This is a genomic window from Erythrobacter sp. GH1-10, from assembly GCF_045363165.1.
In the GTDB taxonomy this organism is placed as follows: domain Bacteria; phylum Pseudomonadota; class Alphaproteobacteria; order Sphingomonadales; family Sphingomonadaceae; genus Erythrobacter.
Map to the genome: position 1 here is coordinate 1392169 of NZ_JBJFLP010000001.1, position 453011 is coordinate 1845179.

Below are 453011 nucleotides of genomic sequence, written 5' to 3' on the forward strand. Positions count from 1 at the left end.
TCCCGCCGCCAGCCGCGTTCGGGATCGTCTGGGGCATCCTCTACGTCATGGTCGGCTTTTCGGTCGCTTTGGTCGCCAGTGCGTGGGGTGCCAGCGGCAGAGGGCTCGCCATTGTGCTCTTCGCGCTGCATTTCATCGGCAACCTTGCCTGGACCCCGGTGTTTTTCGGGATGCAGGACATGATGAGCGGCCTTTACGTCCTCGGCTATGTCGTGGTGAGCCTGCTGGTGGTGATCTGGGCCTTCTGGCGGGTGCGCAAATGGGCGGCGCTGCTGCTGCTGCCTTATCTTGCCTGGGTCTGCTTTGCCGCTGTTCTCAACTACCAGTTCATCGTCGAAAACCCCGGAGGCGGCCACGGCGACGAGAGCGGGGCGGTCGAGCGCATTACGCTCTAGACAAAGCGCACCCGCTCCACCAAATAGCCGCCATGCAAAGCGAAAACCCGATCATCGCCGACTTCGTCAAACTCGCCAACAGCGCGGCAGGCACTTTTGCCGGCATGACCCGTGAAGCGCGCGAAGCCGCGCGCGAGCGCATGCGCGAAGCGATGGGCGGAATGGACTTCGTCAGCCGCGAGGAATTCGACACGGTCAAGGCAATGGCGCAGAAGGCGCGCCAGCAAGCCGATGCGCTCGAAGCGAAGGTCGCCGAACTCGAAAAGAAGCTGGCCGGGAAGTAACCCGTCTGCGACCTGCGCTCGCAGGATTGCCTTAACAACCCGATCCTCTAGGTTGCGCGCCTCGCGTCTGCACAGCCATTCGAGGTATCCATGATCCGCACGACCCTGCTCGCCGCTACGGCGCTCGCCGTCCCCTTTGCAGCATTTGCCCAAGACGATGAGGAGACCTTTGGCGGGGCGAAGGGGGCCGACCTTTCGATCGAGGCGATGGAGCCCGAATCCGGAGATATCACGATCGGCCGCGCCGGCGAGTACCCGGCCGACATCGCACGGTACCTGCTCGCCAGCGGTGCGGGTGCGGCGAACCTATCGCCCGACGGAAAGACAATCGCCTTCGCCTGGGACGTTACCGGCGAAAGCGAATTGTGGGTGATGCCCGCCACCGGTGGCCAGCCCAAGCAGGTAACATTCAAGACCGGCGTGTTTGCGCCGATCTGGACGCCCGACGGATCGAGCCTGTTCTACAGCGCAGACAAGGACGGGAACGAACAGCCAGGCTATTTCGCACTTTCGGCGGACGGCATGAGCGAGACCGAAGTGCTGCCTGCCCGGCGCGGCGATTTCCGCATTTTCGGCGATTTCGCCAGCGACGGCAGCTTCATCTACGCCTCGACCGCGCGCGGGGCAGGGGTGTTCGACATCTATCGCGGGACGCTCGATGGAGAGAGCGAACTCATCGTCCAAAGCGAGCTGGGCCTCGCAGCGCGCTCGATTTCGCCCGATGGCAAGTATGCGCTCGTCACCGAAACCGTCGGCGAGGATGCCGACAATCTCTACCTGCTCGATCTGGCGACGAAAGAGATGACAACAATCTCCAAGCCCCCGGTCGAGGATCGCGCCAGCCATACGCTTGGCGGGTTCGAATGGTGGCCGAATTCGGACGGGTTCTATTTCTCGACCAATGTCGGGCGCGAATATGGCGGCCTCGCCTATTACGAGATCGCCAGTGGCACGTTCGAGACCGTTTTCGAGCCGGATGCCGATGTCGAAAACCTCGAATTGTGTGGGCCTGGGCCGGGTGGCTCTTACATCTTCTGGACCCAGAACCGCGACGGTTTCGATAGTCTGGGCGGCTGGCATACGGTCGAGAAACGCCCCATTGCGATGCCCGACCTGCCCGAAGGCAAGTACCAGCTCGACTGCGAGGGCGATGGCGATCTTATGATCCGGGTCGATGGCTGGCAGACGCCGGGCGAGATCTGGATGACCGATCCGATCAATGGCACGGCGGAAAAGGTCTTCTCCGCAAATCTCGCCGGTCTCGATCCCGAACGACTGGTGCGCCCGCAGGTCGTGCGCTATCCGGCGCGCGATGGAGTGGAACTTCAGGGGCTGCTCTACCTTCCTGAAGGCGCGGGGACGGGCGAAAATGCGCCGCCCGTGATCTTCGATGTGCATGGCGGCCCGTCCGCGCAGAGCGCCGCCACTTTCGAGCCGGTCGCGCAATATCACGTCGCGCGCGGCGTTGCGGTGTTCCAGCCCAATGTGCGCGGTTCGACCGGGCTCGGGCGCTCCTATGCGACGCTCGACGATCGCGAGAAGCGGCTGGATTCGGTGCGCGACCTCGTCGATCTCAAGAATGCGCTTGCCGCCGACGGGTTGATCGACGGGGATCGCGCGGCTGTGCTTGGAGGATCTTATGGCGGTTACGCGGTAAACGCGGTGCTTGCCGAATATCCGGGCGAGTTCGCCGCCGGTGTATCGCTGTTCGGCGTGGCCGACTGGGTCACCGCGCTAGAGATCGCCTCGCCTTCCCTCAAGGCCTCCGACCGGATCGAGTATGGCGACATCGAAGAGGATGAGTGGCGTGAATTCTATCAGGTGAATTCGCCGATCAGGAAGGCCGACCAGATCACCGTACCGGTGCTCTATTCGCACGGCGTGATGGACCCGCGCATCGACATTTACGAGACCGAGGTGATGGTGAAGACGCTGCGCGCCAACGGCGTCGAGGCGCCCTTCATCCGCATCCCCGACGAAGGCCACGGCTGGCGCAAGCTTTCGAACCAGCTGTTCTATTATCGCAAGCAGGCTGAGTTTATCGAGGAGCAACTGGGGCTGATCGAATCTGACTGAGTATCTCGTCGCCCCTGCGGAGGCAGGGGCCCATCCACCCTAGCGATGGTTCGCCAACGCCGGTATTGACCCGGATATGGGTGGCTGGGTCTACATCATGACGAACGGACCACACGGGACGCTCTACATCGGCGTAACGAGCAGTCTCTCGGATCGCATCATGGCACATCGCGAAGGTCGCGGCTCCGAGTTTTGCCGCAAACACAAACTCGTCCTCCTTGTTTACATCGAACCCTTTCCGACCATCGAAGAGGCGATTGCGCGCGAAAAGGCGATGAAGCGTTGGAAGCGGCAGTGGAAGCTCAAGCTTATCCGGCGCGACAATCCGAACTGGGACGATTTGTTCGAGACAATCAATGCCTGATCTGCATGGCATGAATTATCTGGACCCCTGCCTGCGCAGGGGTGACGCCGAAGGGGTAACCTGATGAACCTCCGCGCCACGGCAATCCTTGTCGGCTCGCGCCCGCATGGCGAGACGGCGGTGATTGCCCGGTTGTTGACCGAGGAGCACGGGCTCGTTGCGGGGTATGTTGCGGGCGGGCGGGGGCGACAGCTGCGCCCGGTGATGATTCCCGGCAACCGGGTCGACCTCGACCTGCGCGCAAAGTCCGCGAGCCAGCTGCCGTTTGCGCGCATCGAGCTGATCGAAAGCCGCGCGCCATGGATGACCGAGCCGCTGCCCGCAGCCGCGATTACCTGGGCCTGCGCGCTCACTGCCAGCACGCTGCCCGAGCGCAACGCCTTTCCCGGCCTTTACGACGCACTGGACGGGCTTTTGAGCGCGATCTGCAGCGCGCCTTCGGCGCGCGGCTGGCTCGGCGCGATGGTAACCTACGAGGCGATGCTGCTGCGCGAGCTCGGCTATGGCGGAGAGCGGCCCGACACGAGCGGCGACCTCGAAGCGCAGATCGCGGTTTTCCGCGCTCTCCACAGGCCGATCGCGCGCTACTTGCTTGCCGACAGCAAAAGCGATGTTATGGCCGCCCGGGTCGCTCTGGGGGAGCGGCTCGTGCGGATGGTGGAGGGAGGCTGATGAAGGTTGCGGTTCTGCCGGGGGACGGTATCGGTCCCGAAGTGACGCGCGAGGCGGTGAAGGTGCTCGAAGCGCTCGGCCTGCCCGGCCTCACCTTGTTCGATGGCGATGTCGGCGGCGTTGCCTACGAGCGCCACGGCCACCCGCTGCCCGAAGAGACTCTGACCATCGCGAAGGCCTGCGACGCGGTGCTGTTCGGCGCGGTCGGTGACCCCGATTGCGACAAGCTCGAGCGCTCGCTCCGGCCCGAACAGGCGATCCTCGGCCTGCGCAAAGAGCTGGAGCTGTTCGCGAACCTGCGCCCGGCCAAGGTCTTTCCTGGCCTCGAACACCTCTCCCCGCTGAAGCCCGATATCGCCCGGCAGATCGACATCATGATCGTGCGCGAGCTGACCGGGGACGTCTATTTCGGCGACAAGGGCGAGCGCGTGGCGAGCGACGGGAGCCGCGAGGGGTGGGACATGATGTCCTATTCCGAAACCGAAGTGCGCCGGATCGCGCTCGTCGCTTTCCGCACTTCGCGCGCGCGCGGCGACAAGTTGCGCGTGACCAGCGTCGACAAGGCCAATGTGCTCGAAACCAGCCAGGTGTGGCGCGACGCGGTCAACGAGGCCGCTGGACCGCACCCCGATATCGCGCTCAGCCACATGTATGTCGACAACGCGGCGATGCAGATCATTACCAATCCGGGCGCTTTCGGGGTGATCCTGACCGGGAACCTGTTCGGCGATATCCTTTCCGACCTCGCCAGCGCGGCGGTCGGCTCGATCGGCCTGCTGCCGAGCGCATCGATGGGCGATCGCGCGACCGAATTCGGGCGCTTCGGCCTTTACGAACCGATCCATGGTAGCGCGCCTGATATTGCCGGGCAGGGCAAGGCCAACCCGATGGCGACGATCCTGTCGGTGGCGATGATGCTGCGCCATTCCTTTGGCCGCGAGGACGAGGCCCTGCGGATCGAAGCCGCGGTCGAGAAGGCGCTGGCCGACGGTATCCGCGGCGGCGACCTTGACGGCACGCATGGCTGCGAGGAAATCGGCGCGGCGGTGCGTGAAAGGCTGTAACGGGCTGGACCCATGCCGCTCGACCTTGCGATCATCCTCCCCACGCTCAACGAGCGCGGAAACCTTGCGCCGCTGGTCGAGCGGATCGAGCGCGCGCTGGGCCGCGACGGCTGGGAAGTCCTGATCGTCGATGACGACAGCAAGGATGGCACCGCCGACGAGGCGCGCGAACTGGCGCTCGAAGACCGCCGCGTCCGGGTGATCCAGCGTATCGGACGGCGCGGGCTGTCTAGCGCGGCGATCGAAGGGTTCTGCGCCACCGCTGCTCCCTATGTCGCGGTTATGGATGCCGACCACCAGCACGACCCCGCGCTGCTCCCCAGGATGCTGGCGAGCCTCAAAGCGGGCGAAGCGGACATCTGCGTCGCCAGCCGCTTTGCCGAAGGCGCGAGCACCGCCGACTGGGCCGAGCCCGAGCGCGAGAAGCTTTCGGGGCTCGCCAACACGGTCGCGCGGGCGATCACCGGGGTCGATTTGACCGACCCCATGAGCGGCTATTTCATGCTGCCTACCGCCACCGCACGCGCTCTGGTGCCGCGCCTCTCGGGCATCGGGTTCAAGATCCTGCTCGACCTGCTGGCAACCTCGAAAGAGACGATGCGAGTCAGCGAATTCCCGCTCAACTTCGCCGCGCGCCGCGCGGGCGAGAGTAAGCTCGACCGCGCAGTCCTGTTCGATTTCCTCGCCGGGCTCTACGACAAGACGCTGGGCCGGGTGATCCCGACGCGGTTCGCGCTGTTCGGCACGGTCGGTGCGCTCGGTGTGGTCGTTCACTACGCGGTGCTGTTCGCACTGTTCCCGCGCCTCGTTGACGCATTCTGGGAAGCTCAGCTCGCCGCCGTGCTCACCGCGATGAGCTTCAATTTCTGGCTCAACAACTGGCTGACCTACCGCGACCGGCGGCTGAAGGGCTGGGGCGAGTTCCTGCGCGGCTGGGCGGGCTTCGTCGTCACCTGCGCGGTGGGCGGGTTCGCCAATGTCGCGGTGGCTACGCTACTCGAAAGCCAGGGCGTGTTCTACGCGCTCGCGGCGCTGGCCGGGATCCTGATCGGATCGGTGTGGAATTACGCGCTATCGAGCCGCTTCGTCTGGGGTAGGTTTTAGCGCCAACCCACCAGCCACGTCCATTTCGCAAAGCTCATCGGGCCTTCGAGTTCGTCCGCGCTTAGCACCTTGAAGAACACTGCGAACAACAGCACCGAGCTCCCAAGCACTACATAGCTCGCCCAGCGATAGCGGCTGCGGCAAAGGTCGGCGAAGGTCAGCGCGAGCGCAGCCAGCAGGAAGAAATGCGGCACGAAATAGTGGTAGTAGAACTGCACCGATTTGGGCGCGACCAGCCACAGGCCGAGGCTCAGTCCGTACCCGACCGCAACGCCCACCTTGGCCCAGTCGGCGCGCCACAGCCCAGTGACGAGGCACCATGCCAGCGCGGGCAGGCCGAGCAGCATCGTCAACGGATTGCCGATAAGCAGCACGCCGCGCTGCGCGTTGTCGGTGAATTCGTAGAGGAACCATATACCGCGCGTGTTGAGCACCCATTGCGGCCAGGTGCTTTGGTAATTGTGCGGCGCGAGCACCTGGCGCTGCAGGTCGAGTATCTCACCGTGGAATCCGATCAGGCCCTTCGCACCGAGAGGGGAGGGATGGAACTGGTCGCCAAGCCAATATCCCGGGGCAAAGGTAATCGCATAAACTGCGAGCGGCACGATCCCGAGCCACACGAAGGCTTCGCCGAGCGAGATGCCCGGCACCGGAATACCGCGGCGGCTGGTCACGAGACGGCGGCGCCCGGCGGAGAGTCGTGCTGCGAAGAACGCGAGCCCAGGCACCATGGCCAGCGGCACCGCGTTCCATTTCGACGCCATCGCGCAGCCAATCGCCACACCGGTCAGCGCCAGCCGCCAGCGCCCCTCTTCGGGCTGCCGGATCGCGGCGGCAAATTGCCACGCGGCGAGCGCGAGGAAAGCGGCCATGAAGATGTCGAGCATCGCGATCCGCGCAAAAACGAAGAGGTGAAAACCGGTCGCCAGCAGCACCCCGTAGGCAAGGGTGGCAAAGCGATCGTGGCTCGCGTGCCACAGCGCCCGCATGCTCGCCCCGAGCGCTACGATCCCCGCGATGAGCGGCATGCTTCGCCATCCCAACGGATTATCGCCGAACAGCTGGATACCGAGCGCGATGAGCTCCTTGCCCAGCAGGGGGTGCTCGCGATTGATATACCTCGCATTGCCTTCAGTGATCGCGAGCAACTCGCGTGCCGCCGGCAGATAGTGCACTTCGTCGAAGAAGGGGGCGGACGGGATCGTCAGCCGGATCGATGCCAGCGCGCCGAACAATAGAGGCAGCGCGATGCACCAGATCCACGGATCCTCGGCAACCACACGCAGGTCCTCGCCCGGATGGGGCGCCGCAAGATCGCTTTCCTGCTCGGATACTGTCGGTGCGTCTGCCATCCTTGCCAGCGCTTAGAAAAGGCGCTGGCAGGCGGCAAGTGGGTTTACGCAGTTGCGGGCCGTGCGTCCGCAGCAGATGATTGGCTCTCGAGCCAAAACAGCCGCGCGCACATCGCAAGCAGGCCTATGCTGGCAGTCGCGCCGGCCAGCAGGGCCCACGGAATGACATTCATCCCGGCAGCTCGCGCGCGCGGCGCTATGAAGAACAGCGCGATGACGACGCACATCACCAGATCCCACCACACCTGGATCCCGGTCAGGTTGACGGTGTGGTTGGTCCAGAACATGATCACGCCTTCGGACCAGATTTGCACCGCCGTGAAGGCGGCGAACCCGCCGCATAGCATTGCAGCGAGTGTCGAATTGCCACCGGTGGGACGGGCGAACAGAATGTAGAGGAAGGCCGGGACCGAACAGACCCAAACGGCGATGAAGATGATTTGCAGAACGTCCATGGGCGAATCTCCGATCATATGTAGCGGTCGCTACACCCGCTTGTAACGAAATGTAGCGCCCGCTACAAGAGGAGTATGTCGAGACCGCAATTATCCCGGGAAACGCTGCTGCCGAAACTGGCCGCGCATGTGCTCGAGCACGGGCTCGGCGGCGCGAGCCTGCGCCCGCTGGCCAAGGCTGCCGGGACCAGCGACCGGATGCTGATCTATCATTTCGGCAACAAGGAAACGCTTGTCGCGGAGCTGCTCGAGTACATCGCCGGGGTCTATTCGGCCGCTCTTGACATGGCGATGGGTAAGGATCGGCCCGCGACGCGGCAAGAATGCCTCACGCGCCTGCTTGAGGAGGGACGACAGCCTGGAATGCAGCCGTTCATGGTCCTTTGGTGGGAGATCGTCGCCGGGGCGGCTCGGGGTGTTCCGGGATACCGCGAGGCGGCGGACAAGATGATGGCCAGGCAACTCGCCTGGCTGGAAGGCCAGATGCCCGACGATGATCCGGATCCCGAGGGGGGCGCGCGCTATCTCATGACGCTGATCGAAGGAAGCCTGATGCTTGGCGTGGTCGGTCACGAAGAAACCGCTCGCGAAGGACTGCTTGCGAGCAACCTCGGCTCCAACTAAGTCCGCAGGCGATGAAAAAGACCACCGGAATGGACCGCGCGACGACGCGCAACTGGCGACCCGCGACGCAGGCTGTGCGCGGCGGCACGTGGCGCAGCGAGCATGGCGAGACCTCCGAGGCGATGTTCCTCACCTCGGGCTACACCTATGACGACGCGCAAACGGTTGCCGATCGCTTTGCGGGCGAGGCCGAGGGCATGACCTATTCGCGCCTGCAGAATCCCACGGTTGCGATGCTGGAAGAACGCATCGCGCTGCTCGAAGGTGCGGAGGCCTGCCGCGCTCAGGCGAGCGGCATGGCGGCGATGACGGCTGCGCTCCTCTGCCAGCTTTCGGCCGGCGATCACTGCGTCGCCGCACGCGCCGCTTTCGGCTCGTGCCGCTGGCTGGTCGATCATCTGCTCCCCCGCTTCGGGATCGAGACCACGGTGGTCGGCAGCGCCGAGAACGAGCAATGGGAAGCCGCGATCCGGCCCAACACCAAAGTCTTCTTCTTCGAGACCCCGGCGAACCCGACGCTCGACGTGGTGGACCTGAAATTCGTCTGCGACCTCGCCAAGGCGCACGGGATCACCACCGTGGTCGATAACGCCTTTGCCTCGCCCGCCTTGCAGCGCCCGATGGAGTTCGGCGCCGACGTCGTCGCGTACAGCGCGACCAAGCTGATGGACGGGCAGGGCAGGGTGCTCGCAGGCGCAGTGTGCGGCACGCGGGAGTGGATTGACGAGGTGCTGCTCCCGTTCCAGCGCAATACCGGCCCGAACATTTCGCCGTTCAACGCATGGGTGGTGCACAAAGGACTTGAGACACTGACCCTGCGCGCACACCATCAGTCGCGCAGCGCCGTTGCGCTAGGGAAATTCCTCGAACCGCGCGTCGTCAAGGCGGGCGGGCACATGCGCCATCCGGGACTGCCGAGCCACCCGCGCCACAACCTCGCGCTTGCGCAGATGGAAGCGACCGGGCCGATCTTCGCCTTCGATGTCGATACCCGGGAACGTGCCTTCGCTATCCTCGACGCGCTCGAACTGATCGACCTTTCCAACAATATCGGCGACGCGCGCAGCCTCATGTGCCACCCCGCCTCGACCACCCACGCAAACATGGGCGAGGAAGCGCGCGCGGAAATGGGCGTAACCGAGGGGCTCTTGCGCATCAATGTCGGGCTGGAGGATATCGAGGATATCACCGAAGACATGGACCGCGCGCTGAAGGCTGCGGGGATCTAAATTATCTCGTTGCTAACGGTCTGTCCGCTTCCGACCCAATTGGGGACATTCCCACGCTTCGCTGATTTCGCCATCAGCGGACTGGCAGCATCAAGCCTGATCTGGCCAGAAACGGGAATTCGGCAAAGGATCCGAGTGCGGACATCAGTCAAGAGCATGTAATCCCGAGGGGCAGACTTCTAGAAGCTTGCCAGGGCTTGCTCCCCTTTGCGAGAGAGAGAAAAACGCATAGGGACGCTTTTACAATGAATTACATCCGAACTTACTCGATTGCGTGCATTCCTGGCGATGGTATTGGCAAGGAAGTGCTGCCGGAAGGCGTGCGAGTGCTCAATCGGGCTGCCGACCTCTTCGGCTTTGGATTGGACTTTGTCGAATTCCCATGGTCCTGCGAATATTATTCGAAAACCTCCGAAATGATGCCTGCCGATGGCTTGGACCAGCTTGCCCAACACGATGCCATTTTTCTCGGTGCGGTCGGCTTTCCGGGCGTTCCGGACCATGTCTCGCTATGGGGCTTGCTACTACCGATCCGGAGAAAGTTTGACCAATATGTGAACCTGCGCCCGATCCGCCTGATGCCTGGGATGGAAACCCCGTTGGCAAAGGCGCAGGCGGGCCAGATCGATTTTCTAATCGTGCGCGAGAACACCGAGGGCGAATATTCCGACGAGGGCGAAATCATCCATCAAGGCACCGATCGGGAAGCCGCAATCCAGAAATCGGTATTCACCCGCCAAGGGATTGACCGGATATTCCGCTATGGCTTTGAAACCGCGATGCAGCGCAAGCGCAAACTGGCATATGCGACCAAGTCCAATGGCATCTTTGTAGCCATGCCGTATTGGGATTCGCGCGCAGAGGAAATGGCGGCCAATTTTCCCGAAGTGACCGCAGAACAATACCACATCGATATTCTTTCGGCACACTTCGTCAGCCGACCGGAGAGCTTTGACGTCGTGGTGGCTTCCAATCTCATGGGAGACATCCTGTCCGACCTAGGCGCGGCCTGCACGGGCACGATAGGCGTGGCGCCTTCTGCCAATTTGAATCCCGAAGGCGAGTTTCCTTCGATGTTCGAGCCGGTCCACGGCTCGGCACCGGATGTCTTTGGCAGGAATATCGCCAACCCGATCGGCCAGATCTGGTCGGGAGCGATGATGTTGGAGCACCTAGGCCAAGACGCAGCTGCTCAATCGATTATGCAGGCCATTGAGCATGTCCTTCTTAGTGGCCCCCGCACGCCGGACATGGGCGGCACTGCATCTACCACTGAAGTGGGCGAGGCAATCGCGTCAGCCATGCGGGTTGGGCAATGAACAAAGCCATTTCAACAATCGCCGAGCGCACCAGACCCTAAGCCGAGAGACCAAGATGAGAGCATTCGCCGCTGCAATCGCATTGTCAGCCTTACTAGCGGGCAGCGCGTGCAGCCTCTCCGCCGACGAAGTTCGTTCAACGCCTGCAGCCATGGCTGCATTACCTTCGGCGGATCCACAGGTAAGGCGCCTTACAGCGGAGCGACCGACCCATATCCTGTTCGTCGGCAACAGCTATCTTTATTACAATGACAGCCTCCACAACCATGTCGAACGAATGGCAGTTGCCGCCGGGCTGTTTCATGAATCCGAGCCGGAATACAAATCCGCCACAATTGGCGGTGCAGCCTTGTTCGACCACAATATCGACCATTTGCTGGAACCCGGTAATCTGCGCGTCGACAGGCCGTTTGATGTCGTCATCATGCAAGGCGGAAGCGCGGCTCCGCTGTCGCCGGACCGCCGCATGCGCTTTGCCGAGACGGCAGAGACTTATGCAGCAAGGGTCAGGGCCATGGGTGGAGAGCCGGTCCTCTATATGACGCATGCTTATGTCTTTCCCCACCCGCGTGCGCGAGAGGATATGATAGAAGACATCGCTTCGCTCTATATCGAGACCGGGAACCGCATCGGCGCACTGGTTATTCCGGTTGGCCTCGCTTTCGACGAAGCCTATCGCCGCAGGCCTGATATTAGCCTTCACGCCTCTTTCGACGGGACGCATCCATCGATGTTGGGAACCTACCTCGCAGCTTGCACCGTCCTTGCAAGCATTTACGGCGCGAATCCAATTGGGAATAGCTACGATTATTTCGGCGAGGTTCCTGCAGAGGACGCGCTCTTCTTGCAGCAAGTTGCGCAAGATACTGTGCTCAAATTTTACCGGCGCGAAGGGTGAGCGTCATTTCTGGCAAGTGTCATGAATTCGAAGGTTGGTCTTAGAACATAGCACTTGAAGTACCTGCCGCATTCCACCCAATTGCAGGTGAAGAGATCGCGTTTCCCTGATCGCAGAGGCCACTCATTTGAGTGGGGTTCGCTGCCAACTTTCCCTGATCTGGGCAAAGACTTGGCGAGACACCAATGCAAAAAAGCCGGGATACCCATTGGGGAGGGCATCCCGGCTTCATGCACATGGCTTTGGCAATGCAAAGCGTTGGAACGACGGTTTTGCGGGGAGCCACCCCCGGTCCGGCCCGGAGCGGCAAAGTCGCTGCGCCGGGAGACATCGACGATAATCGCCTGATCTTCCTAACACTCTCGGTCCGAACTCGGGAAACGCGCCTTTAACCAAGAATTCCGACCGGGCCCCCGGTTGTGCAGTGCAGCATAACCCTGTAGGGCGATCCGCACTCTCCACGCGAGCAATCGTTCGCAACCGCCCCGGCATGGGCGCACAATCTGGAATTACGCATGACCAACGACCGCTCCTTCGCGGCCACTTTCCGCCGCGACTGGCTCGCGCAGCCGCGTGCCGACATCCTCGCTGGCATTGTCGTCGCGCTCGCGCTGATCCCCGAAGCGATCGGCTTTGCGCTGATCGCGGGCGTCGATCCGAGCGTCGGTCTGTACGCCTCGGTCGTGATCGCGATGGTCATCGCGCTGACCGGCGGGCGACCGGGCATGATCTCGGCCGCGACCGCAGCGGTGGCGGTGGTCGTCATCCCGCTGGTGCGCGATCACGGGGTCGAATACCTCTTCGCCGCGACGATCCTGATGGGCGTGTTCCAGGGGATTGCCGCATTGCTGCGGCTCGACCTGCTGATGCAGTTCGTCAGCCGATCCGTCATCACCGGTTTCGTCAACGCGCTCGCGATCCTGATCTTCATGGCGCAGATCCCGCAGCTGACCGGCGTCGGCTGGGAGACCTACGCGATGGTCGTCCTCGGCCTTGCTATCATCTATCTCTTGCCGCGCGTGACCAAGGCGGTGCCGAGCCCGCTGGTCGCGATCCTCCTGCTGACGGGGGCCTCGATGTACTGGGGACTCCCTGTGAACCTCGTCGCGGGCGAGGGCGAGCTGCCCGACGGCCTGCCGTTCTTCGCCATCCCCGATGTTCCCCTGACCTGGGAGACGCTGCAGATCATCGCGCCGTATTCACTGACGATGGCGGCGGTCGGCCTGCTCGAAAGCCTGCTCACTGCGCAGATCGTCGACGACATGACCCACACCGAAAGCGACAAACGCCGCGAAAGCGCCGGTCAGGGCGTAGCCAACATCGCCGCCGCCTTTTTTGGCGGAATGGGCGGATGCGCGATGATCGGCCAGTCGGTCATCAACGTCGCATCCGGCGGGCGAGGGCGCCTCTCGACCTTCACTGCGGGCGCTTTCCTGCTGTTCCTGCTTTCCGTTCTCGGACCCTATGTCGGCCAGGTGCCGATGCCCGCGCTGGTCGCGGTGATGATCATGGTCAGCATCGGGACGTTCAGCTGGAACTCGATCCCCAACCTGCGCCGCCATCCGCCGACCTCGTCGATCGTGATGGTCGCCACAGTGGTCGTGGTCGTGTGGACGCACGACCTCGCGCTCGGCGTACTGGTCGGCGTGTTGCTCTCGGGGATCTTTTTTGCGGGCAAGGTCAAAAACATGTTCGACGTCGAACGCATTCGCCGCCCGCACAGCGCGGTCTATGTCGTCACGGGTGAAATCTTCTTCGCCAGCGTCGACAAGTTCATCGAGCGCCTCGGTCCGGAAAGCCAGTATGAGGACGCCGCGCACCATGTCGTGATCGATGTGTCGAAGGCGCATTTCTGGGACATTTCGGCGATCGGCGCGCTGGAAAAGGTGATCGAGCGGATGCGCCGCAATGGCCGCCATACGCGGGTCGTCGGGCTGAATTCGGCAAGCGCCGACCTGTTCGACAAGTTCGCGCTTGAAGATCGCACCGGGATAGAACTGGGGCTAGCCCCGCATTGACACGATTGCGAAATGTCGTTGCCCCTTCGCGCAGGCCGTCACTGTCTTTGACAAGGCAGGGCATTTATCGGATGGCTGCGTAGATGTCGGAAACGCTCATGACGATCTTCTATTCGGCGGCAGCGGCGGTCATTGCGTTTGCTCTGCTGATGTCATTCGACACAAGGGCAGGGCGAAGGGATCAGGTCATTTGCTTCACTGCGATGCTGATCGCCTTGCTCGCACATATTCTCGGCCAACTGCTCATCACCTCGGGTGGCTACCAGTTTGCCCCTCACCTTGTGGGTGCCGAGCTCTCCATTCGAATGGTGCTGGGCCCCGCCGTGCTATTCTATACCAGCGCATTGGTTTCGCCGTCGCCGATCGGCTTCGACCGGCGGGGATGGATTGCCCTGACGGGGCCCGCTCTGGTTATTCTGGCAAGCGTGCCGTATCTGTTGCTTTCTGCGGAAGAGAAGCTTGCGCTCGCCGATCCGGCGACAAGGGACCCGGCTCACTTCCAGATGGCGCTGTTTGCCTGCACCACGGGCATCGTGCTGTTCCTGGTCTTCACGAGCTATTACCTCTTCAGCGCGCTTCGGCTTCAGGCTCGGCATCGTCGCGAGATGATGAACCAATTCGCGAATATTGAGCGTCGATCGCTGGATTGGCTGCGAAACATGCTGCTGGTCTTTGCCGTCGTATGGCTGTTCCTGGGCATCAAGCAGGTGCTGTGGCTGAGCGGAATTTCCGCGCCTTACTTCTATGTCGGGCTGGCACTCGCCGAAATGCTATCGATTGCCGCATTCGCGTATCTCGGGCTGCGCCAGCCATCACCTCTCCTCGACGCCGGTGATGCAGAGCAAACGACAAGGACGCCCATTCTTGCCCGTGAGCACATGGAAAGACTTGCCTCCAAACTGACGCGAGCGTTGGTCACAGACCGCCTTTATGCACGAAGCGACCTGTCCTTGCGGGATCTCTCGGACATTACCGGCGCGACCAAGAACCACATTTCCGAGACCCTGTCCCAGCATCTCGGAGTCAATTTCTTCGATTTCGTGAATCGTTGCAGGATTGATGAGGCCAAGCGCCTGCTGGCAGAAACCGACGACACAGTCCTCGAAATCGGATTCGAGGTAGGCTTCAATTCGCGCTCGACCTTCAATGCTGCATTCAAGAAGCACGCCGGTTCGACACCCAGCGCCTATCGCTCCATGTCCTGTGAGGACTCGGCGCCTGTCCTGAAAAGGGCCTAGAAGGCCCCTCCGGAAATATACGAATAGCCCCATTCGGACGACGATACGTGTCTTCCGCTTCATTGTGATCGCCAGTCGCGTCGCAGCAGGCGTGACCGACTGTGTACCCGTGAAGCGACGTCGCTTCAAAGCGGTCCAACTCGGTCGCGTTTCGCGGACGCATGTAATCAAACAGGCGAAAAAACCATGGAAATGAACACAGAGTCGCGGCCTCCGCTCGAGGATTTCCGCGTACCCACACCGGTCAAACTGTCATTGTTGTGGGCGTCTTTGATGTCGCTCTACATCTATAATGATTTCATCGCCCTCTGGATTCCCGGCATGCTCGAGATGATAGGCGAAGGACAGATGGGACCATTAGGTGAAGCGACCGACCTCGTGTTGGTTGGAGTCGCCCTCGTTGTGGGGCTTCCCGCGACCATGGTCTTTCTATCGTCGATCCTGCCGACAAGAGTGTCTCGTCTGCTGAACCTGGTTTTCGGGCCGATCTTCTGCGCTCTCGCGGTTTGGACAGGCATCGGATCAGCCCCGTTTTACCAGCTGATTGTGCTGGCCGAGATCATCATCCTTATCCTGATAACCTGGATCGCTTTTCGCTGGCCGCGCCAAAAATCTGATGCTGCCCAGGCGTGATGGCGCCCCGCAAGTTTCTTCCGCACGCTCGTGACCACCGTTGGCACGCGTGCGGCACCGATGGACTTGGATGTGCGGAACAATGCGACCTTCCGTCGCCCTCATCCTGACGCGCTGTCGGCTCTTATCGCCGGGCCATCCGCCAATTTTCGCGCGCCGGAAGAAATCCGTTCGATTCCGTTCCTTAGAAGCCTGAATGCATAGATGAAAATCAATATGGAAAATCGAATTGTCATAACGCCGAATTCTGGGCCTTGGGCCTCTCGGTTGTTCATGATTGCCGGTGCCTTTATGCTGATAAACACCGCTTTGCTTTGGATCCGTTTCCTTTCGGATCTTCAGCTGTCTGTCCTGTGGCCCGCCATCCCGGGAATTATCGGGTTTGCATCCGGCATAATTGGTCTAGTGATACTTTATCCACGAGCCTCTGCGAACGCCCCGTTGTTGGCCAGAGGTGGCGCCGCATTCGCCTTGCTGGCGGCCGCATCTTTGGGGGCGGCTGCAATATGGATCTTCGCTCTTTCGGCATTCGGAGGAGGAGTACCAGACCCGGTTCCTCAGGGCGTTCTTGCGCTCATAGGTGTCTTTATCGTGTCTATGGTGTTGGCGTTCTTGGGCAATGCTGTGGCGTTTCTGAGAAAGACTGGTCAGAGAAAAATTGGCTATCTGTTGATGGTTCCAATATCCATGTGGGTGTTGATGCTGGCCATCAGCATTTCAATGGGACCTGGCGTCGGTTTATCGCTCGATTTCTACACGAACGCGATGATTGCAGCGTCGTTCATTGGCCTGGCAATTGTCCTTCAGGAAAAGGTGCACAGTTAAGCGAAAGTGGAATCTCCTCCGACCGGAGAATGTTTCCCGAAACGGGCCGTGTCAGAGCGGACTCGTCATACGGTCCGACTTTGCATCGAACGTAACGAATTCAGCTAAGGCAGCTATTGCCCGCACGGTTCCATGCCGAGGCTGTCTTGCTCTTCCGGTTTCGGTGTGCGACCCACCTTTCACCAAGGGAGGAGCATTCGCATGGCCAATCGCGTCGAGCTGGTTTTCGATTTCGTCAGTCCCAACGCCTACATGGTGTGGTGGCCTCTGCGCGATCTCATCAGGCGGACGGGCGCCGAACTCGACGTGATCCCGGTGTTCCTCGCGGGGATGCACAAGCTCACCGGCAACGCCCCGCCGATGATCCGCGATAAGGATGTGAAGGGCAAGGTCGAGTATTCGATGCTCGAAATGCAGCGTTTCATCGCCAGGCACAATCTCACCAAATACAAGCTCCACCCGCAATTCCCGTTCAACTCGATCACGCTCCAGCGCATGCTCTACGCCGCCGACCAGGACGGGCGCGGAGTGCAGTTCGCCGAGGCGATGCTGCCGCTGATCTGGGAGGAGGGCGTCGACGTGCTCGACCCCGCCAGCATCGGCGAAGCGGTGGCGCGTGCGGGCTTCGATGCGAAGGACCTGTTCGAGCGCTCGCAGACCGAAGAAGTCAAGCAGGGGCTGGCGGCGAACACCGACGCCGTGGTCGAGCGCGGCGCGTTCGGCATTCCGACGATGTTCGTCGGCAGCACCGGCGCGGCTCGCGACGACTACGAGATGTTCTTCGGCAAGGAGCGCCTCGACCAGGTCGAGGAGGAGCTGGCGAAGGGGTAAGGAGGCGATAAATTTGCCTCTCTGGGGATACAGCGGGGATTAACCACGTTGGTGCTCTTGTCGGTCACTGAAGAATCGCTACCTTGAGAATCGTATGAAAGAGCTGTTCCAACACGCTGCCACCACCGAAGGGGTCACCGTTCGGGTCGCCGTGAACTTTCTCCCGGAGCAATCGCATCCGGAGGCCGGAAAGTGGTTCTGGGTGTACCACATCCGCATCGAGAACGGCTCGCACGAGGCGCTCCAGCTGCGCACCCGCCACTGGCGGATCACCGATGCGCGGGGCATGGTGAACCATGTCGACGGCGAAGGCGTGGTCGGCGAACAGCCGATGCTCCAGCCGGGCGAGAGCCACGATTACGTCTCCGGCTGCCCGCTGACGACCGCGCACGGATCGATGGAAGGGTTCTACACCTTCCTGCGCGCCGACGGGTCGCCGCTCGAAGTGCGCATCCCGTTCTTCCCGCTCGCCGCGCCCGAAACCGCCGAAGGCAACCGCTGAGAGCGCCGGTCGGGTCGGGCGGCCAAGCCTTCCTTTCCGCTTCCCAAGATGATGTCGCCTTGCGGCTCGCGCCCTGCGCGTTAAAGCGGTGCGCGCAATGAAACGCACCCATCTCCCCCTGAACGCCCTGCGCGTCTACGATGCGGCGGCGCGGCATCTCTCGTTCACCCGCGCGGCGGACGAGCTCGCGGTGACGCCCGCCGCGGTCGGCCAGCAAATCCGCGCGCTCGAGGATCACCTCGGCGTGGTGCTGTTCCGCCGCACCTCCAAGGGGCTCGAACTGACCCCCGAAGGCGCGGCCGGGCTCGATCCCCTGCGCGAAGGGTTCCTGCGCTTCGAGGAGAGCGTGCAGGCGATGCAGGCCGGGCAGTCGAGCGACCGCTACACCATCGCCGCCCCGCGCGAATTCTACGCCGAATGGCTCGCCCCGCGCCTCGCGGTGTTCCAGGCAGATACGCCCGGCGTGTTGTACACCTTCGTCGCCAACGAAAACGCCGATTTCACCGAAGCCAATCTCGACCTCGCGATCCGGCTGGTCGACGGGCCGGAGGAGCTCGAAGGCGTGCAACTCGCCCCGGCCGAGCGCGTCACCGTCGCCGCGCCCGAGCACCGCGACGCGTGGATCGACTGGCCGGGAGCCGCGCTGCCCGAAGGCGTGAAGCCGTGCATCAAGGCCGGAAGCGCCGGACAGGCGCTGTCCTCCGCGCTCGCAGGCATGGGCCGCACCGTGCTGCCGATGCCGCTGGTCGCGGGCGCGATCGGGGAGGGCAAGCTGGTGGCGCATGGCGAGCCGCAGGAAAGCCGCCGCGCATACTGGCTGGTCGCCCCGACCCCGCAATGGCGCAGCAAGAAGGTGAAGGCGCTGGTCGCGTTTTTGACGGAAAGCTGAGTTCCGCAGCGCATCCGCGCTGCGATGTCCTCGCTCACACGCCCTGCGGGCGCGTCGCTGCGGGCGGCCGGTCGGCCTTGCGGCGCTTCGCGCCGAGGGATTGGATCGGGACCTGTGAAAGCTTCGATCCGCGAAGGTGACGAAGTTGACACCGTGTCAACCGCGCTTTTGGCGTAAAAGTGCCGCAATGTCAGACACTTCGGGCAGAAAAGTGAAGTTGACAGTTTGCGGATTCCTTTTTTCGGGGGCAGGTGGCGGAGGCGGTACCTTGGTGCCACCGTGGACGTGGCCTGGCGCGCAATCTGCCGGTGGCAGGCGACGGGGCTCTTGGACTGATCTCGATCGCGTGGAGCCGAGTCATCGCTCTGGGAGCGGCGTTCCTCGGCAGATGCTTCAGACAGGGGCTTGGTCCGAGTGACGGACTGGGAGGGAGGTTTGGGCATAGCCCCGACTAGATTGCAGAATATGGGCGAGTAGGAAAATCAACCCCTAAGTTCGTCCGGAGGGACGATTCTTGGCGCTTCAGGTGCGGCCTTAGGCTGACCATCGAGTTTCCCGCCTTCAGGCATGTCTGGAATTACCTTGGCGTTCAGTTTTCGAGTCTGGTCGTTAAATCGGACAAGCACTGGTCTTTGTGATGCAGAAGCCTTCCCAACAACGATCCCGTGCCTCTCAGCAAGGTTCGGTAGTGATTGGACGTGATGCCGGCCCATGTAGTTGCTGAGAAAATCGAAACCAGTCTGGTCGAATTGCTGAAGGGCAATAATCGTATTGCATTGATTTAAGGCACTTTTTAGGACATTAGCGGTCCTTTGTGCAACGATCAAGAACCCAAGTCCGTATTTTCTTGCTTGAAGGACGATTTGTGATGTTTGGTTAACTTTATCTTGAAGATTCCGTGTCGGATTGAAGTTCCATTCTGGGATGAGAAGGTGGGCTTCTTCGAGCACAAACAGGACCTTCGGAGAAGGCTTGATTATCTCTTCGTCTTTTCTGTTCTTTTTGCACCAGTCGAGACAAATCGCAGCTGCGTCGTGGCACTGGATGATAGGGTCTTTCTGATTGATCGCTGTTTCCAAGATTCCGATGCCGTGCCTCTCGGAGTCTAGAAATGACCGCAGGGCTCCGTGCGATTTGATAAGCACCGCATCTGGCAAGTACCGTTGGTAGTCTCCTGTCGGGTCAATGCATACGACTTTCACATTTTGATGAGCACAAGATTCGACGATCTCGAATGTGAGAAACGACTTACCGCTCCCCGTGACTCCCAACACCGCGGAATGGAATAGAATCAGATCATGTAGATCGATGACAGCAGGGAACTTTGATTGGGGTATCCGGCCAATTTCGGTCTCACTTGAAGCGAGCTTGCTTCGTTCCGCTTCTGACTCTTCGCCCACCAACAGTACCGGCGAGTCTTCCTCTGCAAGCCAACCAAATGTCTTGAACCCATTGGCCTCAACATCCCAGCGACCGATCTGTTCAGCATTCGCTCGAATGAATAACCTCTCGTTTGAGTTGATCGACCTTTCTTCCAAAATCATCCCATCGAACAACTGATAGTAGATCTTGCCTTGTTGATGTTGCGCCTCGAGCAGTGATCCTGTCGTAAGTGAGGACTCTCTCATTATGTCGAACGAAAGAGTGCTGACCGAGCTTCCTTCGCAGACGAGGCCGACAGTTCTCTGCGCTTCAACGAAGGACAGATCGTGGATTTGGGGGTCATCCGACGGAAGTCTCTTGACCTTGGCACTCCCATCAAGGTCACCCTCTCTCAGGGTGCCCCTTAGAAGATTCGCTACATAGATTGTTTTTCCAGGGGTGCGGCGCTCTCCGTGGATAAGGGCAGGCAATATGGCGCCGTCGCTTTTCGACGAGATACCGACAATCGTGTGATCTCGGAGAGAAATCCCGTCAGCACGTTCAAAGTACAGCGTCCTTGGAGACGTGAAGCTTGTGACATAGCCAAGAACCTCTTTGTCACTCTTCGAAGAAAGATGCTGGATGATGCGGTCAAGGCGTAGATTGGCGACCACAAGAATAGCGCCCCAAGTAATAGCGAGAATCTTGGTTTGTGGCTCCTCAAGATCGAAGTAGCTTAACAAGGCGAGAAGAAACACAATTGAGAATAGAACGGTTCCTTGGCCTAAGCTGACAACAACCGAATACGCCGCTTTCCTCCATGGAGACGACTCATCTTCAGGCGAGCGACGCTGATCCCAAGCCAAAACCAATGACGCAATGCCCAACGATAGGGCCCCCCATCGCAAAGCGTTCCACCATTCGGCATTAGGTGGATTCGTCAAAGCAGAAACCGAAACGAAAACTGCGAGGGAGTTCAAGAAGACATCACTCGGCTTCGAGAACCGGTATTCAATAATGAACCGCGCAACCAAAAGCATGAACAGGCCACTGTTGAACCAGATCATTTCTGGACCTGAGGAAGGTGAAAGACTCCCAGTCACGATCCAAGAGATGGCTAAGAGGCCAATCGTGAGGATGCTAAAGATCAGCAAGTTAAAGTTTTTTGCCATGAAGTCCTCGCTATTGAAGGTTGGGAGGACCTTAGCAAGTGCCCATTTCCCTTGACCCCGCCCCCCATTCCCCCTAAGTGGCGCGCCATCGGAGCGGGCTCCTTGCGAGTCCCCTTCAGACAATAGAGCTGAACATTGCCGGTCCTGTCCCGCAGGCTTTGCTCCCCCTGATCTTCTTTGGTTGGGTAGCAAGGCCTTTTCTATTGGGGCGTTCCTGGATTGAGGGAGGTCCCCGCCTTTGCGGGGACTCGCGACATTCGAGAGCGCCTGGTGGGGCATCCGTCAAAGTAACCCGGTGGCCGGTGTGGCGATTTGGGTGGAGTGTTTCAGGCTCGTCTTATGTGAGCTCCCGCGCAGGCGGGAGCCTCGTGCCGCAAGCGTCGTGCTTGCCGAATGAGGTCCCCGCCTTCGCGGGGACTCGCGATGGACGACCAATCCCTCCGCGCACATCTCCAACAGTTGTCGCCAACATTGGTGAAGGGCCAACCCCTCCACCGCTCGCCCTGAGCCTGTCGGTTGCGAAGCCGACCGGAGGTCAACGGTTGCACTTTTCTTCAAGAAGGACGGTGCTTCGACAAGCTCAGCACGAGCGGAATCGGGAAGGTTCCTGAACCGCAAACGGTGAAGAGAAAGAAGTCTATGCCGACGATCAACCAGCTGGTCCGCAAGGGCCGCACTCCGCAGAAGGCCAAGTCCAAGGTCCCTGCGATGGAGCAGAACCCGCAGAAGCGCGGTGTCTGCACGCGCGTCTATACCACGACGCCGAAGAAGCCGAACTCCGCTCTGCGCAAGGTCGCCAAGGTGCGCCTTACCAACCAGCGCGAAGTCATCTCCTACATCCCGGGCGAAGGCCACAACCTGCAGGAGCACTCCGTCGTGCTCATCCGCGGCGGCCGTGTGCGCGACCTTCCCGGCGTGCGCTACCACGTGCTTCGCGGCGTGCTCGACACGCAGGGTGTGAAGGACCGCAAGCAGTCGCGCAGTAAGTATGGGGCAAAGCGTCCTAAGTAAGTTTCGCAGGGCGGCCTGAGTTTTTGTCGTGTGCGGGCCGGACATCCGTCCGCCCCTCGATCGGCACCGGCCCTCTCCCCCGCCCTTCCACCCGGAAATTATCCTCAAGGGCGGAAGGGCGGGGGAGAGGGCTGGCAAGGCACCCAAGCCCCGACGGAGGTCGGGGCGCACTCCGAAGGAGTTAAGAAATATGTCACGTCGTCGTCAACCGCCCAAGCGGGAGATCCTGCCTGATCCCAAGTTCGGCGATCAGGTCCTGTCGAAGTTCATGAACAACCTGATGCTGGACGGCAAGAAGGCCGTCGCCGAGAAGATCGTCTATGGCGCGCTCGACACCGTCGAGGCCAAGGCCAAGACCGATCCGGTGCAGGTGTTCCACGATGCGCTCAACAACATCAAGCCGCAGGTCGAAGTGCGCAGCCGCCGTGTCGGTGGTGCGACCTACCAGGTGCCGGTCGAGGTTCGCCCCGAGCGTGCCCAGGCGCTGGCGATCCGCTGGCTGATCACCGCTGCGCGCGGTCGTCCGGAAACCACCATGTCGGCGCGCCTTTCGGGCGAGCTCATGGATGCCGCCAACAACCGCGGGAACGCCGTGAAGAAGCGCGAGGACACGCACCGCATGGCGGACGCGAACCGCGCCTTCTCGCACTACCGCTGGTAACAGGTTGTGGAGCAGTGGGAGGCCCAGAGCTCCTGACGTCTTTCCGCTGTCACAATCGTCACTATATGGGGGCCGATCCGCTTTGAGACGGCGGCCCCCGCAAGACCTTTAAGGAAACCACTATGGCCCGCGATTATCCGCTGGAGCGCTATCGCAATATCGGCATCATGGCTCACATCGATGCCGGCAAGACCACCACGACCGAGCGTATCCTCTACTACACCGGCAAGTCCTACAAGATCGGCGAAGTGCACGATGGTGCCGCGACGATGGACTGGATGGAGCAGGAGCAGGAGCGTGGCATCACGATCACCTCGGCTGCCACCACGACCTTCTGGACCGCAGAGGACCCGACCAAGGATCCGATGTCGGACCCCGAAGCGCTGCGTGCGGACATGCCCAAGCACCGCATCAACATCATCGACACCCCCGGCCACGTCGACTTCACCATCGAAGTCGAGCGTTCGCTGCGCGTGCTCGACGGTGCGGTCGCGGTGTTCGACGGTGTGGCCGGTGTGGAACCGCAGTCCGAAACCGTCTGGCGCCAGGCCGACAAGTACAAAGTCCCGCGGATGTGCTTCATCAACAAGCTCGACCGCACCGGTGCCGACTTCTATTACTGCGTGCAGTCGATCATCGATCGTCTCGGCGCGACCCCGCTGGTGCTGTATCTCCCGATCGGCGCGGAAAGCGACCTCCAGGGTGTTGTCGACCTCGTCAACAACCGCGGCATCGTGTGGCAGGCCGAAGACCTCGGTGCGAAATACGAGTTCGTCGAAATCCCTGACAATCTGAAGGACAAGGCTGCCGAATACCGCGAGAAGCTCATCGAGACCGCCGTCGAACAGGACGACGATGTCATGATGGAATACCTCGAAGGCAACGAACCCGATGCGGCGACGCTCAAGAAGCTGATCCGCAAGGGCACGATGGCGCGCGCCTTCGTTCCGGTGCTGTGCGGTTCGGCGTTCAAGAACAAGGGCGTCCAGCCGCTGCTCGATGCTGTCGTCGACTACATGCCGAGCCCGCTCGACGTTCCGGCGATCAAGGGCGTGCTGCCCGACAGCGACGAGGAAGACACGCGTCCGTCGTCCGATGATGCGCCGTTCGCTGCGCTGGCGTTCAAGATCATGAACGACCCGTTCGTCGGCTCGCTGACCTTCACCCGCATCTATTCGGGCAAGCTCTCCAAGGGCTCGGTCCTGAACTCGGTGAAGGACAAGAAGGAAAAGATCGGCCGGATGCTGCTGATGCACTCGAACAACCGCGAGGACATCGAAGAGGCATTCGCGGGCGACATCGTTGCGATTGCAGGTCTGAAGGAAACCACGACCGGCGATACGCTGTGCGATCCGTCCAAGCCGATCATCCTCGAGCGGATGGAATTCCCCGATCCGGTTATCGAGCTCTCGGTGGAGCCGAAGACCAAGGCCGACCAGGAAAAGATGGGCGTCGCGCTCAACCGCCTGGCTGCCGAGGACCCTTCCTTCCGTGTATCGACCGACCACGAAAGCGGCCAGACGATCATCAAGGGCATGGGCGAGCTTCACCTCGACATTCTCGTCGATCGCATGAAGCGCGAATTCAAGGTCGAAGCGAATGTCGGTGCGCCGCAGGTTGCTTACCGTGAAGCGCTCGCCAAGGAAGTCGAGCTGACCTACACCCACAAGAAGCAGTCGGGTGGTTCGGGCCAGTTCGGTGAAGCCAAGGTCGTCGTCACGCCGGGTGAACGCGGCCAGGGCATCATCTTCGAAGACGAGATCAAGGGCGGTAACATTCCGCGCGAATACATCCCGTCGGTCGAGAAGGGCATGCGCGAGCAGGCCGAAAGCGGTCACCTGATCGGCTTCCCGATCATCGACTTCACGATCCGCCTGATCGACGGCAAGTACCACGACGTCGACTCGAGCACGGTTGCGTTCGAGATTACCGGTCGCGGTGCGATGCGCGAAGCCGCGCAGAAGGCCGGGATCAAGCTGCTCGAGCCGGTGATGAAGGTTGAAGTGGTGACCCCCGAGGATTACCTCGGTGACGTTATCGGCGACCTCAACAGCCGTCGCGGCCAGATCCAGGGTACGGACAGCCGCGGCAACGCCCAGGCGGTCGAGGCATTCGTGCCGCTGGCCAACATGTTCGGCTACGTCAACGAGCTGCGTTCGTTCACTCAGGGCCGCGCCCAGTACACGATGCAGTTCAGCCACTACGACGAAGTGCCGGCGAATGTCGCGCAGGAAGTCAAGGAGAAGCTTGCGTAAGCAGGCGACACGGTCTAGGGGCGGCGCCTGATTCAGCGGGTGCCGTCCTCGTCCCGCACAGATTCAATTTCAACTCAGAGGTTATTTGGTAAAATGGCTAAGGAAAAATTCGAGCGCAATAAGCCGCACTGCAACATCGGCACCATCGGTCACGTCGACCACGGCAAGACCACGCTGACTGCGGCAATCACCAAGGTGATGGCTGAAACCTACGGCGGCGCAGCCGTCGATTTCGCCAACATCGACAAGGCTCCCGAAGAGCGCGAGCGCGGCATCACCATCTCGACCGCACACGTCGAGTACGAAACCGAAGCGCGTCACTATGCACACGTCGACTGCCCGGGGCACGCCGACTACGTGAAGAACATGATCACCGGTGCTGCCCAGATGGACGGCGCTATCCTGGTCGTGAACGCAGCCGACGGCCCGATGCCGCAGACCCGCGAGCACATCCTGCTTGCCCGTCAGGTCGGCGTTCCGGCTCTGGTCGTGTACATGAACAAGGTCGACCAGGTCGATGACGAGGAAATCCTCGAACTCGTCGAACTGGAAGTCCGTGAACTGCTTTCGAGCTACGATTTCGACGGCGACAACATTCCGATCATCAAGGGTTCGGCTCTGGCCGCTCTCGAAGGTCGCGACGACGAAATCGGCAAGAACTCGATCATCGAACTGATGAAGGCTGTCGACGAGCACATCCCGCAGCCCGACCGTCCGGTCGACAAGGACTTCCTGATGCCGATCGAAGACGTGTTCTCGATCTCGGGTCGCGGTACGGTTGTGACCGGCCGTGTCGAAACCGGCGTCGTGAACGTTGGCGACGAAGTCGAAATCGTCGGCATCAAGGACACCACCAAGACGACCGTGACCGGCGTCGAAATGTTCCGCAAGCTGCTTGATCGCGGTGAAGCCGGCGACAACATCGGTGCCCTGATCCGCGGTATCGGCCGTGAAGATGTGGAGCGTGGCCAGGTTCTCGCGAAGCCGGGTTCGGTTACGCCGCACACCGAGTTCAGCGCAGAAGTCTACGTCCTGTCGAAGGACGAAGGCGGCCGTCACACGCCGTTCTTCGCCAACTACCGTCCGCAGTTCTACTTCCGCACCACCGACGTGACCGGCGAAGTGATCCTGCCGGAAGGCACCGAGATGGTGATGCCGGGCGACAACGTGACGATCAACGTCAAGCTGATCGCACCGATCGCCATGGACGAAGGTCTGCGTTTCGCAATCCGCGAAGGCGGCCGTACGGTCGGCTCGGGCGTGGTTTCGAAGATCACCAAGTAAGCCGCTGCCTCGCTTGAGGCGCGACAAATTCGGGGCCCGGTTCTCAAATGAGAGCCGGGCCCCAATTTATGCGGGAGCTGTTTTGCCGATTGCGCATCGCAGCCATCGCACGGTTCGCGCATTTTTCGGCGGGTTCGGGGTTGCCAGAATCCCACTCGCCCGATATACGCGCGCCAACTTCGACGGAGATTCGTTTCCGTTGTAACGAAATTTGATGGGCCGCCCGCGGAAGGGATACCGAAGCGGGGCCGGCCTTTTGTTTTTGAGAGTTGGCAACAGCTCTTTGGCTCTTTCGCATCGGTGTAGGAAATGGAAGCACAGAATATCCGTATTCGCCTCAAGGCGTTCGACCATCGCGTTCTCGACCAGGCTACTGGCGAAATCGCAGACACCGCGCGTCGTACGGGTGCCCTTATTCGTGGTCCCATTCCCATGCCGACGCGCATCGAGAAGTTCACCGTGAACCGCGGCCCGCACATCGACAAGAAGTCGCGCGAGCAGTTCGAGGTGCGCACTTACAAGCGGCTGCTCGACATCGTGCAGCCCAACGCCCAGACGGTCGACGCGCTGATGAAGCTGGACCTCGCTGCGGGCGTGAACGTCGAAATCAAACTGGCCTAAGCCAGGTTCGACCGGTCCTTCCGACGGACCTTAAACGTGTCGGAGAATTTCAGGGGCTCCAACGGCCCCGCCGATCGGAAACCGATCGGCAAGACATTGGGATACCGCCGGACATGATCCGGGCTGCGTCCCCCGTCTCGCCAAACTGTCCATGGGGCAGGGCGGCACTCAGCCCGGACGGGGCGATGCATGACAATTTGGGCTGGCAAGCATGCGGGGATGGTCTTCGTATGCCTCTGTGTAGGAGTTTAGACGATGCGCACTGGCGTGATCGCAAAGAAGGTTGGGATGACCCGCCTCTTCCAGGAGGACGGACGGCACGTGCCCGTTACCGTGCTCGCTCTGGAAGATTGCCAGGTCGTCTCGCACCGCACCGCTGACAAGGACGGTTATTTCGCTGTCCAGCTCGGTGCAGGCGAAGCAAAACAGAAAAACGTGGCGAAGCCGCAGCGTGAACATTTCGGCAAGGCCGGTGTCGGGCTGAAGAAGCGCGTCGCCGAATTCCGTGTCGAAAGCGAAGAGGGCCTGCCGCCCGTCGGTGCGATGATCAGCGCCGATCACTTCGTCGCCGGCCAGAAGGTCGACATCACCGGTCACACCCAGGGTAAGGGTTTTGCCGGGGCGATGAAGCGTTGGGGCTTCGGCGGTCTGCGCGCGACCCACGGCGTTTCGATCTCGCACCGCTCGCACGGTTCGACCGGCAACCGCCAGGATCCGGGCCGCGTGTTCAAAGGCAAGAAGATGGCCGGTCACATGGGTGATCGCCAGCGTACGCAGCAGAACCTCGAAGTGGTTCGCACCGATGCGGATCGCGGCCTCATCTTCGTCAAGGGTTCGGTCCCTGGCTCGAAGAATGGCTGGTTGCTGGTCTCCGACGCTGTGAAGCTTGCTGCAGCCGACGACCTGCCGTTCCCGGCAGCGATCGTCGACACCGCCGCTCCGCAGACCGAAGAGCCCGCTGCTGAAGCTCCGGTTGAAGAAACCGCAGTCGAAGCTGCCGAAACGCCTGCTCCCGAAGCAGAGGCGCCTGCAGCTGAAGCCCCGGAAGCCGATGCTCCCGCGGCCGACGAGAAGAAGGAAGACTAAGCCATGAAGGTGAAGGTCCAGAAAATCGACGGCAAGGCGTCGGGCGACATCGAACTGAACGATGCCGTCTTCGGTGTCGAGCCGCGCGCCGACATCCTGCACCGGGTTGTCACCTGGCAGCTCGAAAACCGCCGTGCCACCGCACGCCCGACGCGCGAGCGTTCGGATGTTGCGCGCACGGGTGCGAAGTACGGCCGCCAGAAAGGTTCGGGCAACGCTCGCCACGGCGATCGCGGCGCTCCGATCTTTATCGGTGGCGGCAAGGCGCACGGCGCTCGCAAGCGCGATTTCAACCAGTCGCTGAACAAGAAGGTTCGCGCACTCGGCCTGAAGATGGCGCTTTCGAGCAAGGCCAAGGACGGCCTGGTGGTCGTCGACAGCCTGTCGCTGAAGGACGCCAAGACCAAGGCGCTCAAGGGTCACTTCGACAAGCACGGCTTTGCGGGCAAGGTCCTGGTGATCGACGGCGAAACCGTGGACGCGGGCTTCAAGAAGGCCGCAGGCAACCTCAAGGGCGTGAACGTCCTCCCGGCAGCCGGTGCGAACGTCTACGACATTCTCAACCACGACACGCTGGTCCTGACCAAGGACGCTGTCGCCAAACTGGAGGCGCGCTTCAATGGCTAAGAAGCAGAACGTTGATGCCCGTCACTACGACGTGATCCTGGCCCCGCACATCACCGAAAAGTCGACTCTGGCTTCGGAGAACAACGCGGTGGTCTTCAAGGTGGCGAATGATGCAACCAAGCCGCAGATCAAGGAAGCGGTCGAGGCGATCTACGAAAAGAAGGTCGTCAAGGTGAACACCATTCTCACCAAGGGCAAGACCAAGCGCTGGAAGGGCAAGCCCTATAAGCGCTCGGATTTCAAAAAGGCTGTCGTGACGCTCGCTGAAGGCGAGATGATCGACATCACCAGCGGTATCTGAGGCGGATCATGGCACTCAAGAACTATAAACCGACGAGCCCCGCACGCCGCGGCCTCATCCTCGTAGACAAGTCGGGCCTCCACAAGGGCGGCCCGGTGAAGTCGTTGACGGAAGGCAAGCGCAAGACCGGCGGCCGGAACAACAAGGGTCACGTGACCTCGCGCGGTATCGCCGGCGGTCACAAGCAGAAGTATCGCTTCATCGACTTCAAGCGTCGCAAGTGGGATGTCCCCGCGACCGTCGAGCGGATCGAGTACGACCCCAACCGCACCGCGTTCATCGCTCTCATCAAGTATGAGGACGGCGAACTCGCCTACATCCTGTGCCCGCAGCGTCTCGCTGTCGGCGACACGGTGGTCGCGGGCGAAAAGGTCGATACGAAGCCGGGCAACGCCATGCTTCTGGGCCAGATGCCGGTCGGCACGATCTGCCACAACGTCGAGATGAAGCCGGGCAAGGGCGGCCAGATCGCCCGTTCGGCAGGCGCATACGTCCAACTGGTCGGTCGCGACCGCGGCATGGTCATCGTGCGTCTCAACTCGGGCGAGCAGCGTTACCTGCGCGCCGATTGCATGGGTACGGTTGGCGCGGTTTCGAACCCTGACAACCAGAACCAGAATTTCGGCAAGGCCGGTCGCACCCGCTGGAAGGGCCGTCGTCCGCTTACTCGCGGCGTCGCAAAGAACCCGGTCGATCACCCGCACGGTGGTGGTGAAGGCCGCACCAGCGGTGGCCGTCACCCGGTTACTCCGTGGGGCAAGCCGACCAAGGGCGCCCGTACCCGCAACAACAAGCAGACGGACAAGATGATCATCCGTTCGCGCCACGCGAAGAAGAAGAGGTAATCCGACATGGCACGTTCCGTCTGGAAAGGTCCGTTTGTCGAGCTCAGCCTGCTGAAGAAGGCAGAGGACGCACAGGAAGCTGGCAACGCCAAGCCGATCAAGACCTGGTCGCGGCGCTCCACCATCCTCCCGCAGTTCGTCGGGCTGACCTTCAATGTCTACAACGGACAGAAGTTCATCCCCGTCTCGGTTTCGGAAGAAATGGTCGGCCACAAGCTTGGTGAATTTGCGCCCACGCGCAACTTCCCGGGTCACGCCTCCGACAAGAAGGGCAAGCGATAATGGGCAAGGCAAAGGCACCCCGCCGCGTTGCTGACAATGAGGCGCTGGCCGTCGGCACCACGATCCGTGGTTCGGCGCAGAAGCTCAACCTCGTTGCCGAGCTGATCCGCGGCAAGAAGGCCGAAGAGGCCATGAACATCCTCGCTTTCTCCAAGAAGGCGATGGCGAAAGACGCCAGCAAGGTGCTCGCTTCGGCGATCGCCAACGCGGAAAACAACCACAACCTGGATGTCGACGCGCTCGTCGTGGCGGAAGCCTCGGTCGGCAAGTCGATCACCATGAAGCGTTTCCACACGCGCGGTCGCGGCAAGTCGACCCGCATCCTCAAGCCGTTCAGCCGGCTGCGGATCGTGGTGCGTGAAAGCGAGGACGCGTAAGATGGGTCAGAAGAGCAATCCGATCGGTCTGCGCCTGCAGATCAACCGCACTTGGGACAGCCGCTGGTACGCCGAAGGGCGTGATTATGCCGCGCTGCTGGCCGAGGATATCAAGATCCGCAAGTACATCGTCGAAAACCTGCCGCAGGCAGCGATTTCGAAGGTCGTGATCGAGCGCCCGGCCAAGCTGTGCCGCATTTCGATCTACGCGGCTCGTCCGGGTGTCATCATCGGCAAGAAGGGCGCAGATATCGAAAAGCTGCGCACCAAGCTTGCGTCGATGACCGAAAGCGAAGTGAAGCTGAACATCGTCGAAATCCGCAAGCCGGAAATCGACGCCAAGCTCGTCGCCCAGGGCATCGCCGACCAGCTGGTCCGCCGTGTCGCTTTCCGCCGCGCGATGAAGCGCGCCGTGCAGTCCGCGCTGCGTCTGGGTGCCGAAGGCATCAAGATCGTTTGCGGGGGCCGTCTCGGCGGTGCGGAAATCGCCCGCGTCGAATGGTATCGCGAAGGCCGTGTGCCGCTGCACACCCTGCGCGCCAACATCGATTACGCTGAAACCGAGGCACTGACCGCTTACGGCATCATCGGCATCAAGGTCTGGATCTTCAAGGGCGAGATCCTCGCTCACGATCCGACCGCACAGGATCGCCTGATGATGGAAGCACAGACGTCCGGCGTCCGTCCGGCACGTTGAGGTAGAGAACCATGCTGCAACCGAAAAAAACCAAGTATCGCAAGGCCTTCAAGGGCAGGATCAAGGGCGAAGCCAAGGGCGGCACCACGCTGAACTTCGGCTCCTACGGTCTCAAGGCTCTCGAACCGGAGCGGATCACCGCTCGCCAGATCGAAGCCGCGCGTCGTGCCATCACCCGCGCCATGAAGCGTCAGGGCCGCCTCTGGATCCGCGTCTTCCCGGACGTCCCCGTGTCCAAGAAGCCTGCCGAAGTTCGTCAGGGTAAGGGCAAGGGTTCGGTCGAATACTGGGCAGCGCGCGTCAAGCCGGGCCGCATCCTGTTCGAACTCGATGGCGTTCCGGGCCCGCTCGCGGCGCTCGCATTCGAACGCGCAGCCATGAAGCTGCCGATCAAGACCAAAGTCGTCGCCCGGTTTGGCGATGAATCGCACCTGAAGGGTTAGGAAGATGGCCGATATCGAAGATCTTCGCACCAAGACTGACGATCAGCTGAGCGCGGAATTGACCGAGCTCAAGCGCGAGCAGTTCAACCTGCGCTTCCAGGCTGCGACCAACCAGCTCGAGAAGCCTTCGCGGATCCGCGAAGTGCGTCGCGCGATCGCCCAGATCAAGACGCTGCAGAACGAGCGCGCTGCGACCGCAGCGGCCAAGGCGTAAGGAGCAGACAATGCCGAAACGTATCCTGATCGGGACTGTCACCTCCGACAAGACCGACAAAACCGTGACCGTGCTGGTCGAACGCAAGGTGAAGCACCCGCTCTACGGGAAGATCATCCGTCGTTCGAAGAAGTATCACGCTCACGACGAGAAGAACGAATACACGCTGGGCGATATCGTCCGCATCGAGGAGACCAAACCGATCTCCAAGACCAAGACCTGGGCCGTGAAGGACCGGGTTGTTGCGGGCGGAACGCAGGCGATCGAAGCCGATCTGGACGTGGCCGAGGCCATCCCGGGCGGCGCAGAGTAATTGACGTAGGAACTGCCTTGCCCCGGTCAGTATCGGGTGTCTCGGCAAGCCAAGAGAAGGAACCGGATCGATGATCCAGATGCAATCCAATCTCGACGTCGCGGACAATAGCGGCGCCAAGCGCGTCCAGTGCATCAAGGTGCTGGGCGGCTCGAAGCGCCGGTTTGCCTCCGTTGGCGACGTGATCGTGGTTTCCGTGAAGGAAGCCCAGCCGCGTGCAAAGGTCAAAAAGGGCGACGTTCACCGTGCGGTGATCGTGCGCACCAAGAAGGACGTTCGCCGTCCCGATGGCAGCGTGATCCGTTTTGACAGCAATGCTGCTGTCCTCGTGAACAAGAGCGAGGAGCCGATCGGCACCCGTATCTTTGGCCCGGTGGTGCGCGAACTGCGCGGCCGCGGCTTCATGAAGATCATCAGCCTCGCTCCGGAGGTGCTCTAAGATGGCATCCGCTAAGATCAAGAAGGGCGACAGCGTCGTCGTGCTTTCGGGCAAGGACAAGGGCCGCACCGGCACCGTCCAGCAGGTCATGCCGAAGGAAGGCAAGATCGTTGTCGAAGGCATCAACGTCGTCGCCCGTCACCGCAAGCCGAGCCAGCAGAACCCGCAGGGTGGCATCGACCGTTTCCCGGCTCCGATGCACATCTCGAAGGTTGCTGTGGCCGATCCCAAGGATGGCTCGCCCACCCGCGTCCGTTTCGAAGAGAAGGACGGCAAGAAGGTGCGCGTTGCCGTGAAGAGTGGGGAGACCATCGATGGCTGATTACACGCCTCGCAAAAAGGCCGAGTATGACGAGACAATCGTCAAGGCGATGACCGAGAAGTTCGGTTACAAGAATCGCCTCGAAGTTCCGCGTCTCGAAAAGATCACGCTCAACATGGGTGTGGGCGAAGCGAGCCAGGACAAGAAGAAGGTCCAGACCGCTGCCGAGGAAATGGCACTGATCGCCGGCCAGAAGCCGGTCATCACCAAGGCGAAGAAGTCGATCGCACAGTTCAAGCTGCGCGAAGGCATGCCGATCGGTTGCAAGGTCACCCTGCGCCGCGATCGCATGTACGAATTCCTCGACCGCCTCGTGACGATCGCAATGCCCCGCATCCGCGACTTCCGCGGTGTGAACGCAAAGTCGTTCGACGGCCGTGGCAACTACGCGATGGGTCTCAAGGAACAGATCGTGTTCCCCGAGATCAGCTACGACAAGATCGAGAAGGTGCGCGGTATGGATATTATCGTCACCACCACCGCCAAGACCGACGAAGAAGCGCGCGAGCTGCTCCGTCTGTTCGGCTTCCCGTTCCAGGGCGAAGCCAAGGCACAAGAGAAAGAAGCGGCGTGAGCCGGAAAAGGAAGAGAGCTTAAGTCCAATGGCGAAACTGAGTTCCATCAACAAAAACGAGCGTCGCAAGAAGCTCGTCAAGAAGTACGCAGCGAAGTACGAGAAGCTGAAGGCGATCGCGAATGACGAGAGCCTTGACGAGAACGAGCGTCTGCTCGCCCGGCTCAAGATGGCCGAGATTCCGCGCAATGCGAATCCGACCCGCGTACGCAATCGCTGCGCCACCACCGGCCGCCCGCGCGGCTATTACCGCAAGTTCGGCATCAACCGCATTGAACTGCGTCAACTCGGCAACCGGGGCATGATCCCCGGCCTGACGAAGTCGAGCTGGTGAGGACATAGAACATGGCAATGACCGATCCTCTGGGTGATATGCTCACCCGCATCCGCAACGGCCAGCAGGCGAAGAAGGACTCCGTCCTGTCGCCGGCTTCCAAGCTGCGTGCAAACGTTCTCGAAGTGCTTCAGCGCGAAGGCTACATCCGTGGCTACAGCGAAGACGAGACCGGCAAGCACAAGGCGCTGCGGATCGAACTGAAGTATTTCGAAGGCGAACCGGCTATCAAGCACGTCGCCCGCGTTTCCAAGCCTGGCCGCCGGATCTATTCGGGTTCGAAGGAACTTCCGACTGTCCGCAACGGCCTTGGCATCACCATCGTCTCGACCCCCAAGGGTGTGCTTTCGGACGCCGAAGCGCGCACCGAGAACGTCGGCGGCGAAGTGCTTGCGGAGGTCTTCTGATGAGCCGCATTGGTAAGAAGGCGGTCCCGATCCCCGGTGGGGTCACCGCGACGATCGATAACGGCACGCTGAGCGTAAAGGGTCCCAAGGGCACCCTTTCGATGGGCCTTTCCGACCTCATCGACTACAAGGTCGAAGGCGAGGAAATCCAGGTAAACCCGGCCAATGACAGCAAGCAGGCGCGCTCCTACTGGGGCATGCAGCGCACGCTGGTGTCGAACCTCGTCGAAGGTGTGACCGAAGGCTTCAGCAAGACGCTCGAGATTTCCGGTGTCGGCTATCGTGCGCAGGCGCAGGGCAAGAAGCTCAAGCTGCAGCTCGGTTTCAGCCACGACGTCGATCTCGACGTGCCCGAAGGTATCGAAGTCAAGACGCCCGATCAGACCACGGTCGAGATCTCCGGCATCGACAAGCAGGCCGTCGGCCAGTTTGCCGCCGAAATCCGCCGCTGGCGCAAGCCCGAACCCTACAAGGGAAAGGGCATCAAGTATCGCGGCGAGTATGTCTTCCGCAAGGAAGGGAAGAAGAAGTAAGATGGCAAAGCTCTCTCTCTTTGAACGTCGCCGTCGCCGTGTCCGCACTGCGCTCCGCGCTCGTGCCGGCGACAAGCCGCGCCTGTCGGTGCACCGCACCGGCAAGCACATCTACGCGCAGATCATCGACGATGCCGCCGGCAAGACCGTTGCCGCCGCTTCGACGCTCGGTGCGAAGACATCGGGTGCGAACGTCGATGCCGCCGCGCAGGTCGGCAAGGATATCGCCGCCGCCGCCAAGAAAGCCGGCGTGACCACTGTCGTGTTCGATCGCGGCGGGTTCCTGTTTCATGGCCGCGTCAAGGCGCTGGCCGATGCCGCTCGCGATGGCGGGCTGGAGTTCTAAGAATGGCTGACGAAAAGAAACCAGAAGAAAACCAGAAGGCCGAAGGCGCTCCGGAAGTGACCGAGACGCTGGAAGTGCAGGCTGCCAAGGCTGCTGCGAACATGCCCGAGGGCACCGACGCCGCTGCCGAGCAGGCAACCCCTGCCGTTGCCGAAACGCCTTCGGAAGCTGCCGACAACCAGTCCGCCGCTCAGGAACCCTCGGCCCAGCCGACCGAACAGCCCAAGCAGCAGCGCGGGCGCGGTCGTGGTGGCAACGATCGTGGCCGTGGCCGCGGTGGCCGTGACAATCGCCGCGGCGGTCGTCGCGAGGAAGAAGATGACGGCATCATCGAAAAGCTGGTGCACATCAACCGCGTCTCCAAGACGGTGAAGGGTGGTAAGCGCTTCGGCTTTGCCGCACTCGTCGTTGTCGGTGACGGGCAAGGCCGCGTCGGCTTCGGCCACGGCAAGGCCCGCGAAGTGCCGGAAGCCATCACCAAGGCGACCGCGGCTGCGCGCAAGAAGATGATCCGCGTCCCGCTCAAGGAAGGCCGCACGTTGCACCATGACGGCAACGGCCGTTTCGGTGCCGGCAAGGTCACCGTCCGCACCGCGCCTCCGGGTACCGGCATCATCGCCGGTGGTCCGATGCGTGCCGTGTTCGAGAGCCTCGGCGTTGCCGACGTGGTGACCAAGTCGGTCGGCACCTCGAACCCCTATAACATGATCCGCGCCACCTTCGACGCGCTGCTGGACCAGACTTCGCCGAAGTCCGTCGCCCAGCGTCGCGGCAAGAAGGTTGCCGACCTCCTGGGTCGGGGCGGCGCGAGCGCAGCCGAGGCGGAAGCCGACGCTGCGGCAGTGGTGGAGTAATTCGAGATGGCTGCTGCAAAAACCATCAAGATCAAACAGGTCGGTTCGCCGATCCGTCGTCCCGAAAGCCAGCGCAAGATCCTGATCGGTCTTGGGCTCAACAAGATGCACAAGGTCGTCGAGCGTCAGGATACTCCTGAAGTTCGCGGCGCGATCGCCAAGATCCCGCATCTGGTCGAAGTGGTCGACTAATTGATCGACACGAAGATCGCCCTCCGAGAAATTCTCCGGTTGGAGGAGGAGGGCGATTGGAGTGCGGTTGAAAAAAAATCTCTAGAGCTGGTGCGAGCTATCGTAGCTGGCGAAGCTGAGGATCCACCGGATCAGATCTATCATTACATTGATGATTTTGACGTCCGGCAAAAAGATACTCGGTATGGAGATATGCAACGTGCTGACCTTCGGTCATACCTAGGTCAGTAAACCAAAAGCGCGAACAAAAGCGAAAGCGAGTGCACATTATGAAACTCAACGACATCCGTGACAACGAAGGCGCCCGCAAGGGGCGCATGCGCGTCGGCCGTGGTATCGGCTCGGGCAAGGGCAAGACCGCCGCACGCGGCCAGAAGGGCCAGAAGAGCCGTTCGGGCGTTTCGATCAAGGGCTTCGAAGGCGGCCAGATGCCGCTTCACATGCGCCTGCCGAAGCGCGGGTTCAACAACCCGTTCGGCAAGGACTATGCCGAAGTGAACATCGGCATGGTGCAGAAGTTCATCGACGCCAAGAAGCTCGACGGCAAGAAGGACATCACCGAAGAAGCGCTGCGCGAGGCCGGCCTCGTGCGCGGTGGCAAGGACGGTGTCCGCCTGCTCGGCAAGGGCGAGATCAAGGCCAAGGCCAAGTTTGTCGTCACCGGCGCGACCAAGGGCGCGATTGCCGCGGTCGAGAAAGCAGGCGGCAGCGTCGAAGTGACCGCTCCGACCAATCTCGAAGTGAAGGCCGCCAAGGCTGACGCCAAGAAATAATACGAGAAAAGCGTGGGCGGGGGGTTCGACAACGGGCCTCCCGCTCCCTATTTACCCCTGAGCGCGATCGGTCAGCGTCCGGTGGGGGCCGGTTCAAAGGCCAGAAGATCGCAAAACGGGTGGCTCGAATGCCTTACGGTTGCAGGGCCTAACGCTAGGATCGACAATACAAATGGCATCACGCGCCGACAGCATCGCAAGCAACCTGAACCTCGGCAATTTCGCCAAGGCAACAGAGCTGCGCCAACGCATCTGGTTCACCATCGGAGCGCTGGTGGTCTTCCGTTTCCTGAGCTACGTGCCGCTCCCGGGCGTAAACCCGGCGGCGCTGCAGAACCTCGCCGACCTCGGTCGGGGCGGGGTGCTCGAACTGTTCAACACGTTCTCGGGCGGCAGCCTTGAGCGCATGAGCCTCATCGCGCTCGGCGTGATGCCCTATATTACCGCGTCGATCGTGGTGCAGATGGCCTCGGCGTTGCACCCCACGCTGGCCGCGCTCAAGAAAGAAGGCGCAACCGGTCGGCAGAAACTCAACCAGTACACCCGCTATGGCACGGTTTTCCTGTGCGCGATCCAGGGATATTTCCTCGCTGCCGGCCTCGAAAGCTTCTCTGCGCAAAACGGCATCGCAGCCGTGGTCGAACCCGGCTACATGTTCCGCGTCGGCGCGGTCATCAGCCTGATCGGCGGCACCATGTTCCTGCTGTGGCTGGGTGAACAGATCACCTCGCGCGGTATCGGCAACGGCGTCTCGCTGATCATCATGGCGGGCATCGTCGCCCAGTTCCCTACCTTTGCGGGCAACCTGTTCGAAGGGGGCCGCACCGGCTCGATCTCGCCCGGCATCATCATCTTCTTCGTGGTGATGGTGGTCGTGCTGATCCTGCTGATTTCCTTCGTCGAGCGTGCGCAGCGCCGCCTGCTGGTGAAGTATCCCAAGCGCGCGACGCAGAACGGCCCGATGCAGCAGGACAATTCGTACCTGCCGCTCAAGCTCAACACTGCCGGTGTTATCCCGCCGATCTTCGCGAGCTCGCTGCTGCTTCTGCCGCTCACGATCAGCCAGTTCTCGGCCAATTCGCTCGATCCGACTTCGGGCATGGGCGGCGTGATCCAGACGCTCAACCAGTATCTCGCGCACGGTCAGCCGATCTACATGACGCTGTACGGGCTCGGCATCATCTTCTTCACCTTCTTCTACACCGCGGTGGTCTTCAATCCCGAAGAGCGCGCCGAGGATCTGAAGAAGGGCGGCGGCTTCATTCCCGGCATCCGTCCGGGCAAGCGCACCGCCGATTATCTCGAATACGTCCTTACCCGGATCACCGTGGTCGGCGCGATCTACCTGACACTGGTCTGCGTGATCCCCGAATACATGATCGCCCAGACCGGCATCCCGCTGTTCCTCGGCGGCACCAGCCTGCTGATCGTTGTCAACGTGACGGTCGATACGCTGAGCCAGGTCCAGTCGCACCTGCTGGCGCACCAGTACGGCGATCTTATCAAGAAGGCGAAGTTGAAAGGCCGCATGCGTTAACGCATAGCGTTCGCTCACTGTTCGAACGCGGGGTGGGGAGCCCCGCGCTACAAGGGGGTTCTCCGTGAACATCATTCTGCTTGGCCCTCCGGGCGCTGGAAAAGGCACTCAGAGCGCGGGACTGGTCGAACGCCATGGCATGCGCCAGCTTTCGACCGGCGACATGCTGCGCGCCGCGGTCAAGGCGCAGACACCGGTCGGGCTTCAGGCCAAGGCCGTGATGGATCGCGGCGAGCTGGTTTCGGACGAAATCGTCTCCTCGCTGATCGACGAGAATCTCGCCGAGATGAAAGCGGGGCAGGGCGCCATCTTCGACGGCTATCCGCGCACCGCCGCGCAGGCGGCCGATCTCGATCGCATTCTCGCCAAGCATGACCGCAGCCTCGACCACGTGATCGAGCTCGAAGTCGATGTCGATGCACTGGTCGAGCGGATCACCGGCCGCTTCAGCTGTGCCAATTGCGGCGCGCTCTACCACGATACCGCCAACCCGCCCGCCAAGGAGGGTGTGTGCGAGGTGTGCGGCTCGACCGAGTTCAAGCGCCGCCCGGACGACAACGAGGAAACCGTGCGCACCCGCATGCAGGAATACCGCGCCAAGACCGCACCGATCCTGCCGGGTTATGAGGAACGCGGTATCGTGAGCCGGGTGGATGGCATGGCCGGGATCGACGAAGTCGCGAGCGCGATCGACGCAATTCTCGCCTGAGGCGCAGGCGGGCTTTCGTTCGCTGCCCGCTTCGCTTAAGCCCTGATCCAAAGGAGATCAGGGACATGCGTCTTTCCATCATCGCCGCAGCAACCGCCGCGCTTGCCGCGGCCACACCGCTTGCGGCCGAAGTCACCGAGCAGGACGACAGCGGCTTCGTTACGCGCGATCAGGCGATCGTCGAGGCGACCCCCAAGGAAGTGTGGCTTGCGCTGATCACGCCATCGGGCTGGTGGAACGATGCGCACACCTGGTCGGGCGATGCGGGCAATATGACGCTCACCCCGCAAGCGGGCGGGTGCTTTTGCGAAAAGATCCCCGAATCCGAGGACCGGAACCGCATCACGCTCGAAGGCAGCGTCGAACACATGCGCGTGATCCAGGCCTACCCCGAAAGCGCGCTGCGCATGTCGGGCGGACTGGGACCGCTGCAAAGCGAGCCGGTGACCGGCATCCTCACCATCGCGATCAGCGAAGTCGAGGAAGGCACGCGGATCGTGTGGGAATACAATGTCGGGGGGCGCATGCGCTACGAGATCCCGGAGATATCCAAGGCGGTCGACGGAGTGATGAGCCAGCAGCTCGATGGCCTCGCCAGATTGTTGGGCCGGGTCGACGGGAAGGGCGAGAAGGAGGAAACCGAGGAACCCGAAACGGCTGAGGAACCGGAAGAGACCGAAGCCGAGGGCCCGAGCGTGGATGAAGCATTCGGCGATCTGAGCGGCGACGGTCGTTAGTCTACTCCGCGTTTCCACCATCGATGGCGAGCGAATTTTGACCGGTCCGGCTATCGGGTGTATCACGCTCTTGAAACTACCGGACCGCCACCCATATCGGCGGCTCGGTCGATTGTGCGCGACTAGCGGTTGACCTGAAAGCAGAATCGCCCTAAGCGCGCCTTCATTCGACACGCCTGATGATCCGTGGCGAACCGAGTCCGGGACGTGGCCGCTATTTGCGCGCCGCAACCGGGCTTTTGCCGTTTGATACGGATAGGGCGTGGCGATTTCGAATTGAGCGATGAGATAGGGGCCAGGGCAGCTTGTCCAAACCCCTGTGGAGCATGGAGAATTAAGTGGCTCGTATTGCCGGGGTAAACATCCCCACCAACAAGCGCGTTATTATCGCGCTCACCTACATTCACGGGATCGGTCGCACCACGGCCGTCCAGATTGCCGACAAGCTTGGCATCGATCACTCGCGCCGCGTGCAGGACCTCACCGACGAGGAAGTTCTGCGTATCCGCGAGACGATCGACGAGGGATTCAGCGTTGAAGGCGACCTGCGTCGCCAGACCGCGATGAACATCAAGCGTCTGATGGACCTGCGTTCGTATCGTGGCCTGCGTCACCGCAACCAGCTGCCCGTTCGCGGCCAGCGCACCCATACCAACGCCCGCACCCGCAAGGGCAAGGCCAAGCCGATCGCCGGGAAGAAGAAGTAAGCTCAGGTCCTACCTGACGCTTTTTCCTTCACCTGCATTCAAAAGGAATACGAGAAATGGCACGCGAACCCGGCAAAGTAAGGCGCCGCGACAGAAAGAACATCACCAGCGGCGTTGCGCACATCAACGCCAGCTTCAACAACACCATGATCACCATCACCGATGCGCAGGGCAATGCGATAAGCTGGTCCAGCGCGGGTATGATGGGCTTCAAGGGCAGCCGCAAGTCGACTCCGTATGCAGCGCAGGTCGCCGCAGACGATGCCGGCAAGAAGGCTGCCGAACACGGTGTGCGTACCCTCGAAGTCGAAGTGAAGGGCCCGGGCTCGGGCCGCGAGAGCGCGCTGCGCGGTCTCGCCGCAGTCGGCTTCAACATCACGTCGATCCGCGATGTGACGCCGATCCCGCACAACGGGGTCCGGCCATCCAAGCGTCGTCGCGTCTGATCCGAACCTGCCCGGCGGCTTTCGGGCCGCCGAGACCTCCTCGGACCGGACGCGCTTCACGGCGCCCCGGTCCGTCCACATTTCAAACCCGCTGCAAAGCGAATTAGGGGAAATCCATGTCCGTCAATACGAAGAACTGGCAGGAACTCAAGAAACCCAACACCCTCGAGATCAAGGACAACGGCGACAAGGCGCGCAAGGCGACTTTCGTTGCCGAACCGCTCGAGCGCGGCTTCGGCCTGACTCTCGGCAACGCACTGCGCCGCGTGCTCCTGAGTTCGCTCCAGGGCGCTGCGATCACGTCGATCAAGATCGAGAACGTGCTGCACGAGTTCTCCTCGCTCGCCGGTGTGCGCGAGGATGTGACCGACATCGTCCTCAACGTGAAGCAGATCGCGCTCAAGATGGAAGGCGAAGGCCCCAAGCGCCTGCAGCTTTCCATGACCGGTCCGGCCGAAGTTAAGGCCGGCGACATCGCCGTCACCGGCGACATCGAAGTGATGAACAAGGACCTCGTCCTGTGCCACCTCGATGAAGGCGCGACGCTGAACATGGAACTCACCGCGGACGTCGGCAAGGGCTACTCGCCCGCCGTCGCCAACCGTCCGGTGGATGCACCGATCGGGTTGATCCCGGTCGACTCGCTCTACTCGCCGGTTCGCCAGGTGAGCTACAAGGTCGAAAATGCCCGCGTCGGACAGGAGCTCGACTACGACAAGCTCTCGCTGACGATCGAAACCGACGGCACCGTCACTCCGGAAGACGCCGTGGCCTATGCCGCGCGCATCCTCCAGGACCAGCTGACGCTGTTCGTCCACTTCGAAGACGGCATCCCGCAGCCGCAGTCGGCCATGATCGGTCAGGCCGCGCAGCCGCAGGAAGACGACGCCAACCAGCTCAACCGTTACCTGCTCAAGAAGGTCGACGAGCTCGAGCTGTCGGTGCGTTCGGCCAACTGCCTCAAGAACGACAACATCATCTATATCGGCGACCTGGTCCAGAAGACCGAAGCCGAGATGCTGCGCACGCCGAACTTCGGCCGCAAGTCGCTCAACGAGATCAAGGAAGTGCTCAGCTCCATGGGTCTGCGCCTCGGCATGGACATCCCGGGCTGGCCGCCTGAGAACATCGAGGAAATGGCCAAGAAGCTCGAACAGGAGCTGCTGGGCTAAGGATCGTGTGAGTCCCCGCGCAGGCGGGGACCTCGTGCGAGACTGAAAGAGGCTCCCGCCTTCGCGGGAGTTCGCAAAACAGGGAAGGTCGGACCCTTTTCGACCAGCACTGGGCTACCTCACACGGGCCCTTTTCGAACGAAGGACAAATACAATGCGTCACGGAATTTCTCAGCGTAAGCTTTCGCGCAAATCGGGCCACCGCACGGCCCTGTTCCGCAACATGGCGGCTGCTCTCATCAAGCATGAGCAGATCCTGACCACGCTGCCCAAGGCGAAGGAACTGCGCCCCTACGTCGAAAAGCTGGTCACGCTCGCCAAGCGCGGCGGCCTGTCGAACCGTCGCCTCGCCATGACCCGTCTTCAGGACGAAACCCAGCTCAAGAAGCTGTTCGACGTCCTGGCCGAGCGTTACAGCGACCGTGACGGTGGCTACACCCGCATCATCAAGGCCGGCTATCGTGGCAGCGACGCCGCCCAGATGGCGATCATCGAGTTCGTCGACCGCGACGAAGACGCGAAGGGCCAGGACAGCGGCCCGGACATGAGCGAGATGGACGAATACGAAGACGCGTAAGCGCTTCTTTTCTAAACAGGACACACGAAGGGCTGGCGGAGCGATCCGCCGGCCCTTTTCGTTTGCGCCATTGACTCTCGGAGCATTTTGACAGACATTTCTGTCATGACAGAAATTAATGTCGATTCGAAACTGCCGCCCTCGGTGTCCCGCTTCGTCCTCCATTGGGGCGATCTCGGGGGACAGTGGGGCGTCAACCGTTCGGTCGCGCAGATCCATGCGCTGCTGTTCATTTCGGATCGTCCGCTCACCGCCGAGGAAATCGCCGAAACGCTCGGCATGGCGCGTTCGAACGTCTCTAACTCGATCAAGGAACTGCTCGGCTGGAAGCTGATCCACCGGGTGCCGATGATGGGCGACCGGCGCGACCACTTCGATGCAGAGGCCGACATCTGGGAAATGGCGATCAAGATCGCAGAAGGCCGCAAGGCGCGCGAGATCGATCCGGCCGAACAGGCGCTGCGGCTGTGTAATGAGGAGGCCGAGCGCGACCCGCTTGTCAGCCCGCAGGCGCGCGAAAAGCTCGCCGACATGCTCGATTTCGTCACCACCATGTCCCGTTGGCACGAGGAAATGACCAAGGTGCCCAAGCCCGCGCTCGCCGCGCTGATCAAGATGGGGGCGGGCGTGACCAAGCTGATCAACTGGAGGCCGGGCAAGAAGCCCGACTGACAGGCTCGCAAACCCCGGGAAACACGAAAGGGGATGCACGATGGAAGCCAGGAGTGCCGAGTGGGTGCCAGCACCGGCGCCGCAACTCCGCGATAAGCAAGCGGGCGACAGTCCCGCCTATGATGTCCGCTTCCGCCGACTGCTGGAGAGCTCCGACTGGTCGAGCCTTCCCGAAGCGGTGCGTCGCCGGTTTTCCAAACGCATCGTCGGAGACCGGGTGGCGATCTACCCAGGCGTGATCCGTGCAGCGCGGTTCTCGCGCGCCGGATGGCTGCTCGCCCAAGTTGCGCGGCTCATCGGCGGCCCGCTGCCGCTCGGCAGCGATTGCGGTGTCCCTGCCGCCGTATCGGTCTCGGAAGACGGCGAGAGCGGCGGGCAGTGCTGGACCCGGGTCTATGGTCGCAAGCGCGGTTTCCCGCAGGTGATCCACAGCGCCAAGCGTTTCGCCGGGCCGACCGGGCTTGAGGAGCATATCGGGTGCGGCATCGGCATGGCGCTCGCGGTGAGGGCGGTCGAAGGCGGTATCGAGTTCGTCAGCGATCACTATTTCGTCAGCCTGTTCGGGCGGCGCATCCTGCTTCCGAAATGGTGCGAGCCGGGCCGGACCACTGTCCGCCATATCGATGCAGGCGAAGGGGCCTTCGTCTTCTCGCTCGCGCTCGAGCATCCCGCCTTCGGCGAGCTCGTCTACCAGGAAGGGCTGTTCCACGATGCCTGATCCCGCCAACCCCCTCCGCGTGCTCATCATCGGGGCGAGCGGCGTCTTCGGTTCGCGGCTCGCCGAGCGCGCCGGTCTGGAGCCGGGAATCGAATTGACGCTCGCCGCGCGCAATCTCGGGAAGCTTCGCCGTGTCGCCGAGGGACTGCCCGGCGATGTGCGCTGCATGGCTCTCGACCGTGATACCCTGACCGCGCACGATCTCGCCGGGTTCGATCTGCTTGTCGACGCTGCCGGGCCGTTCGATGCGGAGAATATGCGGGTCGTCGAGTCCGCGATCGCCGCAAGAGTTCCCTATGTCGATCTTGCTGACGGGCGCGATTTCGTGCGCGATTTCCCGCGGTTCGTCGAGGTGGCGAAGGGCGCGGAAATCGCGCTTACCACCGGTGCGAGTTCGATCCCTGCGCTCAGCCACGCGGTGATCGACGAGCTCACCGCAGGCTGGCAGGCGATCGACGACATCGCGATCGGGATATTTCCCGGCAACCGCGCGCCGCGCGGGCTTTCGGTGGTCGAGTCGATCCTGTCCTATGTCGGCAAGCCGGTGCGGGTGTTTCGCGAGGGTCGGTGGCAGCAGGCGAAGGGCTGGGGAATGACCCACCGTGTCGCGATCCCGCATATCGGACGGCGCTGGGCGAGTGTCTGCGATACCCCCGAGCAGGACCTTCTGGTGGAGCGCTACGAGCCGCGCCGCAGCGCCGAATTCTTTGCCGGTCTGGAGCTTTCTGTTCTCCATCTCGGGCTCGCCGCTATGGCGTTGCCGGTGCGCTGGGGCTGGGTGCAAAGCCTGCGCCCGCTATCGAAGCCGATGCTGGCGATCGCCCAATGGTTCCTGCCGTTCGGATCGGACAAAGGCGCGATGCAGGTCTCGGTCGGGGGTATCGATGCTATGGGGTGCGAAACCCGGCGAGTGTGGAACCTCAAGGCCGATGCCAATCGCGGACCCTACGTGCCGGTGCTTGCCGCGCTGGCGATGATCCGTCGTTATCGCGATGGTCGCCAACCCGGGCCCGGTGCGCGCGCCTGCTCCGGGATCCTGACGCTGCGGGAGTTCGACGCGGACTTCGCCGCGCTTGGCATCGAATGCCGGGTCGAAACCACACTCGAGACAGGATCGGCACCGGCTGCGCCGGAGAGGGCTGGCGAACGCGCGCAAGCCGTGGCATCAGCCTGAGGCATGAAGCATCTCATCCTCGCCGCCGCCGGAGCGGCGCTCGCCATCAGCTCGTCCGCCTCTGCTCAGTCCGCACAGGAACGGATCGATGCGCGCTACGACCGCGCGCTCGCCGCCGGGTACAAGGCGCTGTTCCTGTGCAGCGGCATCGCCATCGCCGAGCGCAACGGCGCGACCCGCACGCCGGAGAGCATCCACGAATGGGAACTCACCGGCATTTATCCGAAGCTGGACCCGATCGTCCGCGACCTGCCTTATGAAATCGTGCGCAGACCGTCCGGGCAGATCGCGCATGTACAGGTCGAGTGGGCCGACGACATGCCCGACCGGGTCGCCGCCTATTACGGTCCCGAAACCGGCTGTTCGGTCCTCCCCATCGGCGCGCCCGAGGACATCAGCAATCCGACTGCGGCTGTGCCGGTCCCCGAGAGCGCCGAGCGGGAAGCGGCGACACCGGCCCTGGTCAGCGTGTCGAGCGGCGATCGCCGCGATGCAGCTCCGCCGGAGCCGGCCGCGACCCCGCTCGAGCAGGTGCTTGTCGATGCGCGCACCGGCAAGTACGGGGAGGGCACAAGGACCACGGCGGCCCTGGTTCGCCTCCATGGCGTCACGAATGGCCTGACCGAGCGCGCAACCTATGCCCCCGGTTTCAGTGCCGACACCCCGCAGCGCACCTGGTCGGTCGCCAAGAGCATTGCCGCCACTCTCGTCGGCGCAGCGGTGCAGTCGGGCGAGTTCAGCACCGACGATCCCGTCGGTCTCAATTACTGGCGCTCGGGCGGGCGCGGCGATCCGCGCAATGCGATCACCATCGATCACGCGCTGCGCATGGCGACGGGGCGCTATTCTGACACGCCGGGCAACCGCACCGATCCGCTCTACTGGGGCGGGACCACGGTGGACGAGCGCGCCGCCAACTGGCCGATGATCGTCCCTCCCGGCACGGTCTACCGGTACGCCAACAACGACACGCTGATGGCTGTAAAGGCGATCGAAAGCTGGCTGATCTATTACCCGCCGCACGAATTCTTCGCGAAGCTCGGCATGGACCACACCGTCGCCGAGACCGACATTCGCGGCAATTTCGTGCTGTCGAGCCAGGTCTGGACCACGGCGCGCGACCTCGCGACGCTGGGCCAGCTCTACCTTGAGGATGGGATGTGGAACGGCGAACGCTTGCTGCCCGAAAACTGGCGCGAATACGTTTCCTCGCCAAGCGGGCCGCAGCCCGAAGGGCGGGCATTCGGCTACGGCGCGGGATGGTGGCTGCTCAACAATTCCGAAGGCGTGCCTTACGATACCTTCGCGGCAATGGGCAATCGCGGGCAATATCTCGTGGTCGTGCCTTCACGCAATGTCGTGATCGTTCGGCGCGGGGAGGATATGGTCGGCACCCGCTTCGATATCGCCGCCTTCACGCGCGACGTGCTGGCCGCGCTCGACTAGACAGACGCCTTGGCGGCCCTATATCAGGCGTGTTCAGGAAAAAGTACTTTTATCTGAACAAAAGCTGTAAGAGCCCTTCAGCATCACCTAATTGCGAATCATCCATAAGGCCCATGTAACCGGCGCAATACCGCTCCGGCCAACCCGAGGATGAGACCTATGAAGAAGCTGACGAAGACTCTCGCCAAAGGCACGCTCGGGACTGTCGCGGCTGGCGCGATGGCCCTTGCGACCGCAACCCCGGCCGCCGCGAACGACCGCCACCGCGACAAAGGCGTAGACGCGGGCGATGTGATCGCCGGTGCGCTTGTGATCGGCGGGATTGCCGCGCTTGCGGGCGCCTTCGATGGCGACAAGGACAAACGGTATTACGACCGGCGTTATCGCGACCGCGACTATCGCGACCGCCATTATCGGGGCTACGACCGGCGCTACGACGATCGCCACTATCGCGGGCGCCACGGCAACCGCGCGGTCCAGCGCTGCATCAACGCCGTAGAGCGCGAAGCACGCCGTGCCGGGTTTGGCTACGCACAAGTCACCCAAATCCGCGATGTCGACCGTGAGCGGCGCGGCTTCGAGGTCGAAGGCCGGATCGAAGTCGGTGACCGCTACGGATACGGCTACCGCGACCGGTATCGCGGACGCGGGATCGATCGCGGCAAGTTCAGCTGCGATATCCGCCGCGGCCGGATCGTCGATATCGACTTCGACAATATTCGCGGCCTGCGTTGATCGCACGCCGCGCGGGGCCGGGGCGGATTTCGATCCGCCCCGTTACCCACACCGCAGGTTCACAAGCGGTTCAGGCCCCCGAAAGCCTGAGCCGCTTATTCTTGTCTTCATATCTTGAGCGATTGGTGGCCGCTCGCTTCGACAACAGGAGGGAGCTTCGATGCTTTCCAAGACACGTTTAGGGGCGCTGTCCGGCCTGGCTGCCGCCCTCTCCATGACTGCCACTCCGGCTGCCGCCGCCGACCTGCCAAGCGCGCCCGAGAGCAGCTCGATCTATGCCCAGTTCGACCAGAGCCGTTACGACGGCGATACCGACATCGCCGAACGCCATCGCCGTTGGGGTCGCCATGGCTGGTATCGCCACCGCAACCGCGTCGATGCGGGCGATGTGCTCGCGGGTGTGCTGATCATCGGCGGGATCGCCGCGATCGCCAGCGCCGCCAGCAACAACGATCGCCGCGATCGCGAGCGGGATTACCGCCGCGTGCGCGATTACGACCGCGACTATGATCGCCGGACCACCCGTCGCAGCACCAGCGGGTCGGGTCTCGACAACGCCGTCGATCAGTGCGTCTCGCGGATCGAACGCGATGTTCGCGTCGACAGCGTCGACAATGTCAGCCGCACCGGAGACGGCTGGTTCGTGACCGGATCGCTGTTCAACGGCACCGGCTTCACGTGCGAGATCGACAACAACGGTCGCATATCCGATATCGATTATGGCGGGTTCCAGGGCTCGTCCTACGAACCCGGCGCGGTCAACCGCGCGCAAGGCAACGACACGCAATGGAGCGATGCGCGCTATGCCGCCGCGCGCCAGTCGGTCGGCCAGTCAGTCGGTTCGCAATCGCCTTCGCCGAGCGCCGAGCAGCTGCCCGCCTATCCCGGCGGCCCGCTTCCCGGTGAGGAGTATCCCGGCGACATAGATGGCGACCTGGGCGGTTAATCGCCCGAGGATCGCGGGGGAGGCGGTGAGGCACCTTCGTCCGTCTCCCCTCCATAACCAGGCCCTCCATAACTAGGCAGGCCCAGCTGCCATTGGATAGCCGCCGCGCGAAGCGCAAAGCCCGCGACGAAGGCAGCCCCCCAGATCCAGCCGTCCGCCAGCTTGAGCGGTGCGATCAGATACATGCCCACCACGGTGATTGTGGAGGTCAGCGCTGCGGCGGTGACATAGAGTTCCGGGCGCATGATGATCGAAGGGCGTCCGGCGACGACATCGCGGATGATCCCGCCGACGCAGCCGGTGATGATGCCCATCAGCACCGCCGGGATCGGCGGGATGCCGTAGGCCAGCGCCTTGGCGCTGCCGAGCACGGCATAGGCGGCAAGGCCGGCACCGTCGGCGAAATCGACCATCTTCCCGTCCCACCAGCGCAGCGGCGTGAACCACGCAAACAGCGCGGTACCGAGGCAGATCGCGGCCACCCATGGATCGGTCATCCAGAACACCGGGGCGCCGATCAGCAGGTCGCGCACCGTTCCCCCGCCGACGCCGGTGACCAGCGCGAAGAACGCCATGGTGACGAAGGTCTGCCGCTCCTTCGCCGCGATAATCGCGCCCGAAAGCGCGAACACGGCGATGCCTGCCATGTCCAGCAGGTCGAGGATCGGGGTCAGGATCGTCTCGTTCATGGCGCTTCAGGCGCAGGAGCTTTCGCGCGGGCCTTGCGCCGCCGGAACATCAGGATCGTGCCCATCAGTGCGCCGATCAGCGAGAGAGCGGCGAACAGAATCAAGATCGGGTGGCTGGTGTCCTCGCGTTCCGAAAGGTCCATAATGTGCAGCCCCCACATGAAATCGAACCAGCGCCACCAAACGGTGCGGACAGCCTCGATCTCACCGGTATCGCGTCCGACATAGACACGCGTGCCATCCGCCAGCGCAACCTGCCAAACCGGAAGCGGACGGCGGAAATCGAACGGCACATTGTCGGCGTTGAAGAATGTGACAGCATCCACCTTGTCACCGCCGACGATCCGCCTGGACACGAGAGCGGTCGCCTGCTCGCCGGTAAGCGGCTCGATCTCTGCGCCGGTGACCATGTCGACCCGCTTCGTCGCGCCGTCGAGCGTGGTCAGGATCGCCACCGCCCGGCCATCCTGCATTACCGCGCGCATTTCCTTGAGCTGCATGTCCTCGGTCGCGAGCGCGCTGCCTTCGATCACCAATGGCTCGGGCTGCTCGGTGCCGATCCGCAGATGATTGCCGCGCACCTCCTCGATCGGCTTTGCGACCATGAACAGCCCGGTGGCGGTCCACATCACGATGGGGACGCCGACCAGCCAGCCGAGCCAGATGTGCCATTTGGCGAGGGTGCGCATTGCTCTTGCCATGAGGTTATCCGTGCAGAATCTTGCCGATGGCTTCCGCCGCGGCGATGCAATCCAGATCGCTCCAGCGGGGTCCGACGACCTGCATCCCGCAGGGCAGTTTCGCACCGAGATAGGTGCCCGAGCCGATCGGCAGCACGGTGGAAGGCAGGTTGGGGAAAGTCGCAAGCCCCGCCCAGGCGAGCCCCGGACCGGCGGGGAGGTCCTCGCCATTGATGTTGAGCGTCGAGTTGAACACCGAGCCATCGAGATGCGGGATCGCCAGAACAGGGGCTGGCGGGGCGAGCACGAAATCGTAAGTCTTGAAAAGTTGCTCCCACTCGAATTCCCGGGCCGCCTGCGCATCGAGCAGGTCGAACCAGTCGGTCGCCGTTGCCCGTTTCCCGTCGGGCGAGGGAGCGCCGCGCGCCATCGCGATGTTGAGCATCCGCAGGTAATCGGCCTGCTGCTGGGCAAGATCGGGCACGCGATCGCTGCTGCGGTCGATTGTCAGCCCGCCGCGCTCGAGCCGCGCCAGAGCCGCTTCGGTCGGCTCGGCGACGCTGGCATCGACCGGGCTGCCAGGATATTCGGTGAGAGCCAGCAGGCGGCACTCGCGCAGCCGCTTCTTGCTGCGCCTGAGCGGCAGACTCGCGCCGATTTCGGTGAGAACGGCAAGGTCGGCGGGGTTGCGCGCCAGTGGTCCGGCGATCGACAGCGCCCCGTCATGCCCCGCGACGAAATCCTTGCGCTTTGCCATCATCGGGTGATCGTGGCCGCGCTTGCTGATCAGGCCCCAGCTGGTCTTGTGCCCCCAGATGCCGCAGAAATGCGCGGGTACGCGCACCGAACCGCCGATATCGGTGCCGTATTCGCAAGGGACCATCCCGCTCGCGACCGCCGCTGCGCTCCCTCCCGATGAACCACCGGGCGAACGCTCGGGATTGTGCGGATTGGTGGTGCGGCCATAGACCGGATTGAAGCTCTGCCAGTCGGAAAGGTCGACCGGAACGTTGGTCTTGCCGATGATGATCGCGCCCGCCGCCTTGAGCTTGCGCACGAGTTCGGAATCGCGCGGGGCGATGTAATCGGTCAGCCGCTGGTGGCCCCAGCACGATTGCAGCCCCTCGACATCGAAGCTTTCCTTGACCGTCATCGGTACACCGTAAAGCGGCTGGAAATCGGGCGCGCCTTCTGCCGCGGGAGGGGACTTTTCCATCGCTTTCGCGGTTTCGTAGGCGCGCTCGAAATCCGGGACCGCCAGCGCGTTTACGGTTGCGTCGAAGTGCTCGATCCGCGTGATCGCGGCATCGACCGCCTCGTGCGGGCTGAGCTTGCCCGCGCGGATCGCGGCTGCGGTTTCGAGCGCGCCGGGTTTGTCGGTCAATTGCGGATAGGCCACGGTCCTCACTCCCCCTCTGGACGCAGCATCGCCCGCGTCATCGCGGGGTGTAGCGGATCTGCGTTTCTCCGTCCGCCGTTACCGGAAGGTACAGACCTTCGCCATAGGCAGTGATCGTTCCGGTGGATACCCTGTCGATGTCGGTCGCGATCGTGAAATCGCCCAGTTGCTGCTCGGCAACCGCGCTGTCCACTTTGCCCAGCAGCTCCTCGTAATCGCTTTCGAAATTCTGGCTCAACGCCTCTTCGATGACTTCGGTGAAATCCTGCGTCTTGGCGATTTCGATCAGGACATTGGTTGTAAAGCGCGTGGTTTCGACCTGATATTCGGGTTCGCGGAAGTGAACCTGCCGCGAGTCGGGCTCGTTTACCGGAAGCGCGGTCAGCCAGACCGTTCCGGTGGCCGGGTCATCTCGCTCGCCGGGCTTCCACGCCTCGAATTCGACGCCCACCGCAATGCGGTTGCGATCGGTGCCATAGGCGGTGACCGAGCGCAGTTCGATCATCCTTTCGCCGATCGCAGGGACCACGAACACCCGCTGGGCGCGTTTTGCCAGAGCGCGTTCGATCACCGGTTCGAGCTGAGAATATTGTGCGATCACCGGGAGGGTGAGCGCGAGGCGGATGTCATCCCCGGTATCAGCAGCACGCATCGGCGGCAGCGGTGTCGCGGATGTCGCTGCGGGCTTGTCACCAACGAAGACCTTCGTCGTCGCATCGAGCCGCATCCGCACGCTGATGGCATTTCGCGAGGCGGAATACCCTTCATAGCCGAGCGCCTGCGGGGTCAGTCGCATCCACACTGGCGGGTTCTCGCGATTGAGCGAGAGGACGGTAAAGCCGCGCTGCCACAGCGGCTCGATCTCGCCGCGTAGATCGAGCTTCGCGATCTCCCGCTCGATGCTGCGTTCCAGCGTCCTGACCACCGATTTCAGCCGCTCATCGGCTTCATCGGCGAATGTCAGTTTCTGGCCGAGCAGCTCGACGGTCGGAGGCTGTCTCCAGTCGTAGCGGATCGTCACCTTGCCGCGCAGAGACCAGTCCTCGCGCACGCTGAGCCGCACCCGCGCGGTGACATTGGCGCTCGCGGTGCCGGTCTTTTGCTTGATGATCCCGCCGACATCGCTCGCGGTGACTTCGGCCCGGATCGGCATGGTCACAACAAGGTCCAGGCCCTGGCCGCGCACCGTCAGCGATCCCCGCGTCACTCGCCCGTCGAGATCGCAGCGGATGGTGGGAGATTTGAGCGCGATCCCGATTACCTCGGCGCGCTGCGAGGGCACGCATTCGGCGCCTTTCTCGCTGATGGTCCAAAGCCGGGTCGGCACCTCGCGCTCGAGCGCGCGCCGCATCGGCGCGAGGGCAACGGTGATGTCGGTGGCAAGGCTCGAAGTCCCGTCCGGGACTTCGATCGCATCGTCGGCACGCGGCGGAGGCTCGACTTCCTGTTCGAAGAGGGAGCAGGATGCGAGGCTGAGAGCAGCGGCCAGCGCGACAGCCCTTACGTACCCGTATCCATCTCGCAATCCGTGCAACCAGGCCACCAAAGAATATCCCCCTCCAGCGTATTTACGCGAGAGGGGGACTCCATTCAATTCACCACGTTAGCGCGGCAATCAGATATGGATCGGCTTGCCCTGGACGGCCATCGCCGCTTCCTTCGTCGCTTCGGCGTGGGTCGGGTGCGCATGGCAGGTGTAGGCGATGTCTTCGCTGGTCGCGCCGAATTCCATTGCGATCGCTGCTTCTGCGATCATCGTGCCGGCGACGCTGGCGATCGCCCAGATGCCGAGCACGCGATCGGTTTCGGCATCGGCGATGACCTTTACGAATCCATCGGGCTCGTGATTGGTCTTTGCGCGGCTGTTGGCCATCATCGGGAACTTGCCGACCTTGATCTTCGATTTGTCGCCACCAGCCTTTTCGATCGCCTGTTCGGTGGTAAGGCCGACGCCTGCGATCTCGGGCAGGGTATAGACGACGTTCGGGATCACATCGTGGTTCACGATGCCGGTTTGCCCGGCGATGTTCTCGGCCACTGCGATGCCTTCGTCCTCGGCCTTGTGCGCAAGCATCGGGCCGGGGACGACGTCGCCGATGGCCCATACGCCATCGACCGAAGTGCGGAACGAATGGTCGGTCTCGATCTGGCCGCGCTGGTTCGTTTCGAGGCCGATCGCGTCAAGGCCGAGGCCTTCGGTGTTGGGCTTCCGCCCGATCGAGACGAGCACGCAATCGGCTTCCAGCGTCTCCTCGTCGCCGCCAGCTGCCGGTTCGAGCGTCAGTGTGGCCTTCTTGCCCTTGACGGTGACGCCGGTCACCTTGGTCGAAAGCTTGAACTCGATCCCCTGCTTCTTGAAGATTTTGCGCGATTCCTTCCGAACGTCGCCGTCCATGCCGGGCAGGATTTCATCGAGGAATTCGACGCACAGCACTTCCGCGCCCAGTCGCCGCCAGACGGAGCCGAGCTCGAGCCCGATCACGCCGCCGCCGATGACGACCATTTTCTTCGGCACTTTCGGAAGTTCCAGCGCGCCGGTGGAGTCGACCACTATCCCCTTGTCGTTATCGACATCGACGCCGGGCAGGGGGGTGACCGAGGAGCCGGTGGCGATCACGATGTCCTTGGCTGTGACGGTTTCATCGCCGATTTTCACCGTGTGCGCGTCTTGGAAGGTGGCGTAACCCTTCTTCCAGTCGATCTTGTTCTTCTTGAACAGGAATTCGATACCGCCGGTCAGTCCCTTGACCGCGTCGCGACGCTGGCCGTGCATCTTTTCGAGATTGAGCTTCGGCGAAACGTCGATGCCCATGTCCGCCATGGTGCCGTTCGCAGCGGCGTCGAAATACTCCGACGCGTGCAGCATCGCCTTCGAAGGAATGCAGCCGACATTGAGGCAGGTCCCACCGAGCGTTGCGCGCCCTTCCGCGCAGGCGGTCTTCAGTCCCAGCTGCGCGGCACGGATCGCCGCGACATAGCCGCCGGGACCGGCACCGATAACAAGGACGTCGTAATCGTATTCAGCCATTTTCAACTCCATGATCCCTGATGCGAGGTGGGATCGGAAAGCCTCTGTTCAACAGGTGTCTGCCGATCATGGATCGATCGGCAACGGGTTCGGACCGGCGAGCCGATCCATCATCATTTCTTGCGCAGGTGCCAGTACATGCCGACCGTCACGTATTTCTCCAGTGCGGGTACGACCGAGGGGATACGGAAGGCCTGCGAAATCGCCGTGCGGACGGGGCTCCGTCCGACATTGTAGCGTAGCGAGAGGACTTCGACGTCCTGCGCGTGGAAGGCTTCGCGAAAATCGGCGGGTGTGGCGCAATTGAAACCCGCGTCCTGCACCGTGGCGTAATCCTTGCCGACGCGATCGCGGAAGGCGTCGAGCACGACGTCGTGTCCCTTGAGCAGATGCCACCACGGCACGCGCGTCTTCGGGTAATTGTGGTGACCATAGGGGGAGTGCCACAGCGGGCTGAAACCGAAATACATCTCTCCGCCGGGCTTACAGAGGTTCACGACCGCCGTCAGCGTCTCTTTCAGCGGCATGACGTGTTCCATGGTGTTCTGCGACACGATGAAATCGACCGGCTCTATGTCCGCCTCGATCACGTCTTCGCAGCGGATATCGACCCGGTCGCCCCATTCCTCGGCCATCCGCTCCTTCGCGTAAGCGATGGCGCGCATCGACAGGTCGATCCCGACCGCCGAAGAGGCGCCGGCCTTCATCAGGCGGTGGACCATTCCCCCCGTGCTGCACCCGAAATCGAGCACCCGCTTGCCTTCGACATCGGGCATACCGCCGAAGCGCGCCCAGAAATCGGCGGAGCTGTCGCGATAGTGACGCTCGAACACCTGTTCGGCGGGAAGCAGGTTTTTCATGGGAACGTGCTCGGTCACAGGTCGATCAGCATCCGGGTCGGGTCTTCGATCGCTTCCTTGATGATCTTGAGCGCGGTCACCGCTTCGCGCCCGTCGATCAGGCGGTGGTCGTAGGACAGCGCGATGTACATCATCGGCCGGATCACGACCTCACCGTTCAGTGCGACCGGGCGGTCCTCGATACGGTGGAGGCCGAGAACGGCGCTCTGCGGCGGGTTGATGATCGGTGTGGACATCAGCGATCCGAACACGCCGCCATTGGAGATGGTGAAAGTGCCGCCCTGCATGTCCTGCATGGTGAGCGTGCCTTCCTTGGCACGCGCGCCGAAATCGGCAATGTCCTTCTCGATCTGCGCGAACCCCTTCTTGTCGGCGTCGCGGATAACGGGAACGACAAGGCCATTGGGCGCGCTGACGGCCACCGAGATATCGACGTAGTCGTGATACACGATCTCGTCGCCTTCGATGTAGGCGTTGACGCTCGGCACGTCCTTCAAGGCAAGGCAGGCGGCCTTGGCGAAGAAGCCCATGAAGCCGAGCCGGATATCGTGCTTCTTGGCGAACAGGTCCTTGTACTTGGTGCGCGCCTCGATCACCGCCGACATGTCGACATCGTTAAAGGTGGTGAGCAGCGCAGCGTTGTCCTGCGCGCCCTTCAGACGCTTGGCGATGGTCTGGCGCATGCGGGTCATCTTCACCCGCTCTTCGTTGCGAGCATCGCCGGTGGTTGCCGGAGCGGGCGAAGGCGAAGGGCTGGGGGAGGGGGCGGGCGCACCCGATTCCTTGGCCTTTGCGGCCGCCAGCACGTCTTCCTTGGTCAGGCGACCGTCCTTGCCGGTGCCCTTGATGGTCGAGGGATCGACCCCGTGTTCGAGCACAGCGCGGCGCACCGCAGGCGACATGGTGATCGCGGCGTCGGGTGCAGCTTCCTTGGCAGCGGCAGGGGCCGGCGACGGTGCGGGGCTGCTGTCCTTCGCAGCCGGCTTGGCCGACGCTTCGGCGCCTTCATCGATCACCGCGATAACCGCGCCAACCTCGACCGTGTCGCCGACTTCGGCCTTGTGCTCGGACATGACGCCCGCGACCGGCGAGGGCACATCGACCGCGACCTTGTCGGTTTCGAGGCTCGCGATCGGCTCATCGGCCTCGACGGCGTCGCCGGGCTGCTTGAGCCATTCGCCGATGGTTCCTTCGGTGACCGACTCACCCAGAGCCGGGACTGTGATTTCGGTGGCCATATTCTTTTTTCCTCAGTGCCTTACCGGGATAGGCTGGATTACTTCGAGAGGCCCAGCGCGTCGGCGACCAGCGCCTCCTGCTGTTCCTGGTGACGTTTTGCGAGACCGGTTGCAGGCGAAGCCGAGGCATCGCGGCCGGCATAGACCGGACGCATGCCTGCGTGTCCGGCCTGGGTGAGCGAATCCTCGATCTGGTTCTGCACGAAGAACCACGCGCCGTTGTTCTTTGGCTCTTCCTGGCACCAGACAACGCTTTCGAGATTGGCCATGCGCTTCATCCGCACCGCCAGCGGATCGCCGGGGAAGGGATAGAGCTGCTCGATCCGGACGATCGACACGTCCTTCAGCTTCTCGCCGTCGCGCTTTTCGATCAAATCGTAGGCGACCTTGCCGCTGCACAGGACGAGACGCTTGATCTTGGCGTCGTCTGCCGTGTCAGGCTCCATCGCCGGGTCCGACTTGATCCGCATGAAGTGATGCTTGCCCTGGAATTCCTCGCGCGGGCTCTTCGCCATCGGGTGACGCAGCAGCGACTTGGGCGTCATGATGATCAGCGGCTTGCGGAAGCTCCGCAGCATCTGCCGCCGCAGCACGTGGAAGTAATTCGCCGGAGTGGTGATGTTGCAGACCTGGATATTGTCGTTCGCGCACAGTTGCAGGAAGCGTTCCAGGCGTGCCGAAGAGTGCTCCGGTCCCTGGCCTTCGTAACCGTGGGGCAGCAGCATCACGAGCCCGTTGGCGCGCAGCCATTTGGCCTCGCCGCTGGCGATGAACTGGTCGATCATGATCTGCGCGCCGTTGGCGAAATCGCCGAACTGCGCTTCCCACAGAACCAGGGTCTTGGGATCGGCCATCGCGAAGCCGTATTCGTAGCCGAGCACGCCATATTCGGAGAGCGTGCTGTCGTAGACTTCGAACTTGCCGTGCGGCAGCGTCGTCAACGGGATGTATTTGCTCTCGTCCTTCTGATCGACCCAGACGGCATGGCGCTGCGAGAAGGTGCCGCGCCCCGAGTCCTGCCCGGACAGCCGCACGCCATACCCTTCCATCACGAGACTGCCGAATGCGAGCGCTTCGGCGGTGGCCCAATCGAAGCCTTCGCCGCTGTCGAACATCTCGCGCTTTGCGTCGAGCACACGGTTGAGCGTCTTGTGGGCGTTCAGATGCTCCGGAACTTCGGTCAGCACCTGGCCCAGCCGGTCGAACATCTTGGGCTCGATCGCGGTCTCGATGTTGCGCCGCGCGGTCTCGTCGTCGACCGGCTTGTTCAGCCCGGCCCAGCGTCCGCCGAACCAGTCGGCCTCGTTCGCCTTGTAGCTCTTGGCGGCCTCGAACTCCTCGTCGAGATGCGCGACGAATTCTGCCGCGACCTGGTCGCGGTGGCCTTCGTCGATCACGCCCTCGGCGATCAGGCGTTCGGAGTAGATCTTGGAGACCTTCGGATGCTTGCGAATGACATCGTACATCAGCGGCTGGGTGAACTTCGGCTCGTCGCCTTCGTTGTGGCCGAAACGGCGATAGCACCACATGTCGATCACCACGTCGCGCCCGAAACGCTGGCGGTATTCGACCGCGAGTTTGCAGGCGAAGGTCACCGCTTCGGGATCGTCGCCATTGACGTGCAGGATCGGCGCCATCACCCCCTTCGCCACGTCGCTGGGGTAGGGCGAGTTGCGCGCGAAGTTGGGCGAGGTGGTGAAGCCGATCTGGTTGTTGATGATGAAGTGCAGGCAGCCGCCGGTGTCGTAGCCCGGCACGCCCGACAGCGAGAGGCTTTCCCACACCACCCCCTGGCCCGCGAAGGCCGCATCGCCGTGGATCAGCACGGGCAGGACCTGCTCGTGCTTCTTGAGGTCGTCGCGGATCGCCTGCTGCGCGCGGGTCTTGCCGAGCACGACCGGGTTCACCGCCTCGAGGTGCGAGGGGTTGGGGACCAGCGACATATGAACCGAGATATCGTCGAACGAGCGATCGGTGCTGGTGCCGAGGTGGTATTTCACATCGCCCGATCCGCCGACATCTTCAGGGTTGGCCGATCCGCCGGAGAATTCGTGAAAGATCACCTTGTAGGGCTTGGCCATCACGTTCGCGAGGACGTTCAGTCGCCCGCGGTGCGCCATGCCGTAGATGATCTCGCGCACGCCCGCGCTGCCGCCATGCTTGATGACCGCTTCGAGTGCCGGGATCATCGATTCCCCGCCATCGAGACCGAAGCGCTTGGTGCCGACGTATTTCTTGCCGAGGAATTCCTCGTATTGCTCACCGCGTAGCACGGCGGCGAGGATCGCCTTCTTGCCCTCGGGAGTGAACTGGATCGTCTCGCCCGGGCTTTCGAACTTGTCCTGCAGGAAGCGCCGCTCTTCGGTGTCGGCGATATGCATGTATTCGAGGCCGACCTTGCCGCAGTAAACCTCTTTCAGCCGCTCGTGCAGCTTGCCCACGGTGGTCCATTCCATGCCGAGCACGCCGCCGACATAGACTTCCTCGCTCTCGCGGCCTGCAAGGCCATGGAATTCGAGCGTCAGGTCCTGCGGGACCTCGCGCTTCTTCGACAGGCCGAGCGGGTCGAGATCGGCGGCGAGATGGCCGCGCACACGGTAGAGCCGAACCAGCGTCATCGCCGCGATCGAGAGGCTTGCGGCGTTCTCTATCGCTTTGGGATCGAGCGCCTTGCCGCCTGCCTTCGCCGCTTTCTCGACGACGACGCGCATCTGCGTCGGGTCCATGGCCGAGGCGAGGTCCTCGCCCGCACCGCTGACCTGGTCGAGCCACTTGGGGTTATCCCAGGATGGGCCGGGTTGCGGCCCTTCCTGGTCGGTCATTTGCGGAATGAAGTCGTTCGGTTCTTGACCCATGAGGGTTCTCCGTGGGGAGGGGAGTGGTTACGCCATTTCTTTCAGCATCGCGTCGAGCGTGGTGCCGAGTTCGCTGGGCGAGGGCGAGACGCGGATGCCCGCCGCTTCCATCGCCGCAATCTTGTCGTCGGCGCCGCCCTTGCCGCCAGAAACGATGGCGCCCGCGTGGCCCATGCGACGGCCCGGAGGCGCGGTGCGGCCTGCAATGAAGCCGACGGTCGGCTTCCTGCGACCCTTGGCGGCTTCCTGCTTGATGAATTCGGCGGCTTCTTCCTCGGCGCTGCCGCCGATTTCGCCGATCATGATGATGCTTTCCGTCTCGGGATCGTCGAGGAACAGGTCGAGCACGTCGATGAAGTTGGTGCCGTTGACCGGGTCGCCGCCGATGCCGACTGCGGTGGTCTGGCCGAGGCCGACCTGCGTGGTCTGGTGCACCGCTTCATAGGTCAGAGTGCCCGAGCGCGAGACCACGCCGACGCTGCCCTTCTTGAAGATCGAACCCGGCATGATGCCGATCTTGCACTCGTTCGGGGTGAGGACGCCGGGGCAGTTCGGGCCGATCAGGCGCGACTTGCTGCCCTTCAGCGCGGCCTTGGCCTTCACCATGTCGAGCACCGGAATGCCTTCGGTGATGCAGATGATCAGCTCGATCTCGGCATCGATCGCCTCGCAGATGGCATCGGCGGCGAAGGGCGGGGGCACGTAAATGCACGAAGCGGTCGCGCCGGTCGCTTCCTTGGCTTCCTTGACGGTGTTGAACTGCGGCAGGCCGATATGCTCCGTCCCGCCTTTCCCCGGAGTCACGCCCGCAACCATCTGCGTCCCGTAATCGAGCGCCTGCTGAGTGTGGAAGGTGCCGGTGTTGCCGGTCATGCCTTGCGTGATGACCTTCGTGTCTTTGTTTACGAGGATGGACATTCAAAAACTCCGTCTTGGTAATTCTGGTTAGCTGCCGCCAAGCCACACGCCGCGATCATAGACGCTCATCGTGTACTGGTCGGCGCGCTGGAGGGCGCGGGTGGAAGCGCACAGGGCGAAATGCTGCCGCGCTCCGGCGAGGAAGCGATCCTGGTCGAAAACCTTGCGCGCCGGATCGTTCTGGCTCGCCACGGCGAGGTCGAAGCATTCGCGGGCGAGAGCGAGATTTTCGTCGGTGTCGGTCTCTGGTCCGTCAAGGGCTGCGTAAATGCGCACGAGGCGCGTCCGATTCTGCGCGCGCCAGTTGACGCAGGCGCGGTACTCGGTGCCGTCGGCGAGGGTGAACATCTGCGTGTCGCTGCAATAGACGCGCTGCTCCTGCGGGACGTCGCGGGCGAAATCCTCCGCAATCTCCGCCCGATCGACCTCGCGTGCGATGGCAGGTGTGCAAAGCACGCCCCCGAGAAGAATGGAGGTGAGAACCTTATGCAAGATCGCTGTCGAGCCCCTTGCACGCCTCGAGCAGTTCCTCGACCGCGTCGGTGCTGACCTTGAGGTTGGCTTTCTCTTCATCGGACAGTTCGATTTGGATAACTTCCTCGGTGCCGCCCGCGCCGATCACGGTCGGGACGCCGACATATAGGCCATCGAGACCATACTTGCCTTCTACGTAGCTCGCACACGGCAGGATGCGCTTCTGGTCGCCGAGATAGGCTTCGGCCATGGAGATCGCGCTGGTGGCGGGCGCGTAATAGGCCGAGCCGTTGCCGAGCAGGCCGACGATCTCGCCGCCGCCGCCGCGCGTACGCTTGACGATCTCGTCGATGCGCTCGGGCGAAACGCCCTTGATCTTGGCATAGTCGTTCACCGGGATGCCGTTGATCGTGGTGTAGCTGGTGACGGGGACCATCGTGTCGCCGTGGCCGCCGAGTACGAAGGCGTTCACATCGCGGGTCGAAACGCCGAACTCCCAGGCGAGGAAGGTCGCGAAGCGCGCGCTGTCGAGCACGCCTGCCATGCCGACCACCTTGTTGTGCGGCAGGCCGGAAAACTCGCGCAGCGCCCACACCATCGCGTCGAGCGGGTTGGTGATGCAGATCACGAAGGCGTCGGGGCAGTTGTTCTTGATGCCTTCGCCGACCGCCTTCATCACCTTGAGGTTGATGCCGAGCAGGTCGTCGCGGCTCATGCCCGGCTTGCGCGGCACGCCTGCGGTGACGATCACGACGTCGGCGCCCGCGATGTCGGCATAGTCGTTCGATCCGGTGATTTTGGCGTCGAACCCTTCGATCGGGCCACACTGCGAGAGATCAAGGGCCTTGCCCTGCGGCATGCCCTCGGCGATGTCGAACAGGACGATGTCGCCCATTTCCTTCTTCGCGGCGAGGTGGGCGAGCGTGCCGCCGATCATGCCGGAGCCGATAAGCGCGATCTTCTTGCGTCCTGCGTTCTTGGCCATGTGCGAGAGTTCCTTCCCTGGTCGTGCGGGACGAAAAGTGTCTCAAAAGTCCAGATGATCAGACCCCGTCCCGAGAGTCGGCCATCCCGAATTCAGATGGCGGGGTAGGCGGCTGGGAGGGCGATTGCAACCGCCAACCGGGAGTCTTCGGGAACTTTCTTTGCAATTGGTTCGCAGTTGCAATAATGGTTGGACGAATAGGCGAAATCGCGCAGTGAGCCGCTTTGCCGTAAAGACGTTTGGCCGATGGAGTGGTGCGGATAGTCGGACAGCGGCCTTCCGCGGCGGTCCGCCAAGTCAGGTTCCGACCTTGCGGACCTCGCCTTCGCGCTCCTTGGCGAGCAGCATCGCGGCGAGATAATCGGGCACCGGGCGGCTGAAATGATAGCCTTGTCCCAGCGTGCAGCCCGTCGCGCGTACCGCTTCGACCTGTTCGCTCGTTTCCAGACCTTCGGCGACGATCTCCATCTCCAGCGTCGAAGCCAGCTCGGCCACGGCGCGGAATATCGCTTCGCTCTTGCGGCCGACTTCGTCTCCGGAAACGAGATTGCGATCCACCTTGATCTTGGTGAACGGGTATTTGTCGATGTGGCAGAGCGATGAGTAACCCGTGCCGAAATCGTCGAGCGCAAATTTTACCCCGAGTTCCGACAGTTCCTCGATGAAGGCGGCGGTGGTTTCGTCGTCGTCGGCAAACAGGCTTTCGGTCACTTCCAGCTCGAGCCTGCTGGGATCGAGGCCCGATTCACGCAGGGCGTTGCGCACGCCGAGCGCCGCGCCGGGCGCGCGGATCTGAAGTGGTGTGAGATTTACCGATAGGGTGACGTCATCCGGCCAGGTTGCGGCCACCCGGGCAGCCTGCACGGTGATCCAGTTGCCGAGGGTGACGATCACGCCCGATTCTTCGGCCACGGGGATGAATTCGTCGGGGCTCAGCTCGCCTTTCTCCGGGTGGAACCAGCGAATCAGCGCCTCGAAACTGCGGATACGCCCCGTTTCCAGATCCACGATCGGCTGGAAGAACACCGACAACTCGTCGCGCTGGATTGCGACGCGCAGTTCGTCTTCGATCTCCCGGCGGCGCACGAGGTTGCGGCTCATCGAGCGGTCGAAGAAGCAGGTCTTGGAGCGCCCCTCCAGCTTGGCATGATAAAGCGCAAGATCGGCGCATTGCATCAATGTATCGGTGTCGGTGCCGTCTTCGGGCAGCAGCGCGACCCCAAGCGAAGCGCGTACGTCCAGCCGGTCCCCGTCGATCCGCATCGGGCCCAACAGCTGGGCGTGAATTTCACTGGCAAGCGTTACCGCGTGCGCTCGATCTGTGATCGGGCAGAAGACAACGAACTCGTCTCCGCCGAAGCGCGATATTGTCGAGCCTTCGGGGCAGATCTCGCGCAGTCGGCGGGCGACCTCGCCGAGCACCCTGTCTCCGACCGGATGGCCGAGCAGGTCGTTCACTTCCTTGAACCGGTCGAGATCGAGCCAGATCAACGCCAGGTGGCTGTCATCGTCGATGCTCATCATCGTTTCGACCATCGCGTGATTCAGGCCCGCGCGATTGGCTAACCCCGTGACGACGTCGGTTCGCGCCAGCGCTCTCATTTCGTCTGCAAGCTTGGCACTTGTTTCCGCCGCAGCAAACGATTGTCGCAACACATTGAAGATGTTGAGAGAGATGGAGGTGACTGCAGGAACTATCAGCAGGATGATGAAAAAGAGCGCGAGATGGGCGACGGTCCCGGCCGAAAGCGCGGCTATCATGATCGGAACGCAAACCAGCGGGAGTTGCCCGATCGCAATCATGGGGCGACCGGCATTGCTGCAGGCAGCGGCGGCGCCATAACACAGCGCATAAGCGCCGAGCAGTAGCTGGGCCGCGTTGGGTGCAGAGAGCCAGATGGCAATCGCTGCCACGAGGCCGAGCGCGAGCGCATAGCTGAACGCCCCGATCTCATAGATGAACTCGAGCGCCCTCGTACTGGTCCTGCGGGATTCCGGAGAAAATGCGAGCGCTGCGGATACCCGCGCAACAGCGATGACCGTGAGAGCGATGCTGCCGATCCACAGTTCGGGGATGTCCGACACCCATGCCGCCACCGAGGCCGCGGCTACGCCATTGAAGGCTCCGACGGCAAGCGTGAACGGCTTGCTGTAGAGCTCATTGACGAGCAGCCGCCGGACGCGCGCGGAGACTTTATCCGAACGACCGCGCCCGCTTCGCAGCGCGTGCAGTATTGCGAGGGGCTTTGTCGCATCCATACAAGACGGGACCTATCCCTAACAGGTCAAGTTCGGGTTAACGCTCTACTTACCGCGATAATCCCCGCAAACGAGGGGTTTGGCCCGAAGGCGTTCCGGTTCGGTGTCCCGCTTGGCTCCCGCTCAGGAGATTTCCCGTTCCTGCATGTCCCGGTCGATCTCGACGGCAAGGCGGCGATCGAGCGTGCGGGTGATGTCGAGCCACCAGTCATAAGACTGGCGATCGCCTGCGAGAAACGCCTCTTCGGCCTGGCCTCGCGCAACGCTTGCTGCACCCAGACCATGCTCGGCAAAGTGGCGCAAGGCGGCGCGCAGCACCTGATCGCTCGGCACGGGATTGCCGTTGTCGTTGGCAGCGCGCTCGATGGCGCGGCCGACAAGGGCACGAGCGATAGGAGAGCAGGCGGGCAAGCGCCCCGGGCTGTTGGGGGCGGCGAAGCGGATCGACATGCGACAGTTCATCCCGTCTTGGGCGCTACCGGTTCCATCGGGGTCCACTGGCCTGGGTGCTGTGGTGGAACGAAGCGTGTGTTTCAGCGAGGACTTGGGCGATAGCGAGCGTGCGCTAAGGCTTGGTGTTTCAACACGGTTTCGCGAAAATTAATCGGCGCGCGGATGCCGCGTCAGGGCTGGTCCTGTGCGGAAGCGGCTTCGGCTTCGACCGGCTTCTTGGGGCGCTGCTTCCATTGCCCCGCCTGGGCATATTCCTGCCGGACCTGTCCGACCTTGCCGAAGCCATCGGCGGCGGCGGCGGGCTCGGCGAGTGCCGCATCGCGTGGAGGCGGAGCCGTCCCTGCGGGGCCGATCTCGTATTCGATCCTCGGCGCAGCAGCGGTATCGGAAGTGCCCACCGTGCTCGGGCTCGCGGTGCGAGCGCCGACGCTCGGTTCCGAACCCGAATAGCGCGCGACGAAGGCGGATTTCTCACCGCCCGCGCCGCGGTTGCGATAAAACCTGTGCGCGCCGATCGTGCCGATGTGATCGAGCGAGCTTGCCCATGATGGATTGACCCACAGCGTGTGATAGTGCGTCGCATGGCCGACCGGCGCGTAGACGCTGCCCGACAACGCGTCGGACGCGATGGCCCGGGCTCTGCGCCAACTGGCACCGCTCGCCTTTCGGGCGAGACTGCCGTCGCAGGTGAAGGTAAACTGGCATCCGGTCGGGCGCTGTGACCCCTGATACACCACGCCGCACACGCTGCCCGGCCAGCTCGGATGGGCCACGCGGTTGAGCACGACTTGCGCGACCGCTCGCTGGCCCGCCTCGCTTTCGCTGGCCGCCTCGTACCACACCGCCTGCGACAGGCATTCGAGCGCGCGGCTGTGGCCAGAGCCGACGACCGATGAGACAAACGGGCGCGCGGCCGGACCCGCGTCGATCAGCTCGCCCAACCGCCTGCCGTCCTCAGCTCCGCCGCCGAGCGGATCGGCGGAGGGCAGGGCGGTCAGCCCGGTATCGAGCGGATCGGCAAGGAAGAAATAGGCCGAACCGGGAAAGCTCATCCCCGGACGCTCGAACGGCATGGCGGGCATGGCCGCCATTTCGCGTGCGACGGATTCGGATTCGATCGGCGCAGCACCGGCGATCGCGCCGAAATCCCCCGGCGCGGCCATTGCCGGAACCGCGAGCACGGCGAGAAGCACCGCAATGCGCTTACGCAAAGCGGTGCGGTCGCCTGAGGCGTGCGGCGTGCCGGTTTCGCTGCGGCGCAGGAGGGATCGGATCGGTTTCATGTCGCGCCAACGCGCGTACTGCGGTCGGCCCTTATGCACGAGCGCGTCGACAGGCCGCGTCCCGAAAGCGGACAGGGCAAGCGAGGCGCATTAACGGGGGGATAAAGGCGGCTTGCCGTGTGCCGAGACGCACCTTATCGCATGCGCCCAGGGATCGAGGTGGTTTGAGACTTTCCGCATTCTTTGATGGATCGAAGGCTGGCGCGGCGCTGCTCGGCGTTGCGCTGGCGGTGGCCGCGTGTGCGCCACAGCCCGAGCCTGCTGGTAGCGACACCGCCGCGAAGCCCACTTTCGTAAGCCTCAATCCGTGCCTTGATGCCTTGCTGGTCGAACTCGCCGACGACGACCAGATACTCGCCCTCTCGCATTACAGCAGGAATCCGGCATCGAGTTCGATCGACTCCATTGTCGCGGCTCGCCACGGCGTTACCGGCGGATCGGCAGAGGAAGTGCTGGCTCTCCAAGCGGACATCGTGCTCGCATCGACCTTCATGTCTCCCGCTACGAGGACCGCTTTCGAGAGGCTCGGACTTCGGGTGGAAACCTTCGGCAGCCCGACAAGCATCGACGAGAGTCTTGATCAGGTCCGCAGGCTGGCGGTTCTGACGGGTGACACCCATCCCGAGCGGCTGCTGGTCAACCGGATCGAAACGATCGCAGAGCGGACTCCGCCGGAAACCACCGTTGCGACCATGCTGTGGCAGCCCGGACAGATCGTCCCGGGAGAACGTACCCTTATCGGTCAGCTGCTGCGCCTTAACGGCTTCACCAATGCCACTGCCGAGCGCGGGCTGGAACAGGCCGATTTCGTCGCTCTCGAAGACGTGCTCGCGCATCCGCCCGAATTGCTGCTGGTGGCTGGCGGGAGCGCAGGTCAGCGCAACCCCGCGCTGGCCCGGCTGGATACGACGCGCGTCGAGCCCTTCGATCCCCAGCTGATCTATTGCGGCGGCCCGACGATCATTGCCGCCGACGAGCGCTTGCGCGAGCTGCGCGCGGAGATGATCCGGTGAACCGCGCGAGCCTAATATTCGGGGGTCTGCTCGTGCTGCTCGTGCCGCTTTCGCTGTTGGCGGGCAGGGTGTGGATCGATCCCGGGGCCACTCCCAACGCGGCCGTAATCCTGATGGAACTGCGCCTGCCGCGCGCGGTGCTGGCGATCGTCGTCGGCGCGGGACTGGGCGCTGCAGGAGCGGCGATGCAGGGCTACCTGCGCAACCCGCTCGCCGATCCGGGACTGTTCGGGATCGCCCCGATGGCGGCGCTGGGCGCGGTGGCGAGCTTCTGGTTCGGCGCGCTGCTTCCGCCCGCGATCGCCGCGTGGAGCCTGCCCGCCTTCGCGCTCGCCGGGGCGGCGTTGGCGATGGCGCTGCTCGCCTTGATCGCCGGTCGCACGCCCTCGGGGGCCGGGGGCGGGATCGCCCTGTTCACGCTCGCCGGGCTGATGATCGCGAGCCTCGCCGGAGCGCTGACCGCGCTCGCGATCACGCTTGCGCCCAATCCCTTTGCGCTTTCCGAGATCGTGCTGTGGCTCAACGGCGCGCTCACCGACCGTTCGTGGCGCGAGGTGTGGATCGCCGCGCCGCTCGTGCTTGTCGGAATCGGAGTGCTCGCGCTTGCCGCCCGTCCTCTCGACGCGCTCACTCTCGGAGATGACGCGGCGCGTTCGATGGGGGTCGATCCCAAGCGCCTGCTCGCGCTGCTCGTGATCGGTGTCGGATTGACCGTCGGAGCCGGGGTCGCGGTTGCCGGGATCATCGGCTTCGTCGGCCTGATCGTGCCGCATCTCGTCCGCCCGCTGACCGATCGCCTGCCCTCCAGCCTGATCCTTCCGAGCGCGCTCGCGGGGGCCTGCCTCGTGCTCGTCGCAGACAGCGCGGTGCGCGTGCTGCCCTTCGTCACCGAATTGCGGCTCGGGATCGCGCTCTCGCTGATTGGTGCGCCGTTCTTCCTGTGGCTGCTGCTGCGCATGCGAAGGGGGATCCTGTGACCCTGAGCGTCCGAAACCTGACGTTGGAGCGCGGCGGCACGCCGGTGATCGAAGGGCTTTCGACAACGCTCGAAGCCGGCACCATCACCGCCATCGTCGGACCCAACGGGGCGGGCAAATCGAGCCTCCTGCTGGGTCTCGCCGGACTGCTCGACCCTGCCGCGGGCACGGTGCTGCTGGACCACGGGTCGCTACGCGATCTCGGTCCTCGCGCCCGCGCGAAGGCGCTCGGGTACCTGCCGCAGAGCGCCGAAATCGCCTGGGACGTCGCGGTCGAGGCGCTGGTCGCGCTGGGGCGGTTGCCGCACCGCGACAGGGGCCGCGAAGAGATCGAGGCGGCGATCGCGGCGCTGTCGCTCGAGGATTTGCGCCACCGTCCGGCAAGCCGGCTGTCGGGAGGCGAGCGGGCAAGGGTGCTGCTCGCGCGCGTGCTCGCGGGGACACCGCGCTGGATCCTTGCCGACGAGCCGCTCGCCGCGCTCGACCTTGCGCACCAGCTCGCGCTGGTCGCGCATCTCAAGGGCTGCGCCGCGACGGGGCAGGGTGTGGTGATCGTGCTCCACGATCTCGCGCTCGCGATGAACCACGCCGATCGGGTGCTGGTGTTGAATGAGGGCCGACTGATCGCCGACGGCTCACCCGAGGAAGCGCTGAATCGAGACGTGATTTCGCGCGGCTGGGGGGTCGCTTCGCAGTGGATCGGCGATCCGGGCGCACGGGCCGTGGTTGTCGGAGAAGCGGGGTAATCCCCCCTAAACGCGCTGTCCCTTTTTAGGGGGGACAGCGCGCCATAGTCTCTTTTGCGGGAAACCGTGGCACAGCCACAAGGTGCGACCCGAAGGACTCTGCAAGGCTCGCAAAGAGGGGTTCACCGTAGCTGTCTGACGGCTCTGCACGACTTCATATTTTCTGTAGGGCCCCGAGGGGGAATGCGAAAAATCACGCAAATCTGCGGTTTTTTCAGCGCTGGCAGTAACGATGGTCGCCCGCGTTGCATCGGCGCACGGCTTCGCGCCAGGCAGCCATGCGACGCTCGTGTTCGACAAGGTCGGCCTTGTATTGGCGACGCGCTTCCCAGCCTTTGGCGTATTGCGCATCGCGCCTTTGGACATAGCGCAGCTGCTCGCGATTGAGGCGGCGGATTTCAGCCTTGTCGCGGGCGAGTTCTGCCTTGCTCATCCCCTTTTCGCAATCGTCGGGATTGCAGGAGGAGGCGAGCGCGGGGGCGGGTGCGGAGATGCTGCCGAGCGCGAACAGCGCAGCGGAGACAGCGGGCAGGATGGCGAAACGTGAAAGCGGTGCAGGCATGCGAAATCCTCTTCGATTGTCCCACCGGAAGGAAGTGTAGCACGCCGTGTGGTGAAGACCGCGTAAACGCCGAGGATTTGGTCGCAGGCGCGGGGCGGGTTGGCGTGAATGGTAGGTGCGGCGGAGGGAGGAAGAAGGCCCGACTGGGCGGGTCTTCTTACCTTCAATCACGCTGGTTTATTCCGATCAGGAGCCAAACAGGGTCGAGAACGGAACACCTACAAACAGCCCAACCCCAAAGTCGTCCATCTTTGAGCTGTAAGCGAACTTGATCCCGCCTGTCAGCTTTCCATCCTTGTCAGGTGAGAAATAGACCGGAAGCTCGATATTGAGATCATCGTCTTCGAACCGATAGCTCACGAGTGGTGCGACTCCGATCCGATTGTCGCCGCCGATACCTCGCAGATCGAAGAGACGGCGAGCTTCGAACGAAACGAGGCCGGTGTTGTTACCTTCGGGCAGGCCGTCCGGAGCCTCTAGGCATTCGGGATCGGAGGCGCCGGTAACCGTGCGACATTCGGTGCCACTTTCTGGGGACTTGAACTCGCGTCCATAGACAGCTCGCGCGCGAACCGACCATTTCAAGTCGTCGCCGATCAAACCGATATGTCCTCCTACTTCCCAACTCGTCTTCTCGACGCTGTCGATTTCGAATGCTTGGCGATCAAGGACTTCGTAGGAATCCTCGCCGATCGATGCGTCAAAGCCCCAGAAGAGCGTGTTTGTCGGAGGGAAGAATCCCTGTTCGAACCGGGTCAGGCGAGAGGAATTGTACTCGCGCACCACATCTCGAGGATCGCCGTTAATGCAATCGTCCATGATCTTGGTTCGAAGTTCGTTGTCGGTCAGGTTTGCATCGCGCACCCAGGTCTCGACAAATCTACTTGGATTCGCTTGGCGCTGACTTTCGAAGTTCTGTAGAAAGCTTACAGCCATGTCGATCTTGGACTGGTCGCGTGAATTTGCCTTCCACGCATTGGTGACACCGCGAACGCAAGCGAGACGAGCCTCCTCGCCGATCTGTCGGGAGATGTCGAAGCCGTCGCTGATTGAATTGCTGAAATGATTGAATGCGACACGAATCTTCGAACCCGTGACCAACGAGTCCCCATTGAACAGGCGTGATAGTGCCTTTTCCCCATCAAGCGGCGTCTCACCAGTCAGGGTCAGCTTGGATGAGGAAATCGAATACTGTCCATCCTTCTCCACCGGTCGAATCCGGTTGAGTTGAAATGTTATCGCGGCGGTTACCTTCTCTTCTCCTTGCTCGCTCGAGAACTGGAGAGATGAATGTGCAGCGCCCCCAGTCACTCGTCCAAGTGGGCCATCCGCGCCGACCACTTCTTCGGATGCCCTGATTGCTTCCCGAGCATTCTCGGCGCTCGGGACGAGCCCTCCCTGCGCGTTTGCAGAAACAGACCAGATCAGTCCGCATGCTGTTGAGGTCGCAGCGAACAAGCGGGCGGAGAGGTTCATGACACGACTCCCGCTGCAACGCGGAAGCCGAGCCGCAAGAGGCCTTCTCCACTTTGGTCGACCGTGGCGTCGTCGCTGACTTCTCCGCCCGATTTGCCGACCACCTTTGCGGTGATCTTGGTATCGGGGGCCTGCCCGGTGCAAATGACATACATTGCGTAGTCGTCATCGACGAGGCGACGCCCTGTGGTGCCTTCGGTGACGAGTTCTGCGATAGGTACGGGCCGCACGCCAGCAACACCAACAACTGTAAGTAGAGGGACGCAGTCTGTCGTTACAGTTAGCTCGACGTTGTGTTTGCCCTCATCGGACATTCGAAGAATTTTGCGATTGATCATTTGGGATCTCCCTCATGTGTGCGACGCCAAGAATACGAACGGTGTCCGCCGCCCACCCGTGATCCCCGTCACGCTCCGCGAAATTTCGTCGCGCCCACCGGAACCCGCGCCACACACCGTCCGTTGAAACCGGCGAGGCGGCTGACCATTTCAGAGGCACCGCCCGCCGCCCGTGGAGACCGCGCCACACGCCCTTTACTTTTGCGAACATTTCCGGAACAAACTGCCTCCATGTCCCTGACCAAAATCTCCGTCCGTGGTGCCCGCGAGCACAATCTCAAAGGCATCGATATCGATCTGCCGCGCGATGCGCTGATCGTCGTCACGGGGCTTTCGGGCAGCGGCAAGTCGAGCCTCGCTTTCGACACGATCTATGCCGAAGGGCAGCGGCGCTATGTCGAGAGCCTCAGCGCCTATGCGCGCCAGTTCCTGGAGATGATGCAGAAGCCCGATGTCGAGCACATCGACGGGCTCTCCCCCGCGATCTCGATCGAGCAGAAGACGACCAGCCGCAACCCGCGCTCGACCGTGGCGACCGTTACCGAGATCTACGATTACATGCGCCTGCTGTGGGCGAGGGTGGGCGTGCCCTATTCGCCCAAAACCGGGCTGCCGATCGAAGCGCAGAGCGTCTCCAACATGGTCGACCGGGTGATGGCTCTGCCCGAAGGCACGCGGCTCTATCTGCTCGCGCCCGTCGTGCGCGGGCGCAAGGGCGAATACCGCAAGGAGCTGGCGGAATGGCAGAAGGCCGGCTTCACCCGCGTGCGGATCGATGGCGAGCTGTATCCGATCGAAGAAGCGCCCGCGCTCGACAAGAAGTTCAAGCACGATATCGAAGTGGTGGTCGACCGGCTGGCGGTGAAGGACGGGCTGGAAACGCGGCTGGCGGACTCGTTCGAAACCGCGCTCAAGCTGGCCGAGGGGCTGGCCTATGTCGACCTCGCCGATGGCGTGGTTCCGGGGCGCGAGGACGAAGCCGAAGGTGGCGGGGCGATGAAGGGCGCGGGCATTCCGGCCAACCGCATCGTCTTCTCCGAGAAATTCGCGTGCCCGGTCAGCGGCTTTACCATCGAGGAAATCGAACCGCGGCTGTTTTCGTTCAACTCGCCGCAGGGCGCGTGTCCGACTTGCGACGGGATCGGCGAGAAGCAGCTGTTCGACGAGCAACTGGTGGTCCCCAACGAGGCGCTGACGCTGAAGCAGGGCGCGGTGGTTCCCTGGGCGAAGTCCAACCCGCCATCGCCGTACTACATGCAGGTGCTCGCGAGCCTCGCGAAAGCTTATGACTTCGATCTGACGACGCCGTGGAAGGACCTCGAGCCCGATCAGAAGCTCATCATTCTTCACGGCACCAATGGCATGCCGGTGCCGCTCACCTTCAAGGACGGGCGCAAGGAATACACGGTCAACAAGCCGTTCGAGGGCGTGATCGGCAATCTCAACCGCCGGATGATGCAGACCGAGAGCAGCTGGATGCAGGAGGAGCTGTCCAAGTTCCAGACCGCGCAGCCCTGCGAGACCTGCGGCGGCAAGCGTTTGAACGAGAAGGCGCTGGCGGTGAAGGTTGCGGATACGGATATCGCTGCGCCGGTGACGATGAGCGTGTCGGACGCGAAGGAATGGTTCCTCGGCCTCGACGCCAAGCTCACCGACCAGCAGAGCCAGATCGCCCGCGCGATCCTGAAGGAGATCAACGAGCGGCTGGGCTTCCTCGACAATGTCGGGCTCGACTACCTCAATCTCGACCGCACCAGCGGCACGCTTTCGGGCGGGGAAAGCCAGCGCATCCGCCTCGCCTCGCAGATCGGCAGCGGGCTGTCGGGCGTGCTCTACGTCCTCGACGAGCCCTCGATCGGCCTCCACCAGCGCGACAACGACCGGCTTCTGGAGACGCTCAAGCGCCTGCGTGATCTCGGCAATACGGTGATCGTGGTCGAGCATGACGAGGACGCGATCCGCCAGGCCGACCATATCGTCGATCTCGGCCCCGGTGCGGGCGTGCGCGGCGGCGAGGTGGTCGCGCAGGGCACATTGAAGCAGATCATGAAGGCGAAGAAATCGCTCACCGCTGATTACCTCACCGGGCGGCGCGAGATTGCGGTCCCGGACAAGCGCCGCCCCGGCAACGGGCACAAGCTCACGGTAAAGGGCGCGCAGGCGAACAACCTCAAGGACGTCACCGCCTCGATCCCGCTCGGCACCTTCACCTGCATCACCGGCGTCTCGGGCAGCGGCAAATCGTCCTTCACCATCGACACGCTCTATGCCGCCGCCGCCCGCACGCTGAACGGCGCGCGCGTCATCGCGGGCAAGCACGAGCGCGTAGAAGGCCTCGAATATTGCGACAAGGTGATCGAGATCGACCAGTCGCCCATCGGCCGCACCCCGCGCTCCAACCCCGCGACCTACACCGGCGCCTTCACCCAGATCCGCGACTGGTTCGCGGGCCTCCCCGAAAGCCAGGCGCGCGGCTACAAGCCCGGGCGCTTCTCCTTCAACGTCAAGGGCGGGCGCTGCGAGCAATGCACCGGCGACGGGCTGATCAAGATCGAGATGCACTTCCTCCCCGACGTTTACGTGACGTGCGAGGAATGCGGCGGCAAACGCTACAACCGCGAAACGCTCGAAGTGAAGTTCAAGGGATACTCGATCGCCGACGTGCTCGACATGACGATCGAGGACGCGGAGGAGTTCTTCAAGGCGGTCCCCCCGATCCGCGACAAGATGCGGATGCTGAACGAGGTGGGGCTGGGCTACGTCAAGGTCGGCCAGCAGGCGACGACGCTGTCGGGCGGCGAGGCGCAGCGGGTGAAGCTGGCGAAGGAGCTGTCCAAACGCTCGACCGGGCAGACGCTCTACATCCTCGACGAGCCGACCACCGGCCTGCATTTCGAGGACGTGCGCAAACTGCTCGAAGTGCTGCACCGGCTAGTGGAGCAGGGGAACAGCGTGGTGGTGATCGAGCACAATCTCGACGTGATTAAAACAGCCGATCACATTCTCGATCTCGGTCCCGAAGGAGGGGTGCGGGGAGGTGAGCTCGTTGCCTACGGCACGCCCGAAGAAGTTGCAGAGGAACCGCGGAGCTTCACCGGCCAATATCTGAAACCGATGCTAGATCGTCAAAAAGAAGCCGCAGAGTGAATGTGATCGTCCACCATCAAGCCTGTCCTGAGCTTGTCGAAGGGACCGCCGACTGGATCGTGGACCTGGGGCCCGAAGGCGGGGTGCGCGGGGGCGAGGTTGTGGCTGCGGGGACGCCGGAGGAGGTGGCGGAAGAACCGCGCTCTTTCACGGGGCAATACCTCAAGCCCATGCTCGACCGTCAGAAGGAGGCGGCAGAGTGAGGCTTGGTGCAACGCAGAGCGCGCAAGGGCGACCGCCCGCCCGCAGCGATGCGGCCTTCAGGCCGCGTGAGCGAGGATTTCGCAGCACGGATGTGCTGCGGAACACTAAAAACGCGCGGTCGTTTACCGGGGCGTATTTGAAGCCGATGCTGGAGAAGGGTTCTTCGAGCGCTGCGCGGGAGGCGGCGGAGTGATGGCTAATCAGTCCTCTTGTTTCATTTGTGCTAGGTTTTACCCGTTATCCACATGGAGTCGGAAGTCGTGGACTAATGCAAACTAAGTTTGGTCATAAGTTGTATGATTGGATTCAGTCTCTGAGAGTCGATTCCGTTCGATCGGAACGCGAAAATACATCAGGATCAAAAAATCTTATGAAGGTTATCGAAGAAGCGAAGAATTCTACGGAAATCTATGATTTCCGCCTTCCTGCTAAAGTTGACCGGACCGACGATGAATCTGACTTCCTAACTCAATTGGCCGAGACACGTGCATTTCGCAGGCTAAGCGATGTCAGGTTTCTGGGAGCTCTCGACTACTATCTGGTGACATCACCAAATCAGTATCCTCAAAACTCGCGCTACACACGGGCACAGCATAGCTGGGGAGTCGCTATGCTTGCGCAACGCTATCTGAGGGAAAAGTCGTTATCGCAGCGCGATAGGCTGATCTGCCTCGGTGCAGCCATGCTTCATGATATCGGGCATTCCGCGTTTTCCCACACGATTGAACCAGCTTTTACCGAATTCTTCGGAATTGATCATCATAGAGTTTCTGAAGGTATTATCCGAGGAGAGGATCCAGAATTCGAAGACATTAGAGCGACGCTGTCAAATTTTGGTCTTGATCCTGAGGAGATCATTGCGGTCTTAAACGGTGACGATAAAAAGTTTGATTCCTATTTCTCTGGCCCAATCAATTTCGATACAATTGAAGGCATTCTCAGGTCTCGAAGCTACATAAAGATGGATACCCTTGGGCTTTCGCCGTGGCGAGTCCTGAATGCTTCCTACTTCCGCAATGAATATTCAGATCAGAATACCGTTGACCAATTTTGGGGCTTAAAAGGAGAGATATATGGGCTGGTCATTAGATCAGCTCTCGGATCATATCTCGACCAATTGTTTCTAGAAATATTTAAGAGTCAGAAAGATTCGATATCGCCGAACGATTTTTATCTGACTGAGAGTCAGATGTTTAAGAAGTTTCCGATTCTTCGTCGAGCGTTCGATCCAGAGTTTATCGAAAAATTCACCAGCGAGAGGTTCGAGAAAGAACTCGCGGTCACCATCAGAATGTTTGATGTGGACGAGAGCAAAGATTTCTTTGCCAGATGTGACAAGCAGCGTTACCGCCATCGTAAGGCACTGAAACGGTACGCTATACCAACCTTTGGAGGGTAGACGCTGCTTGGGGGCGCAAATGAAGGCAATAGAGAAGGCTCGGGATTTTTCCGACGCTAAGATTGAAGAGCTACGATCACGGCTTGGCAGTGAGCTCTCCGAAGGGGCCAATGTCGTAACTTGCGGCTCGTTCGCTCGTAGGGACGCAACGTCCTCATCGGATTTGGATTATTTTTGCCTGGTCAGTCGGGATCGCGAAAGTAACGGGGACTCCGAGAAGATTAAGAAGATTGTACAGGAGGTCGTGGGGAAGGCTCCGTCAGACGGAGGGGCCTTTGCCCAAGATATCACTGAATCCACCTTGTTGAGCAATATAGGGGGATATGATGACGACAACCAAAACATCACACGACGGGTCTTGTACTTGCTCGAAGGCGAATATCTAACGGACAGGGATAATTTCGAGAGAGTGCGACGAGATCTAATTAGGCGCTATGTAGAAAGTACGCCTGATGATCATCAAATCGCGTTCTATCTACTTAATGACATAGTCCGGTACTGGCGGACGATCACGGTTGATTACGCGCACAAGACGACAGGATCCGGGCCAATCAAGCCTTGGGGCGTGCGAAATCTGAAGCTCGTCTATTCACGAAAGTTGATTTACGCGAGCGCGATCTTTTCGGTCGCACTAACCGCTGATCGTTCTTTCGAAGCGAAATGCGACATATTGGAATTTCTCTTCTCTGAAACACCTATCAACCGTCTAAGATATGTGTGCGGCGACGCGGCGACTCAAAGGATGTTTGAGTTATACGACACGTTTGTGAAGAAAATGGATGATGCAGATTTCAGAAAGCGTATGGACGCCCTGAAGCCCGAAGAAAAAGGAGAAAATGAGGAATTTCGGCATCTCAAGAATGAGGGCCACTATTTCTCGCGCGAGTTGATGTCGTTGCTACAAAATACGTTTCATTCATCCCACCCAATCCACATGGCGTTGATTTTTTAGTCGCATGGGAAATGGGATTCTCGATCTGATAAGATAGCACTGTCCTACACTAGTCTGACCACTTACTGGGTGTGACTGTATCCGCTTGGAGCCACCGTGCCCAAGACCTCGCACCTTCCACCCATTTCCCGTGAGCCGAACCGTCACACCCATTGCGATGCGCTCGATCACCAGCGCGAGTGGCAGCTGCATGTCGATGCCGGGCGCATCGGGAAGCATCGATGCCGCCGGAAATTCTCGGGTCTGTCACACCGTCGCCGAAGGCAACAGGCGTCTCCCGCCTGCCCGATGGTCCGGGGCATGCCTTCGCGCGCCACGCGGCTTCACAACGAGCTTGTGCTCTGCGTGCCACGTGTCCCCAACCGGGCTCTAGATCGTATCGGCGGTGCACTTGCCGCCGGTCACCAGGTCCAGCTTGTAGTGCCCCGTATCGCTGCCCGCATGGCGCCCGACGCCGACAAGCGTGAACGTGCCGTTGGGATTGACCGTCCCGAAGATCCGCAGGCTGCCCGCGCGCCAGTGCAGGTGGTCGCCATTGCTTCCCGACAGGCGCGTGTTTCCGTGATGGCCGCGGCCGCGATCGTTGACGATCTCTTTCAGCTTCCCGAGCACCTGCGGGTCCGAGGTGAGGGCATGCGTGTCGACATCGACCGCCGCGCGATTGGTATTCACGACCTTGTCCTTCCACGCCTCGCCCGCGCCCTTTTGCCTGGCCAGATCCCGGCCGAACTGCGCCGACGTCGTCTCCACGCCCAGCGCCATTGCCGCCTCGCGCAGGAAATCCTGCATCTCCTCGTCGGTCTCGAGCGTGAAGCGGGGATCCTTCGACAGGTTCAATTCCCACCATTTCCTGATCGCCTGCAGCTGGCGCTCGGGGGTCAGGCCCCTGATGTTGCGCGCGTTGATCATCTGAAGCTTGGGCCCGCTGACATATTTGAACGCCGAGGTCGAAGGCATGGTGGTGTACTCCCAGAATTGCGTGGTCAGTGCCGTTCGGATGGACCCTTGCCGTGTGTTGAGCGAGGCCTGTTGCGCTGCGCGGACCGTAACGCGGGGGCAGGGGGCGTCAAGCGAGGAGGGTGCGCCCGTTTTCCTACAGGGCGGCGAAGCGATAAGGGGGGCGATAGGGCGTGCGGTGGGACCTGCCCCGGCCCGGGCCTCCGCCGGAAAAAAGCGTTCGGCAAAGTGTCAACTTCGTCCGGCGCGCGCAAAACGTTGTAATACAGCGAGGAAACGCCGATTTTCGCGGGTGACACGGTGTCAACTTCGTCACCTTCCGCAAGGCGGGGCCAAAGCGCCCGAAAACCGCGCGCGCGGTCTCACGAAGCGCTTCCACCGACTCGGGCGACGGGTCTAGAATACCGGCTCTCGGGGAACGCTCGCCGGGTGCGCAAGGTCACGTCCGGCAGGGTGCGTCCCCGCATGATGGGAGCGGGACTGTGAACACACTCAAGAAACGGATCGCCATCGCGCTGGGCGGCGTCGCCATCGCCGCCACGCCCGCGCTGGCGCAAGAGCAGTATGCCTACACCGGCACCTCGCTGTTCGGCGAATACGAAGTCGGGCACGAAGGCGCGGGCGAGGGCGCGAGCGGCGATTTCACCGCCGAGATGGACCTGGAAAACGGGAAGCTGTGCTACACGCTCGAAGTGGTCGGGCTCGAAGGCTTCACCGCGGCGCATATCCACAAGGCGAAGAAGGGCGAGAATGGGCCGCCGGTGGTGACGCTGGAGCTGGCGCGCGACGACGTCTGCATCGATGTCGATGTGGAATTGCTCAAGGACATCGCGAAGCACGAGGAGCGGTATTACGTCAACGTGCACACCGAAGCGTTCCCCCAGGGCGCGATCCGGGGGCAGCTCGACCAGTCCTGAGTTGGCTTACTCGACGACGTCGAGCTCGACCCGCGCGTGGCCGCGGCTGACCATGCCGAGCTCTTCCGCGGCGGCGCGGCTGACATCGATCGTGCGGCCGCGCACGAAGGGGCCGCGATCGTTGATGCGGACGACGACGCTGCGACCGTTGCGCGGGTTCGTCACCCGGACTTTGGTGCCGAAGGGCAGCGTCTTGTGCGCCGCAGTCATGCCGCGCATGTCGAACCGCTCGCCATTGGCGGTGCGGCGGCCATGGAAGCGGCGCCCGTAATATGAGGCGACGCCGGTGCCGAGGCTGCGAACGACCGGATCTTCGACCGGCGGATCGATGCTGTCGAGATCGACGGCAGTGACGGGGATATGCAGGTCGGGACGCGCGCCGGCGAAGGGTTCGAATTCGGCGGCGAAGGGCGGATCGATATGCGGCATGGTCTCGGCCATCGCGGTCGAGCCGGAGTGCTCGGGGTCTTCGCCGTCCGCAGCAGCGACGGCTCCGGAAGACGCGCACAGCAGTGCCGCGAAGGGCGCGAAGGCGCGGATGGCGCGCGTGCGAAATGGTCGTCTGCGGTGCATGGTTGGCATGGTCGAACCTCCCCCAAGGTCCTGTCGGTTTCCTACTCCCGGTGGCACGCGTATAGCCGCTTGAGGCGCTGCGGGGCAAATTGCGGGCCTTCGAAGCGGCGCAATCGTAGCGCTTCTGGGCGTCAAACGGGTGGAATCCACGACGAAATGCGTTCGTCGAAGCCCCCGGAAAGGCGCTGTATTCATCAGGACAGGAACACGATGCCCAAAAGCAAATGGGGCCGGCATTGCTGCCGACCCCACTCTCACCAGCGCGTGGTCTTCCTTCCCTTTGCACCCGAAGGCGGGCCAGTTTCGGAAGCGCTTGGCGCCCGATGTCTTTCCGCGTTCCCTAAGGACCGCGTTCTGTCACCGGCGCTCGCGCCGGCATCCGGCACCTGCTTGCGGTCTGCCGTGCTCGCTTTGGGCCGAAGCCTTCCGCCTGCACGGTTTTCCCTCGGGCAGAGCCGAGACCGATGACCTGTGTTGTCTGCTCTCTCGAACGGCTGCTTCCGGCATTACCCGGTAGCCTCCTCGATCGCCGACCAAATCTTCGGCCTTTCCGATGACACCGCTTCGCACTTCCTCAAACGATCCGACTTGCGTCCGGCCGAGACCTTCTGCATGCCGTCTCTCAGACAGCGCGTGGACAGATGCCACCGCATCTTTGGAACTTTGAAACCGTTGAAATTCAGCGCCTTGCGGTCTGTTTTTCAATGCCTTCTTGTTCCGAAGACAGTTTGAGATTGCTCCCGAATCGCCGTTTCGGCAAGGGTGGCAAGGTCGACTTTTCCACTTTTGCCCAGATCACTTGTGGACGACGGTGGATAAGTCATCGATTCGTCGCATTTCGGCTTTCTCTAGGAACGAAACCATTCCGGAATCGCTTCGATTGCGCGTGAATGCCTGCTTTTCGTAATGAAATTGCGTCTCGCGACTCGCTTCAAGTCGAATCAGTCGCGTGTCCGGTCGCGCTGTGCGAGCAGCTTCAGCCGCAGCGCATTGAGCTTGATGAAGCCTTCCGCATCGTGCTGGTCGTAGGCTCCGGCGTCGTCCTCGAATGTCACATGCGCTTCCGAGTAAAGCGAGTTGGCTGATTTTCGACCCACGACGCTGGCCTGTCCCTTGTAGAGTTTGAGCCGGACGGTGCCCGAAACCTTCTCCTGACTGAGGTCGATCGCTGCCTGCAGCATCTCGCGCTCGGGCGCGAACCAAAATCCGTTATAGATGAGTTCGGCATATTTCGGCATCAGCTGGTCCTTGAGGTGCGCCGCGCCGCGATCGAGCGTGATTTGCTCGATCCCGCGATGCGCTCGAGCGTAAATCTCGCCGCCCGGTGTTTCGTACATGCCGCGCGATTTCATCCCGACGAAGCGGTTTTCGACGAGGTCGAGTCGGCCGATGCCGTGTTTGCGGCCGAGATCGTTGAGCGCAGCGAGGAGCGTCGCGGGGCTCATCGCCTTGCCATTGAGCGCTGCGCCGTCGCCCCGCTCGAAATCGATGGTGATGTATTCGGGCGTGTCGGGCGCATCCTCGGGATGATCGGTGCGCGAATAGACGTAATCGGGCGTCTCTTCCCACGGATCCTCGAGCACTTTGCCTTCGGAAGAGGTGTGGAGCAGGTTGGCATCGGTCGAGAACGGGCTTTCGCCGCGCTTGTCTTTCGGCACCTGGATCTGGTGCGCTTCCGCCCACGCAATCAGCGCGGTGCGGCTGGTGAGGTCCCATTCGCGCCACGGAGCGATCACTTTGATGGCGGGGTCGAGCGCGTAGGCAGACAGTTCGAAGCGCACCTGATCGTTGCCCTTGCCGGTCGCGCCGTGGGCGATGGCGTCGGCCCCGGTCTCGTGCGCTATCTCTACCAGGCGCTTGGAGATAAGCGGACGGGCGATCGACGTACCCAGCAGATAGTCACCCTCGTAGCGGGCGTTGGCGCGCATCATCGGGAACACGAAATCGCGCACGAATTCCTCGCGCAGGTCCTCGATAAAAATGTGCTTGTCCGGAATGCCCATCGCGCGGGCTTTCTCACGCGCCGGCTCGATTTCTTCTCCCTGGCCAAGATCGGCGGTGAAGGTGACGACTTCGAGTCCGCGCTCGACGCTCAGCCACTTCGCGATCACGGAAGTGTCGAGGCCGCCCGAATAGGCGAGGACTACGCGCTTGATGTCCGACATGTATGTATCCCTGGCTGGTTCGCGCGGCGGCTAGCAGGGGGAGCGGCGCTCGGCAATGGTCGGGTTGCGGCTTCCTGCCTGACGGGTTGCATTCAAATCGGTTATAGAAGCCCGAGCGGAGACGCTTGCCGGTTCGCTGCTGGCGGGCCATGCGCAGGGATTGGGACGGATTTTGGCAATGGAAATGTCGGGCGATCCAGCGAAGGAAAGCGCCACCGCGGCGGCACCGTCGCGGATCGAGGTCATCGACATCCACAAATGGTTCGGCAAGCACGAAGCGCTCAAGGGGATTTCGCTCCAGGTCGCCCAGGGAGAGATCGTCGGGCTGTTCGGTCCGGACGGGGCGGGAAAGACCGTAACTTTTCAGTGCATGCTCGGATTACAACGACCCGACATGGGCCGGGTGATGTTCGATGGAGCCGATGTGACGCGGCTGCCATTCTACCGCAGGGCGATCCTCGGCCTCGGCTACCTGCCCGAGCAGCAATCGGTGTTTCGCGGGCTGACCGTGTCGCAGAACATCATGTCCATGCTCGAGATTTCCGAACCGGCGCGCGAGACCCGGACCGAGCGGCTGGAGGAGTTGCTGTACAGCCTCAAGCTGTCGCACCTTCGCGACGCCATGGCGACTTCGCTTTCGGGCGGCGAGCGGCGCCGCTGCGAGGTTGCGCGGGCATTGGCGCTGGAGCCGGTGATCATGGTGCTTGATGAGCCATTTCGGGGGATCGACCCGCTGACCATCGCGAGCATCAAGGAACTGATCTTCGCCATGCGGGAACGCGGGATCGGGATCCTTATCACCGACCAGAACGTGAAAGAGATGCTCGGCATCGTCGAGCGGGTCTATGTAATCGATGGCGGACGGACGATCTTCGAAGGCGAGCCCGAAGCGATGGCGCACGATCCGGAAGTCATCGCCCATTATCTGGGATCGCGCGACTGACGAAGACGCGGCTCGTCTCGATATGCCTTGTGCTGGCGGGAAATGTCCCGATATCTAGCGCCTGAACGGGTTGCCGGGGATCATCATGCTGAAAATGTGGAATAAAGCGCGCGAGCTTGCGGAAATGGCTCCGCCCGATCGCAATCGCTGGGTCGATTTTCTGCGTGCGCTTTCGATCATGGCCGTGGTGATCGGACACTGGCTGGTCGCCGCACCCTACATTGACGCGAGCGGTGCGGTGCAGGGCGGGCATCTGCTTGGCATCCTCCCGTGGTCGCAATGGCTGACCTGGGGCTTTCAGGTGATGCCGATCTTCTTCCTTGTCGGCGGGTATTCCAATGGCGTGAGCTGGGAGGCGCAGCTGCGCAAAGCGGAAGACGGCGCGACCGGCGTCTATCGCGACTGGTTCGCGAGCCGGGTGCAACGGCTGATCACGCCGGTCTTCCCGGTGCTGCTGCTCTGGGGTGTCCTCGCACTTGCTATGACGCAGCTCGGCATGGAGCGCGGACAGGTGCGCATGGCGACTCAGCTGGCGCTGGTCCCGGTATGGTTCCTGGCGGTGTACCTGCTGGTGACCGCACTCACCCCGATCACATTCCGGCTGTGGCAGCGCTTCGGCCTGGCGAGCTTCTTTGCGCTGGTAGCCGGAGCGGTGCTGATCGACTGGCTGACCCTGTCGCAGGGCGTGCCCTATATCAATTTCCTCAACTTCCTGTTCGTCTGGGTCGGCATCCACCAGCTCGGCTTCGCCTGGCGAAGCGGCGTGTTCGCCACGCGGGCGATGGCAATGGTGTGGTTTGCCGCGGCGCTCGCGGCCCTGATCGGGCTGACGGTCTACGGCCCGTATCCGGTCGCGATGATCGGCGTTCCGGGTGCCGAGATTACCAATTCGATGCCGCCGACGATCGCACTTCTGGCGCTGGGCGTGATGCAGACCGGGCTGGTGCTGGCGCTCGAGCCGGCCGGGCGCAAGATGCTTCAGAGCTTGAAACTATGGACCGCGACGGTGCTGATGAACGGAATGATCATGACGGTCTATCTGTGGCACCTCACCGCCTTCGTTCTCGTCATGGTGCTCGCCTGGGTGATGGGCGGGATCGGGCTCGATCTGTACCCCGGGACGCAAGGCTGGTGGCTGAGCCGCCCGATATGGTTTGCGCTCTACATTGCCGCCCTGCTGCCGATGATCGCGATCTTCGCGCGCCACGAACGCGCCTTCGGTCCGGTGCGGGGAGGGCGGACGGTGCCCAAGCTGAGAGTGATGCTGGGCGTGCTGCTAATCTGTATCGGCCTCGCCATGACAGCGGCGATCAGCATCGCCAGCCCGGAAGCCATCACCGGTGTGCGGCTGTGGGTTGTGGCGGCTCCGTTTATCGGCGCGGCGTTTATGGGATTCGGGCCGGTTTATGGTCTGATCAAGCGTGGCAGGGCCGGCAAACAGTCAGCCTCCTAGAAGGCGCTTCTCCTCGGCCTCGATATAGTCGCGCGTAAGCGGTAGGGCGTGTCGGCTGCGGGTGTACTGGATCTGGTAGTTGCACATGCTGCCATACTCAAAGACCGTCGCGGCACCGGCGAGATAGAAAGTCCACATCCGGAAGAAGCGTTCGTCGTACATGTCGACGATCGCGTCCCTGTGCTCCATGCAGTTGGCGTACCAGCACCGCAGCGTCTTGCCGTAGTGGATGCGCAGCGTCTCGACGTCGGTTGCGAGCAGGCGGTACTTTTCGGACGCCTCGACCGTTTCGGAAAGTGCAGGGATATAACCGCCCGGGAAGATGTATTTGCGGGTGAAGGCGTCGGTCGACCCGGGCGAGCCAAGCCGCCCGATCGTATGCAGCAGCATGACGCCGTCATCGGTCAGCAGGTTGGCGCACGCGGCGAAGAAGGTTTCGAACTGCGGCTGGCCGACATGTTCGAACATGCCGACCGAAACGATCCGGTCGAACTTGCGGCCAGCCTTGGCGAAATCGCGGTAGTCGACGAGCTCTATCGAGACCTTATGGGCGACGCCCGCCTCCTCGACGCGCTTTTGGGCGAGCGCAACCTGCTCTTCGGACAGTGTTATCCCGGTGACCTTCACGTCGTAATGCTTGGCGAGGAAGATCGCCATGCCGCCCCAGCCGCAGCCGATGTCTAGCACCGTCTGACCCGGCTTGATCGCGAGCTTTGCAGCGATGTGCGCAAGCTTGGCGGTCTGCGCATCGCCCAGCGTCTCGACGCCTTCGGGCCAATAGGCGCAGCTGTATTGCCAATGCTCCTCATCGAGCATGAGCGCGTAGAGATCGTTGCCGATGTCATAGTGGTGGGCGACATTGCTCTTGGCGCTGATCCGGTCGTTGACCTTCTCGAACGCGTATCCGGCGGCGTTCCCGATCCGGCGCAGCACGCTGGGCGGGTCGATATCGCCGCCCTGGTCCCACGGATTGTTGGCGCGCAGCAGTGTAACGAGGCCCATTACATCGCCTTCCTCGATAATGAGGCGACCGTCCATGAACGCTTCGGCAGCGCCAAGGCGCGGGTCCATGATGATGTCGCGCGGCACCCGGCTGTCGGCGAGGCGGATCACGATGTCGGGGAAACCTTGCGCTGCCTCGCCATAAGTCTGCGCGCTGCCATCGGCGAATACGACGCCGAGGCGCCCTTGCGTCACGCCTTTGGACAGGAACTTGTTCAGCAAAGTCTTACTCATTGTAATTCCGTGGGTTTGGCAGGTTTAGAATTGGAAATAGTGCCGTGGGTATTGCCGCTGTCAACAATCGGGGTAGGCTGACCGGCATGGCAGAAGCAAAAACCACCCCGACGGATGCGTCTGTGGCAGACTTTATCGCTGCGGTCGAACCCGAATCCAAGCGCGAGGACGCCAAAGCGCTCGATGCGCTGTTCCGCAAGGTGACCGGTGAGGAACCGAAGATGTGGGGGCCGTCGATCATCGGCTATGGTGACTATCACACGACCTATGCCAGCGGGCGCGACGTCCACTGGATGCGAACCGGCTTCAGTCCGCGCAAGGCCAAGCATTCGCTCTACCTGATGGGTGGCTATTGCGACGAGATCGCCGCGAAGGAACGCGAGGAAGCGCTATCCCGGCTCGGCAAATACAAGACCGGCAAGAGCTGCCTTTACATCAACAAGCTCGCTGATGTGGACATGGATGTCCTCAAGGAACTGCTCGAAAAGGACTGGGCGACGATGCAGCGGGTCTATCCGCCCGAGTAAGGCTCAGATGCCGGCGTACCATTGGTAATTGCCGAAATCCTCCCAGAAGCCCCCTTTGCCATCGCCGATGCCATTAAGGCTTGCGACCGCTTCGATCGCAGTCAGGTATTTGGCGTGCTTGTAGCCCAGCTGCCGCTCGATCCGCATGCGCAGCGGCGCGCCATTCTTTTCAGGAATCGGCTCGCCGTTGAGCAGATGCGCGACGATGGTTTGCGGGTGGTAGGCATCGACCATGTCGACGCTCTCGTAATAGTCGCGCCCGTAAAGCGTGTCGGCACAGCGGAAGACGATGAAGTTGGCCTCGGGCTTCACTTGTGCGCGGTCGAGCAGCGCCGACAGTTGAGGCCCGGTCCACTCGCCGATCGCGCTCCACCCCTCGACGCAATCATGGCGTGTGATCTGGGCGCGCTGGGGGAGGGCACGCAAATCGTCCATGGACAGGCTGAAGGGCGTTTCGACCAGTCCGCCCACGGCAAGGCGCCAGTTGGCAAATCCGTTGGCGAGTTCGGCGCGATATTCGGGCGTGTCGACTGTCAGCGAGCCGTTGCCCTTGAAAGTCGGCGACCGGTCTTCGGGCGCGTATTCCGGAGCCAGTTTCTGTCGACCCGCCAAAGCGCGGTGCGCGGCGCGGTGCCAGTCTTCCGCCGCATCGAAAAGGCTTTGCCCGGTATCGCTACTAGCGATCTTGGAGCAAGCGCCCGCTCCCAGCGCGGCAATTCCGGCCAGCAGGCTGCGTCGTTTGATGTCAGCCAAGGGATGTCTCCTCGTTGCGACCACCGGTAATCATCTCGCGAATCTGCTTCACCGGGTTGGACAGCAGCACCATCACGATATGGACCACGAAGAAGGCGAACAGCGCCCAGGCGAAGATGAAATGCAGGCTGCGCGCCGATTGCCTGCCGCCGAGGATGTCGACCAGCCATGGTGCGGCCGGTTCGATCCCGGGACTAATGGCAAGACCTGTGAAGACCATCATCGGCAGCATTACGCCGAAAACGACGCCATAGCTGATCTTCTGCAGAGTGTTGTACTTGGAGTGCTGTCGGTCGAATTTGCCCTGGAGGTGCGCGAACACCTCCTTGACGAGTTCGGTGATCTTCCACTCCTTCGGCGAAGTCATGAGATCGCGGCGGAAATGGCCGTTCACCAACATGGCGATCCATCCGAACAGCAACGCCGCCGCGAACACCCATGCCGCCAGCGTGTGGTAATCGCGGGCGGCGGCGAGATCATATCCGAAGGGTAGGGTCGACCACGCCGGAAAGCGGATGACGCTGGTCCACGCATCCGCCGGGTCGAAGCCATAATCTCCCCAGTAAAGATACCTGTGCGCGTTGGAGATGTTGAGGCCCGACATGAACAGCACGATCAGCGCCGCCGCGTTGATCCAGTGCCACAGGCGGGTGCTGAGCCGGTGGCGCTTCATGCCGAGGCCTTCCGAGCGTTCATCCTTTCGCGCGCCAGCCAGATGACATCGCGATCCTGATCGAGCAGATGCTGTCCGCTATCGATGAACAGGGTCTCGCCGCTCCGCAGATGACCTTGCGCAAGGAACAGCGCGGCATCGACGATTTCGCCGGCGTCGGTCTTGCGCTTCAACAGGTTGAGCCGGTGCGAGACCTCGGTCTCTTCTTCGCTCTGGTCATGGCTCGCTAGGATCGCTCCCGGAGCGATCCCGTACACCCGATCCCGGACGTTCTCTGCGCCCTTGGCAAGCATCCCGATGGTCGCAGCCAGTGCATGCTTCGACATCGTGTAACTGAAGAAATCGGGGTTGGGGTTGGCGATCTTCATGTCGGTGATCTGGATGACGCAACGGATGCCCTCGCTCGCTGCACGGGCAAGGTACGCTTGCGAAATGCGCGCGGGGGCAAGAGCGTTGACCTGCATCGCTTCCCGGTTCGTGGCCGGATCGAGATCGGTTGCCCCATCGTAGTGAAAAACCGAAGCCGAATTGATCAGGCAACGCCAGTCGGGGAGTCGCCGAGCCAGATCGGCGATCATCGCCACTGCGGAGTCATCGTCGTGAAGATCGCACCGCACTGTTTCGGAGGATGGCAGGCTCGCGGCCAGCTCGTCGGCAGGGCTCGCGGAGGAGTTGTAGTGGATCACTACATGCCATCCGGCGGCGGCAAAGCCACGCGCGATTTCCGCGCCGATCCGGGTCGCGCCACCGGTTATGAGTACAGCGGGCTGGGTCATTACCTATCGGCCTATCAGTGCGCGCGACCTCGTTCAATCGAAGGCGCAAACGAAACGGCGCTGCCGGCCTCTATGGCCGACAGCGCCGTTTCGATTCTACAGGATCGGGATCAGCGGCAGCGAAGATTGCCGCGATCGATTTCGCGACCGATCACACCGCCGATTGCGGCACCCAGAAGTGCGCCCAACGTCTTGTCGCCGCGCCCGGCAAGCTCGTGGCCCGCCAAGGCACCGACACCGGCCCCGATCACCAGACCGGTCGTGCCGTTATCGCGCTTGCAGTAATATTTCCCGTCGCGCCCGCGCCAAACATAGCTGCTCCGCGTGATGCGGCGCGGTTCGAGGTAATAACCACGATCGTCGTAAATGCGCTTGCCCTTCGCGCGGCGGCCATGGGCAGGGGCGTGCGCCGGCGGATCCATGGTTAGCGCCACGCTGGCCGGTGCCAAAGCATCGGTGAGTGCGGGCGCGACAAAATCGTCGGCGGGCTGAGCGGGACCGGCAAGCGATCCGAATGCAGCGACCGAGATTAGGGCGGCTTGAAGTGTCATTGGTTCCACCTTTCCATCAATTCGTGATGCGAGACTGGTTCATAAAATGCGAACGTCGGATTAACAGCGTGTCGCTTACCTTGGATTGCCGACGGCCCGACCCCGAAGTGCGATGAGCCGAACGATTACCCCAATCTGGCCGCCGCCTTCGCTCGCGCCTTCGGCGCAAGCCGGTGCAGAGACTGCAAATCCTCGAGTTCCTCGTAGGTCGCATCCTTGCCGAACAGAGCCGCAAATGTCCGCGCGACGCTCCAGTCTTCGTGCGCCCGCTCGACCAACTCAAGGCTGTCGCCCGCCTCGGTTTCTCCGATTTCCAGCACTCGGAAATACCAACCGCTGCGGCCAGTCTTGATAATGGTGGCTACCATGCCAGTGGCTTCGGTCATCGAGCCGAAGCGGTGTTCGATCTTCCAACAGGGCTGGCGTGGTTGGCTGACTTCGAGCAGCGCAGACCCGAGCCGGAAACGGTCGCCGATATAAACGTCGCGCTCCGAAATCCCACGCACGGCAAGGTTTGATCCGAAAGCTCCCGGCTGGTCGAGCAATTCGATATTGCCGAGTCGTTCACGCCAGAATGCGTGGTGATCGAGCGGGTAGAGGTGCACCGCCATTTCCGGACCGCCATGGACCCGCCGGTCGGCCTGTTCATCGGGCGCGAAGCCGTCCTCGAGAATCTGCACCATGCCCTCTCGCGGATATTTGGCGATCGCGCTGGTCTCGACCCCGTTGAAGGGCCGCGCGGTGCCGGTGCAGATCGCCTCGACAATATGGTTCATGGCTTCTCGACGGTCACAGCGATCCAGTCACGCTGCGTTCCGTCGCTGCCTTTTCCTGCAAAGATGTGTTTTTCGACGAGTTCGAACCCGGCTTCTCGATATGTCTGTAAAACCCATTCGGCATCGGGGAAATTGTGGAGGCGACCCAGCAGGTCGCGGCCTTCGCCATCGCCGAGCTTGTAGCTGGCATAGTGAAAGCCGCCGGGGCGCAGCGCACGGTGGATACGCCCGAGAATGTCGGGCAATTCGGCACGAGGACAGTGCAGCAGGCAGGCATGCGCCCAAACCGCATCATACTTGCCGGTCGCATCGATTTCATCGAAGCGCATCAGGCGAGCGCCGATATCGTGCCGCTCATTTGCCTTGGCGACCATGGCGGGAATGCCGTCGGTAGCATCGAGATCGAAGCCCCTCTCGGCGATCCGGGCAGCATCGCGCCCACCGCCGCAGCCGAGTTCGAGAACGCGGGCCCCGGCCCGAAGTCGATCGAGGAAGCCGTCGAGATCGCGGCTGTGCGAGATTGCGCTGCTCAACGAATAATGCGGAGCCTGCGATTGATAGAATTCGTACGTGGCCGGGTCGATGCTCACGCGTTCGCTTCGGCCGCCGCAGCGGCCTCGCGGTCGCGTTCGGCGCGGCTCTTCTTCTGCGCTGCCGTCTTCAGCTGCCCGCACGCGGCATCGATGTCGCGCCCGCGCGGGGTACGAACCGGCGCGCTGATCCCGCCCTCGAACACGATGTCGGAGAAGCGTTTGATTCGCTCGGGATCGGAGCATTCATACTCGGCGCCGGGCCAGGGGTTGAACGGGATGAGGTTGACCTTGGCAGGCAGGTCGAATTTCTTGAGCAGCCGCACCAGCTCGCGCGCATCCTCGTCGCTATCGTTCTTGTCCTTGAGCATCACGTATTCGAAGGTGATGCGCCGGGCGTTCGAGGCGCCGGGATAATCGGCGCAGGCCTGGAGGAGTTCTTCGAGCCCGTATTTGCGGTTGAGCGGCACGATCTCGTCGCGCACGTCCTTGTTCACTGCGTGGAGCGACACCGCGAGGTTGACCCCGATTTCCTGCCCGCAACGCTCCATCATCGGCACGACACCGCTGGTCGAGAGCGTGATGCGGCGCTTGGACAGGGCGAGTCCGTCGCCGTCCATCACAAGGTGCATGGCATCGCGGACGTGATCGAAATTGTAGAGCGGTTCGCCCATGCCCATCAGCACGATATTGGTGAGCAGGCGGCCGTCGGCGGTGTAGTGACCGCGATCCGCATCTTCACCCAGCCCGTCCATCCGGCCCTTGGGCCATTCACCCAGCGCATCGCGCGCGAGCATGACCTGCCCGACGATTTCGCCTGGCGTGAGGTTGCGCACCAGCCGCATCGTGCCGGTGTGGCAGAAGGTGCAATTCAAAGTGCAGCCGACCTGGCTCGAGATGCACAAAGTCCCGCGATCGGCGTCGGGGATGAACACCATCTCGAAATCGTGCCCGTCGGCGGTCTTGAGCAGCCACTTGCGGGTTCCATCGGTCGAATGCTGGGCCTCGACCACGTCGGGGCGACCGATGACGAAACGTTCGTCGAGCCACGGACGCATCGTCTTGGCGATATCGGTCATCGCTTCGAAATCGGTGACACCGCGATGATACAGCCAGTGGAATACCTGCTTGGCACGCAGTTTCGCCTGCTTTGTGTCGAGGCCCGCGTCGGCGAACAGCTCTCGAATGCGCGACTTCGGCAGGCCGATCAGGTCGATACGGCCATCGGCGCGCGGCGTGATGTCACGCGCGACGGGAACCGGGTCCACCTGCCCGGGGATACTCATGAGGGTCGTATCTGCCATGATTGGGCGCGCATATAGTGCGGTGCGCGCGGTTTGACCAGTCGGCTAGAGTTCTGCGCATCCGACGACCGCGGCGTCCATCGCGGTTGCCACTCCGGCGAGGTCGTACCGGTCCGAGGTGCCGCGCAAGCTGATCCGCATCGTTTCCGCCGAGCGCAGCGCGGCTACGATCGCCGCATCGACGCGGCGGTCCTTCGCCCAGGCATCGCGGCCCCGTGCCGTCAATTCGAAATTCTTGGTCCCGATCCTCAGTCGTACCGTGCCGCCATTCCCAACCGCCCGAGAAAGGCGGAAATGGACCTGATTGCGGATGCCTTGGCGCGGCCAGGTCGCCACGCTGGCAAATGCCGAATTGGCGTTGCGCCCGCGCGGTTTCGCGATCGCATAACAGCGCGGGGTCTCCGCATCGCGAAACGCGGCCCAGTTCGAATAGACGCCCAGACTGTCCTTCGCCGCGAGCGGCGCGGCGAGCAGCCCGAACAGCGCAAAGGTGGCAATTCTAATCATATCTGATCGCCATCACTTCCCATTCTTTCGCGCCGCCGGGAAGTCTCACGGTTCTCCAATCCCCGACCGATGCACCCTTTAACGCCTTCGCCATGGGAGAATTCCATCCGATCCTCCCGGATCCCGCGTCCTGCTCGTCATCGCCGACCAGCGTCACGAACTTTCTTTCGTCGTCCTCGTCGGCAAGCTCGACTGTGGCGCCGAAGAACGCGCGGTCCTTGTCCGGCTGATTGGCGGGATCGACGACCCTCAATGCCTTCATCCGGCGCGCTAGGTAGCCCAGCTCGCGGTCGATCTCGCGCATGCGCTTGCGGCCATAGAGGTAGTCGCCGTTTTCCGAGCGATCGCCATTGCCCGCCGCCCAGCTGACGATTTCGACGACCTCGGGGCGTTCCTTGCCCAGCAGATGGTCGTAGCGCGCCTTGAGCGCGGCCATGCCCTGCGGGGTGATAGGAGGTCCGGGTTTGCTCGCCATCGGGCGGCTTATGGCATGAAACGGTCGATCGTGCGCGGGATCCCGGCCTTTTCCGGGTACATGTGCGAATAGCTCACCGCGTTTCCGAGCACGCGCATGATGTAATATCGGGTCTCGAAATTGGCCGGGATCTTCTCGACCCAGGTTACCCAATCGATCTCGCCCTTGCGCGGATCACCGTTCATGCGGAGCCACTGGTTCACGCGCCCCGGTCCGGCGTTATATGCACCGACGGCTAGCGGATAGGCGCCCCCGTAATAATCCATCATCCGTGCGAAATAGGCATCGCCGAGACGGATGTTGTAGTCGGGATCCTCGAACAGGCTGGCGGACATGTATTGCACGCCGAGCTTGCCCGCCTGCTCGCGGGCGGTGCCCGGCATCAGCTGCATCACCCCGCGTGCGCCAGCGTGGCTCTGGCGGTACTGATCGAATTCGCTTTCCTGTCGGCTGATCGCGTGGACCATGGTCCAGTCGTTGACGACCGGGACATCGACGGTCGGGAAGCCGACCCGTTCGAAGCCCTCGAGGCCATTAACACCGGCTTCCATGCCGACCACGACAGCCATTTCCTCAAGACCTGTCGTTCTCGCGAGTTCATTCACAAGGTACAGCTCTTCAGGGGTCTTGGCGCTTTCGCCGATCGCTTCGAAAAAGCGCCGTTCGGTGCGCCAGTCGCGGCGATTCTGCGCCATATACCGGATTGCCTGGACCAGCGGGCGAGCCTCGAACTCGGCGCGTGTTGCGGCATCGATTTCAAGCGCGGGAAGATCGGCGAATTCGGGCATGGTCTTGCCCATCGCTCCAAGCGCGAGCTGGCCGTAATAGTAATGCGGGTACTGCGCCGCCATCTGGAAATAGGTCCGGGCCTGGTCTTCCATCCCGGCCTGACGCGCGGCGCGACCGGCCCAGTAGAATCCCTTGGCCCGGGTGAGCGGCGTTTGTGCAGCGTTGCCATAGCGTTCGAACAGGGGGGCAGCAGTCTTCCCATCGCGCAGGCGCCACAGGGCATTGGTTCCCCCCATCCACATCAGATCGGTGTAGCGGTCCCTGAGGCGGAAGGAGCCTTGCGAGATATCCTGACCGGGTTCGAACAGGTCGTCGATCCGTGTGGCGATGCGGACTGTGTCGGAAGCGCTTGCGGCTTTCGCCACGGCAAGCATGTCGCCGAGCATTGCTTCGGCATCGAAGGCCGGGGCATGGGCATCCGGCCGTGTGGCCAGCAACTGGATCGCCTGCGCCGTTTGACCCTTTGCGCGATAGTGGTTGACCAGATTGAAGATATAGCCAGCGTCATGCATCGCGCTCGGCGGAATGGTCAGCCCCGCTTCCATCGGCGTCGTTCCGCGCAGCAACGCAAGGCGCGCCATGGCAAGCGGACGATCTTTCTCGGCAAGGTTGATGATCTGGCGCGAGGCAGCTTCGGCTTCGCCCTGCCACAGCAGGGCGTCTATCCGCGCTGCATGGTCTTCAGCGGTAAAGGAGCTGCCGAACAACCCGAGAATGTAGGCTTCGGCCGGGTCGCTCATCTGCCCGCCGCGCCAAGCCGCGCGCGCCATTTCTTCCGCCCCATCCCGCCGCGCGGCAGCCAGCGACAGCGCGTAAAGCGCGCGTCCCCGATTTGTGAGCGGCGGGTGCGCGTCGAAGAACCGCAGCACCTCGGCTTGCGAGGGCGTTTCGTCGTCGAGCGTGGCTTCGGCACGAAGCTGCAGGACCCGGGTGCGCGGGAATTCGGGGTAGCGCAACACAAACCCGGCGTAATCGGAAAACGCAAACTGGCGCTTGTTGTCATGCAGGCCTTCCCACAGCGAAAGCGTTGCCGCCATTGCACCGGGTTGTTGCGCGACGAGGCTTGTTCCACGCGACCGATCGCCGGATTGCGCCGAAACCGGCGGCACCAACGTCGCAATGCCGGTTGTGGCAAGAGCTGCCAGAATCATCGGGGAAGAAAGCAATTTGCAGGCCATGCTGGACATCGTGCCGATCGGCTCCTTATCAGGCGCTTAACGGGGCTGCTCGATAACGAGAAATCACCCCGGTTTGTTATATAGTTGATGGATGGTGGAATAAAGCAATGTTCAGCGGTTCGATACCCGCTCTGGCGACTCCTTTTCGCGACGGATCGTTCGACGAATCCGCGTTTCGCAAACTCGTCGACTGGCAGATAGAGCAAGGCAGCGCGGCTTTGGTTCCCTGCGGGACCACCGGAGAAGCCTCGACCCTGTCGAATGCCGAGCACCACCGGGTGATCGAGGTCTGCATCGAGCAGGCAGCCGGACGGGTTCCGGTAATTGCCGGATGCGGCTCGAATGACACGATGAACGCGGTTTTGCACATGACCTTCGCCAAGAAGGCCGGCGCCGCGGCGGGCCTGTGCGTTGCACCCTATTACAACCGCCCGAGCCAGGCGGGCCTGATCGCGCATTTCAGCTACCTTGCCGAGAACACCGAACTGCCGATCGTGCTTTACAACGTGCCGAGCCGCACTGTGACCGATATCGAGGACGAGACCGTCGTCGAATTGGTCAAGAAGTACCCTGACAGGATCGTGGCGATCAAGGATGCGAGCGGAGATCTGTCGCGTGTGGCCGATCACCGGATGGGCATCGGGCGCGAATTCTGCCAGCTTTCGGGCAATGACGAGCTTTGGTTGCCGCACGCGGCAGCCGGGGGCAGGGGGGCGATCTCGGTGACCGCCAACGTCGCCCCGGCGCTGTGCGCAGAATTCCATGAAGCGATCGCCGCCAACGACCTCAAGAAGGCGCGCGAGCTCAACGACCGGTTGTTCCCGCTTCATTACGCCATGTTCTCCGATGCGAGCCCCGCGCCGGTGAAATATGCGCTCAGCCGGGTCCACGACTGGTTCGAGCCCGATGTCCGGCTCCCGCTCGTCAACGCCAGCGAAGCCTCGCGGAACGCGGTGGACGAAGCGCTGGTGCATGCGGGGATTCTGGAAGGTTAGATCACCTCGTCTTCATCGAGCAGCGCCTCGGCAAAGCCTTCGGGTTCACTCGCGAGGATCGCTTCGGTGATGCCCTCGATCCGCCTGCCGACGCGCTCCGGGTGCGCGACGCTGGCGATGTGGAACAACGCATCGCCTTGGTGCACCACGGGCAGAGTCGCGTGGCCGATCACGATGCCGTCGATGGGCGAGTAAACGCCTTCGGGGTCCTCGCCGAACAGCCCGGCGACGGTCGCGAGCAAGTCGCCCTTGTGCACCGGATCGCCCGAGGTCTTCGCCAAATGCGCGACTCCGCCGCGCGCCGAGCGCACCCATTGCGTCTTGTTCGAACGAGCAGGGATGCCGACGTCGGAAAGACCATCGTCAGCTTCGATCATTCCGAGATGTGCGAGCACGCGTTGGACCCCCGCCGTTCCGGTTTCGATCGAGAGATCATCGAAACGGAGCGCTTCTCCCGCTTCCAGCAGCAGCATATCCACGCCTTCCTGCTTGGCGAGTTCACGCAGCGAGCCGTCGCGCAAGGGAGCTTCGATGATGACCGGTGCGCCGAAAGCCATGGCAAGTTCGACCAGCTGCTTGTTTCCGGCGTCGATCCGCACCTGGGGGAGGTTGTAGCGGTGCACAGCAGCGGAATGAATGTCGATCCCGAGAGTGGCGCGCTGGACCACCTCGCTGAAGAACACATGCGCCAACTGCCCGGCCAAAGAGCCCGTTGCGTGGCCGGGGAACGAACGATTGAGATCGCGCCGGTCGGGCAGGTACCGGGTGTGGCTGATGAAGCCGAAGATATTGCTGACAGGGATCAGCATGACAGTGCCCGCCAGTTCCGCCGGGTCGATTTCGCGCGCGAGCCGCTGGATAATCGCAGTGCCGATAATCTCATCGCCGTGGATCGCACCGCTCACGAAGATCGCTGGCCCCGGTTTCGCGCCATGCAACACGCGCACCGCCAGATGCGAGTCGTATCCGGTCGCCATGGTCGTGACCGGGATCGAGACGTCCATCGCCGTTCCCGGTTCGACCTGTCGATCGGATATGCTGAAAGGCGTGGCTTGCGGCTCGTGCATCTGTAGGTCTCCTGACGGCCGGTTTAGGCGAGCGAGCGCCCAAGGGCCAGACATCCGCCTTTGCTTATTTGCCAACAGCGCCTATCTCGCGCGCACCATGGCCAAGCCCAAACCCAAAGAGTTCGACAAGCAAAAGGTCGTCGCGGAGAACCGCCGCGCCCGGTTCGATTACCATATCGAGGAGAAGTTCGAGGCGGGGATCGCGCTGCAGGGCACCGAAGTGAAGGCCCTTCGTGCAGGCGAGGCGAGTATCGCCGAAAGCTATGCCGAGGTTAAGGACGGCGAAGTGTGGCTGATCAATTCGAACATCCCCGAATACAGCCACGGCAACCGGCTCAACCACGAGCCGCGACGCCCGCGCAAACTGCTTCTGAACGCGCGCGAGATCAACAAGCTGTTCGGCGCCGTCGAGCGCAAGGGCATGACGCTGGTGCCGCTTTCGATCTATTTCAACGGACAGGGGCGAGCCAAGGTCGAACTGGCACTCGCAAAAGGCAAACAGGCGCATGACAAACGCGCAACGATCAAGGAGCGCGACTGGAAGCGCGACAAGGCGCGGCTGATGCGCGAACGCGGCTGAGACGACTGACGATTTCCAAAGTCCCGATTCAGCCTCTGGTCACGAGACCAAAGCTACCCATATCGATTGTGATGCAACACTGGCCGAATTCCGACGACAACCGCTTGCTCTTCTGCGTCCGAAGGAGCAGGGCCGGGGCGACGCCATGACGAAGAAGCGCGCCAGGATTTCGAACAAGAACACTTGGGCTGCGGACACGATCCGCAAATACATGCCCACGCGCGATGAGATGGCGCGCAACAAATACCTCGCCCCGATCGCTCACCGTTTCCTGTCCCCCGAATTGTGGCGTTTCACGCGCCGGTCGGTGCCGCGCGGTGTCGCGCTGGGACTATTCTCGGCATTCATCATTCCAGTCGGGCAGATCTTCCTCGCGGCGTTTCTGGCGCTCCCGTCGCGCGCCAATGTCCCGCTTGCAACTCTGGTAACCTTCGTCACGAATCCATTCACGATCGCTTTTTGGGCCGTGCTGGCCAATCGCGTCGGGAGCTTCACATTGCAGATCGATGCGGCCACCTCCGGGATCGCAAACGAGCAGCTCGAAAGCGGTGCGTGGCAGGGGGTCATCGATGTCTTCGAAGTCGCCGGCGTGACCGTGGTCGGCTTTGGAGTCCTTGCCGTCCTGTCAGCCTCGATCGGCTACCTCATCGCGAGCGCGGCCTGGCGCATCATCATTGCGCGTCGCCGGGCAAAACGGCTGAAAAAGATGGAGGCCCGCCTCGACCAGCGTCTGAAGGCAAACTAGGGTCGCATATCATTGGAAATCCCTCGGCGCGGTTTGTACGCCATGCAGGGAAAGCGGGACCGGCACGGCTTGAGCGGACTGGACGAAATTTCGGACATCAAAGGCAGCGATCGGGCGGGGAGGCTTTCCGATAACGCTCCCGCAATGCTGGGTGCGCTCACATTGGCTTTGCTGGTCAGCGCGCTCGTGCTTTTTGCGGTCACGTCCGACTTGGTGCTGGTGCTGGCATACGTGCTGGGACTGGGCGTCCTTCTCGCTGGAATTTTTGCCTTCGACCGCTTGAGGTCCGTACCCGATGATGTCGGCATTGCCGCACCGGACTGGTCGGTCACGGTCGCCGCCATAGAAAGCCCGGGCGGGACGGGCGGTGAGCCGGTGGCGATCACCGACCGTGCCAACCGGATGGTGTGCGCCAACTCCGCCTTCATCGAGGCTTTCGGTGTCGGCAGCGCACCACCCTCGCTACCGCTCGAACGCCCTGAGCTCGCAGCGATGACGCGCCTTGCCCGGGAGGCATGGCGTGACGGTAGCGGTGCGCTCGATGAGCTTGGAACCATGTCGTCTACCGAGAGCTGGAGCGTCCACGTCACCCGTGCCGGGCGCGGCGACGACCATCTCATCTGGCGCTTTCGGAGGATTATCGCCGAGGCTGCGGACAGCCTAGACGATCTCGACCTCGCCGGACCGTTTGGCCGCATGCTCAGCCGCGCGGGAATCGAGACCGCCATCACGACGGCCGGCGGCGTGGTTCGGTCGGTCAGCTCGGGCTTTGCCGAGCGTGCTGCCGGCGATGCTTCGGCAACTCTCGCCGGGCAGGACTTCGTGTCCTTCCTGCGCTCGGACGATCGCGATCGCATCTATTTCGCGCGTGAGGGGCGCGGCGGGACACCGCAGACGCTGGTGGATGTCCCTCTCCAAGACCCGCTGGTTGCGCGCAATGCCGCACCCGACACAAACGCGACTCTGATGCTGCTGATCGACAGCGGGGTCGGGATCGGCAGTGGCTGGGAAGGATCCTCGCAAGCAGGTGTTGCGCAGCTCGAAGCACTGCTTGCCCAGCTTCCGCTGGGGTTGGCCATGACCGATCGCGACGGACGCTTCCTGTTCGGCAACGAGGCATTCCTGCGCTCGATCGAACGCGAGGGTCGGGGTCTGCCCGCCTTCCCGACCGATCTCGTGGTGCGCGAGGACAAGGCTGCGCTTTCCGATGCGGTTCGGCGTCATGGGCGCGGCCCTGCAACCAGCGGCGACATACCGGTAAGACTGATCGCGCAACCCGATGAACCCGTTTCGCTCGGGCTTGCCGGAGTACGCGGACTGGGCGAAGCGGCAGTGCTGCTGAGCCTCGCCGATTCCTCCGAAGAAACACAGCTCAAGCGGCAGGTCGCGCAAGCCACCAAGATGCAGGCGGTGGGCCAGCTTGCCGGTGGCGTCGCGCACGATTTCAACAATGTGCTGACCGCGATCATCGGAACCTGCGACCTGATGCTGCTCCGCCACACGCCCGGTGACAGCGATTACGATGATATCCAGCAGATCCGCGCCAATTCCAACCGTGCGGCTTCGCTGACCCGCCAATTGCTCGCCTTTTCGCGCCAGCAAACCCTGCGCCCGGAAATCCTCCAATTACCCGATGTGGTCAGCGAGGTCAGCCCGCTCATCAAGCGACTGCTTGGCGAGAAGATAACCTATTTCGTCCAGCACGACCGCAATCTGGGGGCGGTGCGAGCCGACCCGCAGCAGCTCGAGCAGGTCATCATGAATCTCGCGGTGAACGCACGCGATGCGATCCAGTCCAACGGCAGCGGCGAGGGGCGGATATCGCTGCTAACCCGCAGCCTGCAGGCGAAAGAGGTGGTGAAGCTCGGCTCGGAAATCCTGCCTGCGGCCGATTACACCGTGCTCATTGTGCAGGATACCGGCGGCGGGATTCCGCAACACGTCCTGCCCAAGCTCTTCGAGCCGTTCTTCACGACCAAGGAGCAAGGCAAGGGTACCGGGCTCGGTCTCTCGACCGCTTACGGTATCGTCAAGCAATCGGGTGGTTTCATCTTTGCCGACAATGCAAGAGACCCGAACGGGAAGGAGATCGGGGCCCGCTTCACGATCTACTTCCCGGTCCATCGCGGCGAAGCACCCAAACGGCGGGAGGCGCCCGAGCCGGTCTCGTCCGACTGGTCGGTCGGCGGGAAGATCCTGCTGGTCGAGGATGAGGACATGGTGCGCGCGGTCGCCGAACGCGCCCTCTCGCGCGCAGGCTATGAAGTGACGGCTTGCCCCGGAGGCGAAGAAGGTCTCGAGGCGATCACCAATGGCGGCGAATTCGATCTGGTGGTCAGCGACGTCGTGATGCCGGGGATGGATGGGCCTGCCATGGTGAGAGCGATCCGCAAACTCCGCCCTGATATGCCGGTGCTGTTCATGTCGGGCTACGCCGAGGAACAGCTGCGCAAGGATATCGACATCCCCGATATGCACTTCATCGCCAAGCCGTTCAGCGTGCAGGCGATCAGCGACAAGGTCGGCGGCGTGATGCGCTCGGCCAAAGCCGCCCAGGATCCGGTTTGAGCGCCATTCGGCCCTATGTGAACTTGAGACCCCAACTTCGTTCATCGCCGATATTGCATCGCACGCTAAGCTGTGCAGGGTGAGAGTGTAGGGGAGGGTAGATCGATGAAATCCGAAACAATATTCCGCAGCTTCAAGATTGCTGCCTTAAGCGCCACGGCGCTCGTTTCCGCCAGCGTTTCGTCGCAAAGCGTTCCCGATCCGGACGAGACTGCGCAGGGCGATGTCTCGGTCACGATCTACAACAGCAATCTGGCGCTGATACAGGACGTACGGCAGCTCGATATCCGCCAGGGGCGCAGCCGGGTCGAGTTTCCCGACGTTTCGGCAAGCATCCGACCGCAGACGCTCAGCTTCTATGCGCCCGGCACCACGATCATAGAACAGAATTTCGATTACGACCTCCTCACCCCGACCAAGTTGATGGAAAAGGCCATCGGTCAAACCGTGACACTGCTGCGGACCAATCCGGCGACCGGATTCGAAACCCGCGAGCGCGCCAAGGTGCTCTCGACCGCCGGGGGTGTGGTGATCCAGATCGGCGACCGCATTGAAGTGCTGCGTGATGACGGGCTGCCGGTACGCGTGATCTTCGATCGCGTTCCGCCCAACCTTCGCGCCCGTCCGACGCTGTCGGTCAATGTCGATAGCAGCCGTGCCGGGTCGCGCCCGGTTTCGCTGCGCTATCTCTCCAGCGGTCTCGGTTGGTCGTCCGATTATGTCGCACTCTACAACGAAGAGGGCGGCACCATCGACATGCAGGGCTGGGTGACGCTGACCAACAATACGGGCACGACCTTCCACCGCGCCAACACACTGCTGGTTGCGGGCAATCCAAATGGTGGCGGCGCGCGCGGTTTCGGCAGCAGCCGGGGCAGCGTGCGTCCGGGTACCGAAAGCGCCGATCGCGAGCGGCTTGGCGATTTCTATCTCTATCCGATCACCGAGCGTACCACGATCGCGAACGCGCAGACCAAGCAGGTGAGCTTTCTCGATGTGCAAGGCGTCCCCGCGCGGAAGATTTATGAGCGGCAGGTCGGCTGGCTCGCGAATGATAGCGATCCGGTCAACGTAACCAGCGCCATCGCATTCTCCTCATCGCGCGATCAGGGGTTGGGCGACGCGCTTCCCGCCGGGACGGTGCGCTTTTATCAGCGTGACAGCCAGGGAACGCCGCAATTCATCGGCGAAAATCGGATCGGGCACACGCCCATGGGCAGCGAATTGACGCTGGCGACCGGCGATGCCTTCGACATTACGGTTCAGGCCGAGGTCGAAAAGCGCGAGGTCATCACCTCGGACGAATGGGAAAGGACTTCACGTTTCCGCGTAATCGAGGATGGCGAGATCGTGCGCGAATACACCGGCGAGCGGCCGAAAAAATATTACCGCACAGTCATGCGCTATACGCTCACCAATGCGAAAGACGAGGCGATCGAGGTCGATCTCACCCAGTCCGGCCTCAATCGCTACTGGTGGGCCTATGACTATCGCGTCGTCAGCGAGGATATCCCGGGCGAGCAGGTCAACTTCGACCGCCGCAAATGGATAGTGCCTGTTCCCGCCGAAGGCGAGCGCGTGATCCGGGTCACTTTCGACACGCGTTATTGAGCCCGGCGGGAAGGCTGGCCGCCATGCGCCTGTTAGCAACCATTGCCCTGATGTTCGCCGTTGCGATGCCGGCGGGCGCCCAGCAACGCGCGGTGGTGGATGCCTCCGCACCCATCGACCTTTCCGTAACGATCTACCGCGACCCCAATCGCGGCGTGGGTGAGGAGATGGAGGCCGACTGGCCGGAAGGATTCGCGATGATCAGCGAAACCCGCACGGTCACATTGCCGTCAGGCGAATCCACCATTCGCTTCGACGGGGTCGCCGAGGGCATGGTCGCGGTGAGCGCCATCGTGACGGGTCTCCCGGGCGGAACGATCGAGAAAAACCGCAACGCCGAACTCCTGTCGCCTGCGGCACTCGTGAACGGTGCGCTCGGAAACCGGGTCACGATCACCCGTACCAATCCGGCGACCGGCGCGCAGACCTCGGAACGTGCGATCGTCCGGACCCGCGCCGATGGCGGATTGGTACTGCAATCGGGCGAAGGGTTCGAAGCGGTGCGCTGCGCAGGCATTCCCGAACGTCTCTCCTTCGACCGCATTCCGGCGGGGCTTTCTGCCAAACCGGTATTCTCGATCGACACGCGCGATGCGACCGGCGGAACCTATGAAGTCACGCTGACCTATCTCGCATGGGGCTTCGACTGGCAGGCCGATTACGTCGCCACCTTCACCGACAAGGGGAAGGGCGAGTGGTTCGAAATGAACCTGTTGAGCTGGCTTAGCCTGGTCAACGACAACGGCCAGTCGTTCGAGAACGCACAGCTGCTGGTCATTGCAGGGACGCTCAACGTCGAAAGCGATTTCGAAGAGCTCGCCGATCCGCCGACCGCGGCTCCGCTGCGCCTGACCTGCTACCCGCTTGGCAGCACCAAACAGGGATCGCCGGTGCCCAATTACAACCAGGGGCCGCCCCCTCCGCCTCCTGCACCGATGATGGAATCGGCTGCGGCGCAAATGATTACGGTCACAGGATCGCGAATAAGCATGGCGGACATGGTCTCGGAAGTACCGGCAGTGATGGAAGCCGGTGAAGAGCGGCTCGGCGATCTCAAGCTCTATCGCGTACCCGAGCGCGTCACGGTTTCGGCCAAAGGCCTCAAACAGGTGGCCTTCCTGAACCGCCAGGAGGTGAAGGCGCGGCTGCTCTATGCTTCGATGTGCGAGCCCTACAACTGGTTCGATCCCGATGAGGATTTCTACGAGGCCGATATGTTGCTCGCGACCAGGAATGAAGAGGACAAGGGGCTGGGCGTCTCGCTGCCGCAAGGTACGATGACGATCTTCGAGCCGAGCGAATTCGGATCACAGATGGTGGCCGAGACGGATCTTCGCGATTATGCGCGGGGGCAGGAGATCGAACTCGATCTGCCTTCGAGCAGCCAGGTGAATGTCCGCTGCGGCTACGACGACAAAGACTCCGAGCCTGACGAACGGGATCGCAAATGGGAAGATATGCGAGCCGAGGTTCGCAACGCCAATCCGCACCCGATCACCATTCGGTTGCTTCTGGGTCAGGCGATCGACTGGGCTATCCGTTTCCGTCGCGGCAAGACCCGGGTGAAGAACGGCTACACCATCACCGAGGTGAACGTGCCGGCCAATTCAACCCGTGAATTCACCTGGAAAGTGCGCGGCGCGAACGCGGAGTAGGGCCTGTCTCAGGTCCTGTCGGAAAATTTTCGTTCCCCACTTGTTCTGGTAGAACAAATCAGATACACACTCCTCCAACGCAGGGGCGGTCGATAATCCCGGATCGCATCTAGGCAAGCGAAGGAGACCATGCGATGGCTACTAATCTCAAGCTGGTAGAGAAGGAAAAGGACGTGGACCGTCAAAAGGCGCTAGACGCTGCGCTTGCTCAAATCGATCGTGCTTTCGGCAAGGGGTCGGCGATGAAGCTGGGCCAGAAGGAAGCAATGCAGGTCGAATCGATTTCGACCGGTTCGTTGGGGCTGGATATCGCTCTCGGGATCGGCGGCTTGCCCAAGGGTCGCGTAATCGAAGTTTATGGCCCCGAAAGCTCGGGCAAGACCACGCTGGCGCTGCATGTCATTGCCGAGGCGCAGAAGGCGGGAGGCACCGCAGCTTTCGTCGATGCCGAACATGCTCTCGATCCGGTCTATGCCAAAAAGCTTGGCGTGGACGTAGACGAACTGATCGTCTCGCAGCCCGACACGGGCGAGCAGGCACTCGAAATTACCGACACTCTCGTGCGCTCCAACGCGATCGACGTGTTGGTGGTCGACTCGGTCGCGGCGCTTGTCCCCCGCGCCGAAATCGAAGGCGAGATGGGCGATTCGCACGTCGGCCTTCAAGCGCGGCTCATGTCCCAATCGCTGCGCAAGCTGACCGGGTCGATCAACCGTTCGAAATGCATGGTGATTTTCATCAACCAGCTGCGGATGAAGATCGGCGTGATGTACGGCAATCCGGAAACGACAACCGGCGGTAATGCGCTCAAGTTCTACGCCTCGGTTCGGCTTGATATCCGTCGCACCGGCCAGATCAAGGACCGCGACGAGGTGATCGGCAACTCGACTCGCGTGAAGGTGGTCAAGAACAAGGTTGCTCCGCCGTTCAAGCAGGTCGAATTCGACATCATGTATGGCGAGGGCATCTCGAAGATCGGCGAAATCCTCGATCTCGGGGTCAAGGCCGGGATCGTCGAGAAATCGGGAAGCTGGTATTCCTACGACAGCGTCCGCATCGGCCAGGGCCGCGAGAACGCCAAGGTTTACTTGAAGGAAAATCCTGAAGTTTGCGACCGGTTGGAAGCCGCCATTCGCGGCCGCACCGACGAGGTTGCCGAGGAGATGATGACGGGGCCGGACGCGGACTCCGACGACTGATCCTCAAGCGGGCAGTAGCTGCGCTTGCCGCGGCGCCCGGAAGACCGGAAAACCGGCGCATGCCAGCCCACCCCTAGGGCTTACGGCGGCGCCGGTTTTTCTGTGCTCGCCTCGAGCACATGAGGCAGAGCAGCATTAAGGCGCGGATGGCAACGGCACTTCGTCTCTCGTCGGGCACGTGGTGGCTTGTCGCGGGAGCACGCATTGCCTAACTGCGCTTGCATGACGTCTACCAACGATATTCGCCGGTCGTTTCTCGATTTCTTCGCGAAGGCCGATCACGCCGTGGTGCCGAGCGCACCGCTGGTGCCTTACAACGATCCGACGCTCATGTTCGTCAATGCGGGCATGGTGCCGTTCAAGAACGCTTTTACCGGTCTCGAAATCCCGCCCGCGCCGCGCGCCACCTCGTCGCAGAAATGCGTTCGTGCAGGCGGAAAGCACAACGATCTCGATAATGTCGGCTACACCGCGCGGCACCACACCTTCTTCGAGATGCTCGGCAACTTTTCGTTCGGCGACTATTTCAAGGAACAGGCGATCGAGAGCGCGTGGACGCTTCTGACCCGTGAATGGGGTCTCGACCCAGCGCGGTTGACCGCTACGGTCTATCATACCGACGACGAAGCCTTCGATCTCTGGCGCAAGATTTCCGGGCTTCCCGAAGAACGCATCATTCGCATCGCGACCAACGACAACTTCTGGTCGATGGGCGATACCGGCCCATGCGGGCCGTGTTCCGAGATATTCTACGACCATGGCGATCACATCCCCGGAGGCCCTCCGGGCAGCCCCGACGAGGACGGCGATCGCTTCGTCGAGATATGGAACCTCGTCTTCATGCAATTCGAACAGCAGGCGGACGGTACGCGGCTCGATTTGCCCAAGCCCTCGATCGACACAGGTATGGGGATCGAGCGCATTGCCGCGGTGATGCAGGGCGTTCACGACAATTACGACACCGATACCTTCAAGGCGCTCATCGCGGCGTCGGAGCAGCTTACGGGCGTTGCCGCAGAGGGCGACAACACGGCGAGCCATCGCGTGATCGCCGATCACCTTCGCTCGACGAGCTTCCTCATGGCCGATGGCGTGCTGCCTTCGAACGAAGGCCGTGGGTATGTGCTGCGGCGGATCATGCGCCGCGCAATGCGGCACGCACATCTGCTCGGCGCGAGCGAGCCGCTGATGCACCGGCTGGTGCCGAGCCTCGTTTCGGAAATGGGCCAGGCCTATCCCGAACTAGACCGTGGCCAGGCACTGATCGAGGAAGTGCTCGAGCGCGAGGAAACCCAGTTTCGCAAGACTCTCGAGAAGGGGCTCAAGCTCCTCGACGAGGCGACAGGCGACATGGCCGAGGGCGGCGAACTCGACGGCGAGACCGCCTTCAAACTCTACGACACATACGGTTTTCCGTACGACCTCACCGAAGACGCGCTGCGCGCCCGGGGCATCGGCGTCGACCGCGAGGGCTTCGACGCGGCGATGGAGCGACAGAAAGCTGCCGCACGCGCTGCATGGAAGGGTTCGGGCGAGGCTGCTTCCGACGAAGTGTGGTTCGACATCGCCGATCGCGAGGGCGCGACCGAGTTCACCGGCTACACCTCGACCGATGGCGAGGGCGTGGTCGTCGCGCTGATCAGCGACGGTTCGGAGGTTTCCGAAGCGGGCGAGGGCAGCGAAGTCCTGATCCTCACCAACCAGACGCCCTTCTATGGCGAGAGCGGCGGACAGGAAGGCGACACGGGCCGGATCTGGACCCCCGATGGCCTCGAGATCGATGTATCCGATACCTCGACGCCGCTCGGCAGGCTCCATGTCCACCACAGCAAGGTGGTGAGCGGTTCGATCAAGGTCGGCGATACCGTCCACCTCACCGTCGACAATGCGCGGCGCGACAAGGTGCGCGCCAACCATTCGGCCACGCACCTCGTCCATGCTGCGCTGCGTAACCAGCTTGGCGGGCATGTTACGCAAAAGGGCTCGCTCGTCGCGGAGGACCGCCTGCGGTTCGACTTCTCTCACCCCAAGGGGCTTACCGATGAGGACATCGCCGCGATCGAGGCCGAGGTGAACGCGGAAATCCGTGCCAACGAGCCGGTTTCCACGCGCCTGATGAGCCCCGACGACGCGGTCGAAGCCGGCGCGCTGGCGCTGTTCGGCGAAAAATACGGAGACGAGGTCCGGGTGCTCTCGATGGGGCGCAAGGGCGGCGAGGGCCGCAACTACTCGGTCGAACTGTGCGGCGGCACCCATGTGAAGGCCACCGGCGATATCGGTCTGTTCCGGATCGTCTCCGAAAGCGCGGTTTCTTCCGGGGTGCGCCGGATCGAGGCGCTTACCGGGGAAGCGGCGCGCGAGTGGCTGGTCGACCGCGAAGAGGCGCTAAAGTCGGCCGCCAGCGCAATCCGCGCGACGCCCGAGGAAGTGCCTGCACGCATCACAGCGCTGCTCGAAGAGCGCAAGCGGCTCGAGAAGGAACTGGCCGAGGCCAAGAAGGCTTTGGCGTTGGGCGGCGGAAATGCCGGCAGCGGCGCGTCGGCCTCGGCAGAAGAGGACATCGGCGGCGTGAAATTCAGCGGTCAGGTGATCGAGGGGCTCAATCCCAAGGAGCTACGCCCGCTGCTCGATGAGGCCAAGCACCGGCTCGGTTCTGGCATCGCTACGATCATCGCGGTGAACGACGGCAAGGCGAGCATTGCGGCAGCGGTGACGGACGATCTTACCGACAGGTTCAGCGCGGTCGATCTCGTGCGCGCGGGCGTGGAAGCGCTTGGCGGAAAGGGCGGCGGCGGTCGACCGGATATGGCCCAAGGCGGCGGTCCCGACGGCTCGAAAGCCGAAGACGCTATTGCCGCCGTGAAGGCTGTGCTCGCCGGTTAGATTTCTGCGGTCGTACTCGACGTTCGCAGCTTCGGCTTCTCTTTGAGGCCGCCGTCGCGTTCGAGCAGCTCGCGAAATTCGTCGCGCTTCTCGTGGATCGAAGCGATGACAGGCCCCATTGCCACGCCGATATCGACCAGGACCGCTTCCGACAATTGCAGAGAGCTCTCGAGGTTCTCGGGCACGGCATGGCTTGCCCCCGCGCGATAGAGTTGTGCGGCGTGGTCGGTATCGCGGGCACGGGCCACGATCAGAAGATCGGGATACTCGCTGCGCAGTTTTGCAACGAGGCGCTGAGCGAGCACAGGCTCGTCCATCGTCAGCACAACCGCCGGCGCCAGTTCGATGCCCAGGCGCACCAGCGCATCACCGCGCGCCGCATCGCCGAATGTTGCGCGGTATCCAGCGCGGATCGCCCGATCGATGATGTCGGGATCGGAATCCAGCATCACATAGGGTTGCTCGTGCGCCTTCATCATATCGGCGACCAGTCGACCGACGCGCCCACCGCCGATGATAATCGTGCGTGCATCGTCGTGGTCTTCCTCCGGCAATTCTGGGACCGCTTCGACCCGGCGGGCGATTACGCGGCCGAGCTTCGCCAGCAGCGGAGTGACCGTGAGGCCGATCGCGGTCACGATCTGCCAGAATTGCGCGGTTTCGGTGTCGATCACCATCGCGCTGGTAGCAGCGGCGAGCACGATCAGGGTCGTTTCGCTGGGGCTGGCCATCAGCACCCCGGTTTCGGCGGCGGTGCTCCGCCGTGCTCCCATCATCTTGAGGAGCGATCCGGTGACGATCGCCTTGAACACAAGCACACCCACCACCGCCAGAGCGATGTTGGTCCAGTCGGCGATGATCTGCATGATGTCGATGCTCATGCCGATGGTGATCAGGAAGATTCCCAGTGCGAGGCCTTTGAACGGCTCCATGATGCTCTCGACTTCGCCGTGGTATTCGGTCTCGGCGATAAGCAGGCCGGCGATCAACGCGCCGACGATGGGAGAGAGACCGGTAGCCGCAGTAGCAAGGCTCGCGCCGATGACGACCAGCAGTGATGCCGCGAGGAATAGCTCGGGGCTTTTGGTGCGCGCTGCCTGCGAGAACAGGCGCGGCAGGGCAAACCGCCCGACAACGAGAAGAATGAGGATGACCAACCCGCCGGCAAGGAGGGTGTCGGTAAGCCCGGTCCATCCTTCGTCCGAGGCATTGGGGGCGAGCGCACCGAGGATGAAGATGATCGGGACGATCATGATGTCCTCGAAAAGCAACATGGAAAGTGCGGCGCGTCCGACCGGGGATTTTGTTCCCGATATCGGCAGCACGATTGCCGTCGACGAGAAAGCGAGCGCGAAGCCGAGCGCCAGCGCCGCCGTTGTGCTCATCCCGCTGTAATACCCGAAGAAACCCGCCGAAATGCTTCCGATAATCAGCAGCTCGAGCGAGCCGAGTCCGAAAACCAGCTTTCGCATTTGCCACAGGCGGTTGAATGATAGCTCGAGCCCGATCGCGAACAGCAGAAGAATGATGCCGAAATCCGCGAACGGGGTTAATCGCTCGGGGTCGGATATGGTGACGTATTGGAGCCAGGGTATCTCCTCGACCAGGTGACCGAGACCGAACGGGCCGACCAGTACGCCGATCAGGATGAAGCCGATGATCGGCGTGATACGGAACCGTGTAAAAACCGGGATGACGATGCCCGCCGCGCCGAGGATGACCAGCGCGTCCTGCATAACGGGAGACATGGAGAGTTCGCCGGCCATATCGGAGACTTAGACTGCTCGTTTCATTGTGTCATCCGCCACCAGGCGTATGTGGACCGATTGGTTTCGTTGTGACGTCGGCGTCTTCCGGTGGCAGCCCGAGCGGATCGGAAATGTTGCCAACGCGCTTGTCCCATTCGATGCGGTAAAGATCGAACCGGCGATCATGCAGGTTCTGCACTGTGCCTTCGGCGCGGGCCCAGCTGAGATCGGCGAGATTGACGTCGCTGATGGTCAGCGTTTCGACATTCTCGCTTGCCTCGGCCGCGATGCCGTCGCGCGCGAAAGGGAAATCGCACGGGGTCAGAATGCAGCTTTGCGCATACTGGATGTCCATGTTGGCGACGTTGGGCAGGTTGCCGACATTACCGCTCATGACGACGTAACACTGGTTCTCGATTGCGCGCGCCTGAGCGCAATATCGCACTCGCATATAGCCCTGCCGGCTGTCTGTGCAGAACGGCACGAAGATGATCCGCGCGCCTTCATCGACGAGCCTGCGGGCAAGCTCGGGGAACTCGCTGTCGTAACAGATCAGCACACCGATCGGGCCGCAATCGGTCGGGATCGCATCGATGCTGTCGCCGCCTCTGATATTCCACCAGTAGGCCTCGTTAGGGGTGGGGTGGATCTTCTCCTGCGCGTGGATCGATCCGTCGCGCAGGCAGACATACGCCACATTGTGGATGTCGCCATCGGGCATCCGGGTCGGGTGCGAGCCGCCGATGATGTTGATGTTGAAGGAGAGTGCCATTTCCGACAGCCGCTTTCGGATGCGCGGCGTGTACTTGCTGAGCAGCTCGATCGATTCCTGTGGGGTCAGTTGCTTGTCCTCGGCGGATAGCAGCATCAGCGTGAACAGCTCGGGGAAAACAATGAAATCGCTTTCATAATCGGCGGCGACATCGACGAAGTACTCTACGTGCTTCATGAACTCGTCGAAGCCGCTCACGGCGCGCGCCTGAAGCTGACAGGTGGCGATCCGCACGCTTTCGACATCGCGGGGCAGGCGGTGCTTGGGCGGCGCGTCGATATCGACATAGGGGTTGCGCCAGACCATGCGCACCGCGTTCGCCTTGGATTGCTTGTCCTCGGGCAGATAGTCGCGAAGGATGCCGTGCGGCTCGAACCCGTTGGCGAGCTGGAAACGCAGCACGGGATCGTGGATCTTGGTGTCGATGACCTTCTGGAGATATTCTTCCGGGGTCTCGGCGCGATTGGTCTTGCGCTTCATCGCCCGTGCCAGGCCAGGCATCCGTCCACCGAAGACGATACCCTTCAGATCGAGCCTCTCGGCCAGCGCGCGGCGTTCCTCGTACAGCCGGCGCCCGAGCCGGGTGCCGCGCACGCCGGGATCGACGCACATTTCATAGCCGTAGAGCCAGTCGCCGGTCGGGTCGTGACGCGATCCGAAACCGTTTCCGGTCACCTCGTCCCAGGTGTGATCGGAGAGGGCAACGTTCTCGTCGAGCCGCATCGAGGCGCAATAGCCGACGATCTTGCCGTCCAGCTTGGCGATAAAACAGCCGTCGGAATAATTGTTGATTTGCCCGCGAATCTCACCCTGCGTGTAGGCGGGCAGATCGGCATAGGCGCGGCGAACGAGATCTCCGATCGCGCGCACATCCTTGAGTTTCGCCTGACGAACCTCGAGGCGGGCTTTGCGGCGGGTTTCGGTCATTCGGTGGAAGTCCTCGTCGCAATGATAAAGGGCGGCACGTTGCGCACAACGCCCGCCCTTTCTCTACGCCGCGCGAGCGCGCGGGTTCCTGTGGGAGCCGGAGCGATCAGGCTGCCTTGGCCATTTCCTTCTCGAGATTTGTGACGATCGCCTCGAAGAACTGCTCCGTGGTCAGCCAGTTCTGGCCGGGACCGATCAGCAGTGCGAGATCCTTCGTCATCTGGCCATTCTCGACCGTCTGGATGCACACGCGCTCGAGAGTTTCGGCGAACTTCACAACTTCCGGCGTGCCGTCGAACTTGCCGCGATACATAAGGCCGCGCGTCCAGGCGAAGATCGAGGCGATCGGGTTGGTCGAGGTCGCCTTGCCCTGCTGGTGCTGGCGATAGTGGCGAGTGACGGTGCCGTGCGCGGCCTCGGCTTCGACGGTCTTGCCATCGGGCGTCATCAGCACCGAGGTCATCAGGCCGAGCGAGCCGAATCCCTGCGCCACGGTATCCGACTGCACGTCGCCATCGTAGTTCTTGCACGCCCAGACGAACTTGCCGCTCCACTTCAGCGCGGAGGCGACCATGTCGTCGATCAGGCGGTGTTCGTAAGTGATGCCGGCGGCGTCGAACTTGTCCTTGAATTCGTTCTCGAACACTTCCTCGAACAGGTCCTTGAAGCGGCCATCGTACTTTTTGAGGATGGTGTTTTTGGTCGACAGGTAAACCGGCCAGCCGCGGTCGAGACCGTAATTCATCGAAGCGCGGGCGAATGCCCGGATCGAATCGTCAAGGTTGTACATCGCCATCGCGACGCCCGAGCTTTCGAACTCGAACACGTCAATATCGATGTTTTCGCCGTTTTCGCCTTCGAAGACGAGACGCAGCTTGCCCGGACCGGGGATCAGCGTGTCCTTGGCGCGATACTGGTCACCGAAGGCGTGGCGACCGACGACGATCGGATCAGTCCAGCCCGGGACGAGACGCGGCACGTTGTCGATCACGATCGGCTCACGGAACACCACACCGCCCAGAATATTGCGGATCGTCCCGTTGGGGCTGACCCACATTTTCTTGAGGTTGAATTCCTCGACGCGGGCTTCGTCCGGAGTGATGGTGGCGCATTTCACGCCGACGCCATGTTCCTTGATCGCATTGGCAGCATCGATGGTGATCTGATCGTCGGTCTCGTCGCGCTTTTCGATCGAGAGGTCGTAATATTTAAGATCGATATCGAGATAGGGCAGGATCAGGCGCTCGCGGATCCACTGCCAGATGATCTTGGTCATCTCGTCGCCATCGAGTTCGACAACCGGGTTTACGACTTTGATTTTCTGCATGGCCAGCGCCTCATCCTTCTTGGACTACCTGAATTCGATAGGATGTCTGAATTGATCCCTTGCGAGGCGCTCTAGCAGAGGATCGCAGGCTTTCAAGGCGCGCACCGGCCAGAAATGCGAAAAGGCGCCGCTCTCGCGACGCCTTTCGGCCTTCACACGATGGTGGGCGTAGGAAGAGTTGAACTTCCGACCCCTGCGATGTCAACACAGTGCTCTACCACTGAGCTATACGCCCGATCCATCGGATGGTCCGCCGGTTTCCCGGACGGGAGCGGCCCATTAACGCGCCGCCGGGAAACGTGCAAGAGCTAAGCGTTCGCCGTCGCGCGATTTTGGAGCGATCAGAGGCTCGCTTCGCGCTGGTCCTCGAATACGCGCTCTACTTCGAGCACGAGGTCGCGCAGGTGGAAAGGCTTCGAGAGCACCTTTGCGTGCGGCTGTTCGCGGCTGGCACGTAGCGAAACCGCTGCAAATCCTGTGATGAACATCACCTTGGTGCGCGGAGAAATCTCGGCGCAGCGCTGCGCCAGTTCGATCCCGTCCATCTCCGGCATCACGATGTCGGAGAGAAGCAGGTCGAAATGCTCCGCTTCGAGAAGAGGAATCGCGTCGGTCCCGCGGTCGACCGTGCTCACTTCGTAGCCGGCATTTACGAGCGCGCGCTCGAGATAGGTGCGCATGGCTTCTTCATCCTCCGCCAGGAGGATTCGGGGGGCGAGATTCATCGTCATGCGAGCGCGGTACCAGAGTGGAATTAAGAAATCCTACTAAGGATGAGTGTTGCCCATAATCGGGACGGGTTGGCAGGAAAGTGCAAACAGCCGGGAGGCCGAGGGCCGGACACACACGCTGAATTCACCCGGCGTGCAGTTTTCCGGCTTTGACTCGGGCTGCGATTGCGGGCAGCTACTGCCGACAATGAGCCCCTCGAAGCACTCCAGACGGCGCGGCGCAACAAAGGCCGGCCACATCGCCTCGCCGTTTAAGGGCGAATTGCGCAGCGTGAAGGGCGGAGCGGTCGCAGGCGAAGGCGGCGATGGCAATATGGGACCGGCCTTTACGCATGTCGCACCGCCTTCGATGCCGCTGCCGGTTCTCATCGCGGTTCCCCATGCAGGGCGGGTCTATCCTGCTGAAACGCTGGCGCAGATGCGCGATGCCGAACTCAGCCAGCTCCGGCTCGAGGATCGGCATGTCGACCAGCTGGGAGTCGCGATTGCAAAGGCGACGGGAACCGGGCTGATGGTGGCGCATGCTCCGCGCGCGATGCTCGATCTCAATCGGGCGCACGACGATGTCGATTGGGAGATGATTGCAAGGCCGGGGCGCCGTACAAGCAAACCCGAACCTTCGCTGACCTGCACCAATGCCCGTGCTCGCAGTGGACTGGGGTTGGTGCCGAGGCGATTGCCCGGATTCGGTGAAATCTGGCGTGAGAAGCTCTGTCGCGAGGAGCTCGATCGGCGAATCGACCGAATTCATCGACCGTATCACACCTATCTCGCCCGCGAACTGGAACGAATCCGTAATTCATGGGGCGCGGCGCTACTGATCGACCTTCACTCTATGCCGCCGCTCCGGCGTCAGCGGGGGCAGGATCACACTCCGCGGATCGTGCTGGGCGACCGCTTCGGGGCGTCTTGCCACGGCAGCCTGATTGCGCGTGCGATGGGCTTTCTCGGCGATCACGGTTGTCCCGTTGCCCACAACCGGCCCTATTCGGGCGGATATGTGCTGGACCGTCATGCATCGCCGATGCGGGGGCTGCATGCGATCCAGGTCGAAGTGTGCCGGTCGGCCTATCTCGACGACCGTTTGGCGGAACCGACCGAAGCTCTTGAACCCCTCGCGTCGATGCTTGCGGGCATGGTGCGCGAACTCGGGGCGGAGACAGCACATCTTGGAGCATCGGGGCACATGGCACAGGCCGCCGAGTAAACGGGAATTCGTCTCAGAAGGGTTGATTAACCCTCTGACAGACAAGAAAAAACCACCTCGCGCAAGGGGGCGCGCGAGGTGGCCAAGGTTCAGGGAGGACTGCGCCTTACGGCGCAGCTGCAGACGGCTTTGAGGGGGGTACGCCGCCTGCATTCCATAAATAAGAATACGGCGGAGCGCCTTCAAGGGACGCTCCGCCGGAAATTGTCTCGATCCAGCCTCTTTTGGAAGACTGGGAAAGGTCAGGCGTCGGCAGGTGCCGCTGCGCCGTTGGCGTTCGGCGTGGGGACCTTGCCCTGGGCCGATTGCCGTTCGAAGATCGTGCGCATCAGGTTGAGCGAGAACAGGTGGGCGTGGATCAGCATGGCGATGCCGCTCTTGTTCATCTCTTCGACCGTCGCGGCCGGAAGCTCGCGCAGCTTCTTTTCGTCGACCATGCGGAATCCGCGATAAACGAACGGCTTGTCGGGCATATCGTTGCGTGTGATCGCGATTTCGCCGTCCATCAGAATATCGAGCTTTTTCAATTCGTCTAGGAACTGGCGGGTGCGCTGGCCGGCCTCTTCAAACTTCTTGCAGAAATCCAGTACGTTCTGGGTGTACTCGGTCGGCTCGCCGTTCTCGAACAGAGCGTTGCCGTCATCGCGCTTGCCGATTACGCCTGCGGACGGGTCGAAGCACAGCGACATATCTTCGCTGTCCTTTTGCAACTTGGCGAGCATGAACGGGAACCGGCGGACATAGGCTGGGACATAGACGCCCGCTTCGAGCTTGTTGTCCTTGTCGATGAAGGTGTTGACGCCTTCATTGAGGCCAAACAGCGCGATCGGCAGCGGGTTGTCGCCCGCAGTGAACACGATCGGGTAATTGCGCTGCGCATCGACGAATTCGTCAACAGTCAGAGGAATTGCGTGCGTGCTGGCAAGGAAATTGGCGTTCTCGAAGGATCCGGCCTTCCAGTCCGAATGATCGCGACTGTTGAGCGGAAGCAGGTCTTTGTAGAACAGCGGGAGTTGCGGCTGCGGCGCGCTGGCCATGAATTTTCTCCGGAAGATTTAGCGTTGAAGTCTTAGGTCGCGGCCGTCGAGGATCCCGTGCTGGCCGTTCGCGGCGCGCTTTAGGCTGTTGCAACGCCCGGCGCAAGCCGGGGGCGGTCAAGCGGGCACGAGCTTGCCCGGATTGAGCAGGCCCTGCGGATCGAGCGCCTGCTTCACCCTTCGCATGATGGAGAGCGCCACCGGGTCGCCAAGTCGCCCGAGTTCGCCGACTTTCATCTGGCCGATGCCATGTTCGGCGCTGATCGATCCGCCCCATTCGGTGACCAGGTCATATACCCGGGCGCTGATCTGCTTGCCTTCGCCTTCTTCCCATCTGCCGGGAACTGCACCCTCGGGGGCGATGATGTGGAAGTGTACGTTTCCGTCTCCAAGGTGCCCGAAAGCGACCCCGCGCGTGCCGGGGAAAGCCTGCTCGATTTCCGGAATGGCGGTGAGGATGAATTCGGGCATCTTCTCGACCGGCACCGAGATATCGTGCTGCATCGCCGGGCCGAGCGCGCGTTCGGCGGCGGAAATCGAATCGCGCAGCAGCCAGAAGGTCTCCGACTGGCTCTCGTTGGCGGCCAGGACGGCATCCGAAAGCATTTCCGCTTCCATCGCATCGGCGAGCACCTGTTCGAGCCGCGCGCGCAACTCGTCGCTATCGCCATCGCTGGATACGCATTCGATCAGCGCGTTCCATGCGTATCGCTGGTCGAGGGGAGGGCGGGCGTCGGGCAAATGGTCGAGCACGCTTTCAAGGCATTGGTCCGGCACCACCTCGAAGCCTTCGAGCGCATCGCCCATCGCCCTGTCGACATGCCGCAGCAACGCGCGAGCAGCGGTGATTGACGGCAGGCCGATCCACGCGGTGGCCCGCGCCGAAACCGCGGGGAGGAGCCGCAGCGTCGCGGCGGTCACGATCCCGAGCGTCCCCTCTGACCCGATAAGCAATTGCTTGAGGTCGAACCCGCGATTGTCCTTTTTGAGAGCGGTCAACCCGTCGAACATGCTTCCGTCGGCGAGAACCGCTTCGATCCCGAGCACTTGTGCGCGCATGGTGCCGTGGCGCAGGACCTGCGTACCTCCGGCGTTGGTCGAAACGAGCCCGCCGATCGTCGCCGACCCTTTTCCGCCGAGAGTGAGCGGGAAGCGCATATCCGCTGCCTCGGCCGCTTCGTGCAGGGTTTGGAGGATCACCCCGGCCTCGCATACGCACTGGCCCGTTTGCGCGTCGAGCGCGCGGATCGTGTTCATGCGGCGGAGCGAGAGCAAGATCTCGTCGCCGCTGGAATCGGGTGTTGCGCCGCCCGCCATGCCGCTGTTGCCTCCTTGAGGCACGATCGGGATGCGGTGCTTCGCACACAGTTTGACAAGCGCGGCGACCTCTGCGGTCGTCGCCGGAGAGGCAAGCGCCATTGCCCGCCCCGTGTAGCGCCCGCGCCAGTCGGTAAGCCAAGGCGAAAGCAGTTCCGGGTCCGTCGCCAACCCCTTCGGACCAAGCAGGTCTTTGGCTTCCTCCAGGAAGGTGTCTTGCTGTGTAGTCAGGCTCGTCATAGTGGCCTCTATGTCACAGCTTGGCGTGATAGTGCCAGTCGCTAGCGCCAAAGCGAGCGGGCAGTTAAGCCAAGGTTCAATCGTTTCCGCTAGGGATGCGGGCATTGAGTTGGATCGCGTAGGCACCCTCACGGTGCCGATCGCAAGGAGGATTTTCCGCATACATGCCGAGCCTGCTCGCCCTGGCAACGCCGCTGGCGCTGTTGCTGCCCCTGCTCGGGCCGAGCAGCGCGGGTGCACCGGCGGCGATGATGGCGGGGAGCGGAAAAAGCCCTGCTCCGGAAGTCTCGGCCCGCGAGCCGATCATCTACGGACAGAGCGGTCTCGTTGCCCCGCTGGATGCCTTCAATGACGAACAGACCGTGCGTCAGATCCGGATCGAGCAGCGGGTGATCGTCCGGATTTCCCCCCGCCAGTCGCGCAATCGCAACGAATTGCTGGCCCAGCTGCCGCAGGAATCGCTCAGGACCCGTTACGAAGAACGCAAAATGGAGAAGTGCCTACCGGTGAACCGCATCGCCGGGGTACAAACCGGCAGCGGCAATCGCCTGCTGCTATTCATGCGCGATAACCGGATCGTTTCAGTGAACCTGGAAAAGGCCTGCCGCGCGAGGGATTTCTACTCGGGCTTCTACGTGGAACGGAACGAAGACGGGCAATTGTGCGTCGACCGTGACGAGCTGCAATCGCGCAGCGGCGCGAAGTGCGAAGTCGAGCGGATGCGTCAGCTGGTGGCAGTCGAGGACTGACGCGACGCTTGCCATCGCGCGTGCGCCTTCGTGATTCTTGACTTTCCGGACAATTTTCCGCAGAGGCGGCGCGCCCCTTGCGGCTCCTTACGAATGGGAGCGCGGATGAGGGCATTTTACACATGGCGGCCCACGCGCCGCCTTATCCGGACATTACGATACGCATGACCTTCGCCGATCTCGGCCTTTCGCCTGAATTGCTCAAAGCCGTCGAGGACGCGGGCTATACCGAGCCGACTCCTATCCAGGCCGAGGCAATCCCCGCAGTCCTTATGATGAAGGACCTGATCGGTATCGCGCAGACCGGCACCGGCAAAACCGCGAGCTTCGTGCTGCCGATGATCGATGTGATGGCCGCCGGGCGCCGCCGCGCGCTTATGCCGCGTTCGCTGATCCTCGCGCCAACGCGTGAATTGGCCGCACAGGTCGCCGAGAATTTCGAGAAGTACGGCAAGAACCACGATCTCAAGCTCGTTCTGCTGATCGGCGGGGTGCAGATGGGCGACCAGCTCAAGGCGCTCGACGAAGGCGTCGATGTGCTGATCGCGACGCCGGGCCGGATGATGGACCTGTTCGAGCGCGGCAAGATCCTGCTTTCGGGCTGCGAGCTGCTGGTGATCGACGAAGCCGACCGGATGCTCGACATGGGCTTTATTCCCGACATCGAGTTTATCTGCTCGAAGCTGCCTGAAACTCGTCAAACGATGCTGTTTTCGGCCACGATGCCGCCGCCGATCGAGAAACTGGCTAAGAAGTTTCTGAACAATCCGAAGAGGATCGAGGTCAGCCGCCGAGCATCGACAAACGAGAATATCACCGCGTTCAAGATCCCGGTGCAGGCTCGCAAGAAGCGCGAGACGCTGGAATGGCTGCTTGCCAACGATCAGGTCGAGACGGCGATCATCTTCGCCAACCGCAAGACCACCGTTCGCGAGCTCAACAAGCATTTGCAGAAGCGGGGCTTTGCGAGCGGAGAGATCCATGGCGACATGGACCAGTCGAGCCGGATCAAGGAGCTCGACCGTTTCAAGGCCGGCGATGTCAACATCCTGGTCGCTTCCGACGTCGCCGCGCGCGGGCTCGACATCAAGGGCGTCTCGCATGTCTTCAACTTCGACACGCCCTGGCACCCGGACGACTATGTCCATCGCATCGGTCGCACAGGTCGGGCAGGGGCCAAGGGTCGAGCTTTCACCTTCGTCGCCGATGAGGACGCCGAGGCAATCGCCAATGTCGAGAAGCTGACCGGCAGCAAGATCAAGGTCTTCGGCAAGGAAGACGTGCGCGTCGAACTCGCCGGTGCAGCAGGTGAAACGAAGGAAGACAAGCCGAAACGCTCGCGTGCCCGCAAGCAGGATGATGAACGCGAGGAGGCTCCTTCCAAGCCCAAATCCAAGCCCGCGCCCAAGCGCGAGAGGGCTCCGCGCAAAGAGAAGGCGGACGAAAAGCCCGAGCAGGAGCGCAAGCCGCGCCGCCGCCGGGATGAGGATAGCGATCCCGGCTCGGCAGACGAATGGAACGGTCCGAAGCCGGGCTTCCTCGACGTCGGTTTCGGCGGCTGAGGGGAGGGGCGGGAACCGCCCTTTAAATCCTTACAAATCTCGTGCACACTTACCCTCTGAAATAAAAGGGGGGAAGTTTCTTGAGGTATTATCTTGCTGCTGCATTCGCATTTGCGCTCACCGCCTGTGGCGGAGGCGATGCCGGTGAGCAGGACGTGCTCGATCAGGTCGAGGCGCTGAACAGGGATGTCACGGGCGAAGGCAGCACGGCGGGACTGGTCATGGGCTTCGAAGTCTATCCGGGCTCGGAAGTCACAACCAATATGAGCAGCGCTGAGCTTTCGATGGTGATGTTCGAGACGAACGACGGCACCGACGATATTCTTTCCTATTATCGCGGGGAGGCGGAACAGCGCGGATTCGAAGTGACCGAATACGAGAGCACGTCGACCGCTCGCGGCATCAACGGAAAGACCGCAGACGGTGCCGAGATTAACGTGCATGTCGTCGACAATGGCGACACGCGTACCGGCGATATGTCGATCCGCACCAAGTCGTAGGTCGTTTCGACTTTGCCGTCGGCTAGGCGACTCGCGCCAACTGGTACATCATCTCGACATATCCCATTGTCGCCTCGGTGATTCCCGCGACCTTGGGATTGGTCGAGTCGATAACGTAGTACTCGTTGGGCGCATGGGCTCCCGATCCGTGACCCATCCCGAAATGTCCGGCGGGGATTGATACCGGGGGAGCGGTGAACACCGCACCCGGCCACGATCCGGCGAGCCTTGGGTTGAGGTTGGCCTTGACCCCCATTGCCTCATAAGCCGCAAGCTGCGCCTGCACGAGACGGCTGTCTTCAGAGACCTCTGTCGGATCGTAACCACCAGACACGTTCATCTCGACATCGGCAAACCCCTTGGCATCGAGGAAGTCGCGCAGTTTGCGTTCCGCTTCGGCGCGCGTCTGGTTCGGCACCAGCCGCAGGTCGAGTTTGGCCACGGCCTTGCCCGGCAGTACGGTCTTGCCGCCCGGCCCGGTGTAACCCGCAACAAGCCCTTCGATATTAACTGTCGGCTCCTGTGCAAGTCGTTGCAGTGCTTGGTTGTAGGGCAGATCGTCGATCCAGTAATTGACGCCGAGCGACGCCTTGTGCCGCGCCTCGTCACCGGCCGCTGCGGCGATATCGATCAGCTCCTTCTCGCGATCGGTCAGCGGCCGGACGTTCTCGAACCAGCCATCGATCGCGACCGTGTTGCCATCGGGCGTGACCAGCGTGTTGAGCGCCTGGACCAATCGCCAGACCGGCGAATCCACCATCGCCTTGAGACTGGAGTGGATGTCGCCCTTGGGCCCGCGGCCCCAGCTCTCGCCCGAAGCAATGAGCTCGAGCTCGATGATCCCTTTCGATCCGAGGTTGAGCGAGACTTCGCCGTTGGGTCCTTGCCAGCTGGCGGGGATGAAAATGCCTTCGCACTTCCGCAAGGCCGCCAGAACATTCGGTTTGGTCGCGACCTGCCGGAAGTTGGGCGATCCGATCTCTTCCTCCCCTTCGCAGATCAGCGCGACGTTGACGGGTGGCGTGACTCCGGCGCGCTTCATCGCGTGGAGCGCCGCGAGGAAGGTTGCTTCCGGCCCCTTCTGGTTCACGGCCCCGCGTCCCATGATCGCGCGGCCCCAGCCTTCGACCTCCACGATCTCGGCAGCGACCGGGTCCGATCTCCATTCGCTCGGATCGAACTGCTTGACGTCGTACATGAAATAGATGCCGAGCGTGCGTGCGGCCCCGTTGTCCATGTATCCGAATACTCCGGGGTGACCGTCGGTCGGGACGATCTCGATCCCGCTGAAGCCTGCGTCGCGCGCCAGCTCCGCCATGTACCGTGCGCCTTCCTCCATATTGAGGTCCTCGGCGGCGATCGAAGGCAGGCGGATCCAATCCTGGATGCGCTTGATGTCAGCGGCACGATTGGCCTCGGCGGCGGCGCGGATTGCGGTGCGGGGACCGCGCTGTGCGAATGCGACCCCTGGAAAGAGAGACGCTCCGGCACCAACCAGCATCGAATTGCGAATTAACGTGCGACGATCCAGCATGATTTGCCCCCTGTCCGGATTTGCGAGCGATGCTGCACGCACCGGTGAAATCAGGCAAGCGTTTAACGTGCAAGGATCGATCTGTTCGATTTTGTCGGGGAGTTCGCATAGCTGCTATGATAGGGCTGTAGGGAAGCTACGAACGCAAAGGAGCGAAACGGGACATGATCAGGCAACTGCTTGTGCTGCTTGTGCTGCTGGCATGGCCAACGACGGTTTGGGCGCAATCCGCGATACCGACATGGTCGACCACCGATATTGCAGCGCTGCTGCGCTGGGTCGATGCCGCGCCTGAGGATGCCTTGCCCAAGCCCAGCGCGGCCGAACTTGAAGCGGCGATTGCCGATGGCGAAGCTGGCGCAATCGATTCAGCCGCAAACGATCTCGCGCTTCGGCTTGCGCGGATGCACTTGCTCGGTTCGGCTGGCCGGACCGCCCGCGCAGGCTGGCGGATCGTCGATACCGACGCCGATATCGATCTCGAACCGATGTTGGCGAATGCGCTGCAATCGGGTGCGCTGGATACTTTTTTCGCGCTGCTGCGCCCGACCCACCCCGAATATTCGCGCCTGCGGGCTGCCTATGGCGCCGATGAGATCGACCAGGAAAGTCGCGAGGCGATCGCGCGCAATATGGAGCGCTGGCGCTGGATGCCGCGCTCGCTCGGCGAGGATTACGTCTTGGTCAACGCCGCCGAATTCAGAGCCCGGCTGTGGCGCGATGGCGAATTGGCCGGGACCTGGCCGGTGATCGTCGGCAAAACCAGCACGCCGACACCGGTGTTCGACACAAAGATCGAAGGCGTGATCTTCAATCCGTGGTGGAACATCCCGGCGAGCATCGTGCGCGAGAGTGTCGGGGCGCTGGTGCGGCGCAATCCGGCAGCGGCCCGCGCGCGAGGCTATGTCTGGTCGGACGGGGTCTATCGACAAAAGCCGGGGCCCAACAATGCGCTGGGACAGATGAAGCTCGTGATGCCCAACCCCTATTCGGTCTATATGCACGATACGCCGGGCAAGCATCGCTTTGCCGAGGAAGTGCGGACCTTCAGCCACGGCTGCATCCGTACCGGCGACGCGATCGGATATGCCGCGACGCTGCTCGAAGGGGTGAAGACGCGCGAAGAGATCGACGCGATTGTCGCTTCGCTGAAGACCACGCGGGTCGATCTGGAGAAACCCATTCCGGTCTACGTCGCGTATTTCACCGCAGTGGGTGACGGCGAGGGCGGTGTGAAAGTCCTGACCGACGTCTACAATCGCGACCGGCGGGTCCGGCTGGTGAGACTGGAGACCGAGTGTTCGGGACAAGCGTGACCGGAGAGGGCCTGACGAGGTGCCGGCGAAGTTGACAAAGTTGACACTGTGTCACCCTGCATCTTTGCCCTTAAATATCTGAAAATATGATAAGAAAGGGCCGTTTTGCGAAGTTGACACTTTGCAAAATCGAAAATTGCGCGGCGTCCGTTGCGGCATCGCGGCGGGCAAGCAATCGACGAGGTCAAAGAACGTTTGGGAGAATAGCGGGCCGGGCGGATGTAGGAAAATCCGATCGGGTTCTCGATCGATTACCCCACCACCTTCACGAAGCTGTCGATCACGCGCTTGGTGCCGTATTCCTCGAATTCGATTTCGAGCTTGTTGCCTTCCTGGTCGGTGACGCAGCCGATGCCGAACTTGTCGTGGCTCACCATCGCGCCGATGGCGATGTCGCTGCGGGGTTTGGCGGCGAAGCTCGCGGCGCTCCGGCCCGGTTCGCGCACGCGCTGTTGTTTCGTCTCGTAGCCGGTTGCGATGGCGCGCTGCCAGCCGGGGCCGCGCGTTTGCGCGCGCTCCGGACGGTCGCGGGCGACATGGGCGAAGGGGTCTTCGTTTTCGCTCCAGTTGGCGCGCCAGAGAGAAGCGCCGCCGGTGAGCGTCGTTTCCTGATCAATGTGTTCTTCGGGCAGTTCCTCGATGAAGCGCGAGGGGATGCTGCTGGTCCACTGGCCGTAGATGCGGCGGTTGGCGGCATGGAGGATAGTGCAGCGGCGCTTGGCCCGCGTGATCGCGACGTAGGCGAGGCGGCGTTCTTCTTCGAGTGATGCCAATCCGCCTTCGTCGATCGCGCGCTGCGAGGGGAATACGCCTTCCTCCCAACCGACGCAGAACACGTTGTCGAATTCGAGTCCCTTGGCAGCGTGGATCGTCATGATGGTGACGGTTTCCTCGTCGTCGCGACCATCGGTGTCCATCACGAGCGCGACGTGTTCCAGGAAATCGCCGAGCGTCTCGTAATCCTCCATCGCTCGGGCGAGTTCGGAGAGGTTTTCGGCGCGGCCTGCGCTTTCGGCGCTGCGGTCGTTCGCCAGCATGTCGTTGTAGCCGCTTTCGTCCAGCACCAGCCGCAGCAGGTCGGCGGGAGTCATGTCCTCCGCCGCCTCGCGCCAGGCGAGGAATTGCCGCAACAAGCCGCCGATCGTGTTCGATGCGCGAGCGGGTAGTTCGTCGCTGTCCGCAAGGTCGAGTGACGCCGCAGCGAGGGGCATGCCTGTGCGCCGCGCATGCTGGTGCATTTTCTCGAGCGTCTTCGCGCCGAGCCCGCGCTTTGGCTGGTTGTAGATCCGCTCGAACGCGAGGTCGTCCTGCGGCTGGGCGATCACCCGCAGGTATGCGAGCGCGTCGCGGATTTCGGCGCGCTCGTAAAAGCGGAAGCCGCCGATGATCCGGTAATTGATCCCGATCTGGATAAACCGGTCTTCGAATTCGCGGGTCTGGTACTGCGCGCGCACCAGGATCGCGATCTGGTTGAGGTCCGCGCCTTCGCCTTCGAGCCGCTCGATCGCCTCGCCCACGCGGCGCGCTTCCTCGGGCGCGTCCCACACGCCGATCACCTTGACCTTGTCGCCGCCGTTCGCCTCGGTCCACAGCGTCTTTTCATGGCGCTGCGAATTGGCGCGGATCAGGCCCGACGCCGCGCCGAGGATGTGCGGGGTCGAACGGTAGTTCTGTTCGAGTCGCACGACATGTGTGCCGGGAAAGTCCTTCTCGAACCGCAGGATGTTGGCGACCTCGGCCCCGCGCCACGAATAGATCGACTGATCGTCGTCCCCCACGACGCAGATGTTCTTGTGACTTTGCGCAAGCAGCCGCAGCCACAGATACTGGACCGCGTTGGTGTCCTGATACTCGTCGACGAGGATGTATTTGAAACGCTGCTGGTAATCCTCCAGCACATCGGTGTGCTTGCGGAAGATGTTGAGCACATGAAGCATCAGATCACCGAAGTCGCAGGCGTTCAGTGCCTTGAGCCGATCCTGATACAGCCGGTACATCGCCTGACCCCGCCCGTTGGCGAAGGCTTCGTTCTCGTTCGCGTCGAGATCGCCGGGATTGAGCCCGCGGTTCTTCCAGCGGTCGATCAGCGCGGCGAGCTGGCGCGCGGGCCAGCGCTTTTCATCGAGATCGTTCTCCCTGATCAGCTGCTTGAGCAGCCGGAGCTGATCGTCGGTATCGATGATCGTGTAGTTCTGTTCCAGCCCGACCAGTTCGGCATGGCGGCGCAGCATTTTTGCGCAGATCGAATGAAACGTGCCGAGCCACGGAATGCCCTCGCTTGCGACGCCCAAATGCCCTGCGACTCGTTCGCGCATCTCGCGAGCGGCCTTGTTGGTGAAGGTGACGCACAGGATCTGGCTCGGCCAAGCCCGCCGCGTTGCGACGAGGTGCGCGAGCCGCGCCGTCAGCGCCGCGGTCTTTCCCGTTCCGGCACCCGCGAGCATCAGCACCGGCCCCTCGGTGGTCAGCACGGCCTCGCGCTGCGGCGGATTCAGCCGCGCGGCGTAGGGCGGCAACGGGCCTTCGACAGGGGGTGAGGAGGGGGTAAGATCGCTCATCGCAGTGCTGTGAACAGGTAGAGAACGTGTGGGCTGCTCGCAAGGGCGCTTTGGAGACAATGCACCGGGGTGTTTCCGCTAGGGATTTCGCTCCGCCGCGATTTGGCCACGCCTCTCGTCCGGACGTGCCAGCGCCGGGGCATTCGGACAGTGTGGGCTCTTCCACCGCGGAAAGAACCGGTGCATCAAAGACTTGTCGGTCGGAAGGGGAGAGCCCGGTCGGTGGCTAAGGTTTAGGGTCGCGTTCGTCTGCGCTTGGGAATTTTTCTAAGGAGAATCCCATGCGACAATCACATATCTATCTCGCTGCCGTCGCTGTCGCGACAATCGGCCTCGTCGTCGCTGCGCCCGGTGCTTCGCAAAACGACATGCCGGTCCCGTCCGGCGAAGCGCCGATCGACCAGATGGCGCCAGCAATCCCGCCGCCCGATCTCGCGCCGGACCAGCAAGCGGAATACGACAACTGGCCGCCCGACCGGAAATACGCCTACGATTCGTGGCCGGCGGAGACCAAGGGTTATTACTGGTCGCTCTCGCCCGAGCGGCAGGATCTGTTCTGGCGGTTGTCGGACGAGGACAAGATCGCGCTCACCGCAATGACCGGGACCGAGCGCGAATCGGCCTGGGAGATGATCGAACAACGCGCGGGGCAGAGCCCCGATGCGGTCGACAACATGTCCGAGCCACCCGAAGGCGGCTGATCTCACACACATTCCTCAGCCGTCGGCGGGAGGGCCTTCGGGCGCAGCGTCCGGGTCGGCAGCGGTGAGCAACGTAAGCTTGCCCTTGCCGATCCGGCGTTCTGCTTCGACGGTCAGGCCGTCGACATCGACGGTTTCCCTCGCGCCGGTTTCAACCGCCATCCACGTGGCCGGGCCAATCCAGCCGAGCCTCAGCAGCCGGTCGAGCGCGACGCTCCCGGCACCTGTGCGATAAGGCGGGTCGAGCAGGATCAGGTCGTAGGGTTCGCGCGCGGGCCGCAAATGCATCACCGATATCGCCTCGACCGTGGTGCGCGAGCGCGCATCGAGCGTGGCGATGTTCTGCTTGATCGCGTCGAGCGCGGCTCGGTCCTGTTCGACGAACAGGCAATGCGCCGCTCCACGCGAGAGCGCTTCCAAGCCCAATGCGCCCGATCCCGCGAACAGGTCTGCCACCCGCAGGCCTTCGAAGCTGCCAAGCCGGCTGGTCAGCATGGAAAACAGCGTCTCTCGCGTTCGATCGGCAGTCGGGCGGGTCGCTTCCCCCTTTGGCGCGACGAGTTTGCGCCCGCGCCATTCGCCCGCGATGATCCTCATTGGCGCCCCTGCTTCAGGCTCGAGCGGAACCGGTCGAGATCGCCTTTGCGAATGCGCGCCGCCTGCCCGCGCGGAAGGTCGCCGAGATGGAATGGGCCATAGGCGGTGCGGATCAGGCGGTTCACCTTGAGCCCGAGATATTCGAGCACACGGCGCACCTCGCGGTTCTTGCCTTCGGTGATGGTCATTTCGATCCAGTGGTTCTTCACACCCGAACCCCCAGATCCGTGATCGAGATTGGCATCGATCGAGCCATAGCGGACGCCGTCGATTTCGACGCCTTCGCTCAGGCTTTCGAGCTGTTCCTGCGATACTTCGCCAAACGCCCGTGCGCGGTAGGTGCGCGGAACTCCGTTGGCAGGCAGCTCCATCTGCCGTTTCAGGCCACCGTCATTGGTCAGCAGCAACAGGCCTTCGGTGTTGAGGTCGAGCCGACCGATCGGCATCACCCGCGGCGTATCCTTGGGCAGCGCGTTGACGAGCGCGTCGTAGATCGTCGCCCGGCCTTTGGGATCGCGCTCGGCGGTGATCAGCCCGGTTGGCTTGTGAAACGCGTAAAGCTGGGTCGGCTCGGGCGCGGTAACCGGTTTGCCGTCGACGCTCACGCCCCTGAGGCTGGTGAGGAAGGTCGCCGGTGTCTCGACCGGCTTGCCGTTCAGCGTGATACGCTTGTCGGCAATCATCCGCTCGATCTCGCGGCGGCTGGCGACGCCCGCACGCGCCAGCAGCTTGGCGATGCGGTCGCCTTCGGGCCGATCTTCGGACTGTTTGGGGTTGGTGGGCATGCGGCGCGACTAGGCGCTCAGTTCACCGCCCGCAAGTATTCCTGCACTGTCTCGTCGAAGCGCTTGATCCCGCCTTCGAGCGTGCCGAGCGTAATGTGATCGACCGCGCCGCTTTCGAGACCCTGCTGGCCCAGTTCCGCCGCCCGGAAATCCTCGGACCCGAACACTCCGCCATCGAGCAGCGCCCAGCTGCGCTCCCAGTGATCGCGCGCCTTGTCGGTCGCGGGCGCTTCGGGGATCAGCATGAAATCCTCGACCAGCGTAAGATCATGCGCCTGCGGCATCAGCACCATCACATTCACATAGTCTGGGCTGGGCACGATTACCGTCGCGGGCAGAAGCTGGTATGCAAAGGTGATCACCCGGCGCAGCGCCGCCATGTCGGTGAAATCGACGCCCTCGACCTCTTCGAGCCGGCCCACGGCAGAACGCATGTGCGGCCCGACCGTGTCCCCGGCGGTGATCCCGTCCTTGAAGAACGGTCCGATGGTGTTCGCATGGAGCCGCAACACATGGTAGCTTTCGAGGAAGGCATCCATGATGAGCTTCCAGTTGCCTTTCACCGTGTGCGTGCGGCGCCGGAAGAGGAAGCTCTGTTCCATCGCGAAAGCGCTGAAATCTTCGCCCAGCGTTTCGGCGAGGCTGAAATCCGCGTCCGCCTGCGGCGAAAACCAGATCAGCCCGCCCGCTTCGCAACTCGGCAGTTCCTTGAGGCCGTATTGCGCCTTGTCGAGGCCGGGGAAGGTGTCCGCCCGGGGCAGGGCAAGCAGCCTACCATCGAGTTGGTAGGTCCAGGCGTGATAGGGGCAGACCAGTTTCGAGGAGCACTGCACATCCTCGCCTTCGACGAGGCGCGTGCCGCGATGCTGGCAGACATTGAGGAAGACGTGCGCCTCGCCCTGCTTGTCGCGGGTAATCAGCAGCGGGCGACCGGTCTGGTCGTGCGGCACCGCCATGCCCGGCTCGGGCAGAAGTGCCGAGGGACACAGCACCTGCGGCAACCGGTCGAACAGTGCGCGTTTCTCCGCTTCGAAATGCGCCGGGTCGGTGTAGCGGCTCGCGGGCACCGTCTGGGTGCCATGGGTTTCCCGGGTCTCCCCGTTGCGAACTGCTTCGGCGAGCGCGAGTTGACCGTCGGTCGGGCGCAGCGGCTCGCCGGTGTGCTTGTCCAAAGCTGTTGATGGCGTTGTGGGCGCGTTCATCGCGGCGTTCCTATTCCTCTCATCCGCAGCTAGTGTTGCACCACTTTTGACCCGCGACAAGGACGCTAGGGAATGGCCGAGACCGCCGAAGCCAAAAAACCGGGCGCGCTAAAGGCGCTGGGAATCGCGCTGAGCAACCGCAAGACCTTCTTCATGCTGGTCTTCGGCTTCGCCAGCGGGCTTCCGTTCGCGCTGTTCCTCGGCACCTTGTTCGCCTGGCTCACCGAGGCCGAGGTCGATCTCGAGACGATGGGAATCTTCTCGCTGATCGGGCTGGCTTATGCCTTCCAGTTCCTGTGGTCGCCGCTGATCGACAAGGCGAATCTCCCGGGACTGAGGCGGCTCGGAAGGCGAAAGCAGTGGATCGTGCCGATGCAGATCGCGCTTGGCATTATCCTCGTGACGATGAGTGTGCTCGAGCCCAGGACGCAGCTCGGCTGGTTCAGCCTGCTTGCGGGGATCGGCGCATTTGCAAGCGCGACGCAGGACATCGCGATCAACGCCTGGCGCATCGACGTGGCGGACGAGAAGGCGACGCTCGATATCCTCTCGACCGTCTACCAGATGGGTTACCGCTTCAGTTCGCTGGTCGGCGGCGCGCTCGGCCTGATCATCGCGGCGCGGATCGGCTGGCCCGAGACCTACATGATGATGGGCGGAATCCTGCTCGCCGCCGGCTTTATCGGGCTATTCGCGCCCAATGCGGCGGATGACAAGGTTATCGGCGAAGCTCCGGCCGACGAGCAGGTGCTCGCGCTCCGAAAGGCAGGCGAGCTACACCCTTCCGTTCGTGCCAGGGCGTTGGGCCTCGTCGGGCTGCTTTGGGCGCTCGCGATCGGCGTTGTGCTGGCCTTCATGATCATGTCGATGACCTATGCGCCCGAAGATCGCCCGAATCCGACCGAGTTCACCAAGAATTTCGGTCCGTGGATCATCGTGGCGACGATCATCCTGCCCGCGCTGATTGCGGGCTGGCTTTCGACAAAGAAGCGGGACGGGCATTTTCTGCTCTTGGAGGACGCGCCCGCTGCGACCGGCGGCGCCTATGCGATGGACCATCTCTATCGTGCGTTGGTATTGCCGCTTGTGGAATTCGTCGGACGCCTCGGCTGGAGCCTCGTCCTCATTCTCGCGGTTGTGCTGACCTATCGCATTTGCGACGCGATCTGGGGGACCTTTGCCTATCCGTTCTATCTGGGCGAGCTGCAGTATTCGAATGACGAGGTGGCTTTCGCCTCGAAGTTCTTCGGGGTCGGAGCGATCATTCTCGGGCTGGCGGTCGGAGGACTGATGCTGACAGTAATCGGGCGGATGGCGACCTTGCTCATCGGCGGCTTGCTCGCCGCGCTCACCAACCTGCTTTACGCCGATCTCGCGATTGGCGGGCATTACATGCAGGCGATGAGCGATGCGGTCGGCTTCACCTGGGCGATCAGCCAGGTGCCGGTGATCGGCAGTCCAGCCTTGGCGAAGCTCACCATCACGATCGGATTCGAAAACCTTGCCATCGGCATTGCCGGCGCGGCCTATATCGCGTGGCTGTCCAGCATCGTCTCGAAGAAATTCAGCGCGGTGCAATATGCGTTGCTCTCCTCGCTCACCCTGCTGGTCGGCACTCTCGGGCGCGGCGCGCTGGGAGAGATGATCGAGAACCAGGGCTATTTCGATGTCTTCGTGCTGACGACACTGATCGGATTGGGAGCGGTCGTGTTGGTGGCGTTCGAATGGTGGCGGCAGGCGCGCGCCGGAGCCAATTCGGGTGTGGTGACGCCTGATCCGGTGGCGCAGCCCGCGGAGTGAACGGCGCGGCCCGCAATATGTGGGCTTCGATCCGGCCGTATCTCGAAAAGGAATCGCTCGCCGCTTTCTTCGTCGGTGTGTCTTCCGGCTTTCCCTACGCGATGATCGGCGCGACGCTGACCACGCGGTTGGCGCAGGACGGGATCGACAAGGCGACCGTGACCGGCTTTGCGCTCGTCTTCCTCGCATACAATCTGAAATGGAGCTGGGCGTGGATCGTCGACGGGGTGCGGCTGCCAGTCATCGGAGCGCTGGGCCAGCGCGTGTCGTGGATGTTGCTGTCAGGCCTTCTGGTGATCGCGGCGGCTATCAATCTCGCACTGGTCGATCCCTCGCAGCATATCGCTGCGACCGTCCTCGCAGCGGTGCTGCTCGGCGTCGCCGGGGCGACCTTCGATGTCGTGATAGACGCCTACCGGATCGAAACGCTCAAGCCTTACCAGCTCGGAACCGGATCGGGGATGAGCCAGTATGGTTGGCGCATCGGCGCTGCGGGGGCGGGCGCGCTCGCACTGGTTGTGGCGGCGCGAGCCGGGTGGGAGTGGGCGTATCTCGCTTGCGCTGCCTTTGCGCTTCCGGCGATGCTGACTGCAGTGGTGTTGGGCGAACCCGCTCGGCACAAAATCGTAATCGCCCGTAAAGGGGTGGGGGAGGTGTGGCAGTCTATTGCCGGGCCGTTCGGCGAGTTTTTTCGGCGTAACGGTGCCTGGCTCGTGCTCGCCTTCATCCTCGTCCACAAGATCGGCGACAAGCTCGCCAACCTGACTTTCCGGCTGCTGTTCGACGATCTCGGCTTCAGCAATGACGAGATCGCGCTCTACGATGTCGGCCTTGGCTTCTGGGCCTTCATGGTCGGCATCTTCGTGGGCGGGATCATCTATGCGCGCATGGGCGTGAAGCAATCGGTTTTCCTCGCGCTTGTGCTGATGGCGGTCTCGAATCTCAGCTTCGCAGGTCTCGCGCTGGCAGGACATTCGAACCTCGGCATGGCGAGCGCGATCGGGTTCGAGAATTTCGCCAGCGGCTATGGCGGCGTGGTGGTGGTCGCCTATTTCTCGGCGCTGTGCGACCTGCGCTTCACCGCCGCGCAATACGCGCTGATCAGCGCTGCGGCGAGCGTCGTTGGGCGGGTGCTGACGGGGACGACGGCGGGCGGACTGATCGAGTGGATCGGCTATGTGAATTTCTATGTGCTGACGACCGTGCTGGCGCTGCCCGGGATCGCGCTGTTCGCGTGGATGATGCGCAGCGGACTGGTCGACGAGGCGATGGGAACGGCGGGGACGGAAACTGCACCTTAGCGATTATTCCAATTTCCGCTCGCCCTGAGTTTGTCGAAGGGCTGCACTTTCTTCTTTTCCAGCAGCCCGGAAAGAAGGACGGTGCTTCGACAGGCTCAGCATGAGCGGATTTTCCTAATCCGGAATCTCGTCGTTGAGCCGCAACACTTCGCCCGCGAGATAGAGCGATCCCGCGATCAGGATAGGAAAATCGTCCGATGGAATGGTCAAGAGCGCGTCCTCGATACTGTCCGCCGCGCGCGCGTCCGGGCCAAAGGCTTCGGGCGGATGGCTGTCGTGGTTGGGGACGGGGACGATGGTAAGGCTTCGCACCTTGTCGCCCAGCGGATTCAGCAGCGAGCGGGGATCCTTGTTGTCGAGCATGCCGAGGATGAGGTGCACGGGGCCGCCAATGCTGTTGGCCAAGGCCAATCCCGCACTGGGGTTATGCGCGCCGTCCAGTATGACCAGCTGTCCATCGACAAGTAAGGTCAGTGGCCCAGGGCCAAGCGATTGCATGCGGGCAGGCCAAACCCAATCTCTCTTGCCTTGTTCGATGGCACGTTCCGAGATCGAAATCTTGTCCTGCAAACGGAGCATCGCCGAGGCCAATCCGGCGTTGATAGCTTGAGGTGGGATAGGGAGCGACTGTGAGATCGGAATCTCGAAATCCCTGAGCCATTCAAAGAGCGGTGCACCCACATCTGCCGCCACGTCCCGGATCGCAGCCACTGCCTCGGGCGGATACTCTGCGCCCAGCGTCACCAGCGGCACGCCCTTCTTCGCGATCCCCGCCTTCTCGAACGCGATCCGAGCCATCGGCTCGATCGGTACGCCTTCCTCCGGCGCGAGCAGGAAGCGTTCGTGATCGATCCCCAGCGCCGCGATCCCGCACGCCGCCAGCACCTCGGGTTCCAGCACGTTGGTCGCATCGAGCCTGCCGCCGAGGCCGACCTCGACCACGCAGGCATCGGCCGGGACGCGGGCAAATTCGGTGAAGGCGGCGGCGATGCTGATCTCGAAGAAGCTGCACCCGAGCCCCTCGGCAGCGTCGAACACCTCTTCGAGCAGGTCGGCGAGGCGTGCATCCTCGATCAGCTTGCCCGCCACCCGGAAGCGTTCGTTGTAGCGCACGAGATGCGGCGAGGTGGTGACGTGGACCTCGTAGCCTTCCGCCTCGAGCATGGCGCGCAGGAAGGCACAGGTCGATCCCTTGCCGTTGGTCCCGGCGACATGAAAGGTCGGTGGCAGCCGGCTGTGGGGATCGCCGAGCCGCGAGAGCAATTCGCGCACCGCATCCAGACCGAGCGTGTCGCGCTGGATGCTGAGCCCCGCCAGCCGATCCAGCTGCGCCTGCACGCGCGGATCGTCCGATCTGCCCATATCCCTCATCTAGGGGTTGCCTGCGTCAGGCGGCTGCTTTGGGCTGAAGGTAATCGATCACGCTAGAGAGCGTCTCCTTCAGCTCCTTGCGGTGCACCACCATGTCGACCATGCCGTGCTTGTGGAGGTATTCGGCCCGCTGGAAGCCCTCGGGCAACTGCTCGCGGATCGTGTCCTGGATCACGCGCTGGCCCGCGAAACCGATCAGCGCGCCCGGTTCTGCGATATGGATGTCGCCGAGCATCGCGTAGCTTGCGGTCACCCCGCCTGTGGTCGGATCGGTCAGCACGACGATGTACGGCAGGCCTGCCGCTTTGAGGCGCCGCGTCATCACGGTCGCGCGCGGCATCTGCATGAGGCTGAGAATGCCTTCCTGCATGCGCGCGCCGCCCGCTGCGGTGACGACGATATAGGGGCACTGGCGGTCGAGCGCGCGCTGCGCCCCGTCGCAGAAGGCCTGTCCCACGGCCATGCCCATCGATCCGCCCATGAAGCCGAAATCCTGCACGCCGACCACCGCCGGACGGCCCTCGATCGCGCCCGAACCGACGCTGAAGGCATCGTCATGCGGATTCTTGCCGCGAGCCTCTTTCAGGCGGTCGGTGTATTTCTTGGAATCCTTGAACTTGAGCGGGTCCTCCTCGACCTGCGGCTGCGGCAGCAGCTCGAACCCCTCGTCGAGCAGCAAAGCAAGCCGCTGGTCGGCGCTGATCCGGCCGTGATGCTCGCAGCGCGGGCAGACGTGCAGATTGTCTTCATATTCCTGCACGAACAGCATTTCCTGGCAGGACTTGCATTTGACCCACAGGTCTTTCTCGGTGCTGTTCTTTTCCGAGCCGAAGCCCAGCGAATTGCGGACGCGGGTGAACCAGTTCATGCGCTTGCCTCTTCGGTCGCGGCCTTCATGGCGGCGACCATTGCCGATGTGAGCTCTTGTAGCTTGGCAGGGGCCTCGGTGCCAAATTCGCCGACAAGATCGACGAAGGCCGAGCCCACCACCACGCCGTCCGCGACCTTTGCGATTTCCGCCGCCTGTTCGGGCGTGCGCACGCCGAAGCCGACCGCGACGGGCAGGTCGGTCGATTGCTTGATGCGGCCGACATTGGCCTCGATCGAGTCGATCGCCGCCTGCTGCTTGCCGGTGATGCCCGCGACCGAGACGTAGTAGAGGAAGCCCTCGCTGCCTTCGATCACCGCCGGGAGCCGTGCGGCATCGGTGGTGGGGGTGGCGAGGCGGATCGGGGCGATGCCTTCGGCACGCAGGGCAGGGCCGAGCGCATCGTCTTCCTCGGGCGGGATATCGACGCAGATCACGCCGTCGACGCCCGCGCCGCGCGCATGCTCGGCGAACCATTTGGGCCCGCGACGGATCATCGGGTTGGCATAGCCCATGAGGACGAGTGGCACGTCGGGGTGCCGCGCGCGGAATTCATTGGCGATCATCAGCACGGTTTGCGTGGTCGTGCCCTTGGCGAGACTACGCAGGTTGGCGCTCTGGATCGCGGGGCCATCGGCCATCGGATCGGTGAACGGCATGCCGAGCTCGATCACGTCCGCACCGCCTGCGACCAGCGCATCGAGATTCGCGGCCGTGTCGCCATCGCCAGCGGTGATGAAGGCGACGAAGGCGGGGTGGGACTTGGAGAAAGCGTTTGAGAGGCGGGTCATTTTGGAGGGAACACCAAGGCGTGGAGCAGGAGAATGATTCCGATGATGAAAAGGCTTCCAGATATGACGAAGTTCATAAACGCCCAATCAGGAAGGTGGGGGCAGCTAAGTATCCACTCATCGAACCATTTGGGGTATGGAGAATGTGGAAATGGTCCCAAGCAGTTGATCGGAGCGCCTGTTCTCCCCAACTGGATGCCCTGTGTAAGGTAATGGTCGCGCAATCCGCTTTCGGTCCAAACGCGAAGAGGTGCTGCGACCAAAAGCAAGCTTAGTGACGCCAAGAGCCGCCAATCGCGCCTCACATCTCCACTCCCAGCTTCTCGGCCACGGTAAAGATGTCTTTATCTCCGCGTCCGCACAGATTCATCAGGATGATTTCATCCTCGCCCATCTGCTTCGCGCGCTCTGCGACGGCGTGGAGCGCATGGCTGGGCTCCAGGGCGGGAATGATCCCCTCGGTGCGGCAGAGCAGCTGGAAGCCGTCGAGCGCCTCGTCGTCGGTGACGGCAGTGTATTCGACCCGGCCGGTTTCCTTGAGCCAAGCGTGCTCGGGGCCGATGCCGGGATAATCGAGGCCGGCGCTGATCGAGTGACCCTCGGTGATCTGGCCGTCCTCGTCCTGCAGCAGGTAGGTCTTGTTGCCGTGAAGCACGCCGGGCGCGCCGCCAAGCAGGCTCGCCGCGTGCTCGTCGCCATCGAGCCCGTGCCCCGCCGCCTCGACGCCGAGCATCTTCACTTCGGGATCGTCGAGGAAGGGGTGGAACAGCCCCAGCGCGTTAGATCCGCCGCCGATGCAGGCGACCAGCAGATCGGGCAAACGTCCCACGCGCTCGAGCATCTGCGCGCGCGCTTCGGTGCCGATCACGCTCTGGAAGTTGCGGACCATCTCCGGATAGGGATGCGGCCCGGCAGCGGTGCCGATGATGTAGAAGGTGTCGTGGACGTTCGCGACCCAGTCGCGCAGCCCTTCGTTCATGGCGTCCTTGAGCGTCGCGCCGCCGCTTGTGACGGGGACGACTTCCGCGCCGAGCAGTTTCATGCGGAAGACATTGGGCGACTGTCGCTTAACATCCTCGGCGCCCATGTAGATCACGCAAGGCAGGCCGAACCGCGCGCAGACGGTCGCCGTGGCGACGCCGTGCTGGCCCGCGCCGGTCTCGGCGATGATGCGGGTCTTGCCCATGCGCTTGGCGAGCAGGATTTGCCCGATGCAATTGTTGATCTTGTGCGCGCCGGTGTGATTGAGCTCGTCGCGCTTGAACCACACCTGCGCGCCGCCCAGCGCCTCGGTCAGTCGCTCGGCGAAATACAGCGGGGAGGGGCGCCCGACATAATGTTTCATCAGGTCGTCGAACTCGGCGGCGAAAGCCGGGTCGGCCTGCGCCGCGCGATATTCGCGCTCGAGATCGAGGATCAGCGGCATCAGCGTTTCGGCGACATAGCGTCCGCCGTAATCGCCGAAATGCCCGCGATCATCGGGCTGGGTGCGGAAGGAGTTGGGGGTGTTCTCGGTCATTTGGATCTCACGCTTCGAGCGCGGCTTTGCAGAAGGCGCGGATCAAGTCCACATCCTTGACGCCCGGCGCGCTCTCCACTCCTGAAGAGGTGTCGACCAATCCGGTTCCCGTTTCGCGGATCGCCTCGGCGACGTTTTCCGGAGTCAGCCCGCCCGCAAGGCCCCAGGGGATACGGTGCTCGTGTTCCTTGAGGACCTCCCAGCGGAACACCTCGCCATTGCCGCCGGGGAGCGCCTTGGCGGGCGCATCGAACAGCAAGCGGTCGACCGCGCCTTCGTAGCGCGCCGAGCGTTCGAGCGTGCTTTCATCCTGCACGCCGAGCGCTTTCCACGCCTCGACCCCGGTCTTTTCGCGCACGAGTGCGATCCATTCGGGGGTCTCGGTGCCGTGGAACTGCACCACGTCGGGTTTTATCGTTTCGATTGCCTTTCCGGTGGTCTCGACGTCTGCGTTGACCAGAAGCAGGACTGCCTTGACGGTATCGGGCACCAGCGCCCGCAGCCGTGCCGCATCATCGAGCGCGACATGCCGCGGGCTCGGCTCGAAATGCACAAGGCCGACATGCGTCGCGCCCGCCTCGACGGCGGCACGGATCGTCTCGGGCGTCGACAGCCCGCATATTTTGATCTGCAGTGCCATAATTCCTGCCCTAGAGCGTCGCCTCGATCGCTCGCGCTGCCGCTTCGGGATCTTCCGCGCGGCTGATCGGGCGACCGATCACCAGCACGCTTGCGCCGTCGTCGCGTGCTTTTCGCGGGGTGACGACGCGCTTCTGGTCGCCGACCCCGTTGCCGCCGGGGCGCAGGCCGGGAACAACGAAAAACCCGTCCTTCCATTGCTTGCGCACGCCGCCGACTTCCTCGCCCGAGCAAACGATCCCGTCGAGCCCGGCGTCCTGCGCCAGATCGGCCAGCCGCATGACATGATCGCTGGGGGTGCCGCCGACGCCGGTGCGTTTCAAATCGTTCTCGTCGAGGCTGGTGAGCATCGTCACCGCTACGACCTTGCATCCCTCGGCGGCTGCCGCCTTCGCGTCTTCGAGCATCGCGCGCCCGCCGCTGGCATGGACGGTGACGATCGCAGGTTCGTAAACGTGAATCGCCTGCATCGCGCCTGCGACGGTGTTGGGAATGTCGTGAAACTTGAGGTCGAGGAAGATCGGCAGGCCGAGATGCGCGATTTCGTGCACTCCGTGCCCGCCATGCGCGCAGAAGAATTCGAGGCCGAGCTTCACCCCGCCGATATGCGCCTTGACCTTGTTGAGCAGCTCTTTCGCAGGGTCTATCTGCGGGAGGTCGAGCGCGAGGAAGACCGGGTTGCTCACTTGCCGTCGCCGCTGGGGGTCGGGGTGAGAGTATCCCCCGGGTTTGCCGGTTTTTCCACGGGCTTATCCACAGCAGGCGGGGCCGGCGTTGCTGCGGGAGGCGCCGAAGACGTCGCCGAAGAGGGGGCGTGACGCTGCGAAAGCGCGTTCGATTTGACCGAGTTTTCGAGGCTGCGGATGCGCCGGTCGAGGCTCCATTTCACGCTGCGGTGGAAGAGCCAGGTCGGCACCAGACCGAGCAGGAAGGCAATAATCACCAGCGCCGGCACCTTGGTTTCGAGCACGACATTGTCCCACAGCGTCACTTCGACCGGCTGCCAGTTGAAGAACGAAAAGGTCAGCATCGCCAACAGGATAAGTATCCAGACAATGGTGCGAACAATCTGCATGGATTCGTGGTCCCCTCTCGAAATCCGGTACGTTGTCCCCGAACCTAAGGCATTTGCCGCGCGAGTCTAGCGATGGCGCGGGATTGCCGGTTTAACCGAACACGCGGTCGAAAATCGTGTCTACATGCTTGAAGTGATAAGCGAGGTCGAATTTCTCCTCGAGCTCGGCTTCGGAGAGTGCGGCGGTCACTTCCTCGTCCGCCTTGAGCAGATCGAGCAGCGAGAGCTTGCCGGAGGATTCCCACACCTTCATCGCATTGCGCTGGACGAGGCGATAGGCGTTGTCGCGGGTGACACCCGCCTGCGTCAGCGCGAGCAGGACGCGCTGCGAGTGAACAAGACCGCCCATCGCATCGAGATTGGCCTGCATACGCTCGGGATAGACCAGCAACTTGTCGACGACACCGGTGAGGCGCGCGAGCGCGAAATCGAGGGTGATCGTCGCATCCGGGCCGATGAACCGCTCCACGCTAGAGTGCGAGATATCGCGCTCGTGCCAAAGCGCGACGTTCTCGAGCGCGGGGAGGGCATAGGCACGGATCATGCGCGCCTGACCGGTCAGGTTTTCGGTCAGGATCGGATTGCGCTTGTGCGGCATCGCGCTCGAACCCTTCTGGCCCGGCGAGAAATATTCCTCGGCTTCGAGCACTTCGGTGCGCTGGAGGTGGCGAATTTCGACCGCCAGCCGCTCGATCGAAGAGGCGATCACCGCGAGCGTCGAAAAGAACATTGCATGCCGGTCGCGCGGGATCACCTGCGTCGAGACCGGCTCGACCGCCAGGCCCAGCTGTTCGGCGACATAGGCTTCGACCGAGGGATCGATATTGGCGAAGGTCCCGACCGCGCCCGAGATGGCGCAGGTGGCGATTTCCGTTCGCGCCGCCTTGAGGCGTTCGAGATTGCGCTCGAATTCGACATAGGCTTGCGCGAGCTTCAACCCGAACGTGGTCGGTTCGGCATGGATGCCGTGGCTGCGCCCGATGGTTGGCGTGTACTTGTGCTCTTTGGCGCGGCGTTCGATCGCTGCGAGCAGCGCCTCCATGTCGTCGATCAGGATCGCTGCTGCGCGGTCGAGCTGGACCGCGAGCGTCGTGTCGAGCACGTCCGAGGACGTCATGCCCTGATGCATGAAGCGCGCTTCCGGACCGACCTGTTCGGCCACCCAGTCGAGGAAGGCGATGACATCGTGCTTGAGCACGGCTTCCTTGGCGTCGATTGCGGCGACGTCGATGCCGGGCTCGGTCTTCCACCAGTCCCACAGCGCCTTGGCTCCGCTTTCCGGGACCACGCCCAGCTCGGCCAGCTTCTGCGTCGCGTGTGCTTCGATCAGGAACCAGATTTCGTATTTGGTTTCCGGTTCCCAGATCTTCGACATCTCCGGGCGGGCGTAACGGGGGACCATCGGGTTTCCTCGAGCGAGAGTTTGCAGGTGTTGCCGCGCGGCTATTGCCAAGCTGCGCGCTTGGCAAGGGTGGGCGTATCGGCTGTAACCGAATTCCGGGAGACCCGAACCTGTGCGGGGGGAGGACAGGCAATGCATCAAGAGGGGGCGAGCATAAGCGCGAAGGATCAGCCAGGCGCGCTTGGCGTCTGGTCCAGACGGCTTGGAAAGCTCTATTCGGGCAGCGCCGTGCTGTTCTGGCCAATCACCGATGCCGCCATGCGGCTTTTCATTGCGCTCCATTTCCTCCGCTCCGGCCTGGTCAAGGCGGGAAACTGGGACACAGCGGTGCTTCTCGCGACGGAGGAGTACCCAGTCGACTGGATGACGCCCGAGGCTGCGGCTGCAACCGGCCTCGGCATCGAACTGGTCGCACCAGTATTGCTGCTTCTTGGACTCTTCACCCGCCCCGCCGCGGCAGCACTCGCGATCCTGACGATTGTCGCGCAGGCGGTTTACATTCCGACGACCACAAATCTGATGCTGATAGCGATGCTGGTCTGGTATCTAGCGGCCGGAGCGGCAGCGATTTCGCTCGATGCTTTGTGGGTCTCGAAGGTCCGCAAGGCCGTGGGCACCCGGGGCGCGGCGATTGTCCATATGGGACGCGCGGTCCGATATCACGTCGGTCCTTATCTGGTCCTGGCCTTGCGGGTCTGGCTCGGGGGAGCCTTGCTTGCATTGGCCGGCATGTTCGAGCCGCCGATCGCGCTCGCCACCTGGCTCCCGATCACGAGCTTCAGTGGGCTGCCGCCATGGTTGGCGATTGTGTTCGCTGCATTGCTCATCACGGGGACGGCCGCCAGCCCCGTATCGTATGCCCTGACATTCGTCATCGCAGCTTTCATGATTTCAGGCGCGCATCCCGACGTAACTTTCTATCCGGTGCTGCTGCTGGGATTGTACGAGGCACGCGGTGCCGGGCCGCTATCGGTGGACCGGGCTGTCGAGCGCTGGTTCAAGGGGAGGTTTGGTACCGGAGAAACGACCCCTTGTCCCGACGATCCGGAAGTCTGGCTCGCAACCCTTCGGCAATGGTGGACCGGCGGACGAGAGTTTGCAGGCAAGGCGCTTCGTCGGCGGTTGAACCAGCCGTGATCTAGATCAGGCCCTTCGAGCGCAGGCTTACATGGCCCTCGCGTCCGATGATGACATGATCGTGGACCGCCACGCCCAGCAGCCTTCCGGCCTCGGCGATGCGCTGCGTCACCTGAATATCGGCCCGGCTCGGTTCGGGACTGCCGCTCGGGTGGTTGTGGACGAGGATCAGAGCGCTCGCTCCGACGTCCATTGCGCGGCGGATGACTTCGCGCGGATGAATCGCCGCTTCGTCGATCGAGCCGTCGCCAAGATGATGATCGTCGATCAGGCGGTTCTTGGCATCGAGATAGAGTACCCGCACACGTTCCACCGTGAGGTGCGCCATATCGATCGCAAGGTAATCGAGCAGGGCTTGCCAGCTCGACAACACCGGCTTCTGCGTCACTTCGCTGCGCGCCATGCGCCGCGCCGCAATCGCGACGCTCTTGAGCGCGGCGGCGCTGGTTTCGCCCACGCCCTTGATGCGCTGGAGCGCCTTTGGATCGGCGTTGAGCACACCGGCAAGCGAACCGAAGTGCTTGATCAATTCTTTCGCGACCGGTTTGGTATCGCCCTGCTTGATCGCCGCGAACAGGAGGTATTCTAGCACTTCGTAATCGGCGAGCGCTTCCGCACCGCCCTTGAGCAATCGCTCTCGCAATCGTGCCCGGTGGCCGATGCCCGCCTGCTTACCCGAATCCGACACGGGCGCTTTCCCGGGCTCGCTTTCCGCCCCGAAATCGAACGTGTCGTCAGCTTCTGGCAAGCTGTCTCCTTTCATACGGCCGGAGCCGAGGGAATTCGCCTTAAGCTTCATTGCCTTTGGCAAGCGATACGCGCAAGTGTGGGACATCATGGCGGCAGTCGGGCAGCAATCGGGATCGGACACGGAGGAGGCCGCGCGCAGGCGCGGATTGTGGCCCAAGCAGTGGCGATGGCGGATCAGCCTCGGCCTGCTTGCGCTGATCGCCGTGACCCTCGCCGGAGCATGGTATTCGCGCGACCGGATTGCAGGGGTCTTCATCGACGACCTGCTGACGCAAAGCGGCGTCGATGCGGGCTACGAAATCGTCTCGATCGACCCCCGTCAACAGGTGCTCGCCAACCTGGTGATCGGCGATCCCGGTTCGCCGGATCTGACCATCGAGAAGGTCTTGGTCAGTCTGGAATACGGCTTGGCCGGGCCATACGTCGCAAGGGTCGAATTGATCCGGCCGCGCCTGTTCGGAACCTATCGCGATGGTGTCTTCAGCCTCGGGGCGCTCGATCCGCTGCTGTTCGCCGAGAGCGACCAGCCTCCCAGCCTGCCCCAGCTTGCAGTATCGATTATCGACGCGCGTGCGCTGATCGAAAGCGATTATGGAGCGATCGCCGCCAAGCTCGAAGGGGCGGGGCGGCTGGACGATGGATTCGGCGGAAAGCTTGCCGTCACCGCTCCCGGGCTCGGACTGCAAGGATGCAACACTCGCGCGGCGACAGCCTACGGCGATCTTTCGACAGCCGATGGCGTAGCATCCTTCAGCGGACCTGTGCGGTTGCGCCAGGCGAGTTGCGAAGGAACACAAATCGAATCCGCCGACATCGGGGCCGACCTTGCGCTTTCGAAAGACTTTTCGGTGGTGGGCGGGAAACTGGCGCTTGCCGCTTCCGCGATCGGGTTTGACGCGAATTCGCTCGACCGGCTGGCGGGCGATATCGATCTTGCATTTGGCGAGACCGGCCTCAAAGCACGGCACGATCTGACCGGCACGGGACTAACATCGTCTTATGCCTCAATGGCAGAACTGCGGGCCGAGGGCTCGCTGCGGAGCGATGCCGCCTTCACCCGCAGCGACTGGGACGTGGACCTCAGCGGCAAAAGCCTGCGCTTGGCTCGCGAGACGACCTCCATATTGGCCGACGTGCGGACTGTCGGCGCGGACACGCTGCTCGCACCGCTTCTGTCAAAGCTGGAGCGCAACCTCTCGCGCGCAACCGCCAACGGGCGCATGGCTGCTTCCGTCACCGTCCGGCTGAATGAGGCGGGAATAAATGTTGCCGTTCCAGAAGGCAGACTGACCGCCGCAAGCGGAGAACCTCTGCTGGCCGTGTCCCGCTTCTCCTGGACGAACGGCAATGCTGGAGACAGGCTTGCGGGTAACTTCGTCACCGGCGGCGAGGGCCTGCCAAGGATCAATGGACGGATGGAGCAGACCCGGGGCGGCGCTCTCGCGCTGCGCGCGACGATGGCCGAGTACGGCGAGGGGGGTGACCGTATTGCGATCCCGCGTCTGCAGGTCTCGCAGGACCGTTCCGGGGCCGTATCGTTCGCCGGCATCGCGAATGCGAGCGGGGCGGTTCCGGGCGGGAGCGTGACCGGTCTCGAGCTTCCGATTGAAGGGGCGTGGAGCCGCACGGGCGGCCTCGCCATAGGAACGAGGTGCGGCGAGGTCCGCTTCGGTTCGCTGGCGCTTTACCAGCTTTCCTTGCAGGGGCACCGGCTTGCGGTCTGCCCCGAGCCTGGCAAAGCCATGGTCAGCTATGATGACTCGCTCCGGATCGGAGTCGAGACCCGCGCGCTCGCACTCACCGGCGAGCTGGCGGGATCGTCGGCGCTCCTCAGCGCCAGTACAGGCTCGTTCCGATATCCCGGCGACTTCCAGCTCACCGACCTGCGCGCGATCATCGGAGAGGATGGCAGCGCGGTGCGTCTTTCGGCGAATGAACTGAGCGGCCGGATGGAACAAGAGCTCGGCGGCGAATTCGCGAGCGGTTCGGCGATGCTCGATTTCGTCCCGCTCGATCTTTCCGAATTGGCCGGCCGCTGGGCATACCGCGGTGAAACGCTGGTGATCGAAAAGGGTGCCTTTACCCTGACCGAGCGGATCGACGGTGTGGAAGTCCCGGAGCAGCGATTCGAAGCGCTGGCAGCCCGGGATGCGACGCTGAGCCTTGCAGAGAACATCATCACGGCGCAGGCAGACCTGCTCCACCCGGGCACCGGGCGGCTTGTGACCGCGGTCGATGTTACCCATGATCTGACGAGCGGCATCGGTCGGGCCGGTATCGATGTTCCGGGCGTAACCTTCGACAGCGACTTGCGACCCGAGGATCTCACCGGTCTCGCCAACGGCGTGATCGCTTTTGCAGACGGGACAATCACCGGCGAGGGCGATATCCGCTGGACCGCCGATACGATCACCAGCAGCGGCAATTTCGGGACCGAAAGGCTCGATATCGCCGTCGCTTTCGGTCCGATCGACGGGCTCAGGGGCAGGATCGAATTCACCGACCTGATCAACCTGACCACCGCGCCGGGGCAAGTGATCGAAATCGGAGCGCTCAACCCCGGGATCGAGGTTCTGGCGGGCAAGGTGCGCTTCGCACTGACCGACGGGACGCTGATTTCACTCGAAGATGCGCGCTGGCCCTTCATGGGCGGCGAACTGATCCTGCGCCCGGTCGATATTCGCTATGGCGAGCCGGGCGCACAGCGATACGTGTTCGAGGTCGTCGCTCTCGATGCCGCAAGTTTCGTCGCCCAGATGGAGCTCGGCAATCTCGGCGCGACGGGAACCTTCGACGGCACGGTGCCGATCGTGTTCGACGATATGGGTAATGGCTCCATCGAAGGCGGCTTGCTGATTTCGCGCCCGCCCGGCGGAAATGTCTCCTACATCGGCGAACTGACCTATGAAGATCTCGGGGCCATCGGCGATTTCGCTTTCCAGTCGCTTCGCTCGCTCGACTACTCGCAGATGAGCGTCGGGCTTTCGGGCGAACTGACCGGTGAAATCATCACCAACTTCCAGTTCGACGGTGTCCGGCAAGGGGCTGGCGCAAGCCAAAATCTCGTGACCCGCCAGCTTGCCAAGCTTCCGATCCGCTTCAAGGTGAATGTCCGGTCCGAAAGCTTCTTCGATCTGGGGACGATTGCACGTCTCTATCTCGATCCCAATTCCGCTCGAGATCCGCTTTCCATGGGTTTGTTCAAGGTCGAAAACGGCGTGCTTGTACCGAACAGGCGCGTTCCAGCCCCGCCGCCCGCGCCTGAAGATGAACCGACCGTTCAGCCCGAAGCCATTCAGAATCGAGAAAGCGAAGACTTGCCATGATCCACGAGGAATTGACCGATGACGGTATGGTTGCCAGTCACCGCATGATGAGCATTGGTTTTCTCAGCATTGCGCGGCGGGCGTTCGTTGTCGGGGCGGCACTGGTCGCTTCGGGGTGCATCAATATCAACGCGCCCGACGAAGCGATCGTGATCGAGCTGAATATCAACATCCAGGCCGATATTGCCTATCGGCTGGCCGAGGATGCCGGAAACGCGATCGACGAGAACGCGGACATATTTTGAAGGGCTGGGAAGCGCGTATGAACAGGAATTCGATCTTGGCAGCTCTGGCAGCCGCCGTGACACTCTCCGCAGTGGCTGCGCCTGCGCTTGCCCAGCGCGATCCTGCCTATGCGGCGGCCCGGGCTTCAGGACAGGTCGGGGAGAAGCCGGACGGATATCTCGGCATTGTCGGGGCCGCGACGCCGCAGCTTCAGGATCTGGTCAACGATATCAACATCAAACGCCGGGCGGTTTATGCCGATCGCGCGAAGGCGGAGCAGGTTACGCTTCAGGAATATGCCTTCACCGCCGGATGCCTTTCGATCGCGCGCACGACGCCGGGAGAGAAATACCAGACCCCTGCTGGCAACTGGGAAACCAGGACCAGCGCTCCTCCGACGCGCGATCCGCGGTGCCCGTGAATTCCCGCTCGGGTGGCATTCGAAGTGCGGAATAATCAAGACTCCGCGCGGCAAATACACCTCCCCCACGGTTGACTCGAATATGCCCCCCTTCTAAGGGGGCCACGCCCTCGGCGGGCACTTCTTTGCGTGTGCCTTGCGACCCCATTTTATGGAAGCTGGCATGAGCGACGAAAAGCCTGCACGAGAACCAATCGGCGAGGATGCGCGGATCGACGCGCTCGAGGCGCGGCTAAAGGCTGCACGCGAGCGGGAAGACGAACGCAACCGGCCAAGGATCAAGGGGTCCGATGCGAATTATCGCAGCGGGAACCGGGTTCTGGCCGACCTGCTCGGTGGGATTTTCGGTGGCTTGGTGATCGGTTGGGCGTTCGATGCGCTCGTCGGAACCACGCCCTGGGGTCTGTTGGTTGGCCTGTTCCTCGGGATAGGCGTGGCCTTCAGGAACATTATTCGAGCAGCGAATGCGCGTCCTGACGATCCGGGGAAGGATCAATAAGCGGGGCGCGTTTCGCATAAGGCATTAGGGACCGACACACCGTGGCAGCCGAAGAAGGCAAAGTCGATCCGATGAAGCAGTTCCTCATCGAGCCCGTTTTCGGCTCGAAGAACTGGGAACTGGCTGACGGCTTCAACATCGCATTCACCAATTCCGCGCTTTGGATGGCGATCACCGTCGTCCTGTTGTGGGCGTTCGTCGCCGGCGGCATGAAGCGTGAGCTCGTGCCCGGGCGCTGGCAGATGGCGGTGGAAAGCTTCACCGGCTTCATCGACGACATGCTTGAAGCGAACATCGGCAAGGAAGGGCGTAAGTACACGCCCTACATCTTCAGCCTGTTCATGTTCATCCTGTTCGCCAACCTGCTCGGCCTGATGCCGATCGGCGTGCTGGGCCTGCACCCGTTCACCTTTACCAGCCACTTCACCGTGACCGGCGTACTCGCGGTCCTGTCGTTCTCGATCGTCCTTATCGTCGGTTTCTGGAAGCACGGCATCCGCTTCTTCACCCTTTTCGTGCCGCATGGAACGCCGGCGCCGATGGTCCTGCCGATCGCGCTGATCGAGTTTTTCTCGTTCATGATCCGCCCGTTCAGTCTCGGCCTGCGACTGTTTGTCGCAATGATGGCGGGTCACGTTCTGTTGAAGGTTCTTTCGAGCTTCGTGATCGACGGCCTGAATGCCGGCGTTGGTACCAGCCTGATTGTCGCGATCCCCAGCTTCGTGCTGATGATCGGCATCAGCGCCCTGGAAATCCTTGTCGCCGGTATCCAGGCTTACGTCTTCGCCCTGCTCGCATCGCTCTACATCAACGATGCCGAGAACCTTCACTGAGTTTCACACAATTCCATTCCAACAGTTTTGAATTCAAAGGAGTTTTTCAAATGGAAGCAGAAGCAGCCAAGCTCGTCGGCGCAGGCCTCGCAGCGATCGGTGCCGGTATGGCCGCGATCGGCGTGGGTAACGTCTTCGGTTCGTTCCTCGAAAGCGCACTGCGCAATCCGGGCGCCGCAGACGGCCAGCAGGGTCGCCTGTTCATCGGCTTCGCCGCAGCCGAACTTCTCGGCCTGCTGGCGTTCGTCGTTGCGATGATCCTGATCTTCGTCGCCTAAGCATAAGATATCGTGCTGGCTGGTCGGCTTCGCGCCCACCGGCCGGCATGATCTCCCGATCACAGCAAGCTTCGGACCCGGTTCATGCCTCAGATAGACCAACTCCCCGAATTCTGGTCCAGCCAGGTTTTCTGGACGCTGATCTTTTTCGGCATCACCTTCTTCGTCATCGGGCGCGGTATGGTGCCCAAGGTGATGGAAACGGTCGCAATGCGCGACAAGCAGATCGCCGACGACCTCGCCGCTGCGCAGGCCGCCCGCGATGCTGCAGACGAGCAGGAGGAGGCGTGGCGCCAGCGCGAGAACGAGAATCGCGAAAAGGCGCAGGCGGTGATCGCCGAAGCCAAGGCCAAGGCAGCCGCCTCTTCGGAGAAGAAGCTCGCAGCGGCACAGAAAAGGCTCGATACCAAGCTCGCGAAGGCCGAGGCCGAAATCGACGCTGCACGCGAAAGCGCGATGGCGGAGATCGAGGACGTGGCTGCCGAAGCGACCCAGGACATCGTCGCCCGCCTTTCGGGCGAGACGGTGGACAAGAGCGCCGCGCGCACCGCGGTAAAGAAGGCGATGACCGATGCCTGATTTCCTTATTCTTCTCGCCGCTTCGGAAGAAGGCTACGCCGCTCCCGCCGCGTTCGGCATCCAGGATTACCAGTGGGTTTCGCTGGCGATGCTGGTGCTGATCGGCGTGTTCCTGTGGAAGAAGGTTCCCGGGGTGGTCACCGGTGGGCTCGACAAGAAGATCGACGAAATCAAGCAACAGCTTGACGAGGCGAAGAGCCTGCGTGCCGAAGCGGAAAAGCTGCGTGACGAATACGCCGCGAAGATTGCGAGCGCCGAGCAGGACGCGGAAAAGATGGTGGAAGGCGCGCAGCGCGAAGCCGACGCTATCCTCGAAAAAGCCCAGGCCGACAGCGAAGCCATGGTCGCACGGCGCAAGCGCATGGCCGAGGACAAGATCGCAGCGGCAGAGCGGGAAGCGATTGCCGGGGTCAAGGCGAAAGCGGTCGAAGCAGCCGCCAGCGCATCGCGCGATCTCATTTCCGAACGCCACACCAGCGCGGCCGATGCGAAGCTTGCCGACGAGGTCATTTCCTCGCTTTAGGAATTGTCCGGGTATTCCGGTTGGAGAGGAGAAGGGCGGTCCATTGCGGCCGCCTTTCTTATGTCTAGGAACCGGGTTCGAATACCACCTTGCCGACCAGTTCGCGGTTTGCCATCGCTTCGAATCCCTCGCGCCACCGGCTGAGTGGAAGAACCCGGTCGATCGCCGGAGTTATCCGGCCTTCGGCAGCCAGCCTGGCAATTTCGGCACGGATCGCTGCGCCGCGTTCCGGGAAGCGCCGGGCGTACTCTCCGGCGCGAAGCCCGACGATCGAGAATCCCTTGATGAGCGGAATGTTGGTCGCAACCTCGGCAATGCGTCCGCTAGTAAATCCCACCACCACGAGCTTGCCGCCGAACGCCACGCAGCGGGTCGATTCGTCGAACACATCCCCGCCGACCGGGTCGAAAACGATGTCGGCGAGCGCGCCGTCGGTCAGTTCGGCCACCTTTTCGCGAAACCGTCCTTCGGCGAGGATCACTGCTTCGGGATTGTACAGCGCCGCGATCCGCTCGCGCTTGGCTTCGACGCCGGTGGCCGCGATCACCTTCGCGCCCAGCGCCTTTGCCAGATCGACCGCCGCGAGACCTACTCCGCCACTCGCTCCGTGGACGAGCACCCATTGTCCTTCGTTCAACCTGCAGAGTTCCACCAGGCCGGTATATGCCGTCTGGTAGGCTGCGCCCATTGCAGCGGCAGCGGCGAAGTCGACGCCCTCGGGAATGCGCGAAAGACCTCGTCCAGGAATGCTCGCGAATTCCGCAAAGGCACCCGTCTTGTCGCCGCCCATCACCCGGTCTCCGGGCGCAAAGCCGCTGTCCGCATCGGCCTCGATCACTTCACCAGCCAGCTCCATCCCGCTGGTGAACGGCACCTCGGGTTTGAACTGGTAGGCACCGCGCGTCATCAACAGATCGGGGAAGTTGAGCGAAGCGGCACGGACGCGGACCAGTATCTCTCCCGGCTCGCGTCCGGGCTCGGGCGCATCGATCAGGCTGACGCCGCCGAGGTCGTCCGAGAGCGTTTCGACCCTGAGAGCCTGCATCGAACTCAGAAATTATCCTTGGCTTCGCGCAAGGCGGCGAACGTTTCCGGAGGCGTAGTGCCGCCCCATTTGGCCGTCAGCGCGGGATCGTCGGCGCGCAGGAAAGGATTGGTTGCAAGCTCGCGATCGAGTTGCGTCGGCACGGTCGGCTCACCGCGTTCACGTTTCGCAGCGATCTCTTCGGCATAGGCCTTGAGCGCGGCATTATCGGGATCGGCATGCAGCGCGAACTTGGCATTGGCCGCAGTGTATTCATGCGCGCAATAGAGCGTCGTTTCGGGCGGCAACGCCTTGATCCGCTCAAGGCTGGCCCAGAATTGCTTTGGCGTGCCCTCGAACATGCGCCCGCAGCCGAGCGCGAACACGCTGTCGCCGACGAAGGCAATGCCAGCCGAGGGGAGGTAATAGGCGATGTGGCCATTGGTATGGCCGGACACGTCGATTACCCGCGCCGTTTCCTCGCCGAGCTTCGCGGTGTCGCCGTGAGCCACCACCTGGTCAATAGGGGAGATCTTCTCGACTTCTTTTGGAGCAACCACTGTCGCGCCGGTCGCCTCGATGATGGCCTTGTTCCCGCCCGCATGATCCGGATGCCAATGGGTGTTCCAGATCTGCGTGATCCGCCACCCCTTGGTCTCGGCCTGTTTGAGGTATTCGTGTCCGTCGGGCGTATCGATCGCCGCGGTTTCATGGCTTTCTGTGTCATGCAGCAGGAAGCCGTAATTGTCGGACAGGCAGGGGAACTGGTGGACTGTAAGCATTGGGCGAGTGTACGCTCGACCACCGCAATAGAAAAGGCCCGACAACATCGCTGCTGCCGGGCCCTCTCTGATTTCGCCTTGGCGAAGAGCGGGAATTAATCCCCCTTCTTCAGCGCCTCGCCGAGGATGTCGCCGAGCGATGCGCCGCTGTCGGACGAACCGAACTGCTGCACAGCTTCCTTCTCTTCGGCGATCTGGCGCGCCTTGATCGAGAAGTTCGGCTTCTTCGAACGGTCGAAGCCGGTGACCATCGCATCGACCTTGCTGCCGACCTGGAAACGGTCGGGACGCTGCTCGTCGCGGTCGCGGCCGAGGTCGCTGCGCTTGATGAAGCCGGTCGCGCCATCGTCGCCAACCTGGACTTCGAGACCGCCATCGCGGACTTCGAGGATGGTCACGGTAACGACCTGGCCCTTGCGCAGCGCGCTGGCATCGGCGCCGTCGGCGCTCGGTGCGCCCTTTTCGAGCTGCTTCATGCCGAGGCTGATGCGTTCCTTCTCCACATCGACGTCGAGCACGACGGCCTTGACCATTTCGCCCTTGCGGTGGAGCGCCAGCGCGTCTTCGCCCGAGATGCCCCAGGCGATGTCCGACATGTGGACCATGCCGTCGACGTCGCCGTCGAGACCGATGAACAGACCGAATTCGGTGGCGTTCTTGACCTCGCCTTCGACTTCGGTGCCGACCGGATGCTTCTCGGCAAACTCGTCCCACGGGTTGCGCTGGGCCTGCTTGAGGCCAAGCGAGATGCGACGCTTTTCGCTGTCGACTTCGAGGATCATCACTTCGACTTCCTGCGAAGTGCTCACGATCTTGCCCGGGTGGACGTTCTTCTTGGTCCAGCTCATTTCGCTGACATGGACCAGGCCTTCGATGCCCGGCTCCAGCTCGACGAATGCGCCGTATTCGGTGATGTTGGTGACGGTGCCGGTGAACTTCGCGCCGACCGGATACTTGGCCGAAACGCCGTCCCACGGATCGCTTTCAAGCTGCTTCATGCCGAGGCTGATGCGCTGCGTATCGGCGTTGATGCGGACGATCTGCACGGTCACGGTCTGGCCGATCTCGATGATCTCGCTCGGGTGGTTTACGCGCTTGTAGCTCATGTCGGTGACATGCAGCAGGCCGTCGATGCCGCCGAGGTCGACGAAGGCGCCGTAATCGGTGATGTTCTTGACCACGCCGTCGATCACCTGGCCTTCGGTCAGGTCGCTGATCAGTTCGCTGCGCTGTTCGGCGCGGGTTTCTTCGAGCACCGCGCGGCGCGAGACGACGATGTTGCCGCGACGACGATCCATTTTCAGGATCTGGAACGGCTGCGGCATGTCCATCAGCGGGGTGACGTCGCGCACCGGGCGGATGTCGACCTGCGAGCCGGGCAGGAAGGCAACGGCACCGTCGAGGTCGACGGTGAAGCCGCCCTTGACGCGGCCGAAGATGCGGCCTTCGACCCGCTTGCCTTCGCCGAATTCGCTTTCGAGCTTGTCCCATGCGGCTTCGCGGCGGGCGCGGTCGCGCGAGAGCATCGCTTCGCCATCGGCGTTTTCGACGCGGTCGACATAGACTTCGACTTCGTCGCCGACCGACAAGCCGTGCTCATCTTCGCCGCGCATGAATTCCTTGAGGTTCACGCGGCCTTCCGACTTGAGGCCAACGTCGATCACGGCATTGCCAGCCTCGATCGCGGTCACGGTGCCTTTGACGACGCGGCCTTCGAAGCCTTCGTCACCAGCGGCGCCTAATTGTTCGTTGAGAAGCGCTTCGAAATCGTCGCGCGTTGGGTTGGGCGAAGTCGCCATGGATTCAGTTTCCTAATCGTTTTGCTACCGGCCACCGGTTCTACCGGGGTCTTTCTCCGTCTCCGACGCACCATTGCGGCGGTGTACGGGGCAAGAGGCCGACATCTCCGCACCGCCGGATGCAAGCGCGAAGGTCCACTCAATCTGAAAGGATTGGGAGAACGGGCGCGCGCTTAAGCCAAGTGGCCCCTGAAAGCAAGGGAAATGCAGCGTTCCGGCGGTCGGTCGATATCACTCAAGCCCGTTAACAACGAGGGCTGGCCGGGCAGCGACGTTGATGGTAGCGCTTCTGTGTTGGGGTAAGCATTGGGAGGATATCAATCATGAAGAAGACAAGTCTTGCAGTCGCAACGATTGCGGTCGCCGTATTTCCGGTAGCGCCGAGCCTGGCTCAGGGTAACGATGTGCATGTGTCGGGGCAGGGTCGCGCATTGAAGGAGCGCACATTCAGTGTGAATGTATTCGTGAATGCCGACGGCTCCGCGTCGGGACAAGCCCAGCTGGTGCGACGCGACTTTCCGACCAATACACCTGACAAGAACAAGCCGATCATCGAGAAAGTGAATGTGACCTGCGGCAATCGGGTCGACGCGAACACCATCGTGTTTGGCGGCGAGATCGAGCGTTCCAACAGCGATGGGCTGCCGACGACGCGCTATTTTGTGGTGCGCGATAACGGCAATCCGGGCGCAGGCACCGACGAGATTTCTTTCCTCGTGCCGACTTCGCTCGGCGCAGGCGATCCGCTGTTCTGTCTCAACCTTCCGGCAAGCGCGTTTCAGCTGGTCCCCATCGAGAATGGCAACCTGAAAATCAGGGGCTGACAGCCGCTTCGACAGCTTCGATCGCGGCTTCGATGGCCTCGTCGCGGTCGAAGCTCGTCGTGTCGATGATTAGCGCGTCGGGCGCAGCCTTGAGCGGTGCGTCCTTCCGGTTGATGTCGCGCGCGTCGCGGCGGACGATGTCCTTCTCGATCTCGGCGAGCGGGATCTCGAGATCGCGCCCGGTCATCTCCAGCCAGCGCCGGCGGGCGCGCTCCTGCACGCTGGCGGTGATGAACAGCTTCACATCGGCATCGGGAGCGATGACGGTGCCGATATCGCGCCCGTCGAGCACCGCGCCGCCGGGCTGGGTCGCGAATGCGCGCTGGCGCTCGAACAGCGCTTGCCGGACCTTGGGATGGATCGAGACACGGCTCGCGAGCCCACCCGTCGCCTCGCTGCGCAGTTCGGGATCCTCGAGCAGCTCGTCGGGAAAAGAGCAGGCTCCAAGCGCGTCTTCCTCATTGTCCGGATCACCGCCGTCGAGCCACACCTGGTGACCCACCGCGCGATAAAGCAGCCCCGTGTCGAGATGCGGCACGCCGAAATGCTCGGCGAGCTGCTTGGCGATCGTGCCTTTGCCCGATGCCGTGGGGCCATCGACCGCAATGATCACGAGAATATGTCCTTCGCCCTCGAAGGCGAGATCCGGCCTGCTTCCTGTCGTTTCCAGCGATGGTGCAAAATCACGAAGCCGATGCTGGCGAATATGAGATTCAGCCCGAAAGCGAACAGGTCGAATTCGCCATCGTTCCAGAACAGCACCGATCCAATCGCGAAAGCAAGCAGCACGATCGCTGCGTAGAGGCGGCGCTTGATCATGCAGACGTTGTGTCCTGCCGCCTTCGAGCGCGCAAGGCCTTGGCGATCCCGAATACAGCAATTGCGGCCCAAAATCCTTCAAGCACGAGGCTCGGCCAGTTGGTGTGCACGATAAGGCTGACGGTGAGCAGCGCTGCGCCAACGAGGTTCGTGCCGTGAAGGACGAACGGGTTAGGCCGCTCGGAGTACGTCAGATAGGCGTAGGCGCAAATGATGCAGGCGGTGCCGAGAAAGCCGACGAGCGAGGCCCAGTCAAATCCTATCATTGCAGCTTCTTTCCCGTACCACGACCCGGATATTTCCCGGTCGGCCAAACTGTGTGCCCGTCGGGAAACACGGCCTGACCGTATTCGGAAGACACGAAGTAGAACCCGAGGCCAAGGTGCTTCGCGATGGTCGATGCGCTTGCGCGGGCCATATCGGCGGCTTCCCACCGAAAGCCAAGGTAGATTGAATGTGGGCGAAAGCCGTAGTCGCCTGAGCGCAGCTGCCGGATCGGCGGTGAACTGGCGGGAAGATCGACTGCGTCCGGCCCGCTGATGGGGGTAAATATCTCGCGCATTTCGGCGTAGAAAGCCTTCAGCGCTTTGCTTTCTACGACTTCTTCGGACGAACTCGAATTGTCGTCGCCGTCGCGAATTTCGCTTTCGAACCATTCGCGAAACCCGTCATCGTTGCGCGGCGGAACTTCCGGGTCGAAGACAAGAAAATCATAACTCACCGGGAAGCACTTTCGAGCAGGTCCATGAAGTCGGGGAAGCTGGTCGCGATCGGGGCTGTGTCGTCCACATTCACCCCGTGGCGGCTTGCGAGACCTGCCACAGCCATGCTCATCGCAATGCGGTGGTCGAGCCGTGTTTGGACGCTTGCACCCTCCAGCGTGCCGCGCAGCGGTTCGCCTCCGGACCCTTCGATCGTGAGCCCGTCTTCGTGTTCCTCCACACGCGCGCCGGCCAGCGCCAGTGCCTTGGCCATGGCTGCCAGCCGATCGCTTTCCTTGACGCGCAGTTCCTCCAGGCCACTGGTCACGGTTGTGCCCTCGGCCAGCGCTGCGGCTACGAACAATACTGGGAATTCGTCGATCATCGAGGGGGCGAGGGACGGGTCGATTTCAGCGCCGGTCAGCACCGAATGCCGCACCCGCAGGTCCGCAACCGGCTCGCCACCAATCACCCTCCGGTCCCGTTCTTCAATCGATCCACCCATTTGCCGCAGCGCATGGACGATCCCGGCGCGGGTCTCGTTCATGCCGACATTCTCGATAAGCAGGTCGCTTCCCGGCACGATCAGCGCCGCGACGATAAAGAATGCGGCCGAGGATGGATCGCCCGGAACGACGACCTGCTGCGGCTGCAGATCCGCCTCGCCGTGGATCGAGATTTTGCGCTCGCCGCCTTCTTCACCGATCTCAATCGTCGCGCCGAACCCCTTCAGCATCCGCTCGGTGTGGTCGCGCGTTGCGACCGGCTCGACCACGCTGGTAATGCCCGGTGTGTTGAGACCGGCAAGCAGAACCGCGCTCTTCACCTGCGCGCTCGCAACCGGAAGACGGTAGGTAATCGGAACGGCGGGCAGTGCTCCGCGCAGCATGAGGGGCAGGGTTCCGCCCCGCGATGCTTCGAAACTCGCGCCCATCTGCGACAGGGGCTCGATCACGCGGTTCATCGGTCGGCCCGAAAGGCTGGCATCGCCTGTAAATGTCGCGCTGAACCCGTGGCTTGCAAGCAGGCCCATCAACAGCCGCGTCGACGTACCCGAATTGCCCATGTCGAGCGCCTGGCGGGGTTCGAGCAGACTTCCGAGGCCAGCGCCATGAACGCGCCACACGCCATCGTCGCCGCGTACGATATCCGCTCCCAGCTGGCGCATCGCAGCCGCGGTCGCGAGCACATCCTCGCCCTCGAGCAGCCCTTCGATCGTGCTTTCGCCCACGGCAAGCGAGGAAAACATCAGCGCGCGGTGGCTGATCGATTTGTCGCCAGGGACGCGAATTCGCCCTTTCAGAGGGCTTGAGGGAGTGAAAGTATGGCTGCTCATTGCGCGGCGGTCTTTGACAGTGCCCCGTCCTTCTGGCAAGGCGCGCCCGCTCTTGATTCCGGACATTTCCGGTCCCAATAAAATGCGCATACCGACGCCCGCCAGTTGAACGGGCAAGACTAAGGATTTTCAAGAATGGCGAAGCCAGAATGGGGCACCAAGCGTTCCTGCCCCAAATGCGGGGAACGCTTTTACGACCTCGGCAAGGACGATCCCGTTACCTGCATCGAGTGCGGGGAAACGTGGGATCCGGAGCCGGTGCTGAAGTCGAAGCAGCCGATCCCGTTTGAAGAGAAAGACAAGAAGAAGGACGGCGACGCTGACAGCGATCTCGCGGACGATGATGATGATCTGAAGGACATCGAAAACATCGACGACGATGACGATTCGCCCGACAACGACGTCGATCTTGGCGGCGACGATGACCTTGGCGTGTCCAAGGGCAAAGGCGACGACGACGACGACGATACTTGATTTTTGATCTTGCGTTTCGCGGGGAGCGGCCATAAAGCGCCCGCTCCTTGCGAGAGCAGGGGTTTGGCCTTATATTTGATGAGGTCGACACATCGATGATCTGGGGCCTTAGCTCAGCTGGGAGAGCGCAACACTGGCAGTGTTGAGGTCAGCGGTTCGATCCCGCTAGGCTCCACCATCGAACCGATAAAGCCGGACTTTCCGTCGAGGAATTCCGCACGCTGGCCGACGAGGTTTCGTCCGCCGGCGTTTTTCGCGTTTAATACCGGTTCGTCGAACCGGTGAGGAGTTGAAGACGATGTTTGACAATCTGTCCGACCGCCTTGGCGGCGTCTTTGACAAGCTCAAAGGCCGCGGGTCGCTCAAGGAGCAGGACGTTCGCGATGCCATGCGCGAAGTGCGGATCGCGCTGCTCGAAGCCGATGTCGCGCTCCCTGTGGCCCGCCGTTTCATCGATGCGGTGACCGAAAAGGCCGTCGGCCAGGAAGTCCTCAAATCGGTCAAGCCCGGCCAGCAAGTCGTCAAGATCGTCCATGACGAGCTTATCCGGACGCTCGGCGGCGATCCCGACGATCCGCAAAATGCGCTGGGCGGGGAGGGGCTGATCCTCGAAGCCAAGCCCCCGGTCGTCATCATGATGGTCGGCCTGCAGGGCTCGGGTAAGACCACCACGACCGCCAAGCTCGGCAAGTTGCTGCGCGAGAAGCATGGCAAGAAGGCGATGATGGCGTCGCTCGACGTGAACCGCCCGGCAGCGCAGGAGCAGCTGGCGGTGCTCGGCGAGCAGACCGACGTTGCAACCTTGCCGATCGTGGCAGGCCAGCAGCCGGTAGACATCGCACGCCGTGCGATGGAGGCTGCGCGCCTCCAGAATTTCGATGTGTTGCTGCTCGACACTGCAGGCCGCCTGCACGTCGACGAAGCGTTGATGGCCGAGATGAAGGCCGTCGCGGGAGTTTCCGCGCCGACCGAAGTGCTGCTGGTTGTCGACAGCCTCACCGGGCAGGACGCGGTCAACGTGGCCAAGAGCTTTACCGACGAGGTTCCGCTCACCGGCGTGGTTCTCACCCGGATGGACGGCGATGCGCGTGGCGGTGCGGCGCTTTCGATGCGCGCGGTCACGGGCAAACCGATCAAGTTCGCAGGCACCGGCGAAAAGCTCGACGCGATCGAACCTTTCCGCCCGGGCTCGGTCGCCGACCGCATCCTCGGAATGGGCGATGTCGTCAGCCTCGTCGAAAAGGCGGCGGCGACGATCAAGGAAGAAGAGGCCGAGCAGCTCGCCCGCAATTTCGAGAAGGGCAAGTTCGACCTCAACGACCTGCGGATGCAATTGAAGCAGATGCAGAACATGGGCGGGCTTGGCATGCTGGCGGGCATGATGCCCGGCATGAAAAAGGCGAAACAGGCGATGGCGCAGGCCAATATGGACGACAAGGTGCTCGTCCACATGGATGCGATCATCGGCTCGATGACCCCCAAGGAACGCGCACATCCGGGCCTGATGAATGCCAAGCGCAAGAAGCGCGTCGCGGCGGGCAGCGGGACCGACGTCCAGACGGTCAACAAGCTGCTCAAGATGCACCAGGAAATGGGCCGCGCGATGAAGCAGATCAAGAAGATGGGCGGGCTGAAAGGCCTTGCCGCCATGTTCGGTGGCGGGATGCCCGGGATGGGCGGCCCAGGCGGCGGCGCGGGCGGTATGCCCGGCCTCGGTGGTCCCGGTGGCGGAATGCCCGGCGGGCTTCCCGGCCTCGGTGGACCAGGCCCGAAGAAATGATTTTCTAGAAACTACAATGATTCAAACGTTTAATCTCGAAAGGTAATACCAATGGCAGTTGCAATCCGGCTTTCGCGCGGCGGCGCCAAGAAGCGTCCTTACTACCGCATCGTCGTGGCCGACTCGCGTTCGGCGCGTGACGGCAAGTATCTCGAGCAGATCGGGACCTACAACCCGCTGCTCGCGAAGGACGACGAGAACCGCGTGAAGCTCGACGAAGACCGCGCCAAGTACTGGCTCGGCGTCGGCGCGACCCCGTCCGACCGTGTCCTGCGTTTCCTCGACGCGGCGGGCATCATGGAGCGCACTCCGCGCAACAACCCGCAGAAGGCCGAGCCGGGCGAAAAGGCCAAGGAGCGCGCCGAAGAGAAGGCTGAAAAGGCCAAGGAAGCCGAGGAAGCGGCAAAGGCTGCGACCGAAGCCGAGAACGACGCAACCGGTTCGGCCAAGTCGGAAGAGACCGCAGAGGCCGTGGCCGACGCTGTCGATGCCGACGCTCCGGCAGAAGAAGCCGCTGCGATTGCCGAACAGACCGCAGAAGGCGGCGTGCCGAACGAGCAGGCCGACGACACGGTTGGCGAAGAAGCCAAGGCCGACGAAGCCGAAGAAAAAGCCGAGTAAGCCCGCGGCATGCCCGAGCAACGCGATGCGCGCCGGATGGTGGAACTTGCCGCCGTTACCGGCGCGCATGGTGTTGCGGGAGAGGTGCGCCTCAAACTGTTCGGCGAGGGCGTCGAGGCGCTCTCCGCGCACGCCAGCTTCAACGCCAAAGAGACCGGGCGCGCGTTGACGCTCAAGAAAGTCCGCTCGGACAATAAGGGCGGCGCGATCGCCCGCTTTGCCGAGATCTCCAATCGTAACGAGGCCGAAAAGCTGCGCGGGACGGTGCTCACCGTCTCGCGCGACGACCTGCCTGCGCTCGGGGAAGGCGAGTATTACCACGCCGATCTGATCGGCCTTACAGCGACGACCGAGTCGGGTGAGCCGCTCGGTACCGTGATCGCGATCGAGAATTTCGGTGCGACCGACATCGTCGAAATCGAAAAAGCTCCGCCGCCCGAAAAAGGGCAAAAAACCTTCATGGTCCCGATGACGCCGCAGGCCGTAATCGAGTGGGACGCTGAAAGGCTTGTGATCGCGACCGAATTCGCTGAAGACTGAGCGGCATGATCGAGACCGTCGCCGTCCTGCTCCTTCTCGCCATCAGCATGGCGATGGCGACACTCGGCGCGGTCCTGCTGGTGCGATTTATCATTCCCGGGGCAGGTCGGCGGGCTCGGATACTTTCTGCCGCAGTCCTCGGACCCGGCCTGGTGATGCTGCCAACTCCCCTGTTCACCCTCGACGGGCCGAACGAATGGCTGCCCTTCTTGCTCGGCTTCATGGCAGTCCTGATCGGCGTTTGCGCCGTCATCGGTTGGCCGATCTCGCACATCGCCACGCGCAAGCTCGATCGCTTGACGCACTTCGACGTGGGAACCTTTGAATGACCAAGCTCTCCGTCGCTATCTGCCAGGCCGCACCTATTCCGCTCGATTTTGCGGGCGGGATCGAGAAGGCCACTGGGCTTGCGCGCGAGGCGATCGAGCGCGGGGCGCAGTTTGTCGCGTTCGGGGAGACGTTCCTGGGCGGCTATCCGCTGTGGCTCGATGAAGCTCCCGGAGCGGCTTTGTGGGATCATCCGGGGACCAAGGCGCTCCACGCGATCATGCTCGAACAGGCGATCGTCGCGAATGACGAGCGGCTGCTTCCGTTGCAGGAGCTGTGCGACGAAACCGATGCCTGCATCTCGATCGGCGCGCATGAGCGCGTGCGGCAGAGCCTCTACAACAACCAGTTGCTGCTGCGCCCCGGCGCAGCGCCGCTAGACCACCGCAAGCTGGTGCCGACGCATGGCGAGCGGCTGATCTGGATGCGCGGCGACGGCTCGACGCTGGGCGTGCACGAGGCCGAATGGGGCCGGGCGGGCAACCTGATCTGCTGGGAACACTGGATGCCGCTCGCCCGCGCGGCGATGCACAATCTCGGCGAATGCGTGCACGTCGCCGCCTGGCCGACCGTGCGCGAGGAATATGCGCTCGCCTCACGGCATTATGCGATGGAGGGGCGGTGCTTTGTGCTGGCGGCAGGGCTGGTGCAGCACCGCGATGATCTGTTTGACGGTCTGGAGCGGGTTGGTGGAAATGCAGAGGCTAAAGCGCTGTTGGATTGCATCGAGGGAGTGCAGCTCAATCGCGGCGGCTCAATGATCATCGCCCCTGATGCGCGGGTGATGGCGCAGGCGGGTGAGGGTGAGGAAATCCTCCACGCCGAACTGGACCTGAGCGAAATCGGACAGGGGCTGGCGAGCCTTGATACCGACGGCCACTATTCGCGGCCTGATGTGTTCGAACTCAATGTCGATACGCGGGCGAAGGGTGGGGTGAATTGGGGTTGATGCACATTTTTCTCGCCCTGATCCTTGCGCCTATACTCTTTGTGGTTGCCTTCGGCGCGACCAAGCGACTGGTGCTTGAAGGGGCAATTGCACATTTCTTCATGGTCTGCATTTTTGTCCCGTTTCTCTTTGCGGCTGGAACGCTATGGGCGACAAGTCCTGAAGCGCCGACAGAACATGATGTCGAATTGATTGCTGCGGGTCTGATGGCTGACCCCGGTCCAGCGTCATTCGTGTTTTGGGCGGAAGTCTTCGGGATACCGATTGTTTCTTATATCTTGATGTCGATCCCTTTGTTCTTCTTCGCGAGGCGCCGGGTTTTCGAATGACCTTCGCCGCCACGCACACACCGCTCATCCTGAGCTTGTCGAAGGATTGCACTTCACTTTTTCAGACGGTGCAGAAAAGAAAAACGGTCGTTGGGACTTCGTCCCAGCTTCGCTTCCGCCAAGCTCAGGACGAGCGGAGATCTTGAGCTAAGTCACGACCTTCGCCGCCTCCATCCCTTTACATAACTAATGAGTAATATAACCTGTCGGCGATGGATGATTCGCTCGACCAGTCCTTTGCGGCGCTTGCCGACCCTACGCGGCGTGCGATCCTTGCGCGGCTCGCCGAGGGCGAAGCGACTGTCGCCGAACTCGCCGAGCCCTTCGCGCTCAGCCAGCCTGCCATCTCCAAGCATCTCAAGGTGCTCGAGCAAGCGGGGCTGGTCGAAACCGGAATCGCAGGAAAGACCCGGCCGCGCCGGTTGAAGCCGCAGGGGCTCGAACAGGCGAGGGGCTTTATCGAACATATGGCATCGTTCTGGCCCGATCGTTTCGACCGGCTGGATGCCTTTCTGAAGGCGGCTGACAAGGGGGAATAGCAGCATGGCGGACGTCCCGGTTTTCATGATCTCGCGGATTTTCGAGGCACCGATCGAGCAGGTGTTCGATGCCTGGGCCGATCAGGAGAAGATGGCGGCGTGGTCGGGTCCTCCAGGTGCAAAACTCACGCCGCTTTCGGGGGAGATCGAGGAGGGGTCGGTCATGCACACCCGCTCCGATCACCCGGAGATGGGGACAACCTACACTCTGGCGCTGTGGCGCGAGGTCAAGCCGCCGAGCCGCATCGCGTGGGAGCAGAGCTTTGCCGACGAAGCGGGTGACAAGATTAGACCGTCCTTCTTTCCGCACTGGCCGCTCACCCTGCTGACCGAGGTGGATTTCGAGAGCATCGATAGCGGGACCCGGATCACGCTCACATGGACGCCGATCGAGGCGACGCCCGAAGACATCGCCGAGTTCGAGCGGCAAATGGGCTCGATGAAGATGGGCTGGGGCGGCAGTCTCGACAAGCTCGCCGAGATGCTCGCGGCGTCATAGGGGGTTGCCAAGCAGGCCAAGTCTGGCGAGGGGCAAGACCATGACCTTCGCCGCAACGATCCTGACGCTTTATCCGGAAATGTTTCCCGGGCCGCTGGGTGTGTCGCTCGCCGGCAAGGCGCTCGAGCGGGGGGATTGGTCGTGCGAAACCGTCCAGATCCGCGACTTCGCAACCGACAAGCACCGCACTGTCGATGATACGCCCGCGGGCGGCGGCGCGGGAATGGTGCTCAAATGCGATGTGCTGGCAGCGGCTTTGGACAGCGTCCACCCACCCAAAACCGCTCATGCTGAGCCTGTCGAAGCATCGCACATTTCTTCGGAAAAGAAGGACAGTCCTTCGACAAGCTCAGGACGAGCGGGTGCTGTGCCAGTATTGGCAATGACCCCGCGCGGGAAGCCGATCACGCAGGCGCGCATTCGCGAAATCGCCAGCGGCCCCGGCGTCACGCTTCTGTGCGGCCGGTTCGAGGGGTTCGACGAGCGCCTGTTCGAGGCCCGACCCGAGATCGAACAGGTCAGCCTCGCCGATATCGTCCTTTCCGGCGGCGAACCGGCGGCTTTGGCGATACTTGACGCTTGCATTCGGCTGCTTCCGGGGGTAATGGGCGCGCCCGACAGCGGAACCGAAGAGAGCTTCGAAAACGGGCTCCTCGAATATCCGCAATATACCCGACCTCAGGTATGGGAAGGGCGCACGATCCCCGAAGTGCTGCGATCGGGGGATCATGCGAAGATCGCTGCTTGGCGAAAGTCGAAGAGCGAAGAGATTACACGGTTACGCAGGCCGGACCTTTGGGAACGCCATAGTGGCGTTCGGGACCAGTCTGCCTCTGGCGCGCGGCGAAAAAACAAGGAACCGGACCAGTGAACCTGATCCAGCAAATCGAAGCCGAAGAAATCGGCAAGGTCGAAAAAGAGATTCCCGAATTCCGCGCGGGCGACACCGTGCGCGTCGGCGTGAAGGTGAAGGAAGGCAACCGCGAGCGTGTGCAGATGTTCGAAGGCGTCGTGATCGCCCGCTCGAACCGCGGCATGGGCTCCAACTTCACCGTCCGCAAGATCAGCTTCGGCGAAGGCGTTGAACGTGTGTTCCCGCTCTACTCGCCGATCCTCGACAGCATCACCGTGGTGCGCCGCGGCGTCGTGCGTCGTGCGAAGCTGTATTATTTGCGTGGCCGCACCGGTAAGCGTGCGCGTATCGCCGAACGTCGCGACAACGCTCCGAAGGGCGAATAAGCCCCTTCCGCAAGAGTCCATTCAAAAGGGGCGGTCCTCATGGGGCCGCCCTTTTTCGTTGGCCTCTTGCCATTCTCTTTCGTCATTGCGAGGAGCGATAGCGACGAAGCAATCCAGCGTCGGAACTGGATTGCCGCGCCACCTGTTGGTGGCTCGCAATGACGAAAATGAGGGGCGATCCTTGAAATGCGTATCCCGCTACTTGCCGCCGCTGTGGCACTTTTTTCTAGTTCCGCATTTGCCGACGATCACGCGATGAGCGAACCGCAGGAGCTTACCTTCGAGCGCGTCTTCGCTTCGCCTTCGCTCAACGGGCCCTCGCCGCGACAGGCCAAGCTTTCTCCCGATGGACGCTATCTCACGCTGCTCCGCAACCGCGAGGATGATCGCGAGCGTTACGACCTCTGGGGCTTCGACATCTCGACCCAGGAATGGCGAATGCTGGTCGATAGCGAAGCGCTGGGCACGGGGCGCGAGCTTTCCGAAGATGAGAAAATGCAGCGCGAGCGCGCGCGAGTGGGCAACCTGAAGGGCATCATCAGCTACCAGTGGGCGAGCGACGGATCGGGTGTGCTCGTACCGCTCGACGGCGATCTTTATTTCGCCAAGCTCGACGGCACGGTCCAGCGCCTGACCGACACCGAAGAAACCGAGCTCAATCCCAAGCTTTCAAGCAAGGGCGGCTACGTCTCGTTCGTTCGCGATCGCCAGCTCTGGGTCGGCGAAGTGGGCGAGGCAGCCGCTCCGATCACACCCAAGGAAGGGGAAACGATCCGCTGGGGCGAAGCCGAATTCGTTGCGCAGGAAGAAATGAGCCGGATGGACGGCTATTGGTGGGGGCCGAACGACCAGCGCATCGCGGTCCAGCGAACCGATGAAAGCCCGGTGGGGATCGTCACCCGCGCGGCCATCGGCGCAACCGGAACCAAGGTCTTCGACCAACGCTATCCGGTCGCGGGATCGGACAATGCCATCGTCGAACTCTACGTGATGGATCCCGATGGCGGGAACCGGGTGAAGGTCGATCTGGGCGACGACACCGACATCTATGTTGCGCGCGTCAACTGGGGGCCTGACGATTACCTTTATGTCCAGCGCCAGAATCGCGAGCAGACCGTGCTCGACATGCTCAAGGTCGATCCGGCAACCGGTGCAAGCGAAGTGTGGTTCACCGAAAAGGCCGCACGCGAGGATTACTGGATCAACCTCAGCAACAATTACCGCTTCCTGAAGGACGGGAGCTTGCTGTGGTGGTCCGAGCGGGACGGTTTCGGCCAGTATTACCGCTTCAAGGATGGAGAGTGGCTGAAGCTCACCAGTGGGAACACCCACAAGTTCGATCTGGTTGGGGTCAACGAGAGCGAGGGAGAATTCTTCTACACAGTCGCCACCGGCGATCTGACGCGCCAGATTCGTAGCAGTCCGCTTGATTACCTGAGACGTCCGGCCACCATCACCAAGAATGGTTACGATCACAGCGCGTCGATGGATGGCAAGGGCACGGTGCTCTACATCTCGCGCTCGAGCGTGAACCAGCCAACCCAGAGTTATCTTGCCAGGACCAACGGAGAGCGGATCACCTGGGTCGAAGAAAACGCGCTCGATGCCGATCATCCTTATGCGCCCTATCTCGCCAGCCATGTCGAACCGGAATTCGGCACGGTCGAGGCCGAGGACGGCACCGAGCTACACTGGATGATGTACAAGCCGGAAATGGAACCGGGCAAGCAGTACCCAGTGCTCTATTACCATTACTCGGGCCCCGGCCCGCAGACGGTAGACAAGGGCTGGGATGGCGCGCTGGCGCAGGCGGTGGTCGACAAGGGCTATATCTGGTTCGTGCTCGACGGACGCGGCTCGGCCAATCGCGGGGTCGATTTCGAGCAGCCGATCTATCGTGCGATGGGTGGGGTCGAGGTGCGCGACCAGAAGGTCGGCGCCGAGTATCTCAAGACGCTCGATTTTGTCGATGGCGACAAGATTGCGCTCTATGGCTGGTCGTATGGCGGCTACATGACGTTGAAGCAGCTTCAGGCCGATCCGGGGCTATACGCCGCGGGTATCTCGGGCGCGCCGGTGACCAAGTGGGAACTCTACGACACCCATTATACCGAGCGATATATGGGCGACCCGCGCGAAGTGCCCGAGGCCTATAAAGCGGCGAGCGCGATCCCCGATGCGACCAAGATCAGCGATCCGCTGCTGCTGATCCATGGCATGGCGGATGACAACGTGGTGTTCGAGAACTCCTCCGAACTGATCAGCGTGCTGCAGGAAGGCAATGTCCCGTTCGAGATGATGCTCTATCCCGGCTACACCCACCGCGTGGCCGGCGAGAACATCAGCCCGCACCTGTGGAACACGATCTTCCGCTTTCTCGAGGCACACGGGGTAACCCCGCCGGAATAGGTATTCCGGTTGCGTTCACGCATCGCATCGCTATCTCGGCGCGTGAACATAATCAGGAGTATGTGAATTGGGTTACCGGGTGGTCATCGTCGGCGCGACGGGCAATGTCGGGCGCGAAATGATGCAGATCCTCGCCGAGCGCGAGTTTCCCTGCGACGAAGTCGCAGCGGTCGCTAGCGGGCGTTCGCAGGGAACCGAAGTCGAATTCGGCGACACCGGCAAGATGCTCAAGTGCAAGAATATCGAGCATTTCGATTGGGCGGGCTGGGACATCGCGCTGTTCGCGTGCGGCAGCGAAGCGACCAAGATCTATGCACCCAAGGCTGCGGAAGCCGGGTGCGTCGTTATCGACAACAGCTCGCTTTACCGCATGGAGCCCGACGTTCCGCTTATCGTGCCGGAAGTGAACCCCGATGCGATCGACGGCTACACCCAGCGCAACATTATCGCCAATCCCAACTGCTCGACTGCGCAACTGGTCGTGGCGCTCAAGCCCTTGCACGACGCGGCGACGATCAAGCGCGTCGTCGTCTCGACCTATCAGTCGGTTTCCGGTGCGGGCAAAGCGGGCATGGACGAGCTGTTCAACCAGAGCCGCGCGATTTTCGTCGGCGACCAGATCGAACCCGCCAAATTCACCAAGCAGATCGCCTTCAACGTGATCCCGCATATCGACGTCTTCCTCGACGATGGATCGACCAAGGAAGAATGGAAGATGATGGTCGAAACCAAGAAGATCCTCGACCCGAAGATCAAGCTCAACGCCACCTGCGTGCGCGTGCCGGTGTTCGTCGGTCACTCCGAGGCGGTGAACATCGAATTCGAGAACGAACTCAGCGCCGAACAGGCGATGGAAATCCTGCGCGAGGCGCCGGGTGTGATGCTAGTCGACAAGCGCGAGGACGGCGGATACGTCACCCCCGTCGAAAGCGCGGGCGACAGCGCCACCTACATCAGCCGCGTGCGCGACGATCCTACGGTAGAGAATGGTCTGGCCCTGTGGTGCGTGTCGGACAATCTGCGCAAGGGCGCGGCGCTCAACGCAGTGCAGATCGCCGAATTGCTCGGTCGCAGGCATCTCAAAAAGGGCTGAGGTTCATGCGGTCAATCGCTCTGGCACTCGCGGTAATCTCGCTCGGCGCCTGCGACAGCGGCGATGTTCCGCCTCCCGGGCAGGAGCCTTTGCGCGCCAGCACACCGCAGGTGGCGGCCGACGAAGTCGTGCTGCGCGGCGAGGGGCTCGTTGCCGGTGCCGAAGCTTTCTACTTCGCAGCGGGCGAGAACGAAGTGCGCACGGCGCTTGCCGGGGTCCTTGGCAAGGCCGAGAGCGATGCGTCCAACGACGAATGCGGCGCGGGCCCGATGACCTTTGTCGGCTATCCCGGGCGGCTGACGGTGAATTTCCAGGACGGACGACTGGTCGGCTGGACCCTGTTCGAAGGGGGCGACAGGATCAGCGTGGAATCCGACATACAGGTCGGCACGCCAAGCGATACGGCCGTAGAGGTCGACGGGTTCACCCGTGTTGACGACAGCACGTTGGGAGAGGAATTCTCCATCGGACCCAATATCGGCGGATTCATCGAGGCGGACAAAGTCAGCATGCTTTATGCCGGGACGCAGTGCTTTTTCCGGTAAGCCGCGCTAAACAGCGGTCATGACACTCAGTGCCGATCTCTTCTTCAGCTTCCGCTCTCCCTATTCCTACCTTGCCGTCGGGCGGTATCGCGCGATGACCGAGGAGCACGACCTCGACATCACGCTGCGCACCGTTTGGCCGATCGCGATCCGCGATCCCGATATTCTTTTCACAGGCAATCCCAATGTCGGGAGATACATCTTCATCGATGCGGCACGATCGGCGCAAATGCTCGGCATCCCATATCGCTGGCCGCGACCCGATCCGGTGGCGCAGAACCTGGCCACGCGCGAAATCGCAAAGGATCAGCCGATCATCCGCCGTGTTTGCAGGTTGGGACAGGCTGCGACGCGCCGTGGCAAAGGGCTGGCATTCGGCGACGAGGTTTCCAAGATCATCTGGTCGGGCACGGTCGATGACTGGCACGAAGGCGATCATCTCGCGAAGGCAGCGGCCCGTGCGGGGCTCGACCTGGCTGAACTCGACGCCGAGGCTATTTCGGATGCCGGCGCGCTCGATGCCGAGATTGCAGCCAATCAGGATGCGCTCGAGGCTGCCGGGCACTGGGGCGTGCCGACACTGGTGTTCGAGGGCGAGCCTTTCTTCGGACAGGACCGGATCGAGATGGCGAAGTGGCGGATGGAACAAAAGGGGCTGGCGAAACGGTGAGCGGAGACGAATTCACCGGAGGATGCCAGTGCGGTTCCGTGCGCTATCGCATCCGCGCCGATCATCTTACCGCCTATGCTTGCCACTGCCGCGAATGCCAGAAGCAATCGGCCAGCGCCTTCGGCATTTCGGTTCCGGTGATGCTTTCAAGCCTCACGATAGACGGGGAAACTGCAAGCTGGCGCCGACCGACCGACAGCGGATCTCACACCATTTGCCACTTCTGTGCCCAATGCGGCAGCCGGGTTTACCACGCGAGTGAAAATCGGCCTGGCATGGTCACGATCAAGGGCGGTTCGCTCGATTGCGCGGTCGATCTCGAACCGGTCGCGCATATCTGGACGCGCAGCAAACAGCACTGGGTCGTCCTGCCCGATGGCGTGCCGCAATGGGAAACGCAGCCGCAGAGCCAGTCGGAATGGATGGAGTTGCTCTCATGAGCGAACTGACCACCGCATCCTTCGCCTCCTTCGACGGGACCGAGCTCGCGATTCACCGCCAGGGTGCGGGCCGTCCTGTCCTTTTGCTGCATGGCCTGTTCTCCAGCGCCGACATGAACTGGATCAAATGGGGGCATGCCAAGCGTCTTGCCGAGGCGGGTTTCGAAGCGATCATGCTCGATTTTCGGGTCCACGGCGACAGTGCCTCGCCAACCGATCCGGCGGCCTATCCCAAGGGCGTGCTGGTTCGCGATGCCGCGGCGCTGGTCGAGCATTGCGGCCTTGAGGATGGTGCGTACGATCTCGTCGGGTTCTCGCTCGGCGCGCGCACCGCGATCCATGCCTGCGCGACCGGCGTCCTTCATCCCCGCCGTCTTGTCGCCTGCGGCATGGGAGTCGCCGGGCTCGCCGAATGGGAACGACGCGCCACCTTTTTCAAGCGCGTGATCGACGAATTCGACACCATCGAGCGCGGCGATCCGGCCTATCTTTCGCGCCAGTTCCTGAAGTCGCAAGGGGTCGACCGAGTGGCGGCGCGGCTGCTGCTCGATGCGTTCGAGAATCTCGATCCGGCCATGCTTGCGAATATCGACATCCCGACGCTCGTGCTGTGCGGTGACAAGGACGAGGACAACGGTTCGGCCGAGGAGTTGGCTGAGCGCCTGCCGGACGCAATCTACCAGACGGTCCCTGGCGCGCATCTGGACAGTGCGACCAAGCCGGAACTGGGCGAAGCCATCGTGGAATATCTATCCAGAGCATGAGCACTGAGCGCAAGTTCTGGATCTTCTGGTTGGGCGGGCTCGCAATCTTCGCGCTGGCGCGCATCCCACACGCGCCTCTGGCGATTCCGGAGGTGCCTGGCGGCATTCTCGATCACCAGGCGGCGGGCTCCGCTCAAGCGGTCGACCGGATCCAGGCGGCGTGGCGCGCTGCAGGCCTCCGCGACACTGCGATCTTCGCCATGTGCCACGACCTCGTATTTATCGGGATTTACGGGCTGGGAAGCTTCTGGGGCGGGCGGATGTTTGCACAGCAGATGGATCGCGCACTGCTCGTCCGAATTGGGCAGGTCGTCGCGATCGCGGCAATCGTGTTCCTGATCACCGATTATGTCGAAACGGGGCTTCAGCTGGTGCAATTGCTCCGGGAAAGCGGATCGGACTGGATGGCTGGCACCGCCGCCATAATGCAGCCGGTCAAGATCGTTGCGTTTCTGGTGACCTTTTTCGGTATCCTGACCAGCCTCGGCATTCGTCGATTTTCGCGCCCACCGGCTTGATTAAGCCCCGTCACAGGTTCAATCGGCTACATCATCACGACACAGAACAATCCAAGAGGTTCGTACCCCATGAAATTCGCTTCCACCGCGCTCAGGACATCGATCGCCGCGCTCGCCGTTTCGCTTGCTTCCGCTCCGGCACTTGCTGACGGTCATGCCGAACCAGTCGTCGAGGAAACTGCCGAAAACGAGTTTCCGCTGACCCCGCAGGGCGCGGCTGATTTTGTCGCGGCAGCCGAAGCCGAGATGCGCGAATTTTCGGACATCTCCGCGCATGTCTATTGGCTCAACGCAACCAACATCAATTACGACAGCAACCAGCTCGCCGCGAAATACGGAGCCGATGCGACGCTGATGAGCGTCCGCTTCGCCAACGAGGCGGCGAAATATGCCGCGGTCGAGGGTCTCGATCCCGAAGTCGCACGCAAGCTCGACATGCTGCGTAACGGCATCTCGATGCCCGCGCCATCGCGCGACGGCGCCGCGGAAGAGCTCTCCGCCATCGCGACCAAGCTCGGTTCGGATTACGGCAAGGGCAAGGGCACGCTCAATGGCGAGCCGATCAACGGCTCGGACATCGAAGCCGAAATGGGCAATCTCGAACGCACGCCGGAGGAACTCTCCGAAATGTGGGCGAGCTGGCACGACAATGTCGGCGCGCCGATGCGCGAAGACTACACCCGTATGATCGCCATCGCGAACGAAGGTGCCGAGGAGTTGGGCTTCGACAATGTCGGCACGATGTGGCGTTCGGGCTATGACATGACGCCCGAAGAGTTCGCTGCCGAAACCGAGCGGATGTGGCAGGAAGTGAAGCCGCTTTACGTCGCGCTCCACACCTATGTCCGCCGCAAGCTGAACGAGAAGTACGGCGACGAGGTCCAGCCCGCCACCGGGCCGATCCGCGCCGATCTGCTCGGCAATATGTGGGCTCAGGAGTGGGGCAACATCTATCCGCTCGTGGCGCCCGAAGGCGCGGGCGATATCGGATACGACCTCACCGAGCTGATCCAGGAAAAGGACCTCGACGCAGTCGAGATGACGAAAGTCGGCGAACAGTTCTTCTCGTCGCTCGGCTTCGAGCCGCTGCCTGAAACCTTTTGGGAGCGCAGCCAATTCACGAAGCCGCGCGATCGCGAGGTCGTTTGCCACGCATCCGCATGGAACCTCGACAATGTCGACGATCTGCGGATCAAGATGTGCATCAAGCCGAACGCGGATGACTTCATCACCATTCACCACGAACTCGGCCACAACTACTATCAGCGCGCCTACAACCAGCAGGATTACCTCTACCTGACGGGCGCGAATGACGGCTTCCACGAGGCGATCGGCGATATGATCGCGCTGTCGATCACGCCCGACTACCTCGTGCAGATCGGCATACTCGATGAAAGCCAGGTGCCTAGCGAGGACAAGGATATCGGTCTGTTGCTGCGTCAGGCGATGGACAAGGTTGCCTTCCTGCCGTTCGGCCTGCTGGTCGACCGTTATCGCTGGAGCCTGTTCGACGGTTCGGTCGCGCCGGAGGATTACAACACCGCCTGGACCGAGCTGCGCACCGAGTATCAGGGCATTGTCCCGCCGGTCGAGCGGCCCGAAGGCGCCTTCGATCCGGGCGCGAAGTACCACGTGCCGGGTAATGTCAGCTACACGCGTTACTTCCTCGCGCGGCTGCTGCAGTTCCAGTTCTACAAGGCTGCGTGCGACACCGCCGGTTGGGAAGGGCCGCTGCACCGTTGTTCGTTCTACGGCAACGAGGAGGTCGGCAAGAACCTCAACGCGATGCTCGAAATGGGTGCATCCAAGCCGTGGCCCGATGCGCTCGAAGCTTTCACGGGTGAGCGCCAGATGACCGGCAAGGCGATGGTCGAATATTTCGCCCCGCTGATGGACTGGCTCGAAGAGCAAAACGAAGGACAGGAAGAGGGTTGGTAATGAAGCGTTTCGCACTCCCGATAGCGCTTGTGCTGCTCGGCGCCTGCGCGCCGGGGGGCGACGCTTCCACCGCCTCCAATCCGGTCGCATCTAGCGACGTGACCGGCACGCTGTTTGTCGCCAACAAGCGCGGCAACACGCTATCGAAGATCGACCTCGTAACCGGCGAGGAGGTCCTGCGCCTCGACAGCTGCACCAATCCGCACGAGCTGGCGACGTCGCCGGATGGCGACCATGTCGCGCTCGCCTGCTATGGCGGGACCACGGTCGATATTTTCCGCACCGGCGACCTCGGCAAGGTCGCGAGCATCGATCTCGGCGAGAATGCCCGTCCGCATGGGATCGTATGGCACGCCAATGGCGATCTTTATTCGACCGCCGAGGGGCGCCAATCGATCTTTTGGATCCGCGATCCGCTGGGACAGCCGCAGACTTTCGAATATTCGACCGGCAAGCAGGGCAGCCACATGCTGGTGGTCGATCCAACAGCGACCGTCGCGTGGACAACCGATCTCGGGTCGAAGACGGCCACCCGGGTCGCGATGAAGGCGCGGATCGCCCCGATCTCGGTTTCGGTCGGTGAGGAACCCGAAGGCATCGCGCTCGCTCCGGATGGTTCCGCTCTCTGGGTTTCCGCCCGCGGTTCGAACCAGGCGTTCGAACTCGATCCGGGAACGATGGAAGTCCTGAGTACGATCGACACGGGCGCTTTCCCCCTGCGTCTCGCGATCCGTCCGCAGGGCGACGTGGCGGTCACTTCCGACCTCGCCGACGGCGGCTTGACCGTCATCGATCTCGAGACTGCCGAAGTCGTTCGGTCAATCGCCGTTTCCGGCCCCGAAGAAGCACAAGAGCGCTTTCAAGTAACAATCCTGTGGTCGGACGATGGCGAGCGCATTTATGTCGCCGAGACCGCCAGCAACACCGTCGCCGAGGTGGATTATGCCACCGGCAAGGTCCTGCGTCGATTGCCGACAGGCGAGGGCGGGGACGGGATGGCGATCCTCCCTTGAGCAAAACTCGCAAGGATCTTCCCGCAGTCGGCTGGCGCGAGCGCGTCAGCCTGCCCGGCCTTGGCATCAGCGAGATTCCCGCGAAGATCGACACCGGCGCGCGCACGTCTTCGCTGCACGGCCACGTGATCGAAACCTTCGAGCGGGGCGGCAAGACTTTCGTGCGTTTTTCGGTCGACTGGGACGATATCGAGATGGAGTGCGAGGCGGTGCAGGTTGACACGCGCGGCATCACCAGTTCGAATGGGAAGACCCAGCAGCGCTATGTCATCAAGACCCCGCTGCGGATCGGAGACACCGAATTTCGTGCGGAATTCAGCCTTGCCGACCGATCCGACATGAAATTTCCGATACTTGTCGGGCGGACTGCGCTAAGACGCCGGTTCGTGGTCGACAGTGGCAATTCCTGGCTGCAATCGCGCGGCTGAGACCGTGCATCAGACATCCAATTCAGCGCCGGAGACAGAACCGGCAGAGGATATAATATGAAAATCGCAATGCTCGCCCGGAATCCGAAGCTCTATTCGCACCAGCGCCTGAAAGAGGCGGCGGAACAGCGCGGGCACGAGCTCGATATTCTCAACACGACGCGCTGCACGGTGCATATTGCGAGCCATCGCCCGCAGGTATTCTACAACGGCGAGCCGATGGTCGGATACGACGCGATCATCCCGCGCATCGGCGCGTCGATCACGAATTATGGCCTTGCGATCCTGCGGCAGTTCGAAATGCGCGGCTGCTGGCCGCTGAACGAAAGCGTCGCGATCGGGCGCAGCCGTGACAAGCTGCGCAGCATGCAGATCCTTGCCAAGCACGGGATCGGCCTGCCGCTCACCGCTTATGCCAACGATCCGAAGCAGGCAGAGGAGATCATCAAGGCAGTCAACGGACCTCCTGTGGTCATCAAGCTGCTCGAAGGCACGCAGGGCATCGGGGTCGTGCTCGCCGAAACGATGTCGAGCGCGAAGTCGGTGATCGAGGCGTTTCGTGGGGCGAACGTCAATATCCTTGTGCAGGAGTTCATCAAGGAAGCGGGCGGAACCGACATCCGCGCGCTGGTGATCGGCGGCAAAGTGGTCGCCGCGATGAAACGCACCGGCGCGGCGGACGATTTCCGCAGCAACCTGCACCGTGGCGGGAGCGCCCAGCTGATCAAGATCACGCCCGAAGAACGCTCGACCGCCGTACGCGCCGCAAAGCACATGGGACTGAACGTTTGCGGCGTGGACATGCTCCGCAGCAACCACGGCCCGGTGATCATGGAAGTGAACTCGTCGCCCGGTCTCGAAGGCATCGAGAAGGCGACCGAAAAGGACATCGCCGGAATGATCATCGATTACGTCGCGGCGAACGCCAAGGCAGGCAAGACGAAGACGAAGGGGAAGGGGTGAAGCTGTCCTCGGGGCTTTCCGAATACCTCCGCAAGATTTCTGATGATATCCGCGCGGTAGTCGCACAAGACCTTGTCGGGCTCTATCTACACGGCTCGATCGTCCAGGACGATTTCCGACCGGGCACAAGTGATATCGATGTTCTAGGCGTCGTTTCCGGAGCGCTTAGCGACTCTCAGCGATCGGATCTGGCTTCGCGCGTGGTGCAACATGAACCACCAGATCGTGCTGCGGAGCTTGAACTCATTCTGTGTCCGGCCAGTGCCTGTAGCAAACCGATACTCGAATTCCCGTTCGAGTTTGCACTTTCGACGGGTGCAGGCGCGCACGCGGGGAGCGAGCCGCCGGGAACGGCCAGAGATTTGTTGATCGATGTTTCCCAGTGCAGACAGCAGGGACAGCGGCTTTTCGGGCCACCCCCATATGAAGTGCTCGGGCCGGTGCCGCTCGGTCTTCTGCGCAAAGCCCTGTTTGCGGAAATGCATTGGCATTTGGGTGATATCGCTGGTGGATCAGCGACCTCGCTCACCAATGCCGTTCTAAACGCCGCAAGATCGCATCACGCTGCGCGAACCGGAGAAATTGTGTCCAAGAGCGAGGGTGGTCGACTGTGGCTTGAGCGAGCGCCGTCGGATGGCATGGTCGCCGACGCGCTTTCTCACCGCACCCGCGGCGAAGCGGCGGTTCTGGATCAGAAGCAAGTGCACGATTTCGTGAGCCGTACGGCGGCGGCTATCGAAGAGCTACGCTCCGAGGATCACATTACCTGAACGGCGGCTCGTTGAATGCCCTCAGCTTGCGCGAATGCAGGCTGTCGCCTTCGTCGCGCAGGCGCTTGCAGGCCTCTAGCCCGATCTGAAGGTGCGCGGCGATTGCTTCTTCGTAAAACTTGTTGGCCTGTCCGGGCAGCTTGATCTCGCCGTGTAGCGGCTTGTCCGAGACGCACAGCAGCGTGCCGTAGGGAACGCGGAAGCGATAGCCCTGAGCGGCGATCGTCGCGCTTTCCATCTCCACCGCGATCGCCCGGCTTTGCGAAAAGCGCTTGGCGCTGGTCGAGTAGTGCAGCTCCCAGTTGCGATCGTCGGTGGTGACGACGGTGCCTGTGCGCATGCGCTGCTTGAGGTTGGCACCTTGCACGCCTGAGACCTCTTCGGCAGCACCTGCGAGCGCCAGCTGCACTTCGGCGATCGGCGGGATCGGGATCTCGGGCGGGAGCACGGCGTCGAGCACGTGATCGTCGCGCAGATAGGCGTGAGCAAGCACGAAGTCGCCGATCTTCTGGCTCGAACGGACGCCGCCGCAGTGGCCGATCATCATCCAAGCGTGGGGGCGAAGCACGGCAAGGTGATCGCAGATCGTTTTCGCGTTGGAGGGACCGACACCGATATTCACCAGCGTGATGCCTTTCCCATCCTCGCGGATGAGGTGATAGGCGGGCATCTGGTGCTTGCGCCAAGCCGTGTCGTTCAATTGCGCCTGCGCGTTGTCGGTGCATTCGTCGATATCGAGCCCGGCCGCACCTTTGAGCGAGGTATATCCTTCTCCATCGCCTTTGGACGAGATCTGCTGCGCGCCCCAGTTCACGAACTCGTCGACATAGCGGTGGTAGTTGGTGAACAGGATGAAATCCTGGAAATCCTCGACCCGCGTGCCGGTGTAGTGCGCGAGGCGTGCGAGCGAGTAATCGGTGCGCAGCCCGTCGAACAGCGAAAGCGGCATGTCGCGGCCCTCGTGGAACTCGATCCCGTCCGCCAGCTCGTCGCCGATCAGGGCAAGGTCGGTCGAGGGAAAGTATTGCGCGATCTCGGTCGGTGCGATCCCGACCATCGCTGCGCCCGCATCGCCATCGAGGACGTAAGGAAACGGAATTTCCTGCCGCGACCGTGTCACTGCCACATCGATCTCGTATTCGTCGCCGATCAGCGCCAGCTGCTCTTTGAGGTAAGGCGCGAACAGATCGGGCCGCGTGACGGTGGTGGTATAGGTGCCCGGCATCTCGAGGCGTCCGAACGCGCGACTGCGATCCTGCGGCTCCCCGACACCCGAATAATGCAGCGTCAATTGCGGATAGGCATAGCTGCCGTCTTCGCGCTTGCGCTCCGGCGGAACCGTGAAGTCCCGCCCGAACGCGATCACATCGGCGCGCAGGGTCGATACCGCGTCGTCATAGTGGCGTTGCAATTCGTCGATGATGTCGGAGATTGGGGTCATTCGGTGATCCTTATTGTTATTGTTTTGTGTTGCAAGGACAGGTCGCCGCGCAGCGTTCGGAGATTGTTACAGAAAGGGCGCGAAAGTCTCTCGACCCCGCGCCCTCTTGTGTCTCGTGCGAGAAACCTCGCGAAGAACGAGCCTTAGGCTTGGTCTTCCTTGGTTTCTTCGTCTGCCGCAGCATCGTCAGCGGGAGTTTCCTCTTCCGGTGCTTCGGTTGCAGCGATGGAATCCGGCATGGCTTCTTCGGCGGCTTCGATGTTCTCGATTGCCGCTTCTTCGAGCATCTCGGCCGGGATTTCGCCGGGTTCGAGGTTCGGATCGATGCGGTTGGCAGCAGCCGCGTCTTCGAGTTCCTTCTGCTCTTCTTCGAACAGCTGCGCCAGAACGTCGACGCCCTGCGACTGCAGTTCGGCTTCGTCATCCGAACGGGCGACGTTGGCCTTGACGGTGACGTGCACTTCCGGGTGCAGAGCGACGGTCACATCGTGCATGCCGATCGACTTGATCGGCGCGCCCATGATGACCTGCTTCTTGTCGATGTCGTGGCCCTTATCGTTGAGGCCGGCGACCATGTCGCGCACGTTGACCGAACCATAAAGCTGGCCGGTGTTAGAAGCGGCGCGGATGAGGATGACCTCTGCACCTGCAACCTTTTCGCCCAGCTTTTCGGCTTCGGTGCGCTTCTCGGCGTTTTCCTTTTCGAGGCGTTCGCGATTGGCTTCGAAGACCTTCTTGTTGGCTTCGTTGGCGCGCAGGGCTTTCTTCTGCGGGAGCAGGAAGTTGCGGGCATAACCGTCCTTCACGGTGACGACGTCACCGATCGTGCCGAGCTTCTCGATACGTTCGAGGAGAATGATATCCATTTTCTGTCTCCTCTTACTTCACGATGTACGGCAGCAGGCCGATGTGACGGGCGCGCTTGATCGCCTTGGCGAGCTCACGCTGCTTCTTTGCAGATACGGCGGTGATGCGCGACGGCACGATCTTGCCACGCTCGGACATGAAGCCCTGGAGCAGGCGCACGTCCTTGTAATCGATCTTGGGAGCGTCCTTGCCGGAGAACGGGCAGGACTTGCGGCGGCGGAAAAACGGGCGAGCCATTAGTCGTCTCCTCGGTCGGAGCGACGCTTACGGTCGCGTTCGTTCTTGCGCATCATCACGCTCGGGCCTTCTTCGTGTTCGTCGACACGGATGGTCATGTAGCGGATGACGTCTTCATTGATACGGGTCTGGCGCTCGAGTTCCTCGACAACGGTGCCCGGGGCATCGATGTTGAGCATCACGAAATGTGCCTTGCGGTTACGGTCGATCTTGTAGGCGAGGGACTTGAGGCCCCACGTCTCGGTCTTCGTAACCTTGCCTTTGTTCGCTTCGACGATTTCGGTCGCCGTGGCCGCCAGCGCGTCTACCTGGGCCTGCGAGAGGTCCTGACGCGCGAGGAAGATATGCTCGTAAAGAGCCATCTCGCGTTCCTTTCAATTGCTGCCGATCGCTGGCTTGTCCGTCCGGATGACGGGGCCCCTCCGGCTTTCTTCAACACCGCTTCCAACAAAGCGGATGCGCGCACATAGCGAGTTTGGCCGGTAATGCAAGGCTTGTCAGGCGGGAACGCACGGGGCACGGGGCGGTTGGGATTTCAGGAATTGAGGGGATCGGTGCCGTGCCATCAGGTTTAGTCGCGCTGCTTGACGATGTGTCGGTGATCGCCCGTGCGGCTGCGGCTTCGGCGGACGATATCACCGCTGCAGCCGGGCGCGCCGGGTCGAAGACCGCCGGTGTTGTGATCGACGATGCCGCGGTTACGCCGAGCTACGTCACCGGGCTCACGCCAGCGCGAGAGCTGCCGATCATCTGGAAGATCACCAAGGGCAGCCTTTTCAACAAGCTGGTTATCCTGCTGCCCGGGGCAATTCTGCTTTCCGAATTCCTGCCGTGGTTGATCATCTGGATACTGATGATGGGCGGCGCTTTCCTGTGCTACGAAGGCGCTGAAAAGGTGATGGAAAAGCTCGGAGCAGCAAAGCACGGCAAGACCGTCGAAGACACGATCGAAGACCCGGCCGAATTCGAAAAACAGCGCGTTTCAGGTGCTATCCGCACTGACCTTATCCTCTCTGCCGAGATCATGGCGATTACGCTCAACGAGCTAAACCTGGATGTATGGTGGGAGCGCGGCATTGCGCTTGCCATCGTCGCGATCGTGGTGACCGTTGTGGTCTACGGCGTCGTGGCTCTGATCGTGAAGATGGACGATGTCGGCTTGCACTTGACCGAACAGGACACCAGTTTCGAGCGGAGTCTAGGGTGCTTTCTGGTGAACTCTGTGCCCAAGCTGCTCACCTTCCTGTCGGTGGTCGGAACAATCGCGATGCTTTGGGTCGGGGGCGGGATTATCGTCCACGGCACCCACGAAGTCGGATTCGACCTGCTGTACGATATCGCGCACGGCGCAGAATATGCGGTGAAGAACGCCACCGGAGCTCTCGCAGGCACGCTGGGCTGGGCGACCTATGCCGCTGTGTCGGCGGTCATCGGGCTGACGCTCGGCGCGGTCATCGCCTTCGTGCTGCACAAGGTCTTGAAGTTCGAAGGCGCGCACTGATGAGGGAAAGGCCAGTTCTTTACACTTGCGCGCGGTCGAGAGGGTTGCGTGCAACGTGGGCGGCGGAAGAGGCGGGCGTGGATATCGACCTCAAGATCCTCCCCTTTCCCCCGCGCTACCTTGCGCCCGAATATCTCGAGATCAACCCGCTGGGCACTGTGCCGCTGCTGCTCGACGGCGATGCGCGTATGACCGAAAGCTGCGCGATCGCGCACTATCTGGCGACCAAAGACGGCTACACCGATCTCGCCATCGCGCCGGGCGAACGGGATTACGCGGAATATTGCGACTTCACCTACCACGCCGATGCCACGATCACATTCCCGCAGACGGTCTATATGCGGTTTGCGATCTTCGAGAAGGAGAAGGGCTGGGCAGAGGCGGGCGAGGCCTACGCCAAGTGGTTTCACAAGCGCCTGGTCAAGCTCGAGCAGCGTCTCGAGGGGCGAGATTTCCTTTGCGCCGACCGGTTCACCGTTGCCGATATCTGCTGCGGGTATGCTCTGATCCTTGCCCAGAGCGTCGGTCTCGATGAAGGCGTGCCCGATAGCCTGAAAGCGTACAGAGAGCGACTGACGGGTCGCGAGGCGTACCAGAGAGCGTTCGAACGCGAAGAAGAGGGGCGCAAGGCGCTGGAGGCGGACTAGGCTGCTTGATCGGGTGTGACCGGACGCTCCGAAAGCTCGCGACGCAGCAATTTCCCGATCGGATCGCGCGGAAGGGCATCGACGAATTCGATGTAACGCGGGCGCTTGTATCCTGCGATTTTCCCCTTGAAGCGCTTCGTAATCTCTTCCCGGGTCAGCTTCTCGCCCGGCTTCAAGACGACGAATGCCTTCACCGCCTCGCCCCATTGCTTGTCGGGGACCCCGCAGCATCCGGCATCGGCCACCTCGGGCATCTCGGCGAAGACCGCGTCGACTTCCGCCGGATAGACGTTCTCGCCGCCGGTCTTGATCAGCTCCTTGGCGCGGCCGAGCAGGTAGCCGAGGCCCAGCTCGTCCATCGTGCCGAGATCGCCAGTGCGCAGCCAGCCGTGGCCCAGCGCCGACTCGGTCGCCTCCTTGTTGCGCCAGTATCCCAGCATCACCGAGGGACCGCGAAGACAGATTTCGCCTTCCTCACCGGGCGGCAGCGGGTTGCCGTCGGGATCGAGGATCGTCATTTCGACGTGCGGCATCGGCCAGCCGATCGAGCGCGGGTGCTCGCACATGTCGGGATAGTCGATAAAGGTTGCAAAGCCGCACACCTCGGTCTGGCCGTATCCGCCGACGACGCGCGCGTCCCAATCCTGCTCGATGAATTCGTAGATCTGCGGGCGACCCATCCCGGCACCGCCAGTGTAGTTGGTGAGCGGCATCACCCCGTCTCGGATTGGTTCCATCGCAGCCCAAGGAAAGCAGATCGTCGGGAAGGCGCTGGTGGTCGTGCAGCGCTCGCGGTGGAGCAGATCGAGTATCGCTGCGCTGTCGTCGTCGCGGCCTGCAAACACGCTGGTCCCACCGCAGGCGAGCATGGCTGCGACCTGCTGCATGCCGACGACGTGGAACAGCGGATTGACCGACAGCAGGCGCTCTTCACGGGTGAAGCCGCGGCGCACACAGAAGCCGAGCGCCGAGGACGCGACCGCGCTGCCCGCTTGCAGGCACCCCTTGGGCTTTCCCGTCGTGCCGCTGGTGTACATCATGTAGAGTGGTCGATCGGGCGCGAGGTCGGGGATCGTTTGCGCCGGATGGTCGCGGCTGACGATGCTTTCGAACGCGCTGTCCAGATCGTGCGCTTCATCGACTTCGATCACCTCGCCCGCGTCGGCCTCGGCCAGCAGGTCCACAAAGCGCGGGTTGGCGAAAGTCAGCGTCGGTTCGGCATTCCCCGCGATCCACGCGATCTCTCCGGGCGCAAGGCGCCAGTTGAGCAGCACGGCAATCGCGCCGATCCGTCCGCAAGCGAGGAGCGCCGTCATGAACGGCGCGCCGTCGGTCAGCAGGATCGCGACGCGGTCTCCCGGGCCGATTCCCTTGGCGAGCAGCCAGCAAGCCATGCGGCCAACTCTCCGATCGAGATCGGCGTAGGTCAGTCGCTGCGCGCCATCGACAGTCGCTTCGCGGGCAGCGTAGTGCGAGGCGCATTGGCGCAGCAGTGTGTCCATCGAGAAATCACGGGCATGCATGAGCTTTTGCTTATCCCGAGTGGCGATTGCACTCCATCAGCGAATGTGATGGCTCATGACTGTCGCGGCGGGGCAAGCTGTTCGCCGCATTTGCCGCACACCCGGTTGGGCCAAGGGACGACGAATATACCGCGGAAGAACAGGTTCTTGCCGCAAGTCGGGCAGTTGAAGCGCAGCATAGGGGCATTGGCGGCGACGAGCCCGACGATTGCGAGCGCAAAGGCGATGGTCGAGTGGCCGTAGAAGCGATCGACCACCAGCACGAACAGGATCGACAGCATGAGTGCCCCGAGCATCCGCCATGCGTGTTGAGAGGCAAGGGCGTATACCGTCACGTCAGACTATCGAGAATCGATCGGGCGAATTCGCTGAGCGTATCGTCGCGTGCGCCCATGATGACGATCCGGTCGCCCGGCCGGGCTAACTCTACGATCCGCTTGCCGCAGTCTTTGCGCGCTGCAATGTGCTCGGCCCTGCCTCCTTGACCGGCGATCAGGTCGACGATCCGCTCGCTTCCCTGGCTGCGATCCACCGTGCCGCCGAAATAGACCGGGTTGCACATGACCGTCACATCTTCGGGGCCCAGTTCGGTCGCGAAGGTCTTGGCAAGTTCATCACCCATTTGCCGCAGCGGCCCGTAGCCATGGGGCTGGAAGAACGCGATTACGCGGCCCGGTGTCGATTTGAGCGTACGGAGCGTCGCCGCGCACTTTTCCGGATTGTGCCCGAAATCGTCGATCACGGTGATGTCGGTCTCGGTCGTGCCGACAATATCGAACCGCCGGGCAAGGCCCTTGAAGGAACGCAGGGCAAAAGCGGCCTTGTCGATCCCGATCCCTGCCGCATTGACCGCTGCAATCGCTGCCAGCGCGTTCGAGAGGTTGTGCATGCCCGGCATCGGCAGCGTCAGTGGAGCGATCATACGGGTTTCGTTGTCCACTATTGCAGCGCTGATTTCGAAAGCGGCTTCTTCGATCGACCCCTGTTCGACCGTGATATCGGCGTCCTTCGTCTCGATCCCGAAACTCACGCAGTTCGCTGCACGCCCGGCGAGGGCGCGGGCATCGACGTTATCGAAATTGACCACCGCGCAGCCGGACTTGGCAAGATAGTCTCCGAACAGGACGCGCAGTTCTTCGATGCTCTTGTGGTCGAGGCTGACGTTGAGCAGCACGCCGATCGTCGGACGATAGAGCGCGATCGAGCCGTCGCTTTCATCGACCTCGCTCACAAACACCCTCGGTGTTCCCACGCGTGCGCTGGCGAAGGGGTTTTCGCTGCTGACGAAATTCTTCATCACCGCGCCGTTCATTACGGTCGGATCGTAATCCCCCTGCGAGAGAATCCACGCGATCATGCCGGTCACGGTCGATTTGCCCGATGTGCCAGCGACCGCGATGGAATAGCCCGCCTCGTTGAAAAGCGATGACAGCAGTTCCGCCCGGCTCATCCGCTTGCAACCCAGCTCACGGGCGCGGACGACCTCGGGCACGGTATCCTCTACCGCTGCCGACGCGACGAGGATCTGATCGGCCGAGGTGATCCCGCTGCCGTCCTGCGGAAACAGCGTGAAACCGTTGTCGGCCAACCACTGGAATTTCTCGGGCGTACGCCCCTGATCGCGGCTGCGATCGGAGCCTGCGACCTCGTGGCCGTACCCACTCGCGATCTGGGCCAGCGGCAGCATCCCCGAACCGCCGATCCCGCAAAAGAAAAACGGCCGCCCTGTCAGGTCCGGCCTTTCGATCCCGTCTTCCATAGGAAACACGGTTATTGGCTTGCACCGGCACTGACAAGCGACATAGGTGTGTCGCATGACGAATATCGCCATTTGCGCGCCCGCGACGCCGATTACACGCGAACATGCGGCAGCGCTGGAGGAAATGGTCGCCGCAGAGTTCGCCGGAACCAGCGTGACTTTCCATGACCAGTGCTTCGAACGCGAAGGGCACTTTGCCGGAAGCGATCTTACGCGGCTCACGGCCTTTCTCGAATGCGCCAACGATCCTGCCTACGATGTAGTGTGGTTCGCCAAGGGTGGATACGGGTCGAACCGCATTGCCGAGGCTGCCGTGGCGCGGGTCAACCAGGCGGCCAAGTCGAAAACCTATGTCGGCTTTTCGGACTGCGGTTATCTGCTCGCCGCGCTCTATCGCCACGGGATCGGGCAATGTGCGCATGGATCGATGCCGGTGAGCGCGCGCTCGGAGAACGGGCGGAGAGCCGTCCGCCGGGTGCTGCAGTGGCTCAACGGCGACAACAGCGGGCTGGAGCCGAGCCTCGACGGGAAGACCCCTGCGGTGGCCTTCAACCTGATCACGCTGGCGATGATTTCGAACACACCCTTGATGCCCGATCTTTCGGGGCACGTGGTCATGGTCGAAGAGGTCAGTGAGCACCTGTATTCGATCGACAGGCTGTTCTTTCATCTCGGCGCGGTCCTGCCGCGCATCGCGGGACTGCGTCTGGGGGCCGTGACCGATATTCCTGAAAACTACGTCGAATTCGGCCAGACCGAAGAGGAAATCGCCAAGTTCTGGTGCGACCGGGCGGGCGTGCCCTATCTTGGCCGCGCGGAGATCGGGCACACATCCGCCAACAAGGTGGTGCCGTTCGGGCTTGCGAGTCCGTCCAAGGCTCCGTAACCGCGCGGGCCAGAGGAGATTGTGATGAGAGCGTTCGTATTTCCGGGACAAGGCAGCCAGAAAGTCGGCATGGGCGGCGAGCTTGCCGATGCCAGCGCTGCGGCTCGCGAAGTGTTCGAGGAAGTCGACGAGGCGCTGGGCCAGAAATTGAGCGCGATCATGCGCGAGGGACCCGAAGACCAGCTCACGCTGACCGAAAACGCGCAGCCCGCGATCATGGCCAATGCGATCGCGACCCTGCGCGTGCTCGAAAGCGAGTTCGGCGTGAAGCTTTCCGACGCGGGCGGCTGCGTCGCAGGCCATTCGCTCGGCGAATACACCGCACTGTGTGCGGTCGGCGCTTTCGACCTTGCGACGACTGCACGGCTGCTCAAGCTGCGCGGGCAGGCGATGCAGGCCGCCGTTCCGGTGGGCGATGGCGCGATGGCGGCGCTGCTTGGGGCCGATATCGAAAAGGCCACCGCGCTTGCCGCCGCCGCTGCCGAGGGCGAAGTATGCGAGGTCGCCAACGACAACGACCCGACACAGGTGGTGATTTCCGGTCACAAGGGCGCCATCGAGCGAGCGGTCGCGCTGGTGAAGGACCACGGGATCAAGCGCGGCGTTTTGCTGCCGGTTTCCGCACCCTTCCACTGTTCGCTGATGCAGCCCGCCGCCGATCGCATGGCGGAGGCTCTCGCGGATACGCCGCCGGGGCCGCTCGCACTTCCGATCTATGCCAATGTTACCGCAGCGAAGGTATCCGATCCCGATGAGGAACGCGCCTTGCTGGTCGAGCAGGTTACGGGCCGCGTGCGATGGCGCGAGAGTGTGCTTGCGATGCGCAGCGACAGGGTCGAAAGCTTTGTCGAGCTAGGGGGCAAGGTCCTCGGCCCGATGATCGGCCGGATCGACAAGGATGCTGCGACCACCAGCCTGATCACCCTGGAAGATCTCGAAGCCTTTGCGAAAGAGAACGGGTGAAGCGCTGCATGATCGCTCTGGGCATGGCCTTCGCCGCGCTCCCTGCGCACGCCTTTGCGCAGACGCCCGACGTCCTTGCCTGCATGGACAGCGGCTACTCGGAGCAGCAGCAGGCCGCCATTGACCGGTACGTGAACAGCTTCGATCTCGATACAATGGGCACCGACCCGCAGCTTGTCGAAGCCTTGGCTGATCGCGCAGCCGTGTGCGCGGGCACTGACTATGCGGACGAGGCATCGATGATGGCGATCCTCGAACACAAATTCGCCGGACTTTCGCTGGACGGTATTGCCGCGACACGGCCCGATGTCGCGGAAACCGTTCGGCGAATGGACGAAGACCTGGACGAAGCAACGCGCCAACGGCTTTTCTACCTATTCGAGGTGGAGATATTCGGGGATCCGCAAACCGGACAGACCCGCGAGCTTACGGTCGAGGAGGAAGAATTCTTTGGCGAGGCCATTCTGAATCCCTCGGTAAGCGGATCGATCGAACAGGCCGAGATGATCGGCGCCTTCATGGCCGCGCGGCTCATGCAGCGCGATGCCGAACAACGACTGGCCGCACGCTGAGCGCGCAGGCCTCCTGATATGAGTGGTGAGGAGACACCCATGTTTTCACTGACCGGAATGAATGCCCTGGTGACCGGCGCGAGCGGCGGGATCGGATCTGCCATCGCGATTGCGCTCGCCAAGCAGGGGGCGAGAATTGCGCTTTCGGGTACCAATGGCGCGAAGCTGCGCGGTTTTCGCGACCAGCTGCACGAGGAGATCGGCGGCGATCATGTCGAGATCACCTGCGACCTTTCGAATTCGACCCAGGTCGAAGAGCTGATCCCGGCCACGCTCGACACGCTCGGTAGCATCGACATTCTCGTCAACAATGCCGGCATCACACGCGATAATCTCGGCATGCGGATGAAGGACGAGGAATGGGACGATGTGATCCGCATCAACCTCGAAGCCGCGTTCCGCCTGATGCGCGCGAGCGCCAAGCCGATGATGAAAGCGCGCTTCGGGCGGATCATCAACATCACGAGCGTCGTTGGCGCGACCGGCAATCCCGGGCAGATGAACTACACTGCGGCCAAGGCCGGGCTGACCGGGATGACCAAGAGCTTTGCGCAGGAAGTCGCTTCGCGCGGGATAACTGCCAACTGCGTGGCTCCCGGCTTCATCCGCACAGCGATGACTGCGCAGCTCGACGAGAAACAGCAGGATGCAATCAACGCGAAGATCCCGATGGGACGTATGGGCGAGGGCGAGGACATCGGTGCCGCCTGCGCCTATCTCGCGAGCCGCGAGGCAGGATATGTGACCGGCCAGACACTCCACGTTAACGGCGGCATGGCGATGCTCAGCTGACCGGAATGGAAGAAACTTCTCCGGCTCGAAATCGGCCGGTGCGCAGTTTGGGGGGAATTATCATGCTGAAACAGCTTATGGTTGCGGCCGGCCTGGTTGTCGCAAGTCCAGCTTCGGCTCAAGGGGCGCCACCGGTCGACTGCATTGCGGTAACGGGCGACCCCGAGCTTGCGCGGGACATGACCGATGAATTCCTTGCCGAGAGCGGTATCGGTTCTCCGCCGCCCGAAACGCAGACCCGGTTGGTGAACGCCGCCGCCGTCTGTCTCGATGCGAACAACATCGCCGACGAAAAAGCCGAGGCCTTCATACTGGCCAATCTCGGATACATGCTCGCCGAGGAAATGCTCGGTCGCATCAACGGGATCGGTTTCGACATGGGCCCGGCCGAAGAATTGCTTGCCCGCTTGCAGGCGGAGCCCGATCTCGATGTCGCAGCCTATATCGATGCCCGCCCTGGGCAATTCGACATTCCGACCCGTGAAGCGGCCGAGGCCAACGGCATGACTCATGATCACCTTCTCGCATGGGTCGGGGGCTATATCGGCATGCGTTTCCAGCAACAGAACGGATTGAGGCAGCTTCAGGCGCCATAAGCCCTCATTATCCCCAATGGATTCCCGGCTGGGTCACGTCGCGGCTTGCTCGCAGTATCCATCGCGCTAAGGTTTTCGGGACAAGTTCCGGCGCTGGTGGGGCGATTCCGGCCCCGCTGCGCCACCACAGTGGCCCGCAGGCCCAAACAGAGCGATAGGTAAGCGATGAAAGCTACGATCGAACGCGCGACGCTCCTGCGTTGTCTCTCCCACGTCCAGTCGGTGGTAGAGCGCCGCAACACGATCCCGATCCTGTCCAACGTGCTGATCGATGCCAGCGACGGCGGCAGCGTGAAGGTCATGGCGACCGATCTCGATCTGCAGGTGGTCGAAACGATGAGCGCGGCGTCGGTCGAAACGCCCGGGGCGATCACGGTTTCCGCCCACCTGCTGTTCGATATCGCCCGGAAATTGCCCGAAGGCAGCCAGGTCAGTCTGGAGACCGCCGACAACCGCATGGAGATCAAGGCGGGCCGCAGCCGGTTCAAGCTGCCGACGCTGCCGAGGGACGATTTCCCGGTCATCGTCGAGGGTGATCTGCCGACTTCGTTCGAACTGCCCGCGCGCCAGCTTGCCGAGATGATCGATCGCACGCGCTTTGCGATTTCGACCGAGGAAACGCGCTATTACCTGAATGGCATTTTCCTGCATGTCACCGACGATGATGAGCCGGTGCTCAAGGCAGCGGCAACCGATGGCCACCGTCTCGCCCGCTTCACGCTTGCGCGCCCCGACGGTGCCGAGGGCATGCCCGATGTGATTGTTCCGCGCAAAGCCGTGGGTGAACTCCGCAAGCTGCTCGAGGAGGCTCTCGACGGCAATGTCCTGATCGACCTTTCGGCCAGCAAGATCCGCTTCACGCTGGGCGGCGAGGGCGGAGTGGTGCTCACCAGCAAGCTGATCGACGGCACCTTCCCCGATTACAGCCGCGTGATCCCGACCGGGAACGACAAGCTCCTCAAAGTCGATCCTAAGAGCTTCTTCCAAGGCGTTGATCGCGTTGCCACAATCGCGACCGAGAAAACCCGCGCGGTCAAGATGGGCCTCGATACAGACAAGGTCACTCTGTCTGTGACTTCGCCCGATAACGGCACCGCGACCGAGGAACTGGCGGCCGAATACAAGTCCGAAGGCTTCGAAATCGGCTTCAACGCCAATTACCTGAAGGATATCCTCGACCAGATCGACAGCGATACGGTGGAGCTCCACCTCGCCGATCCCGGCGCACCGACGCTGATCCGCAAGGACGAGAAAAGCCCGGCGCTGTATGTGCTGATGCCGATGCGGGTATAGGTTTGGGAAGCGATGCGCCTTGACCGCGCAGGCCCGCATCTTCGGGACGGTCATTTCGACGTATACGCGTGTGGTCGAGATTGCTTGCGAGGAAGCGGGGATCTCTCACGAGACCGTACCGACCGCGGCGCGCTCGCCTGAAAACCGGCATCCCTTCGGGAAGATCCCGGTGGTCGAGATCGACGGCCTCGAACTGATCGAGAGCGTCGCGATCGCGAATTACATCGACAATGCTCACAATGGCGGCGCCCTGCAGCCCGTCGCCGCGGCCGCGCGCGCCATATCGGACAAGTGGGTTGCGATCGCCAACAATTACCTGTTCCCGATGTTCGAGAACGGTCTCGTCATGCCCTGGATCATGCATCGCTACGCGGGGTTTCCGCTCGACCGGGAACGGATCGAACGATCGCTCCCGGACATCAGCCGTGCACTCGGGTTCGTGGAAGCCGCGCTATCGGAAAAGGGAGCCTGGACTGCCAACGGCTTTTGCATGGCCGATGTCTTCCTCTATCCGGTCATGCGCGGATTGCAGATGACGCCTCAGGGCGAAATGGGGATTGCACAATGCGACCACATATCGCGCTGGATGGCCGATTGCGAATTGCGTCCGTCGATCGCCGCAACACGGTGGGAAAGCGAACCGTGATGGGTTAGGAGTCTTCTCAAAGAGGAGACAGCCATGACCATTCAGCAAGTCCATGTCCGCAAGGACGACCTGACCCACGCCGATCTTGTCCATGTTGAACCCGGCGAACTGGCCGACGGCGCCGTAAGGCTCGAAATCGAGAGCTTCTCGGTCACCGCCAACAACATCACCTATGCCGTGGTCGGCGATGGCTTCCGATATTGGGATTTCTTCCCCGCTCCGGAAGGGCTCGGCATCGTCCCGATGTGGGGTCACGCCAAGGTTATCGAGAGCAACCACCCGGAAATCGCAGTAGGCGAACGGGTTTACGGCTACCTGCCGATGGCGACCCATCTCGACGTGCGACCGGGCAATATTTCGGCATCGAGCTTTCTCGACACGACCGATTACCGCCAGCCGATGAGCCCGGTCTACAACACTTACCAGCGGCTTGCTGCCGACCCGGAGCATGATCCGGCGCGGGAAGACGAGCGGATGATCTTCGGCCCGCTATTCAAGACCGGGTTCCTGATCGAGTATTTCATGCGCAAACAGGACTGGTTCGAAGCGCGACAGGTGATTCTCACCAGCGCATCGTCCAAAACGGCGATGGGCCTTGCCAGCGTCGCAAGGCAGAATTCACCCGAGATCAAGCGCATCGGCCTGACATCGGCCGGGAATGTGGAATTCGTCGAGGAAACAGGGCTTTACGACAAGGTCCTTTCATATGACGAGGTCGGGACCATGCCGATCGCGGAAAGCGTCACCGTCGACTTCGCCGGCAATGCCTCGCTGCTCGCAAAGCTGCACGAACACTTCACCGACACGCTCAAATATTCCTGCCTCGTGGGTGCGACCCATATCGAGGAAAGAGGTGAGGGCGGACTGACGGCCGATCGCGGACTGCCAGGCCCCAAGCCGACGCTTTTCTTTGCGCCCGACCACGCGGTGGAGTTCTTCAAGGAGCACGGTCCGGTCGAGGGGGGCAAGCTTGTCGCCGCAACTTGGCACGAATTCCTTAAAGGCGTCGAGGGAACAGTCGACATCGTGAAGCTGTCCGGACTGGAAGCCGCGCGCGAGACCTTCCTCGAAATGTTCGGCGGGAAAGTCGATCCATCCAAGGGGATCGTGGTCGAGCCCTGAGCCGTTTTTATTCCGCCGCTTCGGCAAGTTCTGCCCGTTGCGGACCGCGGATCAGGCCACCCGGCGTTGCGCCGGTCCACTTGCCCTCACGGAACGTCACCACGCCGTTCTTGATCGTGCAGACATAGCCATCGGCCTTCTGCAGCAGCCGCTTGCCGCCTGCCGGAAGGTCGAAGGCGAGCCAGGGGCGTCCGAGCTGCAGTGCATCCATGTCGATGACATTGAGATCGGCGAGATAGCCCGGCGCGATCACACCGCGATCCTCGAGGCCGTAAAGCACCGCCGTGTCGCGGCATTGGCGTTTGATCGCGTGTTCGAGGCTCAGGCGTTCGCCACGTTTCCGATCGCGCACCCAGTGCTGGAGCATGAAGGTGGGCGAGGCTGCGTCGCAGATCGTCCCGCAGTGTGCGCCGCCATCGGACAGCGAATTCACCGTGTCCTCGGATTTCTGGAGATCGACGAGGAAATCGAGGTTGCCATCGGCATAGTTGAGGATCGGCAGGTAGATGAAGCCCGTCGCATCCTCGCGGCATAGCATGTCGTAAGCGTATTCCTGAGGATCGACGCCCGCCGCCTGAGCCCGCGCGTTCACGCTGGCCGATGCCTCCGGTTCGTAATCGAAATCGGGGTCCATCTCGTATTGCAGCGCCCACCCTTGGGTGATGACCATCACCACGCCGAGGATGTCCTGCGGGGCCTCCGAATAGTCGTTGGCTTCCGAAAGCAGCTGCTTTTTGAACGCCGGGTCGAGCAGCTTCGCCTTCTGCTCGGCCCACGGCAGGTCCTTGATCCCCTGCCAACTCGGGCGGAAGACGAACGGGTTCACCGTCCCCTGCCACGCCATGATGATGCCGTTGCCGCGCAGAGCGATTTGCGCGACGATGTTCGCTCCGTTGTCGTTCTGCGCCCGCATTTCGCTGATCTGCTCTTCGAGCGGGAGCTCCTTGGCGATGCTTTGTAGCGCGGCGAAGGTTACGGGGATGCCCGCCTCACGGCTGAGCTTGCCCATCCATTCGAACTCGTTCCAGTCGCGCTGGAGATCGCTCGCCATTTCGAACACCGCGTGGCCTCCCGCCGCTTTGCCGCGCCCCATCGCCTTGCCGATCGCGACCAGTTCCTCAGGCGTCGCGGTGGTGCCGGGGACCAGTTCGCCATCGACCGATTTGTGCAGCACCGTGCGCGAGGTCGAAAAGCCAAGCGCGCCAGCGCGCACGCCTTCCTCGACGATGTCGCACATTGTCGCGATATCCTCTTGCGTAGGGACCGCGCCGGGCTGTTCGCGGTCGCCGAGCACATAGGCGCGGACCGCGCCGTGCGGGACGTGGGTGCCGATATCGACCGTACGCGGCAGTTTCTCGAGCGCGTCCAAATACTCGGGGAAGGTTTCCCAATCCCATGTAATCCCTTCGGACAGTGCAGTGCCGGGGATGTCCTCGACGCCTTCCATCAGGCTGATGAGCCATTCGTGGCGGTCGGGCTTGGCGGGCGCGAAGCCGACGCCGCAATTGCCCATCACTACCGTTGTGACACCGTGCCAGCTCGAAGGGGCCATTTCCTGGTCCCACGTCGCCTGCCCGTCGTAATGGGTGTGAATATCGACGAAGCCGGGCGCCACAACCTTGCCGGTCGCGTCGATCTCTTCGGCGGTATCGCTCGTAATCTCGCCGACCTGGGCTATCAGCCCGTCCTTGATCGCGACATCGCCGGTAAAGCGCTCGGCGCCGGTGCCGTCAACGATAGTTCCGCCCCGGATGATGAGGTCGAATGCAGGCATGGTTCTCTCTCCCGTTATGGGAGAGAGGATGTCCTATCGCTAAAGCGCTGTCCAGCGCTCGAAAGTGCGAGGGTCAGGCCGCCGCAGCCCGGTCGCGTCCTGTTTCCGTGGCTGTCTCCGGCGCATCGAGGAATTTCCGGATCAGCGCGACGCTTTCGTCGGCATGGGTCAGCAGGAACAGGTGCCCGCCGCCCTTGATCATCTCGATCCGCGAATTGGGGATCATGGCCTTGAGGATCTGGCCATTGATAGGGCGCACGATCTGGTCGTCTTCGCCCATCATGATCAGCGTTTCGCTCTTGAGGAACGGCAGGGCCGGGAGGCTGGTCCAGCCGAGCATGCAAAGCAATTGATACATGTAGCCGCGCGGGGAAGGGGGCTTGAGCCGTCCGATATGGCTATCCTTCTGGTGCTCTGCCCCGTCCTTGTCGACGCCGCCATAGAGCGTCGCGAAGTGCTCGTTCATGAATTCCGGGTCGATGTAGCGGCGCGGATTGGCCATCTTGGTGAAGGCTGCGGGGTTCCCCGGCACCATCGCCATACCCGGCGTCGTCGCGATCAGCGTAAGCCGCCGGGTCCGGTTCGCGTGCTGGAGCGCGAAGTGCTGCGCCATCGCGCCGCCCCAGCTTACGCCCATCACATCGACTTCGCCGAGCCCGTGCCGCGCCAGCAATTCGGCCGCCGTCCAGCTCATCGTGAACGGGTTGTAGGGGATCAGCGGGTCGGGTGATTCGCCCGTTCCCGGCATGTCGAACATGACAAAGCCGCGGTCGGGAAGGGCCTCGGTCAAAGGGGCCACAGCTTCGATATTCGCGCCGATGCCGTTGAAGAACAGGATCGGAGGGTGATCGGTGGGCTTGTCGAGCCTCCACGTAGCAGTCCGTAGCGTCCGGCCGCCCACTTCCTCCATGGTCACGACCGCGTCTTTCATTGGATTCGACACGAAATTCCCGTCCTTTCTGCACGCCGGGACAGAGCCAGCGGCGTGGGTGGGAGGCACCCTCGTTGATCCCTCACGGGGGTGCGTCCCATAAGCTGCAAGTCAGTTTTTACAGGCGCGCCTGTATCAGACTTCCTCGACTACGTAGAGTCCGGGGGCCGGGTCCATAGGCTTGTAGGTGGCGCTCCCCAGTTTTTCCGGAGCGGGCTTCATCGCGCCCGAGCGCTTCTGGATCCATTCCATCCAGAACGGCCACCAGCTGCCTTTCACCTCTTCGGTGCCCTGCAGCCACTCGTCGGCGGTTGCGGGCAGTTTGCCCTTCTTCTTCTGGACGTAATATTTCGCCTTGGGATTGCCCGGAGGGTTGAGGATCGCCTGCATGTGGCCCGACTGGCTCAGCACGTAGGTGACGTCCTTGGATCCGAACAGCTGGGTCGAACGATAGGTCGCCTTCCAAGGGGTGATATGGTCGGTCACGCCGCCGAGGATGAAGAGGTCGGACGTTACCTTGCTGAGATCGACCTTGTGATCCGCCATTTCGACCTCGCCATGCTTGGTGAAGGCGAGCGTTTCGAACAGCGTCAGGAAGTCGCCCATCAGGCTCGCAGAAAGGTTGGTTGCGTCGGCGTTCCAGTAGAGAACGTCGAAAGCCGGCGGGTCCATGCCGAGCAGGTAATTGTTGATCACATAGTTCCAGATCAGGTCGTTGGGCCGCAGCCACGCGAAACCGCGGGCGAGGTCGTCCGCCTTGATAATCCCAGCCTTCGCCGCGCGCTGGCGCGCGAGCCGCATGCCGTTCTCGCTGACGAGCGAACCGGCCTCGATATCGGTCGGCTTCGGGTGGAGGACGCACACCATCAGCGTGAGCGTGCCAAGAATATCGTTGCCGGTCGCGGCCAGCTTCGATGCGAGCACGGCGGCGGTCTGGCCGCCCGAGCACCCGGCGGAAACGTTGACCTTCTTCGATCCGGTGATCTCGGAAACCGCCTCAAGCGCTTCCTCGCAAGCCTTGATGTAATCGGCCATGCCCCAGATGCCCTGTTCCTTCGACGGGTTGCGCCAGGAAATGACGAAGGTCTGGATGCCGTTGTCGACCTGCCACTTGATCACCGATTTTTCGGGCGAGAGATCGTTGATGTACATCTTGTTGATCTGCGGCGGGATCGTAAGCTGCGGAATTTCGTAAACCTCGTCGGTCGTCGGCGCATATTGCACCAGTTCGAACATCTCGGTGCGGTAGACCACCGAGCCTTTCGAAGTCGCGATGTTCTCGCCCAACTTGAACGGGCGTTTGTCGACCTGGCTGACCATGCCCTTGTTGTTGACGAGGTCGTTGTAAGCGTTTTGCAAGCCCTTGATCAGCGACAGGCCACCCGAGTTGATGACCTGCTTCTGCGCGATGGGATTGCCGGCCAGCGTGTTGGTCGGCGCGAGTCCGTCGAGGATGATGTTGGCGATGAAGTTTGCACGATTGCGCTCGAGTTCATCGAGCTCGAGTTCCTCCAGCCAGTTGCGCATGCCCTTCTGGACCGCGAGATAATATTGCGCGCCGGCACGGAAGAACGGATTATATTGCCACGCCGGGTCCTGAAACCGCTTGTCCTTGGGGTCTGGGGCAAGTTCGCTCTTGCCGGTCATGATCTTGATCATGTCTTCGGTCATCGAACGTGCATGGCGGAAGGCGCGGTTCGGATCGGAAGCCGTTTCACGCAGCAGCAAGGCAACCGCGCCGACAAAATCTTCGCGCGCGACCCCGATCAACGGCCCCAGCGCATTCGTCGATTGAGCCGCTTCGTTTTCGAGTTTTACGGTGCCGTTGGACATCTGTTTCCCTTTCGCTGTGCGGCGCATTGAGCGCGCGTTCGCAGTTTGCTTTTGTTAATGCCTTTTGCCCATGGAAGTTTCAAGTTCGGCCGCGAGCGGTCCCACGCAATGGGACTTCGTTAACCGCTCTTAGCCAATCTTCAATGTTTCAAAGGCTACGGCAGACTCCTGAAGGTGAATCCGGAGAACCCCGATCGATGGCCAGGCTACTTTCACGGCTGGCAAATCAAACCAAGTTCCAGTCGGCGTCCGGTAGGGCGGCGAAGGTCGATCCGCGTCGCCGGGCTGCGCTGCTCGAAAGCGTCGAGAATTCTCACCTCGGTTGGTTCTGGGAAACAGACGCTGCTGGCCGTTTGACCTATCTCTCCCCTGCAGCGCAAAAGGTGCTCGACAAGGCCGAAGATGCCGTGATCGGCTCGGAATTGACCGACCTGTTCTTCACCGATGAAAAGGACATTTCGGGATCTGCAGCGCGGCCCCTGAATTTCCGTCTGGCTTCGCACAGTCCGTTTTCGCGAATGCAGGTCAAGGTAAAAGGTGCAAAGCCCGATGTTTGGTGGGAGATCTCTGCCAATCCGCGTCTCGAAGGGTCTGGCAGGTTTGCGGGATATCACGGTACAGCTCGCGACATTACCGGCGAACGCTTGGAAGCCCGTGATGCCGAAAAGCTCTCCCAGTTCGATTCCCTGACCGGGCTCGCCAACAGGTTGCGCATGGCTCGGCAGCTTGAGCAGACGCTCTCGGCATTCCGCATGGCAAAACGCTCCTGCGCGATAATGATGTTCGACCTCGACCGGTTCAAACAGGTCAACGATACGCTCGGCCATCCCGCAGGCGACGAATTGCTCAAGCAGGTCGCCGACAGGACCAAGCAAATATTCGCGCATCGCGGCGAAATAGGCCGACTGGGCGGCGACGAATTCCAGATCATCCTGCCGGACATGGATGATCGCGGCGAACTCGGAGAACTCGCAAAGCGGCTCGTGCAAATGGTGTCGCAGCCCTATTCGATAGCAGGTGCGCGCGCGATTATCGGATGTTCGATCGGCATCGCGGTTGCCCCATTCGACGGGATCGACGGAGACGAACTGGTCAAGGCTGCCGATCTCGCGCTGTACGCTGCCAAGGATTCGGGGCGCGGCACGCATCGCTTCTATTCCAGCGAGCTAAGCAACCGCGCCGATTTCAGGCAGCGGATCGAGGACGACCTGCGCGACGCTCTGGTGAAAGGCGAGCTTTCGCTGTTCTACCAGCCGATCGTCGACGCGAAGAATCACGAGGTGTGTTGTCTCGAGGCTCTGTTGAGATGGGATCACAGCGAGCGGGGTTACATTTCACCAGCCGACTTCGTTCCGGTGGCCGAGGAAGTCGGGATCATGTCGCAGCTCGGCGAGTGGGTCCTCGCAGAAGCCTGCAGGCAGCTTTCCGAATGGCCGCGGCAGATCAGGGCAGCGATCAATGTCTCGCCGGTGCAATTCGCATCGGACGATTTTCCGGACATGGTGCGCAAGACCATCAAGGCGTCCGGCGTCGATCCGGCGCGGATCGAACTCGAGATCACCGAGAGCGTCTTCGTCGGCGACCTCGATCGCACTCTCAGGCTGTTCCGCGAGCTCAAATCCATCGGGGTCAGGCTCGCACTCGATGATTTCGGGACGGGATATTCCTCGCTCAGCTATCTGCGCGATGCTCCGTTCGACAAGTTGAAGATCGACAAGACGTTCGTTCGGGGTTGCAGCAGCGACACCGGCAACAACAGCGCTCTGGTCGCGGCGATTGTCAGCATGGCCAAAGCGCTCGGAATGGAAACCGTAGCCGAAGGTGTCGAGACCCAGGACGAGCTCGACATGGTCGTGCGTCAAGGGGCATGCCGGATCCAGGGGCACCTGTTTTCGGGTGCCTTGTCGCCCGAACAACTGGTCGATCGGTTCGCGCGCGAGGAACTGAAGTTCGAGCCGGTCGGCCCCGAGAAATACCGGTCCGAACGGCGCACCGAATTCCGCAAGATCGGTCTGATTCACGAGAATAGCCGGTACAATGTCTTCCTCCGCAATCTCTCGAAGACGGGAGCATTGATCGAAGGTTTGCTGGATGTGCCGGTCGGAACCGACGTCGTTTTGGACCTCGGCGGAGGGCAACTCGTGGTTGCGACCGTGCGGCGATCCAAAGGCTTTAGCCAGGGTGTCGAATTCGAGACCCAGCTGATCAGTGACGGCGCAGGCGGCCTTTGTACCCGCCACCGGGTCTCCCCATACCAGATCGAGGCGGCTGGCCGTCCGCTGCGCGCGCTAAACGATGCGGCTGTCGCCGATATCACCGGGGCCAACAGCACCGCGCAAAAGGCGTTTATCGAAGTCGATATGACCGCCGCCACAAACCGGAATGGTTGACCGGACAAGGTCTCTCAAGCGCAAGAGTCCGTCCAAACAGTGGATCGCCCAGAAGTCGGGAAGCTGGTCGCTACGGGAAATTTAAGCCTCGTATTAGCACAAAAATAACCAACCGGGTTTACCGATGGGAGAGGTCCGGAGCGTTCTGGACCGTGAATTGCTTGGAGGAATTGAACGGGTGCCCCTAAAGGCTCTCTTGTCATCGAAAGGCGCCGGAATGCTTCGCGGCCGCCGGGGAGCGGCGTCGATGCTGTCCGATGGCGATCGCCTCGCCATGCTCGACGAACTCGAGAATTCGGGCCTCGGGTGGTTCTGGGCGAGCGATGCGGACGGCAACCTGACTTATCTGAGCGCGGCCATTGCCGAACGGCTCGACATTCCACTCGACGACTTGCTCGGGCATCCCTTGCCAGCCCTTTTCGCGCCGATCGATGGCGACGGACGCACCAAGTCTCTCTCGCTGATGTTGGGCGCGCACAAGTCCTTCTCCGGCTTTGCGGTGAGGGCGGTCAAACGCCCCGATGGCGCGGTGCTTCGTCTCGCCGGACAGCCTGTCTTTACCTCGGGCAAGAAATTCGCCGGTTTTCGCGGAACCGGCGCGGACATCACCGCTGAATATCACCGCGAGGCTGAAACGCAGCGGTTGGCGAAATACGACTCGCTTACCGGGCTTTCGAACCGGCACCGGATGGCGCACCAGATCGAGTCGACCCTGACCGCCTTCAAATCGGCCAAGCGCAACTGCGCGATCCTGATGCTCGATCTCGACAAGTTCAAGCAAGTCAACGACACACTCGGCCACGCCGCCGGTGACGAACTGCTCAAGCAGGTGGCCGAGCGCCTCAAGCGCTCGATCGAGCGCGAGTGCGAAATCGGCCGCTTGGGCGGCGACGAATTCCAGGTCATGATCCCCGATGTCGATGACCGCGGGGTGCTGGGCGACATCGCGATGAAGATCATCACGATGCTCAAGCAACCCTATTCCCTCGACGAAGGACGCTGCGTCATCGGTTGCTCGGTTGGTATCGCGATCGCACCGCACGACGGGGTGACGCGCGAGGAAATCGTGCGTTCTGCCGACCTCGCCCTCTACGCTGCCAAAAACGGCGGGCGCGGTCAGTATCGATTTTTCTCCGGGGACCTCGAAAACGAGGCGATCTTCCGGCGCCGCCTCGAAGCCGATCTCGATACCGCAGTCCGCGAGAAGCAGCTGTTTCTGAAATACGAGCCGATCGTTGATGCAAAGACCCAGAAGGTTCGGGCGCTCGAAGCCCATATCTGCTGGATGCACGATACACGCGGCGAGATCGACGAAGAGGAATTTGCATCCATCCTCGACGGGTCAAGTCAGGTCGTCGAAGTGGGCAAATGGTCGATTGCGGAAGCGTGCCGACACGCCGCCTATTGGCCGGAATCGATCCGCGTCGCCGTCAATGTCCCAGTACCCCTGTTCGCGCACAGCGACTTTGTCGCCGAGGTTTCCCGGGCTCTGCAGGAGGCCGATATGCCGGCCAACCGTCTCGAGCTCGAAATCAGCGAAGCCGTGTTTTTCGGGGACTCGAACGCGGTCGATCGGACGCTGGCCCAATTGTTCAAGCTCGGCGTTCGCCTCACGCTCGATGAATTCGGCAGCGGCTATTCTTCGCTCGCCTACCTCCGCCGCGCGCCGTTCGACATGATCAAGATTGATGAGAAGCTGATCTTGGAGGCCGAACGCCACGACAGCCGTGAACTCGGGCTGGTCCGGGCGATCGTCGCTCTCTCCGGCGCGCTGGAAATGGAAACGATTGCAAACGGAATCGAGTCCAACGCACTGCTCGTTTCGCTCCTCGACTGCGGGGTCGATTATGTCGAGGGTCCGATCTTCTCCGATCCGGTTGGCCGCGACGTGGTCGAATCCGAGCTGCTCGGGGACGGATGGAAGATCCAGCCGACCGTTGACCGGACCAAGCGTGCGCGCCGCCGGACGGTGTTCCGCAAGATCCAGGTGATCCACGACGACCACTCCTACGAAGTAACGCTCCGCAACCTGTCGAAGACCGGCGCCCTGATCCAGGGCCTTGCGGATGTTCCTAAAGGGACGCAGTTTGTGGTCGACCTGGGCGGCGGGCAGCTCGCGGTCGCGACCGTGATCCGCTCGAGCGGCGACACGCAGGGGCTCGAGTTCGAACAATCGCTGGTGGACGACGGCTCGGGCGGACTGTGCACCCGTCACCGCGTATCGCCTTATGCCCTGGCATCCGCCGGCGCGCCGCTCGCCGCGCTGTCGCCGGGAAGCTACAAGGCCATGCAGGGCGGAATGCTGGGGCAGGGCGCCAGTGTGCCGCAATTCGGCTACGCCCCAAGCGCGACCCACGAAGCCGCCTAGAACGGGCTTTCTCACCCAGCTTGCATCGCGCACAGCGGTGTTGCGATTTTCGCGAATGACATTGCCCGCGTGCCCCGCTAGATGCGCTGGCAAATGACCGACCTTTCGCACATCCGCAACTTTTCCATCATCGCCCACATCGATCACGGCAAGTCGACGCTCGCCGACCGGCTCATCCAGTTCACCGGCGGGCTGACCGAGCGTGAGATGAAGGAGCAGATCCTCGACAACATGGATATCGAGCGCGAGCGCGGTATCACCATCAAGGCGCAAACCGTCCGGCTCAATTACACCGCCAAGGACGGCGAGACCTACCAGCTCAACCTCATGGACACGCCCGGCCATGTCGACTTCGCCTACGAAGTCTCGCGCTCGCTCGCCGCGTGCGAAGGCGCGCTGCTGGTGGTCGACGCCGCGCAGGGCGTCGAGGCGCAGACGCTCGCCAACGTCTACCAGTCGATCGAGCATGATCACGAAATCGTCCCCGTCATCAACAAGATCGACCTCCCCGCTGCCGAGCCCGACAAGGTCCGCGCGGAAATCGAGGACATCATCGGCCTCGACGCATCCGAAGCCGTCCTCACCTCCGCCAAATCGGGCATCGGGATTGAGGACGTGCTCGAAGCCGTCGTCGCCAAGATCCCGCCGCCCAAGGGTGAGCGCGACAAGCCCCTGAAGGCCAGCCTCGTCGACAGCTGGTACGATCCCTATCTCGGCGTCGTCATCCTCGTCCGCGTGATCGAGGGCGTGCTCTCCAAGGGCCAGAACGTGAAGTTCATGCAGGGCGGCACGCAGCACCTGATCGACCGCGTCGGCTGCTTCACCCCCAAACGCACCGACCTCAAGGAACTCGGCCCCGGCGAAATCGGCTTCATCACCGCGCAGATCAAGGAAGTCGAACAGGCCCGCGTCGGCGACACCATCACCACGGTCAAGAATGGCGCGACCGAGGCGCTCCCCGGCTACAAGGAAGTGCAGCCGGTGGTGTTCTGCGGCCTGTTCCCGGTCGACGCGGCGGATTTCGAGAAACTGCGCGAAAGCATCGGCAAGCTGCGCCTCAACGACGCCTCCTTCTCGTACGAGATGGAGACCAGCGCCGCGCTCGGCTTCGGCTTCCGCTGCGGCTTCCTCGGCCTCTTGCACCTCGAAATCATCCAGGAACGCCTCAGCCGCGAATACGATCTCGACCTCATCACCACCGCGCCCAGCGTCGTCTACCGCGTCCACCTCGCGCACACCAAGACCGAGGACGCGAAGACGATCGACATCCACAACCCCGCCGACTGGCCGGACGTGAACCGGATCGACATGATCGAGGAGCCGTGGATCAAGGCGGTGATCTACACGCCCGACGAGTATCTCGGCGCGATCCTCAAGCTGTGCCAGGACCGTCGCGGCATCCAGACCAACCTCACCTATGTCGGCGGCCGCGCGCAGGTGACGTATGAGCTGCCGCTCAACGAAGTGGTGTTCGACTTCTACGACCGGCTGAAGTCGATTTCACGCGGCTATGCCAGCTTCGATTACGAGCAGATCGGCCTGCGCGAAGGCGACCTCGTGAAGATGAACATTCTCGTCAACAACGAGCCGGTCGACGCGCTCTCGCTGATCGTCCACCGCGCGGTGGCCGAGGAGCGGGGCAGGGGCATGTGCGAGCGCCTCAAGGACCTCATCCCGCGCCACCTGTTCAAGATCCCGATCCAGGCCGCCATCGGCGGCAAGATTATCGCCCGCGAAACGATCGCCGCCCTGCGCAAGGACGTGACCGCGAAGTGCTATGGCGGGGATATCACCCGGAAGAAGAAGCTGCTCGAGAAGCAAAAGAAGGGGAAGGCGCGGATGCGGGAATATGGGAACGTGTCAATCCCGCAGGAGGCGTTTATCGCGGCGCTGCGGATGGGGGAGGAGTGATGAAAGTCCAAGAGGGGCTTGCCTACAGCTCCATTTTGAATGATCACCTCGCGCTATGATACGTGAATGGGATATCAAAAGGACGACCTTCTCGGTTGGAGATTTTCTTAGCTGGCAGAGGGCTGACGGGCTTGAATTGAGCCCGAGTTTTCAACGCCGAGCCGTTTGGACGAAGCCGCAGAAATCATATTTCATCGATACAGTCTACAGAGGCCTACCAGTCCCAATTATCTTCTTGCGGGAGAGGACTGACATTGAGACCCTGAGCACAGTTCGCGAAGTTATCGATGGCCAACAGCGGTTGCGGACTCTCTTGTCCTTCATCGCACCTGATAGCCTCCCAGACTTCAAAGATGCGGACGATTTCACCGTAAGAAAGAAACACAATAAGGATATTCAGGGTAAGCACTTCGAAAGACTTTCGAAGGACGCTAAAGAGAGGATTATCTCTTACCAATTTAGTGTTCACGTACTTCCGAGTGACACAAGCGATGCTGAGGTCCTTAGCATCTTTGCGCGGATGAATTCGACGGGCTCTAAGCTCAACGCCCAAGAGCTACGTAATGCTGAATACTTCGGTGAATTCAAAACGATATCCTACCGGGTGGCCCACGCCAATCTCGAGCGCTGGAGGAAATGGAAAGTCTTCAGTGAGCAGCAAATCGCCAGAATGAACGAGGTCGAGCTAACGAGCATTTTGTTCATTCAAATTTTGAGCGGATTGTTCGAGAGGACCCAAAAGAATATCGATAAGTACTACGATGAACTCGATGAAGATTTCGATCAAAGTGGTCGGGTGGTGAAAGAATTTGGCGAGGTCATGGATTCTATTGAAGAAGCTTTTGGAGATGCCTTGGCTCCGAGCGTTTATAGCAACACTGGCATGTTCATTCAGCTCTTCAACCTCGTTAGGCGGCTCAAGAATGATAATTTGGCGCTAAGTAAGGCGCGGGCGAGACGAATTCTCGATCTGGGGGATCGCATTAGGGCACGCGAAAACCTGCCAGAGAGCGTTTTGGTTGCACTAGCTAGCCGTTTCAATCGCTTGAGCAATCAGCAGACGGTCGCCAACTTCCTTTTCGACAATGCTGCCCAATGATCACCTAACCGCCTTTCGCAATAAGGTACGGCGGACTCGAAGACTTCTTTCACGCCAAGTTGCGTTTCACGACGCCGGTCAAATTCCAAAAACCGAATTGGAGTCGATATTCGAATTGGCGTTCTTGAATGCCTTCGTAGCGTTCGAGAACGAGCTGACTGAATTACTAAAGACGAATCTGCTCATGGCGACCGGGTCAGACGGGCGACTAAGAAGCAAGTATGTTCCTTTGAACAGGGCGGATGCTGAGCGGCTGCTGTTGGGCACGCAGAGATACTTCCAACTGCTCCCTGTCGAGCAAATGGAGAAGATTGCCAAGGTTTACCTAAAGGATGGGCGCCCCTTTACTACGCTCTCGGGAGGACAAAAGGGATCCATTGCGAAGTCGCATGCAATCAGAAATCACATTGCGCACAATAGCCCAGACAGTAAGAAGACTTATTTGAAAAGGGTTCGCGACCACGTGACGTTGTCGGGTAGTAGGACTGCTCCTGGTTTTTACCTTAGAAGTTCAATGACTAGTTCACTGACCTACTTCGACCATCATGTCGCCGAGTTAGGTGGCATTATGAATCATCTATGTACTTCGTCATGATTGGCAATAGGCAGTGACCTTCGGTGTATTCATGCACAAGGATGGGTCGATCTACGACGACATTCCCGAAGTGCATTACCAGTTTCCGAAAAGCTATCTCAGCCGTGCGCAACAGATGGTCGGCGACTGGATTGTCTATCGCGAGCCGGTCAAGATTCCGGACTCCAAGGGCTTCTTCGCGGTGGCGAAGGTCGAGGAAATCATACCTGATCCGGCGGAGCCTGACCGCTACCGTGCGATCATAGAGCAGGGCAGCTATCTGCCCTTCGAGCCGACGGTACCGCATATCGTGAATGGTGAGCAGGTTGAGCGCGGTATTCTCAATGAGGAAGGCAAGGTTTCCGGCCGTGCCCAAGCCGCTGTCCGTCCGCTTTCGCCTTCCGACTTCGCACGGATCATATCGCTCGGCCTGCCGGATGAAGACTTTCTGCCCCGCAGCGATGACGAGGTGACCGAGGACAACCGCGTCCGCGAGCCTCAGACCCCGTTCGAAATCGAGCGGCCCATCGTCCAGTCACTCGTCTCCAAGCCGTTCCGTGACCGTGCTTTCCGTCGCGCTGTCATGCACGCCTATGATGGCCGATGCGCGGTGACAGGCTGGAAGCTGGTCAATGGCGGTGGTCGCTTGGAAGCGCAGGCCGCGCATATCCGGCCGGTCGAGCATGGTGGCCCTGATAGCGTGCGAAATGGCCTTGCGCTCTCAGGCACGGCGCATTGGATGTTCGACCGTGGGTTGATCGGATTCAAAGATGATCTGGAGATCATCGTGCATCGTAAGGTCAATGACCGCGATGGCGTCGAGGCGATTATCAATCCGACGGGCAAGCTCAAAGCTCCGGAGATCGAATCCTACAAACCGCATCCCAAGTTTTTGTCGTGGCACCGTGAATTTCACGGCTTCGAAGCGTAGCGCCCGCCACGCGCCGTTCCGCGATTGCTGGCGCAATCGCTCCATGCGCCGCGTGGCGTCGTCAGTCGGGTTCTGCTGCGCAGACCCGCTGGCCGGCGTTCGCGATGCGCCTCGCGCACCGGCTTCTAGCTTGTCGTTTGCTGCGCAATCGCCTGCGCTAAGCGCCTTCGCTCACTCCCACCCGTCATCCTTCGGCGAATGCCAAGTCTTCGGCTCCTTCGGCGCGGGCGGCTTTCTTGGCGGGTCGGGTTGCGAGTACGAGATGTTCACGTCCGGCCCCTTCAGCAGCTGCTGGCGTTGCTCCGTGTCCAGCTTGAGCGCGTCGAAGTCGCGGTCGCGTAGCTCGACATAGCGGTTCCACGCCGCGCGCGTTTCCTCGGACAGTTTCGCCCACTCGCGCGCCTTCTCGGCCTCGACCTGCGCGCGGATGCGCTCGACCTTGCGGTCGATGCTCGCGCGGATATCGGCGGCGGAGACGTTGCGCCGTTGCGCCGCCTGTTCCTTGTCCCACTCCTTTTCCCATTGCGCGCGCCACTTCTTCTTGAGCCGCCGCTTCTCCATCTTGCCGACCGCGTTGAGGCCCTTGAGCGAGCCGCCGTTCACGCTCGCGCCGAAGCGCTCGGGCGAGCGGTTTCTGAGCATGAACATAAGCAGCCGGTCATTCACCTTCCGGCGCGTGCCCACGAGGTTGCCATAGACGTAGAGCGGCTCCTCCACCCCGTTGAGCGCCCGCTCCATGGCTACGTCCTCGAGCCGCTGCACGCCGAGATCGAGAGCGGCCTGCCACGCCGCGCGGAAGCTCTCCGCGCCCTTCTGGCGGCGCAGGTAATAGGCACCGACCGTGCTCATATCGACGACTTTGCACGCGGCGGCGACCGAGCCGGTGTCGGCCAGCGCCTCGATAAAGGCGCACTGGCGCTCGGGCGTCCAGCCGTCGTGGCGCTCGTATTGGCGGGGCACGGGGGTGAAGTCGGGGAGCTCGCTGCGCGGTACGGGGAGGCGCGCGGTGCGGGGGTCTGATCGTCTCGTCATCCGGGAGGATAGATCACAAAACTCCCGAGTAGGAAAATTGCCGCGCAGGCCCTTGCGGGACCGATTTATCGGTTTCGGCATTGCGCAACGCTATGCTACGCTCGCTTCGCATTTCATGGGGGTGCCGGTGCAGACAATCAGCCCGAACCTGTTCAGGGCGATGGAGAGCCAGGAAGAAAAGCGCTTCATCCAGAAGCTCGCGCGGGTCGTGCGCGAGGCCGTGCCCGATCTTGCGAGCGAGCCAGAGCCCGATTTCACCGCGCAGATCCGCCTGCTGGTCGAAGAGGCGCGATCCTATGGCCTGCGCGCCGAGCAGACGATCGGCGCCTATGCCATCACCGCAGGATTGCTCGGCCTCAACTTCGTCGACGAGCATCCCGCGGCGAAGGAAATCCTCACCGGCCACGAGACCGAGTTCAAGAAAGCCGACCTGCTCGAGGCGTTCACGATCAAGCTGCTGGAAACGCTGGAGCAGTAATGGGCTGGGGCAGCGCACTAGGGAAAGCGTGGGACGGAGCCACCAACGCCGCCAAGAAAGCGGCAAGCGCCGTGTCGCGGTCTGCCAAGTTCGCTTACGAAAAGCTAAAGCAGGGAGCCGCTGCTGCCAAGGATGCGGTCGTCGCGGGTGCGAAGGCAGTCGCCGGTGCGGTCGAATACGGTGTCGACCAGGCCAAGCTCGGGGCGATCAGGGCGCGCGAGGCGCAAGCCGCCTACCAGACCGGGCGAAGCCAGCTCAGCCCGTGCGAAGCGGGCAGCCCGACCGAGGCGTGTCCCCATGCCGTGGCCCAATGCGCCGAGCTCGCCGATGCGCGCAACAAGGCGATCATGTCGGAAAACACCTACAAGGAAGGCGACGAGGGCAAAAAAGACCCGCTGCTCGCTCAGACCGGATACACGCGCCTCGATCCGACCGAGGACGCGGACGAGCTGCGCGACAGGCTGGGGATATCGAACCCCAATGAAATGCTCGAACCCGACGGTTCGGATTTCAGGGCTCGGGTCTACAAGAAGGGCGAGGGCGACAACGCCGAATACGTCATCGGCTATCGCGGGACCCAGACCGGGTCTGACTGGAAACAGAACCTGATCCAGGGATCGGGTGGCCAGAGCGATTCCTACGACCGGGCCAAACGTCTTGCCGCGGTGACCGACGCTCATGGCGAAGCCAACGGCAATCCTGTTTCGTTCACCGGCCATTCGCTCGGCGGTGGCATGGCCTCGGCCGCTTCTGCACATACGGGAAGACCGGCGAGCACTTTCAATGCGGCCGGGCTCAATGCCAACACTGTGGGCGGCGCCTATCCCGATCCGCCCGCGCCGACCAACGCCTATTTCACCCCCACCGATCCCTTGTCGGCGATGCAGGATAACCGCCGGCCACTGCTCGCAGGGATCACCGCCGGAGTTTCGTATATCCCCGTCGTCGGTCCTGCACTCGCGTCTGGACTAGGCGCGTGGGTCGGAGGCAACGAGGCGACGGGAACTCCAGTCTTGCCAAAAGCCTATGGCGACCGTCGGCCCCTGCCATTTCCGCCCGGGCGCCAGCCGCCCGACCTCAGTTTCGACGGCATCCTCGAATCCCATGGAATGGGCCTTGTCATCGAGGGTATCGATGCGCAACGCAAGGCATTGGGATGTCAGTGACAAGATGGCATGGTTCTTACGCACAAACACCGGCAGGCGAGGGATATTGGCGCTCTGCTTCGCCGCTATCTTGGCGATTTCCTGCTCTTCAAATTCGAGTAACGGCATGACGACGATTCCCGCAGAGGCATTTCCCGATCCGGTCGTTCGCGCAGCGGCGCAGGCGATCGTCGACAAGGATTTCGATTCCCAGCTTCGCGCCGCCGCGAGCGAGGGGAAGCTCGACTATATCGGACCCGAAGAAGATACCCTGCTGCTGACCGCTATCCTCGCCGACAATGCCGACGCGGTGAGGGCGTTGCTCCAGGCAGGGGCCAACCCGAATGCGCCGCAGGGCAAGGCGCCGCTTGGCGTTGCGACCTCGGTCGCTTCGTTCGAGGTGGTCGAAATGCTGGTCAAGGCGGGGGCCGACGTCAATGGGCGGGTCGGCTCGGAGGCGGCGATCTGGCGCGCCGCTCTCAGCAACCGTCGTGATGTCGTTCGCCTGCTGCTGGACAACGGGGCCGCGATCGACGTGGCCAACAGCGAAGGCGATACGCCCGCGATTGCGGCCGCGCAGGCAGGGCATTTTTCGATGGCGGCCGCGCTCGTGCAGAGCGGAGCATCGCCGTTCGCGGTTCCGGATTCCGGCATGACCTTGGGGTTCTGGGCGAACCGTTCGCGGCTGCCCGACGAGAGCGAGGAGGGGCAGGCCAAGAACCGCCTGATCCAGATGCTGAAGGAACGCGGATACTCCTGGCCTCCGCCCGGGCCCAAGGAAACGCTGGCCGCACAGGCCGCCGGCCAATGGCCGCCGAGCGGAGCGCGCACCGACTGACTTCGCCCGATCACCCGATCGATGGGTGATCCGCCCCATACCTGCGAGGATTGGCAGGCCGCATAAGAGTTCGCATCAGACGAACTCGAAATGCGGGGATTTAGCGATGCCATATTTGTCCAAGACGCTGAGCATGGCGGCAGTGGCCGCTCTCTGTCTTGCAGCCACGCCAGCAGCGGCGCAGCAACACCGCACCGGGGTTATCGAGATCGACAACGATTCAGGCGAAGAGCGGCGCATCTGCTTCTACAAGAACAAGAAGATCAACCTCGTATCCGAGGAATGCTTCGACGTTCCCGATGGCCGGACCGCGATCTATGTGCGCGGCGAGAATCGCGCAGAGGAGCGGTTCAAGGTCAAGGTCTTCCGGCTCGGGAAACTGCTCCCGAAATATCTCTACAGCCGCGACAATCTGCCGGGCGATACGGTCAATGTCAGAATCGGCAGCGGCGGAGGCTTTGGCTACAGCCGTTACCGCGCTCCGAGGCCGCCCAAGCCCGAATACCGTGTGAAGTTCTGCAACATGACCCAGCTGGATCCGGTGTGGATGATGATCGGCTCTGCTGGCGGGAATACTGCGATCAGCGAGGGCTTCTGGAGCATCCCCCACGACGAATGCATCACGATCAATTACTCCGAACGCCTGCAACGTGTGATCGGCGGCGATCGCGGAGTGCCGCTGATGACGATGTACCGCGCCTACACCGTCGGCGAAAACCGCCAGACCTGGGGCGGGATCGAGGACAACGAGGACCCCGAGCTATGCGTCAACACGCAGAGCAGGTTCGTCATCGATCAATGGGATCGGGGAGCGGGCCAGATGTATGGCTGCACTGGGGAAGGCGAAGCGAAGCTCCGCTTCCGCTATGGTTCAACGCTCGACAAGGATGCGCAGATGGGGCGAGTCAATTTCTAGGCCGGATCACGCCGCTGCGATCTTCGGAGCGGGTTCGGCGCGGCCATTCTCGTCGACGCTGCCGACGTTCACAGCGCTGGCATCGAAAAAGCGGTTGCGGCCCGAATTTTTCGCTTCGTACAGCGCGGCGTCGGCCTTGGAATAAAGCCTCTGCCAATCTTCGGGGGAGTGCATGATCCCTTCGGCGATACCGATGCTCACCGTAACCGGTTCGCCATGCGGCATCGGCGCCTCCCGGATGGCTGCGAGCACCTTGAGCGCAATCGAGCTGGGCAGCGCATCGTCGCTGCCGAGCAGAGCGAATTCCTCGCCTCCCAACCGGGCTGCGCTGATGCTGTTACCGTCAAACGATTGGATGATCCGCGCGATCTCGACCAGCACCTCGTCGCCGGTGTCGTGTCCATGCCGATCATTGATCGCCTTGAACCGGTCGATATCGATCAGCAGAATTCGCGCGCGCGCGCGATCCATCGCAAGCGCGTCGGCAAAATCCTGCAAGGCCCGCCGGTTGAGCAGCCCTGTCAGCGGATCGGTCAGCGCAAGCTGGCGATTTTCCTTCTGGAGCTTGAGTAGGCTGATGACATGGCGGTGATGCGCATTGATCATCCGCCACTGGAATAGCCCCGCAAGCAGCAGGCTCGACCCGGCCGCGAAGTTCAACATCTCTCCGCTCGTCAGCAAAAGAAGGGAAATCGGGGCAAGGTCGATCACCAGGTTGGCAACCGCGCCGATACGAACATTGGCGAGACAATAGGCGGTCGCGAGAGCGCCCATGACTAGAATAATCGGAAATTGCAGCCGATCGTCGACCGGAGCGTAGAGCCAGCTCAACACGCACCACGTGCTGCAGATCAAGGCTCCGAAGCAGCTAGAGATCGACGAATCGACCACGAAATGCCGGGCAAGCTTGGGGCTGTTGGTGAAATCGAGGGGGCGGCTGAGCATGGCAAAGCCGAGCAGGCAGTAGACACCCATGACCACCGGCATCCCCCAGCGCACGATCCACGGCACGGCATCGCTTCCTGCAAAAGCGGCCAGCGGCGTGGTCAGGAACAGGAAGAAGAACAGCCAGCGTGCGTTCTTCTGGACGTCGGACGCGGCGTGAATCACGAATTCGTCCCGAATATCGGGAGCAATGTCCGGCACGGCGTAGCGTGCGACTAACTTCTTGAAACCGCCCATAACTGTCGCGATAGCCGCGACCGGCTAATAACCGGTTACCAGTCGAGAAACCAAATAACATTTATGGTGACAAAGTATTCGGTCTAGATAACGGGAAATTTACTATACTATGAAAGTTGTCCTCTCGAATTGATCTCGAGAGGAATCCCAATGACGCAGCAGGCTCCCGTAAATCCCACTCTTCCGCAAAACGATCCTGCGAGCGAAAGGGCGCTGCGCGAGGCACAGCTTGCGCAGACGCAGAAGTCCTACGAATGGACCATCAAGGTGCCATCGCTGCCCGGTGTCCCGGCAGTGGCCAAGCTGCCCGCGCAGGAGGATCCCACGCTCGAATGGTGGCTGAAGTTGGTGCGGGTGGTTCTGCAACTCGCCAGCAACCAGATTGCGCTGGAAGAACAATTGATCGCGCAGGATCTCGCCGGTCTCGATCCCCTTGCGCTCGATGCCGACAAGGCTTTGATTGCGGCGGTCGAAAAAGACGTGGCCGCAATCGAAGCGAAGATCTGGGACGATATCTGGGGCAAGAAGGGCCTCGGCACGATCGTCAAGGAGGGGATCGATCTCGTCCTGGTCGAAACGGCGGTTTCGGATCTCAAGAATCACGCCGACAAGCTGCAAACGATCATAGAGCGCGACGGAGCGATCAAGACCGCGACCGGATCGGACGACCCGCGCTCGCTCGATACCTACCGCGACATCTTCAAGACGATCGACCTGCCGGCGATCGCCTTCACCTTCGAGGATGATCTCGAGTTCGCGAACCTGCGCGTTGCCGGACCCAACAGCGTGCTGATCGAGGCGGTTTCGGCGGTTCCGCGGGGTTGCGCGATCACGCCGCAGCAGTATGCGTCGGTGGTTCCGGGCGACACTCTTGCGAATGCGGTGGCCGAGGGACGCCTGTTCCAGTGCGATTACAAGGACCTCGCCACGATCGATCCCGGGACGTGGGAAGACAACGCCAAATACCTCACCTGCCCGGTTGCGCTGTTCGCGGTCCCTCCGGGAACCGGTTCGCTCGTCCCCGTCGCGATCAATTGCGATCCATCCAATCCGGCAAGCCCTGTCATCACGCCTTCGCTCGCCGGGGACCGGCAGTGGGCCTGGCAGATGGCGAAGTTCTGTGTGCAGGCGGCGGACGGCAACTATCACGAGCTGTTCGCCCACCTCGCCCGCACGCACCTGGTTATCGAGGCGGTTGCGATCGCCACGCACCGCCAGCTTGCCGAGGAGCACCCGCTCTGGGCGCTGCTGGTGCGTCACTATGAAGGCACGATGTTCATCAACGAGGCTGCGGCGACGAGCCTGATCACCAAGGGCGGACCGATCGATCATATCTTTGCAGGGACGATCGAATCGAGCCAGCAGACCGCTGCTGGTGCGCGGCTTTCCTTCGATTTCACCAAGGGCATGCTGCCCGCCGATATCGCCGCGCGCGGGGTGGGGCCGGATTCCGCGCTCACCGACTATCCCTATCGCGACGATGGCCTGCTGGTCTGGAATGCGATCGAGGAATGGGTGGGTGACTACATTCGGGTCTACTACGCATCCGACGCCGATGTCGCCGGCGACACGGAACTGGCCGCTTGGAGCGCCGATATCGCCGCCAACGGCAATCTCAAGGGCTTCTCCGCTCCGACGACAATCGCCGAGCTCGTCGCGACCTGCACCATGATCGTATTCACCGGCAGCGCGCAGCATGCCGCGGTCAACTTCCCGCAAAAGGCGATCATGGAATTCGCGCCCGCAGTAACCGGCGCGATGTGGCAGACCGCGCCCGACACGTTCGAAGGTCAGGACAAGACGCAGTGGCTGGCGATGATGCCGCCGCGCGAACTGGCGATCGAGCAGCTCAAGGTGCTCTTCCTTCTGGGCTCGATCTACTATCGGCCGCTTGGCACCTATCTCTCGCCGCAGTTTCCTTACCCGCAGTGGTTCCGGGACCCTCAGATCATCGGCGAAGGCGGCCCGCTCGACCGCTTCAACGCGGCGCTGCAGAATGTCGAGGCGACCATCACGGAGCGCAATGCCAACCGCCGGCGACCCTATACTGTCCTGCTGCCAAGCCTGATTCCGAGCAGCACGAATATCTGAAGCCGAGGGCCTCACGTCGCTCACTCGCAACGGGACGGAGGAAAGGCCTGTAACTTCACTTGGCGTTCACGTAGGGCGCGGCTATATCGTGCCCCATGTTGACCACGTTCCGCGTTCCGCTGCTGCGCGCCGCCCTGATCGGCGCGACCGTCCTCACCACCACCGCTTGTGCCGGAGGCTCGGCCGAAGAGGACGTCGCCTACGTCGCACGCGACGTCGAATCGCTTTATGCCGAAGCGCAGCGGCGGCTCGATCGCGGCAACACGCTGCTCGCCGCAGCGTTGTTCGACGAAGTGGAGCGCCAGCATCCTTATTCGCCATGGGCCCGCCGCGCGCAGCTGATGAGCGCGTTCAGCTATTACATCGCACGCGATTACAACAAGTCGATCCAGAACGCTCAGCGCTTCCTCTCGATCCATCCGGGCAACAAGGACGCGCCCTACGCCTATTACCTGATCGCCCTCTCCTATTACGAGCAGATCAGCGACGTGAACCGCGACCAGAAGATCACCGAACAGGCGCGCACCGCCTTGCAGGAGGTCAATCGCCGTTTCCCGCAGACCGAGTATGCCGCCGATGCCCGGCTCAAGCTCGATCTCGTCGAGGACCACCTCGCGGGCAAGGAAATGGAGATCGGCCGGTTTTACCAGCGCTCGGGCCAGTGGCTCGCCAGCGCATTCCGGTTCCGCAATGTGATCGATAACTTCGACACGACCAGCCATACGCCCGAGGCGCTTTACCGTCTGACGGAGAGCAATCTCGCGCTGGGCCTTCCGGAAGAAGCGGTAAAATACGCTGCTGTTCTCGGCGCGAACTACCCGGGCACCGAGTGGTACGAAAAAGCCTACGAGCTGGTCCAGGACCACGCGGCGGGCGTGACGCCAAGCTGATTTCCCAAGGCGCTCGCGGGGCGCCTTGTTCAGCGTAAGTTGTGGCGCTTGGGAGCGGAATGTCCGCTTACGACCCGATAGCGGACATTATGGGTCGACTCCTTGTGCTCTGCCTTCAGGAAATTTCGCGTATCCGGGCCCTCGCAGAAAGGTGCGGCGCAGATCGAGTAAACCCTTCTGCGGCTTGCGTTCAAGAAGCTTTTGAAAGACCGATTGGTGTAGTGTTGCGGACAGCGCCGGATTTGGGGGACTGCCGGCGAACGTCGAAATGAGGTAAAAAAACTGGGTAGGAGGGCGCTCGGACCTTGGGGCACCGTGGCCGGAGGGGGTGGGAATCTCACAGCTCAACAGCTTAGTTACATAAATCGGTGCATGTCGCGCAGACAAGGATTCAAAATGGCATTCGCGCTTATCTCGATATTAGCTGTAATTATCATCAACTTCATCCATTCCAAGTTTATTGGAGAAGTTATTGGATTACGCAGCAATTTAATACTATTTATTCTCTCAATTTCTATAAGCTATTTTTCTTTAATTATATTTTCCAATCCGCCGTTAGATGGGCCACTGGTGTACTCGATTTTAAATGAGACTGCCAGACTGTCCCTCGTTATTACTGCCATAAAGCTCTTTAAAGTTAGATTTCTTCCGGCCGCCTATTATTCTGTTGCAGCAATTACTTGGGCCGTCGGAGTTCAATCTTTACTAGGAATGGCTTCAGCGATGGGGAATGGTAATACCGAATTTCTTTGGGCCCTGTCTGATACAATTAATTATATCGTTCTTTCTATCGTTGCGGGCGTTGCCTACTTGAGGCTTAGTAGTAAGAAGGATATTCTTGAAATTTGGATTCTGATGATAGGATTCAATTTTTTGGTAGATAGGCATAGGGCGCTGCTGGAACTAGAAAGCACCTATGATTTCTTTGTCGGCACCGTTCTCATAGTCGCACTCGGTGCAGGGTATGTAATAGTAAGCGAGCGTCGCCGGAAAATTGGGAGCGCGCGGCCTCAAGAAGAAACATTAAGTTGACTGTGGTATATTTCGCAGTTGAGATTGTATGACCCGTGAGAATCCAATTTAGCAACGTCCGCTTCCCACCCCAATTTAGGCCGTTCATCTTACGCAGACAAAGACCGGAAAGCGGACAAACCTGTCCAAGCGATAGCTGTTTGCAACCAAACAACGTTGCGTGACGCGCCTGATCACTTGGGCTAACCATGCGGGGCCATGCTGACCCGCCTGTCCATCCGCAACATCGTCCTTATCGAAGCGCTCGATCTCGATTTCGGGCGCGGGCTCGGTGTGCTCACCGGGGAGACAGGGGCGGGCAAGTCGATCCTGCTCGATGCGCTGGGGTTGGTGCTCGGAGACCGCGCGGAGACAGCGCTGGTGCGCGCAGGCGCAGACAAAGCAAGCGTTACCGCCAGCTTCGAATTCGCCGCTCTTCCCAAGTCGATCGCCGAGGCTCTCGACGATGCCGATCTCGATATCGAACCCGGCGAACCGCTCATCATCCGGCGGCAGATGAAGGCCGATGGCGGGTCCAAGGCGTTTGTCAACGACCAGCCCGCCAGCGTCGCCCTGCTACGCGACCTCGCACCCGCGCTGGTCGAGCTGCACGGCCAGCATGACGATCGCGGCCTCGTGAACCCGCGCGGGCACCGGATGCTGCTCGATCGCTATGCCGGGACCGACATCGCGGGGCTCGAACGTAACTGGCAGCGCTGGGCGAAATCCGAGGCGCAGCTTGCCGAGGCGCGCGAGGAAGTCGAGCAGGCCAAGGCCGACCAGGACCTGCTGATTGCACACCTTGCCGAACTGACCGCTCTCGAACCGCAGGCGGGCGAAGAGGCAAGGCTCGCTGCAGCACGCTCGGACATGCAGAAGGGCGAAAAGCTTTCGGGCGAACTCGAGGAGCTGCGGCACGTATGGGAGGGTTCGGATTCCCCGCTCGCAGCATTGCGGGTGGCGGCGCGCAAGCTCGACCGGATCGCCCCCGAACACCCCTTGCTCACCGAAGCGCTGGCGGCGCTCGACCGCGCCGTGATCGAGGCGGGCGAAGCGGAGGAGAAGCTCGAGGCCGCCGCCGAGGCGCTGGTCCACGATCCCGCAGCGCTCGACGCAGCCGAAACGCGTCTGTTCGAACTCCGCGCGCTTGCCCGCAAACACCGCTGCGAGGTCGACGAACTGCCCCAGCAGATGCGGACGATGCGCGCGAAACTCGATGCGATCGAGGGCGGGGAGGCGCAACTCGATGCGCTCGAAGCGGCCGCCAAGGAAGCGCGTCAAGCCTATGTTACCTTCGCGGAAAAGGTCCAGAACGCGCGGATCAACGCCGCGAAGAAGCTCGACAAGGCGGTCGCGGCGGAACTCGCGCCGCTGAAACTCGACGCCGCGCGGTTCCTGACCTCGATCGGCAAGCTGCCCGAGGAAAAGTGGGGCGCGCAGGGAATGGACAGCGTCGAATTCCTGATCGCCACCAATCCCGGCGCGGATTTCGCCCCACTCGCCAAGATCGCGAGCGGAGGCGAACTGTCGCGCTTCATCCTCGCGCTCAAAGTGGCGCTGGCGGAGAAGGGCGGGGCGGCGACCATCATCTTCGACGAAATCGACCGCGGCGTCGGCGGGGCAGTGGCCTCGGCCATAGGCGAACGCCTCGCACGGCTCGCGGCGGACGAGGGCCAGTTGCTTGCAGTGACGCACTCTCCGCAGGTCGCCGCGCGGGGCGGCACGCACTACCTGATCGCGAAATCATCGAGCGGAACGGTCACCAAGACCAGCGTCGCACTGCTCGACGCCGCCGGACGTCAGGAGGAAATCGCCCGCATGCTTTCGGGCGCGGAGATTACGTCCGAAGCTCGCGCTCAGGCGGACCGGTTATTGGAAGGGGTCTAGTCGCCTTCAGCGAGCGCTGTTTGCAGGAACGCAGCAATGGCCGGAAAGCTCTGTTTTCGAGCTTCATTGTTCCCTTCTGGCGTACCGCCCATCCGCGCCAGGTTTTCGTAGTTCTCGTCACTCGGATCAAGTGGCTTTCCAAACATCATGTGCCCGGCATCCTCGTAGGCGATAACCTCGACCTCGGACTTGCCAGCAGCCCTCGCGCGCTCTTGTGCTGCGCGGCTCATACGGCACGACGGCCAGAGCGAGTCCTGCTCACCGCACAACATCAGGATGGGCCCATCGATGTCTTCCACCCTTATCGCGGCTTCGGGATGATCTGGTAGCTGGTCAAGGCTGAGCGAATACATCTCGCCCACGCCATCAAGGCCGAACCATTCGTACCATTCAAGTTCTACATAGGGCAGGTAGGGCACCGGCTCGCCACCGACGCTCCACGAAGATTCAAATTTCGACCGATCGAACTCTTCCCAGTCAAATCCTTGCCATACGGCATTTGCGGGCACATTCGCGACGACTGCCGAGATTGCCGGATTGCGCGATGCATAAAGCAATGCACCTTCGCCGCCCTTGCTCGTACCCATCATGGCAATCCGCGAAGGATCGATGTCATCGCGGCCCAGCAGCCACTCCATCGCCGCATCGAAGGTTTCAAGCGGCACCATGTGGAAGCTCTTGGTTTCCTCGGTGGTGCGATAATACCCGACATACAGCACGGAAAACCCCAAATCAGCGAAACGACGAGCGGTTTCATTCTGCGATTCGCGCAACCCTCCTTCCGATCCGCCCAGCATCAGGATCGCTGGTCTCGGTCCATCTCCCTTGCCGGGGAAGAAGTTGGCGGGGCGATCGTTTAGCGTGATGCGGGTGCCGCCTTCGCCCGGGTCGTCAACCGTGATTGGCGGCGGGCCGGGCATCATGAACCACATGATCGCCATTGCGATGACAATCAGGCCGACAAGTGAAAGACAGCCAATGCCGATCTGTCGGCGTGTTCGCATGCTCGATCCCCTGTTCGTGTCTTTCCATTTGTGCAATGCGTTTGGCTATCAGCAAGACCGCAGCGATGAGTCTTCGGTGAACAGCGTTCCCGTATGACGGAAGCCGAAGCCGCCAATGAACTCACGCGCTTAGTGCGCGAGATCGAGCGGCATGACAAGCTCTATCATGCCGAAGAGGATCCCGAGATCAGCGATCCCGAATACGATGCTCTGGTGCGTCGTAATCGCGAGTTGGAAGAGGCCTTCCCGTACCTAGTCCGCGACGACAGCCCCTCGCGCAAGGTCGGTCACCAGATCGCCGCGTCGCCGCTGTCCAAGGTCACGCACGAAGTTCGCATGATGAGCCTCGAAAACGCCTTCAACGCAGAGGAGGTCGGTTAATGGGCCGCGCGATTGAAGCGCTTCCTCTAGCTGGCCGAGGACGAACCCTATGCCTGCACCGCCGAAGACAAGATTGACGGGCTGTCCTGCTCATTGCGCTACGAGAATCGGGCGCTCGTGCGAGCAGCCACGCGCGGAGATCACCAGCGAGGCGAGGGCGCAGGCGGACCGGCTGCTGGAGGGGGTCTAGCGCTCCATCGCCACACGCGCCGACTGCGCCAGTCTCTGCCTGCTCGTGTTGCCCGGCACGGCGACCGACACAGCCGGATCGTATTTCGCGCCGACCCCGTCGCTGTCCGGGGCGACATAGATCTCCACCCGCGTGCGGCGATAGGTGCTCGCGTCATAGCGGACCCAGTAGCCATCCGGATGCAGGCTCCAGCGGTTCGGCGGAACCTCGCGGCTGCCTTCGCCGATCGGAGCCATGCCGGAAAGAACGGCCACACGCTCGAGATCGCGGTAGCTGCTGCCACCGCGCAGCATCCGGCGCATGTCGGCTTCTGCGCGCAGCACCTGGCCGACAGGTTCCGGCACGCCGCCGATTAGGCCCATCACCTGCCGGTTGGTCAGCACGTCGATCGCGTTGCGGTTGAGCGAGGCGAGCTGGCGCTGCGAAAGAAGCCGCGCAGCGGTTACCTGCTTCTCGCGCGAAAGATCCTCGAACTTGGCGCGCGCTATGATCGCCCACAGCAAGACCTGGATATCGCGCTGCGGGATATCGTTAAGCTCGACCGAACGGCGCAGGATCGTTTCGACCGCGTCCTTCTGCGGCCCTTCGAGCGGACCGTAGAGATAGCCACTACCGCTGCTCGGCCCATAGGTCCCGGCCTTGATGCAATAGGTCTGCGCGGTCATCGCATAGTAGCCTTCGGCGAGGACGAAGCGTCCCTCGTCGTCGAGCGGGAGACTGGCAAGGTCCATCGGCTCACCGGGGTCGAAACCATCGCGTGAGGGGTCCTCATAGACAGCATCGGTGATGCTCGTGGTGATCGGCGGTTTGCCCTCGATAAGATTGGGCAGCTTTACCTCGGGTGCGAGCCGTTTGATGAGGCCACCGAGCTGCGCTTGCACAGGCGGTGCCGAGACAAGACCGAGCCCGATTGCGGTCAGAGCCAGCATTAAGAAACGAAACATCGAATTCCCCCTCTGATTTCATTCGATACCCCATTGGATAGCGGGCCTAGCCGGCAGATTATTGTTTATAGGCGACAATCTGACGGTGGGTCCGGATGGCGGAGCCTTGCGTTCCGGGGCGCTATTCCTCTGTCATGCTGAGATAGATGAGCGTCATCATCGACATGGCACCATAGACCCACGATCCGTGGTCCGGGCCGGTGCCGTTCGGCATCTGCCACAGCTGGTACCCAGCGACCGCGATCACTTGAAACAGGCCCCACCAGTTCGCGATAGCACAGCCCAGGCCGATCTTCGCCCAGCGCTTGGCCAACCGGAATTCCTCGGAGCCTTTGCCCCGGCTGCTCCACATGATCCACGCACCGTACATCAACAGCACACCCGCAGCGAACTCGAGACCGAAGACCAGCACCATTGCGACAATGATCAATGGTTCGGGAGGCACCGGTAACAGGGTTACAGGATAGGCTTCCTGGCCCTGGTGGCTCGTCACGTAGGTGAAGAATGCCTGCGCCTCGCCGATATTGGCAAGGTTGTGTGCGAGATACATCAGCGCCATCGCGCCTATTATCGCGCAAGTGAGTATCTTTAGCTGACGGTCGATCATCGGTTTCCCCCATCGAAACGCGACCCGATGACGATGCTTCTTTGGGCTCTTTTGCCCGCGCCCAGCTTCATGCATAGCGGCGGGCATGGGAATCGATCAAACCGCTCCTGTGGATATGGACGAAGCGCAGGCCGCCAACGAGTTGATGCGTCTCGCGCGCGAAATCGCAAAGCACGATCGGCTCTATCACGCCGAGGACGATCCGGAGATTTCGGATCAGGCCTATGATGCGCTGGTGCGCCGCAATGCCGAGATCGAGGCGCAGTTTCCGCACCTGATCCGCGACGATTCTCCCTCGAAAAAGGTCGGATACCAGGTCGCCGCCTCGCCGCTGTCAAAGGTCACGCACGAGGTTCGCATGATGAGCCTCGACAACGCCTTCAACCGCGAGGAGGTCGAGGAATGGGTTGCGCGTGTACGCCGCTATCTCGCGCTGGACGAAAGCGATCCGGTTGCGATCACCGCCGAGGACAAGATCGACGGGCTGTCCTGCTCGCTGCGCTACGAGAATGGTAGGCTTGTGCGCGCCGCGACCCGCGGGGACGGACAGGTGGGCGAGGATGTAACGCCCAATGTCGCGCACATTGCCGACATTCCGCAGGAGCTGCCGGCCAAAGGAAAAAACGCTGTGCCCGAAGTGTTCGAGGTGCGCGGCGAAGTCTACATGTCGAAAGCCGATTTTGCCGCGCTCAATGCAGCGCAGGAAGAGGCGGGCGGCAAGATCTTCGCCAATCCTCGCAATGCCGCGGCAGGATCTTTGCGCCAGAAGGATGCGAGCGTCACCGCGAAAAGGCCGCTGAAGTTCTGGGCCTATGGATGGGGAGCTACCTCGGAAACACCCTGCGATACCCAGCACGCGATGATGCGGATGATCGAGGGCTGGGGTTTTCCCGTCTCGCCGTTCCTCACGGTCTGCAACGGCACCGACGCGCTTATCGCGCAATACGACGAGATCGGACGCCAGCGGCCCGACCTCGGTTACGAGATCGACGGCGTGGTCTACAAGGTCGACCGGCTCGATTACCAGCAGCGGTTGGGATTCGTCGCCAAGGCGCCGCGCTGGGCGCTCGCGCACAAGTTTCCCGCCGAAAAGGCCGAGACCACGCTGGAGTCGATCGACATCCAGGTCGGGCGCACCGGAAAGCTCACCCCGGTAGGTCGCCTCGCGCCGGTGTTGGTGGGCGGGGTGACCGTCACCAACGTCACTCTGCACAATCGCGACGAGATCGAGCGGCTCGGCGTGCGCCCAGGCGACAAGGTGGTGATCCAGCGCGCCGGGGACGTCATTCCCCAAGTTGTGGAAAACCTCACCCGCGAAGTCGAACGCGAGCCCTTCGTCTTCCCCGATACCTGCCCCGAATGCGGCAGCGAAGCGGTGTCGGAAGAGGGCGAGGTCGATGTGCGCTGCACAGGCGGTCTCATATGTCCGGCGCAACGCACTCAGAGGCTTGAGCATTTCGTCAGCCGCAAGGCGCTCGACATCGACGGTTTCGGCTCGAAAACCATCGCGCAATTCTTCGAGAAAGGCTGGCTCGAAAGCCCTGCGGACATCTTCCGGTTGAAGGACAGGAAAGACGATATTCTTGCTCTTGAAGGATGGCAGGACAAGTCTGTGGAAAACCTGTTGGCCGCTGTGGAAAGCCGCCGCGAGCCCGACGCCGCACGATTGCTGTTCGGATTGGGCATCCGACACGTCGGCGAAGTCACCGCCCGCGATCTGATGAAGAATTTTCACGAGCTGCCCAAGCTGCGTGAGATCGCCGAAAACGCCCGCGCTGGGGATGAGGACGCCGCAAGCGAACTCACCAGCATCGACGGGATCGGACCGTCCGTGGTCGAGGCGCTCGGCGATTTCTTTCACGAACCGCACAATGTCGCGGTGTGGGAAGACCTGCTCAGCCTCGTGAACCCGCCGCGCTACGAGGTCGAAACGCTCGACAGCCCTGTCGCTGGCAAAACGGTGGTGTTCACCGGCAAGCTCGAAACCATGAGCCGCGACGAGGCGAAGGCGCAGGCCGAACGGCTGGGAGCCAAAGCCGCAGGATCGGTCAGCGCCAAAACCGATTTGCTCGTTGCCGGGCCCGGCGCGGGTTCGAAGCTGAAGAAAGCGCAGGAACTCGGCATCGAGGTGATCGACGAAGCGGGCTGGGCGGAGATCGTGGCGCAGGCCGGATAGCAACTGGGGGATGCATGCGGAAATTGGCGACGGGCCTGATTGGGATTGGTTTGATCCTTGCCATCGCGGTTGCGATCGCCTGGGCGACATCGCCCGATCCGCGCGGCAATCCGGCGAGTTTCGAGGATGCTCCACTCGACCCCGGCTTGGCATCGCTTGACGAGGCGTTGACGCTGGCGAGCTATGCGACGGCAGATGGCGGCGTTGCGACCCTTCTGGTGACCGGCTCTGACGAGAAGACCGTTAGCGGGGTCGATCTGGCGGGTCTCGGAGCCTCCCGCACCGGCAATCCGCTGCGCGACCTTGCGGGCATCCAACGCGAGCGGATCGATGAGGAATCGATCGACAAGTTGCCGCAGGTGTCCGTGGCTATCGCCGACCTGCTGCCGGCCGCTCCGGGCGGCGACCGACACATCGGGACGGGCACCAATTTTCCCGAACACGCAGAAGAAGCGAACAGCAGCGCGGTCTTCCAGTTCCCGAAATTCGGCAAAGCCACACCCGCACGCACGAGTGTGAAGGCGAGATCCGGGATCCTGCTCGACTACGAGGTCGAACTCTGCATGCGGTTCGATCGCGACATCGCCAGCCTGGCCGATTTCGATGCGGCGTTGAAGGGGCTGTTCCTGTGCGGCGACTTCACCGATCGCAACGCGCTGGTCGAACTGGCCGACCCCGACAATCTGGATTCCGGTTACGGTTTTTCCGATGCCAAGAGCGGCCCCAATTCCTTTCCTTCGGGTCCGTTCATCGTCGTACCTCGCGACTGGAAAGCCTTCGCCGAAACGGTTCGCATGACCACCGCGGTAAATGGCGAAGCCCGGCAGGATGCACGCGGAGCCGAGATGACGCTCGACTTCCGCGAGCTTGCCGAACGTGCGCTGGCGGACATGGACCGCGAACGGTTCTTCTATGAAGGGAGCTTCTTCCGTCTCGCACCCGACGGGCGGATCGGAGAGGATATGACCCTTATGTCGGGAACATCCGAAGGCGTAATCTTCACTCCGCCCTCGCGTGCGGACTATATCGAGGGTGTGCTCGCCTGGGCGCTCGCGGGCGGGCCGCTTTCGGAAACGGGGTTGGTGGATACGGTGAAACGCAGGTTCGTCGAAAACGAGCTGGAGACGCAGCATTTCCTGCAGCCCGGCGATACCGTGATCCACGGCTCGAACCGGCTCGGTACGATTGAAGTCCGGGTGGTCGGGTAGATGGCTTCGCCGCTTACACTTGCAGAGCTTCACCCGCAGGCTGTCCGCATCGCCGAGGCTCTCAAGGCTCGCCGCGAAAAGGTCGCCGTGGCCGATGGCGCGACAGGCGGGCTGATCGCGGCGGCGTTGCTCACCGTGCCCGGGGCGCTCAAGTTCTATGTCGGTGGCGGGATCGTCTACTCCTTCAGGGCGCGCGACGTGCTGTTCGACCTTCCGCGCGAGGCTTATGAAGGGATGACCTCGGCAAGTGACGACTATGCACTGCTCCAGGCCCGTGCGATCCGCGACAATCTGCGCGCGGACTGGGGTATCGCCGAAAGCGGTTCGGCAGGGTCGAGCAGGCATCCGATGGGCGTGGCCTCGGGGCGCAGCGTCGGGGCGGTGGTCGGCCCCGGGATCGAACGCACCGCGACCATCGAGACCGCGAGCGATGACCGGATCGCCAATATGGAGGCCTTCACCCGCAACGCGCTCGATCTGCTCGAGGGCACGCTGGGCGAAGCGCCCTAATCGTTGGGCATGAGGTAGATCTCGCGCACCGCCGCTGTTTCGGGCTGCGACAGCGTGAACATCACCGCATTGGCGACATCTTCGGCCTGGATCTTGGTCGGCTTGGGCTCGTCGAAGAAGGCGGTGTCGACCATCCCCGGCGCGATCACGGTCGCCCGCCCGCCGAATTCGCGCATCTCCTCGGCGAGGTTTTCGCCGAAACCGTGCACGAACCACTTGGTCGCCGAATAGACCGACCCCTTGAAGGTGTCGCGCCCCGCTTTCGAGCCGGTGACGACGAAGTGACCCTTTGTCTTCTTGAGATGCGGGATCGCTGCATGTGCGGCGTAAAGGACGGCCATGATGTTGACGTCGATCATCGCGCGCCATTCGTCGGGATCGCCGTTCCCGATGCCGGGCTTGCTCACGCCCGTGCCGGCATTGGCGAAAACCGCGTCGATCCCGCCGAAATGCGCGGCTGTACGCTTGAGTGCTTCGGTGACTTCGTCGCGCTTGGTAACGTCGCACGGATGCGCAAGCGCGGCGTCGCCGATTTCGCCTGCGAGCGCTTCAAGCTTGTCCGCCGATCGCGCCAGCAGCGCGACGTTCCAGCCCGCTTCCGCCGCCGCTTTGGCGGTTGCCGCTCCGATGCCGGAAGATGCACCCGTGATGACGAGGGTCTTGGCCATGATATTTCCCTTTGAATTGTCTGTGTTCCCTCAATCAAAGGGTGGATTCGCCGCTCGTTCCGAAAAAACATTGCGACGCTGTCGAATCCGGCTTGCCTCATGCGTCCTTGTATCGGAGCCTCGCCCCGTCGGCGCGGCCAGCCAAGGAGACGACAGATGCAATACATGCTGCTGATCATTGAAGACGAGAGTGTCTACGAAGGCGAAAACGGCGCCGCGATCATGGAAAAGACGCTCGCCGGTCACATGGCGCTCGCCCAGAAATGGGCCGAGAGGGGTGTCGCATTCAGCGGGGAACGCCTGAAGCCCGCCGAAACCGCCACAACCATCAAATGGGACCACGGCAGCCATACGCTCCACGATGGTCCGTTCGCCGAGACGCACGAGGAACTGGGCGGCTTCTACATCATCGATGTCGCCAGTCTCGATGAGGCACTCGAATGGGCCAAGCAGATCCCGGTCCCGGGCAAAGGGGCGGTCGAGGTACGTCCGGTCTGGCCGATGGAGCATTGAACCGGACAACCGCCCTTGCGGGAGCGGCGCTGGAGGCGCGGCCACGGGTCATCGCTGCCCTGGCCGCGCATCTGCGCGACCTCGACCTTGCCGAAGAGGCTTTTGCCGAAGCGCTGGAGGCGTGCCTCGCGCTCCCTGAAGCGCCTCGCAACGTGGCGGCGTGGCTGCTCACTGTCGGCAAGCGCAAGGCGGTGGATGCGATCCGCCGGCGTGGTGCGGAGGCGCGCGCGAGCGAAGCTGCCGCGCTGGCAAACCCGGGAGACGGCGACATGGCCGATATCCTTTCGATCCCCGATCCGATCCCCGACGAGCGGCTGCGGTTGATCTTCATCTGCTGTCATCCCGCGATCGCGCTGGAGGCCCGCGCCGCGCTGGCGCTCAAGGTCATCTGCGGCCTGCCCGTGGGGTCCATCGCCCGAGTTTTCCTAGCCAGCGAGCAGACGATGTTTCAGCGCATCACCCGCGCCAAGGCGAAGGTGCGCGAGGCCGGTGTGCCGTTCGAACTGCCCGCCCGGCGGTTCTGGAATGAGCGGCTCGATGCGGTGCTGCTGACGCTCGAGCTGGCTTACACTGTCGCGTATCAGGATGCCGCCGGCGAGCTCGACGCCGAGCTCTCGGCTGAAATCGAGCGGCTTTCGGCGATGGTCGCAGAACTGTTGCCCGAGGAACCCGAGGCGCTCGGTCTGGCCGCGCTGGTGACGCTGGCGCGGTCGCGCGAGGCGGCGCGGGTCGATGATATCGGCGCGATGATCCCGCTGTCGCAACAGGACACGCGGCTCTGGAATTTCGACGCGATCGAACGCGCGCGCCGCTGGCTCGATAGCGCAGCGGCCATTGGGCGCACCGGACCTTATCAGGTGATGGCGGCGATTCAGTTGACCCATGCACGGCGCGCTTTCGACGGGCGCACCGACTGGAAGGCGGTCCTGATGCTCTACAACGCGCTGATGGGGATGAGACCCGGTCCCATGGTCATGCTCAACCGCGCTCTGGCGCTGGCGGAAGTCGAAGGTCCAGAGGCTGGCCTGGAGGCTCTCGTCGGCTTGCCCGAACACCGTTTGCGCAGCGCGCGGCCTTTGCATGTCGCACGCGCCAACCTGCTCGCGCGAACGGGGCAAAGGGATGCTGCGGCAAAAGCGCTCGACTGCGCGCTCGCGCTCGATCCGCCGAGAGCCGAACGGCTGTTCCTCGAGCGCCGCCGGATTCAGCTTGCGACCGCCTAGTCGGGACCGATCGGCGGGACCCACTTCATCACCCCGCCCGTCATCGGGGTCCACCAGCCGGTCTTGATGCCCGCCTCGGCGAGCCTGTCGCTGCTCCACTGGTTGCAGGTGTTGCCGAGGTGATAGGTTCCCCGCGCATCGTAGAAAATGTCGTGCACTGAATAGCCCGGATAGGTCCTGCGTGTGTCTTCGGGAGCGAGCTGCGAGGCGATTTGCCCGGCGAGCAGGCGGTATTGTTCGCGGGTCACCGTGAGCGGGCGGAAATCGTCCGCCGGGGCGGGGCGGACATACCACGCGACGTGCAGCACGCCTTCGCCGCCGGTCATCGCGTCGAGCACCGTGGTAACCCTGACATCGCCCCAGGTCGGCGTTTCGAGGAAGAAGGTCTTCTCGCCCCAACTGACCGAGACATGGGTGTAGTCCCTGTCCGGAGTAGCGATATCGCCGAGGGGAAAATGGCCGCGCCAATCAATGATGTCGTTGGCAATCGGCATGATGATTTCGGTGTGGACACCGTTGGTCCCGATCAGGATCTCGACCCCTTCGTCGGGCTCGGTCCAGTCGGGATTGCGCGGGATCGATGATCCGATCCATGCCGACAGGAAGAACAGGACGGGCAGGGCGAAGAGAAGGGCCGTGATCCCGCCGGCGATACGCCGCGCACGGCGTGATCTATCGGCCATAGCTGTGCCGACGCCTGAACCACAGGATCGCCCAGTCGCCGCGCTGGAGACGCGCGACCGGGCGAAACCGCGCGCGGCGGTAGGCGCGCCGCACAGCTTGCTCCTGCTCGCCCGCAAGCAGGCCCGCCAGCACCAGACTGCCGCCCGGCGAAACCGAGCGGCCGAAATCGGGCGCAAGCTCGACCAGTGGCCCGGAGAGAATATTGGCGATCAGCAGGTCGTAAGGGCCACGCAGTTTGAGCAGCGGGTGGTCCATGCCGTCAGCGATCACCATCGTCATCGCGCCACGCTCGGGGCCCGGCGTCACGCCGTTGAGTGCCGCGTTTTCCGCGACCACCCCAGCGCACACTGGGTCGATATCCGAGGCCGTCGCTTCGGCATAAGGCCAAAGCGCAAGCGCGGCGAAACCGAGCAGCCCGGTTCCGGTCCCGATATCGGCGATGCGTCGGGCTACGATACCCCGCGCCTTCATCGCGTCGAGCATTTCGAGACATCCGGCGGTGGTTTCATGCTGCCCGGTGCCGAACGCCTGGCTCGCCGGGATCGCGAAGTTGATCGCATTGTCGGCGGGCGGATAGTCGGGCGTGTGGACGTAGAAGCGGCCCGCACGGATCGGCGGAGTGCCTTGCTGGCTCAGCGTCAGCCAATCTTCGTCAGGTAGTTTCTCGATCGTGATCGAGGGCACCTTGCCTTCGAACAGGCTGGCAAAGGCCTGTTTTTGTGCGGCGCGGGGCCTGCGCGGATACCAGCCTTCGAGCACCCAGTCGTTGGGGCGATCCTCGGCAATCTCGCTTCCCGAGATGACGAGATCGTAGTCCCATTCCTCGATCTCGTCGTGGGCCAGAAGGGCGGCTTGAACGACACGCTTGGGCGCGAAGGCGCTCAGCTTCCAGCCTGCGCTCACTCGGCAGCTTCCTTGGCAAGCCGATTGTCGAGCCGCCGTCCAACCGCTGCAGCATAGTCTTCGCAGCTCACTCCTCCCTCGAACGAGCCGGTTGCCGAGCGTTCGACCATTTTGCTCGCGGACGGATGGGGCGTAAGCAGGATGTCGCATTCAGCCGCAGCGATGCGGGCAATCCCCCCGCGATATGCCGCGACATAGTCCGGATGATCGGAGAAGCGATACGCGTCGCTGCTGACCGGGCTCATGCTGTCGGCATAGACGATGGTTCGGCAATCGGCGCCTTGGCACGATACCCACGACCAGCTCATCGCACCGGGAGTGTGGCCGGGCGTGACGAGCGGTGTCATGCCGAATCTCTCCAAGAGAGCGGGGGCAGTGCCATGATCGAACGGCTGTCCGCGCGTGATCCGCGCCATCGGCTCGTGCATGCCGGCCTGCGGATCATCGGGGTGATCCTTGCCCGAAGTCATCACATAGACCCCGATCTCCGACGAGACGACCTCGGCTCCGGTCGCGGCTTGCATTCGCGCCATACCCCCTACGTGGTCGAAATGCTCGTGGCTGTTCAGCAGCAGTTTGACATCCCCGGGATCGAAACCGAGAGTGCGGATGTTCGTGAGCACGATTTCCGCACCGCCTTCGGTGCCGCTATCGATGAGGACATGACCGTCTTCTCCGGTAACCAAGACCGCCGCAATCCCGCAGGTGCCCACGTAATAGGTATTCCCGTAAATCGGGAAGGGGCTGGCGGGCTTGTCCCAATCGTCCCAGTCTTCGCACTGTTCATGCAGCCAGATCGGTCCACGTCCCATTTCAGCGGGCTCGGGGCTAGCGGAAGGCTCAGCCGGGGCGCTCGCGCAGGAGCCTAGCGTGATGGCCAGAAGCGCGGCCATTGTTTGGGTGTTACCGGACAAAGCTCGCTCCATTGGCGTCGATCACCGCGCCGGTCATGCTCGGCGGGGCATCGAGCGCGCAGAATTCGATTATCCGCGCGATCTCTTCGGGTTCGGCGACACGGCCCAGCGGGATATCGGCGAGCAGGCCGGGGCCACCCCGGCTTTCCAGATAGTCGCCCGCCATGCTCGTATCGGTGAAGCCCGGCGTGATCGCGTAGCTCAGGATGCCCTCATTTGCATAGGCGCGTGCAATGCTCTTGTGCATCGCCACCATCCCGCCCTTCGCCGCCGCATAATGCCAGTGCGCGGGCGAGTCGCCGCGATAGGCCGCACGGCTGGCGACATGGACAAGGCGTCCGCCGGTTCCGCGCGACTGCCAGTGGCGCACCGCAAAGCGGGACAATTGCGCAGCGGCTGTGAGGTTGATGCGCAGTGTGTCTTCCCACGCATCGAGCCACTCGATGTCGGAACGGTCGAGCCGGTTCGCTTCGAACAGACCGGCATTGTTGATCACCGCCGCGATCTGCCCGCCCGAACGGTCCATCGCCTCTTCCCACAGGAAGTCGGCGGCGCCCGGATTGGAGAAATCCGCCGCTATCGTGTTCGCATCGAGCGCGCGGGTGCTGTGCCCGATGACTTTTTCCCCGCGCGCTTCGAGCGCCGTGCGTGCCGAGGCGCCGATCCCGCGGCTTGTTCCCGTGATCAGAATGAAACTCATGCAGCCTCTATCCAAAACTTTGCAAGCCGAGTCGAGCGTCACACGCTTGCCTCATGCGACAAGACCGCTAAGTGGGTGGGGCAAACAGGCATAAACGGGATAATCATGAGCCAAAGACCGCTATCACCGCACCTCCAGATATGGCGGTGGGGACCGCACATGCTGGTATCGATCCTGCACCGCGCAACCGGCGACGGGATGGCGCTGGTCGGTCTGGGCGTCCTCGTCTGGTGGCTGGGCGCTCTCGCGAGCGGGCCCGGCGCTTACGAGATTTTCACCGGAGCGATGACCTCACCGATCGGTTATGTCGTGATGGTCGGCCTGAGCTGGGCATTTTTCACCCACCTGATGAGCGGTCTCAGGCACTTCGTGCTCGATATCGGCGCGGGTTACGAGCTCGACGCCAACCGCTTCTGGTCGATCGCCTCGCCGGTGATTGCCCTTATTCTGACCATCGCCCTCTGGGCTTACCTGCTGCTGGGGAGCTGAGGACATGGGTAACGGAACTTCCATCGGCCGCGTTCGCGGGCTCGGATCGGCGCATGACGGCGCGCATCACTGGCTCGCCCACCGGTTCACCGCGATCAGCAATCTTGTTTTGATGAGCTGGTTCATCGTCAGCCTGCTTTTGCTGGGCGACTACGGCTATGCCTCGGTCGCACAGTGGATCGCGCACCCGATTTCGGCGACCGCGATGATCCTGCTGGTGATCAGCCTGTTCGCCCATGCCCGGATGGGGCTTCAGGTCCTGATCGAGGACTATGTCCACAATTCGGGCACGAAATTCGCAGCGCTGATGGCGCTCAACATTGCGGTTATCGGCGGGGGCGCCTTCGCGATCTTCAGCGTCGCCACTCTCGCATTCGGAGGTCAGGCCTGATGGCTACGACAGGTTATAATGCCAATGGCGCGCTCAAAGGCGCCTACACTATCGTCGATCACACTTATGACGTGGTGGTCGTGGGCGCGGGCGGTTCGGGCCTGCGCGCGACCATGGGCGCGGCCGAAGCGGGCCTGCGCACGGCCAATATCTCCAAGGTTTTCCCGACCCGGTCGCACACCGTCGCAGCGCAGGGCGGCATCGCCGCCTCGCTCGGCAACAACACGCCCGATCACTGGTCGTGGCATATGTACGACACGGTGAAGGGTGCCGACTGGCTCGGCGACCAGGACGCGATCGAATATCTCGCGCGCGAAGCACCGCAGGCGGTCTACGAACTGGAACACGCAGGTGTGCCGTTCAGCCGCAACGAAGACGGGACGATCTATCAGCGCCCGTTCGGCGGCCACATGCAGAACATGGGCGAAGGCCCGCCGGTACAGCGCACTTGCGCTGCCGCCGACCGCACGGGGCATGCGATGCTCCACGCGCTTTACCAGCAGAGCCTCAAATACGACGCCGATTTCTTCATCGAATATTTCGCGCTCGACCTGATCATGGCGGACGTCGATGGCGAGAAGAAGTGCGTCGGCGTGATGGCGATGTGCCTCGATGATGGCACGATCCACCGCTTCCGCGCGCAGAGCGTGGTGCTCGCGACCGGCGGCTATGGCCGCTGCTATTACACCGCGACATCCGCGCACACCTGCACCGGCGATGGCGGCGGCATGGTGCTGCGTGCCGGCCTGCCGCTGCAGGATATGGAATTCGTCCAGTTCCACCCGACCGGAATCTACGGGGCGGGCGTGCTCATCACTGAGGGCGCGCGCGGCGAGGGCGGATACCTGACGAACAGCGAAGGCGAACGCTTCATGGAGCGCTATGCGCCTTCGGCCAAGGACCTTGCTTCGCGCGATGTCGTTTCGCGTTCGATGGCGCTCGAAATGCGCGAAGGGCGCGGCGTCGGCCCGGATGGCGACCATATCCACCTGCACCTCGATCACATCGATCCCAAGGTTCTCGCCGAGCGCCTGCCGGGCATCACCGAAAGCGGCAAGATCTTCGCCGGGGTCGACCTGACCCGCGAAGCGCTGCCGGTGACGCCGACAGTGCACTACAACATGGGCGGCATCCCGACGAACTATCACGGGCAGGTGGTGACGCTTGGCCCGGACGGAAATCCCGACCATGTCGTTCCGGGGCTTTACGCCGCGGGTGAGGCCGGGTGCGTTTCGGTCCACGGCGCGAACCGCCTCGGCTCCAACTCGCTGATCGACCTCGTCGTGTTCGGCCGCGCGATCGGGCTGCACCTCAAGGACAATATCAAGCCGGGCGACAGCCAGCCCGAACTTCCCGCCGACAGCGCAGACTTTGCGCTCGGCCGCGTCGACCACTTCCGCTATTCCGAGGGCGGCTCGCCGACGGCGGCAATCCGCGCCGACATGCAGAAGGCGATGCAGAAGCACGCCGCCGTGTTCCGCGACACCGCGCTGATGGACGAAGGCGTCAAGCAGCTGGCCGAGCAGAACAAGCGGATGGAGGACATCCACGTTTCCGACAAGTCGCTGATCTGGAACAGCGATCTGATCGAAACGCTCGAGCTCGACAATCTCATGGCGCAAGCGAACGTGACCATGGCTTCTGCGGCGAACCGCAAGGAAAGCCGCGGTGCGCACGCGCACGAGGACTTCCCCGATCGCAACGATGAAGAATGGATGAAGCACACCATCGCCTGGTTCGAAGGCTGGGGCGGCAATGGCGGCGAGATCAAGATCGACTATCGCCCGGTGCACGAATACACGCTCACCGACGATGCCGAGTACATCAAGCCCAAGGCGCGTGTGTATTGATCCGCAGAGATGTGGTGCCGCGCTGGCCGGGTGAGGCTCGGCGGCGACCACTCCTGGGCCAATGACCATTGTCGGCTTGACCCGCACGACACTCGCGGGCAGCTTTGCCGCATGAAACGTCGCGCTCTTGTCGGCTTCGCCGCTGTTATGCTGCTCGCATCTCCGTCGTCGGCACAGGAGCGCGACGGCAACCCCAATCAACCGCCCGAGCATACCGAGCCTTTTCCCAACCTTTCCACCGGCAAGAACCGGGCGGAAGCAATGCGCAGTTTCGAGCTTGCGCCGCATATGCAGCGCGGGGTTCCGGCGAAGGAAATGCTCGAACAGAACCGTCGGCTCTCGGCCGCGCTCGATGCGCTCGCGCCGCAGCGCCCGGGGGTTGTCGATGCCTTTGTTCTCACCATTGCGCTCGACAGCGACCCGGTCTTTGCCCGAGAGGCGCGTGAGGCCGGCAGGGTGCTCTCGCGCCGCTATGACGGGGCAGGGCGCACGCTGACTTTGGCGGGTCCGGACGGAACCCGCGACGATCTTCCCCAAGGCTCGATCCGGTCGCTGCTGCTGAGCCTGGCGCATATCGGCGAGATCATGGACCCGTCCGAGGACGTGCTGGTGCTCTACACAACCAGTCACGGGGCGAAGCTCGGTCTCGTCAATCACTACGGCGACACAGTCTACGGCATTTTCTCGCCCGTGCGGCTCCGCCAGGTGCTCGAGGAGGTCGGGATCACCCGTCGCCTGCTGATTATCAGCGCGTGCTATTCGGGCGTGTTCGTGCCCGAGCTTGCCAGTCCCGACACCGCGATCCTGACTGCCGCCTCGTCGCAGCGCAGCTCGTTCGGCTGCGAAGCGGAGAACGACTGGACGTTCTACGGCGATGCGCTGATCAACAACGCGCTGCGCAAGCCGCAGCCGCTGAAAGCAGCCGCAAGTGAGGCCACCCGCCAGATCGCGGTGTGGGAGACGGAACGGCGGCTGCTCGCCTCGCTTCCGCAGACATCGGTCGGCGGTAATGTGTCGAGCTGGCTCGGTGAACTGGAAAGCCGGATGCCGCAGGTCGCCACCGCACCTGTGGGCCGTCCGGCGATCGGCGATGGCAGGACTACTTCGCCGGATCCTCGACGCGCCGGGCGTCGATGATCGTAATCGGCTCGGCGATCATCTGACCTTTCATGGCTCCTTCGCCGAGCTCCGGATCGGTCGGCGCGGCATGGATTGCGGCGACTATGTCCATCCCCTCGATAACGTATCCGAACACCGCATAGCCGTTCTTCCACACCGGATCGTCGGAGCCCGGTTGTGCGTCGAGCCCGGTCTGGTCCTGCAACATGATCGAGAAATCGCCGTTCGCGGTGCCCGGTTCGCCCATCGCCATCGATAGTGCGCCGCTGGTGTGGCTCAGCCCGGTCTGGGTGGTGGGCTCGTGCTGTATGCCGGGCAACACCCGATCGGGGTCCCAGCGCGTGCCTCCCTGGATCAAGCCGTTGGGGCGGGGCTCGCGGTCGAGCCGCATCGTGCGGTAGAACGCCGTGCCGTCGAAGCGGTCCTCGTCGACGTAGCGCAGGAAATTGCCCGCGGTGATCGGCGCGCGTTCGGTTTCGAGCGCGATAGTGATGTCGCCAAGCTCGGTCTCGAGCACGACGTTGACCGTGTCATATTCGGTGTTGTCGACTTCGGTCGCGGGCGGCGGTGCCAAGGCGGTGTCATCGGCAGCCGCAATCACCTCGAACTTCATGACCAGCGTGCGCTGGCTGCCCGAGAAATTGTTGTCGGACGCGAGATAGAGGTAGGTGCGTCCCGGCTCTTCGCGCACCGCCAGCCCTTCGAAATTGTCGAGCGCAAGTGGCGGCAGGAGAATTGCAATGGTTTCGGGATCGCCCGTGGGTGGAAGCAGCACGATCGCCGCGCGGTTGCCTTCTTCAGGACGGTAGCTGCGGAAGAGCACATAACAGGTTCCGTCGCTTCCGCAGGCGGCATCGGTCGGCGCGCCGCCGTGCTCCGCCAGCTGTCTTGGTGGCGCAATGGCAAAAGACCGAGCGCCATTGCCATCGACCCGCATGCAGTTCGGTTCATCTGGAACGGCGATCTCGGCACACAGCAACAGCCCCTCCGGATAACGGGCGAGTGCTTCCAGCCCCTTGTTCGGCTCGGTGATGGCGAGCATCCCTTCGGTGGTGAAGGGAAGGGCGGTCGCTTCGGATGCAAAGTCGCGATAGCCCCAGATCCGGTGATCCTGTTCGAAGCTGACCAGCCAACCATCGGTGTCCGATCGGGTCAGGCCCTCGGCATCCGCCTCTTCCTTTTCGCGCAGGCGCTTGCCGCGTTGGTCGAGCAAAGGGCCTGTTTCGGCACCGATCATATCGACCAGTTTGCCGCCGATTTCGTCGGGCGTAAGGATCAGCCAGCGGCCGTCATCCATCACCGCGTAGAGCTTGCCCTCGTGCCATTCGAGCCCCGAAATGCCGCCGATCTCAGCCTCTCCGGGGCGGATTTCGACACCTCCCCTATAGATAAGTCCGTCGAATTGCTCGCGGTCAAGATCAGACGGGTCGAGATCCACGGGCACCGTTTCGAGAAAGAATTCTTCGGCGCTCGCCGTTGGTGACAATGCTACGGCGAGGGCCGCAAATACGGAAAGAATGGCGGATCGGTAAGTCATTCGTCCGGTGATATCGACCGCTTGCAGAAGAACAAGGGGGGAGGGGCGATATTCATCCGGGCTTAATGTTTACATTCGTAGTCGATATGACTACAGGTGTAATCAAGCAGACGGGAGGCTGGCTTGAGCAAGTCCGACGATCAATCCCCGGAACGTATCAGCGAGGCCGAGCACGCCGTTATGGAAGTGCTTTGGGACCGCGGCACGGCCACGGCTGCCGAAGTGTGCGATGCGGTTTGCGAAGCGCGCGGGTGGAGCCTGCCGACGGTCAAGACGCTGCTCTCGCGGCTCGTCCAGAAACAAGCGATCGAAACGCGCCCCGATGGCCGCCGCTATCTCTACAGCCCTGTGATGGCGCGCGCCGATTATCTCGGCACGGAGTCGCGCCGCCTCGTCAACCGCCTGTTCGGAGGAAAAGCCGCCTCACTGGTGGCGCATCTCGCCGAATCCGAGGCCCTGACCGAGGATGATCTCGCCGAAATCGAAGCTCTGTTGAAGGAGCTGAAGCAATGACCCAGTGGATGTTCGACACGCTCGTGTGGACCGCGGCGCTCATTGCTCTGGTCCTGCTCGTCCGGCGCCCGGTTGCGCGCTGGTTCGGGCCGCAAGTAGCCTATTCCTTGTGGGCGCTGCCGATGGCGCGCCTCATCCTGCCGCCCATCACCCTGCCGGCGTGGCTCGCCCCCGAAAAGGCGATCGAACCGGCGACAAACGACGTTTCTCTCCAGATCGCGGAAACCGACACTCCTGTTGCGACACATGCGGGAATGGACGGAATTTCTCCGGGATCGGGAGCGGCAGCGACCGATTGGACCTTACCGTTTACCCCGTCATCCCTTCTCGAGGCAGCACCGCTGGTGGAGATCGGATGCGCGGTATGGCTGATCGGCGCTGCCATTTTTCTCTGGCTGCGGTTCGGGAGCTATTTCAAATTGCGCGGACAACTGCTCGAAGGCGCTCGCGAAGTCGGTCGCTCGGGGAAGGTACGCTTCGTCGAAACGCCGGGAACGCAGACACCGCTGGCGTTCGGCGTTCTCGATCCGGTCGTCGCGTTGCCTGAAGGTTTCATGGCGCAGCACGACATTGTCGCGCGTGATCTCGCCCTGGCGCACGAGCTGGCGCACCACGATGGCAAGGACCTGCTGATCAACATTGCGGTGCAGCCGCTGTTTGCGCTGCACTGGTTCAATCCGCTCGGCCGCTATGGCTGGCTCGCGCTGCGGCGCGACCAGGAAGCGGCCTGCGATGCCCGAGTGGTTGCACGCAAGCCTGCCGAAGAGCGGGTCGCCTATGCCAGTCTTATCGCCAGCGTCGCCGCTGGCCCCAATGTCGCGCTGGCCGCGCCGATGGCGTGCCCCGTGCTCGGCGATAAATCCATAATCCATCGTTTGAGGAGCCTGAACATGTCAGACACTACCCCGCGTCGCCGCTGGACCGGCCGCGCCCTGCTCGGGGCCGCCGCACTGGCGCTGCCTCTGACTGCATCGATCACCTATGCCGAGGTGACCGCGCCCGAAGTACCCGAGGCACCGAGTGCGCCGGAAGCGCCGCTCGCTCCGACGGCTCCGGAAGCGCCGCAAGCTCCCGATGCACCCGCGCCGCCCGCTCAACCGGAAACGGCGGCCATTGTGGAAATCGATCCAGGTACCGGTGAAACCGGAGAGTGGACCACCGAGGAAAGCGTCCTCGTTTTCCGAGACGAGGATGAGGGCGAGGGCGCACGGACGCGGGTCGAAATCGGCAAGTTCAAGGTCGTCAGCGACGGTGAGAGACTGAGTGCCGAAGAGCGTGAAAAGCTAATGGCCGAACTGCGCGAGGAGCTCGAAGACGTCGATGAAGAGATCGAAGGCGCGATGAAGAAAGTCGAAAGGGCCATGGTCGAGATTCACACTAGCGATGCGAAAGATGGTGGCCGCACTGTCGTAAAAATGGAGTGCCGGGGCGGAACCGACGAAGTCGCGACGATCAGGATGGGAGAGGGCGACGCGAAGACCGTGTATCTGTGCCAAAGCAAGGTCATGGCCAGGGCGCTGAAGGGTCTGAAAAAAGCGCGCGAGGCGATCGCCAAGGATTCCCAAATTGAGGGCGAGATGCGCGAGGAAGTCCTCAGGGAACTCGATCGCCAGATTGCCGAATGGGGCAAGGACAAGGGGTGATCCAGATCCGGATTACCCGAACACCATAAGCATGGCTTTGTAGACAAGGCGGCGGGCGCGTATTGCGGGCCCGCCGCCTCGCTTTGGAAGAGTTCATTTCGAATTCATTTCATCGCTCATAATGCACGACTCGTCTCACACACAGGAGGACGAGTGATGGCAGAAGAACGAAGCCCCGGGGTCAAATTGCTGCTGGTTGGATTGGTCGGAGCGGCCCTGATGATCCCCCTGATCATGGTTTACTGGCTGGTGAGCGATCGCCAGCACCAGGCCCGCGTCGCGCAGCAGTCGATTACCGCCGGATGGGCCGGTGCCCAGGTGGTCTCGGGTCCGCTGCTGGTGCTCCCCTATACGGACATTCGCGAAACCAGCGAGGTGGTCGACGGAAAGACCATCACTCGCCGTACCGAGGTTCGCGACACGCTTTACCTCTCTCCAAAAGTTCAGGACATCGACACCGAGATCGCACCCGAAGTGCGCAGCCGCGGGATCATCCATCAACTCGTGGTCTACGAAGCCGCGATCAAGGGATCGGCACGGTTCGAGATTCCCGACGATCTGAATCGCTTCGGCATCGAGCGGGATCAATTGCTGCTCGAAGAGGCATGGCTGCAATTGCCGATCTCCGACCCGGGCGGGCTGCAAACCAATGCCACTCTCAAAGCGGGCGGCGAGGCACTCGACCTGCGTCCGGGACTTGGTGCAGGACAGTCTGGCACCGGTGTCCATGGTTTCGTGGACTGGAGCGAAGGTGAGCCTCTCGAAGTCGCGTTCGACTATGCGATCCGCGGCAGCAGCGCATTCGGCATGGTTCCGCGGGGTGAGGAAAGCAATTTCTCGGCCCGTTCGACCTGGCCGCATCCCAGCTTCGCCGGAAAGTTCCTGCCGGGAGATAGCGATCGCGAAGTCGGCGCGGATGGCTTTTCGGCCAAGTGGTCGATTTCCAACCTTGCCATCGGTCAGTCGCTGGTGCGCACCGACCAGCCGGGCCTGCCGAACGCGTCCGCAAGCACCGAGGACTGGAACACGTCGGAATTCTATGGCGAGATGCCGATGGGCGGAGGAGAGGAACTCGCAACCATTCGCCTCGTCGAACCGGTCGATCTCTACAAGCAGATCGAACGCTCGCTCAAATACGGCTTCCTGTTCATCGGCTTCACCTTCCTCGCCTTCCTGATGTTCGACATTGTCGCGGGCGCGCGAGTGGCTTCGGCGGAATACCTGCTCACCGGGGCGGGACTGATCCTGTTTTTTGTGATGTTGACCGCATTCGCCGAGATGATCGGCTTCGTCTGGGCCTATGTCACCGCAAGTGCGGCGATCATCGGCCTGCTCACAAGCTACAGTGCGGCGGTGCTCGGCGGATGGAAACGCGCGGGAATGATCGGCGGGTTGCTCGCCGGCCTTTATGCGGTGCTTTACGTTCTGCTCAACCTAGAAGCGTGGTCGCTCGTGATCGGATCGCTGATGCTGTTCTTCGCGCTCGCCGGGGTGATGTATGGGACCCGAAACATCGAATGGTCGAAAGTCGGTCTCGGCGACAAGTCAGGCGAATCCGAATTCGACGGCGGAAAGGAATACTCGGGTTCTCCGGCCTGACGTCGTCGACGCCTGAAATCGAAGGCCGGGGCGGCACAGCGCCGTTCCGGCCCTTGCTCTTCATTCATCCAAAATCGAAATAGATGTCGCAGACGCTGTCATCGGCGCCCGCGAGCCCGCGCCGAAGCGCCTCCATCCGTTGGGCGCTCGTTCCGTGCGTGAAGCCTTCGGGATTGATCCGTTGGCCCGCGCGGCGTTGCAGCGTGTCGTCTCCGATCGAACTCGCCGCCTGCATCCCTTCCTCAAGGTCCCCGGGCTCGATCAGGTCGGCATTCTTGCCGGCCCACACCCCTGCGTAGCAATCGGCCTGGAGTTCCATGCGCACCTGCAGCTGGTTCGCCTCGCGCGGATTGCGCTGCTGCAGGCTACGCACCTGGCTGGCGAGCCCTGTCATGTTCTGGATATGGTGCCCGTATTCGTGAGCAATCACATAAAGCCGTGCGAAGTCTCCCCCGGTGCCCGACATGCGCGCCAGCTGGTCGTAAAACGAAATGTCGATGTAGATGCCGAGATCGGCGGGACAGTAGAATGGACCCGCCGCCGAAGACGCATTGCCGCACCCCTGTGTGCTGACGCGGCCGTCGCGATAGAGATCGAGCACCGGTTGGCGAAACGCGATGCCCGCCCGCGCGAATTCGGGCTCCCATGTTTCGTTGAGGCTGGTCAGCGCATTGCACGCTTCCTGCGCATAAGGGCCGCTGGTGCAGATCTGCTCTTCGGTAAGGTCGCCTGTCTGCGACTGCGGCGCGCCTTGCTGTGTGCCCTGGATCGCGCCGATGGTTTGCATCGGGTCGACCCCGAGAACCAGCGCCGCGACGATCGCGATGACGATCGTGCCGCAGCCGATGCCGCCTGCGCGGCCTACGCGACCACCGCTCCTGCTCGAACGGACTTTGATCTTGGATGTGTCGAACCGGTTGAGCCGCAACGTGCATCACTCCCTCTATGCCGGTCGCCCGCGATGCGGGGGACGCCATTTTGCTGGACACACGCCGCGCGGTTCGCAATGGCATGCGCGTAAATGGTTTGAAGGAGTTGTCGGCGATGCTCAAGGGAAAGCGTGCACTGGTAACCGGATCGACTTCGGGCATCGGGCTTGCGATCGCGCGTGCGCTGCACGCCGAGGGGGCGGAGCTCGTACTCAACGGATTTGGCGACGAAGAGGAGATCGCGAAACTGCGCGATGAGCTCGGCGCGGACTTCAACGGCGCCAACCTTCTCGATCCTGCGGCAATCGAAGCGATGATTGCCGAGATCGGCCCCGTCGACATCCTCGTCAACAATGCGGGGATGCAGCATGTTGCGCCGGTCGAGGATTTCCCCGTCGACAAGTGGGATGCGATCATCGGGCTCAACCTTACCGCAGCCTTCCACACCACGCGGCTTGCGGTCCCTGCGATGAAGCAAAAGGGCTGGGGCCGGATCATCAATACCGCCAGCGCGCATTCGAAGACTGCCTCGCCGTTCAAGAGTGCCTACAACGCCAGCAAGCACGGCATCGACGGCTTTACAAAGACCATCGCGCTCGAACTCGCACAGACCGGGGTCACCGCGAACTGCATCAGCCCCGGTTATGTCTGGACGCCGCTGATCGAGGGGCAGATCCCCGATACGATGAAGGCCCGCGGCCTATCGCGTGAGGATGTCATCAACGACGTCCTCCTCGCTAAGCAGCCGACCAAGAAATTCGTCCAGCCCGAGGAAGTCGGCGCGCTCGCCGTGTTCCTGTGCCGCGAGGAAGCCGGCAATGTGACCGGCGCGAACTGGAGCATCGACGGAGGTTGGACGGCCGAATGATCGCATGGGGGGTCAAACGGGGGCTCGCGCTTGCAGCGCTTCTGGTCGTTTCCGCCTGCGCGGGCGGGGCGCCGATCGCCAGCGTGCCTGCACAAGAGCGCACCGCTATAGAAACCCGCCTGATGCGGGACATCGAGGTCCTTGCCAGCGACGAATTCGGCGGGCGCAAGCCCGGCACCCTCGGGGAAGAACGCACAGTGGCCTTCATCACCGAGCAACTGCAGAATGCGGGGCTCGTATCCGGCACCAACGATCCGGGCAGCGCCTGGCGCGCTCCGGTCGAACTGGTCAGCACGCAGGCCTTCACCAGCCGTCTGGTAATCCGCACCGGGCGCCGCGAGACCGAGCTCGACGAGGCCAATGCAGCGGCGTTCACGGACCGCCGCCGCGAACTGGTCGATAGTGAGCAGTTGGTCTTCGTCGGTCGCGAGGCCGAAGGGGTCTCGGCCGAGGAGATCTCCGGCAGCGTGGTCGTCATGCTGGGTGAACCCGGCGTGAGCCCGCAGCGGCGCAGCATCCTTTTCGAGAAGGGTCCGGCCGCGATCATTACCGTGGTCGAGGATGAAGCCTCGATCGAGCGGCTGAACCGCGCCTATGGTCGCGAACGGATCCAGCTGGAGAGCGAGGCCGATGCATCACTGACTGCCTTCGTTACGGATGCCGCCATGACGCAGGCCTTGGGGGAAGGCTGGCAACAGCTGGTCGATTATGCAGGCGAAGAGAGTTTCGCACCTGTAGAGATCGATGCCGAGGCCACGATCGAAGCGGCTTCGCAGCGCCGCGAATTCACCAGCTACAACGTTCTGGGCAAGTTGCCCGGCCTTGAACCCGGCTCTGGGGCGGTCGTGCTCATGGGCCATTGGGATCATCTCGGCGAATGCGGGAGCGAAGACGACGAGGACCGCATCTGCAACGGCGCGGTCGACAATGCCAGCGGTATCGCGGTGATGATCGAGCTGGCCCGCAGGCTCGCGGCGACCGGTCCCTACGACCGCGATATCTACTTCCTTGCGACCAGCGCCGAGGAATCGGGTCTCCTCGGGGCGAAGGCTTTTGCCGAGGCTCCGCCGGTGCCGCTCGAATCGATCGTAGCCGTGTTCAACTTCGATACGGTCGCGGTCGCTCCGCAGGGCAGTTCGGTGGGTTTCGTCGGGGAAGGGCGGACACCGCTCGACCCGGTCATTCTTGAAGTGATGCAGCAGGCCGGCCGCGAGCTAGGCAGCAAGGATTTTGCGGAGCGGTTCCTGCAACGGCAGGATGGCTGGGCGCTGTTGCAGGAGGGCGTGCCGGCGGTGTTCCTTTCGACGTCCTTCGGGTCGGAAATCGTGCTCGGACCCTATCTTTCGAGCGATTACCATCGGCCCGGCGACGAGCTGGACATCATCGAGCTTGGCGGAGCGATCGACGATCTGCTGTTGCACGAGGAACTCGTGCGGCGCTTTGCCGATACCGCGACCTATTCGCCACCCGCTGCAGAATAACGTCGAAAGCCCCGTGGCGGGGCCTAGCGCTTGCGGCCAAGCCGCCCTACAGGGACGTGCACGATTCGCTCCCCCAAGGCTCACAGCGCAGACGAAAGCACGTGCACATGGACATTCCCCTCGGCCTCACCTTTGACGACGTTCTTCTCCGCCCGGCGGAAAGCGACGTCATGCCCAGCATGGCTGACACCCGCACCCAGTTGACTCGCGAGATCGCGCTCAACATCCCGATCCTCTCCTCCGCCATGGACACCGTAACCGAAGCGGACATGGCGATCGCGATGGCCCAGCTTGGCGGTATCGGCGTGCTCCACCGCAATCTCGATGTAAGCGAGCAGTGCACCGCCGTGCGCGCGGTGAAGCGTTACGAGAGCGGGATGGTGGTCAATCCGATCACGATCAGCCCCGATGCAGTGTTGGGCGATGCGCAGGCGCTGATGGATCAGCACCGCATCAGCGGAATTCCGGTGACGGACGCAGGCGGAAAGCTGGTCGGCATCCTGACCAATCGCGACGTTCGCTTTGCCGAGAACCCGAGGCAGCCGGTGCGCGAGCTGATGACGACCGAAAACCTCGCTGTGGTCCCGCTCGGCACTTCGCAGGAAGAAGCACGGCGGCTGCTGCACCAGCGGCGGATCGAAAAGCTGCTGGTGGTCGATGACGATTACCGCTGCATCGGTCTCATCACGGTCAAGGATATCGAAAAGGCGGTCACCTATCCCAACGCGACCAAGGACAGTGCAGGCCGATTGCGCGTGGCGGCGGCGACGACTGTGGGAGACAAAGGTTTCGAGCGGACAGAAGCGCTGATCGATTCCGAAGTCGACGTAATCATCATCGACACCGCCCATGGGCACAACAAGGACGTCTCCAAGGCGGTGGAGCGCGCGAAGAAACTCTCCAATTCGGTGCAGGTGATCGCTGGCAATGTCGCCACCGCCGAAGCGACGCGTGCGCTGATCGATGCAGGGGCGGACGCGGTGAAAGTCGGGATCGGACCTGGTTCGATCTGCACCACCCGTGTGGTCGCTGGCGTCGGCGTGCCGCAGCTTACCGCAATCATGGACAGCGCCGCAGAAGCCGCCAAGTCGGGCGTTCCGGTGATCGCCGATGGCGGCCTTCGCACTTCGGGCGATGCCGCCAAGGCGCTCGCTGCGGGAGCATCGAGCGTAATGGTCGGATCGATGCTCGCAGGCACCACCGAAAGCCCGGGCGAAGTGTTCCTCTACCAGGGGCGCAGCTACAAGGCCTATCGCGGCATGGGCAGCGTCAGCGCGATGGCTCGCGGCAGTGCGGACCGCTATTTCCAGCAGGACGTAAGCGCCATGAAGCTCGTTCCCGAAGGCATTGAAGGGCAGGTGCCGTTCAAGGGTCCGGCGGCGGATGTGGTTCACCAGCTGGTTGGCGGGATCAAGGCCGCGATGGGCTACACCGGTTCGGCCACGATCGAGGATCTCAAGCAACGCGCGCAGTTCGTTCGCATCACCAATGCCGGACTGTCGGAAAGCCACGTACACGACGTTGCGATCACGCGCGAAGCCCCGAATTACCCGACACGGTAAGCGAGCATGGTCGAAGTTTACGTTCCTTTCCTCCTGTTGCTGATGTCGTGGACTGTCGACGATCCGCAGCGCACGATGGAGGTCCAGCAGCGACTGTTCCTGGGCGAGACCGAATGTATTTCCGCAGGAGAGGAAATCGCCCGGCTCCGCGCAGATAGCCGACCGGATGGGCGCGAGTTCGCTTGGAAATGCGTGCCCCACGAGCGAGGAATCGAGGTTCGCCGCGCGCCCGATAGCGGCCGATGACACCCGCCGCGCGTGTCCAAGCGGCAATCGAACTTCTCGATCAGGTCATAGACGCCGCCAAGCGCGAAGGCGCTCCGGCGGATCGCCTGATCGCCGCCTATTTCAAGCAGCGTCGGTACGCCGGATCGAAGGACCGCCGTGCAGTGCGGGAGCTGGTGTACCGGGCGATCCGGCACTGCGGCGAGATCCCGGAGAGCGGACGTATGGCGATGCTCGGCTTGGCGGCAGCGGACCCACAAATCGCCGCGCTTTTCGACGGTACGCCGCATGCTCCCGAGCCTGTTCGCGAGCGTGAAGCAACGGCCCAAGCGGGCGTTGCGCCCCGATGGTTGGTCGAGGCGCTCGCGCAATCAGGCCTCGATAGGGAGAGCGTTTCGGCGCTGCTCGATCGCGCTCCGCTGGACGTTCGTGTCAATACTCTGAAGGCCCATCGGGACGGATTGGAACTGCCAGATGCGGGCGAGGCTCTCGCAGCGCCCAATTCGCTTCGGTTCGAAGCAGGAACGCAGGTCGAGCAATGGCCCGCCTACAAGGACGGCCTGATCGAAGTGCAGGACCATGGCAGCCAGCTCGCCTGTACGGCCGCGGCGGCACGGTCGGGCGAAACCGTGATCGACCTGTGCGCCGGGGCCGGGGGCAAGACGCTCTCATTGGCCGCGCAGATGGAGAACAGGGGGCGGTTGATCGCTTGCGACACCGATCGCGGGAGGCTGTCGAAACTCGCACCCCGTGCCGATAGGGCCGGGGCAGGGATCATCGAGACGGTGCTTCTCAACCCCGGAGCCGAGCTCGAAATGCTCGCAGAGCATGGGGCCAGCGGCGATCTGGTTCTCGTCGACGCACCCTGTTCGGGGACGGGCACTTGGCGCCGCAAACCTGAAGCCAAATGGCGGCTGACGCCGGCGAGCCTCGAACGTTATGCCCAACTGCAGGACCGGCTCCTGGATATCGCGGCGAAACTGACAAGGCCCGGCGGACGGGTCGCTTTCGTGACCTGCTCACTGCTTGATGTAGAGGGCGCGGACCGGGTCGCGGCCTTCATCGAACGCCACCCGAATTGGCGACCCGAAAGCCCCGATCTACCGCTCGGCACCCCGCGCGGAGAGGGAATCCGCCTCGACCCGTTCCACGACGGCACGGACGGGTTTTTTATCGCCATCCTGCGTTCAGCATGATAGCCTTAGGTGTTATGGCTAAGCCTTCATCTTTCCGGCTTGCTGCAATCAAGGAGCTGATCATGCGTTTCGCGCCCGCCGCCGCTGCTTTGTCACTTTTGCTCGTAACGACCGCGAGCGTGACGCATGCAGGGGACCGCGATGCCGATCCGCGCGCCGCAGATTTGATTGTCGAGGGCAAGGCACTGCTCGCTGCCGGAGACACACAGGAGGCTATCGATGCCTTCGAAGCCGCGCTGGCGATCGATCCCGGATACACTCCGATATTCCTCGAACTGGCGGAGGCCGCGCGGCAGGACGGGCTGCAGGGCAAGGCGATCCGATACTACCGCGAGGCGCTGGACCGCGATCCGGATAATTTCGCTGCCATCTCCGGCGAAGGCGAAGCGCTGGTCGAGAAAGGCGCGCTGGAAAAGGCCAAACGCAACCTCGCCCGGCTTGAAAGCCTGTGCGGCTCCAATTGCCCCGAGACACTGGCGCTGCAAGGCGTGATCGCGGCCGGTTCTCCCGCTCGCCTCGCAGCGGAAACCCCCGAGTCGACCGCTTCCACCAACTGAACTCGGAGAGTCCGTTAATGTTGACTCTTCACCATCTCGAATACTCGCAGAGCTTTCGTGTGCTGTGGCTGCTAGAGGCGCTCGGCGCGCCCTATGAGCTCAAATGCTACAATCGCGATCCCGAGACGAATCTCGCGCCGGATGAATACAAGGCGCTGTCGCCGCTGGGCACTGCGCCGGTCGTCACCGATGGCGATCTGGTGCTGGCGGAGAGCAACGCGATCATCGATTACATCCTCGATTCACATCCCGACAGCACCCTGCGGCCCGGGGCGGGCGACAAAGACCGTGCGCGGCACCTGTTCTGGTTCCACGCAGCACAGGGATCGCTGATGTCGATGCAGGGGATTGCCATGGTGCTGACCCTGCTGGAATCCCGCACCCCGTGGCCGATCAGCGCGCTGCTCAAGGCGATTTTCGGCAAGGTCCGAGCGATGTTCGTCAATCCGCGTCTCGATACGCTTTTCGAATTGATGGAGAGCGATCTCGGCAAACTGCCGTTCTTCGGCGGTGACAACCTGACCGCGGCCGACATCACTCTGGTCTATCCGATGTATGCGGCGCGCGACAAAGGGACGTTTGCGGGCAAGTACCCGAACATCAATGCGTGGTTCGACCGGATCGAGGCGTTACCGTCTTTCATCGCGGCACGCGCCAAGGACGATCGCCCGCACATCGCTTTCCGTTTCAGCGAGTGAGCTTCTCTATCAGCGGGGCGAATTCCGCCACCAACTCGGTGTAGACGGCGCGCTTGAACGGGATGATCAGTTCAGGAAGCTCGATCGGCGGTACCCAGCGGTAGGCATGGAATTCGGCCGGATCGTGAGCGTTGAGATCGATATGCGTGTCTTGGCCCAGGAACTGCCCGAGATACCAATGCTGGACCTGCCCGCGAAAACGCCCTTTCCAGACATTGCCGATGAGGTCCTGTGGCAGGTCGTAATACATCGGCCGTGAAGCCGGAGCGATCACCTCGACGAGATCGCTGCCGATCCCCGTTTCTTCTTCGAGCTCGCGAAGCGCTGCGGTACGCGGGTCCTCGCCCGGATCGATTCCGCCCTGCGGCATCTGCCAGAAGCCGTGCGCGCGCGGATCGATGCGCTCGCCGACGAATACGTGACCGCGCTGGTCGGCCAACATGAATCCCGCGCAGGGTCGGTAGGGGAGGCTTTCGGGGTCGATACTCACTCTAGGACACTTCCAGCATGAACTTCATCGCTGCGATGACGCGCTCGAGGTCATCCTGGGTGCTTGGGACGGCCTGTCGCAGGTTGGTGAAGCTGTGGGTCACGCCCTTCATCTCGAGGAACACGAAATCGCGTCCCGCATCTGCCAGCGCCTTTGCGTAGTCGCGCCCGGAATCGCGAATGGGGTCGAGACTGGCGGTGACGAGTACAGTCGGCGGCGCGTTCGAATGGTCGCCGAGGATCGGCATCGCGCGCGGATCGCTTCGGTCGGGGGCATAAGCGGCATCGAAGAATTCGACCGCCGCTTTGGTGAGGATGTAGCCGTCGTCGAATTGCTCGAGGCTGGAGGACCCCCTTGCATCGCTCGCGAGCGGGAAAAGAGGGACCTGCAGGATGATGGGGACATCGGCGGGCTTTGCTGCAAGCTGCTGTCCTACGACGATGGTTGCGTTGCCGCCCGCGCTGTCTCCCATGGTGATCAGCGCGGTCGCTTTGCGTTCCAGTTCCGCAGGCCCCGAGGCGATCCAGCGCGCCGCCGCCTCGCAATCCTCGACCGGAACGGGAAAAGGATGTTCCGGTGCGCGGCGATAATCGACGGCGACCAGTGGCAGGTCGACCAGCGCCGCGATTTCGGTGCACAGGCTGTGGTGCGTCTCGAGGTCGCCGATCACATATCCTCCGCTGTGGAAATAGGAGATGATCGGCCCCGCTTCGCGGTCTTCGCGTGCGTCATAGAAACGAAGCGGGATATCTCCTGCAGGCCCGGAGCATTTGAGATCTTTGATGACCGCCAACTCCCGTGGAGGGCGGTCGGCCATTCCATGCAGCGCGACAAACGACGTGCGCGCTTCTTCCAGCGTCATTTCGGTGATCTTGGGCCCGCCCATCGCAGCGAGGGCATCGAGGAAGGCTTTCATGTCGGGCCGGATGTAGGGCGCAGTGTCGGTCATCGAATGTGTCTCCCCATGGTCTTTCGCGACGGGATAGGGGGTGTTGCGACGCATTTCCACTCGCTTTGAGGAGGTCTCGCAGCTAGGCGCTGAATTCATGGACAATTTGACCCACAGCCTCGTCGGCGCGGTGCTCGGCCAGGCGGGCCTCAAGACAAAGACCGGGCTTGCCATGCCCGCGCTGATCATCGGCGCGAACCTGCCCGATATCGATGCGGCATGCTTTTTCTGGATGGAGGGGACCGAGCATCTCGGCTTCCGGCGCGGCATCACGCACGGCCCGCCTGCAATGGTGCTGCTGCCGCTGGTGCTCGCTGGGCTGCTGTGGGGCTTCGACCGCTGGCAGGCGAAGCGCGGAAAGCGGCCCGCGGGTCGGCTGCCGGTGAGCTTCAAATGGCTGTTCCTGCTGAGCTTTATCGGCTGCCTGACCCACCCGGCGCTCGACTGGATGAACGTTTACGGCATTCGACTGCTCGAACCGTTTTCTAGCCAGTGGTTTTACGGCGACGCGCTGTTCATCATCGATGTTTGGCTGTGGGCGCTGTTGATCGGCGCATGGTGGTGGTCGGCGAGGAAAGAGAAACGCGGCGGCAACTGGATGCGGCCTGCGCGGATCGCGATCGCGATGGGGCTCGCATATATCGGTGTGAACTGGCTTTGGACGCAAACAGTATATGCCGGAGCCAATGGGCCATACACACTTGGGCCTTACGAAAAGGTCATAGTCAGCCCGACCCCGATCAGCTTTTGGGACCGGGAAGTGTTGTTCAAGCGTCCAGGACGCGTCTGGGAAGGTGGCATTTACACACCCGGAAGTCTTGCCGAGGTTGCGCCGCTTTCCGAAGCCAACTGTAGTTTGCCCGACTTGGTTGTGGAGCGGCGGAATGACACCCAACTCGACGCCTTCCTCTTCTGGTCTCGCGCGCCCTTTGCCGAGCGCTTCGAGGATGGCTCGGTGATCCTTCGCGACGCGCGCTTCTACGACCCGCGCGCCCGCGATCGGTTCTCCGTGGCGCTCCCCGATGTGGAATGTGAGGAACTTCCCTCGCGCTGACAGCATTCTCCTCATATCCCGCTCGTCCCGAGCCTGTCGAAGGACTGCCGTTGATAGAGCACCGCGCGGGAAGTGAACAACAACCCTTCGACAGGCTCAGGGTGATCGGAGGTGGTATTGAGTTCTCCCCAAATCGTATGGCTGCGGCGCGACCTGCGCATGGCCGACAATCCCGCCCTTTACGAAGCTGCCAAGCTCGGTCCGCTGGTCGCAGTGTACGTGCTCGACGATGAGGCCGCCGCGCATCACGCATATGGCGGCGCGTCGCGCTGGTGGTTGCACCATTCTCTCGAAAGCCTCTCGAAGAGCTTGGCCAAGCGCCACGCGAAGCTGATCCTGCGGCGCGGCGATGCGGTCGAGGAATTGCTCAGGATCGCCGACGAGACCGGAGCAAAGACTGTCCACGCCAACCGCCATTACGAGCCGTGGTGGCGCAAGGCGCAGGGCAAGCTGGACGACGAACTCGAGCTGCAACTCCATGACGGGAACTATCTATTCCCCGCGGGCCACGTCACCACCGGATCGGGCGATCCATACAAGATCTACACCCCGTTCTACAAAGCGATGAAGACGCAATTCCCTCCGCGTGAGGTGGTGCCCGAGCCCGAAACTCTGTCCTCGCCCGACAGCTGGCCTTCGAGCGACGAGCTTGCCGACTGGAAGCTGCTCCCGACCGATCCCGACTGGTCGGGCGGGATCGCGGATTTCTGGGAGGTCGGCGAGGAGGCTGCGCATCGGCGTCTCGCCGAATGGGAAGACGACGTCGCCGACTACGAAGACACCCGCAACCTGCCCAGCGTCGACGGCTCCTCGCGCCTTTCGCCGCATCTCCATTTCGGCGAGATCACCCCCGTGCAGATCTGGCATGCATTGAAGCACAAACGCTCTGAGGGTTGGGACAGTTACGAAAGCGAGCTCGTCTGGCGCGACTATGCGCAGAACGTCATCGCGCAATTCCCAGCCTATCCAAGCGAGAACTACCGCGAGGATTTCGACAAGCTCGAATGGCGCGATCCCGAAACGGACGAGGCCGCCGCGCGCGATCTCGAGGCATGGCAGAAGGGTATGACCGGCTATCCGATCGTCGATGCCGGAATGCGCCAGCTGTGGCAGACCGGGTGGATGCACAACCGCGTGCGGATGATTGCCGCGAGCTTCCTCATCAAGCATCTCCTGATCGACTGGCGCAAGGGCGAACAGTGGTTCTGGGATACGCTGGTCGACGCCGATTACGGATCGAATGCAACCAACTGGCAATGGGTCGCGGGCACCGGCGTGGATTCGAACATGTTTCCCCGCATCATGGCCCCGCTCAGCCAGTCGGAGAAGTTCGACGCTGCGGAGTACATTCGCACCTACGTGCCCGAACTCGCTAATCTCGATGACGAAAGCATCCACGATCCCTCCGATGAGAAACGCGGCGATTATCCGGAGAAGGTAATCGCGCACAAAGCAGGTCGGGAACGGGCGCTCGAAGCCTATCGTGCGATGAAAGACGGGTAGGAAAGCCCCAAATTCCTTGCCCAGCGCGCCGCTGCGCGATTAACTGACCCGCATGACTGCACAGGGGATGAGAGGAGAGCCGCTGTTGAGCGGCGGCGCGCGGTTTGCGCCGCAGCCGGGCTTCTTCTCGCGGATATTCGCGCCGGGCTTTCGCAACATACTCGACAAGGTCGATGCCGGGCTGGAGCGCGGTTCGATGACAGCGCATCTGCCGGACGGCACGACCCGCGTTCTGGGTGGACGCTCTCCCGGCTTCGAGGTCGAAATCCGGCTCAAGGACTGGCGTGCTTTGCTGAGGCTTGCGACCAGCGGCTCGGTAGGATGGTATCAGGCTTACGAGGCGGGAGAATGGGAGGCGGACAATCATGCCCACCTGTTCGCGCTGATGTCCGACAACGCCCGCACGCTCGGCGGCACCGCGCGCAGTTCGGGATGGTTCCGCTGGGTGGCGCGGCAGGCACACAGGTTCAACCGCAACGACCGTGCGGGTTCGGTGCGCAACATCGCCGCACATTACGATCTCGGAAATGATTTCTACGAGCAGTGGCTCGATCCGGGGCTGACCTATTCGAGCGCGCTCGAATATGGCGAGGACGGGCTCGATGCGGCGCAGGATCGCAAGATCGATGCGCTGGTGGAGCGGCTCGGCAATCCAGAGACAGTGCTCGAGATCGGGTGCGGGTGGGGCGCTCTTGCCGAACGGATCGCGCAATCCGGCGCCAAGGTCACCGCTATCAGCCTGTCCGACCAGCAGCTCGATTATGCCCGCCGCGCTCGCTCACCAGAAATCGATTTCCGCAAGCAGGACTATCGCGATGTCGATGAGCCATTCGATGCCATCGCCAGCTGCGAAATGGTCGAGGCCTTAGGCCGCGAATACTGGCCGACCTTCCTCGATTGCGTCGCCCGGAACCTCAAGCCCGGCGGGCGCGCAGCAATCCAGTATATCTCGATGGCGGACGACCTTTTCGAAGCCTATGCTGGGTCGGCCGATTTCATCCAGGCCTACGTCTTTCCCGGCGGACTGCTGATCAAATCGAGCGAGTTCCGCGCGCTGGCCGAGGAGCGCGGACTCGAATGGCGCGACCAAACGAGCTTTGGTCGCGATTACGCCGCGACCCTGCACGAATGGCGCAAACGTTTCGACCGGGCGCTGGAAGATGATCGTCTTCCACCGGGCTTCGACGAGCGATTCATCCGGCTATGGCGCTATTACCTGTCCTATTGCGAGGGCGGGTTTCTTGCCGGGAATATCGATGTGCATCAGGTGACGCTGGTGAAAGCCTAGGCTAGCTCCAGGGCCCAAAGGAGAGATTCATGACACTTCGCCGTTTGCTGATTTCAACGGGCCTTGCCGCGGTACTGGCCGGATGTGCAGGTTCTTATCAAAGCCTCGATGCAGCAGCCGAGCCAACTCCCGAACTGACCGCAGTCGAGATGGTCACTCCGCCCGAGCGCGACCAATCCGAGTTGCAGGTGCTTTTCTGGAGCGATGCCCAGCGTGCCGAGAGGTTTCGCGACATGGAGAACTGGTTCGCCGGACACGAGGTTCCTGCTGCCAGCGAAACCCGCCCACTTCCGGCCGGAGCGCCACTCGGCACCGAGCTTCAGACGGAAATCCGGGAACTCATGGCCAGCAGCAATGCGGCGGGGGTCATGGTTCTGAAGGAGGGCAAAGTCCGATTTGAGGAGTATCGTCTGGGTCTTGGCGCGGCCGACCGATGGACCAGTTTCTCGGTTGCCAAGAGCTTCACCTCGACGCTGCTCGGAGCGGCCCTGAAGGATGGCTTCATCGAAAGCCTCGACGACCCGGTGACGAAGTATATTCCGGACCTCGCAGGGACTGCTTACGATGCGGTCACGGTGCGCCAGATTGCGACGATGACCAGCGGCGTTGCGTGGAATGAGGACTACACCGATCCGAACAGCGATGTGGCGCAGATGAACCGCTATGTCGTCGAATACGGTCCGGAAGCCATCGTTGCGCAGATGAAGACACTCGAACGCGAAGCGCCGCCGGGCGAGAAGTGGGTCTACAAGACTGGCGAGACGAATCTCATCGGCCTGCTTGTCGAAAATGCCGTCGGTATGCCGCTTGCAGAATACGCGCAGGAGAAGATCGTCGGGCCTGCCGGCTTTGCAGGCGGTCTGTTCTGGATGACCGATCCGCGCGGCGGGAATATCGGCGGATGCTGCCTGTCGCTGCGACTATCGGACTATGCGCGCATGGGGCAATTTGCGCTCGAAGGCGGGGACGGGGTGGTTCCGGAAGGATGGTTCGCCGAAGCCGGGGATTCGCTTGTCGATTTTGAACAGCGCCCCGGCTTTGGCTACGGCTATCAATGGTGGGTCTATCCAGGCAGCTTCGGTGCGCAAGGCATCTTCGGTCAATCGATTACGATCGTGCCGAGCGAAGATCTCGTGGTGGCCATCGTCAGCAACTGGCCGGCCGCGACCGGTCCAAACCGTGGTCGGTGGTTTCGGATGGTCGGGAAGATCGCCGCGGCGACCGACTGACCAGTGCGATCAGATCGCGGTGCGATAGATCCCGGTGTTGCTGTAACGCTGCAGGATGTTGTCGTGCACGATCGGGCTCAGCAGCTCGGTGAAGGCGCAACCGACGATGCAGTTATCCCACCACACCACTTCGGACTGGAGCGATTCGAGGCCGGGCAGCGTCAGCCAGCAGACCTGTCCTTCATGCATCCGGTTGATCGAGGCGGCGGAGAATCCCGAGATGGAAAGATCGTGCACCACACTCTGGAAGGCGCGTCCTCCCGATGCCCGCAAAGTGGCAGGGATCGTGAGCTTCGTACGCGGTGCGCAGCGATCTTCTTGCGACGCTACGCGATAGATGTCGTGTTCCGTAGGCATTGGCTTGTAAGCCTCTTCAATCAGCGATGTGGTCTCTTCGCCGGTTGGTCTTTGTGCATTGGTCGCAGCCACCTTCGCCAATCAGCCTTGCTGATCGATTGCAAAACAGGGTTAACACGCCGTTAGCGATAAATTTTTTGGGCGCGGATGGCCGCCCTTTCGATTCTAGCCTTCGACCCGCTCGCGATGACCGGTTGCGAAATCTTCCTGCAACAGGGCTACTATCCGCTCTGCCACCGCCTCGGGCGGCTTGACCGTTTCGGGGTCCTCGCCGGGATAGGCGCGGGCACGCATTTCGGTACGCGTGGCGCCGGGATCGATGATCGCAACCCGGAGCGGGCTCAGTTTCTCGACTTCGGCGGCGTAGGTTTCGAGAAGGTTGTCGAACGCAGCCTTGGTCGATCCGTAAGCCGACCAGAAGGACCGGGGCGCCGCTCCGACCGAACTCGTCAGGCCGATCACACGGCCATTTTTCGCCCTACGCAGCAAAGGATCGAATCCGGCCAGCAATGCTTGCGTCGCCACGACGTTGGTCATCAGCGCCTGGTTGAACTGCTTCGGATCGATCTGCGAAAGCGGTGTGAGCTCCGGCAAGTATGCTGCGGAAAGCACGAGGATATCCAGGGTGTCCCAGCGCCCAGCTATTGCACTTGCAAGGCGTGCCACGGCGTCGCCCTCTGTCAGGTCGAGAGGGGCGATGGTCGAGGTGCCACCCGCCGCGTGAATTCTATCCTCTACGGCTTCGAGCGCCTTTACCTTGCGGGCGGTCAGAATGACATGCGCACCTGCCTCGGCCAGGGCGATGGCGGTAGCGGCGCCGATGCCTCGGCTCGCGCCGGTGACGAGGGCAGTCTGCCCTTCGAGCGGTTTCGTTTCGGTCATGGATTAAGCGGCCCGTGAATCGCTGGAGGTGTGGTCGGCGAATGGCAATTCGGCGGTCTTTTGTTCGACCATGTTGTGGTCGGTCAGGGTGGTGGGATATTCGCCGGTGAAGCATGCGTCGCAGAATTGCGGGCATTTCTTGTCGCGGCCTTTCGATCCCACAGCGCGATATAGACCATCGATGGAGACGAAGGCGAGGCTGTCGGCCTTGATGAACTCGCGCATCGGCTCAAGCTCCATCCGTGCGGCGAGCAGTTTCGAGCGTTCGGGAGTGTCGACTCCGTAGAAGCAGCTGTGCGCTGTCGGCGGACTGGCGACACGGAAATGCACCTCGCTCGCGCCGGCATCGCGCATCATTTCGACGATCTTGAGACTGGTGGTGCCACGCACGATCGAATCGTCGATCAGGACGATCCGTTTTCCTTCGACAAGGCCGCGATTGGCATTGTGTTTGCGCTTGACCCCAGAGTGCCGTGCGGTGTCGGAAGGCTGGATAAACGTGCGCCCGACATAGTGCGAACGGATGATGCCCAGCTCGAACGGGACGCCCGATTGCTGGGCGTATCCGATCGCTGCAGGCACACCGCTGTCGGGAACGGGAACCACGAGATCGACATCGGCCGGCGCCTCGATCGCCAATTCCCGCCCGATCGCCTTGCGCGCTTCGTAGACGCTTTGCCCGGCAAAGATGCTGTCAGGGCGGCTGAAATAGACATGCTCGAAGATGCAGGGGCGGGCACTGGGGTTCCTGAAGGGATGCACGCTCTTGATCTCGCCTGCGAAATCGACCTGCAGCATCTCGCCCGGTTCGACTTCGCGGATCAATTCCGCCCCGACAACGTCGAACGCAACGCTTTCGCTGGCGAAAACGATGGCGTCTCCCATCCTGCCCATCACGAGCGGACGGATGCCGAGCGGATCACGGCAAGCGATCATGCCTTCGGGCGTGGTCACGATGAGCGCATAGGCGCCTTCGACCAGCCGGAGGGCGTCGATCAGACGGTCGGCGATCGTCGGATAACGGCTCGTCGCAACCAGATGGATGATAACTTCGGTGTCCGAAGTGGACTGGAAGATCGATCCCTTGGAAACGAGGTCTTTCCGAAGCGCCATCGCATTCGAGAAATTGCCGTTGTGGGCCACGGCGAAGCCGCCGCTGGCAAGCTCTGCGTAAAGCGGCTGAACGTTGCGAAGCCCGGATCCGCCGGTGGTCGAATAGCGCACATGCCCGACGGCCATGTGGCCGGGCAGTTCGGCAATGGCTTCCGAGGAAGAGAAATTCTCGGCCACATGGCCGAGCCCGCGGCGCGAATAGAAATCGGTTCCGTCGAAGCTGGTGATCCCCACCGCTTCCTGCCCGCGATGCTGCAAAGCGTGCAGCCCTAGGGCGGTTGCTGCGGCGGCATCGGCAGCGTTGATCGCGCCGAAAACTCCGCACTCCTCGCGCAGCTTGTCGCCGTCGGCATCCATGAAAGGATGCGTCATGTTGGGGAATGCTTGTACCATCGCCAGACCTGTCCGTTGCGCTGCCGGGTGGAGTGGCTCGCTCAATGGCGATGTTACCGATCAATTACAAGGGCGGGTCGCGCCGATGTGCCCCCATTTTTGATGGCGACAATGTGGCCGAGCCCGACCGATGATGCGGCTTTACTCACAATCGCGAGCGATATCTGCATTGTGCGTCGGGCATGGCCCGCCTACAGCCCCGGTTAAGCAGCAATGGGCCAGCTCAACTTTCTCATGCTTTCTCCTTTCGAACGAATGATTGCCAAGCGCTACCTCTGGCCCGGCAGGGGAGAGGCGTTCATCGCGCTCGTCGCCGGGATCTCGGTGACGGTGGTGATGCTCTCGATCGCCATGCTGGTGCTGGTGATGAGCGTCATGGGCGGTTTTCGCGGCGAAATGCTCGACAAGTTCGCGGGCCTTAATGGCCATGCGGTGATCCAGGCCTATGGCGGCAAGCTGGATAACTGGGAGAACACGCTCGATCAGGTGCGCGGCACCGAGGGCGTGGTCAATGCATCACCGTTGATCGAACAACCGCTGCTCGCGAGTTTCAATGGGCGGGCGGTAGCGATCTTTGTGCGCGGGAATACCGCCGAAGACATAGCCGATCTCGGCGACAAGGTCTTGCTGGGGGACATTGCCAGCATCCAACCCCAATCCGGCAAGGTCGCTATCGGCTCCCGGCTTGCCTCGAACATCGGAGCGCGGGTGGGCGACACGATCACCATCATCAACCCCCAGGGGCGGGTCACGCCATTCGGCACCTCAATCAGGCAGGTCGGCTACGAGGTGGGCGCGATATTCGAGATTGGCCTGTACGATTTCGATGAAACCTTCGTAATCATGCCGATGGAGGACGCGCAGACGCTACTGCTGCTCGGCGATACGGTGGGTTTGATCGAGATCACTGTCACCGATCCCGACAATGTCGGCGAGATCCTCGCCCCGGTCGAGCAATCGCTCACCGGACAGGCGGTTATCGCCGATTGGAAGCAGATCAATTCGACTCTGTTCGAGGCTCTTGAAGTCGAGCGTGTCGCGATGTTTTTCGTGCTCAGTTTCATGGTTCTGGTCGCCTCATTTAACATTCTTTCCAGCCTGGTGATGTTGGTCCGCGCCAAGACCCGCGACATCGCAATCATGCGCACGATGGGCGCGACCCGGCGCAACCTGCTGAAGATCTTCGTTACCACCGGCACCACCATCGGGGCGCTGGGGACGGTTGCCGGGCTGATCCTCGGCTTTGTCCTGCTGTATTTTCGCAACCCGATCGTCGACGGCGTCGCTTTCCTGACCGGGGTAGAAATCTGGGACCCGAGCGTGCGATTCCTCACTTCGCTGCCGGTCAGGGTCGATCCGTGGGAGATCATCGGCATCACCGCGCTGGGGATTGTGCTGAGCTTCCTTGCCACGCTCTATCCCGCGCTCAAGGCGTCGAACACCGATCCGGTGCAGGTGCTGCGCTATGAGTGACCGGCAGCCCATCGTCTCGCTGCGCGGCCTGAAGCGCAGCTTCGAGCAGGGCGGGCAGCGCATCGACGTGCTGCGCGGGATCGATCTTGATATCATGCCGGGCGAAATTGTCGCGCTGCTCGGGCCATCCGGTTCGGGCAAGTCGACCATGTTGCAAGCGGTTGGCCTGCTGGAGGGCGGTTTCGAAGGCTCGATCAGCATTGCAGGCGAACGGGCGGAAAAGCTGCCCCCGGACCAGCGCACCCGCCTGCGCCGGGAGCATCTCGGCTTCGTGTACCAGTTCCACCACCTGTTGCCCGATTTCGACGCGACCGAGAACGTGGTGATGCCGCAAATGATTGCTGGGGTCGCCGAGGAAGACGCCGTCGAGCGGGCGCGGAGCTTGCTCACCAGCCTCGGTCTCGGCCACCGGCTCACGCACCGCCCAAGCCAGCTTTCGGGGGGAGAGCAACAGCGCGTCGCCGTCGCCCGCGCGCTCGCCAATCAACCCACTCTGGTCCTCGCCGACGAGCCGACCGGCAATCTCGACGAGACCACATCGGACCGGGTGCTTGGCCAATTTCTCGAGCTCGTCCGCGGCGAGGGGAGCGCTGCGCTCGTCGCAACCCACAACGAGCGGCTCGCACATCGGATGGACCGCGTCGTCCGTCTGCATGACGGGATTTTGAGCTAGATCTGCCCCTTATCGCGCCTCGCAATCGTCTCTATATCGCCAATGAGGAGACACAAATGACCGACCATCCAAGCACTTTCAAAGGCACGCCCGAGAGATCGGGCAAGCTCCAGTGGGACGATCACGCCGCGTTGCATCGCGCCGACGATGGCGATGGGGTGCTCAGTGACATGAAGGCTTTGCGGCGCGGGACGTTTGCGGAAATGATCCGCCACCTGATGCTTCTGCCGGAAGCCGATCGCTCCAACTACACCATCGAAAAGGCTGGCGACCGCGTCTATTCCGCCGTCGAGGCAGCCGAACTTGCAGCGAGGGACGACTTCCCCGGTTAGGGCGCGGTTCAACGCCTGTGGCCGAAATCTCGATACCGTTCGACGAAAGCCGATTGGACGATGGCAGTCACGTGATAGCTTCGGCTCTAGTCAGATAAGGGGGCCGTTCCATGTCATTTGCTGCACTGCTTCTCGCGCTTCAGTCCGCGGGTAGCGAATCCGCTCCACCTGCACCGCCGCCGCCCGCTTGCGCCAGCGAAGAGCACGCCGCGCTCGATTTCTGGGTTGGCGAGTGGGAGGTGTATAACGCCACGAACGACGCCAAGGTGGCAGAAAGCTCGATCGAACGGGTCGCAGGCGGCTGCGTCATCCGCGAAACCTGGATGCCGTTGCGCGGCTCCGGTGGCACGAGCATGTCGATGATCAATCATCGGACCGGCCGCTGGCAGCAGGTTTGGGTCGGCGGCAATGGCACGCGCGTCGATTTCGAGGGCGGGCCGGTCGCTGGCGAGATGGTCCTAACCGGTTACTGGGACGATCTCGGCGGGCCGGGCGTCCACGGGCTCGTCCGCATGACCTACACCGGCAATCCCGATGGCAGCGTGCGCCAGTATGGCGAGGGGTCGACGGATCATGGCAAAACGTGGCAGAGCAGCTTCGACCTGATCTATCGCCCTAAAGAGGACGCTAAATGACCACCATCGCCGATTTCACCGTCACCACCAATCGCGGAGAAGAGCTCGATCTTGCGACCAAAAAGGGCAAGGTGCTGCTCGTTGTGAACACCGCGAGCAAATGCGGCTTCACACCGCAATATGACGGTCTGGAAAAGCTGTTTCAGCAGTTCAAGGACAAGGATTTCGAAGTCCTCGGCTTTCCCTGCAACCAGTTCGGCGCGCAGGAGCCGGGCAATGCCGACGAGATCGCCGAGTTCTGCAAGGTCAATTTCGGCGTGACCTTTCCGCTGATGCAAAAAGTCGAAGTGAACGGGCCCAACGCCTCGCCGCTATTCGACTGGATGAAATCGGAGAAGAAGGGCCTGATGGGCTCGACCTCGATCAAGTGGAACTTCACCAAGTTCCTGATCGACCGCGAGGGCAACGTCGTGAAGCGCTACGGACCGCAAGATACTCCGGCGAGCATCGCGAAGGATATCCAAAAGCTGCTCTGAGCGGCGTCTATTTCCAGTGCCACCGCAGCGGCTTGGCCGCTTCGCGCACCAGCTTCCCCTTCGCCTCAAGATCGAGCTGGACCGTCTTCGCCCACCACCCGCAGGTCTTTCCGCCGGGGAAGAGTTCCTCCGACAGGTGCGGCTTTGCTGCTTCGCGGGTTTCCGACTGGGTTAAGCCCGGCGCAGTTGTGGGCAGCGCTTTTTCGAATGCCTGAAGCATATTGGCGTATTTGGCCGCATTCACCCGGCTCGTCTTGCCCGGCGTGTTGACGTTTTCGACCTCGATCATCTCGGACATCGGCACCTCACGCAGCATATCCTAGCTTGCCCCCGGTTTTTCCCCAAGAGCCATGGGCAGAAGCTTGAATGCCGCCGGTTGAAGCGTAGTTTCAGCCCATGCCCTTTGCTCCCTTCGTCCCTTTGCGCGTCCTTTCATCCTATTCGATGCTCGAGGGGGCGATCGATCCCAAGGCAATCGCCAAACTGGCGAAGGAGCGCGGCTTCCCCGCTATCGCAATTTGTGACCGCAACGGGCTTTATGGAGCCGTCATGTTCGCTGGCGGCTGCAAGGGCGAAGGTGTGCAGCCGATCATCGGCACGCTGCTTGGCGTCGCGCGCGACGAAGAAGGCAAGCAGGTCGATTATCTTCCGCTCTATGCTCAGGACGAGGCCGGTTACGACAATCTGTGCCACCTAGTTTCCAAGGCTCACCTGGAGCGCCCCTTGGAGCTCGAACCGCATGTGGGATTGAACGATCTCCAAGGTCGCACCGATGGCCTGATCGCGTTGAGCGGAGCGGGCGAGGGGGCTTTGACCCGCCTTCTTGCCGAGGAGCAGGCACCTGCCGCCGAAGCGCTGTGCGACCGGCTTCAGATGCTGTTCCCGGACCGGCTCTACATCGAAGTCGCCCGGCATGGCGATCCGGTGTGCCAACGCGCCGAAGAGGCGCTGATCGACCTGGCCTATGCGCGCGACATTCCTCTGGTTGCGACCAACCCGGCGAACTTCGCAGAACCGCACATGCACAAGGCGCATGACGCGATGCTGTGCATCGCCAATTCGACCTACATCGAAAACGACGACCGCCCGCACACCAACAGGGACGCGTTCGTCAAATCGGCGAACATGATGGAGGAGTTGTTCGCGGATCTACCCGAAGCGGTCGAGAACACTCTCGTTATTGCCCAGCGCTGCGCCTATGCGCCGCCCTATCGCGACCCGATCCTGCCTAGCCTTGCGGGCGATCTGGAGGGTGAGGCCAGGATGCTTGCCGAGCAGTCGAGAGCCGGCCTCGAAGCGCGGCTTCAGCCCTACGAGGATCTAAGCGAGGATCAGCGAAAGGAGTATTTCGACAGGCTCGATTACGAGATCGAAATCATCGTCGGAATGGGCTTCCCAGGCTATTTCCTGATCGTTGCCGACTTCATCCAGTGGGCGAAGGAGCAGGGCATCCCGGTGGGGCCGGGTCGCGGCTCGGGCGCGGGTTCGATCGTGGCCTGGGCGCTTACCATCACAGACCTCGATCCGATCCAGCTCGGCCTTCTGTTCGAGCGTTTCCTCAACCCCGAACGTGTTTCGATGCCGGACTTCGATATCGACTTCTGCGAAACGCGGCGCGGCGAGGTGATCCGTTACGTCCAGGCGAAATACGGCGCCGATCACGTCGCGCAGATCATCACCTTCGGAAAGATGAAGGCGCGCGCGGTGCTGCGCGATTGCGGGCGCATCCTGCAGATGAGCTACGGACAAGTCGATCGGCTGTGCAAGATGGTGCCCAACCACCCGACCGATCCGTGGACACTGCCACGCGCCTTGAACGGCGCGGCGGATTTCAAGCGCGAGTACGATAATGATAATGAGGTAAAGCGCCTCGTCGATCTGGCGATGGAGTTGGAGGGCCTGCCTCGTAATTCGTCGACCCACGCTGCGGGCGTGGTGATCGGCGACCGGCCGCTTTCGCAACTGGTCCCGCTGTACCGCGATCCGCGCTCGGACATGCCGGTGACGCAATACGACATGAAGAATGTCGAAAGCTCCGGTCTTGTGAAATTCGACTTTCTCGGCCTCAAGACGCTTTCGGTCCTACGTAAGGCGGTCGATTTGCTGGGGCTCCGCGGGATCGAGATCGAGCTCGGCATGTTGCCGCTCGACGACAGGTCGGTCTACGACCTCATGCAGGACGGTAACACGGTCGGCGTCTTCCAGCTCGAATCCGAAGGGATGCGCCGCACTCTGAAGGCGGTGAAGCCATCCAACTTTGGCGACATCATCGCGCTCGTCTCGCTCTATCGCCCCGGTCCGATGGACAACATTCCGCTGTTCGGCCAGCGCAAAGCGGGCGAGGTCGAAATCGAGTATCCGCATCCCAAACTCGAAGGCATCCTCGCCGAAACCTACGGAATCTTCGTCTATCAGGAACAGGTGATGCAGGCGGCGCAGATCCTCGCCGGGTACTCGCTCGGCGATGCCGACCTCCTCCGCCGCGCGATGGGCAAGAAGAACCAGTCCGAGATGGACAAGCAACGCGCGCGCTTCATTGAGGGTTGCGCCGAAGTGTCGGGAATCGAGGCCAAGAAAGCTTCCGAGCTGTTCGACTTGATCGACAAGTTCGCGGGATACGGTTTCAACAAATCGCACGCTGCGGCCTATGCGCTGCTCGCCTACCAGACTGCGTGGCTCAAGGCGCATTATCCGGAAGAATTCTACGCGGCCTCGATGTGTTTCGACCTGCACCAGTCTGAAAAGCTCAGCATCTTCGTCGATGATGCACGCCGCTATCGTCCACCCGGGGACAAGGAGGGCGAGGCCGGGATCGAAGTGCTGCCCCCCGACATCAACACCTCCGAAGCCCGTTTCACCGTCGAACAGACCGATCACGGATATGCCGTGCGCTATGCCCTCGCGGGCATCCGCAACGTCGGCGAGAAGGCGATGGAATCGATTGTCCGCGAGCGCGAGGCCGACGGCCAATTCGAAACTCTCAAAGACTTCTTCGAACGGCTGCCGCAAGGATCGATGAACCGCCGCCAGCTTGAGGGATTGATCTGCGCCGGTGCGCTCGACGGACTCGAGCCCAACCGCGCGCTTCTGTTTGCCAACGCCGACATGCTGCTCGCGGTCGCCGATGCTGCGATGCGCGAGAGGTCCAGTGGGCAGGGCGGATTATTCGGCGGCGAAGACTCGGCGGTGGACGATCTGCGCCTGCAGGCAACCGAGGAGTGGCCGCGCACCGAGCGGATGGCAAAGGAGCGCGAGAATTTCGGCTTCTATTTCTCCGCCCATCCGGTTCAGCAATTCCGTGATGTCGCGTCGGCCCAAGGCGCGCGCACCTATCAAAGCCTGATGGAGGCGGGAGCGTTGCCGGGCGGCAAAGGCCATGCGGTGATGGCCGCGATGGTCGAGGGGATGAACAAGGCGCGGACCAAGCGCGGGGCCGAATTCGCGCGCTGCGATTTCTCCGATGCTTCGGGCCAGTTCTCCTCGGCCTGTTTCGAGGAATCGCTGATCCCGTCATGGGAGAAATGGGCCGCGGAAGGCGAGTGCGTCCTGCTCAATGTCGAGCTTGATTCGCCCAATCCCGGCGAGCCCCCGCGATTGACTGTGCGGGGGGCAAAACCTTTGTCGGCGGTGAGCGGCAGCACGCCGATGATCCTGCGTGCCGATATCCTGAGCCAGCAGGCACTCGCCGCTCTCAAGCTCGAACTCGCCACCGCCAAGAATGCGCCAGGCGAGGTGATCGTGCGGCTGATCCTCGATGCCGATCGCGAGGCGACGGTGCGGTTGGGCCGCAATTTCGTGCTCACCGGCGACCTTGCCGAGCGGTTGGCGGATATCGAGGGGATCGAACGGGTAGAACTGGCACCCGCCAGAGGCCGTGCGAACCTAAGGTTGGTCGCATAGAAGACACCCTTCAACAAAGGGTGTGTCGAACGCTTTCAGACGGTTACTCCTTGCAACCGGTGCCTGCATTAGGACACGAATTGACGGACCAGTGTAGCCAGCAAGATTACCTTTCTGGCCAAAAGTTGATCTCGACCCGGCGATTTTCGAATTCTTTGACGCCATCGCCCGTTCTTACGCGTGGGAGGCTCTTGCCCCATGCCCTCGTTGCAATTTTCCACTCAGGCAGACCCCGTTCAACAAGATATTCTTTCACGACCTGGTTGCGTTCAAGAGACAAATCTATCGAACGCCTTTCAGATTGTGAGGTGTCTGTATGGCCGGAGATCGACACTCGCCAATTCTCACAATCGGCATAGAAGTCGACCACTTCGTCAAGGAGCCTGCGTGCCTCGTAGCTCAACGAACTATCATTCCAGTCAAAAAACAAAATGAATGGGCCGGAGTTGCAGACCGCGCGTCTGTTGTCTTGAGCACGCTCCTGTCCCTCAATGGAAGTTGCGGCCAGAAACCCGCCTTTGTCTTGCGACCGCTCGAGCCCGGAACCCGCGAATGCAGTGGTGCTCAACCCAGCAAATAGTATCGCGGCAACCGCCGTCGGCCATGAGTTCAATTTCATTCCTTTGCCCCTCAATCTCATGTGTTGTGGGGAGCCTAACGCCCCAAGCACAAGGGTCAACGCCTCACCTCAGGACCGGGAGCTGTCCTCGTCACGCTTAGCGATACAGGCTGGGATCGTTTCCCCTTAAGCATCCGATTGCAAAGCATGCAGCCTCGCGGCATGACGAACGACAACAAACAACCGATTTAGGCAGTGGAGAGAGATTCATGATCACCAAACTCGGCGCGATGCAGGAATTCACCATGCGGATCACCAGCGTGATCGATCACGCGGCGCGTGAATCCGGACCGCGGGAGATCGTGACCCGCTGGGCCGATGGCAGCGAGACCCGCACCGATTGGGCGGGCATCCGTCGCGACGCCTTGAAGATGGCGCAGGCTTTGAAAAGGCTCGGGCTGAAACCGGGCGAACGCGTGGCGAGCCTGGCGATGAACCACTCGCGCCATCTTGTCAGTTGGTATGGTGTCGCGGGGATGGGCGGGGTGCTCCACACGGTCAATCCGCGGTTGTTCGACGACCAACTCGAATACATCGTCAACCATGCCGAAGATAAGGTGCTGTGCTACGACGCGGCGTTCCAGCCGATCGTCGACAAGATGAAAGACCGCTGGACCACGATCGAGCATTACATCTGTTACGATTCCGGCGAGCATGCGCCCGCGTTCGAAGACTGGATCGGCGCCGAGGATGGTGATTTCGAGTGGGTCGACGGTGCAGAAACCGATCCATGCATGATCTGTTACACCAGCGGGACGACGGGCAATCCGAAAGGCGTGCAGTACGAGCACCGTTCGACTATGCTGCATGCGCTCGCCGGACTGCAGCCGGCGGCGTTCAACTTCTCCAGCGCGTCTGTCATGCTACCGGTCGTGCCCATGTTCCACGCGGCGAGCTGGGGGCTGCCCTATGCGGGCGCGATGGCGGGGATCAAGTTCGTGTTCTCGGCGGTCAACGATCCGGCCGTGCTTCACGAGCTGATGATCCGCGAAAAGGTGACCGACAGCGCAGGCGTGCCCACGGTCTGGCTCGCGCACTTTCAATATTGCGACGCGGAGGGCATCGACCTTCCGCCGCTGAAGGCCGCGACCATCGGCGGTTCGGCCTGTCCGCGTTTCATGATCGAGCGGCTGATGAAGAACGGCACCCGCGTCCAGCACGCGTGGGGCATGACCGAAACCTCGCCCATCGGTACGGTCGGCGGCCCGACTTGGGATTGGGACGAGCTCAGCTTTGAGGAGAAAGTCGACAAGACCGCGATGCAGGGCCGCCCGATCTTCGGGGTTGAACTGCGCACGGTCGATCTCGACGACATGGTCACCGTGCTCCCGCGCGACGGGAAAACCTCCGGCGCTCTCCAGATCCGCGGCCCCTGGATCATCAAGCGCTACTTCAAGGCGGAAAAGGACGCGGTGAACAACGAAGGCTGGTTCGACACAGGCGATGTCGGCATCATCCATCCCGATGGCACGCTGCAGCTGACCGACCGAACCAAGGACGTGATCAAGTCGGGCGGCGAGTGGATTAGTTCGGTCGAGTTGGAAAACGCCGCCGTTGGCCATCCGGCCGTCGCCGAAGCCGCGTGCGTCGGCATGCCGCACCCCAAATGGGATGAGCGCCCGGTCTTGTTTGTGGTAAAGAAAGAAGGGCAGGAAATCACTGCTGGCGAGGTGATCGAGCACCTCAAGCCGCAGGTCGCCAAATGGTGGCTGCCCGATGCGGTCGAATTCGTCGACGACATCCCGCATACCGCGACCGGCAAGATATCGAAGAAGGACCTGCGCGACCGGTTCAGCGACTACACACTGGAAGCCTGATGGGCATAGAAGGCACGCTCATACTGCTGGCCTATGGCGGGTGGAGCATAGCTGCGGCCTGGCTCTGGCGATACGTGCTGCCCCGGTTTGTCTTTCGCTTCGATAACCGGTTGCTCGCCGTCTTTGTCACTTACGTCGTCATGGCTGCATCTTTCGTGGCGACGGTAGCATTTCTTGATCTGTCGGGCTGGGAGTTCAAGGGCATGAACGAGCGCCCGATCCAGCAATTCGCAAGCGGGTTGTTCTTCTTGTCACCATTTGGCCTTCCGCTGTTTTTTGGAGCCCCGATCGTCTTGCTGGCGGACGGTTTGCTTTTTCTCAGGCGCCGATACTGGGAGCCGATACAATGACCTATTTCATCGATCCGTCCCCGGCCAATTTCCAGGCGTTTAAAGACCTTCCGCGCGACGAGCCGATCCACATGCTGAACCTGCTGCGCTACCGCGACCTGGCAGACTACCCGGAAGGTCATGAGCACCACGGCAAGGACTGGTCCGGCAGACGCGCCTATGAAGAATACGGAAAGACTTCAGGCCCGATCTTCAGCCGGGTGGGCGGCAGCATCGTGTGGCGCGGCGCGTTCCAGACGATGGTCACCGGGCCGACGCCCGACGATAAGGTCTGGCACGACGGCTTCGTCGCGCAATATCCCAATTCGGGTGCGTTCTTCGAAATGATCAAGGATCCCGACTACCAGAAGGCCGTAGTAAACCGTACTGCCGCGCTGGTCGATAGCCGCTTGATGCGTTTCAAGCCGGGCGCAGCGGGCGGTGGCTTCGGCTAGTGCTCGGCGGCTTCATTCGGTTTCACTGCCTTTCCATTCCAACGGCAGGCCGTCTGCTTTTATCCGTCCGTCGGAGTTGGATGTGACGTTGCGCCTTCCGCTCAGCCTCCGCCATTCAAGGCATCGTTGTAGCGCATGATGCCGCTCCCGAAGAGGCCGAGTCTGAAGGTCAGGTTCTGCTTCGTAATGCCATAATCGAAGATGAGATAGGCTTTGAGCACGTGGTTGCCGTTGTCGGACTTCACGACCGATGCGGGATTGTACCGCATATTGAACTGGCGTGCGATCTCATCGGCTTCAGCCTGGGACATGCCATCCGGTTTGGAAAAGAACGCGACCATCAGAAGGCCCATGCATGGGCCGTCACGGCAAGCGGTCGGACGCAAGATGGCCTTTCCGCCGTTTTCGAACGTGACCGCGATCGACTCGCTTTCATCGCCCGATCTTTCCCACGTAGCGCCCATCTCACTGAGCGAGGAGGCAAGCTCCTGCACGTCGATTTCAGTGACAATTCGCGAGCCGTCCCCCGATTGGGCCTGCAGCGCAAGCATCGGCGTGCCGGCGAGGGCGATGCCGGCCAGAGCATTCAAGATCGTTCTGTTCATTAATTCCCCCTGTCCAAAGGCAGGCTAACCAGCACGAACGGCGTGTGCAACCGTCAAAGCAGGCGCATTTGTCCGCCGCATTCAGGTGGCCTGAAGCGCGAGCAATCAAGCTCGAACCTGGCTTTGCCGATGCCCGCTCGCTTGCAAGCGAGATTGAAGCGCGCCCGGAACAGGTCTGCCCAAACGCCCGAGGGGCGCATACGGGTGAAGAAATCGGGATCATTGTCGCGGCCTTTGCCGTCCTTGGCCCTGATCGAGCGAACAATGCTCATCACCTTGCCCGCGCGGTCGGGGTAGTGGACATCAAGCCATTCGCGGAACAGTGGCGCTACTTCGTGCGGCAGGCGCAGGGGGATCCATCCCGCGCTGCGAACGCCTAGCGCACCGACTCGTTCTACGATCCCTTCCATGAATTCATCTGTGATCGCAGGAATGATCGGAGAGACGGAGCAGTGGACCGGCACGCCCGCTTCGACCAATTTGCCCAAGGCGGCTATGCGTTTTGCCGGTGCAGCACACCTCGGCTCGAGTTTCCCGGACAGCACAGGATCGAGGGTCGTCACGGAAATCGCCACAGCAATGAGTTCGCGCTTCGCCATCTCCTCGAGCAAGTCGAGGTCGCTCAGGATCCGGTCCGATTTGGTCGTGATGGTCACCGGGTGGCGCGCATCGAGGCAGACTTCGAGCACCTGCCGCGTGATACGGTAGCGCCGCTCTATCGGTTGGTAGGGATCGGTGTTGGTTCCCATGGCAATCGGGCGAGGGCGGTATCTCGGCTTTGCCAGGGTCGCGCGCAGCAATTGCGCCGCGTTGGGCTTGGCAAACAGCTTGGTTTCGAAATCGAGCCCGGGCGACAGGTCGTGATAGGCGTGGGTAGGGCGAGCAAAGCAATAGACACAGCCGTGCTCGCACCCGCGATAGGCATTGATCGAGCGGTCGAACGGGACGTCGGGCGACGTGTTGAAGCTCAGGATCGTCTTCGGGTGTTCTTCGGTGACGGTGGTGCGCAGCTTTAGCGGAGGACCGTCGAGCGTTTCCACGTGATCGCGCCAGTCGCCATCGGTTTCGCGTGTGGCTAGGCCGAAGCGGGTTGGCACCTTGCCCGATGCTGCTCCGCGCCCGGTCTGGAAATCAGGATGTTCCGGCGTTCTCATACATGAGAACATAATGGGAACACGTATGATTGAGAAGTACTATTTCTCTTTGAGGCGCGGCATCAGCTCCACAAAGTTACAAGGACGGTTGCGGCTGTCGAGCTGCTCGGCAAGGATCCCGTCCCAGCCATCCTTTACTGCGCCGTTCGAACCGGGCAGCGCAAAAATGTAGGTGCCCCGCGCAACCACCGCGCAGGCGCGCGACTGGACCGTGCTGGTGCCGATGGTCTTGAAGCTCAGCCAGCGGAACAGTTCGCCGAAGCCGGGGATATCGCGTGCGCCCCCGATCCGCGCGAGTGCTTCCGGCGTGACATCCCGGCCGGTGAGGCCGGTTCCGCCGGTGCTGACGATGGCGTCGATTTGCGGATCATCGATCCAGGCGTCGAACTGAGTGGCGAGGAGTGCCGCATCATCCTCGACGATTGTGCGAGCGGCGAGTGTGTGACCCGCTTCGGTTACCCGCTCGGCGAGAATGTCGCCCGAGGTGTCGTTCTCAAGAGTCCGGGTGTCCGAGACTGTCAGGATCGCGATGTTGATCGGCGTGAAAGTCTTATTCTCGTCGATCGCCATTCTTTGCTCCCTTACCGCACCAGATACGCAGCCCTCGATCTACCCATCTCGGGAAATTCTGGCCAGAGCCCTTGCGCGAGGGCTCGGCGGCTCGGGCTCGGCACGCCCGCGGCACGCTCGTACATCCAGTAATTGCGCATCACGATCGCGACATAGCCCCGCGTTTCCCAATACGGGATGGACTCCATGTAGAGCAGCGGATCGTTCTGGTCGTTGATCTCGTAATTCCAGCGCGTGACCGGTGTCAGACCCGCATTGTAGGCTGCCATGATCTTGGGCAGTTTGCCCTCGGTCGCGGGGCTGTCGCGCAGCATTTCCATATGCTGTTGTCCGTAGGCGAGGTTGACCTCCGGATCGTTCAGGTCGGCGTAGCTGGCACCGAGATTGAGGCTGCGATTGTGGTCTCGCGCAGTGCCGGGCATTATTTGCAGGAGGCCGCGCGCGTTCGCAGGGCTGACTGCCGAGGCCCTGAAATTGGATTCCTGCAACGCGTGAGCAAAGGCGAGAGCGGGATCGACCCGCCAGCCATTGCGCGGTTGCCAGCGCGCGACGGGAAAGCGCAGCGAGCCGTCGCTGCGCATGCCATAAGGCGCGTTGTGCGCCATAAACAACTGGGTCGAGGGCAGGCCGAGCTCGCGTGCCAGCCGCGACAGGGCTTCGTAATCGCGAGCGTCTCCCACGCGGGCCTGATGGCGAAGCACTTCGTCGGCCAGGCCCGGACGGCCGATTTCGACGAGCGCGGCTGCAATCTTCACGTTGTAAACACCGCTCAGGTCGCGCCAGTCGCCGCTTGTGAACGGTTCGGGCGTGACCGAGGTCGGGAATTCGATCCCGAGCTGGTCGGCTGCGAGCATTCCATAAAGTGTTTCGTCGTAGCGGGCCGCCGCAGAAAGGTGCTCCTGCGCTTGACCGGGCTCGCGGCACCGCACGAGCGCGCGATGCGCCCAGTAATGCGCCGCCGCAGTCAGTTCGACATTGGTCGATTGTGACGCGGCGCGGGCGAAGGATTCACCTGCGAGCGCACAGTAGCCGAGCCGCCAAGCCGAGAGTCCGGCAACCCACTCGCCCTCGGCCACCCAAGCACCGCTGCCTTCCGAGACGGTCTCCGCCAGCCGCAAAGCGGCCTCATCGTTGTTCTCGATGTAATAGCTCCACGCGACGCGTTGGCGCCACTCGGCACGAGCTTGCGGGCTCAGGCCCGGATCGATCTCGGCCAGCAAGACATGCGCGCCCGCAGGATCGTCGTTCTTGATCCGGTCGAGGATTGCCGAGCGCGTTTCGTTCGGCATGCTGCCGTCGACGATCGAACGTGGGCGGATACGCTTGGGCGCATAGGGCTGGCTGCGGAAGCCCTGGACGCGCGGCAATTCGGGCACGCTGTCGAGCCCGCGTGTGGCGCCGAGACGACCCATCTGCTCCGACTGCGGGAGGTGGACGCCCAGCTGGAACCATGCCGCAATCTGTTCGGCATTGACCTTAGGGCTGTTGGCGTGGGTGTAGAATTCGGCGAGCGCGGTTTGGTAGAGGACCGAGTCTTTTTCACGCTCGAGCAGAGCAATGACCTCGTCCCACTGCTCGCGGTCGATAGCACGGAAGACTTGCCGGTAGTGCGCGCGTTCGGAGTCTGAGAGGATACGCGGGATGGCGTCGTTGCGCTCCGCCTCCCCACCGTAATGCGCGGCCATGCTTTGGCTTTGCGCGGCGGCTTGTGCGGATATCAGGGTGAGCGATGAAAATGCGACAGCGACCAGTCCGGATTTCAGCCACTTCGTTGTCATCGTCAGCTCGACCATTCCATCCATCTCCGCCAAAGTCTGGCCTTCAGCCGGGGCATGGACATCAGACTGTCCAGACCCTCGCTCACCAGCAGCGGTGTTGATGCGCCATCATGGTTTATTTCGCGTAAAGACGTAACGTCTTGCGCCCGATCGTGGCCAAGCAGCGGCAGGATGTTAGCGCCGAACGCAATGATGCGTTTTGGGGACGCAAGTTTGATATGGTGACGCAGGACGGTATCCATGCCGCCGTTTGCGATCGCCGCCGTGTCCGCCATCGGGGTGTGTCGCGGTAGCGCGGATGCGACATAGGCATCACTATCGCCGATCCCCATCGCCGAAAGGATGTTCGCAAGCAATTTACCCTGAGGGCCGGATAGCAGGACGTCGCGATCGGCCTCTTCCGGATCGACGACGAGCACCATCGTATCGGCGCCGTGGGCTCCGCGAGGTGCAATCCGTCCGCGCGGGCCAATCGTGTCGAGACCCGGCGCCTCGAGCCAGAAACGATGAAAATCCTCCAGCGTCTGCGGCGGCGACTCGCCGAGGAGGTCGATGCGGGAAGGTTCGGGAGCGCTGCTGACCTGAATTTTGTCTCCCGGCGTCGCGTCGGTGGCAGCGGCACCTGCGCTTGCCGGAGAAGCCGTCAGCCGTTCGTCTTTGACACCTTCATCGGCCAACCACGCCGTAGCGTCATCGGCGAAATCGCAGTCGACACCAGCGTCGCGCCACCAGTCGATGGCAGCGGCCAATTCGCGGGCAAAGGAGGGGTGGGCTGCGTTCATGCTCTCTAATGCGGGCCTTGACTGCGCAAACCTCGTTCAGCAAGTGGATTGCACATGAAACGCGATCGTGGGTCGCGTCGATACAGGGATACAAAGAGCGCATGTCCGAACGTGAATCAATGCCTTGCGATGTCGTTATCGTCGGCGGAGGCCCGGCAGGGCTTTCGGCAGCGATCCGGCTGAAACAGATCAATGAGGAGCTCGAGGTCGTCGTTCTCGAAAAGGGATCCGAAATCGGTGCGCATATCCTTTCCGGCGCGGTGGTTGATCCCAAGGCGCTGGACGAACTGTTCCCCGATTGGCGCGACATGGATTGTCCGATGGCGGAAACCCCGGTGACCGACAATTGGCACTGGGTGCTTTCGGAGACCAAGAAGACGTCGCTGCCGCATCTCTTCATGCCGCCGCTGATGAGCAACCACGGCTGCTACACCGGCTCGCTCGGCAACATGACCCGCTGGCTCGGCGAGCAGGCCGAAGCCCTGGGTGTCATGGTGTTTCCCGGCTTCCCCGCCAACGAGGTGATGTTCGACGACAATGGCAATGTGCGCGGCGTGATCACGCAGGACATGGGTGTCGCCGCCGACGGCTCGCACAAGCCCGATTACCAACCGGGCATGGAGATCGAGGCGAAATACACGCTGTTTGCAGAGGGCGCGCGCGGCTCGCTGACCAAGCAGATGAAGGCGAAGTTCGACCTCGAGGCCAATTGCGAGCCGCAGGTCTACGGCCTTGGCATCAAGGAGCTGTGGGATATCGATCCCAAGAAGCACGTGCCGGGCCGCGTGATCCACACGCAGGGCTGGCCGCTCACCGAAAGCGACAGCTGGGGCGGCGGCTTTCTCTACCATCAGGCGAACGGACAGGTTGCGCTCGGATTCGTCACCGCGCTCGATTACAAGAACCCGTGGGTCTCGCCCTACCAGGAATTCCAGCGCTGGAAGCAGCACCCCGCGATCCGCGAATATCTCGAAGGCGGCAAGCGTGTCGCCTACGGTGCGCGAGCGATCAACGAGGGCGGCTGGCAGTCGGTGCCCAAGCTCGCTTTCCCGGGCGGCGCGCTGATCGGTTGCGCCGCGGGCTTCGTCAATGTGCCGCGCATCAAGGGCAGTCACACGGCCATGAAGAGCGGCATGCTGGCGGCCGAGAGCATCGCCGCCGCGATTGCTGCGGGTCATGAAAAGACCGAGCTTTCCGACTACGACAGCGCCGTGCGATCGAGCTGGATCGCGACCGAGCTCAAGCTCGTCCAGAACGCCGAACCGGCGGTGGCGAAGTACGGCGCCGATATCGGCACCGCGCTGGCAGGCGTCGATATGTGGATGCGGACGCTCAAGATCGGCCTGCCGATCAGCATGAAGCACCACCGCGACTATGAAATGACCGGCCGCGCCGATCTTTATCCCAAGATCGACTATCCCAAGCCCGATGGCGAGATCAGCTTCGATCGGCTGACCAACGTCGCCTACAGCTACACCAACCATGCCGAGGATCAGCCAGTTCACCTGCAGGTGAAAGATCCCGAGCTGCAGAAGGAAAGCGAACTGGAGGTATTTGGGGGACCGTCGGCGCGCTATTGCCCGGCGGGGGTCTACGAGTGGGTCGAGGAAGAGGGCGCGGAGCCCAAGTTCGTGATCAACTCGCAGAACTGCGTCCACTGCAAGACCTGCGACATCAAGGACCCGAACCAGAACATCAACTGGGTCACGCCGGAAGGTGGCGGCGGGCCAAACTATCCGAATATGTGAATCAGCTTCCAGATTTCGTCATTGCGAGGAGCCCAAGGTGACGCGGCAATCCAGCTTCCGACGGATAAATCGAGCGACCCGGCAGGAGATGGACTGCTTCGCTTCGCTCGCAATGACGAGGTTATAGGGTTTGGCGATCACCGAAACTGCCTACGCCAAAATCAACCTCGCGCTGCACGTTCGCGGGAAGCGCGAGGATGGCTATCACGAGATCGAGACGCTGTTCGCCTTCGTCGATGCAGGCGACACAATCCTCGCCAAGCCTGCCGAGCGCGATACTCTGACTACGGTCGGCGAGTTTGCGCAGGCGCTTGATAACCCGTTCGACAATCTCGTGATGCGCGCGCTCAACACGCTTCCGCGACCGCAGGGGCTGGACGTCACTCTCGAAAAGAACCTGCCGATCGCCGCCGGGCTGGGCGGCGGGTCGGCCGATGCGGGGGCGATCTTCCGCATCGTCGAGCACTATCACGGCTTGCCCGAGGACTGGCACTTCCGTGCCGAGAGGCTGGGTGCGGATGTGCCGTCTTGCGTGAAAAGCGAAATGGCGATCGGCCGCGGCACCGGGACCGAACTCGAAGCGGTCGAGAACGACATGGCGGGCATGGCGGTACTGCTCGTCAACCCGCGCATCCCGCTCCCTACCGCGCCGGTGTTCAAGGCCTGGGCCGGAGAGGATCGCGGCGCGCTACCTACCGGAACAGCGCGCGAAATAGCCCAAAACGGTCGCAACGACCTGCGCGAACCCGCCATCGAAATTTGCCCGCAAATTGCGGACATCCTTGAGGAATTGAGCCGCGAAGAGCCGTTTCAATTTGAAATGTCGGGATCAGGGGCCACATGTTTTGCGTTATACGAACAAACTGCCGCGCGCGACGAGGCTGCGCGCCGGATAGCGGGGGCGCATCCGGAGTGGTGGCAAATGACAGGGAAACTTAGATGATCGACGGATTGCCGTATCGCCAAATCGGAGAGCCCAAGCGTGGCGGTATGGTGTGCGTGGTCGACCACGCATCCAATTTCGTGCCCGACGATATTCCGCTCGGCATCGCGCCCGAATTGCTCGAAAAACATGTCGCATATGATATCGGCACTGCCGGTGTCGCGGGCCGCATGGCTCGCCGACACAGGATTCCCGCGCATATGGCCGAAGTGAGTCGGCTGGTGGTCGACATGCACCGCGAGGAGGATCATCCGGCGGTAGTCCCTACAGAAAGCGACGGGCACTTGATCCCCGGAAACATCGGCGCGAACATCGAGGCGCGGCTCGAAGCGTATTATCGACCCTATCACGATGCGCTGGAAAAGTGGCTCGATGAGGCACAGCCCGAGCTGATCATCTCGCTACACAGCTTCACACCCGAGATGGCGACCTGCGACAAGGATCGCCCTTGGGAAGTCTCGCTGCTCTACAATGAGGACGATCGGGCGGCGCGGCACGCAATCCGTCTATTCGGGGAGCTCGGCCTCCATGTCGGTGAGAACGAGCCCTATTCGGGCAAGGACCTGAATTCGACGATGAACCGCCATGCCGAGGCGCATGGCCGCCATTATTGCGCGATAGAAGTGCGGCAAGACCTGATCACGACCCGCGCCGAGCAATCGCGCTATGCGGCGATCATTGCCGACGTATGCGGAAGGGTTGCGCTCGCGCTCGACTAACGGCAGGGCTGTTTCCCGAAACGCTTTTGACGGGAAACAAAATGTCTTTCGACAAATCCAAGCTGCCCTCGCGACACGTTTCGGTCGGACCCGAACGCGCGCCTCACCGTTCCTATTATTACGCGATGGGGATGACCGAGGAAGAGATCGGTCGTCCATTCGTTGCGGTCGCTTCGGCGGGTAACGATTCCGCGCCTTGCAACACCACGCTCGACGCGCAGGCGAATATCTGCCGCGAGGGAGTGGAAGCGGGCGGGGGCACGCCGCGACGGTTCAACACGATTACGGTCACCGATGGCATCGCCATGGGTCATCAGGGGATGAAAAGCTCTCTGGTGAGCCGCGAGGTGATCGCGGATTCTGTGGAGCTTTCGGTGCGCGGGCACTGCTATGATGCGCTCGTCGGTTTCGCTGGTTGCGACAAGAGCCTGCCCGGCATGATGATGGCGATGCTGCGGCTCAACGTGCCGTCGATCTTTGTCTATGGCGGTTCGATCCTTCCAGGGACATTCCACGGCAAGGACGTGACTGTGGTCGATGTTTTCGAAGCGGTCGGCCAGCACGCTTCGGGCAATTGTCCGTTACAGGAGCTGATCGAGCTCGAAAAGGTCGCCTGTCCGGGCCACGGAGCCTGCGGTGGTCAGTTCACCGCGAACACGATGGCCTGCGTGGGCGAGGCGATCGGATTATCGCTTCCCAACAGCAACATGTCACCCGCTCCTTATAAGTCGCGCGAAGAGATCGCGCGCGCTGCCGGACGGCAGGTGATGGCGTTGCTCGAGCGCAACCTGCGACCCCGCGACATCTGCACCCGCGCCGCGTTCGAAAACGCCGCGCGCGTTGTCGCTGCGACCGGTGGTTCGACAAATGCCGCACTCCATTTACCGGCCATGGCGAGCGAGTGCGGGATCGATTTCGACCTGTTCGACGTCGCCGAGATTTTCAAGTCGACCCCCTACATCGCCGATCTCAAGCCCGGCGGGAAATATGTCGCGAAGGACATGCACGAAGCGGGCGGGGTCTACATGGGAATGAAGACGCTGCTGGACGGCGGATTCCTCGATCCTGAGCCGATGACCGTGACGGGCAAGACGCTCGGCGAAAATATCGAGGAGATCACCTGGAACCCGGACCAGAAGGTGTTCTACGACGTGAAAGCCCCGATCACCCCGACAGGCGGTGTGGTCGGCCTGAAGGGCTCTCTCGCGCCTGACGGAGCGATCGTGAAGGTTGCAGGCATGGCGCGGCTGCAATTCACCGGTCCGGCGCGGGTGTTCGATTGCGAGGAAGACGCGTTCGAAGCGGTCGAGAACCGCGACATTGCCGAGGGCTGCGTCATTATCATCCGGTACGAAGGGCCAAAGGGCGGCCCCGGCATGCGCGAAATGCTTTCCACCACCGCAGCGCTTTACGGGCAAGGCATGGGCGAAAAGGTCGCCCTGATCACCGACGGGCGCTTCTCGGGTGCGACGCGCGGGTTCTGCATCGGCCATGTCGGCCCCGAAGCCGCCGATTGCGGCCCGATCGCGCTCGTCGAGGACGGCGACACGATCAGCATCGATGCTGAAAGCGGCACAATCGACCTTGAGGTGGACCAGAACGTCCTCGAAGAGCGCCGAAAGGCATGGCGGCCGCGCACCAACGATTACCAGTCGGGCGCGCTGTGGCGCTACGCACAGAACGTCGGTCCGGCCAGCAAGGGTGCGCTCACCCATCCGGGCGCGAAAAGCGAAACGCATGTGTTTGCGGATATCTAGCGCGGCGATCGCTGCAGCGACGCTGCTCGGATGCACAGCGGAAGGTGCCCAACAGGTGGGCGACACTATCGAATGCGCCCTTGGTCCTGGTGCCAAGTATGCCAGTGTCTGCACTTTGGAGCGCGTTTCCGTCAGTGAATTCGTCGTCCATCAGCCCGACGGAGGATTCCGTCGCTTCGTTCGCGATCCATCCGAGGTGTCACCTCATATGGCAATTCGGCCCGCCGACGGGTCGAACGAGATTGGACTTCGTGCCTTCGATATGGAACCGGGCATGGTCGAAATTGGCCTTGCGAATGAACGATACAAGTTCCCGGTGCAGTTGATTGAACCCACACACGATGACTGATCGCCAAATCCTCACCGTCGCCCAGATGCAGGCCGCCGAGCAGGCGATCTTCGATGCCGGCTCGTCGGTCGAGGAATTGATGGAGATCGCTGCGGGCGGGGCGGCGGAGTGGATCAGGCGGATCGCTGCGGGACGCTCGATCACGGTTCTTTGCGGCCCCGGAAACAATGGCGGCGATGGCTATGTCATCGCCCGCCGGATGCGCGAATTCGGCAATGAGGTCAGGGTCGTAGCGCCCATGGAGCCGGCGACCGATGCTGCAAAGAACGCACGCAAGGCGTGGGGCGGCTCCGTTTCGACTTCGGGTGAGGGCGTGCGCGGCGGCTTGTTCGTCGATTGCCTGTTCGGCTCCGGCCTGTCGCGGCCTCTATCCGGCGAGCATGCACTGCTCCTGCGCGATCTTGCGGCGCATCATCACCACTGTGTCGCAGTCGATCTCCCTTCGGGCGTCGAAAGCGATAGCGGGGCACTGCTCAATGATCGCTTGCCCGCTTTCGACGTGACCCTTGCACTGGGGGCCTGGAAATTCGCCCATTGGACGCTCCCGGCGCGAAGCATCATGGGAACGAGGCGGTTTGTGCCGATCGGCGTCACGCCGACCGAGGGTGCGGCGGAGATCGTTGAGCGGCCAAGGCTGACTGCTCCCGCGGTCGATGCGCACAAGTATTCGCGCGGACTGGCCGCCATCGTCGGCGGTGCGATGCCGGGGGCTGCGACCCTTTCTGCAATGGCGGCGCAACGTGCTGGTGCCGGATATGTGAAGCTGCTCGCCGAGGACCACCTTTCGCTTGATCCCACTTTGGTTTGCGAGGGCGCGCCTATCGATGAAGCCGTTTCGGACCCTCGGATCGCCGCAATTCTGGTCGGTCCCGGCCTTGGTCGCGAGGATCAGGCGAGGGCAAAGCTGCGGGCGGTCCTGAACGCTGATCGACCTTGTGTCCTCGACGCAGACGCTTTGATCCTGCTCGAAGGCGATATGCTTGCCGATGGCGCGCGCATCCTGGTCACACCGCACGATGGGGAGCTAGTAAGGCTTTGTCGCACCTTCGCGGTCATCGCGGAGGGGCGTCGTGACCGCGCGATTGCGCTCGCCAAGGCCAGCGGCATGGTGATCTGCGCCAAAGGACCCGACACGTTTATCGCGGCACCCGATGGCCGACTTGTCATCGCCCCGCCTGCGCCGAGCTGGTTATCTGTCGCGGGCACCGGCGACGTGCTCGCCGGAATTGCTGTGAGCCGGATGGCGACCGGAAGCGAAGCATTCGAAGCTGCCTGCGAGGCGGCTTGGCTGCATGGCGAGGCGGCCCGAAGGTGTGGTCCGGTCTTCACCGCCGACGAGCTTGCCCATCAGGTAGCGACTGCCTACCGGGCGTGTCTGTGACCCTCGAACACATCGTCAGACTGGCCGCAAAGGGCGATGGCGTGACTGAAGAAGGTCGGCATGTGCGCCGTTCGCTGCCGGGCGACCGCGTCGATGAAAACGGGATCGTCGAGCACGGGCCGCACCACGTCGAGCCACCATGCCGCCATTTCGGCGCCTGCGGCGGGTGCCATTTACAGCATGCCGACGAGGAGACCCTGTCCGCTTTCGTGCACGACCGTGTGGTGAACGCCGCAAAGGGTCAGGGGCTGGAAATCGGAGAAGTGCTTCCCGTTCACCTCTCCCCACCACGCTCCCGTCGCCGCGCGACGCTGCACGGAATGCGCACCCAAAAGGGCGCTGTGCTCGGCTATCGCGAGGCGGGATCGCACCGGATCGTCGATCTGTCCGAATGCCATGTTATCGACCCGGGCCTGCTCGAACTGGTTGCGCCCTTGCGCAGCTTCATCGCCGAGCACGGACCAGGCAAGGGGGCGGTCGATGCGCAACTCTCGTTGTGCGATCAGGGGCTTGATGCGGCCCTTACCAACTTTCCGCTCGAAGGATTGGCGGCGATCGAAGCTGCGCTCGATTTCGCTCGCGAGAGAAAACTCGCGCGCCTCACGATCGATCAGAACTTCGGGCCGGAGACGGTGTGGGAGCCCGAGCCGGTAACCGTGACCCTTTCGGGCATTCCGGTTTCGATGCCGAGCGGAGCCTTTCTTCAGGCAACGCGCGATGCCGAGGCGCGGATGATTGATGATGCCCATGACTGGGTCGGCGATGCAGGGATTGTCGCTGACCTGTTTTCCGGTCTCGGCACCTTCGCCTTTGCTCTGCGCAAGGGGCGCAAGGTCCTCGCGGCGGAGGCGGACCAGGCAGCCCACCTCGCTTGCAAGGCTGCTGCATTGAGAGCGGGCGGGTCGGTCCATGCCATGCATCGCGATCTGTTCAGGAATCCGCTTCAGGCCGATGAACTGAGCCGCTTCGGAGCGGCGCTGCTCGATCCGCCGCGAGCGGGGGCGAAAGCGCAGGTTTCGGAAATAGCGGCGAGCACGCTTCCGCGCGTCGTCTATGTCAGTTGTAATCCGTCGAGCTGGGCGCGCGATGCGGCGCAATTGGTGGAGGCCGGCTTCAGGCTCACCAGGCTCCGTCCGGTCGGCCAATTCCGCTGGTCGACCCATGTCGAACTCGTGAGCCTGTTCGAGCGTTAGGATCTCAACGCGGCGAGTACCTGCTCTTCCAGCCATTTCCGGTGCGCGGGATCGACATAGGCATGTCCCGCACCGCTGCATCGCGCGATACAACTCTTGTCGCCTTGCCAATGCGTCTCGAACACCTGCGCGGTCCGGTCGGCGGTTGCGAGCAGAATCCGAACAGGTCCTTCGAAACCGTTCAAACCTTCGCGCATCTCTTCGGCCAGCGAGGAGGAAGTCTCCGGGGGAGCTACCGATCTGAAAAGTCCTCGCGCGAGCTTGCGCAGATCCACACCGCCCTTGAAGAGCCGCGCCCATTCGCCGGGCTTCTTCAGCTTCTCGGCATACCGCGCGCGAATGACCGCGGGAGGAGGCGTGCCATCCGCAGCGTCTGTCGCAACGTCCTCTTCGATCGTCCACGGGTTGGACAGGACCAGCCCGTCGAACCCGGTGCCCCCCATGAGCATAAGCGCCGAGGCGGCATCGCAATTGCCGAAACCGATCACGCGTTCGATCTGCGGTGCAAGCGCACGAAAAGCCTCGAGTGCGGATTCGATGTCGCGCCTGCTGCGCCGAAATCCCCGGTTCTCGCCCTCGCTATCGCCCACGCCGCGCCGGTCGAAGCGAAACACGGGAAAACCCTTGGCTGCGATCCTCGCGGCGAGGTGCGCCTGTCCCGAGAAAGCTCCTGATCGGATCTCGTTACCTCCGGTCACGATCAGCAATCCCGTGGTCGCAGGTGCCTGGTCGATCGTGCCGGCCAACTTTAGGCTCCCGCAGCCGAAATCGAGGTGGAGGCGGGTCATTCCGGCGCTGCCAGTTCTTCGAGAATGGCCGTGGCGAGTGAGTCGGCCTGAACTTGATCCTCGGCGGGCTCGGCCCTCAGCCACAAGGGAGGGCCGCCGATGAGTTGTTGGCTGATTCCCACGTGGTCCGAGGACTCGCGGATTTCCGCCGTTTCGAGCTCGCGGAACAATTCCGGCCCAATGTACCAGCCAGCCAACGTCACCCCGGCAGTACGCCCCAACTCGTTGAGTTTTTCGCTGGTCTCGGTTGTGCCTGCTTCGCGACTTGCGATGACCCGGGCGCGGATCATCGCGCGCAGCAATTTGGGGCCGGATTGCGGGGCGTAGAGCCATCCCTTGATCTCAGAAGGCGCAATCAGTGCGCCGCTTCGCACAGCCAGGAACCGCGTGGCATCGTGGATCCGGGCAGCCTCCCTGATCGCCTCGCGCCAATGCGCGAGGCTCTGATTTGCCAGGGGGCGAGTGCTTTCGTTCCAGCCCGGGAGATCGGGAAGCCGTGTTCCGATCCCGGCTTCTGAGAGGCGGCGCATGACCTCGACCAGCTGGCGTCGCATCTTGTTGTGCTCGTCGAACAAAGGCGGGATGACGAGAACGATCGTCCCTTCGTCCGGGCCATGGCTTACGACAAGTTCTTCGGAGGTCTTGCCGCCGGGCAGGGGACAGGGCCAAGTCCGGATCACCGGAAGCGCTCAGCCCTCGGTGATCTTGGCTTCGGCAAAGGCGAGCAGCCCGCCATAGGTTTCGAGCATTTCGCCGTCGACATCGTCATCCTCGATCACGATGTCGAGCTGGTCTTCCATTTCGGTTAGCAAACCCGCAACTGCCATGGAATCGAGTTCCGGCAGATGCCCGAACAGACCGGTTTCGTCGGAGAAACTGGCAGCCTGCTGCTCGTCGATGCCAAGGACCGCGACGAGAATCGCCTTGAGCTGCCGATCGATCGCGACGCGGCTCATGCCAAGCGAGGCATCGTCGGACGCGGCTGCATCATGCGCCACACCGTCTGTCGTATCGGCTCCGACCGGATTGGTGCTCATGCCAATTGTGATCCCTTGCTGAGGGCGGTAACTGTTTGGCGCCAGGGCATCAGGCCTTTGCGCCCATCTAGGAGCGCGGCCTTAGCCACCCACAGGCATGCGTGCAAGCGTAGGGTCTTGGTCCGCGCGCAGCCTGCGGACGGCCCGTTTTGCCAGGTCTATCCAGCCTTTGGGCGATTTCGGGTCGATGCAATCCACCCGGTATCTCGGGCGCGTTTCTTCCATCCAGTCCGCCTTGTAAGGTTGGTCGCCCGTTCCGAAATCGACCAGCGACACGCCGTCGACATCGATCACATGCTCGAACAGCGCCGCCGAAAGCGTGGTTCCTGCCGATAGCTGCTTGTGGCTTTCGAGATGGGCGAGCTTGTGAATGAAGGCCGTCCCGTTCTCGACCGTCCAGAACTGAGCGGCGATTGGCTCGCCATCATGCAACGCCAGACCGAGCCGCATGCGTGCCGCGCGGGCTTCCTGTTCGGCAAAGGCGCGCAGCATATCGGGATGGTCTTCGTCGGGCTTCCAGCTTTCCGAATATATCCGCTCGTAGTGCATCCATGCCTTGGCGTCGAAATCGGTGAGGATCGTGATCGCCACCTTTTTGGCTTTGCGCTTGAGTGTCGTGCGCAGCGGGCCGGGGCGGGAGGCCCAATATTCCGAAAAGCTGCGCCCACCGACATTGAGGATGTGGTTGGTATCGCAGGCGTTAATGTCCACCTGCCATCCTGCCTTGGAGAAGGCCTTTGCGAGCCGGCTTGCCGATCCGTCTTCCTCGGGCACCGGTTCGAGTGTAACGCGATGACCGCGCTTCTTGAGCTGCCGGGCGATTTCGACCAGTAATCGGTCGCCGGCTTCCCCTTCAGGCGCGAGTTGGCGCCAAGTGAAACTGTACCAGTTACGCAGCGGGACGATGCGGCCTTCTTCTTCGGTCAGTGCCAGCGCCGCGCTCGCATCCGCGTCGCTCGCAATGGCGATCAACGGGGTAAGTCCGGCCTCGGCGAGCAGTTCGTACCAGTCGGCCCGGTCGAAGGGAGAAGCGGCTTCCACGGCGCCGTCCTGCAAAGACAGGCCTTGCAAGACGTTAACGCTATCGTGATACCTCGCTTCGATCACCCGATTTGCTCCACCGGAATTGCATGCCTTCCAGCCCAGAACACCTGAATCCCGTGCCTCGTCCGCTCGACCACCTTGCCGAACTGGCGGGCGAGGGCGGCTACGGAGCGCTTCCGGCGCTGGTTCTGCGCGACGAGGTGCTTAACCACGATGAGTTAAGACTGCGTGTGGATCGCCTTGCCGGATGGCTGGCGCGGGAAGTGCCCCAGAAAGGCGCGCGGGTTGCGAGTTGGGCGGCGAAGGGCGAGCTCACCTGCCTGTTGCCGCTGGCGGCTGCCCGGGCCGGGCTCGTGCATGTGCCGATCAATCCGCTGCTCAAGCGTGCGCAGGCGGCGCATATCCTCGCCGACAGCGAGGCGAGTATGGTTATCGGGACAAAGGCCCGGATCGCTACCTTCGCAGACGGCGACCTGCCCGCAATCTGCCGTGCCCTCGAGGAAAACGAAGCACTCGGCCTGGCCAAGGACGCAGGGTTGGGGCTGGGTCCGTCTGCTGCCGATCCCGACGAACTGGTTGCGATCCTTTACACCAGCGGCTCGACCGGCAAGCCCAAGGGCGTGATGCTGAGCCACGCCAACCTCTGGCTCGGCGCGGTCAGCGTCGCGCATTACCTCAAGATGAAGCGCGACGATGTGACACTCGCGGTGCTTCCGCTTGCGTTCGACTACGGCCAGAACCAGCTGCTTTCGACGTGGTTTGCGGGCGGAAGCGTGGTCCCGCTCGACTTCCTGTTTCCGAAGGACGTCGTCAAGGCATGTGCAAAACATGCGATTACGACGCTCGCTGCGGTGCCGCCGCTGTGGGTGCAATTGACCGAGATCGAATGGCCGTCCGAGGCCAGTACACCGTTGCGGCGGCTTACCAACAGCGGCGGCGCTTTGACGGTCGATCTGGTCGAAGACCTCCGGCGGATCTTCGCACAGGCCGATCTCTATCCCATGTACGGGCTCACAGAGGCTTTCCGCTCGACCTATCTCGACCCGGGATTGGTCGATACGCACCCGACTTCGATGGGCAAGGCGATTCCTTTCGCGGAAATCCTCGTGATCGACGATGAGGGCGGTATTGCCGAGCCGGGCGTGGAAGGCGAACTGGTCCATTGCGGGCCGCTGGTGGCGCAAGGATACTGGCAGGATCCCGAACGAACGACGGTCCGCTTCAAGCCAGCGCCCGATGCCTCGCATTACGGCGGAACCTCGGTCTGGTCCGGAGACCGCGTCAGGCGCGATGCAAATGGCCTGCTCTATTTCGTTGGAAGGCGCGATGCGATGATCAAGAGCGCAGGCAACCGCATCAGTCCGCAGGAGATCGAGGAGGCGGCAATCGCGACCGATCTCGTTGCCGAAGCGGTCGCATTGGGTGTTCCCGACGAACGGCTCGGGCACGCGGTTCATCTCGTCGTGCGAGGCACGGAGGATCCCGAAGAGCAAGCGAGACTGCCGAAGCTTTTGAAACAGGAACTTCCCAATTTCATGCAGCCGCAGATTATCCACTGGCGCGATGCCATGCCGCTAAACTCCAATGGCAAGATCGACCGGGCCGCGCTTTATCGCGAACTCACCGAGGGGGTAGGGGGATGAAAGCGAAACCGGTCGGGCCCATTCCGTCAGGCTATCGGGCCATCGACGGCGAGCTCGCGATTGGCGGGCACAAGGCCAGCGATTTGGTGGCGAAGGCCGGGCGTACGCCGCTATTCGTCTATTCGCGTGACCTGCTCGATGCGCGGGTGGCGCAGCTGCGCGCTGCACTCCCGCAGCGGATTGGGATCAACTACGCAATCAAGGCCAACCCGCATCCCGACGTAATCCGCCACATGGCGCCGCTGGTCGACGGTTTCGATATCGCCTCGGCAGGGGAGCTACGAATGACCGCCGAGGCGGGAATCGATCCGGTACGGGTGAGTTTCGCCGGGCCGGGCAAGCGCGACGAGGAGCTTGAAGAAGCGATAGCCGCGGGCGTCACGCTCAACTGCGAGTCTGCGGGAGAGGCAGAGCGCTCGCTCGCGATCGGCCAGCGCATCGGCAAATCGCCGCGCATAGCGATCAGGGTCAATCCCGATTTCGAGCTCAAGGGATCGGGAATGAAAATGGGTGGCGGCGCAAAGCCATTCGGCGTCGATGCCGACAAGGTCCCAGGGCTTGCAAAGCACGTCATCGCCGAAGGGGCCGAATGGCGCGGGTTGCACATCTTCACCGGCAGCCAGGCGCTGAGCGCAGAAGCAATCGTAGAAGCGCAGTCTAATGTTCTGGAATTGGCTGATAAACTCTCAGGAGAAATTGGCGAGCCGCTTCCCAAACTCAACATGGGTGGGGGTTTCGGCATTCCCTATTTCCCGGGAGACGAGCCGCTCGATCTCTTGGCGGTGGGGGAAGCGCTCCACGAGCGCGTTGCCGGTCTTCCGGCTGCGCTTGCCGACACTGAGCTCTGCGTCGAACTCGGACGCTACCTGGTCGGAGAGGCAGGGGTTTACCTGTGCCGCGTGATTGACCGCAAGGACAGCCATGGAGTGACCTATCTCGTGACAGATGGCGGGTTGCACCACCAACTCGCGGCCTCGGGCAACTTCGGAACCGTTGTTCGCCGCAACTACCCCGTTGCCATCGCCAACCGCTTCGACGCGGAGCCGGATGAGATCGTCAATGTCGTCGGTTGCCTGTGCACGCCGCTCGACCGGCTCGCCGACCTTGCACGCCTTCCGCATGCCGAAGTCAGCGATCTCGTCGCGGTTTTCTGTGCCGGGGCTTACGGTGCGACGGCTTCGCCATCGGCATTTCTTGGTCACGGACCGGCAGCCGAGATGCTCGTCTAGTTAAGGGTGTTAACGGTTGGGTAACCGCTGTCCCGTAACGGGATGGGGACCCAATTCGCCCTCTATTACTAACACATTGTTCACCATTTTCGGCGAGAGAAGCCGGGACATTTGCGTGGCCCGGTGCCGCAGGTCGCTCCTGCATCCCGCATCGTGCCATCGCATGCCTAGGCCAAGGAATACCATCGATGCTGAATTCGTCGTCTATGACCCGTCTAGCAGGGATCGCTCTCGTTCCCGTCGCGCTCGCCGGCTGTGCCGGTACCGGACCCGAACTTCCGCCCGCGACCTACTCTGCCGCTCCCGAGGCGCCGAGCGAGGAATACATCATCGGCCCGCTTGACGAGATCACCATTCACGTGTGGCGCAATCCGGAACTGAGCGCGGAGAAAATCCAGGTTCGGCCCGATGGCAGGATCACCATGCCGCTCGTGCGCGACATGACCGCAGTCGGCAAGACCCCGACCCAATTGCAGGACGACATCCGCGGCGAACTCGAGCAGTACATCGAGCAGCCGATCGTCTCGGTGATCGTCAACGAATTCGTCAGCACTTTCGAGCAGCAAATCCGGGTCGTGGGCTCGACTGACAAGCCTGCTTCGCTGCCCTATCGCGCCAACATGACCGTGCTTGATGCGATGATCGCGGTTGGCGGCCTCGGCGAATTCGCCGCTGGCAACAGCGCCAAGCTGCTGCGCTATGAGGGCTCCAACAAGTCCCAGAAGGAATACCGCTTGCGGCTCGCCGATTTGCTCAAACGCGGCGACAGCAGCGCAAATGTGATGCTCAAGCCGGGTGATGTGATCATTATCCCGGAAAGCCGCTTCTGAGGGGCGCTGCCGGCAGATGAACGAGATCGTCGAAGAACTGCGCGCAGCGCTCTACTCGGTCTGGCATCGCCGCTGGATCGCGATTGCTGTTGCGTGGGGCGTGTGCCTGCTGGGCTGGCTCGCCGTCTCGCTGATCCCGAATGCGTATGAATCGAAGGCGCGCATCTACGTCGATGTCGACGATGTGCTCTCCGAGCAGCTCGGAATTGCCGGCGACGGCAAGGAAGAGATCATGCGGGTGCGCCAGACTCTGGTCAGCACCAAGAACCTCCAGAAGGTCATCGCCTCGACCAAGCTGGGAGAGGAAGTGATCGAAACCGCACAGATGGATGCGGCTGTGGCCGACCTTGCCAAGCACGTCGAGGTCACGAGCCAGCAGGACAACCTGTTCGAGATCGTCGCGACCGTCGGGAAGAGCGACCTGTCCGACGCTGAGAACGCAGTGCTCTCGCGCAATGTCGTGCAGAAGCTTCTCGACATCTTCCGCGAGGAACACATTTCGGGCAACCGGGCCGAAATCAACAAGGCGATCGCCGAGCTCGACGACCAGCTTGATGAGCGCAAGAAGGAACTCGAAGCCGCCGAGGAACGCCGGCTTGCGTTCGAGGCGCAGTATCCCGACCTTATCGGTGGCTCGGCCACGCTGACGACCAAGATCCAGCAATCGCGTACCGAGCTCCGCGACATCGACGCCGATCTCGCCGCTGCGACGAGCGCGCTGGCGGCGATCAACGGCCAGCTTGCGGGGACACCGCGCACCATCGTCACCGGCGAGAACGCGGTCGGTCCCAAGGCTGCCCTGATGCAGGCGCAAAACCAGCTCGCATCGCTTCGTTCGCGGGGCCTGAAGGACGAACATCCCGATGTCGCCTCGACCCTGCGCCAGGTCGAGCTGCTCCAGCAGCAGGTCACCGCCGCCGGGCCTGACAATCTCGGCGGTACGCCGAACCCTGCCTATTCCTCGCTGCTCGCAATCCGTGCGGATCGGCAGGCCAGTGTGGATTCGCTCCAGGCGCGCCGGGCGGCTGTGCAGTCGCAAATCGCATCGCTCATGGCGAGCCAGGCATCGAGCCCTGAAGTCGCCGCCGAAGCAAACCGCATCAGCCGCGATTACGAAGTGCTGCGCAAGAATTACGAGGACCGGCTGCAGGATCGCGAGGAGATCCGCACGCGCGGCAATGTCGTCGACGAGACCAGCCAGTACAAGTTCGATCTGATCGACCCGCCGGTCGTGCCGCAGAAGCCTGCCGCGCCGAACCGTCCGCTGCTCTTGCTCGGCGTGCTGATCGTCGGGCTCGGTGCCGGGGCGGGCGCTGCCTACGGTCTCGGCAAGCTCAAATCGAGCTATTCGACGCCTCAGGGGCTCGAGCGTACCTTCGACATGCCCGTGATCGGGTCGATTTCCCTCACCATTTCGGACGCCGCGCGCACGCTCGAACAGCGCCGCCTCAAGCAATTTGCCGGGGCCTGCGCCGGGCTGGTCGGCGTGTTCGTAATTCTGCTCGCGATCGAGGTCGTCTCGGTCGGGTCGGTGGCGTGATCGGGCTCGGGGGACACAGCGAATGACCGAACAGAGCAAGATCGACCGCAAAGGAGCGAAACCGGCTTCCCTGCTGGAGCGCGCCGACAAGACGTTCGGGCTGGATGGTCTCGGGCCAAAGAAGGTTCCGGGCAATCTGCCGCAGCCGAAGCGTCGGCACCCAACGTCCGAAGGGACGGTTTCGCAGGCAGCCGCTACCTCTGCTGCACCGACATCGAAGCAGTCGGTCGTCGAACCTCTGCCGGCTACCGAACCGGTCGCGCATCCGGCCGTAACCCTTTCTGGGCCATTTCACTCGATCGACCGCGATCGCCTCCGCGACGAGGGGCTGATCGTTCCCGAAGACCCGGTGACCGGGCTGCTCGAAGAATTCCGCATCGTCAAACGCGACATTATCGCCGATGCGAAGGCCGGGCATGCCCCCAAGCAGCGCCGCATTCTCGTCTGCTCACCGCATCAGGGCGAGGGCAAGACCTACTGCGCCACCAATCTCGCGATTGCGCTCGCAGCGGAACGCGATGTCGAAGTCCTGCTTGTCGATGCCGACGTGATCCGTCCTTCGGTATCGCGCCGTCTCGGTATCGACGCCGAACGCGGTCTGATGGACGCGCTGGCCGATCCCTCGATCGAGCCCGAACGACTTGCGCTCAAGACCGACATAGAGGGTCTGTTCGTTCTGCCTGCCGGTTCGACAGGCTCGCACGATGCCGAGCTGCTTGCCAGCGCGCGCACCCTTGAGGTGCTCGACCGGCTTACGCAGGGCGCTCCGAACCGCTACGTGATCTTCGATACGCCGCCTGCACTTGCGGCATCGCCCGCAGCCGAGCTTGCATCGCATGTCGGCCAGGCTGTGCTGGTGGTTCGCGCCGACGAGACCAGCCGCGCCGCGCTTGAGGATGCGCGGCAGCTGCTTTCGGCCTGCCCGAACCTCAAACTGCTGCTCAACGCAACCCGGTTCAGCCCTTCGGGTCGACGTTTCGGCGATTACGGCGAAACCGGGGTGTGACGATGCGGCACCTCAAGACCCATTTGCTGCTGGGCCTCGCCGCGATCGTCGCGAGCACTCCTGTGCTCGCGCAGGACGGTGAAAGCGACCCCCGCAACGTCCGCATCCAGCCCTATATCGAAGTCAGCCAGATTATTTCGGCGGAACTCTCGCCCGGCGATGACGTCGTCACCTACACGCAGATCGCCACCGGGGTCGATCTCAATGCGCAGGGACGCAACAGCGGCGCCTCGGTCTCGGTCCGCTACGAGCGCAACATCGCCTATGGCGACGATCTCGACAGCGATACGGTCAGCGGCATTGCGCGCGGCTATGTTTCGGTCGTGCCCCGCTCATTGACGCTCGAAGCCGGGGCGCTTGCCAGCAGAACCCGCGTCGATGGCGGCGGGGCGGTTACGCCGAACCCGCAGGTTCGCGAAGACGCCGAAAGCCAGATCTACAGTCTCTACGCCGGACCAAGCCTGACAACGCAGGTCGGTGCGGTTGAAGTCACGGGTGTCGCACGAGTCGGCTACAACCGCTTCGAGGCGGGCAGCCTTGTCGTAGACGAGAACGGTGACCCGGTGGACGTCTTCGACGACAGCGTCACCTATAACGGACAGCTCCGTGCCGGAACGCGAGCCGGAGATCCGCATCCGGTCGGTCTCGCGGCGACCGCGGGCTTCTACCAGGAAGACATCTCCAACCTCGATCAGCGTGTGCGCGATGCCTTTGTTCGCGCCGATGTCACCGTGCCGGTCAGCGGGTCGCTCGCGATCGTGGGCGGTGTCGGATACGAGGATGTCGAGGTCTCGAGCCGCGATGCGCTACGAGACGTCAATGGTGATCCTGTCCGCGACGCCAGCGGGCGCTTCGTCACCGACGAATCTTCCCCGCGAATCCTCGCCTTCGACGTCGACGGCTTGCTGTGGGATGTCGGGGTGCTGTGGCGACCGAGTTCGCGCACATCGCTCGCTGCAAGCGTGGGACGTCGCTATGACTCGACGACGTACTACGGCAGCTTCAGTTACAATCCGAGCGTCCGCAGCTCGCTCAACATCAACGTCTACGACGGCGTGACCGGTTTCGGCGGGCAGCTAAACAATGCGCTGGCAGGTCTCGGCACCGATTTCGATGTCGTGCGCAATCCGGTCACCGGCGATTTCGGCGGGCTGGTGTCCGGTTCGGAAGGTGCGGGGATCATAGGCACGCTCGGCTCTGTGCGCTCGGCGGCGTTCCGCGGGCGGGGCGTCAACGCCAGTTACCAGCGCCGCATCGGACGCCTCAACGCCGCCATCGGCGCGGGCTACGACCGCCGCACGTTTATCGGTGCGGAAGGCACCGTGCTCGAACTCGCGGACGGGATTGTCGACGAAAGCTATTATCTCACCGGTGCACTCTCGCGCGAGCTCGATCGCAATTCGAGCCTTGCCGCCAATGCCTATGTGACCTGGTTCGAGAGCTCGGTGGCCGATGGCAACGCCACCGCCTTCGGTACCTCAGCCGCCTACAATCGCTCGATCACCCAGAATCTTTCCGCCCGTGCCGCGCTCGCCGTCGATTACATCGACAGCGACTTCAGCGCGGAAGATTTCGCCACCGCAACCGCGCTGCTTGGCCTGCGCTACAACTTCTGACCGACGGAGCCGAACCCATGTTCGAGAACTACTACGGTTTTACAGGACGCCCGTTTCAGCTGACGCCCGATCCCGAATTTTACTTCGAGAGCACCAGCCACAAAAAGGCGCTGGCCTATCTCGGATATGGCCTCAATCAGGGTGAGGGCTTCATGGTCATCACCGGCGAAGTCGGGGCGGGCAAATCGACGCTCGTCGCGCATCTGATGGAACGTATCAATCCCGAAGAACTCACCGCTGCGCAGGTCGTCACCAGCGCGCTCGACGGGGAGGAACTCGTCCACGTCGTCGCACAGGCATTCGGCATCCCGGTCGAAGGGCATGACAAGGCGGGCGCGCTCGGCGCGATCGAGCGCTTCCTGCAGGATGAGGCGCGCGAAGGCCGTCGCTGCCTGCTGGTGGTCGACGAATGCCAGAACCTCGACCTGACCGCTCTCGAAGAGTTACGGATGCTGTCCAACTTCCAGCTCGGCTCGCATCCATTGCTCCAGAGCCTGCTACTGGGCCAGCCCGAATTCCGTCGCACGCTCGCGCATCACCCCGATCTGGAGCAGCTGCGCCAGCGGATCATCGCTTCGCACCATCTCGAAGCGCTCGATGAGGATGAGTTGGAAGCCTATGTCGTTCACCGTCTCAAGCATGTGGGCTGGGAAGGGCGCCCGACGATCCGTGAGGGACTGCTTCCCGCGCTGTTCGAGGCGACGGGAGGCATTCCGCGCCGTGTCAACCAGGTGATGAACCGCCTGTTGCTGCTTGGCGCGATCGAGGAAGAGGACGCCCTGAGCCCGGCGATGCTCGCTGCGGTCGTCGAGGAGATGGGTGCGGACGCCGAACGCGGATCGAGCGCCGACACGATGCCGATTGCGGTTGAGACCGAAACCGCCGAACCGGCGATCGAGGAGGGGATCGATAGCGTTCCGGCGAGCGAAGTTGCGGCGCTACTCGCGCAACGCGACGCGCGCACCTCCGAGCTCGAGGCAGCGATCAGCGAACTCCAGGCTGCCGGAGCGCCCGTCCAGATGGCCGTGCCCGACGACGCATCGAAGGCGGAATTCAACGCTGCGCTTGAACGCATCGAGCAGCGCCTCGAGGAACAGGAGCAATCGTTCCGTCATGTCCTCACCATGCTGATCGAATGGCTCGAGGACGACACTTCGCGCGAGGCGGCCTGACGATGCACGGGACGGTTCCCGCCTCGAATGACAAACCCTCGATAATCAACGGGCTCTCGGTCGATGTTGAAGACTGGTTCCAGGTCGGCGCTTTCGAAAACTCGATCCGGCGCGGGGACTGGGACGGCATCAAGACGCGTGTCGCCGGCAATATCGACCGCATACTCGACCTGTTCGCCGAAGCCGATGTAAAGGCGACGTTCTTCACTCTTGGCTGGGTTGCGGAGCGTCATCCGGCCATGATCCGCTGGATCGTGGATGCCGGGCATGAAATCGCCTCGCACGGTTACGACCATGCGCGGGTCTTCACGTTCGACCGTGCACAATTCGCCGAGGATATTCGCAAGGCGAGAGCCATTCTCGAGGATGCATCGGGGCAGCGTGTGACCGGTTACCGCGCCCCGAGTTTCTCCATCGACGCCCGCACGCCATGGGCGTTCGAGGAACTGGCCGAACAGGGATACGCCTATTCCTCAAGCGTCGCTCCGATCGTGCATGACCATTATGGTTGGCGCGAAGCCCCGCGCTTTGCGTTTCGCCCCGTGGCAGATGCGGACTTGGTAGAAATCCCCGTTACGACGGCCATGTTCGGCAACCGTCGCCTCGCGGCGGGCGGCGGCGGGTTCTTCCGTGTCCTGCCTTACGCCTTTTCGCGTTGGGCGATCCGGCAGGTGAATACGAACGAGGGCCGTCCGGCAGTGTTCTATTTCCACCCGTGGGAGGTCGATCCCGACCAGCCGCGCGTCCCGAACGCGCCGCTGCGCTCGCGCCTGCGGCATTACACGGGCCTCGACAAGATGGCAGGCAAGCTCGGTGAACTCGTCCGCGAATTCTCGTGGGGACGAATGGACCGCATCGCCCGGAACGAAGCTGCACGAGCGATCGTGTGGTCCGGCGAGAAAGCGCAACTGGATACTGCAGCATGAATGCGCCCATCAAACTTGCGCATTCGGTAAGGCTTGCCGATTTTGGCGATCCGGTAATTGTCGAGCGGATAGAGGCGTTCGTGGCGCAGCAGGACGGCAGCGTGTTCCACCGTCCGTCGTGGCTCCGCGCGGTCGAGGCGGGAACGGGCCACCGCGCGACCGGGTTTATCTCCGAGCAATTGGGCACGATCACCGGATGGCTCCCGCTTACGGAAGTGCGGTCGCTGCTGTTCGGCAATTCGCTCGTGTCGAGCGGCTTCGGGGTTGGCGGGGGAATCTGCGCCGAGAGCAACGAGGCGTCGAAAGCCCTTGCGGTCGCAGTCGAGCGACATGCGGTCGACATCGGTTTTGGCGAAATCGAGCTGCGCGGCGGACCGATCCCCGAGGGTTGGGAATGCCGGTCGGACAAACACAGCGGCTTCGAGCGTCCGCTTGCCGAGGACGACGAAGCGGAATTGCTCGCGATCCCGCGCAAGGCGCGCGCCGAGGTCCGCAAGGGACTTAAGAACGATCTCGAGATTCGCACAGGGCGAAACGCCCGCGATCTCGATAGGCTTTATTCCGTGTACAGCGAGAGTGTGCGGAATCTTGGCACGCCGGTGTTTCCCAAGTCGCTGTTCCGCTCAATGCTCGAGGCGTTCCCGGAAAGCAGCGATATCCTGACCGTCCTGAAGCGCGGCGAGCCGATCGCGAGCGTGCTCTCGTTCTACCACAATGGCGCGGTGATGCCGTTTTGGGGAGGTGGCACCTTTGCTGCGCGAGCCGAGCGGGCAAACGAGCGGATGTATTACGAGCTCATGCTTCACGCCCGGCGCAAGGGCATGGAGAGGTTCGATTTCGGACGCTCGAAGACGGGGAGCGGGCCGTACCATTTCAAGAAGAACTGGGGTTTCGAACCTGTCCCCATGACCTACGGCACATGGACCGCGCCAGGAGCTCGCACACGCGATGTCGATCCTACCAGCGAGGTCTACAGCCGCAAGATCGCGGTCTGGAAGAAATTGCCGCTCCCGGTCGCCAATATCGTCGGTCCATGGATCGCGCGCGATCTGGCTTAACGGCGATGGGCGACATCCTTTTCCTTGCCCACCGGGTCCCGTTTCCGCCCAACCGTGGCGACAAGATCCGCGCGCATCATATCCTGCGCAAGCTCGTTTCGATCGCGCCGGTGCATGTCGGGTGCTTCGCCGAGACCGAGGAGGACCGCGCGGCGGAAGCTCAACTGGCCCGGATCGCTGCCTCGCATTGCGTGCCAGCCCGGTCCAAGCCGCTGGTGCTCGCCGGGGTTGAGGCGGTGCTGGCGGGCAAGCCGGTAAGCCTGACTGCGTTTCACAGCGCGCGGCTCGAGAAGTGGGTGCGGCAGACACTTGCCGAGCGCGATATCTCGACCATCGTCGTCTTTTCCGGGCAGATGGGACAATACATCCCCGATGAATTCCAGGGCCGCGTGATCGTCGACTTGTGCGACGTCGATAGTGCTAAGTTCGAAGGCTATGCGGACACCGGCGAGCGGGTGTGGCTCAACGCCCGCGAGGGTCGGTTGCTGGCGCGCGAGGAGGAGCGGCTCGGACGCCGCGCCGATGCGACGATCCTGATTAGTGCCAACGAGGCGGAGCTGTATCGCGGGCGTCTCACAGTGTCTGCGAGCGTCGATGTGCAGGTCATGGGCAACGGGATCGATGCAGAATTCTTCGATCCCCGCAAGGTAAAGCCGCAGCCCGACATGGCCCGGCACGCAGGCCCGCAGTTCGTGTTCACCGGACAGATGGATTACCCGCCCAACGAACAGGCCGCGCTGTGGGTGATCGAGCGCCTGCTGCCCGCAATCCGCCAACGTCATCCGGACGCCGAATTTCATGTCGTCGGACGCAATCCCACCTCGCGTCTGGTTGCAAAGGCCGGCTGCGGAGGAGTGTCGATCACCGGCGAAGTGCCCGATGTGAGGCCGTATCTTGCGGCCGCCGATTGCGTGATTGCACCGTTGAAGATCGCACGCGGCGTGCAGAACAAGGTGCTCGAGGCGATGGCCATGCGCTGCGCGGTGCTGCTTTCGCCGGAGGCCGCCACCGGGATCGCTGGGGAGGATGGTAAGCACTGGAAGCTGGCCAGCGCCGGTGTGCATGCGATGATCCCGGTTCTGGATGAACTTCTCGGCTCCGAGAATGCCCGACATAGCATGGGGTGTGCAGCGCGGGATTTCGTGCTTGAGCACCACGCCTGGGACGCGATGCTGGCACCGCTCGAAGAGTTGGTAACAGGTGCAAGCGGGGAAGCTCGCAATGCCGCCTGACACCTCGGCCCCGAACCCCTCGCGTCGGGAATTTGGCCTGATCGAGCAAATCCCCGAAGGCTGGCGAGCACCTCTCGGCCTGCTTGTGTTTTCGGTGATCACAGTGTTCGTGGTGACCGCGCGCGAATGGGGCGAGATGTTTCACCAGTGGTGGAATATCGACACTTACAACCACATCCTGTTCGTTCCGGCGATCATTGGATGGCTGGTCTGGATTCGGAGGCGAGAGCTGTTTGCGCTTACGCCGCAGCCATGGATACCCGGCCTCGCCCTCGTGTTCGCGGGTCTGGCACTCTGGTTGGTCGGACGCGCGACGGGCATCAACCTGCTCGCGCACGCAGGTGCAGTCGGCGCCGTGCAAGGCGCGGTCGTGGCCATCCTCGGACTGAGGGTTTCGCTGTTCCTGGCTCTGCCGATTGCTTTCGGAGCTTTCCTGGTCCCGTTTGGAGACGAACTGATCCCTGCGCTTCAGATGATCACCGCGGACATCGCGATCGCGCTGACCCATTGGAGCGGCGTGCCAGCCACGATCGACGGTATCTACATCGATACGCCGGTCGGGCTGTTCATCGTCGCCGAAGCGTGCTCGGGTGTGAAATTCCTCGTCGCTATGGTCACGCTCGCGGTGTTGGTCTGCTTCACGCGGTTCGACAGCTGGGTTCGCCGCCTCGCTTTCCTCGCCGCGTCGATAGTGATCCCGATCCTCGCCAACGGCGTGCGTGCCTGGGGCACGATTTACATCGCACAAAGCCAGGGCGTCGAATTCGCCGCCGGGTTCGACCACATTTTCTATGGCTGGATATTCTTCGCCATCGTCGTTGTCGTGCTGCTCGGGGCTGCATGGCGCTTCTTCGAGCGCGAGCCGGAAGAATATGGCTGGAGGGTCGATGAACTCGGTGATTGGGCCTGGGTTGGCCGATCGGAAAATTCATCCGCCAGCGTCGCAACGACCGGCGGTGCGATAGCCGCGATGTCGTTCGCCGCTGCGCTTGCGGCGGCGATTGTCGCTCCCATCGCAATCGGCTAGGCGCCACAGCACGACATGTGCGGGATCGCCGGCATCTTTCATGCGGAAACGCCCAAACCGGTCGATCCTGTCCGGGTCGAGCGCATGTGCGACGCGATGGTCCATCGCGGACCCGACGGTGCCGGAGTCTGGACCGACCGCGGTGTGGGTCTCGGCCACCGCAGGCTCTCGATCATCGACCTCGAGGGATCGCCGCAGCCGATGCACTCCGCCGATGGCCGCGCGGTGATCGTCTTCAACGGCGAGATCTACAACTTTCGCGAATTGCGCCGCGACCTTGAAAAGGAGGGCGCCCGGTTCCGGACCAGCGGCGATACCGAGGTCATCCTCGCGGCGTGGCAGAAATGGGGACCTTCGTGCCTCGAAAAGCTCCACGGCATGTTCGCCTTCGCGCTCTACGATCTCGACAAGCGGCTACTGTTTCTGGCGCGCGACCGGTTCGGGGTGAAGCCGCTGTTCATGGCGAAGCTGTCGGACGGCAGCATCGCCTTCGCCTCCGAGCTCAAGGGCCTGCTCGCGCACCCGCTGTTGCGGCGCAAGGCCAGCCCCGAGGCGCTCGATGCCTATCTGGCGTGGGGCTATGTGCCGGATACGCATTCGCTGCTGGCGGGCGTCGAAAAGCTACCTGCCGGTCACTTCCTGCTGCTTGAGCAGGGCAAGGCCCCCGGAGCGCCCAAACGGTGGTGGGACATCGACTTTTCGCAGCGTGAGAAAGGCAGCGAAGCGGACCTTTCGGCGCAGCTCGTCCACCTGATGCGCGAGGCGGTGCAATCGCGGATGGTCGCCGATGTGCCGCTCGGCGCATTCCTGTCGGGCGGCGTCGACTCCTCAAGCGTGGTCGCGCTGATGAGTGAGGCCAGTGCCGAACCAGTGCGGACCTGTTCGATCGGCTTCGACGAGACCTCGCTCGACGAGACCGCCTACGCGCAGCAGGTCGCCGAAAAGTTCGGGACGGCACACACGGCGCGCGAAGTGGGGCGGGACGATTTCGGAGCGATCGATGCGCTCGCGGGGATGTTCGACGAGCCCTTCGCGGATGCGTCGGCGCTTCCGACCTGGCGTGTCTGTGCGCTGGCACGCGAGCAGGTTACGGTCGCGCTGTCTGGCGATGGAGCAGACGAGGCATTCGCCGGTTACCGGCGTCAGGTCTTCCATCATCATGAGGAACGGGTTCGCGGACTGCTACCTGCCGGATTCAGGCAGTCCGTGTTCGGCGGGCTCGGTCAGGTCTGGCCGAAAGCCGATTGGGCACCGCGGCCCTTGCGGGCAAAAACAACTCTGCTGGCGCTCGCAGGGGACGGAGATGAGGGGTATGCAAGCGGACTGTCGGTTACGACGCCCGATCAGCGGCACAGTATCTACTCCGATACGTTTTCGGGCCTGCTTGGCGGCTATCGTGCGGAGGACGAACTCGTCGCGCTGATGCGCGCGGCACCGGCGCGCAGCGGGCTCGACCGGGCACAGTACGCCGATCTCACCTTCTGGCTGCCCGGTGACATCCTGACCAAGGTCGATCGCACCAGTATGGCGGTCAGCTTGGAAGCGCGCGAGCCGCTGCTCGACCACCGGCTCGTCGAGTTCGCCGCGCGGCTGCCCGAAAAGATGCGGGTCAACGGTAGCATCGGCAAACACCTGCTCAAAAAGTGCATGGAACGGTACCTTCCCGGCGACATCCTGTACCGTCCCAAGCAGGGCTTCGTGACGCCGATCTCAGCGTGGTTTCGCGGTTCGCTCGCCCATGAGGCGCGCGCGATCGCCGACAGTTCGACGCTGGCGCAAACCGGTTGGTTCTCGCCGGACGCGCTGAAGACGCTCGCCGAAAGCCACATTTCCGGCCGTGCGGACAATTCGCGAGTCCTGTGGGAACTTCTCATGCTCGACAAGTCGCTCGATAGGCTCGGGATTCAGAGCTGACGCAGGAGTCCGATCCTAATCCTCGATACCGTGGCCCAGCGCCATGTAGTCCTCGCTCTGCATCTCGTTCAGCCGGCTTGCGGTGCGTTCGAATTCGAAACTGCCATCACCCGTAACATACAATTCGTCGGGCTCGGCGGCGGCTGTCGCAAACAGCTTCACCCGGTTTTCGTACAGCGCGTCGATCAACTTGGTGAAGCGGATCGCCTCGTTGCGGTTTTCCGGTCCCATGCGCGGGATCCCGACGATGATGACGGTGTGAAAGCGCTGTGCAATCGCGAGATAGTCGGACGACCCTCGCGCTTCCCCGCAGAGCCGCTTGAAGCTGAAGACGCCCACCCCCTTCAGTGACTTGGGGACGTGAATGGTTCGCCCGCCGCCCACATCGAGTTCTTCGCTCGGCACATTTGCAGCATCTTCCGGAGCGAAGTCGGTCAGGCGAAAGAAAACCTCGCGCACAGCGTCGGTGGCAACCTGACCCATGGGGTGGTGCCATGTCGCCAATCCGCCGATCCGGTCGAGCCGATAATCGGTCGGCCCGTTGAGTTCGAGCACATCCATCTCGCGCTCGACAAGTTCGATGAAGGGAATGAACAACGAACGATTCAAACCGTCCTTGTAAAGATCGCGGGGAGGGCGGTTGGAGGTCGTGACGATCACCGTCCCGCTCTCCATCAGGGTCGTGAAGAAGCGCCCCATGATGGCGGCGTCGGCGGTATTGGTGACGGTCATCTCGTCGAAGGCGAGGCAGCGGACCTGCTCGGCAAGGCGCAAGGCAACCGAAGTCAAAGGATGTTCGCGCTTGGCCCTACGCGCCTCGGTTACAAGCGCGTCGACCTCGAGCATGAAAGCGTGGAAGTGGACGCGGCGCTTCTTTTCGATTGCCAGTGAATCCACGAACAGGTCCATCAGCATCGACTTGCCGCGTCCGACGCCGCCCCACATGTAGACACCGCGTGGATCGGGCGCCGAAGCGGCGGTTCCGGTGAATTTCGAGAGCCAGTTGCGTTTGGGAGGCGCCGCTTCGAGTTCATCCTGCAAGCGCTGAAGACGCTCCGCCGCCGCGCGTTGCGCGGGATCGGGCTTCAGCTGGCCGTCTTCGATCAGCTGGTCATAGCGCTCGAGCAGGCCACCCATTCAGCCGTCCTTGCGGGGAACGAACTTGCGGATGATGCCACTATAGGCGGCCACCCGGTCATCCTCCTGCACCACCTCGCCGCGCACGAACACGAGCTTGCCGGTCTCGCGCATGATCTCGGTCACCGCGTCGAGCGGCCGCTTGGGATCGCCGCCGCCGATGAACTGGGTCGAAAGCTCGAGCGTCACCGATGGTCCGGCATTGCCGGTGCCGACGACATGCATGGTCGTGAACATCGAGATGTCGATCAGGCCGAGCGTCACCGCACCGTGGATGATACCTTGCAGGTTCTCGTGCTTGCGCTCGGGAAACATCCGCAGGCGGCACTTGTCGCCTTCCCGCCGGGTGATGAGCTTGCCCATCACCGCGCCGTTGAACAGCGTGTCGTCCTTGAGATTCCAGTGATGCCAGCCCGGATTTTCCGGATCGGGCTTATGATCGAAAATGTCGTCCTTGAGCACGGGCGTCAGATCGCCCGTTCGGCCATCATCTTCTTGGTTTCGGCGATCGCCTTCGCCGGCGAGAGACCCTTGGGGCAGACATTCGCGCAGTTCATGATCGTGTGGCAGCGATACAGCCGGAACGGGTCTTCGAGCTGGTCGAGCCGCTCGCCCGTCATCTCGTCACGGCTGTCCGCGAGCCAGCGATAGGCCTGAAGCAGGATTGCCGGGCCGAGGAACTTGTCGCTGTTCCACCAATAGGACGGGCATGCGGTCGAGCAGCAGGCGCACAGAATGCACTCGTAAAGACCGTCGAGCTTCTCTCGCTGCTCGGGCGATTGCAGCCGCTCCTTGCCGCTCGGCGTCGGGCTGACGGTTTGCAGCCACGGGCGGATGCTGGCGTATTGCGCGTAGAAATGCGTGAAATCGGGCACGAGGTCCTTGATCACGTCCATATGCGGCAGCGGAGTGATCCGGATTTCGCCTTTGAGATCCTCGATCGCAGTGGTGCAGGCAAGGCCGTTCTTGCCGTTCATGTTCATCGCGCACGACCCGCAAATGCCTTCGCGGCAAGACCGGCGGAAGGTCAGCGTCGGATCGATCTCGTTCTTGATCTTGAACAGCGCGTCGAGAACCATCGGCCCGCAATCCTCGAGGTCGATCTCGAACTTGTCGTAGCGCGGGTTCTTGCCGCTATCGGGATCGTAGCGGTAGATCTTGAAGCTCTTCGACTTTGCCGCACCCTCGGCCTTGTGCGTCTTGCCGTCCTTGCTGATGACGGAGTTCTTGGGGAGGGTGAAGGTAGCCATGATAATCGTATCCCGTATTGGTTTGCCACCTATCTAGCGGCTTGGCCCAGTGAGGCAAGGCGCTGTGTGTTGCGACCTTTCGATGCGCCCTTGTTTCAACAGCAATTCCCGCCAGCCCGACAATCCCGCCTCGTCGAAGCTGACGAAGTTGACACCGTGTCACCCGCATATTTCTCGCCGAGAGGCTTGGTTTTCCGCGGTTTTGCGGCCGAATGGCGAAGTTGACACTCTTCAAAATCGTTTTTGGAACCCGTTCATGTCTAACGCGCTCTATCCTGCATGGATGAAGTAGGAAAATGGCCGCGCCGTGCGGCGGTGTTCGGCAGCACCGGTGGCATCGGGCGCGCCCTGTGCACGGCACTTTCGGCAAACGGTTGCGAGACGATCTACGCCGGATCGCGGGACGGGATCGAGCCGGTGGGGCCGGCGATCGCTCCGTTCAAGTTCGACCTCACCGACGAAGCGAGCATCGAAGCTGCTGCTGGAGCCATGAAGGACAACCCGCCGGAATGGGTAATCGTAGCGAGTGGCGTATTGACGCTGGCGGATGGCACCGGACCCGAAAGGACGCTCACACGGCTGAATGGCGATGCCATGGCGGAGGTTCTTGCACTCAATACCATCGGCCCCGCGCTGATCGCCAAGCATCTGCTCCCGCTGATGCCGCGTGACGAGCGCTTTGTTTTCGCGGCGCTGAGCGCGCGGGTTGGCTCGATTTCGGACAATGGTCTTGGCGGATGGCATTCCTATCGCGCCTCGAAGGCCGCGCTGAACATGCTGCTCAAGAATTTCGCTTTGGAGATGGGGCGCACGCATAAACGCGGCGTGGTAGTCGGATTGCATCCTGGCACGGTCGACAGCGCGCTGTCCGAACCATTTCAATCGAATCTGCCCGACGGCCAGCTGACCGAACCCGACGAGGCTGCGCGCAACCTATTGGATGCCCTTGCCGGTCTCGGCCCTGAGCAAAGTGGAAAGGTCTTCGATTACAAGGGCGAAGAAGTACCCGCCTGACGAGCCTGTTCAGTCGAAAATACCGACCGCAAGCTCCACCCATACCATCAGGAAAACGGCCACGCTGACAGCGATTGCGAGAAATGTGCGCTCACGGCTCAAGCGCAGTGCGTAGGCAAGCTCCACTGCTGCACAAAGCGCGGCGAGCAATCCCCCCATGACGATGAAGTCGCCGGGCGCCCAATTCACTTCGTTTGTGAAGATCATGGCGACCAGCGGCACACAAAGCAGCGCCGCGGCGGTACACCAAAGCATAGCCCGGGCCTTGAGAGAAAGCCCTCCGTTCGAAGAGCCGGAATTCGAAATCGTATTCATCCGAACACCATAGTCTTGTTGCGTGGAATGCCAACCCTTTGCACTTTTCCGATTAACACAGGCTGCATGCGCACAACACTATTCCACAAACCGAAAATGGCGTTAAGTTTGCTACCTGTCAGGATGAAAGGTTGGACGCGTGGGACTTCGCCAGTGGTACGATGCGCATATCATGCCGCGACTAGTAACCTGTGCATGCAGCCAGGGACAGGTGATGAAGCGTCGTTCGCAACTCGTTCCCTTGGCCCGGGGAGATGTGTTCGAACTCGGCTGCGGCGGCGGGCTCAACCAGCAGTTCTACGATGTCGAGGCGGTGCAGAGCTTTGCCGGAATCGACCCGCATGGCGGGTTGCTCGACGAAGCACGTGCGGCGGCGCAGGCAAAAGGCTGGCCGGCCGACATCCGGCAAGGGATTGGCGAGGCCATCCCTTTCGCGAACGGTTCCTTCGACTATGTCGTGTGCACCTTCACGCTCTGTTCGGTCGATGACCCCGCGCAGGTCCTGAAGGAAATGCGCCGCATCCTGCGACCGGGCGGTCAGGCGTTGTTTCTTGAGCACGGGCGTGCGCCCGATGCCGATGTCGCCAAGTGGCAGGACCGGATCGAACCATTCTGGAAGCCGCTGGCGGGCGGATGCCATTTGACCCGTCCGATCGGATCGGCCTTTCGCGGGGCGGGTTTCGACGTCGAGCCGATCGGACAGGGTTACCTGCCGAAGGCGCCGCGATTTGCAGGCTGGAACGAATGGGGGAGGGCGCGCAAGCCGGGGGTGTGAGCCACCACCCGGCTCGCTCACCTCAAACGATCATTCCCCGAAGGTGCGCTGCCACCAGCCGCGCTTCTTGCCACCCTCGTCGTCGCCGGAGGCGTCGTCGTTGGAGGCTTCGCTCGAAGTCTCGGCAGGAGCCGGTGCTTCGGCTTTTTTCGCGCGCGCCCGGGGTTTGCGCTTCGGCTTCTCCTCTTCCGCCGGAGCGGTCGCGTCATTCTCTTGCGGCGCGGCGTCCGCCTCTTCCTTCTTCCTGCGCGGTGCGCGCTTGCGCTTCGGCTTTTCCTCCGCCGGAGCCTCGGACTTCGGGCTTTCGGCGGTGTCTTCGCTCTTGGCCTCGGCAGGTTCCGCCTTCTTCTTGCGCGGTGCGCGCTTGCGTTTCGGCTTTTCCTCGTCCTGCTTGACCATGGCCCCGGCGGTTTCGGGCGCATCGTCCGGGCCGGCGATCACGGTCATGTCTTCCTTGACCTGCTCCGAGACCTCTTCGAGCTTGTCCGCATCGTCCGCAGTGACGGTTTCGTCCGTCTTCTTCCGGCGACCGCGACCGCCACGACGGCGACGCCGCTTGGGCTTGTCGTCCCCATCGTCGTCGTCGGACGAAGTTTCGTTGTCTTCGTCGTCATCGTCGGACGAATCATCCGAGTTGTCCGTGCCGTCATCATGGCGCTTCTTCCCTCGGCCGCGCCCGCCGCGGCGACGGCGGCGGCGCTTTTTCTTGGGCTGGTCGTCATCGTCGTCGGAGGAGTCCTCTTCTTCCGGGATGTCGTCCTCATCGTCGTCATCGTCGACGATCGGTTCGAACTTCGGCGCTTCGGTAGGACGCGGGCCCGCACTCGAAACGCTCATCTTGGCGCCTTCGTCCTCACCCTCGGGGATGACTTCGACTGTGACGCCGTAACGCTGCTCGATCTCGACCAGATCGTGGCGCTTTTCGTTGAGGAGGTAGACCGCCGCTTCGGTGCTTGCCGCGAGCTTGATGATCGTGCCTTTGCCCTTGGCGGCTTCGTCCTCGATCAGGCGCAGCGCCGACAGGCCGGCGCTGGAAGCCGTGCGGACCAATCCGGTGCCGTCGCAATGCGGGCATTCGCGCGTCGTCGCCTCGAGCACACCCGTGCGCAAACGCTGGCGGCTCATCTCCATCAGGCCGAAGCCCGAAATGCGTCCGACCTGGATGCGCGCACGATCGTGCTTGAGCGCTTCCTTCATTGCCTTTTCGACTTTGCGGACGTTGGAATTGTATTCCATGTCGATGAAGTCGATTACGACGAGGCCGGCCATGTCGCGCAGGCGCAACTGGCGGGCGATCTCGCGGGCAGCCTCGAGATTGGTATGGAGCGCGGTCTGCTCGATTCCGTGCTCCTTAGTCGATCTGCCCGAGTTGATGTCGATCGAAACCAGTGCCTCGGTCGGGTTGATGATAAGATATCCGCCCGACTTCAATTGCACCATCGGATCGTACATCGCGCGCAACTGGTCTTCCGCGCCGTAGCGCTGGAACAGCGGAACCGGATCGGAATAGGCCTTCACCCGGCGCGCGTGGCTCGGCATCAGCAGCTTCATGAAGCTCTTGGCGAGTTTGTAGCCTTCCTCGCCCTCGACCACGACTTCCTCGATCTCGCGATTGTAGATGTCGCGGATCGCGCGCTTGATCAGGTCGCTGTCGGAATGGATCAGCGATGGCGCGGTGGAAGACAGCGTCTTTTGGCGAATTTCATCCCACAGACGCGCAAGGTAATCGAAATCGCGCTTGATCTCGGTCTTGGTGCGGCTGAGCCCGGCGGTGCGCACGATCAGGCCCATCGTCTTGGGCAGCTTGAGGTCGGAGACAACCTGCTTGAGCCGCTTGCGGTCGCTGGTCGAGCTGATCTTGCGGCTGATCCCGCCGCCATGCGACGAGTTGGGCATCAGAACGGTGTAGCGGCCCGCAAGGCTGAGATAGGTGGTTAGGGCCGCACCCTTGTTGCCGCGTTCTTCCTTGACGACCTGCACCAGCATGACCTGGCGGCGCTGGATAACGTCCTGGATCTTGTAGCGGCGGCGTAGCGCCTGGCGGCGCGCACGGACTTCGTCGACTTCCTTGGCGCGGCTGCGGCCCTTGCCGTTGCCTTTGCCGCCTTTGCCCTGGCGACGACGCCCGCGACCGCGACGGCCGCGGCGTTGCTTGCCGTTATCGGAGGAATCGTCGTCGTCTTCATCATCGTCGTCGTCTTCATCATCGTCCGAATCGTCGGACGTGCCGTCCTCGATGGTGGCGACCTTGTCCTTTTCCGACGTGTCGATTTCCTCGAGGCCGTCCTCGGCGAGATCCTCGGCCAGCGCCTCGGCGCTTTCTTCCTCGGCGTCGTATTCGTCGCCGGGCGCGATGCCCTCTTCCTCTTCCTCGTCGCGAAGCCGCGCCTCTTCTTCGGCGGCTTCCGCTTCTTCGGCGAGCAAAGCTTCGCGATCGGACTGCGGGATCTGGTAGTAGTCGGGGTGGATTTCGCTGAAGGCGAGGAAACCGTGACGGTTGCCGCCGAAATCGACGAAGGCCGCCTGAAGCGACGGTTCGACCCGTGTGACTTTCGCTAGGTAGATATTGCCTTTGATCTGCTTGTGTTCAGCAGATTCGAAATCGAATTCCTCAATCCGGTTGCCTTTGAGCACCGCCACCCGGGTCTCTTCCGAGTGGCGCGCATCGATAAGCATGCGCGTTGCCATTAAATAGTCTCCATGCGCCCGTTCGCCCGACCGAAGATCGGCGGGCAGGGCGCGTATTGTTTGATGAAACGGCGTGGGAGTCCCTTGCGCCGTATGTTGCATTCGCATCTCGCCGTGTGACCGAGGAGCCTGCGATATTCGTGTCTGCTGCGAGGAGATTGCGGAATATGTCCGCGCTACGGCCCGCATGGTCGCCTGCGCCCGAGGGGCGGTGCGAAGCCATTTGCGAGGAGAAGCGTCTCGTCACTGCATCAACCTGTAAAGCGGTTCCGGCGGGCCAGTGGCCGGGATGGAACCGTTGCGGGAGAAACTCCGGAGATCCTGCATCGAATGCCGCAGGGGCCGCCTGTGTTTCAGTGGTTTGTTGCTAGCACCGTGGGTTACGTGCTGCAACTCTATTGCGCATGGATAGCGCAACATCCTAAGCATTTCGCGCAATGAGCATCCGTACTCTGCTGCTTCTGATCCTGGCCCTGCCTGCACTCATCGTCGGCGGAGCGATGGCGCTCGAGGTCAAGATCCCGGTGCCGCAGTGGGGGCGCGACTATGTGCTGAGCTTCATGGTCAACCAGGAGGCGCCCGAATTCGTGCTTCCCGAGGTACTCGGTCCGGACGATCCGGAGCGGCCGCTGGTGGTGATCGACGCAGGCCACGGTGGCCGCGACCCCGGATCGGTCAGCGGAGATGTGCGGGAAAAGGACATCGTGCTCGCCATCGCCTTGGCGCTGCGCGATGAGCTGCTCGAAAGCGGCGGCATCCGCGTTGCGCTTACCCGCGATGAAGATCGCATCGTGCCGCTCGCGGACCGGCCCGAAGTCGCGCGCCAGCTTGAAGCGGACCTGTTCCTTTCGATCCACGCGGATTCCGCCGGCGAACGCGAGGACATTTCCGGCGCGAGCATTTACATGCTGTCCTCCGAAGCTTCGAGCGAGGCGGCGGCCCGGTTCGCCGCGCGCGAGAACAACGCCGACCGGGTCAACGGCCTGCGGATAGAAGGGCAGAGCGAACAGGTGAGCGCCATTCTCGTCGAGCTGTCGCAAGCCCGGACGCAGGAGGATGCCGCCGAGTTCGCTTCGCTGATCACTCGCGAGGGCGACGGCAAGCTGCTGTTCCACCCCTCGGCCCGCCGTTCCGCCGCGCTCGCCGTGCTGCGCGCGCCCGACGTGCCTTCGGTGCTGTTCGAAAGCGGGTTCGTCACCAATGACGGCGACCGTGACCGCCTGACCACGCCCGAGGGCCGCCAGCAATACGCCGAAGTGCTGGCGCAGGCGATCCGCGTATACTTCGCGCGCCGCTCGGAGACCTGACCGGGCATTGCGGGTGTGGGCGTGTCTGTGATCTGTCGCGCAAAACGCGCTCAAAGTCGCTAGCAACCCCCGCCACACCCGTGCTAATCGCCCAATCGTAATGACCGACGCATCCATCTCAAGCCTGCCCGAATACTTCCGCTACCGCGTGAATCGCGATCTGAGAGTCGTGGGCGCTTGGTTTGCAGAGAAATGGCGCAACAGCTGGCTGTTCAAGATTGCAGCCGTGCTGGCAGGGCTTTTCATCGTTCTTTGGGTGGCGCTGTTCGTGTGGCTCGCGAGCGACCTGCCGGACGCGGAAAGCCTCGTCGATTACGAAACTCCATTGCCGACAGTTGTGCGCGGGATCGATGGCGAAATCGTGCATTCCTACGCCCGCGAACGGCGGGTGCAGCTTCAATATCCCGATTTCCCGGAGATGCTCGTTGGCGCCTATCTGTCGGCGGAGGACAAGACGTTCTTCAGCCATGGAGGGGTCGACTTCACCGGCACCGCCAACGCAGTGGTCGACTATGCGACCAAATACGGCTCGGGCGACCGGGCGGTGGGCGGTTCGACCATCACCCAGCAGCTCGCCAAGATCCTGCTTCTGGGCGACGAGTATTCGGTCACGCGCAAGCTCAAGGAGATGATCCTCGCGAGCCGGATCGAGGGCGTGCTGAGCAAGGAGGAAATCCTCGAGCTCTATCTCAACGAGATTCCGCTGGGGCGTCGCAGCTTCGGCGTTCAGGCCGCCTCGCGCGCCTATTTCGACAAGGATGTCGGCGATCTCGAACTGCACGAAATGGCGTTTCTCGCGATCCTGCCGAAGGCGCCCGAGCGCTATGGTCGCAAGGGACAGGAAGACGCGGCGATCGAACGCCGGGATTTCGTGCTGCAGCAGATGGAAGAAAACGGCTACATTACCGAGGCGCAGCGCGCCGAAGCTGCCGCAAAACCGCTCGGCCTCGTTACCCAGCGCAGCCAGCGATCGGTCGATGCCGGGTACTTCCTCGAAGAAGTGCGCCGCCAGCTTATCGACCAGTTCGGCGAAACCGCGGAAGACGGCGAAAACAGCGTCTATGCCGGTGGACTGTGGGTGCGCACTTCGCTCGATCCCGAATTGCAGGAAGCTGCCCGCAAGGCTCTGCGTGCCGGTCTGATGCGCTATCATGGTTCACGCGGATGGACCGGCCCGATTGCGACCATCGATGTCAGCGAGGGCAATTGGGCGGGCCAGCTCGCCAGCTCTTACCTCGGCATCCGCTACGAGGACTGGCGTGTCGGTGTCGTGACGCAGCGCAGCGGATCATCCGCGACTATCGGATTTTCGAACGGAAACGAGGCTCCGCTCACGGGTCTCCCCAACGCCTTGAAGGCGGGGGACGTGATTGCGGTCAAACCCTCGGGCAATGGTTTTGCTGTCGCCTCCGTCCCCGGAGTATCCGGCGGCTTCCTGGCCGAAGCGGTGCAGACCGGGCGGGTCCTTGCGATGCAGGGCGGGTTCGATCACCGTCTTAGCGATTTCAACCGAGCGACGCAGGCGGAACGCCAGCCGGGTTCGACGATCAAACCTTTCGTCTACGCCGCAGGCCTCAATTACGGCCTCACCCCGGCGTCCGAGGTTCCGGACAAGGAATTCTGCGTCTGGCAGGGCGCGCGGCTCGGGAACAAGTGCTTTTCCAACTTCGGCGGATCGCGCGGGGGCGGTGTTTACCCCATGCGCTTCGGGCTCGAGCAAAGCCGCAACCTGATGACGGTGCATATTGCATCGGAGGCGGGGATCGAAAACGTGGTCGATACCTTCAAGGCAGTCGAGATCGGTGATCACCCGGCGTTTCTTTCGAGTGCGCTCGGAGCCGGCGACACCACGGTCGAGCGCATGGTGAATGCCTATGCCGCACTCGCCAATCACGGGCGCCTGCACACGCCGACGGTGATCGACTACGTTCAGGACCGCCACGGCAAGGTCATCTGGCGCGCCGACAAGCGCCGGTGCCAGGGCTGCAGCATGCCGGAATGGGATGGAAATCCGATGCCCCGCTTAGGTCCGATGGGCCGAGAGGCGATGGACCCCCGGACCGCTTTCCAGGTCGTGCACATGCTCGAAGGGGTGGTGACACGCGGCACCGCCACACGGTTGCGCGACCTCGAATTGCCGCTGTTCGGCAAGACCGGAACCACCACCGGCCCGACAAACGCGTGGTTCGTGGGCGGTACGCCCGAAATCGTGGCGGGGGTCTATCTCGGATACGACCAGCCGCGAAACCTCGGCGGCTACGTTCAGGGCGGGAACACCGCCGCTCCGATCTTCAAGCAGTTCGTGCAAGAGACGCGCGAGCGCTGGCACGATGAGCCTGCAGTCGCTCCTCCGGGCATTCGTATGGTCCGAATCGACCGCCGCACCGGCAAGCGCGTGTTCGATGGCTGGCCGACCGACGATCCCAAGGCAGCGGTTATCTGGGAGGCGTTCAAGCCCGATACCGAGCCTTCGCGTTCGACCCGGCAGGACGAAATCGCGGCCAAGCGCGACGAGATCCTGGAGCTGATCAGGGCGGGGCGCGAAGGTCGGCTCGGGATGGGTGAGGGCAATACGAACCAACCGAGCAACTTCGTCGAAGAACAAGGCGGCATCTATTGATCCGTGACCCGGAAACCCTTTCTGCGCGCATGAGTTTAGCCGGTATGACGAATTATCTTCGCAATCTCGCCGCCGCCAGCCTGCTAGCGCTGGGCCTTGCCTCACCCGCTGCCGCCGAACTGCCGGTCGGGGAAAGCGCACCCGTGTTCAGCACGCGTGCCGCCCTGGCGGGTGAGGAATTCGGCTTCTCGCTGCGCAGCGCGCTCGCGAAGGGACCGGTGGTGATCTATTTCTACCCCAAGGCCTTTACTCAGGGGTGCACGCTTGAGGCGAACGCTTTCGCCGACAACATGCCGGAATTCAAGGCGGCGGGCGCAACCGTAATCGGTATGTCGGCCGACGATATCGCAACCCTCAAGCGCTTCAGCCGCGAGGAATGCCGCGACGCGTTTGCGGTCGGCGTCGCGTCGGCGAATCTCCTTAAGGCCTACGACGTGGCCCGCGAAAACTCGCCGCTCGCCAAGCGCACGTCCTACGTCATTGCGCCCGATGGCAAGATCACGATGGTCTATTCCAACAGCGACTATCGCGAGCACGTTTCGCGCACGCTCGCGGCGGTGAAAGCGCTTTCCAAGTAGGGTGGCCATATAGGAAGGCGAGCCGGGGAGGTCGCTCCCCGCAACGCTTTACAATCGCGTCCTCAGCGTTAAGCGGGGCGGCAAGACCTATTTCAAGGAACGACCTATGCGGGCCGAGGCCCAAGCCAATATCGACCGGATTGAGGCAGCGCTCGATCTGGTGCGTCAATCGCTCGATTGGGAGCGCGCTTTGCGCCGCCTCGACGAGCTGAATGCGCGTGTGCAGGACCCGAACCTGTGGGACGATCCCAAGGAAGCGCAGGCCGTCAGCCGCGAGCAGAAAAATCTCGAAAGCGCGGTCAACACGGTGAGGGAAATCTCCGCCGAGATGGACGACGCGATCGAATTCATCGAGATGGGCGAGGACGAAGGCGAGGAAGGTATCGTCAATGACGGCCTCAAGAGCCTAGAAAAGCTCGCCGCGCGCGCCGATGCCGACAAGGTTCAGGCGCTGCTTTCTGGCGAGGCGGACGGCAACGACACCTATATCGAAATCCACGCAGGGGCCGGCGGGACCGAGAGCCAGGACTGGGCGGAAATGCTTTTCCGCATGTATTCGCGCTGGGCCGAGCAACGCGGGTTCAAGGTCGAGACGGTGGAATACCAGGCGGGAGACCAGGCCGGGATCAAGTCCGCCACCCTGCTGATCAAGGGCGAGAACGCCTATGGCTACGCCAAGACCGAAAGCGGCGTGCACCGTCTCGTGCGGATCAGCCCGTATGACAGCTCGGCGCGGCGCCACACCTCTTTCAGCTCGGTCTGGGTCTATCCGGTGATCGACGACGATATCGAGATCGAAATCGACCCGTCGGATCTCAAGATCGATACATATCGTGCCTCGGGCGCAGGCGGGCAGCACGTCAACACGACCGATTCCGCCGTCCGCATCACCCACCAGCCGACCGGTATCGTGGTCGCCAGCCAGAACGATCGCAGCCAGCACAAGAACCGCGCGACCGCGATGAACATGCTCAAGGCGCGTTTGTTCGAGCGCGAAATGGCCGAGCGCGAAGCCGCGGCGTCGGGCGAGTATCAGGAAAAGAGCGATATCGGGTGGGGTCACCAGATCCGGTCCTATGTGCTCCAGCCGTACCAGATGGTGAAAGACCTGCGCACCGGCGTCACGTCGACGAACCCCGATGCGGTTCTCGACGGTGCGATCGACGAATTCATCGCGGCATCGCTCGCACAGCGCGTTACCGGCGAGACTGTCGAGGTGGAGGACGTCGAGTGATGCGAGCCGCGGCGCTTGGTCTGGCCTTGGCTTCCCCGCTGATATCGGGGTGCGAGCCGATCGAGGATGCGCCCGACCGCCCGGCGAGTGCAATCGAATTCCCGCTGCCCGACCGTCCGGTCGCCGATGTCATCTCCAACCAGTTTTCCAACGAGGATGCCCGCGACGAGCGCAACGAAGCGCAGATCGTGATGGATCTCGCCGACATAACGCCCGGTATGACCGTCGCCGATATCGGCGCGGGCGAGGGCTACTACACCGTACGGCTTGCCGAACGGGTCGGTACCGACGGACGGGTGCTTGCGCAGGATATCAGCCGCGAGGCGCTACAGCGGCTCGGGCGAAGGGTCGAACGCGAACGGTTGGAAAACATCTCGATCAAGCTGGGCGAGCCCGACGATCCGCAGCTTCCGGTGGACAGTTTCGACCGGATCTTCCTCGTCCACATGTATCACGAGGTCACCGAACCCTACGCTTTCCTGTGGCGGATGTGGCCGGCTCTCGCAGCGGAAGGACAGATCATCGTCGTCGATGTCGACCGTCCAACCGATCGCCACGGCATCCCGCCCAAGCTGTTGTTTTGCGAGTTCGACGCGGTCGGATACGACCTCGTCGAATTTATCGAACGCCCCGACATTCGCGGTTATTTTGCTCGGTTCAAGCGGGGCGAAGAACGCAGCGAACCCGCCGCCATCGAGGCGTGCAGCAACGGGTAGAATGTAAGCGCTTTCGACGGGACCGACATCGTGTTTGCAAACCGCATTCAATTCCCGGCGAAAAGCCCATGCGCCCTTTCCACCGACAATGCGGGGTGCTAGTCGCCGCCTCGTCCAGAATACCGCAACGAGGGGAGTATCGCCGGGGATGACAGATTTCCCAACCAGCTTTGACCGTGAAGACCTGTTGAAATGCGCACGCGGTGAATTGTTCGGCCCCGGCAATGCGCAACTGCCCGAACCGCCGATGCTGATGATGGACCGGATCACCGACATTTCCGGCGATGGCGGCGAACATGGCAAGGGCCATGTCGTGGCGGAGTTCGACATCACACCGGATCTCTGGTTTTTCGAGTGCCATTTTCCCGGCAATCCGATCATGCCCGGCTGCCTCGGCCTGGACGGGCTCTGGCAGCTGACCGGCTTCAATCTCGGTTGGCGCGGTTGGCAAGGCCGCGGCTACGCTCTGGGTGTGGGCGAGGTGAAGCTCACCGGCATGGTGCGGCCCGATCGCAAATTGCTCACCTATTACGTGGACTTCACCAAGGCCGTGCAAACCCGGCGTCTCACCATGGGCGTGGCCGATGGCCGCGTCGAAGCCGATGGTGAAGTCATTTATCAAGTCAAAGATATGAAAGTCGCCCTGTCTGAGGCCTGAGTGGCCAAAGGGCGGAAAAGGGGATCATGCGTCGCGTCGTCATAACAGGTCTGGGGATCGTCTCATCGATCGGCAACAATGCCGAAGAAGTGCTGGCTTCGCTGAAGGCCGGCAAATCGGGCATCACCTTTAACGAGGATATGGCCGAACACGGTTTCCGCTCGCAGATTGCCGGTGCGGTGGATCTCGATGTTTCGGAGCATGTCGACAAGCGCACCTTGCGCTTCATGGGGCCGGGGGCCGCCTATGCCCATATTGCCATGGGGCAGGCGATTGCCGATGCCGGGCTGGAGGAGAAAGACGTCGTCAATCCGATGACCGGGGTTATCGCCGGATCGGGCGGACCGTCGACTTCGGCGATGCTGGCCGCGCACCAGACCGTGCTCAAGACCGGCAGCACCAAGCGTATCGGGCCTTTTGCCGTGCCGAAGACGATGTCCTCCACCGTGAGCGCCAATCTTGCCACCGCCTACCAGATCAAGGGGATGAACTTCTCGATCACGTCGGCCTGTTCCACCTCGCTGCATTGCATAGGCATGGCAGCGCAGCAGATTGCGCTGGGACAGCAGGACGTGATGTTCGGCGGCGGCGGCGAGGAACTGGACTGGACACTTTCATGCCTGTTCGACGCGATGGGAGCGATGTCGAGCAAGTATAACGACACGCCCGAACGCGCGTCGCGCGCCTTCGATGCGGATCGTGACGGTTTCGTGATCGGTGGCGGCGGCGCCATCGTGGTGCTGGAAGCGCTCGAACATGCGCAGGCCCGCGGCGCAAAGATCTACGCCGAAGTCTCCGGTTTTTCCGCCACTTCCGACGGTGCCGACATGGTCGCCCCCTCTGGAGAAGGCGGTGAACGGGCGATGCGCGGAGCACTGAAGACGCTGAGCGAAGATCGCTCGGTCAGCTACATCAATGCTCACGGCACCTCGACCCCGGTAGGCGATGTTGGCGAGATCGAGGCGGTACGCCGGGTGTTCGGCGAAGGTTCGACCCCGCCGGTCAGTTCGACCAAGTCGATGACCGGTCACAGTCAGGGCGCCACCGGCGCGCAGGAAGCGATCTATTGCCTCCTCGCTTTGGAGCACGATTTCATCATTCCGTCGATCAATGTCGAAACGCTCGATCCGGCGCTCAAGCCGGAGGAGATCGCCACGGAGATCGTGGAGAATGCCGGGCTGGATACGGTGATGACCAATTCGTTCGGATTTGGCGGCACCAATGGTTCGATGCTGCTGTCGAAGTTCCGCGGTTGAGCGCAAAGCGCAGGCCAGAAGGCCGATAGGTGAGGGGAGTGAGAATGGGCGTGCTTGCAGGAAAACGCGGCCTCGTGATGGGCGTCGCCAACGATCGATCGATCGCCTGGGGGATTGCCAAGGCCTGTGCCGAGGCGGGTGCGGAACTCGCCTTTACCTATCAGGGTGAGGCTTTCGGCAAGCGCCTGGCGCCGTTGGCGGAGAGCGTTGGCTCGGATTTCATGCTCGACGTGGACGTAACCGATGACGCCTCGCTCGACGCGGCGTTCGCTGCCTTGCAGGAACGTTGGGGACGGCTCGATTTTCTCGTCCACGCCATTGCCTACTCGGACAAGTCCGAACTGACCGGCCGGATCGTCGATACGACGCGGGCCAACTTCAAGAATTCCCTCGATATTTCCGCCTACAGTTTCATCGACGTTGCGCGCCGCGCGCATCCCATGATGCACGAGCATGGCGGTACGCTGCTCACGTTGACCTATATGGGGTCGACCCGTGTCACCCCGAATTACAACGTGATGGGCGTGGCCAAGGCCGCACTCGAAGCGGCGGTACGCTATATGGCCAACGATCTTGGCCCCGAAGGCATCCGCGTGAACGCGATCAGCCCCGGCCCGATGAAGACGCTGGCAGGCTCCGCCATCGGCGGCGCGCGCCGGACCTGGAAGCACACCGAGGCAAACGCGCCGATGCGCCACAACGCCACGCTCGAAGCGGTGGGCGGCACGGCGGTGTACCTGTGCTCGGATGCCGGGAACTGCACGACCGGAGAGATCATCCGTGTCGATGGCGGTTTCCACGTGCTCGGCATGCCGCAGCACGAGAATCTTTGAACCGGATTACTCGCGCAGCATCACCTGGCGCTGGTCGGTGCCGCGGAAGTACTGGTCAAGCACCACGTCGAGCAGGCCGAGCGCCATCATCACCATCGGCGAGGCGCTGAGGGTCTTCGCGGCTTCGGCTCTGCCTGCCTCGCGCCGCCAGCGACGGGCATCGGCGGGAGTGGCGTTGGCAGGGAGTTGGGCTTGCAGGTCGGCAAGCGCTTTGACGCCCTGTTCGATGCGAGCCTCAGCTTCGGAATAGGTGATCATCTCCGCTTCAAGCGCCTTCAGTGTGGAGCAGCGGAACGTGCGGCAGGTTTGCGGGCGATCTTCGTATACAGTGCAGAACGCGCCTTTGAGGCACGGGCAGGGGAGACCGAATGCGGTCTTGCCTTCCTTCTCTATGATCGTCAGGCCGGCATCGCGCACCCGATCCTTCTCGTCGTCGCTTAGCGGTCCGAAGTCGAACAGTGCGCCGTTGCAGCACAGGCCGCACTTCACGCACAGATCGCTCGCTGTCCGATTTTCCCCCACGTCCTGGCGCATAGCACGAATTCCGCATGATTGGGATGGCGCGGCTCAGATCAGCCGATCAGCGCGGTCAGCACCTGGTCGGGTGGTCGATGGCCGTCGGCCCAGAAGCGGATATTTGCGATCACCTTCTCGCCCGATGCTTCGCGTCCCTCGACCGTGGCGCTGCCGATATGAGGCAGCGTCATGACGTTTGGATGCTCGAGCAGGCGCGCGTCGACATGCGGTTCGTCCGGATAGACATCGAGCCCCGCGCCCGCGAGCTTTCCCGATTGCAGCGCGTCGAGCAGCGCTTCCTGATCGATCAGCTCTCCGCGCGCGGTGTTGATGATGCTCGCTCCGTCTTTCATCAGCGCGATCCGCCGCGCATCGATCATGCCGTGATTCTCGTCGTTCAGCGGGCAGTGCAGCGTCAGGATGTCGGCCTCGGCCACCAGCGTATCGAGATCGGGAACGTAACGCGCGCCGAGCATCTGTTCGAGCGCCTGCGGCACCTGCCTGCGGTTGTAATAGGCGACCTCCAGACCAAAGGCGCGGGCGCGGTGCGCGACCGCTTGGCCAATCCGCCCCATGCCGACGATGCCGAGAATCTTGCCGCCGAGCTTTCGTCCGAGGAGACCCGAGGGCGCCCATCCGGTCCATTCGCCACGCCGCACAAGCGCGGTCCCTTCGCGGATGCGGCGAGGGACGCCGATGATCCCCGCCATTGCAATATCGGCGGTGTCGTCGGTGAAGACCCCGGGCGTATTGGTCACGATGATCTTGCGCTTGGCGGCAGCGGGCAGGTCGATGTGCTCGGTTCCCGCGCCGAAATTGGCGATGAGGCCCAGACGATCTCCGGCGGCTTCGATCATTGCGGCGTCGATCGTATCGGTCACGGTCGGCACCAGCACATCGCAACCCTGCATCGCCGCAATCAATTCATCGCGGCTCATCGGCGTGTCTTCGGCGTTGAGCACGACGTCGTAAAGCTCGCTCATGCGCGCTTCGACCGACGGCATCAGATGGCGCGTCACCACGACTTTGGGCTTGCCCGAGGGAAAGTGCGGCGGAGTGTGTGTTGCGGCCATGCAAGCGGGCTAGGACCAGAGAGGCAGGGCGGTCAAGATGTCGGGTGGCGAAGCCTTGTGATAGCGCGATTTTGTACGCTTGAAGCGCGCCGCACTCCGGCGCTATCAGCAGGGGCATGACCGCCCTTCGTTTCTTCGCCGTTCTTGCGCTTTGTGTGCTGCTCGCCACCGTGATCGTGTTGGCTCCGGCGCGCGCGCAGGACCGCGAAACGCCTTACTGGGCGTCACTGCGCTACGACGAGGTGCGGATGCGTGTGGGGCCGAGCCAGGAATATCCGATCGAATGGGTGTATCGCCGCAAGGGATTGCCCGTGAAGGTTATCCGCGTGCGCGAAGGCTGGCGGCTCGTCCAGGATCACGAGGGCGACCAAGGCTGGATTGCATCGAGCCAGCTTGATCCCGACAAGGGGGCGATCGTGATCGGCGAGGGGCTGGCAGAGCTGCGGGCCGACCATAGCGGTTCCTCGGCGCTGCAGTGGCGCGCCGAACCGGGCGTTGTGGGCAAGCTGCTGCGCTGCGACGAGGAGTGGTGCGAGATCGACGTAACCGGTCGCATGGGTTGGGTGCGGCAAGAGCGCCTGTGGGGCGCGGGCGCACCCTAGCGTCTTATTCCTCCAGCGGCGTGACGGTGTAGCTCTCGGAGCCGTCTTCGCGCGTTGTCGTGAAGCTGCCGTCTTCGTCGACCTCGCCGTTGGTCCAGCAGCGCTCTTGCGCTTCCTCGCCGTCGCCTTCGGGATCGAAGCACATGAGCTCGCCGCGCTGTTCCCATGTGCCGTTGCCGACTTTCTCACCCGCATCGTCGAGATCGACATAGGTGCCGTCCTCGGAAAGCCGGGTCCGGGAATACACCTGTGTGCCGTCACCGACCGCGTAGAGGCCCGGCTGCATCAGGTTCACCGAGACAATTTCCGAAGCATCGGTCGTATCCCCCGCGGCTTCCCCATCCGGTGCCGCGGTTTCACCCGAGCACGCTGCGAGCCCAAGTGAAACGCATGCTGCGAGACCAAGTGCATTCTTCATGATCAATTCCCCCCTGATTGAATCCTAGACCAGCTCGACGGCAAGCGCAGTCGCTTCGCCCCCGCCGATGCACAGGCTCGCGACGCCGCGCTTCTTGCCCTGCTGCTTGAGCGCATTGAGCAGCGTCACGATGATGCGGGTACCCGAGGCGCCGATCGGGTGGCCGAGCGCGGTCGCGCCGCCATTCACGTTGATCCGGTCATGCGGGATACCGATGTCGCGCATCGCGAACATCGCAACGCAGGCGAAGGCCTCGTTGACTTCCCACAAATCGACGTCGCCGACTTCCCATCCGGCGTTCTTGAGCACCTTTTCGATGGCGCCGACCGGTGCGACGGTGAAGTCCTTCGGTTCGCGCGCGTGGGCGGCGAGGGCGACAATCTTGGCAATCGGCTGCGCGCCCTTTTCCTTGGCTACGCTCTCGCGTGTAAGCACCACGGCGGCAGCGCCATCGGAGATGGAACTCGAAGTTGCGGCGGTGATCGTGCCGTCCTTGGCGAAGGCCGGACGCAGCTGCGGGATCTTGTCGGGCATACCCTTGCCGGGCTGCTCGTCTACCTCGACCGTGACTTCGCCCTTGCGGGTCGCGAAGGTCACCGGGACGACCTCTTCTGCGAAAGCGCCGGTGGCGATTGCATCGTTGGCCCTGCGGAGCGACTCGATCGAATACGCGTCCTGGTCTTCGCGGGTCAGCTGGTATTCGTCGGCGGTGTCCTGCGCGAAGGTGCCCATCGCGCGGCCTTCCTCGTAAGCGTCCTCCAGCCCGTCGAGGAACATGTGGTCGTAGGCCGTATCATGACCGATGCGCGCGCCCGAGCGGTGCTTCTTGAGCAGGTAGGGCGCGTTTGTCATGCTCTCCATGCCGCCGGCAACGACCATGTCGATCGTGCCGCTGGCTAGCGCTTCCGCGCCCATGATCACGGTCTGCATACCGCTGCCGCATACCTTGTTGACGGTGGTGGCTTCGACCGACTTGGGCAGGCCGGCTTTCAGCGCTGCCTGTCGCGCGGGAGCCTGGCCAAGACCAGCGGGAAGCACGCAGCCCATGTAGGCGCGGTCGATGTCTTCACCGGCAATCCCGGAGCGTTCCACCGCCGCCTTGACGGCAGTTGCACCGAGATCGGTGGCCGACACATCGGAAAGCGCGCCCTGCATGCCGCCCATAGGTGTGCGGGCGTAGGACAGGATCACGATCGGGTCATTGGCGGAAAAGGTCATGGTTTGCTCCCTGGGGAAGGATGGATGTCGTGGCGCCGGTCTAATGCTGCGCTGCGGCAAAGGCAATTCGAACGGCGGGTGAATTCGTATTAGCTTGTCAGTCCCGCGGCTTTGCGCAAGACTGGTCGCAAATCAAAACCAAATTTCCTCTTGGAGAGACCATTATGGCCGACGATCGCCGCGACGAACTCGAAGCCCTGCTCAAACGCCAGCGCGATGCCTTTACCGCGTCGCGCCCCGAAAGCATGTCCATGCGCAAGGATCGGATCAAGCGCGCGATGGCGCTGCTTAAGGAGCATGGCGAGAACCTGTGCAAGGCGATGAGCGCCGATTTCGGCAATCGTTCGATGCACCAGTCGATGTTGACCGACATCGCCGGGACGGTGGGTGCGGGCAAGCACGCACTCAAGCACATGGACAAATGGGCCAAGGGTGAAAAGCGGCCCGTACAGTTCCCGCTCGGGCTGCTCGGCGCCAAGGCCGAAGTGCGTTACGAACCCAAAGGCGTGATCGGTATCCTCAGCCCGTGGAATTTCCCGGTCAATCTCGCATTCGCGCCGCTGATGCAGGTGCTAGCGGCGGGCAATCGCGCGATGATCAAACCGAGCGAGTTTACCGAGCGCACCAGCATGCTGATGGCCGAGTTGGTCGACGAGTATTTCACACCCGATGAAGTCGCGGTGGTGACGGGCGGCCCCGAAGTCGCGGCGGCATTTTCCGAGCTGCCGTTCGATCATCTCGTCTTCACCGGATCGACCCCGACCGGGCGTTTGGTGATGCAGGCGGCGGCCAAGAACCTCGTCCCCGTCACGCTTGAACTCGGCGGCAAGTCGCCTGTTTTCATGGGGCGCAGTGCCGATTTCGCCAAGGCGGGCGAACGCATCGCGCTCGGCAAGATGATGAACGCCGGACAGATCTGCCTCTCGCCCGACTACATGTTTGTCCCCGAGGACAAGCAGGACGAGGCGGTCGCGGGCGTATCGAACGGCGTATCCGCAATGTACCCGACGCTGCTCGAAAACGACGACTACGCCTCGATCGTGTCCGATCGTCATTTCGAGCGCCTCCAGGGCCTCGTCGAGGACGCGCGCGAGAAGGGCGCCGAGGTAATCGAGGTCAATCCGGGCGGCGAGGATTTCAGCAACGCCAACCAGCGCAAGATGCCGCTCAATATCATCAAGAACGTCAATGACGACATGAAGGTCATGCAGGAGGAAATCTTCGGACCGGTGCTGCCGGTGATGACCTACAAGGCGATCGACCAGGCAGTCGATTACGTCAACGAGCACGATCGCCCGCTTGGGCTGTACTATTTCGGCGACGACAAGGACGAGCAGGAGCATGTGCTCACCCGCACGATCTCCGGCGGTGTGACCACAAACGACGTTATCTTCCATGTTTCAATGGAAGACCTGCCGTTCGGCGGGGTGGGTCCGTCGGGCATGGGCAGCTATCACGCGATCGAGGGCTTCAAGGAATTCAGCCACGCTCGCGCGGTGTATCACCAGCCCAAGATCGACATTGCCAAGCTCGGCGGGTTCAAGCCCCCTTATGGCAAAGCTACCGAGAAAGCCGCAGCCGGCATGATGAAGTAGGCAGGATCGGACACGGCTCGCACCCGCTGCGCCGGAGGTTCGATTTTCTGCAACATACATGCTTAGATTTGCCCGAGTCGCACCCTTGCGTGGGGGCGGCGACACGCCTAGACGCGCTCGCTAGGGATTAATCAAGTTGGACAGCGCCGTGGTCGACCTCAGCCAGTATCTCCCGATACTGATATTCATCTTCATCGCCTTCGGGCTTTCCGTCCTGTTCGTGTTCTTGCCGATGGGCGTTTCGCGCCTGACCGGCTCGCACAATCCGGACGCGGAAAAGCTCAGCGAATACGAGTGCGGTTTTCCTGCATTCGAAGATGCGCGTAGCCAGTTCGACGTGCGGTTCTATCTCGTTGCGATCAGCTTCATCATCTTCGACCTCGAAGCCGCGTTCCTGTTTCCCTGGGCGGTAAGTCTCGGTGAAACCCAATGGGTTGGATGGATCGGCATGATGACTTTCCTGTTCATCCTCGCCGTCGGCCTCGCCTATGAATGGAAGAAGGGAGCTCTGGACTGGGAATGAGCACCTCCAACAACACAACGATCATCCCGCCCACCGCGCCGATCGACGCGGCTGAGGCGGCTGCGACCATGCCGACCGCTCGCGGCGGCGAAGTGAAGCGGCCCGACGCCGACTATTTCAACGCGCTCCAGACCGAGGTGAATGACAAGGGTTTCCTTCTCACGTCGACCGAGGACGTGTTCCAGTGGGCGCGCACCGGGTCGCTGTGGTGGATGACCTTCGGCCTGGCGTGCTGCGCGGTCGAGATGATCCACGTCAACATGCCGCGTTACGACATGGAGCGCTTCGGCGCTGCCCCGCGCGCATCCCCGCGCCAGTCGGACCTGATGATCGTCGCCGGCACGCTCTGCAACAAGATGGCTCCGGCGCTGCGCAAGGTCTACGACCAGATGTCCGATCCGAAATACGTGATCAGCATGGGCAGCTGCGCCAATGGCGGCGGCTACTATCACTATTCCTACAGCGTGGTGCGCGGTTGCGACCGCATCGTGCCGGTCGACATCTACGTGCCGGGTTGCCCTCCGACAGCCGAAGCGCTCCTTTATGGCGTGATGCAATTGCAGCGGAAGATCCGCCGTGCCGGGACGATCGAGCGGTAATGGCTGCGCAGCGTCAGATAGGTTCTACGGCTGCCTGCCTGCTGGTACGCGATGTGCGAGCGGCGGCGGAGTATTATGCGGACAAGCTCGGCTTTGTCGCTCCGCAACTGCAGGAAGACGGCAATCCGCCTTTTGCGATCCCGCAACGGGATGATGTGTCCGTGATGCTCGCTCGCGCGCCCCAAGGCAAACCGGTTCAGGCAAATTGCACCGACATCGCCATGTTCAGCGCCTATTTCTGGGTTCGCGATGTTGATGCTCTTTATGAAGAGTTCAACGCAAACGGCGCGGACATCACTGAAAAGCCCACGGACCGAGCCTACGGCATTCGCGAGATCTATGTCCGCGATCTCGATGGTCACCTGATCTGCTTCGGCAGCGATATCGAAGAGACGACGCACTGATGACCGTTCTCCATTCAGCCCCCAAATTCGCCTCCAACGATGGCGTGATCGACACGCTTTCGGAAAGCATCAGCGTGTGGCTTCTCGACGCCGAGGAAGCCCATGGCGAGTGCATCTTCACGGTGCGGCGCGAGGCAATTGCCGACGTGCTTCAGATCCTTCGCGACGAGCACAAATACCAGCAGCTGATGGAAATCGCCGGGGCCGACTATCCCGATCGCGCCGAACGCTTCGAATGCGTCTACATGCTGCTGAGCCTGACGAAGAACCATCGCATCATCGTCAAGTGTTCGACAGACGAAAATACGCCGGTGCCGACCGTCACGACGCTGTGGCCCAACGCCGGATGGCTCGAACGCGAGGTGTTCGACATGTACGGCGTGACTTTCGCGGGCAACAAGGACCTGCGCCGGATTCTCACCGATTACGGCTTCGAAGGGCATCCGTTCCGCAAGGATTTCCCGATGACCGGCTATATCGAGCTGCGCTATTCCGAGGACGAAAAGCGCGTGGTCTACGAGCCGGTCGAACTCGCGCAGGACATGCGCACGTTCGAATTCCTCTCGCCATGGGAGGGTTCGGACTACGTGCTGCCCGGCGATGAAAAGGCCGATGGCGGACCGGATGTCGACAAGCCCAAGGTCACCGAAACGCCCAAGGACACCGGAGCCGGTGAAGAGGCCGAGGAAAACGCCGAGAACGGCACCGACGCGGTCCCGCCCGACATGATCGAAGTCGAAATCGAAGACGGTGGAAAGGAGGGCGAATAATCATGCAACTCGAGGAATCCCCCACCACCGACGGCAAGGTCATCTCGAACTACACGATCAATTTCGGCCCGCAGCACCCTGCAGCGCACGGTGTGTTGCGCATGATCATGGAGCTGGACGGCGAAGTGATCGAGCGGATCGACCCGCATGTCGGCCTGCTACACCGCGGCACCGAAAAGCTGATCGAGCATAAGACGTATCTGCAGGCGCTGCCGTATTTCGACCGGCTCGATTACTGCTCGCCGCTGTGCATGGAGCACTCCTATGTGCTCGCGATCGAGAAGCTGTTGAACCTCGAAGTTCCCGAGCGCGCGCAGTACCTCCGCGTGCTGTTCGCCGAGCTGACGCGCATCTGCAACCACATGCTCAACATGGGGGCGCATGTGCTCGACGTTGGCGCGTTCACGCCGAACTTGTGGATCATGGACCTGCGCGAAGACTGCATGAACTTCTTCGAGCGGGCTTCCGGAGCGCGGATGCACTCGGCGTGGTTCCGACCCGGCGGCGTGCACCAGGATGTGCCCGAAAAGCTGCTGGTCGATATTGGCGACTGGCTCGACAACCGGTTTTTCCAGCTGTTCGACGACGCGATGAGCCTCGTGATGGACAACCGCATCTTCAAGCAGCGCAATGTCGATATCGCCGTGGTGAGCCGCGAGGACGCGGTGGCATGGGGCTTCAGCGGCCCGATGATCCGCGCGGCGGGCATTCCGTGGGATTTGCGCAAATCGCAGCCCTACGATGTCTATGACCGCATGGATTTCGACATCCCGGTCGGCACAAATTCGGATTGCTACGACCGCTTCATGGTGCGCGTGAAGGAAGTGCGCGAGAGCGCCAAGATCATCAAGCAGTGTCTTGCCGAGATGCCATCGGGTCCGGTGGCGAGCACCGACGGTAAGGTTTCCCCGCCCAAGCGCGGCGAGATGAAGCAGTCGATGGAAAGCCTGATCCACCACTTCAAGCTTTACACCGAGGGCTTCCACGTGCCCGAAGGCGAAGTCTATGTCGCGACCGAAAGCCCCAAGGGCGAATTCGGCGTCTATCTCGTCAGCGATGGCACCAACAAGCCGTATCGCTGCAAGATCCGCCCGACCGCGTTCAGCCACCTGCAGGCGATGGACATGATGAGCAAGGGCCACATGCTGCCCGACGCGACCGCGATTCTGGGTGCGATCGACGTGGTGTTCGGGGAGTGTGACCGGTGATCGTTCGATCCGCTCCTTTTATTGCAGCGCTCGTGGCGCTTGCCGCGTGTACGGAGACGGAAGACAGCGTCCCGGAGAATGGCGCCAAAGTTGCGAAGGTCGAGCAGGGAGATTGGAGCTACGAACCCGATCCTGAAAGGCAATACGATCTAGTATCAGACCCGACCGCACCCACGGTTACCGACCTAGAGTCGCGAGGGCTGATCCAGATATGGTCGGATTATGACTCATATGCCTGCGGTCCAGCATGTGATGCTGAATACACCTACGCCTATTTCTACGGGGCTGAGAAGCCAAACGTGAGACAATCTGACAACCCGGTCGCAGATTTGAAGAACGCGTCCGATTTTCTGTGCCCAAATCCTCGCGAAAGGATTTCCCCTGATGACTGGCCTTGCGAACGATTGGAGAAGGAACGGCTAGATGGCTGACCGTTCCCCCGCACCCGATACGCCCGAGCTCCGTGAACGCTGGGGGTCCTTCGAATGGACCAAGGCGAACAAGGCGAAGGCCGACTGGCACATCGCCAAGTATCCCGAAGGCCGTCAGAAATCGGCGGTAATGCCGCTGCTCGACCTTGCCCAGCGGCAAGTCGGCGAGGAAACCGAGACGCAAGGGTGGCTGCCGCTGCCGGTGATCGAATATGTCGCCGCTTATCTCGACATGCCGGTGATCCGCGTGCTCGAAGTCGCGACCTTCTATTTCATGTACAACCTGAAGCCGGTCGGGAAGTACCACGTGCAGGTCTGCGGCACGACGCCGTGCATGCTGCGCGGTTCCGACGACATCATCGCTGCCTGCAAGGCGCGCGGGATGAAGAAGGGCGAGGTCTCCGAAGATGGCCTCTGGACCCTCACCGAAGTCGAATGCATGGGCAATTGCGCCACTGCGCCGATGGTCCAGATCAACGACGACAATTACGAAGACCTGACGGTCGAACGGCTCGACGCCGTCCTCGACGCGCTGGCCAAGGGTGAAACGCCGAAAGCAGGCACGCAGGAACCCGGCCGTCACACCTCCGAACCGAGCGGCGGTCCGACCACGCTCAAGGAAATGGTCGACGCCAATCACGACTACCGGGGCGAATGGTGATGGGCGTCGCCGAACTCCGGCGCACCGCGCGCACCATCATGTCGGCCGGCAGCGCTGCGGCGCTGCTGGGCATCGGCATCATGGTTCACGGTGAGATGGAATTCGGCGACGTGATTCTCGTCGGCGGTCTGGTCGCGCTCGCGATCGGATCGTTCCTGCTCGCGCGCACGCCGATGGGAGACAACAATGTCGACTGAACGCGGAGGTGCAGCATGAACGGAGCAGTGATCGCGCTCGCCATCGCGGGCCTCGTGGGCTTCTTTGCGGGAGCTTATCTCGCCGCGACTGGCAACCGTACGACCGGCATCGCGCTGATGAGTATGGGCCTGATCTTCCAGGTCCTGTGCCTGCGCCAGCTGAAACTCGCTAAGAAGAAGGATATCGACGATGCTGGCTGATAAGGACCGCATCTTCACAAACGTCTACGGCTACCAGGATTGGGGCCTGAAGGCGGCGCAGGCGCGCGGCGACTGGGACAACACCAAGGCGCTGATCGAGCGCGGCCAGGACGCGATCATCGAAGAGATCAAGGCGTCGGGCCTACGCGGGCGGGGCGGGGCAGGCTTCCCGACCGGCCTCAAATGGTCGTTCATGCCCAAGGAATCGAAGGACGGCCGCCCGAGCTTCCTCGTCATCAACGCCGACGAATCCGAGCCCGGTTCGTGCAAGGACCGCGAGATCATCCGCCACGATCCGCACAAGCTGGTCGAGGGCGCATTGCTCGCCGGTTTCGCGATGCGCGCGCGGGCGGCCTATATCTATATTCGCGGCGAATACATCCGCGAAGCCGAGACGCTGCAGGCAGCGATCGACGAAGCCTATGATGCGGGCCTGATCGGCAAGAACGCCAGCGGATCGGGCTACGATTTCGACGTCTTCATGCACCGCGGCGCGGGCGCCTATATCTGCGGCGAAGAAACCGCGATGATCGAGAGCCTCGAAGGCAAGAAGGGCCAGCCGCGTCTCAAGCCGCCATTCCCGGCGGGTGCGGGGCTCTATGGTTGCCCGACCACGGTCAACAATGTCGAGAGCATCGCGGTCGTCCCCACGATCCTGCGGCGCAGCGGGGCATGGTTCAGCTCGTTCGGGCGAGAAAACAACAAGGGGACCAAGCTGTTCCAGATCAGCGGCCATGTCGAAAAGCCGTGCGTGGTCGAAGAGGCGATGAGCATCCCCTTCCGCGAGCTGATCGAGAAGCATTGCGGCGGCATTCGCGGCGGGTGGGACAACCTGCTTGCGGTGATCCCGGGCGGGTCCTCGGTTCCGCTGGTCCCCGCCAAGGATATCATGGACGCCCCGATGGATTTCGACGGGCTCAAGGAGCTTGGCTCCGGCCTTGGTACGGCGGCGGTGATCGTGATGGATAAGTCGACCGATATCGTCCGCGCGATCAGCCGCATCTCCTATTTCTACAAGCATGAAAGCTGCGGCCAGTGCACGCCGTGCCGTGAGGGCACGGGCTGGATGTGGCGCGTGATGGAGCGCCTGCGCACCGGCGATGCGGCGATCGAGGAGATCGACATGCTGCACGAGGTGACCAAGCAGGTCGAAGGACACACCATCTGCGCGCTCGGCGACGCGGCGGCCTGGCCGATCCAGGGCCTGATCCGCCACTTCCGCCCAGAGCTGGAGAAGCGCATCCACGAACACAACGCACAATTCGCAGAGGCGGCGGAATGAAATTCTTGGCCACGCTCTTTTGTGCCGCAATAATGGTGGGCGCTCCGGTCCAGGCTCAGGAAGAACCTGAGGCCAAGACGGGGTCGCGCCTGCAGGCTGAGCCAGAGCCCATGAAGACCAATCCCAAATCCTATAATTCAGATGAGAGCCGCAGGATTGCCAAGAAATTCGGCAATTGTCTTTTCGAGCGCCGCAAAGGCCAGTCGATCAATCTCCTGTCTGTCAGCGACTATTGGGCGATCGACTACGACAATCTCGGAGATGCAGGACATCTCCTCAGTAACCGCATTCTAATGGAGCAATGTCTGGGCAGAGTTGGGCGTCCCGGCATATCGGGCATCGGGATGCGTGTCTCGGACATTGCAATCCGATCGTCTCTGACCGAAGCGGCTTACCTCGATGTTTACGGCGATATGGACGATCCGATCACGATCGATCCGGATGCACCGGAGTTTCTGCCAAATCGCTTTTACGTCGAAGGCCCCACCCTTGAGAATGCTCGTGCGGCTGCGTCGATGTCTGACTGTGTGGTTTATCAAGCACCTGCAAAGGCGCACGCAATCGTTCACACACAACCAGCCAGTCGAGAAGAGAGGGCTGCAATCAAGGATATCGTCCCTGCTTTGGGTAATTGTATTCCCGCAGGCAAGCAGATGAAACTGGACATAGAAAGCATCAGGGCGTTCGTCGCCGAAGGCCTTTGGGCACGGAGCTATTACGGTCCAAAACTCAATAAATCCGAGGGCACAAACTAATGCCTAAAGTCACCGTAGACGGCGAAGAAATCGAAGTCCCGGCAGGCGCTACCGTCCTGCAGGCGTGCGAGCTGGCGGGCAAGGAAATCCCGCGTTTCTGCTATCACGAGCGCCTCAGCATTGCTGGCAACTGCCGCATGTGCCTCGTGGAAGTGAAGCCCGGCCCGCCCAAGCCGCAGGCCTCCTGCGCGCTGCCCGCTGCCGACAATCAGGAAATCCGCACCGACACGCCGATGGTCAAGAAGGCACGCGAAGGGGTGATGGAGTTCCTTCTCATCAACCACCCGCTCGATTGCCCGATCTGCGACCAGGGCGGCGAATGCGACCTGCAGGACCAGGCGGTAGCCTATGGCCGCGGCGGCTCACGCTACGACCGCGAGAACAAGCGCGCGGTGACCGAGAAATATATGGGCCCGCTGATCAAGACGATCATGACCCGCTGCATCCACTGCACCCGCTGCGTGCGCTTCTCCGAAGAGATCGCAGGCGTGGATGAAATCGGCGCGCTTTATCGCGGCGAGGACATGCAGATCACGACCTATCTCGAACAGGCGGCGGCGCACGAGCTTTCGGCCAACGTTATCGACCTGTGCCCGGTCGGCGCTTTGACGTCGCGACCCTATGCCTTCGAAGCGCGCCCTTGGGAGCTTAAACGCACGCTTAGCATCGATGTATCCGATGCGGTCGGCGCGAACATCTCGCTCCATTCGAAGGGCCGCGAAGTCATGCGCGCGCTTCCGCGCATCAATGACGACGTCAACGAGGAATGGCTTTCGGACAAAGGCCGCTACCAGGTCGATGGGTTGTCGAAGCGTCGGCTCGACAAAGTGTTCATGCGTAAGGGCGGCAAATTGCAGCCTGCCTCGTGGCAGGAAGCGTTCGATGCGATTGCAGGACAGCTCGAAGGCAAGAAATCGAGCATTGCTGCCGTCGCAGGCGACATGGTCGATTGCGAAACGATGTTCGCCGCCAAGGAGCTGCTCAAGGCGTGCGGTTCCTCGCTGGTCGAGGCGCGCCAGACCGGCATGACGTATGATGTCTCGAACATCGCGGCGGTCAATTTCAACTCGACGCTTGCGGGCATCGAGACCGCCGATTGCATCCTGATTGTCGGCAGCCATGTTCGCTGGGAAGCGCCGCTGGTGAACGTCCGCCTGCGCAAGGCGGTGAAGAACGGCGCGAAGGTGATCGTGGTCGGCCCCGAATGGGAAACGACCTATCCGGCGGAATTCCTCGGGCAAGATCTCAAGATCCTGAACCGGGTGCCCAAGGCCTTGGGCGATGCGATGAAGGATGCGGAACGGCCCGCAGTGATCCTCGGCGGCGCGGCTTTGGCGAACGGCGCGCTCGCACCGGCGCTCAAGCTGGTCGACAAGTTCGACCTCGTGAAGGATGGCTGGAACGGGTTCAACGTGCTGCACATGAGCGCAGCGCGGATGGGCTCGCTGATGCTCGATTTCACCGTGCCGGGCGGCATGGCCGACATCGCGGCGAAGAAGCCGAAGGTGCTGCTTAGCCTCGGCGCGGACGAGATGGATTACGAACCGTTCGCGGACAGCCTCAAGGTCTATATCGGCCATCACGGTGATGTCGGCGCGCATGCGGCGGACATCATCCTGCCCGCGGCGAGCTATGCCGAGAAGGACGGAACCTACGTCAACACCGAAGGCCGGGTGCAATTCGCCGAAAAGGCGGTGTTCGCGCCGGGCGATGCGCGCGAGGACTGGACGATCCTGCGCGCGCTTGCCGATGCGCTGGGCGTGAATGTCCGCTTCGACAGCTTCACCGAGCTGCAGGGCCAGATGATCGCCGAAGTGCCCGCGCTGGGCGAAGAGGGGCTGGCGGATTACGGAGCGCTGCCCAAGGCGGAAAGCGGCGCGAAGGTGGAAGGCTCGATCAGCGCCTATCCGATCAAGGACTTCTACCTCACCAATCCGATCGCCCGGGCAAGCGCGGTCATGCAGCAATGCTCGGCTGAATTGCTGCATGCCGACGAAATCAAGGAGGCGGCGGAGTGAGTGACGTTGACGGCCTTGTGATCACATTCAGCCTGATTTTTGGCGTTCTTGCGGCAATTGCCATCGTAAGCTGGTTCGCGCGGCGTTCATATCGCCGCACACGAAAGGACGCGCGCCTCATGAAGAAAAGTCTTGGCATCTACGTGGCCGATGAAGCTTCATATGACGCCGGTTTTGATGGTGGATTCGATGGCGGCGGCGACGGCGGAGGAGGAGGCGACTGATGACCGAATTCTTCCAATCTTTCGGCATGCCCTACGAATGGGCGTGGACCGTGGCGACGCTGGTCGGGATCCTCACGATCTCGCTGCTCGTGATGTTCTCGGTCGCGATGGTGATCTATGTCGACCGCAAGGTGCTCGGCGCGATCATGCTGCGTCGCGGGCCGAACGTGGTTGGCCCGTTCGGGCTGCTGCAAAGCTTCGCCGACGGGCTCAAGGTGTTCCTCCAGGAAACCATCATCCCGAGCGCCGCGAACAAGGGCATCTTCCTGCTCGCGCCGATCATCACCTTCACCGTCGCGCTCGCCGCGTGGGCAGTGATTCCGTTCTGGGACGGGGGCGTGGTGGCGGACATCAATGTCGGCCTGCTCTACATCCTCGCGATCAGCTCTTTGGGCGTTTACGGCGTGGTGATGAGCGGGTGGGCGTCGAATTCGAAATACCCGTTCTTCTCCGCCATGCGCGCCGCCGCGCAGATGATCTCCTACGAGGTCTCGATAGGCTTCATCCTCGTTTGCGTCGTGCTGTGGGCGGGGACGTTCAACATGAGCGGCATCGTGATGGCGCAGCAGGGCCACGGACTTGGTGTCGTGAACGGGTTCTTCTTCAACCCGCTGCTGTTCCCGATGTTCGTGGTGTTCTTCATCTCGGCACTGGCCGAGACCGCGCGCGCGCCGTTCGACCTGACCGAGGCGGAATCGGAGCTCGTCGCCGGGTACCAGACCGAATATTCGAGCATGGCATTCGCGCTGTTCTGGCTAGGTGAGTACGCCAACATCCTGCTGATGTGCTCGCTGTGCACGCTGCTGTTCTTCGGCGGGTGGCTGCCCCCGGTCGAGCTTGAGATCCTTTACTGGGTCCCGGGGATCGTGTGGTTCCTGCTCAAGACCTTCGTGTTCTTCTTCATGTTCAGCTGGATCTGGGCGACCGTCCCCCGGTACCGCTACGACCAGCTGATGCGGCTTGGCTGGAAGGTATTCCTGCCGATGAGCCTGATCTTTGTTGCTGCAATTAGCGGCTACCTAATGGCGACGGGGCATTTCGGCAAAGACCTTTCGCGTCTTGGTTCAGCCGAGCCGACGGTCGAGGAATTGGCGCTGGTAGAGGCTTCATCTGTTTGTCAGCTTCGAACGCCGGCCAACTACGAAAACCAATCCGTTGCTCCGACGAACGTCTACATCAAACGAGATTGGCGCGATAATCCGAGCAATCAGATTGAGATAGTTTACCCCGAGAAGTGGTCTGGGAAGCTCGAGTTTGAGATGACCGCGTCTAACGGGTTTGGCGGGAGTGGCCCTCTCAATTGGGTTGACGAACCAAGGCCTGTGAAGTTCGGATTGGGCGTCACCGACGTGATCCTCGATGACGGACCAGCATCCATCCTCTTTCTTGAATCTGAAACGAACCCCTTGATGGGCGATTGCCGCCCAGCGTCGAGGCTCAAAGCATGACCACCGCAACCCAGCTCCTCAAATCGTTCACCCTGTTCGAGTTCCTCAAGGCGCACGCGCTGACCTTGAAGTACTTCTTCAAGCCGAAGGTGACGATCAACTATCCCTTTGAAAAGTCGCCGCTCTCCCCGCGTTTTCGTGGTGAACACGCGCTCCGCCGTTATCCCAATGGCGAGGAGCGCTGCATCGCGTGCAAGCTGTGCGAGGCGATCTGCCCGGCACAGGCGATCACGATCGAGAGCGAACCGCGCGAGGACGGCAGCCGCCGCACCACGCGCTACGACATCGACATGACGAAGTGCATCTATTGCGGTTTCTGCCAGGAAGCCTGCCCGGTGGATGCCATCGTCGAGGGGCCGAACTTCGAATACTCCACCGAAACCCGCGAGGAGCTGCTCTACGACAAGGCCAAGCTGCTTGCGAATGGTGACAAATGGGAACGGGCCATCGCGGCCAATCTTGAAGCCGATGCACCCTATCGTTAGGGGCCTGCGCGGGACGGAAAAACAGGGATCATGATTCAAGCCATAGCCTTCTACCTGTTCGCAGGGCTTGTCATCGCAAGCGCCGTCATGGTGATCATGGCGCGCAACCCGGTGCACAGCGTCCTGTGGCTGATTCTCGCCTTCTTCAACGCGGCGGGCCTGATGGTGCTCGTCGGCGCCGAATTCATCGCGATGCTGCTGGTGATCGTGTACGTGGGCGCAGTCGCGGTGCTGTTCCTGTTCGTGGTGATGATGCTCGACATCGATTTCGCCGCCATGCGCGCGAGCTTCATCCGCAATTTCCCGCTCGGCATCGCGATCGCCGCGATCCTGCTTGCCGAACTGCTGCTGGGCGTTGGCGCGTATAATGCGGGCGGACTCGAGCTCGGCACCGCCGACGGCTCCGCGGCGCAGGGCGTCGGTCAAAGCAATATCGAGGCTATCGGCGGGCTGCTCTACGGCCGCTACATCCTGCTGTTCGAGATTGCGGGCATCATCCTGCTGGTCGCGATGATCGGCGCGATCGTGCTGACCTTCCAGGCGCCGCCGCCGGGTATCCGCGCGCGCCAGGATGTCGGCAAGCAGATCCGCCGCCGCCCGGAAGAGGCTACTGTCATGAAGAACCCCGAAGTGGGGCAGGGGGTCGAGCTGTGATCTCTTCTAGGAGCCACGTCGCCCCTGCGCAGGCAGGGGCCCAAATAAGCTTACGTCAAGCGTGCCATGCCCGTCATCTGGACCCCTGCCTTCGCAGGGGTGACGGTTGGAGGAAGTCGGCATGATTGGTATCGAACACTACCTCGTCGTGGGCGCGATCCTGTTCGTGCTCGGCGTGCTGGGAATTTTCCTCAACCGCAAGAACGTTATCGTCATCCTGATGGCGGTCGAGTTGATCCTGCTCGCGGTGAACATCAATCTGGTCGCTTTCAGTGCCTTTATGGACGACCTTGTCGGCCAAGTGTTCGCGATGCTGGTCCTGACCGTCGCCGCCGCTGAAGCGGCGATCGGGCTTGCGATACTCGTCATCTACTATCGCGGACGCGGCACTATCGCGGTCGACGATGTGAACCGGATGAAGGGATAAGCACCGGTGCAATCGATCCTTCTCATCGTTTTCCTGCCCTTGCTTGCGTCCATCGTCGCGGGGCTGACCAACAAGGCTGCGCCGAGCGTGTTCGCCAAGTCGATCACGACCGGCGCGCTGTTCGTCTCTGCGGCGCTTAGCTGGCCGATCTTCCTCGGGTTCCTCAACGGGAGCATGACTGCCGAAGTCGTGCCGGTGCTCAAATGGGTGCAATCGGGCGACATGACCTTCGACTGGGCGCTGCGTGTCGACGCGCTGACCGCCGTCATGCTGGTCGTCATCAACACCGTCTCGGCGCTCGTGCACCTCTATTCGTGGGGGTACATGGAGGAAGACCCGGATCAGCCGCGCTTCTTCGCCTATCTCTCGCTGTTCACCTTCGCGATGCTGATGCTGGTGACCGCCGACAACCTCGTCCAGATGTTCTTCGGATGGGAAGGCGTGGGGCTCGCGAGCTACCTGCTGATCGGGTTCTGGTTCAAGAAGCCGAGCGCAGGGGCCGCCGCGATCAAGGCCTTCGTGGTCAACCGTGTGGGCGATCTCGGCTTCATGCTCGGTATCTTCGGCACGTTCCTCGTATTCCAGACGACCTCGATACCGGCGATCCTCGAAGCCGCGCCTGCAATGTCGGGCAGCACCATCGGCTTCCTCGGCATGCGCCTCTACACCATGGATATCCTGTGCATTCTGTTGTTCATCGGCGCGATGGGCAAATCGGCGCAGCTGTTCCTGCACACCTGGTTGCCTGACGCGATGGAAGGCCCGACACCGGTTTCCGCGCTGATCCACGCGGCGACCATGGTGACTGCGGGCGTGTTCATGGTTTGCCGCCTGTCGCCGATGTTCGAGACCGCGCCGACTGCGCTGATGATCGTAACAGTGATCGGGGCCGCAACCTGCTTCTTCGCCGCGACCATCGGCACGACGCAGTGGGACATCAAGCGGGTGATCGCCTATTCCACCTGTTCGCAGCTGGGCTACATGTTCTTCGCCGCGGGCGTCGGTGCCTATGGCGTCGCGATGTTCCACCTGTTCACCCACGCCTTCTTCAAGGCGCTGCTGTTCCTCGGCGCGGGCTCGGTGATCCACTCGATGCACCACGAGCAGGACATGCGCTACTACGGCGGCCTGCGTAAGCACATCCCGGTCACGTTCTGGGCGATGATGGCGGGCACGCTCGCGATCACGGGGCTGGGCGTCTATCACTTGGGCGTGGGCTTTGCGGGCTTCTGGTCGAAGGATGCGATCCTCGAAGTCGCCTTCGCCCGCGGAACGGAAATTTCGACCATGGCGTTCTGGCTCGGCGTCACGGCTGCGCTGCTGACCAGCTTCTACAGCTGGCGCCTGATGTTCCTTACCTTCTGGGGCAAGCCGCGCTGGATCGAGAGCGAGCACATCCAGCACTCCGTCCACAAGACGCCCGAAGAGGCGGGCGCGGACACCACCGGCGGATACCACCCGCACGAAAGCCCTGTGTCGATGCTCGTCCCGCTCGGTCTGCTGACGGTCGGCGCGGTCGCGGCCGGTCAGGTTTTCGCACCGAGCTTCCTCGACGATGCAGCCTTCTGGGCCGGTTCGATCTTCTACAACGAGAACCTCATCCATGCGATGCACGCGGTGCCATACTGGGTGAAGTATTCGGCCTTCGTCGTGATGGTGATCGGCTTTACCGGAGCCTATTTCTCCTACATCGCCAAGCCCGACATCCCGGGCAAGTTCGTCGCCGCGTTCCCGTGGCTGCACCGCTTCGTTTACAACAAGTGGTACTTCGACGAGCTGTATGACCGCGTCTTCGTTAAGCCGGCTTTCTGGTTCGGCCGCCAGTTCTGGAAACTCGGCGATATCGGCACGATCGACCGCTTCGGCCCCAACGGCATAGCCTGGGTCGTGCAGCGCAGCTCGGTCGCGGCCAAGACGATCCAGTCCGGCTATCTCTACACTTACGCGCTGATCATGCTGCTCGGCCTGATCGCGGCAATTACCTGGGTTCTGCTGTAATGGACGGCTTTCCGATCCTCACCACGATGATGCTGGTGCCGCTCGTCGGCGGCCTGTTGTGCCTGTTTGCCGGCGACGCAGCCTCGCGCGGCGTCGCGCTGGCGACCACTCTCGCGACCTTCGTGCTGGGCGTGCTGCTGTGGGCCAATTTCGAGATCGGCGGAGCGCAGTGGCAGTTCACCGAGCGCGCCGAGCTTTTCGCAGGTTTTTCCTATGCGCTCGGGATCGACGGCATCGCGCTGATGCTGATCATGCTCAGCGTGTTCCTGATGCCGATTTGCGTGCTCGCCAGCTGGACTTCGATCACCAAGCGCGTCGGCGAATACATGGCGGCCTTCCTGTTCATGGAAGTGCTGATGATCGGCGTGTTCGCCGCGCAGGACCTGTTCCTGTTCTACATTTTCTTCGAGGCGGGCCTGATCCCGATGTACCTCATCATCGGTGTGTGGGGCGGGGACAACCGCATCTACGCGAGCTACAAGTTCTTTCTCTACACGCTGCTCGGATCGGTATTGATGCTGATCGCGATGTTCTGGATGGTCGCCGAAGCGGGTACCTCCGACATCCCGACGCTTATGCAGTACGATTTCCCGGCCAGCGCGCAGTTCTGGCTGTTCCTCGCTTTCTTCGCGAGCTTCGCGGTGAAGATGCCGATGTGGCCGGTGCATACGTGGCTGCCCGACGCGCACGTGCAGGCGCCGACCGCCGGCTCGGTCATCCTCGCAGGCGTGCTGCTCAAACTCGGCGGATATGGCTTCATCCGCTTCAGCCTGCCGATGTTTCCCGAGGCCTCGGGCGAGCTTGCCTGGCTTATCTTTGCGCTCAGCATGGTCGCGGTCGTCTACACCTCGCTCGTCGCGCTGGTTCAGCACGACATGAAGAAGCTGATCGCCTATTCCTCGGTCGCGCATATGGCGCTGGTCACTGCGGGCCTGTTCGCCTTCAATGTCCAGGGCCTCGAAGGCGCGATGATGATCATGCTCGGCCACGGCCTCGTCTCGGGCGCGCTGTTCCTGTGCGTCGGCGTGATCTACGACCGGCTGCACACGCGCGAGATCGACCGTTACGGCGGGCTCAGCATCAACATGCCGTTCTACGCGAGCTTCTTCCTGCTGTTCACCATGGCAAGCGTCGGCCTGCCGGGCACGAGCAACTTCATCGGTGAATTCCTCGCGCTGGCGGGTATCTATCAGACCTCGACCTGGGTGGCGCTCGTCTGCACCACCGGGATCATCCTTGGCGCAGGCTACATGCTTTACCTTTACCGCCGCGTGGCCTTCGGCGCGCAGAAGAACGAAGACGCGGCTGCCATGCCCGACATGGATGCGCGCGAATGGACCATGATGGGGGCGATCGCAGCCGTGGTGCTATGGATGGGCGTCTATCCCGAGAGCTTCCTCGCGCCCATGCGCGCCGACATTGCTGCGCTCGATGCGCGGATTGCGGCGGCTGCGCCTGCCGATGACAGCCAGCTCGCCGATGGCCCCGCACGAGCTGAGGCGGCCAACGCCATCGAGTTTCATGCTGGCGAAGGGGAGGCGCACTGATGGACTTCGCAGCCTCCTTCGCGCTGATCGCGCCCGAACTTCTCCTGACTGGCGCGGGACTGGCCCTGCTCATGGTTGCGGCGTGGGGCGGGGACAAAGCCGCTCGCTTTAACGCCATCGCCGCTGCCGCCGCGCTGTTCGGCGCAGGGTTCATGCTCGTTCCGGGCCTGCACTTCGGCACCGATGGGCCGGAAGTGATGGCATTCGGCGGATTGCTAAGGGTGGACAGCTTCGCGCTGTTCGCGAAGGCACTGATCTACCTCGCCGCCATCGGCTGTCTGATGGTCGCGCCGGCGTTCTTCAACAGTGCGGCTGCGGGCACCGAACGCGGGATGCGCGCGGAGTATCCGGTGCTGATTCTGTTCGCCGTTCTCGGTATGAGCATCATGGTCTCGGCAAACGATTTCATGTCGCTTTACCTCGGGCTCGAGCTCAACAGCCTCTCCTCCTACGTTCTCGCGGCCATCCTGCGTAAGGATGATCGCTCGGCAGAAGCCGGCCTGAAGTACTTCGTTTTGGGCGCGCTTGCCTCGGGCATCCTGCTTTACGGCATGAGCCTGCTCTACGGCTTCACCGGCGGTACCGATTTCGCGACCGTTCGCGCGGGTCTGACCGGCGAACTTTCGACCGGCGCTCTGTTCGGGCTCATCTTTGTCCTCGCTGGCCTTGCCTTCAAGATCGCTGCCGTGCCGTTCCACATGTGGACCCCCGACGTCTATGAGGGCGCCCCGACCCCGGTCACCGCCTTCTTCGCGACCGCCCCCAAGGTTGCCGCCGTCGCATTGACGGCGCGCGTGGTGGTCGAGGTGTTCGGCAGCCAGGTCCTCGCCTGGCAGCAGATCGTGATGTTCGCCGCACTCGCTTCGATCGTATTCGGCGCGCTCGGCGCAATCGGGCAGGAAAACCTCAAGCGCCTGCTCGCCTATTCATCGATCAACAATGTCGGTTTCATCCTGCTGGGCCTCGCTGTCGCAACCGAAGCGGGTGTCAGCGCGATGCTCGTGTATCTCTTCATCTATGTCGCGATGAGCCTTGGTGGCTTTGTCGCGCTTTTGATGCTGAGGAGCGAAGATGGCGATCTGTTCGAAACCTTCGCCGACATCCGCGGGCTTTCGGTAACCAAGCCGGCTATCGCGTGGTGCCTGTTGCTGACGATGTTCAGCCTCGCCGGCATCCCGCCGCTTCTCGGTTTCTACAGCAAGTTCGTGGTGTTCCAGGCGACCGTCGAAGCGGGCCTGATCGCATTCGGCGCGATCGCCATCGCGGCGAGCGTCATCGGCGCGTTCTACTACATCAAGTTCGTCAAAGTGATGTTCTTCGATGAACCCGCCGATGTAGTGAAAGGCCAGAGCGGCGCGGCGCATTGGGTGCTGCTGTTCCTGACCGCCGCGATTATTTCCCCGCTCGGTTACCTGCTCACGCCTTCGATTACCGATCTGGCAGACAAGGCGGCCGCTGCGCTGTCGATGGGGGTCTGACGGTGGCCTCGAAGGTCAAATACGTCGCGGAAACCGGCTCAACCAACGCCGACATTCTCGAAGCGTTGCAGTTCCGCCAGAAGTTCGACGAAGGTTATTGGCTGATCACCGACCGCCAGACTGCTGGGCGAGGGCGGCAAGGGCGCGTGTGGAGCGATGGGGCCGGCAATTTCATGGGCTCGACCGTTGTGACCCTGCAAAGCGGCGAGTACCCCGGGACCTCTCTTAACTTGCCCATAAGCATGGCGGTGCGCGCGGCCCTCGCCGAATTCGTGCCCGATCCGGCGGAGCTGATGCTCAAGTGGCCCAACGACGTCCTGCTGCGCGGGGCGAAGGTCTCGGGCATCCTTATGGAGCTTCACGACTTCCAGGTGGTGGTCGGCATCGGCGTCAATATCGCTTCTGCCCCCGAGATACCCGGACGCACGACCATTTCGGTAAGCGATGTCACCGATAATCCGCCCTCGCGTGACAGCTTCGCGAAGCGGCTGATGCATCACGTCGCTAACGAGATTGCGCGTTGGCGTTCTCTGGGCGAGACTGGCGTGCGCGCTCGCTGGCTCGGCTATGCGCATCCCAAGGGGACCCACCTGATCGTGCACGACCGGGAAGGGGACCTGCTTGAGGGCGACTTCGAAGGGCTCACCTCCGGCGGCGCCTTGCAGTTGAAAACCGAAGGCGGAAAGATCGTCACGGTCCATTCCGGCGATATTCTGATAAGGGACTAGTTCGCCGACGGGCGCGATCCGCGCATCACACTAAACGGAAGAACGCCATGCTGCTCGCTGCCGATGTCGGAAACACCAACGTCGTCTTTGCTCTGTTCGAAATCGATAGCGGGGGCGGTTATACGACCCGCGCGCGCTGGCGCATCGCGACCGATCCGCGGCGGACGGGTGACGAATACGCCGTCTGGTTGATGCAGCTGCTCAACATCGAAGGCGTGGCTCGCGAGGATATTACTCAGATCATCTTCGCATCGGTCGTTCCCCGCGCCGATCACAACCTTACCGTGCTTTCGCAGAAATATTTCGGCATCACGCCGTTGTTCGCCGGTCAGGGGAAGGCCGCGTGGAATTTCGAGATCGACGTGGATCAGCCGAGTTCGCTGGGAGCCGATCGCGCGCTCAACATCGTCGCCGCGCATCACAAGTATGGCGGCGACCTTATCGTGATCGATTTCGGGACTGCGACCAAGTTCGAGGCGATCGACTTCACCGGCGCCTATAAGGGCGGATCGATTGCCCCCGGGATCAATCTGTCGCTCGATGCATTGGTGGGCAAGACGGCAAAGCTTCCGCGCATCGCGATCCGGGCTCCGGAGAGCAAAAGCGTAATTGGGCGCAACACCGAGGATCAGATGTTGATCGGCGTGTTCTGGGGCTATGTCGCGATGATGGAAGGGATTGTCGAACGGATGAAGGCCGAGATCGGGCGTCCCGCAAAGGTTGTTGCGACGGGCGGTCTTGCAATCCTGTTCGACGAAGCGACCGACATCTTCGATCATGTCGATGCCGACCTCACCATCGAGGGATTGGCTATCATTGCGCGGCAGGCGACTGCGGCAGACCAATAATCCTGACTACGAGTATTCGTGAAAAAGAACTTCACTCCCGAAAACGAGCTGCTTTTCCTTGCCCTTGGCGGGTCGGGAGAGATCGGCATGAACGTCAATCTTTACGGCTGCAACGGCAAGTGGCTGATGGTCGATCTCGGCATGACGTTCTCGGGCAACGAATATCCCGGCGTCGACCTGGTCTTCGCCGATCTCGACTTCATCGAAGAACGCACCAAGGACCTGCTCGGCATCGTCCTGACCCACGCGCATGAAGACCATATCGGCGCGGTGCCCTATTTCGCGGGCGATCTCGGCGTCCCGCTTTATGCGACGCCGTTCACGGCCGATCTCGTTGCGCGCAAGCTCGAAGAAGCGGGGCTGCTCGGCCAGGTCGAACTCAACATCATCGAGGAAGACCACGGCCAGATCGATATCGGTCCGTTCAGCGTGACCTACATCCCGCTTGCGCACTCGATCGCGGAAGGCAATGCTCTGCTGATCGATACGCCGCATGGGCGCGTGTTTCACACCGGAGACTGGAAGCTCGACGAGGAGCCGATCATCGGCGAGCCGACCACCGAGGAAGAACTGCGCGAAATCGGAGACGAAGGCGTCCTCGCGCTGGTGTGCGACAGCACCAATGTCTTCAATCCCAATCCTTCCGGTTCGGAAGGCGCGGTGCATCAGGGGCTGATGGAGGAAGTCGCACGGCACGCCGGCAAGCGCGTGCTGGTCACTACATTTGCGAGCAACGTCGCGAGGCTACAGACGCTCGGCGAGGTCGCACGCGAGACCGGTCGAACGCTGTGCGTTGCGGGGCGGTCGCTCGATCGCATTATCGAGGTCGCGCAGGACAACGGTTACCTTCAGGATTTCCCTGAAACCGTTGATTTCGACACAGCCATGCGGTTGCCGCGCGGCGAAGTGTTGATCCTGGCTACCGGAGGGCAGGGCGAACCCCGCGCCGCGCTCGCCCGCATCGCCGAGGAGAACCACCCGCTCGAACTGGTCAGCGGCGACGTTGTGCTGTTCTCCTCGCGTCAGATCCCCGGTAACGAGATTGCGATCGGCAAGGTGCAGAATCGGCTCGCCGCTCGCGGGATCACCATGGTGACCGACAGGCAGAGCTTTATCCATGTCTCCGGGCACCCCGGACGCCCGGAACTTGAAGCGCTTTACGAGTGGATCCGGCCCGAAGTGCTGGTGCCAGTCCACGGCGAGATGCGACACATGCTCGAGCAGGCGCGGGTCGGCAAGGCCAACGGAATCCCGTACAATATCGTGCAGTCGAACGGCGATATCGTGCGTCTCGCTCCCGGTGATCCGGGGCGTATCGCACAGGTGCGCAACGGTCGCCTCGTGCTCGATGGCGACATCATCGTTCCCGCCGATGGCGATGCGATCACCATGCGCCGCAGGATAGGTTACGAAGGCGTTATGGTTGTCGTGCTCGTGCGCGGCGAACGACCGGTGATCGAGGCTGTCGGCCTTCCGCTCGATGAGGACATGCCCGAATTCCTCGAAGAGACCGAAGAGGATATCCTCAAGGCAATCGGCAAGCTCAAGGGCAGGGATGCACAGGACCCTGCCGCCGTACACGAAGCCGCGCGCATAGCCGCCCGCCGCGCCGCACGCCGCTGGGCCGGCAAGAGCCCGCAGGTGCGGGTGGTCATGCCTGGCCTCGTGCGTGAAGGGAGGGGATGATGGCGTGGACTTCGATCCTAGCGATCTATTTCCTGTTCTGGGTGATCATTGCCTTCCTGATGCTGCCGTTCGGCGTCCGCACCGCGGATGAGGAAGGTATCGAAAAGGTTCCAGGCCAAGCCGAAAGCGCGCCGGTCAATTTCCGTCCGGGAAAACTGGTGATCCGCGCGACCATCTTGTCCGCACTCGTCACCACCGTTTACGTACTCAATTACCAGTATGGCTGGATCGGCATCGATAGCCTCGATCTCCTGCCCGAACCGCCGAGCCAGTATGGCAGCGAAGACTAGCCGAAAATCTGCCTAGGTGCGGAAGCGCTCGATTGCCTGCGCCAGCAGGACGTAGAGCTTGCCCATGTCCGAACCGAGCACCGTGACGCCGAGCGCATTGCCGTCGCGCGTCGAAAGCATTGATCGCAGCATCTTCTCGAAGTCGTGAATGAAGCGGCTGACGTTGCCCTTGAAGGCATCGTCGTGCTGGTAAAGCTCCGCGATCTGTTTGGCCTGGCCGCTGTCGATCAGCCGAACGGCCCGGCGGGTGAAGATCCCGCGATCGCCCTTGAGATACGCATCCCACGCGGTGTCGGCGACATCCTGCGCCAGCGCGGCCGCGATATCGATTGCATTGGAATTGAGGCTGTCGGTGATCAGCGACATACGGCGGGCAAAATCGTTATTGACCTGCTCTTCCGCGAGTTCGCGAGCCCGGGCGATACGCTGCTCCAGGTTGCCCGTAAGCTCGTTGACCATCGCAAGCTGATCGCGCAGCTGGATCGTAGCTTCCCGCCCGATGCCGGAGGCATGTGCCGCAGCTTGCTCAAGTTTGCCGATGGTTTCGGCGCTCTGGTTTCGCAGCGAGCGCTCCAGTGCCTGCACGGCTTCGGCGCTGAGCGTGTCGGCCAGCGTCTCGACTTTTTCGCGTGTGCCGGTTTCGAGTGCGGCGAAGGTCGATTCGATTGCGGTTTCAAGTTTGGACAATGCCTCGCGCAGAGCTTCTTGCGTTTCTCCGGCAAAGGATTGGCTGTCCTCGCTGAGCCTCGCAAATCCGGCGCGCAGGCCTTGGAGTTTGGCGAGGGTGTCTTCCGATTGCTCTGCGAGCTTGGCGTGAAGTTCGCCGATCGAAGCGTCGGTATCGCTGATCGTTTCGCGCGCCTTGACCAGATATTCTCCGAGTTCGCTGCCCTGTTGGCTTGTGCGGAACATTACGCCGCTGAGCGCGGCTGCGCGCTGTTCGACATTGCCGAGCTCGGTCGAAGCAGTCTCGATGGCAGCGGGAAGGTCTTCGCGGCTGTGCCTTGCGCCTGACTGGATGATTTCGAGCAGCCGGATGCCCGCTTCGGTTAGACCTGCAAGCTGCGATTCGGTTTCTGCGAGAGCGGTGCGCTTTTCGGCGAGTTGCTCGTCGAGTGCACCGAGCCCTTCGGACAGCGTGTTCCGCGTGGCGTCTCCCTGTTCGCCGATCGTGCCGATCAACGCGCTCAGCTGTTCCAGCTGGTCGGCCATCTCGCGGCTGTGCGCGAGCAGTTTTTCGGTCTCGGCAGTCTGGGCTTCACGCCGTTCGGCGATCGCCTCGTCGAGATCGGCCAGGCGCTGGGCGAACAGTTCCGTTGCTTGGGATTCGCGGGTCGAGAAGGCTTCCTGACGGCGCTCCATTTCCTCGAGGAACCGCGCATCGCGTTGAGTCAGCTTCGCGTCAAAGCGTCCTGCTTCCTCGTGCAGTGCCGCGACCCGTTGCTGCGACGCTGCGATGGCTTGCTGGTCGAGATTGTCGAGGGTTTCGACCATCTTGACGATCTCCTGGCCGAGCCGGTCTTTCGAACCGCGCAGCTGTTCCATCGCCGCGACCTCTGTCTCGCGCAGCCTTGCAGAAATTGCCTTGGTTTCGCTTTGCAGCACGGTGATGCGCTCGTTCAGCGTGGAGAGAGCGGTTTCCTCCGCAGTGGAGATCTCTCCGCGATAGGCTGACGCTTGCTTCTGAAGATCGGCGAAACGGCCCGCTACGAGATGTTCGATCTGGCTAAGCTGGGCTTCGAACCCGGCGAGCGTATCGCCCACACGCTTGCCCAGCGCTTCGACCTGGTTCTCGCTCGCGGTGCCGAACTGGTTGAGGCGTTCGAACCCGGAAACGAGCTTTTCGAGCTGCTCATGCGCGGTCCGACCGGCATTGCCAACCTGGTTCGATACATCGCGCGCCGAATTGGCGACCACGGGCAGGTCGTCGCGCAGCTGTGTCATATTGCTGAGCGCGGTTTCGCTCGCGCTGCCGATGCGGTCGACCTGCGCGCCATTGGCCTTGATCAGCTGCTGCAGCTCGGCCGCATGGGTCGAGATCTTCTCACTGGCGATCCGGCCAAGAGATTCGAGTTCGAGCGATTGCGCACCGAGAAATTCGCGGGCGACGCTGAGCTCGCGGTTGACGACATTGAGACGCCGTTCGAGCTGTGCGCTTTCATGGCTCAGCATCGCCGCCGTATCGGCAAACCGCTGAGCTTCGGCGCGCGAATTGCGCATCGCGATCAGCCAGACGATCCCGACCAGCAGGACGGGAACCGACCAGTCAATGATCCAGCGCGTCCATTGCGCAGGAGTGGCGTTGGCCGCGACAAGGAGCTCATCGCGCATGGCCCAGCCGTAAAGGCCGGTCCAAGCCAGCACCGTCGCTATCGCAAGCGCGGGGATGACCCAATCGAACCTGCGCCTGGGCAGCTCGAATTCTTCCTCATACGCGTCTTCCGCGTATTCGGCCTGTTGCTCGAGCTCGTAAGGCTTTTCGCCGCCAAGTGCTTCCGCCTCGGCAGGTGCTGCGTCTCCGGCGGTGTCGGCCGATTTCGAACCGATAGCGCGGATGATGTGGTTCCCCTTCGTCATTTGCCATAGATACCACAGGTCGGGACGGGATAAACCCTGCTTTAACCTCAAGGGTGCTACGGCCCTCCGCATGGCTTATGACAGTGGTGCCCTCGATGCGACTTTGGCAGCTGCGGCAGGCGATGATCCTGCGCTGATGCGCGAATTGCGCGGAGCGTTCGTCGAGAGCGCGGAGCGGCAGCTCGATCTGCTCAAGCGCTCGCGTTGCGACGGCAACTGGAACGTTGCGGCGATGCGGCTGAAAGGCTTGGCCGCGAGCTTTCATTCGGATGAGCTTTTCCGTGCTGCCGAAAATGCGCTCCAGTCGGCACCGGGTGAACCGGCAGCCATTCGCGACATCGAGAAGCTGCTGGCCAGCTTCTCGGCGTAAATTCGGCGCATTTCACGCGATCCGGCAATCAAATCAGGTCAAATCCACCCAGCATAGCTTGAAGCGGGCGAGGCATCGCGCGTAGCAGCGGGAACGTCTTTAGGAGGGATTGTTCCTGTGCACACGGCATTGCTGTCGGCCCGCAAGCGCACGTCGGGCGGCGCACTTCGCGCCGCGCGCATGCTCGCCGGCCGCAGCGTGCTCGCTTGGCAAGCGAAGCTCGCCCGCGAATTGGGATGCGAGCGCATCGTCTGCCTGTGCGACGCCCCGACCGGCGAAATCCTTGACCTTCAACGCGAGATCGAGGCTGCCGGGGGGGAATTCCACGTCGTGCGCACGTCGATCCAGTTGGTCGCACTATTGCGCTCCGACGATACGCTGGTGATTGTCGCCGATGGATTGATCATCGACGCCGATGTAGCCCGCTCGATCACTGTCGGCGAAGGCAAGCTACTCCGCGGGGTTTTCTCGGTGGCCGCCGATGAGGAATATGCAGAGCAGCATCCTGAAGATTTCGAACGGATCGACGCCCAGCACCGCTGGGCCGGGCTCGCAATCATGCGGGCTTCGCAGGCGCAAAAGCTCGCCGATCTGCCGCCGGATGGCGAGGTGCTGTCCTTGCTGCTCCGGCTCGCGCTTCAGGCGCGAACCGAATTGCGCGAGGTGGCGTTCAACGAAGGCTCGAAGCAGGGCTGGGTTCTGGCAGCGGATGAGCAGGCGCTCGCGATGCACGAGGAGGCGCTGATCGACCGGGCTGCACCCTCGCGTCGATGGAGCGGACCGCTGAGCGCGCTCGCGGGACTTGGCGCACGCTTTGCCGTTCCTTCGGGACTTCGATCGGGCGAATTGGTAGCAGGTATCGTGGCCGTCTTATTGCTGCTGGCGGGACCGGTGCTCGGAGTTTTCGGATTGGGCGTTGTGGGGTTGGCAGTGGTAGCGATCGGCGCGCTCGCTGCCGATGTGGCCAAGACTATCGATAGCTTCGCGCGCAACCTGCTCGGGCGGAGCAGATTTCCGTTTATGGCGGCACACTTCTCTTCGGCGGTCGATATCCTCGCGATTGCGACGCTGATTACGGCAATGATCGATCAATCGATTGTAATTTGGAGTATTCCGCTCTTTACAATCGGACTCTTGCGACTGGCAGGTTCGTTCACCCCAGCGCCCATCGCCCCATTTTGGAACGATCGCGGGTTGCACCTTGCGGTGTTCGCGATTTGTGCGGTCTATGGCGTACTGGGCGAGGCTTTGGCCGTGACGGGTTTGCTTGCATTGCTGCAAGCGCTTGCAAGCGTGTCATCGCGACTGCCCGGATCGACAGATAAAAGCCTGTAAAGGCGAAGGAATGAGCAAGGCCGCTAAAGACGGGAATGGCCCCGGTGCAGACGAGACGGACAGGGTGCGCGATGTCGAGCGTATCCTGAAGGACGAACTCGCCCGCAGCGATCGCGCCTTGCACGGAGTGCCGTCGGTTCTCACCCACCTGCTTGCCAGCGCCGGGCACAGCCTCGTCAGCGACGCGATCGTGGCACGCCTCCGGGGCATGCACAGCTCGCTGGCGGTGCAGTTACTCAATGCCAAGTCCGGGACGAGCGGAGGCTCACCCGACAGCCGCGACATTGACCGGTTGGCGGATCACCTCGCCGGTGACAGCGTCGTGCTCAGCTATTGCTATGCGCTGGCGATGGAAGGGCACCTGGCCGAGCGCCTCGAACAGCGATGTTCGCTCGATCCCATCCTCAGCCCGCTCTTGCAGGAATTGATCGCTTCTCCCGATGCGGCGACGGGCGAACTTGGCATGGGCGCACTGGCGGCGCAGTCACGCTTCATCCAGAGCCAACGCCGGATGGAATTGCCGCTCGCAGAGTTGCCTGCAGAATTGTTCCACGCCGTGCTCAAAAGATGGGAAGTCCACGAACGCGGCGATCCGGAGCTGGCTTCCGCGATCAAGGCGCTCAAGGCACGGTATGATGAAGGCGCAAGCAGGGTCGGCCTTCTAGCTCGGCTAGTGTCGTCGATGCGCGGCGGGGCGATCGCTGCGCTGGAGCTTGAACATGCAGGGCTGGCGCTGTTTGTCGCCGCGCTTTCGACGCTCGGGAAACAGCCCCGCGAGCTCGCTATCCTTGCTTGTCACGAGCAACAGGCGGCGCGGCTTGCCCTAAGTCTCCGGGCAGCGGGGCTGGAGCAAGCAGCTATCGAGCGGCAGTTTCTTCTGCTCGAACCGACCGAGCGCCTGCCCGGCGATATCGGCGAAATCTCGCCGAAGCGCGCCGCTGCGTTGCTGAAGAATGCCAGTTCGCAGGATCAGGGATAGGCGCCGCGATGGAGCAAGGCGATACCCTATTGGCAGCGCGCGGCCTTACCGATGACCGTGACAGGTTGCTGACCGCGGACGAGCCGCTGGCCGAGCTTCACGAAAGCTGTGGTGGCGTGATCCCGGGGACCTTTGCTGTCCCCGAATTGCTTGCGCTGGTGCAGCAAGGGCGCGAGATGGGTCTACGCCTCGCCCGCGAATTCAAGGCCTATGACGGGTCCGACATGGTCAGTGGCTTTGTCCGCATCCATCCGCTCGACAGCGACGAAGGTGGCGGTTGCGAAGTGCTGGTCGAAAACTGGCAGCGCACTCCCGCCGACATGGGAACGACACGCGAAGTCGCTGAGCGCCTCGACGCGATCGATCGCGCTTCAGCCGAGCTCTCGGCACGGCTCGACGCGGGACAACGGGTCCAGCTGCTCCAAGGGCAGTCGGCTGATACCGAGGAGCTCGAAGCGCTGGTCAAAGGCGATCCGGGCAAACTCTGGAGCGATTACCTCATCCTCCACGGGATAGCCCACAGGCAGCCATTACACTGGCGGCTTCTCGATGGCGTCGAATGCGAGATTCCGGGATCGGATCGCGTGTGGCGGGTTCGTCTGCTTCCGATCGGATCCACTGGCGGAGCGCCGCAAGGGTTCGAGCTGCTGCTGATCGCCGATCAACCGCTCGATAACAACGGTATTCCGCAAGAAGCCGCAGTGCCGCCCACCCGGCTTGTCGGGACCGCACTCACACCGGTACTGCGTCAGCCTATTGCGCGGATCATTGCCAATGCCGAAACCATTCGGGCCAAGCTCGCGGGGCCGCTGCGCGACGAATACAGCGAGTATGCCGGAAACATCGCAGCCGCGGGACAGCATCTTTCGGGGATGCTGGACGATCTGGCGGACCTGGAAGTGGTTGAAGCGTCGGATTTCTCGACCGCTCGCGAAAGGGTCGATCTTGGCGATGCAGCTCGCCGGGCCGCCGGGATCCTGGGCGTAAGGGCGAAGGCTCGCTCGATCGCGCTTGAACTGCCCGACGACGATACGAAGATTGCTGCGATGGCAGAATTCCGCAGGGTCCTGCAGGTCCTGATCAATCTCATCGGAAATGCGCTCGCGTATTCTCCCGAAGGGAGCCGGGTGACGATCGCCACCGAGGTTCAAGAGGATGGCTGGGTCGCGATTTCGGTCGCCGACGAAGGACCTGGCGTAAGTGAAGAGCAGGCGGACACCATTTTCGACAAGTTCGAGCGGCTCGGACGCGGCAGCGATGGCGGAAAGGATACCGGATCGGGGCTCGGCCTCTATATCTCGCGCAGACTGGCGCTGGCGATGGACGGCGAGTTGACGCTTGTTTCGCCTGCAAATGAAGAGACCGGTGCCGGCGCGCGCTTCACGCTGCGTTTGCCCGCTTTCGAATAATTCGAAATCAGTGTCGCCGGTCGAGGCGGTGCGACGCGAAAAGCAGCAGAGCACCCAGAGCGAACGCGAACAATCCGATCATCGTCCATTGGCTTTCGCCCAGCATGAAGCTGTTGGCCGGCCATTGCAGGATCCCGATGCCCTGCAGCGCCCACATGATGCCTGAAACGACGAGGGCGGCCCCGATCACCCGCATGAGCAGCAGGATCGCGGACCGCCCCATTATTCGTGCAGCGCTGGTCTCAGCGGTCGCTAAGCGGCACGTAGTCGCGCTGCGTCGGGCCGGTGTAGAGCTGGCGCGGACGACCGATGACCTGGCCGGGATCGGAGATCATCTCGTTCCACTGCGCCACCCAGCCAACGGTACGGGCGAGGGCGAACAGCGCGGTGAACATGGTGGTCGGGAACCCGATCGCCGACAGGATGATGCCCGAGTAGAAGTCCACATTCGGGAACAGCTTCTTTTCTTGGAAATAATCGTCGTTGAGTGCGATTTCCTCGAGGCGGAGCGCGGTTTCAAACACCGGATCCTTGACCTTCAGCGCATCGAAGACTTCGCGGACGGTCTTCTGCATGACTGCCGCACGCGGGTCATAATTCTTGTACACGCGGTGGCCGAAGCCCATCAGGCGGAACGGATCGTTCTTGTCCTTGGCACGCTCGATATAGTGCGGAATGCGATCGGGTGTGCCGATTTCGCGCAGCATATTGAGCGCTGCTTCGTTGGCACCCCCATGCGCCGGACCCCACAGACAGGCGATGCCCGCCGAAATACAGGCGAACGGGTTTGCGCCAGACGAACCGGCGAGGCGCACAGTCGAGGTCGAGGCGTTCTGCTCGTGGTCGGCATGCAGGATGAAGATCCGGTCCATCGCCTTTTCCACCTCGGGCACAACCTCATATTCTTCGGCCGGGACCCCGAAGGTCATCCGCAGGAAATTGCCGGTATAGCTGAGCGAGTTGTCCGGCTGCATGAACGGCTGCCCGATGGCGTACTTATAAGCCATCGCCGCAATCGTCGGCATCTTCGCGATAAGGCGGTGCGAGCTGATCTTGCGATGCTCGGGATCCGAGATGTCGGTGCTGTCGTGATAGAACGCCGACAGCGCGCCCACCACGCCGCACATGATCGCCATCGGGTGCGCGTCGCGGCGGAAACCGCGATACAGCACCGAAAGCTGCTCGTGCAGCATCGTGTGACGGGTGATGGTGTAGGTGAAATCTTCAAGTTCGTCCGCGCTTGGCAGCTCGCCGTTGAGCAGCAGGTAGCTGACTTCCATAAAGCTCGAATGCTCGGCCAGCTGGCCGATCGGATAACCGCGGTGAAGAAGAACGCCTTCGTTTCCGTCGATATAGGTCAGCGCGCTTTCGCAGCTCGCGGTCGACTTGTAGCCCGGATCGAAGGTGAATGCGCCCGTCTGGCCATACAGCTTGCGGATATCGATGACATCCGGCCCGGTGCTGCCCTGGAGCACGGGGAATTCATAGCTATCGCCGTTCAGCTCGAGTTTGGCGTGGTTGTCTGCCAAGATGTGTCTCCTGCTCTATTCTTGACCCGTGGCCCGCTCACGCAGCCTGTGCGTCGAGCCGGGCGAGGGCTTCTTCCCGTCCCAGAAGGACCAGAACATCGAAAATCCCTGGAGACGTGGTGGTCCCCGTGAGTGCGGCGCGCATAGGCTGCGCCAGCTTGCCGAGGCCCAATCCCAGTTCCTCCGCGAGCGCCTTCGTAGTGACTTCGAGAGCCTCGATTGTCCAGTCATTTTCGCGCCGCAATGCGTCTGCGATGATGGACAGCCTGGCGCGCCCTTCGTCATCGAGCAGCTGGGCTGCTTTCTCGGTCATTTCCAGCGGACGCTTGGCAAAGAGAAAGCCAGCGCCTTCAGCGATTTCAAAGATATTCTTCGCACGGATTTTAAGGACAGGCATGGCCTCCGCGAGCAGGTCTTTGTCGACCTCTCCGGCAATGTGCGGAGCCACGAGTTCGGCCAGTCGCGCGTCGTCGGCTTCGCGAATGTAAAAGCCGTTGAGATTTTCCAGCTTTTTCAGGTCGAAGCGAGATGCGCTCTTGCCGACACCCGACAGGTCGAACAGCTCGATTGCTTCCTCGCAAGTGATTTCCTCGCGATCGCCATGGCCCCAACCGAGCCGCAGGAGATAATTGAACAGGGCCTCGGGCAAGATGCCCATTTCGTCCCGATAGGTCTCGACGCCCAGCGCACCATGTCGCTTGGACAGTTTCGCCCCGTCCGAGCCGTGGATCAGAGGGATGTGTGCATAAACCGGCTCGGGCCAATCGCCCTCGATCTCGTCCATAGCGCGATAGATAGGCAGCTGGCGGAATGCGTTGTTGAGATGATCGTCGCCGCGGATTACGTGGGTGACGCCCATGTCGTGGTCGTCAACGACAACGGCGAGCATGTAGGTTGGCGTGCCGTCGGCGCGCAGGATAATGTAATCGTCCACTTCCTCGTTCTTGACCGATACCTTGCCCTGGACTGCGTCCTGGATGGTCGTTTCACCGGCCTGCGGGGTCTTGATGCGGATTGTGTAGCGCGCACCTTCGGGAGCCTCCGACGGGTCGCGGTCGCGCCACCGACCGTCATAGCGCATCGGCTGCTTGTTCGCGCGCTGCTGAGCGCGCATCTCTTCGAGTTCCTCGGGCGTGGCGAAGCACTTGTAGGCCTGACCTGCCTCGAGCAGTTTGCGGGCAACCTCGGCGTGCCGTTCAGCGCGCTCCGACTGGAAAGTGGGCTCTTCGTCGTAGTCGAGACCGAGCCAGTTCAGCCCGTCGAGGATCGCGTCGATTGCCTCCTCCGTCGAGCGCTTGCGGTCGGTGTCCTCGATGCGCAGCAGCGCTTTCCCGCCGTGGTGGCGGGCATATAGCCAGTTGAACAGCGCCGTCCGGGCGCCGCCGATATGCAGGAAGCCGGTGGGCGAGGGCGCAAAGCGGGTCACCACCGCGCCGCTACTTTTGCCGCTTTCGCTTGCCATGTCGTTCAAATTCCTTTTCAATTCCCCTCTGGGTCGAGGGGGAGCACCATGCGCGACGCGCCGTTAGTGCCCTTGGGCGACGGAGCGTCTGACACTCCGATCGCGAATGATGTTGCATTGCAGCGCCCTTGGCAAAGGGGCGCTGGCTTGTCCAGCGTGCTGCGCAATCCCTGCGATGTTCTGGAGAGCTCTCTTGCGCGAGCAGGGTTCGACAGGGCGCCTTGGATCGCCGTCGTCTTTGCCGGTGGAATATTGGCATGGTTCTGGCTGAAATCCCCGTGGCAGTGGGCATCGGCGATCGGAGCCGGTGTCATGTTGGCGCTGGCCGCGCTCGCAGCCTGGCGAGGTGTGCAAATGCGCGAACACCTGCGCAATGCGATGATCGTCTGTGGACTCGCGTTTGCTTTTGGTGTGGCCGTCATCTGGGTGCGCTCGGAAGTGGTGGGAGCCGAACCGATTGCGCGACCGAGCGTCGAGCGGGTGCAAGGATACGTGCTCGCGCGCGAAGACCAGCCCGCGCAGGACCGTGTTCGTCTGACGCTCGCAGTTCGCGACGCCGAAAGTGCTGAAGCCCGCAAGGTGCGTATCAATGTGCCTCGCGATACCGTTGTCGAGACCGAAGCGACAGACGGGCCATTGGTCGAGGGTGCTGTGATCCGTGCGAGGGTGCGCCTGATGCCGCCCGCAAGCCCGATGCTGCCGGGTTCCTACGACTTTACAAGAGCAGCCTGGTTCATGGGACTTGCCGCCACCGGAAGTGCGATCGGCCGCGTCGAGGTTGTCGAACCCGCACCACCCGAGGGCGGGCTTGCGGCGGTGCAGCGGGCCCTGTCTTCGCATGTTCGCGAGAGAGTCGATGGATCGGCAGGCACGATCGCGGCGGCATTTGCCAGCGGAGACCGAGGGTCGATTGCGGAGGTGGACGAAGACGCCATGCGCGACGCCGGATTGACCCACCTGCTCTCGATCAGCGGGCTTCATGTCAGTGCAGTCATTGCCGCTGCCTATCTTGTTGCGCTGAAGTTGCTGGCGCTGTTCCCTGCGATTGCGTTGCGCGTGCGCCTGCCAGTCGCCGCCGCTGGAGCAGGCGCGCTCGCCGGGGTCGGGTACACACTGCTGACCGGAGCGGAAGTACCCACTGTGCGCAGCTGTGCAGCGGCGATGCTCGTGCTGGTGGCGCTGGCTATGGGGCGCGACGCGCTTTCGATGCGGATGGTTGCTATCGCGGCGGTCTTCGTCCTGTTGCTGTGGCCCGAAAGCATCGTCGGGCCGAGCTTTCAGATGAGCTTTGCGGCTGTGCTTGCCATTGTCGCGTTGCACACGTCGCCGCCGGTAAAAGCGTTTCTGGCGCCGCGCGAGGAAAGCTGGATCGCGCGGACGGGTCGGCGGATCATTATGCTCTTCGCCACCGGCATGGTGATCGAAATCGCGTTGATGCCGATCGTGCTCTACCACTTCCACCGCGCGGGTGTGTATGGCGCATTCGCGAATGTGGTCGCCATTCCGCTCGTTACATTTATCTCCATGCCGCTGATTGCGCTGGGTCTTGCGCTCGACCTTGTGGGCCTTGGAAGGCCCGCATGGTGGCTGGTGCAGCATTCGCTCGACTTGCTGCTGGCGATTGCCCACTTGACCGCCGAGCAGCCCGGCGCGGTCAAACTGATGCCTCAGATGACTTCAGCGACGATTGCGCTATTTGTCTCGGGCGGACTATGGCTCGGGTTGTGGAGCGGGAAGGCGAGGGCTTTGGGCCTGCTCCCCGCTGCAGTCGGAGCCATGATGCTGGCGATGACGCCGATCCCCGACGTGCTCGTTGGGCGCGAAGGGCGCCATGTCGGGATCACCGTCGAGGATGCGAATGGTGAGGCACGCCTCCTGTCACTGCGCGACAGCCGCTCGTCCTATTCGCGAGATAACCTGCTCGAACTCGCGGGCGTTACCAGCGAACCAATACCGCTTGAAGACTGGCCGGAGGCACGATGCTCCCGCGAATTCTGCCAGCTCACGATCGAGCGTGGTGGCCGGGATTGGGTGCTGCTGATGGCGCGCAACCGCGACCTCGTAGAAGAACGCGCTCTGGCGGCTGCTTGCGAACGATCGGATATCGTAGTGGCCGACCGCTTCCTGCCGCGATCGTGTTCACCGCGCTGGCTCAAAGCCGACCGGCGGTTGCTGGAACGCACCGGGGGATTGGCGATAGACCTCGAAGGCAGCCGCATCACGAGTGTGGCCGAACGGCAGGGCGAACACGGTTGGTGGCGCGGGGAGGGGGACTGATCCGCACCCCGCGCTTCATTTCAATCAGTGGTAGCGACGCAGAAGGCCGGCAAGTTTGCCCTGAACCTGCACTTCTCCCGGGCGGTAGACTTGCGGGTCGTAGGATGCATTGGCCGGATCGAGCCGGACCATGCCGCCTTCCTTGTGGAGATATTTGAGCGTCGCTTCCTCGCCGTTAACCAATGCAACTACGATCTCGCCGTCGCGCGCAGTGTCAGTGCGACGTACCAGAGCGAAGTCGCCATCGAAGATCCCGGCCTCGATCATGGAGTCACCCGACACCTCAAGCGCATAATGCTCGCCCGGGCCCAGCAGCGCGGCGGGTACAGGGAGCGAGGTCTGGCCTTCGAGTGCCTCGATCGGAGCGCCTGCGGCGATTCGACCGTGCAACGGAATCTCGATCACGTCGTTGGCCGGTTCGGGCGCATTCTTCAGCACTGCGGATCCCGAAGCCACCGCATCGTTCGCGGCCTGTGTCGCACGCGGGGTAGGGGTCGCATCTTCGGGCTGGCGAATAACCTCGAGTGCTCTGGCGCGATTCGGCAGCCTGCGGATGAAGCCGCGTTCCTCGAGTGCGGAAATCAGCCGGTGGACGCCCGATTTACTCTTGAGATCGAGCGCTTCCTTCATTTCCTCGAAACTGGGGGAAATGCCGGTCTCGTCCAGACGCTTCTGGATGAAACGGATCAATTCGTGCTGCTTTGCGGTCAGCATGGGTCACTCCCTAAGGCGCACCGCTTACCGGCGACAGCCGTGTCGCCGCGGTGCTGAAAAGGCGCATCCCTAGAGGCACCTCCTTAGGTGCATTCCGGACACTGGCCGCCCACCGAAATGGTGAACGAATGCGGAACGAATAGGCAACCTTTGGATTCGTGTCAAGCGCGCTACAAACCCGAACCCCGCAGGATTCAGCCATTGTGGAGGTTGTACACCTGCACAGGGCTCCCGGTAGCGATCGCAGGGCTACCGGCAGGCCGATCAATCAGGCAATTCGCCGCCGCCAATGCGCGCAGGGCGCTCGAATCCTGAGAGGCCGCGAGACGCGCGCTGGTTCCATCCTGTATTCCGCGAAGGAATTCGTGACGGGAGCCTGTTGCCGGGAGGTCTTCGGCCGCAGAAACGCGAACGCTCTTCGGCAGAGGATCTGGATCGCCCATCGCAGCCCGGACGAGGGGAAGAGCGAAGAGAAAAGCGGTGACGAAACTCGATACCGGGTTGCCGGGGAGGCCGAGGATTACTTGATTTCCGCGCGTTGCCACCATCAGCGGCTTGCCCGGCTTGATCGCGACCTTCCAAAAATCGATGCCGGCACCCCAGCGCGCGAGAGCCTCCTGCACGAGGTCGTGGTCACCCACCGAAGCGCCGCCCGAAGTGATGAGGATATCGCAGCTGTCGGCCTTGGCGAGCGCCTGTGCCAGCGCTTCGTGGTTGTCGAGCACGGGACCCAATCGGCTGACCTCGCCGACATGCGAGCGCAGCATGGCAGCGATCATCGGGCCGTTACTGGCGGGTATCTGGTCGGGGCCGCATTGCTCGGGGTCGAGAGCCAGTTCGTCACCACTGTCGAGTATCGCCACCCGAGGGGTGCGCCAAACCGGCACCGATCCGAACCCTGCCGACAGCGCCAGCGCGACGGGGCCCGGCCCCATGGCCGAGCCTTGCGTCAGCACTGTTTCGCCCGCCGCGAAGTCGAACCCCTGCTTGCGCACGTGCCGCTCCGGCGGAGGCAATTCCTCGCCGTCCGCTAGAGCAACCCGGTCACCATCGACGGACGCGTTTTCCTGGATCAATACCCGATCCGCGCCTTGCGGCATGTGCGCGCCGGTCGAGATACGGGTGCATTGCCCCGGTTCGAGCGCACAGCTGAATGGCTCGCCCGCGCGGCTTTCTCCGACGCGCCGCCACGGCCCATTTCCGCAAATCGCATAGCCGTCCATCGCCGAAAGGTCCGCGGGGGGCTGGGTGAGGCGGGCAACGAGATCGCGGGCGAGATACTGGGTCGGGCGACCCTGGGCGGTTTCGACCACATCGATCTCCGGTTTGCGAACCAGCGCCAGAAGCCGCTCCTGCGCCTCCTCCAGCGTCAGCATTGCTGGCATCAGGCGGGCGCCTTCCAGGTGCCGCTCTTTCCTCCGCGCTTCTCAATCAGGCGCACCTCGCCGATCACCATGCCCTTATCGATCGCCTTTGCCATGTCGTAAATCGTCAGCAGCGCGGTAGAAACCGCCACCATCGCTTCCATTTCCACTCCGGTCTTGCCGGTGAGCGAGGCGGTAGCGGCGACGCGGATAGCGTCATATTCGAATACGAACTCGACGGTAACCGATTCCAGGCCGAGCGGGTGGCACAGCGGGATCAGATCCCCTGTGCGCTTGGCTGCCATGATTCCCGCGATCCGCGCGGTACCGAGCACGTCGCCTTTCGGCGCATTGCCCTGCTTGATCGCTTCGAGTGCGTCTGCCGACATAGCGATGCGTCCGCTAGCGATAGCTATACGCTGCGTCGCCGCCTTGCCGCCGACATCAACCATCCGTGCCGCGCCGTCTTCGCCGAGATGGGTAAGCTTGCTCATGGCGTCAGTCTGCGCCGAGCAATGTCCGCGTGGCAAGCGCGATATCGCTAGCTCGCATCAGGCTCTCTCCGACGAGGAAGGTGCGAACCCCGGCCCGCGCGAGCCGCTTGCAGTCCGCGTGCGAGTTGATCCCGCTCTCACCCACCAGCAGCGAGCCTTGGGGAGCCAGCGGGGCCAGTCGCTCGGTCGTGGCAAGCGAGGTGGTGAAGGTCTTGAGATCGCGGTTGTTCACCCCGATGAGGCGAGACTTCAGGACGGCAGCTGCGCGTTCCATTTCCGTTTCGTCATGGACTTCGACCAGCACGTCCATCCCGTGTTCGAGCGCCGCCGCCTCGATCTCCGCCATTGCGCCATCATCCAGCCCGGCGACGATAATGAGGATGGCATCGGCACCGATCGCGCGCGCTTCGAGGCATTGCCACGGATCGACCATGAAATCCTTGCGCAGCACAGGCAACGAGCAGGCCGACCGCGCGGCGACGAGATAATCCTCGTGCCCCTGAAAATACGGTGCATCGGTAAGCACCGAGAGGCAGGTCGCGCCGCCTTTGTCGTACTCGGCCGCGTGCTCTGCGGGGCGAAAATCCTCGCGGATCAAGCCCTTCGAGGGGCTCGCCTTCTTGATTTCGGCGATCAATCCAAAACCCGTTTGCGACGCCTTACGCAGCGCCTCTTCGAAACCGCGTGGCGGGGACTGCATGCGCGCGGCTCGTTCGAGGTCGGCAAGCGCAATCGCGGCCTTACGCGCGGCGACGATTTCGCGCTTGGCGGTGCAGATTTCCTCGAGTTTGTTCACCGATTCAGACTGCCATCTCGATCCAGCGTCCCAGAAGCTTTGCGGCTGCGCCGCTGTCGAGCGCTTCTGCAGCGAGCGCCGCGCCTTCTTCCCAATCCTTCACCTTGCCTGCAACCATCAGCGTCGCTGCTGCGTTGAAGACCACCGCATCGCGATAAGGGCCGGGCGTGCCTTCGAGCAGCGCGGTGAGGGCCTTGGCGTTGTGCTGCGCGTCGCCGCCCCTGATCGCTTCGACCGGTGCATGCGGAAGCCCGATCTGTCCGGCGTCGATGCGGCGCATTTCGAAATCGTTGCCGGTGACGTCCGCAAGTTCGTTTCCGCCGGCCAGGCTCAGCTCGTCGAGGCCTTCGTCGCCCGAAACGATAAAGGTGCGTTCGGTGCCGAGTTTGGCCTTGGCGTTGGCGTAAATTGGCACATAGCCCGGGCGGGCGATCCCGATCAGCTGCCGTTTCACCCCAGCAGGGTTCGAGAGCGGGCCCATCAGGTTGAAGATCGTTCGCTTGCCGAGTTTCTGCCGGATGGGCTGGATCCGACCCATCGCCGGATGATGGTTCTTGGCGAACAGGAAACAGATCCCGATTTCGGCAAGCGTCTCCTGCGCCGTTCGGCCCGCCGCATCCATATCGAGCCCGAGGGCTTCCAACGTATCGGCGGCGCCCGATTTGGAGGAAGCGGCGCGGTTGCCATGTTTTGCTACCGGCACGCCGCAAGCCGCCACCACGAGACTGACGGCGGTCGAGACATTAAGCGTGTGGTGCCCGTCGCCGCCGGTGCCGCAGCAATCGACTGCACCTTCGGGTGCTTCGATCGGGATCAGCCGGGCGCGCAGGGCTCGTGCCGCTCCCGCAATCTCGTTGGCGGTCTCGCTGCGTTCAGTCATGGCGAGCAGAAACCGTGCGATTTCCTCGTCAGTGGCTTCGCCATCGAGGATCCAGCCGAACACCTCCTCGGCTTCGGCCTCGCTCATGTGCGGAACGGCAAGGGGAAGCGTCTTCATGCAGTCACTCTCTCGGGCAATTCGGCTTCGATCCCGCAGACGCGCAGGAAATTCGCAAGCAGCGCATGGCCGTGCTCGGTGGCGATGCTCTCGGGGTGGAACTGGACGCCATGGATCGGCAGGCGGTCATGGCGAAATCCCATTACGCTCGAATGATCGCCGCCAGGCGTTTCGGAGTGCGCGTTGGCGACGAGGCTCGCGGGTGCGTCGACAACTTCGAGGCTGTGATAGCGCGTGGCGGTGAAAGGGGAGGGCAGGCCGGCAAAAAGGCCCGTTCCGTCATGCGTGACCGGCGAGGTTTTGCCGTGCATCAACCCGCCGCGCACGACTCTGCCACCGAAATGCTGCCCGATCGACTGGTGGCCAAGGCACACGCCGAGCAGCGGTTTTTCCGCATCGGCACAGGCGGCGACTAGATCGAGGCTGATTCCCGCCTCGTTGGGCGTGCAGGGCCCGGGGGAAATCAGGAATCCGCTGGCATTGGTTGCCAGCGCCTCGCGCGCGGTCAGCGCATCGTTGCGTTCGACCCGCACCTCGACCCCGAGCTCCATAAGGTAATGGACGAGGTTGAAGGTGAAGCTGTCGTAATTGTCGATGACGAGAATCATGAGGCTTTGTCCGCGAGTTCATCCGTCGCGCGGACGAGGCCATCGATAATCCCCGGTTCGGCAGCGCTATGCCCGGCGTCGTGAACGATGCGCAGGTCGGCTTCGGGCCAGGCCTTCTTGAGCGCCCAGGCCGCACCGGGCGGTGTGCAAATGTCGTGACGGCCCTGCACGATGATGCCGGGAATGCCTTTCAACCTGCCTGCATCACGCAGCAGCTGGTCGTCTTCGAGAAAGAAGTCCTCAAGGAAATAGCGCGCGCAGATCCGCGCAAATGGGACCGCCTTTGCCGGATCCTCGAAATCGCGCATCAGGTCTGCGTTGGGCAGCAGGGTCGCGACAGTGCCTTCCCAGACCGACCATTCGCGTGCGGCGGCAAGGCGCGTCGCCTCATCGTCGCTGGTCAGGCGATCGTAGTAAGCGCGCACGAGGTCGCCGCGTTCTTCCTCGGGTATGTGCCCCGAAAAGATGTCCCATTGCTCGGCCATGATCTCGCTTGCTCCGTAGCCGTAGAGCCAGCTCTTTTCTTGCGTGCGTGCAAGAAAGATACCGCGAAGCACCAGCTCACTGGTCCGCTCTGGGTACTTTTCCGCATAGGCGAGAGCGAGCGTAGAGCCCCAGCTACCGCCGAACAGTTGCCATTTCTCGTGGCCGCACATCTCGCGCAGCCGCTCGATATCCTCGACGATGCGCCAGGTGTCGTTGTTCTCGATCTCAGCGAAAGGCGTCGATTTTCCGCATCCGCGCTGGTCGAACAGCAGCACGTCGTAGGCCTCGGGATTCCATTGGCGACGGTGTGACGGTGCCATCCCCCCGCCGGGACCGCCGTGGAGGAACACCGCCGGTTTCGCGCCGGGCGTTCCGACCCGCTCGTAATAGAGCGAATGGCCTTCGCCAACGTCGAGCATGCCGGTCTCGTATGGCTCGATCTCGGGATAGAGCGTGCGCTCGTATGAAAGCATGTTGCTGTTCGCCATCATTTCTTTTCCACGACCAGGATCGGCCCGACACGTCCGCGATCTATGCGGCCGCTCGCAGGGTACCAAAGAGAGGATACGTTGCCGTCGAGGAACAGTGCGTTGGGCGTGCTCAACTCGTCGCGGAAGAACCGCGCGAACTGGCCGAAGCTCACCGGCTCGTCCGAGATCACGAAATGCGCCTTTCCGTCTGCATCGACGCCCACACCATTGCGGATCGCGCGCGAAGGACCGTTGTCCTGGAAGTCCGGGTGCAGTTCGCCGTCGACCACCAGCATGGGCCCGGATTGCGTGCCGAATTGCGGACGGTCACCGACGGTACGGTAGAAAGTGTCGCTATCGAGCACCCGCCAGGTTTCGCCCGAACCGAAGAACACGCCGTTGGGTTTCATGTGGAAATTGCCAGGACCATCGGCGCGGTTGAGCTCGGCCAGCCGCTCGCTGTCCTCGACGTAATATCCGATCGGCTTCAGATCATCACCATACATGCCCGCATTCATGGCGAAGGCAATGTTGCTTTCATCCTTGCCCGCAGCCCATGCCTCGATCGTCCCGAAATCGTCGCCGCTGGCGGGGGCAAGGGCGGTGCGGATCGAATGTGCTTCGGGATCGGCGACGCAGTGGGTCAGGCCGATGCCTTCGAAGGCAACCGGTTTGCATGCCCCTGTGGTCGCTGCGATGCTTTGCTCGGACTCCGGCGTCTCGACAACCTCGACCGGATCGCTGCCGTCTAGCGAGGTCCGCACGACGGGCTCGCCCCCAGGCTGTTCCGAGCAACCAGCCAGAACAAGCAGAGGCGCGAAAAGGACGGGCAGAGCGAGCTTCTTCATTGTCCAAACCCCGGTTCGCTGGCTACTCGCACCGCCTCGCTCGCAGCAGCAATCAGCGCACCCGCCTTGGCTCGGCACTCTGCGTATTCGTAATCGGGATTGCTGTCGGCGACGATCCCCGCGCCCGCCTGCACATGCATGGTTCCGTCCTTCACCACCGCGGTGCGCAGGACGATACAGCTGTCGACAGAACCGTCGGGCGCGAAATAGCCCACGCCCCCAGCATAGGCCCCTCGGGTTTCAGGTTCGAGTTCTGCGATAATCTCACAAGCGCGGATCTTGGGTGCGCCGGAAACGGTACCGGCCGGAAACCCGGCGAACAGCGCGTCGAGCGCGTCCTTGTCGGGCGCGAGCCGTCCGATCACATTGCTGACGATGTGCATGACATGGCTGTAGCGCTCGATCGTGAAACTGTCTGTGACTTCGACGCTTCCCCGATCCGCAACCCGCCCGACATCGTTGCGACCGAGGTCGAGCAGCATCAGGTGCTCCGCACGTTCCTTGGGATCGGCGAGCAGGCTCACTTCGTTTTCACGGTCTTCCCCCGGTGAAGCACCGCGTGGTCGGGTACCAGCAATAGGACGGATGGTCACATCGCCATCCCGCACTCGGACGAGGATTTCGGGGCTGGAGCCGACGATGGCGAAACCCGGAAGGTCGAGGAAATAGAGGAACGGCGACGGGTTTACCCGCCGCAATGCCCGATAAAGCTCAAGCGGCGGAAGTTCGAACGGGCAGGTAAAGCGTTGGGCGAGCACCACCTGGAAGATATCGCCTGCGACAATGTAATCCTTCGCCCGGGCGACCATCGCCTTGTAATCCTCCTCGGCCATGACCGGCGCAAGGCCTGGTTCAGGCGTATCGCCCGAAAATTGCGGTTCGGGCGGGCGAGGCCGGGTCAGTGCCCTGAGCGTCTCGTCGATCCGCTCACCGGCCTCCTCGACGGCTTTGGAGGGTTCGGCGCTCCCCCAGATCGGCGCGATGCAGAACAACTCGTCGGTCAGGCTGTCGAATACGAGGATAATCGTCGGGCGCACGAACAACATGTCGGGCAAGGAGAGGTCGCTCTGGGGTGCGCGTGGGAGTGTCTCGACGAGTCCGATCGTCTCGTATCCGAAATAGCCCACGAGGCAGGCGAGCGCCGGCGGGAGAGCCTCAGGAACATTGATCCGGCATGCGTTGGCGAGCGCGCGCAATTCCTCCATCGGATTGCCGGCGCAAGCTTCGAAAGCATCGCGGTCGCTCCGCCAAGAGCGGTTGATTTGCGCCGAGCTTTCACTTGCCCGGAACACCAGGTCGGGATCGAGCCCGAGCAGGCTGTAGCGACCGCGCACTTCGCCGCCTTCGACCGATTCGAGCAGGAAATCCCCGCGACCCGGCTCGATCAGCCGCCGGGCTGCTCCGACCGGCGTGTCGCTGTCGGCAACGATCCGGCGCCAGACAAGGGCGTGCCGGCCTGCCGCCAGGTCCTTTGCGGCGGCGGCTGCATTCTCAAGCGAGGCGGATGCGGGGGTGTCTGAGGTCACGCGAAAGGAGGGATCGTATCGGCTATTCGATGTCGCCGGTTAGCTGCCGACGCAGTGCCTCGACTGCGCTTTCGTTGGTTTCCACACCGACATCGGCGCGGATCGCCCTGATCATCTGCTCGGTATATTCTGCACGCAGAGCGGGAGCCAACGTCTGGCGGGTCTGCACCAGGACCGGATTGTCGGGATCGATATCCTCGGTGACAATCTCGTCGAGATCGACAATGTACCAACCGATGTCATTGGGTGCCTCGTAGAGCTTGGTCGAACCGGCAGCCATCGAGAACATCAGCACCAGCGGCGGCGGCGGATTCTGCTGCCTGGTGAATAGCGCGCTGCGCTCGAGGTCGATCCGCTCTACAGGCGGCAGGCGGGTATCTTCCTGCGCGATGGCCGCAGCCACGCTGGTATCCCCTCGCACTTTGCCGAGCATCCGATCGGCGGTCTCGCGCGCTGACTTGCTTCCTTCGGAGAGCCTCCAGCCAATGACGGCTTGCTCACGCACTTCGGCCAGCGGCGGAGCGGCGCTCTCGGCAATCTCTTCGACGTCGAAAACCACGAATTGCTGACCCGGCACGATCTCGGCGAGCTGCGGTGCGCTTTCGACCATCTGGAACGCCGTTTCCACGGTCCTACGCAATGCCGGCGGGAGCGTCTGACCCTGGCCACCAAAAATTCGTCCGTCCGCAAGCACGGGAGGCGTCGTCTCGATTTCGAGCCTGTAAGCTTCGGCAACTTCGGGAAGCGAAGTGCCGCTATCGACTTCTTCTTCGATGCGGGCACTGAGATCGGCGAGTGCCGCTGCGCGCTTTTGGGCCGTCAGTTCCTCGGTGATTTCCGGAGTCGCTTGGGCGAGGTTCCTCGCTGGTGTGCGGGTTACCCCATCGACGCGGGCCACGTACCAACCAAGGTTGCTACGGGCAGGTTCGGCGATCTGCCCTTCGCCCGCCTCGAAGACGCTGTTGGCCACGGCCGCGCTAAGCGAGGAAGAGAGCTCTTCGCGAGTCTGGTCTTCGACGCTCGAGACGCTGAACCCGGCTTCACGGGCAGCGGCTTCGAGTGAAACGCCGCCGCGAATGCGGCTCACCATCGACCGCGCCGCATCTTCGGTCGGAACAAGGAACGAGGAGACATCGCGAGTTTCGCGTGCGGCGAAATTCTCGGCATTGGCATCGTAGTATGCCTCGATCTCGGCCGCCGTTGGCGTAAGGTTTGTGTCGATGTTCTCGGCACCGAACACGGCATAGCGAATGGTCCGCCGTTCGGGACGGACAAAGCGCCCCCTGTTTTCCGAGTAATATGCCTGCAACTGCTCGTCTGTCGGCTCACTTTCCGGCGCGAAAGCAAAGCTCGGGATAAAGGCGATTTCGCCGCGCCGCCGTTCGAGAATGAGCGAAGCATAATGCTTGGCCGCTTTTTCGGGCATCTGCGGGACCGCGAGTGCAGGGAGAAGCAGTTGCTGGGATAGTAATCCGGCAGCAAGATCGCGGCGCAGCGTGGCATCGGTGAGGCCCTGGCGGCGCAGCGCGGCCTCGTAAACGGCCTGGTCGAATTCGCCGGTCGCGCCGCTGAAAGCACCAATCTTCAATATCTCACTGTTCACGAGGTTCTCGCCCGCGCGAAGGCCGTATTTCTCGGCATACTCACCGATGGCATAGCGATCGATCAACTGGCTCAGAACTTCATCGAGCCCGCCTTCTTCGACGAATTGCGGCATGCTCACCGTCGGGTCTTCCTGCTGCACAGTGCGCAGCGCGGAATCGGCAGTCTGCCTCAGTTCGATGGCCGAAATCGTCTCGTCGCCGACCGCCGCCACCCGGTTGCCACCCGAAACGCCGCCGAACGTCGAACCGGTGATATCCGCTGCGGCGAAAGCGAGCGCGACGAGGATAAGGAAGCCGATAAAAATCGGCAGTCCGATCTTCGACTGGAAGAATTTGCGAAAGAAGGAAATCATGGTGAGGTCGGATCCCGCCGCTGTAGGCCGTAGGCAAATGTTTCTCGTGGCCGGCATTCCTGCCGGGTATCAGGCGTTGCGCTTTATCGGGCCTGCGACCTCCCGGCAACAGGTTCGCACAGGTTTTGACTGTAAGTCTTTCCTCGTCTAGCGGACGCGGCCCCTCGGTCCTACATGGAGCCCTTCAGATTCGGCTTCAGATCGAAATTTCGCAGGATTCACAGATGCCTCAGCGGCCTTACATCGTCGGAAACTGGAAGATGCACGGCACCCGCGCCATGCTTTCCGAAGCGCGTGCGATTGATCGCGCGGCTCAGCGGCACATGAAAGTCGAAGTGGCGATCGCCCCGCCATATACCCTGATTCACCCGGTTCATCGCGAGGCGGAGCAGATCGCCGTTGGCGCTCAGGATTGCCATCACGAGGAAGGCGGCGCGCATACCGGCGATATATCGGCGACGATGGTGGCCGATGCCGGCGCGAAATTCGTCATCCTGGGTCACAGCGAGCGCCGCCAGAACCACGGCGAGAGCGATGCGTTGATCAAGCAGAAGACCAACGCGGCGCTTGCGGCGGGTCTGCGGATCATCCTGTGCTGCGGCGAAAGCGAGAAAACCCGTGAAGCCGGCAAGGCCGTCAACTTCGTCAAGAAGCAACTCAAGGCTTCGCTGCCCGATTTCGGCGACGATACCGATCTGATCAGCGAAAAACTGACAGTCGCATACGAGCCGATCTGGGCGATCGGCACTGGAAAGACCGCCACGGTCGATGACATCGCCGAAATGCATGCAGAAATCCGCACGCTGCTCGTTTCGCTTTATGGCGAAGAACAGGGCGGAGAGGTGCGCATCCTCTATGGCGGCTCAGTAAAGCCTGAAAACGCTTCCGAAATCCTCGGCACTCCTGAAGTCGGCGGCGCGCTGGTGGGCGGTGCCAGCCTGACAGCCGACAGTTTCATGGGTATCGCCCTTGCTGCCGGGGATGCCGAGGAAGGCTGACCCCGCAGCGCCAACATTCCATGCGGCCTTGTCCCCGGCCACGCCTGTCACTAAGTACCCGCCCAGACATTCAGACACGTTCGAGACGACATTCCATGTTCCTTTTCCTCACTGTCCTTCAGGCAATCGTTGCCGCCGCGCTTGTTGGCGTCGTTCTCATGCAGCGTTCCGAAGGGGGCGGGCTCGGCATCGGCGGCAACCCGAATGCCGCCCTTGGCGCTCGCGGCGCAGCCGATTTCCTGACCCGCTCGACAAAGTGGCTGGCGGTTCTCTTCGTCGGCCTCTCCATCGCACTCGCGGCAGTGGCAGTCGGCGAAACTAGTAACAGCGGGATCACCACCACGCTCGAGCGCGACGTTCCTGCGGCAAGTACCGGCGACATTCTCGGTGGCGGTGAAGAAGGCTCGACCTCGGACGCCGCCGAAGGCGAAGAAGCAACTCCGCCGAGCGACGATCCTCTCGCCGAATAAATCCTCGACGATATCGATGGCTGTGGATGGCCGGTGCGCGGCCGCAGCAATTTGCTTGCCCCGAATCCAAGACTAGGCTTAAGGCCCGACTCCCATGGCGCGGTACATTTTTATCACCGGCGGCGTGGTCTCCTCGCTTGGCAAAGGTCTCATGGCGGCATCGCTTGCCGCCCTCCTGCAGGCGCGCGGCTACAAGGTCCGCATCCGGAAATTCGATCCCTACCTGAATGTCGATCCGGGAACGATGAGCCCGTATCAACACGGCGAAGTCTATGTGACCGACGATGGCGCGGAAACCGACCTCGATCTCGGCCACTACGAGCGTTTTACCGGCGTTTCGGCGCATCAAAACGACAACATTACCTCGGGCCGCGTGTATCGCGACATAATCGCCAAGGAACGCCGGGGCGATTACCTGGGTGCCACGGTGCAGGTGATCCCCCACGTGACCGACGCGATCAAGGAATTCGCGCTTGCCGACCAGGGCGATCACGATTTCATCCTGTGCGAAATTGGCGGCACGGTTGGCGACATCGAATCGCTGCCCTTCATGGAGGCAATTCGCCAGCTCAGGAACGAGCTCGAGCCGATGCAGACGCTGAGCGTCCATGTGACACTCGTGCCCTATATCGCCGCAGCAGGCGAGCTGAAAACCAAGCCGACTCAGCACTCTGTGCGCGAACTTGCCAGCCTAGGGATCAAGCCCGATGTGCTGTTGTGCCGCGCCGAGCATCCGATCCCCGATGGCGAACGCCAGAAGATCGCCAACTTCTGCAACGTGCGCAAATCGGCCGTGATTCCGGCACTCGATGCGCCGTCGATCTATTCCGTTCCGCTGCAGTATCACGAGGAAGGCCTCGATGCCGAGGTCCTGCGCGGGTTCGGCATCACCGACGCGCCCGAGCCGAACCTGGCGGCGTGGGACGATGTGACCGACCGCTATTTCAATCCCGAAGGCGAAGTGACGATCGGCGTCGTCGGCAAATATGTCGGACTGCCCGATGCCTACAAGAGCCTTAACGAGGCGCTGGTCCATGGCGGGCTCGCCAATCGCGTTAAGGTCAACATCAAGTGGATCGACGCGGAAATCTTCGAAGGCGAGGACGAGAGCGAGATCGTATCCGCGCTGGAACCGATGCACGGCATTCTCGTGCCTGGCGGGTTCGGTGAGCGCGGCAGCGAGGGGAAAATCGCCAGCGTCCGGTTCGCGCGCCAGCGCAAAGTACCTTTCTTCGGGATCTGTCTTGGCATGCAAATGGCCTGCATCGAGGGCGCGCGTACCGCAGGGTTCGAGCAAGCTTCGTCGACCGAGTTCGGCGAAACTCCCGAACCCGTGGTCGGCATCATTACCGAATGGATGACCGAAGAGGGTCTGCAGCAGCGCGAAGAAGGGGGCGACCTTGGCGGGACCATGCGCCTCGGTGCCTATGAGGCGAAGCTCGGCGCGAACAGCCACGTGTCTCGCATGTATGGCGGGGCAACGACGATTTCGGAACGTCACCGGCATCGTTACGAGGTTAACTCGAAATATATCGAACCGCTCGAAAGCCAGGGACTGGTTTTCTCCGGGATGTCACCCGATGGCTTGCTCCCGGAAATCGTCGAACGACCCGATCACCCGTGGTTCGTCGGGGTGCAATTCCATCCCGAACTCAAGTCACGGCCCTTCGATCCGCACCCTCTATTCGCTGGATTCATCGCAGCCGCGGTCGAGCAGTCGCGCCTGTTTTGACGGTTTTGTGACGGCGCTTTTGAACGGTAGTACGCTCAAGCCATTGTAATTGCGTTGCAAAAATGTCAATTTGACAAACCCTAATATTTTCCGGCGCTTATCTGTGTTTGTCGCGTTTTTACAAGCAGATCAGTTTGCTCTTGCGCGATAGTGCGAAAGCGGACTAGGTCCGCGTAGGGCTATAGCTTTCAGTAAGGGGTCACACGCTAGAAGAATCAGACAATTGCCGCGAAAACAGGGGTTGTTAGCGGGATTGCGGGATCGGTTTCACAGGCTTGAAAATCAGGCGCACTGTTCGATCGCATCCGCTCAAATGGGCTTGAAACGAGGTTGATCGTCTTCTGCGACCCGGACGATGAGCATCGTGACAAGGCGGCTGAAAAGTCGCGGGGGCGGATCCAAGCGATCCGCCCCCTTAATTTTGGCAATTGGCCCTTTGAGGCTGGCTCCGCCGATCAGGCGGCGTCAGAGGCCTTATCGTCTTCCGACTTGGTGCCTTCGACGGCCGTCAGCGTCGGACCGCCGTTCACCGCAATCTTCTTCGGCTTCATGGCGTCTGGCACTTCGCGAACGAGGTCGATGATCAGCAGGCCATCGGCGAGATCGGCTTTCTCGACCCGCACATAGTCGGCCAATTCGAAGCGGCGTTCGAAGCCGCGGTTGGCAATGCCGACATGAAGCAGTTCGGAACCGTCTTCGGCATCCTCACGCTTCCTGCCCTGGACGACGAGCAGGTTCTGTTGCGCGGTGATATCGATATCCTGCGGACGGAAGCCGGCGACGGCCAGCGTAATGCGGTAATTGTCTTCGCCACTGCGCGCGATGTTGAAGGGCGGATAATTGTCGCCCGAATTGTGGCGCGCCTGGCTTTCGAGCAGGTCGAACAGGCGATCGAAACCGACTGTGCTGCGACGGTAGGGAGTGAAATCGAGACGTGACATAGCTGCAAATCCTCTTCTTTGAGCAATTTGATCATTGGTGCAGGCCTGCCTCGTGCAGCACCTGCGGTTATCCGTCGCGGAGAGCGTTTCCCAAGCACTGGCGAAACACCGCGACACCGACTATCTGGGTGGGGCGAATTCGCGTTTCAAGAGGTCCGGGACAGCCTTATGAGCCAACTCAAAATCGACGTTTACACCAAGTTCGCCTGCCCGTTCTGCGTGCGCGCGAAGCGTTTGCTTTCCGCCAAAGGTGCCGAGTTCAACGAGTATGACATCACCATGGGCGGCCCCAAGCGCGAGGAAATGCTGCAACGCGCTCCGAACGCGATGACGGTGCCGCAAATCTTCATCGGCGACGTCCATGTCGGGGGCTCGGACGACCTCGCCGAGCTTGAGGAAACCGGCAAGCTAGACTCAATGCTGGCGGGGTAGGGGCGGACCTTGCCCAAGATCGCCGTTCTCCAGATGACTTCGGGCATCGATCCGGAGGCAAATCTCGCGGCAATCGAAAAGGCCGCGGTGGAGGCGGCGCAGGCCGACGCCATGATGCTCTTCACGCCGGAAATGGCGATCCTTCTGGATCGCGACCGGAAGCGCGCAGGCCCTTGGATCGAAAGTGACGGCCCTCGAAAGGTCGTCGAGCGTCTGGAAGCCCTGCAAATGGAGCTCGATCTCGATATCGCCCTTGGATCGATGCCCGTGGCGACCGGAGCCGGAAAGTGGGCGAACCGCTCGTTCTACTTCGACGAGAAGAGCGGTGGGCCGATCCTTCACTATGACAAGATTCACATGTTCGATGTCCAGCTTGCGACCGGTGAAAGCTGGCGAGAGAGCAACGCCTATGAGCCCGGCACGGAGATAGTGACAGTCGACAACACGCCGATTGGAAGACTTGGTCTTACGGTCTGTTACGACCTACGCTTCCCGGCGCTGTTCGAGGCTCTTGGCAAGCGTCGGTGCGACGCGATCGCCATCCCCGCGGCATTTACCCGGCCAACCGGCGCGGCACACTGGCACGTCATGCTGCGCGCCCGCGCCATCGAGGCCAGCGCCTTCGTCATCGCGGCGGCACAGGTCGGCAAGCATGAGGACGGGCGCGAGACCTATGGTCACAGCCTTGTGGTCGATCCGTGGGGAGAGGTACTGCTCGACATGGGCGGCGAGGAATCGGGACTCGGTTTTTGCGACATCGACCTCGGTCGGATCGAAGAAGTTCGCCGACAGCTTCCCAGCCTTGCGAACAAGCGCGAAATCCCCAATTAGAGCGGATCATGATTGTTTTCGACTTGCACTGTGATGGCGGCCACCGGTTTGAAGGGTGGTTCGGATCGTCTTCGGATTACGAGGATCAGCAAGCACGCGGTCTCGTTAGCTGCCCCGAGTGCGGATCCGACGTGGTCGACAAGGCCCCGATGGCACCTGCCGTCCCTGCAAAGGGCAACACCCAAAACCAATCTCCCGTCGCCAAATCGAGCTCGCAGCCGGTATCGAACACACCGATGACGGCCGAAGTGAAGCAGGCGATGCAGGCTCTTGCGAAAGCGCAGGAGAAGGCGCTCAAGAACAGCACTTGGGTGGGAGACAAGTTCGCCGAGCAATCTCGCGAGATGCATTATGGCGAACGCGATGAGGCGCCCATCCACGGCCAGGCGACGCTGGAGGAAGCCAAATCGCTGGTCGACGAAGGTGTGCCGGTCGCGCCGCTGCCATTTCCCGTGGCGCCGCCCGACAAACTCAATTGATTGGAAAGCTCGCGCTGCTATGGGGGCTTTCGGGACCCCGTAGCTCAGCAGGATAGAGCATCAGATTCCTAATCTGAGGGCCGCGCGTTCGAATCGCGCCGGGGTCACCAACACTTTCAAATCTTGGCAGTTGCGCCCGAGCGCCTCCAATTCCGCTCCGCCAACAAGGATAGCGCAACAACCGACGCCGACATCACGGCCAGAAGCACGCACGTTCCTGCCCATCCGGCAAGGTCGAAGATCGACGTGCCGAGAATGCTGCCAAGCGCGCCACCGATGAACATCATGACGATGTAACTGGTGGTGAGCCGCGTGCGGATTTCCGGTTCGAGCGAGAGGAAGGTCATGCGTCCGGTCACATCGATCGTGGGCCCGACCATGTTCGTGATCGTGAGCGGTACGATGATCGTCCATACGCTCCACCCGAGAGGGTACATCAGGGCAATCCCTGCAAACTGTAACACCGACGCGATCAGCCGCGCGCGCCGCGCGCCGATACTGTCAGCCCAGCGCCCGAGCCGAGGCGTCGTGACAATGCTGATTGCGGCGATACCTGCGAGATAGCCGACTGTGTCCACGCCATATCCCAAATCGGGCCCCGTCAGGTGCAGAGCCAGCGCAAGCCAGCTTGCCGTGAAAGCGGCGAAATTGAGCCCCTGGATCACTGCAGAGATCATCATGTCGCGGTTCTGCAACGCAAGCGTGAACACCGAGGCGATCAGAGCCTGATAGGTCGATTGCGGGCGTTTGTCCGCGCTCGCCTCTGTTCGCATGGCGATCGGTAGGAACAGGGTGACGGCCGCCATGAGCGCGAATGCGCACCAATAGACAGTTCGCCACCCGAAATGCTCGGCGACAACACCCGCGCCCACGCGCGCGACCAGAATTCCGAATATGACTCCGGCTGTCAGCAGAGCCGTGACCTGCCCGAGGCGCTCGGGGGCGACGCGCTTCGAAGCGAATGCCGGGATCAGGTACGGCGCGATGGTGACAAAACCGAGCAGAGTCGAGGCGAGGGTGAAGGCGATGAATCCTTCCGCCAAGGCCATTGCAAGCATGAACAAGCATTGCGCGGAGACAAAGGCGATGCACAAGCGCTTGTTCGAATAGCGATCGCCCAGCGGGAGAAGCAGCAGAATACCTAGCGCCAGAGCCAGCTGGTTAAGCGCAGGGACGATGCCGATCCGCGCATCGCTTACCCCGAAGCTCGCCGCGACTTCACCGATAATCGGATGGATGTAATAGGCATTGGCCGTAACCACGGCGACCGTCACCGCGAGCGCATATTCCTGCGCGCGACTAAGATGGTCGGGCGGTGTTACGCTGTGACTGTTCAAACGAGGAAGCCTGCCTTCTGTGCAGTTTCGATCACGCCCTGCGCTAGATCCACCGGGCGATCCTCCTGGCAGAAGTGTCCGCAGGTGGATAGCATGGCGTGCGGCATACCCTCGGCACCGGCAATTCGGCTGATGAGATGCTCACCGAGCCCGCCGGTGACGGGATCGTCCTCGCCGAACAGCGTCAGGAACGGCTTGTCGAAAGCGGCCAGCCCTTCCCATGCGCGTTTGTTCTGCTCGATTCCGTCCATCCCGTCTTCGACCGGGACCAGGGCGGGAAATGCGCGTGCGCCGGCCTTGCTCGGCTCGTCGGGGAACGGCGCATCGTAGGCGGCGATTTCCTCAGGCGTTCGTTCGGTTGCGGTGGCCCGCTGAAGCAACTCGCCAATCTTGAAGTCCGGCGAGCTCTTGGCGAATTCCCGCCACGCGAGGAAAGCGGGTGAGGGTGTGCCTCCGGTCGGAAGGAAGGTGTTACTGGCGACGACGCAAGCGAAGCGTTCGGGTTCTTCGCCCACCATGCGCAGCCCGAGCAATCCGCCCCAGTCCTGGCAGAACAGCGCAGCAGGTTGCGGCACGACGGCATCGCGCCACTGCTTCAGCCAGTTCACATGCCGGTCATAGGTGTAGAAGCCGATATCGTCGGGCTTGTCGCTTTTGCCGAAGCCGATCAGGTCGGGCGCCAGACAGCGAAACCCGGCATCGACCAGCGGCGGGATCATCTTGCGATAGAGGAAGCTCCAACTCGGCTCACCGTGGAACAGCAACACCGGCGGTGCATGTCGCGGCCCTTCGTCGAGATAGTGCATCCGCCCCGAGTGACCGTCGCCGAGATCGACGGTGATCCAATGCTCCTCGAACGGGTAGTCGGGAAGATGGCTGAATCGGGCTGGATCGGACGTAAGGATTCTCATGCTGCTCATCTCCTTGCGGAGATGAGTAGCACGAAAAAACCTATGCGACAGCCTCAGGCACTTTCGCCAGGGCTTTCTCCCAGAGGCACGCGCTCCTTGAAGGTATGGGTGATGTAGGGGAACGGGATTTCGATTCCCGCCTCGTCCAGCCCGCGTTTGATCGCACGGACCACCTTGTCCTTCGATTCCCACCCGGCGCGCGGGGTCGATCCCGACCACCAGCGCACGAGGAAATCGACCGAGGACGAATTGAACTCCTGTGCGAAGATGTCGATGCCCTTTTCCGTGTCGACTTCCTCGAGATCGGTCACGGCCTTGCGGATCACTTCGGCGGCTTGGTCGAGATCGGTGTCGTAGGAAACGCCGATCACAACGTCATGACGTCGCTGTTCCTTGTCGGTGAAGATTTCGACCGGATTCTTGAACAGGATCGAATTGGGTACGACGGTAACTTCGCCCGACAGCTTGCGGACATGAGTCTCGCGCAGTGTGATGTGTTCGACCTTGCCGATAATCCCTTCGCATTCGATCACGTCTCCGATGCGCATTTTTTCGCGCACCATAATCAGGACACCAGCGAGGAAATTCTCGAAGATATCCTGGAATGCGAAACCGATTGCGACTGCTCCGATCCCGAGCCCCGCGACGAGACTGGCGGGCGTGAGGTCGGGGAAGATGATGATCGCGGCGATCATCAGACCGAGCAGCCAGACGCCGAGCCTGACCAAGGTCTCGATCAGCGTGCGCAGGGACGGGCGAAGTTCGGTCTTGCCGATCAGGATGTTGGCAATATTCACCGTGAACTTCGCGACGATCGAAGTGGCGATCAGAATGACTACGGCGATTGCCAGAGATGGCAACATTCGGACCGCCTGATCCGCCATGCCGTTCAATTGGTCGAGCAGTGTTTCGAGCAAATTCAAATCGTTTCCCTCTTCTTGCTTTCCCGACTAACGGGCCAGCCTTTGCCATGGTTCCGGGCGGGGCGGGTCAGGCGCGTGGGTGGATTAGCAAACTGATGAGGTGGACATCGCTTCCGGCGGCAGGCAATCAGCGCGCGATCGTGGACGAGAGAGATTTCGATGCAGACCGAGAGTGAAGAACTGGCCGAAATCCGCCGCGCGGTGCGGGCGCTGTGCGAGGATTTCCCCGGAGAATATTGGCGCAAGAAGGACGCTGCGCGCGAATATCCCGGCGAATTTGTCGATGCGCTGACCAAGGCCGGCTTCCTCGCTGCGCTTATTCCGACCGAGTATGGTGGAAGCGGGCTCAGCCTGGATGCGGCGGCTGTGATCATGGAGGAAATCCAGGCAAGCGGTTGCAACGGCAGCTCTGCGCACGCGCAGATGTATATCATGAACACACTGCTGCGGTACGGCAGCGACGCGCAAAAGGACGAATACCTCCCCAAGATCGCCAGCGGTGCGCTCCGGCTTCAGGCGTTCGGGGTGTCCGAACCGACGAGCGGCACCGATACTCTCAGCCTCAAGACCCGCGCCGTCCGCGATGGTGACGAGTACATAATCAGTGGGCAGAAGATCTGGACGAGCCGTGCGGAACATTCCGACCTGATGCTGCTGCTCGCGCGGACGACACCGAAGGACCAGGTCGAGAAGAAGACCGAAGGGCTCTCGATGTTCCTCGTCGACATGCAGCAGGCCATCGGAAACGGCATGGCGATCAAGCCGATCCGCACCATGATGAACCACTCCTCGTGCGAGGTGTTCTTCGACGACCTGCGTATACCCGCCAGTGCCTTGGTCGGCGAAGAAGGGAAGGGCTTCCGCTACATCCTTTCCGGGATGAATGCCGAACGCATCCTGATCGCAGCAGAGTGCATCGGCGATGCCAAGTGGTTCATCGAGCAGGCCAAGGCATACGCCAGCGATCGCAATGTCTTCTCTCGCCCCATCGGGCAGAACCAGGGCGTGCAATTCCCGATCGCGCGCTGCTACGCCCAGATGCGCGCGGCGGAACTGATGGTTCACCATGCCGCGCACGTCTACGACGAGGGCGGCAATCCGGGCGAAGAGGCCAACATGGCGAAACTGCTCGCATCCGAAGCAAGCTGGGCGGCGGCGGACATGTGCGTGCAGACCTTCGGCGGCTTCGGGTTTGCCGAGGAATACGACGTCGAGCGCAAGTTCCGCGAGGCGCGCCTTTACACCGTCGCCCCGATCTCAACGAACCTCATCCTGTCCTATCTCGCCGAACATGTGCTCGGCCTGCCGCGCTCCTATTGATCGCCGCTTGGCTTCGTTCTTGCGCAAATCCGCACCGCCGCGGCGTTTTCGACTTGATGCGACGCGTTAACTATGATTCTGTGGCAACAGGATCGGGGACATACCAATGCGCAAACCAGTGAAGGAACAGATGCGGCAGGGCTTGGCCCTCTTCGCGCTGCTTGTTCTTACCGGTTTCGCGATTGCCGGGCCGACCGGACTTCTTGCGTGGAGTGAGAACGCCCAGACACTCGACCAACGCAAGGCGCAGATCGCCGAACTCGAGGCGAAGCGCGATGCGCTCAGGAACCGGGTCGATCTGCTCGATCCCGAAGCGGCCGACCCCGATCTTGCGAGCGAACTCGTGAGGAAGAATCTCGGTGTCCTGCACGCCGATGAGGTCGTCATCACGATCGAGGACGAAGCCGCGCTCGGAGAATAGGGCGCGCATACGAATTCGCGCGATCCTGCCCTTTCGAAACACCGGAAATTGCGACATTTGCAACGCCTGTGGAGGCTGGTTGACGTTGCGTCCGGCCCGAACTCCTGCCTATAGGGGGCGCTGGGATTTGGCGCGCGCTCCTCCCCAGCCAGCGCGCCTGCAAATAGAGGGAAATCACACCTTGGCGAAGAAGCCCGCAAGCAAGACCAAAGCCGATGAAGCGATCGCTCCGTCGGACGATCCGGATTTCATCCTTCACTCGCTCCAGGAAGAATTCGAAGCCAGCAAGCGCTTCGATGCGAGCGAAGACCAGATGATGGAATTCTACCGCCAGATGCTCCTCATCCGGCGGTTCGAGGAAAAGGCGGGTCAGCTCTATGGCCTCGGCCTCATCGGCGGGTTCTGCCACCTCTATATCGGCCAGGAAGCGGTCGCGATCGGCCTTCAAAGCGCGCTCGATGGCGACAAGGACAGCGTCATCACCGGCTATCGCGATCACGGTCACATGCTCGCCTATGGCATCGATCCCAAGGTCATCATGGCCGAGCTGACGGGCCGCGAAGCCGGCATCTCGAAGGGGAAGGGCGGCTCGATGCACATGTTCAGCACCGAGCACAAGTTTTACGGCGGCCACGGGATCGTCGGCGCACAGGTCGCGCTTGGGGGCGGGCTCGCGCTTGCGCACCAGTACAACGAGGATGGCGGGCTGTGCCTTGCCTATTTCGGCGATGGCGCGGCGAACCAGGGGCAGGTCTACGAAACCTTCAACATGGCGGCGCTGTGGAACCTGCCGATCGTGTTCGTGGTCGAAGACAACCAGTATGCGATGGGCACGTCGACCAAGCGCAGCTCGGCCGAAACCCGCTTTCACCGCCGCGGCACCTCGTTTCGAATTCCGGGCATGGATGTGAACGGCATGGACGTGCTGGAAGTTCGGGCCGCCGCCGAAGTTGCCTTCAAACATGTGCGCGAGGGCAAGGGCCCGGTGCTGATGGAGCTCAACACCTATCGCTATCGCGGGCACTCGATGTCCGATCCCGCCAAGTACCGCACCCGAGAGGAAGTGCAGGAACAGCGCGACCACCATGACCCGATCGAGCGTCTGAAGAAGACGCTGATCGAGGCTGGCAAGACCGAGGAGGAATTGAAGGCTATCGACAAGGAAATCCGCAAGATCGTCGCCGAATCCGCTGATTTTGCAGAGAATTCACCCGAGCCCGCGCCAGACGAACTCTACACCGATGTTCTGGTGGAGGAGTATTGATCCATGGCTATCGAACTCAAGATGCCGGCGCTTTCGCCGACGATGGAAGAAGGCACTCTGGCCAAATGGCTCAAGTCTGAAGGCGATACGATCGAGCCGGGCGACATCATCGCCGAAATCGAAACCGACAAGGCGACGATGGAATTCGAAGCCATCGATGAAGGAACGCTCGCCAAGATCGTCGTGGCGGAAGGCACGGAAAACGTCGCTGTCGGCACGGTGATCGCCATGCTCACAGGCGAAGGCGAGGATGCGGGCGAAGTCGAAGCCCCCGAACCGTCATCCGATGCCGAGGACGCGCCGGACGAGGACGAAGGCACCGACGAGGCCAGCTCAACGGAAGCACCCGAAAAGCCGGTGCGCGAACCTCAGGCCGATCCCGATATTCCGGAAGGGACCAGTTTCACCAGCACCACGGTTCGCGAGGCGCTACGCGACGGCATGGCCGAAGAAATGCGCCGCGATCCGCGCGTGTTCGTGATGGGCGAGGAAGTCGCCGAATATCAGGGCGCCTACAAGGTAACGCAGGGGCTGCTCGACGAATTCGGATCGAAGCGCGTGATCGACACGCCGATCACCGAATACGGGTTTGCCGGGGTCGGCACCGGCGCGGCGATGGGCGGCCTGCGTCCGATCGTAGAGTTCATGACGTTCAACTTCGCGATGCAGGCAATCGACCACATCATCAACTCGGCCGCGAAGACCAACTACATGTCGGGCGGCCAGATGCGCTGCCCGATCGTGTTCCGTGGCCCAAACGGGGCGGCCTCGCGAGTCGGCGCACAACACTCGCAGAATTACGGCCCGTGGTATGCGAGCGTGCCCGGCCTGATCGTCATCGCACCCTATGATGCAGCCGATGCGAAGGGCCTCATGAAAGCCGCGATCCGCACCGAAGACCCGGTCGTATTCCTGGAAAACGAGCTGGTATACGGACGCAGCTTCGACGTGCCGGATATCGAAGATTACGTCCTGCCGATCGGCAAGGCGCGCACCATGCGCGAAGGCTCCGACGTCACCATCGTCAGTTACTCGATCGGCGTGGGCTTCGCGCTCGAAGCGGCAGAGCAGCTGGCCGAGGAGGGCATCGACGCCGAAGTTATCGATCTGCGGACGCTGCGTCCACTCGACAAGCAGGCGATCCTGACAAGCCTTGCCAAGACCAACCGTCTCGTGATCGCGGAAGAGGGGTGGCCGACCTGTTCGATCGCGTCGGAAGTGATCGCGATCTGCATGGAGGAAGGGTTCGACCATCTCGATGCGCCCGTCTTGCGGGTATGCAACGAGGACGTACCGCTGCCCTATGCCGCAAACCTCGAAAAGCTCGCGCTCATCGATGCCCCTCGCATCGTCGAAGCAGCCAAGAAGGTCTGCTACGTCGATTGATCCAACTCTGGATGCGAGAAGGGCCGCCCCGGACTGTTCCGGAGCGGCCCTTTCTTGTGGCTCTTAGGGCCGGTCGGCCGAGAAGACGTTGCAGCGCGCCACCGGAGAGACCGGGTTGGTCTGGTAGATTCGGGTCAGGTCGCGCTGGTCGCGGATGTTGAACGCGGCCGTGTAAAGGATTTCGGTATCGCCGAAGAATTCGAACGGCGTCACCGGCGTATAGGTGTACGAAACCTCGACGAACATCACGGCCGTGCCGTTGCTGGCCGTGATTTCCTTGCCGGGCTCGCCCATGCCGGGGAATGTCGTCCCGGTCGCGCCATCGCCTTCGACACCGTAGCTCGACGTGTGGTTCTTTGCACCGCGACACCGCTGCCAGTGAATCCACTGTCCGCCTTCCGAGTTCTGTTCGAGGCTCGAAAGGATAATGCGACCGTTTTCGAAGATTTCATACCGCCCGCCGAGCTTTTCCGCACCGACGAAGGCCTGGTTGATGTCGTCCTCGTAAACCTTGCGGTTCACCAGCACGTCGTATTCGCCGACACGCGAGGCATTATCGGCCACCTGCATGGCGACCTGGCTGATCTGCATATGGGTAATGGCGAAATTGGCTGTTTCGGCACCCATCATGCCGAGCGCGATGACGATCGGTGCACTGAAGGCGAACTCGACCATCGCCACGCCCGATCCGCAATCGCGCATCCTGCGCGCCTTGCGGCGCAGCCTGGCACCGAAGGAAGCGGTCTGTTGCTGTACGTGCGCAATCATGAGCAATTCCCCGTGACAACTGTGCGGTCCTGTTGGTCGTATGGCTGGTTGCGCAGCACCGTCGACGCACGAAGTTCCACGTCCTGCGACATCCCGGCGAGGCCATACATCGGGAACAGTCGGTCATATTTCACGACGGCGGTGTAGAGCACCGCATCGCGCGCACCACCGACGCCGGTTTCACCGCGGTCGGCATCCCACTGGCCATTGCCGTTGGCATCGACGAACGGCTCGTTGTTGTTGCAGATGCCGTCGCCGTTATCGTCCGAATATTCCTCTTCCTCTCCGATATCCGCGAAATCGAAGTGCGAGAGTTTTTCCAGGGTGACGGTGGCGTTGTTGGGCGCGACCGTTTTGATCTGGGCGATCACCCGCGCATCGATATTGGCTTCCTGGCTGCCAGCGCTTTCGAGCGTAAGGTCTCTGCCCGCTTTCTGCATCGAGCCGTTGATCAGCGCCCGCGTGTATTGCGTGTGAGCCATGTCGAAGATGCCCATCACCATGAGGCAGAGGATTGGTGCGACGAAGGCGAACTCCGTCAGCGTCGCACCGCTCTCGTCGCCCCCGAGGCGCTTTGGCAGGATCCGGCCGATCATGCCGTGAGCCTCAGCGCAGCGATCTTCTCGGCAATCTCGGTGAAAGCCGCATCGAGCGAATCCGAGTCGCTTGCCTCGTAGGCACGGCCCGGGGTTGCGCAGTCGATCAGGTTCTGGCTCAGGCTGGTGCCGAAGGCGACCACCCATACCGAGATGTTCTTGTCGCGTGCCGCCTTACAGGCTGCCTGGAAGCGATCGGCGTGGCGGGGCCTGCTCGTCCCGTTATTGCCGTCATCGGTGATCCGGCGGTCCCACCATTCGATGCCGTAGGGCGTGTAGACCGTGTTGCTGGTCGACAGCAGACCGTCCGTCATGAAGATGATGTGACGGGTGATCGCATCGCCGTTCGGCGCAGACGAATTCTCCGAGGAGAAGATCCCATCCGGCGAAATGAAGCGGCCACCCCAGATCATGCCGATATCGTGATAGGTCGAACCACGGGCCCGGAAACCGTTGGCTTCCGAAAGCCAGCTTTCGAGGTCCGAGCGGCTGGCGAACGGGGCGAGCTTGCGCGCCGCCTTGGGGCAGTAATCGGTGGGGTTGCCGTTCCAGTTGCTGGTCGTGATCTGCTCGTCTCGGCTCCAGTTTCCGGAGCTGTCGTAGCGGTAGAAAACCAACGAGTTGATCGCCGGCTTCCAGTATTCGTCCGCGCCGTTCGGTACCAAATCGATGTCAAGGTCGTTGGCTGCCGCAGGGATCGGTGAGAAATCGGTTGTGGTGTTCGGTGACGTATTAGCCTCTTCAATACAACCAGCCCAAGTATGGGTTTCGCCTGAGCCATTACTTCCAGTCGGAGCAGTGAATGACCCGCTACTGTAAAGAGAAGTCAGATCGTATTCGATCGCGTCGTAGCGATAAGCTGGCGTTTCGGTCCGCTGAAGCTGCTCTGTCACCGTTGCAGTACCGTAGGCCGTGTAGGTGTAGGTATCGAAATCGATCCGACACCGATCTCGGCTATTATTATAATTATAGGTGCGTCCATCATAAAGGACGCGCCACTGCAAGCGGCCCGTATACTCTGTGACACGCGTTGTGCCGTCATCGCTGATGACCGTGCCGCTTGCGCCGTTAGGAGACTCGAAAACGTCCCATTCCTGGTAGTTGTAGTAATAGTTACTGCAATCTGAACTGGATACTGGCTGCCATTCCTTTCGAACTCGGCCAATATAGTCGTAGTTGTATCGCTCACCTGTGCGGTTCTCGTCGCTCGAACCGATAGTGATCCACTCTTCGTTTACGATGACAGTCGGCTCGCGCGATTGATAGGTGTGGGTGTCGGCCAGCCAGGCGCGATCGAGCGAATTTCCGACATTCACGGCATTCGAGTAAGGCACGATGCCATAGCGCACCTGCGCCGTATCGGACGTCGCGGCTTCGACCGTGTCATAGAAGGTCAGCGTTGCAGAACGCAGCGCGTCGATTTTCGAGCCCGGATCGGGCGTGTTGCCGCAGCTGCCGCCGCCCGGATTGTCGGGCGCGCAGTTCATCGAACCGGTCACGTCCAGCACAAACATGATGTCGGTGTTCGAGATGTTGATATCGGCTTCGCACTCGACGGTGAGATTGAACTCGTCGTAGCCGAATGCGTCCATGATGGTGGTCGGGAGGCGACCGGTCGCCGTACCCTGTACCTTGCCATCGGCGGTGCCGATGTAGGTCCGCGTGAGGTCCTCCATACCGAACTGGCCGTCGCGGTAGTTCTGATCGAAGAAATTGTTGGCGATGGTCTCGTGTTCGGAGGCGAACGTATCCTGATCCATGGCGCGGCGGGCGGCGAGGGCGCCGGCATCGCATGCAGCCTGGAGACGAGATTCGGCCATGTAATAACGGCTGGCGTCGACACCTCCGCCGACCATAGCCATGAGCGGCACGAGCGCCGCTGCCGAAATGACAATCGTGTTCGCTGTCGGGTCGGTCGCCAGCCTGCGCCAGAAAGTCTTCTGTGTCGCTGGTTGCTTGTCGTGTTCAGTGCCCATACGGCGGTGATCCTTGTGCTGATTCCTAGGCGGAATAGTCCGGGAAAGCAGATGCATTGGGCCGACTTAGCGAACTGAGGTAAGCGAAATTCGAAACAGCATGGTTAATGGAAGACTAACGCTCGATTTCGCTGGTCAATTCGCTCGATGAGCCTGGAATCAGACCTGAAACTTGACAATCGGGGCCAACCACAGGCTACGAGCCGCACGGTGACCCCCGATGATCTTGAGAGCCTGCCCCCAGAAGCGGAACTCGCCATCGCCTACAGCCCCGAAAAGGTTGCCGGGCGATTAAGGACGTTCCTCGCCTTGGATCGGCGTCTGGGCCGGATCGTTTCCGCGACAACCGAGCCGATGCTGGGGCAGATGCGGCTGGCATGGTGGCGCGACATGCTGGGAAAGCCCGTCGAAGAGCGACCGAGCGGGGATGCGGTGCTCGATGCCATTGGCGAACTATGGCAAGGGCAGGAAAACGCGCTGCAGAAGGTCGTGGACGCCTGGGAAATTCTGGTGATAGCCGATCACTTGGGGGAGAACGAGCTTCGGCAGTACGCTGCGGACAGAGGACATCCATTCGGAGTCTTCCTGGAGTCCGCCGATCGCAGAGATGAAGGTCGCACCGCCACTTCCGCCCAGCGTTGGGCACTGGCCGATACGGTTGCGCGTATATCGGAAGAAAGCGAACGGTCCGCGATCATCGCTGCGGCGCGCGATCTAAACGACTTTGGCGGGCGGCATCCGCGCGAACTCCGCGGACTTGCTGTGCTCGATGCTCTCGCGCGGCGCGCGCTGGAGCGCGGAGGTAAGCCGCTGATGGACGGGCGCGGCGCGGCGCTGGTTGCCCTCAGGGCGGGTATCATTGGCCGCTGATTGGGTGTAATCCCATAATATTGCAGACGGGGGACTTGATGTGCGCCAGACAATGCTTGGTGTGTTCGTCGGATTGTTCTTGGCAGGAGTGGGTGTGTTCTGGTGGCAGGGCCGCGCGCAGGTTGAAGCGAATGCTCCGCCTCCGCCCGAGGCGGAGGGCGCAGCTTTCGATCCCGAAGATCTGCCGGATGCCGATCCAGGCGAGATGGAAGGTCCCGAACCGCCTGAAGCCAGTGAATTGACGCGCGAGGAGAAGCGTTTCTTCCGCTACGATCGCAACCGTGATCGCAAAATCACCCGCAACGAAATGCTCTCGAGCCGGTCGGACGGTTTCCGCAAGCTCGATGTCGACGGGAACAACCTGCTGACCTTCGAAGAATGGGCGGTGACCACCGCAACGCGGTTCGACGAAATGGATGCAGACGGCAATGCCGAGCTGACACAGGCCGAATTCGCAACAAGCGCGCCGAAGCCAACGGCGAAGAAGCCCGGCTGTCGCTGCTGACGATCAGGCGGTTACGACTTCGCCAGCCTCGGCCAGCCAAGACTTGAGATCGGCCTTCGCCCTATCGGTGTAAGCTTCCTTGCGTTGCTTCTTCTTCACCTCGTGAAGCGGCGGGAACAGCCCGAAATTGACGTTCATCGGCTGGAATGTCGCAGCATCGGCATCGCCGGTGATGTGGCTCAGCAGTGCGCCCAGTGCGGTCGTGGCGGGCAGGGGCTTCCAATCGCGACCTGACAGTTCGGCAGCGGTCATCATTCCTGCGACCAATCCGATGGCTGAGCTTTCGACATATCCCTCGCATCCTGTCACCTGGCCGGCAAAGCGGATATGCGGCGCAGCTGTCAGGCGCAGCTGGCGGTCGAGCACCTGCGGCGAATTGAGAAAGGTGTTGCGATGCAAGCCGCCGAGCCGCGCGAACTCCGCGTCTTCCAGCCCCGGAATGGTCCGGAACAGCTCGATCTGAGCGCCGTATTTCAGCTTCGTCTGGAAGCCGACCATATTCCATAGCGTGCCGAGCTTGTTGTCCTGACGCAATTGAACCACGGCGTAGGGCCAGCGTCCCTGCGGATGCTCCTCGGTGGTGTCGTATGGGTTATCGAGCCCGACGCCCTTCATGGGACCGTAGCGAAGCGTTTCGACCCCGCGCTCGGCCATCACTTCGATCGGCATGCAGCCGTCGAAATAGGGGGTGTCTTTCTCCCACTCCTTGAACTCGGTCTTCTCGCCATCGAGCAGGCCTTGGTGAAAGGCGAGGTACTGCTCCTTGGTCATCGGACAGTTGATGTAATCGCCGTCCTCGTTCGAGGCTTCGGTGCGCTTGTTCCAGCGCGACTGGATCCAGCATTTCGACATGTCGATGCTGTCGCGGTGGACGATCGGCGCGATGGCATCGAAGAAGGCGAGCCGTTTTTCGCCTGTCGCACCTACAATGCTCTCGGCCAGCGACTGCGCAGTGAGCGGACCGGTCGCGACGATGGTGAGACCGCTGTCGGGCAAACGGTCGATCCGTTCGCGCACGATCGTAATGTTCGGATGGCCAGACAGCGTCTTTTCGACCTCTGCGCTGAAAACGTCGCGGTCGACCGCCATCGCGCTTCCCGCCGGAACCCGCGCGACCTCTCCTGCGCGCATCACGATGCTGTCGAGTTCGCGCATCTCGTGATGCAGCAGGCCGACCGCGTTTTTGGTGTCGTCGTCGGAACGGAAGCTGTTCGAGCACACCAGCTCGGCAAGACCATCGGTCTGGTGGGCGGGGGTCATCTCTCCCGAACCACGCATTTCCGACAGGCGCACCTTCACCCCGCGCCGCGCGAGCTGCCAGGCGGCTTCGGATCCGGCGAGACCGCCACCGATGATGTGAACGTCGTGGGTATTCGCGTTGTTGCTCATGGAGCGCGAAGTAGTTGCGTGGTAGCGCGAGAGCAAGGAAAGGATTCCCGATGCCCAAGCGCGCGCTGATCGACCAACGCCCATGGCTGCTTGCCAGCGTCGCTGCCGCGATAGCGTTCTATTTTCTGCGCGATAATCCCATTGGCGGATTATACCTGATCCTGCTGAAAGGGGCGGGGGTGGGGCTGCTTGCGGTTTACGCATTTTACCGCACCAAGGGCCTCGATGGAGCCTTAATCGTGCTGGTGCTGTCGCTTGCATCCGCTGCGGACATGGCACTCGAAATCGATTTCACGATTGGCGGAGGGCTGTTCCTCGCCTCACACCTCGTGGCGTTGGGGCTTTACCTCAGAAACCGGCGAGAAAGCACGAGCGCGAGCCAGAAGCTGCTTGCACTGGCCCTGGCGATATCGGCGCCCGCGATCTCCTGGCTGCTGAGCGGCGACCCGATGATTGCGCTCTACGCGGTAAGCCTTGGTGCCATGGCCGCAGCCGCTTGGATGAGCCGCTTCCCGCGCTACCGGGTCGGCATTGGAGCAGTGTTGTTCGTGGTGAGCGACTGGCTGATCTTCAGCGCAATGGGCCCGCTCGACCTCGCGCCGCTTCCCGAAATCCTTATCTGGCCGCTGTATTACGCGGGGATGCTCATGATCGCGACCGGCGTCGTGCAGACGCTACGAGGAGAACAACCGGCCAAGTGACCGGACCGGGCAGGAGCTTACCCTCCCGGCTCGCCGTCAATGTTCTTGTCCGAATGCGCGGTTGTATTCGGAGTGGTTTCATCGCCACCGCCGCGCCGCTCGACCATCTCCTCGACCACCGCTTCCTCGGCCTCGTTTTCAGGCTCTTCGGTCTCGTCGATCTTCACCGCGCTGACAATGTGCTCGCCCTTGCCGACCGTGAACAGCCGGACACCGGCGGTATTGCGACCGAGCACCCGCAGCGTTTCGAGACCGATCCGGATCAGCTTCGCCTGATCGGTGACGAGCATCAGCTGCTCTCCCGATTGAACGGGGAAGCTGGCAACGACGGGTCCGTTGCGCTCGATATTGTCGATGTTGATCAGGCCCTGGCCGCCGCGACCGATGCGGCGGTACTCATAGGCGCTCGAAACCTTGCCGTAGCCATTGGCGCAGACCGTCAGGATGAACTGCTCGCGATCCCGAAGGGTTTCGTAGCGTTCTTCGGAAAGGTCCGGTTCGCCTTCTTTTTCACCCTTGTAGGGCGCAAACTTCAGATATTCAGTGCGCTCCTCGGCGGTGGTTCCTGTCGCACCAAGCGTGGAGAGCGAAACGACCTCGTCGCCATCGGCAAGCTTCATCCCGCGCACACCGGTGGAGGTACGCGAAGTAAACTCGCGCACATCCTCGGCGGCGAAACGGATCGCCTTGCCCTGTCGGGAAGCTAGGAGCACATCGTCGGAGGGAGCGACGAGCTCCACTCCGATCAGGTGATCGTCGCTGTCCTCGTCGAACTTCATTGCATACTTGCCGTTCGAAGGGATGTTGGTGAACGCGTCCATGCTATTGCGGCGCACGTTGCCCTTGGCAGTGGCGAACACCACCGAAAGCGCACCCCATTCTTCCTCGTCTTCGGGGAGGGGCAGGACGGTCTTGATCGTCTCGCCATCTTCAAGTGCGGGAAGCAGGTTGATGATCGGACGGCCTCGCGTCGCAGGACCGCCCTCGGGCAGCTTCCAGACCTTGAGGCGATAGACTTTGCCCGCCGTGGAGAAAAACAGAACCGGGTTGTGCGTCGAAGTGACGAACATCTCCTGAATGGCGTCTTCGTCCTTGGTCGACATGCCGGCACGGCCCTTGCCGCCGCGGTGTTGCGCGCGGAAGGTCGAGAGCGGGGTGCGCTTGATGTAGCCATCGAGAGTGACCGTCACGACCATGTCGTCGCGCTCGATCAGGTCTTCGTCCTCGAGCCCGTCCCATGCAGGCGCGATTTCGGAGACGCGCGGGGTGGCGTAAGTGGATTTGATTTCCTCAAGTTCCTCGCGCATCACGCGATAGAGCTTTACCCGGTCGGCGAGGATCGAGAGCAGTTCCTCGATCTGGATCGCAAGTTCCTTGAGCTCATCGCCGATTTCGTCACGACCCAACGCGGTCAGGCGGTGGAGCCGCAATTCGAGGATGGCCTTCACCTGCCGCTCGGAAAGCTTGTAGGTCCCGCCTTCCTCCTCGGCATTCGGCTCGATCGCTTCGACGAGGCGGATGTACTGCGCGATCTCCCCGATCGGCCACTCCTTCGCCAGTAGCCTGGAGCGCGCTTCGGCGGGGTTGGACGCGCCGCGGATCATTGCCACCACTTCGTCGAGATTGGAGACCGCGACGACCAGTCCAAGCAACAGGTGCGCCCGTTCGCGCGCCTTGTTCAGTTCGAACTTGGTGCGACGGGTGATAACCTCTTCGCGGAACGTGATGAAGCTCTGGATGATGTCGCGCAGCGTCAGCGTTTCGGGGCGACCTCCGCGGATCGCGAGCATATTTGCCGGGAAGCTCGATTGTGCGGGCGTGTAACGCCACATCTGGTTGAGAACGACCTCAGGCGAAGCGTCGCGCTTGAGGTCGATCACCACCCGCACCCCTTCGCGCGAGCTTTCGTCGCGGATGTCGGAAATACCTTCGATCCGCTTCTCCTTGGCGGCATCGGCGATCTTCTCGACCAGACCGGATTTGCCGACCTGATACGGAATGGAAGTCAGCACGATCGACTGCCGATCGCCGCGCTTCTCCTCGATCTCGTGGCGCGCACGCATCAGGACCGACCCGCGTCCGGTGGTGTAGGCCGCCTTCGCGCCGGACTGCCCCAGTATCAGTGGAGCGGTCGGGAAATCGGGACCGGGAATATACTCAATCAGTTCCTCGGTCGTGATCGCCGGGTTCTCGATATAGGCTAAGCAGCCGTCTATCACTTCGCCCAGATTGTGCGGCGGCACATTGGTCGCCATGCCGACGGCGATCCCGCCCGCACCGTTGACCAGCAGGTTTGGAAAGCGGGCGGGGAGGACCGATGGCTCTTGCGTCGAACCATCGTAGTTGTCGACGAAATTGACGGTGTCCTTGTCGAGATCGTCGAGCAGTGTGTTGGCAACGCGGGCAAGCCGCGCCTCGGTGTAACGCATCGAGGCTGGCGGATCGGGGTCCATCGACCCGAAGTTGCCTTGGCCATCGACCAGTGGCACGCGCATCGACCAGTCCTGCGTCATGCGTGCGAGCGCATCGTAAATCGCAGCGTCGCCATGCGGGTGATAATTACCCATCACGTCGCCCACGATCTTGGCGCTCTTGCGATACGGACGTCCTGCGACGAAGCCGCCTTCCTGGCTGGCATAGAGAATGCGGCGGTGAACCGGTTTCAAGCCGTCGCGCACATCCGGCAGAGCGCGACTAACGATCACGCTCATTGCGTAATCGAGATAACTCGTCTTCATCTCATCGACGATGTCGATGCGATCGTATTCACCCATCGGGGAAGGGGCGGGGGTGTCGAGAGTGTCGTTGTCGTCGCTCAAGATGCGGGCCGTTTCTTTTCGTTATCGGTTATCCATTGCAATGTAGGCGCCCGCGCCCTGAATCGCCATGCGAGATGCGGAACAGCTGTGGAACAAATGGTTCTTTTTCCACATTTCCCGGCCATCCGTACGCGGCTCTAAAGACAGCGTGTTGAATTCGTATTCAATGACACCATTCAAAGGCCGTTCAGCCCGGTTCGCGTACGCAGAATTGCAAATCTGCGAACATCCGTTCAAAGGCTTTTGCAGAGATTGAACCGACCGCGCGCCTGGAAGGTAAAGCGCGGCGCAACACACCCCAGGAGGTACCCCGAATGAAGCTTTTCAATATCCGCAAGCGCGGGTCGAGCATGGCTCTGGCAATCGCCCTCGCGACCGGAACAGCCGTGGTCGCGACCGCCGTCTATCCGGCGGAGGCTCATGCCCAACGCAAAAAGAAGAAAGACCAGGAAGAAGGCGGCGGCTACTCCAAGGAATTCGTCGCTGCCTATCAGCCGCTCAATGAAGGGCTCCAGGCTGAAGGGGCTAATGTCGCCTCCTTCAAGCCGCAGCTCGAAGCGTTGCTACCGCTGGCAAATTCTGCAGATGAAAAATACGCTGCCGGCGGCCTCATCTTCAACTCGGCTATCAAGCTCAACGATCAGACGCTGCAGCTCAAGGGCATGGAAATGATGCTCGCCAGCGGCAAGGTTCCGCTCGATCAGGTCGGGCGGTACAACTTCATCGCCTACCAGCTCGCGAACGCGCAGCAGGATTACGCCAAAGCGCGAAACTATCTCGACAAAGCAATCAACCTCAACTTCAGCACCGATACCGTCGATGCGGCCGATCTCCAGATCGCCATGGCCGAGAGCTATTTCTCTGAAGAGCAATTTGTTCAGGGCCTCGATTATCTCGAGCGGGCGATCAAGTCCCAGAAGGGCAAGGGACAGGACGTCGACGAACAGTGGTATCGTCGCGGGCTCACCGTTGCCTACAACAACCAGATCGTGCCGCAGGTTTACGATTACGCCGCCATGTGGATCGCAGATTTTCCGTCGCCGACCAACTGGCGCGATGCCGTGAACCTCACGCGCAACCTCAATGAATTCGAGCAGGCACAAACGCTCGACTTGCTGCGTCTTTCACGTCGCGCGGGCGCTTTGCAGGACAAGCAGGATTACATCCTCTACGTAGAAGCTGCAGACGCGCGGCGCCTGCCGAAGGAAGTGAAGGACGTTATCGAAGAGGCCTATGCTTCCGATACGGTGAGCCGTGACGACATCTTCATCGCCGACGCGCTGAGCACTGCCACGGGGCGCATCGAAAGCGACCGCGCAGATCTTCCTGCCCTCGAAACGGATGCCGATGCCGATGGCGCTCCGCTTCGCACGGTGGTCGCCGCTGCGAGCGCATTCTACAGCTATGGTGATTACGCAAAAGCCGTGAAGTTCTACGAAAAGGCTCTCGGCATGCCCGGTGTGGACACCAGCGAGGCCCTGACCCGTCTGGGCATGGCACAGATTGGCACCGGCGATTATGCGGCAGCGCAGGAAACGCTCGCGAAGGTTGAAGGCCCGCGTGCCGCGATCGCGCGGCTCTGGAGCGCCTACGCAGCCGAAAAAGCCGGTCCCGGTGAAGCTGCCCCGACATTGGGCGAACTGATGGGCGCAAGTAGCTAAACCGGCTCAAACTGGATCAGAAAAAGGGCGTCGGGTTCTGTCCCGGCGCCCTTCTTGTTTGCGCTTCGGATGCCTCGCACGGCTAGTGCAGCCGTTTGACGTAAACCTGGTTATCATCACGCCGTTCAAGCTTGAAATTGTCAAGCGATCCAAACAGTTCGGACAGACTCTTGAAGCCGTAATTGCGAACGTCGAAACTGGATCGGTTGCCGGCAATCTGCCCGACCTGTTGAAGCTTCGCAAATCCTGCGTCGTCGCGTTTGGCTTCGCGATAGGCGGCCTGAATAAGTTCGTTGAGATCTGCCATCTCTTCCTTCGAACTTGTGCTTTTCGCTGTGCCCGAATCGTCCGACGTGGTCGCAATCAGTTCGTCGATATAGAGGAAACGGGTGCATACCGCCTGAAACGCGGGTGGAGTCTTCTTCTCACCGAACCCGTAAACAAGGATGCCGTCCTGTCTGAGGCGGGTGACTAGCGGAGTAAAATCGCTGTCCGATGTCATGATGCCGAACCCGTCGACCTTGCCCTGATAAAGCAGGTCGATCGCATCGATCGTCATCGCCATGTCGGTCGCGTTCTTGCCTTTCGACACATCGAACTGCTGCTGCGGGCGAATGCCGAACTTGTTGGTGATCTTGTCCCAACGGGCGAGGTTGTCCTTGGCGAAGTTGCCATAGGCGCGGCGGATATTGACCTGCCCAAGCTCGGCCATGACGGTCAGCACAGGATCGATGGCCTGCGCCGAGGTGTTGTCTGCATCGATGAGCAGGGCGATGTTTTTGAGTTCGCGTTCGGACATGGGCTGCTACTTGGGGAATGGCTGCGCAACCGGCAAGAGCTTAATCCTCGGGAAGGAACTCGCCCGTCTCTTCGTCGAGCGAATAGAGTACGCCTTCCTTGATCGAAAAATGTGCGCCGCGCAGCTTCAGCGCGCAATCCTGTTCCTTTTCCGCCACCCACGGAAACGTGCGCAGGTTGGCAAGGCTCTGACGGATCGCTGCGAATTCCATCGCCAGTTCGGCCTTCCTCCCCGTGAGACCGTGCTTGCGGGCGACGGGTTCGCGCGCTTCGTCGAGCAGCTTGATCCATCCTGCAACAAAGCCGCCCTTGCCGGGATCGGAATCGACGAAATCGCGCCTCAAAGCCGCCTGACATCCGCCGCAGCGCCCGTGACCCATCACAAGAATCTGCCGGACCTCAAGCATCTGCACTGCGAATTCTACCGCCGCGGACACGCCGTGTTGGCCAGGTGTAGTCTCGAACGGAGGCACCAGCGCAGCGACGTTGCGCACGACGAAGATCTCTCCGGGATCGACGTCGAATATCACCGCAGGATCGACCCGGCTGTCGGAGCAGCCGATTATCATCAATTTGGGATGTTGCCCCTGGGAAACCGTTTCCTCGAAACGTGCGCGCTGGCGCGGATAGGTATCCTGGCGGAAACGGCGGTATCCTTTCAGAAGTTCGGCGAATTCCGGCATGCTCTCCTCTCCAGAAGGCGGGGAGCAGCGCCGCGATCAGAAGCGTTCCCCCCGGATGACCTGAACGTCCCACATGCTCAGGATGAACCCGTATTTTGTAAGCATGGGAGCAAGGTCTTCTGCAAGCGCCATCGCATTGTCTTCCGCAGCAATAGTCAGCACAAGGACCTTGTCGGTTCCCATCACGCGCTCCTCGCGCCAGCGACCCTCGCGACCTTTGCCGCTGGTGACGGGCACGACGGTCCAGCCCGTTATTCCTGCCCGGTCGATCGCGTCGGTCACGCGTTTCTGCAACTGCGTGTCGGCGAGGATTTCGATCCTTTTGCGAATGACTGTCTCAATCATGGTCCCACTCCCGTGCCGGCAAGATAGGCCGCAAAGGCGCTGATGATGCCGATATTGATCAATACGTTGAAGGGGAAGGTGATGCTGAGCGACATAGTAAGATAGATACCGGGGTCGGCTTCGGGCAGGGCGAGGCGCATCGCGGCCGGCACCGCGATGTAGCTCGCGCTGGCGCACAGAACTCCGAGCGCCGCGGCTGACCCCGCGTCCAGACCGATCCCGATGCCCAGAGAGGTTCCCACAATCCCGTTCACCAGAGGCAGGAACAACGCGATCAATGTCAATCGCCATGTAATGGCGCGTGAATCCATCATCCTGCGCGCGGCGATCAGTCCCATATCGAGGAGGAAGATACACAGCACGCCCTTGAAGCCCGCTTCGAAGAATGGCTGGACGTCGCCGAAGCCCTGCTCGCCGCCGACCATCCCGATGGCGAAAGCGCCGAGCAGCAGCACGATCGAGGAATTGGTGAACACCTCGTGGAGCATTTCACCCGTGCTCTGGCTGTCATCCGAACTGCCAAGGCCGCGCGCAAGCAGCAATCCGGAAAGGATCGCAGGCGCTTCCATCGCCGCCATCACGGCGACCATATAGCCGCCCGGTTCGCGCGCCTGCCCCGTTAGTATCTCGACCGCCGTCACGAAGGTGACAACGCTGATCGAGCCGTAGTGCGCGGCAACCGCTCCCGAGTTGATCCGGTCTAGCTTGCCAAAGGTCTTGAGCACCGCATAGGCGAAGAAAGGGAGCAGAAATCCGGCGGCAATGCCTGCGCCGAGAGCCGATACCACCGTTGCATCGATCCCCGACTTCGAAACCGCGACGCCGCCCTTGATGCCGATCGCCGCCATCAAGTACAGCGACATCGCCTTGGCGATGGCTTCCGGGATTGCGAGGTCCGAACGGGCGAATGCCGCCAACAGCCCTAGAACGAAGAAGAGGACGACCGGCGAGGTGAAGGTCTGAACCGCAGTTTCGAACATGAGGGCCCCTTACCGATCCGGCTGTTGCATGAAAAGCAAAAGGCCGTGCGGGGAATTGGTTCCTCCACAGCTATGGATAGCTATGCCTGCGCTTGCGGCGGACGCTGCGGAAGCCTAGATGGACGGCCATGAACGATCTCGCGAACTCTCCCAAGCCCGAACCGGAAAGCACACGCCCGCCGCGCCAGCGCAAACCCGACTGGATCCGCGTCCGTGCGCCGGTCAGCGAAGGCTATCATGAGACCCGCCGCCTCATGCGCGAGCTCAATCTCAATACGGTGTGCGAAGAAGCGGCTTGCCCCAATATCGGCGAGTGCTGGACGCAGAAGCACGCGACCGTGATGATCCTCGGCGATGTCTGCACGCGTGCCTGTGCGTTTTGCAACGTCAAGACCGGCATGCCACGCGCCGTCGATCCGATGGAGCCCGAGAACACCGCGATCGCGGCCGCGAAAATGGGCCTGAAGCACATCGTCATCACGAGCGTCGACCGTGACGACCTGCCCGATGGCGGGGCAGGGCAATTCGTGAAGGTGATCGAAGCGCTGCGTCGGAACACGCCGGATACGACGATCGAGATCCTCACCCCCGATTTCCGCGGAAAAATGCGCGCGGCGGTCGAGGCAATCTGCGAGGCTGGTCCGGATGTTTACAACCACAACCTCGAAACGGTGCCGCGCCTGTATCCGACGATCCGTCCCGGTGCGCGCTACTATGCCTCGCTGCGCCTTCTCGAAGAGGTAAAGGCGCACAATCCGCTGATCTTCACCAAGTCGGGCATCATGCTCGGGCTCGGAGAACAGCGGCTCGAAGTCCACCAAGTCATGGACGACATGCGCAGTGCTGACGTCGATTTCATCACCATGGGCCAGTATCTCCAACCGACCCCGAAGCACGCCAAGGTGGAAGAATTCGTCACGCCCAAAGCGTTTAGCGCTTACGGATCGATTGCTCGCGCCAAAGGCTTCCTGCAGGTTGCCTCCAGCCCGCTCACGCGCTCGAGCTATCACGCGGGTGACGACTTTGCTGAGATGAAGAAGGCGCGCGAGGCAAAACTCGCCAAGGAGCAAGCGCGCAAGGCGGATCGCCTGACCGTCTGATGCCGGGAATTCGCGAGACACGCCGGCTTCCCTACAGCGCCGAACAGATGTTCGATCTGGTCGCCGATGTCGCTCGCTATGGCGAATTCCTCCCGTGGGTCATCGCCACCCGTGTGCGGTCGGACAAAGAGACCGAAATGGTCGCAGACATGGTCGTAGGTTTCAAGGGCTTGCGAGAACGCTTCACGTCGAGGGTCAGGAAAGACCGGCCTCGCGAGATCGAAGTGCATTATATCGACGGACCGCTATCGGATCTCGACAACATCTGGACGTTCCGCGCGATCGACGATCACTCGTGCGAGATCGATTTCCTTGTCGATTTCGAATTCAAAAACCGCATGTTCCAGGCGCTGGCCGGTCAATATTTCGATCGCGCGTTCCGCAAAATGGTCACCGCGTTCGAGAAGCGCGCGCACGATCTTTACGGCAACAACAGCTCGAGCGCGCAAAGCGTCGCCTGACGCCGGATCGAGGCGCGCCCGCCGGGTCCATCGCCTCCATCGAAATGCTTCAATTCGCCTTCCGGCTCGCCATCCTGGTTGCGAAAGGCGCGGGCGAAAACGACGGTGCCGACCGGCTTCAGCTGGGTTCCTCCGTCGGGCCCGGCCACACCGCTGATCGCGACAGCTACATCGGCCCCGGAATTCCGGAGCGCACCCACTGCCATTGCCCAGACACAGGCGATCGAGACCGCACCAAAAGTCTCGATGATATCCTGTGAGACCCCCAGCGTCTCCATTTTGGCCTCGTTCGAATATGTCACGAAACCGCGATCGAGCACCGCGGAGGAGCCCGGAATCTCGGTGATCGCCGCCGCCACGAGTCCACCGGTGCAACTCTCGGCCAGCACGACCTTCCGGCCGGCTTCCTTGTTCTCTGCGACCACGCGCTCGGCGAGGGCATCGATCTCTTCTGGAAGCAGGTTGGTTTTCATCGTTCGATCCTTCAATTCGCGCCGGTTAGGCTGACAATAGCCTGCGCCGCAATGCCTTCTTCGCGGCCCGTAAACCCGAGCCTTTCCGTGGTCGTAGCCTTGATGCTCACGGCGCGCTCGTGAAGCCCGGTCAACCGCGCAACCTCGGCTCGCATGGCGGGTCGGTGTGGGCCGATCTTGGGAGCCTCGCAGATGATCGTGAGATCGATATTACCAAGCACGAACCCCGCTTCGCCCGCGAGTTTGACCGCGTGCTCGAGGAATTGCCCCGAGCGCGCACCGGCCCAACGCGGATCGCTTGGCGGGAAATGCGTGCCGATATCGCCGTCGCCAATCGCGCCTAGTACGGCATCGGTGATCGCATGCAGCGCGACATCGGCGTCCGAATGTCCGGCAAGGCCGCGGTCGTGATCGAGTTTGATCCCGCACAACCACAATTCCTCCCCCGACTGCAGACGGTGGACGTCGTAACCCTGCCCGACGCGAAATTGCGGTGTGCTCATGGCGTCTGCGAAATCCTCGGCAAATGTGATTTTCTTAAGGCGTTCGTCACCTTCGACGAGTGCGACTGAACCTGCGCTGGCCGCGAGAACCTGCGCATCGTCGCCTGCATCGGTGGCGCCCTGCCATGCGCGGTGCGCGGCGAGGATGGCATCGTAGCGGAAGGCTTGCGGCGTCTGGACGCGGCGCAGAGCCTCGCGATCTGCCTTGCCCGCCATGATTTCGCCTTCGCCAGCAACCGCAAGGCTGTCGACCACGGGGAGGGAAGGGATTGCGCCGCTATGTTTTCCAAGCACGCCGAGCAGCCGCTCGATCACCGCGCGAGGCAGATCGGGGCGCGCAGCATCGTGGATCAAGACGAATTCGGGAGAGTCGCCGGCCAGCGCTTCGAGCCCGGCACGGACCGAGTCCTGCCGCGTCGCACCGCCATCGACCACGATTGTGCCCTCAGGCGCTCCGGCAGCCGCGAGGGCTTCGGCATGCAATCCCGGAGGCGCAACCAGAACAATGGTCGAGCACCCCGTCTCGCACAGCGCCTCGACCGAGTGCCGCAAAACGGGCTTCCCGCGCCAGGTGCGGAACTGCTTGGGCGTGTCGCCGCCCACCCGCAGTCCCTTTCCTGCTGCGACGATGACCGCGGCGAACGGGGGGAGGGGCGAGGTATCCGGCATTGCGGGCTCGCGCTTAGGGTCTGGACGCCCCGAGCGCAATCCACTATGCGCTGCCCAATATTTAGGCACTCCCTCTCATGACGACGCTTCCAACTCCTCCGGCCCTGAAGCCGATCGCAATCGGCGATGTGACCATCCCCGATCCGGTCCTGCTCGCTCCGATGACCGGGGTGACGGACAAGCCGTTCCGCACGCTCGTGCGGCGCTACGGCTCGGGTTTGAACGTCACCGAAATGATCGCGAGCGAGGCGGCCATCCGGGAGACGCGACAGTCGGTGCAGAAGGCCGAGTGGGACCCGATCGAGGAGCCCGTCTCGATGCAGCTGGTCGGCTGTGATCCCGACAGCATGGCTGAAGCGGCCAAGCTGCAAGAGGGCAATGGCGCGGCGATCATCGACATCAATTTCGGTTGCCCGGTGCGCAAGGTGGTCGGCCAGTTCGCCGGCAGCGCGTTGATGCGCGAAGTGCCGCTGGCGACCAAACTGATGGAAGCGACCGTCAAGGCGGTCGACGTGCCGGTCACGGTTAAGATGCGGATGGGCTGGGACCATTCCTCGCTCAATGCGCCTGAAATGGCGCGCATCGCCGAGGACCTCGGGGTCAAGATGATCACCGTCCACGGGCGCACCCGGAACCAGATGTATAAAGGGTCTGCCGATTGGTCATTCATCCGCAAGGTCAAGGATGCGGTTTCGATTCCGGTCATCGTCAACGGAGATATTTGCACTATCGACGATGCTGCCAAGGCGCTCGAACAGTCGGGCGCGGACGGGCTGATGATCGGGCGGGGCGCCTATGGCAAGCCGTGGCTGCTCGGCCAGGTGATGCATTGGTGGCGCACGGGTGAGAACGTCCCCACGCCAAGCTTCGACGAGCAATACGCTGTGCTGGTCGAACACTATCACCGCATGCTCGATCACTATGGTCGGAACGTCGGGACCAAGATCGCGCGCAAGCATCTCGGCTGGTACACCAAGGGTATGCACGGCTCTGCCGATTTCCGGAACAAGGCGAACTTCATCGACGATCCCGACGAGGTGCTCGGCGAGATCGAGCGTTTCTACGAACCGTTCCTCCATCGGCGGGCGGCCTGAAGTGGCGTCGAGCGAGGGCGCCGGAATTCCCGATGCCCACAGCACCGGCGCATCAACGATCGGCCAGCGCCCATCGGCCGAAGCACAGGTCGCGGGTCTTGTTTTCGCAATGCTGCTGATCGATCCGGAAACCCGCATTGTCGAAGCCAATCATGCAGCGGAAAACCTTCTTGGGATGAGCGCCCGCAGGCTTGAGGACAAGCTTCTGGCCGACATCCTCGGGCCGCTCGATGCGCGAGTAGCCGAACGCATCGAGCGGGCTGATACCGCGCTGGTTGCCCGCGACATCAGGATCCTCGCGAGCGAAGTCGAAACGCGCGTGAACCTGACCGTTTCGCCGCTCGGCAATCATCCCGGCTGGCGCGTGGTGACGCTGTCGGAAATCTCGCACGAAGACACCGCTCGCGATTCCGAATTGGAATCGGCCATCGGCGCGCCTTCGATCCTGGCACACGAAATAAAGAACCCTCTTTCGGCGATACGCGGGGCGGGGCAGCTGGTCGCGCGCAAGCTTCCGCACGGCGACAAGAAGCTGGCGCGGATGATCACCGACGAAGTCGATCGGATCGCGCGCCTGATCGATCGCATGCAACAGCTCGGGAGCACCCAGACCGAGCCGGCCGCGCCGTGCAATCCGCATGTCGCCATCCGGTCGGCGATCGCGACCGTGCGTGCGGCAGCAAAGTCTCAGGTCGAGATTCATGAGGAATTCGATCCTTCGCTGCCTCCCGTCCTCGTCAATCGCGATGTACTCGAACAGGTGCTCATCAACCTCATCTCGAACGCAGGCGAGGCGGTTGCGGCGGCCGAAGATGAGCCTCGCATCACTGTCCAGACCCGGTTTGTGAGCGGGCTTGCGTTCAGCGCGATCAGGCTGGGCAGGGCGGTGCGACTTCCGATCGAGATCACGGTAACCGACAACGGGCCGGGCATCGATCCGGCGATGCGCGATCACGTGTTCGAACCGTTTGTGACTTCGAAAAAATCGGGACAGGGCCTGGGGCTCGCGCTGGTAAGAAAGCTTGTGCGCGACATGAACGGGAGCATCAGCCACGAGCGTGACATCAAACGTGGCCTGACCCATTTCCGCCTTCACCTCCCGCAAGGGACCAGCGAAAAGGGCAAGGCTTCATGAGCAGCCGACGGGTCCTGTTGGTCGAGGACGACACGGCGATCGCCACGGTGATGATCGCGGCGCTCGAAGACGAAGGCTTTGCGATCGAGCATTGTACCAGCGTCGCCGCGCGCGATTCGTGGCTAACAGGGCACGAATTCGACGTGATGCTGACCGACGTCATGCTCGAAGACGGTGACGGGCTCGCAAGCCTCGAGTCTGTACGGGGCGTAGCGCCCGACATGCCTGTGATCGTGCTATCGGCGCAGAACACGCTCGACACCGCGGTTCGGGCGAGCGACAGCGACGCGTTCGAGTATTTCCCCAAGCCGTTTGACCTCGACGAGGTTGTTCAGGCGGTCCAACAGGCATGCGGCGGAACCGACACTGCAGCCCGCGCTACTCCAAAGACCGAAGACGACGGCATGCCGCTCGTCGGGCGCAGCCAGGCCATGCAGGGCGTCTACCGGATGATTACCCGGGTGCTGCGCAACGACCTGACAGTGCTGGTAACGGGCGAAAGCGGGACCGGAAAGGAGCTGGTGGCCGAGGCCATCCACCAGCTGGGCAGTCGCCGCTCGGGTCCGTTCGTGGCGGTCAACACCGCCGCAATCCCGGCCGACCTCATCGAAAGCGAGCTGTTCGGCCACGAAAAAGGCGCGTTCACAGGCGCGATCGCGCAGGCGATCGGCAAATTCGAACAGGCAAACGGTGGGACTCTGTTTCTCGACGAAATCGGCGATATGCCTGCGGAAGCGCAGACGCGCCTCCTGCGAGCCCTGCAATCTGGCCGGATCAGAAGGGTCGGCGGGCGGCAGGAGATCGCTGTCGACGTGCGCATTGTCGCGGCCACGAACAAGGATCTTGTCCCGATGATCGGCGCCGGGACGTTCCGCGAAGATCTGTATTACAGGCTCAACGTCGTTCCGATCCACCTTCCGCCGCTACGCGAGCGGCGCGAGGATATCGACGTGCTCTCGCAGCATTTCCTGATCCAGGCGGTGGAGGATGGTCTCCCCCGCCGTACGCTGACTGTGGATGCGGTCGAGGCCCTTGAAAAACGCAACTGGCGCGGGAATGTGCGCGAATTGCGTAATGTGATTTATCGCCTCGCGCTTATGGCCCGCGAAGACGTGATCGATGCATCGAGTTTGTCGGACATCATCGGCGAAGAGGCGCTGGCGCCCGGCGCTCAATCCATCCAGCGGGACACCGGCATTGCGCAGGCTCTCAACCAGTTCCTCAAAGAAGAACGCCCCGCGTCCGGCACCGTTTATGCGACCGCGATCGCGGCCTTCGAAAAGCCCCTGATCGAGCATGCGCTGGGCGAAACCGGCGGCAACCAGTTGCGCGCGGCAAAGCTGCTCGGCATCAATCGCAACACGCTGCGCAAGCGGATTGGAGAACTCGGTATCGAGCCTGATCGCTTCGCAAGACCGGTTTAGCGCACAAACGGGGGCTAACGGCAGATTTGCTCTTGCATGATTGCAACACCGGCGTTGTAAGCGTGCAACGATGGCGACGTCTGCCCCACTGTCCGATCCTCCTTCGCCGCGGCAGTCACCGCGCTGGTGGCGACAGTTCGTCGTAGCCTCGCGGCGCGCCAATATCTTTCGCTGGCTGGAAATCCTGGCCGGTGTCTCGTTGCTCGCAGCTCTTGTCGCCAACTATCTCGCCTATTCGCGTGCACCGCAACCTGGCGATGTCCTTCCGACCATGCAGGTTTCGCTCCTGCTCATGGCTGTGCTGGTCCCGGCGATGACGATCCTCGTTTTGATCGGGCGTCGGCTGGCATTGCGGCGCGCGGCCGGCAGCACCGCGCGATTGCATGTGCGGCTCGTGTTCTTTTTCTCGATGCTCGCCGCGGTTCCAACCCTGCTGGTCGCCGGGTTTGCAGCGTTCCTGTTCCAGACCGGGGTGGATTTCTGGTTTTCGGATGAGTCGCGCGGACTGCTCGAAAACTCCAACGAGCTTGCCCAGAGCTACTATGACGCAAACCAGCGGGACGTGGAGCAGAACACGATCACGATGGCGACCGACATGCGCGACATCCTCGCTCGTGTGCCCATTACCGATCCCGATTTCCCCGACTTCTACGCCTATCAGGCACAGGCGCGCGAGATATCGGAAAGCGCCATCCTGCAGCGGTTGGAAGACGACAGCTTGCGAACTGCGGCAATCTTGAACTTGCTCGAAGACAACCGCCCACTCGAATTCAGCGAAGCGGCGCTCAAGCAGCTCGACGCGGGTGAATTCGTGGTCGTCGGCGGAAGTCCCGAGCGGATCGCCGCGCTAGCTCCGATCGACGCCGAAAGCGGAGTCTATCTCTACAATGCTCGCAACACCGAAGCTGTAATGTTCAACGCCTGGTCGAATGCGCAAGCGATCGGGAGGGCTTACGAAAACCTCACCACGAACGCGCGGAGCCTGCAGTTGCAGTTCAACATCGCTCTGGTGGCTGTCAGCCTCCTTCTCGTCGGGATTGCTGTCTGGTTCGCGCTACGATTTGCCGACCGGCAAGTCGAGCCTCTGACCGACCTCGTTGCGGCTGCCCGCAAAGTGGGGCAGGGCAACTTCTCGCTGCGTGTCGATGGCCGAACGGGTGCCGACGAGATCGGACTGCTGAATCGCGCCTTCAACAGGATGACCGCCCAGCTTGAGAAGCAAACACAAGCGCTCGTCAGTGCCAACCGCCAGATCGACGATCGCCGCGCTTTCATGGAAGCCGTGCTCGAATCCGTCACCGCCGGGGTAATCTCGGTCGATAGAGACAACAAGGTTCTGCTGATGAACGGATCGGCACAGGCCCTGCTTGGCGAGGGTGAGAGCGAAGATCTCGTCGGTCGATCGCTCGATCAACTTGCGCCAGAAATCGGCCAGCTGCTGCGAGAAGGTCAGGAACGCGCGATCGTCACCCATGCCAAGGGCAGCGAACTGCTAACTCTGGCGGTGAAAGTCGCACCCGGCACCAGCGGCCACGTGATCACTTTCGAGGACATCACCCGCCAACTGCTCGATCAGCGCCAGGCGGCCTGGTCCGATGTCGCCCGCCGGATCGCACACGAGATCAAGAACCCGCTGACACCGATCCAGCTTGCTACGGAGCGGCTGAAGCGCCGTTATCGCAAGCAGGTCGAGGAGGCTGACGGCGAGCTGTTCGACGAGCTAACCAGCACAATTGTGCGGCAAGTCGGCGATCTCAGGAAGATGGTCGACGAGTTCTCATCCTTCGCGAGGCTGCCAAAACCGGTTTTCCGTGCCGAGGACGCTGTCGATCTCGTCCGCCAAGCCGTGTTCCTGCAAGAAGTCGCGCACTCCGGCATCCGATTCAGCGTCACTGCCGATGGGTTGGAAACCCGGACCATCAATTGCGACCGCCACCAGCTCGGCCAGGCAATGACCAATGTGCTCAAGAACGCGGTCGAAGCGGTGGAAGCCCGCGCGGCAGAAATGCAGGGCGACTATGCCGGACGGATCGCCGTGACCATGAGCAACGATGATGAAATGCTGTCGATCACGGTGGAGGACAACGGCATCGGTTTGCCGATGGAGCGTGACCGTATCACCGAACCCTATATGACGACGCGCGAGAAAGGCACCGGCCTCGGCCTCGCGATCGTGAACAAGATCGTCGACGAACATGGCGGCGATATGAGTTTCTCCAGCGCAGAGAGCGGTGGCACCTGTGTCACCCTGCGTTTTGCCCGCGATCCCCATCCGAACGAAGGGAAAGCGGGATGATCCAGCGCACCCCCCAAGAACCGATCCAAACCCCGAGGAAACGCTCATGGCGCTCGAAATCCTGATAGTCGACGATGAACGCGATATCCGCGACCTTGTCTCCGGAGTACTCGGCGACGAGGGCTACGAATGCCGCACCGCCGCCGACAGCACCGGGGCACTTGCCGCGATCGACGAGCGGCGGCCCAGCCTTGTCCTGCTCGATGTATGGCTCCACGGCAGCGACATGGACGGGCTCGAATTGCTCGACGCGATCAAGGCGCGCGAACCCGATCTGCCGGTGATCATTTTCTCCGGCCATGGAAATATCGATACCGCTGTGTCCGCAGTCAGCCGCGGCGCCATGGATTTCATCGAGAAGCCGTTCGAAGCCGAGCGGCTGTTGCTGCTGGTCGAGCGAGCGACCGAAACCGAGCGGCTGCGGCGCGAGAACAGCCGCCTGCGCGACAACAGCTGGAGCAGCGCCGAATTCACCGGCAATTCCTCGGCCATCAACGCGGTGCGCGCGACGCTGAAACGCGTTGCCAACACCGGAAGCAGGGTGCTCATTTCGGGGCCTGCGGGTGCCGGTAAGGAAGTCGCCGCGCGGCTGCTCCATTCGTGGTCGGGACGGTCGGACGGGGCGTTCGTGCTTGTCAATTCGGCCCGGATCACCCCGGAGCGCTTCGAACAGGAGCTGTTCGGCGAGGAAGTGGACGGGAAACAGGTGCGACCGGGACTTCTCGAGCTGGCCGACGGCGGGACGCTGTATCTCGACGAAGTCGCCGACATGCCTTTGTCGACCCAGGCGCGAATTCTCCGCGTCCTCACCGAACAGAGCTTCGTGAGGGTAGGGGGCTCTCGCCAGATCGGAGTCGACGTTCGTGTCGTGTCCTCGACGACGCGCGATCTCGCAGTCGAGATGGAGGAGAAACGGTTCCGCGAAGACCTGTTCTACCGGCTCAACGTGGTGCCCGTGACGATCCCCTCGCTTGCGGAGAGGCGTGACGACATTCCTGCACTCGCCGAACATTTCTTCACGCGCTATTCGACCGACCAGGGGATTGCCCCGCCGGAAATTTCGGAAGAAGCGATGGCTGCACTGCAGGCTTACGATTGGCCGGGCAACGTCAGGCAGCTGCGCAATGTTGTCGAACGCACGATCATCATGACTCCGCGGGATCGACTGACCACGGTGGAGACCGATATGCTTCCGGCGGAGATCACGGGCGGGCGGCTCGCTGGCTCCGGACAGGGGCTCTCAGCGATGATGGGTGTCCCATTGCGCGAGGCGCGGGAGAGTTTCGAGCGCGAGTACCTCTCGATCCAGATCCGCCGCTTCTCAGGTAATATCTCGAAAACGGCGACCTTCATCGGGATGGAGCGCTCTGCGCTGCACAGAAAGCTGAAACTGCTGGGCATGGCCGAACGGCGCGAGTCGGCGCGCAAGGAGTAACGTAACCGCTGCGTCTGCAAACCTGCTGAAAATTCAGGCATTGCCCAAGGGCCCGGCAACCGCCATTATAAAGCTGGGTGCCCCGAGCGGGTGGGCTGTTTGGGCCGCACCCGACCTGCGGACCGTAAAGGCGGCCGCCAAGAACAGGAGCATGATACATGTCAAACGAGCGGACCCTCTCTCCGCGATCAACGCCCGGTGGGGGCGACCGAAGCAGCAGCGGCGGTCGTCAATCGGGCGGGCAGGGCAACCTGCAGGACGCCTTCCTCAACCTGTTGCGCAAGAACAAGACCCCGGTGACGATGTTTCTCGTCAAGGGCGTAAAGCTGCAGGGCATCGTCACGTGGTTCGACAATTTCTCGATCCTGCTGCGCCGCGATGGCCAGTCGCAGCTGGTCTACAAGCACGCGATCTCCACCATCATGCCCGGCCAACCGGTCGATGCGAGCCAGTTCCACAACCGGCCCGGCAACAAGAAGCAGCGGCTGCTTCAGGACGTATTCCTGAACCGGGTGAGCGACAGCCACGTCCAGGTTACGATGTTTCTCGTCAACGGTGTCATGCTGCAGGGACGGATTGCAGCCTTCGATTTGTTCTGCATGCTGCTGGAACGCGATGGGGCGGTACAACTCGCCTACAAGCACGCGGTTTCCACGATCCAGCCCGCCAGTCCGGTCGACCTCTCAGACGACGATGAGGACGAATATGAGGACGATGACTATGGGGCCGACGACTGAGCTTTGATGACGATCTGATGGACGAGGTGACCCGCGGTGCGCGGGCCCTGATCCTGTGCCCGGACATCCGCCAGATGCGCTACGATCTCGATGCGCGCGAGCGGCTGGAGGAGGCGCAAGGGTTGGCGCTCGCCATCGGCGTGGAGATTTCGCATTCCGAAATCCTGCCCGTTCGCCAGATGCAGCCCAACACGCTATTCGGATCGGGCCAGGTCGAGAATATCGCCACTTGGTGCGAGCAGCACGAGTGCGAGCTGGTCATCGTCGACGGCGCTCTGACCCCGATCCAGCAGCGCAATCTTGAGGAAAAGCTGAAGCGCAAGGTGATCGACCGCACCGGCCTGATCCTTGAAATTTTCGGAGAGCGCGCGGCGACGGCAGAGGGCCGCCTACAGGTCGAATTGGCGCATCTCGATTACCAGCAAAGCCGCCTTGTGCGCAGTTGGACACACCTCGAGCGGCAACGCGGTGGTTACGGTTTCCTCGGCGGACCCGGCGAGACCCAGATCGAGGCGGACCGGCGCATGATCCGCCAGCGCATGGCCCGATTGCGGCGTGAGCTCGAGCAGGTGCGCAAGACCCGCGCGCTGCATCGCGAACGGCGGGGAAGGGCGCCGTGGCCTGTGATTGCGCTGGTCGGCTACACCAATGCGGGCAAGTCGACCCTGTTCAACCGGCTCACTGGTGCCGAGGTGATGGCGGAGGACTTGCTGTTCGCCACACTTGATCCCACGATGCGCGCGATTTCACTGCCAGGGGTGGAAAAGGCGATCCTCTCGGACACGGTGGGGTTCATTTCCGACCTTCCGACGCAGCTCGTCGCCGCCTTCCGCGCGACGCTCGAGGAAGTAACCGGTGCCGACATCATCTGCCATGTGCGCGACATGTCCAATCCCGCTCACGCGGCGCAGAAGAAACAGGTGATGGAAGTGCTCGCCGATCTTGGCGTGGTGGATCGCGAAACGGGGATGAGCGAAATCCCGATCGTCGAGGTTTGGAACAAGGCCGATCGCATCGATCCGGAGCGAAAGGCCGAACTGGCCGAGGCGGCGCCGGGACAGGATGCCGTGCTCGTATCCGCAGCCACCGGCGAAGGTATCGAGGAATTCACCGCCAAGGTCGCTGATATGCTGACCTCGAAGGCCAAGGAAGTGACTGTCACATTGCCGCTCAGCGACGGCCGCCGCATTGCATGGCTCCACGCGCACGGCGAGGTGCTGAGCGAGGAAGCGGCCGGGGAAGGGGAGGACGGGCCCCTCACCCGTTTGACGGTACGGCTCAACCCCAAGGAATTGGGTCAATATGCCACTCTGAACAGCTGAATTTACGCTATTTTTCCGATTTCTTGACCGCCCGCCAGAGGGCTTCCTGTTCATCGAGCGAGAGATTCGGAAATCCATCTCCGCCAAGGGTCTCCATCGCTCTGAACCGCTTTTCAAACTTGCCGTTGGCGGCCCTCAATGCATCCTCCGCAGCGATTCCGTGAGCACGGACAAAATTGACCACGGCGAACAGCAGGTCACCGGCTTCCTCGATCCGCTCTTGCTCTGAGGAGGCAGCTTTAAGTTCTGCTATTTCTTCGGTAATCTTCGCTTCGGAGCCAGTGGGATCGGGCCAGTCGAACCCTGTACGAGCGGCTCGCTTTTGCAGCTTCTGCGCGCGCATCAACGCTGGCAAGGCATTCGCGACGCCATCGAGTGCGCTGCTCGCGCCTTTCTCGGCGCGTTCGGCTGCCTTGAGGTTTTCCCAGCGGGTTTCGCCCATCGAACCGCCTTCGTCCCCGAAGATATGCGGGTGACGCGCCTCCATCTTGGCGCTGATTGAGCCCGCGACATCTCCAAATGCGAAGTGTCCGGCTTCTTCGGCCATGCGGGCATGGAAGACGACCTGGAGCAGCAGGTCTCCGAGTTCGTCCTTGAGTTCGTCCATATCGTCGCGCTCGATTGCATCGGCGACTTCATAGGCCTCCTCGATCGTATACGGCGCGATGCTGGCGAAATCCTGTTCCAGATCCCATTCGCATCCGCATTCCGGATCGCGCAGGCGCGCCATGATCGAAAGGAGACGGTTCATAGGGGGCGTTTCTGTTCCGTGAGGGGGCCCCTCGCTCATTGCTCACCTTTGGAATGATAATATATATTATGTAAAATAAAGGATGCCAGCCAATGCGCCATCTTCACATGAAGAAGCTCGCAATCACGAACCCGCCTCCGAAGATCGCTACCCAAATCAGGGCCATCTGGATCATCTTGCTCCATCCGAGCTTGAATGAAGCCAAGGCACTGCCTGCGAAGAACAGCCACGCAATGAGCGCCACAATCGAAATCGTCGCCATATTGGTCATGCCATCATCTCCAACCCGTCATAGCCGACCGTAACGAATTCGGGCACTTCGTCTACCAGAGTCCGGTAATCCATACTCTTGTCGAGGTGACTGAGGACGAGCCGACTTGCCTTGCATCTTTCGCCAAGCTCGATCGCCATGGCCAAATGAGCGTGCGTCGGGTGCGGATCGCGCCGGAGACAATCGCTGACGAGAATGTCTACACCGTGGAACAGGTCAGTCATCTCATCCGAAATCGCACTGAAATCGGTGGCGTAGGCAATGGACTTGCCGTCCGCTTCGAACCGGTATCCGGTGGTTTCGCCCGGTCCGTGTTCCATCTGGCACCATTCGACCCCGAAGCCGGCGACTATGCGCAGCCGATCGAGCGTGTCGATCGAGCAGATCGTAGGATAACCATCCTGCCCCGCGAACACATAGCCGAACCGATTGCGCAGCCTGCGGACTGTGTCGGTGGCGGCATATGCGGGAATCGGGCCCCCTCGCCCGTAGCGCATGACGCGCAGATCATCGATCCCGTGGCAGTGATCGGCATGGTCGTGTGTCCAGAACACCGCATCGATCGACGGTATCCGGTTCGCCAGCAGCTGCGCGCGGCAGTCGCTAGAGGTGTCAATCAGCAGGCGCTTGCCTTCGTCGCTCTCGACGATGATCGATACGCGAGTACGCCGGTTGCGCGGCTCATCGGGGTCGCAATCGCCCCAGTCACCCGTGCCATCCGGTCCACCAACGCGCGGGACGCCGGTAGACGTGCCCGAACCCAGCATGATGAGCTTCACAGCATCGCCTTGCTGAAAAGTTTCGCGAAGTTGGCGGTGGTCTGTTCTGCAAGCCGTTCAGGCTCGGTTCCGCGCAATTCAGCCACGAATTTCGCCGTATCAGCGACATAGGCGGGTTCGCACGGTCGACCGCGATGAGGGACTGGAGCAAGAAACGGGCTGTCGGTTTCGACCAGCAGCCGTTCGTCGGGTACGCTCTTTGCGGCTTCCTGCAAGTCCTTGGCGTTCTTGAACGTCACGATGCCCGAAAGCGAAATGGTCAGGCCGAGTTCGAGCACTTTGCGCCCGAACTCTTCCGAAGCGGTGAAGCAATGGATGAGCGCAGGAAACGCCCCCTTCTCCATCTCTTCGGTCAGGATTTGGTAGGTATCGTCTTCGGCATCGCGGGTGTGGATGATGACGGGAAGCCCGGTCTCGCGCGCGACGTCGATATGCATGCGGAACAGCTTGGCCTGCGTGTCGCGGTCGGAATGCTCGTAATAATAATCGAGCCCGGTCTCGCCGATACCGATCACCTTGGGGTTTTCAGTTGCTGAGAGCAATGCCCCGCGGCCGAGATCGGCATGCTTGTCGGCCTCGTGCGGATGGATGCCCACACTGGCAAAAACATCGGTCTCGCGGGTCGCGGTCCCGACAACCTGATCCCACTCGGCCTGCTTGGTCGAGATATTGAGAAAGGCCCCAACCCCCGCTTCGCGAGCGCGCGACAGCACACCTTGCTGATCCTCGACGAGGCCTTTGTACTCAAGATGACAGTGGCTATCGACGAGCATCAAAGAGCCTCTTCGGCTTCGGGCAATTCCAGGCGCGGGAAGACAGGCGTTGGCTTGCCGACGGTGAATCCGCTTTCGAGCAGGCGATTGTACCAATCGGGATCGGTGATTGTATCCATGCCTCGCTCGCCTTCCGGCACCCCGAGCTGCTCAAGCAGTTCCGCCGCCTTCCCGGGCACGACCGGTTGGATAGCAATTGCCAGATCGCGGAGAGCCGCGAACAGCGTCAGCAGGACGACGCGCATCCGATCGGGATCGGTTTTCTTCAATGCCCAGGGTGCTTGCTCATCGACATACTGGTTGCAGGCATAAACGGCGCGCAGCCACGCTTCGATTCCCACCGAGAAAGCGAGCTTTTGGAACTGTTCCGGCAAATCCTCCGCACAGGCCTTGCGAACCGATCCCAGCAATTCCCGATCGGTATCATTCGGCTCGAATACCGACAATTCGCCGTCAAGGTTCTTGGCGATCATCGAAAGCGTGCGCTGGGCGAGATTGCCGAAGCTGTTTGCAAGCTCCGCATTTGCGCGCGTGACGATCGCTTCCGGGGAGTAACTGCCGTCCTGCCCGAAAGCGATTTCGCGCATGAAAAAGTAGCGCAGCGTGTCGACCCCGAACTGCTCGGCCAGCGCCATTGGGTCGACGACGTTGCCAGCGCTCTTGCTCATTTTTTCGCCGCCGCGCGCGAGCAAGAAACCGTGCCCGAATACCTGCTTAGGCAGCGGCAAACCGGCGCTCATCAGGAAAGCCGGCCAATAGACCGCGTGAAACCGTACAATGTCCTTGCCGATCATGTGGATGTCGGCAGGCCAGTATCGCTGGAACATGTCCCCATCGGTGTCAGGGAAGCCGACGCCGGTCATGTAGGTGGTCAGCGCATCGACCCAGACATACATCACGTGGCCGTCGCTGTCCGGTACCGGCACGCCCCAGTCGAAACTCGTCCGCGAGACGCTGAGGTCCTTCAGCCCAGCCTCGACGAACCGCATTACCTCGTTCCGGCGGCTTTGGGGCCGGATGAAGCCGGGATTGTCGCGATACAGCGCCAGCAGCTTGTCCTGGTAATTCGAGAGGCGGAAGAACCACGTCTCCTCTGCCGTCCACTCGACCGGCGTGCCTTGCGGCGAAAGCTTTTCGTCCCCCTCCCCTTCGACAAGCTCGCTTTCGTCGTAGAAGGCTTCGTCGCGGACCGAATACCAGCCCTCGTAGCGATCGAGATAGAGATCGCCCGCGGCTTCCATGCGTTTCCAGAGCTCAACGCTGGCTGCATGGTGACGCTGTTCGGTCGTTCGCACGAATTCGTCATAAGAAATGTTCAGTTTGTCCGCCATCTCGCGGAAATATCCCGACATTTCGTTGGCAAGATCGATCGTCTCGCGCCCCGCCTTGCGCGCGGTCTGATCCATCTTGAGGCCGTGCTCGTCCGTGCCCGTGACAAACCGGACATCGCGGCCCATGAGGCGCTGGAAGCGTGCCATCACATCGGTTGCGATCCCCTCATAGGCATGGCCGATATGCGGACGCCCGTTGGGGTAATTGATCGCGGTCGTGATGTAGAAGGGGGATTGGTCAGCCATTTGCGTGCTCGCTAGCCGCGCTCGCCGAGCTAAGCAAGGTGCCGATTTCCATCGCCAGAAGGCCGGTATCGAAATTGTAAGTCGGTGCCTGGCTGGCGAGCGCGACGAGTTCTCCGTGCGCCTCGATCAACCGCGCCCGCCCCCCGGAATCCGCGCAAGTCCGAGCCTTGCGCGCGACAATGGCCTGAGCCAATTCGAGCACCGCCTGTATCCTCTCCCGATCTGCGCGAGGCCCGATCGCCTTCGCCAGATCTCCGCGCACGGCGAAACTCGTGTCGCCATCCGACAAGAGCCGTTCGACAAGCTTGGCCAGCGAGCCGAGATCATATTCGACGAACCGCCGGGCAGCGCCGAACGAGCCTTCCGCAGCCTGGATCGCTGCCTCGCGCGAAGACGGATCGGCTGCACAGCCGGCCTCATCCAGCATGCGTACCAGTTGTTCATCCTCGATCAGGGGGAAACGCAGCACCCGGCAGCGCGAGCGGATCGTCGGTAGCAGTCGCGACGGGCGGTGCGTAACCAGCAGGAAAAACGTACCCTCGGGCGGCTCTTCGAGGCTCTTCAGCAGGGCGTTCGATGCGCCAGGCTCCATGTCATCGGCCGGATCGATGATGATGGCGCGACGCGAGCCAAGCGTCGGGCGGGTCGTCAGCCGTCGCTGCATCTCGCGGATCTGCCCGACAGTGATGTTGCGCTTGGTCTGGTACGGCTTGCCCTCGTCGCGCTTCTTCTCTTCCTTGTCGTCCTTCGGCAAATGCTCGAGCACAATGATGTCGGGGTGACCGCCCTGTGGCTGAGATAATCCCGCCTCGGCGACCAGTTCACGCGCCGCCGCCACAGCAAATTCGCGCTTTCCGAGGCCACTTTTGCCCGCCAGCAGCCATCCGTGATGCATGCGCACCCCGGCCAGAGCGCGCCGCCATTCTTCCCAGGCCTTCCGGTGATTGGGCCAGTCCATCAGCCTGCCTCTTCGGCCAGCAAGGGTTCGATCGCTGCCATGACGCGCTCATGCACGTCCACCGGGTCGCCGCTGCCGTCGACCACGGCGAAGCCCTTGGGATCGGCCTGTGCGATGAGCCGGAAGCGCGCGGCCACCTTGTGATGATAACTGGAGCTGCGCCCGCCGATGGCGTCGGATTCGTCACCGTCGCGTTCGGCGAGACGTTGCGCAAGCTGTCCGGGTTCGACCTCGATCAGGATAGTGAGATCGGGGCGTAAGCCGTCACTCCCGAACTCATGCAACGCCAGGATGGCCTCGTCACCAAGGCCCCCCGCCCCTCCCTGATAGGCACGGCTCGAATCGACAAAGCGGTCGCAAACGACCCAGATGCCGCTTTCCAGAGCCGGGAGGATCCTTTCCGCTACATGGTCGGAGCGTGCTGCCGCGAACAGCAGCGCCTCGGCTTTGGGATTCCACCCCTTCCCCGTCGGCCCGACCGGTGGCTCCAGAAGCAGCTGGCGGATCGCTTCGGCCCCGGGTGTGCCGCCCGGCTCGCGTGTCACATCGACCGCGATACCGCGGTCGCGCAACGCCGCTGCCAGCAGGTTGGCTTGTGTCGTCTTGCCGGCGCCTTCCCCGCCTTCGAAGGCGATGAAGCGTCCGCGCACGCCCGATCCGTTCATGTCAGCCAACCCGCAATACCATTGAAAATCCGTCGGAAAAATCCCGCTCTGTTCACTGCTTCACTTGCGACGAGCGGAACGATGGCGGGCTCCATTCCGGGGACAAGAATTTCAAGCCGCGCAATATTCTCTCCAGCTTCAATCGGCGCCCGTAGGGGACCATCATAGACGATATTGATGGTCATCGCGCGAACTTGCCCCTTTGGGACGTTTACGAAGACCGTTCTCTCGGTCGCTAGCTCGACGCTCCTCGCGTCCCCGCCCTGCACGCGCGCACGTCCGACCAACGCGCCATCGACAAATAGGCGTTGGCGCTCGAACGCCTCGAATCCCCATTCGATGAATCGCCGGGACACGCGCGCCCGCGCGGCCGTGCGATCGATCCCGGCGACGACCATCACCAGCCTCTGCCCACCCCGCTGTGCTGTGCCGAGAAATCCGAACCCCGCTTCGTTCGTGAACCCCGTCTTGATGCCGTCCGCGCCCCGTACCCTGCCGATGATCGGATCGCGATTGGGCTGGGTTATCCCGTTGAAGGTGAACCCTGCTCGCCCGACATATCGAGCGAATTTCTTTGGGTGCTGCTCGACAAGCGCTTCTCCCAAACGCGCGAGATCACGCGCGCTCGTGAAGGTGCGGCCTTCATCCGGCCAGCCATTGGGTGTACCGAAATGGCTGTTGGTCATTCCCAGCAAGCGAGCATGTCGGTTCATTTCTTCAACCCATGCGTCAACCGTTCCGGCCTGCCCTTCGGCCAGCACTATCGACCCATCATTGGCCGAGACATTTGCAATTGCAGCGATCAGATCGTCGACCCGTACCCGGGCATCCGCAGGGAGAAACATGGTCGAGCCTTTCCCCGCCCATTCGCGCCAGGTGTCTTCGCGCACGGTCATCACCTGCCCCGGGTCGAGCCGGCCCTGTTCGATCAGTTCGAACGCGAGATAGATCGTCATCGCCTTCGTCATCGAAGCGGGAATGAAGCGCCGATCGGCGTTGCGTTCGAACAGCACCTGCCCGGAGCTCACATCGATCAGGAAGGCTATCGGCGCCTCGTTCTCGCCTGGAGCCCCGTATCCGGTGGCAGTTTGCGAATACGCGGCCGTCGGCATCGCAAGCGCCAGCAGCGCAGCGAGACGGAAGATCATTCGGAAATGCAATTCGAGCACCGCCGCGATATAGCCCCGCCCCCGACGCTTGGCGAGCGATCCGGCGCTTTAGTTCACGATTTCGTCCGCCAGCAGCCCCACGCTCATCGCGTAATAGTTGGAGCAATTGTACTCGAGGATCACGCGGTAGTTTCCGGTGAGCAACCACGCGGTCTCCCCCGGGCCATCGGGTTGGAACAGCGAGACGAGCGTGTCTTCGGGCAATGGGCGCTGGGGTTGGACGCCAAGTGCGCGCCACTCGCGCACGGTTTTCCATTGGCTGTGCCGCTCGTGCACCCGGGGACAGACCTGCGCCGTGAGCTTGGTCTTGAATGCGTCCACATCGAAACCTTCGGGGACATAGGCGCGGACGCCCCACGGCTGCCCCGCCCGCCATCCAGCATCGCGGAAATAGTTGGCGATCGAAGCGAAGGTATCGGCGCGGTTGGTGAAGATGTTGGCCCGTCCGTCCCCATCGCCATCGGCAGCGAGGCGGAGATAGACCGAGGGGAGGAATTGTGGATTGCCGAATGCACCCGCATAGCTCCCAACAAGCTGATTGCGTGAATATCCTTTGTCAGCAACCTTCATCAAGGCAATGAATTCATTCTCGAATAAGTCTCTGCGCCGTCCTTCCCAAGCCAATGTTGCGAGGCTGCGCGCGAGATCGAAATCGCCGCGGATACGGCCATAGCTGGTTTCGTGACCGAAGATTGCGACGATGATTTCTGCCGGCACTCCGTACTCGGCCTCGATCGCACGCAATGTGGAGCGGTAGTCACCGTAGACTGAACGCCCGCCTGCGATGCGCACCGAGTTAACATGGGTCGCGATGTAGGGGGCGAGCGCGGGATAACCCCGGACGGTCGGTCGGCCAGGCTGGCCCCGGTCGAGGCGAATCACCCGCTCGTTCGGAGTGAGATCCTGCGTCATCCTCCGGATTGTCGCCTCGCTCACGCCTTCAGCACGCGCGCGGGTTTTGAGAAGCTCGACATAGGCGTCGAATTCTATTCCGTCGCGCGCCTGCGATTGGGCAATTCCCGGTGAGGCCGGCGCGGAAAGGGCGAGCAAAAGGCTGGCGGCAATGAGAAGACGTGCGTTCATGGTGCATGTCTCTCACACTTGAGATGAATACCCAATATCCGAAGTGTGGTGACTTTGCCGAAATGCCCCGTTAACAGGCTCTCCCGCGCAATGACGCTCAGCGGACAGGTGGCAGAGCGGTTGAATGCACCGGTCTTGAAAACCGGCAAGGGTGCAAGCCCTTCGTGGGTTCGAATCCCACCCTGTCCGCCACTTCCTTCTTTGAACGCAGTGTCGACTGACGCCATGGTTAACGTCGGGTTTTCTGCGAGTTTCCGAATCGCTGGATTGATCCCGTTTCGATGTCAAATAGCTTCAAATGCTAAACCCGTAAGAATTGCCGCTCGCCCGGGTTCAGGCAGCAATTTACCCATTCTTAAGCTTTGCGAACGGCATTCTGCGGTCGGTTGTCGCGATCGACCCCACCGCGACCGATCTTCACCAAAGCTTCAAACTTCTTACTATTTTAACCGTCTCCGCAAACGAAACTCCAGAAGCTCTCCGGCTACAACACGCTCGTGATCGGTGCATCGACTGCACCCCGAACGAACGGATTTGAAGCCATGAAGTCATTGTCCATCAGTACCGCGACTTTCGCCGTCGCCGTATCGCTCGCCAGCACGGCGCAGGCGAACGAGACGGCGCCGTATATCGCGCCCGAAACGGACGGACTGTTCGAAAGCAAAGCGCCTGCGACGCAGCAGACCGCCCCGGTGGTCGCCGTGCAGGTGAACGAGCCGCTCGGCGTGACCACCGAAGTGCCTGTCGCTCTCGTGGACGCGGCGTTCTCGCTGGAGGCGCCCCAGGGCCTGCGGCTCCCGGCCAATAGCGACCTGGCGGCTGACCTCGGCGCATCGGATGACCGCGTCGTCACCACCATGAGCATCGATCCGCGCTATGGCGACATCGACGCCTTCTGGCGCGACATCATCGCCTTCTATGGCGATATCGATGCCTTCTGGGGCGACATCAGCCCGTTCTACGGCGACATCGATGCCTTCTGGGGCGACATCAGCCCGTTCTATGGCGACATCGGCGCGTTCTGGGGGGATATCAGCCCCTTCTATGGCGACATCGGTGCCTTCTACGGCGACATCGTCGCGTTCGAAGCGCACATCAAATCGCTCGGCACTTTCTGGAAATCCAGTGGCTCGCTTATCTCGCAGATCGATGCGAAATGGACCGCCAACCAGCAAACCGGCGCGATCGGCGATGCCTACAAGACGATCGACGAAGACCTGAAGAAGCTGCGCGATTCAGCGGTCCTTCAATTCGGGGCAGCGGGATTCACCAAGGAAATGGGCGACGCGATCATGGCCCGGCACGGGTTTTCGCTCAAGGACCACGAGGCCATGCGCAAGATGACCGCGGCCGAACGCGCCGCCTTCTTCCTCGACTGGCACGACAGCCTGAATATGTATTCGGGTATCGATGCGGTCGATCACTGGATGGGCACGGTCAACTGGACGCCTTCGGTCACCCAGATCCAGGGTTCGGGTTCGAGGACGGTCATCGGCGTGATCGACGGCAGCTTCGCCAAGGATGCCGATCTCGGCAACAACATCATCTGGTCGGGCGGCGGCACCAATACGGTGGGCGGGCACGGCGCAGGCGTCGCCAGCCTCATCGCCGGTGCGCATAACGGCGAAGGCGTGATGGGCATCGCGCCGGACGTCAGTATCGCGACCTACAACCCGTTCGATGCCACCGGCAATGCGAGCTGGACCGATGTCGCCGACGGCTTCGTCGCCTTGAAGCAGCTCAACGCTGCCCAAGGCGATGTGAGCGTCGTCAACCTCTCGCTCGGCGAATCCGGCTGGATGTTCACCGACGGCACCGCGAAGTTCCTCTACCGCTGGGACGTCGATAATTACTATCACAACACCGTGTTCGTCTTCGCTGCCGGCAACGATGGCGTCGCCCAAAACACTAGCGTCGAGTTCAACGATGCGGACGAGGTCGCGATGATCTTTGTCGGCTCGCTCGGCCTCAATGGTGAAATTTCATCGTTCTCGAACCGTCCGGGCAGCGGATGCCTGCTCGATTTCGGGGTGTGTAAACCGGGCAACGAACTCTACATGCGCACGGTCGTCGCACCAGGCGAGATGATCCTCGTGTCGGATGGACAGGGCGGCCTCGTCCGTCGTTCTGGCACTTCGTTCGCCGCTCCGCTGGTATCGGGCGCGGTTTCGCTGCTCCACGACCGTTGGCCGTGGCTCAAGAACAATCCGCACGAGACCGCCGAAATCATTTTCCGTTCGGCCAAGGACTTGGGCGCACCGGGCCCGGATGAAGTCTATGGCTGGGGCCTTCTCGACGTGACCGCATCGCAGTCACCGCTCGATTTCAGCAAGATGAACTTCAAGCTCTACCAGCAGGTCGGCAGTTCTTGGTATGCCCAGAATTACAGCGCCCTGCAAATCCTTGCCGGCGGTATCCCAAGCTGGTGGGAAACCAGCAACGTGTTCTTCACCGGTTTCGAGGATATCGGCGACACCTATCGCGATTTCTCGATCCCGATGTCGGCATACACCTATGGCAAGAGCACCAACGCGCTTGGCAACGGCTACCAGCGGCTGCAGGACTTCGTTTCCGATCGCTTCGCCAACTGGCTGCTTTCGAACGGCGCAGACAAGGATGGCGACGGGACCCTTGGAGTGTCGCAAGTCCGCACGAATATGGCCGAAACCAACGACCAGTGGACCATGCGCTATGACGCCATTGCCCCGCGCTTCAAACAGGACGGCGCAATGCGCCCGGTCCACAACGCTGCGACGCTCACCAATCCTTCCGGCGCGATGTCTTTCACGCTGGGCCATGGCCAGGGCGCGCTCGCGCTGGCCGGCGGTCAGTTCGGGATCATGACCGATCACGATTACAACACCGGCGGCGTCAACCCCGTGCTCGGCTTTGCTTCGGGTGAGTTGTTCGCAGGTGCCAGCTACAAGCCGGCCAAGGCAACCACGCTCACCTTCGGCTACAGCAAGGATCGCGAGGACTGGGAAGATCTCGACGGAGCTTCCGAGCTCGACCGCGCAATCCAACGCCAGTTGGGTGCACGGGAGGCCGAAGCAATAACCCTCGGCATTGAACAGAAGATCACCGACCGGCTGACGGTCGATGCGCAGTGGACCCGCCTAACCGAAAAAGACGCAGTGCTCGGTTCGCAGACATCTATCGACGCATTGCTCGGCGAAGGTTCGCAGACCGATGCGGTCACCGTTACCGCTTCGATGGACTTCGGAGACGGTTTGTCGTTCGACCTGTCGGCGACAGGCGGCGCAACCCAGGTCGACGAAGGCCAGCTGCTTGCGACCTCGCAGCGCGCACTCAGCACCGCAGGCCAATTTTCGGTCAACAAGCGCGGCGTGCTGGGCCAGCGCGATATTCTGAGGGTGTCGGTTGGACAGCCGCTCAATATCGAGCGGGGTGAGCTCGAATTGCGCAGCGAGCAAGTGCTCGACCGCCTGACAGGCGAACGCGGAATGGTGACGCAGACAATCGGGATCGAGACAAAGCGTCGCCACACAGCGGAACTGGTCTACGCAACCCCGGTCACCGAGACCTCCGAATTCGGCCTGATCGGTCGGTACGTCAGCGGCGGGGCCGAAGGGCAGGACGAAAACTTCATGCTTGGGGCAAACTTCGGACTGCGGTTCTAAATGGTTTGCAAAGAAAATTCAGCTAGGAACGCGGGCTAACGCGAACCGGCGATAAACGGTCAAATTGCAGTTGGGGGACAAATCAGTGAAAGGGATTGCGAAACGGCACGCACTGCTTGCGTCTGCTTTCCTGCTGGCTGTGTCCGGCCCGGTATACGCCGACGACGAGGTGCTATCGGGATACGAGCAGAGCATTACCGCTGCCAAGTCCCAAATGATGGGCAATTCCGCTGCCGCTCTCGACGCGGCCACGGAAGCGGAAGATCTCGCCTCGACGCTCGGCGAAAACGAAGACATCGCACGCCTCACTGCGAAGTGGCTTCAGGGCGAAGCGCTGATGCGCCTCAACCGGGCTCCCGAAGCCGAGAAGATCATTGCCGAGGCGCTGCGGGAAGTCGCGCGGATCGCTCCGGAGGACAAGCTTCACGCCGATCTCTTGCGTTCGCAGGCCGGACTGCAGGCTGCCGCCGGCAAGTATGGCGAGGCACTTTCGAGCTTCCAGAAGGCGCACGATCGCTACAAAGCACTCGGTGAGGCCCGCAGCCAGGCGATCGTCCTTCAAAACATGGGCTCGCTTTACTCCGACGCGCGCGACTACGAGCGGGTCCTTAGCTATTATCGCGAAGCTACCGAAGTCTTCCCGGAGGATAGTGCGCTGGCGCTTTCCGCGCACAACAATAAGGGTAACGCGCTTAAGGAGCTTGGCCGTTACAAGGAAGCGGAGAGAGAATTCCAGCTCGCGTTCGAGGTCGCAAGTTCGATGTCCAGCGCGATGCTGGAAGCACGGATCCTGACCAACATCGCCTCCACCCAATTCCTTGACGGAGATCTGCGAGCAGCGGACCAGAGCATCGCAGAGGGCATGCGCCTTGCATCGCGCGAAGCCCGCGACTGGCTTCCATTCCTTCACGGCGTAAAGGCACAAATCGCCTATGAACGCGGCAATGTCGGTCTGGCACAGCTCCACATGGGACGTGCCTTTGCGGGCCAGGACCTGTCGAAGACGTCATCCTATTTCCGGGATTTTCATGAGACCGCATACCGGGTCTATTCTGACACCGGTGAATATCGTCTCGCGGCCCGGCACATGGCTGCCTTTAACCGGATCGACAGCCAGGCCCGCGATCTCTCCGCGCAGGCTAACAACGCACTGCTTGGAGCGCGTTTCGACGCCGAAAACCGCGAATTGCGCATCTCGAAGCTTTCAGCGGAGAAAGAAGCGAATGAAGCGCGCCTCGCCACGGCACAGAACCAGAATTACCTGCTGACGACGCTGATCGCTCTCGTCATCTTCGCTTTCGCAATTGCCATGCTCGTGCTGCGCACGGTCAACCGGAACCGAGCTGCGATCAAGGCGGCGAACGAGAAGCTTACCTATGTGACGCAGCACGACAGTCTGACCGGCCTGTTTGCACGCGACCACTTCCGCCACCTGCTCGACAAGGAAGCGGATGCCTGCGCGCGCGATGGCAAACATGGTGTCCTGATGCTCATCGACCTCGATCGGTTCAAGCAGGTCAACGATGTCTACGGCCATGCAATCGGCGATGCGTTGCTGGCGGAAGTTGCCAACCGCTTCCGCGAGGCTGCCGGCAGCAGGGCTGTCATCGGAAGGCTCGGCGGTGACGAATTCGGTCTGTTCATGCCGCACCCGAGCACTCTCGATGAAGCCGGTGAAATCGCTTCGGCCATCATCGCGCGCGTCAGTGAGCCGTTTGAGCTTGCCGATAAGGAAGTTTCGGTAGGCGCGTCGATCGGCATGGCCGAGATCGGTCGCGATGGAACATCGACCAGTATCCTTATGACCAACGCCGATCTGGCGCTCTACGAAGCCAAGGGGCGTGGTCGTGGTACGCATGTCACCTATCGCCAGGCCATGCGCGGACAGCTGGAAGAACGGGCACAGATCGAGCACGACCTCAAGCACGCGCTGGAGCGTGGGGAGATGTCGGTTTCATACCAGCCCATCGTCGATCAGAACGGCGAGAACGTGCTGTGCTACGAGGCCCTGATGCGATGGAACCATTCCGAACGCGGTTCCGTTGCACCCGATGTCTTCATTCCCATCGCAGAGGAAGCGCAACTCATCGAGCCGCTTGGCGAATGGTTGCTGCGCACTGCCTGCAAGGAAGCGACAAGCTGGCCCAGCAACGTCAAGCTGAGTGTCAACGTCTCCGCCCTGCAACTCCATCACCGCGGGTTCCTCAGCACAGTTGTCGAGGCTCTGGCATGGAGCGGTCTCGCACCGGAGCGTCTGCTGCTCGAGATCACAGAGTCGGTCGTTCTGGAAATGGACGACGAGCTGGAAGGGCTGATCAAGAGCCTAAGCGGCCTTGGCGTCTCGTTCGCGCTTGACGATTTCGGTCGCGGATATTCCTCGCTCAACTATATCGAGAAGATGCAGTTCTCGATGATCAAGATCGATCGCGAATTCGTCCAGGCGGCCAGCGCCGGTTCGGTCAAGAGCCAGGCGATCGTTACCGCCATCGTGTCACTCGCCCGCTCGCTCGATATGGTGGTGACAGCCGAGGGCATCGAAGCCGACGAACAGGCAGTGACCATGCGCGAGCTGGGATGCACCTGCTTCCAGGGTTTCTTCTTCGGATCACCGGCCAAGGTGTCGGGTCAGGAAAAGTCCAAAGAAATCAGCTCACTTAAGGTCGCCTGAGCCAGGCCATCCCCCTAGCTTTCGTCGTCCTCGGGCTTCGACATGTGATCGAGGTTATCGATATCGCTCTGGTCCCCGGCATGGTCACCATGCGGGTCGCCCCACATCACCAGCGACGGGGCAAACTGCTTGCCCTTGGGAAACATGCGCCCCTTCATGTGAGCGATCAGGTCCTCGCTGGTGAGGAAGGGATCACCATCGCTGGAGCTCTTGCCTGCCATCAGATGTGCAGCGCGCGGCCATACGCCCCGAGCACGCTCTCATGCATCATCTCCGACAAGGTCGGATGCGGGAACACCGTCTGCATCAGCTCCGCCTCGGTCGTCTCGAGCGTCTTGCCCACGGTGTAGCCCTGGATCAGCTCGGTCACTTCGGCACCGACCATGTGCGCGCCGAGAAGTTCACCGGTCTTGGCGTCGAACACCGTCTTGATAAAGCCCTCGGCCTCGCCCAGCGCGATCGCCTTGCCGTTGCCGATGAAGGGGAAATTGCCGACCTTGACGTCGTAGCCCGCTTCCTTCGCTTTCGCTTCGGTCATACCCACGCTGGCGACCTGCGGGTGGCAATAGGTGCAGCCCGGGATGTTGTTGCGGTCGAGCGGGTGCGGATGGAGATCTGTGTTACCCAGCTCCTGCGCGATCGCTTCGGCGCAGGTCACACCTTCATGGCTTGCCTTGTGCGCCAGCCACGGACCGGGCGTACAGTCGCCGATCGCCCAGAGCCCTTTCGATTTGGTGCGGCCATACGGATCGATCTGGATGAAGCCGCGATCCATCTCGGCCAGCTTCTCCAGTCCGATGTTCTCGGTGTTGGGCACGATGCCGATCGCGACGATCACGTGGCTGAACTCGGTCTCCGAGACCTTGCCGTCCTTGCCCTTGATCTTGGCCTTCACGCCCTTGTCTCCGACCTTCAGGTCTTCGACCCCCGCGCCGGTCATGATCGTCATGCCCTGCTTGGTGAGGCTCTTTTCAAGGAAGGTCGAGACGTCCTTGTCCTCAACCGGCACGATCCGGTCGAGCATTTCGACCACGGTCACGTCGACGCCCATGTCGTTATAGAAGCTCGCGAATTCGATTCCGATCGCTCCCGAACCGATCACCAGCAGCTTGCCCGGCATTTCCGGCGGCGTCATCGCGTGGCGATAGGTCCACACGCGCTTGCCGTCGGCCTTGGCAAACGGGAGGTCGCGGGCGCGCGCGCCCGTCGCGACGATCACGTGCTTCGCGGTGAGCTTCTCTTCGCCCTTATCGCCCCTCACCGCCACGCTGGTCGCGCCGGTCAGCGTGCCCTCGCCCATGTGCACGGTGATTTTGTTCTTCTTCATCAGGTGCCCGACGCCCTGGTTGAGCTGCTTCGCGACGCCGCGACTGCGTTTCACGATGGCTTCGAGGTCCGCTTCGATCCCCTTGGCGGCCAGCCCATAGTCCTTGGCGTGCTGCATGTAGTGGTAGATCTCGGCCGATCGCAGCATCGCCTTGGTCGGGATGCACCCCCAGTTGAGACAGATACCGCCAAGGTTCTCACGCTCGACGATGGCGGTGTTCAGCCCCAGCTGCGCGCACCGGATAGCCGCGACATAGCCTCCCGGGCCCGAGCCAAGCACGATCACATCATAGGAATTGGACATTTTCAATCAGCCTTCAGAGTGGTTTGGCATGCGCGCTGCGAAAGTGACGAAGTTGACACCGTGTCATCCGCAAAATCGTGCATTTTCCGTATTGAATTCAATCGATTGGTTCGAAAAAGCGAAGTTGACACTTTGCAAAATGAAAATTTCTGTCCCCACGCGCGAAAAAACTGCGATCACCCTGTCGATTAGGCTTTCGGGGCCAAGTAGGAAAATGCTCATGCGATCACCGCCGAAACCGGGCGCGGACGGTCGTTCTGGTCGAGCAGCACGAATTTGAACGTGCCCTCTGAAACCTTGGTCTCGGCCTCGCCGTTGCGCTCGCGCGCCACGCCTTCGGCCAGGATGGTCAGCGAGGTCTTCCCGGTTTTCAAGACGTCACAATAGATGCTGAGCTCGTCTCCCACTTCCATGGCGCCGGGAAATGTGAAGTCGGTCGCATGGACGACCACCGCCTTGCCCTTTCCCACCCGGCTCGCGAGCGAACCCGCGCCGAGCGCCATCTGCGCCATCAGCCAGCCCCCGAACACGCCGCCATAGGGGTTTAGATCGGTCGGCATCGCGGTCGCGCGGATTAGGGGATCACGTCCAGGCACGGCTTACCCCGCGATCAGCTCGATGAAGTTCTCGTTGACCCATCCCGATTTGCACGGGCCTTCGTAGGCGCGCACGCTCGGGACCGGGGCGCCAGTACCGCACCTTTCGATGCCCTCTTCGCCCTCACCGTAAACCACACCGATCCAGTTCCCGACCTGCTGACACATCGACACCCCCTTGCCCGGGCCGAGCCGGTCGATCTCCTCGGCATTGCCATTGGGCGCAGCGCGGACCGAAAGGTAATTGTCGCCGTTTGGATTGAGATTGGTCACCAACCCATAACCCGCACAGGCATCGAAGCGCGGACCATCGAAGCCGATCCGCACCGGTTGCGGCGCGACCTCGGGCAGGTTGCGCGCAGTCGGCCCTCCGCGCTCGAGCGCCTCGCTTTTGTCCTCGCGCTCGCCGGAGCATGCAACCAGAGCCAGCATCGCGGCGATAATGAGGGGGGTGGTGCGGGGCATAGGTTCTCTTATACCACGAGACCCATCGGGTTTTCGATCAGGCTTCGGAACTGATCGAGCAACTTGGCGCCGTCGACCCCGTCGATCGCGCGGTGATCGAAACTGCCGGTTACGCTCATCACGGTGGCCACCTGCAGCGCGCCGTCGACCACATAGGGGCGCTGTTCGCCCGCGCCCACCGCCAGGATCATGCCCTGCGGCGGATTGATAACCGCGTCGAACTGCTTGGTCCCGAACATGCCGAGGTTGGACAGCGAGACCGTGCCGCCCTGATACTCGTGCGGCTGCAGCTTGCCATCGCGGGCCTTGCCGGCGAGTTCTTTCATCTCCGTCGAGATTTCCGCGAGGCCCTTGCGGCCCGCATCGCGGATGATCGGCGTGATCAGGCCCGATGGCGCAGCCACTGCGACCGAGACATCCTGCCGCGTATACTGGTGCATCACGTCGCCCTGGAAAGAGACGTTACACTGCGGCTCGCGTTGCAGCGCGCGGGCCAGCGCCTTGATGATGAGATCGTTGACCGAAAGCTTCACGCCGTCGGCTTCGAGCGACTCGTTGAGCTGCTTGCGCAATTTAAGCAGCGGATCGAGCCGGACGTCGACCGTGAGATAGATATGCGGCACGGTCTGCTTCGCCTCGGTGAGGCGGCGGGCGATGACCTTGCGGACGTTGTTGAGCTTCTGCTCCTCGTAAGGCGCATCGTGCTCGCTCGCGGGCTGCGCCGCCGGAGCTGGTGCCGGTGTCGGAGCGCTCGCAGCCGGTGCAGGAGCAGCAGCGGCGCTCGGTTCGAAACTTTCGATATCTGCCTTCACGATCCGGCCGTTGGGGCCGGTGCCGCTCACCTGCGCCAGATCGATACCTTTTTGCTCGGCGATCCGCCTGGCGAGCGGCGAGGCGATGATGCGATCGCCCGATGACGCCGAAGCGGGAGACGGAGCGGGAGAAGGCGTCGGCGACGCACCGGTGACCGAGGCCGCACCACCGCCACCCATGGCTTCCTCGACATCGCCCTTGGTGATCTTGCCCTTGGGTCCGGTGCCTTCGATCTGGCCGAGATCGATCCCGTTGGCTTCGGCCAGCTTGCGCGCCGTGGGCGTCGCCGCGGGGCCATCGTCCGATGCTGCCGCAGCCGGAGCCGGGGCTGGCGAAGGAGCCGGCGCAGATGCGGCATCGCCCGAAGGCGCGCTTACGTCGCCAACATCCTCACCCTCTTCCGCGAGCATCGCAATCACCGCCCCGACCGCAACGTTCTCGGTCCCTTCCTCCACGACGATCGCGGCAAGCGTGCCTTCATCGACCGCCTCGAACTCCATCGTCGCCTTGTCGGTTTCGATTTCGGCCATGATGTCGCCCGAACTGATCGTGTCGCCGACCTTCACCAGCCACTTGGCCAGCGTGCCCTCTTCCATGGTCGGTGACAGGGCGGGCATCTTGATTTCTATCGGCATGGACGTGTCGATCCCTCTTGCGACGTTTCCCCAACGTCATTTGTTATCGGTGTCTCTGGCGAATCCACAGGCGCGGGGCAAGGCCTTGCATACGAAACCATTTGAATGGATAGCCCGAAAAGGAGAGCACCGATGCGCACGTTCCTTGTGGTTACCGACGACAGCGAAGAATCGCGCGCGGCCCTGCGGTTTGCGGCACGGCGCGCGGTTGCTGTCGATGGAGCGGTGCATATCCTCGCGCTCGTCCCGCAGCAGAATTTCAGCGCGTTCGGCGCGGTTCAGGCGACCATCGAACAGGAGGCCCGCGATCGCGCGGAGATGCTTGCGCACGGCGTCGCAGGCAATCTCCTCGCGGAAAGCGGAATCATGCCGACGATCTCGGTCAAGATCGGGAACGGGCAAAAGATCGTCAGCGAGTATCTCGCCGACCATAGCGAGGTCGCCGCACTCATTCTCGGCGCAGCGAAGGGCAGCAACCCCGGGCCGCTGGTATTGCACTTCTCCGCCCATTCGGGCGAGCTGCCCTGCCCTGTCTACATCATCCCGTCTGATTACGACGAGACCGACAGCGACCACGAAGTGTGATCAATTGAGCGTGCCGCGCGTCGGGTAATCCTTGTCGATCACGAAATCGAGACCTTGCAGCAGTTCGTCCAGCGGTGGCCGGGTGAACGGAGCGTTCTGGACGTTCGCGAAATAGAGCGTGCCGTCGGGCCGGACGAGGAACAGGCCGGGCTCGGAGAAAATATCCGGCTCGTCGGAATCCGGGCGCTTTTCCGAAATGTAGAGGCCCCACTCGCGCGCGGTGTCCTCGCTCATCCCGTAGGCAAGCGGCACATCGCCGGTCTCCCATTCCTCATCGACGACCATCGCGCGATCCTTGTCATCCATCGAGACGGCGACGACATTGATCCCCAGCCTGGTGAAATCATCGAGTTTTTCCGACCACTGCTTGAGGTAGCCCTTGCAGATCGGGCAATGCTTGCCGCGGTAGAAAACGACCGCCGTGAAGTGGTCCGGGTTCTGCTTGGCAAGGTCGTATTGCGCGCCGATGGTGAGCGGCAAATCAAGGCTGGGGACTTCGGAACCGGGCTTGATCATAGAAATTCTCCTTTGTTTATGGAATGTTCGTTAAAGGAGGACGTTCCGTTACACCGTTAGCGTTTTCTTCCCTGATGGCGGATGTTGCCGGGGCGGCCACGCTTGCCGGTCTGGTGCTTGCCCTTCTTGGGACCGCCCGGTTTGCCCCTCTTCTTCGGGGGCCGCCCGCCGCGCGTGTCGATCGAACCCGCATCGGTATCGGGCAGCACGAATTTGAGCGCGCCGGTCAACGGATTTGCCTCGGCCAGCTTCAACTCGAGCCGGTCTCCCGAAGCATAGGTCGTGCCGGATTTTTCGCCGACCAGCTGCTGTGCAGCCTCCTCATACCGGAAATATTCGCCGCCCAGAGTGGAGATCGGCACCAGCCCATCGCCGCCCATGCCGACGATAGTGGCGAAGAAGCCGAAGCCCTGCACGCCTGTGATGCGCGTTTCGAAGGTCTCGCCCACCCGGCCTGAAAGCCATGCGGCAACGTAACGATCGATCGTGTCGCGTTCGGCCTCCATCGCCCGCCGCTCGGTCTGGCTGATCGCGTCGGAGATCTCCTGCAAGGACTTGCGATCCTTGTCCGATAGCCCCGTGGTGTCGGGGAGCGAACCGGACGGCTTGGGCTGTTCGAGCTTATAGGAATCGACAAGTGCACGGTGCACCAACAGGTCGGCATAGCGACGGATCGGCGAGGTAAAATGCGCGTAGGAGCCGAGCGCCAGCCCGAAGTGCCCGGCATTGGCGGGGCCGTAATACGCCTGCGTCTGGCTGCGCAGCACCGCCTCCATGATCAGCGCCTTTTCGGATTCATCCGAGACATCCTTGAGCATGCGGTTGAACAGGCTCGGAGTGATGACCTGCCCCAGTGCGAGCTTGCGATTCATGGTCTGGAGATAGTCGCGCAACGCGAGCAGCTTCTCGCGGCTCGGCGGTTCGTGAACGCGGTAAACCACAGGAGAGTTCTTCGCCTCCAGTGCCTTTGCCGCGGCGACATTCGCCGAAATCATGAAATCCTCGACCACACGGTGCGCATCGAGCCGTTCGCGGATTGCGATCTCGGCGATCTTCCCGTCTTCGCCCAACACCACGCGCCGTTCGGGCAATTCGAGTTCGAGCGGATCTCGCCGATGCCTCGCCGCTTCAAGCGAGCGCCAGGCGTTCCACAGATGCTCGAGATATTCTGGCGGCTTGCCACTGTCGATCGCGGCCTGGGCATCCTCGTAGGCGATGTTGTGGTGGATGCGGACGATGGCGCGGGTGAAGCGAAACTCGTTGACGACGCCCTCTTTGTCGATGTGGAAGTGGCACGCCATCGCGGCGCGGTCCTCGCCTTCGCGCAAAGAGCACACATCGGCGGAAAGGATCTCGGGCAGCATCGGGACCACGCGGTCGGGGAAATAAACCGAGTTCCCGCGCTTCCTTGCTTCCCGGTCGAGCGGCGATCCCGGACGGACGAAGAACGATACGTCGGCGATCGCGACGAGCGCGTTGAAGCCACCCTTTCCGTCCGGCTCCGCCCAGATCGCATCGTCGTGATCGCGCGCGTCGGCAGGATCGATCGCGACGATGGGAAGGTTTCGCAGGTCCTCGCGCTTGTCTTCGCAAAGCGAAAGTTCGGCTGCGCGCTTAGCTTCCTCGTGCACCTCATGCGGGAAGACGTGCGGGATCCCGTGCTTGGCGATGGCGATCAGGCTGAAGCTCTTGGGCGCAAGCGGGTCGCCGACAACTTCGATCACTTTCACGCCCGAGCGTTCCGAGCGCCCGACTCGTTCGGCGAAAACCAGTTCGCCTTCCTTCGCCTCACCGACATCGACGATCTTCGCCGAGTTGCGCACGCGCTTGTCGATCGGTGCGAGCCATGCCTGGCCGCTGCCGTCGATTTCGACCACGCCCATCAGCCCTTCGGTGCGCGCGGGGAGCTTCTTGATCGGATCCGCGGTCCAATTGCCGCTTTTCTCCTCTGTCCGGGCAAGCACCCGGTCGCCGCGCTTCAGGGCCGGCTGGCGTTTGCCGCCCTTGCCCTTCAACTCGCGCACGGTGATGCGCGGCGGTTTCTTCGGGGCATCCGTTTCCCAATTGTCGGGCACCGCGATGACCTCGCCATCCTCGATCGCATCGACCCGCAGCACGGTCACCTTCGGCACGCCGCCCATGCGGTGATAGGCGGTTTTCTTGCCGTCGATCAGCCCTTCCTCCGCCATATCCTTGAGCAGCTTTTTGAGCGCGATCTTTTCCTGCCCCTTGAGCCCGAACGCCTTAGCGATCTCGCGCTTGCCAGCGGGCTTATCGGAGGTCTGGATGAATTCGAGGACTTGGGTCTTCGAGGGCATGCCCTGCTGACGCTTCTTGGGAGATTTGGCCATTATTACGCCCTATGCCTCAACCCGGTTCGTGTCGAGCGTAGTCGAGACCCCTTCACACCGGTATTTCGAATACGCGTTACGCGCACCGCTCGAAACGAACGGCGGGGCTATTTGTCGGTCTTCGCGACCGGCTCGAAGGCCCCGCCCGGAACCGCGCTCGATACGGCTGAGCAATACTGGCCATTGCAGGCCTGAACGCCGAACAGCCAATCGTCGCCGCGCAGGGGAACGGTAGTGCTCAAATCGGCACCGGGCGTTCCGCCTTCGATTTCCAGCTTGCCCGCCCACATGCTGCCGTCATTGCCAAGCGGGGATTCCTGGAGCCATTTCGGCTCATCCGTGGGGCGAACCTTTATCTCGTAGGTGTCGGCGCCTGCGATGCTTTCCCATCTAACTTCCGTATCCACCCGCACCGCGGCGTCCACGCTCACCTTCGGCGGCATCGGTGCTTGAGCGAGCCTGTCGAGAGCGCGCACATTGAGCTGCGTCACCTTTGCGAGATAGGCGAAATCCATTTCGTCGGGCGTGTCGCCATAAGTCACGCCATCCTCGACCCGCAGGTCCTGGTGCTGGTGCTCGTAATCCTCGACTGCGACGGTAATCCGCACCGCGGGATAGCCCTTGTCGAGGAAAGGAATCTGGTCACCGCCCCGCCCCATGCGGTCGGTGCGCCAGATCTGGCGTACATCGAGCCCGCCCTCGGTTTCGTCTGCGAGCCCATCGAGCCAGCGCGACAGGTTGCGCGAAGGGCTGTCATTCTCTCCGCCATAGCGCCGTTGTCCGGCGCGCAGCCGGTCGGTCAGGTCAGCACGCGGGCCTTCCGAGAACACCCGCACATGCTGGTCATCGCAATAACCGTCCGAGCCGCATGATCCGCCGACGATATCGTTGTTGAGCACGGCCTTGACGGTGTAGCCCTGTTCCTCGACCCAGTCGGCGAGCAGCCGCCCGCCGAACAGGCCCTGCTCTTCGCCCGAAAGCAGCGCGTAGACGATGGTGGTGGGGTAGCGCTTCCCGGAAAGCACTCGGGCCGCTTCGAGCACCAGCACGGTACCCGACCCGTCATCGTTTGCGCCCGGCGCATCGCTTTGCCAATCGAGCACGTTCGATGCGCGGCTGTCGATATGGGCCTGCACTATCACGACCTCGTCCGGTCGCTCGGTCCCGCGCTGGATGGCGACGGCGTTGCGGATCCGCACGGGGTCGGGAATGCGGTCCCCCGAAACCATCCGCTCGGGCGCGACGACTTCGAGACATCCGTCGCAGCGCTCCGAAATCGCGCGGAACTCGTCGAGCCCCCAATCGACGGCTGCGCCTATCCCGCGCTCGGGATTGTCCTGCTCCGACAGCGTGTGGCGGGTCCCGAAACCGACAAGCGTATCGATATCGGCGCGGAGACGATCTTCGGAGACATTGTCGGCGGGATGGTCCTGCGCGGACAAAGGCGCGGCAAGGACAGCGGCGAGGAGTGCGAGACGTTTGATCATGCGTGCATCTGTGCCGATGCCTCAGCGTGCATGCAAGCGTCAGTGGTGGACGGGCTCGCCGCCGTACCTGTTCGGGCCGTGCTGGGACTTGAGGATACCGAAACCGATAACGACGAGATACCCGACCCATCCGACCAAGCTCAATGGATGCGCCTCGATCTGCATGGCCGCGGGGTTGGCCGGATTGGCGGGATTCATCGATTCCGCCGCGATTGCCATGATCTCGTCGAACATGACAATCGAATAGCCGACGCTGAAGATCTGCGTGGCGACCGGAATTGCGGCGATCCATCCGCTGAAACCCGCATCATGCAGCCGCCGCACAAAGGCTGCGACGACGAGCAGGACGGCCACGAGCGATACTATGGCGGAGACCCACATTTGCAGCTCGAGATAGCCGGTCATGCCTTCGAGCATCTCGGCGGAGAGCGTGTCGGGGTCGGCCCCAGACGAAACCGCGTCGAAGGTGGTGGTGAAGATGCCGACGATCATCGGCAGCGCAACCGCGATTCCGATCGCGTATTGCACCACGAAAACGAAGAGAATGTAGAACCAGAAGGTCTGCCGCGCGTCGCGGCCCGAGAAATCGGTCAGGCTGGAAAGATTGTACCGGACCGAATTGATCATCTGCGTCTCCGAAAACCCGGCCTATTTGCTGAGTTCGTCGAGCTTTTTCTGCATTTCGGCCATTTGCTCGCGCAACACCTCGATTTCCTTCTGCGAGCCGCTCTCGCCCGATGACCCCGCGCTTTTCGACGCATTCTTGCGTTGGCCGGGGATGAAGGTTTCGGCCGCCGCGCGCATCATCGCCATGTTGGTTTCATGGATCGCGGCGAGCGGGCCGGAGCTCATGCCCTTTTCGAACGCTTCGCGGATTTTCGACTGGTTCTCGCGAAAATTCGTCATGCTGGCTTCGAGATAGGACGGCATCAGGTTCTGCATCGAATTGCCGTACATGCCGATAAGCTGGCGGAGAAAACTGACCGGCAGCATCTGCTCGCCATGCGCTTCCTCGTCCATGATGATCTGGGTCAGGATCGAGTGGGTGATATCCTCGCCCGATTTCGCGTCGATCACAACGAAGTCGATATTCTCGCGGACCATCTTCGCCAGGTCGTCGAGCGTGATGTAGCTTGACGAGCTGGTGTTGTAGAGCCGCCGGTTGGCGTACTTTTTGATGATGATGGTCTCACCCGCTTCCGTGTCCGAAGCGCCACCCGATTTCTTCGCCATATCGATCCCTGCGATTGTTTCTTCAGCGTGCTTAGCACCTGCACAATGTGCAGTGCAATATGGCGTTAGCCGCCGCGCAGCCGCTGTCCCAGTACGGTAAGCAATTCATATTGGGAAACAGAGCTTTGCTGCGCAGCATAGGGTAAGTCGAACGGCACTTCCAGCCAATCGCCTTCACCCAATTCGGTTGCATCTGCGAGATCGACGACGATCATGTCCATCGAAACCTTGCCCAGAATCGGTAGCCTGCGTTCGCCGTGAAGCAAGGTCGTGCCCGGTCCTCGCGCACGCAGGAAGCCGTCGGCATAGCCGAGCGAAACGGTGCCGACCCGCATCGGCGAGATGGCGGTGAATTCGGCGTTGTAGCCGACAGTTTCACCGGCCTCGATGGTGCGCGCCTGGATAATCGCGGCCTCGATATGCGCGACTTGCGCGATAGTGCCTGACAGCTCGGGGCGCGGGACGCCCCCGTATAGTGCAAGACCCGGACGCGTCAGATCGAAGGCATAATTCTGCCCGAGGGCAATTCCCGCGCTATTGGCAAGGCTGGCCAAGCGGTGCGGCACCAGCGCCCGGGCAGCGGCAAAGGCCTCACGCTGGTGCGCGTTCATGGCGCTGTCTTCGTCGGCGCAGGCTAGGTGCGACATCAACACGTTGATGTCGAGCGACTGGATGACCGGATCGGAAAGCTCGCTCATGGCCAAACCGAGACGGTTGATCCCGGTGTCGATCATCACGTGGCAAGTCCCGCCCCCACCTTCGATCCAGCGGCGTGCCTGATCGAGCGAATTTATGACCGGCCTGACGCCGGTCGCCAAGGCGTAGTCCACATCGGCGGACGTCATCGGACCGTGCAGCACCGCGATCTGCTCTGGCGAGGAATACTGCGCCACCGCCTCGACCTCGCTCCAATGCGCGACGAAGAAATTCTCGCAGCCCGCAGTGCGCAGCACCGGCACGCAGACATCGACACCCAGGCCGTAGCAATTGGCCTTTACCGCCGCTCCAGCGCGTGCCGCACCCGAAAGCCGGTCCAGCGCGTGCCAATTGGCGGCCAGCGCATCACTGTCTACGCGAAGGCGGTGGCTCGGCGGCGGCGCCTCAGGTGGCGACTTCATCGGCAAAGTCTCTCGGCGGTCCGTCGGGAATGCCCCACCATGCGACCACCACGCCGAATGCGACGACGCCCCAAGTGTACCACAGCCCCGAATAGATATCGCCGGTGCTCGCTACGATTACGCCAGCGATCAACGGCAGGAATCCTCCGAGATAGCCCGCGCCGATATGGTACGGGATCGACATCGAGGAATAGCGGATCTTGGGCGGGAACATCTCGGACAGCAGCGCCGCAACAGAACCGTAGGTCAGCGCCGAGAGCATACCGAGCCCCAGCAGGATCGCGATGATCCCGGCGACATTGCCGAACGTCGGCTGCTGTTTCGAGAAATCGAACCCGTACTGGGCGAGCGCTCCGCGAATGCCTTCGGTGCGGGCCGCGCCGCTTTCGAACCATGCCGGGTCGATCGCGATTGGCTCTCCGCCCGCGGATAGCGAGAGATCGCCGCCCGGCGTCAGCGTGTAGGTCACGCCTGATGCGGTCAGCGTCTCAAGTATCTTGCCGCAATCGGTCTGCTCACGGTCGAACAGGTCTGCGAAGGGATCGGTAACGCATTCGGGCCCGGAAACGGCGATAGGCGTGCGTTCCGCCGCTTCGGCCAAGCCGGGATTGGCCAGACTGCCGAGCCCCCAGAACGCCGGGAACAGCAGGAACAGCGTCGCGATCGCGCCGATGATGATCGGCTTCTTGCGCCCTACCCGGTCGGACCATTTGCCGATGACAACGTAAAAACTCATCGCGATCAGGCCGGAGATCAGCAGGATCAACTCCACCGTCAGGTCTTCGACATGCATCGGGCCGCGCAGAAAGCTCATCCCCGAGAAGAACGCGGTGTACCAGATCGTCGTCAGGATCCCCGTGATCCCGAACAGAGCAACGAAAATGCGCTTCTTGTTGCCCGGATAGGTGAAGCTTTCGACAAAGGGGTTTCCGGCGATCTGGCCTTCTTCTTTCATCGCCTGGAACACCGGGCTTTCGGAGAGCATCAGCCGCATCCAGAGGGAAATCACCAGCAGCAGGATCGACAGCAGGAACGGCACACGCCAGCCCCAGCTTATGAAATCCTCTTCCGGGATCAGGAACCGGCAGGCGAGCACCACGATGATCGAAAGCACGAACCCGCCAGCGACGCTCGCCTGGATGAAGCTGGTGTAGAAACCGCGCTTTTCCGGCGGAGCGTGCTCGGCGACGTAGATCGCCGCACCGCCGTATTCGCCGCCGAGCGCCAACCCCTGGATCACACGCAGGCAGATTACGATGATTGGCGCGGCTACGCCGATGGTTTCGACGGTCGGTATGAACCCGACCCCGGCGGTGGCTATCCCCATCAGCGTGACCGTAACGAGGAAGGTGTACTTCCTCCCCAGCCTGTCGCCGAGAAAGCCGAACAGGATGGCTCCGATCGGCCGGAAGGCGAAGCCGACTGCGAAAGTCGACCAAACCAAAAGCAGGCCAAGTGTGTCGTTATCAACGTCGTAAAACGCGTCTTTCAGGATGTAGGCGAGCGTCCCGTAAATGAAGAAATCGTACCACTCGAAGACCGTGCCCGCGCTCGAAGCGCCGATGACGAGCCGGATTTCCTTCTCGGTCGGCTCGCGAGAGGCGAGCGCCTGTGCTTCTGCCATAATCCCCAAAACCCTTTTTCGCCCGTGTCGTCCGGGCCGCTTGCGGAAGTCCTAGCGGTTGGCAGTGCCGCTGCAAAGCGCTTCGACCACGGCCTTCCACGGGAGCAAGAGCGCGCCATGCCGGCCGCTATGCGCTTGCGCAGGAAGCAGGGCGTCGAACCCGGGCCAGTCGGGCGGGTCGCCGCCCCGTTCCAGCCAGCGTTCGATCCGCTCGAGCGCGGTCGATACATCTCGCGCCGTCCTTCCGCGAATGTCACTTGCGAGCACGGCTGCCGAGCTCTGTCCGACCGCGCAGGCCGAAACCTGCATGCCGATGCGCGTTACCGCTCCCCCGGCATCGGTTTCCAAACCGACCTCAATCGTGCTGCCACAGGTTCGCGAGCGCGCTTCGGCGCGGAGTTCGAATGGGTGGTCGAGCGGAAAATCGGCAAGCGAAGCGGATAGCGCCAGAAGTCTTGGCGAATAAAGCTTTTCTGTTGCACGTTCGGCCAAGAGGCTACTCTTCCGCGTTAGCCTCTGCGGCCTCCGCTTCGCTGCGCAGGCGCGAGCGGCGCTCCGCAATCATCTGGACCAGCTCGCGCGAGAACGTATCGACCGCCGGATATGTGCGCGCAGTCGTGATCCAGCCCGGACGACCTTTGAATCCCCAGGTCGAATCGAACCCGAGAACGACAACCGAGAACGCGAAAACGACGATCAGCGCGCCCTTGACCGCGCCGAACCCGAAACCAAGCACGCGGTCGATCGGCCCAAGGATCGAGTTGCGCGACGCTTCCCCGACATTGCTCGCGATCAGCCGCATCGAAGCATAGGGGATCAGCAGCAACAGCACGAAGGCGAGCAGCGGGGTCGCCGGTTCGGCATTGTAGACGTTGCGCAAGGCCTCTGTGAGGAGGCCGTGGAGATAGTAGACGGCGAACGCGGCCAGTATCCACGAGGCAAGCGAGAGCACTTCCTGCACAAGTCCGCGCATGAAGCCACCAATTGCTGCGAATCCGACGAACAGCAGCACGATCACATCGAACAGGGTCATGAACGAGTCGCTTATTGGCTCCCCACCACCTGGTCAACGAGGTTGGAAAGTTGTCCCAAGCCGCGATAATCGAGCTTGGACGAACCGGTCTTCGCGTCGGACGGCCCGTAGCCGCGCAAGAATCCCAGCTTGGCCGCCTCGCGCAGGCGCAGGTCGGAATGCGCAACCGGCCGGATTTCGCCGGCAAGCGAGACTTCGCCGAACCATACCGCCTTGTCGGGCAGGGGCTTGTCCGCAAGCGCCGACACGAGCGCAGCTGCCACAGCCACATCCGCGGCAGGATCGGACAGGCGGTAACCTCCGGCGATGTTGAGATAGACCTCGGCGGAACTGAAATTGAGGCCGCAGCGCGATTCGAGCACCGCAAGCAACATAGCGAGGCGGCCTGTATCCCACCCAACTACCGCACGGCGCGGCGTCGCTCCCGATTGCAGTCGAACGATCAGCGCCTGGATTTCGACCAGCACCGGACGTGTGCCCTCCAGCGCCGGAAACACTGCGCTGCCCGCCAGAGGCTGGTCGCGCCCGGAAAGGAACAGCGAGGACGGGTTCGAAACCTCCTCCAGCCCCTCGCTCGCCATCGAGAACACCCCGATTTCGTCGACCGCTCCGAAGCGGTTCTTGAGCGCGCGCAGGATGCGGTACTGGTGGCTGCGCTCGCCTTCGAAACTCATCACCACATCGACCATGTGTTCGAGCACGCGCGGCCCTGCGATATTCCCGTCCTTGGTCACATGCCCGACGAGCACCAGCGCGGTCCCTTTTTCCTTGGCGAAACGGATGAGCTCGAGCGCGCAGCCACGCACCTGGCTGACCGTGCCGGGCGCGCCTTCGATCGTGTCCGAATGCATCGTCTGGATCGAATCGATCACCAGCAGAGCGGGCGGCTCACCCTGCCCCAGCGTAGTCAGGATATCGCGCACCGAGGTTTCGGAGGCAAAGCGGATCGGCGCGTCGGCGACCCCCATACGCGTCGCGCGCAGCCGCACCTGCCCCGCCGCCTCTTCGCCGCTGACATAGACGACGTCGTTGCCGCCCCGCGCGATCGTCGCCGCCGTCTGGAGCAGCAAGGTCGACTTGCCGATCCCCGGATCGCCGCCCATCAGCACAGCGGAGCCCGGCACGAGCCCGCCGCCGAGCGCGCGATCGAATTCGGCAAGGCCGGTGGATTTCCTGACCGGCAATTCGGTCGGCACATTCAGCGGCACGAACTCGATCCCGCGCCCGCCGCGTGAAAGGTCGTGTTTCTGCGAAAATACCGTGGCGGGTGCATCCTCGACCAGCGAATTCCACTCCGCACAGTCCGGGCATTGTCCCTGCCATCGCACCGTCACGCTGCCGCAGGCCTGACACACATAGCGTTTCTTGCTCTTCGCCATCCCCCGCCAATATCCGGAACATTTGAAGAACGCAATTGCAAACCCGCGCTATCCAGGGCACACCGGAAAAACCATGCGTCAGAAGGAATTGCGTCTTGCCCTTGTGTGCTACGGCGGGGTCAGCCTCGCGGTCTACATGCACGGGGTCACCAAGGAAATCTGGCACCTGGCCCGCGCAAGCAGGCTGTATCATACACCTAGCGAGACCGCCGAAGAAGGCGTGGCAAAGGTCTATCACGACCTGATTGCCTCGATCGAACGCGAGCGACGGCTGCGCATCCGGGTGCTGCCCGATATCCTGACGGGTGCGAGCGCGGGCGGGATCAACGCAATATTCCTCGCGCAGGCGATCCACTCCGGGCAATCGCTCGAACCGCTGACCGACCTTTGGCTGAAGAATGCCGATGTCAGCGAACTCACCGATCCCGAGGCCGAACCGCTCTGGCGCTTCGCCAAGTTCTGGGCGCAGCCGATCGCCGAATGGGTGCTCAGCCGTCCGGGCAATCTGATCAGCGAGAGCGTCTCGCCCGACACCCGCGCCGAAGTGAGGCACAAGGTTTCGCGCTTCGTGCGCGGGCGCTGGTTCCAACCGCCGTTTTCGGGCAGTCGTTTTTCGCGCATGCTCTTCGAAGCGTTCGAGACCATGGCCGCGACTGATCTCGGCCCTCCCCTGCTTCCCGCGGGACACCCGGTAGACCTGTTCGTGACCGCGACCGACTTTCGCGGCCATGCGGAGATGCTGCGCCTAAACTCCCCGCCCATCGTCGAGGAAACAGAGCATCGCATGCCGATCGGATTTCGTTCGAAAGTCACCCAAGATCCCGACCACAAGCTTGCCGATCCGCTCGAACTGGTGCTCGCCGCGCGTGCGACGGCGAGCTTTCCCGGCGCTTTCCCGCCACTCGTGCTCGACGAAATCGACCGGCTAGCTGCCGAAGAGGGGCATCACTGGAAGACGCGCGGCGCGTTCCTGTCGCGCATCATGCCGGGCCACGTTCGTGACGGGACGGTCGACGATGTCGCGCTGATCGACGGATCGGTGCTCGTCAACGCGCCATTCGGCGCGGCGCTTAGTGCGCTGAGCTGGCGCACCTCCCAGCGCGAGGTGGACCGGCGGTTCATGTATATCGATCCCCGCCCGGATCGCGGTGCAGGTGTGGGTGAAGCCCGCAACAAACCGGTTGGCTTCTTCCCGGCCATATTCGGATCAATCTCGACGATTCCGCGCGAACAGCCGATCCGCGACGATCTGGAACGGATCGAGCAGCAGTCGCGCGATGCCGAGCGGCTCCAGCGGATCGTGATGGGGCTACGCCCCGAGGTCGATCGCGCGGTCGAAAAACTGTTCGGCCATACATTCTTTCTCGACAATCCGACGCCCAAGCGGCTCGGCAATTGGCGCGCCAAAGCCCAGCAGGCGGCGGCCGAACGCGCCGGTTACGCTTTCGGAGCGTACGCGCAGACCAAGTTCACCGGGATTATCGACCGCCTGGCCGAGCTCACCCACGTTGCCGCACCGGAGCTGTCGCTGGGCGACGACAGCCTGATAGCGGCGGTGTTGCGGCGCGAACTGGCCGCGCGTGGCCTCGAGCAACTGACGGATGACAGCGGCGGAGCGAATGCGGATGCGATCGCATTCTTTCGCGCACACGATATCGGATTCCGTATTCGCCGGTTGCAGCTGCTCGCCAGGCGCCTTTCACGGGACTGGGAGACCGATCCCGAAATCCCCGATGATGCGCTCGATCTCGCACGCGAGAAGATCTACGAGATCCTTGCGCTGTATTTCCAAGCGGACGACAGCGCCAAGATCAGCGATGCCTTCCGCAGTCGCGCCAAGCGGGTGCTCGACGCTCCGGGCGAGGTGCTCGATTTTCTCGCCAAGAAACGACTGTTGCCGGAAACCGATATCGAGGCCGAACAGATGCTTTCCGCGGCGCTCGATGCCATGCCGAAGAATCTCAAGCGGCGGATGCTGCTGACCTATGTCGGTTTCCCGTTTTACGATGTCGCCACCCTCCCCCTGGTGCAAAGCGACCGGTTGGCCGAGTACAATCCGGTGAAGATCGACCGTATCAGCCCCGATGACGCGCGCTCGATCCGCGAGGGCGGGACGCGCGATACGCTGCGCGGGATCGAATTCTACAATTTCGGTGCGTTTTTCAGCCGTGCCTATCGCGAGAACGATTACCTCTGGGGCCGCCTCCACGGAGCCGAGCGGATGGTCGATCTGATCTGTTCGACGGTCGAAGGTGCGGTGCCGGCAGATGACATCCGCCGGTCGAAGCGCGCAGCCTTCCTCGCGATCATCGAAGAGGAGGTCGACGCCTGTCGCTGCGAGCGTGGCCTGCTGGAGCAGATTCGCGCCGAGATAGTCGAAAAGCTGGGCTGAGCCCGCGCGTCAATCCTCGATGCTTCCCCAGATCGCGGTGACGAATGCGTCCCCGCTGACAAAACCGCCTTCGCGATCCAGGCTGGCGAGCGGCTTGGCTGCGACCGCTTCTTCCAGGGTCGCCCCGTCTTCGTGCAGTGCCTCCACGCGGCTCACGGCCTCCCCGATCATGTCACGATAGGCTACCAGCTCGGCCTTGTTCGACATCGCGCCGTGCCCGGGGATGACCTTGGTCTCGTCATCGAGCATGGCGATCACGAGGTCGAGAGTGGTCATCATATTATAGACGTTGCCGCCCGAACTGCGGTCGACAAAGGGAAAGCTTTTGATGGTGATGTAGAGATCGCCCATGTGGACGATGTTCTTCTCCTCCCAGACTACGACACTGTCGCCATCAGTGTGGCCGCCGCCCAGATACATCAGGTTGATCGTATCGCCATTGAGGTGGAAGCGCATGCCCTGCCCATAGGTCACGACAGGAAGCGCATCCTTGGGCGCGGGCGGCGTGGTATTGCCCACCACCGTTCCTCCCTCTGCCATGCGCACACGGACGTTATCGTGCGCGAAGATGGTTGCGCCGGCCTTGCCGAAATTCTCGTTCCCGCCGGTGTGATCGAAATGCCAGTGCGTGTTGACGACATACTTGACCGGCTGGGCGCCGAGTTCCTCGACTTTCGCTTCTATCTTGTCGGTTAGCGGGGCGAACTGATCGTCTATGATCACGGTAGCATCGTCGCCGTAGCTGACCCCGATATTGCCGCCAGCCCCGTATAGCACTGCAACCCCGGGCGCGATTTGCTCGGCCTTGATCTCGACATCATCGAAATTGCGCTGCGCGCCCGCAGGAGCGGCTATCAGGGCAGCAGACACAAGGGCAAGGGTGGTAAGGCGGATCATCGTCAGGTCTCCTCTTTCGACGGCGACGATAAGGTCCTCGGGGCTTCAAGTCGAGGGGCTCGAACTTGACTCCGTTTCGCATCTGCTGCGACACTGCTCAGATAGAAGAATGTGATGGTCGCACACCCGAGGGTCGAATGAATTCGAGACGGGAGCGACGCGATGCCCAATCAGTCTTTTCATTATGAAGTGCCCAATATGAGCCTTGTCGTGCAGGATAAGGACATGGCCTGCTGGTATGCATCGGCCCGAATGCTGATCGATTGGCGCGAACGCCAGAACCGATCGATGCAATGCAGGGGGACGGACGACACGACCGTTCAATTGTACAAGGCCAATAACGGGATCCAGAACCGTCAGATTCTTCCGCTGGCAAAACGGCTTGGCCTCGAGAGTGTCCCGCCGATGTCGCCGAGCGTGGATGCGCTGCGCGACTGGCTGATGCGTTACGGGCCGTTGTGGACGAACGGAATGCGCCACATCGTCGTTGTGGCCGGGATCAAGGGACCAGTGCCGATCGCCGGAAATGCGCTGAATTATCAGGTCAAGGTATACGATCCGTGGCCCGGCAACGGCATCACCTGGCGCAATCTCGATGGATGGTACACCGGCACCAACCCCCAAGGCTTCGGTGCGAGCTCACGCGATGCCGGACCTTCGGTCGAAGCGACATTCCTCCACCTCCCCGAAAGCGCAATGGGAATCAGACGCTAGGGAATTTGCCGCACGCTGCGCCAGCTAGGCCCCGAACGCGTCTTTGAGTTTGGAGAAGAAGCCCTTGCTTTCCGGGCACTCGTCGCCGGTTTCCGTCTCGCGAAACTGCTCGAGGATTTCCTTCTGCTTTTTCGAGAGCTTGGTCGGGGTTTCGACTGCGATTTCTACCACCATGTCCCCGCGTCCGCGCCCTTGAAGGACCGGCATTCCGGCTCCGCGCACCCGCAGTTGCTTGCCCGACTGGATCCCCACCGGAATATCGACCGTATTGGTCGAACCGTCGAGGTCCGGAATGTCGACCGAGCCGCCGAGCGCGGCGGTGGTGAAGCTCACCGGAATGCGGGTCGCGAGCGTGGTGCCTTCGCGCTCGAACACCGGGTGCGGTTTCACATGGATGAAGATATAGAGATCGCCCGGAGGCGCACCGCGCTGGCCTGCCTCACCCTTACCCGAGAGGCGGATGCGGGTACCGGTGTCGACACCGGGTGGAATCTCGACTTCCAGTGCCTGCGCACGGTCCACACGGCCTTCGCCGCGGCAATCGCCGCACGGGTCTTCGATAACCACACCGCGGCCGCCGCAGGTCGGGCAGGAGCGCTCGACAACGAACAGGCCTTGTTTGGCACGCACCGATCCCTGGCCGTGACACAGGTTGCAGGCACGCTCGCCTGTTCCCGGTGTCGCTCCCGAGCCGTCGCAGGTTTCGCATTGCTGCGAGACCTCGATTTCGATCTCGGTGCTCTTGCCGTGGAAAGCTTCCTCGAGCGTGACTTGCATGTCGTAGCGCAGATCGGCCCCGCGGCGATTCTGCGGACGCCGCGCCCCGGCACCACCGAAGGCGCTGCCAAAGATCGTTTCGAAGATGTCGCCGATATCGGCAAAGTCGCCGTGCCCGCCGCCGCCGAAGCCGCCGCCACCCCCGCCATTCATCCCATTGGTGAAGGCTTCATGGCCGAAGCGATCGTAAGCCGCGCGTTTCTGCGGGTCCTTGAGCGTTTCATAGGCCTCATTGCAGGCCTTGAACTTCGCCTCCGCTTCGGCATCGCCCGGATTGCGGTCCGGGTGATGCTGCATTGCGAGTTTGCGATAGGCGCTTTTGATCGTCGCGCCATCGGCATCGCGCGACACGTTGAGCGTCTGATAGTAATCGAGTTGGGTTGCGGACATGCTGACCTAATCCCTTGAAATCGTCCGCCGCCCGGACCGTTGGCCTGAATGCGCACGGTGCGGGCGGCGGGAGATTTTCACTGGGGGCTTAGCCCTTCTTGTCGTCGTCGACCTCGGAGAATTCGGCATCGACGACTTCTTCGTCGTCCGAATCTTCTGTCGCGGCCTCGGCGCCGGCGTCTCCGCCCTCGGCAGCCTTTGCCTGCTCCTGTTCGTAGATCTGCTGACCCATTTTCATCGCGGCCTGCGTCAGCGCCTCGGCCTTGGCCGTCATCTCGTCGGCATCGTCGCCTTCGAGCGCGGTCTTGGCTGCGGCAAGAGCTTCCTCGACTTCGGTCTTGGTGCCTGCGTCGATCTTGTCGCCGTGTTCTTCAAGCTGCTTCTCGGTCGCATGGACGAGGCTGTCGGCCTGGTTGCGCGCTTCCGCGGCCGCCTTGCGCTTCTTGTCCTCGTCGGCGAACTTCTCCGCGTCCTGGACCATCTGGTCGATATCGGCGTCGGACAGACCGCCCGATGCCTGGATCTTGATGGTCTGTTCCTTGCCGGTGCCCTTGTCCTTGGCCGACACCGAGACGATGCCGTTGGCATCGATGTCGAAGGTGACTTCGATCTGGGGCACACCGCGTGGTGCGGGCGGGATTCCGACGAGGTCGAAATTGCCGAGCAGCTTGTTGTCTGCCGCCATTTCGCGTTCGCCCTGATAGACCTTGATCGTCACCGCCTGCTGGTTGTCTTCGGCGGTCGAGTAGGTCTGGGTCTTCTTGGTCGGGATCGTCGTGTTGCGATCGATCATGCGGGTGAAAACACCGCCCAGCGTCTCGATACCGAGCGAGAGCGGGGTCACATCGAGCAGAAGAACGTCCTTGACGTCGCCCTGCAGCACGCCCGCTTGGATCGCCGCACCCATGGCAACGACTTCGTCGGGGTTCACGCCGGTGTGCGGCTTGGCTTCGAAGAACTTCTCGACCACTTCGCGGACCTTCGGCATGCGGGTCATCCCGCCGACTAGGATCACTTCGTCGATGTCGTCCTTGGACACACCCGCATCGGCCAAAGCCTTCTTGCAGGGCTCGAGCGTGCGGTTGATCAGATCGCCCACCATCTTTTCGAGGTCCGAGCGGCTGATCGTTTCGACGAGGTGCAGCGGGGTGGACGAGCCACCTTCCATCCGGGCCGTGATGAACGGCAGGTTGACTTCGGTGGTCTGCGAGCTCGAAAGCTCGATCTTGGCTTTTTCGGCGGCTTCCTTGAGACGCTGAAGAGCGAGCTTGTCGGTCTTCAGGTCCATGTTTTCCTTCTTTTTGAACTGCGCCGCGAGATATTCGACGATTGCACTGTCGAAATCCTCACCGCCCAGGAAGGTGTCGCCATTGGTCGACTTCACTTCGAAGACGCCATCGCCGATTTCGAGGATCGAGATATCGAAGGTACCGCCACCAAGGTCGTAGACGGCGATGGTCTTGCCATCTTCCTTGTCGAGGCCATAGGCGAGCGCGGCAGCCGTCGGCTCGTTGATGATGCGGAGCACTTCAAGACCGGCGATCTGGCCGGCGTCTTTCGTCGCCTGGCGCTGCGCGTCGTTGAAGTATGCAGGAACGGTGATGACAGCCTGGTCGACCGTTTCACCGAGATAGCTCTCGGCCGTTTCCTTCATCTTCTGAAGGATGAAGGCGGAAATCTGCGAGGGGCTGTAATCTTCGCCGCCGGCCTTGACCCAGGCATCGCCGTTCTTGCCCTTGACGATGTCATAGGGGACGAGTTCCATGTCTTTCTTAGTCAGCGGATCGTCGAACCGGCGACCGATCAGGCGCTTGATCGCGAACAGCGTGTTGTCGGGATTGGTCACCGCCTGGCGCTTGGCCGGCTGGCCGATCAGGCGCTCGCCGTCCTTGGTGAAGGCGACGATCGAAGGCGTCGTGCGCGCGCCTTCGGAATTCTCGATTACCTTGGGCTTGCCGCCATCCATCACCGCGACGCAGGAGTTGGTGGTGCCGAGGTCGATACCGATTACTTTACCCATTATTTCCCCATCCATTCAAAGGTCGTTGGACACCGCCTTCGCGCATTCCCCGGGACCGGCAGAACACCTCGGCGGCTCGAATATGAGGCGGATATAGGTGCGGTTTTGCTTGGCACAAGAGATCGCCCGCACTAGTTTTCGCACCATCCAAAGAGGGGACAGAAAAGTGAATGAGACAATCAACACGGGTCGCAAACTGAAGGCCATGCTCGTGGCCGCAGCTCTCGGAAGCTCGATGGCGATGGCCGCCTGCAGCAGCGAACCCGAGGCACCCGCCGAAGTCGAAGGAGTGATCCCGGGCATGTCGGTGGAGAATGCCCGGATGGTACTCAACGCGGTCGAAGGCAATCCGGCGGCGGTCTATTTCGATCTCAAATACGAAGGCGATCGCGGCCTGACGATCCGCAAGGCGGAAGTCGCCCAAGCCGGAAGCACGACCATGCACGATTACGGCGAGTACGATTTCAAGGTGCAGATGATGGAAGCCCTGCCGGTCGCCATCACCAAGGGCAGCGAGGTCAATTTCAAGCCCGGCGGTCTGCACGTCATGGCGTTCGAGCCATCACCGGAGTTGCAGCCCGGCGGCAAGGCCGAGGTCACGCTGACCGTCTCGGGCGGACAGACCCACAGTTTCGAAGCCGATATCCTGGCCGCGGGTGACGAAGCTGCCGCAGAAGACGGGGAAGAAGGCTGAGCGTCGAGCCGCTCCCACCGAAAAGCGAAACGCAGCCGCCCGCCTGCCCGGTGGGCGGCGAGCGTCACCTGACCCCGGGCGAGGTCTCGCTCGCCCGGACGATCTTCGGCGACGCAGTCGATTATGGCGCGGTCAAGCTGAAGCGCCGCAAATGGTTTCCGTTCCAGCCCAGGCGGATCACGATGGCACCGCGCGGGCACCTGCATTTCCACCCCGAAGGCAGCGCCTATTGCGACGATTTCGCCGCGCAGGACCTTGCCCGGCAGGGCTTTCTGATCCACGAACTGACGCATGTCTGGCAAACGCAATCGCGCGGCGACTGGTACCTGATTCTTAACCGCCATCCGTTCTGCCGCTACGATTACAGCCTCAAGCCGGGACAGCCGCTATCCGCCTATGGTATCGAACAACAGGCGGAGATCGTGAAGCATGCATTCTGGCTCAGGCACGGGGCCAAGATCGCGGGCGTTGCCGACAGATCCGCGTATGATGTCCTCGTAAACTTTCCGGGAGCGAAAGATGGCGGCACTTGATTGGCAAATCCGCGATTTTACACCGCGCGACGCACCCGCCTTCGCGTCGCTCAACCGCGCGTGGATCGAAGAGATGTTCGGGATGGAAGACAAGGATCGTCGCCAGCTCGAACATCCGGTCAAAACCATCATCGAGCCGGGTGGCTATATCGCTGTGGCCGATGCGAAGGGCTGGGTCGTGGGGACCGGGGCCGTCCTGCCGGCAGCCTTCGCTCCGGATGATGGCAACACCTGGATGGAGATCGTCAAGATGGCGACCGAACCCTCCGCACAGGGCCAGGGGATCGGCGCGGCAGTACTCGATCGGCTGGTCGATGTCGCCCGCGATCGGGGCGCAAACCGCATCTGGCTCGAAACGAACAGCCAGCTCGAAGCCGCGACCGCACTTTATGAGAAGAAGGGCTTCGTGGCGCTTTCGGATGCAGAGAACTGGGACACCCCCTACCTCCGCTGCAATCTGCAGATGGCGATGGAGCTTTAGGGCAGCTTTAATCGGAAATCGCTCGCAAGATTTTCTTGAGTTCGTGCCGTAGCGCGCCGTAGCGGCATCCCCAAAACTGCCATTGATCATCCGGTTTTGCCCGATATGCACGGGGCATACGACAGATCACGGGAGCCGAGAATGATCACCAACGCCAGCCAAGACGGCGCGCACATCATCACGCTGGACGACGGCAAGGTAAACGCGCTCAACAAGGACAAGCTGGATGCGCTTGTCGCCGCATTGGCCGAATGCGCGACGGATCAGGCCCCGGTCGCGATCCGGGGGCGCAAGGGGATATTCTCTGCCGGGTTCGACCTGAAGGGCTTTGCCGCCGGTCCGGACGTCGCCACCGCGCAGCTGCAGGCCGGTAAAGACGCGATCCTTGCGATACTGCGCCACCCTGCGCCCGTCGTCACTGTGTGCGAAGGGCACGCCTATCCCGGTGGCGCGTTCCTGATGCTCGCCGCAGACCACGCAATCGGCGTCGACGGGGATTTCGTCGTGGGGATGAACGAAAGCGCGATCGGGATGGTGCTGCCGCTTTATGCCACAACCCTCGGCATGGCGCGGCTCGCCCCTGCTGGACGCAAGGCCATCGCCACGGGAGAGCTTTTCAATTCGCGGCGCGGTATGGAGGTCGGCTATTTCGACCGTGTGGTCGCTCCCGATGCTCTCGACGCGACGGTGGATCATGTCCTAACTCATATGAAGTCACTCAATGCTGGGGCTTTCGGCGGGAACAAGCAGATCATCAATGCGCAACTAGTCAAAGATGTGGAAGCTGCACCGCTCCCCGATCTGGGCTGAGGTCAGGAAACGAAGTCCTGGAGAGTTTTCAGAACCTTGGTCGTCACTTCATCCGCTGAACCGAAGGACGAGGCGTCGGAGTAGTAACGCGAGACATCGAAGTCTATTCCAACGGCACCAAGGTTCACATCCGGATCGGATTCCAACTCTTCGATAGCTAGGCGGATATCGCGTTCGAGGATAGCGGGTCCGTTCGCGGCCAAGGTGCTGTCATCGACAGGTGCACCGTCGCTAACTACTATAATCGTTTTTCGAACTGCTCGGGCAGCAGCGACCTTTTCCGCAGCCCAACGTAACGCCTCGCCATCGACGTTTTCAAACATCGCTCCAAGCGTGAACATCGGATGTAACTGATGTTCTTCGGTTCTTTCATCGAAGGATGAATAAATGATGTGGAGCAAATCGCACAGGCGGCCGGGATATCCGGGCCGTCCTGCGCGCGACCAAGCCTCTCTGGATTTCCCCCCGTGCCATCCGATAGTCGTGAAACCCGCCACCAAGACGCGCGCGCCGGCCTCTTCCATTCGTTCAGCGGAAGATTGAATCTGTCCCGCAACTGTCGTCATTTGCTCGGCCAGCGAACCCGACTGGTCAACAAGTAGGACAACTGCGTGATCGCTTAAATCCGGTAACCTTACAACACTTGCATCAGCTATCGCTTTGTCGCGTGCAAGGCCGAACTTTTCTATCAAATGGGCGGTGTCCCCGGGATCAAATTTCCGAGTCGGAGTTATGTTATTCCCGCTTCGTTTGAGAACCGTTTCAAGGTCCGCGCCATCGCATTCGACATCGAAATGCGTTGTGTACGCTCGATAAGGCAAATCGGGTCTATCAGGGAGAAGCGCGGTGTTCTTCGAAGATTTGGCGATATCTCTGATCGCCAATCCTGAGAGGAGAACGATGACAACGGCCAGTAAGTAACCCGCCACGTCCCGATCAATCCGGCTTTTTCGCCACTCCCACCATCGCGGGGCGCAGCAGGCGGTCCTTGATCATCCAGCCTGACTGCATTTCCTGCACGATCGTGCCGGGTTCTTTCTCGTCGGTCGGCACTTCCATCATCGCCTGGTGCTGGTTCGGATCGAGCGGCATGTCCATCGCGGCGATGCGCTCGATGCCGTGCTGCTTGAACACCTTTTCGAGTTCGCGCTGCGTCGCTTCGATCCCGAAGACGAGGCCCTTCATCTTCTCATCCTCGCGCAGGCTGTCGGGGATCGCCTGCACCGCGCGTGAAAGATTGTCCCACACGCTCAGAATATCGCGCGCAAAGCCGGTCGCGGCGTAATTGCGCGCGTCCTGGATGTCCTTTTCCGCACGGCGGCGCACGTTCTGCGTGTCGGCCTTAGCGTAAAGGACTTCCTGCTTCGCTTCTTCCAGATCGCGCTTCAGCGCCTCGAGCGCTTCGGTGATATTGGAATCAGCCTCGGGCGGCTCGAGTTCGTCGTCATCGGTGAGGAACTCTTCGGGCACGCCCTTCAGTTCGGCTTTTACGTCTTCGTTCGCCGCATCGTCCTGCGGTTTGCTGTTGTCGTTCATGTGTCTTGGTGTTCCATTCAAGCGATAAGCTTGCCCAGCGAACGGGCGGTCAAATCCACCATGGGGACGACTCGCGCGTAATTCAACCGCGTGGGGCCGATCACGCCGAGTACGCCGACCACCCTGCCCTCGCGATCGCGATAGGGCGAAGCGATGACCGAGGAGCCCGAGAGCCCGAACAGCCGGTTCTCGCTGCCTATGAAAATGCGGGTCGCATCGGCCTCGCGCGCACTTTCGAGCAGGTCGGCGACCGATTGCTTGTCCTCCAGATCGTCGAGCAGCGAGCGCACCCGGTCGATATCACCCAAAGCCTCCTCGTCGAGGAGGTTCGCTGCGCCGCGCACGATCAGTACGGGCCTCGCATTTGCATCCTCGCTCCAGACCGCAAGCCCGCGTTCGACGAGATCGCGGCTGACATCGTCCAGCTGGGTCTTTCCGGCGGAAATTTCTGAATGCATCGCCCGCGAGGCCTCGGCCAGAGTTCGCCCGGCTAGCCGCGAGGTGATGTAATTGCTCGCACGGTCGAGCGATCCGGGGGAGAGCGCTCCGCCGAGGTCGATCACGCGGTTTTCGACACCCCCGTCTTCGCCGACCAGCACCGCGAGCGCCCTGCCCTGCCCAAGATCGACGAGACTGAACTGCGCGAGGCGCTGCTCGCGGGTCGGCACCATAACCATGCCTGCCGCTCCCGAAAGCTCCGATAGAAGCGCGCTGGTCTGCTGAAGCGCTTGTTCGACCGGGCCGTTGCCCGAAATCCGCGCCTCGATCTGCGCCCGTTCTTCCTCGGTCGGCTCGGCGACGCGCATCATCCCGTCGACAAAGATGCGCAGGCCCGCATCGGTCGGCATCCTGCCCGCGCTGGTGTGCGGCGCGGCGAGCAGGCCGAGGCTTTCGAGATCTGCCAGCACCGAGCGGATCGAGGCGGAGGACAGGTTGAGCGCCCCGTCCGCCGCAAGCGTCTTGGACCCGACCGGCTGCCCGCTTTCGATGTAACCCTCGACAACGCGACGGAAAATCTCCCGCGCGCGTTCGGTCAGCTCGGTGATCGGTGGTGAGGCCATGCCCCCAATTTAGCGCTTGCTCCGCATTCGCCAAGCCTTGCGGCATACTCCTTTCCCCGCCACACCGCGCGGCAACACCGAATCGCACCTAGCGGAGACACTCATGCGCCCTTCAGGACGCGCGCCCGATGAAATGCGCGCCATCACTATCGAGACCGGATACACCAAGCACGCCGAGGGCTCCTGCCTCATCGGCTTCGGCGACACGAAGGTACTGTGCACCGCCAGCGTCGAGCGCAGCGTCCCTCCGTGGATGCGCAACAAGGGCACCGGTTGGGTCACCGGCGAATATTCGATGCTTCCGCGCGCGACGCACACCCGCGGTTCGCGGGAGGCGGCGCGGGGCAAGCAATCGGGGCGCACGCAGGAAATCCAGCGTCTCATCGGACGGTCGCTTCGCGCCGTGGTCGATCTCGACAAGCTGGGCGAGCGCCAGATCACCCTCGATTGCGACGTGATCCAGGCCGATGGCGGGACGCGCACGGCTTCGATCTCGGGCGCGTGGATTGCGCTCCGACTCGCGGTCGACGGGTTGATCAAGGGGGGCGACATCAAGGAAGACCCGATCACCGGACAAGTCGCCGCGATCTCCTGCGGCATCTACAACGGGACGCCTGTGCTCGACCTCGACTACGACGAGGATTCGTCCGCCGATGCCGATGCGAATTTCGTGCTGATCTCCGGCGGCCAGATCGCCGAGGCGCAGGCCACCGCCGAAGGCGCGACCTATGACGAAGAAGGCCTGCTGCGCCTGCTCCGTCTCGCCAAGATCGGCTGCGACGGGATCTTCAAGGCCCAGCTGGACGCGGTGAAGTGACGCGCAAACTCGGCGGCGGGTCGCTTGTCATTGCGACCCACAATTCGGGCAAGCTCAAGGAAATCTCGGCTCTGCTCGAGCCATACGGGATGAAGTGCATCTCTGCCGGCTCGCTCGGCCTCCCCGAGCCGCCCGAGACGGGCAAGACCTTCGTCGAGAATGCGCTGATCAAGGCGCGCGCCGCAGCGGAGTCTTCCGGTCTGGCCGCGCTTGCCGATGACAGCGGCCTCAGCGTCGATCCGCTCGGCGGACGTCCGGGCGTCTACACCGCCGATTGGGCCGAGCGGCAGTGGTTCGAAGGCGATCCGGGCCGCGATTGGTACATGGCGATGGGAAAGGTCGAGGGGATGCTCCAGCACCTCGGCCCCGATACCGACCGTTCGGCGGCGTTTCATTGTGTGCTTGCGATCGCATGGCCCGATGGTGAACACGCCGTCTACGAAGGCAGCTGCCCCGGATCGCTAACCTGGCCGCCGCGCGGCGAAATGGGTTTCGGCTATGATCCGGTCTTCGTTCCGGCGGCGCGCGAAGGCGACGAAACTTTCGCCGAGATCGACCCTGCAGAAAAGCACGCAATCAGCCACCGCGCAGATGCCTTCGCCAAGCTGGTCGCCGACCAGTTCGGCACCTGATCAGTAGGCGTATTGGCCGACGACATTGCCCTGCGGCGCGTAGCGGCACACCAAGACATCGCGGCCATTGCCGGTAGCGAGCCCGCATCCGAGTTTGGCCGTGTTGCGCCAGATGATCTGGGTATAGTGCCCCACGTCCTGCCACCTCCCGGTGCTGCTGACATAGGGAAAGGCGCCGTGGACGTAATACTGCTTTTCGTCGATCCACGCCCCCGCCATCTGTTCGAAGGTGAAGCGGTTGGCGGTGCCCGCCCACAGGTTTTCCCCCTGCCCCTGACGCGAGTTCGCGGGGCTGTGCTCGAACCGGCCCGATGCGGCGAGTTCTTCGGCATAGGCCTGCGCCTGCTGGATCAGGTCGTCATCGAGCACCAGGTCCGGCGTCCCGACCTCCCGGCGAGCGTCATTGTGATCGCGCAGCATCGCTTCGAGCATTTGCTCCTGCCGTGTCGCGCTGCCGCTACCCGTCGGCGATGGGCTTGGGCTGGGAGATGGGCTGGGGGATGGGCTGGGGGACGGGCTCGGGGATGGCGAGGGGCTGGGCGAAGGCGCTGCCGCCGCTCCGCCCCCCGAAGGAGCTGTGCCCTCGCCTCCGCAACCGGCAACGGCGGTGGCGAAAGTCAGGACCAGCGCGCTCGTCGAGCGCAGCAATATGCGACCGCTTCTCATGAAACCCCATCAAGGCGTTTATCTTCAAATTCAGCTGAATAAGCATGGTTAACGGCGGCCGGTCAAAACGGCCTGGCGCGAATATTTCACCGCCGGTGCACGGATGGTTTTCCGCATGCGCCGAACTGCAAGATTGGCTTTTGGGGGCCGTCATCGCATAGGGTCATCGCATGGCCCGCGCGCTCTACATCCACTGGCCCTTCTGCGCGAAGAAATGCCCCTATTGCGATTTCAACTCGCATGTCCGCGAGAGCGTCGATGTGGAGGGATGGAAGGCCGCTCTGCTCGCCGATCTGCGCTCGGAGGCCAAGGTGGCGGGCAGCGAAAGCCTCACTTCGATCTTCTTCGGCGGCGGCACACCCTCGCTCATGCCGCCCGCGCTGGTGGAAGCCCTGTTGGACGAGGCGCGCAAACTGTGGGGCTTCGACCCCGACATCGAGATCACGCTGGAAGCCAACCCTTCCTCGGTCGAGGCCGCCAATTTCGCGGCGCTTGCCGCAGCGGGAGTCAATCGCGTCTCGCTCGGTGTGCAGTCGCTTGATGACGAGACCCTGCGCTGGCTCGGCCGGCTGCACGGAGCAGAAGAGGCGCTGAAGGCGCTCGAGACAGCGCAGAACAGCTTCGAGCGGGTCAGTTTCGACCTGATCTATGCCCTGCCCGGCCAGACCCCCGAGCAGTGGCAAGCGCAGCTCACCCGCGCGCTCGGTTTCGGCACCGATCACCTTTCGCTCTACCAGCTCACTATCGAGCCGAGCACACGGTTCGCGACCGATGTGAGGCGCGGGGTGTTCACCCCGCTCGACGACGATGCCGCTGCCGACCTGTACGAACTGACCCAGCGCTTGACCGATCGCGCGCGGATGCCCGCCTATGAGACAAGCAACCACGCTCGCCCCGGCGCGGCGAGCCGCCATAACCTGACCTATTGGCGATATCAGGACTATGCCGGGATCGGACCGGGCGCGCACGGACGGCGGGGCGGATTTGCGACGGTGCGCCACCGCAAGCCGGAGAATTTTCTCAAGGCTGTTGGCGAACGCGGTCACGGCATCGCCGAACAGCGCTCGCTTTCGACCGGCGAACAGGCCTCGGAAGCCCTGATGATGGGCTTGCGCCTCAGCGAGGGGATCAACCTGCGCGGCTTCGAGAAGCGTTTCGGGATCCCTCGCGATGGATTGGTCGATCCCGCCAAGCTCGATCACCTCCGTGCAATCGGCATGGTAACCACCGAAGGTCCGCGCCTGACCGTCACGGAACGCGGGCGCGTCGTGCTCGATGCGCTGCTGGGTGAGCTCGTTTCGGGCGAACTGGTGCAGGCGTGAGCGCTCCCGAACTCCTCGCCCAGTGGCGCAGCCATCTCGCCGATGCGCTGCGACGCAGCCCGCACACCGTGCGCGCCTACACCAGCGCGGCGCAGCGACTGATTGCCGCGCGCGAGCTTTCCTCGTGGGAAGACATCGCCGCGCTGGAGGCGCACGACCTGCGCGCCCACCTCGCCGCCCGCCGCGAGGAAGGTATCGCCAACGCCAGCGCCGCGCGCGAGCTTTCCGCATTGAAAGCCTTTATCGCCTTCGCCCGCAGCGAGAGCGGCGATCCCGATCCGGCTGCTCCGCGCGTGCGGGGGCCAAGGCTCAAGAAGGGCCTGCCCCGCCCCGTCACGCCCGATGAGGCCATCAACATCGCCGACCTGATCGACGGAACGGCCACCGAAGACTGGATCGGCGCACGCGATCGCGCGGTGTTGTTGCTGATGTACGGATCGGGCCTGCGCATCGCCGAGGCGCTGAGTTTGCAGGGCCGCGACGCGCCGCTGGGTGAAACGCTGCAAGTCACCGGCAAGGGCGGCAAGCAGCGGCTCGTGCCGATCCTGCCGATCACGCGCGATGCGGTGAGCGCCTACACCGAAGCCTGTCCCTACCCGCTCTCGGCGAGGGAGCCGCTATTCCGCGGAGCCAAGGGCGGCGCGCTGTCGCAAGGGATGGTGCAAAAGGCGATGGCACGCGCCCGCCGCGCACTCGGCCTGCCCGACACCGCAACCCCACATGCCCTACGCCACTCCTTCGCGACGCATTTGCTGGGCGCGGGCGCGGACTTGCGCAGCTTGCAGGAATTGCTGGGCCATGCGTCGCTCGGCTCGACGCAGATATATACGAAGGTCGATGCTGCGAGCCTGCTCGAGAATTACCGTTCAGCGCATCCGCGGGCGAAGAAGGGGTGATTTCAGAAGAAAGCGGACGGTCCGGTAACGACCCACTTGCGGACATCAGCCCCTTTCGTAGATCTTGCTTTGCACGGCGGTTGTAATCGAGCCTCGGTATAGCCATTTAAGGGTTAGCTACCAGTCGCAATCGACGGTCACCGCTTCCACAATTCGGATGCCCTTTCCTTCAGTTCCGCCTTCTAGTCGCAGCCGGGTCTATTCTGGCGCGCTGCAAGCTTACGCGAAGGAATTACACATGACACATTTTGGCAAGATCAAGAGCTACGACAGCAGCATGGGCACGGGCTCGATCACCCCTGAATCGGGCGGAGACGCACTCCGATTCAAGAAGGCGGACCTTCAGCAGGAAGGTCAGATGCCAAAGGTCGATCAGCGTTTCAGCTATGAAACCAGCGAAGTCGATGGCGGCAAGAAGCGCGCCGTGAACCTGCAGCATCAGCAGGGCGAACCTTCCTCGCAAGAGAAGCAGGCTCGCGCCCAGCAGGGCTGACGCCGTACAGCAGGGGCCGGGGGATGTTCACCCCCGGCTCACGCTCAACCTCAAGCCCTAGGATCCATTGCCATGCCGATGAATCAATTCCTCTTCGATCACCAGCTTGCGGCTATGAAAATCGATCGCTCGGGTTCAGCGGAAGAACGCCGGCACGCTGTCGAATTGATGGGAACCCGTGCGAAGCGGATGGCCGAGTGGCGTAAGGCGAACGGCCTATCCAATAAGGGTTGGCCCCGTGACGCACGCTGAGATCAGTGATCATCCAATGGCTCTTGCAGACTCGTCCCAACCATCTCCGCGCAAGTTCGATGAATGGGAAAATGAGGGAGGCGCCCTTGCATCACGCAAGACGCCTCACATCGACAGGCTCGTGATACTTGATCGAACCGACGGCTCAAAAATCGCCTGTCGGCTATCCAGCATTCATTTGCTGGCCGAAAGAGGTAATGGATCGGTCCTACACTTCGGAAGCAGCTTCCAAGTCAATGTCAGTCAGAGCTTCGACGAAATTGTCGAGCTCCTGAATTCACAGCCTTAGCCAAATAAGCGTCGGCTATTTTGCTCGCTGGAGAGTGCTTTGCCTCTAACTCAGATCGGAACAGGTTATGTCCAAACGCCAGCGTAAATCGAACAAGGAAATTCGTAAGCCCAAGCAGGTGAAGCCGAAGTCGAACGCATCCCAGCCAACCGTCAAACCCGGCGCTGTCAAAGGGCTGGAAAACATGAGGAACAATTGAGGCAAGCAGTGCCCGATTTCTAAAGGGAGCCCTCGTGCAACAAGACCCTCGTCCAAGCTCTCAATCGATGATCGCTTTTCCGCACGTCTACTGACATTCGACGCTGTGCATGTCGGTAACGAGGCTCTAGCGCAGCCCCATTTCCCTTTCGAGAGGGGAGGTCATTCTTTGCCATATTATCGTTTTCATGAGGCGGATGGCTCTGCGGTCGTAATCACCGACGAGATTTCCGGCACGAAACTGCCGAAGGCCAATTCAAGTTGGAAGGCCGATGGGCTTACCGAAGTGGTTGTGGGAGGCCGCATCAGATTCGGTTTGGAGCCTTCAGAGATTATTGCCACCATCGAAAGGGACGGCTTCTACCTCGCGAAGCGCGCGGCAAGTTGAGGTCGAAGATTGATTTATTGCCTGGTCAGAACCCCGAAGCGGACGATCCGGCTTCGATTGCATGCCTGCCGGTGCAATCAGTATCGAGTGCTCTTCAAGCCATGTCCCAGCCGAAGATCACGCACTTCGCCACTCTCCGAAGGATCAGTATGAAAGCACTCCGAATCGTGACCGCCGTTATCGCCCTGATCATGGTGGCTATGACGTGGCAAGCCAGTCGACTTCCTGGCTGGATCGCAGTGCCGGCGGTCGCGGCGCTTGTTATCTGGGGATTGAACTTGGATTGGCGCAGAAAGAAGAGATTGGCTGATGTGAAAGCGGCGAACAGTGAACGCGATAAGCGCCGCGCAGACGAGCCGGTGAACCGTTCCAGCACGGAGTTCTAGCAACGAACGTCGACCATACTCACTTACTGCAGGGAGCAAGGCATCTTTGAAACAAAGGCCATTCTCCAATCCTGACTGACCCCCGAACCTAGGTCAGTCTTTACCGGGATAAAATATTATGTCCGCTTTCCACCCATGAGCAGCCTCTAGAAAAGCTCAAATGGCATCCTGAAAGCCGACTGACCGCTTAGCTGTGTTACGCGTCGAAACCGGACATGCGGCTAACGACCCAATTGCGGACGCGTTGGGCTTTTGAATTTCTAAATTAGACAACCTTGAACTGGCCGCATAACCTTTGCGTCCGGATGAAGGGGGGATTTCTATGACCAGAGAGAAACTGGGTATCGCGACATTCATTGCCGCGGGCCTCATACTCGTAGGATGCGATGAAGTTGGAACCGGGGAGAGCGGCAGCCTTGTAACGCCACCAGACCCCGTGTTTGGCATGGCAGGAACTCTCACACCCGAGCATGTTCGTCGGGCAGCGGACTTGGTCACGCAAGGCAAGGTCTATCAGTTGGGTATTGTCACCGGACCTCAGACTCCCGCTTGGGGTAACCGAGAGTTCGAAATGCAGGTTTTTGACCTCGGCGAATTTGGCTCAAACAAGCTTACTGGTCATGACGACAAGGTCGTCACCCACATTGGGATCGGCTCCCAAATTGATGGGTTTGGTCATATCGGGCTCGACCGAGTGTATTATGGCGGCGTCACCGCCGACGAGATGTTCGCAGCCGACGGGCTAGAAGTGCATGGCGCGCACAACATACCGCCCATTGCGACACGTGGTGTTGTCATCGACATAGCAAAGCACTTCGGGGTGGATGTCCTCGACCCACTCACCAGTTACGACGCTGAAGATATTCGCGCTGCGGCAGAGGCGCAGGGGGTTGAAATTCGTCCAGGCGATGTCGTTCTGCTTCACACAGGTTGGTTGTCGAGAATTGCCGAGGCAGAGACTTTCGGCACACGCCAACCCGGGATAAATCTTGATGGCGCGCGGTATCTTGCAGAACTCGGCGTCGTAGCTGTTGGTTCCGACACGCCAGGGCTGGAGTCTGATGCGCCCAACGAAGAAGGCGCTGCGTTTCCTGTGCACGCACATCTTCTTGCCGAAAAGGGCATTCACATCCTCGAGAATATGAACACCACAGAACTTATCTCGGATGATGTGAGCGAGTTCTTCTTTGTTCTGGGCACTCCGCGCCTCGAGGGTTCTGTGCAAGCGATAATCAACCCGATCGCTATAAGGTAAAAGGATCTTCCGCTTTCCACCCATAGGCGGACGGTAGCGTGACAATCACCAGATCCCAATTACGGACTCACCCCAACCGCCGCTCAATCGCATCCCAGATCATCCCCGCCGTATCGGTCCCGTTGAACTTGTCGATCGCCACAATACCTGTCGGCGAGGTCACGTTGATCTCGGTCAGGTACTTCCCGCCGATCACGTCGATGCCGACGAACACCAGTCCGAGGCGCTTCAGGTCGGGCCCCATCGCCTCGCAGATTTCGCGCTCGCGCTCTGTCAGCTCCGTTGCCTCGGCGCTGCCGCCCATCGCGAGGTTCGAACGGAACTCGCCTTTGCCCGGGATCCGGTTGATCGCGCCCGCGATTTCCCCGTCCACCAGCACGATGCGCTTGTCGCCTTCGGACACTTCGGGGAGGAACGGTTGCAGCATATGCGGCTCGGGCCAGGTCATGTTGAAGACCTCGAACAGCGCGGTCAGGTTGTCGCCACCTTCGGGAATGCGGAAGATCGCCTTGCCGCCATTGCCGTGGATCGGTTTCATCACGATCGCGCCATGCTCTTCCATGAAGCGGCGCGCTTCTTCGACCGAGCGGGTGACCAGCGTCGGCGGCATGAACTGGCGGTAGTCGAGCACCATCACCTTCTCGGGCGCATTGCGGACGTTGGCGGGATCGTTGACCACCAGAGTCTCGTGCCGGATGCGCTCGAGCATGTGGGTCGCGGTGATGTAGCCCATGTGAAACGGCGGGTCCTGCCGCATAAGTACCACGTCGATATCCCTACCCAGATCGAGCCGCTGCGCCTTGCCCTTCTCGAAGTGGTCGCCTTCGACCTGCTGGACCTTAACCGGGTAGCATTGCGCATACAGCCGGTCGTCGGCGTCGAGCGTCAGGCTTTCGACGTGATATTCGAACACCTCGTAACCGCGCTCCTGCGCCTTCAGCATTAGCGCGAAGGAGGAATCTCCGGCGATATTGATCGTTTCGATGGGGTCCATCTGGACCGCGACTTTAAGGGCCAATCTCTTACTCCCGCTCATGCTGAGGCTGTCGAAGCACTGTACTTCTTCATTCGGCTCCCGACTAAAAGGAAAGCCAGCCCTTCGACAAGCTCAGGGCGAGCGGGAGGCCTCGGTAATCAAGGCATCCACGCGTTTTCGATGTGGCGAGGTCGTGCGCCGGGTGCAAGCAGGATCACATCTATTCGCATATCACCGCCATCCGTCACATACTCATGCGCCACCGCCTCGACCGCTGCCGCGACCCGGGACAAACGACGCTCGTCGATAGCATCGGCGAGGTCGCTTGCTCTCTTGCGCCACTTTACCTCGATGAATGCGGTGAGGCCCTGTTTTCGCGCAATCAGGTCGATCTCGCCGACGGGGGTCTTCACCCGTTCGGCAAGAATGCGCCAGCCCTGCTGCGCGAGCCATTGCGCGGCCTGAGCCTCGCCCTCGCGCCCGCGCCGTTCGGCAATTTCCCGCTTCGCACTCATTGCGACTTGAGTTCCACCGCACGCGCATAGAGCGTCTGCCGGTCCATGCCTGTTGCTTTGGCTACTTTCCCGGCCGCCTTACTGGCGCTCATTTCGCTGAGAGCCTCGCGCAACAACGCCTCGGGATCGCCAGTCGGGGGCGCGTCTGACGGCGGCCCGACCAGCAGCACGATTTCTCCCTTGGGAGAATGCTCCGCATACCACTCGGCCAGCTCCTGCGCCCTCCCCGTCCGACATTCCTCGTGAAGCTTGGTCAGTTCGCGCGCCACGGCGACCTCGCGCTCCGGCCACAACTCCGCGATCGCCCGCAGGCTGCGCTCAAGACGCGGCCCTGTCTCGTAGAATATCAGCGTCGCATCGACCCCGCCCAGTTCGTTCAGCACGTCACAGCGCGCCTTTTCCTTTACCGGCAGGAAGCCTGCGAACAGGAAGCGATCGTTAGGCAGGCCTGCCAGCGTCAGCCCGGCAATCGCCGCGCAGGCACCCGGAATGCTGGTCACGGAAATGCCCGCCTCGCGCGCCTCGCGCACAAGTCGGTAGCCAGGATCTGAAACCAGCGGCGTGCCCGCATCGCTGACCAGAGCCACCGGGCGGGACCGCGCCATATCGAGCAGCATGGCGCGTTGCTTGTCGGACGCATGGTCGTCATACCGCTGCATCCGCGTCGACACCCCGCAGTGCTTGAGCAGTTTGCCGGTAACGCGCGTGTCTTCGCACGCAATCACCTCGCACCGCCGCAGAATATCGACAGCACGCACCGTTATGTCGCCAAGATTGCCAATCGGCGTGGCGACAATATAAAGCCCGGCTTCGAGAGGTTCACTAAGGGCTGATTCAGGTTCCGGCGTCTTCATGTGCGCCCACCTTTGAAGCAGCAGATGGGGGTCGGCAAGAATGAAGCGTTTGGGTTCACTGGTTTCGAATGTGTTTTCGAAGCGCGTGCTGGCGGTCGCCGGCACAGCGGCGATGCTGGGAGGGTGCGCCGTTATCCCAAAAACCGGCGAACCGGTCTCGACCGCTCCCGACGTGACGCCCACGCCCCAACCAAGCGCGACTGCGCTTCCCAGCGATGCGACCCGGCACCGCGTCGCCTTGTTGGTCCCGATGTCCGGCTCCACGGCGGAAGTCGGCCAGTCGATCGCCAACGCGACCACCATGGCGCTGCTCGACACCAATGCGAGCAATCTGCGCATCACCACTTACGACACGTCCAATGGAGCGGGAGTAGCCGCACGCCAGGCGATCGCCGATGGCAACAAGCTGATCCTCGGCCCCTTGCTTGCCACGAATGTACCGGCGGTGCAGGCCGCCGCGAGGCCGGCCCGAGTGCCCGCGATCGCGTTCTCGAACGACTCCTCGGTCGCCAGCCCGGACGTGTTCGTGATGGGGCATATTCCCGAGCAATCGATCCGCCGCACAGTCGAATACGCGCGGTCCCGCGGCTCCAACAATTTCGCAGCGCTCGTTCCCGAGGGTGATTATGGCCAAAAGAGCTTCGACGCGCTCAACAATGCCCTGAGCGACTTTGGCGGCACGCTAATCGGTTCGGCGCAATATGCGCGCGGGAACACCTCGATCGTAAGCGCTGCACAGCGGCTTCGTGCCGCAGGCGGCTACGATACCGTGTTGATCGCCGATGGTGCGCGGCTTGCCGTTCAGGCCGCGGGCGAATTGAAGAGCCAGGGGGCAGAGGGAACGCGCATTCTCGGCACCGAGCTGTGGAGCGGCGAATCCGTCCTGACCCGATCGAATGCGATCAACGGCGCGCTGTTCGCCGCAGTCTCCGACAGCCGCTACAAGCGTTTCGCCGACAGTTACGAGGCGCGTTTCGGCAGCAGGCCATATCGCATCGCGACGCTCGGATACGATTCGGTGCTGCTGACGCTGCGCGTCGCGCGCGACTGGCGTGTCGGCAGCAATTTCCCGACCTCGCAACTCTACGATCGCGGCGGTTTCCTCGGTGTCGACGGACCGTTTCGCTTCGCCCGCAGCGGCGTGGCCGAGCGCGCGCTCGAAGTGCGCGAGGTGCGTTCCGGCAGCGTCGTACCCGTCGATGCCGCGCCGAGCAGCTTCGGCAATTAAAACCGGCGTAAAACAGGAGCGCTCCGCTTGTGAGCGCGGCCCCACGGGTCCATATCGATTGCATGTCCGAAGACCTGTTTGAAAACACGCCGACATCAAGCGGCGACTACGATTCGTCCTCGATCGAAGTCCTCGAAGGGCTCGAACCCGTTCGTCGTCGGCCCGGCATGTATATCGGCGGGACCGACGACCGCGCTCTGCACCACCTCGCCGCCGAAGTGCTCGACAACTCGATGGACGAGGCGGTCGCAGGCCATGCCAACCGGATCGAAGTGCGGTTGGAGGAAGGCAACCGACTGAGCATTTCGGACAATGGGCGCGGCATCCCGGTCGACGAGCACCCGAAGTTTCCGGGTAAATCGACGCTCGAGGTGATCCTTTCGACGCTGCATTCTGGCGGCAAGTTCTCCGGCAAGGCCTACGCTACTTCCGGCGGACTGCACGGCGTTGGCGTGAGCGTCGTCAATGCGCTGTCGTCGCACACCCGGGTCGAGGTCGCGCGCGACAAGCAGCTATACGCGCAGGAATTCTCGAAGGGCCAGACGCTTGGCAAGCTCGAGGAGCTTGGCCCAACCCCCAATCGCCGGGGGACTACGGTAACCTTCACTCCCGACGAAGAAATCTTCGGGGACCGCCAGTTCAAGCCCGCGCGGCTGTTCAAGCTGGCGCGCTCGAAAGCCTATCTCTTCGCAGGCGTCGAGATCCGCTGGAAATGCGCCCCGTCGCTCGCGAGCGAAGACGTGCCCGAGGAAGCGACCTTCAAGTTCCCCGGCGGTCTCGCCGATCACCTCGCCGAGCAGATCGGCGCGCGCGAATGCGTTACGTCCCAGCCCTTCACCGGGCAGCAGGAATTCCCGCAGGTCGACGGTGTCCAGCAGGGCAAGGTGGAATGGGCGGTCGCCTGGCCGCTCTATTCCGACGGATCGACCAGCTGGTATTGCAACACCGTGCCGACCCCCGACGGCGGCACGCACGAACAGGGCCTGCGCGCCGCGCTGACC

445 protein-coding genes, 4 tRNA genes and 2 pseudogenes (2 of these 451 only partly in view) are annotated in these 453011 nt (G+C 62.2%); 277 read left to right on the forward strand and 174 right to left on the reverse strand.

Annotated features, from left to right (window positions below; translation table 11 throughout):
• From ACI5KX_RS06840 to ACI5KX_RS06870, 7 genes are all read left to right on the forward strand, one after another.
• A protein-coding gene (locus ACI5KX_RS06840) for a TspO/MBR family protein (RefSeq protein ID WP_406809925.1) crosses the window boundary here: on the forward strand, positions 1-395 show its 3' portion. 154 nt of this gene lie to the left of the window's left edge; only the last 395 of its 549 coding nucleotides appear in the window; its start codon lies off the left edge, out of view; it ends in the stop codon at positions 393-395.
• A 32-nt stretch (positions 396-427) separates the two neighbouring features.
• Positions 428-679 carry an accessory factor UbiK family protein gene (locus ACI5KX_RS06845; protein ID WP_406809926.1) on the forward strand — a complete coding sequence of 84 codons (252 nt, stop codon included), beginning with the start codon at positions 428-430 and terminating at the stop codon, positions 677-679.
• 90 nt (positions 680-769) lie between these two features.
• Positions 770-2755: a prolyl oligopeptidase family serine peptidase gene (locus tag ACI5KX_RS06850; protein ID WP_406809927.1), complete on the forward strand. Its 1986-nt coding sequence runs from the start codon at positions 770-772 to the stop codon at positions 2753-2755.
• Positions 2756-2831: 76 nt separating this feature from the next.
• Entirely contained in the window at positions 2832-3119 is a 288-nt protein-coding gene (locus ACI5KX_RS06855) for a GIY-YIG nuclease family protein (RefSeq protein ID WP_406809928.1), read from the forward strand.
• A gap of 63 nt (positions 3120-3182) precedes the next feature.
• Positions 3183-3791 (forward strand): DNA repair protein RecO, encoded by a 609-nt coding sequence (locus ACI5KX_RS06860; RefSeq protein ID WP_406809929.1) that lies wholly within the window; start codon positions 3183-3185, stop codon positions 3789-3791.
• Positions 3791-4855 carry a 3-isopropylmalate dehydrogenase gene (gene leuB / locus ACI5KX_RS06865; RefSeq protein ID WP_406809930.1) on the forward strand — a complete coding sequence of 355 codons (1065 nt, stop codon included), beginning with the start codon at positions 3791-3793 and terminating at the stop codon, positions 4853-4855. The genes ACI5KX_RS06860 and leuB overlap by 1 nt, the downstream gene beginning before the upstream one ends.
• Positions 4856-4867: 12 nt before the next feature.
• Positions 4868-5959: a glycosyltransferase family 2 protein gene (locus tag ACI5KX_RS06870; protein WP_406809931.1), complete on the forward strand. Its 1092-nt coding sequence runs from the start codon at positions 4868-4870 to the stop codon at positions 5957-5959.
• Here the strand turns inward: ACI5KX_RS06870 and ACI5KX_RS06875 are convergent.
• A complete protein-coding gene (locus tag ACI5KX_RS06875) occupies positions 5956-7311 on the reverse strand; it encodes a phospholipid carrier-dependent glycosyltransferase (protein WP_406809932.1) in 1356 nt (451 codons plus the stop codon). The two genes, ACI5KX_RS06870 and ACI5KX_RS06875, sit on opposite strands and share 4 nt — an antisense overlap.
• 44 nt (positions 7312-7355) lie before the next feature.
• The gene (locus tag ACI5KX_RS06880) at positions 7356-7766 is read right to left on the reverse strand and encodes a hypothetical protein (RefSeq protein ID WP_406809933.1); all 411 of its coding nucleotides are present in this window, start codon (positions 7764-7766) and stop codon (positions 7356-7358) included.
• Positions 7767-7841: 75 nt separating this feature from the next.
• Here ACI5KX_RS06880 and ACI5KX_RS06885 point away from each other — a divergent pair, with 75 nt between their 5' ends.
• From ACI5KX_RS06885 to ACI5KX_RS06935, 11 genes are all read left to right on the forward strand, one after another.
• A complete protein-coding gene (locus ACI5KX_RS06885) occupies positions 7842-8390 on the forward strand; it encodes a TetR/AcrR family transcriptional regulator (RefSeq protein WP_406809934.1) in 549 nt (182 codons plus the stop codon).
• Positions 8391-8401: 11 nt separating this feature from the next.
• The gene (locus ACI5KX_RS06890) at positions 8402-9619 is read left to right on the forward strand and encodes a trans-sulfuration enzyme family protein (protein ID WP_406809935.1); all 1218 of its coding nucleotides are present in this window, start codon (positions 8402-8404) and stop codon (positions 9617-9619) included.
• Positions 9620-9864: 245 nt separating this feature from the next.
• Positions 9865-10938, forward strand: a complete 1074-nt coding sequence (locus tag ACI5KX_RS06895) for a tartrate dehydrogenase (protein WP_406809936.1) — start codon at positions 9865-9867, stop codon at positions 10936-10938.
• Between the two features lie 55 nt (positions 10939-10993).
• Positions 10994-11836 carry a DUF4886 domain-containing protein gene (locus tag ACI5KX_RS06900; RefSeq protein WP_406809937.1) on the forward strand — a complete coding sequence of 281 codons (843 nt, stop codon included), beginning with the start codon at positions 10994-10996 and terminating at the stop codon, positions 11834-11836.
• 515 nt (positions 11837-12351) lie between these two features.
• Positions 12352-13854 (forward strand): SulP family inorganic anion transporter, encoded by a 1503-nt coding sequence (locus tag ACI5KX_RS06905; protein WP_406809938.1) that lies wholly within the window; start codon positions 12352-12354, stop codon positions 13852-13854.
• An 83-nt stretch (positions 13855-13937) separates the two neighbouring features.
• Entirely contained in the window at positions 13938-15092 is a 1155-nt protein-coding gene (locus tag ACI5KX_RS06910; protein ID WP_406809939.1) for a helix-turn-helix domain-containing protein, read from the forward strand.
• A 186-nt stretch (positions 15093-15278) separates the two neighbouring features.
• Complete coding sequence (locus tag ACI5KX_RS06915) at positions 15279-15725, forward strand: DUF6326 family protein (RefSeq protein ID WP_406809940.1); 447 nt, start codon at positions 15279-15281, stop codon at positions 15723-15725.
• 204 nt (positions 15726-15929) lie between these two features.
• Complete coding sequence (locus ACI5KX_RS06920; protein ID WP_406809941.1) at positions 15930-16550, forward strand: hypothetical protein; 621 nt, start codon at positions 15930-15932, stop codon at positions 16548-16550.
• Positions 16551-16751: 201 nt separating this feature from the next.
• On the forward strand, positions 16752-17381 hold the full coding sequence (locus ACI5KX_RS06925) for a 2-hydroxychromene-2-carboxylate isomerase (protein WP_406809942.1): 630 nt from the start codon (positions 16752-16754) through the stop codon (positions 17379-17381).
• Between the two features lie 94 nt (positions 17382-17475).
• Positions 17476-17883, forward strand: coding sequence for a Co2+/Mg2+ efflux protein ApaG (gene apaG, locus ACI5KX_RS06930; RefSeq protein ID WP_406809943.1), 408 nt, complete (start codon positions 17476-17478; stop codon positions 17881-17883).
• Between the two features lie 97 nt (positions 17884-17980).
• Positions 17981-18772 carry a LysR family transcriptional regulator gene (locus tag ACI5KX_RS06935; RefSeq protein WP_406809944.1) on the forward strand — a complete coding sequence of 264 codons (792 nt, stop codon included), beginning with the start codon at positions 17981-17983 and terminating at the stop codon, positions 18770-18772.
• Positions 18773-19254: 482 nt separating this feature from the next.
• Here the strand turns inward: ACI5KX_RS06935 and ACI5KX_RS06940 are convergent, their stop codons facing one another.
• A complete protein-coding gene (locus tag ACI5KX_RS06940; protein ID WP_406809945.1) occupies positions 19255-21306 on the reverse strand; it encodes an ATP-binding protein in 2052 nt (683 codons plus the stop codon).
• 639 nt (positions 21307-21945) lie between these two features.
• Here ACI5KX_RS06940 and rpsL point away from each other — a divergent pair.
• The 39 genes from rpsL to ACI5KX_RS07135 all read left to right on the forward strand — a co-directional run bounded on the left by rpsL (position 21946) and on the right by ACI5KX_RS07135 (position 48673).
• Positions 21946-22317: a 30S ribosomal protein S12 gene (rpsL, locus tag ACI5KX_RS06945; protein WP_007164630.1), complete on the forward strand. Its 372-nt coding sequence runs from the start codon at positions 21946-21948 to the stop codon at positions 22315-22317.
• 190 nt (positions 22318-22507) lie between these two features.
• On the forward strand, positions 22508-22978 hold the full coding sequence (gene rpsG, locus ACI5KX_RS06950) for a 30S ribosomal protein S7 (protein WP_406809946.1): 471 nt from the start codon (positions 22508-22510) through the stop codon (positions 22976-22978).
• 122 nt (positions 22979-23100) lie between these two features.
• Entirely contained in the window at positions 23101-25233 is a 2133-nt protein-coding gene (gene fusA / locus ACI5KX_RS06955; protein ID WP_406809947.1) for an elongation factor G, read from the forward strand.
• Positions 25234-25326: 93 nt separating this feature from the next.
• Positions 25327-26517 carry an elongation factor Tu gene (tuf, locus tag ACI5KX_RS06960; protein ID WP_406809948.1) on the forward strand — a complete coding sequence of 397 codons (1191 nt, stop codon included), beginning with the start codon at positions 25327-25329 and terminating at the stop codon, positions 26515-26517.
• A 309-nt stretch (positions 26518-26826) separates the two neighbouring features.
• Positions 26827-27138 (forward strand): 30S ribosomal protein S10, encoded by a 312-nt coding sequence (gene rpsJ / locus ACI5KX_RS06965; RefSeq protein ID WP_006831877.1) that lies wholly within the window; start codon positions 26827-26829, stop codon positions 27136-27138.
• Between the two features lie 255 nt (positions 27139-27393).
• A complete protein-coding gene (rplC, locus tag ACI5KX_RS06970) occupies positions 27394-28224 on the forward strand; it encodes a 50S ribosomal protein L3 (protein WP_406809949.1) in 831 nt (276 codons plus the stop codon).
• 3 nt (positions 28225-28227) lie between these two features.
• Complete coding sequence (rplD, locus tag ACI5KX_RS06975) at positions 28228-28851, forward strand: 50S ribosomal protein L4 (RefSeq protein WP_406809950.1); 624 nt, start codon at positions 28228-28230, stop codon at positions 28849-28851.
• Entirely contained in the window at positions 28844-29152 is a 309-nt protein-coding gene (locus ACI5KX_RS06980; RefSeq protein ID WP_406809951.1) for a 50S ribosomal protein L23, read from the forward strand. The genes rplD and ACI5KX_RS06980 overlap by 8 nt, the downstream gene beginning before the upstream one ends.
• 8 nt (positions 29153-29160) lie before the next feature.
• Positions 29161-29997 carry a 50S ribosomal protein L2 gene (gene rplB, locus ACI5KX_RS06985; protein ID WP_406809952.1) on the forward strand — a complete coding sequence of 279 codons (837 nt, stop codon included), beginning with the start codon at positions 29161-29163 and terminating at the stop codon, positions 29995-29997.
• Between the two features lie 6 nt (positions 29998-30003).
• Entirely contained in the window at positions 30004-30279 is a 276-nt protein-coding gene (rpsS, locus tag ACI5KX_RS06990; protein ID WP_406809953.1) for a 30S ribosomal protein S19, read from the forward strand.
• Positions 30279-30656 carry a 50S ribosomal protein L22 gene (gene rplV / locus ACI5KX_RS06995; RefSeq protein ID WP_406809954.1) on the forward strand — a complete coding sequence of 126 codons (378 nt, stop codon included), beginning with the start codon at positions 30279-30281 and terminating at the stop codon, positions 30654-30656. The genes rpsS and rplV overlap by 1 nt, the downstream gene beginning before the upstream one ends.
• A gap of 1 nt (position 30657) precedes the next feature.
• Positions 30658-31353, forward strand: a complete 696-nt coding sequence (rpsC, locus tag ACI5KX_RS07000) for a 30S ribosomal protein S3 (RefSeq protein WP_406809955.1) — start codon at positions 30658-30660, stop codon at positions 31351-31353.
• Between the two features lie 11 nt (positions 31354-31364).
• Entirely contained in the window at positions 31365-31796 is a 432-nt protein-coding gene (rplP, locus tag ACI5KX_RS07005; RefSeq protein WP_406809956.1) for a 50S ribosomal protein L16, read from the forward strand.
• Positions 31797-31800: 4 nt separating this feature from the next.
• A complete protein-coding gene (rpmC, locus tag ACI5KX_RS07010; RefSeq protein ID WP_406809957.1) occupies positions 31801-32010 on the forward strand; it encodes a 50S ribosomal protein L29 in 210 nt (69 codons plus the stop codon).
• A 10-nt stretch (positions 32011-32020) separates the two neighbouring features.
• Positions 32021-32323 (forward strand): 30S ribosomal protein S17, encoded by a 303-nt coding sequence (gene rpsQ / locus ACI5KX_RS07015; protein WP_406809958.1) that lies wholly within the window; start codon positions 32021-32023, stop codon positions 32321-32323.
• 70 nt (positions 32324-32393) lie between these two features.
• The gene (gene rplN, locus ACI5KX_RS07020) at positions 32394-32762 is read left to right on the forward strand and encodes a 50S ribosomal protein L14 (RefSeq protein WP_010411138.1); all 369 of its coding nucleotides are present in this window, start codon (positions 32394-32396) and stop codon (positions 32760-32762) included.
• A 1-nt stretch (position 32763) separates the two neighbouring features.
• Positions 32764-33084 (forward strand): 50S ribosomal protein L24, encoded by a 321-nt coding sequence (rplX, locus tag ACI5KX_RS07025; RefSeq protein ID WP_406809959.1) that lies wholly within the window; start codon positions 32764-32766, stop codon positions 33082-33084.
• Positions 33077-33658, forward strand: coding sequence for a 50S ribosomal protein L5 (gene rplE / locus ACI5KX_RS07030; protein WP_406809960.1), 582 nt, complete (start codon positions 33077-33079; stop codon positions 33656-33658). Before rplX ends, rplE begins: the two co-directional genes overlap by 8 nt.
• Before the next feature lie 28 nt (positions 33659-33686).
• Positions 33687-33992: a 30S ribosomal protein S14 gene (rpsN, locus tag ACI5KX_RS07035; protein WP_406809961.1), complete on the forward strand. Its 306-nt coding sequence runs from the start codon at positions 33687-33689 to the stop codon at positions 33990-33992.
• Positions 33993-34003: 11 nt separating this feature from the next.
• Positions 34004-34399: a 30S ribosomal protein S8 gene (rpsH, locus tag ACI5KX_RS07040; RefSeq protein ID WP_406809962.1), complete on the forward strand. Its 396-nt coding sequence runs from the start codon at positions 34004-34006 to the stop codon at positions 34397-34399.
• Complete coding sequence (rplF, locus tag ACI5KX_RS07045) at positions 34399-34932, forward strand: 50S ribosomal protein L6 (protein ID WP_406809963.1); 534 nt, start codon at positions 34399-34401, stop codon at positions 34930-34932. The genes rpsH and rplF overlap by 1 nt, the downstream gene beginning before the upstream one ends.
• Before the next feature lies 1 nt (position 34933).
• The gene (rplR, locus tag ACI5KX_RS07050; protein ID WP_406809964.1) at positions 34934-35278 is read left to right on the forward strand and encodes a 50S ribosomal protein L18; all 345 of its coding nucleotides are present in this window, start codon (positions 34934-34936) and stop codon (positions 35276-35278) included.
• Between the two features lie 101 nt (positions 35279-35379).
• On the forward strand, positions 35380-36132 hold the full coding sequence (gene rpsE / locus ACI5KX_RS07055; protein ID WP_406811336.1) for a 30S ribosomal protein S5: 753 nt from the start codon (positions 35380-35382) through the stop codon (positions 36130-36132).
• A gap of 6 nt (positions 36133-36138) precedes the next feature.
• On the forward strand, positions 36139-36324 hold the full coding sequence (gene rpmD / locus ACI5KX_RS07060) for a 50S ribosomal protein L30 (protein WP_406809965.1): 186 nt from the start codon (positions 36139-36141) through the stop codon (positions 36322-36324).
• The gene (locus ACI5KX_RS07065) at positions 36325-36555 is read left to right on the forward strand and encodes a hypothetical protein (protein ID WP_406809966.1); all 231 of its coding nucleotides are present in this window, start codon (positions 36325-36327) and stop codon (positions 36553-36555) included.
• 38 nt (positions 36556-36593) lie between these two features.
• Positions 36594-37097, forward strand: a complete 504-nt coding sequence (rplO, locus tag ACI5KX_RS07070) for a 50S ribosomal protein L15 (RefSeq protein ID WP_406809967.1) — start codon at positions 36594-36596, stop codon at positions 37095-37097.
• 172 nt (positions 37098-37269) lie between these two features.
• Positions 37270-38634 carry a preprotein translocase subunit SecY gene (gene secY, locus ACI5KX_RS07075; RefSeq protein ID WP_406809968.1) on the forward strand — a complete coding sequence of 455 codons (1365 nt, stop codon included), beginning with the start codon at positions 37270-37272 and terminating at the stop codon, positions 38632-38634.
• A 64-nt stretch (positions 38635-38698) separates the two neighbouring features.
• Positions 38699-39343 carry an adenylate kinase gene (locus ACI5KX_RS07080; RefSeq protein WP_406809969.1) on the forward strand — a complete coding sequence of 215 codons (645 nt, stop codon included), beginning with the start codon at positions 38699-38701 and terminating at the stop codon, positions 39341-39343.
• Positions 39344-39408: 65 nt separating this feature from the next.
• Positions 39409-40080 carry an SRPBCC family protein gene (locus tag ACI5KX_RS07085; RefSeq protein ID WP_406809970.1) on the forward strand — a complete coding sequence of 224 codons (672 nt, stop codon included), beginning with the start codon at positions 39409-39411 and terminating at the stop codon, positions 40078-40080.
• Positions 40081-40418: 338 nt separating this feature from the next.
• Entirely contained in the window at positions 40419-40787 is a 369-nt protein-coding gene (gene rpsM, locus ACI5KX_RS07090) for a 30S ribosomal protein S13 (protein WP_406809971.1), read from the forward strand.
• A 56-nt stretch (positions 40788-40843) separates the two neighbouring features.
• Positions 40844-41233 carry a 30S ribosomal protein S11 gene (gene rpsK, locus ACI5KX_RS07095; protein ID WP_007164597.1) on the forward strand — a complete coding sequence of 130 codons (390 nt, stop codon included), beginning with the start codon at positions 40844-40846 and terminating at the stop codon, positions 41231-41233.
• 116 nt (positions 41234-41349) lie between these two features.
• Positions 41350-42405: a DNA-directed RNA polymerase subunit alpha gene (locus ACI5KX_RS07100; RefSeq protein ID WP_406809972.1), complete on the forward strand. Its 1056-nt coding sequence runs from the start codon at positions 41350-41352 to the stop codon at positions 42403-42405.
• Between the two features lie 154 nt (positions 42406-42559).
• Positions 42560-42982 carry a 50S ribosomal protein L17 gene (rplQ, locus tag ACI5KX_RS07105; protein ID WP_406809973.1) on the forward strand — a complete coding sequence of 141 codons (423 nt, stop codon included), beginning with the start codon at positions 42560-42562 and terminating at the stop codon, positions 42980-42982.
• A 105-nt stretch (positions 42983-43087) separates the two neighbouring features.
• The gene (locus ACI5KX_RS07110) at positions 43088-43654 is read left to right on the forward strand and encodes a GbsR/MarR family transcriptional regulator (protein WP_406809974.1); all 567 of its coding nucleotides are present in this window, start codon (positions 43088-43090) and stop codon (positions 43652-43654) included.
• Positions 43655-43694: 40 nt separating this feature from the next.
• Complete coding sequence (locus ACI5KX_RS07115; protein WP_406809975.1) at positions 43695-44372, forward strand: DUF4166 domain-containing protein; 678 nt, start codon at positions 43695-43697, stop codon at positions 44370-44372.
• Positions 44365-45546, forward strand: a complete 1182-nt coding sequence (locus ACI5KX_RS07120) for a saccharopine dehydrogenase family protein (protein ID WP_406809976.1) — start codon at positions 44365-44367, stop codon at positions 45544-45546. Before ACI5KX_RS07115 ends, ACI5KX_RS07120 begins: the two co-directional genes overlap by 8 nt.
• Before the next feature lie 3 nt (positions 45547-45549).
• A complete protein-coding gene (locus ACI5KX_RS07125; RefSeq protein ID WP_406809977.1) occupies positions 45550-46992 on the forward strand; it encodes a serine hydrolase domain-containing protein in 1443 nt (480 codons plus the stop codon).
• 159 nt (positions 46993-47151) lie between these two features.
• Entirely contained in the window at positions 47152-47727 is a 576-nt protein-coding gene (locus tag ACI5KX_RS07130) for a hypothetical protein (RefSeq protein ID WP_406809978.1), read from the forward strand.
• Positions 47728-47887: 160 nt separating this feature from the next.
• On the forward strand, positions 47888-48673 hold the full coding sequence (locus tag ACI5KX_RS07135) for a hypothetical protein (protein ID WP_406809979.1): 786 nt from the start codon (positions 47888-47890) through the stop codon (positions 48671-48673).
• On the opposite strand, the gene ACI5KX_RS07140 is transcribed toward ACI5KX_RS07135, so the two are convergent.
• The 14 genes from ACI5KX_RS07140 to ACI5KX_RS07205 all read right to left on the reverse strand — a co-directional run bounded on the left by ACI5KX_RS07140 (position 48670) and on the right by ACI5KX_RS07205 (position 65794).
• Entirely contained in the window at positions 48670-49362 is a 693-nt protein-coding gene (locus ACI5KX_RS07140; RefSeq protein ID WP_406809980.1) for a trimeric intracellular cation channel family protein, read from the reverse strand. The genes ACI5KX_RS07135 and ACI5KX_RS07140 overlap by 4 nt on opposite strands.
• Positions 49359-50063, reverse strand: coding sequence for a PepSY domain-containing protein (locus tag ACI5KX_RS07145; RefSeq protein WP_406809981.1), 705 nt, complete (start codon positions 50061-50063; stop codon positions 49359-49361). Before ACI5KX_RS07145 ends, ACI5KX_RS07140 begins: the two co-directional genes overlap by 4 nt.
• A gap of 4 nt (positions 50064-50067) precedes the next feature.
• Complete coding sequence (locus ACI5KX_RS07150) at positions 50068-51441, reverse strand: amidase family protein (RefSeq protein WP_406809982.1); 1374 nt, start codon at positions 51439-51441, stop codon at positions 50068-50070.
• Between the two features lie 37 nt (positions 51442-51478).
• Positions 51479-52984 (reverse strand): DUF4403 family protein, encoded by a 1506-nt coding sequence (locus ACI5KX_RS07155; RefSeq protein ID WP_406809983.1) that lies wholly within the window; start codon positions 52982-52984, stop codon positions 51479-51481.
• A gap of 72 nt (positions 52985-53056) precedes the next feature.
• Positions 53057-54469 carry a dihydrolipoyl dehydrogenase gene (lpdA, locus tag ACI5KX_RS07160; protein ID WP_406809984.1) on the reverse strand — a complete coding sequence of 471 codons (1413 nt, stop codon included), beginning with the start codon at positions 54467-54469 and terminating at the stop codon, positions 53057-53059.
• Positions 54470-54582: 113 nt separating this feature from the next.
• Positions 54583-55329, reverse strand: a complete 747-nt coding sequence (locus ACI5KX_RS07165; RefSeq protein WP_406809985.1) for a class I SAM-dependent methyltransferase — start codon at positions 55327-55329, stop codon at positions 54583-54585.
• Between the two features lie 14 nt (positions 55330-55343).
• A complete protein-coding gene (gene odhB, locus ACI5KX_RS07170; RefSeq protein WP_406809986.1) occupies positions 55344-56567 on the reverse strand; it encodes a 2-oxoglutarate dehydrogenase complex dihydrolipoyllysine-residue succinyltransferase in 1224 nt (407 codons plus the stop codon).
• A gap of 38 nt (positions 56568-56605) precedes the next feature.
• Positions 56606-59422: a 2-oxoglutarate dehydrogenase E1 component gene (locus ACI5KX_RS07175; protein ID WP_406809987.1), complete on the reverse strand. Its 2817-nt coding sequence runs from the start codon at positions 59420-59422 to the stop codon at positions 56606-56608.
• Positions 59423-59449: 27 nt separating this feature from the next.
• On the reverse strand, positions 59450-60340 hold the full coding sequence (sucD, locus tag ACI5KX_RS07180; protein ID WP_406809988.1) for a succinate--CoA ligase subunit alpha: 891 nt from the start codon (positions 60338-60340) through the stop codon (positions 59450-59452).
• A gap of 27 nt (positions 60341-60367) precedes the next feature.
• Complete coding sequence (locus ACI5KX_RS07185) at positions 60368-60796, reverse strand: hypothetical protein (protein ID WP_406809989.1); 429 nt, start codon at positions 60794-60796, stop codon at positions 60368-60370.
• Positions 60797-60824: 28 nt separating this feature from the next.
• A complete protein-coding gene (mdh, locus tag ACI5KX_RS07190; RefSeq protein WP_406809990.1) occupies positions 60825-61799 on the reverse strand; it encodes a malate dehydrogenase in 975 nt (324 codons plus the stop codon).
• 297 nt (positions 61800-62096) lie between these two features.
• On the reverse strand, positions 62097-64058 hold the full coding sequence (locus ACI5KX_RS07195) for a putative bifunctional diguanylate cyclase/phosphodiesterase (protein ID WP_406809991.1): 1962 nt from the start codon (positions 64056-64058) through the stop codon (positions 62097-62099).
• Positions 64059-64181: 123 nt separating this feature from the next.
• Entirely contained in the window at positions 64182-64508 is a 327-nt protein-coding gene (locus tag ACI5KX_RS07200; RefSeq protein WP_406809992.1) for a hypothetical protein, read from the reverse strand.
• A 173-nt stretch (positions 64509-64681) separates the two neighbouring features.
• Positions 64682-65794, reverse strand: a complete 1113-nt coding sequence (locus ACI5KX_RS07205; protein ID WP_406809993.1) for a cell wall hydrolase — start codon at positions 65792-65794, stop codon at positions 64682-64684.
• 164 nt (positions 65795-65958) lie between these two features.
• Here ACI5KX_RS07205 and ACI5KX_RS07210 point away from each other — a divergent pair, with 164 nt between their 5' ends.
• The 3 genes from ACI5KX_RS07210 to ACI5KX_RS07220 are packed head-to-tail and all read left to right on the forward strand — an operon-like array spanning position 65959 to position 68530.
• Positions 65959-66807, forward strand: a complete 849-nt coding sequence (locus tag ACI5KX_RS07210; RefSeq protein ID WP_406809994.1) for an ABC transporter substrate-binding protein — start codon at positions 65959-65961, stop codon at positions 66805-66807.
• The gene (locus ACI5KX_RS07215) at positions 66804-67784 is read left to right on the forward strand and encodes a FecCD family ABC transporter permease (protein WP_406809995.1); all 981 of its coding nucleotides are present in this window, start codon (positions 66804-66806) and stop codon (positions 67782-67784) included. The genes ACI5KX_RS07210 and ACI5KX_RS07215 overlap by 4 nt, the downstream gene beginning before the upstream one ends.
• Complete coding sequence (locus ACI5KX_RS07220) at positions 67781-68530, forward strand: ABC transporter ATP-binding protein (RefSeq protein ID WP_406809996.1); 750 nt, start codon at positions 67781-67783, stop codon at positions 68528-68530. The genes ACI5KX_RS07215 and ACI5KX_RS07220 overlap by 4 nt, the downstream gene beginning before the upstream one ends.
• Positions 68531-68744: 214 nt before the next feature.
• Here ACI5KX_RS07220 and ACI5KX_RS07225 read toward each other — a convergent pair whose 3' ends face one another.
• The 3 genes from ACI5KX_RS07225 to ACI5KX_RS07235 all read right to left on the reverse strand — a co-directional run bounded on the left by ACI5KX_RS07225 (position 68745) and on the right by ACI5KX_RS07235 (position 70906).
• A complete protein-coding gene (locus tag ACI5KX_RS07225) occupies positions 68745-69092 on the reverse strand; it encodes a hypothetical protein (protein WP_406809997.1) in 348 nt (115 codons plus the stop codon).
• Between the two features lie 186 nt (positions 69093-69278).
• A complete protein-coding gene (locus tag ACI5KX_RS07230; protein WP_406809998.1) occupies positions 69279-70568 on the reverse strand; it encodes a hypothetical protein in 1290 nt (429 codons plus the stop codon).
• The gene (locus ACI5KX_RS07235; protein ID WP_406809999.1) at positions 70565-70906 is read right to left on the reverse strand and encodes a hypothetical protein; all 342 of its coding nucleotides are present in this window, start codon (positions 70904-70906) and stop codon (positions 70565-70567) included. The genes ACI5KX_RS07230 and ACI5KX_RS07235 overlap by 4 nt, the downstream gene beginning before the upstream one ends.
• Before the next feature lie 231 nt (positions 70907-71137).
• On the opposite strand from ACI5KX_RS07235, the gene uvrA reads away from it, so the two are divergent.
• The 4 genes from uvrA (at position 71138) to ACI5KX_RS07255 (ending at position 76608) form a co-directional block, all read left to right on the forward strand.
• A complete protein-coding gene (gene uvrA, locus ACI5KX_RS07240) occupies positions 71138-74053 on the forward strand; it encodes an excinuclease ABC subunit UvrA (protein WP_406810000.1) in 2916 nt (971 codons plus the stop codon).
• Positions 74050-74256 carry a hypothetical protein gene (locus ACI5KX_RS07245; protein ID WP_406810001.1) on the forward strand — a complete coding sequence of 69 codons (207 nt, stop codon included), beginning with the start codon at positions 74050-74052 and terminating at the stop codon, positions 74254-74256. Before uvrA ends, ACI5KX_RS07245 begins: the two co-directional genes overlap by 4 nt.
• Before the next feature lie 371 nt (positions 74257-74627).
• The gene (locus ACI5KX_RS07250; RefSeq protein WP_406810002.1) at positions 74628-75656 is read left to right on the forward strand and encodes an HD domain-containing protein; all 1029 of its coding nucleotides are present in this window, start codon (positions 74628-74630) and stop codon (positions 75654-75656) included.
• A gap of 19 nt (positions 75657-75675) precedes the next feature.
• Positions 75676-76608 (forward strand): nucleotidyltransferase domain-containing protein, encoded by a 933-nt coding sequence (locus ACI5KX_RS07255; protein ID WP_406810003.1) that lies wholly within the window; start codon positions 75676-75678, stop codon positions 76606-76608.
• A gap of 369 nt (positions 76609-76977) precedes the next feature.
• On the opposite strand, the gene ACI5KX_RS07260 is transcribed toward ACI5KX_RS07255, so the two are convergent.
• Positions 76978-77565, reverse strand: coding sequence for a hypothetical protein (locus tag ACI5KX_RS07260; RefSeq protein WP_406810004.1), 588 nt, complete (start codon positions 77563-77565; stop codon positions 76978-76980).
• 482 nt (positions 77566-78047) lie between these two features.
• On the opposite strand from ACI5KX_RS07260, the gene ACI5KX_RS07265 reads away from it, so the two are divergent.
• Positions 78048-78482, forward strand: a complete 435-nt coding sequence (locus tag ACI5KX_RS07265; protein WP_406810005.1) for a CHRD domain-containing protein — start codon at positions 78048-78050, stop codon at positions 78480-78482.
• A gap of 6 nt (positions 78483-78488) precedes the next feature.
• On the opposite strand, the gene ACI5KX_RS07270 is transcribed toward ACI5KX_RS07265, so the two are convergent.
• A complete protein-coding gene (locus tag ACI5KX_RS07270) occupies positions 78489-79064 on the reverse strand; it encodes a septal ring lytic transglycosylase RlpA family protein (RefSeq protein ID WP_406810006.1) in 576 nt (191 codons plus the stop codon).
• Positions 79065-79996: 932 nt separating this feature from the next.
• Positions 79997-81220, reverse strand: a complete 1224-nt coding sequence (locus tag ACI5KX_RS07275) for an argininosuccinate synthase (RefSeq protein WP_406810007.1) — start codon at positions 81218-81220, stop codon at positions 79997-79999.
• A 184-nt stretch (positions 81221-81404) separates the two neighbouring features.
• Here ACI5KX_RS07275 and lptB point away from each other — a divergent pair, with 184 nt between their 5' ends.
• Together lptB and ACI5KX_RS07285 are read left to right on the forward strand one after the other, a co-directional pair.
• Positions 81405-82163, forward strand: a complete 759-nt coding sequence (gene lptB / locus ACI5KX_RS07280) for an LPS export ABC transporter ATP-binding protein (protein WP_406810008.1) — start codon at positions 81405-81407, stop codon at positions 82161-82163.
• 85 nt (positions 82164-82248) lie between these two features.
• Positions 82249-83616, forward strand: a complete 1368-nt coding sequence (locus ACI5KX_RS07285) for an acyltransferase (RefSeq protein ID WP_406810009.1) — start codon at positions 82249-82251, stop codon at positions 83614-83616.
• Here ACI5KX_RS07285 and ACI5KX_RS07290 read toward each other — a convergent pair.
• Positions 83605-84852 carry a class I SAM-dependent methyltransferase gene (locus ACI5KX_RS07290; protein ID WP_406810010.1) on the reverse strand — a complete coding sequence of 416 codons (1248 nt, stop codon included), beginning with the start codon at positions 84850-84852 and terminating at the stop codon, positions 83605-83607. The two genes, ACI5KX_RS07285 and ACI5KX_RS07290, sit on opposite strands and share 12 nt — an antisense overlap.
• 86 nt (positions 84853-84938) lie before the next feature.
• Between ACI5KX_RS07290 and ACI5KX_RS07295 the strand changes: the two genes are divergently transcribed.
• Positions 84939-85379, forward strand: a complete 441-nt coding sequence (locus ACI5KX_RS07295; RefSeq protein WP_406810011.1) for a DUF1801 domain-containing protein — start codon at positions 84939-84941, stop codon at positions 85377-85379.
• Positions 85380-85382: 3 nt separating this feature from the next.
• On the opposite strand, the gene ACI5KX_RS07300 is transcribed toward ACI5KX_RS07295, so the two are convergent.
• From ACI5KX_RS07300 to ACI5KX_RS07345, 10 genes are all read right to left on the reverse strand, one after another.
• Positions 85383-86132, reverse strand: a complete 750-nt coding sequence (locus ACI5KX_RS07300) for a molybdopterin-dependent oxidoreductase (protein ID WP_406810012.1) — start codon at positions 86130-86132, stop codon at positions 85383-85385.
• Positions 86125-86805 (reverse strand): cytochrome b/b6 domain-containing protein, encoded by a 681-nt coding sequence (locus ACI5KX_RS07305; protein ID WP_406810013.1) that lies wholly within the window; start codon positions 86803-86805, stop codon positions 86125-86127. Before ACI5KX_RS07305 ends, ACI5KX_RS07300 begins: the two co-directional genes overlap by 8 nt.
• Complete coding sequence (locus tag ACI5KX_RS07310; protein WP_406810014.1) at positions 86802-87581, reverse strand: SDR family oxidoreductase; 780 nt, start codon at positions 87579-87581, stop codon at positions 86802-86804. The genes ACI5KX_RS07305 and ACI5KX_RS07310 overlap by 4 nt, the downstream gene beginning before the upstream one ends.
• A gap of 110 nt (positions 87582-87691) precedes the next feature.
• Complete coding sequence (locus ACI5KX_RS07315) at positions 87692-88132, reverse strand: glycine zipper 2TM domain-containing protein (protein ID WP_406810015.1); 441 nt, start codon at positions 88130-88132, stop codon at positions 87692-87694.
• A 125-nt stretch (positions 88133-88257) separates the two neighbouring features.
• Entirely contained in the window at positions 88258-88908 is a 651-nt protein-coding gene (locus ACI5KX_RS07320) for an MOSC domain-containing protein (RefSeq protein WP_406810016.1), read from the reverse strand.
• A complete protein-coding gene (locus tag ACI5KX_RS07325) occupies positions 88905-89498 on the reverse strand; it encodes a class I SAM-dependent methyltransferase (protein ID WP_406810017.1) in 594 nt (197 codons plus the stop codon). The genes ACI5KX_RS07320 and ACI5KX_RS07325 overlap by 4 nt, the downstream gene beginning before the upstream one ends.
• On the reverse strand, positions 89495-90742 hold the full coding sequence (gene rlmN, locus ACI5KX_RS07330) for a 23S rRNA (adenine(2503)-C(2))-methyltransferase RlmN (RefSeq protein WP_406810018.1): 1248 nt from the start codon (positions 90740-90742) through the stop codon (positions 89495-89497). The genes ACI5KX_RS07325 and rlmN overlap by 4 nt, the downstream gene beginning before the upstream one ends.
• A gap of 45 nt (positions 90743-90787) precedes the next feature.
• A complete protein-coding gene (locus ACI5KX_RS07335) occupies positions 90788-91249 on the reverse strand; it encodes a hypothetical protein (RefSeq protein ID WP_406810019.1) in 462 nt (153 codons plus the stop codon).
• The gene (gene greB, locus ACI5KX_RS07340) at positions 91242-91724 is read right to left on the reverse strand and encodes a transcription elongation factor GreB (protein WP_406810020.1); all 483 of its coding nucleotides are present in this window, start codon (positions 91722-91724) and stop codon (positions 91242-91244) included. The genes ACI5KX_RS07335 and greB overlap by 8 nt, the downstream gene beginning before the upstream one ends.
• 8 nt (positions 91725-91732) lie before the next feature.
• Positions 91733-93664 carry a transglycosylase SLT domain-containing protein gene (locus ACI5KX_RS07345; RefSeq protein WP_406810021.1) on the reverse strand — a complete coding sequence of 644 codons (1932 nt, stop codon included), beginning with the start codon at positions 93662-93664 and terminating at the stop codon, positions 91733-91735.
• 134 nt (positions 93665-93798) lie between these two features.
• Between ACI5KX_RS07345 and dapA the strand changes: the two genes are divergently transcribed.
• A complete protein-coding gene (gene dapA / locus ACI5KX_RS07350; protein ID WP_406810022.1) occupies positions 93799-94686 on the forward strand; it encodes a 4-hydroxy-tetrahydrodipicolinate synthase in 888 nt (295 codons plus the stop codon).
• On the opposite strand, the gene ACI5KX_RS07355 is transcribed toward dapA, so the two are convergent.
• Positions 94683-95753: a succinylglutamate desuccinylase/aspartoacylase family protein gene (locus tag ACI5KX_RS07355; protein WP_406810023.1), complete on the reverse strand. Its 1071-nt coding sequence runs from the start codon at positions 95751-95753 to the stop codon at positions 94683-94685. The two genes, dapA and ACI5KX_RS07355, sit on opposite strands and share 4 nt — an antisense overlap.
• Positions 95754-95850: 97 nt before the next feature.
• Between ACI5KX_RS07355 and smpB the strand changes: the two genes are divergently transcribed.
• The 7 genes from smpB to alaS all read left to right on the forward strand — a co-directional run bounded on the left by smpB (position 95851) and on the right by alaS (position 106994).
• Positions 95851-96333 carry an SsrA-binding protein SmpB gene (gene smpB / locus ACI5KX_RS07360; protein WP_406810024.1) on the forward strand — a complete coding sequence of 161 codons (483 nt, stop codon included), beginning with the start codon at positions 95851-95853 and terminating at the stop codon, positions 96331-96333.
• Between the two features lie 211 nt (positions 96334-96544).
• On the forward strand, positions 96545-97078 hold the full coding sequence (locus ACI5KX_RS07365; RefSeq protein ID WP_406811337.1) for a DUF2062 domain-containing protein: 534 nt from the start codon (positions 96545-96547) through the stop codon (positions 97076-97078).
• Between the two features lie 144 nt (positions 97079-97222).
• Positions 97223-99646, forward strand: a complete 2424-nt coding sequence (locus tag ACI5KX_RS07370; RefSeq protein WP_406811338.1) for a response regulator — start codon at positions 97223-97225, stop codon at positions 99644-99646.
• Positions 99647-99751: 105 nt separating this feature from the next.
• Positions 99752-101257, forward strand: coding sequence for a DUF4139 domain-containing protein (locus ACI5KX_RS07375; protein WP_406810025.1), 1506 nt, complete (start codon positions 99752-99754; stop codon positions 101255-101257).
• A 23-nt stretch (positions 101258-101280) separates the two neighbouring features.
• Positions 101281-102912, forward strand: a complete 1632-nt coding sequence (locus ACI5KX_RS07380; RefSeq protein ID WP_406810026.1) for a DUF4139 domain-containing protein — start codon at positions 101281-101283, stop codon at positions 102910-102912.
• Positions 102913-103046: 134 nt separating this feature from the next.
• Complete coding sequence (gene recA, locus ACI5KX_RS07385) at positions 103047-104111, forward strand: recombinase RecA (RefSeq protein ID WP_406810027.1); 1065 nt, start codon at positions 103047-103049, stop codon at positions 104109-104111.
• Between the two features lie 222 nt (positions 104112-104333).
• Positions 104334-106994 (forward strand): alanine--tRNA ligase, encoded by a 2661-nt coding sequence (gene alaS, locus ACI5KX_RS07390; RefSeq protein ID WP_406810028.1) that lies wholly within the window; start codon positions 104334-104336, stop codon positions 106992-106994.
• Here the strand turns inward: alaS and ACI5KX_RS07395 are convergent.
• The 5 genes from ACI5KX_RS07395 to cpdR all read right to left on the reverse strand — a co-directional run bounded on the left by ACI5KX_RS07395 (position 106991) and on the right by cpdR (position 112499).
• Complete coding sequence (locus tag ACI5KX_RS07395; protein WP_406810029.1) at positions 106991-108760, reverse strand: cation:proton antiporter; 1770 nt, start codon at positions 108758-108760, stop codon at positions 106991-106993. The genes alaS and ACI5KX_RS07395 overlap by 4 nt on opposite strands.
• Positions 108761-108791: 31 nt before the next feature.
• On the reverse strand, positions 108792-110441 hold the full coding sequence (locus ACI5KX_RS07400) for a GNAT family N-acetyltransferase (protein ID WP_406810030.1): 1650 nt from the start codon (positions 110439-110441) through the stop codon (positions 108792-108794).
• A gap of 106 nt (positions 110442-110547) precedes the next feature.
• Complete coding sequence (locus tag ACI5KX_RS07405; RefSeq protein WP_406810031.1) at positions 110548-111768, reverse strand: NADP-dependent isocitrate dehydrogenase; 1221 nt, start codon at positions 111766-111768, stop codon at positions 110548-110550.
• Positions 111769-111928: 160 nt separating this feature from the next.
• Positions 111929-112003: transfer RNA gene (locus tag ACI5KX_RS07410), tRNA-Val, on the reverse strand.
• Positions 112004-112109: 106 nt separating this feature from the next.
• Positions 112110-112499 carry a cell cycle two-component system response regulator CpdR gene (cpdR, locus tag ACI5KX_RS07415; protein ID WP_406810032.1) on the reverse strand — a complete coding sequence of 130 codons (390 nt, stop codon included), beginning with the start codon at positions 112497-112499 and terminating at the stop codon, positions 112110-112112.
• 187 nt (positions 112500-112686) lie between these two features.
• On the opposite strand from cpdR, the gene ACI5KX_RS07420 reads away from it, so the two are divergent.
• Entirely contained in the window at positions 112687-113706 is a 1020-nt protein-coding gene (locus ACI5KX_RS07420; RefSeq protein WP_406810033.1) for an N-formylglutamate amidohydrolase, read from the forward strand.
• A gap of 242 nt (positions 113707-113948) precedes the next feature.
• Here ACI5KX_RS07420 and ACI5KX_RS07425 read toward each other — a convergent pair whose 3' ends face one another.
• The gene (locus ACI5KX_RS07425) at positions 113949-114743 is read right to left on the reverse strand and encodes a SapC family protein (protein WP_406810034.1); all 795 of its coding nucleotides are present in this window, start codon (positions 114741-114743) and stop codon (positions 113949-113951) included.
• Positions 114744-114860: 117 nt separating this feature from the next.
• Positions 114861-116300, reverse strand: coding sequence for an FAD-binding oxidoreductase (locus ACI5KX_RS07430; RefSeq protein ID WP_406810035.1), 1440 nt, complete (start codon positions 116298-116300; stop codon positions 114861-114863).
• A 164-nt stretch (positions 116301-116464) separates the two neighbouring features.
• Here ACI5KX_RS07430 and ACI5KX_RS07435 point away from each other — a divergent pair, with 164 nt between their 5' ends.
• The 3 genes from ACI5KX_RS07435 to ACI5KX_RS07445 all read left to right on the forward strand — a co-directional run bounded on the left by ACI5KX_RS07435 (position 116465) and on the right by ACI5KX_RS07445 (position 119111).
• A complete protein-coding gene (locus ACI5KX_RS07435; RefSeq protein WP_406810036.1) occupies positions 116465-117049 on the forward strand; it encodes a hypothetical protein in 585 nt (194 codons plus the stop codon).
• 164 nt (positions 117050-117213) lie between these two features.
• Positions 117214-118611, forward strand: coding sequence for a DEAD/DEAH box helicase (locus tag ACI5KX_RS07440; protein WP_406811339.1), 1398 nt, complete (start codon positions 117214-117216; stop codon positions 118609-118611).
• 80 nt (positions 118612-118691) lie between these two features.
• On the forward strand, positions 118692-119111 hold the full coding sequence (locus tag ACI5KX_RS07445) for a hypothetical protein (protein WP_406810037.1): 420 nt from the start codon (positions 118692-118694) through the stop codon (positions 119109-119111).
• Between the two features lie 22 nt (positions 119112-119133).
• Here the strand turns inward: ACI5KX_RS07445 and ACI5KX_RS07450 are convergent, their stop codons facing one another.
• The gene (locus ACI5KX_RS07450) at positions 119134-120645 is read right to left on the reverse strand and encodes a M20/M25/M40 family metallo-hydrolase (RefSeq protein WP_406810038.1); all 1512 of its coding nucleotides are present in this window, start codon (positions 120643-120645) and stop codon (positions 119134-119136) included.
• A gap of 164 nt (positions 120646-120809) precedes the next feature.
• Here ACI5KX_RS07450 and ACI5KX_RS07455 point away from each other — a divergent pair, with 164 nt between their 5' ends.
• Entirely contained in the window at positions 120810-121961 is a 1152-nt protein-coding gene (locus ACI5KX_RS07455; protein WP_406810039.1) for a L,D-transpeptidase family protein, read from the forward strand.
• 251 nt (positions 121962-122212) lie between these two features.
• Here ACI5KX_RS07455 and ACI5KX_RS07460 read toward each other — a convergent pair whose 3' ends face one another.
• Positions 122213-124519: an ATP-dependent helicase gene (locus tag ACI5KX_RS07460; RefSeq protein WP_406810040.1), complete on the reverse strand. Its 2307-nt coding sequence runs from the start codon at positions 124517-124519 to the stop codon at positions 122213-122215.
• A 281-nt stretch (positions 124520-124800) separates the two neighbouring features.
• On the opposite strand from ACI5KX_RS07460, the gene ACI5KX_RS07465 reads away from it, so the two are divergent.
• On the forward strand, positions 124801-125220 hold the full coding sequence (locus tag ACI5KX_RS07465) for a hypothetical protein (RefSeq protein WP_406810041.1): 420 nt from the start codon (positions 124801-124803) through the stop codon (positions 125218-125220).
• A gap of 15 nt (positions 125221-125235) precedes the next feature.
• Here ACI5KX_RS07465 and rsmD read toward each other — a convergent pair whose 3' ends face one another.
• From rsmD to ACI5KX_RS07480, 3 genes are read right to left on the reverse strand one after another with little or no spacing between them, the layout of a single operon-like run.
• Positions 125236-125817: a 16S rRNA (guanine(966)-N(2))-methyltransferase RsmD gene (rsmD, locus tag ACI5KX_RS07470; protein ID WP_406810042.1), complete on the reverse strand. Its 582-nt coding sequence runs from the start codon at positions 125815-125817 to the stop codon at positions 125236-125238.
• The gene (locus tag ACI5KX_RS07475; RefSeq protein WP_406810043.1) at positions 125814-126602 is read right to left on the reverse strand and encodes a pseudouridine synthase; all 789 of its coding nucleotides are present in this window, start codon (positions 126600-126602) and stop codon (positions 125814-125816) included. Before ACI5KX_RS07475 ends, rsmD begins: the two co-directional genes overlap by 4 nt.
• 17 nt (positions 126603-126619) lie before the next feature.
• Positions 126620-127804, reverse strand: coding sequence for an aromatic ring-hydroxylating dioxygenase subunit alpha (locus tag ACI5KX_RS07480; protein WP_406810044.1), 1185 nt, complete (start codon positions 127802-127804; stop codon positions 126620-126622).
• Positions 127805-127876: 72 nt separating this feature from the next.
• On the opposite strand from ACI5KX_RS07480, the gene ACI5KX_RS07485 reads away from it, so the two are divergent.
• Both ACI5KX_RS07485 and ACI5KX_RS07490 read left to right on the forward strand, forming a co-directional pair.
• Entirely contained in the window at positions 127877-129604 is a 1728-nt protein-coding gene (locus ACI5KX_RS07485; RefSeq protein WP_406810045.1) for an AmpG family muropeptide MFS transporter, read from the forward strand.
• Positions 129605-129621: 17 nt separating this feature from the next.
• Positions 129622-130905: an MFS transporter gene (locus tag ACI5KX_RS07490; RefSeq protein ID WP_406810046.1), complete on the forward strand. Its 1284-nt coding sequence runs from the start codon at positions 129622-129624 to the stop codon at positions 130903-130905.
• A gap of 114 nt (positions 130906-131019) precedes the next feature.
• Here ACI5KX_RS07490 and ACI5KX_RS07495 read toward each other — a convergent pair whose 3' ends face one another.
• The 8 genes from ACI5KX_RS07495 to purB form a co-directional block, all read right to left on the reverse strand.
• Positions 131020-132276 (reverse strand): bifunctional folylpolyglutamate synthase/dihydrofolate synthase, encoded by a 1257-nt coding sequence (locus ACI5KX_RS07495; protein WP_406810047.1) that lies wholly within the window; start codon positions 132274-132276, stop codon positions 131020-131022.
• 16 nt (positions 132277-132292) lie between these two features.
• Complete coding sequence (gene accD, locus ACI5KX_RS07500) at positions 132293-133144, reverse strand: acetyl-CoA carboxylase, carboxyltransferase subunit beta (protein WP_406810048.1); 852 nt, start codon at positions 133142-133144, stop codon at positions 132293-132295.
• The gene (trpA, locus tag ACI5KX_RS07505) at positions 133141-133935 is read right to left on the reverse strand and encodes a tryptophan synthase subunit alpha (protein WP_406810049.1); all 795 of its coding nucleotides are present in this window, start codon (positions 133933-133935) and stop codon (positions 133141-133143) included. The genes accD and trpA overlap by 4 nt, the downstream gene beginning before the upstream one ends.
• Positions 133936-134236: 301 nt before the next feature.
• A complete protein-coding gene (trpB, locus tag ACI5KX_RS07510; protein ID WP_406810050.1) occupies positions 134237-135454 on the reverse strand; it encodes a tryptophan synthase subunit beta in 1218 nt (405 codons plus the stop codon).
• A gap of 7 nt (positions 135455-135461) precedes the next feature.
• Entirely contained in the window at positions 135462-136094 is a 633-nt protein-coding gene (locus ACI5KX_RS07515) for a phosphoribosylanthranilate isomerase (RefSeq protein ID WP_406810051.1), read from the reverse strand.
• A gap of 10 nt (positions 136095-136104) precedes the next feature.
• The gene (pyrF, locus tag ACI5KX_RS07520; RefSeq protein ID WP_406810052.1) at positions 136105-136779 is read right to left on the reverse strand and encodes an orotidine-5'-phosphate decarboxylase; all 675 of its coding nucleotides are present in this window, start codon (positions 136777-136779) and stop codon (positions 136105-136107) included.
• Positions 136776-137168: a DUF1049 domain-containing protein gene (locus ACI5KX_RS07525; RefSeq protein WP_406810053.1), complete on the reverse strand. Its 393-nt coding sequence runs from the start codon at positions 137166-137168 to the stop codon at positions 136776-136778. Before ACI5KX_RS07525 ends, pyrF begins: the two co-directional genes overlap by 4 nt.
• A gap of 91 nt (positions 137169-137259) precedes the next feature.
• Positions 137260-138570 (reverse strand): adenylosuccinate lyase, encoded by a 1311-nt coding sequence (purB, locus tag ACI5KX_RS07530; RefSeq protein ID WP_406810054.1) that lies wholly within the window; start codon positions 138568-138570, stop codon positions 137260-137262.
• A 132-nt stretch (positions 138571-138702) separates the two neighbouring features.
• On the opposite strand from purB, the gene ACI5KX_RS07535 reads away from it, so the two are divergent.
• Positions 138703-139707, forward strand: a complete 1005-nt coding sequence (locus ACI5KX_RS07535) for a DoxX family protein (protein WP_406810055.1) — start codon at positions 138703-138705, stop codon at positions 139705-139707.
• Position 139708: 1 nt separating this feature from the next.
• Here ACI5KX_RS07535 and radC read toward each other — a convergent pair whose 3' ends face one another.
• Positions 139709-140455: a DNA repair protein RadC gene (gene radC / locus ACI5KX_RS07540; protein WP_406810056.1), complete on the reverse strand. Its 747-nt coding sequence runs from the start codon at positions 140453-140455 to the stop codon at positions 139709-139711.
• An 88-nt stretch (positions 140456-140543) separates the two neighbouring features.
• Between radC and ACI5KX_RS07545 the strand changes: the two genes are divergently transcribed.
• The 8 genes from ACI5KX_RS07545 (at position 140544) to ACI5KX_RS07580 (ending at position 147141) form a co-directional block, all read left to right on the forward strand.
• A complete protein-coding gene (locus ACI5KX_RS07545) occupies positions 140544-143783 on the forward strand; it encodes a YdbH domain-containing protein (protein ID WP_406810057.1) in 3240 nt (1079 codons plus the stop codon).
• Positions 143780-144028, forward strand: a complete 249-nt coding sequence (locus ACI5KX_RS07550; RefSeq protein WP_406810058.1) for a YnbE family lipoprotein — start codon at positions 143780-143782, stop codon at positions 144026-144028. Before ACI5KX_RS07545 ends, ACI5KX_RS07550 begins: the two co-directional genes overlap by 4 nt.
• Positions 144029-144045: 17 nt before the next feature.
• Positions 144046-144429 (forward strand): YdbL family protein, encoded by a 384-nt coding sequence (locus ACI5KX_RS07555; RefSeq protein WP_406810059.1) that lies wholly within the window; start codon positions 144046-144048, stop codon positions 144427-144429.
• Between the two features lie 163 nt (positions 144430-144592).
• The gene (locus ACI5KX_RS07560) at positions 144593-144928 is read left to right on the forward strand and encodes an AtpZ/AtpI family protein (protein WP_406810060.1); all 336 of its coding nucleotides are present in this window, start codon (positions 144593-144595) and stop codon (positions 144926-144928) included.
• Positions 144929-144999: 71 nt separating this feature from the next.
• Entirely contained in the window at positions 145000-145761 is a 762-nt protein-coding gene (locus ACI5KX_RS07565) for a F0F1 ATP synthase subunit A (RefSeq protein WP_406811340.1), read from the forward strand.
• Positions 145762-145811: 50 nt separating this feature from the next.
• Positions 145812-146039 carry a F0F1 ATP synthase subunit C gene (locus tag ACI5KX_RS07570; protein ID WP_027442220.1) on the forward strand — a complete coding sequence of 76 codons (228 nt, stop codon included), beginning with the start codon at positions 145812-145814 and terminating at the stop codon, positions 146037-146039.
• Between the two features lie 84 nt (positions 146040-146123).
• On the forward strand, positions 146124-146618 hold the full coding sequence (locus ACI5KX_RS07575; RefSeq protein ID WP_406810061.1) for an ATPase: 495 nt from the start codon (positions 146124-146126) through the stop codon (positions 146616-146618).
• Positions 146611-147141 carry a hypothetical protein gene (locus ACI5KX_RS07580; RefSeq protein ID WP_406810062.1) on the forward strand — a complete coding sequence of 177 codons (531 nt, stop codon included), beginning with the start codon at positions 146611-146613 and terminating at the stop codon, positions 147139-147141. Before ACI5KX_RS07575 ends, ACI5KX_RS07580 begins: the two co-directional genes overlap by 8 nt.
• Before the next feature lie 64 nt (positions 147142-147205).
• Here the strand turns inward: ACI5KX_RS07580 and ACI5KX_RS07585 are convergent, their stop codons facing one another.
• The 3 genes from ACI5KX_RS07585 to rpsA form a co-directional block, all read right to left on the reverse strand.
• Positions 147206-148186 (reverse strand): NADPH:quinone oxidoreductase family protein, encoded by a 981-nt coding sequence (locus tag ACI5KX_RS07585; protein WP_406810063.1) that lies wholly within the window; start codon positions 148184-148186, stop codon positions 147206-147208.
• 5 nt (positions 148187-148191) lie between these two features.
• On the reverse strand, positions 148192-148947 hold the full coding sequence (gloB, locus tag ACI5KX_RS07590) for a hydroxyacylglutathione hydrolase (RefSeq protein ID WP_406810064.1): 756 nt from the start codon (positions 148945-148947) through the stop codon (positions 148192-148194).
• 95 nt (positions 148948-149042) lie between these two features.
• The gene (gene rpsA, locus ACI5KX_RS07595) at positions 149043-150746 is read right to left on the reverse strand and encodes a 30S ribosomal protein S1 (protein ID WP_406810065.1); all 1704 of its coding nucleotides are present in this window, start codon (positions 150744-150746) and stop codon (positions 149043-149045) included.
• Positions 150747-151069: 323 nt separating this feature from the next.
• On the opposite strand from rpsA, the gene ACI5KX_RS07600 reads away from it, so the two are divergent.
• Entirely contained in the window at positions 151070-151570 is a 501-nt protein-coding gene (locus ACI5KX_RS07600; RefSeq protein WP_406810066.1) for a hypothetical protein, read from the forward strand.
• On the opposite strand, the gene cmk is transcribed toward ACI5KX_RS07600, so the two are convergent.
• The 5 genes from cmk to aroA are packed head-to-tail and all read right to left on the reverse strand — an operon-like array spanning position 151560 to position 154426.
• Positions 151560-152183 carry a (d)CMP kinase gene (gene cmk / locus ACI5KX_RS07605; RefSeq protein WP_406810067.1) on the reverse strand — a complete coding sequence of 208 codons (624 nt, stop codon included), beginning with the start codon at positions 152181-152183 and terminating at the stop codon, positions 151560-151562. The genes ACI5KX_RS07600 and cmk overlap by 11 nt on opposite strands.
• Entirely contained in the window at positions 152180-152389 is a 210-nt protein-coding gene (locus tag ACI5KX_RS07610; RefSeq protein WP_406810068.1) for a hypothetical protein, read from the reverse strand. Before ACI5KX_RS07610 ends, cmk begins: the two co-directional genes overlap by 4 nt.
• On the reverse strand, positions 152386-152655 hold the full coding sequence (locus ACI5KX_RS07615; RefSeq protein WP_406810069.1) for a permease: 270 nt from the start codon (positions 152653-152655) through the stop codon (positions 152386-152388). Before ACI5KX_RS07615 ends, ACI5KX_RS07610 begins: the two co-directional genes overlap by 4 nt.
• On the reverse strand, positions 152652-153110 hold the full coding sequence (locus ACI5KX_RS07620) for a hypothetical protein (protein WP_406810070.1): 459 nt from the start codon (positions 153108-153110) through the stop codon (positions 152652-152654). Before ACI5KX_RS07620 ends, ACI5KX_RS07615 begins: the two co-directional genes overlap by 4 nt.
• On the reverse strand, positions 153107-154426 hold the full coding sequence (gene aroA, locus ACI5KX_RS07625) for a 3-phosphoshikimate 1-carboxyvinyltransferase (protein ID WP_406810071.1): 1320 nt from the start codon (positions 154424-154426) through the stop codon (positions 153107-153109). Before aroA ends, ACI5KX_RS07620 begins: the two co-directional genes overlap by 4 nt.
• Positions 154427-154561: 135 nt before the next feature.
• Between aroA and ACI5KX_RS07630 the strand changes: the two genes are divergently transcribed.
• The 24 genes from ACI5KX_RS07630 (at position 154562) to ACI5KX_RS07745 (ending at position 173274) form a co-directional block, all read left to right on the forward strand.
• Complete coding sequence (locus ACI5KX_RS07630; RefSeq protein ID WP_406810072.1) at positions 154562-154900, forward strand: FYDLN acid domain-containing protein; 339 nt, start codon at positions 154562-154564, stop codon at positions 154898-154900.
• Positions 154901-155002: 102 nt separating this feature from the next.
• Positions 155003-155078 (forward strand) — tRNA-Ala (locus ACI5KX_RS07635).
• A 120-nt stretch (positions 155079-155198) separates the two neighbouring features.
• Positions 155199-156680, forward strand: coding sequence for a signal recognition particle protein (gene ffh, locus ACI5KX_RS07640; protein WP_406810073.1), 1482 nt, complete (start codon positions 155199-155201; stop codon positions 156678-156680).
• Positions 156681-156731: 51 nt separating this feature from the next.
• Positions 156732-157301, forward strand: coding sequence for a 30S ribosomal protein S16 (gene rpsP / locus ACI5KX_RS07645; protein WP_406810074.1), 570 nt, complete (start codon positions 156732-156734; stop codon positions 157299-157301).
• 9 nt (positions 157302-157310) lie between these two features.
• Positions 157311-157841, forward strand: coding sequence for a ribosome maturation factor RimM (rimM, locus tag ACI5KX_RS07650; RefSeq protein WP_406810075.1), 531 nt, complete (start codon positions 157311-157313; stop codon positions 157839-157841).
• Between the two features lie 5 nt (positions 157842-157846).
• Positions 157847-158170 (forward strand): hypothetical protein, encoded by a 324-nt coding sequence (locus ACI5KX_RS07655; RefSeq protein ID WP_406810076.1) that lies wholly within the window; start codon positions 157847-157849, stop codon positions 158168-158170.
• Positions 158167-159117 (forward strand): carbon-nitrogen hydrolase family protein, encoded by a 951-nt coding sequence (locus ACI5KX_RS07660; RefSeq protein ID WP_406810077.1) that lies wholly within the window; start codon positions 158167-158169, stop codon positions 159115-159117. Before ACI5KX_RS07655 ends, ACI5KX_RS07660 begins: the two co-directional genes overlap by 4 nt.
• Positions 159117-159446, forward strand: a complete 330-nt coding sequence (locus ACI5KX_RS07665; RefSeq protein ID WP_406810078.1) for a hypothetical protein — start codon at positions 159117-159119, stop codon at positions 159444-159446. Before ACI5KX_RS07660 ends, ACI5KX_RS07665 begins: the two co-directional genes overlap by 1 nt.
• Before the next feature lie 212 nt (positions 159447-159658).
• Positions 159659-159985: an ArsR/SmtB family transcription factor gene (locus ACI5KX_RS07670; protein WP_406810079.1), complete on the forward strand. Its 327-nt coding sequence runs from the start codon at positions 159659-159661 to the stop codon at positions 159983-159985.
• Between the two features lie 4 nt (positions 159986-159989).
• Positions 159990-160484: an SRPBCC domain-containing protein gene (locus ACI5KX_RS07675; protein WP_406810080.1), complete on the forward strand. Its 495-nt coding sequence runs from the start codon at positions 159990-159992 to the stop codon at positions 160482-160484.
• A gap of 40 nt (positions 160485-160524) precedes the next feature.
• Complete coding sequence (gene trmD / locus ACI5KX_RS07680; protein WP_406810081.1) at positions 160525-161355, forward strand: tRNA (guanosine(37)-N1)-methyltransferase TrmD; 831 nt, start codon at positions 160525-160527, stop codon at positions 161353-161355.
• Complete coding sequence (gene rplS, locus ACI5KX_RS07685) at positions 161352-161723, forward strand: 50S ribosomal protein L19 (protein WP_406810082.1); 372 nt, start codon at positions 161352-161354, stop codon at positions 161721-161723. The genes trmD and rplS overlap by 4 nt, the downstream gene beginning before the upstream one ends.
• 186 nt (positions 161724-161909) lie before the next feature.
• Positions 161910-164132: a DPP IV N-terminal domain-containing protein gene (locus ACI5KX_RS07690; protein ID WP_406810083.1), complete on the forward strand. Its 2223-nt coding sequence runs from the start codon at positions 161910-161912 to the stop codon at positions 164130-164132.
• Positions 164133-164199: 67 nt separating this feature from the next.
• Positions 164200-165225: an aspartate-semialdehyde dehydrogenase gene (locus ACI5KX_RS07695; protein WP_406810084.1), complete on the forward strand. Its 1026-nt coding sequence runs from the start codon at positions 164200-164202 to the stop codon at positions 165223-165225.
• 5 nt (positions 165226-165230) lie between these two features.
• Positions 165231-165770 carry an aspartate-semialdehyde dehydrogenase gene (locus ACI5KX_RS07700; RefSeq protein WP_406810085.1) on the forward strand — a complete coding sequence of 180 codons (540 nt, stop codon included), beginning with the start codon at positions 165231-165233 and terminating at the stop codon, positions 165768-165770.
• Between the two features lie 19 nt (positions 165771-165789).
• A complete protein-coding gene (locus ACI5KX_RS07705) occupies positions 165790-166440 on the forward strand; it encodes a 2-hydroxychromene-2-carboxylate isomerase (RefSeq protein ID WP_406810086.1) in 651 nt (216 codons plus the stop codon).
• Entirely contained in the window at positions 166437-166880 is a 444-nt protein-coding gene (locus ACI5KX_RS07710) for a GFA family protein (RefSeq protein WP_406810087.1), read from the forward strand. Before ACI5KX_RS07705 ends, ACI5KX_RS07710 begins: the two co-directional genes overlap by 4 nt.
• On the forward strand, positions 166877-167644 hold the full coding sequence (locus tag ACI5KX_RS07715; protein ID WP_406810088.1) for an alpha/beta fold hydrolase: 768 nt from the start codon (positions 166877-166879) through the stop codon (positions 167642-167644). Before ACI5KX_RS07710 ends, ACI5KX_RS07715 begins: the two co-directional genes overlap by 4 nt.
• On the forward strand, positions 167641-168162 hold the full coding sequence (locus tag ACI5KX_RS07720; protein ID WP_406810089.1) for a hypothetical protein: 522 nt from the start codon (positions 167641-167643) through the stop codon (positions 168160-168162). The genes ACI5KX_RS07715 and ACI5KX_RS07720 overlap by 4 nt, the downstream gene beginning before the upstream one ends.
• Positions 168163-168231: 69 nt before the next feature.
• The gene (locus tag ACI5KX_RS07725) at positions 168232-170100 is read left to right on the forward strand and encodes a M2 family metallopeptidase (protein WP_406810090.1); all 1869 of its coding nucleotides are present in this window, start codon (positions 168232-168234) and stop codon (positions 170098-170100) included.
• Positions 170100-171113 carry a beta-propeller fold lactonase family protein gene (locus tag ACI5KX_RS07730; protein WP_406810091.1) on the forward strand — a complete coding sequence of 338 codons (1014 nt, stop codon included), beginning with the start codon at positions 170100-170102 and terminating at the stop codon, positions 171111-171113. The genes ACI5KX_RS07725 and ACI5KX_RS07730 overlap by 1 nt, the downstream gene beginning before the upstream one ends.
• Complete coding sequence (locus ACI5KX_RS07735; protein WP_406810092.1) at positions 171110-171541, forward strand: ATP-dependent zinc protease; 432 nt, start codon at positions 171110-171112, stop codon at positions 171539-171541. Before ACI5KX_RS07730 ends, ACI5KX_RS07735 begins: the two co-directional genes overlap by 4 nt.
• Positions 171542-171598: 57 nt before the next feature.
• Positions 171599-172504, forward strand: a complete 906-nt coding sequence (gene rimK / locus ACI5KX_RS07740; RefSeq protein ID WP_406810093.1) for a 30S ribosomal protein S6--L-glutamate ligase — start codon at positions 171599-171601, stop codon at positions 172502-172504.
• Complete coding sequence (locus ACI5KX_RS07745) at positions 172501-173274, forward strand: aminoglycoside adenylyltransferase domain-containing protein (RefSeq protein ID WP_406810094.1); 774 nt, start codon at positions 172501-172503, stop codon at positions 173272-173274. Before rimK ends, ACI5KX_RS07745 begins: the two co-directional genes overlap by 4 nt.
• On the opposite strand, the gene ACI5KX_RS07750 is transcribed toward ACI5KX_RS07745, so the two are convergent.
• From ACI5KX_RS07750 to rpsF, 4 genes are all read right to left on the reverse strand, one after another.
• The gene (locus tag ACI5KX_RS07750) at positions 173267-174715 is read right to left on the reverse strand and encodes an AMP nucleosidase (RefSeq protein WP_406810095.1); all 1449 of its coding nucleotides are present in this window, start codon (positions 174713-174715) and stop codon (positions 173267-173269) included. The genes ACI5KX_RS07745 and ACI5KX_RS07750 overlap by 8 nt on opposite strands.
• A gap of 143 nt (positions 174716-174858) precedes the next feature.
• Complete coding sequence (gene rplI, locus ACI5KX_RS07755) at positions 174859-175581, reverse strand: 50S ribosomal protein L9 (RefSeq protein ID WP_406810096.1); 723 nt, start codon at positions 175579-175581, stop codon at positions 174859-174861.
• A 13-nt stretch (positions 175582-175594) separates the two neighbouring features.
• Positions 175595-175819, reverse strand: a complete 225-nt coding sequence (gene rpsR / locus ACI5KX_RS07760) for a 30S ribosomal protein S18 (RefSeq protein WP_007164455.1) — start codon at positions 175817-175819, stop codon at positions 175595-175597.
• Complete coding sequence (gene rpsF / locus ACI5KX_RS07765) at positions 175819-176181, reverse strand: 30S ribosomal protein S6 (RefSeq protein WP_406810097.1); 363 nt, start codon at positions 176179-176181, stop codon at positions 175819-175821. Before rpsF ends, rpsR begins: the two co-directional genes overlap by 1 nt.
• Before the next feature lie 197 nt (positions 176182-176378).
• Here rpsF and ACI5KX_RS07770 point away from each other — a divergent pair, with 197 nt between their 5' ends.
• Both ACI5KX_RS07770 and ACI5KX_RS07775 read left to right on the forward strand, forming a co-directional pair.
• On the forward strand, positions 176379-177320 hold the full coding sequence (locus ACI5KX_RS07770; protein WP_406810098.1) for a DUF808 domain-containing protein: 942 nt from the start codon (positions 176379-176381) through the stop codon (positions 177318-177320).
• A complete protein-coding gene (locus ACI5KX_RS07775; protein WP_406810099.1) occupies positions 177320-177967 on the forward strand; it encodes a glutathione S-transferase family protein in 648 nt (215 codons plus the stop codon). Before ACI5KX_RS07770 ends, ACI5KX_RS07775 begins: the two co-directional genes overlap by 1 nt.
• Here ACI5KX_RS07775 and ACI5KX_RS07780 read toward each other — a convergent pair.
• The 3 genes from ACI5KX_RS07780 to ACI5KX_RS07790 are packed head-to-tail and all read right to left on the reverse strand — an operon-like array spanning position 177964 to position 181249.
• The gene (locus ACI5KX_RS07780; RefSeq protein WP_406810100.1) at positions 177964-179490 is read right to left on the reverse strand and encodes a class I adenylate-forming enzyme family protein; all 1527 of its coding nucleotides are present in this window, start codon (positions 179488-179490) and stop codon (positions 177964-177966) included. The genes ACI5KX_RS07775 and ACI5KX_RS07780 overlap by 4 nt on opposite strands.
• Positions 179491-179543: 53 nt before the next feature.
• The gene (locus ACI5KX_RS07785) at positions 179544-179825 is read right to left on the reverse strand and encodes a hypothetical protein (RefSeq protein WP_406810101.1); all 282 of its coding nucleotides are present in this window, start codon (positions 179823-179825) and stop codon (positions 179544-179546) included.
• Positions 179822-181249: a Mur ligase family protein gene (locus ACI5KX_RS07790; protein ID WP_406810102.1), complete on the reverse strand. Its 1428-nt coding sequence runs from the start codon at positions 181247-181249 to the stop codon at positions 179822-179824. The genes ACI5KX_RS07785 and ACI5KX_RS07790 overlap by 4 nt, the downstream gene beginning before the upstream one ends.
• 55 nt (positions 181250-181304) lie before the next feature.
• Here ACI5KX_RS07790 and ACI5KX_RS07795 point away from each other — a divergent pair, with 55 nt between their 5' ends.
• The 8 genes from ACI5KX_RS07795 (at position 181305) to ACI5KX_RS07830 (ending at position 188119) form a co-directional block, all read left to right on the forward strand.
• Positions 181305-182135: an LD-carboxypeptidase gene (locus tag ACI5KX_RS07795; RefSeq protein WP_406810103.1), complete on the forward strand. Its 831-nt coding sequence runs from the start codon at positions 181305-181307 to the stop codon at positions 182133-182135.
• A 24-nt stretch (positions 182136-182159) separates the two neighbouring features.
• Positions 182160-183098 (forward strand): ACP S-malonyltransferase, encoded by a 939-nt coding sequence (fabD, locus tag ACI5KX_RS07800; RefSeq protein WP_406810104.1) that lies wholly within the window; start codon positions 182160-182162, stop codon positions 183096-183098.
• Positions 183099-183106: 8 nt separating this feature from the next.
• Positions 183107-183670 carry a hypothetical protein gene (locus tag ACI5KX_RS07805; protein ID WP_406810105.1) on the forward strand — a complete coding sequence of 188 codons (564 nt, stop codon included), beginning with the start codon at positions 183107-183109 and terminating at the stop codon, positions 183668-183670.
• A 39-nt stretch (positions 183671-183709) separates the two neighbouring features.
• Positions 183710-184462: a 3-oxoacyl-[acyl-carrier-protein] reductase gene (gene fabG, locus ACI5KX_RS07810; protein ID WP_406810106.1), complete on the forward strand. Its 753-nt coding sequence runs from the start codon at positions 183710-183712 to the stop codon at positions 184460-184462.
• A 179-nt stretch (positions 184463-184641) separates the two neighbouring features.
• Complete coding sequence (locus tag ACI5KX_RS07815; protein ID WP_406810107.1) at positions 184642-185058, forward strand: hypothetical protein; 417 nt, start codon at positions 184642-184644, stop codon at positions 185056-185058.
• A gap of 165 nt (positions 185059-185223) precedes the next feature.
• Complete coding sequence (gene dnaN, locus ACI5KX_RS07820; protein WP_406810108.1) at positions 185224-186351, forward strand: DNA polymerase III subunit beta; 1128 nt, start codon at positions 185224-185226, stop codon at positions 186349-186351.
• A 19-nt stretch (positions 186352-186370) separates the two neighbouring features.
• Positions 186371-186997 (forward strand): glutathione S-transferase family protein, encoded by a 627-nt coding sequence (locus tag ACI5KX_RS07825; RefSeq protein ID WP_406810109.1) that lies wholly within the window; start codon positions 186371-186373, stop codon positions 186995-186997.
• 33 nt (positions 186998-187030) lie between these two features.
• Entirely contained in the window at positions 187031-188119 is a 1089-nt protein-coding gene (locus ACI5KX_RS07830) for a DUF2855 family protein (protein ID WP_406810110.1), read from the forward strand.
• Between the two features lie 7 nt (positions 188120-188126).
• Here the strand turns inward: ACI5KX_RS07830 and ACI5KX_RS07835 are convergent, their stop codons facing one another.
• From ACI5KX_RS07835 to ACI5KX_RS07845, 3 genes are all read right to left on the reverse strand, one after another.
• Positions 188127-189893, reverse strand: coding sequence for an amidohydrolase family protein (locus ACI5KX_RS07835; RefSeq protein ID WP_406810111.1), 1767 nt, complete (start codon positions 189891-189893; stop codon positions 188127-188129).
• A gap of 73 nt (positions 189894-189966) precedes the next feature.
• Entirely contained in the window at positions 189967-190836 is an 870-nt protein-coding gene (locus ACI5KX_RS07840) for an alpha/beta fold hydrolase (protein ID WP_406810112.1), read from the reverse strand.
• Between the two features lie 123 nt (positions 190837-190959).
• On the reverse strand, positions 190960-192657 hold the full coding sequence (locus ACI5KX_RS07845; RefSeq protein ID WP_406810113.1) for an alpha/beta fold hydrolase: 1698 nt from the start codon (positions 192655-192657) through the stop codon (positions 190960-190962).
• Between the two features lie 197 nt (positions 192658-192854).
• On the opposite strand from ACI5KX_RS07845, the gene ACI5KX_RS07850 reads away from it, so the two are divergent.
• The 5 genes from ACI5KX_RS07850 to ACI5KX_RS07870 all read left to right on the forward strand — a co-directional run bounded on the left by ACI5KX_RS07850 (position 192855) and on the right by ACI5KX_RS07870 (position 201930).
• The gene (locus ACI5KX_RS07850) at positions 192855-195047 is read left to right on the forward strand and encodes a putative bifunctional diguanylate cyclase/phosphodiesterase (RefSeq protein WP_406810114.1); all 2193 of its coding nucleotides are present in this window, start codon (positions 192855-192857) and stop codon (positions 195045-195047) included.
• 217 nt (positions 195048-195264) lie between these two features.
• Positions 195265-197415, forward strand: a complete 2151-nt coding sequence (locus ACI5KX_RS07855; protein ID WP_406810115.1) for a putative bifunctional diguanylate cyclase/phosphodiesterase — start codon at positions 195265-195267, stop codon at positions 197413-197415.
• Positions 197416-197508: 93 nt separating this feature from the next.
• Positions 197509-199326 (forward strand): translation elongation factor 4, encoded by a 1818-nt coding sequence (gene lepA / locus ACI5KX_RS07860; RefSeq protein WP_406810116.1) that lies wholly within the window; start codon positions 197509-197511, stop codon positions 199324-199326.
• Positions 199327-199381: 55 nt separating this feature from the next.
• Positions 199382-200425, forward strand: coding sequence for a DUF262 domain-containing protein (locus ACI5KX_RS07865; RefSeq protein WP_406810117.1), 1044 nt, complete (start codon positions 199382-199384; stop codon positions 200423-200425).
• Positions 200426-201090: 665 nt separating this feature from the next.
• Positions 201091-201930, forward strand: a complete 840-nt coding sequence (locus ACI5KX_RS07870) for an HNH endonuclease (RefSeq protein ID WP_406810118.1) — start codon at positions 201091-201093, stop codon at positions 201928-201930.
• Between the two features lie 171 nt (positions 201931-202101).
• Here ACI5KX_RS07870 and ACI5KX_RS07875 read toward each other — a convergent pair whose 3' ends face one another.
• Positions 202102-202962: a hypothetical protein gene (locus ACI5KX_RS07875; RefSeq protein WP_406810119.1), complete on the reverse strand. Its 861-nt coding sequence runs from the start codon at positions 202960-202962 to the stop codon at positions 202102-202104.
• A 115-nt stretch (positions 202963-203077) separates the two neighbouring features.
• Between ACI5KX_RS07875 and ACI5KX_RS07880 the strand changes: the two genes are divergently transcribed.
• The 4 genes from ACI5KX_RS07880 to ACI5KX_RS07895 all read left to right on the forward strand — a co-directional run bounded on the left by ACI5KX_RS07880 (position 203078) and on the right by ACI5KX_RS07895 (position 206339).
• On the forward strand, positions 203078-203440 hold the full coding sequence (locus ACI5KX_RS07880; protein ID WP_406810120.1) for a hypothetical protein: 363 nt from the start codon (positions 203078-203080) through the stop codon (positions 203438-203440).
• Positions 203440-204606: a hypothetical protein gene (locus ACI5KX_RS07885; protein WP_406810121.1), complete on the forward strand. Its 1167-nt coding sequence runs from the start codon at positions 203440-203442 to the stop codon at positions 204604-204606. Before ACI5KX_RS07880 ends, ACI5KX_RS07885 begins: the two co-directional genes overlap by 1 nt.
• A 106-nt stretch (positions 204607-204712) precedes the next feature.
• On the forward strand, positions 204713-205423 hold the full coding sequence (locus tag ACI5KX_RS07890; RefSeq protein WP_406810122.1) for an ankyrin repeat domain-containing protein: 711 nt from the start codon (positions 204713-204715) through the stop codon (positions 205421-205423).
• A gap of 106 nt (positions 205424-205529) precedes the next feature.
• Positions 205530-206339: a hypothetical protein gene (locus tag ACI5KX_RS07895; protein ID WP_406810123.1), complete on the forward strand. Its 810-nt coding sequence runs from the start codon at positions 205530-205532 to the stop codon at positions 206337-206339.
• A gap of 6 nt (positions 206340-206345) precedes the next feature.
• Here ACI5KX_RS07895 and ACI5KX_RS07900 read toward each other — a convergent pair whose 3' ends face one another.
• The gene (locus ACI5KX_RS07900) at positions 206346-207521 is read right to left on the reverse strand and encodes a GGDEF domain-containing protein (protein ID WP_406810124.1); all 1176 of its coding nucleotides are present in this window, start codon (positions 207519-207521) and stop codon (positions 206346-206348) included.
• A 150-nt stretch (positions 207522-207671) separates the two neighbouring features.
• Here ACI5KX_RS07900 and ACI5KX_RS07905 point away from each other — a divergent pair, with 150 nt between their 5' ends.
• From ACI5KX_RS07905 to recN, 4 genes are all read left to right on the forward strand, one after another.
• Entirely contained in the window at positions 207672-209612 is a 1941-nt protein-coding gene (locus tag ACI5KX_RS07905; RefSeq protein ID WP_406810125.1) for a lipoxygenase family protein, read from the forward strand.
• A 95-nt stretch (positions 209613-209707) separates the two neighbouring features.
• Positions 209708-210502, forward strand: a complete 795-nt coding sequence (locus ACI5KX_RS07910; RefSeq protein WP_406810126.1) for an outer membrane protein assembly factor BamD — start codon at positions 209708-209710, stop codon at positions 210500-210502.
• A gap of 396 nt (positions 210503-210898) precedes the next feature.
• Positions 210899-211534, forward strand: coding sequence for a hypothetical protein (locus ACI5KX_RS07915; protein WP_406810127.1), 636 nt, complete (start codon positions 210899-210901; stop codon positions 211532-211534).
• A 198-nt stretch (positions 211535-211732) separates the two neighbouring features.
• Positions 211733-213400 (forward strand): DNA repair protein RecN, encoded by a 1668-nt coding sequence (gene recN, locus ACI5KX_RS07920; protein ID WP_406810128.1) that lies wholly within the window; start codon positions 211733-211735, stop codon positions 213398-213400.
• Here recN and ACI5KX_RS07925 read toward each other — a convergent pair.
• Positions 213397-214341 carry an alpha/beta hydrolase gene (locus tag ACI5KX_RS07925; protein ID WP_406810129.1) on the reverse strand — a complete coding sequence of 315 codons (945 nt, stop codon included), beginning with the start codon at positions 214339-214341 and terminating at the stop codon, positions 213397-213399. The two genes, recN and ACI5KX_RS07925, sit on opposite strands and share 4 nt — an antisense overlap.
• A gap of 156 nt (positions 214342-214497) precedes the next feature.
• On the opposite strand from ACI5KX_RS07925, the pseudogene ACI5KX_RS07930 reads away from it, so the two are divergent.
• A pseudogene (locus ACI5KX_RS07930) lies at positions 214498-214941 on the forward strand (NAD-dependent DNA ligase LigA); the annotation flags it as partial.
• A gap of 30 nt (positions 214942-214971) precedes the next feature.
• On the opposite strand, the gene ACI5KX_RS07935 reads toward ACI5KX_RS07930, so the two are convergent.
• Together ACI5KX_RS07935 and ACI5KX_RS07940 are read right to left on the reverse strand one after the other, a co-directional pair.
• Positions 214972-215919, reverse strand: coding sequence for a hypothetical protein (locus ACI5KX_RS07935; protein ID WP_406810130.1), 948 nt, complete (start codon positions 215917-215919; stop codon positions 214972-214974).
• A gap of 121 nt (positions 215920-216040) precedes the next feature.
• The gene (locus ACI5KX_RS07940) at positions 216041-216526 is read right to left on the reverse strand and encodes a DUF2165 family protein (protein ID WP_406810131.1); all 486 of its coding nucleotides are present in this window, start codon (positions 216524-216526) and stop codon (positions 216041-216043) included.
• An 85-nt stretch (positions 216527-216611) separates the two neighbouring features.
• Here ACI5KX_RS07940 and ligA point away from each other — a divergent pair, with 85 nt between their 5' ends.
• Genes ligA through ACI5KX_RS07955 form a run of 3 tightly spaced genes read left to right on the forward strand, consistent with a single transcriptional unit; the run spans position 216612 to position 220420 of the window.
• Positions 216612-218702 (forward strand): NAD-dependent DNA ligase LigA, encoded by a 2091-nt coding sequence (gene ligA, locus ACI5KX_RS07945; RefSeq protein ID WP_406810132.1) that lies wholly within the window; start codon positions 216612-216614, stop codon positions 218700-218702.
• A 50-nt stretch (positions 218703-218752) separates the two neighbouring features.
• Positions 218753-219910, forward strand: coding sequence for a fumarylacetoacetate hydrolase family protein (locus tag ACI5KX_RS07950; RefSeq protein ID WP_406810133.1), 1158 nt, complete (start codon positions 218753-218755; stop codon positions 219908-219910).
• Positions 219911-220420 (forward strand): CinA family protein, encoded by a 510-nt coding sequence (locus tag ACI5KX_RS07955; protein WP_406810134.1) that lies wholly within the window; start codon positions 219911-219913, stop codon positions 220418-220420.
• Here the strand turns inward: ACI5KX_RS07955 and ACI5KX_RS07960 are convergent.
• Entirely contained in the window at positions 220417-221088 is a 672-nt protein-coding gene (locus tag ACI5KX_RS07960; protein WP_406810135.1) for an SDR family oxidoreductase, read from the reverse strand. The genes ACI5KX_RS07955 and ACI5KX_RS07960 overlap by 4 nt on opposite strands.
• A 156-nt stretch (positions 221089-221244) precedes the next feature.
• Between ACI5KX_RS07960 and ACI5KX_RS07965 the strand changes: the two genes are divergently transcribed.
• The gene (locus ACI5KX_RS07965; RefSeq protein WP_406810136.1) at positions 221245-221601 is read left to right on the forward strand and encodes a YciI family protein; all 357 of its coding nucleotides are present in this window, start codon (positions 221245-221247) and stop codon (positions 221599-221601) included.
• Positions 221598-222824 carry an RNA polymerase sigma factor gene (locus ACI5KX_RS07970; RefSeq protein ID WP_406810137.1) on the forward strand — a complete coding sequence of 409 codons (1227 nt, stop codon included), beginning with the start codon at positions 221598-221600 and terminating at the stop codon, positions 222822-222824. The genes ACI5KX_RS07965 and ACI5KX_RS07970 overlap by 4 nt, the downstream gene beginning before the upstream one ends.
• On the opposite strand, the gene ACI5KX_RS07975 is transcribed toward ACI5KX_RS07970, so the two are convergent.
• The 4 genes from ACI5KX_RS07975 to ACI5KX_RS07990 form a co-directional block, all read right to left on the reverse strand.
• Positions 222821-223507 carry a DUF2459 domain-containing protein gene (locus ACI5KX_RS07975; protein WP_406810138.1) on the reverse strand — a complete coding sequence of 229 codons (687 nt, stop codon included), beginning with the start codon at positions 223505-223507 and terminating at the stop codon, positions 222821-222823. The two genes, ACI5KX_RS07970 and ACI5KX_RS07975, sit on opposite strands and share 4 nt — an antisense overlap.
• Positions 223497-224411 carry a 50S ribosomal protein L11 methyltransferase gene (locus ACI5KX_RS07980; RefSeq protein ID WP_406810139.1) on the reverse strand — a complete coding sequence of 305 codons (915 nt, stop codon included), beginning with the start codon at positions 224409-224411 and terminating at the stop codon, positions 223497-223499. Before ACI5KX_RS07980 ends, ACI5KX_RS07975 begins: the two co-directional genes overlap by 11 nt.
• Positions 224408-225223, reverse strand: coding sequence for a subclass B3 metallo-beta-lactamase (bla, locus tag ACI5KX_RS07985; RefSeq protein ID WP_406810140.1), 816 nt, complete (start codon positions 225221-225223; stop codon positions 224408-224410). Before bla ends, ACI5KX_RS07980 begins: the two co-directional genes overlap by 4 nt.
• A gap of 91 nt (positions 225224-225314) precedes the next feature.
• Positions 225315-226025, reverse strand: coding sequence for an SDR family NAD(P)-dependent oxidoreductase (locus ACI5KX_RS07990; protein ID WP_406810141.1), 711 nt, complete (start codon positions 226023-226025; stop codon positions 225315-225317).
• Positions 226026-226130: 105 nt separating this feature from the next.
• Here ACI5KX_RS07990 and sdhC point away from each other — a divergent pair, with 105 nt between their 5' ends.
• The 4 genes from sdhC (at position 226131) to ACI5KX_RS08010 (ending at position 229892) form a co-directional block, all read left to right on the forward strand.
• Positions 226131-226514 (forward strand): succinate dehydrogenase, cytochrome b556 subunit, encoded by a 384-nt coding sequence (sdhC, locus tag ACI5KX_RS07995; protein ID WP_406810142.1) that lies wholly within the window; start codon positions 226131-226133, stop codon positions 226512-226514.
• Between the two features lie 4 nt (positions 226515-226518).
• Complete coding sequence (sdhD, locus tag ACI5KX_RS08000) at positions 226519-226905, forward strand: succinate dehydrogenase, hydrophobic membrane anchor protein (RefSeq protein ID WP_406810143.1); 387 nt, start codon at positions 226519-226521, stop codon at positions 226903-226905.
• Complete coding sequence (gene sdhA, locus ACI5KX_RS08005) at positions 226905-228755, forward strand: succinate dehydrogenase flavoprotein subunit (protein WP_406810144.1); 1851 nt, start codon at positions 226905-226907, stop codon at positions 228753-228755. The genes sdhD and sdhA overlap by 1 nt, the downstream gene beginning before the upstream one ends.
• 111 nt (positions 228756-228866) lie before the next feature.
• Positions 228867-229892: a C13 family peptidase gene (locus ACI5KX_RS08010; RefSeq protein ID WP_406810145.1), complete on the forward strand. Its 1026-nt coding sequence runs from the start codon at positions 228867-228869 to the stop codon at positions 229890-229892.
• Here the strand turns inward: ACI5KX_RS08010 and ACI5KX_RS08015 are convergent.
• Positions 229855-231411 (reverse strand): esterase-like activity of phytase family protein, encoded by a 1557-nt coding sequence (locus ACI5KX_RS08015; RefSeq protein ID WP_406810146.1) that lies wholly within the window; start codon positions 231409-231411, stop codon positions 229855-229857. The genes ACI5KX_RS08010 and ACI5KX_RS08015 overlap by 38 nt on opposite strands.
• A gap of 123 nt (positions 231412-231534) precedes the next feature.
• On the opposite strand from ACI5KX_RS08015, the gene ACI5KX_RS08020 reads away from it, so the two are divergent.
• The 3 genes from ACI5KX_RS08020 to creD all read left to right on the forward strand — a co-directional run bounded on the left by ACI5KX_RS08020 (position 231535) and on the right by creD (position 235166).
• A complete protein-coding gene (locus tag ACI5KX_RS08020) occupies positions 231535-231924 on the forward strand; it encodes a BlaI/MecI/CopY family transcriptional regulator (RefSeq protein WP_406810147.1) in 390 nt (129 codons plus the stop codon).
• A complete protein-coding gene (locus ACI5KX_RS08025; protein WP_406810148.1) occupies positions 231921-233567 on the forward strand; it encodes a M56 family metallopeptidase in 1647 nt (548 codons plus the stop codon). The genes ACI5KX_RS08020 and ACI5KX_RS08025 overlap by 4 nt, the downstream gene beginning before the upstream one ends.
• Before the next feature lie 156 nt (positions 233568-233723).
• Positions 233724-235166, forward strand: coding sequence for a cell envelope integrity protein CreD (gene creD / locus ACI5KX_RS08030; RefSeq protein ID WP_406810149.1), 1443 nt, complete (start codon positions 233724-233726; stop codon positions 235164-235166).
• 64 nt (positions 235167-235230) lie between these two features.
• Here creD and ACI5KX_RS08035 read toward each other — a convergent pair whose 3' ends face one another.
• Positions 235231-236094, reverse strand: a complete 864-nt coding sequence (locus tag ACI5KX_RS08035; protein WP_406810150.1) for a neutral zinc metallopeptidase — start codon at positions 236092-236094, stop codon at positions 235231-235233.
• A 116-nt stretch (positions 236095-236210) separates the two neighbouring features.
• Between ACI5KX_RS08035 and ACI5KX_RS08040 the strand changes: the two genes are divergently transcribed.
• From ACI5KX_RS08040 to ACI5KX_RS08070, 7 genes are all read left to right on the forward strand, one after another.
• A complete protein-coding gene (locus ACI5KX_RS08040) occupies positions 236211-236963 on the forward strand; it encodes a 3-hydroxybutyrate dehydrogenase (RefSeq protein WP_406810151.1) in 753 nt (250 codons plus the stop codon).
• A complete protein-coding gene (locus tag ACI5KX_RS08045; protein WP_406810152.1) occupies positions 236960-238444 on the forward strand; it encodes a M20/M25/M40 family metallo-hydrolase in 1485 nt (494 codons plus the stop codon). Before ACI5KX_RS08040 ends, ACI5KX_RS08045 begins: the two co-directional genes overlap by 4 nt.
• 107 nt (positions 238445-238551) lie before the next feature.
• Positions 238552-240006 carry an IMP dehydrogenase gene (gene guaB, locus ACI5KX_RS08050; protein WP_406810153.1) on the forward strand — a complete coding sequence of 485 codons (1455 nt, stop codon included), beginning with the start codon at positions 238552-238554 and terminating at the stop codon, positions 240004-240006.
• Between the two features lie 6 nt (positions 240007-240012).
• Entirely contained in the window at positions 240013-240252 is a 240-nt protein-coding gene (locus ACI5KX_RS08055; RefSeq protein WP_406810154.1) for a hypothetical protein, read from the forward strand.
• The gene (locus ACI5KX_RS08060; RefSeq protein WP_406810155.1) at positions 240249-241427 is read left to right on the forward strand and encodes an RsmB/NOP family class I SAM-dependent RNA methyltransferase; all 1179 of its coding nucleotides are present in this window, start codon (positions 240249-240251) and stop codon (positions 241425-241427) included. The genes ACI5KX_RS08055 and ACI5KX_RS08060 overlap by 4 nt, the downstream gene beginning before the upstream one ends.
• 62 nt (positions 241428-241489) lie before the next feature.
• Positions 241490-241984, forward strand: coding sequence for a tetratricopeptide repeat protein (locus ACI5KX_RS08065; protein ID WP_406810156.1), 495 nt, complete (start codon positions 241490-241492; stop codon positions 241982-241984).
• A gap of 17 nt (positions 241985-242001) precedes the next feature.
• Positions 242002-242682, forward strand: a complete 681-nt coding sequence (locus ACI5KX_RS08070; protein WP_406810157.1) for a glutathione S-transferase family protein — start codon at positions 242002-242004, stop codon at positions 242680-242682.
• Here the strand turns inward: ACI5KX_RS08070 and ACI5KX_RS08075 are convergent.
• Positions 242672-243172, reverse strand: a complete 501-nt coding sequence (locus tag ACI5KX_RS08075) for an RNA pyrophosphohydrolase (RefSeq protein WP_406810158.1) — start codon at positions 243170-243172, stop codon at positions 242672-242674. The genes ACI5KX_RS08070 and ACI5KX_RS08075 overlap by 11 nt on opposite strands.
• 1 nt (position 243173) lies before the next feature.
• Positions 243174-244121, reverse strand: coding sequence for an alpha/beta hydrolase (locus tag ACI5KX_RS08080; RefSeq protein WP_406810159.1), 948 nt, complete (start codon positions 244119-244121; stop codon positions 243174-243176).
• 97 nt (positions 244122-244218) lie between these two features.
• On the opposite strand from ACI5KX_RS08080, the gene ACI5KX_RS08085 reads away from it, so the two are divergent.
• The 4 genes from ACI5KX_RS08085 (at position 244219) to ACI5KX_RS08100 (ending at position 249195) form a co-directional block, all read left to right on the forward strand.
• Positions 244219-245175 (forward strand): metal-dependent hydrolase, encoded by a 957-nt coding sequence (locus ACI5KX_RS08085; RefSeq protein WP_406810160.1) that lies wholly within the window; start codon positions 244219-244221, stop codon positions 245173-245175.
• Between the two features lie 117 nt (positions 245176-245292).
• The gene (locus tag ACI5KX_RS08090) at positions 245293-246678 is read left to right on the forward strand and encodes a cryptochrome/photolyase family protein (RefSeq protein ID WP_406810161.1); all 1386 of its coding nucleotides are present in this window, start codon (positions 245293-245295) and stop codon (positions 246676-246678) included.
• A 52-nt stretch (positions 246679-246730) separates the two neighbouring features.
• Positions 246731-247966: a class I SAM-dependent methyltransferase gene (locus ACI5KX_RS08095; protein ID WP_406810162.1), complete on the forward strand. Its 1236-nt coding sequence runs from the start codon at positions 246731-246733 to the stop codon at positions 247964-247966.
• A 29-nt stretch (positions 247967-247995) separates the two neighbouring features.
• Positions 247996-249195: a serine hydrolase domain-containing protein gene (locus ACI5KX_RS08100; RefSeq protein ID WP_406810163.1), complete on the forward strand. Its 1200-nt coding sequence runs from the start codon at positions 247996-247998 to the stop codon at positions 249193-249195.
• Between the two features lie 9 nt (positions 249196-249204).
• Here the strand turns inward: ACI5KX_RS08100 and ACI5KX_RS08105 are convergent, their stop codons facing one another.
• The 3 genes from ACI5KX_RS08105 to purF all read right to left on the reverse strand — a co-directional run bounded on the left by ACI5KX_RS08105 (position 249205) and on the right by purF (position 251919).
• Positions 249205-249552, reverse strand: a complete 348-nt coding sequence (locus ACI5KX_RS08105) for a PilZ domain-containing protein (RefSeq protein ID WP_406810164.1) — start codon at positions 249550-249552, stop codon at positions 249205-249207.
• A gap of 165 nt (positions 249553-249717) precedes the next feature.
• Positions 249718-250434 carry an SDR family NAD(P)-dependent oxidoreductase gene (locus tag ACI5KX_RS08110; protein ID WP_406810165.1) on the reverse strand — a complete coding sequence of 239 codons (717 nt, stop codon included), beginning with the start codon at positions 250432-250434 and terminating at the stop codon, positions 249718-249720.
• A 3-nt stretch (positions 250435-250437) separates the two neighbouring features.
• A complete protein-coding gene (gene purF / locus ACI5KX_RS08115; RefSeq protein ID WP_406810166.1) occupies positions 250438-251919 on the reverse strand; it encodes an amidophosphoribosyltransferase in 1482 nt (493 codons plus the stop codon).
• A gap of 234 nt (positions 251920-252153) precedes the next feature.
• On the opposite strand from purF, the gene ACI5KX_RS08120 reads away from it, so the two are divergent.
• The 5 genes from ACI5KX_RS08120 to ACI5KX_RS08140 all read left to right on the forward strand — a co-directional run bounded on the left by ACI5KX_RS08120 (position 252154) and on the right by ACI5KX_RS08140 (position 255529).
• Entirely contained in the window at positions 252154-253413 is a 1260-nt protein-coding gene (locus ACI5KX_RS08120) for a lipoprotein-releasing ABC transporter permease subunit (protein WP_406810167.1), read from the forward strand.
• Positions 253406-254086: an ABC transporter ATP-binding protein gene (locus ACI5KX_RS08125; protein WP_406810168.1), complete on the forward strand. Its 681-nt coding sequence runs from the start codon at positions 253406-253408 to the stop codon at positions 254084-254086. The genes ACI5KX_RS08120 and ACI5KX_RS08125 overlap by 8 nt, the downstream gene beginning before the upstream one ends.
• 56 nt (positions 254087-254142) lie before the next feature.
• A complete protein-coding gene (locus tag ACI5KX_RS08130; protein ID WP_406810169.1) occupies positions 254143-254418 on the forward strand; it encodes a hypothetical protein in 276 nt (91 codons plus the stop codon).
• 110 nt (positions 254419-254528) lie between these two features.
• Entirely contained in the window at positions 254529-255053 is a 525-nt protein-coding gene (locus ACI5KX_RS08135) for a hypothetical protein (RefSeq protein ID WP_406810170.1), read from the forward strand.
• Entirely contained in the window at positions 255050-255529 is a 480-nt protein-coding gene (locus ACI5KX_RS08140; RefSeq protein WP_406810171.1) for a glutathione peroxidase, read from the forward strand. Before ACI5KX_RS08135 ends, ACI5KX_RS08140 begins: the two co-directional genes overlap by 4 nt.
• A gap of 7 nt (positions 255530-255536) precedes the next feature.
• Here the strand turns inward: ACI5KX_RS08140 and ACI5KX_RS08145 are convergent, their stop codons facing one another.
• Positions 255537-255827, reverse strand: coding sequence for a DUF6958 family protein (locus tag ACI5KX_RS08145; protein WP_406810172.1), 291 nt, complete (start codon positions 255825-255827; stop codon positions 255537-255539).
• 98 nt (positions 255828-255925) lie between these two features.
• Here ACI5KX_RS08145 and dnaE point away from each other — a divergent pair, with 98 nt between their 5' ends.
• Complete coding sequence (gene dnaE / locus ACI5KX_RS08150; protein ID WP_406810173.1) at positions 255926-259429, forward strand: DNA polymerase III subunit alpha; 3504 nt, start codon at positions 255926-255928, stop codon at positions 259427-259429.
• Positions 259430-259535: 106 nt separating this feature from the next.
• On the opposite strand, the gene ACI5KX_RS08155 is transcribed toward dnaE, so the two are convergent.
• On the reverse strand, positions 259536-260048 hold the full coding sequence (locus ACI5KX_RS08155; RefSeq protein WP_406810174.1) for an OmpA family protein: 513 nt from the start codon (positions 260046-260048) through the stop codon (positions 259536-259538).
• A gap of 209 nt (positions 260049-260257) precedes the next feature.
• On the opposite strand from ACI5KX_RS08155, the gene ACI5KX_RS08160 reads away from it, so the two are divergent.
• From ACI5KX_RS08160 to ACI5KX_RS08170, 3 genes are read left to right on the forward strand one after another with little or no spacing between them, the layout of a single operon-like run.
• Positions 260258-261865: a long-chain fatty acid--CoA ligase gene (locus tag ACI5KX_RS08160; RefSeq protein WP_406810175.1), complete on the forward strand. Its 1608-nt coding sequence runs from the start codon at positions 260258-260260 to the stop codon at positions 261863-261865.
• The gene (locus tag ACI5KX_RS08165; RefSeq protein WP_406810176.1) at positions 261865-262215 is read left to right on the forward strand and encodes a hypothetical protein; all 351 of its coding nucleotides are present in this window, start codon (positions 261865-261867) and stop codon (positions 262213-262215) included. Before ACI5KX_RS08160 ends, ACI5KX_RS08165 begins: the two co-directional genes overlap by 1 nt.
• The gene (locus ACI5KX_RS08170) at positions 262212-262649 is read left to right on the forward strand and encodes a DUF1330 domain-containing protein (RefSeq protein ID WP_406810177.1); all 438 of its coding nucleotides are present in this window, start codon (positions 262212-262214) and stop codon (positions 262647-262649) included. Before ACI5KX_RS08165 ends, ACI5KX_RS08170 begins: the two co-directional genes overlap by 4 nt.
• A 101-nt stretch (positions 262650-262750) precedes the next feature.
• Here ACI5KX_RS08170 and ACI5KX_RS08175 read toward each other — a convergent pair whose 3' ends face one another.
• Genes ACI5KX_RS08175 through ACI5KX_RS08195 form a run of 5 tightly spaced genes read right to left on the reverse strand, consistent with a single transcriptional unit; the run spans position 262751 to position 267538 of the window.
• Positions 262751-263254 carry a hypothetical protein gene (locus ACI5KX_RS08175; RefSeq protein WP_406810178.1) on the reverse strand — a complete coding sequence of 168 codons (504 nt, stop codon included), beginning with the start codon at positions 263252-263254 and terminating at the stop codon, positions 262751-262753.
• Positions 263255-263307: 53 nt separating this feature from the next.
• Positions 263308-264408: a PA0069 family radical SAM protein gene (locus tag ACI5KX_RS08180; protein WP_406810179.1), complete on the reverse strand. Its 1101-nt coding sequence runs from the start codon at positions 264406-264408 to the stop codon at positions 263308-263310.
• 39 nt (positions 264409-264447) lie between these two features.
• Complete coding sequence (moaB, locus tag ACI5KX_RS08185) at positions 264448-264978, reverse strand: molybdenum cofactor biosynthesis protein B (RefSeq protein ID WP_406810180.1); 531 nt, start codon at positions 264976-264978, stop codon at positions 264448-264450.
• An 11-nt stretch (positions 264979-264989) separates the two neighbouring features.
• Positions 264990-266780: a lytic transglycosylase domain-containing protein gene (locus tag ACI5KX_RS08190; RefSeq protein ID WP_406811341.1), complete on the reverse strand. Its 1791-nt coding sequence runs from the start codon at positions 266778-266780 to the stop codon at positions 264990-264992.
• Positions 266759-267538: a hypothetical protein gene (locus ACI5KX_RS08195; RefSeq protein WP_406810181.1), complete on the reverse strand. Its 780-nt coding sequence runs from the start codon at positions 267536-267538 to the stop codon at positions 266759-266761. The genes ACI5KX_RS08190 and ACI5KX_RS08195 overlap by 22 nt, the downstream gene beginning before the upstream one ends.
• A gap of 101 nt (positions 267539-267639) precedes the next feature.
• Here ACI5KX_RS08195 and ACI5KX_RS08200 point away from each other — a divergent pair, with 101 nt between their 5' ends.
• The 7 genes from ACI5KX_RS08200 (at position 267640) to ACI5KX_RS08230 (ending at position 275628) form a co-directional block, all read left to right on the forward strand.
• Positions 267640-269286 (forward strand): 4Fe-4S dicluster domain-containing protein, encoded by a 1647-nt coding sequence (locus ACI5KX_RS08200; protein WP_406810182.1) that lies wholly within the window; start codon positions 267640-267642, stop codon positions 269284-269286.
• A gap of 130 nt (positions 269287-269416) precedes the next feature.
• Positions 269417-270229 carry a 4-(cytidine 5'-diphospho)-2-C-methyl-D-erythritol kinase gene (locus ACI5KX_RS08205; RefSeq protein WP_406810183.1) on the forward strand — a complete coding sequence of 271 codons (813 nt, stop codon included), beginning with the start codon at positions 269417-269419 and terminating at the stop codon, positions 270227-270229.
• Positions 270226-270948, forward strand: a complete 723-nt coding sequence (locus ACI5KX_RS08210; RefSeq protein ID WP_406810184.1) for an N-formylglutamate amidohydrolase — start codon at positions 270226-270228, stop codon at positions 270946-270948. The genes ACI5KX_RS08205 and ACI5KX_RS08210 overlap by 4 nt, the downstream gene beginning before the upstream one ends.
• Positions 270949-270989: 41 nt before the next feature.
• Positions 270990-272705 carry a dihydroxy-acid dehydratase gene (gene ilvD / locus ACI5KX_RS08215; RefSeq protein ID WP_406810185.1) on the forward strand — a complete coding sequence of 572 codons (1716 nt, stop codon included), beginning with the start codon at positions 270990-270992 and terminating at the stop codon, positions 272703-272705.
• A 55-nt stretch (positions 272706-272760) separates the two neighbouring features.
• Positions 272761-273054, forward strand: coding sequence for a hypothetical protein (locus tag ACI5KX_RS08220; RefSeq protein ID WP_406810186.1), 294 nt, complete (start codon positions 272761-272763; stop codon positions 273052-273054).
• Entirely contained in the window at positions 273047-274435 is a 1389-nt protein-coding gene (locus ACI5KX_RS08225; protein WP_406810187.1) for an NAD(P)H-hydrate dehydratase, read from the forward strand. Before ACI5KX_RS08220 ends, ACI5KX_RS08225 begins: the two co-directional genes overlap by 8 nt.
• Complete coding sequence (locus ACI5KX_RS08230) at positions 274432-275628, forward strand: class I SAM-dependent RNA methyltransferase (RefSeq protein ID WP_406810188.1); 1197 nt, start codon at positions 274432-274434, stop codon at positions 275626-275628. The genes ACI5KX_RS08225 and ACI5KX_RS08230 overlap by 4 nt, the downstream gene beginning before the upstream one ends.
• Here ACI5KX_RS08230 and ACI5KX_RS08235 read toward each other — a convergent pair.
• From ACI5KX_RS08235 to ACI5KX_RS08250, 4 genes are all read right to left on the reverse strand, one after another.
• Positions 275625-276416, reverse strand: coding sequence for a hydrolase 1, exosortase A system-associated (locus ACI5KX_RS08235; protein ID WP_406810189.1), 792 nt, complete (start codon positions 276414-276416; stop codon positions 275625-275627). The genes ACI5KX_RS08230 and ACI5KX_RS08235 overlap by 4 nt on opposite strands.
• Positions 276413-277096, reverse strand: a complete 684-nt coding sequence (locus ACI5KX_RS08240; protein WP_406810190.1) for a hypothetical protein — start codon at positions 277094-277096, stop codon at positions 276413-276415. Before ACI5KX_RS08240 ends, ACI5KX_RS08235 begins: the two co-directional genes overlap by 4 nt.
• 9 nt (positions 277097-277105) lie before the next feature.
• A complete protein-coding gene (locus ACI5KX_RS08245) occupies positions 277106-277372 on the reverse strand; it encodes a phosphopantetheine-binding protein (protein WP_406811342.1) in 267 nt (88 codons plus the stop codon).
• Positions 277373-277534: 162 nt separating this feature from the next.
• Positions 277535-278494: a GNAT family N-acetyltransferase gene (locus tag ACI5KX_RS08250; RefSeq protein WP_406810191.1), complete on the reverse strand. Its 960-nt coding sequence runs from the start codon at positions 278492-278494 to the stop codon at positions 277535-277537.
• A gap of 89 nt (positions 278495-278583) precedes the next feature.
• Between ACI5KX_RS08250 and ACI5KX_RS08255 the strand changes: the two genes are divergently transcribed.
• The 12 genes from ACI5KX_RS08255 (at position 278584) to ACI5KX_RS08310 (ending at position 293690) form a co-directional block, all read left to right on the forward strand.
• Positions 278584-280140, forward strand: coding sequence for an acyl-CoA ligase (AMP-forming), exosortase A system-associated (locus ACI5KX_RS08255; protein WP_406810192.1), 1557 nt, complete (start codon positions 278584-278586; stop codon positions 280138-280140).
• Complete coding sequence (locus ACI5KX_RS08260) at positions 280137-281369, forward strand: pyridoxal-dependent decarboxylase, exosortase A system-associated (protein WP_406810193.1); 1233 nt, start codon at positions 280137-280139, stop codon at positions 281367-281369. The genes ACI5KX_RS08255 and ACI5KX_RS08260 overlap by 4 nt, the downstream gene beginning before the upstream one ends.
• Positions 281370-281575: 206 nt before the next feature.
• Entirely contained in the window at positions 281576-282199 is a 624-nt protein-coding gene (locus ACI5KX_RS08265) for an XrtA/PEP-CTERM system exopolysaccharide export protein (RefSeq protein ID WP_406810194.1), read from the forward strand.
• A 16-nt stretch (positions 282200-282215) separates the two neighbouring features.
• Positions 282216-283739 carry an XrtA system polysaccharide chain length determinant gene (locus ACI5KX_RS08270; protein WP_406810195.1) on the forward strand — a complete coding sequence of 508 codons (1524 nt, stop codon included), beginning with the start codon at positions 282216-282218 and terminating at the stop codon, positions 283737-283739.
• Between the two features lie 22 nt (positions 283740-283761).
• Complete coding sequence (locus tag ACI5KX_RS08275) at positions 283762-284745, forward strand: AAA family ATPase (RefSeq protein WP_406810196.1); 984 nt, start codon at positions 283762-283764, stop codon at positions 284743-284745.
• A gap of 2 nt (positions 284746-284747) precedes the next feature.
• Positions 284748-286361 (forward strand): preprotein translocase subunit YajC, encoded by a 1614-nt coding sequence (locus ACI5KX_RS08280; RefSeq protein WP_406810197.1) that lies wholly within the window; start codon positions 284748-284750, stop codon positions 286359-286361.
• A 17-nt stretch (positions 286362-286378) separates the two neighbouring features.
• Positions 286379-287533, forward strand: a complete 1155-nt coding sequence (locus tag ACI5KX_RS08285) for an XrtA/PEP-CTERM system-associated ATPase (RefSeq protein WP_406810198.1) — start codon at positions 286379-286381, stop codon at positions 287531-287533.
• Between the two features lie 2 nt (positions 287534-287535).
• On the forward strand, positions 287536-288459 hold the full coding sequence (locus tag ACI5KX_RS08290) for an XrtA system polysaccharide deacetylase (protein ID WP_406810199.1): 924 nt from the start codon (positions 287536-287538) through the stop codon (positions 288457-288459).
• Positions 288456-289517 (forward strand): FemAB family XrtA/PEP-CTERM system-associated protein, encoded by a 1062-nt coding sequence (locus ACI5KX_RS08295; RefSeq protein WP_406810200.1) that lies wholly within the window; start codon positions 288456-288458, stop codon positions 289515-289517. Before ACI5KX_RS08290 ends, ACI5KX_RS08295 begins: the two co-directional genes overlap by 4 nt.
• A gap of 5 nt (positions 289518-289522) precedes the next feature.
• A complete protein-coding gene (locus ACI5KX_RS08300; protein WP_406810201.1) occupies positions 289523-290749 on the forward strand; it encodes a TIGR03087 family PEP-CTERM/XrtA system glycosyltransferase in 1227 nt (408 codons plus the stop codon).
• Positions 290739-291776, forward strand: a complete 1038-nt coding sequence (xrtA, locus tag ACI5KX_RS08305) for an exosortase A (RefSeq protein WP_406810202.1) — start codon at positions 290739-290741, stop codon at positions 291774-291776. Before ACI5KX_RS08300 ends, xrtA begins: the two co-directional genes overlap by 11 nt.
• Positions 291777-291791: 15 nt before the next feature.
• Positions 291792-293690, forward strand: a complete 1899-nt coding sequence (locus tag ACI5KX_RS08310; protein WP_406810203.1) for an XrtA/PEP-CTERM system amidotransferase — start codon at positions 291792-291794, stop codon at positions 293688-293690.
• A gap of 15 nt (positions 293691-293705) precedes the next feature.
• On the opposite strand, the gene zapE is transcribed toward ACI5KX_RS08310, so the two are convergent.
• From zapE to ACI5KX_RS08325, 3 genes are read right to left on the reverse strand one after another with little or no spacing between them, the layout of a single operon-like run.
• Complete coding sequence (gene zapE, locus ACI5KX_RS08315) at positions 293706-294827, reverse strand: cell division protein ZapE (protein ID WP_406810204.1); 1122 nt, start codon at positions 294825-294827, stop codon at positions 293706-293708.
• Positions 294828-295289 carry a PaaI family thioesterase gene (locus tag ACI5KX_RS08320; RefSeq protein WP_406810205.1) on the reverse strand — a complete coding sequence of 154 codons (462 nt, stop codon included), beginning with the start codon at positions 295287-295289 and terminating at the stop codon, positions 294828-294830.
• A 5-nt stretch (positions 295290-295294) separates the two neighbouring features.
• Positions 295295-296077 carry a succinate dehydrogenase iron-sulfur subunit gene (locus tag ACI5KX_RS08325; protein WP_406810206.1) on the reverse strand — a complete coding sequence of 261 codons (783 nt, stop codon included), beginning with the start codon at positions 296075-296077 and terminating at the stop codon, positions 295295-295297.
• A 279-nt stretch (positions 296078-296356) separates the two neighbouring features.
• Between ACI5KX_RS08325 and ACI5KX_RS08330 the strand changes: the two genes are divergently transcribed.
• Positions 296357-297091, forward strand: coding sequence for an SDR family NAD(P)-dependent oxidoreductase (locus tag ACI5KX_RS08330; RefSeq protein ID WP_406810207.1), 735 nt, complete (start codon positions 296357-296359; stop codon positions 297089-297091).
• A gap of 9 nt (positions 297092-297100) precedes the next feature.
• Here ACI5KX_RS08330 and ACI5KX_RS08335 read toward each other — a convergent pair whose 3' ends face one another.
• Complete coding sequence (locus ACI5KX_RS08335; RefSeq protein ID WP_406810208.1) at positions 297101-297406, reverse strand: hypothetical protein; 306 nt, start codon at positions 297404-297406, stop codon at positions 297101-297103.
• Positions 297407-297545: 139 nt separating this feature from the next.
• On the opposite strand from ACI5KX_RS08335, the gene ACI5KX_RS08340 reads away from it, so the two are divergent.
• A complete protein-coding gene (locus ACI5KX_RS08340) occupies positions 297546-298181 on the forward strand; it encodes a class I SAM-dependent methyltransferase (protein ID WP_406810209.1) in 636 nt (211 codons plus the stop codon).
• A 30-nt stretch (positions 298182-298211) separates the two neighbouring features.
• Here ACI5KX_RS08340 and ACI5KX_RS08345 read toward each other — a convergent pair whose 3' ends face one another.
• A complete protein-coding gene (locus ACI5KX_RS08345; protein WP_406810210.1) occupies positions 298212-300869 on the reverse strand; it encodes a ribonuclease E/G in 2658 nt (885 codons plus the stop codon).
• Positions 300870-301306: 437 nt separating this feature from the next.
• On the opposite strand from ACI5KX_RS08345, the gene ACI5KX_RS08350 reads away from it, so the two are divergent.
• The 8 genes from ACI5KX_RS08350 to ACI5KX_RS08385 all read left to right on the forward strand — a co-directional run bounded on the left by ACI5KX_RS08350 (position 301307) and on the right by ACI5KX_RS08385 (position 310071).
• Positions 301307-302176: an N-acetylmuramoyl-L-alanine amidase gene (locus tag ACI5KX_RS08350; RefSeq protein WP_406810211.1), complete on the forward strand. Its 870-nt coding sequence runs from the start codon at positions 301307-301309 to the stop codon at positions 302174-302176.
• Positions 302177-302276: 100 nt separating this feature from the next.
• Positions 302277-304796, forward strand: a complete 2520-nt coding sequence (locus tag ACI5KX_RS08355; protein WP_406810212.1) for a penicillin-binding protein 1A — start codon at positions 302277-302279, stop codon at positions 304794-304796.
• 44 nt (positions 304797-304840) lie between these two features.
• A complete protein-coding gene (locus ACI5KX_RS08360) occupies positions 304841-305374 on the forward strand; it encodes a peroxiredoxin (protein WP_406810213.1) in 534 nt (177 codons plus the stop codon).
• A 106-nt stretch (positions 305375-305480) separates the two neighbouring features.
• Positions 305481-306608: a peptide chain release factor 2 gene (gene prfB, locus ACI5KX_RS08365; protein ID WP_406810214.1), complete on the forward strand. Its 1128-nt coding sequence runs from the start codon at positions 305481-305483 to the stop codon at positions 306606-306608.
• A complete protein-coding gene (locus ACI5KX_RS08370) occupies positions 306608-307324 on the forward strand; it encodes a class I SAM-dependent methyltransferase (protein WP_406810215.1) in 717 nt (238 codons plus the stop codon). Before prfB ends, ACI5KX_RS08370 begins: the two co-directional genes overlap by 1 nt.
• Before the next feature lie 148 nt (positions 307325-307472).
• Entirely contained in the window at positions 307473-307982 is a 510-nt protein-coding gene (fabA, locus tag ACI5KX_RS08375) for a bifunctional 3-hydroxydecanoyl-ACP dehydratase/trans-2-decenoyl-ACP isomerase (RefSeq protein WP_406810216.1), read from the forward strand.
• A 26-nt stretch (positions 307983-308008) separates the two neighbouring features.
• Positions 308009-309238: a beta-ketoacyl-ACP synthase I gene (gene fabB, locus ACI5KX_RS08380; RefSeq protein WP_406810217.1), complete on the forward strand. Its 1230-nt coding sequence runs from the start codon at positions 308009-308011 to the stop codon at positions 309236-309238.
• Between the two features lie 44 nt (positions 309239-309282).
• The gene (locus ACI5KX_RS08385; RefSeq protein WP_406810218.1) at positions 309283-310071 is read left to right on the forward strand and encodes an enoyl-ACP reductase; all 789 of its coding nucleotides are present in this window, start codon (positions 309283-309285) and stop codon (positions 310069-310071) included.
• 6 nt (positions 310072-310077) lie between these two features.
• On the opposite strand, the gene ACI5KX_RS08390 is transcribed toward ACI5KX_RS08385, so the two are convergent.
• Both ACI5KX_RS08390 and ACI5KX_RS08395 read right to left on the reverse strand, forming a co-directional pair.
• On the reverse strand, positions 310078-310605 hold the full coding sequence (locus tag ACI5KX_RS08390; protein WP_406810219.1) for a YkgJ family cysteine cluster protein: 528 nt from the start codon (positions 310603-310605) through the stop codon (positions 310078-310080).
• Positions 310606-310643: 38 nt separating this feature from the next.
• Positions 310644-311660, reverse strand: a complete 1017-nt coding sequence (locus tag ACI5KX_RS08395; RefSeq protein ID WP_406810220.1) for a 2-hydroxyacid dehydrogenase — start codon at positions 311658-311660, stop codon at positions 310644-310646.
• A gap of 116 nt (positions 311661-311776) precedes the next feature.
• Between ACI5KX_RS08395 and ACI5KX_RS08400 the strand changes: the two genes are divergently transcribed.
• Positions 311777-312262 carry an SH3 domain-containing protein gene (locus ACI5KX_RS08400; RefSeq protein ID WP_406810221.1) on the forward strand — a complete coding sequence of 162 codons (486 nt, stop codon included), beginning with the start codon at positions 311777-311779 and terminating at the stop codon, positions 312260-312262.
• Positions 312263-312266: 4 nt separating this feature from the next.
• Here ACI5KX_RS08400 and ACI5KX_RS08405 read toward each other — a convergent pair whose 3' ends face one another.
• Both ACI5KX_RS08405 and ACI5KX_RS08410 read right to left on the reverse strand, forming a co-directional pair.
• Positions 312267-312680 (reverse strand): hypothetical protein, encoded by a 414-nt coding sequence (locus ACI5KX_RS08405; RefSeq protein WP_406810222.1) that lies wholly within the window; start codon positions 312678-312680, stop codon positions 312267-312269.
• Between the two features lie 24 nt (positions 312681-312704).
• Positions 312705-313898: a thiolase family protein gene (locus tag ACI5KX_RS08410; protein ID WP_406810223.1), complete on the reverse strand. Its 1194-nt coding sequence runs from the start codon at positions 313896-313898 to the stop codon at positions 312705-312707.
• Between the two features lie 164 nt (positions 313899-314062).
• Between ACI5KX_RS08410 and ACI5KX_RS08415 the strand changes: the two genes are divergently transcribed.
• From ACI5KX_RS08415 to ACI5KX_RS08530, 24 genes and pseudogenes are all read left to right on the forward strand, one after another.
• Positions 314063-315493: a coniferyl aldehyde dehydrogenase gene (locus ACI5KX_RS08415; RefSeq protein WP_406810224.1), complete on the forward strand. Its 1431-nt coding sequence runs from the start codon at positions 314063-314065 to the stop codon at positions 315491-315493.
• 148 nt (positions 315494-315641) lie between these two features.
• On the forward strand, positions 315642-316016 hold the full coding sequence (locus tag ACI5KX_RS08420; RefSeq protein ID WP_406811343.1) for an NADH-quinone oxidoreductase subunit A: 375 nt from the start codon (positions 315642-315644) through the stop codon (positions 316014-316016).
• 68 nt (positions 316017-316084) lie between these two features.
• Entirely contained in the window at positions 316085-316615 is a 531-nt protein-coding gene (locus tag ACI5KX_RS08425) for a NuoB/complex I 20 kDa subunit family protein (protein ID WP_406811344.1), read from the forward strand.
• Positions 316615-317019, forward strand: coding sequence for a VOC family protein (locus tag ACI5KX_RS08430; protein ID WP_406810225.1), 405 nt, complete (start codon positions 316615-316617; stop codon positions 317017-317019). Before ACI5KX_RS08425 ends, ACI5KX_RS08430 begins: the two co-directional genes overlap by 1 nt.
• Positions 317019-317789, forward strand: coding sequence for an NADH-quinone oxidoreductase subunit C (locus ACI5KX_RS08435; protein WP_406810226.1), 771 nt, complete (start codon positions 317019-317021; stop codon positions 317787-317789). The genes ACI5KX_RS08430 and ACI5KX_RS08435 overlap by 1 nt, the downstream gene beginning before the upstream one ends.
• Positions 317786-318997 (forward strand): NADH-quinone oxidoreductase subunit D, encoded by a 1212-nt coding sequence (locus ACI5KX_RS08440; protein ID WP_406811345.1) that lies wholly within the window; start codon positions 317786-317788, stop codon positions 318995-318997. The genes ACI5KX_RS08435 and ACI5KX_RS08440 overlap by 4 nt, the downstream gene beginning before the upstream one ends.
• A gap of 423 nt (positions 318998-319420) precedes the next feature.
• Complete coding sequence (gene nuoE, locus ACI5KX_RS08445) at positions 319421-320089, forward strand: NADH-quinone oxidoreductase subunit NuoE (protein WP_406810227.1); 669 nt, start codon at positions 319421-319423, stop codon at positions 320087-320089.
• The gene (locus ACI5KX_RS08450) at positions 320089-320286 is read left to right on the forward strand and encodes a hypothetical protein (protein WP_406810228.1); all 198 of its coding nucleotides are present in this window, start codon (positions 320089-320091) and stop codon (positions 320284-320286) included. Before nuoE ends, ACI5KX_RS08450 begins: the two co-directional genes overlap by 1 nt.
• Positions 320287-320301: 15 nt before the next feature.
• Positions 320302-320487 carry a hypothetical protein gene (locus ACI5KX_RS08455; protein WP_406810229.1) on the forward strand — a complete coding sequence of 62 codons (186 nt, stop codon included), beginning with the start codon at positions 320302-320304 and terminating at the stop codon, positions 320485-320487.
• Entirely contained in the window at positions 320477-321769 is a 1293-nt protein-coding gene (gene nuoF, locus ACI5KX_RS08460) for an NADH-quinone oxidoreductase subunit NuoF (protein WP_406810230.1), read from the forward strand. The genes ACI5KX_RS08455 and nuoF overlap by 11 nt, the downstream gene beginning before the upstream one ends.
• Positions 321766-322524 carry a hypothetical protein gene (locus ACI5KX_RS08465; RefSeq protein ID WP_406810231.1) on the forward strand — a complete coding sequence of 253 codons (759 nt, stop codon included), beginning with the start codon at positions 321766-321768 and terminating at the stop codon, positions 322522-322524. The genes nuoF and ACI5KX_RS08465 overlap by 4 nt, the downstream gene beginning before the upstream one ends.
• On the forward strand, positions 322524-324542 hold the full coding sequence (gene nuoG, locus ACI5KX_RS08470) for an NADH-quinone oxidoreductase subunit NuoG (protein WP_406810232.1): 2019 nt from the start codon (positions 322524-322526) through the stop codon (positions 324540-324542). The genes ACI5KX_RS08465 and nuoG overlap by 1 nt, the downstream gene beginning before the upstream one ends.
• Entirely contained in the window at positions 324539-324766 is a 228-nt protein-coding gene (locus ACI5KX_RS08475; protein WP_406810233.1) for a hypothetical protein, read from the forward strand. The genes nuoG and ACI5KX_RS08475 overlap by 4 nt, the downstream gene beginning before the upstream one ends.
• A pseudogene (gene nuoH / locus ACI5KX_RS08480) lies at positions 324766-325809 on the forward strand (NADH-quinone oxidoreductase subunit NuoH); the annotation flags it as partial. The gene ACI5KX_RS08475 and the pseudogene nuoH, both read left to right, overlap by 1 nt.
• Before the next feature lie 401 nt (positions 325810-326210).
• Positions 326211-326699, forward strand: a complete 489-nt coding sequence (gene nuoI / locus ACI5KX_RS08485; RefSeq protein ID WP_406810234.1) for an NADH-quinone oxidoreductase subunit NuoI — start codon at positions 326211-326213, stop codon at positions 326697-326699.
• Between the two features lie 30 nt (positions 326700-326729).
• Positions 326730-327353, forward strand: a complete 624-nt coding sequence (locus tag ACI5KX_RS08490) for an NADH-quinone oxidoreductase subunit J (RefSeq protein ID WP_406810235.1) — start codon at positions 326730-326732, stop codon at positions 327351-327353.
• A 121-nt stretch (positions 327354-327474) separates the two neighbouring features.
• Positions 327475-327780, forward strand: coding sequence for an NADH-quinone oxidoreductase subunit NuoK (gene nuoK / locus ACI5KX_RS08495; RefSeq protein ID WP_406810236.1), 306 nt, complete (start codon positions 327475-327477; stop codon positions 327778-327780).
• A 6-nt stretch (positions 327781-327786) separates the two neighbouring features.
• Positions 327787-329778 (forward strand): NADH-quinone oxidoreductase subunit L, encoded by a 1992-nt coding sequence (gene nuoL, locus ACI5KX_RS08500; RefSeq protein WP_406810237.1) that lies wholly within the window; start codon positions 327787-327789, stop codon positions 329776-329778.
• Positions 329778-331325: an NADH-quinone oxidoreductase subunit M gene (locus ACI5KX_RS08505; protein ID WP_406810238.1), complete on the forward strand. Its 1548-nt coding sequence runs from the start codon at positions 329778-329780 to the stop codon at positions 331323-331325. Before nuoL ends, ACI5KX_RS08505 begins: the two co-directional genes overlap by 1 nt.
• Positions 331325-332803 (forward strand): NADH-quinone oxidoreductase subunit NuoN, encoded by a 1479-nt coding sequence (gene nuoN / locus ACI5KX_RS08510; RefSeq protein WP_406810239.1) that lies wholly within the window; start codon positions 331325-331327, stop codon positions 332801-332803. Before ACI5KX_RS08505 ends, nuoN begins: the two co-directional genes overlap by 1 nt.
• A 2-nt stretch (positions 332804-332805) precedes the next feature.
• A complete protein-coding gene (locus ACI5KX_RS08515; protein WP_406810240.1) occupies positions 332806-333531 on the forward strand; it encodes a biotin--[acetyl-CoA-carboxylase] ligase in 726 nt (241 codons plus the stop codon).
• A gap of 47 nt (positions 333532-333578) precedes the next feature.
• Complete coding sequence (locus tag ACI5KX_RS08520) at positions 333579-334379, forward strand: type III pantothenate kinase (RefSeq protein ID WP_406810241.1); 801 nt, start codon at positions 333579-333581, stop codon at positions 334377-334379.
• A gap of 18 nt (positions 334380-334397) precedes the next feature.
• Positions 334398-336065 (forward strand): ribonuclease J, encoded by a 1668-nt coding sequence (locus ACI5KX_RS08525; RefSeq protein ID WP_406810242.1) that lies wholly within the window; start codon positions 334398-334400, stop codon positions 336063-336065.
• Positions 336065-336355, forward strand: a complete 291-nt coding sequence (locus tag ACI5KX_RS08530; RefSeq protein ID WP_406810243.1) for a DUF1467 family protein — start codon at positions 336065-336067, stop codon at positions 336353-336355. The genes ACI5KX_RS08525 and ACI5KX_RS08530 overlap by 1 nt, the downstream gene beginning before the upstream one ends.
• Before the next feature lie 12 nt (positions 336356-336367).
• On the opposite strand, the gene ACI5KX_RS08535 is transcribed toward ACI5KX_RS08530, so the two are convergent.
• Entirely contained in the window at positions 336368-338932 is a 2565-nt protein-coding gene (locus tag ACI5KX_RS08535; protein ID WP_406810244.1) for an ATPase, read from the reverse strand.
• A gap of 70 nt (positions 338933-339002) precedes the next feature.
• Between ACI5KX_RS08535 and ACI5KX_RS08540 the strand changes: the two genes are divergently transcribed.
• From ACI5KX_RS08540 to ACI5KX_RS08555, 4 genes are all read left to right on the forward strand, one after another.
• On the forward strand, positions 339003-339302 hold the full coding sequence (locus tag ACI5KX_RS08540) for an Hpt domain-containing protein (RefSeq protein WP_406810245.1): 300 nt from the start codon (positions 339003-339005) through the stop codon (positions 339300-339302).
• A 117-nt stretch (positions 339303-339419) separates the two neighbouring features.
• Positions 339420-340637, forward strand: coding sequence for a hypothetical protein (locus ACI5KX_RS08545; RefSeq protein WP_406810246.1), 1218 nt, complete (start codon positions 339420-339422; stop codon positions 340635-340637).
• Positions 340638-340647: 10 nt separating this feature from the next.
• Positions 340648-341616 (forward strand): hypothetical protein, encoded by a 969-nt coding sequence (locus tag ACI5KX_RS08550; protein WP_406810247.1) that lies wholly within the window; start codon positions 340648-340650, stop codon positions 341614-341616.
• An 8-nt stretch (positions 341617-341624) separates the two neighbouring features.
• Positions 341625-343025, forward strand: a complete 1401-nt coding sequence (locus tag ACI5KX_RS08555; protein ID WP_406810248.1) for a sensor histidine kinase — start codon at positions 341625-341627, stop codon at positions 343023-343025.
• Between the two features lie 7 nt (positions 343026-343032).
• Here ACI5KX_RS08555 and ACI5KX_RS08560 read toward each other — a convergent pair whose 3' ends face one another.
• From ACI5KX_RS08560 to gltX, 3 genes are read right to left on the reverse strand one after another with little or no spacing between them, the layout of a single operon-like run.
• Positions 343033-343248 (reverse strand): hypothetical protein, encoded by a 216-nt coding sequence (locus ACI5KX_RS08560; RefSeq protein WP_406810249.1) that lies wholly within the window; start codon positions 343246-343248, stop codon positions 343033-343035.
• Between the two features lie 19 nt (positions 343249-343267).
• Complete coding sequence (locus ACI5KX_RS08565; protein WP_406810250.1) at positions 343268-344554, reverse strand: citrate synthase; 1287 nt, start codon at positions 344552-344554, stop codon at positions 343268-343270.
• 37 nt (positions 344555-344591) lie between these two features.
• The gene (gene gltX, locus ACI5KX_RS08570; RefSeq protein ID WP_406810251.1) at positions 344592-346016 is read right to left on the reverse strand and encodes a glutamate--tRNA ligase; all 1425 of its coding nucleotides are present in this window, start codon (positions 346014-346016) and stop codon (positions 344592-344594) included.
• Between the two features lie 48 nt (positions 346017-346064).
• On the opposite strand from gltX, the gene ACI5KX_RS08575 reads away from it, so the two are divergent.
• Positions 346065-348293 carry a ComEC/Rec2 family competence protein gene (locus ACI5KX_RS08575; protein ID WP_406810252.1) on the forward strand — a complete coding sequence of 743 codons (2229 nt, stop codon included), beginning with the start codon at positions 346065-346067 and terminating at the stop codon, positions 348291-348293.
• A gap of 24 nt (positions 348294-348317) precedes the next feature.
• Here the strand turns inward: ACI5KX_RS08575 and lexA are convergent, their stop codons facing one another.
• From lexA to ACI5KX_RS08625, 10 genes are all read right to left on the reverse strand, one after another.
• Positions 348318-349007, reverse strand: a complete 690-nt coding sequence (gene lexA / locus ACI5KX_RS08580; RefSeq protein WP_406810253.1) for a transcriptional repressor LexA — start codon at positions 349005-349007, stop codon at positions 348318-348320.
• 194 nt (positions 349008-349201) lie between these two features.
• Entirely contained in the window at positions 349202-350392 is a 1191-nt protein-coding gene (locus ACI5KX_RS08585; protein WP_406810254.1) for a molybdopterin molybdotransferase MoeA, read from the reverse strand.
• Entirely contained in the window at positions 350392-350865 is a 474-nt protein-coding gene (moaC, locus tag ACI5KX_RS08590; protein WP_406810255.1) for a cyclic pyranopterin monophosphate synthase MoaC, read from the reverse strand. The genes ACI5KX_RS08585 and moaC overlap by 1 nt, the downstream gene beginning before the upstream one ends.
• Before the next feature lie 4 nt (positions 350866-350869).
• Positions 350870-351661 (reverse strand): indole-3-glycerol phosphate synthase TrpC, encoded by a 792-nt coding sequence (gene trpC, locus ACI5KX_RS08595; RefSeq protein ID WP_406810256.1) that lies wholly within the window; start codon positions 351659-351661, stop codon positions 350870-350872.
• Positions 351662-351665: 4 nt separating this feature from the next.
• The gene (gene trpD, locus ACI5KX_RS08600) at positions 351666-352658 is read right to left on the reverse strand and encodes an anthranilate phosphoribosyltransferase (protein ID WP_406810257.1); all 993 of its coding nucleotides are present in this window, start codon (positions 352656-352658) and stop codon (positions 351666-351668) included.
• Positions 352655-353266: an anthranilate synthase component II gene (locus ACI5KX_RS08605; RefSeq protein ID WP_406810258.1), complete on the reverse strand. Its 612-nt coding sequence runs from the start codon at positions 353264-353266 to the stop codon at positions 352655-352657. Before ACI5KX_RS08605 ends, trpD begins: the two co-directional genes overlap by 4 nt.
• Positions 353263-354240 (reverse strand): prolyl aminopeptidase, encoded by a 978-nt coding sequence (gene pip, locus ACI5KX_RS08610; RefSeq protein ID WP_406811346.1) that lies wholly within the window; start codon positions 354238-354240, stop codon positions 353263-353265. Before pip ends, ACI5KX_RS08605 begins: the two co-directional genes overlap by 4 nt.
• Positions 354240-355070, reverse strand: coding sequence for a phosphodiester glycosidase family protein (locus ACI5KX_RS08615; RefSeq protein WP_406810259.1), 831 nt, complete (start codon positions 355068-355070; stop codon positions 354240-354242). Before ACI5KX_RS08615 ends, pip begins: the two co-directional genes overlap by 1 nt.
• Positions 355067-356596 carry an anthranilate synthase component I gene (gene trpE, locus ACI5KX_RS08620; RefSeq protein WP_406810260.1) on the reverse strand — a complete coding sequence of 510 codons (1530 nt, stop codon included), beginning with the start codon at positions 356594-356596 and terminating at the stop codon, positions 355067-355069. Before trpE ends, ACI5KX_RS08615 begins: the two co-directional genes overlap by 4 nt.
• Positions 356597-356618: 22 nt before the next feature.
• On the reverse strand, positions 356619-358553 hold the full coding sequence (locus ACI5KX_RS08625) for a SurA N-terminal domain-containing protein (protein WP_406810261.1): 1935 nt from the start codon (positions 358551-358553) through the stop codon (positions 356619-356621).
• Positions 358554-358777: 224 nt separating this feature from the next.
• On the opposite strand from ACI5KX_RS08625, the gene tpiA reads away from it, so the two are divergent.
• The 3 genes from tpiA to ACI5KX_RS08640 all read left to right on the forward strand — a co-directional run bounded on the left by tpiA (position 358778) and on the right by ACI5KX_RS08640 (position 361753).
• Positions 358778-359551, forward strand: coding sequence for a triose-phosphate isomerase (tpiA, locus tag ACI5KX_RS08630; protein ID WP_406810262.1), 774 nt, complete (start codon positions 358778-358780; stop codon positions 359549-359551).
• A gap of 95 nt (positions 359552-359646) precedes the next feature.
• Positions 359647-360021: a preprotein translocase subunit SecG gene (gene secG, locus ACI5KX_RS08635; RefSeq protein ID WP_406810263.1), complete on the forward strand. Its 375-nt coding sequence runs from the start codon at positions 359647-359649 to the stop codon at positions 360019-360021.
• Positions 360022-360115: 94 nt separating this feature from the next.
• Complete coding sequence (locus ACI5KX_RS08640) at positions 360116-361753, forward strand: CTP synthase (protein ID WP_406810264.1); 1638 nt, start codon at positions 360116-360118, stop codon at positions 361751-361753.
• A 455-nt stretch (positions 361754-362208) separates the two neighbouring features.
• Here ACI5KX_RS08640 and ACI5KX_RS08645 read toward each other — a convergent pair whose 3' ends face one another.
• Positions 362209-362694 (reverse strand): Hsp20 family protein, encoded by a 486-nt coding sequence (locus ACI5KX_RS08645; protein WP_406810265.1) that lies wholly within the window; start codon positions 362692-362694, stop codon positions 362209-362211.
• Between the two features lie 168 nt (positions 362695-362862).
• Here ACI5KX_RS08645 and grxC point away from each other — a divergent pair, with 168 nt between their 5' ends.
• The 4 genes from grxC (at position 362863) to ACI5KX_RS08665 (ending at position 364546) form a co-directional block, all read left to right on the forward strand.
• Entirely contained in the window at positions 362863-363126 is a 264-nt protein-coding gene (grxC, locus tag ACI5KX_RS08650) for a glutaredoxin 3 (protein ID WP_406810266.1), read from the forward strand.
• A gap of 9 nt (positions 363127-363135) precedes the next feature.
• Entirely contained in the window at positions 363136-363957 is an 822-nt protein-coding gene (locus tag ACI5KX_RS08655) for a carbon-nitrogen hydrolase family protein (protein WP_406810267.1), read from the forward strand.
• An 8-nt stretch (positions 363958-363965) separates the two neighbouring features.
• Positions 363966-364436, forward strand: coding sequence for a DUF1178 family protein (locus ACI5KX_RS08660; RefSeq protein WP_406810268.1), 471 nt, complete (start codon positions 363966-363968; stop codon positions 364434-364436).
• A 33-nt stretch (positions 364437-364469) separates the two neighbouring features.
• A tRNA-Arg gene (locus ACI5KX_RS08665) sits at positions 364470-364546 on the forward strand.
• Positions 364547-364552: 6 nt separating this feature from the next.
• On the opposite strand, the gene ACI5KX_RS08670 is transcribed toward ACI5KX_RS08665, so the two are convergent.
• Genes ACI5KX_RS08670 through ACI5KX_RS08680 form a run of 3 tightly spaced genes read right to left on the reverse strand, consistent with a single transcriptional unit; the run spans position 364553 to position 367607 of the window.
• On the reverse strand, positions 364553-365773 hold the full coding sequence (locus ACI5KX_RS08670) for an MFS transporter (protein WP_406810269.1): 1221 nt from the start codon (positions 365771-365773) through the stop codon (positions 364553-364555).
• Positions 365770-366684 (reverse strand): haloalkane dehalogenase, encoded by a 915-nt coding sequence (locus tag ACI5KX_RS08675; RefSeq protein WP_406810270.1) that lies wholly within the window; start codon positions 366682-366684, stop codon positions 365770-365772. The genes ACI5KX_RS08670 and ACI5KX_RS08675 overlap by 4 nt, the downstream gene beginning before the upstream one ends.
• A 53-nt stretch (positions 366685-366737) precedes the next feature.
• Positions 366738-367607 (reverse strand): mechanosensitive ion channel family protein, encoded by an 870-nt coding sequence (locus tag ACI5KX_RS08680; RefSeq protein ID WP_406810271.1) that lies wholly within the window; start codon positions 367605-367607, stop codon positions 366738-366740.
• Between the two features lie 159 nt (positions 367608-367766).
• Here ACI5KX_RS08680 and ACI5KX_RS08685 point away from each other — a divergent pair, with 159 nt between their 5' ends.
• The 4 genes from ACI5KX_RS08685 to ACI5KX_RS08700 all read left to right on the forward strand — a co-directional run bounded on the left by ACI5KX_RS08685 (position 367767) and on the right by ACI5KX_RS08700 (position 371998).
• On the forward strand, positions 367767-368927 hold the full coding sequence (locus tag ACI5KX_RS08685) for an acyl-CoA dehydrogenase family protein (RefSeq protein ID WP_406810272.1): 1161 nt from the start codon (positions 367767-367769) through the stop codon (positions 368925-368927).
• Positions 368928-369033: 106 nt separating this feature from the next.
• Positions 369034-369348, forward strand: coding sequence for a septum formation initiator family protein (locus ACI5KX_RS08690; protein ID WP_406810273.1), 315 nt, complete (start codon positions 369034-369036; stop codon positions 369346-369348).
• A gap of 181 nt (positions 369349-369529) precedes the next feature.
• Positions 369530-370612 (forward strand): pyruvate dehydrogenase (acetyl-transferring) E1 component subunit alpha, encoded by a 1083-nt coding sequence (gene pdhA / locus ACI5KX_RS08695; protein ID WP_406810274.1) that lies wholly within the window; start codon positions 369530-369532, stop codon positions 370610-370612.
• Positions 370613-370615: 3 nt separating this feature from the next.
• Complete coding sequence (locus ACI5KX_RS08700) at positions 370616-371998, forward strand: pyruvate dehydrogenase complex E1 component subunit beta (RefSeq protein WP_406810275.1); 1383 nt, start codon at positions 370616-370618, stop codon at positions 371996-371998.
• Positions 371999-372061: 63 nt separating this feature from the next.
• On the opposite strand, the gene ACI5KX_RS08705 is transcribed toward ACI5KX_RS08700, so the two are convergent.
• Genes ACI5KX_RS08705 through ACI5KX_RS08715 form a run of 3 tightly spaced genes read right to left on the reverse strand, consistent with a single transcriptional unit; the run spans position 372062 to position 375338 of the window.
• Positions 372062-372766, reverse strand: coding sequence for a TadE/TadG family type IV pilus assembly protein (locus ACI5KX_RS08705; protein WP_406810276.1), 705 nt, complete (start codon positions 372764-372766; stop codon positions 372062-372064).
• Positions 372763-373362, reverse strand: a complete 600-nt coding sequence (locus tag ACI5KX_RS08710) for a TadE/TadG family type IV pilus assembly protein (RefSeq protein WP_406810277.1) — start codon at positions 373360-373362, stop codon at positions 372763-372765. Before ACI5KX_RS08710 ends, ACI5KX_RS08705 begins: the two co-directional genes overlap by 4 nt.
• Positions 373359-375338 carry a pilus assembly protein TadG-related protein gene (locus ACI5KX_RS08715; protein ID WP_406810278.1) on the reverse strand — a complete coding sequence of 660 codons (1980 nt, stop codon included), beginning with the start codon at positions 375336-375338 and terminating at the stop codon, positions 373359-373361. The genes ACI5KX_RS08710 and ACI5KX_RS08715 overlap by 4 nt, the downstream gene beginning before the upstream one ends.
• 210 nt (positions 375339-375548) lie before the next feature.
• Here ACI5KX_RS08715 and ACI5KX_RS08720 point away from each other — a divergent pair, with 210 nt between their 5' ends.
• Both ACI5KX_RS08720 and ACI5KX_RS08725 read left to right on the forward strand, forming a co-directional pair.
• Positions 375549-376208, forward strand: coding sequence for a hypothetical protein (locus ACI5KX_RS08720; RefSeq protein WP_406810279.1), 660 nt, complete (start codon positions 375549-375551; stop codon positions 376206-376208).
• 40 nt (positions 376209-376248) lie between these two features.
• Positions 376249-376713, forward strand: a complete 465-nt coding sequence (locus ACI5KX_RS08725) for a hypothetical protein (protein ID WP_406810280.1) — start codon at positions 376249-376251, stop codon at positions 376711-376713.
• A 3-nt stretch (positions 376714-376716) separates the two neighbouring features.
• Here ACI5KX_RS08725 and trmFO read toward each other — a convergent pair whose 3' ends face one another.
• Positions 376717-378102, reverse strand: coding sequence for a methylenetetrahydrofolate--tRNA-(uracil(54)-C(5))-methyltransferase (FADH(2)-oxidizing) TrmFO (trmFO, locus tag ACI5KX_RS08730; protein ID WP_406810281.1), 1386 nt, complete (start codon positions 378100-378102; stop codon positions 376717-376719).
• Positions 378103-378152: 50 nt separating this feature from the next.
• Between trmFO and ACI5KX_RS08735 the strand changes: the two genes are divergently transcribed.
• Complete coding sequence (locus ACI5KX_RS08735; protein WP_406810282.1) at positions 378153-378803, forward strand: lysoplasmalogenase family protein; 651 nt, start codon at positions 378153-378155, stop codon at positions 378801-378803.
• A 17-nt stretch (positions 378804-378820) separates the two neighbouring features.
• Here ACI5KX_RS08735 and gyrA read toward each other — a convergent pair whose 3' ends face one another.
• Positions 378821-381622: a DNA gyrase subunit A gene (gene gyrA / locus ACI5KX_RS08740; protein WP_406810283.1), complete on the reverse strand. Its 2802-nt coding sequence runs from the start codon at positions 381620-381622 to the stop codon at positions 378821-378823.
• 314 nt (positions 381623-381936) lie between these two features.
• Here gyrA and ACI5KX_RS08745 point away from each other — a divergent pair, with 314 nt between their 5' ends.
• A complete protein-coding gene (locus ACI5KX_RS08745) occupies positions 381937-383283 on the forward strand; it encodes a hypothetical protein (protein ID WP_406810284.1) in 1347 nt (448 codons plus the stop codon).
• Positions 383284-383365: 82 nt separating this feature from the next.
• Here ACI5KX_RS08745 and ACI5KX_RS08750 read toward each other — a convergent pair whose 3' ends face one another.
• Genes ACI5KX_RS08750 through ACI5KX_RS08765 form a run of 4 tightly spaced genes read right to left on the reverse strand, consistent with a single transcriptional unit; the run spans position 383366 to position 386089 of the window.
• Positions 383366-384082, reverse strand: a complete 717-nt coding sequence (locus tag ACI5KX_RS08750) for an NYN domain-containing protein (protein WP_406810285.1) — start codon at positions 384080-384082, stop codon at positions 383366-383368.
• A 40-nt stretch (positions 384083-384122) separates the two neighbouring features.
• A complete protein-coding gene (locus ACI5KX_RS08755; RefSeq protein ID WP_406810286.1) occupies positions 384123-384764 on the reverse strand; it encodes a carbonic anhydrase in 642 nt (213 codons plus the stop codon).
• Between the two features lie 36 nt (positions 384765-384800).
• Positions 384801-385109, reverse strand: coding sequence for a P-II family nitrogen regulator (locus ACI5KX_RS08760; protein ID WP_406810287.1), 309 nt, complete (start codon positions 385107-385109; stop codon positions 384801-384803).
• On the reverse strand, positions 385106-386089 hold the full coding sequence (locus ACI5KX_RS08765) for a sodium-dependent bicarbonate transport family permease (protein WP_406810288.1): 984 nt from the start codon (positions 386087-386089) through the stop codon (positions 385106-385108). Before ACI5KX_RS08765 ends, ACI5KX_RS08760 begins: the two co-directional genes overlap by 4 nt.
• A 128-nt stretch (positions 386090-386217) precedes the next feature.
• Between ACI5KX_RS08765 and lipA the strand changes: the two genes are divergently transcribed.
• Both lipA and ACI5KX_RS08775 read left to right on the forward strand, forming a co-directional pair.
• Positions 386218-387189 carry a lipoyl synthase gene (lipA, locus tag ACI5KX_RS08770; protein WP_406810289.1) on the forward strand — a complete coding sequence of 324 codons (972 nt, stop codon included), beginning with the start codon at positions 386218-386220 and terminating at the stop codon, positions 387187-387189.
• A complete protein-coding gene (locus tag ACI5KX_RS08775; RefSeq protein ID WP_406810290.1) occupies positions 387189-387650 on the forward strand; it encodes a type II toxin-antitoxin system RatA family toxin in 462 nt (153 codons plus the stop codon). The genes lipA and ACI5KX_RS08775 overlap by 1 nt, the downstream gene beginning before the upstream one ends.
• Here the strand turns inward: ACI5KX_RS08775 and ACI5KX_RS08780 are convergent.
• Positions 387611-388123, reverse strand: coding sequence for a CinA family protein (locus ACI5KX_RS08780; protein ID WP_406810291.1), 513 nt, complete (start codon positions 388121-388123; stop codon positions 387611-387613). The two genes, ACI5KX_RS08775 and ACI5KX_RS08780, sit on opposite strands and share 40 nt — an antisense overlap.
• Before the next feature lie 11 nt (positions 388124-388134).
• Complete coding sequence (locus tag ACI5KX_RS08785) at positions 388135-389295, reverse strand: bifunctional 2-C-methyl-D-erythritol 4-phosphate cytidylyltransferase/2-C-methyl-D-erythritol 2,4-cyclodiphosphate synthase (protein ID WP_406810292.1); 1161 nt, start codon at positions 389293-389295, stop codon at positions 388135-388137.
• 77 nt (positions 389296-389372) lie between these two features.
• Here ACI5KX_RS08785 and dusB point away from each other — a divergent pair, with 77 nt between their 5' ends.
• The 7 genes from dusB to hflX all read left to right on the forward strand — a co-directional run bounded on the left by dusB (position 389373) and on the right by hflX (position 398738).
• On the forward strand, positions 389373-390389 hold the full coding sequence (gene dusB / locus ACI5KX_RS08790) for a tRNA dihydrouridine synthase DusB (RefSeq protein ID WP_406810293.1): 1017 nt from the start codon (positions 389373-389375) through the stop codon (positions 390387-390389).
• 1 nt (position 390390) lies between these two features.
• Positions 390391-391524, forward strand: coding sequence for a nitrogen regulation protein NR(II) (locus ACI5KX_RS08795; protein WP_406810294.1), 1134 nt, complete (start codon positions 390391-390393; stop codon positions 391522-391524).
• Positions 391521-392948 carry a sigma-54-dependent transcriptional regulator gene (locus ACI5KX_RS08800; RefSeq protein ID WP_406810295.1) on the forward strand — a complete coding sequence of 476 codons (1428 nt, stop codon included), beginning with the start codon at positions 391521-391523 and terminating at the stop codon, positions 392946-392948. Before ACI5KX_RS08795 ends, ACI5KX_RS08800 begins: the two co-directional genes overlap by 4 nt.
• 70 nt (positions 392949-393018) lie before the next feature.
• A complete protein-coding gene (locus ACI5KX_RS08805) occupies positions 393019-395244 on the forward strand; it encodes an ATP-binding protein (RefSeq protein ID WP_406810296.1) in 2226 nt (741 codons plus the stop codon).
• 46 nt (positions 395245-395290) lie between these two features.
• Positions 395291-396679, forward strand: coding sequence for a sigma-54-dependent transcriptional regulator (locus tag ACI5KX_RS08810; RefSeq protein WP_406810297.1), 1389 nt, complete (start codon positions 395291-395293; stop codon positions 396677-396679).
• A 158-nt stretch (positions 396680-396837) separates the two neighbouring features.
• A complete protein-coding gene (hfq, locus tag ACI5KX_RS08815) occupies positions 396838-397416 on the forward strand; it encodes an RNA chaperone Hfq (protein ID WP_406810298.1) in 579 nt (192 codons plus the stop codon).
• A 17-nt stretch (positions 397417-397433) separates the two neighbouring features.
• Positions 397434-398738, forward strand: coding sequence for a GTPase HflX (gene hflX, locus ACI5KX_RS08820; protein ID WP_406810299.1), 1305 nt, complete (start codon positions 397434-397436; stop codon positions 398736-398738).
• Positions 398739-398745: 7 nt separating this feature from the next.
• Here the strand turns inward: hflX and mazG are convergent, their stop codons facing one another.
• The 9 genes from mazG to ACI5KX_RS08865 all read right to left on the reverse strand — a co-directional run bounded on the left by mazG (position 398746) and on the right by ACI5KX_RS08865 (position 406764).
• On the reverse strand, positions 398746-399489 hold the full coding sequence (gene mazG, locus ACI5KX_RS08825; protein ID WP_406810300.1) for a nucleoside triphosphate pyrophosphohydrolase: 744 nt from the start codon (positions 399487-399489) through the stop codon (positions 398746-398748).
• 103 nt (positions 399490-399592) lie between these two features.
• Positions 399593-399760, reverse strand: a complete 168-nt coding sequence (locus ACI5KX_RS08830; RefSeq protein WP_406810301.1) for a hypothetical protein — start codon at positions 399758-399760, stop codon at positions 399593-399595.
• Positions 399757-400539 carry an MBL fold metallo-hydrolase gene (locus tag ACI5KX_RS08835; protein WP_406810302.1) on the reverse strand — a complete coding sequence of 261 codons (783 nt, stop codon included), beginning with the start codon at positions 400537-400539 and terminating at the stop codon, positions 399757-399759. Before ACI5KX_RS08835 ends, ACI5KX_RS08830 begins: the two co-directional genes overlap by 4 nt.
• The gene (locus ACI5KX_RS08840; RefSeq protein ID WP_406810303.1) at positions 400536-401312 is read right to left on the reverse strand and encodes a TatD family hydrolase; all 777 of its coding nucleotides are present in this window, start codon (positions 401310-401312) and stop codon (positions 400536-400538) included. Before ACI5KX_RS08840 ends, ACI5KX_RS08835 begins: the two co-directional genes overlap by 4 nt.
• Positions 401312-402889 (reverse strand): methionine--tRNA ligase, encoded by a 1578-nt coding sequence (metG, locus tag ACI5KX_RS08845; RefSeq protein WP_406810304.1) that lies wholly within the window; start codon positions 402887-402889, stop codon positions 401312-401314. The genes ACI5KX_RS08840 and metG overlap by 1 nt, the downstream gene beginning before the upstream one ends.
• Positions 402882-403847 (reverse strand): DNA polymerase III subunit delta', encoded by a 966-nt coding sequence (locus tag ACI5KX_RS08850; RefSeq protein WP_406810305.1) that lies wholly within the window; start codon positions 403845-403847, stop codon positions 402882-402884. Before ACI5KX_RS08850 ends, metG begins: the two co-directional genes overlap by 8 nt.
• On the reverse strand, positions 403847-404512 hold the full coding sequence (gene tmk, locus ACI5KX_RS08855) for a dTMP kinase (protein ID WP_406810306.1): 666 nt from the start codon (positions 404510-404512) through the stop codon (positions 403847-403849). The genes ACI5KX_RS08850 and tmk overlap by 1 nt, the downstream gene beginning before the upstream one ends.
• Entirely contained in the window at positions 404509-405660 is a 1152-nt protein-coding gene (locus ACI5KX_RS08860) for a D-alanyl-D-alanine carboxypeptidase family protein (RefSeq protein WP_406810307.1), read from the reverse strand. The genes tmk and ACI5KX_RS08860 overlap by 4 nt, the downstream gene beginning before the upstream one ends.
• Positions 405661-405729: 69 nt before the next feature.
• Positions 405730-406764, reverse strand: coding sequence for a lytic transglycosylase domain-containing protein (locus ACI5KX_RS08865; protein WP_406810308.1), 1035 nt, complete (start codon positions 406762-406764; stop codon positions 405730-405732).
• 102 nt (positions 406765-406866) lie between these two features.
• Between ACI5KX_RS08865 and ACI5KX_RS08870 the strand changes: the two genes are divergently transcribed.
• From ACI5KX_RS08870 to ACI5KX_RS08880, 3 genes are all read left to right on the forward strand, one after another.
• Positions 406867-406956, forward strand: a tRNA-Ser gene (locus ACI5KX_RS08870).
• Between the two features lie 350 nt (positions 406957-407306).
• Positions 407307-410405 (forward strand): S8 family peptidase, encoded by a 3099-nt coding sequence (locus ACI5KX_RS08875; RefSeq protein WP_406810309.1) that lies wholly within the window; start codon positions 407307-407309, stop codon positions 410403-410405.
• 85 nt (positions 410406-410490) lie between these two features.
• On the forward strand, positions 410491-413073 hold the full coding sequence (locus tag ACI5KX_RS08880; RefSeq protein ID WP_406810310.1) for an EAL domain-containing protein: 2583 nt from the start codon (positions 410491-410493) through the stop codon (positions 413071-413073).
• 14 nt (positions 413074-413087) lie between these two features.
• Here ACI5KX_RS08880 and ACI5KX_RS08885 read toward each other — a convergent pair whose 3' ends face one another.
• The 5 genes from ACI5KX_RS08885 to ACI5KX_RS08905 form a co-directional block, all read right to left on the reverse strand.
• A complete protein-coding gene (locus ACI5KX_RS08885; protein ID WP_406810311.1) occupies positions 413088-413294 on the reverse strand; it encodes a hypothetical protein in 207 nt (68 codons plus the stop codon).
• A complete protein-coding gene (gene lpdA, locus ACI5KX_RS08890) occupies positions 413294-414703 on the reverse strand; it encodes a dihydrolipoyl dehydrogenase (RefSeq protein WP_406810312.1) in 1410 nt (469 codons plus the stop codon). The genes ACI5KX_RS08885 and lpdA (ACI5KX_RS08890) overlap by 1 nt, the downstream gene beginning before the upstream one ends.
• Positions 414704-414921: 218 nt before the next feature.
• Positions 414922-415263 carry an acyl-CoA thioesterase gene (locus tag ACI5KX_RS08895; protein WP_406810313.1) on the reverse strand — a complete coding sequence of 114 codons (342 nt, stop codon included), beginning with the start codon at positions 415261-415263 and terminating at the stop codon, positions 414922-414924.
• Between the two features lie 39 nt (positions 415264-415302).
• The gene (locus ACI5KX_RS08900; protein ID WP_406810314.1) at positions 415303-415764 is read right to left on the reverse strand and encodes a hypothetical protein; all 462 of its coding nucleotides are present in this window, start codon (positions 415762-415764) and stop codon (positions 415303-415305) included.
• Positions 415765-415772: 8 nt separating this feature from the next.
• Complete coding sequence (locus ACI5KX_RS08905) at positions 415773-417212, reverse strand: 2-oxo acid dehydrogenase subunit E2 (protein WP_406810315.1); 1440 nt, start codon at positions 417210-417212, stop codon at positions 415773-415775.
• Between the two features lie 132 nt (positions 417213-417344).
• Between ACI5KX_RS08905 and ACI5KX_RS08910 the strand changes: the two genes are divergently transcribed.
• Complete coding sequence (locus ACI5KX_RS08910) at positions 417345-417797, forward strand: universal stress protein (RefSeq protein WP_406810316.1); 453 nt, start codon at positions 417345-417347, stop codon at positions 417795-417797.
• Here the strand turns inward: ACI5KX_RS08910 and ACI5KX_RS08915 are convergent, their stop codons facing one another.
• The 10 genes from ACI5KX_RS08915 to radA form a co-directional block, all read right to left on the reverse strand.
• Complete coding sequence (locus ACI5KX_RS08915; protein ID WP_406810317.1) at positions 417798-418313, reverse strand: peroxiredoxin-like family protein; 516 nt, start codon at positions 418311-418313, stop codon at positions 417798-417800.
• 56 nt (positions 418314-418369) lie between these two features.
• A complete protein-coding gene (gene rnr, locus ACI5KX_RS08920) occupies positions 418370-420664 on the reverse strand; it encodes a ribonuclease R (RefSeq protein WP_406810318.1) in 2295 nt (764 codons plus the stop codon).
• A 107-nt stretch (positions 420665-420771) separates the two neighbouring features.
• Entirely contained in the window at positions 420772-422151 is a 1380-nt protein-coding gene (locus ACI5KX_RS08925; protein ID WP_406810319.1) for a M28 family peptidase, read from the reverse strand.
• A gap of 39 nt (positions 422152-422190) precedes the next feature.
• Positions 422191-422778, reverse strand: a complete 588-nt coding sequence (locus ACI5KX_RS08930) for a DUF805 domain-containing protein (RefSeq protein ID WP_406810320.1) — start codon at positions 422776-422778, stop codon at positions 422191-422193.
• A gap of 21 nt (positions 422779-422799) precedes the next feature.
• Complete coding sequence (phaR, locus tag ACI5KX_RS08935; RefSeq protein ID WP_406810321.1) at positions 422800-423384, reverse strand: polyhydroxyalkanoate synthesis repressor PhaR; 585 nt, start codon at positions 423382-423384, stop codon at positions 422800-422802.
• A gap of 65 nt (positions 423385-423449) precedes the next feature.
• A complete protein-coding gene (gene alr, locus ACI5KX_RS08940; RefSeq protein ID WP_406810322.1) occupies positions 423450-424502 on the reverse strand; it encodes an alanine racemase in 1053 nt (350 codons plus the stop codon).
• Complete coding sequence (locus ACI5KX_RS08945; protein ID WP_406810323.1) at positions 424486-426126, reverse strand: MFS transporter; 1641 nt, start codon at positions 426124-426126, stop codon at positions 424486-424488. The genes alr and ACI5KX_RS08945 overlap by 17 nt, the downstream gene beginning before the upstream one ends.
• 51 nt (positions 426127-426177) lie before the next feature.
• The gene (locus ACI5KX_RS08950) at positions 426178-426618 is read right to left on the reverse strand and encodes an iron-sulfur cluster assembly scaffold protein (protein WP_406810324.1); all 441 of its coding nucleotides are present in this window, start codon (positions 426616-426618) and stop codon (positions 426178-426180) included.
• Positions 426619-426622: 4 nt separating this feature from the next.
• A complete protein-coding gene (locus tag ACI5KX_RS08955) occupies positions 426623-427159 on the reverse strand; it encodes a CvpA family protein (RefSeq protein WP_406810325.1) in 537 nt (178 codons plus the stop codon).
• A gap of 11 nt (positions 427160-427170) precedes the next feature.
• A complete protein-coding gene (gene radA / locus ACI5KX_RS08960; protein WP_406810326.1) occupies positions 427171-428538 on the reverse strand; it encodes a DNA repair protein RadA in 1368 nt (455 codons plus the stop codon).
• A gap of 73 nt (positions 428539-428611) precedes the next feature.
• Here radA and ACI5KX_RS08965 point away from each other — a divergent pair, with 73 nt between their 5' ends.
• Positions 428612-430930, forward strand: coding sequence for a patatin-like protein (locus ACI5KX_RS08965; protein WP_406810327.1), 2319 nt, complete (start codon positions 428612-428614; stop codon positions 430928-430930).
• Between the two features lie 9 nt (positions 430931-430939).
• On the opposite strand, the gene ACI5KX_RS08970 is transcribed toward ACI5KX_RS08965, so the two are convergent.
• Complete coding sequence (locus ACI5KX_RS08970) at positions 430940-431827, reverse strand: MBL fold metallo-hydrolase (protein ID WP_406810328.1); 888 nt, start codon at positions 431825-431827, stop codon at positions 430940-430942.
• Positions 431828-431989: 162 nt separating this feature from the next.
• On the opposite strand from ACI5KX_RS08970, the gene ACI5KX_RS08975 reads away from it, so the two are divergent.
• Positions 431990-432541, forward strand: coding sequence for a papain-like cysteine protease family protein (locus tag ACI5KX_RS08975; protein WP_406810329.1), 552 nt, complete (start codon positions 431990-431992; stop codon positions 432539-432541).
• A 24-nt stretch (positions 432542-432565) separates the two neighbouring features.
• Here ACI5KX_RS08975 and dnaJ read toward each other — a convergent pair whose 3' ends face one another.
• Entirely contained in the window at positions 432566-433708 is a 1143-nt protein-coding gene (gene dnaJ, locus ACI5KX_RS08980; RefSeq protein ID WP_406810330.1) for a molecular chaperone DnaJ, read from the reverse strand.
• Positions 433709-433796: 88 nt separating this feature from the next.
• The gene (gene dnaK / locus ACI5KX_RS08985; protein ID WP_406810331.1) at positions 433797-435728 is read right to left on the reverse strand and encodes a molecular chaperone DnaK; all 1932 of its coding nucleotides are present in this window, start codon (positions 435726-435728) and stop codon (positions 433797-433799) included.
• Between the two features lie 166 nt (positions 435729-435894).
• On the opposite strand from dnaK, the gene ACI5KX_RS08990 reads away from it, so the two are divergent.
• The 4 genes from ACI5KX_RS08990 (at position 435895) to ACI5KX_RS09005 (ending at position 438246) form a co-directional block, all read left to right on the forward strand.
• Entirely contained in the window at positions 435895-436422 is a 528-nt protein-coding gene (locus ACI5KX_RS08990) for a copper chaperone PCu(A)C (RefSeq protein WP_406810332.1), read from the forward strand.
• Between the two features lie 50 nt (positions 436423-436472).
• Positions 436473-436955, forward strand: coding sequence for a vgr related protein (locus tag ACI5KX_RS08995; protein WP_406810333.1), 483 nt, complete (start codon positions 436473-436475; stop codon positions 436953-436955).
• Positions 436942-437436 carry a GNAT family N-acetyltransferase gene (locus tag ACI5KX_RS09000; protein WP_406810334.1) on the forward strand — a complete coding sequence of 165 codons (495 nt, stop codon included), beginning with the start codon at positions 436942-436944 and terminating at the stop codon, positions 437434-437436. The genes ACI5KX_RS08995 and ACI5KX_RS09000 overlap by 14 nt, the downstream gene beginning before the upstream one ends.
• 141 nt (positions 437437-437577) lie before the next feature.
• A complete protein-coding gene (locus ACI5KX_RS09005) occupies positions 437578-438246 on the forward strand; it encodes a crotonase/enoyl-CoA hydratase family protein (protein ID WP_406810335.1) in 669 nt (222 codons plus the stop codon).
• Positions 438247-438248: 2 nt separating this feature from the next.
• Here the strand turns inward: ACI5KX_RS09005 and ACI5KX_RS09010 are convergent, their stop codons facing one another.
• Genes ACI5KX_RS09010 through hrcA form a run of 3 tightly spaced genes read right to left on the reverse strand, consistent with a single transcriptional unit; the run spans position 438249 to position 440843 of the window.
• Positions 438249-439175 (reverse strand): cobaltochelatase CobT-related protein, encoded by a 927-nt coding sequence (locus ACI5KX_RS09010; RefSeq protein WP_406810336.1) that lies wholly within the window; start codon positions 439173-439175, stop codon positions 438249-438251.
• Between the two features lie 7 nt (positions 439176-439182).
• Complete coding sequence (gene grpE, locus ACI5KX_RS09015; protein WP_406810337.1) at positions 439183-439782, reverse strand: nucleotide exchange factor GrpE; 600 nt, start codon at positions 439780-439782, stop codon at positions 439183-439185.
• Positions 439783-439799: 17 nt separating this feature from the next.
• Positions 439800-440843 carry a heat-inducible transcriptional repressor HrcA gene (gene hrcA, locus ACI5KX_RS09020; protein WP_406810338.1) on the reverse strand — a complete coding sequence of 348 codons (1044 nt, stop codon included), beginning with the start codon at positions 440841-440843 and terminating at the stop codon, positions 439800-439802.
• 103 nt (positions 440844-440946) lie between these two features.
• Here hrcA and rph point away from each other — a divergent pair, with 103 nt between their 5' ends.
• Together rph and rdgB are read left to right on the forward strand one after the other, a co-directional pair.
• Positions 440947-441660, forward strand: a complete 714-nt coding sequence (rph, locus tag ACI5KX_RS09025) for a ribonuclease PH (protein ID WP_406810339.1) — start codon at positions 440947-440949, stop codon at positions 441658-441660.
• Positions 441657-442292, forward strand: a complete 636-nt coding sequence (gene rdgB, locus ACI5KX_RS09030) for an RdgB/HAM1 family non-canonical purine NTP pyrophosphatase (protein WP_406810340.1) — start codon at positions 441657-441659, stop codon at positions 442290-442292. The genes rph and rdgB overlap by 4 nt, the downstream gene beginning before the upstream one ends.
• Here the strand turns inward: rdgB and ACI5KX_RS09035 are convergent, their stop codons facing one another.
• Entirely contained in the window at positions 442293-442724 is a 432-nt protein-coding gene (locus tag ACI5KX_RS09035) for a CAP domain-containing protein (RefSeq protein WP_406810341.1), read from the reverse strand.
• A gap of 404 nt (positions 442725-443128) precedes the next feature.
• Here ACI5KX_RS09035 and hemW point away from each other — a divergent pair, with 404 nt between their 5' ends.
• From hemW to ACI5KX_RS09065, 6 genes are all read left to right on the forward strand, one after another.
• Positions 443129-444280 (forward strand): radical SAM family heme chaperone HemW, encoded by a 1152-nt coding sequence (hemW, locus tag ACI5KX_RS09040; protein WP_406810342.1) that lies wholly within the window; start codon positions 443129-443131, stop codon positions 444278-444280.
• Positions 444277-445176 (forward strand): tyrosine recombinase XerC, encoded by a 900-nt coding sequence (locus ACI5KX_RS09045; RefSeq protein WP_406810343.1) that lies wholly within the window; start codon positions 444277-444279, stop codon positions 445174-445176. Before hemW ends, ACI5KX_RS09045 begins: the two co-directional genes overlap by 4 nt.
• Before the next feature lie 238 nt (positions 445177-445414).
• Positions 445415-445669 carry a cold-shock protein gene (locus ACI5KX_RS09050; RefSeq protein WP_406810344.1) on the forward strand — a complete coding sequence of 85 codons (255 nt, stop codon included), beginning with the start codon at positions 445415-445417 and terminating at the stop codon, positions 445667-445669.
• A gap of 908 nt (positions 445670-446577) precedes the next feature.
• Positions 446578-446796 (forward strand): hypothetical protein, encoded by a 219-nt coding sequence (locus ACI5KX_RS09055; RefSeq protein ID WP_406810345.1) that lies wholly within the window; start codon positions 446578-446580, stop codon positions 446794-446796.
• Between the two features lie 149 nt (positions 446797-446945).
• Positions 446946-447182, forward strand: a complete 237-nt coding sequence (locus tag ACI5KX_RS09060; RefSeq protein WP_406810346.1) for a hypothetical protein — start codon at positions 446946-446948, stop codon at positions 447180-447182.
• Between the two features lie 322 nt (positions 447183-447504).
• Complete coding sequence (locus tag ACI5KX_RS09065) at positions 447505-448437, forward strand: cyclase family protein (RefSeq protein ID WP_406810347.1); 933 nt, start codon at positions 447505-447507, stop codon at positions 448435-448437.
• A gap of 67 nt (positions 448438-448504) precedes the next feature.
• Here the strand turns inward: ACI5KX_RS09065 and gshB are convergent, their stop codons facing one another.
• From gshB to rsmI, 3 genes are all read right to left on the reverse strand, one after another.
• A complete protein-coding gene (gene gshB, locus ACI5KX_RS09070) occupies positions 448505-449455 on the reverse strand; it encodes a glutathione synthase (RefSeq protein WP_406810348.1) in 951 nt (316 codons plus the stop codon).
• 116 nt (positions 449456-449571) lie between these two features.
• Positions 449572-449928, reverse strand: a complete 357-nt coding sequence (locus ACI5KX_RS09075; RefSeq protein ID WP_406810349.1) for a YraN family protein — start codon at positions 449926-449928, stop codon at positions 449572-449574.
• Positions 449925-450782: a 16S rRNA (cytidine(1402)-2'-O)-methyltransferase gene (rsmI, locus tag ACI5KX_RS09080; protein WP_406811347.1), complete on the reverse strand. Its 858-nt coding sequence runs from the start codon at positions 450780-450782 to the stop codon at positions 449925-449927. The genes ACI5KX_RS09075 and rsmI overlap by 4 nt, the downstream gene beginning before the upstream one ends.
• A gap of 112 nt (positions 450783-450894) precedes the next feature.
• On the opposite strand from rsmI, the gene ACI5KX_RS09085 reads away from it, so the two are divergent.
• Together ACI5KX_RS09085 and parE are read left to right on the forward strand one after the other, a co-directional pair.
• A complete protein-coding gene (locus tag ACI5KX_RS09085) occupies positions 450895-452010 on the forward strand; it encodes a penicillin-binding protein activator (RefSeq protein ID WP_406811348.1) in 1116 nt (371 codons plus the stop codon).
• Positions 452011-452072: 62 nt separating this feature from the next.
• A protein-coding gene (gene parE / locus ACI5KX_RS09090) for a DNA topoisomerase IV subunit B (protein ID WP_406810350.1) crosses the window boundary here: on the forward strand, positions 452073-453011 show its 5' portion. The gene runs 1050 nt beyond the window's last position; the window shows 939 of its 1989 coding nt (coding positions 1-939); it begins with the start codon at positions 452073-452075; its stop codon lies off the right edge, out of view.

Bases quoted from the DNA above. Each gene is read 5' to 3' on its own strand.
- ACI5KX_RS06845 (WP_406809926.1), top strand. From the start codon at position 428: ATGCAAAGCGAAAACCCGATCATCGCCGACTTCGTCAAACTCGCCAAC.
- ACI5KX_RS06850 (WP_406809927.1), top strand. From the start codon at position 770: ATGATCCGCACGACCCTGCTCGCCGCTACGGCGCTCGCCGTCCCCTTT.
- ACI5KX_RS06855 (WP_406809928.1), top strand. From the start codon at position 2,832: ATGGGTGGCTGGGTCTACATCATGACGAACGGACCACACGGGACGCTC.
- ACI5KX_RS06860 (WP_406809929.1), top strand. From the start codon at position 3,183: ATGAACCTCCGCGCCACGGCAATCCTTGTCGGCTCGCGCCCGCATGGC.
- leuB (WP_406809930.1), top strand. From the start codon at position 3,791: ATGAAGGTTGCGGTTCTGCCGGGGGACGGTATCGGTCCCGAAGTGACG.
- ACI5KX_RS06870 (WP_406809931.1), top strand. From the start codon at position 4,868: ATGCCGCTCGACCTTGCGATCATCCTCCCCACGCTCAACGAGCGCGGA.
- ACI5KX_RS06875 (WP_406809932.1), bottom strand. From the start codon at position 7,311: ATGGCAGACGCACCGACAGTATCCGAGCAGGAAAGCGATCTTGCGGCG.
- ACI5KX_RS06880 (WP_406809933.1), bottom strand. From the start codon at position 7,766: ATGGACGTTCTGCAAATCATCTTCATCGCCGTTTGGGTCTGTTCGGTC.
- ACI5KX_RS06885 (WP_406809934.1), top strand. From the start codon at position 7,842: ATGTCGAGACCGCAATTATCCCGGGAAACGCTGCTGCCGAAACTGGCC.
- ACI5KX_RS06890 (WP_406809935.1), top strand. From the start codon at position 8,402: ATGAAAAAGACCACCGGAATGGACCGCGCGACGACGCGCAACTGGCGA.
- ACI5KX_RS06895 (WP_406809936.1), top strand. From the start codon at position 9,865: ATGAATTACATCCGAACTTACTCGATTGCGTGCATTCCTGGCGATGGT.
- ACI5KX_RS06900 (WP_406809937.1), top strand. From the start codon at position 10,994: ATGAGAGCATTCGCCGCTGCAATCGCATTGTCAGCCTTACTAGCGGGC.
- ACI5KX_RS06905 (WP_406809938.1), top strand. From the start codon at position 12,352: ATGACCAACGACCGCTCCTTCGCGGCCACTTTCCGCCGCGACTGGCTC.
- ACI5KX_RS06910 (WP_406809939.1), top strand. From the start codon at position 13,938: ATGTCGGAAACGCTCATGACGATCTTCTATTCGGCGGCAGCGGCGGTC.
- ACI5KX_RS06915 (WP_406809940.1), top strand. From the start codon at position 15,279: ATGGAAATGAACACAGAGTCGCGGCCTCCGCTCGAGGATTTCCGCGTA.
- ACI5KX_RS06920 (WP_406809941.1), top strand. From the start codon at position 15,930: ATGAAAATCAATATGGAAAATCGAATTGTCATAACGCCGAATTCTGGG.
- ACI5KX_RS06925 (WP_406809942.1), top strand. From the start codon at position 16,752: ATGGCCAATCGCGTCGAGCTGGTTTTCGATTTCGTCAGTCCCAACGCC.
- apaG (WP_406809943.1), top strand. From the start codon at position 17,476: ATGAAAGAGCTGTTCCAACACGCTGCCACCACCGAAGGGGTCACCGTT.
- ACI5KX_RS06935 (WP_406809944.1), top strand. From the start codon at position 17,981: ATGAAACGCACCCATCTCCCCCTGAACGCCCTGCGCGTCTACGATGCG.
- ACI5KX_RS06940 (WP_406809945.1), bottom strand. From the start codon at position 21,306: ATGGCAAAAAACTTTAACTTGCTGATCTTTAGCATCCTCACGATTGGC.
- rpsL (WP_007164630.1), top strand. From the start codon at position 21,946: ATGCCGACGATCAACCAGCTGGTCCGCAAGGGCCGCACTCCGCAGAAG.
- rpsG (WP_406809946.1), top strand. From the start codon at position 22,508: ATGTCACGTCGTCGTCAACCGCCCAAGCGGGAGATCCTGCCTGATCCC.
- fusA (WP_406809947.1), top strand. From the start codon at position 23,101: ATGGCCCGCGATTATCCGCTGGAGCGCTATCGCAATATCGGCATCATG.
- tuf (WP_406809948.1), top strand. From the start codon at position 25,327: ATGGCTAAGGAAAAATTCGAGCGCAATAAGCCGCACTGCAACATCGGC.
- rpsJ (WP_006831877.1), top strand. From the start codon at position 26,827: ATGGAAGCACAGAATATCCGTATTCGCCTCAAGGCGTTCGACCATCGC.
- rplC (WP_406809949.1), top strand. From the start codon at position 27,394: ATGCGCACTGGCGTGATCGCAAAGAAGGTTGGGATGACCCGCCTCTTC.
- rplD (WP_406809950.1), top strand. From the start codon at position 28,228: ATGAAGGTGAAGGTCCAGAAAATCGACGGCAAGGCGTCGGGCGACATC.
- ACI5KX_RS06980 (WP_406809951.1), top strand. From the start codon at position 28,844: ATGGCTAAGAAGCAGAACGTTGATGCCCGTCACTACGACGTGATCCTG.
- rplB (WP_406809952.1), top strand. From the start codon at position 29,161: ATGGCACTCAAGAACTATAAACCGACGAGCCCCGCACGCCGCGGCCTC.
- rpsS (WP_406809953.1), top strand. From the start codon at position 30,004: ATGGCACGTTCCGTCTGGAAAGGTCCGTTTGTCGAGCTCAGCCTGCTG.
- rplV (WP_406809954.1), top strand. From the start codon at position 30,279: ATGGGCAAGGCAAAGGCACCCCGCCGCGTTGCTGACAATGAGGCGCTG.
- rpsC (WP_406809955.1), top strand. From the start codon at position 30,658: ATGGGTCAGAAGAGCAATCCGATCGGTCTGCGCCTGCAGATCAACCGC.
- rplP (WP_406809956.1), top strand. From the start codon at position 31,365: ATGCTGCAACCGAAAAAAACCAAGTATCGCAAGGCCTTCAAGGGCAGG.
- rpmC (WP_406809957.1), top strand. From the start codon at position 31,801: ATGGCCGATATCGAAGATCTTCGCACCAAGACTGACGATCAGCTGAGC.
- rpsQ (WP_406809958.1), top strand. From the start codon at position 32,021: ATGCCGAAACGTATCCTGATCGGGACTGTCACCTCCGACAAGACCGAC.
- rplN (WP_010411138.1), top strand. From the start codon at position 32,394: ATGATCCAGATGCAATCCAATCTCGACGTCGCGGACAATAGCGGCGCC.
- rplX (WP_406809959.1), top strand. From the start codon at position 32,764: ATGGCATCCGCTAAGATCAAGAAGGGCGACAGCGTCGTCGTGCTTTCG.
- rplE (WP_406809960.1), top strand. From the start codon at position 33,077: ATGGCTGATTACACGCCTCGCAAAAAGGCCGAGTATGACGAGACAATC.
- rpsN (WP_406809961.1), top strand. From the start codon at position 33,687: ATGGCGAAACTGAGTTCCATCAACAAAAACGAGCGTCGCAAGAAGCTC.
- rpsH (WP_406809962.1), top strand. From the start codon at position 34,004: ATGGCAATGACCGATCCTCTGGGTGATATGCTCACCCGCATCCGCAAC.
- rplF (WP_406809963.1), top strand. From the start codon at position 34,399: ATGAGCCGCATTGGTAAGAAGGCGGTCCCGATCCCCGGTGGGGTCACC.
- rplR (WP_406809964.1), top strand. From the start codon at position 34,934: ATGGCAAAGCTCTCTCTCTTTGAACGTCGCCGTCGCCGTGTCCGCACT.
- rpsE (WP_406811336.1), top strand. From the start codon at position 35,380: ATGCCCGAGGGCACCGACGCCGCTGCCGAGCAGGCAACCCCTGCCGTT.
- rpmD (WP_406809965.1), top strand. From the start codon at position 36,139: ATGGCTGCTGCAAAAACCATCAAGATCAAACAGGTCGGTTCGCCGATC.
- rplO (WP_406809967.1), top strand. From the start codon at position 36,594: ATGAAACTCAACGACATCCGTGACAACGAAGGCGCCCGCAAGGGGCGC.
- secY (WP_406809968.1), top strand. From the start codon at position 37,270: ATGGCATCACGCGCCGACAGCATCGCAAGCAACCTGAACCTCGGCAAT.
- ACI5KX_RS07085 (WP_406809970.1), top strand. From the start codon at position 39,409: ATGCGTCTTTCCATCATCGCCGCAGCAACCGCCGCGCTTGCCGCGGCC.
- rpsK (WP_007164597.1), top strand. From the start codon at position 40,844: ATGGCACGCGAACCCGGCAAAGTAAGGCGCCGCGACAGAAAGAACATC.
- ACI5KX_RS07100 (WP_406809972.1), top strand. From the start codon at position 41,350: ATGTCCGTCAATACGAAGAACTGGCAGGAACTCAAGAAACCCAACACC.
- rplQ (WP_406809973.1), top strand. From the start codon at position 42,560: ATGCGTCACGGAATTTCTCAGCGTAAGCTTTCGCGCAAATCGGGCCAC.
- ACI5KX_RS07110 (WP_406809974.1), top strand. From the start codon at position 43,088: ATGACAGAAATTAATGTCGATTCGAAACTGCCGCCCTCGGTGTCCCGC.
- ACI5KX_RS07115 (WP_406809975.1), top strand. From the start codon at position 43,695: ATGGAAGCCAGGAGTGCCGAGTGGGTGCCAGCACCGGCGCCGCAACTC.
- ACI5KX_RS07120 (WP_406809976.1), top strand. From the start codon at position 44,365: ATGCCTGATCCCGCCAACCCCCTCCGCGTGCTCATCATCGGGGCGAGC.
- ACI5KX_RS07125 (WP_406809977.1), top strand. From the start codon at position 45,550: ATGAAGCATCTCATCCTCGCCGCCGCCGGAGCGGCGCTCGCCATCAGC.
- ACI5KX_RS07130 (WP_406809978.1), top strand. From the start codon at position 47,152: ATGAAGAAGCTGACGAAGACTCTCGCCAAAGGCACGCTCGGGACTGTC.
- ACI5KX_RS07135 (WP_406809979.1), top strand. From the start codon at position 47,888: ATGCTTTCCAAGACACGTTTAGGGGCGCTGTCCGGCCTGGCTGCCGCC.
- ACI5KX_RS07140 (WP_406809980.1), bottom strand. From the start codon at position 49,362: ATGAACGAGACGATCCTGACCCCGATCCTCGACCTGCTGGACATGGCA.
- ACI5KX_RS07145 (WP_406809981.1), bottom strand. From the start codon at position 50,063: ATGGCAAGAGCAATGCGCACCCTCGCCAAATGGCACATCTGGCTCGGC.
- lpdA (WP_406809984.1), bottom strand. From the start codon at position 54,469: ATGGCTGAATACGATTACGACGTCCTTGTTATCGGTGCCGGTCCCGGC.
- ACI5KX_RS07165 (WP_406809985.1), bottom strand. From the start codon at position 55,329: ATGAAAAACCTGCTTCCCGCCGAACAGGTGTTCGAGCGTCACTATCGC.
- odhB (WP_406809986.1), bottom strand. From the start codon at position 56,567: ATGGCCACCGAAATCACAGTCCCGGCTCTGGGTGAGTCGGTCACCGAA.
- ACI5KX_RS07175 (WP_406809987.1), bottom strand. From the start codon at position 59,422: ATGGGTCAAGAACCGAACGACTTCATTCCGCAAATGACCGACCAGGAA.
- sucD (WP_406809988.1), bottom strand. From the start codon at position 60,340: ATGTCCATCCTCGTAAACAAAGACACGAAGGTCATCACGCAAGGCATG.
- mdh (WP_406809990.1), bottom strand. From the start codon at position 61,799: ATGGCCAAGAACGCAGGACGCAAGAAGATCGCGCTTATCGGCTCCGGC.
- ACI5KX_RS07195 (WP_406809991.1), bottom strand. From the start codon at position 64,058: ATGGATGCGACAAAGCCCCTCGCAATACTGCACGCGCTGCGAAGCGGG.
- ACI5KX_RS07200 (WP_406809992.1), bottom strand. From the start codon at position 64,508: ATGTCGATCCGCTTCGCCGCCCCCAACAGCCCGGGGCGCTTGCCCGCC.
- ACI5KX_RS07205 (WP_406809993.1), bottom strand. From the start codon at position 65,794: ATGAAACCGATCCGATCCCTCCTGCGCCGCAGCGAAACCGGCACGCCG.
- ACI5KX_RS07225 (WP_406809997.1), bottom strand. From the start codon at position 69,092: ATGCCTGCACCGCTTTCACGTTTCGCCATCCTGCCCGCTGTCTCCGCT.
- ACI5KX_RS07230 (WP_406809998.1), bottom strand. From the start codon at position 70,568: ATGAACCTCTCCGCCCGCTTGTTCGCTGCGACCTCAACAGCATGCGGA.
- ACI5KX_RS07235 (WP_406809999.1), bottom strand. From the start codon at position 70,906: ATGATCAATCGCAAAATTCTTCGAATGTCCGATGAGGGCAAACACAAC.
- uvrA (WP_406810000.1), top strand. From the start codon at position 71,138: ATGTCCCTGACCAAAATCTCCGTCCGTGGTGCCCGCGAGCACAATCTC.
- ACI5KX_RS07250 (WP_406810002.1), top strand. From the start codon at position 74,628: ATGAAGGTTATCGAAGAAGCGAAGAATTCTACGGAAATCTATGATTTC.
- ACI5KX_RS07255 (WP_406810003.1), top strand. From the start codon at position 75,676: ATGAAGGCAATAGAGAAGGCTCGGGATTTTTCCGACGCTAAGATTGAA.
- ACI5KX_RS07260 (WP_406810004.1), bottom strand. From the start codon at position 77,565: ATGCCTTCGACCTCGGCGTTCAAATATGTCAGCGGGCCCAAGCTTCAG.
- ACI5KX_RS07270 (WP_406810006.1), bottom strand. From the start codon at position 79,064: ATGCCAACCATGCACCGCAGACGACCATTTCGCACGCGCGCCATCCGC.
- ACI5KX_RS07275 (WP_406810007.1), bottom strand. From the start codon at position 81,220: ATGTCGGACATCAAGCGCGTAGTCCTCGCCTATTCGGGCGGCCTCGAC.
- lptB (WP_406810008.1), top strand. From the start codon at position 81,405: ATGTCGGGCGATCCAGCGAAGGAAAGCGCCACCGCGGCGGCACCGTCG.
- ACI5KX_RS07285 (WP_406810009.1), top strand. From the start codon at position 82,249: ATGCTGAAAATGTGGAATAAAGCGCGCGAGCTTGCGGAAATGGCTCCG.
- ACI5KX_RS07290 (WP_406810010.1), bottom strand. From the start codon at position 84,852: ATGAGTAAGACTTTGCTGAACAAGTTCCTGTCCAAAGGCGTGACGCAA.
- ACI5KX_RS07295 (WP_406810011.1), top strand. From the start codon at position 84,939: ATGGCAGAAGCAAAAACCACCCCGACGGATGCGTCTGTGGCAGACTTT.
- ACI5KX_RS07305 (WP_406810013.1), bottom strand. From the start codon at position 86,805: ATGAAGCGCCACCGGCTCAGCACCCGCCTGTGGCACTGGATCAACGCG.
- ACI5KX_RS07310 (WP_406810014.1), bottom strand. From the start codon at position 87,581: ATGACCCAGCCCGCTGTACTCATAACCGGTGGCGCGACCCGGATCGGC.
- ACI5KX_RS07315 (WP_406810015.1), bottom strand. From the start codon at position 88,132: ATGACACTTCAAGCCGCCCTAATCTCGGTCGCTGCATTCGGATCGCTT.
- ACI5KX_RS07320 (WP_406810016.1), bottom strand. From the start codon at position 88,908: ATGAACCATATTGTCGAGGCGATCTGCACCGGCACCGCGCGGCCCTTC.
- rlmN (WP_406810018.1), bottom strand. From the start codon at position 90,742: ATGGCAGATACGACCCTCATGAGTATCCCCGGGCAGGTGGACCCGGTT.
- ACI5KX_RS07335 (WP_406810019.1), bottom strand. From the start codon at position 91,249: ATGATTAGAATTGCCACCTTTGCGCTGTTCGGGCTGCTCGCCGCGCCG.
- greB (WP_406810020.1), bottom strand. From the start codon at position 91,724: ATGGCGAGCAAACCCGGACCTCCTATCACCCCGCAGGGCATGGCCGCG.
- ACI5KX_RS07345 (WP_406810021.1), bottom strand. From the start codon at position 93,664: ATGATTCTGGCAGCTCTTGCCACAACCGGCATTGCGACGTTGGTGCCG.
- dapA (WP_406810022.1), top strand. From the start codon at position 93,799: ATGTTCAGCGGTTCGATACCCGCTCTGGCGACTCCTTTTCGCGACGGA.
- ACI5KX_RS07355 (WP_406810023.1), bottom strand. From the start codon at position 95,753: ATGCACGAGCCGCAAGCCACGCCTTTCAGCATATCCGATCGACAGGTC.
- smpB (WP_406810024.1), top strand. From the start codon at position 95,851: ATGGCCAAGCCCAAACCCAAAGAGTTCGACAAGCAAAAGGTCGTCGCG.
- ACI5KX_RS07365 (WP_406811337.1), top strand. From the start codon at position 96,545: ATGCCCACGCGCGATGAGATGGCGCGCAACAAATACCTCGCCCCGATC.
- ACI5KX_RS07370 (WP_406811338.1), top strand. From the start codon at position 97,223: ATGCTGGGTGCGCTCACATTGGCTTTGCTGGTCAGCGCGCTCGTGCTT.
- ACI5KX_RS07375 (WP_406810025.1), top strand. From the start codon at position 99,752: ATGAAATCCGAAACAATATTCCGCAGCTTCAAGATTGCTGCCTTAAGC.
- ACI5KX_RS07380 (WP_406810026.1), top strand. From the start codon at position 101,281: ATGCGCCTGTTAGCAACCATTGCCCTGATGTTCGCCGTTGCGATGCCG.
- recA (WP_406810027.1), top strand. From the start codon at position 103,047: ATGGCTACTAATCTCAAGCTGGTAGAGAAGGAAAAGGACGTGGACCGT.
- alaS (WP_406810028.1), top strand. From the start codon at position 104,334: ATGACGTCTACCAACGATATTCGCCGGTCGTTTCTCGATTTCTTCGCG.
- ACI5KX_RS07395 (WP_406810029.1), bottom strand. From the start codon at position 108,760: ATGGCCGGCGAACTCTCCATGTCTCCCGTTATGCAGGACGCGCTGGTC.
- ACI5KX_RS07400 (WP_406810030.1), bottom strand. From the start codon at position 110,441: ATGACCGAAACCCGCCGCAAAGCCCGCCTCGAGGTTCGTCAGGCGAAA.
- ACI5KX_RS07405 (WP_406810031.1), bottom strand. From the start codon at position 111,768: ATGCAGAAAATCAAAGTCGTAAACCCGGTTGTCGAACTCGATGGCGAC.
- cpdR (WP_406810032.1), bottom strand. From the start codon at position 112,499: ATGACGATGAATCTCGCCCCCCGAATCCTCCTGGCGGAGGATGAAGAA.
- ACI5KX_RS07420 (WP_406810033.1), top strand. From the start codon at position 112,687: ATGAGCCCCTCGAAGCACTCCAGACGGCGCGGCGCAACAAAGGCCGGC.
- ACI5KX_RS07425 (WP_406810034.1), bottom strand. From the start codon at position 114,743: ATGGCCAGCGCGCCGCAGCCGCAACTCCCGCTGTTCTACAAAGACCTG.
- ACI5KX_RS07430 (WP_406810035.1), bottom strand. From the start codon at position 116,300: ATGACGAGCCTGACTACACAGCAAGACACCTTCCTGGAGGAAGCCAAA.
- ACI5KX_RS07435 (WP_406810036.1), top strand. From the start codon at position 116,465: ATGCCGAGCCTGCTCGCCCTGGCAACGCCGCTGGCGCTGTTGCTGCCC.
- ACI5KX_RS07440 (WP_406811339.1), top strand. From the start codon at position 117,214: ATGACCTTCGCCGATCTCGGCCTTTCGCCTGAATTGCTCAAAGCCGTC.
- ACI5KX_RS07450 (WP_406810038.1), bottom strand. From the start codon at position 120,645: ATGCTGGATCGTCGCACGTTAATTCGCAATTCGATGCTGGTTGGTGCC.
- ACI5KX_RS07455 (WP_406810039.1), top strand. From the start codon at position 120,810: ATGATCAGGCAACTGCTTGTGCTGCTTGTGCTGCTGGCATGGCCAACG.
- ACI5KX_RS07460 (WP_406810040.1), bottom strand. From the start codon at position 124,519: ATGAGCGATCTTACCCCCTCCTCACCCCCTGTCGAAGGCCCGTTGCCG.
- ACI5KX_RS07465 (WP_406810041.1), top strand. From the start codon at position 124,801: ATGCGACAATCACATATCTATCTCGCTGCCGTCGCTGTCGCGACAATC.
- rsmD (WP_406810042.1), bottom strand. From the start codon at position 125,817: ATGAGGATCATCGCGGGCGAATGGCGCGGGCGCAAACTCGTCGCGCCA.
- ACI5KX_RS07475 (WP_406810043.1), bottom strand. From the start codon at position 126,602: ATGCCCACCAACCCCAAACAGTCCGAAGATCGGCCCGAAGGCGACCGC.
- ACI5KX_RS07480 (WP_406810044.1), bottom strand. From the start codon at position 127,804: ATGAACGCGCCCACAACGCCATCAACAGCTTTGGACAAGCACACCGGC.
- ACI5KX_RS07485 (WP_406810045.1), top strand. From the start codon at position 127,877: ATGGCCGAGACCGCCGAAGCCAAAAAACCGGGCGCGCTAAAGGCGCTG.
- ACI5KX_RS07490 (WP_406810046.1), top strand. From the start codon at position 129,622: ATGTGGGCTTCGATCCGGCCGTATCTCGAAAAGGAATCGCTCGCCGCT.
- ACI5KX_RS07495 (WP_406810047.1), bottom strand. From the start codon at position 132,276: ATGAGGGATATGGGCAGATCGGACGATCCGCGCGTGCAGGCGCAGCTG.
- accD (WP_406810048.1), bottom strand. From the start codon at position 133,144: ATGAACTGGTTCACCCGCGTCCGCAATTCGCTGGGCTTCGGCTCGGAA.
- trpA (WP_406810049.1), bottom strand. From the start codon at position 133,935: ATGACCCGCCTCTCAAACGCTTTCTCCAAGTCCCACCCCGCCTTCGTC.
- trpB (WP_406810050.1), bottom strand. From the start codon at position 135,454: ATGACCGAGAACACCCCCAACTCCTTCCGCACCCAGCCCGATGATCGC.
- ACI5KX_RS07515 (WP_406810051.1), bottom strand. From the start codon at position 136,094: ATGGCACTGCAGATCAAAATATGCGGGCTGTCGACGCCCGAGACGATC.
- ACI5KX_RS07525 (WP_406810053.1), bottom strand. From the start codon at position 137,168: ATGCAGATTGTTCGCACCATTGTCTGGATACTTATCCTGTTGGCGATG.
- purB (WP_406810054.1), bottom strand. From the start codon at position 138,570: ATGGTCCCCCGTTACGCCCGCCCGGAGATGTCGAAGATCTGGGAACCG.
- ACI5KX_RS07535 (WP_406810055.1), top strand. From the start codon at position 138,703: ATGCATCAAGAGGGGGCGAGCATAAGCGCGAAGGATCAGCCAGGCGCG.
- ACI5KX_RS07545 (WP_406810057.1), top strand. From the start codon at position 140,544: ATGGCGGCAGTCGGGCAGCAATCGGGATCGGACACGGAGGAGGCCGCG.
- ACI5KX_RS07550 (WP_406810058.1), top strand. From the start codon at position 143,780: ATGATCCACGAGGAATTGACCGATGACGGTATGGTTGCCAGTCACCGC.
- ACI5KX_RS07555 (WP_406810059.1), top strand. From the start codon at position 144,046: ATGAACAGGAATTCGATCTTGGCAGCTCTGGCAGCCGCCGTGACACTC.
- ACI5KX_RS07560 (WP_406810060.1), top strand. From the start codon at position 144,593: ATGAGCGACGAAAAGCCTGCACGAGAACCAATCGGCGAGGATGCGCGG.
- ACI5KX_RS07565 (WP_406811340.1), top strand. From the start codon at position 145,000: ATGAAGCAGTTCCTCATCGAGCCCGTTTTCGGCTCGAAGAACTGGGAA.
- ACI5KX_RS07570 (WP_027442220.1), top strand. From the start codon at position 145,812: ATGGAAGCAGAAGCAGCCAAGCTCGTCGGCGCAGGCCTCGCAGCGATC.
- ACI5KX_RS07575 (WP_406810061.1), top strand. From the start codon at position 146,124: ATGCCTCAGATAGACCAACTCCCCGAATTCTGGTCCAGCCAGGTTTTC.
- ACI5KX_RS07580 (WP_406810062.1), top strand. From the start codon at position 146,611: ATGCCTGATTTCCTTATTCTTCTCGCCGCTTCGGAAGAAGGCTACGCC.
- ACI5KX_RS07585 (WP_406810063.1), bottom strand. From the start codon at position 148,186: ATGCAGGCTCTCAGGGTCGAAACGCTCTCGGACGACCTCGGCGGCGTC.
- gloB (WP_406810064.1), bottom strand. From the start codon at position 148,947: ATGCTTACAGTCCACCAGTTCCCCTGCCTGTCCGACAATTACGGCTTC.
- rpsA (WP_406810065.1), bottom strand. From the start codon at position 150,746: ATGGCGACTTCGCCCAACCCAACGCGCGACGATTTCGAAGCGCTTCTC.
- ACI5KX_RS07600 (WP_406810066.1), top strand. From the start codon at position 151,070: ATGAAGAAGACAAGTCTTGCAGTCGCAACGATTGCGGTCGCCGTATTT.
- ACI5KX_RS07610 (WP_406810068.1), bottom strand. From the start codon at position 152,389: ATGATCAAGCGCCGCCTCTACGCAGCGATCGTGCTGCTTGCTTTCGCG.
- ACI5KX_RS07615 (WP_406810069.1), bottom strand. From the start codon at position 152,655: ATGATAGGATTTGACTGGGCCTCGCTCGTCGGCTTTCTCGGCACCGCC.
- aroA (WP_406810071.1), bottom strand. From the start codon at position 154,426: ATGAGCAGCCATACTTTCACTCCCTCAAGCCCTCTGAAAGGGCGAATT.
- ACI5KX_RS07630 (WP_406810072.1), top strand. From the start codon at position 154,562: ATGGCGAAGCCAGAATGGGGCACCAAGCGTTCCTGCCCCAAATGCGGG.
- ffh (WP_406810073.1), top strand. From the start codon at position 155,199: ATGTTTGACAATCTGTCCGACCGCCTTGGCGGCGTCTTTGACAAGCTC.
- rpsP (WP_406810074.1), top strand. From the start codon at position 156,732: ATGGCAGTTGCAATCCGGCTTTCGCGCGGCGGCGCCAAGAAGCGTCCT.
- rimM (WP_406810075.1), top strand. From the start codon at position 157,311: ATGCCCGAGCAACGCGATGCGCGCCGGATGGTGGAACTTGCCGCCGTT.
- ACI5KX_RS07655 (WP_406810076.1), top strand. From the start codon at position 157,847: ATGATCGAGACCGTCGCCGTCCTGCTCCTTCTCGCCATCAGCATGGCG.
- ACI5KX_RS07660 (WP_406810077.1), top strand. From the start codon at position 158,167: ATGACCAAGCTCTCCGTCGCTATCTGCCAGGCCGCACCTATTCCGCTC.
- ACI5KX_RS07665 (WP_406810078.1), top strand. From the start codon at position 159,117: ATGCACATTTTTCTCGCCCTGATCCTTGCGCCTATACTCTTTGTGGTT.
- ACI5KX_RS07670 (WP_406810079.1), top strand. From the start codon at position 159,659: ATGGATGATTCGCTCGACCAGTCCTTTGCGGCGCTTGCCGACCCTACG.
- ACI5KX_RS07675 (WP_406810080.1), top strand. From the start codon at position 159,990: ATGGCGGACGTCCCGGTTTTCATGATCTCGCGGATTTTCGAGGCACCG.
- trmD (WP_406810081.1), top strand. From the start codon at position 160,525: ATGACCTTCGCCGCAACGATCCTGACGCTTTATCCGGAAATGTTTCCC.
- ACI5KX_RS07690 (WP_406810083.1), top strand. From the start codon at position 161,910: ATGCGTATCCCGCTACTTGCCGCCGCTGTGGCACTTTTTTCTAGTTCC.
- ACI5KX_RS07700 (WP_406810085.1), top strand. From the start codon at position 165,231: ATGCGGTCAATCGCTCTGGCACTCGCGGTAATCTCGCTCGGCGCCTGC.
- ACI5KX_RS07705 (WP_406810086.1), top strand. From the start codon at position 165,790: ATGACACTCAGTGCCGATCTCTTCTTCAGCTTCCGCTCTCCCTATTCC.
- ACI5KX_RS07715 (WP_406810088.1), top strand. From the start codon at position 166,877: ATGAGCGAACTGACCACCGCATCCTTCGCCTCCTTCGACGGGACCGAG.
- ACI5KX_RS07720 (WP_406810089.1), top strand. From the start codon at position 167,641: ATGAGCACTGAGCGCAAGTTCTGGATCTTCTGGTTGGGCGGGCTCGCA.
- ACI5KX_RS07725 (WP_406810090.1), top strand. From the start codon at position 168,232: ATGAAATTCGCTTCCACCGCGCTCAGGACATCGATCGCCGCGCTCGCC.
- ACI5KX_RS07730 (WP_406810091.1), top strand. From the start codon at position 170,100: ATGAAGCGTTTCGCACTCCCGATAGCGCTTGTGCTGCTCGGCGCCTGC.
- rimK (WP_406810093.1), top strand. From the start codon at position 171,599: ATGAAAATCGCAATGCTCGCCCGGAATCCGAAGCTCTATTCGCACCAG.
- ACI5KX_RS07750 (WP_406810095.1), bottom strand. From the start codon at position 174,715: ATGACCCCAATCTCCGACATCATCGACGAATTGCAACGCCACTATGAC.
- rplI (WP_406810096.1), bottom strand. From the start codon at position 175,581: ATGGATATCATTCTCCTCGAACGTATCGAGAAGCTCGGCACGATCGGT.
- rpsR (WP_007164455.1), bottom strand. From the start codon at position 175,819: ATGGCTCGCCCGTTTTTCCGCCGCCGCAAGTCCTGCCCGTTCTCCGGC.
- rpsF (WP_406810097.1), bottom strand. From the start codon at position 176,181: ATGGCTCTTTACGAGCATATCTTCCTCGCGCGTCAGGACCTCTCGCAG.
- ACI5KX_RS07775 (WP_406810099.1), top strand. From the start codon at position 177,320: ATGAGGGAAAGGCCAGTTCTTTACACTTGCGCGCGGTCGAGAGGGTTG.
- ACI5KX_RS07780 (WP_406810100.1), bottom strand. From the start codon at position 179,490: ATGCATGCCCGTGATTTCTCGATGGACACACTGCTGCGCCAATGCGCC.
- ACI5KX_RS07790 (WP_406810102.1), bottom strand. From the start codon at position 181,249: ATGGAAGACGGGATCGAAAGGCCGGACCTGACAGGGCGGCCGTTTTTC.
- ACI5KX_RS07795 (WP_406810103.1), top strand. From the start codon at position 181,305: ATGACGAATATCGCCATTTGCGCGCCCGCGACGCCGATTACACGCGAA.
- fabD (WP_406810104.1), top strand. From the start codon at position 182,160: ATGAGAGCGTTCGTATTTCCGGGACAAGGCAGCCAGAAAGTCGGCATG.
- ACI5KX_RS07805 (WP_406810105.1), top strand. From the start codon at position 183,107: ATGATCGCTCTGGGCATGGCCTTCGCCGCGCTCCCTGCGCACGCCTTT.
- fabG (WP_406810106.1), top strand. From the start codon at position 183,710: ATGTTTTCACTGACCGGAATGAATGCCCTGGTGACCGGCGCGAGCGGC.
- ACI5KX_RS07815 (WP_406810107.1), top strand. From the start codon at position 184,642: ATGACCGATGAATTCCTTGCCGAGAGCGGTATCGGTTCTCCGCCGCCC.
- dnaN (WP_406810108.1), top strand. From the start codon at position 185,224: ATGAAAGCTACGATCGAACGCGCGACGCTCCTGCGTTGTCTCTCCCAC.
- ACI5KX_RS07830 (WP_406810110.1), top strand. From the start codon at position 187,031: ATGACCATTCAGCAAGTCCATGTCCGCAAGGACGACCTGACCCACGCC.
- ACI5KX_RS07835 (WP_406810111.1), bottom strand. From the start codon at position 189,893: ATGCCTGCATTCGACCTCATCATCCGGGGCGGAACTATCGTTGACGGC.
- ACI5KX_RS07845 (WP_406810113.1), bottom strand. From the start codon at position 192,657: ATGTCCAACGGCACCGTAAAACTCGAAAACGAAGCGGCTCAATCGACG.
- ACI5KX_RS07850 (WP_406810114.1), top strand. From the start codon at position 192,855: ATGGCCAGGCTACTTTCACGGCTGGCAAATCAAACCAAGTTCCAGTCG.
- ACI5KX_RS07855 (WP_406810115.1), top strand. From the start codon at position 195,265: ATGCTTCGCGGCCGCCGGGGAGCGGCGTCGATGCTGTCCGATGGCGAT.
- lepA (WP_406810116.1), top strand. From the start codon at position 197,509: ATGACCGACCTTTCGCACATCCGCAACTTTTCCATCATCGCCCACATC.
- ACI5KX_RS07865 (WP_406810117.1), top strand. From the start codon at position 199,382: ATGATACGTGAATGGGATATCAAAAGGACGACCTTCTCGGTTGGAGAT.
- ACI5KX_RS07875 (WP_406810119.1), bottom strand. From the start codon at position 202,962: ATGACGAGACGATCAGACCCCCGCACCGCGCGCCTCCCCGTACCGCGC.
- ACI5KX_RS07880 (WP_406810120.1), top strand. From the start codon at position 203,078: ATGGGGGTGCCGGTGCAGACAATCAGCCCGAACCTGTTCAGGGCGATG.
- ACI5KX_RS07885 (WP_406810121.1), top strand. From the start codon at position 203,440: ATGGGCTGGGGCAGCGCACTAGGGAAAGCGTGGGACGGAGCCACCAAC.
- ACI5KX_RS07890 (WP_406810122.1), top strand. From the start codon at position 204,713: ATGACGACGATTCCCGCAGAGGCATTTCCCGATCCGGTCGTTCGCGCA.
- ACI5KX_RS07895 (WP_406810123.1), top strand. From the start codon at position 205,530: ATGCCATATTTGTCCAAGACGCTGAGCATGGCGGCAGTGGCCGCTCTC.
- ACI5KX_RS07900 (WP_406810124.1), bottom strand. From the start codon at position 207,521: ATGGGCGGTTTCAAGAAGTTAGTCGCACGCTACGCCGTGCCGGACATT.
- ACI5KX_RS07905 (WP_406810125.1), top strand. From the start codon at position 207,672: ATGACGCAGCAGGCTCCCGTAAATCCCACTCTTCCGCAAAACGATCCT.
- ACI5KX_RS07910 (WP_406810126.1), top strand. From the start codon at position 209,708: ATGTTGACCACGTTCCGCGTTCCGCTGCTGCGCGCCGCCCTGATCGGC.
- ACI5KX_RS07915 (WP_406810127.1), top strand. From the start codon at position 210,899: ATGGCATTCGCGCTTATCTCGATATTAGCTGTAATTATCATCAACTTC.
- recN (WP_406810128.1), top strand. From the start codon at position 211,733: ATGCTGACCCGCCTGTCCATCCGCAACATCGTCCTTATCGAAGCGCTC.
- ACI5KX_RS07925 (WP_406810129.1), bottom strand. From the start codon at position 214,341: ATGGCGATCATGTGGTTCATGATGCCCGGCCCGCCGCCAATCACGGTT.
- ACI5KX_RS07935 (WP_406810130.1), bottom strand. From the start codon at position 215,919: ATGTTTCGTTTCTTAATGCTGGCTCTGACCGCAATCGGGCTCGGTCTT.
- ACI5KX_RS07940 (WP_406810131.1), bottom strand. From the start codon at position 216,526: ATGATCGACCGTCAGCTAAAGATACTCACTTGCGCGATAATAGGCGCG.
- ligA (WP_406810132.1), top strand. From the start codon at position 216,612: ATGGGAATCGATCAAACCGCTCCTGTGGATATGGACGAAGCGCAGGCC.
- ACI5KX_RS07955 (WP_406810134.1), top strand. From the start codon at position 219,911: ATGGCTTCGCCGCTTACACTTGCAGAGCTTCACCCGCAGGCTGTCCGC.
- ACI5KX_RS07960 (WP_406810135.1), bottom strand. From the start codon at position 221,088: ATGGCCAAGACCCTCGTCATCACGGGTGCATCTTCCGGCATCGGAGCG.
- ACI5KX_RS07965 (WP_406810136.1), top strand. From the start codon at position 221,245: ATGCAATACATGCTGCTGATCATTGAAGACGAGAGTGTCTACGAAGGC.
- ACI5KX_RS07975 (WP_406810138.1), bottom strand. From the start codon at position 223,507: ATGGCCGATAGATCACGCCGTGCGCGGCGTATCGCCGGCGGGATCACG.
- bla (WP_406810140.1), bottom strand. From the start codon at position 225,223: ATGGGACGTGGACCGATCTGGCTGCATGAACAGTGCGAAGACTGGGAC.
- ACI5KX_RS07990 (WP_406810141.1), bottom strand. From the start codon at position 226,025: ATGAGTTTCATTCTGATCACGGGAACAAGCCGCGGGATCGGCGCCTCG.
- sdhC (WP_406810142.1), top strand. From the start codon at position 226,131: ATGAGCCAAAGACCGCTATCACCGCACCTCCAGATATGGCGGTGGGGA.
- sdhD (WP_406810143.1), top strand. From the start codon at position 226,519: ATGGGTAACGGAACTTCCATCGGCCGCGTTCGCGGGCTCGGATCGGCG.
- sdhA (WP_406810144.1), top strand. From the start codon at position 226,905: ATGGCTACGACAGGTTATAATGCCAATGGCGCGCTCAAAGGCGCCTAC.
- ACI5KX_RS08010 (WP_406810145.1), top strand. From the start codon at position 228,867: ATGAAACGTCGCGCTCTTGTCGGCTTCGCCGCTGTTATGCTGCTCGCA.
- ACI5KX_RS08015 (WP_406810146.1), bottom strand. From the start codon at position 231,411: ATGACTTACCGATCCGCCATTCTTTCCGTATTTGCGGCCCTCGCCGTA.
- ACI5KX_RS08025 (WP_406810148.1), top strand. From the start codon at position 231,921: ATGACCCAGTGGATGTTCGACACGCTCGTGTGGACCGCGGCGCTCATT.
- creD (WP_406810149.1), top strand. From the start codon at position 233,724: ATGGCAGAAGAACGAAGCCCCGGGGTCAAATTGCTGCTGGTTGGATTG.
- ACI5KX_RS08040 (WP_406810151.1), top strand. From the start codon at position 236,211: ATGCTCAAGGGAAAGCGTGCACTGGTAACCGGATCGACTTCGGGCATC.
- ACI5KX_RS08045 (WP_406810152.1), top strand. From the start codon at position 236,960: ATGATCGCATGGGGGGTCAAACGGGGGCTCGCGCTTGCAGCGCTTCTG.
- guaB (WP_406810153.1), top strand. From the start codon at position 238,552: ATGGACATTCCCCTCGGCCTCACCTTTGACGACGTTCTTCTCCGCCCG.
- ACI5KX_RS08055 (WP_406810154.1), top strand. From the start codon at position 240,013: ATGGTCGAAGTTTACGTTCCTTTCCTCCTGTTGCTGATGTCGTGGACT.
- ACI5KX_RS08060 (WP_406810155.1), top strand. From the start codon at position 240,249: ATGACACCCGCCGCGCGTGTCCAAGCGGCAATCGAACTTCTCGATCAG.
- ACI5KX_RS08065 (WP_406810156.1), top strand. From the start codon at position 241,490: ATGCGTTTCGCGCCCGCCGCCGCTGCTTTGTCACTTTTGCTCGTAACG.
- ACI5KX_RS08070 (WP_406810157.1), top strand. From the start codon at position 242,002: ATGTTGACTCTTCACCATCTCGAATACTCGCAGAGCTTTCGTGTGCTG.
- ACI5KX_RS08080 (WP_406810159.1), bottom strand. From the start codon at position 244,121: ATGACCGACACTGCGCCCTACATCCGGCCCGACATGAAAGCCTTCCTC.
- ACI5KX_RS08085 (WP_406810160.1), top strand. From the start codon at position 244,219: ATGGACAATTTGACCCACAGCCTCGTCGGCGCGGTGCTCGGCCAGGCG.
- ACI5KX_RS08095 (WP_406810162.1), top strand. From the start codon at position 246,731: ATGACTGCACAGGGGATGAGAGGAGAGCCGCTGTTGAGCGGCGGCGCG.
- ACI5KX_RS08100 (WP_406810163.1), top strand. From the start codon at position 247,996: ATGACACTTCGCCGTTTGCTGATTTCAACGGGCCTTGCCGCGGTACTG.
- ACI5KX_RS08105 (WP_406810164.1), bottom strand. From the start codon at position 249,552: ATGCCTACGGAACACGACATCTATCGCGTAGCGTCGCAAGAAGATCGC.
- ACI5KX_RS08110 (WP_406810165.1), bottom strand. From the start codon at position 250,434: ATGACCGAAACGAAACCGCTCGAAGGGCAGACTGCCCTCGTCACCGGC.
- purF (WP_406810166.1), bottom strand. From the start codon at position 251,919: ATGACGCATCCTTTCATGGATGCCGACGGCGACAAGCTGCGCGAGGAG.
- ACI5KX_RS08120 (WP_406810167.1), top strand. From the start codon at position 252,154: ATGGGCCAGCTCAACTTTCTCATGCTTTCTCCTTTCGAACGAATGATT.
- ACI5KX_RS08125 (WP_406810168.1), top strand. From the start codon at position 253,406: ATGAGTGACCGGCAGCCCATCGTCTCGCTGCGCGGCCTGAAGCGCAGC.
- ACI5KX_RS08130 (WP_406810169.1), top strand. From the start codon at position 254,143: ATGACCGACCATCCAAGCACTTTCAAAGGCACGCCCGAGAGATCGGGC.
- ACI5KX_RS08135 (WP_406810170.1), top strand. From the start codon at position 254,529: ATGTCATTTGCTGCACTGCTTCTCGCGCTTCAGTCCGCGGGTAGCGAA.
- ACI5KX_RS08140 (WP_406810171.1), top strand. From the start codon at position 255,050: ATGACCACCATCGCCGATTTCACCGTCACCACCAATCGCGGAGAAGAG.
- ACI5KX_RS08145 (WP_406810172.1), bottom strand. From the start codon at position 255,827: ATGTCCGAGATGATCGAGGTCGAAAACGTCAACACGCCGGGCAAGACG.
- dnaE (WP_406810173.1), top strand. From the start codon at position 255,926: ATGCCCTTTGCTCCCTTCGTCCCTTTGCGCGTCCTTTCATCCTATTCG.
- ACI5KX_RS08155 (WP_406810174.1), bottom strand. From the start codon at position 260,048: ATGAAATTGAACTCATGGCCGACGGCGGTTGCCGCGATACTATTTGCT.
- ACI5KX_RS08160 (WP_406810175.1), top strand. From the start codon at position 260,258: ATGATCACCAAACTCGGCGCGATGCAGGAATTCACCATGCGGATCACC.
- ACI5KX_RS08165 (WP_406810176.1), top strand. From the start codon at position 261,865: ATGGGCATAGAAGGCACGCTCATACTGCTGGCCTATGGCGGGTGGAGC.
- ACI5KX_RS08170 (WP_406810177.1), top strand. From the start codon at position 262,212: ATGACCTATTTCATCGATCCGTCCCCGGCCAATTTCCAGGCGTTTAAA.
- ACI5KX_RS08175 (WP_406810178.1), bottom strand. From the start codon at position 263,254: ATGAACAGAACGATCTTGAATGCTCTGGCCGGCATCGCCCTCGCCGGC.
- ACI5KX_RS08180 (WP_406810179.1), bottom strand. From the start codon at position 264,408: ATGAGAACGCCGGAACATCCTGATTTCCAGACCGGGCGCGGAGCAGCA.
- moaB (WP_406810180.1), bottom strand. From the start codon at position 264,978: ATGGCGATCGACGAGAATAAGACTTTCACGCCGATCAACATCGCGATC.
- ACI5KX_RS08190 (WP_406811341.1), bottom strand. From the start codon at position 266,780: ATGGATGGAATGGTCGAGCTGACGATGACAACGAAGTGGCTGAAATCC.
- ACI5KX_RS08195 (WP_406810181.1), bottom strand. From the start codon at position 267,538: ATGAACGCAGCCCACCCCTCCTTTGCCCGCGAATTGGCCGCTGCCATC.
- ACI5KX_RS08200 (WP_406810182.1), top strand. From the start codon at position 267,640: ATGTCCGAACGTGAATCAATGCCTTGCGATGTCGTTATCGTCGGCGGA.
- ACI5KX_RS08210 (WP_406810184.1), top strand. From the start codon at position 270,226: ATGATCGACGGATTGCCGTATCGCCAAATCGGAGAGCCCAAGCGTGGC.
- ilvD (WP_406810185.1), top strand. From the start codon at position 270,990: ATGTCTTTCGACAAATCCAAGCTGCCCTCGCGACACGTTTCGGTCGGA.
- ACI5KX_RS08225 (WP_406810187.1), top strand. From the start codon at position 273,047: ATGACTGATCGCCAAATCCTCACCGTCGCCCAGATGCAGGCCGCCGAG.
- ACI5KX_RS08235 (WP_406810189.1), bottom strand. From the start codon at position 276,416: ATGACCCGCCTCCACCTCGATTTCGGCTGCGGGAGCCTAAAGTTGGCC.
- ACI5KX_RS08245 (WP_406811342.1), bottom strand. From the start codon at position 277,372: ATGAGCCGCGTCGCGATCGATCGGCAGCTCAAGGCGATTCTCGTCGCG.
- ACI5KX_RS08255 (WP_406810192.1), top strand. From the start codon at position 278,584: ATGCCTTCCAGCCCAGAACACCTGAATCCCGTGCCTCGTCCGCTCGAC.
- ACI5KX_RS08260 (WP_406810193.1), top strand. From the start codon at position 280,137: ATGAAAGCGAAACCGGTCGGGCCCATTCCGTCAGGCTATCGGGCCATC.
- ACI5KX_RS08265 (WP_406810194.1), top strand. From the start codon at position 281,576: ATGACCCGTCTAGCAGGGATCGCTCTCGTTCCCGTCGCGCTCGCCGGC.
- ACI5KX_RS08270 (WP_406810195.1), top strand. From the start codon at position 282,216: ATGAACGAGATCGTCGAAGAACTGCGCGCAGCGCTCTACTCGGTCTGG.
- ACI5KX_RS08275 (WP_406810196.1), top strand. From the start codon at position 283,762: ATGACCGAACAGAGCAAGATCGACCGCAAAGGAGCGAAACCGGCTTCC.
- ACI5KX_RS08280 (WP_406810197.1), top strand. From the start codon at position 284,748: ATGCGGCACCTCAAGACCCATTTGCTGCTGGGCCTCGCCGCGATCGTC.
- ACI5KX_RS08285 (WP_406810198.1), top strand. From the start codon at position 286,379: ATGTTCGAGAACTACTACGGTTTTACAGGACGCCCGTTTCAGCTGACG.
- ACI5KX_RS08290 (WP_406810199.1), top strand. From the start codon at position 287,536: ATGCACGGGACGGTTCCCGCCTCGAATGACAAACCCTCGATAATCAAC.
- ACI5KX_RS08295 (WP_406810200.1), top strand. From the start codon at position 288,456: ATGAATGCGCCCATCAAACTTGCGCATTCGGTAAGGCTTGCCGATTTT.
- ACI5KX_RS08300 (WP_406810201.1), top strand. From the start codon at position 289,523: ATGGGCGACATCCTTTTCCTTGCCCACCGGGTCCCGTTTCCGCCCAAC.
- xrtA (WP_406810202.1), top strand. From the start codon at position 290,739: ATGCCGCCTGACACCTCGGCCCCGAACCCCTCGCGTCGGGAATTTGGC.
- ACI5KX_RS08310 (WP_406810203.1), top strand. From the start codon at position 291,792: ATGTGCGGGATCGCCGGCATCTTTCATGCGGAAACGCCCAAACCGGTC.
- zapE (WP_406810204.1), bottom strand. From the start codon at position 294,827: ATGGGTGGCCTGCTCGAGCGCTATGACCAGCTGATCGAAGACGGCCAG.
- ACI5KX_RS08325 (WP_406810206.1), bottom strand. From the start codon at position 296,077: ATGGCTACCTTCACCCTCCCCAAGAACTCCGTCATCAGCAAGGACGGC.
- ACI5KX_RS08330 (WP_406810207.1), top strand. From the start codon at position 296,357: ATGGATGAAGTAGGAAAATGGCCGCGCCGTGCGGCGGTGTTCGGCAGC.
- ACI5KX_RS08335 (WP_406810208.1), bottom strand. From the start codon at position 297,406: ATGAATACGATTTCGAATTCCGGCTCTTCGAACGGAGGGCTTTCTCTC.
- ACI5KX_RS08345 (WP_406810210.1), bottom strand. From the start codon at position 300,869: ATGGCAACGCGCATGCTTATCGATGCGCGCCACTCGGAAGAGACCCGG.
- ACI5KX_RS08350 (WP_406810211.1), top strand. From the start codon at position 301,307: ATGAGCATCCGTACTCTGCTGCTTCTGATCCTGGCCCTGCCTGCACTC.
- ACI5KX_RS08355 (WP_406810212.1), top strand. From the start codon at position 302,277: ATGACCGACGCATCCATCTCAAGCCTGCCCGAATACTTCCGCTACCGC.
- ACI5KX_RS08360 (WP_406810213.1), top strand. From the start codon at position 304,841: ATGACGAATTATCTTCGCAATCTCGCCGCCGCCAGCCTGCTAGCGCTG.
- prfB (WP_406810214.1), top strand. From the start codon at position 305,481: ATGCGGGCCGAGGCCCAAGCCAATATCGACCGGATTGAGGCAGCGCTC.
- ACI5KX_RS08370 (WP_406810215.1), top strand. From the start codon at position 306,608: ATGCGAGCCGCGGCGCTTGGTCTGGCCTTGGCTTCCCCGCTGATATCG.
- fabA (WP_406810216.1), top strand. From the start codon at position 307,473: ATGACAGATTTCCCAACCAGCTTTGACCGTGAAGACCTGTTGAAATGC.
- fabB (WP_406810217.1), top strand. From the start codon at position 308,009: ATGCGTCGCGTCGTCATAACAGGTCTGGGGATCGTCTCATCGATCGGC.
- ACI5KX_RS08385 (WP_406810218.1), top strand. From the start codon at position 309,283: ATGGGCGTGCTTGCAGGAAAACGCGGCCTCGTGATGGGCGTCGCCAAC.
- ACI5KX_RS08390 (WP_406810219.1), bottom strand. From the start codon at position 310,605: ATGCGCCAGGACGTGGGGGAAAATCGGACAGCGAGCGATCTGTGCGTG.
- ACI5KX_RS08395 (WP_406810220.1), bottom strand. From the start codon at position 311,660: ATGGCCGCAACACACACTCCGCCGCACTTTCCCTCGGGCAAGCCCAAA.
- ACI5KX_RS08400 (WP_406810221.1), top strand. From the start codon at position 311,777: ATGACCGCCCTTCGTTTCTTCGCCGTTCTTGCGCTTTGTGTGCTGCTC.
- ACI5KX_RS08405 (WP_406810222.1), bottom strand. From the start codon at position 312,680: ATGAAGAATGCACTTGGTCTCGCAGCATGCGTTTCACTTGGGCTCGCA.
- ACI5KX_RS08410 (WP_406810223.1), bottom strand. From the start codon at position 313,898: ATGACCTTTTCCGCCAATGACCCGATCGTGATCCTGTCCTACGCCCGC.
- ACI5KX_RS08415 (WP_406810224.1), top strand. From the start codon at position 314,063: ATGGCCGACGATCGCCGCGACGAACTCGAAGCCCTGCTCAAACGCCAG.
- ACI5KX_RS08425 (WP_406811344.1), top strand. From the start codon at position 316,085: ATGCCGACCGCTCGCGGCGGCGAAGTGAAGCGGCCCGACGCCGACTAT.
- ACI5KX_RS08430 (WP_406810225.1), top strand. From the start codon at position 316,615: ATGGCTGCGCAGCGTCAGATAGGTTCTACGGCTGCCTGCCTGCTGGTA.
- ACI5KX_RS08435 (WP_406810226.1), top strand. From the start codon at position 317,019: ATGACCGTTCTCCATTCAGCCCCCAAATTCGCCTCCAACGATGGCGTG.
- nuoE (WP_406810227.1), top strand. From the start codon at position 319,421: ATGGCTGACCGTTCCCCCGCACCCGATACGCCCGAGCTCCGTGAACGC.
- ACI5KX_RS08450 (WP_406810228.1), top strand. From the start codon at position 320,089: ATGGGCGTCGCCGAACTCCGGCGCACCGCGCGCACCATCATGTCGGCC.
- ACI5KX_RS08455 (WP_406810229.1), top strand. From the start codon at position 320,302: ATGAACGGAGCAGTGATCGCGCTCGCCATCGCGGGCCTCGTGGGCTTC.
- nuoF (WP_406810230.1), top strand. From the start codon at position 320,477: ATGCTGGCTGATAAGGACCGCATCTTCACAAACGTCTACGGCTACCAG.
- ACI5KX_RS08465 (WP_406810231.1), top strand. From the start codon at position 321,766: ATGAAATTCTTGGCCACGCTCTTTTGTGCCGCAATAATGGTGGGCGCT.
- nuoG (WP_406810232.1), top strand. From the start codon at position 322,524: ATGCCTAAAGTCACCGTAGACGGCGAAGAAATCGAAGTCCCGGCAGGC.
- nuoI (WP_406810234.1), top strand. From the start codon at position 326,211: ATGACCACCGCAACCCAGCTCCTCAAATCGTTCACCCTGTTCGAGTTC.
- ACI5KX_RS08490 (WP_406810235.1), top strand. From the start codon at position 326,730: ATGATTCAAGCCATAGCCTTCTACCTGTTCGCAGGGCTTGTCATCGCA.
- nuoK (WP_406810236.1), top strand. From the start codon at position 327,475: ATGATTGGTATCGAACACTACCTCGTCGTGGGCGCGATCCTGTTCGTG.
- ACI5KX_RS08505 (WP_406810238.1), top strand. From the start codon at position 329,778: ATGGACGGCTTTCCGATCCTCACCACGATGATGCTGGTGCCGCTCGTC.
- nuoN (WP_406810239.1), top strand. From the start codon at position 331,325: ATGGACTTCGCAGCCTCCTTCGCGCTGATCGCGCCCGAACTTCTCCTG.
- ACI5KX_RS08520 (WP_406810241.1), top strand. From the start codon at position 333,579: ATGCTGCTCGCTGCCGATGTCGGAAACACCAACGTCGTCTTTGCTCTG.
- ACI5KX_RS08530 (WP_406810243.1), top strand. From the start codon at position 336,065: ATGGCGTGGACTTCGATCCTAGCGATCTATTTCCTGTTCTGGGTGATC.
- ACI5KX_RS08535 (WP_406810244.1), bottom strand. From the start codon at position 338,932: ATGACGAAGGGGAACCACATCATCCGCGCTATCGGTTCGAAATCGGCC.
- ACI5KX_RS08540 (WP_406810245.1), top strand. From the start codon at position 339,003: ATGGCTTATGACAGTGGTGCCCTCGATGCGACTTTGGCAGCTGCGGCA.
- ACI5KX_RS08550 (WP_406810247.1), top strand. From the start codon at position 340,648: ATGAGCAAGGCCGCTAAAGACGGGAATGGCCCCGGTGCAGACGAGACG.
- ACI5KX_RS08555 (WP_406810248.1), top strand. From the start codon at position 341,625: ATGGAGCAAGGCGATACCCTATTGGCAGCGCGCGGCCTTACCGATGAC.
- ACI5KX_RS08560 (WP_406810249.1), bottom strand. From the start codon at position 343,248: ATGGGGCGGTCCGCGATCCTGCTGCTCATGCGGGTGATCGGGGCCGCC.
- gltX (WP_406810251.1), bottom strand. From the start codon at position 346,016: ATGGCAAGCGAAAGCGGCAAAAGTAGCGGCGCGGTGGTGACCCGCTTT.
- ACI5KX_RS08575 (WP_406810252.1), top strand. From the start codon at position 346,065: ATGCGCGACGCGCCGTTAGTGCCCTTGGGCGACGGAGCGTCTGACACT.
- lexA (WP_406810253.1), bottom strand. From the start codon at position 349,007: ATGCTGACCGCAAAGCAGCACGAATTGATCCGTTTCATCCAGAAGCGT.
- ACI5KX_RS08585 (WP_406810254.1), bottom strand. From the start codon at position 350,392: ATGCCAGCAATGCTGACGCTGGAGGAGGCGCAGGAGCGGCTTCTGGCG.
- moaC (WP_406810255.1), bottom strand. From the start codon at position 350,865: ATGAGCAAGCTTACCCATCTCGGCGAAGACGGCGCGGCACGGATGGTT.
- trpD (WP_406810257.1), bottom strand. From the start codon at position 352,658: ATGAAGACGCTTCCCCTTGCCGTTCCGCACATGAGCGAGGCCGAAGCC.
- ACI5KX_RS08605 (WP_406810258.1), bottom strand. From the start codon at position 353,266: ATGATTCTCGTCATCGACAATTACGACAGCTTCACCTTCAACCTCGTC.
- pip (WP_406811346.1), bottom strand. From the start codon at position 354,240: ATGGCGAACAGCAACATGCTTTCATACGAGCGCACGCTCTATCCCGAG.
- ACI5KX_RS08615 (WP_406810259.1), bottom strand. From the start codon at position 355,070: ATGAAGAAGCTCGCTCTGCCCGTCCTTTTCGCGCCTCTGCTTGTTCTG.
- ACI5KX_RS08625 (WP_406810261.1), bottom strand. From the start codon at position 358,553: ATGATTTCCTTCTTTCGCAAATTCTTCCAGTCGAAGATCGGACTGCCG.
- tpiA (WP_406810262.1), top strand. From the start codon at position 358,778: ATGCCTCAGCGGCCTTACATCGTCGGAAACTGGAAGATGCACGGCACC.
- secG (WP_406810263.1), top strand. From the start codon at position 359,647: ATGTTCCTTTTCCTCACTGTCCTTCAGGCAATCGTTGCCGCCGCGCTT.
- ACI5KX_RS08640 (WP_406810264.1), top strand. From the start codon at position 360,116: ATGGCGCGGTACATTTTTATCACCGGCGGCGTGGTCTCCTCGCTTGGC.
- ACI5KX_RS08645 (WP_406810265.1), bottom strand. From the start codon at position 362,694: ATGTCACGTCTCGATTTCACTCCCTACCGTCGCAGCACAGTCGGTTTC.
- grxC (WP_406810266.1), top strand. From the start codon at position 362,863: ATGAGCCAACTCAAAATCGACGTTTACACCAAGTTCGCCTGCCCGTTC.
- ACI5KX_RS08660 (WP_406810268.1), top strand. From the start codon at position 363,966: ATGATTGTTTTCGACTTGCACTGTGATGGCGGCCACCGGTTTGAAGGG.
- ACI5KX_RS08675 (WP_406810270.1), bottom strand. From the start codon at position 366,684: ATGAGAATCCTTACGTCCGATCCAGCCCGATTCAGCCATCTTCCCGAC.
- ACI5KX_RS08685 (WP_406810272.1), top strand. From the start codon at position 367,767: ATGCAGACCGAGAGTGAAGAACTGGCCGAAATCCGCCGCGCGGTGCGG.
- ACI5KX_RS08690 (WP_406810273.1), top strand. From the start codon at position 369,034: ATGCGCAAACCAGTGAAGGAACAGATGCGGCAGGGCTTGGCCCTCTTC.
- ACI5KX_RS08700 (WP_406810275.1), top strand. From the start codon at position 370,616: ATGGCTATCGAACTCAAGATGCCGGCGCTTTCGCCGACGATGGAAGAA.
- ACI5KX_RS08705 (WP_406810276.1), bottom strand. From the start codon at position 372,766: ATGATTGCGCACGTACAGCAACAGACCGCTTCCTTCGGTGCCAGGCTG.
- ACI5KX_RS08710 (WP_406810277.1), bottom strand. From the start codon at position 373,362: ATGATCGGCCGGATCCTGCCAAAGCGCCTCGGGGGCGACGAGAGCGGT.
- ACI5KX_RS08715 (WP_406810278.1), bottom strand. From the start codon at position 375,338: ATGGGCACTGAACACGACAAGCAACCAGCGACACAGAAGACTTTCTGG.
- trmFO (WP_406810281.1), bottom strand. From the start codon at position 378,102: ATGAGCAACAACGCGAATACCCACGACGTTCACATCATCGGTGGCGGT.
- ACI5KX_RS08735 (WP_406810282.1), top strand. From the start codon at position 378,153: ATGCCCAAGCGCGCGCTGATCGACCAACGCCCATGGCTGCTTGCCAGC.
- ACI5KX_RS08745 (WP_406810284.1), top strand. From the start codon at position 381,937: ATGAAGCTTTTCAATATCCGCAAGCGCGGGTCGAGCATGGCTCTGGCA.
- ACI5KX_RS08750 (WP_406810285.1), bottom strand. From the start codon at position 384,082: ATGTCCGAACGCGAACTCAAAAACATCGCCCTGCTCATCGATGCAGAC.
- ACI5KX_RS08755 (WP_406810286.1), bottom strand. From the start codon at position 384,764: ATGCCGGAATTCGCCGAACTTCTGAAAGGATACCGCCGTTTCCGCCAG.
- ACI5KX_RS08760 (WP_406810287.1), bottom strand. From the start codon at position 385,109: ATGATTGAGACAGTCATTCGCAAAAGGATCGAAATCCTCGCCGACACG.
- ACI5KX_RS08765 (WP_406810288.1), bottom strand. From the start codon at position 386,089: ATGTTCGAAACTGCGGTTCAGACCTTCACCTCGCCGGTCGTCCTCTTC.
- lipA (WP_406810289.1), top strand. From the start codon at position 386,218: ATGAACGATCTCGCGAACTCTCCCAAGCCCGAACCGGAAAGCACACGC.
- ACI5KX_RS08775 (WP_406810290.1), top strand. From the start codon at position 387,189: ATGCCGGGAATTCGCGAGACACGCCGGCTTCCCTACAGCGCCGAACAG.
- ACI5KX_RS08780 (WP_406810291.1), bottom strand. From the start codon at position 388,123: ATGAAAACCAACCTGCTTCCAGAAGAGATCGATGCCCTCGCCGAGCGC.
- ACI5KX_RS08785 (WP_406810292.1), bottom strand. From the start codon at position 389,295: ATGCCGGATACCTCGCCCCTCCCCCCGTTCGCCGCGGTCATCGTCGCA.
- dusB (WP_406810293.1), top strand. From the start codon at position 389,373: ATGACGACGCTTCCAACTCCTCCGGCCCTGAAGCCGATCGCAATCGGC.
- ACI5KX_RS08800 (WP_406810295.1), top strand. From the start codon at position 391,521: ATGAGCAGCCGACGGGTCCTGTTGGTCGAGGACGACACGGCGATCGCC.
- ACI5KX_RS08805 (WP_406810296.1), top strand. From the start codon at position 393,019: ATGGCGACGTCTGCCCCACTGTCCGATCCTCCTTCGCCGCGGCAGTCA.
- ACI5KX_RS08810 (WP_406810297.1), top strand. From the start codon at position 395,291: ATGGCGCTCGAAATCCTGATAGTCGACGATGAACGCGATATCCGCGAC.
- hfq (WP_406810298.1), top strand. From the start codon at position 396,838: ATGTCAAACGAGCGGACCCTCTCTCCGCGATCAACGCCCGGTGGGGGC.
- hflX (WP_406810299.1), top strand. From the start codon at position 397,434: ATGGACGAGGTGACCCGCGGTGCGCGGGCCCTGATCCTGTGCCCGGAC.
- mazG (WP_406810300.1), bottom strand. From the start codon at position 399,489: ATGAACCGTCTCCTTTCGATCATGGCGCGCCTGCGCGATCCGGAATGC.
- ACI5KX_RS08830 (WP_406810301.1), bottom strand. From the start codon at position 399,760: ATGACCAATATGGCGACGATTTCGATTGTGGCGCTCATTGCGTGGCTG.
- ACI5KX_RS08840 (WP_406810303.1), bottom strand. From the start codon at position 401,312: ATGCTCGTCGATAGCCACTGTCATCTTGAGTACAAAGGCCTCGTCGAG.
- metG (WP_406810304.1), bottom strand. From the start codon at position 402,889: ATGGCTGACCAATCCCCCTTCTACATCACGACCGCGATCAATTACCCC.
- ACI5KX_RS08850 (WP_406810305.1), bottom strand. From the start codon at position 403,847: ATGGACTGGCCCAATCACCGGAAGGCCTGGGAAGAATGGCGGCGCGCT.
- tmk (WP_406810306.1), bottom strand. From the start codon at position 404,512: ATGAACGGATCGGGCGTGCGCGGACGCTTCATCGCCTTCGAAGGCGGG.
- ACI5KX_RS08860 (WP_406810307.1), bottom strand. From the start codon at position 405,660: ATGATCTTCCGTCTCGCTGCGCTGCTGGCGCTTGCGATGCCGACGGCC.
- ACI5KX_RS08865 (WP_406810308.1), bottom strand. From the start codon at position 406,764: ATGAACGCACGTCTTCTCATTGCCGCCAGCCTTTTGCTCGCCCTTTCC.
- ACI5KX_RS08875 (WP_406810309.1), top strand. From the start codon at position 407,307: ATGAAGTCATTGTCCATCAGTACCGCGACTTTCGCCGTCGCCGTATCG.
- ACI5KX_RS08885 (WP_406810311.1), bottom strand. From the start codon at position 413,294: ATGGCAGGCAAGAGCTCCAGCGATGGTGATCCCTTCCTCACCAGCGAG.
- lpdA (WP_406810312.1), bottom strand. From the start codon at position 414,703: ATGTCCAATTCCTATGATGTGATCGTGCTTGGCTCGGGCCCGGGAGGC.
- ACI5KX_RS08895 (WP_406810313.1), bottom strand. From the start codon at position 415,263: ATGCCGACCGATCTAAACCCCTATGGCGGCGTGTTCGGGGGCTGGCTG.
- ACI5KX_RS08900 (WP_406810314.1), bottom strand. From the start codon at position 415,764: ATGCCCCGCACCACCCCCCTCATTATCGCCGCGATGCTGGCTCTGGTT.
- ACI5KX_RS08905 (WP_406810315.1), bottom strand. From the start codon at position 417,212: ATGCCGATAGAAATCAAGATGCCCGCCCTGTCACCGACCATGGAAGAG.
- ACI5KX_RS08910 (WP_406810316.1), top strand. From the start codon at position 417,345: ATGCGCACGTTCCTTGTGGTTACCGACGACAGCGAAGAATCGCGCGCG.
- ACI5KX_RS08915 (WP_406810317.1), bottom strand. From the start codon at position 418,313: ATGATCAAGCCCGGTTCCGAAGTCCCCAGCCTTGATTTGCCGCTCACC.
- rnr (WP_406810318.1), bottom strand. From the start codon at position 420,664: ATGGCCAAATCTCCCAAGAAGCGTCAGCAGGGCATGCCCTCGAAGACC.
- ACI5KX_RS08925 (WP_406810319.1), bottom strand. From the start codon at position 422,151: ATGATCAAACGTCTCGCACTCCTCGCCGCTGTCCTTGCCGCGCCTTTG.
- ACI5KX_RS08930 (WP_406810320.1), bottom strand. From the start codon at position 422,778: ATGATCAATTCGGTCCGGTACAATCTTTCCAGCCTGACCGATTTCTCG.
- phaR (WP_406810321.1), bottom strand. From the start codon at position 423,384: ATGGCGAAGAAATCGGGTGGCGCTTCGGACACGGAAGCGGGTGAGACC.
- alr (WP_406810322.1), bottom strand. From the start codon at position 424,502: ATGAAGTCGCCACCTGAGGCGCCGCCGCCGAGCCACCGCCTTCGCGTA.
- ACI5KX_RS08945 (WP_406810323.1), bottom strand. From the start codon at position 426,126: ATGGCAGAAGCACAGGCGCTCGCCTCTCGCGAGCCGACCGAGAAGGAA.
- ACI5KX_RS08955 (WP_406810325.1), bottom strand. From the start codon at position 427,159: ATGACCCTGTTCGATGTGATCGTGCTGCTGTTCGTCGGATTCGCAGCA.
- radA (WP_406810326.1), bottom strand. From the start codon at position 428,538: ATGGCGAAGAGCAAGAAACGCTATGTGTGTCAGGCCTGCGGCAGCGTG.
- ACI5KX_RS08965 (WP_406810327.1), top strand. From the start codon at position 428,612: ATGCGTCAGAAGGAATTGCGTCTTGCCCTTGTGTGCTACGGCGGGGTC.
- ACI5KX_RS08970 (WP_406810328.1), bottom strand. From the start codon at position 431,827: ATGATCCGCCTTACCACCCTTGCCCTTGTGTCTGCTGCCCTGATAGCC.
- ACI5KX_RS08975 (WP_406810329.1), top strand. From the start codon at position 431,990: ATGCCCAATCAGTCTTTTCATTATGAAGTGCCCAATATGAGCCTTGTC.
- dnaJ (WP_406810330.1), bottom strand. From the start codon at position 433,708: ATGTCCGCAACCCAACTCGATTACTATCAGACGCTCAACGTGTCGCGC.
- dnaK (WP_406810331.1), bottom strand. From the start codon at position 435,728: ATGGGTAAAGTAATCGGTATCGACCTCGGCACCACCAACTCCTGCGTC.
- ACI5KX_RS09000 (WP_406810334.1), top strand. From the start codon at position 436,942: ATGGCGGCACTTGATTGGCAAATCCGCGATTTTACACCGCGCGACGCA.
- ACI5KX_RS09005 (WP_406810335.1), top strand. From the start codon at position 437,578: ATGATCACCAACGCCAGCCAAGACGGCGCGCACATCATCACGCTGGAC.
- grpE (WP_406810337.1), bottom strand. From the start codon at position 439,782: ATGAACGACAACAGCAAACCGCAGGACGATGCGGCGAACGAAGACGTA.
- hrcA (WP_406810338.1), bottom strand. From the start codon at position 440,843: ATGGCCTCACCACCGATCACCGAGCTGACCGAACGCGCGCGGGAGATT.
- rph (WP_406810339.1), top strand. From the start codon at position 440,947: ATGCGCCCTTCAGGACGCGCGCCCGATGAAATGCGCGCCATCACTATC.
- ACI5KX_RS09035 (WP_406810341.1), bottom strand. From the start codon at position 442,724: ATGCTCGAAGCGATGCTGCGCGATCACAATGACGCTCGCCGGGAGGTC.
- hemW (WP_406810342.1), top strand. From the start codon at position 443,129: ATGGCCCGCGCGCTCTACATCCACTGGCCCTTCTGCGCGAAGAAATGC.
- ACI5KX_RS09050 (WP_406810344.1), top strand. From the start codon at position 445,415: ATGACACATTTTGGCAAGATCAAGAGCTACGACAGCAGCATGGGCACG.
- ACI5KX_RS09060 (WP_406810346.1), top strand. From the start codon at position 446,946: ATGAAAGCACTCCGAATCGTGACCGCCGTTATCGCCCTGATCATGGTG.
- ACI5KX_RS09065 (WP_406810347.1), top strand. From the start codon at position 447,505: ATGACCAGAGAGAAACTGGGTATCGCGACATTCATTGCCGCGGGCCTC.
- ACI5KX_RS09075 (WP_406810349.1), bottom strand. From the start codon at position 449,928: ATGAGTGCGAAGCGGGAAATTGCCGAACGGCGCGGGCGCGAGGGCGAG.
- rsmI (WP_406811347.1), bottom strand. From the start codon at position 450,782: ATGAAGACGCCGGAACCTGAATCAGCCCTTAGTGAACCTCTCGAAGCC.
- ACI5KX_RS09085 (WP_406811348.1), top strand. From the start codon at position 450,895: ATGCTGGGAGGGTGCGCCGTTATCCCAAAAACCGGCGAACCGGTCTCG.